Origin of the sequence: Propionicimonas sp., assembly GCF_049840635.1 — a bacterium.
In the GTDB taxonomy this organism is placed as follows: Bacteria; Actinomycetota; Actinomycetes; order Propionibacteriales; family Propionibacteriaceae; genus Propionicimonas.
The window spans coordinates 797,995-1,226,802 of sequence record NZ_JASGKL010000004.1; the positions used below are offsets into that span (position 1 = coordinate 797,995).

Annotated in this window: 401 protein-coding genes, 7 tRNA genes and 10 pseudogenes (1 of these 418 only partly in view); 219 read left to right on the forward strand and 199 right to left on the reverse strand. The window is 70.6% G+C overall.

All coding sequences use genetic code 11. From position 1 onward, the window contains the following. On the reverse strand, window positions 1-1,205 hold the 5' portion of the coding sequence (locus QM779_RS03865) for a GNAT family N-acetyltransferase (RefSeq protein WP_428531866.1). The gene continues 49 nt to the left of window position 1, outside the view; only the first 1,205 of its 1,254 coding nucleotides appear in the window; the start codon lies at window positions 1,203-1,205; its stop codon lies off the left edge, out of view. A 171-nt stretch (window positions 1,206-1,376) separates the two neighbouring features. On the opposite strand from QM779_RS03865, the gene rpmE reads away from it, so the two are divergent. The 16 genes and pseudogenes from rpmE to QM779_RS03945 all read left to right on the forward strand — a co-directional run bounded on the left by rpmE (window position 1,377) and on the right by QM779_RS03945 (window position 13,584). After that, window positions 1,377-1,601: a 50S ribosomal protein L31 gene (rpmE, locus tag QM779_RS03870; protein WP_415152402.1), complete on the forward strand. Its 225-nt coding sequence runs from the start codon at window positions 1,377-1,379 to the stop codon at window positions 1,599-1,601. 85 nt (window positions 1,602-1,686) lie between these two features. Continuing rightward, entirely contained in the window at window positions 1,687-2,757 is a 1,071-nt protein-coding gene (prfA, locus tag QM779_RS03875) for a peptide chain release factor 1 (protein ID WP_428531870.1), read from the forward strand. After that, window positions 2,757-3,596 carry a peptide chain release factor N(5)-glutamine methyltransferase gene (prmC, locus tag QM779_RS03880; RefSeq protein WP_428531873.1) on the forward strand — a complete coding sequence of 280 codons (840 nt, stop codon included), beginning with the start codon at window positions 2,757-2,759 and terminating at the stop codon, window positions 3,594-3,596. Before prfA ends, prmC begins: the two co-directional genes overlap by 1 nt. Further along, window positions 3,593-4,378, forward strand: a complete 786-nt coding sequence (locus tag QM779_RS03885) for an L-threonylcarbamoyladenylate synthase (RefSeq protein WP_428531876.1) — start codon at window positions 3,593-3,595, stop codon at window positions 4,376-4,378. The genes prmC and QM779_RS03885 overlap by 4 nt, the downstream gene beginning before the upstream one ends. A gap of 2 nt (window positions 4,379-4,380) precedes the next feature. After that, window positions 4,381-5,484 (forward strand): glycosyltransferase family 4 protein, encoded by a 1,104-nt coding sequence (locus QM779_RS03890; RefSeq protein WP_428531879.1) that lies wholly within the window; start codon window positions 4,381-4,383, stop codon window positions 5,482-5,484. Then, window positions 5,477-5,941 carry a hypothetical protein gene (locus QM779_RS03895; RefSeq protein WP_428531882.1) on the forward strand — a complete coding sequence of 155 codons (465 nt, stop codon included), beginning with the start codon at window positions 5,477-5,479 and terminating at the stop codon, window positions 5,939-5,941. The genes QM779_RS03890 and QM779_RS03895 overlap by 8 nt, the downstream gene beginning before the upstream one ends. Before the next feature lie 44 nt (window positions 5,942-5,985). Next, the gene (locus QM779_RS03900) at window positions 5,986-6,180 is read left to right on the forward strand and encodes an AtpZ/AtpI family protein (protein ID WP_428531885.1); all 195 of its coding nucleotides are present in this window, start codon (window positions 5,986-5,988) and stop codon (window positions 6,178-6,180) included. A 163-nt stretch (window positions 6,181-6,343) separates the two neighbouring features. Continuing rightward, window positions 6,344-7,058 (forward strand): annotated as a pseudogene (gene atpB, locus QM779_RS03905) (F0F1 ATP synthase subunit A). 32 nt (window positions 7,059-7,090) lie between these two features. Next, a complete protein-coding gene (gene atpE, locus QM779_RS03910) occupies window positions 7,091-7,318 on the forward strand; it encodes an ATP synthase F0 subunit C (protein WP_415153005.1) in 228 nt (75 codons plus the stop codon). Between the two features lie 11 nt (window positions 7,319-7,329). Then, window positions 7,330-7,866, forward strand: coding sequence for a F0F1 ATP synthase subunit B (locus tag QM779_RS03915; protein WP_428531888.1), 537 nt, complete (start codon window positions 7,330-7,332; stop codon window positions 7,864-7,866). Then, entirely contained in the window at window positions 7,863-8,660 is a 798-nt protein-coding gene (locus tag QM779_RS03920; RefSeq protein ID WP_428531891.1) for a F0F1 ATP synthase subunit delta, read from the forward strand. Before QM779_RS03915 ends, QM779_RS03920 begins: the two co-directional genes overlap by 4 nt. Window positions 8,661-8,685: 25 nt before the next feature. Then, window positions 8,686-10,329 (forward strand): F0F1 ATP synthase subunit alpha, encoded by a 1,644-nt coding sequence (gene atpA / locus QM779_RS03925; protein ID WP_428531894.1) that lies wholly within the window; start codon window positions 8,686-8,688, stop codon window positions 10,327-10,329. Between the two features lie 4 nt (window positions 10,330-10,333). Further along, window positions 10,334-11,242 (forward strand): F0F1 ATP synthase subunit gamma, encoded by a 909-nt coding sequence (locus QM779_RS03930; protein WP_428531897.1) that lies wholly within the window; start codon window positions 10,334-10,336, stop codon window positions 11,240-11,242. A gap of 13 nt (window positions 11,243-11,255) precedes the next feature. After that, complete coding sequence (gene atpD, locus QM779_RS03935) at window positions 11,256-12,710, forward strand: F0F1 ATP synthase subunit beta (RefSeq protein WP_428531900.1); 1,455 nt, start codon at window positions 11,256-11,258, stop codon at window positions 12,708-12,710. Window position 12,711: 1 nt separating this feature from the next. Next, window positions 12,712-13,125 carry a F0F1 ATP synthase subunit epsilon gene (locus QM779_RS03940; RefSeq protein ID WP_428531903.1) on the forward strand — a complete coding sequence of 138 codons (414 nt, stop codon included), beginning with the start codon at window positions 12,712-12,714 and terminating at the stop codon, window positions 13,123-13,125. 18 nt (window positions 13,126-13,143) lie between these two features. Beyond that, a complete protein-coding gene (locus QM779_RS03945) occupies window positions 13,144-13,584 on the forward strand; it encodes a DUF2550 domain-containing protein (RefSeq protein WP_428531906.1) in 441 nt (146 codons plus the stop codon). A 404-nt stretch (window positions 13,585-13,988) separates the two neighbouring features. Here the strand turns inward: QM779_RS03945 and QM779_RS03950 are convergent, their stop codons facing one another. From QM779_RS03950 to QM779_RS03960, 3 genes are read right to left on the reverse strand one after another with little or no spacing between them, the layout of a single operon-like run. Next, a complete protein-coding gene (locus QM779_RS03950) occupies window positions 13,989-14,645 on the reverse strand; it encodes a cob(I)yrinic acid a,c-diamide adenosyltransferase (RefSeq protein ID WP_428531909.1) in 657 nt (218 codons plus the stop codon). Between the two features lie 10 nt (window positions 14,646-14,655). Further along, on the reverse strand, window positions 14,656-15,447 hold the full coding sequence (locus QM779_RS03955) for an alpha/beta fold hydrolase (RefSeq protein ID WP_428531912.1): 792 nt from the start codon (window positions 15,445-15,447) through the stop codon (window positions 14,656-14,658). Further along, on the reverse strand, window positions 15,447-15,722 hold the full coding sequence (locus QM779_RS03960; RefSeq protein ID WP_428531915.1) for a hypothetical protein: 276 nt from the start codon (window positions 15,720-15,722) through the stop codon (window positions 15,447-15,449). Before QM779_RS03960 ends, QM779_RS03955 begins: the two co-directional genes overlap by 1 nt. 94 nt (window positions 15,723-15,816) lie before the next feature. Here QM779_RS03960 and nucS point away from each other — a divergent pair, with 94 nt between their 5' ends. Then, window positions 15,817-16,497: an endonuclease NucS gene (nucS, locus tag QM779_RS03965; protein ID WP_428531918.1), complete on the forward strand. Its 681-nt coding sequence runs from the start codon at window positions 15,817-15,819 to the stop codon at window positions 16,495-16,497. Between the two features lie 16 nt (window positions 16,498-16,513). On the opposite strand, the gene QM779_RS03970 is transcribed toward nucS, so the two are convergent. From QM779_RS03970 to pgm, 4 genes are all read right to left on the reverse strand, one after another. After that, window positions 16,514-17,740: an AI-2E family transporter gene (locus QM779_RS03970; protein ID WP_428531921.1), complete on the reverse strand. Its 1,227-nt coding sequence runs from the start codon at window positions 17,738-17,740 to the stop codon at window positions 16,514-16,516. Further along, window positions 17,737-18,765 (reverse strand): DivIVA domain-containing protein, encoded by a 1,029-nt coding sequence (locus tag QM779_RS03975; protein WP_428531924.1) that lies wholly within the window; start codon window positions 18,763-18,765, stop codon window positions 17,737-17,739. The genes QM779_RS03970 and QM779_RS03975 overlap by 4 nt, the downstream gene beginning before the upstream one ends. Before the next feature lie 86 nt (window positions 18,766-18,851). Next, complete coding sequence (gene mce, locus QM779_RS03980; RefSeq protein ID WP_428531927.1) at window positions 18,852-19,301, reverse strand: methylmalonyl-CoA epimerase; 450 nt, start codon at window positions 19,299-19,301, stop codon at window positions 18,852-18,854. Between the two features lie 22 nt (window positions 19,302-19,323). After that, complete coding sequence (pgm, locus tag QM779_RS03985; RefSeq protein WP_428531930.1) at window positions 19,324-20,952, reverse strand: phosphoglucomutase (alpha-D-glucose-1,6-bisphosphate-dependent); 1,629 nt, start codon at window positions 20,950-20,952, stop codon at window positions 19,324-19,326. Window positions 20,953-21,039: 87 nt separating this feature from the next. On the opposite strand from pgm, the gene QM779_RS03990 reads away from it, so the two are divergent. Then, window positions 21,040-21,927, forward strand: coding sequence for a co-chaperone YbbN (locus QM779_RS03990; RefSeq protein ID WP_428531933.1), 888 nt, complete (start codon window positions 21,040-21,042; stop codon window positions 21,925-21,927). Window positions 21,928-21,937: 10 nt separating this feature from the next. On the opposite strand, the gene QM779_RS03995 is transcribed toward QM779_RS03990, so the two are convergent. The 7 genes from QM779_RS03995 to glgX form a co-directional block, all read right to left on the reverse strand. Beyond that, window positions 21,938-22,519 (reverse strand): DJ-1/PfpI family protein, encoded by a 582-nt coding sequence (locus QM779_RS03995; RefSeq protein WP_428531936.1) that lies wholly within the window; start codon window positions 22,517-22,519, stop codon window positions 21,938-21,940. A 12-nt stretch (window positions 22,520-22,531) separates the two neighbouring features. After that, window positions 22,532-25,045, reverse strand: a complete 2,514-nt coding sequence (locus QM779_RS04000; RefSeq protein ID WP_428531939.1) for an MFS transporter — start codon at window positions 25,043-25,045, stop codon at window positions 22,532-22,534. Window positions 25,046-25,112: 67 nt separating this feature from the next. Continuing rightward, entirely contained in the window at window positions 25,113-25,895 is a 783-nt protein-coding gene (locus QM779_RS04005; RefSeq protein ID WP_428531942.1) for an NUDIX hydrolase, read from the reverse strand. After that, complete coding sequence (gene glgB / locus QM779_RS04010) at window positions 25,892-27,790, reverse strand: 1,4-alpha-glucan branching protein GlgB (RefSeq protein ID WP_428531945.1); 1,899 nt, start codon at window positions 27,788-27,790, stop codon at window positions 25,892-25,894. The genes QM779_RS04005 and glgB overlap by 4 nt, the downstream gene beginning before the upstream one ends. After that, on the reverse strand, window positions 27,790-29,097 hold the full coding sequence (locus tag QM779_RS04015) for a phosphotransferase (protein WP_428531948.1): 1,308 nt from the start codon (window positions 29,095-29,097) through the stop codon (window positions 27,790-27,792). The genes glgB and QM779_RS04015 overlap by 1 nt, the downstream gene beginning before the upstream one ends. Before the next feature lie 10 nt (window positions 29,098-29,107). Further along, window positions 29,108-31,228, reverse strand: a complete 2,121-nt coding sequence (locus QM779_RS04020) for an alpha-1,4-glucan--maltose-1-phosphate maltosyltransferase (protein ID WP_428531951.1) — start codon at window positions 31,226-31,228, stop codon at window positions 29,108-29,110. 132 nt (window positions 31,229-31,360) lie between these two features. Beyond that, complete coding sequence (gene glgX, locus QM779_RS04025) at window positions 31,361-33,568, reverse strand: glycogen debranching protein GlgX (protein WP_428531954.1); 2,208 nt, start codon at window positions 33,566-33,568, stop codon at window positions 31,361-31,363. A gap of 83 nt (window positions 33,569-33,651) precedes the next feature. Between glgX and QM779_RS04030 the strand changes: the two genes are divergently transcribed. From QM779_RS04030 to QM779_RS04040, 3 genes are read left to right on the forward strand one after another with little or no spacing between them, the layout of a single operon-like run. Continuing rightward, window positions 33,652-34,773: a cysteine desulfurase family protein gene (locus tag QM779_RS04030; RefSeq protein ID WP_428531957.1), complete on the forward strand. Its 1,122-nt coding sequence runs from the start codon at window positions 33,652-33,654 to the stop codon at window positions 34,771-34,773. 29 nt (window positions 34,774-34,802) lie between these two features. Then, the gene (gene mnmA, locus QM779_RS04035) at window positions 34,803-35,879 is read left to right on the forward strand and encodes a tRNA 2-thiouridine(34) synthase MnmA (protein WP_428531960.1); all 1,077 of its coding nucleotides are present in this window, start codon (window positions 34,803-34,805) and stop codon (window positions 35,877-35,879) included. After that, window positions 35,879-36,895, forward strand: coding sequence for a methionine synthase (locus tag QM779_RS04040; protein ID WP_428531963.1), 1,017 nt, complete (start codon window positions 35,879-35,881; stop codon window positions 36,893-36,895). Before mnmA ends, QM779_RS04040 begins: the two co-directional genes overlap by 1 nt. Window positions 36,896-36,907: 12 nt before the next feature. Here QM779_RS04040 and QM779_RS04045 read toward each other — a convergent pair whose 3' ends face one another. Beyond that, on the reverse strand, window positions 36,908-37,438 hold the full coding sequence (locus tag QM779_RS04045) for a dihydrofolate reductase family protein (protein WP_428531966.1): 531 nt from the start codon (window positions 37,436-37,438) through the stop codon (window positions 36,908-36,910). Window positions 37,439-37,507: 69 nt separating this feature from the next. Between QM779_RS04045 and ligA the strand changes: the two genes are divergently transcribed. Then, window positions 37,508-39,583, forward strand: coding sequence for an NAD-dependent DNA ligase LigA (gene ligA / locus QM779_RS04050; RefSeq protein WP_428531969.1), 2,076 nt, complete (start codon window positions 37,508-37,510; stop codon window positions 39,581-39,583). 9 nt (window positions 39,584-39,592) lie between these two features. Continuing rightward, entirely contained in the window at window positions 39,593-39,796 is a 204-nt protein-coding gene (locus tag QM779_RS04055; protein ID WP_428531972.1) for a hypothetical protein, read from the forward strand. Here the strand turns inward: QM779_RS04055 and QM779_RS04060 are convergent. The 3 genes from QM779_RS04060 to QM779_RS04070 all read right to left on the reverse strand — a co-directional run bounded on the left by QM779_RS04060 (window position 39,778) and on the right by QM779_RS04070 (window position 42,627). Then, window positions 39,778-41,130, reverse strand: a complete 1,353-nt coding sequence (locus tag QM779_RS04060; protein WP_428531975.1) for an RNA polymerase sigma factor — start codon at window positions 41,128-41,130, stop codon at window positions 39,778-39,780. The genes QM779_RS04055 and QM779_RS04060 overlap by 19 nt on opposite strands. Continuing rightward, window positions 41,031-41,816: a YciI family protein gene (locus QM779_RS04065; RefSeq protein ID WP_428531978.1), complete on the reverse strand. Its 786-nt coding sequence runs from the start codon at window positions 41,814-41,816 to the stop codon at window positions 41,031-41,033. Before QM779_RS04065 ends, QM779_RS04060 begins: the two co-directional genes overlap by 100 nt. Before the next feature lie 199 nt (window positions 41,817-42,015). Continuing rightward, the gene (locus QM779_RS04070) at window positions 42,016-42,627 is read right to left on the reverse strand and encodes an amino acid-binding protein (protein WP_428533059.1); all 612 of its coding nucleotides are present in this window, start codon (window positions 42,625-42,627) and stop codon (window positions 42,016-42,018) included. Window positions 42,628-42,735: 108 nt separating this feature from the next. On the opposite strand from QM779_RS04070, the gene gatC reads away from it, so the two are divergent. The 7 genes from gatC to QM779_RS04105 all read left to right on the forward strand — a co-directional run bounded on the left by gatC (window position 42,736) and on the right by QM779_RS04105 (window position 49,197). Next, entirely contained in the window at window positions 42,736-43,032 is a 297-nt protein-coding gene (gene gatC / locus QM779_RS04075) for an Asp-tRNA(Asn)/Glu-tRNA(Gln) amidotransferase subunit GatC (protein WP_428531981.1), read from the forward strand. After that, window positions 43,029-44,555, forward strand: coding sequence for an Asp-tRNA(Asn)/Glu-tRNA(Gln) amidotransferase subunit GatA (gene gatA, locus QM779_RS04080; protein ID WP_428531984.1), 1,527 nt, complete (start codon window positions 43,029-43,031; stop codon window positions 44,553-44,555). The genes gatC and gatA overlap by 4 nt, the downstream gene beginning before the upstream one ends. Further along, window positions 44,552-46,042 carry an Asp-tRNA(Asn)/Glu-tRNA(Gln) amidotransferase subunit GatB gene (gene gatB / locus QM779_RS04085; RefSeq protein WP_428531987.1) on the forward strand — a complete coding sequence of 497 codons (1,491 nt, stop codon included), beginning with the start codon at window positions 44,552-44,554 and terminating at the stop codon, window positions 46,040-46,042. Before gatA ends, gatB begins: the two co-directional genes overlap by 4 nt. Window positions 46,043-46,196: 154 nt before the next feature. After that, window positions 46,197-46,511, forward strand: coding sequence for a hypothetical protein (locus QM779_RS04090; RefSeq protein ID WP_428531990.1), 315 nt, complete (start codon window positions 46,197-46,199; stop codon window positions 46,509-46,511). A gap of 3 nt (window positions 46,512-46,514) precedes the next feature. Then, complete coding sequence (locus QM779_RS04095; protein ID WP_428531993.1) at window positions 46,515-48,257, forward strand: DEAD/DEAH box helicase; 1,743 nt, start codon at window positions 46,515-46,517, stop codon at window positions 48,255-48,257. A gap of 90 nt (window positions 48,258-48,347) precedes the next feature. Further along, the gene (locus QM779_RS04100) at window positions 48,348-48,608 is read left to right on the forward strand and encodes a hypothetical protein (protein WP_428531996.1); all 261 of its coding nucleotides are present in this window, start codon (window positions 48,348-48,350) and stop codon (window positions 48,606-48,608) included. 67 nt (window positions 48,609-48,675) lie between these two features. After that, window positions 48,676-49,197 carry a hypothetical protein gene (locus QM779_RS04105; RefSeq protein WP_428531999.1) on the forward strand — a complete coding sequence of 174 codons (522 nt, stop codon included), beginning with the start codon at window positions 48,676-48,678 and terminating at the stop codon, window positions 49,195-49,197. 141 nt (window positions 49,198-49,338) lie between these two features. Here QM779_RS04105 and QM779_RS04110 read toward each other — a convergent pair whose 3' ends face one another. The 3 genes from QM779_RS04110 to QM779_RS04120 form a co-directional block, all read right to left on the reverse strand. Further along, window positions 49,339-49,902, reverse strand: coding sequence for a GNAT family N-acetyltransferase (locus QM779_RS04110; RefSeq protein WP_428532002.1), 564 nt, complete (start codon window positions 49,900-49,902; stop codon window positions 49,339-49,341). A gap of 112 nt (window positions 49,903-50,014) precedes the next feature. Beyond that, window positions 50,015-50,377, reverse strand: a complete 363-nt coding sequence (locus tag QM779_RS04115) for a type II toxin-antitoxin system death-on-curing family toxin (protein WP_428532005.1) — start codon at window positions 50,375-50,377, stop codon at window positions 50,015-50,017. Continuing rightward, a complete protein-coding gene (locus tag QM779_RS04120; RefSeq protein ID WP_428532008.1) occupies window positions 50,374-50,577 on the reverse strand; it encodes a CopG family transcriptional regulator in 204 nt (67 codons plus the stop codon). The genes QM779_RS04115 and QM779_RS04120 overlap by 4 nt, the downstream gene beginning before the upstream one ends. Window positions 50,578-50,871: 294 nt before the next feature. On the opposite strand from QM779_RS04120, the gene QM779_RS04125 reads away from it, so the two are divergent. From QM779_RS04125 to QM779_RS04135, 3 genes are all read left to right on the forward strand, one after another. Next, the gene (locus QM779_RS04125; protein WP_428532011.1) at window positions 50,872-51,408 is read left to right on the forward strand and encodes an AAA family ATPase; all 537 of its coding nucleotides are present in this window, start codon (window positions 50,872-50,874) and stop codon (window positions 51,406-51,408) included. 141 nt (window positions 51,409-51,549) lie between these two features. Next, complete coding sequence (locus QM779_RS04130; RefSeq protein ID WP_428532014.1) at window positions 51,550-51,795, forward strand: hypothetical protein; 246 nt, start codon at window positions 51,550-51,552, stop codon at window positions 51,793-51,795. A 9-nt stretch (window positions 51,796-51,804) separates the two neighbouring features. Continuing rightward, entirely contained in the window at window positions 51,805-52,317 is a 513-nt protein-coding gene (locus tag QM779_RS04135; RefSeq protein WP_428532017.1) for a DUF6998 domain-containing protein, read from the forward strand. 144 nt (window positions 52,318-52,461) lie between these two features. On the opposite strand, the gene QM779_RS04140 is transcribed toward QM779_RS04135, so the two are convergent. From QM779_RS04140 to QM779_RS04155, 4 genes are all read right to left on the reverse strand, one after another. Next, window positions 52,462-52,857, reverse strand: a complete 396-nt coding sequence (locus QM779_RS04140; protein WP_428532020.1) for a hypothetical protein — start codon at window positions 52,855-52,857, stop codon at window positions 52,462-52,464. A gap of 63 nt (window positions 52,858-52,920) precedes the next feature. Beyond that, window positions 52,921-54,228 (reverse strand): hypothetical protein, encoded by a 1,308-nt coding sequence (locus tag QM779_RS04145; RefSeq protein ID WP_428532023.1) that lies wholly within the window; start codon window positions 54,226-54,228, stop codon window positions 52,921-52,923. A gap of 224 nt (window positions 54,229-54,452) precedes the next feature. Then, window positions 54,453-55,070 carry a GyrI-like domain-containing protein gene (locus QM779_RS04150; RefSeq protein ID WP_428532026.1) on the reverse strand — a complete coding sequence of 206 codons (618 nt, stop codon included), beginning with the start codon at window positions 55,068-55,070 and terminating at the stop codon, window positions 54,453-54,455. A 3-nt stretch (window positions 55,071-55,073) separates the two neighbouring features. Continuing rightward, window positions 55,074-55,892 (reverse strand): MerR family transcriptional regulator, encoded by an 819-nt coding sequence (locus QM779_RS04155; RefSeq protein WP_428532029.1) that lies wholly within the window; start codon window positions 55,890-55,892, stop codon window positions 55,074-55,076. A 211-nt stretch (window positions 55,893-56,103) separates the two neighbouring features. On the opposite strand from QM779_RS04155, the gene QM779_RS04160 reads away from it, so the two are divergent. Then, window positions 56,104-56,511 carry a hypothetical protein gene (locus QM779_RS04160; protein ID WP_428532032.1) on the forward strand — a complete coding sequence of 136 codons (408 nt, stop codon included), beginning with the start codon at window positions 56,104-56,106 and terminating at the stop codon, window positions 56,509-56,511. Window positions 56,512-56,576: 65 nt separating this feature from the next. Here the strand turns inward: QM779_RS04160 and QM779_RS04165 are convergent, their stop codons facing one another. The 3 genes from QM779_RS04165 to QM779_RS04175 are packed head-to-tail and all read right to left on the reverse strand — an operon-like array spanning window position 56,577 to window position 59,552. Further along, window positions 56,577-57,749: a phosphoglycerate dehydrogenase gene (locus QM779_RS04165; protein ID WP_428532035.1), complete on the reverse strand. Its 1,173-nt coding sequence runs from the start codon at window positions 57,747-57,749 to the stop codon at window positions 56,577-56,579. Between the two features lie 14 nt (window positions 57,750-57,763). Next, complete coding sequence (gene serC / locus QM779_RS04170) at window positions 57,764-58,846, reverse strand: 3-phosphoserine/phosphohydroxythreonine transaminase (protein ID WP_428532038.1); 1,083 nt, start codon at window positions 58,844-58,846, stop codon at window positions 57,764-57,766. A 58-nt stretch (window positions 58,847-58,904) separates the two neighbouring features. Then, complete coding sequence (locus tag QM779_RS04175; RefSeq protein WP_428532041.1) at window positions 58,905-59,552, reverse strand: TIGR03085 family metal-binding protein; 648 nt, start codon at window positions 59,550-59,552, stop codon at window positions 58,905-58,907. A 20-nt stretch (window positions 59,553-59,572) separates the two neighbouring features. Between QM779_RS04175 and hisI the strand changes: the two genes are divergently transcribed. The 15 genes from hisI (at window position 59,573) to QM779_RS04250 (ending at window position 79,573) form a co-directional block, all read left to right on the forward strand. Then, window positions 59,573-59,953, forward strand: a complete 381-nt coding sequence (gene hisI / locus QM779_RS04180) for a phosphoribosyl-AMP cyclohydrolase (protein WP_428532044.1) — start codon at window positions 59,573-59,575, stop codon at window positions 59,951-59,953. After that, a complete protein-coding gene (locus QM779_RS04185) occupies window positions 59,950-61,470 on the forward strand; it encodes an anthranilate synthase component I (RefSeq protein ID WP_428532047.1) in 1,521 nt (506 codons plus the stop codon). The genes hisI and QM779_RS04185 overlap by 4 nt, the downstream gene beginning before the upstream one ends. A 121-nt stretch (window positions 61,471-61,591) precedes the next feature. Continuing rightward, the gene (locus tag QM779_RS04190) at window positions 61,592-61,822 is read left to right on the forward strand and encodes an HGxxPAAW family protein (protein ID WP_428532050.1); all 231 of its coding nucleotides are present in this window, start codon (window positions 61,592-61,594) and stop codon (window positions 61,820-61,822) included. Between the two features lies 1 nt (window position 61,823). After that, window positions 61,824-62,603 (forward strand): indole-3-glycerol phosphate synthase TrpC, encoded by a 780-nt coding sequence (gene trpC, locus QM779_RS04195; RefSeq protein ID WP_428532053.1) that lies wholly within the window; start codon window positions 61,824-61,826, stop codon window positions 62,601-62,603. A gap of 66 nt (window positions 62,604-62,669) precedes the next feature. Then, window positions 62,670-63,914, forward strand: a complete 1,245-nt coding sequence (trpB, locus tag QM779_RS04200; protein WP_428532056.1) for a tryptophan synthase subunit beta — start codon at window positions 62,670-62,672, stop codon at window positions 63,912-63,914. A gap of 59 nt (window positions 63,915-63,973) precedes the next feature. Beyond that, on the forward strand, window positions 63,974-64,792 hold the full coding sequence (trpA, locus tag QM779_RS04205; RefSeq protein WP_428533062.1) for a tryptophan synthase subunit alpha: 819 nt from the start codon (window positions 63,974-63,976) through the stop codon (window positions 64,790-64,792). Between the two features lie 9 nt (window positions 64,793-64,801). Further along, window positions 64,802-65,488, forward strand: a complete 687-nt coding sequence (locus QM779_RS04210; protein ID WP_428532059.1) for a histidine phosphatase family protein — start codon at window positions 64,802-64,804, stop codon at window positions 65,486-65,488. Between the two features lie 38 nt (window positions 65,489-65,526). Next, window positions 65,527-66,447, forward strand: a complete 921-nt coding sequence (lgt, locus tag QM779_RS04215) for a prolipoprotein diacylglyceryl transferase (RefSeq protein WP_428532062.1) — start codon at window positions 65,527-65,529, stop codon at window positions 66,445-66,447. A gap of 194 nt (window positions 66,448-66,641) precedes the next feature. Further along, entirely contained in the window at window positions 66,642-71,174 is a 4,533-nt protein-coding gene (gltB, locus tag QM779_RS04220) for a glutamate synthase large subunit (protein WP_428532065.1), read from the forward strand. Beyond that, window positions 71,167-72,633 carry a glutamate synthase subunit beta gene (locus tag QM779_RS04225; RefSeq protein WP_428532068.1) on the forward strand — a complete coding sequence of 489 codons (1,467 nt, stop codon included), beginning with the start codon at window positions 71,167-71,169 and terminating at the stop codon, window positions 72,631-72,633. Before gltB ends, QM779_RS04225 begins: the two co-directional genes overlap by 8 nt. A gap of 15 nt (window positions 72,634-72,648) precedes the next feature. Next, complete coding sequence (locus QM779_RS04230; protein WP_428532071.1) at window positions 72,649-73,188, forward strand: YybH family protein; 540 nt, start codon at window positions 72,649-72,651, stop codon at window positions 73,186-73,188. 59 nt (window positions 73,189-73,247) lie between these two features. Further along, window positions 73,248-73,808 (forward strand): DUF1697 domain-containing protein, encoded by a 561-nt coding sequence (locus tag QM779_RS04235; RefSeq protein WP_428532074.1) that lies wholly within the window; start codon window positions 73,248-73,250, stop codon window positions 73,806-73,808. A 126-nt stretch (window positions 73,809-73,934) separates the two neighbouring features. Then, the gene (gene dnaE / locus QM779_RS04240) at window positions 73,935-77,462 is read left to right on the forward strand and encodes a DNA polymerase III subunit alpha (protein WP_428532077.1); all 3,528 of its coding nucleotides are present in this window, start codon (window positions 73,935-73,937) and stop codon (window positions 77,460-77,462) included. Between the two features lie 9 nt (window positions 77,463-77,471). Then, window positions 77,472-78,122, forward strand: coding sequence for a hypothetical protein (locus tag QM779_RS04245; RefSeq protein ID WP_428532080.1), 651 nt, complete (start codon window positions 77,472-77,474; stop codon window positions 78,120-78,122). Between the two features lie 2 nt (window positions 78,123-78,124). Continuing rightward, window positions 78,125-79,573 (forward strand): CHAD domain-containing protein, encoded by a 1,449-nt coding sequence (locus tag QM779_RS04250; RefSeq protein WP_428532083.1) that lies wholly within the window; start codon window positions 78,125-78,127, stop codon window positions 79,571-79,573. A gap of 2 nt (window positions 79,574-79,575) precedes the next feature. Here the strand turns inward: QM779_RS04250 and ybaK are convergent, their stop codons facing one another. Together ybaK and QM779_RS04260 are read right to left on the reverse strand one after the other, a co-directional pair. Then, a complete protein-coding gene (gene ybaK / locus QM779_RS04255; RefSeq protein WP_428532086.1) occupies window positions 79,576-80,058 on the reverse strand; it encodes a Cys-tRNA(Pro) deacylase in 483 nt (160 codons plus the stop codon). Continuing rightward, window positions 80,058-80,795 (reverse strand): DUF554 domain-containing protein, encoded by a 738-nt coding sequence (locus tag QM779_RS04260; protein WP_428532089.1) that lies wholly within the window; start codon window positions 80,793-80,795, stop codon window positions 80,058-80,060. The genes ybaK and QM779_RS04260 overlap by 1 nt, the downstream gene beginning before the upstream one ends. 90 nt (window positions 80,796-80,885) lie before the next feature. On the opposite strand from QM779_RS04260, the gene hisD reads away from it, so the two are divergent. The 8 genes from hisD to QM779_RS04300 all read left to right on the forward strand — a co-directional run bounded on the left by hisD (window position 80,886) and on the right by QM779_RS04300 (window position 88,338). Then, window positions 80,886-82,196, forward strand: a complete 1,311-nt coding sequence (gene hisD, locus QM779_RS04265) for a histidinol dehydrogenase (RefSeq protein ID WP_428532092.1) — start codon at window positions 80,886-80,888, stop codon at window positions 82,194-82,196. Next, window positions 82,193-83,281, forward strand: coding sequence for a histidinol-phosphate transaminase (locus QM779_RS04270; RefSeq protein WP_428532095.1), 1,089 nt, complete (start codon window positions 82,193-82,195; stop codon window positions 83,279-83,281). Before hisD ends, QM779_RS04270 begins: the two co-directional genes overlap by 4 nt. Further along, a complete protein-coding gene (gene hisB, locus QM779_RS04275; RefSeq protein WP_428532098.1) occupies window positions 83,278-83,892 on the forward strand; it encodes an imidazoleglycerol-phosphate dehydratase HisB in 615 nt (204 codons plus the stop codon). Before QM779_RS04270 ends, hisB begins: the two co-directional genes overlap by 4 nt. Beyond that, entirely contained in the window at window positions 83,889-84,521 is a 633-nt protein-coding gene (hisH, locus tag QM779_RS04280) for an imidazole glycerol phosphate synthase subunit HisH (RefSeq protein ID WP_428532101.1), read from the forward strand. Before hisB ends, hisH begins: the two co-directional genes overlap by 4 nt. 31 nt (window positions 84,522-84,552) lie before the next feature. Further along, window positions 84,553-85,284 carry a bifunctional 1-(5-phosphoribosyl)-5-((5-phosphoribosylamino)methylideneamino)imidazole-4-carboxamide isomerase/phosphoribosylanthranilate isomerase PriA gene (gene priA, locus QM779_RS04285; protein ID WP_428532104.1) on the forward strand — a complete coding sequence of 244 codons (732 nt, stop codon included), beginning with the start codon at window positions 84,553-84,555 and terminating at the stop codon, window positions 85,282-85,284. After that, a complete protein-coding gene (locus QM779_RS04290) occupies window positions 85,277-86,089 on the forward strand; it encodes a GNAT family N-acetyltransferase (RefSeq protein WP_428532107.1) in 813 nt (270 codons plus the stop codon). Before priA ends, QM779_RS04290 begins: the two co-directional genes overlap by 8 nt. A gap of 119 nt (window positions 86,090-86,208) precedes the next feature. Beyond that, window positions 86,209-87,561 carry a GH25 family lysozyme gene (locus QM779_RS04295; RefSeq protein WP_428532110.1) on the forward strand — a complete coding sequence of 451 codons (1,353 nt, stop codon included), beginning with the start codon at window positions 86,209-86,211 and terminating at the stop codon, window positions 87,559-87,561. A 321-nt stretch (window positions 87,562-87,882) separates the two neighbouring features. Beyond that, complete coding sequence (locus tag QM779_RS04300; protein ID WP_428532113.1) at window positions 87,883-88,338, forward strand: hypothetical protein; 456 nt, start codon at window positions 87,883-87,885, stop codon at window positions 88,336-88,338. Between the two features lie 40 nt (window positions 88,339-88,378). Here the strand turns inward: QM779_RS04300 and QM779_RS04305 are convergent, their stop codons facing one another. Continuing rightward, window positions 88,379-89,467, reverse strand: coding sequence for a lipoate--protein ligase family protein (locus QM779_RS04305; protein WP_428532116.1), 1,089 nt, complete (start codon window positions 89,465-89,467; stop codon window positions 88,379-88,381). A gap of 67 nt (window positions 89,468-89,534) precedes the next feature. On the opposite strand from QM779_RS04305, the gene QM779_RS04310 reads away from it, so the two are divergent. The 10 genes and pseudogenes from QM779_RS04310 to QM779_RS04355 all read left to right on the forward strand — a co-directional run bounded on the left by QM779_RS04310 (window position 89,535) and on the right by QM779_RS04355 (window position 100,109). Continuing rightward, complete coding sequence (locus QM779_RS04310) at window positions 89,535-90,302, forward strand: YebC/PmpR family DNA-binding transcriptional regulator (RefSeq protein ID WP_428532119.1); 768 nt, start codon at window positions 89,535-89,537, stop codon at window positions 90,300-90,302. A 97-nt stretch (window positions 90,303-90,399) separates the two neighbouring features. Next, window positions 90,400-90,990 carry a crossover junction endodeoxyribonuclease RuvC gene (gene ruvC, locus QM779_RS04315; protein ID WP_428532122.1) on the forward strand — a complete coding sequence of 197 codons (591 nt, stop codon included), beginning with the start codon at window positions 90,400-90,402 and terminating at the stop codon, window positions 90,988-90,990. Further along, entirely contained in the window at window positions 90,987-91,586 is a 600-nt protein-coding gene (ruvA, locus tag QM779_RS04320) for a Holliday junction branch migration protein RuvA (RefSeq protein WP_428532125.1), read from the forward strand. The genes ruvC and ruvA overlap by 4 nt, the downstream gene beginning before the upstream one ends. Before the next feature lie 24 nt (window positions 91,587-91,610). Continuing rightward, the gene (gene ruvB / locus QM779_RS04325; RefSeq protein ID WP_428532128.1) at window positions 91,611-92,663 is read left to right on the forward strand and encodes a Holliday junction branch migration DNA helicase RuvB; all 1,053 of its coding nucleotides are present in this window, start codon (window positions 91,611-91,613) and stop codon (window positions 92,661-92,663) included. Between the two features lie 106 nt (window positions 92,664-92,769). After that, on the forward strand, window positions 92,770-93,237 hold the full coding sequence (yajC, locus tag QM779_RS04330; RefSeq protein WP_428532131.1) for a preprotein translocase subunit YajC: 468 nt from the start codon (window positions 92,770-92,772) through the stop codon (window positions 93,235-93,237). Window positions 93,238-93,253: 16 nt separating this feature from the next. After that, a complete protein-coding gene (secD, locus tag QM779_RS04335) occupies window positions 93,254-94,972 on the forward strand; it encodes a protein translocase subunit SecD (RefSeq protein ID WP_428532134.1) in 1,719 nt (572 codons plus the stop codon). Then, window positions 94,972-96,153, forward strand: a complete 1,182-nt coding sequence (gene secF / locus QM779_RS04340; protein WP_428532137.1) for a protein translocase subunit SecF — start codon at window positions 94,972-94,974, stop codon at window positions 96,151-96,153. The genes secD and secF overlap by 1 nt, the downstream gene beginning before the upstream one ends. A 3-nt stretch (window positions 96,154-96,156) precedes the next feature. After that, window positions 96,157-96,699, forward strand: a complete 543-nt coding sequence (locus QM779_RS04345; protein ID WP_428532140.1) for an adenine phosphoribosyltransferase — start codon at window positions 96,157-96,159, stop codon at window positions 96,697-96,699. Further along, window positions 96,699-97,775, forward strand: a complete 1,077-nt coding sequence (locus QM779_RS04350) for a potassium channel family protein (RefSeq protein ID WP_428532143.1) — start codon at window positions 96,699-96,701, stop codon at window positions 97,773-97,775. The genes QM779_RS04345 and QM779_RS04350 overlap by 1 nt, the downstream gene beginning before the upstream one ends. A 29-nt stretch (window positions 97,776-97,804) precedes the next feature. Continuing rightward, window positions 97,805-100,109: pseudogene (locus QM779_RS04355) on the forward strand (RelA/SpoT family protein). A gap of 91 nt (window positions 100,110-100,200) precedes the next feature. Here the strand turns inward: QM779_RS04355 and QM779_RS04360 are convergent. Then, entirely contained in the window at window positions 100,201-101,445 is a 1,245-nt protein-coding gene (locus QM779_RS04360) for a DUF349 domain-containing protein (protein WP_428532146.1), read from the reverse strand. A gap of 74 nt (window positions 101,446-101,519) precedes the next feature. Here QM779_RS04360 and QM779_RS04365 point away from each other — a divergent pair, with 74 nt between their 5' ends. From QM779_RS04365 to aspS, 3 genes are all read left to right on the forward strand, one after another. After that, the gene (locus QM779_RS04365) at window positions 101,520-102,212 is read left to right on the forward strand and encodes an MBL fold metallo-hydrolase (RefSeq protein WP_428532149.1); all 693 of its coding nucleotides are present in this window, start codon (window positions 101,520-101,522) and stop codon (window positions 102,210-102,212) included. Next, window positions 102,212-103,534 (forward strand): histidine--tRNA ligase, encoded by a 1,323-nt coding sequence (gene hisS, locus QM779_RS04370; protein ID WP_428532152.1) that lies wholly within the window; start codon window positions 102,212-102,214, stop codon window positions 103,532-103,534. The genes QM779_RS04365 and hisS overlap by 1 nt, the downstream gene beginning before the upstream one ends. Before the next feature lie 93 nt (window positions 103,535-103,627). Further along, window positions 103,628-105,412 carry an aspartate--tRNA ligase gene (aspS, locus tag QM779_RS04375; protein WP_428532155.1) on the forward strand — a complete coding sequence of 595 codons (1,785 nt, stop codon included), beginning with the start codon at window positions 103,628-103,630 and terminating at the stop codon, window positions 105,410-105,412. 142 nt (window positions 105,413-105,554) lie between these two features. Here the strand turns inward: aspS and QM779_RS04380 are convergent, their stop codons facing one another. Then, window positions 105,555-106,250 (reverse strand): PadR family transcriptional regulator, encoded by a 696-nt coding sequence (locus QM779_RS04380; protein WP_428532158.1) that lies wholly within the window; start codon window positions 106,248-106,250, stop codon window positions 105,555-105,557. Window positions 106,251-106,355: 105 nt separating this feature from the next. Here QM779_RS04380 and QM779_RS04385 point away from each other — a divergent pair, with 105 nt between their 5' ends. From QM779_RS04385 to QM779_RS04455, 15 genes and pseudogenes are all read left to right on the forward strand, one after another. Further along, window positions 106,356-107,720 (forward strand): replication-associated recombination protein A, encoded by a 1,365-nt coding sequence (locus QM779_RS04385; RefSeq protein ID WP_428532161.1) that lies wholly within the window; start codon window positions 106,356-106,358, stop codon window positions 107,718-107,720. Window positions 107,721-108,070: 350 nt separating this feature from the next. Next, the gene (locus QM779_RS04390) at window positions 108,071-108,457 is read left to right on the forward strand and encodes a DUF948 domain-containing protein (RefSeq protein WP_428532164.1); all 387 of its coding nucleotides are present in this window, start codon (window positions 108,071-108,073) and stop codon (window positions 108,455-108,457) included. After that, window positions 108,457-108,684, forward strand: coding sequence for a hypothetical protein (locus QM779_RS04395; RefSeq protein ID WP_428532167.1), 228 nt, complete (start codon window positions 108,457-108,459; stop codon window positions 108,682-108,684). Before QM779_RS04390 ends, QM779_RS04395 begins: the two co-directional genes overlap by 1 nt. Window positions 108,685-108,775: 91 nt before the next feature. Beyond that, the gene (gene alaS, locus QM779_RS04400; RefSeq protein ID WP_428532170.1) at window positions 108,776-111,424 is read left to right on the forward strand and encodes an alanine--tRNA ligase; all 2,649 of its coding nucleotides are present in this window, start codon (window positions 108,776-108,778) and stop codon (window positions 111,422-111,424) included. A gap of 2 nt (window positions 111,425-111,426) precedes the next feature. Beyond that, entirely contained in the window at window positions 111,427-111,909 is a 483-nt protein-coding gene (ruvX, locus tag QM779_RS04405; RefSeq protein ID WP_428532173.1) for a Holliday junction resolvase RuvX, read from the forward strand. Then, window positions 111,902-112,930 carry an endolytic transglycosylase MltG gene (gene mltG, locus QM779_RS04410; RefSeq protein ID WP_428532176.1) on the forward strand — a complete coding sequence of 343 codons (1,029 nt, stop codon included), beginning with the start codon at window positions 111,902-111,904 and terminating at the stop codon, window positions 112,928-112,930. Before ruvX ends, mltG begins: the two co-directional genes overlap by 8 nt. Continuing rightward, window positions 112,852-114,252 carry a chorismate synthase gene (gene aroC / locus QM779_RS04415; protein WP_428533065.1) on the forward strand — a complete coding sequence of 467 codons (1,401 nt, stop codon included), beginning with the start codon at window positions 112,852-112,854 and terminating at the stop codon, window positions 114,250-114,252. Before mltG ends, aroC begins: the two co-directional genes overlap by 79 nt. After that, window positions 114,249-115,214: pseudogene (locus QM779_RS04420) on the forward strand (shikimate kinase); the annotation flags it as partial. The gene aroC and the pseudogene QM779_RS04420, both read left to right, overlap by 4 nt. 208 nt (window positions 115,215-115,422) lie before the next feature. Then, window positions 115,423-115,827, forward strand: a complete 405-nt coding sequence (locus tag QM779_RS04425) for a 3-dehydroquinate synthase family protein (protein ID WP_428532179.1) — start codon at window positions 115,423-115,425, stop codon at window positions 115,825-115,827. A 13-nt stretch (window positions 115,828-115,840) separates the two neighbouring features. Beyond that, window positions 115,841-116,347 carry an FMN-binding negative transcriptional regulator gene (locus tag QM779_RS04430; RefSeq protein ID WP_428532182.1) on the forward strand — a complete coding sequence of 169 codons (507 nt, stop codon included), beginning with the start codon at window positions 115,841-115,843 and terminating at the stop codon, window positions 116,345-116,347. Further along, on the forward strand, window positions 116,344-116,502 hold the full coding sequence (locus tag QM779_RS04435) for a hypothetical protein (RefSeq protein WP_428532185.1): 159 nt from the start codon (window positions 116,344-116,346) through the stop codon (window positions 116,500-116,502). The genes QM779_RS04430 and QM779_RS04435 overlap by 4 nt, the downstream gene beginning before the upstream one ends. Before the next feature lie 96 nt (window positions 116,503-116,598). Beyond that, entirely contained in the window at window positions 116,599-117,153 is a 555-nt protein-coding gene (gene efp, locus QM779_RS04440) for an elongation factor P (RefSeq protein WP_428533068.1), read from the forward strand. A 6-nt stretch (window positions 117,154-117,159) separates the two neighbouring features. Then, on the forward strand, window positions 117,160-117,651 hold the full coding sequence (gene nusB, locus QM779_RS04445) for a transcription antitermination factor NusB (protein WP_428532188.1): 492 nt from the start codon (window positions 117,160-117,162) through the stop codon (window positions 117,649-117,651). A 16-nt stretch (window positions 117,652-117,667) separates the two neighbouring features. Beyond that, the gene (locus tag QM779_RS04450) at window positions 117,668-119,569 is read left to right on the forward strand and encodes a hypothetical protein (protein ID WP_428532191.1); all 1,902 of its coding nucleotides are present in this window, start codon (window positions 117,668-117,670) and stop codon (window positions 119,567-119,569) included. After that, the gene (locus tag QM779_RS04455) at window positions 119,566-120,102 is read left to right on the forward strand and encodes a hypothetical protein (protein ID WP_428532194.1); all 537 of its coding nucleotides are present in this window, start codon (window positions 119,566-119,568) and stop codon (window positions 120,100-120,102) included. Before QM779_RS04450 ends, QM779_RS04455 begins: the two co-directional genes overlap by 4 nt. A gap of 4 nt (window positions 120,103-120,106) precedes the next feature. Here the strand turns inward: QM779_RS04455 and QM779_RS04460 are convergent, their stop codons facing one another. Then, the gene (locus QM779_RS04460) at window positions 120,107-120,697 is read right to left on the reverse strand and encodes a hypothetical protein (RefSeq protein ID WP_428532197.1); all 591 of its coding nucleotides are present in this window, start codon (window positions 120,695-120,697) and stop codon (window positions 120,107-120,109) included. Window positions 120,698-120,772: 75 nt separating this feature from the next. Here QM779_RS04460 and carA point away from each other — a divergent pair, with 75 nt between their 5' ends. The 10 genes from carA to QM779_RS04510 all read left to right on the forward strand — a co-directional run bounded on the left by carA (window position 120,773) and on the right by QM779_RS04510 (window position 131,811). Continuing rightward, entirely contained in the window at window positions 120,773-121,948 is a 1,176-nt protein-coding gene (gene carA, locus QM779_RS04465) for a glutamine-hydrolyzing carbamoyl-phosphate synthase small subunit (protein WP_428532200.1), read from the forward strand. After that, entirely contained in the window at window positions 121,948-125,280 is a 3,333-nt protein-coding gene (carB, locus tag QM779_RS04470) for a carbamoyl-phosphate synthase large subunit (protein ID WP_428532203.1), read from the forward strand. The genes carA and carB overlap by 1 nt, the downstream gene beginning before the upstream one ends. Continuing rightward, window positions 125,280-126,374, forward strand: a complete 1,095-nt coding sequence (locus tag QM779_RS04475; RefSeq protein WP_428532206.1) for a quinone-dependent dihydroorotate dehydrogenase — start codon at window positions 125,280-125,282, stop codon at window positions 126,372-126,374. The genes carB and QM779_RS04475 overlap by 1 nt, the downstream gene beginning before the upstream one ends. After that, a complete protein-coding gene (gene pyrF, locus QM779_RS04480) occupies window positions 126,371-127,186 on the forward strand; it encodes an orotidine-5'-phosphate decarboxylase (RefSeq protein ID WP_428532209.1) in 816 nt (271 codons plus the stop codon). The genes QM779_RS04475 and pyrF overlap by 4 nt, the downstream gene beginning before the upstream one ends. 114 nt (window positions 127,187-127,300) lie before the next feature. Next, window positions 127,301-127,618: an integration host factor, actinobacterial type gene (gene mihF, locus QM779_RS04485; RefSeq protein ID WP_428532212.1), complete on the forward strand. Its 318-nt coding sequence runs from the start codon at window positions 127,301-127,303 to the stop codon at window positions 127,616-127,618. Beyond that, window positions 127,608-128,159, forward strand: coding sequence for a guanylate kinase (gene gmk, locus QM779_RS04490; protein ID WP_428532215.1), 552 nt, complete (start codon window positions 127,608-127,610; stop codon window positions 128,157-128,159). The genes mihF and gmk overlap by 11 nt, the downstream gene beginning before the upstream one ends. A gap of 53 nt (window positions 128,160-128,212) precedes the next feature. Further along, on the forward strand, window positions 128,213-128,551 hold the full coding sequence (gene rpoZ / locus QM779_RS04495; protein ID WP_428532218.1) for a DNA-directed RNA polymerase subunit omega: 339 nt from the start codon (window positions 128,213-128,215) through the stop codon (window positions 128,549-128,551). Window positions 128,552-128,558: 7 nt separating this feature from the next. After that, entirely contained in the window at window positions 128,559-129,785 is a 1,227-nt protein-coding gene (coaBC, locus tag QM779_RS04500; protein ID WP_428532221.1) for a bifunctional phosphopantothenoylcysteine decarboxylase/phosphopantothenate--cysteine ligase CoaBC, read from the forward strand. Next, a complete protein-coding gene (metK, locus tag QM779_RS04505; protein ID WP_428532224.1) occupies window positions 129,782-130,969 on the forward strand; it encodes a methionine adenosyltransferase in 1,188 nt (395 codons plus the stop codon). The genes coaBC and metK overlap by 4 nt, the downstream gene beginning before the upstream one ends. Continuing rightward, a complete protein-coding gene (locus QM779_RS04510; protein ID WP_428532227.1) occupies window positions 130,966-131,811 on the forward strand; it encodes a GNAT family N-acetyltransferase in 846 nt (281 codons plus the stop codon). Before metK ends, QM779_RS04510 begins: the two co-directional genes overlap by 4 nt. A gap of 778 nt (window positions 131,812-132,589) precedes the next feature. Here QM779_RS04510 and QM779_RS04515 read toward each other — a convergent pair. Further along, window positions 132,590-132,943, reverse strand: coding sequence for a VOC family protein (locus QM779_RS04515; protein WP_428532230.1), 354 nt, complete (start codon window positions 132,941-132,943; stop codon window positions 132,590-132,592). 137 nt (window positions 132,944-133,080) lie between these two features. On the opposite strand from QM779_RS04515, the gene QM779_RS04520 reads away from it, so the two are divergent. Further along, a complete protein-coding gene (locus QM779_RS04520; RefSeq protein WP_428532233.1) occupies window positions 133,081-135,030 on the forward strand; it encodes a primosome assembly protein PriA in 1,950 nt (649 codons plus the stop codon). Window position 135,031: 1 nt separating this feature from the next. On the opposite strand, the gene QM779_RS04525 is transcribed toward QM779_RS04520, so the two are convergent. Next, window positions 135,032-135,571 carry a GNAT family N-acetyltransferase gene (locus tag QM779_RS04525; protein WP_428532236.1) on the reverse strand — a complete coding sequence of 180 codons (540 nt, stop codon included), beginning with the start codon at window positions 135,569-135,571 and terminating at the stop codon, window positions 135,032-135,034. A gap of 102 nt (window positions 135,572-135,673) precedes the next feature. On the opposite strand from QM779_RS04525, the gene fmt reads away from it, so the two are divergent. The 3 genes from fmt to rpe are packed head-to-tail and all read left to right on the forward strand — an operon-like array spanning window position 135,674 to window position 138,616. Continuing rightward, window positions 135,674-136,594 carry a methionyl-tRNA formyltransferase gene (gene fmt, locus QM779_RS04530; RefSeq protein WP_428532239.1) on the forward strand — a complete coding sequence of 307 codons (921 nt, stop codon included), beginning with the start codon at window positions 135,674-135,676 and terminating at the stop codon, window positions 136,592-136,594. Next, a complete protein-coding gene (locus QM779_RS04535; protein ID WP_428532242.1) occupies window positions 136,591-137,928 on the forward strand; it encodes an RsmB/NOP family class I SAM-dependent RNA methyltransferase in 1,338 nt (445 codons plus the stop codon). The genes fmt and QM779_RS04535 overlap by 4 nt, the downstream gene beginning before the upstream one ends. A 22-nt stretch (window positions 137,929-137,950) precedes the next feature. Then, complete coding sequence (rpe, locus tag QM779_RS04540) at window positions 137,951-138,616, forward strand: ribulose-phosphate 3-epimerase (RefSeq protein WP_428532245.1); 666 nt, start codon at window positions 137,951-137,953, stop codon at window positions 138,614-138,616. 887 nt (window positions 138,617-139,503) lie between these two features. Here the strand turns inward: rpe and QM779_RS04545 are convergent. Then, window positions 139,504-140,343, reverse strand: a complete 840-nt coding sequence (locus QM779_RS04545) for a PAC2 family protein (protein ID WP_428532248.1) — start codon at window positions 140,341-140,343, stop codon at window positions 139,504-139,506. A 38-nt stretch (window positions 140,344-140,381) separates the two neighbouring features. Between QM779_RS04545 and metH the strand changes: the two genes are divergently transcribed. The 8 genes and pseudogenes from metH (at window position 140,382) to cmk (ending at window position 151,249) form a co-directional block, all read left to right on the forward strand. Beyond that, entirely contained in the window at window positions 140,382-143,861 is a 3,480-nt protein-coding gene (metH, locus tag QM779_RS04550) for a methionine synthase (RefSeq protein WP_428532251.1), read from the forward strand. Next, window positions 143,851-145,359 carry an ABC transporter substrate-binding protein gene (locus QM779_RS04555; RefSeq protein WP_428532254.1) on the forward strand — a complete coding sequence of 503 codons (1,509 nt, stop codon included), beginning with the start codon at window positions 143,851-143,853 and terminating at the stop codon, window positions 145,357-145,359. The genes metH and QM779_RS04555 overlap by 11 nt, the downstream gene beginning before the upstream one ends. 22 nt (window positions 145,360-145,381) lie before the next feature. After that, window positions 145,382-146,263, forward strand: a pseudogene (locus QM779_RS04560) (tRNA (adenine-N1)-methyltransferase); the annotation flags it as partial. Next, window positions 146,256-147,851, forward strand: a complete 1,596-nt coding sequence (arc, locus tag QM779_RS04565) for a proteasome ATPase (RefSeq protein WP_428532257.1) — start codon at window positions 146,256-146,258, stop codon at window positions 147,849-147,851. The pseudogene QM779_RS04560 and the gene arc, both read left to right, overlap by 8 nt. After that, on the forward strand, window positions 147,848-149,266 hold the full coding sequence (locus QM779_RS04570; protein ID WP_428532260.1) for a proteasome accessory factor PafA2 family protein: 1,419 nt from the start codon (window positions 147,848-147,850) through the stop codon (window positions 149,264-149,266). Before arc ends, QM779_RS04570 begins: the two co-directional genes overlap by 4 nt. Window positions 149,267-149,299: 33 nt before the next feature. Next, window positions 149,300-149,491: a ubiquitin-like protein Pup gene (locus QM779_RS04575; RefSeq protein ID WP_428532263.1), complete on the forward strand. Its 192-nt coding sequence runs from the start codon at window positions 149,300-149,302 to the stop codon at window positions 149,489-149,491. Next, window positions 149,488-150,567, forward strand: a complete 1,080-nt coding sequence (locus QM779_RS04580; RefSeq protein ID WP_428532266.1) for a prephenate dehydrogenase — start codon at window positions 149,488-149,490, stop codon at window positions 150,565-150,567. Before QM779_RS04575 ends, QM779_RS04580 begins: the two co-directional genes overlap by 4 nt. A 13-nt stretch (window positions 150,568-150,580) precedes the next feature. Next, on the forward strand, window positions 150,581-151,249 hold the full coding sequence (gene cmk / locus QM779_RS04585; RefSeq protein ID WP_428532269.1) for a (d)CMP kinase: 669 nt from the start codon (window positions 150,581-150,583) through the stop codon (window positions 151,247-151,249). A gap of 122 nt (window positions 151,250-151,371) precedes the next feature. Here cmk and QM779_RS04590 read toward each other — a convergent pair whose 3' ends face one another. Further along, the gene (locus QM779_RS04590) at window positions 151,372-152,586 is read right to left on the reverse strand and encodes a glycosyltransferase family 87 protein (RefSeq protein ID WP_428532272.1); all 1,215 of its coding nucleotides are present in this window, start codon (window positions 152,584-152,586) and stop codon (window positions 151,372-151,374) included. 110 nt (window positions 152,587-152,696) lie between these two features. Here QM779_RS04590 and der point away from each other — a divergent pair, with 110 nt between their 5' ends. Further along, window positions 152,697-154,037 carry a ribosome biogenesis GTPase Der gene (der, locus tag QM779_RS04595; protein ID WP_428532275.1) on the forward strand — a complete coding sequence of 447 codons (1,341 nt, stop codon included), beginning with the start codon at window positions 152,697-152,699 and terminating at the stop codon, window positions 154,035-154,037. A gap of 448 nt (window positions 154,038-154,485) precedes the next feature. Here der and QM779_RS04600 read toward each other — a convergent pair whose 3' ends face one another. After that, a complete protein-coding gene (locus tag QM779_RS04600; RefSeq protein WP_428532278.1) occupies window positions 154,486-155,679 on the reverse strand; it encodes a glycerophosphoryl diester phosphodiesterase membrane domain-containing protein in 1,194 nt (397 codons plus the stop codon). A 125-nt stretch (window positions 155,680-155,804) separates the two neighbouring features. Between QM779_RS04600 and QM779_RS04605 the strand changes: the two genes are divergently transcribed. Continuing rightward, window positions 155,805-157,928 (forward strand): malate synthase G, encoded by a 2,124-nt coding sequence (locus tag QM779_RS04605; RefSeq protein ID WP_428532281.1) that lies wholly within the window; start codon window positions 155,805-155,807, stop codon window positions 157,926-157,928. Window positions 157,929-158,178: 250 nt separating this feature from the next. Further along, window positions 158,179-158,252, forward strand: a tRNA-Pro gene (locus tag QM779_RS04610). Window positions 158,253-158,365: 113 nt separating this feature from the next. On the opposite strand, the gene QM779_RS04615 is transcribed toward QM779_RS04610, so the two are convergent. From QM779_RS04615 to QM779_RS04635, 5 genes are read right to left on the reverse strand one after another with little or no spacing between them, the layout of a single operon-like run. Continuing rightward, complete coding sequence (locus tag QM779_RS04615) at window positions 158,366-158,644, reverse strand: DUF7218 family protein (RefSeq protein WP_428532284.1); 279 nt, start codon at window positions 158,642-158,644, stop codon at window positions 158,366-158,368. A 59-nt stretch (window positions 158,645-158,703) separates the two neighbouring features. Beyond that, entirely contained in the window at window positions 158,704-159,465 is a 762-nt protein-coding gene (locus tag QM779_RS04620; RefSeq protein ID WP_428532287.1) for an ABC transporter permease, read from the reverse strand. Next, window positions 159,462-160,262 carry an ABC transporter ATP-binding protein gene (locus tag QM779_RS04625; protein WP_428532290.1) on the reverse strand — a complete coding sequence of 267 codons (801 nt, stop codon included), beginning with the start codon at window positions 160,260-160,262 and terminating at the stop codon, window positions 159,462-159,464. The genes QM779_RS04620 and QM779_RS04625 overlap by 4 nt, the downstream gene beginning before the upstream one ends. After that, on the reverse strand, window positions 160,259-160,624 hold the full coding sequence (locus QM779_RS04630) for a DUF1048 domain-containing protein (RefSeq protein ID WP_428532293.1): 366 nt from the start codon (window positions 160,622-160,624) through the stop codon (window positions 160,259-160,261). The genes QM779_RS04625 and QM779_RS04630 overlap by 4 nt, the downstream gene beginning before the upstream one ends. A 1-nt stretch (window position 160,625) precedes the next feature. Beyond that, window positions 160,626-160,955, reverse strand: a complete 330-nt coding sequence (locus QM779_RS04635) for a PadR family transcriptional regulator (protein WP_428532296.1) — start codon at window positions 160,953-160,955, stop codon at window positions 160,626-160,628. Between the two features lie 127 nt (window positions 160,956-161,082). Here QM779_RS04635 and QM779_RS04640 point away from each other — a divergent pair, with 127 nt between their 5' ends. Next, window positions 161,083-161,424, forward strand: a complete 342-nt coding sequence (locus tag QM779_RS04640; protein ID WP_428532299.1) for an ArsR/SmtB family transcription factor — start codon at window positions 161,083-161,085, stop codon at window positions 161,422-161,424. Next, the gene (locus QM779_RS04645) at window positions 161,409-162,101 is read left to right on the forward strand and encodes a cation diffusion facilitator family transporter (protein WP_428532302.1); all 693 of its coding nucleotides are present in this window, start codon (window positions 161,409-161,411) and stop codon (window positions 162,099-162,101) included. The genes QM779_RS04640 and QM779_RS04645 overlap by 16 nt, the downstream gene beginning before the upstream one ends. A 13-nt stretch (window positions 162,102-162,114) precedes the next feature. Here the strand turns inward: QM779_RS04645 and QM779_RS04650 are convergent, their stop codons facing one another. Together QM779_RS04650 and QM779_RS04655 are read right to left on the reverse strand one after the other, a co-directional pair. After that, window positions 162,115-162,597, reverse strand: a complete 483-nt coding sequence (locus QM779_RS04650; protein ID WP_428532305.1) for a pyridoxamine 5'-phosphate oxidase family protein — start codon at window positions 162,595-162,597, stop codon at window positions 162,115-162,117. Between the two features lie 43 nt (window positions 162,598-162,640). Next, window positions 162,641-163,273, reverse strand: coding sequence for a LysR family substrate-binding domain-containing protein (locus QM779_RS04655; protein ID WP_428532308.1), 633 nt, complete (start codon window positions 163,271-163,273; stop codon window positions 162,641-162,643). Between the two features lie 39 nt (window positions 163,274-163,312). Between QM779_RS04655 and QM779_RS04660 the strand changes: the two genes are divergently transcribed. After that, complete coding sequence (locus QM779_RS04660) at window positions 163,313-163,666, forward strand: DUF5997 family protein (protein WP_428532311.1); 354 nt, start codon at window positions 163,313-163,315, stop codon at window positions 163,664-163,666. A gap of 107 nt (window positions 163,667-163,773) precedes the next feature. Then, window positions 163,774-164,595 (forward strand): phosphodiesterase, encoded by an 822-nt coding sequence (locus QM779_RS04665; protein WP_428532314.1) that lies wholly within the window; start codon window positions 163,774-163,776, stop codon window positions 164,593-164,595. Here the strand turns inward: QM779_RS04665 and QM779_RS04670 are convergent. Together QM779_RS04670 and QM779_RS04675 are read right to left on the reverse strand one after the other, a co-directional pair. Continuing rightward, entirely contained in the window at window positions 164,592-165,293 is a 702-nt protein-coding gene (locus tag QM779_RS04670; RefSeq protein WP_428532317.1) for a Crp/Fnr family transcriptional regulator, read from the reverse strand. The genes QM779_RS04665 and QM779_RS04670 overlap by 4 nt on opposite strands. A gap of 244 nt (window positions 165,294-165,537) precedes the next feature. Further along, the gene (locus QM779_RS04675) at window positions 165,538-169,122 is read right to left on the reverse strand and encodes an adenylate/guanylate cyclase domain-containing protein (RefSeq protein ID WP_428532320.1); all 3,585 of its coding nucleotides are present in this window, start codon (window positions 169,120-169,122) and stop codon (window positions 165,538-165,540) included. Between the two features lie 185 nt (window positions 169,123-169,307). Here QM779_RS04675 and QM779_RS04680 point away from each other — a divergent pair, with 185 nt between their 5' ends. The 4 genes from QM779_RS04680 (at window position 169,308) to QM779_RS04695 (ending at window position 172,812) form a co-directional block, all read left to right on the forward strand. Next, the gene (locus QM779_RS04680; RefSeq protein ID WP_428532323.1) at window positions 169,308-169,634 is read left to right on the forward strand and encodes a hypothetical protein; all 327 of its coding nucleotides are present in this window, start codon (window positions 169,308-169,310) and stop codon (window positions 169,632-169,634) included. A gap of 105 nt (window positions 169,635-169,739) precedes the next feature. Further along, window positions 169,740-171,461, forward strand: coding sequence for an MFS transporter (locus tag QM779_RS04685; RefSeq protein ID WP_428532326.1), 1,722 nt, complete (start codon window positions 169,740-169,742; stop codon window positions 171,459-171,461). After that, window positions 171,458-171,979, forward strand: a complete 522-nt coding sequence (locus tag QM779_RS04690) for a GAF domain-containing protein (protein ID WP_428532329.1) — start codon at window positions 171,458-171,460, stop codon at window positions 171,977-171,979. The genes QM779_RS04685 and QM779_RS04690 overlap by 4 nt, the downstream gene beginning before the upstream one ends. Next, entirely contained in the window at window positions 171,976-172,812 is an 837-nt protein-coding gene (locus QM779_RS04695; RefSeq protein ID WP_428532332.1) for a S8 family serine peptidase, read from the forward strand. Before QM779_RS04690 ends, QM779_RS04695 begins: the two co-directional genes overlap by 4 nt. A 242-nt stretch (window positions 172,813-173,054) precedes the next feature. Here the strand turns inward: QM779_RS04695 and QM779_RS04700 are convergent, their stop codons facing one another. From QM779_RS04700 to QM779_RS04710, 3 genes are all read right to left on the reverse strand, one after another. Further along, window positions 173,055-174,950, reverse strand: coding sequence for a hypothetical protein (locus tag QM779_RS04700; protein WP_428532335.1), 1,896 nt, complete (start codon window positions 174,948-174,950; stop codon window positions 173,055-173,057). Between the two features lie 79 nt (window positions 174,951-175,029). Next, on the reverse strand, window positions 175,030-175,743 hold the full coding sequence (locus QM779_RS04705) for a HEAT repeat domain-containing protein (protein WP_428532338.1): 714 nt from the start codon (window positions 175,741-175,743) through the stop codon (window positions 175,030-175,032). Next, on the reverse strand, window positions 175,740-176,387 hold the full coding sequence (locus QM779_RS04710) for an AAA family ATPase (RefSeq protein WP_428532341.1): 648 nt from the start codon (window positions 176,385-176,387) through the stop codon (window positions 175,740-175,742). Before QM779_RS04710 ends, QM779_RS04705 begins: the two co-directional genes overlap by 4 nt. A gap of 113 nt (window positions 176,388-176,500) precedes the next feature. Here QM779_RS04710 and QM779_RS04715 point away from each other — a divergent pair, with 113 nt between their 5' ends. From QM779_RS04715 to QM779_RS04725, 3 genes are all read left to right on the forward strand, one after another. Further along, window positions 176,501-177,148: an SAM-dependent methyltransferase gene (locus tag QM779_RS04715; protein ID WP_428532344.1), complete on the forward strand. Its 648-nt coding sequence runs from the start codon at window positions 176,501-176,503 to the stop codon at window positions 177,146-177,148. A gap of 29 nt (window positions 177,149-177,177) precedes the next feature. Then, complete coding sequence (locus tag QM779_RS04720) at window positions 177,178-177,696, forward strand: NUDIX hydrolase (protein WP_428532347.1); 519 nt, start codon at window positions 177,178-177,180, stop codon at window positions 177,694-177,696. Between the two features lie 98 nt (window positions 177,697-177,794). Next, a complete protein-coding gene (locus QM779_RS04725; RefSeq protein WP_428532350.1) occupies window positions 177,795-178,823 on the forward strand; it encodes an alcohol dehydrogenase catalytic domain-containing protein in 1,029 nt (342 codons plus the stop codon). A 60-nt stretch (window positions 178,824-178,883) separates the two neighbouring features. Here QM779_RS04725 and gnd read toward each other — a convergent pair whose 3' ends face one another. Genes gnd through QM779_RS04740 form a run of 3 tightly spaced genes read right to left on the reverse strand, consistent with a single transcriptional unit; the run spans window position 178,884 to window position 181,947 of the window. Further along, window positions 178,884-179,798, reverse strand: coding sequence for a phosphogluconate dehydrogenase (NAD(+)-dependent, decarboxylating) (gene gnd, locus QM779_RS04730; protein ID WP_428532353.1), 915 nt, complete (start codon window positions 179,796-179,798; stop codon window positions 178,884-178,886). 14 nt (window positions 179,799-179,812) lie between these two features. After that, complete coding sequence (locus tag QM779_RS04735) at window positions 179,813-181,033, reverse strand: AI-2E family transporter (RefSeq protein WP_428532356.1); 1,221 nt, start codon at window positions 181,031-181,033, stop codon at window positions 179,813-179,815. A gap of 35 nt (window positions 181,034-181,068) precedes the next feature. Then, the gene (locus QM779_RS04740; RefSeq protein ID WP_428532359.1) at window positions 181,069-181,947 is read right to left on the reverse strand and encodes a hypothetical protein; all 879 of its coding nucleotides are present in this window, start codon (window positions 181,945-181,947) and stop codon (window positions 181,069-181,071) included. A gap of 169 nt (window positions 181,948-182,116) precedes the next feature. Here QM779_RS04740 and thpR point away from each other — a divergent pair, with 169 nt between their 5' ends. From thpR to QM779_RS04755, 3 genes are read left to right on the forward strand one after another with little or no spacing between them, the layout of a single operon-like run. After that, entirely contained in the window at window positions 182,117-182,683 is a 567-nt protein-coding gene (gene thpR / locus QM779_RS04745; RefSeq protein ID WP_428532362.1) for an RNA 2',3'-cyclic phosphodiesterase, read from the forward strand. A 54-nt stretch (window positions 182,684-182,737) separates the two neighbouring features. Next, the gene (locus tag QM779_RS04750) at window positions 182,738-184,000 is read left to right on the forward strand and encodes an MFS transporter (RefSeq protein WP_428532365.1); all 1,263 of its coding nucleotides are present in this window, start codon (window positions 182,738-182,740) and stop codon (window positions 183,998-184,000) included. 9 nt (window positions 184,001-184,009) lie between these two features. Further along, window positions 184,010-185,011, forward strand: coding sequence for a CorA family divalent cation transporter (locus QM779_RS04755; RefSeq protein ID WP_428532368.1), 1,002 nt, complete (start codon window positions 184,010-184,012; stop codon window positions 185,009-185,011). A gap of 15 nt (window positions 185,012-185,026) precedes the next feature. Here QM779_RS04755 and QM779_RS04760 read toward each other — a convergent pair whose 3' ends face one another. After that, window positions 185,027-185,494 carry a GatB/YqeY domain-containing protein gene (locus tag QM779_RS04760; protein WP_428532371.1) on the reverse strand — a complete coding sequence of 156 codons (468 nt, stop codon included), beginning with the start codon at window positions 185,492-185,494 and terminating at the stop codon, window positions 185,027-185,029. Between the two features lie 103 nt (window positions 185,495-185,597). On the opposite strand from QM779_RS04760, the gene metX reads away from it, so the two are divergent. Further along, a complete protein-coding gene (metX, locus tag QM779_RS04765; protein ID WP_428532374.1) occupies window positions 185,598-186,746 on the forward strand; it encodes a homoserine O-acetyltransferase MetX in 1,149 nt (382 codons plus the stop codon). Next, complete coding sequence (gene metW / locus QM779_RS04770) at window positions 186,743-187,339, forward strand: methionine biosynthesis protein MetW (protein WP_428532377.1); 597 nt, start codon at window positions 186,743-186,745, stop codon at window positions 187,337-187,339. The genes metX and metW overlap by 4 nt, the downstream gene beginning before the upstream one ends. A 352-nt stretch (window positions 187,340-187,691) precedes the next feature. Here the strand turns inward: metW and QM779_RS04775 are convergent, their stop codons facing one another. Beyond that, window positions 187,692-188,600 carry a 5'-3' exonuclease gene (locus tag QM779_RS04775; RefSeq protein ID WP_428532380.1) on the reverse strand — a complete coding sequence of 303 codons (909 nt, stop codon included), beginning with the start codon at window positions 188,598-188,600 and terminating at the stop codon, window positions 187,692-187,694. Window positions 188,601-188,784: 184 nt separating this feature from the next. On the opposite strand from QM779_RS04775, the gene lnt reads away from it, so the two are divergent. Genes lnt through QM779_RS04790 form a run of 3 tightly spaced genes read left to right on the forward strand, consistent with a single transcriptional unit; the run spans window position 188,785 to window position 191,647 of the window. Beyond that, on the forward strand, window positions 188,785-190,341 hold the full coding sequence (lnt, locus tag QM779_RS04780) for an apolipoprotein N-acyltransferase (protein WP_428532383.1): 1,557 nt from the start codon (window positions 188,785-188,787) through the stop codon (window positions 190,339-190,341). Beyond that, the gene (locus QM779_RS04785; protein WP_428532386.1) at window positions 190,338-191,114 is read left to right on the forward strand and encodes a polyprenol monophosphomannose synthase; all 777 of its coding nucleotides are present in this window, start codon (window positions 190,338-190,340) and stop codon (window positions 191,112-191,114) included. The genes lnt and QM779_RS04785 overlap by 4 nt, the downstream gene beginning before the upstream one ends. Further along, window positions 191,111-191,647 (forward strand): FxsA family protein, encoded by a 537-nt coding sequence (locus QM779_RS04790; RefSeq protein WP_428532389.1) that lies wholly within the window; start codon window positions 191,111-191,113, stop codon window positions 191,645-191,647. Before QM779_RS04785 ends, QM779_RS04790 begins: the two co-directional genes overlap by 4 nt. A gap of 286 nt (window positions 191,648-191,933) precedes the next feature. Here QM779_RS04790 and QM779_RS04795 read toward each other — a convergent pair whose 3' ends face one another. From QM779_RS04795 to QM779_RS04805, 3 genes are all read right to left on the reverse strand, one after another. Beyond that, window positions 191,934-192,269: an RNA polymerase-binding protein RbpA gene (locus tag QM779_RS04795; RefSeq protein WP_428532392.1), complete on the reverse strand. Its 336-nt coding sequence runs from the start codon at window positions 192,267-192,269 to the stop codon at window positions 191,934-191,936. 81 nt (window positions 192,270-192,350) lie between these two features. Then, window positions 192,351-193,685, reverse strand: a complete 1,335-nt coding sequence (locus QM779_RS04800; RefSeq protein ID WP_428532395.1) for an MFS transporter — start codon at window positions 193,683-193,685, stop codon at window positions 192,351-192,353. Continuing rightward, complete coding sequence (locus QM779_RS04805; protein ID WP_428532398.1) at window positions 193,682-194,461, reverse strand: glycerophosphodiester phosphodiesterase; 780 nt, start codon at window positions 194,459-194,461, stop codon at window positions 193,682-193,684. Before QM779_RS04805 ends, QM779_RS04800 begins: the two co-directional genes overlap by 4 nt. A gap of 61 nt (window positions 194,462-194,522) precedes the next feature. Between QM779_RS04805 and pdxY the strand changes: the two genes are divergently transcribed. The 3 genes from pdxY to QM779_RS04820 are packed head-to-tail and all read left to right on the forward strand — an operon-like array spanning window position 194,523 to window position 197,123. Then, entirely contained in the window at window positions 194,523-195,377 is an 855-nt protein-coding gene (gene pdxY / locus QM779_RS04810; RefSeq protein ID WP_428532401.1) for a pyridoxal kinase PdxY, read from the forward strand. Between the two features lie 4 nt (window positions 195,378-195,381). Then, entirely contained in the window at window positions 195,382-196,644 is a 1,263-nt protein-coding gene (locus QM779_RS04815; RefSeq protein ID WP_428532404.1) for an SLC13 family permease, read from the forward strand. After that, window positions 196,641-197,123: a universal stress protein gene (locus QM779_RS04820; RefSeq protein ID WP_428532407.1), complete on the forward strand. Its 483-nt coding sequence runs from the start codon at window positions 196,641-196,643 to the stop codon at window positions 197,121-197,123. The genes QM779_RS04815 and QM779_RS04820 overlap by 4 nt, the downstream gene beginning before the upstream one ends. Before the next feature lie 3 nt (window positions 197,124-197,126). Here the strand turns inward: QM779_RS04820 and QM779_RS04825 are convergent, their stop codons facing one another. Beyond that, window positions 197,127-197,996 (reverse strand): hypothetical protein, encoded by an 870-nt coding sequence (locus QM779_RS04825; protein WP_428532410.1) that lies wholly within the window; start codon window positions 197,994-197,996, stop codon window positions 197,127-197,129. 357 nt (window positions 197,997-198,353) lie between these two features. Next, window positions 198,354-199,880: a helix-turn-helix domain-containing protein gene (locus QM779_RS04830; protein WP_428532413.1), complete on the reverse strand. Its 1,527-nt coding sequence runs from the start codon at window positions 199,878-199,880 to the stop codon at window positions 198,354-198,356. Window positions 199,881-200,054: 174 nt separating this feature from the next. Here QM779_RS04830 and lpdA point away from each other — a divergent pair, with 174 nt between their 5' ends. Further along, window positions 200,055-201,452 (forward strand): dihydrolipoyl dehydrogenase, encoded by a 1,398-nt coding sequence (gene lpdA / locus QM779_RS04835; RefSeq protein ID WP_428532416.1) that lies wholly within the window; start codon window positions 200,055-200,057, stop codon window positions 201,450-201,452. Between the two features lie 385 nt (window positions 201,453-201,837). Beyond that, window positions 201,838-201,999 carry a Flp family type IVb pilin gene (locus QM779_RS04840; RefSeq protein ID WP_428532419.1) on the forward strand — a complete coding sequence of 54 codons (162 nt, stop codon included), beginning with the start codon at window positions 201,838-201,840 and terminating at the stop codon, window positions 201,997-201,999. Here QM779_RS04840 and QM779_RS04845 read toward each other — a convergent pair. The 6 genes from QM779_RS04845 to QM779_RS04870 form a co-directional block, all read right to left on the reverse strand. Continuing rightward, a complete protein-coding gene (locus QM779_RS04845; RefSeq protein WP_428532421.1) occupies window positions 201,959-203,314 on the reverse strand; it encodes a hypothetical protein in 1,356 nt (451 codons plus the stop codon). The genes QM779_RS04840 and QM779_RS04845 overlap by 41 nt on opposite strands. 106 nt (window positions 203,315-203,420) lie before the next feature. Continuing rightward, on the reverse strand, window positions 203,421-204,353 hold the full coding sequence (locus QM779_RS04850; RefSeq protein ID WP_428532424.1) for a zonular occludens toxin domain-containing protein: 933 nt from the start codon (window positions 204,351-204,353) through the stop codon (window positions 203,421-203,423). Continuing rightward, window positions 204,350-204,664, reverse strand: a complete 315-nt coding sequence (locus QM779_RS04855; RefSeq protein ID WP_428532427.1) for a hypothetical protein — start codon at window positions 204,662-204,664, stop codon at window positions 204,350-204,352. Before QM779_RS04855 ends, QM779_RS04850 begins: the two co-directional genes overlap by 4 nt. Continuing rightward, window positions 204,664-206,187: a hypothetical protein gene (locus QM779_RS04860; RefSeq protein WP_428532430.1), complete on the reverse strand. Its 1,524-nt coding sequence runs from the start codon at window positions 206,185-206,187 to the stop codon at window positions 204,664-204,666. The genes QM779_RS04855 and QM779_RS04860 overlap by 1 nt, the downstream gene beginning before the upstream one ends. A 62-nt stretch (window positions 206,188-206,249) precedes the next feature. Next, window positions 206,250-206,438 carry a hypothetical protein gene (locus QM779_RS04865; protein WP_428532433.1) on the reverse strand — a complete coding sequence of 63 codons (189 nt, stop codon included), beginning with the start codon at window positions 206,436-206,438 and terminating at the stop codon, window positions 206,250-206,252. A 918-nt stretch (window positions 206,439-207,356) separates the two neighbouring features. Then, window positions 207,357-207,674, reverse strand: a complete 318-nt coding sequence (locus QM779_RS04870; RefSeq protein WP_428532436.1) for a hypothetical protein — start codon at window positions 207,672-207,674, stop codon at window positions 207,357-207,359. A gap of 638 nt (window positions 207,675-208,312) precedes the next feature. On the opposite strand from QM779_RS04870, the gene QM779_RS04875 reads away from it, so the two are divergent. The 7 genes from QM779_RS04875 to QM779_RS04905 all read left to right on the forward strand — a co-directional run bounded on the left by QM779_RS04875 (window position 208,313) and on the right by QM779_RS04905 (window position 212,677). Beyond that, window positions 208,313-209,065: a hypothetical protein gene (locus tag QM779_RS04875; protein ID WP_428532439.1), complete on the forward strand. Its 753-nt coding sequence runs from the start codon at window positions 208,313-208,315 to the stop codon at window positions 209,063-209,065. A gap of 241 nt (window positions 209,066-209,306) precedes the next feature. Continuing rightward, window positions 209,307-209,588: a hypothetical protein gene (locus QM779_RS04880; RefSeq protein WP_428532442.1), complete on the forward strand. Its 282-nt coding sequence runs from the start codon at window positions 209,307-209,309 to the stop codon at window positions 209,586-209,588. A gap of 76 nt (window positions 209,589-209,664) precedes the next feature. Then, window positions 209,665-210,141 (forward strand): aminoacyl-tRNA deacylase, encoded by a 477-nt coding sequence (locus QM779_RS04885; protein ID WP_428532445.1) that lies wholly within the window; start codon window positions 209,665-209,667, stop codon window positions 210,139-210,141. An 80-nt stretch (window positions 210,142-210,221) separates the two neighbouring features. Next, the gene (locus QM779_RS04890; RefSeq protein WP_428532448.1) at window positions 210,222-210,938 is read left to right on the forward strand and encodes a CPBP family intramembrane glutamic endopeptidase; all 717 of its coding nucleotides are present in this window, start codon (window positions 210,222-210,224) and stop codon (window positions 210,936-210,938) included. A 38-nt stretch (window positions 210,939-210,976) separates the two neighbouring features. Further along, window positions 210,977-211,639, forward strand: coding sequence for a sigma factor-like helix-turn-helix DNA-binding protein (locus tag QM779_RS04895; RefSeq protein WP_428532451.1), 663 nt, complete (start codon window positions 210,977-210,979; stop codon window positions 211,637-211,639). Beyond that, the gene (locus QM779_RS04900; protein ID WP_428532454.1) at window positions 211,636-212,061 is read left to right on the forward strand and encodes a hypothetical protein; all 426 of its coding nucleotides are present in this window, start codon (window positions 211,636-211,638) and stop codon (window positions 212,059-212,061) included. Before QM779_RS04895 ends, QM779_RS04900 begins: the two co-directional genes overlap by 4 nt. Window positions 212,062-212,065: 4 nt before the next feature. After that, window positions 212,066-212,677 carry an HD domain-containing protein gene (locus QM779_RS04905; RefSeq protein WP_428532457.1) on the forward strand — a complete coding sequence of 204 codons (612 nt, stop codon included), beginning with the start codon at window positions 212,066-212,068 and terminating at the stop codon, window positions 212,675-212,677. Here QM779_RS04905 and QM779_RS04910 read toward each other — a convergent pair whose 3' ends face one another. From QM779_RS04910 to QM779_RS04920, 3 genes are all read right to left on the reverse strand, one after another. Then, the gene (locus tag QM779_RS04910) at window positions 212,678-213,577 is read right to left on the reverse strand and encodes a sugar ABC transporter permease (protein ID WP_428532460.1); all 900 of its coding nucleotides are present in this window, start codon (window positions 213,575-213,577) and stop codon (window positions 212,678-212,680) included. Between the two features lies 1 nt (window position 213,578). Then, window positions 213,579-215,198 carry an ABC transporter permease subunit gene (locus tag QM779_RS04915; RefSeq protein WP_428532463.1) on the reverse strand — a complete coding sequence of 540 codons (1,620 nt, stop codon included), beginning with the start codon at window positions 215,196-215,198 and terminating at the stop codon, window positions 213,579-213,581. A gap of 75 nt (window positions 215,199-215,273) precedes the next feature. After that, the gene (locus QM779_RS04920; RefSeq protein WP_428532466.1) at window positions 215,274-216,479 is read right to left on the reverse strand and encodes a sugar ABC transporter substrate-binding protein; all 1,206 of its coding nucleotides are present in this window, start codon (window positions 216,477-216,479) and stop codon (window positions 215,274-215,276) included. Between the two features lie 237 nt (window positions 216,480-216,716). Between QM779_RS04920 and QM779_RS04925 the strand changes: the two genes are divergently transcribed. Beyond that, a complete protein-coding gene (locus tag QM779_RS04925; RefSeq protein ID WP_428532469.1) occupies window positions 216,717-217,775 on the forward strand; it encodes a LacI family DNA-binding transcriptional regulator in 1,059 nt (352 codons plus the stop codon). Here QM779_RS04925 and QM779_RS04930 read toward each other — a convergent pair. After that, window positions 217,772-218,395: an L-threonylcarbamoyladenylate synthase gene (locus QM779_RS04930; RefSeq protein ID WP_428532472.1), complete on the reverse strand. Its 624-nt coding sequence runs from the start codon at window positions 218,393-218,395 to the stop codon at window positions 217,772-217,774. The two genes, QM779_RS04925 and QM779_RS04930, sit on opposite strands and share 4 nt — an antisense overlap. A gap of 154 nt (window positions 218,396-218,549) precedes the next feature. Here QM779_RS04930 and QM779_RS04935 point away from each other — a divergent pair, with 154 nt between their 5' ends. Next, window positions 218,550-219,677, forward strand: coding sequence for a MalY/PatB family protein (locus QM779_RS04935; protein ID WP_428532475.1), 1,128 nt, complete (start codon window positions 218,550-218,552; stop codon window positions 219,675-219,677). Window positions 219,678-220,294: 617 nt separating this feature from the next. Here the strand turns inward: QM779_RS04935 and QM779_RS04940 are convergent. Both QM779_RS04940 and QM779_RS04945 read right to left on the reverse strand, forming a co-directional pair. Further along, window positions 220,295-221,317: an LLM class flavin-dependent oxidoreductase gene (locus QM779_RS04940; RefSeq protein ID WP_428532478.1), complete on the reverse strand. Its 1,023-nt coding sequence runs from the start codon at window positions 221,315-221,317 to the stop codon at window positions 220,295-220,297. A 38-nt stretch (window positions 221,318-221,355) separates the two neighbouring features. Further along, window positions 221,356-221,748 (reverse strand): pilus assembly protein TadG-related protein, encoded by a 393-nt coding sequence (locus QM779_RS04945; protein WP_428532481.1) that lies wholly within the window; start codon window positions 221,746-221,748, stop codon window positions 221,356-221,358. A 117-nt stretch (window positions 221,749-221,865) separates the two neighbouring features. On the opposite strand from QM779_RS04945, the gene QM779_RS04950 reads away from it, so the two are divergent. Continuing rightward, a complete protein-coding gene (locus tag QM779_RS04950) occupies window positions 221,866-223,113 on the forward strand; it encodes a pyrophosphate--fructose-6-phosphate 1-phosphotransferase (RefSeq protein WP_428532484.1) in 1,248 nt (415 codons plus the stop codon). A 57-nt stretch (window positions 223,114-223,170) separates the two neighbouring features. Here QM779_RS04950 and QM779_RS04955 read toward each other — a convergent pair whose 3' ends face one another. From QM779_RS04955 to QM779_RS05010, 12 genes are all read right to left on the reverse strand, one after another. Continuing rightward, window positions 223,171-224,325 (reverse strand): pyridoxal phosphate-dependent aminotransferase, encoded by a 1,155-nt coding sequence (locus QM779_RS04955; RefSeq protein WP_428532487.1) that lies wholly within the window; start codon window positions 224,323-224,325, stop codon window positions 223,171-223,173. Further along, a complete protein-coding gene (locus QM779_RS04960) occupies window positions 224,322-225,398 on the reverse strand; it encodes a YihY/virulence factor BrkB family protein (RefSeq protein ID WP_428532490.1) in 1,077 nt (358 codons plus the stop codon). The genes QM779_RS04955 and QM779_RS04960 overlap by 4 nt, the downstream gene beginning before the upstream one ends. An 11-nt stretch (window positions 225,399-225,409) precedes the next feature. Beyond that, window positions 225,410-228,262 (reverse strand): aminomethyl-transferring glycine dehydrogenase, encoded by a 2,853-nt coding sequence (gene gcvP / locus QM779_RS04965; protein WP_428532493.1) that lies wholly within the window; start codon window positions 228,260-228,262, stop codon window positions 225,410-225,412. Window positions 228,263-228,354: 92 nt separating this feature from the next. Beyond that, on the reverse strand, window positions 228,355-228,903 hold the full coding sequence (locus QM779_RS04970) for a MerR family transcriptional regulator (protein WP_428532496.1): 549 nt from the start codon (window positions 228,901-228,903) through the stop codon (window positions 228,355-228,357). Window positions 228,904-229,245: 342 nt separating this feature from the next. Further along, on the reverse strand, window positions 229,246-229,749 hold the full coding sequence (locus QM779_RS04975) for a bifunctional nuclease family protein (RefSeq protein WP_428532499.1): 504 nt from the start codon (window positions 229,747-229,749) through the stop codon (window positions 229,246-229,248). Window positions 229,750-229,756: 7 nt separating this feature from the next. After that, entirely contained in the window at window positions 229,757-230,452 is a 696-nt protein-coding gene (locus QM779_RS04980) for a MerR family transcriptional regulator (RefSeq protein ID WP_428532502.1), read from the reverse strand. After that, window positions 230,452-230,934, reverse strand: coding sequence for an FHA domain-containing protein (locus tag QM779_RS04985; RefSeq protein WP_428532505.1), 483 nt, complete (start codon window positions 230,932-230,934; stop codon window positions 230,452-230,454). Before QM779_RS04985 ends, QM779_RS04980 begins: the two co-directional genes overlap by 1 nt. 71 nt (window positions 230,935-231,005) lie before the next feature. After that, on the reverse strand, window positions 231,006-231,386 hold the full coding sequence (gcvH, locus tag QM779_RS04990; RefSeq protein ID WP_428532508.1) for a glycine cleavage system protein GcvH: 381 nt from the start codon (window positions 231,384-231,386) through the stop codon (window positions 231,006-231,008). 64 nt (window positions 231,387-231,450) lie between these two features. Further along, on the reverse strand, window positions 231,451-232,065 hold the full coding sequence (locus QM779_RS04995; RefSeq protein WP_428532511.1) for a CDP-alcohol phosphatidyltransferase family protein: 615 nt from the start codon (window positions 232,063-232,065) through the stop codon (window positions 231,451-231,453). 23 nt (window positions 232,066-232,088) lie between these two features. Next, window positions 232,089-232,640: an HIT family protein gene (locus QM779_RS05000; protein WP_428532514.1), complete on the reverse strand. Its 552-nt coding sequence runs from the start codon at window positions 232,638-232,640 to the stop codon at window positions 232,089-232,091. 5 nt (window positions 232,641-232,645) lie between these two features. After that, entirely contained in the window at window positions 232,646-234,676 is a 2,031-nt protein-coding gene (gene thrS / locus QM779_RS05005) for a threonine--tRNA ligase (RefSeq protein ID WP_428532517.1), read from the reverse strand. 47 nt (window positions 234,677-234,723) lie between these two features. Next, the gene (locus tag QM779_RS05010) at window positions 234,724-236,088 is read right to left on the reverse strand and encodes a hypothetical protein (RefSeq protein ID WP_428532520.1); all 1,365 of its coding nucleotides are present in this window, start codon (window positions 236,086-236,088) and stop codon (window positions 234,724-234,726) included. Window positions 236,089-236,188: 100 nt separating this feature from the next. Here QM779_RS05010 and QM779_RS05015 point away from each other — a divergent pair, with 100 nt between their 5' ends. Then, window positions 236,189-237,076: a cation transporter gene (locus tag QM779_RS05015; RefSeq protein ID WP_428532523.1), complete on the forward strand. Its 888-nt coding sequence runs from the start codon at window positions 236,189-236,191 to the stop codon at window positions 237,074-237,076. A gap of 10 nt (window positions 237,077-237,086) precedes the next feature. Further along, a complete protein-coding gene (locus QM779_RS05020) occupies window positions 237,087-237,272 on the forward strand; it encodes a hypothetical protein (RefSeq protein WP_428532526.1) in 186 nt (61 codons plus the stop codon). 4 nt (window positions 237,273-237,276) lie between these two features. Here the strand turns inward: QM779_RS05020 and QM779_RS05025 are convergent, their stop codons facing one another. After that, window positions 237,277-237,441 (reverse strand): hypothetical protein, encoded by a 165-nt coding sequence (locus QM779_RS05025; RefSeq protein WP_428533099.1) that lies wholly within the window; start codon window positions 237,439-237,441, stop codon window positions 237,277-237,279. On the opposite strand from QM779_RS05025, the pseudogene QM779_RS05030 reads away from it, so the two are divergent. Together QM779_RS05030 and QM779_RS05035 are read left to right on the forward strand one after the other, a co-directional pair. Next, a pseudogene (locus QM779_RS05030) lies at window positions 237,362-237,678 on the forward strand (S1C family serine protease); the annotation flags it as partial. The gene QM779_RS05025 and the pseudogene QM779_RS05030 overlap by 80 nt on opposite strands. 114 nt (window positions 237,679-237,792) lie before the next feature. Continuing rightward, window positions 237,793-238,155, forward strand: a complete 363-nt coding sequence (locus QM779_RS05035; protein WP_428533072.1) for a S1C family serine protease — start codon at window positions 237,793-237,795, stop codon at window positions 238,153-238,155. Between the two features lie 75 nt (window positions 238,156-238,230). Here QM779_RS05035 and QM779_RS05040 read toward each other — a convergent pair whose 3' ends face one another. Then, on the reverse strand, window positions 238,231-238,902 hold the full coding sequence (locus QM779_RS05040; protein WP_428532529.1) for a response regulator transcription factor: 672 nt from the start codon (window positions 238,900-238,902) through the stop codon (window positions 238,231-238,233). 174 nt (window positions 238,903-239,076) lie between these two features. Between QM779_RS05040 and QM779_RS05045 the strand changes: the two genes are divergently transcribed. From QM779_RS05045 to QM779_RS05060, 4 genes are all read left to right on the forward strand, one after another. Continuing rightward, on the forward strand, window positions 239,077-241,569 hold the full coding sequence (locus tag QM779_RS05045; protein WP_428532532.1) for a phosphoketolase family protein: 2,493 nt from the start codon (window positions 239,077-239,079) through the stop codon (window positions 241,567-241,569). Next, window positions 241,566-242,126, forward strand: coding sequence for a histidine phosphatase family protein (locus QM779_RS05050; protein WP_428532535.1), 561 nt, complete (start codon window positions 241,566-241,568; stop codon window positions 242,124-242,126). Before QM779_RS05045 ends, QM779_RS05050 begins: the two co-directional genes overlap by 4 nt. Before the next feature lie 115 nt (window positions 242,127-242,241). Continuing rightward, window positions 242,242-243,528: an MFS transporter gene (locus QM779_RS05055; RefSeq protein ID WP_428532538.1), complete on the forward strand. Its 1,287-nt coding sequence runs from the start codon at window positions 242,242-242,244 to the stop codon at window positions 243,526-243,528. 119 nt (window positions 243,529-243,647) lie between these two features. Further along, window positions 243,648-244,886 (forward strand): MFS transporter, encoded by a 1,239-nt coding sequence (locus QM779_RS05060; RefSeq protein ID WP_428532541.1) that lies wholly within the window; start codon window positions 243,648-243,650, stop codon window positions 244,884-244,886. Between the two features lie 24 nt (window positions 244,887-244,910). On the opposite strand, the gene QM779_RS05065 is transcribed toward QM779_RS05060, so the two are convergent. Together QM779_RS05065 and QM779_RS05070 are read right to left on the reverse strand one after the other, a co-directional pair. Further along, a complete protein-coding gene (locus QM779_RS05065) occupies window positions 244,911-246,494 on the reverse strand; it encodes a xylulokinase (protein ID WP_428532544.1) in 1,584 nt (527 codons plus the stop codon). A gap of 70 nt (window positions 246,495-246,564) precedes the next feature. After that, window positions 246,565-248,889: an aminotransferase class III-fold pyridoxal phosphate-dependent enzyme gene (locus QM779_RS05070; protein WP_428532547.1), complete on the reverse strand. Its 2,325-nt coding sequence runs from the start codon at window positions 248,887-248,889 to the stop codon at window positions 246,565-246,567. Between the two features lie 75 nt (window positions 248,890-248,964). On the opposite strand from QM779_RS05070, the gene QM779_RS05075 reads away from it, so the two are divergent. Both QM779_RS05075 and QM779_RS05080 read left to right on the forward strand, forming a co-directional pair. Beyond that, the gene (locus QM779_RS05075) at window positions 248,965-250,104 is read left to right on the forward strand and encodes a PucR family transcriptional regulator (protein ID WP_428532550.1); all 1,140 of its coding nucleotides are present in this window, start codon (window positions 248,965-248,967) and stop codon (window positions 250,102-250,104) included. A 370-nt stretch (window positions 250,105-250,474) separates the two neighbouring features. Further along, window positions 250,475-252,028 (forward strand): hypothetical protein, encoded by a 1,554-nt coding sequence (locus QM779_RS05080; protein ID WP_428532553.1) that lies wholly within the window; start codon window positions 250,475-250,477, stop codon window positions 252,026-252,028. A 22-nt stretch (window positions 252,029-252,050) separates the two neighbouring features. Here QM779_RS05080 and QM779_RS05085 read toward each other — a convergent pair whose 3' ends face one another. The 3 genes from QM779_RS05085 to QM779_RS05095 are packed head-to-tail and all read right to left on the reverse strand — an operon-like array spanning window position 252,051 to window position 257,857. Further along, the gene (locus tag QM779_RS05085; RefSeq protein ID WP_428532556.1) at window positions 252,051-252,674 is read right to left on the reverse strand and encodes a DUF6518 family protein; all 624 of its coding nucleotides are present in this window, start codon (window positions 252,672-252,674) and stop codon (window positions 252,051-252,053) included. A gap of 30 nt (window positions 252,675-252,704) precedes the next feature. Beyond that, entirely contained in the window at window positions 252,705-254,585 is a 1,881-nt protein-coding gene (locus tag QM779_RS05090) for a hypothetical protein (protein WP_428532559.1), read from the reverse strand. Window positions 254,586-254,620: 35 nt separating this feature from the next. Further along, window positions 254,621-257,857, reverse strand: a complete 3,237-nt coding sequence (locus QM779_RS05095) for a type I restriction endonuclease subunit R (protein WP_428532562.1) — start codon at window positions 257,855-257,857, stop codon at window positions 254,621-254,623. Between the two features lie 59 nt (window positions 257,858-257,916). On the opposite strand from QM779_RS05095, the gene QM779_RS05100 reads away from it, so the two are divergent. Together QM779_RS05100 and QM779_RS05105 are read left to right on the forward strand one after the other, a co-directional pair. Next, complete coding sequence (locus tag QM779_RS05100; RefSeq protein WP_428532565.1) at window positions 257,917-258,177, forward strand: AbrB/MazE/SpoVT family DNA-binding domain-containing protein; 261 nt, start codon at window positions 257,917-257,919, stop codon at window positions 258,175-258,177. Next, complete coding sequence (locus QM779_RS05105) at window positions 258,174-258,545, forward strand: type II toxin-antitoxin system VapC family toxin (RefSeq protein ID WP_428532568.1); 372 nt, start codon at window positions 258,174-258,176, stop codon at window positions 258,543-258,545. The genes QM779_RS05100 and QM779_RS05105 overlap by 4 nt, the downstream gene beginning before the upstream one ends. A 6-nt stretch (window positions 258,546-258,551) precedes the next feature. Here the strand turns inward: QM779_RS05105 and QM779_RS05110 are convergent, their stop codons facing one another. From QM779_RS05110 to QM779_RS05120, 3 genes are read right to left on the reverse strand one after another with little or no spacing between them, the layout of a single operon-like run. Next, a complete protein-coding gene (locus QM779_RS05110) occupies window positions 258,552-259,712 on the reverse strand; it encodes a restriction endonuclease subunit S (RefSeq protein WP_428532571.1) in 1,161 nt (386 codons plus the stop codon). Next, a complete protein-coding gene (locus tag QM779_RS05115) occupies window positions 259,709-261,280 on the reverse strand; it encodes a type I restriction-modification system subunit M (protein WP_428532574.1) in 1,572 nt (523 codons plus the stop codon). The genes QM779_RS05110 and QM779_RS05115 overlap by 4 nt, the downstream gene beginning before the upstream one ends. Further along, window positions 261,261-263,210, reverse strand: coding sequence for a hypothetical protein (locus QM779_RS05120; protein ID WP_428532577.1), 1,950 nt, complete (start codon window positions 263,208-263,210; stop codon window positions 261,261-261,263). Before QM779_RS05120 ends, QM779_RS05115 begins: the two co-directional genes overlap by 20 nt. Window positions 263,211-263,363: 153 nt before the next feature. Between QM779_RS05120 and QM779_RS05125 the strand changes: the two genes are divergently transcribed. Both QM779_RS05125 and QM779_RS05130 read left to right on the forward strand, forming a co-directional pair. Next, window positions 263,364-264,143 (forward strand): hypothetical protein, encoded by a 780-nt coding sequence (locus QM779_RS05125; protein ID WP_428532580.1) that lies wholly within the window; start codon window positions 263,364-263,366, stop codon window positions 264,141-264,143. Window positions 264,144-264,320: 177 nt separating this feature from the next. Next, the gene (locus QM779_RS05130; protein WP_428532583.1) at window positions 264,321-265,664 is read left to right on the forward strand and encodes a DUF222 domain-containing protein; all 1,344 of its coding nucleotides are present in this window, start codon (window positions 264,321-264,323) and stop codon (window positions 265,662-265,664) included. On the opposite strand, the gene QM779_RS05135 is transcribed toward QM779_RS05130, so the two are convergent. The 5 genes from QM779_RS05135 to QM779_RS05155 all read right to left on the reverse strand — a co-directional run bounded on the left by QM779_RS05135 (window position 265,597) and on the right by QM779_RS05155 (window position 267,784). Beyond that, window positions 265,597-266,172: a hypothetical protein gene (locus QM779_RS05135; RefSeq protein ID WP_428532586.1), complete on the reverse strand. Its 576-nt coding sequence runs from the start codon at window positions 266,170-266,172 to the stop codon at window positions 265,597-265,599. The genes QM779_RS05130 and QM779_RS05135 overlap by 68 nt on opposite strands. 112 nt (window positions 266,173-266,284) lie before the next feature. Beyond that, window positions 266,285-266,359 (reverse strand) — tRNA-Val (locus tag QM779_RS05140). A 1-nt stretch (window position 266,360) separates the two neighbouring features. Next, window positions 266,361-266,431 (reverse strand) — tRNA-Cys (locus QM779_RS05145). A gap of 43 nt (window positions 266,432-266,474) precedes the next feature. Continuing rightward, window positions 266,475-266,547: transfer RNA gene (locus QM779_RS05150), tRNA-Gly, on the reverse strand. 97 nt (window positions 266,548-266,644) lie between these two features. Then, window positions 266,645-267,784 (reverse strand): MFS transporter, encoded by a 1,140-nt coding sequence (locus tag QM779_RS05155; protein WP_428532589.1) that lies wholly within the window; start codon window positions 267,782-267,784, stop codon window positions 266,645-266,647. Between the two features lie 79 nt (window positions 267,785-267,863). On the opposite strand from QM779_RS05155, the gene QM779_RS05160 reads away from it, so the two are divergent. Next, window positions 267,864-267,935: transfer RNA gene (locus QM779_RS05160), tRNA-Val, on the forward strand. Between the two features lie 237 nt (window positions 267,936-268,172). Next, window positions 268,173-268,967, forward strand: coding sequence for a sirohydrochlorin chelatase (locus QM779_RS05165; protein WP_428532592.1), 795 nt, complete (start codon window positions 268,173-268,175; stop codon window positions 268,965-268,967). A gap of 134 nt (window positions 268,968-269,101) precedes the next feature. Here QM779_RS05165 and QM779_RS05170 read toward each other — a convergent pair whose 3' ends face one another. After that, window positions 269,102-269,971, reverse strand: coding sequence for a polyphosphate kinase 2 family protein (locus tag QM779_RS05170; protein ID WP_428532595.1), 870 nt, complete (start codon window positions 269,969-269,971; stop codon window positions 269,102-269,104). A gap of 48 nt (window positions 269,972-270,019) precedes the next feature. On the opposite strand from QM779_RS05170, the gene QM779_RS05175 reads away from it, so the two are divergent. Next, window positions 270,020-271,084, forward strand: a complete 1,065-nt coding sequence (locus tag QM779_RS05175; RefSeq protein WP_428532598.1) for an ATP-dependent DNA ligase — start codon at window positions 270,020-270,022, stop codon at window positions 271,082-271,084. Window positions 271,085-271,139: 55 nt separating this feature from the next. Here the strand turns inward: QM779_RS05175 and QM779_RS05180 are convergent, their stop codons facing one another. After that, window positions 271,140-271,712, reverse strand: coding sequence for a hypothetical protein (locus QM779_RS05180; protein ID WP_428532601.1), 573 nt, complete (start codon window positions 271,710-271,712; stop codon window positions 271,140-271,142). 244 nt (window positions 271,713-271,956) lie between these two features. On the opposite strand from QM779_RS05180, the gene QM779_RS05185 reads away from it, so the two are divergent. Next, the gene (locus QM779_RS05185; protein ID WP_428532604.1) at window positions 271,957-272,550 is read left to right on the forward strand and encodes a TetR/AcrR family transcriptional regulator; all 594 of its coding nucleotides are present in this window, start codon (window positions 271,957-271,959) and stop codon (window positions 272,548-272,550) included. On the opposite strand, the gene QM779_RS05190 is transcribed toward QM779_RS05185, so the two are convergent. Further along, the gene (locus QM779_RS05190) at window positions 272,551-273,603 is read right to left on the reverse strand and encodes a DNA polymerase domain-containing protein (RefSeq protein ID WP_428532607.1); all 1,053 of its coding nucleotides are present in this window, start codon (window positions 273,601-273,603) and stop codon (window positions 272,551-272,553) included. Window positions 273,604-273,680: 77 nt separating this feature from the next. On the opposite strand from QM779_RS05190, the gene msrB reads away from it, so the two are divergent. The 3 genes from msrB (at window position 273,681) to QM779_RS05205 (ending at window position 275,978) form a co-directional block, all read left to right on the forward strand. Beyond that, window positions 273,681-274,085 (forward strand): peptide-methionine (R)-S-oxide reductase MsrB, encoded by a 405-nt coding sequence (msrB, locus tag QM779_RS05195; RefSeq protein WP_415152597.1) that lies wholly within the window; start codon window positions 273,681-273,683, stop codon window positions 274,083-274,085. Between the two features lie 73 nt (window positions 274,086-274,158). Beyond that, complete coding sequence (locus QM779_RS05200) at window positions 274,159-274,731, forward strand: DUF3000 domain-containing protein (RefSeq protein ID WP_428533075.1); 573 nt, start codon at window positions 274,159-274,161, stop codon at window positions 274,729-274,731. Then, entirely contained in the window at window positions 274,719-275,978 is a 1,260-nt protein-coding gene (locus QM779_RS05205) for an HRDC domain-containing protein (protein WP_428532611.1), read from the forward strand. Before QM779_RS05200 ends, QM779_RS05205 begins: the two co-directional genes overlap by 13 nt. 777 nt (window positions 275,979-276,755) lie before the next feature. Here the strand turns inward: QM779_RS05205 and dxs are convergent. From dxs to QM779_RS05225, 4 genes and pseudogenes are all read right to left on the reverse strand, one after another. Beyond that, the gene (gene dxs, locus QM779_RS05210; protein ID WP_428532614.1) at window positions 276,756-278,660 is read right to left on the reverse strand and encodes a 1-deoxy-D-xylulose-5-phosphate synthase; all 1,905 of its coding nucleotides are present in this window, start codon (window positions 278,658-278,660) and stop codon (window positions 276,756-276,758) included. A 9-nt stretch (window positions 278,661-278,669) separates the two neighbouring features. Next, window positions 278,670-279,053: a hypothetical protein gene (locus QM779_RS05215; protein ID WP_428532617.1), complete on the reverse strand. Its 384-nt coding sequence runs from the start codon at window positions 279,051-279,053 to the stop codon at window positions 278,670-278,672. Window positions 279,054-279,460: 407 nt separating this feature from the next. Continuing rightward, a pseudogene (locus QM779_RS05220) lies at window positions 279,461-280,432 on the reverse strand (integrase core domain-containing protein); the annotation flags it as partial. 364 nt (window positions 280,433-280,796) lie between these two features. Beyond that, window positions 280,797-280,958 (reverse strand): hypothetical protein, encoded by a 162-nt coding sequence (locus QM779_RS05225; protein ID WP_428532620.1) that lies wholly within the window; start codon window positions 280,956-280,958, stop codon window positions 280,797-280,799. A gap of 168 nt (window positions 280,959-281,126) precedes the next feature. On the opposite strand from QM779_RS05225, the gene QM779_RS05230 reads away from it, so the two are divergent. After that, the gene (locus QM779_RS05230; RefSeq protein WP_428532623.1) at window positions 281,127-282,215 is read left to right on the forward strand and encodes a sensor histidine kinase; all 1,089 of its coding nucleotides are present in this window, start codon (window positions 281,127-281,129) and stop codon (window positions 282,213-282,215) included. A gap of 14 nt (window positions 282,216-282,229) precedes the next feature. Next, window positions 282,230-282,829 (forward strand): response regulator, encoded by a 600-nt coding sequence (locus QM779_RS05235; RefSeq protein WP_428532626.1) that lies wholly within the window; start codon window positions 282,230-282,232, stop codon window positions 282,827-282,829. Between the two features lie 3 nt (window positions 282,830-282,832). Here the strand turns inward: QM779_RS05235 and QM779_RS05240 are convergent, their stop codons facing one another. The 6 genes and pseudogenes from QM779_RS05240 to QM779_RS05265 all read right to left on the reverse strand — a co-directional run bounded on the left by QM779_RS05240 (window position 282,833) and on the right by QM779_RS05265 (window position 289,504). Continuing rightward, a complete protein-coding gene (locus tag QM779_RS05240) occupies window positions 282,833-283,291 on the reverse strand; it encodes a hypothetical protein (RefSeq protein ID WP_428532629.1) in 459 nt (152 codons plus the stop codon). A 56-nt stretch (window positions 283,292-283,347) separates the two neighbouring features. Continuing rightward, window positions 283,348-286,020, reverse strand: coding sequence for an aconitate hydratase AcnA (acnA, locus tag QM779_RS05245; protein WP_428532632.1), 2,673 nt, complete (start codon window positions 286,018-286,020; stop codon window positions 283,348-283,350). Window positions 286,021-286,132: 112 nt separating this feature from the next. Further along, on the reverse strand, window positions 286,133-286,318 hold the full coding sequence (locus QM779_RS05250; RefSeq protein ID WP_428532635.1) for a DUF6767 domain-containing protein: 186 nt from the start codon (window positions 286,316-286,318) through the stop codon (window positions 286,133-286,135). Further along, complete coding sequence (locus QM779_RS05255) at window positions 286,315-286,905, reverse strand: class I SAM-dependent RNA methyltransferase (protein ID WP_428532638.1); 591 nt, start codon at window positions 286,903-286,905, stop codon at window positions 286,315-286,317. Before QM779_RS05255 ends, QM779_RS05250 begins: the two co-directional genes overlap by 4 nt. 434 nt (window positions 286,906-287,339) lie before the next feature. Next, a pseudogene (locus tag QM779_RS05260) lies at window positions 287,340-287,528 on the reverse strand (class I SAM-dependent RNA methyltransferase); the annotation flags it as partial. Beyond that, a complete protein-coding gene (locus QM779_RS05265) occupies window positions 287,459-289,504 on the reverse strand; it encodes an APC family permease (RefSeq protein WP_428532641.1) in 2,046 nt (681 codons plus the stop codon). The pseudogene QM779_RS05260 and the gene QM779_RS05265, both read right to left, overlap by 70 nt. A gap of 113 nt (window positions 289,505-289,617) precedes the next feature. Here QM779_RS05265 and QM779_RS05270 point away from each other — a divergent pair, with 113 nt between their 5' ends. Next, entirely contained in the window at window positions 289,618-290,295 is a 678-nt protein-coding gene (locus QM779_RS05270) for a potassium channel family protein (protein WP_428532644.1), read from the forward strand. A 12-nt stretch (window positions 290,296-290,307) separates the two neighbouring features. After that, a complete protein-coding gene (locus QM779_RS05275; RefSeq protein WP_428532647.1) occupies window positions 290,308-290,991 on the forward strand; it encodes a potassium channel family protein in 684 nt (227 codons plus the stop codon). Between the two features lie 92 nt (window positions 290,992-291,083). Here QM779_RS05275 and QM779_RS05280 read toward each other — a convergent pair whose 3' ends face one another. From QM779_RS05280 to QM779_RS05295, 4 genes are read right to left on the reverse strand one after another with little or no spacing between them, the layout of a single operon-like run. Further along, on the reverse strand, window positions 291,084-291,452 hold the full coding sequence (locus QM779_RS05280) for an OB-fold nucleic acid binding domain-containing protein (protein ID WP_428532650.1): 369 nt from the start codon (window positions 291,450-291,452) through the stop codon (window positions 291,084-291,086). Beyond that, entirely contained in the window at window positions 291,452-292,261 is an 810-nt protein-coding gene (locus QM779_RS05285; RefSeq protein WP_428532653.1) for a DUF3710 domain-containing protein, read from the reverse strand. The genes QM779_RS05280 and QM779_RS05285 overlap by 1 nt, the downstream gene beginning before the upstream one ends. Continuing rightward, window positions 292,258-292,767 (reverse strand): dUTP diphosphatase, encoded by a 510-nt coding sequence (gene dut / locus QM779_RS05290; protein ID WP_428532656.1) that lies wholly within the window; start codon window positions 292,765-292,767, stop codon window positions 292,258-292,260. The genes QM779_RS05285 and dut overlap by 4 nt, the downstream gene beginning before the upstream one ends. Further along, window positions 292,764-293,255 carry a DUF3093 domain-containing protein gene (locus tag QM779_RS05295; RefSeq protein WP_428532659.1) on the reverse strand — a complete coding sequence of 164 codons (492 nt, stop codon included), beginning with the start codon at window positions 293,253-293,255 and terminating at the stop codon, window positions 292,764-292,766. Before QM779_RS05295 ends, dut begins: the two co-directional genes overlap by 4 nt. Before the next feature lie 45 nt (window positions 293,256-293,300). Between QM779_RS05295 and QM779_RS05300 the strand changes: the two genes are divergently transcribed. Beyond that, window positions 293,301-293,594: a DUF4235 domain-containing protein gene (locus QM779_RS05300; protein ID WP_428532662.1), complete on the forward strand. Its 294-nt coding sequence runs from the start codon at window positions 293,301-293,303 to the stop codon at window positions 293,592-293,594. Window positions 293,595-293,621: 27 nt separating this feature from the next. Here the strand turns inward: QM779_RS05300 and QM779_RS05305 are convergent, their stop codons facing one another. Continuing rightward, window positions 293,622-293,918: a DUF4193 domain-containing protein gene (locus QM779_RS05305; RefSeq protein ID WP_428532665.1), complete on the reverse strand. Its 297-nt coding sequence runs from the start codon at window positions 293,916-293,918 to the stop codon at window positions 293,622-293,624. Window positions 293,919-294,111: 193 nt separating this feature from the next. On the opposite strand from QM779_RS05305, the gene sepH reads away from it, so the two are divergent. Beyond that, window positions 294,112-295,203 (forward strand): septation protein SepH, encoded by a 1,092-nt coding sequence (gene sepH, locus QM779_RS05310; protein WP_428532668.1) that lies wholly within the window; start codon window positions 294,112-294,114, stop codon window positions 295,201-295,203. On the opposite strand, the gene QM779_RS05315 is transcribed toward sepH, so the two are convergent. From QM779_RS05315 to QM779_RS05325, 3 genes are all read right to left on the reverse strand, one after another. After that, complete coding sequence (locus QM779_RS05315; protein WP_428532671.1) at window positions 295,204-295,842, reverse strand: thymidine kinase; 639 nt, start codon at window positions 295,840-295,842, stop codon at window positions 295,204-295,206. 183 nt (window positions 295,843-296,025) lie between these two features. Beyond that, window positions 296,026-297,135: an alkaline phosphatase family protein gene (locus QM779_RS05320; RefSeq protein ID WP_428532674.1), complete on the reverse strand. Its 1,110-nt coding sequence runs from the start codon at window positions 297,133-297,135 to the stop codon at window positions 296,026-296,028. Continuing rightward, window positions 297,132-297,719 (reverse strand): DUF5998 family protein, encoded by a 588-nt coding sequence (locus QM779_RS05325; protein WP_428532677.1) that lies wholly within the window; start codon window positions 297,717-297,719, stop codon window positions 297,132-297,134. The genes QM779_RS05320 and QM779_RS05325 overlap by 4 nt, the downstream gene beginning before the upstream one ends. A 116-nt stretch (window positions 297,720-297,835) precedes the next feature. On the opposite strand from QM779_RS05325, the gene QM779_RS05330 reads away from it, so the two are divergent. The 3 genes from QM779_RS05330 to QM779_RS05340 all read left to right on the forward strand — a co-directional run bounded on the left by QM779_RS05330 (window position 297,836) and on the right by QM779_RS05340 (window position 302,018). Continuing rightward, entirely contained in the window at window positions 297,836-298,873 is a 1,038-nt protein-coding gene (locus QM779_RS05330; protein ID WP_428532680.1) for an App1 family protein, read from the forward strand. 29 nt (window positions 298,874-298,902) lie between these two features. Continuing rightward, on the forward strand, window positions 298,903-301,359 hold the full coding sequence (locus QM779_RS05335; RefSeq protein WP_428532683.1) for a DNA gyrase/topoisomerase IV subunit A: 2,457 nt from the start codon (window positions 298,903-298,905) through the stop codon (window positions 301,357-301,359). 164 nt (window positions 301,360-301,523) lie between these two features. Beyond that, window positions 301,524-302,018 (forward strand): beta-class carbonic anhydrase, encoded by a 495-nt coding sequence (locus tag QM779_RS05340; protein ID WP_428532686.1) that lies wholly within the window; start codon window positions 301,524-301,526, stop codon window positions 302,016-302,018. 399 nt (window positions 302,019-302,417) lie between these two features. Here the strand turns inward: QM779_RS05340 and QM779_RS05345 are convergent, their stop codons facing one another. After that, window positions 302,418-303,398: a pirin family protein gene (locus QM779_RS05345; protein WP_428532689.1), complete on the reverse strand. Its 981-nt coding sequence runs from the start codon at window positions 303,396-303,398 to the stop codon at window positions 302,418-302,420. Between the two features lie 69 nt (window positions 303,399-303,467). Further along, window positions 303,468-305,537, reverse strand: coding sequence for a DNA gyrase/topoisomerase IV subunit B (locus tag QM779_RS05350; protein WP_428532692.1), 2,070 nt, complete (start codon window positions 305,535-305,537; stop codon window positions 303,468-303,470). A 182-nt stretch (window positions 305,538-305,719) separates the two neighbouring features. Between QM779_RS05350 and QM779_RS05355 the strand changes: the two genes are divergently transcribed. The 4 genes from QM779_RS05355 (at window position 305,720) to QM779_RS05370 (ending at window position 309,104) form a co-directional block, all read left to right on the forward strand. Next, complete coding sequence (locus QM779_RS05355) at window positions 305,720-305,911, forward strand: DUF7455 domain-containing protein (protein ID WP_428532695.1); 192 nt, start codon at window positions 305,720-305,722, stop codon at window positions 305,909-305,911. A 91-nt stretch (window positions 305,912-306,002) separates the two neighbouring features. After that, window positions 306,003-306,527: an O-acetyl-ADP-ribose deacetylase gene (locus QM779_RS05360; protein WP_428532698.1), complete on the forward strand. Its 525-nt coding sequence runs from the start codon at window positions 306,003-306,005 to the stop codon at window positions 306,525-306,527. Further along, a complete protein-coding gene (locus tag QM779_RS05365) occupies window positions 306,520-308,409 on the forward strand; it encodes a S9 family peptidase (RefSeq protein ID WP_428532701.1) in 1,890 nt (629 codons plus the stop codon). The genes QM779_RS05360 and QM779_RS05365 overlap by 8 nt, the downstream gene beginning before the upstream one ends. 47 nt (window positions 308,410-308,456) lie before the next feature. Next, window positions 308,457-309,104, forward strand: a complete 648-nt coding sequence (locus QM779_RS05370) for an HAD family hydrolase (RefSeq protein WP_428532704.1) — start codon at window positions 308,457-308,459, stop codon at window positions 309,102-309,104. Here QM779_RS05370 and QM779_RS05375 read toward each other — a convergent pair. The 5 genes from QM779_RS05375 to QM779_RS05395 all read right to left on the reverse strand — a co-directional run bounded on the left by QM779_RS05375 (window position 309,079) and on the right by QM779_RS05395 (window position 313,971). Next, window positions 309,079-310,056, reverse strand: a complete 978-nt coding sequence (locus QM779_RS05375) for an amino acid ABC transporter permease (protein WP_428532707.1) — start codon at window positions 310,054-310,056, stop codon at window positions 309,079-309,081. The genes QM779_RS05370 and QM779_RS05375 overlap by 26 nt on opposite strands. Then, entirely contained in the window at window positions 310,053-310,742 is a 690-nt protein-coding gene (locus QM779_RS05380; RefSeq protein WP_428532710.1) for an amino acid ABC transporter permease, read from the reverse strand. Before QM779_RS05380 ends, QM779_RS05375 begins: the two co-directional genes overlap by 4 nt. Before the next feature lie 60 nt (window positions 310,743-310,802). Further along, window positions 310,803-311,639: a glutamate ABC transporter substrate-binding protein gene (locus tag QM779_RS05385; protein ID WP_428532713.1), complete on the reverse strand. Its 837-nt coding sequence runs from the start codon at window positions 311,637-311,639 to the stop codon at window positions 310,803-310,805. A gap of 49 nt (window positions 311,640-311,688) precedes the next feature. Then, window positions 311,689-312,462: an amino acid ABC transporter ATP-binding protein gene (locus tag QM779_RS05390; protein ID WP_428532716.1), complete on the reverse strand. Its 774-nt coding sequence runs from the start codon at window positions 312,460-312,462 to the stop codon at window positions 311,689-311,691. Between the two features lie 165 nt (window positions 312,463-312,627). After that, window positions 312,628-313,971: an RNA polymerase sigma factor gene (locus QM779_RS05395; protein WP_428532719.1), complete on the reverse strand. Its 1,344-nt coding sequence runs from the start codon at window positions 313,969-313,971 to the stop codon at window positions 312,628-312,630. Between the two features lie 132 nt (window positions 313,972-314,103). Here QM779_RS05395 and QM779_RS05400 point away from each other — a divergent pair, with 132 nt between their 5' ends. Then, on the forward strand, window positions 314,104-316,227 hold the full coding sequence (locus tag QM779_RS05400) for a S9 family peptidase (RefSeq protein ID WP_428532722.1): 2,124 nt from the start codon (window positions 314,104-314,106) through the stop codon (window positions 316,225-316,227). Window positions 316,228-316,422: 195 nt separating this feature from the next. Further along, the gene (locus QM779_RS05405) at window positions 316,423-317,370 is read left to right on the forward strand and encodes a sigma-70 family RNA polymerase sigma factor (protein ID WP_428533078.1); all 948 of its coding nucleotides are present in this window, start codon (window positions 316,423-316,425) and stop codon (window positions 317,368-317,370) included. A 183-nt stretch (window positions 317,371-317,553) separates the two neighbouring features. Here QM779_RS05405 and QM779_RS05410 read toward each other — a convergent pair whose 3' ends face one another. The 3 genes from QM779_RS05410 to QM779_RS05420 all read right to left on the reverse strand — a co-directional run bounded on the left by QM779_RS05410 (window position 317,554) and on the right by QM779_RS05420 (window position 320,395). Beyond that, entirely contained in the window at window positions 317,554-318,420 is an 867-nt protein-coding gene (locus QM779_RS05410) for an acyl-CoA thioesterase (RefSeq protein ID WP_428532725.1), read from the reverse strand. Between the two features lie 14 nt (window positions 318,421-318,434). Next, on the reverse strand, window positions 318,435-319,334 hold the full coding sequence (locus tag QM779_RS05415) for a PAC2 family protein (protein ID WP_428532728.1): 900 nt from the start codon (window positions 319,332-319,334) through the stop codon (window positions 318,435-318,437). A 110-nt stretch (window positions 319,335-319,444) separates the two neighbouring features. Further along, a complete protein-coding gene (locus QM779_RS05420) occupies window positions 319,445-320,395 on the reverse strand; it encodes a LysR family transcriptional regulator (RefSeq protein WP_428532731.1) in 951 nt (316 codons plus the stop codon). Between the two features lie 81 nt (window positions 320,396-320,476). Here QM779_RS05420 and QM779_RS05425 point away from each other — a divergent pair, with 81 nt between their 5' ends. Further along, window positions 320,477-320,650, forward strand: a complete 174-nt coding sequence (locus QM779_RS05425) for a hypothetical protein (protein WP_428532734.1) — start codon at window positions 320,477-320,479, stop codon at window positions 320,648-320,650. 184 nt (window positions 320,651-320,834) lie between these two features. Here QM779_RS05425 and hrpA read toward each other — a convergent pair whose 3' ends face one another. The 4 genes from hrpA to QM779_RS05445 all read right to left on the reverse strand — a co-directional run bounded on the left by hrpA (window position 320,835) and on the right by QM779_RS05445 (window position 326,974). Continuing rightward, window positions 320,835-324,590 carry an ATP-dependent RNA helicase HrpA gene (gene hrpA / locus QM779_RS05430; protein ID WP_428532737.1) on the reverse strand — a complete coding sequence of 1,252 codons (3,756 nt, stop codon included), beginning with the start codon at window positions 324,588-324,590 and terminating at the stop codon, window positions 320,835-320,837. Window positions 324,591-324,660: 70 nt separating this feature from the next. Next, window positions 324,661-325,560, reverse strand: coding sequence for a universal stress protein (locus tag QM779_RS05435; protein ID WP_428532740.1), 900 nt, complete (start codon window positions 325,558-325,560; stop codon window positions 324,661-324,663). Between the two features lies 1 nt (window position 325,561). After that, window positions 325,562-325,963: a pyridoxamine 5'-phosphate oxidase family protein gene (locus QM779_RS05440; protein WP_428532743.1), complete on the reverse strand. Its 402-nt coding sequence runs from the start codon at window positions 325,961-325,963 to the stop codon at window positions 325,562-325,564. 75 nt (window positions 325,964-326,038) lie between these two features. Beyond that, a complete protein-coding gene (locus QM779_RS05445; RefSeq protein WP_428532746.1) occupies window positions 326,039-326,974 on the reverse strand; it encodes an AEC family transporter in 936 nt (311 codons plus the stop codon). 40 nt (window positions 326,975-327,014) lie between these two features. Here QM779_RS05445 and QM779_RS05450 point away from each other — a divergent pair, with 40 nt between their 5' ends. The 3 genes from QM779_RS05450 to QM779_RS05460 are packed head-to-tail and all read left to right on the forward strand — an operon-like array spanning window position 327,015 to window position 329,058. Continuing rightward, the gene (locus QM779_RS05450) at window positions 327,015-328,289 is read left to right on the forward strand and encodes an acyltransferase family protein (protein ID WP_428532749.1); all 1,275 of its coding nucleotides are present in this window, start codon (window positions 327,015-327,017) and stop codon (window positions 328,287-328,289) included. Between the two features lie 30 nt (window positions 328,290-328,319). Then, window positions 328,320-328,826 carry a DedA family protein gene (locus tag QM779_RS05455; protein ID WP_428532752.1) on the forward strand — a complete coding sequence of 169 codons (507 nt, stop codon included), beginning with the start codon at window positions 328,320-328,322 and terminating at the stop codon, window positions 328,824-328,826. Between the two features lie 10 nt (window positions 328,827-328,836). After that, the gene (locus QM779_RS05460; RefSeq protein WP_428532755.1) at window positions 328,837-329,058 is read left to right on the forward strand and encodes a hypothetical protein; all 222 of its coding nucleotides are present in this window, start codon (window positions 328,837-328,839) and stop codon (window positions 329,056-329,058) included. A gap of 25 nt (window positions 329,059-329,083) precedes the next feature. Here the strand turns inward: QM779_RS05460 and QM779_RS05465 are convergent, their stop codons facing one another. From QM779_RS05465 to eno, 6 genes are all read right to left on the reverse strand, one after another. After that, window positions 329,084-329,506, reverse strand: a complete 423-nt coding sequence (locus QM779_RS05465) for a GNAT family N-acetyltransferase (protein WP_428532758.1) — start codon at window positions 329,504-329,506, stop codon at window positions 329,084-329,086. Between the two features lie 72 nt (window positions 329,507-329,578). Next, entirely contained in the window at window positions 329,579-332,416 is a 2,838-nt protein-coding gene (locus tag QM779_RS05470; RefSeq protein ID WP_428532761.1) for a vitamin B12-dependent ribonucleotide reductase, read from the reverse strand. Between the two features lie 41 nt (window positions 332,417-332,457). After that, window positions 332,458-332,916 carry a transcriptional regulator NrdR gene (gene nrdR / locus QM779_RS05475; protein ID WP_428532764.1) on the reverse strand — a complete coding sequence of 153 codons (459 nt, stop codon included), beginning with the start codon at window positions 332,914-332,916 and terminating at the stop codon, window positions 332,458-332,460. A 246-nt stretch (window positions 332,917-333,162) separates the two neighbouring features. After that, a complete protein-coding gene (locus QM779_RS05480; RefSeq protein WP_428532767.1) occupies window positions 333,163-333,528 on the reverse strand; it encodes a hypothetical protein in 366 nt (121 codons plus the stop codon). A gap of 170 nt (window positions 333,529-333,698) precedes the next feature. Next, window positions 333,699-334,295 carry a histidine phosphatase family protein gene (locus QM779_RS05485; RefSeq protein WP_428532770.1) on the reverse strand — a complete coding sequence of 199 codons (597 nt, stop codon included), beginning with the start codon at window positions 334,293-334,295 and terminating at the stop codon, window positions 333,699-333,701. Beyond that, window positions 334,292-335,572 carry a phosphopyruvate hydratase gene (gene eno, locus QM779_RS05490; protein ID WP_428532773.1) on the reverse strand — a complete coding sequence of 427 codons (1,281 nt, stop codon included), beginning with the start codon at window positions 335,570-335,572 and terminating at the stop codon, window positions 334,292-334,294. Before eno ends, QM779_RS05485 begins: the two co-directional genes overlap by 4 nt. A 296-nt stretch (window positions 335,573-335,868) precedes the next feature. On the opposite strand from eno, the gene lexA reads away from it, so the two are divergent. Continuing rightward, complete coding sequence (gene lexA / locus QM779_RS05495; RefSeq protein ID WP_428532776.1) at window positions 335,869-336,636, forward strand: transcriptional repressor LexA; 768 nt, start codon at window positions 335,869-335,871, stop codon at window positions 336,634-336,636. Between the two features lie 106 nt (window positions 336,637-336,742). Here lexA and QM779_RS05500 read toward each other — a convergent pair whose 3' ends face one another. The 5 genes from QM779_RS05500 to miaA form a co-directional block, all read right to left on the reverse strand. Next, the gene (locus QM779_RS05500; protein ID WP_428532779.1) at window positions 336,743-337,147 is read right to left on the reverse strand and encodes a hypothetical protein; all 405 of its coding nucleotides are present in this window, start codon (window positions 337,145-337,147) and stop codon (window positions 336,743-336,745) included. A 201-nt stretch (window positions 337,148-337,348) separates the two neighbouring features. Beyond that, window positions 337,349-339,295 (reverse strand): ATP-dependent DNA helicase, encoded by a 1,947-nt coding sequence (locus QM779_RS05505; RefSeq protein WP_428532782.1) that lies wholly within the window; start codon window positions 339,293-339,295, stop codon window positions 337,349-337,351. After that, window positions 339,288-340,700, reverse strand: coding sequence for a GTPase HflX (gene hflX, locus QM779_RS05510; protein WP_428532785.1), 1,413 nt, complete (start codon window positions 340,698-340,700; stop codon window positions 339,288-339,290). Before hflX ends, QM779_RS05505 begins: the two co-directional genes overlap by 8 nt. Before the next feature lie 5 nt (window positions 340,701-340,705). Next, window positions 340,706-341,512 (reverse strand): diaminopimelate epimerase, encoded by an 807-nt coding sequence (gene dapF, locus QM779_RS05515; RefSeq protein WP_428532788.1) that lies wholly within the window; start codon window positions 341,510-341,512, stop codon window positions 340,706-340,708. Window positions 341,513-341,514: 2 nt separating this feature from the next. Beyond that, window positions 341,515-342,462: a tRNA (adenosine(37)-N6)-dimethylallyltransferase MiaA gene (gene miaA / locus QM779_RS05520; protein ID WP_428532791.1), complete on the reverse strand. Its 948-nt coding sequence runs from the start codon at window positions 342,460-342,462 to the stop codon at window positions 341,515-341,517. Between the two features lie 105 nt (window positions 342,463-342,567). Between miaA and QM779_RS05525 the strand changes: the two genes are divergently transcribed. Next, window positions 342,568-342,741 (forward strand): antitoxin, encoded by a 174-nt coding sequence (locus QM779_RS05525; protein WP_428532794.1) that lies wholly within the window; start codon window positions 342,568-342,570, stop codon window positions 342,739-342,741. A 709-nt stretch (window positions 342,742-343,450) separates the two neighbouring features. On the opposite strand, the gene miaB is transcribed toward QM779_RS05525, so the two are convergent. The 14 genes from miaB to leuC all read right to left on the reverse strand — a co-directional run bounded on the left by miaB (window position 343,451) and on the right by leuC (window position 358,760). Next, window positions 343,451-344,905, reverse strand: coding sequence for a tRNA (N6-isopentenyl adenosine(37)-C2)-methylthiotransferase MiaB (gene miaB, locus QM779_RS05530; protein WP_428532797.1), 1,455 nt, complete (start codon window positions 344,903-344,905; stop codon window positions 343,451-343,453). A gap of 49 nt (window positions 344,906-344,954) precedes the next feature. Further along, window positions 344,955-346,481: a ribonuclease Y gene (gene rny, locus QM779_RS05535; protein ID WP_428532800.1), complete on the reverse strand. Its 1,527-nt coding sequence runs from the start codon at window positions 346,479-346,481 to the stop codon at window positions 344,955-344,957. Between the two features lie 209 nt (window positions 346,482-346,690). Next, window positions 346,691-347,170 carry a regulatory protein RecX gene (locus QM779_RS05540; protein ID WP_428532803.1) on the reverse strand — a complete coding sequence of 160 codons (480 nt, stop codon included), beginning with the start codon at window positions 347,168-347,170 and terminating at the stop codon, window positions 346,691-346,693. 50 nt (window positions 347,171-347,220) lie between these two features. Then, entirely contained in the window at window positions 347,221-348,267 is a 1,047-nt protein-coding gene (gene recA, locus QM779_RS05545; protein ID WP_428532806.1) for a recombinase RecA, read from the reverse strand. Between the two features lie 171 nt (window positions 348,268-348,438). Beyond that, window positions 348,439-348,633, reverse strand: a complete 195-nt coding sequence (locus tag QM779_RS05550; protein WP_415154735.1) for a DUF3046 domain-containing protein — start codon at window positions 348,631-348,633, stop codon at window positions 348,439-348,441. Between the two features lie 6 nt (window positions 348,634-348,639). Beyond that, the gene (locus tag QM779_RS05555) at window positions 348,640-348,945 is read right to left on the reverse strand and encodes a helix-turn-helix domain-containing protein (protein ID WP_428532809.1); all 306 of its coding nucleotides are present in this window, start codon (window positions 348,943-348,945) and stop codon (window positions 348,640-348,642) included. A gap of 82 nt (window positions 348,946-349,027) precedes the next feature. Further along, a complete protein-coding gene (gene pgsA / locus QM779_RS05560; RefSeq protein WP_428532812.1) occupies window positions 349,028-349,648 on the reverse strand; it encodes a CDP-diacylglycerol--glycerol-3-phosphate 3-phosphatidyltransferase in 621 nt (206 codons plus the stop codon). Further along, on the reverse strand, window positions 349,645-351,033 hold the full coding sequence (gene rimO, locus QM779_RS05565) for a 30S ribosomal protein S12 methylthiotransferase RimO (RefSeq protein WP_428532814.1): 1,389 nt from the start codon (window positions 351,031-351,033) through the stop codon (window positions 349,645-349,647). The genes pgsA and rimO overlap by 4 nt, the downstream gene beginning before the upstream one ends. A 48-nt stretch (window positions 351,034-351,081) precedes the next feature. Continuing rightward, window positions 351,082-353,502: a DNA translocase FtsK 4TM domain-containing protein gene (locus QM779_RS05570; protein WP_428532817.1), complete on the reverse strand. Its 2,421-nt coding sequence runs from the start codon at window positions 353,500-353,502 to the stop codon at window positions 351,082-351,084. A 172-nt stretch (window positions 353,503-353,674) separates the two neighbouring features. Beyond that, a complete protein-coding gene (locus QM779_RS05575; RefSeq protein WP_428532820.1) occupies window positions 353,675-354,646 on the reverse strand; it encodes a thiamine-phosphate kinase in 972 nt (323 codons plus the stop codon). Next, window positions 354,643-355,758 carry a D-alanine--D-alanine ligase family protein gene (locus QM779_RS05580; RefSeq protein WP_428532823.1) on the reverse strand — a complete coding sequence of 372 codons (1,116 nt, stop codon included), beginning with the start codon at window positions 355,756-355,758 and terminating at the stop codon, window positions 354,643-354,645. Before QM779_RS05580 ends, QM779_RS05575 begins: the two co-directional genes overlap by 4 nt. Window positions 355,759-355,820: 62 nt before the next feature. Beyond that, complete coding sequence (locus QM779_RS05585) at window positions 355,821-356,639, reverse strand: lysophospholipid acyltransferase family protein (RefSeq protein WP_428532826.1); 819 nt, start codon at window positions 356,637-356,639, stop codon at window positions 355,821-355,823. Window positions 356,640-356,746: 107 nt separating this feature from the next. Then, entirely contained in the window at window positions 356,747-357,352 is a 606-nt protein-coding gene (leuD, locus tag QM779_RS05590; RefSeq protein WP_428532828.1) for a 3-isopropylmalate dehydratase small subunit, read from the reverse strand. A gap of 10 nt (window positions 357,353-357,362) precedes the next feature. Beyond that, window positions 357,363-358,760 (reverse strand): 3-isopropylmalate dehydratase large subunit, encoded by a 1,398-nt coding sequence (leuC, locus tag QM779_RS05595; protein ID WP_428532830.1) that lies wholly within the window; start codon window positions 358,758-358,760, stop codon window positions 357,363-357,365. A gap of 89 nt (window positions 358,761-358,849) precedes the next feature. Here leuC and QM779_RS05600 point away from each other — a divergent pair, with 89 nt between their 5' ends. Then, window positions 358,850-359,575: an IclR family transcriptional regulator gene (locus QM779_RS05600; RefSeq protein ID WP_415153146.1), complete on the forward strand. Its 726-nt coding sequence runs from the start codon at window positions 358,850-358,852 to the stop codon at window positions 359,573-359,575. 88 nt (window positions 359,576-359,663) lie between these two features. Here QM779_RS05600 and QM779_RS05605 read toward each other — a convergent pair whose 3' ends face one another. Genes QM779_RS05605 through QM779_RS05615 form a run of 3 tightly spaced genes read right to left on the reverse strand, consistent with a single transcriptional unit; the run spans window position 359,664 to window position 361,435 of the window. Then, the gene (locus tag QM779_RS05605) at window positions 359,664-359,876 is read right to left on the reverse strand and encodes a DUF6458 family protein (RefSeq protein ID WP_428532834.1); all 213 of its coding nucleotides are present in this window, start codon (window positions 359,874-359,876) and stop codon (window positions 359,664-359,666) included. 57 nt (window positions 359,877-359,933) lie between these two features. Next, window positions 359,934-360,974, reverse strand: coding sequence for a DUF2332 domain-containing protein (locus tag QM779_RS05610; protein ID WP_428532837.1), 1,041 nt, complete (start codon window positions 360,972-360,974; stop codon window positions 359,934-359,936). Next, the gene (locus tag QM779_RS05615; protein WP_428532840.1) at window positions 360,971-361,435 is read right to left on the reverse strand and encodes an Lrp/AsnC family transcriptional regulator; all 465 of its coding nucleotides are present in this window, start codon (window positions 361,433-361,435) and stop codon (window positions 360,971-360,973) included. The genes QM779_RS05610 and QM779_RS05615 overlap by 4 nt, the downstream gene beginning before the upstream one ends. A gap of 124 nt (window positions 361,436-361,559) precedes the next feature. On the opposite strand from QM779_RS05615, the gene hisC reads away from it, so the two are divergent. Both hisC and QM779_RS05625 read left to right on the forward strand, forming a co-directional pair. Further along, complete coding sequence (gene hisC, locus QM779_RS05620; protein ID WP_428532843.1) at window positions 361,560-362,636, forward strand: histidinol-phosphate transaminase; 1,077 nt, start codon at window positions 361,560-361,562, stop codon at window positions 362,634-362,636. After that, window positions 362,633-363,262: a YitT family protein gene (locus tag QM779_RS05625; protein ID WP_428532846.1), complete on the forward strand. Its 630-nt coding sequence runs from the start codon at window positions 362,633-362,635 to the stop codon at window positions 363,260-363,262. The genes hisC and QM779_RS05625 overlap by 4 nt, the downstream gene beginning before the upstream one ends. Window positions 363,263-363,520: 258 nt before the next feature. On the opposite strand, the gene QM779_RS05630 is transcribed toward QM779_RS05625, so the two are convergent. Next, on the reverse strand, window positions 363,521-363,970 hold the full coding sequence (locus QM779_RS05630) for a VOC family protein (protein WP_428532849.1): 450 nt from the start codon (window positions 363,968-363,970) through the stop codon (window positions 363,521-363,523). A 93-nt stretch (window positions 363,971-364,063) separates the two neighbouring features. Here QM779_RS05630 and QM779_RS05635 point away from each other — a divergent pair, with 93 nt between their 5' ends. After that, window positions 364,064-365,341 (forward strand): NAD(P)/FAD-dependent oxidoreductase, encoded by a 1,278-nt coding sequence (locus QM779_RS05635; protein WP_428532852.1) that lies wholly within the window; start codon window positions 364,064-364,066, stop codon window positions 365,339-365,341. A 3-nt stretch (window positions 365,342-365,344) separates the two neighbouring features. Here QM779_RS05635 and QM779_RS05640 read toward each other — a convergent pair whose 3' ends face one another. The 5 genes from QM779_RS05640 to QM779_RS05660 form a co-directional block, all read right to left on the reverse strand. Further along, window positions 365,345-366,544, reverse strand: a complete 1,200-nt coding sequence (locus tag QM779_RS05640; protein ID WP_428532855.1) for an NAD(P)-dependent oxidoreductase — start codon at window positions 366,542-366,544, stop codon at window positions 365,345-365,347. 59 nt (window positions 366,545-366,603) lie between these two features. Further along, entirely contained in the window at window positions 366,604-367,857 is a 1,254-nt protein-coding gene (locus QM779_RS05645) for a complex I 51 kDa subunit family protein (protein ID WP_428532858.1), read from the reverse strand. Next, complete coding sequence (locus tag QM779_RS05650; protein ID WP_428532861.1) at window positions 367,854-369,473, reverse strand: FAD-binding protein; 1,620 nt, start codon at window positions 369,471-369,473, stop codon at window positions 367,854-367,856. Before QM779_RS05650 ends, QM779_RS05645 begins: the two co-directional genes overlap by 4 nt. Beyond that, window positions 369,473-370,135: a 4Fe-4S dicluster domain-containing protein gene (locus tag QM779_RS05655; protein WP_428532864.1), complete on the reverse strand. Its 663-nt coding sequence runs from the start codon at window positions 370,133-370,135 to the stop codon at window positions 369,473-369,475. Before QM779_RS05655 ends, QM779_RS05650 begins: the two co-directional genes overlap by 1 nt. A gap of 383 nt (window positions 370,136-370,518) precedes the next feature. Next, complete coding sequence (locus QM779_RS05660; RefSeq protein WP_428532867.1) at window positions 370,519-371,352, reverse strand: oxidoreductase; 834 nt, start codon at window positions 371,350-371,352, stop codon at window positions 370,519-370,521. A 101-nt stretch (window positions 371,353-371,453) separates the two neighbouring features. Between QM779_RS05660 and QM779_RS05665 the strand changes: the two genes are divergently transcribed. Then, window positions 371,454-372,029, forward strand: a complete 576-nt coding sequence (locus QM779_RS05665) for a TetR/AcrR family transcriptional regulator (RefSeq protein ID WP_428532870.1) — start codon at window positions 371,454-371,456, stop codon at window positions 372,027-372,029. 78 nt (window positions 372,030-372,107) lie between these two features. On the opposite strand, the gene QM779_RS05670 is transcribed toward QM779_RS05665, so the two are convergent. Further along, on the reverse strand, window positions 372,108-372,479 hold the full coding sequence (locus tag QM779_RS05670) for a DoxX family protein (protein ID WP_428532873.1): 372 nt from the start codon (window positions 372,477-372,479) through the stop codon (window positions 372,108-372,110). A gap of 89 nt (window positions 372,480-372,568) precedes the next feature. On the opposite strand from QM779_RS05670, the gene QM779_RS05675 reads away from it, so the two are divergent. Next, on the forward strand, window positions 372,569-373,087 hold the full coding sequence (locus QM779_RS05675; RefSeq protein WP_428532876.1) for a MarR family winged helix-turn-helix transcriptional regulator: 519 nt from the start codon (window positions 372,569-372,571) through the stop codon (window positions 373,085-373,087). Between the two features lie 326 nt (window positions 373,088-373,413). Beyond that, a complete protein-coding gene (locus tag QM779_RS05680; RefSeq protein WP_428532879.1) occupies window positions 373,414-373,965 on the forward strand; it encodes an adenylate kinase in 552 nt (183 codons plus the stop codon). On the opposite strand, the gene QM779_RS05685 is transcribed toward QM779_RS05680, so the two are convergent. Then, complete coding sequence (locus tag QM779_RS05685) at window positions 373,949-375,145, reverse strand: low temperature requirement protein A (RefSeq protein ID WP_428532882.1); 1,197 nt, start codon at window positions 375,143-375,145, stop codon at window positions 373,949-373,951. The genes QM779_RS05680 and QM779_RS05685 overlap by 17 nt on opposite strands. A gap of 138 nt (window positions 375,146-375,283) precedes the next feature. Here QM779_RS05685 and QM779_RS05690 point away from each other — a divergent pair, with 138 nt between their 5' ends. Continuing rightward, a complete protein-coding gene (locus QM779_RS05690; RefSeq protein WP_428532885.1) occupies window positions 375,284-376,006 on the forward strand; it encodes an SDR family oxidoreductase in 723 nt (240 codons plus the stop codon). Window positions 376,007-376,093: 87 nt separating this feature from the next. Here QM779_RS05690 and QM779_RS05695 read toward each other — a convergent pair whose 3' ends face one another. After that, window positions 376,094-376,477 (reverse strand): hypothetical protein, encoded by a 384-nt coding sequence (locus QM779_RS05695; RefSeq protein WP_428532888.1) that lies wholly within the window; start codon window positions 376,475-376,477, stop codon window positions 376,094-376,096. 120 nt (window positions 376,478-376,597) lie between these two features. Between QM779_RS05695 and QM779_RS05700 the strand changes: the two genes are divergently transcribed. The 3 genes from QM779_RS05700 (at window position 376,598) to QM779_RS05710 (ending at window position 377,772) form a co-directional block, all read left to right on the forward strand. Continuing rightward, window positions 376,598-376,975 (forward strand): DUF2200 domain-containing protein, encoded by a 378-nt coding sequence (locus QM779_RS05700; RefSeq protein WP_428533081.1) that lies wholly within the window; start codon window positions 376,598-376,600, stop codon window positions 376,973-376,975. A gap of 252 nt (window positions 376,976-377,227) precedes the next feature. Beyond that, window positions 377,228-377,509, forward strand: a complete 282-nt coding sequence (locus tag QM779_RS05705) for a type II toxin-antitoxin system Phd/YefM family antitoxin (protein ID WP_428532891.1) — start codon at window positions 377,228-377,230, stop codon at window positions 377,507-377,509. Further along, entirely contained in the window at window positions 377,506-377,772 is a 267-nt protein-coding gene (locus QM779_RS05710) for a type II toxin-antitoxin system RelE family toxin (protein WP_428532894.1), read from the forward strand. Before QM779_RS05705 ends, QM779_RS05710 begins: the two co-directional genes overlap by 4 nt. 196 nt (window positions 377,773-377,968) lie before the next feature. Here the strand turns inward: QM779_RS05710 and QM779_RS05715 are convergent, their stop codons facing one another. Together QM779_RS05715 and QM779_RS05720 are read right to left on the reverse strand one after the other, a co-directional pair. Further along, on the reverse strand, window positions 377,969-378,379 hold the full coding sequence (locus QM779_RS05715) for a hypothetical protein (RefSeq protein ID WP_428532897.1): 411 nt from the start codon (window positions 378,377-378,379) through the stop codon (window positions 377,969-377,971). Between the two features lie 272 nt (window positions 378,380-378,651). Continuing rightward, entirely contained in the window at window positions 378,652-378,852 is a 201-nt protein-coding gene (locus QM779_RS05720) for a hypothetical protein (RefSeq protein WP_428533102.1), read from the reverse strand. On the opposite strand from QM779_RS05720, the gene QM779_RS05725 reads away from it, so the two are divergent. Continuing rightward, entirely contained in the window at window positions 378,797-379,078 is a 282-nt protein-coding gene (locus QM779_RS05725; protein ID WP_428533084.1) for an ankyrin repeat domain-containing protein, read from the forward strand. The genes QM779_RS05720 and QM779_RS05725 overlap by 56 nt on opposite strands. Window positions 379,079-379,287: 209 nt before the next feature. On the opposite strand, the gene QM779_RS05730 is transcribed toward QM779_RS05725, so the two are convergent. The 3 genes from QM779_RS05730 to QM779_RS05740 all read right to left on the reverse strand — a co-directional run bounded on the left by QM779_RS05730 (window position 379,288) and on the right by QM779_RS05740 (window position 381,167). After that, the gene (locus QM779_RS05730; RefSeq protein WP_428532900.1) at window positions 379,288-379,527 is read right to left on the reverse strand and encodes a hypothetical protein; all 240 of its coding nucleotides are present in this window, start codon (window positions 379,525-379,527) and stop codon (window positions 379,288-379,290) included. Beyond that, complete coding sequence (locus QM779_RS05735) at window positions 379,524-379,775, reverse strand: ribbon-helix-helix domain-containing protein (RefSeq protein ID WP_428532903.1); 252 nt, start codon at window positions 379,773-379,775, stop codon at window positions 379,524-379,526. Before QM779_RS05735 ends, QM779_RS05730 begins: the two co-directional genes overlap by 4 nt. A gap of 459 nt (window positions 379,776-380,234) precedes the next feature. Next, complete coding sequence (locus QM779_RS05740; RefSeq protein ID WP_428532906.1) at window positions 380,235-381,167, reverse strand: helix-turn-helix transcriptional regulator; 933 nt, start codon at window positions 381,165-381,167, stop codon at window positions 380,235-380,237. Between the two features lie 103 nt (window positions 381,168-381,270). On the opposite strand from QM779_RS05740, the gene QM779_RS05745 reads away from it, so the two are divergent. From QM779_RS05745 to QM779_RS05765, 5 genes and pseudogenes are all read left to right on the forward strand, one after another. After that, a complete protein-coding gene (locus QM779_RS05745) occupies window positions 381,271-381,744 on the forward strand; it encodes a cyclophilin-like fold protein (protein ID WP_428532909.1) in 474 nt (157 codons plus the stop codon). 120 nt (window positions 381,745-381,864) lie between these two features. After that, complete coding sequence (locus QM779_RS05750) at window positions 381,865-384,339, forward strand: alpha-L-rhamnosidase N-terminal domain-containing protein (protein WP_428532912.1); 2,475 nt, start codon at window positions 381,865-381,867, stop codon at window positions 384,337-384,339. A gap of 49 nt (window positions 384,340-384,388) precedes the next feature. Next, window positions 384,389-385,060, forward strand: a complete 672-nt coding sequence (locus QM779_RS05755) for a SemiSWEET family sugar transporter (protein ID WP_428532915.1) — start codon at window positions 384,389-384,391, stop codon at window positions 385,058-385,060. After that, window positions 385,045-386,068 (forward strand): annotated as a pseudogene (locus QM779_RS05760) (zinc-dependent alcohol dehydrogenase family protein). The gene QM779_RS05755 and the pseudogene QM779_RS05760 overlap by 16 nt, the downstream one beginning before the upstream one ends. 62 nt (window positions 386,069-386,130) lie before the next feature. Continuing rightward, entirely contained in the window at window positions 386,131-386,352 is a 222-nt protein-coding gene (locus QM779_RS05765; protein WP_428532918.1) for a CocE/NonD family hydrolase, read from the forward strand. Here the strand turns inward: QM779_RS05765 and QM779_RS05770 are convergent. From QM779_RS05770 to QM779_RS05790, 5 genes are all read right to left on the reverse strand, one after another. Further along, window positions 386,350-386,422 (reverse strand) — tRNA-Glu (locus tag QM779_RS05770). The genes QM779_RS05765 and QM779_RS05770 overlap by 3 nt on opposite strands. Before the next feature lie 68 nt (window positions 386,423-386,490). Next, window positions 386,491-386,562 (reverse strand) — tRNA-Gln (locus QM779_RS05775). A gap of 33 nt (window positions 386,563-386,595) precedes the next feature. Then, window positions 386,596-387,585: a lysostaphin resistance A-like protein gene (locus QM779_RS05780; protein ID WP_428532921.1), complete on the reverse strand. Its 990-nt coding sequence runs from the start codon at window positions 387,583-387,585 to the stop codon at window positions 386,596-386,598. Between the two features lies 1 nt (window position 387,586). Next, on the reverse strand, window positions 387,587-388,390 hold the full coding sequence (locus tag QM779_RS05785) for a fumarylacetoacetate hydrolase family protein (protein ID WP_428532924.1): 804 nt from the start codon (window positions 388,388-388,390) through the stop codon (window positions 387,587-387,589). Between the two features lie 9 nt (window positions 388,391-388,399). Beyond that, window positions 388,400-389,335, reverse strand: coding sequence for a 2-hydroxyacid dehydrogenase (locus QM779_RS05790; protein WP_428532927.1), 936 nt, complete (start codon window positions 389,333-389,335; stop codon window positions 388,400-388,402). Between the two features lie 22 nt (window positions 389,336-389,357). Here QM779_RS05790 and QM779_RS05795 point away from each other — a divergent pair, with 22 nt between their 5' ends. The 5 genes from QM779_RS05795 (at window position 389,358) to QM779_RS05815 (ending at window position 395,061) form a co-directional block, all read left to right on the forward strand. After that, window positions 389,358-390,635 (forward strand): thymidine phosphorylase, encoded by a 1,278-nt coding sequence (locus QM779_RS05795; RefSeq protein ID WP_428532930.1) that lies wholly within the window; start codon window positions 389,358-389,360, stop codon window positions 390,633-390,635. An 11-nt stretch (window positions 390,636-390,646) separates the two neighbouring features. After that, window positions 390,647-392,248 (forward strand): ATP-binding cassette domain-containing protein, encoded by a 1,602-nt coding sequence (locus tag QM779_RS05800; RefSeq protein WP_428532933.1) that lies wholly within the window; start codon window positions 390,647-390,649, stop codon window positions 392,246-392,248. Between the two features lie 209 nt (window positions 392,249-392,457). Further along, entirely contained in the window at window positions 392,458-392,697 is a 240-nt protein-coding gene (locus QM779_RS05805) for a creatininase family protein (protein WP_428533087.1), read from the forward strand. Next, a complete protein-coding gene (locus tag QM779_RS05810) occupies window positions 392,675-393,493 on the forward strand; it encodes a mycofactocin-coupled SDR family oxidoreductase (RefSeq protein WP_428532936.1) in 819 nt (272 codons plus the stop codon). The genes QM779_RS05805 and QM779_RS05810 overlap by 23 nt, the downstream gene beginning before the upstream one ends. A gap of 977 nt (window positions 393,494-394,470) precedes the next feature. After that, window positions 394,471-395,061, forward strand: a complete 591-nt coding sequence (locus QM779_RS05815; protein WP_428532939.1) for a hypothetical protein — start codon at window positions 394,471-394,473, stop codon at window positions 395,059-395,061. A 90-nt stretch (window positions 395,062-395,151) separates the two neighbouring features. On the opposite strand, the gene QM779_RS05820 is transcribed toward QM779_RS05815, so the two are convergent. The 3 genes from QM779_RS05820 to QM779_RS05830 form a co-directional block, all read right to left on the reverse strand. Next, on the reverse strand, window positions 395,152-395,550 hold the full coding sequence (locus tag QM779_RS05820; protein ID WP_428532942.1) for a type II toxin-antitoxin system VapC family toxin: 399 nt from the start codon (window positions 395,548-395,550) through the stop codon (window positions 395,152-395,154). After that, entirely contained in the window at window positions 395,547-395,765 is a 219-nt protein-coding gene (locus QM779_RS05825) for a hypothetical protein (protein WP_428532945.1), read from the reverse strand. The genes QM779_RS05820 and QM779_RS05825 overlap by 4 nt, the downstream gene beginning before the upstream one ends. A gap of 126 nt (window positions 395,766-395,891) precedes the next feature. Further along, window positions 395,892-396,224: a Uma2 family endonuclease gene (locus tag QM779_RS05830; protein WP_428532948.1), complete on the reverse strand. Its 333-nt coding sequence runs from the start codon at window positions 396,222-396,224 to the stop codon at window positions 395,892-395,894. A gap of 369 nt (window positions 396,225-396,593) precedes the next feature. Here QM779_RS05830 and QM779_RS05835 point away from each other — a divergent pair, with 369 nt between their 5' ends. Next, entirely contained in the window at window positions 396,594-397,661 is a 1,068-nt protein-coding gene (locus tag QM779_RS05835) for a DNA glycosylase AlkZ-like family protein (RefSeq protein WP_428532951.1), read from the forward strand. A gap of 20 nt (window positions 397,662-397,681) precedes the next feature. On the opposite strand, the gene QM779_RS05840 is transcribed toward QM779_RS05835, so the two are convergent. The 6 genes and pseudogenes from QM779_RS05840 to QM779_RS05865 all read right to left on the reverse strand — a co-directional run bounded on the left by QM779_RS05840 (window position 397,682) and on the right by QM779_RS05865 (window position 403,456). Further along, complete coding sequence (locus QM779_RS05840; RefSeq protein ID WP_428533090.1) at window positions 397,682-400,267, reverse strand: replicative DNA helicase; 2,586 nt, start codon at window positions 400,265-400,267, stop codon at window positions 397,682-397,684. Between the two features lie 795 nt (window positions 400,268-401,062). Then, window positions 401,063-401,521: pseudogene (gene rplI / locus QM779_RS05845) on the reverse strand (50S ribosomal protein L9). Between the two features lie 16 nt (window positions 401,522-401,537). Next, the gene (gene rpsR, locus QM779_RS05850; RefSeq protein WP_428532954.1) at window positions 401,538-401,774 is read right to left on the reverse strand and encodes a 30S ribosomal protein S18; all 237 of its coding nucleotides are present in this window, start codon (window positions 401,772-401,774) and stop codon (window positions 401,538-401,540) included. Window positions 401,775-401,881: 107 nt separating this feature from the next. Continuing rightward, window positions 401,882-402,427 (reverse strand): annotated as a pseudogene (locus QM779_RS05855) (single-stranded DNA-binding protein). Window positions 402,428-402,468: 41 nt separating this feature from the next. After that, window positions 402,469-402,819 carry a 30S ribosomal protein S6 gene (gene rpsF, locus QM779_RS05860; RefSeq protein WP_428532957.1) on the reverse strand — a complete coding sequence of 117 codons (351 nt, stop codon included), beginning with the start codon at window positions 402,817-402,819 and terminating at the stop codon, window positions 402,469-402,471. Window positions 402,820-403,276: 457 nt separating this feature from the next. After that, complete coding sequence (locus QM779_RS05865; RefSeq protein ID WP_428532960.1) at window positions 403,277-403,456, reverse strand: hypothetical protein; 180 nt, start codon at window positions 403,454-403,456, stop codon at window positions 403,277-403,279. A gap of 19 nt (window positions 403,457-403,475) precedes the next feature. Between QM779_RS05865 and QM779_RS05870 the strand changes: the two genes are divergently transcribed. The 3 genes from QM779_RS05870 (at window position 403,476) to QM779_RS05880 (ending at window position 405,570) form a co-directional block, all read left to right on the forward strand. Continuing rightward, on the forward strand, window positions 403,476-403,838 hold the full coding sequence (locus tag QM779_RS05870; protein ID WP_428532963.1) for a TIM barrel protein: 363 nt from the start codon (window positions 403,476-403,478) through the stop codon (window positions 403,836-403,838). Between the two features lie 1,142 nt (window positions 403,839-404,980). Then, entirely contained in the window at window positions 404,981-405,217 is a 237-nt protein-coding gene (locus tag QM779_RS05875) for a peptidoglycan bridge formation glycyltransferase FemA/FemB family protein (RefSeq protein WP_428532966.1), read from the forward strand. Further along, the gene (locus tag QM779_RS05880; RefSeq protein WP_428532969.1) at window positions 405,217-405,570 is read left to right on the forward strand and encodes an alanine racemase; all 354 of its coding nucleotides are present in this window, start codon (window positions 405,217-405,219) and stop codon (window positions 405,568-405,570) included. Before QM779_RS05875 ends, QM779_RS05880 begins: the two co-directional genes overlap by 1 nt. Here QM779_RS05880 and QM779_RS05885 read toward each other — a convergent pair. Both QM779_RS05885 and QM779_RS05890 read right to left on the reverse strand, forming a co-directional pair. Beyond that, on the reverse strand, window positions 405,497-407,752 hold the full coding sequence (locus tag QM779_RS05885) for a glycosyltransferase family 87 protein (RefSeq protein WP_428532972.1): 2,256 nt from the start codon (window positions 407,750-407,752) through the stop codon (window positions 405,497-405,499). The two genes, QM779_RS05880 and QM779_RS05885, sit on opposite strands and share 74 nt — an antisense overlap. A gap of 203 nt (window positions 407,753-407,955) precedes the next feature. Further along, the gene (locus QM779_RS05890; RefSeq protein WP_428532975.1) at window positions 407,956-410,019 is read right to left on the reverse strand and encodes a transglycosylase domain-containing protein; all 2,064 of its coding nucleotides are present in this window, start codon (window positions 410,017-410,019) and stop codon (window positions 407,956-407,958) included. A gap of 340 nt (window positions 410,020-410,359) precedes the next feature. Between QM779_RS05890 and QM779_RS05895 the strand changes: the two genes are divergently transcribed. After that, window positions 410,360-410,920 carry a PadR family transcriptional regulator gene (locus QM779_RS05895; protein ID WP_428532978.1) on the forward strand — a complete coding sequence of 187 codons (561 nt, stop codon included), beginning with the start codon at window positions 410,360-410,362 and terminating at the stop codon, window positions 410,918-410,920. A 54-nt stretch (window positions 410,921-410,974) separates the two neighbouring features. After that, window positions 410,975-412,060: an inositol-3-phosphate synthase gene (locus QM779_RS05900; RefSeq protein ID WP_428532981.1), complete on the forward strand. Its 1,086-nt coding sequence runs from the start codon at window positions 410,975-410,977 to the stop codon at window positions 412,058-412,060. A gap of 93 nt (window positions 412,061-412,153) precedes the next feature. On the opposite strand, the gene QM779_RS05905 is transcribed toward QM779_RS05900, so the two are convergent. The 4 genes from QM779_RS05905 to QM779_RS05920 form a co-directional block, all read right to left on the reverse strand. Further along, the gene (locus tag QM779_RS05905) at window positions 412,154-413,422 is read right to left on the reverse strand and encodes an MFS transporter (RefSeq protein WP_428532984.1); all 1,269 of its coding nucleotides are present in this window, start codon (window positions 413,420-413,422) and stop codon (window positions 412,154-412,156) included. Between the two features lie 239 nt (window positions 413,423-413,661). Continuing rightward, window positions 413,662-414,684: a hypothetical protein gene (locus QM779_RS05910; protein ID WP_428532987.1), complete on the reverse strand. Its 1,023-nt coding sequence runs from the start codon at window positions 414,682-414,684 to the stop codon at window positions 413,662-413,664. 31 nt (window positions 414,685-414,715) lie between these two features. Continuing rightward, window positions 414,716-415,480 carry a SpoIVB peptidase S55 domain-containing protein gene (locus QM779_RS05915; RefSeq protein WP_428532990.1) on the reverse strand — a complete coding sequence of 255 codons (765 nt, stop codon included), beginning with the start codon at window positions 415,478-415,480 and terminating at the stop codon, window positions 414,716-414,718. Between the two features lie 262 nt (window positions 415,481-415,742). After that, a complete protein-coding gene (locus tag QM779_RS05920) occupies window positions 415,743-417,200 on the reverse strand; it encodes a CCA tRNA nucleotidyltransferase (RefSeq protein ID WP_428532992.1) in 1,458 nt (485 codons plus the stop codon). A gap of 274 nt (window positions 417,201-417,474) precedes the next feature. Between QM779_RS05920 and QM779_RS05925 the strand changes: the two genes are divergently transcribed. Then, window positions 417,475-418,134, forward strand: a complete 660-nt coding sequence (locus QM779_RS05925; RefSeq protein ID WP_428532994.1) for a pyridoxamine 5'-phosphate oxidase family protein — start codon at window positions 417,475-417,477, stop codon at window positions 418,132-418,134. A 1,911-nt stretch (window positions 418,135-420,045) separates the two neighbouring features. Here the strand turns inward: QM779_RS05925 and QM779_RS05930 are convergent. After that, window positions 420,046-420,243, reverse strand: a complete 198-nt coding sequence (locus QM779_RS05930) for a hypothetical protein (protein WP_428532997.1) — start codon at window positions 420,241-420,243, stop codon at window positions 420,046-420,048. A gap of 406 nt (window positions 420,244-420,649) precedes the next feature. Here QM779_RS05930 and QM779_RS05935 point away from each other — a divergent pair, with 406 nt between their 5' ends. The 4 genes from QM779_RS05935 to QM779_RS05950 all read left to right on the forward strand — a co-directional run bounded on the left by QM779_RS05935 (window position 420,650) and on the right by QM779_RS05950 (window position 424,954). Continuing rightward, window positions 420,650-421,231, forward strand: a complete 582-nt coding sequence (locus QM779_RS05935; protein WP_428533093.1) for a DUF6049 family protein — start codon at window positions 420,650-420,652, stop codon at window positions 421,229-421,231. A gap of 117 nt (window positions 421,232-421,348) precedes the next feature. After that, a complete protein-coding gene (locus QM779_RS05940) occupies window positions 421,349-421,648 on the forward strand; it encodes a lipid II flippase MurJ (RefSeq protein ID WP_428533000.1) in 300 nt (99 codons plus the stop codon). Between the two features lie 297 nt (window positions 421,649-421,945). Continuing rightward, window positions 421,946-422,929, forward strand: a complete 984-nt coding sequence (locus QM779_RS05945) for a lipid II flippase MurJ (RefSeq protein ID WP_428533003.1) — start codon at window positions 421,946-421,948, stop codon at window positions 422,927-422,929. A gap of 345 nt (window positions 422,930-423,274) precedes the next feature. Next, window positions 423,275-424,954, forward strand: coding sequence for a protein kinase family protein (locus tag QM779_RS05950; protein WP_428533006.1), 1,680 nt, complete (start codon window positions 423,275-423,277; stop codon window positions 424,952-424,954). The last annotated feature ends 3,854 nt before the right edge of the window (window positions 424,955-428,808 follow it).

Below are 428,808 nucleotides of genomic sequence, written 5' to 3' on the forward strand. Positions count from 1 at the left end.
GACGCGCGCGCGAGCGTGCCCGGTACGAGCTCGGCGACCAGTCCCGCCGCGGCGAGTTGGGCCAACGGGAACCCGCCGAGGTAGGCGCTGCCGAGTTCGCGGACGTCCAGGGCGAGGTCCGCGGGACCGTCGGTCCGCTCGACGGTCGCGGTGCCGAAGGCGGACGTGGTGAGGCGCCACCGGCCCGCATTGTCGGGCAGGCGGGTGTCGGACACCTCCAGGACCACGTCCACGTCCGCGGCGTAGCGCCGTCCGGTGAGCGCGGCCGGAAGGTCGATGATCCGTGCCCAGCCGTGGTCCTGCCACGACGGCCGGGCCGCCCGGACGTCGACCAGCAGCGCGAACAGCGGGTCGTCCAGTGGTAGCTGGCCGACGGTCACCTCGATGACCAGGTCGAGGTCGAGCAGGCGGGCCCAGATCGCCCGGACGACGGCGGCGTCCGTGGCCACGTACTCCTGCACGTGCACGGTCGCCTTCGGCCCCGCCTCGTCCCAGCCGTCCCTGCGGCGGAACAGCGCGTAGCCGGCGGCCTCGCCGTCCCGCTCGGCGATGAGGATGCGCAGGGCCTCCGCACCCGCCCGGAACACCGGGGCGTCGCTCAGCCAGTACGCCTGCAGTTCGGGGGACTCCCGCGTCACCCAGCCGGGTCGCTCGACCGCCCCGTGCAGGCGTGCCACCAGGTCGCCGTGCCGTTCCTCGCTCGCCGTCTCGAACCTGATGGTGACCGCGTCGGCGCCGGCCACCTCGCGCAGCGCGGCTCCGCGCTTCAGCGTCAGGCCGCCCTTCCTGGTCGCGAGCCCGTAGCCGAACCGTCCGTAGATCGCCGGCTCGGAGGCGGTCAGCAGTGACAGCGGTTCGCCGCGGTCCCTGCAGTGCGCGAAGTGGACGTCGATCATGGCCGAGAGCAGGCCCCGCCGCCGCCACTGCGGGTGCACGCCGACCCAGGTCAGGCCGGCGACGGGCAGTCGGCCGCCCGGGACCGGGCAGTGGGTGAACGGGTAGGACGCGTGCAGGCCGACCAGGTGGGCGGGGTCCTCGGGGGTGACGAGGCCGAAGGTCCGGTCCCACGAGAGCGGGCTCGGGATCTTCAGCACCTCCTCGATGTCGTCCCCGGTCGGGAAGGCCCACATGTCGAGCTCGAGCACGTCGCGCAGCCGGCTCGCGTCCAGCCCCACCAGTTCCAGTCCCCCGGGAATCTCCGCCATGCGCCCCACTCTGCCCGACGCCACGCCGGCTTGTCAGGGTGGGGGAGCCGCCGGTTTGGATCCCGGGGAGGGATCGGGCACAATGGTGGGTCGGTTCCGGTTCACGTCCGGGGGTTCATCCAGCCCCCGCAGTACCAGTGGGCGACCCGGGACCCAGAACAGGAGAAACCAATGAAGCAGGGCATCCACCCCGATTACGTGGAGACCCAGGTGACCTGCACCTGTGGCAACACGTTCACCACCCGCAGCACCGCGAAGAACGGCGTGATCCACGCCGAGGTGTGCGCGGCCTGCCACCCGTTCTACACGGGCAAGCAGAAGATCCTCGACACCGGCGGCCGCGTGGCCCGCTTCGAGAAGCGCTACGCCAAGCAGCAGGCCGCGAAGAAGAAGTAGCTTCGTCGACGCCGGGCACCAGGCCAGTCCTGGTGCCCGGCGTTTGCCGTTCCACCCGCGCGTCCACGTCCCCACCAGGAGGGTCATGTTTGAGGCCGCAGCCGGTCTGCGCGAGGAGTTCGCGCAGCTCGAACAGCAGCTCGCCGATCCCGCGCTGCACGCCGATCTCGCCGCGTCGCGACGGGTGGGACGCCGCTACGCGGAGCTCACCCCGATCGTGAAGAACCTGGCCGCCCACGACCAGCTGACCGCCGACCTCGCGGCAGCGCGGGAGCTCGCCGAGGAGGACCCGTCCTTCGCGGAAGAGGCGGACGGCATCGCCGCCGAGCTCGCCGAGGTGGAGGAGCGCCTGGCCCGGCTGCTGGCCCCCCGCGACCCCAACGACTCCGCCGACGCCCTGATCGAGATCAAGTCGGGCGAGGGCGGCGAGGAGTCCGCCCTGTTCGCCGGCGACCTGTTCCGGATGTACTCCCGTTACGCGGAGGCCCGCGGCTGGAAGGTGGAGGTGCTCGACTCCCAGGAGACTGACCTCGGCGGCTACAAGTCGATCACCCTCGCGGTGAAGGCGACCGGGGCCCCCGACCCGGAGAACGCGCCCTACGGCGTGCTGAAGTTCGAGGGCGGCGTGCACCGCGTGCAGCGGGTGCCCGTGACCGAGTCGCAGGGACGCATCCACACCTCGGCCGCCGGCGTCCTGGTGATGCCGGACGTGGAGGAGGCCGAGGTCGACATCGATCCCGACGACCTGCGGATCGACGTGTACCGGTCCTCCGGCCCCGGCGGCCAGGGCGTGAACACCACCGACTCGGCCGTCCGGATCACCCACCTGCCGACCGGGATCGTGGTGTCCTGCCAGAACGAGCGCTCGCAGCTGCAGAACAAGGAGTCGGCGATGCGGATGCTGCGCGCCCGGCTCGTCGCGAGGGCGGAGGAGGAGGCGGCCAGCGCCGCGTCCGCCGCCCGCCGGTCGCAGGTGCGCACCGTCGACCGCTCCGAGCGGATCCGCACGTACAACTTCCCCGAGAACCGGATCGCCGACCACCGGATCGGGTTCAAGGCCTACAACCTCGACCAGGTCCTCGCCGGGGACCTGTCGGCCGTGATCAGCGCGCTGCAGGCCGCCGACCTCGCGCAGCGCCTCGGCAGCACCGACTGATGGCGACCGTGCCCGCGCTCCTCGCGGAAGGGACGCTGCGCCTGGCCGCGCCCGCGGAGGCCCGGACGCTGCTCGCCCATGCGCTGGGCGTCGAGCCGTCGCGGCTCGCCCTCGTCGACGACGTCCCCTCCGAGGTCGCCGCAGCCTACGAGGGTCTGGTGGCACGCAGGGCGGCGGGGGAGCCCGTCCAGTACCTCACCGGACGCGCCTGGTTCCGCACGGTCGAGGTGGCGGTCGAGCCGGGAGTGTTCGTCCCGCGACCCGAGACCGAGCTGATGACCGGCTGGGCGATCGAGCGGCTGGCCGCCCTGCCCGGCCGCCCTGTCGTCGTCGAACTGTGCGCGGGCAGTGGCGCCATCTCCGCCGCGATCGCCGCGGAGCGTCCCGGGTGCCGCCAGTACGCGGTCGAGCTGTCGTCGACGGCGGCCAGGGTGGCGGAGGAGAACCTCGCCGGTACCGGGGTCTCGCTCGTCGAGGGCGACATGGCGGACGCGTTCGGCGAGCTCGACGGCACGGTGGACCTCGTCATCGCCAACCCGCCGTACATCCCTCTCGAGGCGTGGGAGCACGTGGCTGTCGACGTCCGCACCCACGAGCCGGAGCTGGCGCTGTTCTCCGGCGCCGACGGTCTGGACGCCCTGCGGGTGGTCGCCCGTGTGGCCGCCCGGCTGCTGCGACCCGGCGGATTCGTGTGCGCGGAGCACGCGGAGGTGCAGGGCGAGGCCGTCGTCGACGTCTTCGCCGCGACGGGCGGCTACGCGCAGGTGGCCGACCACCCGGACTACAACGACCGGCCCCGGTACGTCACCGCCGTCCGCGCCGGCAAGCTGGCAGGATGAGCACCATGGCGAAGGTGTGGGACATCAGTGTCGACCCGGAGGCCGCGATCGACGCCGCCGCCGACGCGGTGGCGGAGGGCCTGTGCATCGTGCTGCCCACCGACACCGTCTACGGCATCGGGGCGGACGCGACGAACGCGCGCGCCGTGCAGGGCCTGCTGGACGCGAAGGAGCGCGGCCGCGACATGCCGCCCCCGGTGCTGGTCGCCGAGGTCGGCATGCTGCGCGCCCTGACCGACGAGGTCACGCCCGCCATGCTCACCCTTGCCGAGGCGTTCTGGCCCGGAGCCCTCACGATGGTGGTCAAGGCCCACCCGCACCTGCGGATGGACCTCGGCGACCGCGGCGAGACGATCGCCGTCCGGGTGCCCGACCACGAGTTCACCCGTGACCTGCTGCGCGCCACCGGTGCGCTCGCCGTGTCGTCCGCCAACGTGTCCGGGCAGCCGGCCGCCACGACGGCGCAGGAGGCCAGGGAGCAGCTGGGCAAGCGGGTCAAGGTGTACCTGGACGGGGGTCCGGCGTCCGGCGGCGTCCCGTCCACCATCGTCGACCTCACCGGCACCCCGCGCATCCTGCGCGACGGGAAGATCACGCGCGAGGAGATCGCCGCGCTCCTTCCGGACCTCGAGCCCGAACCGGAGCCGGAACCGGAGAGTGTGGCGCCCGAGGTCGCGGCAGTCGAGCCCGAACCCGCCGCGGACGAGCTGCCGGACCTCCCGGACGACTCCGAGCTGTCCCCGCCGCCGGAGGCCGAGGCGGCCGCCGGGAACGAGGGCTGAGCGTGCGCGAGTACCTGCTGGTGCTGCTGGTCGCAGCGGGCGTGACCTACCTGTTGAGCGGGCTGGCCCGGCGCCTGGCCTTCCGCTACAACGCGGTGGCGATGGTCCGCGACCGCGACGTGCACACCAAGCCGGTCCCGTACTTCGGCGGCATCTCGATGTGGTTCGGCCTCGCTGCCGCCCTCCTCGTCGCCGCCCAGCTGCCGTGGCTGGGAGGCTTCCCCGTCGTCACCCACGACGCCGGCGCCGTGCTCTTCGCGGGCGGGCTGATCTGCGCGGTGGGCGTCATGGACGACATGGTCGAGCTCAACGCCCTTGCGAAGATCGCCGGCCAGCTCCTGGCCGCCGGCGTCGTCGTCCTGAACGGCGTCAAGGTGTACTGGATCCCGCTGCCGGACTCGATCATCTCCCTCGACGACGGCAGCTCGATCGTCCTCACCGTCGTCTTCATCTTCTTCGCCGTGAACGCGATCAACCTGATCGACGGGCTGGACGGGCTCGCCGCCGGCGTGGTCGCGATCGGCGCCGGCGCGTTCTTCACCTACGCCTACCTGCTCGCGTTCGACCAGGAACTGGTCCGCGCGACGACGGCCAGCCTGATCACGGTGGCCACCGTCGGCGTGTGCCTCGGCTTCCTGCCGTACAACATCCACCGTGCCCGGATGTTCATGGGCGACTCCGGCGCCATGCTGCTGGGCTTCCTGATGGCGACGTCGGTGATCAGCCTCACCGGCCAGCTCGACCCGTCCCGGCTGGACGCGTTCGGGGCGAACGTCTTCGCCGCCTACCTGCCGCTGCTGCTACCGCTGGCGGTGATGGCACTGCCGCTGCTGGACCTCGTCCTCGCCTACGTGCGACGGACGCTCGCGGGCAAGCTGTGGTACCAGGCCGACAAGCAGCACCTGCACCACCGGATGCTGCGGCTGGGCCACAGCCACGGCAAGGCCGTCGCGCTGCTGTGGCTGTGGTCGGCGCTGGTCGCCTTCGGGGTCGTCCTGATCGGGCTCCTGCCGTACCCGGCCACCTATGCCGCCTTCGCCGTGGGCCTGGCCGTCGCCGCGTTCCTGACCTGGGGCCTGCGGCCCGCCCGGACGGCCCATGGCTGAGCCCGGCCCGTCCGCCCCCAGCCCCAACGTGCTGCGGGCCCGCCGGCTGCTGGCCGGCGGGGCGATCGGCGGGCACGTCGCGCTCGCCGTCTGCGTGGTCGGCTTCGGGGTGTCCGGCGGCACGCTCTCGGCGGTGTCGGCCGCCATCGCCGGCATCCTCACGATCGCCTTCTTCACGATCGGGCAGGCCGTCCAGGTCCTCGTCGCCGACGCCGAACCGGGCCGCGTCCTGCTGGCTGCGCTGCTGTCCTACGCCGGCCGGATGGGCGTTCTCGGCGTCCTGCTCGCGCTCGCACTGGCGAACCGCGAGCGGCTCGCCGGCATGGATCCCGTGGCCGTCGTCGTGACCACGATCGCCGTCGTCGCCGGCTGGCTGGCCGCGGAGATCCGGGTGTTCGCGCGACTGCGCATCCCGGTCTTCGACGAAACCGAACGGCAGGGCCCCGGGGAGCCCTGAAGTGGTGCTGCGCACTCAATTCGGCTGGTAGGGTGCGGAGGACCATGGGTGAGCAGAGCGGGATGGACGCGGGTCTCCGCGTCCTCAGCATTCTGATCGCCGGGCTGGTCTTCTACGGGGGGCTGGGCTGGTTGTTGGACAGCTGGCTGCACACCTCCTGGTGCCTGCCAGTGGGCATCATCGTCGGCGCCGCCGCCGGCGTGTACCTGGTCATCGCGAAGTACGGACGCTCGGTGTGAGTGCCAGACAGGAGAGTGCATGCCCGGCCTGGTCGGACTGCTGATCCCCCTCGAGTGGGCGGTCTGCCTCGGCGAGGGCGCCGAGCACGGGAGTGAGGGTGCTTCCAGCTCGGGGTTCCCGCCCGGCGTTTCCAGCTTCTGTTCGCGCGCGCTCTTCCCCGGGCTGGGCGACGAGTTCGCGTGGTTGAACAACCAGCTCGCGCAGGCGGTCATCGCCGCCGTCCTGGTGATCGGCTTCTGGCTGTGGGTCGCGCGCGACCACAAGGTCGTTCCCGGCAAGCGCCAGTTCATCGGCGAGTACCTCGTACAACGTGATCCGAAACAGCATCGCGCGGGACATCCTCGGCCACGACTACCGGCGCTTCCTGCCGTACCTGGTCGCCCTGTTCAGCTTCATCCTCGTGAACAACCTGTTCGGCGAGTTCTTCCTGTTCATGTTCCCGACGTTCTCCAAGATCGGGTACCCCTACGGCCTGGCCCTGCTGTCGTGGATCCTCTACAACGCCGCAGGCATCTGGAAGTCGGGCTTCCTCGGCTACATGAAGAAGAGCACGCTGCCGGCGGGCGTCCCGGTCTTCCTGTGGGTGCTGATCATCCCGCTGGAGTTCCTGTCCAACTTCATCGTCCGGCCGATCACGCTGGCGCTGCGTCTGTTCGCCAACCTGTTCGCCGGCCACCTGGTCGTGATGGTGTTCGTCGTCGGCGGCACCCTGCTGCTGGAGAGCGGCTCGCTGGCCTACATGGCCGCGGGCGGCGTCTCGCTCATCTTCAGCTTCGCGATCTTCGCCCTCGAGATCTTCGTCGGCGTCCTGCAGGCCTACATCTTCACCGTCCTCACCGCCCAATACGTCTCCTCGGCCCTGGCCGAAGAACACTGAGCACGCCAACCAACCCGAAAGGAAAGTGCAACATGCTCCCCCTGGAAGTCATCATGAACGGCTCCCTGAACATGCTCGGCTACGGTCTGGCGACGCTCGGCCCCGGCCTCGGCGTGGCCTGGATCTTCTCCTCCGTGATCAACGGCACCGCCCGCCAGCCCGAGGCCCGCGGCGCGATGATGGGCACCGCCTGGATCGGCTTCGCCGTGGTTGAGGCGCTGGCCATCATCGGCATCGCCCTGGCCTTCGTCATTCAGTGAGGCTGGTCGGCATGTTGCCGCTCGAGCTGGACCTCGGTCCGCTGCTCCCCGAGCACCTCTCGGAGCTGATCGCAGGCATCGTCCTGTTCGGCATCATCTGGTGGGTCGTGGCGAAGAAGGTCGTCCCCGTGTTCGAGGAGACCTACGCCGAGCGCACCGCCGAGATCACCGGCGGGATCGAGAAGGCCGAGGCGGCGCAGAAGGAAGCCGCGGCGGCCCTCGCCGAGTACCAGGCACAGCTGGCGACCGCCCGTGAGGAGGCCGCGCGCATCCGCGAGGACGCGCGGGCCCAGGCCGTCGGCCTGGCCGCGGAGATCCGGGAGGCGGCCCGCGCCGACTCGGACCGGATGCTGGCAACCGCCAAGGCCCAGATCGAGGCCGAGCGGACGCAGGTCATCGGCCAGCTCCGCGCCGAGGTCGGGGGCCTGGCCACCCAGCTCGCCGGACGCATCGTCGGGGAGTCCCTCGACGACGACGAGCGGGCCCGCCGCACGGTGGACCGGTTCATCGCGGAGCTCGAGGCCGAGCCGGCCCAGGGCACCAAATGAGTGCGGCCGCGGAGGCCCGGCTGTCCGAGCTCGACCGGGCCATGGATGCCCAGTCGGCGAGCCCGGAACTGGCCGCGGACCTCTTCGCCGTGGCGGACCTCCTGACGGAGAACCCGCCGCTGCGCAACGCGATGGCCGACACGACGGTTCCCGACGACCTCAGGCAGGCGTTCGCCGACGGGCTGCTGGCGAACAAGCTGGGTGCGGGGGCGACCGCCGTGGTCTCCGCCGCGGCCGGCCTGCGCTGGAGCAGCCCGTCCGGACTGGTCGTGGCGATCGACCGCCAGGGCGTCCGGGCGCTGCTCGAGCACGCCCGCGCGGCCGGCACGCTGGACACCGTCGAGGACGAGCTGTTCCGGTTCACCCGCACGGTGGCCGGCGACAACGCGCTCCGGCAGGCCGTCGATGATCGGGTCGTCCCCGCGGCGGCCCGCCAGCAGCTGGTGACGGACCTGCTGCAGGGCAAGGCCGACCCCGACACCGTCCAGCTCGCCCGCAGGGCGGTCGCGACGGCGACGGTGTCGTTCGAGTCCACCGCGGAGGACTACCTCACCCTCGCCGCGGCCATCCGGCAGCGCGCGGTGGCGGTGGTGACCGTGGCCCGGCCGCTGGAGGGCGACCAGAAGGAGCGGCTGCAGGCCGCGATCGAGCGGCAGCTGGGCCGGCAGGTGAACCTGCAGGTCGTCGTCGAGCCGTCCGTGATCGGTGGAGCCCGCGTGCAGGTGGGCGACGAGGTGATCGAGGGCACGGTCGCCGGGCGCCTCGCCGCCGCAGAGAAGCAACTGACCCAGTAGATATCGAAAGCAGAAGGTGCACCCAATGGCGGAACTGACCATCAGCCCCGAGGAGATCCGGGACGCGCTGGCATCGTTCGTGTCCAACTTCAACCCCGACGCGGCGACCAGGGACGAGGTCGGCACCGTGGTGACCTCCGGCGACGGCATCGCGCGGGTCGAGGGCCTGCCGTCCGCGATGGCCAACGAGCTGCTCGAGTTCGCCAACGGCACGCTCGGCATCGCGCTGAACCTCGACGTCCGCGAGATCGGCGTCGTGGTACTCGGCGAGTCCGAGGGCATCGAGGAGGGCTCGGTCGTCAAGCGGACCGGCGAGGTACTCAGCGTCCCGGTCGGCGAGGGCTACCTCGGCCGCGTCGTGGACGCGATGGGCAACCCGATCGACGGCCTCGGCGAGATCAAGGACGTGACCGAGCGCCGTCCGCTCGAGCTCCAGGCCGCGGGCGTGATGGACCGCCAGTCGGTGAACGAGCCGCTCCAGACGGGCATCAAGGCCATCGACGCCATGACCCCGATCGGCCGCGGCCAGCGCCAGCTGATCATCGGCGACCGCAAGACCGGCAAGACCGCGATCGCCATCGACGCGATCATCAACCAGAAGGCGGCCTGGGCGACCGGCGACCCGAAGAAGCAGGTCCGCTGCATCTACGTCGCCATCGGCCAGAAGGGCTCCACCATCGCCTCGCTGCGGACGGTGCTGGAGGAGGCCGGTGCGCTGGAGTACACCACGATCGTGCACGCGCCCGCGTCCGACCCGGCCGGCTTCAAGTACATCGCTCCCTACTCCGGCTCGGCGATCGGCCAGCACTGGATGTACGAGGGCAAGCACGTCCTGATCGTCTTCGACGACCTGACCAAGCAGGCCGAGGCGTACCGGGCCATGTCGCTGCTGCTGCGCCGCCCGCCGGGCCGCGAGGCGTACCCCGGCGACGTGTTCTACCTGCACTCCCGCCTGCTGGAGCGCTGCGCGAAGCTGTCCGACGAGCTGGGCGCGGGATCGATGACCGGGCTGCCGATCATCGAGACGAAGGCCAACGACGTGTCGGCCTACATCCCGACCAACGTGATCTCGATCACCGACGGCCAGATCTTCCTGCAGTCCGACCTGTTCAACGCCAACCAGCGCCCGGCCATCGACGTCGGCATCTCGGTGTCCCGCGTCGGCGGCGCCGCCCAGGTGAAGGCCATGAAGTCGGTCTCCGGCACGCTGAAGATCGGCCTGGCCCAGTACCGCGACATGGAGGCGTTCGCGATGTTCGCCTCCGACCTGGACGCCGCGTCCCGGCGCCAGCTGGACCGCGGCGCGCGGCTTGTCGAGCTGCTCCGCCAGCCGCAGTACAGCCCTTACCCGGTCGCCGACCAGGTGGTCAGCGTGTGGGCGGGCACGACGGGCAAGTTCGACGCGGTCCCGGTGGCGGACGTGCTGCGCTACGAGCGGGAGTTCCTCGACTACCTGCGCCACCACACCAAGGTGCTCGACACCATCGCGGAGACCGGGCAGTTCACGTCCGACACCGAGCAGGCGACGCTGGCCGCGTTGGACGAGTTCAAGGCCCAGTTCGTCGGCAACGACGGCAAGCCGCTGGTGAGTGGCGACACGCAGGCGACGGCGATCGCGGCCGAGGACCTCGACCACGAGCAGATCGTCGTGCAGAAGAAGCGGAGCTGATCGGATGGCAGCCAGCCTGCGGGAGCTGCGACAGCGCCGGAAGTCGGTGACCGCGACCAAGAAGATCACCAGGGCGATGGAGCTGATCGCGTCCTCGAGGATCATCAAGGCGCAGCAGGTCGCGGCCAGGGCGCTGCCGTTCACGCGCGAGCTGAACCGGGCCGTCTCGGCGGTGGCGAACTACTCCCATCAGGACCACCCGCTGACCCGGCCGTCGGAGAACCCGAAGCGGATCGCGATCTTCTTCATCACCTCGGACCGGGGGATGAACGGCGCGTACTCGGCCAACGTGATCAAGACGGTCGCCAGCTTCCGCCAGCGCGCGGAGGAGGAGGGCAAGGAACTCGTCCGCTACGTCGTGGGACGCAAGGGGATCAGCTACCTGCGGTTCCGCGACCTGCCCGTCGAGGCGCACTGGGAAGGCTTCTCCGACGCCCCGACGTACGACCGGGCCGTGGAGATCGCGAACCGGCTGCAGGAGGACTTCCTGAAGCCGTACGAGGAGGGCGGGGTCGACGAGATCTGGGCGGTCTACACCCGGATGGAGTCGATGCTCACCCAGACGCCGCGCGTGCGCCGGGTCCTCCCGCTGGAGGTCGTGGAAGGCGTGCACGAGGTGGGCGCCACCGAGGTCGTGCCGCTGTACGAGTTCGAGCCGGACCCCAACACCGTGCTGGACGCGCTGCTGCCGATCTACATCCGCAGCCGGATCTGGTTCTACCTGCTCCAGTCGGCCGCGTCCCAGCTCGCCGCGCAGCAGCGGGCCATGAAGTCGGCCACCGACAACGCCCAGCAGCTGATCGAGCGCCTCACCCGCGAGGCGAACCAGGCCAGGCAGGCAGAGATCACCCAGGAAATCAGCGAGATCGTCGGTGGCGCGGGCGCGCTCGCCGACCTGACCGAGAACGACTAGGCAAGGCAGAGGAATGACTGTGACGACGCAGACCCCGACCGAGACCGAGACCCAGGCCGCGACCGGGCGGGTCGCCCGGGTGATCGGGCCCGTGGTGGACGTGGAGTTCGCCGCGGACCAGATGCCCGACATCAACAACAAGCTGCTCATCGACATCGAGGCGGGTGAGGAGAGTCGCACGATCGCGGCCGAGGTCGCCCTGCACGTCGGCGACAACATCGTCCGCGCGATCTCGCTGAAGCCGACCGACGGCATGCGCCGCGGCGCGAAGGTGACCGACACCGGTGCGCCGATCGAGGTGCCGGTCGGCGACGTGACCAAGGGCAAGGTGTGGAACGTCACCGGCGAGTGCCTCAACGAGGACCCGAGCACGTTCGAGGTGACCGAGCGCTGGCCGATCCACCGCGAGCCGCCGCCCTTCGACGCGCTGGAGCCGAAGACCCAGATGCTGGAGACCGGCATCAAGGTGCTCGACCTGCTCACCCCCTACGTCCAGGGCGGCAAGATCGGCCTGTTCGGCGGTGCGGGCGTCGGCAAGACGGTGCTGATCCAGGAGATGATCTACCGGATCGCCCACAACTTCGGTGGCACCTCGGTGTTCGCCGGCGTGGGGGAGCGGACGCGTGAGGGCAACGACCTGATCGCGGAGATGATCGAGGCCGGCGTCATGAAGGACACCGCGCTGGTGTTCGGCCAGATGGACGAGCCGCCGGGTACCCGCCTGCGGGTCGCGCTCTCGGCGCTGACGATGGCCGAGTACTTCCGCGACGTCCAGAACCAGGACGTGCTGTTGTTCATCGACAACATCTTCCGGTTCACCCAGGCCGGCTCCGAGGTGTCGACGCTGCTCGGCCGGATGCCGTCCGCCGTGGGCTACCAGCCGAACCTGGCCGACGAGATGGGCCAGCTGCAGGAGCGGATCACGTCCACCCGGGGCCACTCGATCACCTCGATGCAGGCGATCTACGTCCCGGCCGATGACTACACCGACCCGGCGCCTGCCACGACGTTCGCCCACCTGGACGCCACGACCGAGCTGAGCCGCGAGATCGCGTCCCGCGGCCTGTACCCGGCCGTGGACCCGCTGTCGAGCTCCTCGCGGATCATGGACCCGCAGTTCATCGGCAAGGACCACTACGACACGGCGACGCGGGTGAAGCAGATCCTCCAGCGGAACAAGGAACTGCAGGACATCATCGCGATCCTCGGTGTGGACGAGCTGAGCGAGGAGGACAAGATCATCGTCGCCCGCGCGCGGCGGATCCAGCAGTTCCTCTCCCAGAACACCTACATGGCCGAGAAGTTCACCAACGTGCCCGGCTCGACCGTCCCGCTGAAGGACACGATCGAGTCGTTCACGATGATCTGCGACGGCGAGGTCGACCACGTCGCGGAGCAGGCGTTCTTCAACGTCGGCGGCATGGACATGGTGATGGAGAACTGGGACCGCATCCAGAAGGAAGGCTGACGTGGCGGACGTGCTGCGCGTCGAGGTCGTCTCGGCGGACGGGATCGTCTGGGAGGGGGACGCGCTGAGCGTCACCGCCCGGTCGACCGAGGGCGACCTCGGCATCCTGCCCAACCACGAGCCGTTCCTCGCCGCGATGGTGCCGTGTGCGGCGGAGGTGCTCACGACGGAGGACACCCGCGAGGTGCTGGCCATCGACGGGGGCTTCCTCTCTGTGGCCGACAACCGGGTCTCGCTGCTGTCGCAGTTCGCCAGGGTGGCCAGGGAGATCGACCTGGACGCCGCCGAGCACGAGCTGGCGGCGGCCGAGAAGCGACTGAACGCCGGTGAGCTGGACGAGGAGACCCGCCAGCACTACCTGCGGGCGCAGGCCCAGGTCCGGGCCGCCCACCTGGCCCGGCAGCACGCCAAGTAGTCCCGGGAGTCGACACGGATGGACTGGCTGGGCATCACCGAATGGGTGGCGCTGGTGCTGGTCGTCGTCCTGCTCGTCCCGGTGGTGTTCCTCGGCGTGCGGCGCCGCTGGCTGTCCCGCCAGGGCGGGCTGTTCGACTGTTCGCTGCGACTCTCCGAGAAGACGCCGGGCGCCGGGTGGGTGCTCGGCGTCGCGCGCTACTCGGGCGACAACCTGGAGTGGTTCCGGGCCTTCTCGATCGCGTTGCGTCCGCGGGTGATCTTCCCCCGGTCCCAGGCGTCGGCGGGCCCGCAGCGTGACCCGTCCCCGATCGAGTCGGTCGTGCTCTACGACGACCAGCGGATCATGCGCCTGGAACTCGTCGACGGCCGCTCCTGGGAGCTGGCCACCTCGGTCGCGTCCCTCACCGGCCTGCTGAGCTGGCTGGAGTCCGCGCCCCCCGGAGCCCGCTACCGCTGACGCGTCACCGTTCCGTCCACGACAAGGTGGACGGTTTGACGCGACTACGCCGCAGATCCGTCCACTTCAAGGTGGACGCGGTGGGGTCCACGACAAGGTGGACGGTTTGTCGCGAGTTCGCCGCAGTAGCGTCCACTTCAAGGTGGACGCGGTGGGGTCCACTTCAAGGTGGACGGATTGACGCGAGTTCGCCGCAGATCCGTCCACTGCAAGGTGGACGCGGTGGGGTCCACTTCAAGGTGGACGGATTGTCGCGAGTTCACCGCAGTGCGTCCACTTCAAGGTGGACGCGGTGGGGTCCACTTCAAGGTGGACGCGGTGGGGTCCACGACAAGGTGGACGGTATCACGCGAGTTCACCGCAGATCCGTCCACTTCACGGTGGACGCAGACGCGGGCCAGGCCTCAGTCGGCGTCGCGGGTGATCCGCTCGCGCTGCTTGCGGGCGAGGGGCTCGGTGACCTCGCGGTCCTTGCCGGGGACCCAGAGGACGTCGCCGGCGGACTGGCCGACCACGCGGGCGAGGATGAACAGCAGGTCGGAGAGGCGGTTCAGGTAGCCGACGGCGAGCAGGTTCACGCCGCCCGGGCGGTCTCCGGACGCCGGCTCCGACCCGTACGCCTCGACCGCGGCCCAGGCCGCCCGCTCGGCCCTGCGGACGACGCTGCGCGCGAGGTGGAGGAACGAGGCCGTCTCGCTGCCCCCGGGAAGGATGAACGAGCGCAGCGCCGGCAACGGGTCGCCGAACTCGTCGCACCAGCCCTCGAGCCGTTCGACGTTGGAACCGATGATCCGCAGCGGCTCGTACGGGGGGTTCTCGCTGAGCGGGTTCGACAGGTCCGCCCCGCAGTCGAAGAGCTCGTTCTGGACGTGCCGCAGCACCGCCCGGATGTCCTCCGGGAGGTCGTCGCGGCAGGTGATGATGCCGAGGATCGAGTTCGCCTCGTCGACGTGGCCGTAGGCCTCCACCCGCGGGTCCGTCTTCGACGTCTCCGAGAGGTCGGAGAGCCGGGTGCGTCCTGCGTCCCCGGTGCGCGTGTAGATGCGGGTGAGGTTGACCATGCGTCCCAACCTACCGGGCGGACGCCTCCGCGAACGCCAGCAGTTCGCTGATGACGACGGACGGGGCGTCCGCGTGCACCCAGTGCCCGGCGCCGGGCACCACGACCTTGCGCACGGCGGGGAAGAGCCGGCGCATCTCCGGCTCGTGTTCGGGACGGCAGTACGGCGACCGCTCGCCGGTGAGCCACAGCACCGGACCCGGGTAGGACGCGGTCCCGACGTCCGGCCAGCCGCCGATCTCGTCCAGCGAGTCCCCGAGCATCGCGAGGTTCGGCTGCCAGTGCCAGCCGCCCTTCCTGCGCAGGTTCTGCAGCAGGAACAGCCGCACGGCGTCGTCGGGGACGGCGGCGCGGAGCCGCTCATCCGCCTCCGCCCGCGAGGCGAGCGTTGCCAGGTCGAGCGACCGCATCGCCGCGACGAGCGGCCCGAACGTGTCGACCTGCGCCGAGCGCCCCGGGGCGATGTCGACGACGACCAGCCCACGGACCAGTTCCGGGTGCGCGAGCGCGGTCAGCATCGCCACCTTGCCCCCCATCGAGTGTCCGACCAGCAGCAGCCGGGCCGCCGAGCCCAGCCGGGCGTCGATCTCCTCCGCCACGGTCTCCGCCATCCGCGGGTACGAGAACGACGCCGTCCAGCTGCTCCCGCCGTGGTCGGGCAGGTCGAACAGGACGGCGGGGTACCCGGCGTCGGCGAGCGCCGAGGCGATCTGCGTCCAGTTGCGGCCGCGTCCGAACAGCCCGTGCAGGAAGGCGAAGCGGGGGCGCCCGGTGCCGACGAGGTCTGCGTGCAGGTGGCTCATCAGCGGCGCCTCTGCCAGCAGGACGTGTGCCAGTGCCGTCGCTCATCGACCGCGGACGTCGAGCCGATCGACGCCTCCCTGGGCCAGGTCACGACGTGCGCGGTCCCCGGCGTCACGGGTTGGTTGCAGCCGGGGCAGGTGTAGGTCTTCGTTGCCGCGTCAGCGGGCTGCGTCTGCACCATCCACTCGCCGTCGGCCTTCCGCTCCAGGCGCGCGAAGGCGCCCGACGTCAGCGGTCGGGGCGCGCGCAGGTGCTTGGAGGGACGCTTGTGCATACCCGCAGTCCTATGCCACGTCCCGCCCACGAGGCAAGTCACGCGCCGACCGGTGGGCGGCCGGCGGACGCGCGCCGCGTAGTAGGTTGTCCCGGTGCGCCTGATGATTGCCCGCTGCCAGGTCGACTACGCCGGACGCCTCTCGGCCCACCTGCCGATGGCCACCCGCCTGATCATGGTGAAGGCGGACGGTTCGGTCTCCGTCCACGCCGACGACAGGGCGTACAAGCCGCTGAACTGGATGAGCGCGCCGTGCACGGTGTCCGTGCAGGCGCCGGAGGAGCCCGACATCGCCGAGATGTGGGAGGTCCGCAACGGTGACGGCGACACCCTGCAGATCACCATCGGCGAGGTGTTCCACGACTCCAGCCACGACCTCGGCGTCGACCCGGGCCTGCAGAAGGACGGGGTCGAGGCCCACCTGCAGGTCCTGCTCGCGGAGAACCCCGGGACGTTCGGGCAGGGCTGGACGCTGGTCCGCCGCGAGCACCCGACGCCGATCGGTCCGGTCGACCTGCTGCTGCGCGACCACACCGGCGCCTACGTGGCGGTGGAGGTGAAACGACGCGGCGAGATCGACGGGGTGGAGCAGCTCACCCGGTACCTGGCGCTGATGAACGCCGACCCGCTGCTGGCGCCCGTGCGGGGCGTCTTCGCCGCCCAGCTGATCAAGCCGCAGGCACGGACGCTGGCGACCACCCGCGGCATCGCCTGCGTCCTCGTCGACTACGACGCGCTGCGCGGTCTCGACAACGCCGAGGACCGGCTCTTTTGATCCTGCCTACCGCGCCTCAGCTCCGGTCGAGGTGGGGGATCAGCACCTCGCGGTAGAGCAGCAGCAGCGCCGCACTGATCGGGATGGCGAGGATCGCGCCGACCAGGCCGAACACGAGGCCGCCGGAGAGGGCGGCGAGCATCACCACGATGGCGGGGATCTTCACAGACCGCGAGAAGATCCTCGGCTGGAGGAAGTACGCGTCGACCTGCTGGTAGATCAGGAAGAACACCAGCGTGGCCACGCCCACGGGCACCGAGGCGGCGAAGCCGATGATCGAGAGGATGATGATCGAGATCGAGGTGCCGATCAGAGGCACGAACGCGAAGATCCCGGCCATCACGGCCAGCGCGAGGGAGTACTGGCCCAGCCCGACGATGTTCAGGAACACGAACGACACGATCATCCACAGCAGCACCACGACGAACAGGCCGGACACGTAGCCGCCGACGCGCTTGAACATCTCGCTGGCGAGGTACCGCACCCGGGGGCGGCGCGAGGCGGGCGCGAGCTGGTAGATCACCTCCTTCATCGTCGGGAGGGTGGTCAGGAAGTACAGCGTCAGCACGATGGTGATGATCAGGGACGAGATCGTGTTGGCCAGCACCTGGCCCGCGCCGACGAGCCCTCCGAACAGCCCGCTGATCAGCTCACCCGAACTGAGGAAGGCCACCGCCTTGTCGATCACGTGGAACTGGGCGTCCAGGGCGGCGATCTGCGGGTTCTGGCGCAGGTTGTCGAGGTAGCCCGGCGCCTGCACCATCAGCTTGCTGACCTGCTCGCTGGCGAGCGGCACGAGCGCCCAACCTGCGAGGACGATCAGCCCGATCACCGCGAGGGCCACCATCAGGACGGCCAGTCCGCGCCGCACGCCACGATGGTGCAGCCATTCGACGAGCGGGTTCAGGCCCAGGGCGATCACCATGGAGAGCAGCAGGAGCACGATCACGGTGCGCACGGACAGGGCCAGTACCACCAGCGCGTAGGCGGTCATCCCGCCCACCGTGAGGTAGAACCCGATCTGGAACGGGTTGCGGTCGAGCAGCGTGACGCGGCGTTCCCCGCCCGTGCCGAGACCGTCGGCCAGGTCGGGCGGGGTGGGCTGCGTGGTCCGGCGCCACTTGCGCAGCCAGCTGCGGGTCGCCGGTGGTCCGGACGGGGTCTGCGCGGACGAGGGTGTGCGGGCGGACGGCGTCCGCTCCGAACCGGCCTGGGGGGTGGACTCCGGCTCGCTGGTGGTCACGTGGTGCTGTCTCCATCCCCGAAATCGGTGGCGCTGGTGCCGAGGAGGGTGGAGAGCTCGCCGAGCTGGCCGACGATGGCCTTCCTGCGCTCGAGCAGTGCGTCGATCTCCCCGTCCAGCCGGGTCTTCTCCGCCTCCGTGGCGCGCAGCGCTTCTGCGCGCTCGGCGGTGGCCTGGTTGTGCGCGGCAGCGACGATCTGCGCGGCCTCCGCCCGGGCTGCCGCCCGCAGCGACTCGGCCTCGGCGTGCGCGGCCTCCCTGCGCTGCTGCCAGGTCATGGAGTCCTTCTCCAGCCGCGCGGCGTACTCCGCGCTCTGGGTGCGGGCGGTGGCCTGCAGCTCGTCCAGCCGGGCGACCGCGGCCTCGTGGGCGGCCTTGAGCTCGGCGAGCGACGACTCCTTCTCCGCGACCACGGCCAGGCGGAGCTCGGCCGCCTCCTTCTCCGCGGCGACGCGGCCTGCCTCCGCGGCCTGCCTGCCCTCCTCGGCGACGGCTCTGGCCTTCGTCTCCGCCTCGGCCAGCACCTGGGCGGCGTGGCGCTCGGCGAACTCGCGGATCGACTGCGCCTCGTCCTTTGCGGCCTGGAGCTCTGCCGCGGTCTGGTCGGTCAGGCGACGGCGCAGCTCGTCCAGCTCGGCCGTGGAGGTGCTCTGCGCCATGTCGAGGGCGAGCTGTGCCTCCGCGGCGGTCTTCTCCGCGTCCGCCCTTGCCGCGGCGACGACCTGGGCGGCCCTGCGCTGGGCGGTGTCGACGAGTTCATCGGCCTGGGACTCGGCGGTCTTCAGCAGTGCCCTGGCGTGGCCACCGAGCTTCGCGTAGTCGGTGTCGCCCTCCCTGGCCGCGGACTCGGCGAGCTGGCGGTGCTGCTGGCGGAGCTGGGCCTTCGCGCGGGCGAGCTGCGCCTCGACGTCGCGGACGTAGGCGTCCACGGCCCCGCGGTCGTAGCCGCGCAGCGTCTGGGGGAAGTTGCCGACGGCGGAGGCCGTCTCGTCGAACAGGTCAAGACCAGCTGTCACGTCGCTCATCCGCGTCCTCCCCTTCACTCTGGCGTCGATGCTACTGGCCCGGTCCCACACGGAACCGGGCCAGCCCCACGTGCGTACGAGGTCGTTCAGTGGGCGGCGGCCACGGGCTGGACGATCTCGAGCAGGATGCCCCCGGTGCTCTTCGGGTGCGCGAAGTTGATCCGCGAGCCGCCGGTGCCGATCTTGGGCTCGTCGTACAGCAGGGTCACGCCGCGCTCACGCAGGGTGGCGCACGCCGCGTCGATGTCGGCCACGCGGTAGCAGACCTGCTGGACGCCGCCGCGGCCACCGTTGCGCTCCAGCCACTTGGCGATCGTGGAGTTCTCGTTCAGCGGGGCGAGCAGCTGGATCTGGGCGTTCTCCGGCAGCTGGTCGCCGGTGCCCAGCATCGCCTCCTCGACGCCCTGCTCCTCGTTGATCTCGCGGTGCAGCACGCGCCACCCGAACACCTCGGTGTGGACCTTGATGGCGTCGTCGAGGTTGAGGACGGCGTAGCCGACGTGGTCGATGCAGATGAAGATGTCGTCATTGCTCATGCGATCACCCTATTCCTGTTGGTCAGGCCAATACCGCGTCGACCACCTGCTTGGCCTCGGCCTGCACCTGTGCTAGGTGTTCGGGGCCCTGCAGCGACTCCGCGTAGATCTTGTACACGTTCTCTGTACCCGAGGGACGCGCGGCGAACCACGACGACGCGGTCGTCACCTTCAGCCCGCCGATCGCCGCCCCGTTGCCCGGCGCGTGGGTGAGGATGGCCGTGATCGGCTCGCCCGCGAGCTCGGTGGCGGTCACGTCGGACGCGCTGAGCTTGCCCAGCTTGGCCTTCTGCTCGCGGGTCGCCGGGGCATCGACGCGGGCGTAGCTGGACGCGCCGAAGCGGGCCTCGAGGTCGGCATAGTGCTCCGACGGCGACTTCTGCGTGACCGCCTTGATCTCGCTGGCCAGCAGGGCGAGCAGGATGCCGTCCTTGTCGGTGGTCCAGGTCGACCCGTCCCTGGCCAGAAAGGAGGCCCCCGCCGACTCCTCGCCGCCGAAGCCGAGGTCACCGCTCATCAGGCCCGGCACGAACCACTTGAAGCCGACCGGCACCTCGACGAGCTTCCTGCCCAGGTCGGCGGCCACCTTGTCGATCAGGGAGGACGAGACCAGCGTCTTGCCGACGCCGGCGTCCGCGCGCCAGTTCGGGCGGTGGCTGAACAGGTACTGGATCGCGACCGCGAGGTAGGCGTTCGGGTTCATCAGGCCGGCGTCCGGGGTGACGATGCCGTGCCGGTCGGAGTCGGCGTCGTTGCCGGTGGAGATCTCGTAGCGGTCGCGGTTGGCGATCAGGCTGGCCATCGCGTACGGGGAGGAACAGTCCATCCGGATCTTGCCGTCCCAGTCCAGCGTCATGAACCGCCAGGTCGGGTCGACGCTCGGGTTGATCACGGTCAGGTCGACGCCCAGCCGTTCCCCGATGTAGCCCCAGTACTGCACGGATGCGCCGCCCAGCGGGTCGGCGCCGATGTGGACGCCGGCGGACGCGATCGCGTCCAGGTCGATGGCGTTGCGGAGGTCCTCGCAGTAGGCGCCGAGGTAGTCGACGCGGGTGACGTCCGGGGCGGCCTGCGCGTACGGCGTCCGCGCGATCGCGCCGGGGTTGCGCAGCAGCTCGTTCGCGCGGGTCGCGATCCAGCCGGTGGCGTCGGTGTCGGCCGGGCCGCCGTGGGGCGGGTTGTACTTGAAGCCGCCGTCGCGGGGCGGGTTGTGGGACGGGGTGACGACGATGCCGTCCGCGCGGGGCCCGGTGTGGTCGCGGTTGTACACGATGATCGCGCGGGACACCGAGGGGGTCGGGGTGAAGTCCTCGTCCCGCTCGGCGCAGATCGCCACGCCGTGCGCGTGCAGCACCTCGATCGCGGTCAGCCACGCCGGTTCGGAAAGGGCGTGGGTGTCCTTGCCGATGAACAGCGGCCCGGTGATGCCCTGGCCCGCGCGGTACTCGACGATCGCCTGCGTGGTGGCGGCGATGTGCGCGTCGTTGAACGCCACGTCGAGGCTGGAGCCGCGGTGGCCGGACGTCCCGAACACCACCTGCTGGTCAGGATTGTCCGGATCGGGGACGAGGTCGTAGTAGGCGCTGATCAGGGCGTCGACGTCGATGAGATCCTGGGGCAGCGCGACCTGCCCTGCGCGTTCGTGAACCATGACGCCATCTTGCCCGCTGGCGGGGTCGCTGGCGAGGACGCGGCCCGCATTCGCCCGGGATTGGGTGCGCTGGCAGAATGCAGTCTTGTGAGTCCCGCAGGTTTCAACCCGTCCCGCGCCGTGGATCTTTCCGGCATCGTCGCCGCAGCGAAGGCGGTCCCGCCGCCACCGGGCGCCAGCTACGTGATCGACGTCGACGAGGCGTCGTTCGAGGCCGTGCTGTCCCAGTCGGTGCGGTACCCGGTCGTGCTCGAATTGAACTCGCCGCGGGCGAACGCCCAGTCGCTGTCGGACGCGATGGTCGAGCTCGCGAACGAGGCCGGCGGCGCCTACCTGCTGGGGCGGGTGAACGTGGACGCGAGCCCGCAGATCGCGCAGGCGTTCGGCATCCAGGCCGTGCCCGCGGTGATCGGTGTGGTCGGTGGCCAACTGGCGCCGCTGTGGCAGGGGACGAAGACGAAGGAGGAGGCGAAGAGCTACATCGCGCAGCTCCTCCAGGCGGCCGCGGCGAGCGGCATCGTCGGACGCGCCGAGCCCGTCAGCATCGACGCCGACGCCGGGCCCGACCCCCGGTTCGCCGCCGCGGACGAGGCGCTGTCCAGCGGCGACTTCGCGAAGGCCGTCGAGGAGTTCGACAAGCTGCTGGCCGCGTCCCCGAACGACCCGGAGGCGAAGGCCGGCCGCGCGCAGGCTGCGTTGCTGGCGCGGGCGAGCGTGATCGACCCCGGGACCGTGCTGGCGAGGGCTGACGCCGCCCCGGACGACGTCGACGCCCAGCTGGCGGCCGCCGACGCCGAGCTCCTGGGCGGCGCGACCGCGCAGGCGTTCACGCGCCTGATCGCGACGATCCGGAACACCGCCGGAGCCCAGCGGGAGGCCGTCCGCGTCCGCCTGCTCGAACTCTTCGAGACCGTCGGCCCTGCCGACCCCGCCGTGGCCAAGGCCCGTCGGGACCTGATGAGCGCCCTGTTCTGACGCCGGGGCGTCAGACCGGCGGGAGCGGGTCGTACTGGATCGCGCGGCGGACCTGGCGCGCGCGGTCGGTGCCGGCGAGTCGGTCGACCAGGTGCAGCGCCATGTCGATGCCGGCGCTGACGCCCGCGGAGGTCACGATCTCGCCGGAGTCGATCCAGCGCGCCTCGCGATCGGGCAGGCACGTCGGCTCGATCGCGAAGAGTTCGTCGAAGCAGCTGTGGTAGGTGGTCGCGGGGCGCCCGGCCAGCAGCCCGGCGTCGGCCAGCAGAAGCGCTCCCGTGCACACGCTCGTGACCAGCGCGCCGCGGTCGTGCGCGCGGTGCAGCCAGCCGCGGACCTCGGCGTCCCCGAGCAGCGGACGCGTCCCTGCACCGCCGGGGACGATCAACAGGTCGACGTCGTCGGACCACGCGTGGTGCGGCGTGAGGACGGCGGTCTTGGCCGCCGTCACCGCCCGGCCGTCGCGGGAGACCAGGCTCGCCCGCCAGCCGTCCTCAGCGAACTGCCGGGTCCAGGCGGAGAGCACCTCCCAGGGCCCCATCGCGTCGAGTTCCTCGACCCCGTCGAACAGGAGGATCTGCAGCTGCGGCACGGGGCCATGCTCTCACGGTCGCGGAGCGCGGGTCCTGCGACGTCCGGAGAGCAGCAGCAGGACGCCCGCGGCGAGCGCGGCGGACATCGTGGACAGGTAGATGCCGCGGAAGCCGGTGTTGAGCGTGTCGGCGAAGGTCTGTTCGAGGGTGGGGGAGAGGGCGTCGATCTCGGCGAGGTAGTTCTCCTTGGCCGTCTCGAACGCCCCGGGCACCGCGTCGCGGAGCTCGACCAGCTGCGCGCGGGTGGTGGCGAGGTCGTCCAGCGCGTCGGCGAGGCTGTCCCTCGCCGTGACGAGGTCGTGGCGCTGGGAGACGGCGGTGGCCAGTTTGCCCTCCAGCGTCCGCAGCTCGCCCCGCAGGGTGGCCCGCTTGTCGACGACCGTCGCCCGCTTCCTCGCCAGGGCCGCGCGCTCCTTCGTCACGGTCGCGATCTTCGCGCGCAGTGTGTCCCGCTTGTGGACGAGCGTGGTGCGCTGCGCCTTCGTGGAGTCCAGCTTGGCCGTCAGCGCGTCGATCTGCTCGCGCAGCGCGGTCGCGGCCGGGGGCTCGGGCGTGCCCGGCGGCAGCGCCGCCATGATCTGGTCGTAGGCGGCCTGGAGCTGGGCGATCCCCTCCTTCTGCCCGGCGATCGCGGCGTCCAGGCCCTTGATCCCCTTCGTGATCCCTGCGACGGCCTTCTCCATGCCGGCCTTCGCCTTCGCCGTCCCGGCCAGGCCCGCGTCCATACCGGTGATGGCCTTCGTCATGCCAGCGATGCCCTTCTCCATGCCGGACGCCGCCTTGCGCATGCCGGTGATGCCGGCCGTGACGCCCTTGACCGCCTTCACGAGCTTCGCGTGCTGCGTGGTGAGGTCGGACGCGGCGTCGTCCAGGCTGCTCAGGCCGGTGTTGACCCCATCGGTGATGTCGGCGATCACGGACGGTGTCTGCTCGGCGAACATTCGTTCTGCGACGGTCTTCGTGCGCTCGGTGATGTTCGTGACGTCCGCCGTCTGCAGCAGTTCGACGAGGTCGTCGGGCAGCGACGCACCGGAGTCCATGTCGATGTCGATGGTGGTCATGCTCGTCAGGTCGGGGAAGTCGACGTCCTTGAGCTTGTCCTTGAGGTGCTCGTCGGCCTTGAGTTCGGCGAACTTGGCCTGCAGCTCGCTGGCGTGCGGGAGGGCGGGCGCACTGATCTGGGTGGGCAGCTCGGCGGTCAGGTTGGTCTGGAGTTCCGTGCCCGCGTGGGAGAGGAAACCGACCAGGATCGCCGGGGCGAGCGTCGTCCCGATCGAGCGGACCAGCGAGAGCGTGGCCAGCGCCGAGTTCGACTCCTCGGGACGGGTGCGGTCGAGCATCATGTAGTTCAGCGGCGACCCGATCGTGAAGCCCAGGCCCAGGCCCATCAGCGCGAGGGTCGTGCAGACGCTCACCCAGGACGGGGAGGGGATCGCCCACCACACGCCCACCGCGGCGGCGATCGCGGAGACCGTGACGCCGAAGCCGAGCACGAGCCGCGGCCCGAACCGGTCGGTGAGCGTGCCGGACAGGGGAGCGCCGATGCCCGAGAACAGGCCGAGGATGATCACGAAGTAGCCGCCGTCCCCGGACGGGATCCGCAGCGCGTTCTCCGCGAACTGCGGGACGAACACCACACCCATCAGGATCACGCCGGAGAGGAACGCGAGCAGCAGGGTGACGCCGATCGCCGCGTCGGTGAAGTAGCTGAGGTTGAGGACGGGGTCGGCTGCGCGGCGTTCGGCGAGCACGAAGAACGGCAGCAGGACGAGGAACCCCAGCAGGAACGGGTAGACGTCGGTGCTGGTCACCGAGTGCACGAAGTCGAAGAAGTCGATGTTCCGCAGCCCGTAGAGCAGGGACAGGATCATCGCGACCAGAAGGGTGATCCCGAGCAGGTCGATCTTCGAGACCTGCTCGACCTTGTGGTTGGGCAGGAAGAGCAGTCCGCCGACGATGATCGCGATGCTGATCGGGACGTTGACGTAGAAGATGAACTGCCAGTTGTGGGTGCCGAAGACATTCAGGATCAGGCTGCCGGCGCTGGAGCCGAAGATGTTCGCCACGCCGTACACACCACCGACGAGGCCCAGCGCCATGCCGCGCTTCTCCTCGGGGACCGATGTGCCGAACTCCGCGGTCGCGATCGGGACGATGCCGCCGCCGCCGATGGCCTGGATCGCGCGGGAGATGATCAGCATCTCGAAGCTGCCGACGTCCTGGCTGAGCCCGCACAGCAGGGAGCCGACGCCGAACAGGGTGATGCTGAGCAGGTAGACGGGCTTGCGGCCGTAGCGGTCGGCGAGCTTGCCCATGATCGGGATGGAGGCGGCGTAGGCCAGCGTGTAGATCGTCAGCATCCAGATGCCGGTGGAGTCGTCGACCCCCAGGTCGTTCTGGATGATCGTGCGCGCGGGGGTGACGATGCCGGTGTCGATGGCGCCCATGAAGATGCCCAGCAGGTACACCGCCATCAGGACGCCGAGCCGGCGAACCGGTGGCGTCGCCACCTGCCCCTGCGTCATCAGACCCCCAAGATGATTAGCCCGATGCGAACAATACCTGCCGGAGCGGCAGTTTCAACCGCGGTGCTCAGCTGATTCGCTCGCCGGCTTCCAGGTAGAGGGTGCGGCCCTCCTCGCGGGCGTCCAGCGCGGCGCGGAGGCGGCCCTGTGCGAACGGCGCCATGGTGGCGATGGCGTCCTCGACGGGCAGCCAGTGGACGGCGCGGATCTCGCGCAGGTCAGGACGCAGCAGTTCGACGGCGTGGTCGGCGAGGTCGCGGCCGTCGAAGATCAGCTCGACGGCGTCCTCCCAGCCCAGGTACGGGGCCAGCCAGTCCACGACCAGCAACCGGCCGATGCTGACCGCGTGGCTGAGCTCCTCCTCGACCTCGCGAACCAGGCCCACCCGGGGGCTCTCGCCGACCTCCAGGATCCCGCCGGGCAGCTCGAAGTCGGGCTTGAACGTGGTCTCCAGGACGCACACCCTGCCCGCGCTGTCGGTGAGCAGCAGGTGGCTGATCACCCGCTTCCGCGCGGTGACCGTGTTCATCACGGCCGTGAACGCCTCGCGCCCGTCCGCGGGATCCCCGCGCAGCAGCGCGTACCAGGCCTGGTCGACGCGTCCGTCGGCGGTGATCCAGCGGTCCCGGGAGACCCCCTCCAGCCGGAACCCCGCCCGGTGCAGCGCCCGCCGCCGCGGCCGGTCGTCCGCGGCCACGGACGTCTCCAGCCGCCGCACGCCGTCGTCCGCCAGCGCCAGCCGGCAGGTGTTCAGCACCAGCAGGTGCAGGCGTTCGGGCGCGTCGTCGCCGCCGAAGTCGATGATCGCGTTGCCGTCCGCCACGACGAACGGCAGGGACTCCCGGATCACTCCTGGTCGTCGAGCTCGAAGAACACCGCGCCCAGCGGAGGGACGACCACGGTGGCGCTGGCGGGCAGGCCGTTCCAGCCCTCGTCGGTCGCCGTGACCTGGCCGAGGTTGCCGAAGGTGTCCGAGCCGTCGTAGGTGCCGGAGTCGGAGTTGAAGACCTCCTTCCACACCCCGGCCTTGGGCAGGCCGATCCGGTACCGCGTCCACGGCTCGGAGGAGAAGTTCACGATCACGGCGACGTGCCCTCCGGACGCGTCGCTGCGCACCCACGAGTAGGTGTTGGCGCCCGCGTCGTCGGCGTTGATCCAGCGGAAGCCCGCCGGGTCGGAGTCGAGCTCCCACAGGGCAGGGTGCGAGCGGTACAGCTCGTTGAGGTCCTTGAACATGCGCTGCAGCCCGTGGTGCCCCCACAGGTCGGAGACCCACCACTCCAGGCTGGTGGCCTCGTTGAACTCGCTGCGCTGCCCGAACTCGCAGCCGGCGAAGATCAGCTTCTTGCCGGGGAAGGCCCACATGTAGGAGTAGAAGGCCCGCAGCGTGGCGAACTGGCGCCACGTGTCCTGCGGGATCTTGTTGATCATCGAGCCCTTGCCGTGCACCACCTCGTCGTGGGAGATCGGCAGGACGAAGTTCTCCGAGTACGCGTAGACCATCGCGAACGTCATCTCGTTGTGGTGGTACTGCCGGTGGATCGGCTCCAGCGCGAGGTAGCGCAGCGAGTCGTTCATCCACCCCATGTTCCACTTGAAGCCGAACCCGAGGCCGCCGGAGTGCACCGGCTTCGTGACGCCGCCGAAGGACGTCGACTCCTCGGCGATCATCACCACGCCGGGCACCCGCTCGTAGAGGTGCTTGTTCACGTAGCGCAGGAAGTCGATCGCCTCGAGGTTCTCGTTGCCGCCGTAGATGTTCGGCACCCACTCGCCGTCCTCGCGCGAGTAGTCCAGGTAGAGCATGGACGCGACCGCGTCCACGCGCAGCGCGTCGATGTGGAACTCGGTCACCCAGTACAGCGCGTTGGAGACGAGGAACGACTTCACCTCGTTGCGGCCGTAGTTGAAGATGTAGGTGCCCCAGTCCTTGTGCTCGCCCTGCCGGGGGTCGGCGTGCTCGTACAGCGCGGTGCCGTCGAAGCGTCCGAGCGCCCACTCGTCCTTGGGGAAGTGGCCGGGCACCCAGTCCAGGATCACGCCGATGCCGGCCTGGTGCAGCCGGTCGACGAGGTAGCGGAACTCGTCGGGGCGGCCCAGCCGCGACTGAGGGGCGAAGTAGTTGGTGACCTGGTAGCCCCAGGACGGCTCGAAGGGGTGCTCGGTGACCGGCATGAACTCCACGTGCGTGTAGCCCTGCCAGGTCACGTACTCGACCAGCTCGTCGGCCAGTTCGAGGTAGGTCTTGCCCTTGCGCCACGAGCCGAGGTGGAGCTCGTAGATGCTCATCGGCTCCTTGTACGGCTGGGACGCGGCGCGCCGCTCGATCCACGCCTCGTCGTCCCACAGGTACTGGCTGGTGTAGACGATCGAGGAGTTCGCGGGGGCCTGCTCGGCGAAGAAGGCCATCGGGTCGACCTTCTCCCGCCACACCCCGTCGGCGCAGAGGATGTTGAACTTGTACAGGGCGCCGGTGCCGACGCCCTCCACGAACAGGCCCCACACCCCGCTGCCGGGGATCCGCGACATGGCGTCGCCGGTCCACCAGTTGAAGTCGGCGTTGAGCCGGACCTCGCGGGCGTTCGGCGCCCACACGGCGAACCGGGTGCCGTGGAGGTCGCCCCGCTCGTCGTCATGGATGGTGACCTCGTGGGCGCCCAGGCGTCGCCAGCACTCGGTGTCGCCGCCGCTCTGGAAACCCTCCAGGTCCCAGCCGGTGAGCCCGCCCGCCACGTCGTGTGCCATCACTGCTCCTCTTGCGTCGGTGCCGGCGGGTCAAGGGAAACCCGTCTGGCCTCATCTTGGACTGCCCGCCAGGGAATGTGTGCCCAATCGGGCCGATTGCGGACCTCGTACACGACCTCGTAGACCGCCTTGTCGAGCTCGTAGGCGCGCAGGAGGGCCGGCTCGGCCCGGTGCCGGCCGCTGTAGCCGGCGAGGAACGCCTCCCGTGCGGCCGCGCACCACTGCCGCGCCGCTGCGCCGTCGGGGTCGGCGTGCGCACTGCGCGCGTAGTCGAGGCTGCGCAGCAGGCCGGCGACGTCCCGCCACACCGAGTCGAACGCGCGGCGCTCGGCGAGGGTCTTGAGCGGCTCGCCCTCGAAGTCGATGATCACCCACTCCCCGGCGCGGCCCTGTTCGCGGTGCAGCACCTGGCCCAGGTGGAAGTCGCCGTGGACGCGCTGGGTGGCGAGGTCGTGACCGGACGGAGCCCCGAACAGCAGCCGTGCCGCCCTGCGGTACGCGTCCAGCTCGCGCACCTGGTCGGCCGCCCGGTCGAACCGGTGCACCATGTCGGTCGTCACCTCGTCGCCGGGACGGGTGGACGTGCCGAACGCCATCGCGAGGCGCGCGTGCAGGTCGCGGAGCTCCGCGCCGAGCTGGTGGCACTCCACAGAGATGTCCCGGCCGGCCGCGCAGGCGTCGGTGGCGTACACCCAGCCGTCGGTGATGCCGGTGATCCGCTGGCAGAACATGGCCAGGTCGTAGCCGTCCGCGGACAGCGTGCCGTACAGGTCGGGAGTGATCCCCGACCCGCTCAGCGCCGCCAGGACCTCCGCGTCCAGGTTGCGGCCGGGCTCGAGCTTGCGGAACAGCTTCAGCAGGGTCGTCGCGCCGACGACGATCGTCGTGTTGCTCTGTTCACCCGTGAACAGCCGGATCTCCGCGTCCGCGTCGACGGGGGACGCGTCGTGCCAGTCCATCCCGGGCCCCGGTGTGTCCCGCAGCGCGCGGACCAGCGCCGCGGCCGATTCCGGGTGGGACGGAGCGTCCAGGACGTCGACGTCGCCGAGCCCCGGCAGCGTGGTCGTCCCCACGGACAGGCCAGCGGGAGCCGTCCCCGCCGGGACGTAGGACACGACCAGCTGGTAGGTCTCCGTGCGACCGTCCTCGTAGGCGATCTCCGCCAGCTCGGAGCGCACCGCGGGCCAGGCGCCCGCTGCGGTGTACCACGGGAGCGCGGTGATCCGGGCCACGCGCGCGCCGAGGCCCTTGCCGCCGAACCAGCGGGCTCCTCGCAGGTGCTCCTGCCACGCGGACGCGGTGCTCACGCCCGGCCCCTCACCGACCCCGCACGTGCAGGATGTGGGCGGGATTCGCCGGGCTCAGCCGGACGAAGTTGCGCTCCCCCCACGTGAACGTCGCCCCGGTGAGCTCGTCCCGCATGTCGATGGTCTGGCCGTCGACACCGAGCCAGCCGAGGTCGAGGCGGACGTCGCTCTCCACGCCCTGGTTCGGGTCGAGGCTGCAGATCACGACCACCGCGTCGTCCCCGTCCCGCTTGGCGAAGGCGAGGACGCCGTCGTGCGGGGCGTCGAGGAACTGGATCTGGCGCAGCTGCTGCAGCGCGGGATGGCTGCGCCGGATCTGGTTGAGGCTGCCCAGCAGGACGTTCAGATTCGGCTCGGCGCCGTGGTCCCGGGGCCGGTACTCGAACTTCTCCGAGTTCCGGTACTCCTCGCCGCCGGCCTTCAGGGGCTCGTGCTCGAACAGCTCGAAGCCCGCGTACACCCCCCACGACGGGGACAGCGTGGCGGCGAGGATCGCCCGGATGGCGAACGCGGAGGGGTTGCCCGACTGGAGGAAGAAGGGGTTGATGTCGGGAGTGTTCACGAAGAAGTTCGGACGGTAGAAGGCGTCGGTCTGGGTGGACAGCTCGGTCAGGTACTCCTCCAGCTCCCACTTGGTGTTGCGCCACGTGAAGTAGGTGTAGCTCTGGTGGAAGCCGACCTTGCCCAGGGCGTGCATCATCTCCGGCTTGGTGAACGCCTCGGCGAGGAACAGCACGTCCGGGTCGGTCTCGCGGACCTGCCGCATCACCCACGCCCAGAACTGCACGGGCTTGGTGTGCGGGTTGTCGACGCGAAAGATCCGCACGCCGTGGGACATCCACAGCTTCAGGATCCGGAGCACCTCGTGGTAGATGCCGTCGGGGTCGTTGTCGAAGTTGATCGGGTAGATGTCCTGGTACTTCTTCGGCGGGTTCTCCGCGTAGGCGATCGTCCCGTCCAGCCGGGTGGTGAACCACTCCGGGTGCGCGGTCACCCACGGGTGGTCGGGGGAGGCCTGGAGCGCGAAGTCCAGGGCGATCTCCAGCCCCAGCTCCTTCGCCCTCGCCACGAAGCGGTCGAAGGAGTCCCAGTCGCCGAGGTCGGGGTGGATCGCGTCGTGGCCGCCCTCGGGCGCCCCGATCGCCCACGGCGAGCCGGGATCGGCGGGGCCAGGGATCAGCGTGTTGTTGCGGCCCTTGCGGAACGCTGTGCCGATCGGGTGGATCGGCGGGAGGTAGACGACGTCGAAGCCCATCGACGCCGCGTGCTCGAGCCGCTCGTGGGAGCTGTCGAACGTGCCGGACGTCCAGGTCTTCGTCGCCTCGTCGTAGCTCGCTCCCTGAGACCGGGGGAAGAACTCGTACCAGCTGGAGAACAGGGCCCGCTGCCGGTCGACGAACAGGGGGAAGTCGGCGGTCGGGGTGAGCAGCTCGCGCGGCCCGTACTGCCTCATGGCGCGGGAGATCCCGTGGGCTGTCGCGACCTCGATCAGGTCGTCGGCGGGTCGCTCGGGGATGAGCAGCATCGACGTGGCCTTCAGGATCGACGCCTGGACCGGGTCGCCCGCGGCCTCGGCGAGCGCGGCGGTGCGCTCGAGCAGGTCGCGTCCCTCGAGGCAGACCAGTTCGATGTCGACCCCTGCGGGGAGCTTGGCCTCCGCGTTGTGCAGCCAGGTCGCCCACGGGTCGGACCAGCCCTCGACGCGGAACGTCCACGCGCCCTCGGCGTCCGGGCGCACCCAGGCCTCCCACGGGTCCAGCCCGCGGGGTTCGACCGGCGTCATGTCGGTGCGGTGCTCGACGCCGTCCGGCGACGTGAGGATCACCGAGGCGTTGACGGCGTCGTGACCCTCGCGGAAGACCTTGGCCCGGATCGGGATCAGCTCGCCGGCCACGACCTTGGCGGGATAGGCGGCACCCTCGACGACAGGGCTCACCCCGCTCACGGGGATCCGGCCGAAGCCCCGGGCGACCACGACCGGGGGCTGGAGGTCGAGCGGTGCGGGGACGGGTGCCGGCTCGGCGGCGGACAGGCCCGCCGTCGGCGCGGACGTCGTCGTCTGCGTCGTCGCGACCGGGCGGGCCGCCGTCCGCTGTGGGCTCCTGCGGGACGGGTTGGCGGTTGCGCTCACGCCTTCAACCTAGCGTCTGCCCTTGCCGAGCGGGAGGGCGGACCCGCGAGGACCCGCCGGGTCCTCTCCGGATGTGGGATTGCGTGGAGGTGCGCAGCGGCAGGAGCGGGCCGAATGTGGGATTCGTCCCGCTCAGCCGGCGTCCTCCTCGGTCGGGGTGGCCGGCGATGCGGGTACGAACTCTGCTCCCGTGCGCACGTCGGCAGCCAGCACGACGACGGTCCGGCCCGGCATCGTGACTGTGCGGCCCGGGGCGACCGGACGCCGCGGCAGCTCACCGGGGACGCCCGTGTGCGCGAGGAGGTGGTAGCGCTGCGCCCAGGGCGCGCCGGGCAGGGAGATCTCGACGGGGTCCCAGCCGGCGTGGAAGTAGATCAGGAGGGCCTCGGTCTGGTCGGACAGGTACATGCCGAGCGTGCGGCGTCCCATGTCGTGCCACGCCTCGGTGGTCATCTCGGTGCCGGACTCGGCGAACCAGGCCACGGGCGAACGCCCCAGGCCGTGGCCGTTGGCGTCGGTGACCTCGCCGTGGTAGCGCCAACGGTCACTGCGGAGCAGCGGGTGCTCGGCCCGCAGCTTCAGCAGGGTGCGGGTGAGGTCCTCCTGCCCGACCCACTCCTCCTCGGCCAGCCAGTTCACCCACGAGACGGGGGAGTCCTGGCAGTAGGCGTTGTTGTTGCCGCCCTGGGTGCGGCCGAGCTCATCGCCGGCGAGGATCATCGGCACGCCCGCGCTGAGCAGAAGCGTGGCCATCAGGTTGCGGGTGGTGCGCTGCCGCGCCGCGACGATCGCGCGGTCGTCCGTCTCGCCCTCGTAGCCGTGGTTCCACGACCGGTTGTCGTCGGCGCCGTCCCGGTTGCGTTCGGCGTTGGCCTCGTTGTGCTTGAGGTCGTAGGTCACGATGTCGCGCATCGTGAAGCCGTCGTGCGCGGTGATGAAGTTGATCGAGGACGTGGCCGGCCTGCCGCCGTGGTCGAAGATGTCCGACGAACCCGACAACCGGGTGGCGAGTTCCTGGACGCCGCCGATCGCACCGCGCCAGAAGTCGCGGGTGAAGCCGCGGAAGCGGTCGTTCCACTCCGACCAGTCCTGGCCCCAGCGTTCGACCTGGTAGCCGTAGGGGCCCATGTCCCACGGCTCGGCGATCATGACCTTGCCGGCCAGGACGGGATCGGCAGCCACGAGCCGCTTGAACTCGTGGTTCTGGTCGACGTGGTGTGAGTGGTCGCGGATCAGCGTGGTGGCGAGGTCGAACCGGAACCCGTCCACCCCCATGTCGCCCGCCCAGTAGCGCAGGGAGTCGAGCACGAGCTTCAGCACGCCCGGGTTGGAGGTGTCGACGGCGTTGCCGCAGCCGGTGACGTCGTAGTCGTTGCGCTTGTCGTCGGTGAGCCGGTAGTACTCGCCGTGGTCGATCCCGCGGAAGCTCAGCGTCGGGCCGTCGTGGCCGCCTTCGCCGGTGTGGTTGTAGACGACGTCGAGGATCACGGCGATCCCGGCGGCGTGCAGGGCCGAGACCATCTCCTTGAACTCCCTGACCTGGCCGCCGAGCGTGCCCGCGTCCGAGGAGGCGTAGGGGGCGTGCGGGGCGAAGAAGCCGAGGGTGTTGTAGCCCCAGTAGTTGGTGAGCCCCCTGCCGACGATGAAGGGCTCGGACACGAAGTGGTGCACGGGAAGGAGCTCGACGGCGTTCACGCCGAGGTCGACCAGGTGCTGCACGACCGCGGGGTAGGCCATGCCGGCGTAGGTGCCGCGGAGGTGCTCGGGGACCGACGGGTGCTGGCGGGTGTAGCCGCGCAGGTGGGTCTCGTAGATCACCATGTCGGCCAGCGGGATCGGCTCGGGCAGGGGCTTCGGCGGCGCGGAGTCGGCCACGACGACGCTGAGCGGAACCGCGGCGAACGAGTCGGTCAGGTCGGGCAGGAAGTTCGACTCGGGGGTGTGGTCGGCGATGGGGCCGGAGTAGTCGACGCCACCGGTGATCGCCCGCGCGTAGGGATCGAGGAGCAGCTTGGCGGGGTTGAAGCGTTCGCCCTTCTCGGGGGCCCACGCGCCGTGGACGCGATAGCCGTAGCGCTGGCCGTCCCCGATCCCGGCCAGGTGCAGGCTCCAGATCCCCTCGCCGACCGGCGCGAGGTCGTGGTTGGTCTGCCGGCGGTGCTCGTCGACCAGCACCAGTTCGATGCGGGTGGCCCGGGGAGCCCACAGCGAGAACGTGGTGCCACCGTCGTGCACGCGTGCTCCGAGGACAGCGTCCTGCAGCGTCGTGACGCCCTGTTCGGGCGCCGCCACGGATGTGGGCGTCAACAGATGCTCCCCTCTGGCACTTCGATCCAGCATAGTTTGGCCTAACCTGCCCTGATTCCCGAGAGGTGAGCCACCGAACGGGAAAACGTTTCACGAGTCGGATGAGAGCCGGACGGATGGCCACGCGCACCTACCTCGACCACGCGGCGTCGAGCCCCGTGGTGCCCGAGGCCGCCGCGGCGATGCGCGAACTCCTCGGCGTGCCGGGCAACCCGAGCTCGCTGCACGCGGCGGGACGCGCCGCGCGGCGGGTGCTCGAGGACGCGCGGGAATCGCTGGCCGCCGACCTCGGTGCCCACCCGAGCGAGGTCGTGTTCACCTCCGGCGGGACCGAGGCGGACAACCTCGCCGTCCTGGGCGTGCAGGTCGCCGACCGGCCCCAGATCGCGGTCTCGGCGGTCGAACACCCCGCCGTCGCCGCCGTGCGCGACCGGCACACCGACGTCGTGGTGCTGCCCGTCGATGCGGGCGGGCACCTCGACCTGGCGGCCTCCGCGCTCCTGGTCGGCCCGCAGACGGCGCTGGTGTCTGTGATGTGGGTGAACAACGAAACCGGCGCCGTGCAGCCGGTCGCGGAGGTGGTCGACCTCGCCCACCGGGCCGGCGTCCTCGCGCACAGCGACGCCGTGCAGGCGTTCGGGCACCTGGCCGTGGACTTCGCGGCGAGCGGGCTGGACCTGCTCAGCACATCTGCGCACAAACTCGGCGGCCCGGTCGGGATCGGCGCGCTGCTCGTCCGGCGCGGAACGCGGCTCGCCCCGGTCGGCTTCGGCGGCGGCCAGGAAGCGAGGCTGCGGTCCGGGACGGCCCCGGTGGCGCTCGCCGCGGGGTTCGCCGCCGCGAGCCGGGTGGCAGCCGGGCGGCGGGTCGCCGAGGCGACCCGGCTGGCCGCGCTGCGGGACCGGCTCGTGGCCGGAGCGCTGGCCACCGTCCCCCGCACCCGCTCGAACACGGTCGAGCCGTGCGGGCCGGCGATCGTGAACCTCACCTTCGCCGGCGTCCGGGCGGACGACGTCCTGCTGCTGCTCGACGCGGCCGGCTTCGACGCGTCCACCGGCTCGGCGTGCACGGCGGGCGTCCACCAGCCGAGTGAGGTCCTGCTCGCCATGGGACGCAGCCTCGACGACGCGTCCGCGAGCCTGCGGTTCTCCTTCGGCCCTCCCACGACCACCGAACAGGTGGACGCGCTGCTGGCCGTCCTGCCTGGCATCGTCGAGAGGGCACGGGCGGCCGCGTAGGATCTGTAGTTCTGCGAGGGAGGCGACGGGTGCGGGTACTGGCGGCGATGTCGGGCGGAGTCGACTCCGCCGTGGCCGCTGCGCGCCTCGTCGACGCGGGGCACGAGGTGGTCGGCGTCCACCTCGCGCTCTCGAAGAACCCCGAGACCTACCGCAGCGGCGCCCGCGGGTGCTGCTCGCTGGAGGACTCGCACGACGCCCGACGCGCGGCCGATGTGCTGGGCATCCCGTTCTACGTCTGGGACTTCGCCGAGCGGTTCGCCGAGGACGTGGTCTCCGACTTCGTCGCCGAGTACGCGGCCGGGCGCACCCCCAACCCGTGCCTGCGCTGCAACGAGAAAATCAAGTTCGCCGCCGTCCTCGAGCGCGGCCGGGCCCTCGGCTTCGACGCCGTGGCGACCGGCCACTACGCGCGCGTCCGCACCGGCGGGGGCCGGGTGTCGCTGTACCGCTCACGCGAGGCGGCGAAGGACCAGTCCTACGTGCTCGGGGTGCTGGACGCCGACCAGTTGCAGCACTCGCTGTTCCCGCTCGGGGACGACACCGCGAAGGCGCAGGTGCGCGCGGAGGCGGCCGCGCGCGGCCTGAGCCTGGCGAAAAAGCCGGACAGCCACGACATCTGCTTCATCCCGACCGGGGACACCGCCGGCTTCCTGCACTCCCGCCTCGGCCGACGCAGTGGCGACATCCTCGATGGTGCCGGCGAGGTCGTGGGTGCCCACTCGGGCTCGCACCAGTTCACGGTCGGCCAGCGGCACGGCCTCCACCTCTCGGTCCCTGCGGCAGACGGTCAGCCCCGCTACGTCACCGCGGTCGACCCGGTCCGCAACACGGTCACGGTCGGGCCCAGGGCGTCGCTGGCCGTGCGCGTGATCGAGGGCATCCGTCCGACCTGGACGGAGCAGTACGTGCCGGGCACCTGGGACGCGCTGGTCCAGGTCCGTGCGCACGGCGAGGCGATGCCGGCCACCGTGACCGCGTCCGCCGACGGTGTCCGGATCGAACTGGCCGCCGCTGCGTTCGGGATCGCGCCGGGGCAGGCGGCGGTGTACTACGACGGCGACCGTGTGGTGGGCAGCGCGACGATCGCGGCGACGGCGGCGTGATGGTCGTCTTCACCGGCGTGGGCTCGCTGCCGGGCACCGACTACGGCGCCGCGCTGCGGATGACGTTCGACCGGGTCCCCGACCTGCCGTACCTGCCCGAACTGCCGGCCCGTGGCCCGTGGGCCGCGATGGTCGGACGCGGCCTCGGACTGCCGTCCGGACTGCCGGCCGAACTGGCCGCGGGGGAGTGGCGGCTGGCGGACGCCCCCGGCGTCGACCAGCGCCGCGCGCGAGCGACGTGGCGCGACGACCTCGACCGGCTGGAGGAGGCTGCCGACGGCTACGCGGGTCGGTTCAAGGTGGGGGTCACCGGTCCGTGGACGCTCGCCGCGTCGCTCGGCGTGGCCCACGTCGGCCGGGTGCTCGCCGACGTCGGTGCGCGCCGCGACCTTGCGCAGTCGGTCGCCGACGGCGTCGGCGAGCTGCTGGCCGACCTGGCCCGTCGGCTGCCCGCGCTGGAGCTGGTGCTGCAGGTGGACGAGCCGTCGCTGCCTGCCGTGGCCGCCGGGGCCGTCCCGACGCCCGGTGGCTTCTTCCGGCACCGCGCCGTCGACCTCCCCGAGCTGTGCCGCGGGCTGGCCTGGGTGGCCGGTGAGCCGGCCCGCAGGGGGCTCGATGTGCCGACCGTCCTGCACTGCTGCGCGCCGTGGCGGACGGGGCCGTGGCCGTTCGGTTCGCTGCTCGGCGCGGACAGCACCGGCGCGGGGTTCGGTGCGATCTCGCTCGACCTCGACCAGCTCGCCACCGGCGACTGGGACCCGCTGGCCGCCGCGACCGAGGCCGGGGCGACGCTCCACCTCGGCTGCCTCCCCACCGCGGGATCGCCGCGCCCGCTCGGGGTGGACGCGGTCCGCCGGCGCGCGCTGGAGGCCGTGGACCGGCTCGGCGGGATCGCGTCCGACGCCCTGGTGCTCACGCCCGCCTGTGGGCTCGCCGCCTGGTCGGCGCCGGAGGCCGGCCGCGCCTTCGACGTGCTCGCGAAGGTGGCCGTTCAGGTCGCCGAAGAACTCGGCTGAGGTTCGCCGGGCTCAGCGGACCACGTCGTAGCGGACGGCCACGAACTCGCCGCTGGAGTGGGTCTCGCGAACCTGCAGTTCCACGTGTCGCGGCAGCAGCGGACGCCCCGAGCCGAGCGTGACCGGGGCGATGTTCACCACGACCTCGTCCAGCAGGCCGGCGTCGGAGAATTGCCCGGCCAGGTCGCCGCCGCCGACGATCCAGACCGCCTTGCCACCGGCCGCAGCGGCCATCTCCGCGTGCACCTCGGCGACGTCAGCCGCGGTCACCCGGACGTCCGCCCCCGGCCACGCCTCGACCCCCGAGCGACTGAACACCCAGGTCGGCTGGAGATACGGCCATGACCCGTCCGCTCCGAGTTCCCGTTGCAGCCACCGGTAGGTGTTCGCACCCATGCACAGCGCACCGACGCCGGCGATGAACGCGGCGTAGTCCAGCGGGCCGTCCTCGCCGGACGTCCGGGACAGCAGCCAGGCCAGCGAGTGCTCTTCGGTCGCGATGAACCCGTCCAGGGTGGTGGCCGTGTAGTAGGTCGTCGTCACCACCACAGTCAACCGGACGCCACCGACGCCCGGCGAGCGATTGTCGGTGCCGCGCGTTACATTTCCGGCATGACGCAGGACGACGCCAGGGCGCGGCACGCCGAGCTCAGCACGGAGATCACCGATCACCGTGCCCGCTACTACGTGGCCGACGCGCCGCTCATCTCCGATGCGGACTTCGACGCGCTGATGCGGGAGCTGACCGCGCTGGAGGACGCCCACCCGGAACTGCGCACCCCGGACAGCCCCACCCAGCAGGTCGGCGGCTTCGCGAGCGCCACCTTCGCGCCGGTCACCCACCTCGTTCCCCTGATGAGCCTCGACAACGTGTTCTCCCTGGACGAGCTCGACAAGTGGCTGGCCCGCGCCGACGCCCTCGCGGGGACGGACGTGGCCGCCTCCGGCTTCCTCTGCGAGCTGAAGATCGACGGGCTCGCCCTCGACCTCGTCTACCGCGACGGCCGGCTGGCCAGCGCCGCCACCCGCGGCGACGGCACCGTGGGTGAGGACGTCACCGCCAACGTCCGCACGATCGCTGCGATCCCGTCCCGGCTGAGCGGCGACGACGTGCCCGACGTCGTCGAGGTCCGCGGCGAGGTGTTCATGCGGTTGGAGGACTTCGAGGCCCTCAACGCGGGCCTGGTCGAGGCCGGCAAGGCCCCGTTCGCGAACCCGCGCAACTCCGCCGCCGGCTCGCTGCGCCAGAAGGACCCCCGGGTCACCGCATCACGCCGTCTCGACTTCCTCGTCCACGGCCTCGGCCAGTTCTCCGGACCCGAGCTGGAGCGGCAGTCCCACGGCTACGAGGTGCTCCGCGCCTGGGGGCTGCCCACCTCCGCGCGGTACCGGGTCTGCCACAGCACCGCAGAGGTCCACGACTACATCGCCCACTACGGCGAACACCGGCACGACGTCGAGCACGACATCGACGGTGTCGTGGTGAAGGTCGACGACCGCGGGCTGCAGCAGAAGCTGGGCCACACCTCCCGCGCGCCGCGCTGGGCGATCGCCTACAAGTACCCGCCGGAGGAGGTGACGACGAAGCTCCTCGACATCCGGGTGAACGTGGGCCGCACCGGGCGGGTCACCCCCTACGCGGTGATGGAGCCGGTGTTCGTCTCCGGCTCGACGGTCGAGCAGGCCACCCTGCACAACGCCTCCGAGGTGCAGCGCAAGGGCGTCCTGATCGGCGACACGGTCGTGCTCCGCAAGGCCGGGGACGTCATCCCCGAGGTGCTCGGCCCGGTGGCCGACCTCCGCGACGGCACCGAACGGCCGTTCGTGATGCCGACCCACTGCCCGGCCTGCGGTACCGAACTGCGCCCGGAGAAGGAGGGCGACGCCGACATCCGCTGCCCGAACCAGCGCTCGTGTCCCTCGCAGTTGCGCGAGCGGCTGTTCCACCTGGCCTCCCGGCAGGCGCTGGACATCGAGGTGCTCGGCTGGCAGTCGGCGGACGCCCTGCTCAGCGGTGGGCTGCTGGTCGACGAGGGGGACCTGTTCGACCTCACGGAGGAGAAGCTGGTCGGCGCCGGCGTCCTGACCACGAAGGGCGGTGCCCTTTCGGCCAACGGCCGCAAGCTGTTGGAGAACCTGGAGGCGGCGAAGTCCCGTCCCTTCACCCGGTTCCTGGTCGCGTTGTCGATCCGCCACGTCGGCAAGGGCGTCGCCCCCGACGTCGCGGCCGCGTTCCCGAGCATCGACGCGCTGGAGGCCGCCAGCACCGAGGAACTCGGCGCCGTGCCCGGCATCGGGCCCACCCTCGCTGCGGCGATCAGCGAGTGGTTCACCGTCGACTGGCACCGCGCGATCGTGGCGAAGTGGAAGGCCGCGGGCTGCAACCTCTTCGCGCCCGCGCCGACGGACGGAGAGGGTGAGGGGCTCCCGCAGACGCTCGCCGGCCTGACCCTCGTCGTCACCGGCTCGCTGCCCGGCTACACGCGGGACAGCGTCACGGAAGCCATCGAGTCCCGCGGGGGCAAGGCCGCCGGCTCGGTGTCGTCACGGACCAGCTACCTCGTAGCCGGGGAGGGCGGGGGCTCAAAGTTCGACAAGGCGGTGGCGCTCGGCGTCCCGATCCTGGACGAGGCGGGCTTCGAGGCGCTCCTGGCCGGCGGCCCGGGGCCCCTCGACGCCGACGGGTAGGGTGGTCGCGTGCCCGAAGGCCTGAACTCCGACCTGAACCTGAACGTGGGTGCCCCGCCGCGGGTGCGTCCGCAGATGGGTGAGTGGGGCCCGCTCGACGTGCCGACCACGCGCAAGAAGCGGCACATGCGCTGGTGGGTGATCCTCGCCGTCGTCGTGGTCGCCGCCGTGCTGGTGGGCTACGGCTACTGGATCTACACGCTGGTCCGCTGAGCCCCGTCGAGTTCGGCCAGCCGGCGGCGCAGGTAGCGCTGCTCTGCACCGGTCGGCGCCAGCCGTAGCGCAGCGCGGTAGTAGCCCGCCGCCGCCTCCATCCTGCCCGCCCGTCGGGACAGGTCCGCCCGCGCGGCCGGGAGCAAGTGATGGCCGGCCAGCGCCGGGTCGGTCTCGAGGTCGCGCAGGGCGGCCAGGCCCGCGTCCGGTCCCTCGGCCATACCGAGCGCAACCGCGCGGTTGAGGGAGACGACGGGGGTGGGCGGCAGCTCGTCGTAGAGGGCGAGGATCGTCGGCCACCGTGTGTCCGCGGGCGTGGCTGCGGCGGCGTGCACGGCCTGGATCTCCGCCTGGACGCGGTACGGCCCGCGCTCGCCGGTGGCTGCGGCGAGGAGCCCGATGGCCTCGCGGATCTCGCCCCCGTCCCACCGGGTGCGGTCCTGTTCCTCCAACGGGACGAGGTCGCCCGCCGCGTCGACCCGCGTCGCGGTGCGCGAGTGCTGGAGCAGCAGCAACGCGAGCAGGCCGATCACCTCGGGATCCGGTAGCAGGCCTGCCAGCAGGCGGGTCAGCCGGATCGCCTCGACGGTCAGGTCGGGGCGCTGGAGGTCCTCACCGGAACTGGCCAGGTAGCCCTCGTTGTGGATGAGGTAGAGGACGGCCAGGACCCCGTCCAGCCGCTCGGCGAGCAGGTCCGGTCCGGGAACCCGGTAGGGGATGCCCGCCCGGGTGATCTTCGCCTTCGCCCGGACGATCCGTTGGGCCATCGTCGCCTCGCCGACGAGGAAGGCACGCGCGATCTCCGCCGTGGTGAGGCCGCCGACGGCCCGCAGCGTGAGGGCCACCCGCGCCTCCAGCGGCAGGGCCGGGTGCGCGCAGGTGAAGATCAGGCGCAGCCGGTCGTCCCACTCGGGATCGCCGGTGGCGAGCTCTGCTGGGTCGTCCTCTCCGCGCCCCCGTGCGTCGTCCATGATCGTCCAGTCCTTGAGCTTGGCCGCCTCGACGCCGCGCCGCCGCAGCCGGTCGAGCGCGAGGTGGCGGGCGGTGGTGGTCAGCCATGCTCCGGGTTTGGTGGGGACGCCGTCTCGGGGCCAGGTGGCGACGGCACGCTCGAAGGCTCCGGCGGCGGCGTCCTCGGCCAGGTCCCAGTCGCCGGTGGCCCGGATCAGGGACGCGACGATCCGGGACCACTCGCCCTGGTAGGCGTCCCGGACCGCCGCGTCGACGTCGGTGCTCAGAGCAGGACTCCCAGGGCCGGCTCGGTCCGGCGTTTCCAGTCGGGCTCCTCGCGCTCGGCCCGGGCGACGTGGTCCTCGTAGGGGTCGAGCGGCCACAACGGGTTGAGCACGATCAGGCCGGCGCTCGCCATCGGGTGGGCGGCGGCGATGTCGATCGCCTCGCCGAGCCGGCTCACCTGCAACAGGTCGATGCCGGCGACCCAGGGCCCGGCCGGGTCCTCGGTCGGCGCGTCGAGAAGGGTCCGGCCACCGCGGGAGCGGACCAGGGTGGCGTCCTGCGGCGGGCTGAGCTGCTCGCCGAACAGGCGCACCCCGCGCTCGTCCATCTCCTCCACCCAGGGCCGCACGTCGCCGGGCGTCCCGGTGGCCGCCGGATCGACGCAGACGAGCATCAGGTAGCGCTTGCCCGTGGTCGGCTGCTCCATCAGGCCGGGGGGAACGACGTGCGTCCCGTCCGGGTGCAGGAACGGACGCACTTCCGCGGTGCCGCTGCGGGCCGCGGGGTGACGGGCGGCGATGCCGATCGCCTCGTCCAGGTCGGGCACTTCGACGATGTCGAAGCCGCCGATCCACTCCTTCGCCTCGGTGAACGGGCCCTCGGTGATCAGGGTCTTCCCGTCGCGGACGCGGACGGTGGTCGCGTCCGGTGCGGGCCGCAGTCGTTCGCCGAACGCGTAGACGCCGCGCGCGGTGATGTCGTCGACCCACTCGGCGATGTTGTCCTCAGCGGGGTCGTAGGGCTGGGGATCGGTCCCGGCCGAGTAGAGCAGCAAGTAGTCCATGGCTGTTCCTTTCTCTCTCCTGCACCACCGACGAACGGGCAGCCCCGGTTTCGACAGGTTCCACGCTAGGCAGCTGCGAGGGCCGGGGGAAGCCCACCCTCTGCTCGCTGAGGACGATGAATGTGGCCTGTGAGGTGATCATGACGGCCTCCCTTCATCCTGACGACGGACGAAGGAGGCCGTTCTCGACAGCCCGGCGTCAGAGGGCGAGCGCGGTCAGGTGGCGCAGGCGGGCAAGCTCCGAATTGAGGAACTCGGGGCCGCCGCGGCGGGCCAGCACGATGGTCGCCTCGTTGCGGAACGGGGAGACGGCGATCAGGGTCTCGCCCCAGCCGGGCAGCCAGCCGTCGGGGAGTTCGCCGTCGGCGGTCTCGGTGAGGTCACCGAGCGCGGCGATGCCCTCGGCGTCGAGTTCGGGGGCCCGGTCGGTGCGGGCCAGCAGGGTGTTCCGTTCCCGGTCGACGAGGACGGCCCAGGTCACCCGGAACACCTGCGGCGCCTCCCTGGTCAGGATCTCGCCGGCGTGCTCGGGCTCCTCGATCATCGCGTTGAGCACGTCCACGTCCCCGAGCAGGCCCCAGCCCTCCGGGTAGTGGGACAGCCAGACCACCTCGACACCGGGCACCGAGGTGCAGGCGGTGATCAGGGAGTCGGGGGCGCTCCCGACCGGCAGCTCCAGCATGAAGTCGTCGATGGCGTAGCCCTCGTACTTCTCGACGATCTCGACGGCGTTGATGTCGGCACCGATGGTGCCCATCGCTGTCGCGACCGCGCCGAGGGTACCGGGACGGTCGGGGAGGACGACGCGCATCAGGAACACCCGCACAGTGTGGCGTATCGGTGTTACAACGGTGTCAAACCCTCCCGGTACAGTGAGACCCCCGCGGGCGCAGGCCCGCGGTCGCTACAGGAGTTCGCCTTGGCCTTGACTGCCGCCGACGTGGCCCGACTCGGGGCGCTGGCCCGAATCCGGCTGACCGATGAAGAACTGGCGCACCTCGCTCCCCAGCTGGACGTGATCCTCACGTCGGTGGCGAGCGTCGCAGAGCTCGCGACGGCCGACGTGCCGCCGACCTCGCACGCGCTGCCGCTGGTCAACGTGTTCCGGCCGGACGTGGTCACCCCGTCCCTGCCGGCCGCCGACGTGCTGGCCGCAGCCCCCGCCGTCGAGGACGGACGCTTCCGCGTCCCCCGGATCCTGGCGGAGGAGGCATGAGCGTGCTGAGGAGTACCGCGGCTGAACTGGCCGCGCAGGTCGCGTCCGGCGAGGTCAGCGCGCGGGAGGTCACCCAGGCGCACCTCGACCAGATCGGCGCGGTGGACGAGCGCGTGCAGGCGTTCCTGCACGTCGCGTCCGACCAGGCCCTGGCCGCGGCGGACGCGGTGGACGCGCGCAGGGCCGCGGGCGAGGAGCTGGGGCTGCTGGCGGGCGTCCCGCTGGCGATGAAGGACATCTTCACGATGGTCGGGATGCCGACGACGTGCGGCTCGCGGATCCTCGAGGGCTGGCTGCCGCCGTACAACTCCACGATCACCGACAAGCTCGTGGACGCGGGCGTGGTCGTCCTCGGCAAGACCAACATGGACGAGTTCGCGATGGGGTCCTCGACGGAGAACTCCGGCTACTTCACCACCCACAACCCGTGGGACACGACGAGGATCCCGGGCGGTTCGGGCGGCGGTTCGGCCGCCGCGCTGGCGTCCTTCGAGGCGCCGCTGGCGATCGGCACGGACACGGGCGGCTCGATTCGCCAGCCGGCGTCGGTCACGGGAACCGTCGGGGTGAAACCCACGTACGGGGCGACCTCCCGCTACGGCGTGGTCGCGATGGCGTCCTCGCTCGACACGCCCGGCCCGTGCGCGCGCACCGTCCTGGACGCCGCGCTGCTGCACAGCGTCATCGCCGGCTGGGACCACCGGGACTCCACGTCCATCAACGCGCCGGTCTCGGACGTGGTCGGCGCGGCCCGCAGTGGCGACATCGCGGGCATGCGGATCGGAGTGGTGAAGGAGTTCGGGGGCGAGGGCTACCAGCCGGGCGTCGAGCAGCGGTTCACCGAGTCGCTGGCGATCCTGGAGGGGCTCGGCGCGGAGATCGTCGAGGTCTCCTGCCCGCACTTCGAGTACGCGCTGGCCGCCTACTACCTGATCATGCCGAGCGAGGTGTCCAGCAACCTGGCCCGCTTCGACGCGATGCGGTACGGGTTGCGGGTGGGCGACGACGGCCTGCACAGCACCGAGGAGGTGATGAACCTCACCCGCGGGTCCGGTTTCGGCGCCGAGGCGAAGCGGCGGATCATCATCGGCACCTACGCGCTGTCGTCGGGCTACTACGACGCCTACTACGGGTCCGCGCAGAAGGTGCGGACGCTGATCTCGCGCGACTTCGACGCCGCGTTCGCGACCGTGGACGTGCTGGTGTCGCCGACGACGCCGACCACGGCGTTCCGGATCGGGGAGCGGGTGGACGACCCGCTGGCGATGTACAAGGCCGACCTGTGCACGATCCCGTCCAACCTGGCCGGGAACTGCGCGGCGTCGATCCCGTGCGGGCTCAGCCCGGAGGACGGGCTGCCGGTCGGGTTCCAGGTGATGGCGCCCGCGCTGGCCGACGACCGGCTGTACCGGGTGGGGGCTGCGCTCGAGCGCGAGCTGGCGTCCCGCTGGGGCGGCGGCCTGCTCGACCAGCTGGCCGACTCGGCGGCGGGGGCGTACCTGAAGGTGGGAGGCAGGGCATGAGCGTCCAGCTGGTCGACTACGACGACGCGCTCGCGTCCTTCGACCCGGTCCTCGGGCTGGAGGTGCACGTCGAGCTGAACACGGCGTCCAAGATGTTCTGCGGGTGCGCGAACGCGTTCGGCGCCGAGCCGAACACGCAGACCTGCCCGGTGTGCCTGGGCCTTCCGGGCTCGCTGCCGGTGGTGAACGCGAAGGCGATCGAGTCGGCGATCCGGATCGGGCTGGCGCTGAACTGCCAGATCGCGGAGTGGTGCCGGTTCGCGAGGAAGAACTACTTCTACCCGGACATGACGAAGGACTTCCAGACCTCGCAGTACGACGAGCCGATCGCGTTCGACGGCTGGGTCGACCTGGAGGTGGACGGGGAGACGTTCCGGATCGAGGTCGAGCGCGCGCACATGGAGGAGGACGCGGGCAAGCTCGTCCACGCCGGCGGCGTCACCGGGCGGATCGGGGACGCGGAGTACTCGCTGGTCGACTACAACCGGGCCGGAACGCCGCTGATCGAGATCGTGACCCGCCCGATCCGCGGCACGGGGGCGAAGGCCCCACAGGTGGCGAAGGCGTACGTGTCGTACCTGCGCGACCTGATGCTGAGCCTCGGGGTGTCGGACGTGCGGATGGAGCAGGGCTCGCTGCGGTGCGACGCGAACGTGTCGCTGATGCCGAAGGGCGCCACCGAGCTGGGCCTGCGCACGGAGACGAAGAACGTGAACTCGCTGCGCAGCGTGGAGCGGGCCCTGACGTACGAGATCCAGCGGCAGGCGGCGGTGCTGGGCGCCGGTGGCAAGGTCCACCAGGAGACGCGGCACTGGCACGAGGAGGGCTACACCACGGCGGGCCGTTCGAAGGAGCAGGCCGAGGACTACCGGTACTTCCCCGAGCCCGACCTGGTGCCGGTCGCGCCGAGCAGGGAGTGGGTGGAGGAGCTGCGGGCCACACTGCCCGAGAAGCCGCAACTGCGCAGGGCGCGGCTGCAGGAGGCGTGGGGCTTCACCGACCTGGAGCTGCAGGACGTGGTGAACGCCGGCGCGCTGGACCTGGTCGAGGCGACGGTCGCCGCCGGTGCGGGGGCGCAGTCGGCGCGGAAGTGGTGGACGACCGAGCTGGCGCGGCGGGCCAACGAGGCGGGGGTCGAGCTGGCGGGGCTGGCGATCACTCCGGGCCAGGTCGCCGAGGTTCAGGCACTGGTGGACGCGGGCACGGTGAACGACAAGCTGGCCCGCCAGGTGATCGAGGGCGTGCTGGCCGGGGAGGGGACGCCGACGGAGGTGGTCGCGTCCCGTGGCCTGGCGGTGGTGTCGGACGACGGTGCGCTGTCCGCAGCGGTGGACGCGGCGATCGCGGCGAACCCCGACGTCGCCGACCGGATCAGGGACGGCAAGCTCCAGGCCGCCGGTGCCCTGATCGGCGCGGTGATGAAGGACATGCGCGGCCAGGCCGACGCTGCCCGCGTCCGCGAGCTGATCCTCGAGAAGCTTGCCTGAGGAGGAGCAGGTGGCGGGCGCGCGTCGTGACGCTGCCCCCTCCGCAAGCTCAGGAGCCAGCTCCTCAGGGAGCGCTGAGGAGGAGACGGTCCCTGAGGAGCGAGCGGAGCGAGCGTCACGAAGGGCCGACGACCGCTTGTTCTGGGCACTCGCCGTGCTCGCCGTGGCAGTCCACCTGGTGGCGATCTACCTGCCGGGCAACCCGGACGGCAGCCTCGAGCTGCCGTGGCTACCGGGCGCTGACAAGGTGGTACATGTTCTGCTGTTCGCCGTTCCGGTGTACCTGCTGGGCCGTCTCACGCGGCGCGTCGGGTTGGTCGCGGGCGTGTTCGCCGTCCATGCTGTCGTGAGCGAGCTGGTCCAGTGGAGGTTCGTCCCGTACCGGGACGGGGACCCGTTCGATGCCCTGGCCGACCTGGTCGGGATCGGGCTCGCCGTCCTGTTGTTGAAGCGACGACCCGGGAGGTGAGCCGTGCCGATTGACGACCTGTCGCCGGCGTTCCCGGGGCGGGCCGCGTGGGGCACGGCGTCCAGGCTGCGGGCGTGGCAGGCGGAGGCGCTGGCCCGCTACAACGCGCTGGGCCAGCGGGACTTCCTCGCGGTCGCGACGCCAGGGGCGGGCAAGACGACCTTCGCGCTGCGGGTGGCGACGGACCTGCTGGACGCGCGCGCGATCGAGCAGGTGATCGTGGTCACGCCGACCGAGCACCTGAAGGTGCAGTGGGCGGACGCGGCGGCGAAGGTGGGGTTGCGGCTCGATCCGGGGCTGGGCGGCAGCAGGCGGGGCCGGTCGCGACAGTTCCAGGGCCAGGCGGTCACGTACGCGGGGGTCGCGGCGGCCACGTTCGCGTACGAGGCGCGGACGGCGAACGCGAGGACGCTGGTGATCTTCGACGAGGTCCACCACGCCGGGGACGCGCTGAGCTGGGGCGAGGCGGTGGCGCAGGCGTTCGCGCTGGCCACGCGCCGGCTGTCGCTGACGGGGACGCCGTTCCGCTCGGACGCCACGCCGATCCCGTTCGTGACGTACGTGGAGGAGGCGGACGGGATCCGCCGGTCGGTGGCGGACTACACGTACGGGTACGCGGAGGCGCTGCGGGACCACGTGGTGCGTCCGGTGGTGTTCCTCGCGTACGGCGGGGGGATGCGCTGGAGGACACGGGCGGGCGACGAACTCGCGGTGAACCTGGGTGAGCCGCTGACGAAGGAGGTCACGGCGCAGGCGTGGCGTACGGCGCTGGACCCGGCGGGGGAGTGGATGCCGGCGGTGCTGAGGGCGGCGGACCGGAGGCTGACGGAGGTGCGCCGGCACGTGCCGGACGCGGGAGGCCTGGTGATCGCCAGCGACCAAAGACAGGCCCGCGCGTACGCGCGGGCGCTGGAGGGGGTGTGCGGGGAGAAGCCGACGGTGGTGCTGTCGGACGACCCGGGGGCGAGCCGGCGGATCGAGCAGTTCGCGGCGTCCGAGGACCGCTGGATGGTGGCGGTGCGGATGGTGTCGGAGGGGGTGGACGTGCCGAGGCTGGCGGTGGGGGTGTACGCGACGGCGACGTCGACGCCGCTGTTCTTCGCCCAAGCGGTGGGTCGGTTCGTCCGCAGCCGGCGGCGGGGGGAGCTGGCGAGCGTGTTCCTGCCGACGGTGCCGATCCTGCTGGCGCACGCGGGGGCACTGGAGCGGCAGCGGGACCATGTGCTGGGGCGGCCGAAGCACGACGACGAGCTGTGGGGCGAGGAGGAGGCGCTGCTCGCCGAGGCGAACCGGACGCGGCGCAGCGCCGACCTGGAGGGGGAGCAGGAGACGCTGGAGGCGAACGCGATCTTCGACCACGTCCTGTTCGACGCCCACGCCTACGGCATGCAGGCCGAGCCGACGAGCGCGGACGAGGCCGACTACCTGGGCCTGCCGGGGTTGCTGGAGCCGGACCAGGTGGCGTCCCTGCTGGCAGAGAGGCAGCGCCGGCAGGTGGCACGGTCGGATCGGAGGGCGAAGCGCGAGCGGGAGCCGGCGGAGGCCAGCCTGTTCCGGGCGTTGGAGGGACGCCGCAAGGAGTTGAACAGCCTGGTCTCGCAGGTGGCGAGGGTCCGAGGAGTGCCGCACAGCCACGTCCACGCGGGCCTGCGCAGGGAGGCCGGCGGTCCGTCCCTCGCGCAGGCCACGACGGAGCAGGTGGAGGCGAGGATCCGGCTGGCGAGGCAGTGGCTGGCCGCGGGCTGAGGGTGAGCGGGGCACGGCGAGGATGGGCTGATCCGGCACCTCCGGCATCCGGAGCCGCTAGCGTGACAGCGGCGACCTTGGAGGAGCGACATGGACGAGAGCACATCCCGGATGGTGTCCGGCCTGGTGTTCGGGCTCGCGGTGTCCCTGATCGCGTTCATCTCCCTCCTCAGTGATTGGGGACAGGCCTTCTTCGTCGTCCTGGTGGCAACGCTGCTCATCGGGGTTGTCCTGTTGTTCGCCCGCCGGACCAGGTCGAGGGGCGCGGGTCTGTTGATCGGCTGCGCGCCCGGAGTCCTGCTGCTCGCAATGGCCGTGTTCCTCTACCGCTTCTCGCCGTTCTCCTTCTGACAGGATGCCGGTCGGCCGCCGCACCACAGCAGCCAGCGCCGGACGAGGCCTTCGAAAGGAGCGGACGATGTCCCACGATGCCGTTCGGCCGCCGCACCTGACCGCGGGTCTGATGGGCCTGCGACTGCGGGGCAGCGATTACTGGTACGCCGTGCTCTACTCCGATCCGCCCGCCGATGAGGACCCGGCATACCGACACGGCGGTGCTCACCCGCTGTATGCCGAGCGATCCGTGCTGGTTGCGGATCTGGGGCAGGACGGGATTCCGATCGACGAGGAGATGGCCGGCTCGGTGGACGTGGATCGCGCCCGGGCCGTGGTGGGTTCCCGGATGTCGCGCGAGGAGATCGAGGTGGTGATCAACGCGTGGAACGCGCTCGATGACCTGACGAGGGCGCTCGGCGTTCCGATGGGCTTCTCCGGGCGGCGGGCCAACCGGTGCTACGACAAGCTCTTCTGGGGCCTGAACCTGGCGTCGGTCACACCGCCCGGGCAGTCATATGTGCCCGCCTGGCGTCGCCGCGAACTGGCGAAGATCGACCAGGTCCTCCGGGAATGCGGCGCCCGCGTCGCGCCCGATGCTCGATGAGCGTCGGCTTTCCGGGCGAGGGTGTGAATCCGCACACCGTGTTTGGTGGACCAACTCACACCATCGGCCCCTGGCGATCGTCTCTGTCGGCACGTGGTGCGCCCGAACCCGGCCTCGTGGGACTAGACCTCCGAGACCTTCTCACACGTCAGATGGCAGGTCGTCCCATTGCACCGGTGTCGTTGTGCCGGATTCCCAGTCGTGGCGCAGGATGCCGTAGGCGATCGAGGCCTTCGGCTCCGCGCCTTCGACCGGCCAGGCCTCGCGGTAGTGGGCCTCCTTCACCCAGCCCGCCCGGAGGAATGTCCGGCGCATTGCCAGGTTGTCCTCGCGGGTCTGGCCCTCGAAGCGACGCAGCGCGGGGTAGTTCTGGAAGACCAGGCTTGTGAGCGCCCGGAGCACGGACTCACCGAGGCCCCGGCCGCGGTAGTCCTGGCCCAACCTCAGGTCGAACAGCGGGGCACCGCCACCGTCGATGTCCGTCAGGTCATTCAGCACGGCGATGCCGACCCGTGCCTCGCCCGCAAGCACCCAGTAGCCGGCGCTGTCGTCCGACCAGTAGCGGCCATCAGCCACCTTGGCGCGAGCGTCCTGCTCACTGACCGAGGGCTCGATGTGGAAGGCGAAGGTGTTGGACGCCAGGAAGGCGATGAGAGGTTCGGCGTCGATGTCCGGATCGAAGGGCATGAGCGCGATGGTGGGCACCCGCGGATCATAGGCGGGGAGAGCTGCCGCGCGGGAACGATGTCTGACCCGATGTCTGAGAAGAGCGGGGCAAGTACTCCGGGCCGCTCCGCTGATGCTTCGTTGCGGTCGGTCAGTGCCATCGGGCGAGCAGATCCGCCGCGTGCTGGTAGGTGGTGGCGCCGCTGGCTAGGGCGATGACCAGGTCGTAGGCGTCGTCGTCGGCGGCGTCGAGGGTGATGTCGTTGAGTCCGTAGAAGACCACGGTGGCCAGCCAACCGATGCGCTTGTTGCCGTCGACGAGGGAGTGGTTGCAGACCAGCGATTCCAGCAGGACCGCCGCCTTCTCGTCGATGCCGGGGTAGGCGTCCTCACCGAACACTGTGGCCTGCGGCCGGTGGACGGCTGAGTCGAGCAGTCCGATGTCCCGGACCGGGCCCACGCCCAGGTCGTGGATCAGGCTGAGCACGTCCTCAAGGCCGAGGTGTTCGATCACTGGCCGAGGCGGTCGAGCAGGTCGGCGTAGCGCTCCCTGGCCGAGGCCGAGAGTACGGCGACCTTGTCGCGGCGCACCCGGCGGGACGCCGCCTCGTGGATCGCACGCACGGTCGCCTCCTGCTTGCTCACACCCTCGGCCTCGGCCAAGAGGGTGAGGGCCCGTTCGTCTTCGGGAGTCAGCCGCAGGGTCATCGCCATGACGTAATGATACCAGGGTGGTATCACGCGAGGGGGCTGGCGAGGCAGTGGGCTGGCCGCGGGCTGAGGATCCAGGCGCCTGAATGTGGGTCGGTCACACAAGTCGGGCGGCCATGTCGCCCTCGCCGAAGCCCTCCAGGCCGCTCTGCTCACCGGGTGTTGCCCGCCTTGCTGTGGGCGCCTCAGAGGATTGTGCCGGTGTGCGGGTTTCTGGGACCGCGTCGACGGACGCGCCGGGCGCGGTTGGTGTCGAGTCTCCTGCGGGCGACTGATCGCTATGGTCAGGGTGTGTCGATGTCGCAGCATCTGGTGGTCATCCGGGGCAACTCGGGTTCGGGAAGGACCACCCTGGCGCACGACCTTCAACTCGCCATGGGGCGCGGCACCGCCAACATCGGCCAGGACCATCTGCGTCGCGTGGTGCTGCGTGAGCAGGATCGTCCGAACGGCGACAACATCGGGTTGATCGCCCACACGGCCCGGTACTGCCTTGATATCGGTTACCACGTCATCGTCGAGGGCATCCTCCACTCAGGCCACTACGGCCCCGAGCTGTGCGACCTGATCGGCCAACACGACGGCCCTGCCCATGTGTTCTACCTCGACACCAGCCTGGAAGAGACCCTGCGACGTCATGCCGGCCGACCGATGGCGGCTGAGGTCGGTCCGGACCGGTTGCGGGAGTGGTACCGGGAACGTGATCTGTTGGGGGTAACCGGCGAGATCGCCGTGGACGGCAACCTGGGCCCGCAAGAGACCCTGAGAGTGCTGCGCCGGCACATCGGTCCGGTCACCGCACGGCCAGAAGTGCCGGACGGCCTGTTCCTCTAGCGACACCGGTCCGTCCACGGGCGACCATTGGAGCACAGCCGATCTGGCGCCGATCAAAGGCCGATTGCCGCAGCAGCCAGCCGTCACCCGTCAGCTTCGGCCCGCACTCAGGGCGTGTTGTCGGTATGGGACGATTCCGCGGTGACCCCGGACGACCCACGCCGCAGCGAGCTTGATGTGGCCCTTGATGAGGTGATTACGCAGCTGAGGGAGATGCCTAGGCATGACATCGTCGACGCCGAGGATCTCGCCTGGTCGCTGGAGAACGGCGTGGACGTCGAGGTTGAGGTTCAGAGCGACGAGCCGCTGATTCTTCGTCTTGAGGCAAGCAGGGGATTCTGGTTCCGAACAAGCGCGAACAGGACAATCCGAATGGATCCCCAGTAGCCTCCCGGGGTGGATCAGGGGCCCGAGTCGACCGTGTTTGACCCTGCTGGGCGCACCGCCCGGACCGGTGAGTTGATCACGCAACTTCTCGCCGTGGTGGCCGAACTTGAGCAGATGCATCCAGGTCGCAAGTTCCCTCTGGACGGACACCTCGTGGGTTCGCTCGGTGAGGCCGCAGCTGAAGCACTGTTCGAGCTCACTTTGGTCACCGCGTCCTCGGCCGGACACGACGCCGTCACAGCTCAGGGTCGAAAGGTCGAGATCAAGGCAACGTTCGGATCGGACGGGGTGGCCGTCCGTCCGACTTCCAGCCTCCATGAGGATGCGGCGCTGATCGTCCTCAGGTTGTCCAAGATGCCAGCGACTCCACACGAGGTCGTCTACAACGGACCCATGGCACACGCGCTCGCAGCAGCCAGCACTATGAAGAGCAACGGCCAGGCCACCATGCGGCTGAGTCGCTTGCGCCAACTCAACCGGGATGTCAGCGACGAGCAACGAGTACCGCGAAGGCCCTCCTGAACTCGGTCGGGCTCGGTGTACTGCGAGTCCGGGGGTAGGACCACGGCCCCCACCGCGGGGGAAGTGCCGCTCACCATTCTGGGATGTAACACCGGTCACAGGCGACGCGCTGGGCCGGTGCCTGCCGCGCTCGTGTGGTGTCAGCTACGTCGTCGATGAGAGGTCACGGCGGGCGATGGCTCGCAGGACACCGGCGATGTGGTCGGCCTCGTGCCAGATGCTCACGTCCTCGGATGGGTCCTGGGCCAGGAACTCGCGCACGGAGTCGGCGTCGTCGACGACCGAGCCGAGATCAAGTTCGGGCTGGCCCTCCACCTCGGTCGCCTCCGTGAACGGCACGTTCCAGTAGAAGTCTTCTGGGAACTGAATCCGGGGCCCGAATTGGGACTCTGCCGCGTCCAACAGTTTGTCGATCGCGGCACGGAGGTCGACGAACGTCACCCATGCGTCAGCGTCTGAAGACAGGGGAGTCGGTTGCGCGGCTGAGCCACGCTCGACGCGGCGTCGTCGCCAGGGCCAACCGTTCACGGCCGACAGCATGCCAGTAGCGGAACCACCCGGTAGAGAGCGCGTCGTGTTCTGGGCCTGAGGGCGCCCACGCTCCTACGGAGGCGCCGGCCCGGTCGGGGTGACGTTGCGGGTGCCGTCCGGGCCGACCAGGTACTGCTGGCCGCGCGGTGACGTCCATCGGAATACTCCGGGTCGGGGCTGCTCGAGCTTCCAGCCGGCGTGGGTCTTGCCGCGATGGACGCCTCGGGTCAGCGGGCCGAGGTTCGAGGGCCGCGTCTGGCCGGTGGCGCCGGCCGCGAACGGGATCGTGTGGTCCTGGTCGCAACCCCGCGCGGCCCTCGTCGAGAACGGGAAGACCTCGTACCGGTCCCGGCCGAGGACGGACTCACGCATCCCCTCGGGGACCTCGTACGCATCTACCGCGCGCTCCACGTCGTGGACGTACACGACCGGCGTGAGCCGGATCCTGTGGTGGCCCACCAGGTTGCTCAGCTCGTCGACCAGCACCGGACCGATCTTCTCGATCCGCGCGGCGCCGCCCTCCTCGAGCACGTCGCTGCCCACGTGGACGTACACCTGCGCGACCGGAGCATGCCGACGCCTGCTCGGCTTCTCGACCCGCTCTGCGGCTGGGGTCGAGTCGTCCACCCCGTCCAGCAGAGCGAGCACGCCCTCGGGATCCGCCAGCCGGCCCAGCGCCCGCGAGCGCACGACGTCGACAGGGTCTGTGTCACCCAGGTCGACCAGCGCCGTGGTGACCAGGCCGAGGAGGTGCTCGAACGCCTTCACGTCCGCCGCGTCGGCCAGCGCCGACATCCAGGCCAGCGACGGGTCGTCCGCGGAGACGCCGGTGTGCACGTGGCGCGACCGCCGGGACCGCTCGGTGTGCGCGGTGACCCTGGCCGGCGCGACCTCGATGATCGCCGCGCGGAAGCGGGTGAGCACCCGTCCCCAGCCGAGCAGGCCGAGTGCCGGCTCGACCAGCGCGTCCACCCGCAGGCACTCGCCGTAGCCGAGCCCGAACGTGTCGGCCAGCTGCGTGAGTTGGCGCGCCCGCCAGAACGGGACGCGGCCGTCCTCGACGGCTCGCCAGACGGACGGGAGGCGCCCGTGCAGGTTCACGACGTCGCGCACCAGCAGCGTGGCGCTGGTCACCGACGTCGCGGACAGCGCGGCGATCTCCAGCGGCAACGCCTCGTCCACCAGCGGCGTCCCCTCACCGCCGATGCGGACCGGGCGTTCGCCGACCATCTCGAACTCGTCGGAGTCCCTCCAGTCGCGTTCCAGCGCGAGATCGAGGATGGCGCGGGCCTTTGCCGCCTGCGCGGCAGTCTCCGCGGCGATGGCGGCCTCGAGCCGTGCCATCGCCGGAGCCCGCTGCTCCATCACCGTCTCGATCATGACTCCATCCTGACACCCGCCTCTGACATTTCCTCCAAGGAGTGCAGAGGTCGAATGCCCGACCAGAAGCGGGTTGCCGAAGCAGAAACACACAGATGAGCGAATAGGCCCGACCTGCCTGAGAGCACTGTCGTCGACGGAGCGTACGAGGTGGCTGGTGTGAGTTGGCACACCGTGTTTGGTGCACCAACTCACACTCAGCGGCAGCGCACGCGTCCGGATGCTCAGGCGAGTGCGGCCACCGGCTGCCGCAGGATGGTTCGCAGCTTGTCCGGCGCTGTCCGGGTGATGTCGGACAGGTAGATCTCGTGGTGCCGTCCGGTCGGACGCAGCCGGTTGGTGGGCAGGAACTCCTCGTGCAGCCGGCGGAGCACCTCGCCCTCGTCGTCGAACGGCCCGACGTGCAGGGTCTGGACGCAGCGACCCTCGTCCAGGGTCTCCAGCCGCAGCCGGTCGACGGCCAGTCCCGCTTTCGTCCGGGCGCCCGCGACGGCCGAGGCGAACATCGCCTCGTCGATCCAGTCGGGGACGAGCATCAGCAGCGTCCAGTCCCAGGACGCCTTGTCCAGAGAGGTGGTGAACACGGACGGGTCGGCCGCCGACCACAGTCCCTCCAGCGGCATCACGGCATAGTCGCGTCCGAGCTGGTTCTTTGAGGCGAACTTCAGCGGATAACCGACGCTGAACAGTGCGGTGACCGCCTCGGCGAACGGTCCGCCGGCATTCGGGTCGCCGTGGCCGTCGATCATCAGGTAACGCAGTGGGCCGATGTCCAGCACGTCGAAGCGGCCCGCGCGGGCCTGGTAGCAGGGCAGGGTCCGCTTGAAGTCGATCTTCGCCATGGCTCACTCCTTCACGATCGGCAGGCAGACGTCGGTCACCCAGTGGGCAGGGTCAGGGTCCTGCGAGGGGCCGACCCGGTAGATGTTGAACATGGTGCCCGTGGTGAGGTCGCGCCCGGCGACGTGGGCGCCGAGGGCTGAGGTCACCCCCGGCATCCGGTCGTAGCTGCCGCGCAGGGTCGCGCTGACCACCTCCTGCGCGTCGACCGGACGGCAGACGACCGGCGGCCGGGCCACGAAGGCCGGGTCGACCTGCTGCCAGACCTCCACGTCCACGTCGGTGTCCTGGTACTCCTCGTCGTGGAAGGTGGCTCCGCAGATCGCCCCGGGCGGCACGTTCGTCGAGTCGGCGTACACCTGCGGTGCCAGACGCTGCCACAACTCGCCCTCGTCGGCGTAGCTGCCGATCACGTCCCGGACGGCGGCGACGGTCATCGCCGGCAGGCTCAGCGTCCGGATCCCGATCGTCACGGACTTCTCCTTCGTGAGTACGGTCAGCCGCTCGATCGCGGCGAGTCGCTGCGCCAGCCGATCGCGTTCGAGGGCGATCTTCCCGCGCTGGGACTCCACGTGAACGGCAAGGGCGGACGGATCGTCGAAGGCAGCCAGCACACCAGCCATCTCGGCCACCGCGAACCCCGCGTCCCGCAGGACGGTGATCCGTCCCGCCTCGTCCAGCTGACCGGCCCGGTAGTACCGGTAGCCGGAGTCCGGGTCCACCCAGGCGGGGCTCAGCAGGCCGTGCTCGCCGTAGTGGCGCAGCATCCGCACGCTGGTGTGGGCCAGCCGGGAGAAGATCCCGATCTGGAGCAAGCCGTCCATGGCAGCAGCGCACACCCTGACATCGTGGCAGAGTCAAGGCGGTCGGCGGAGCCCGCGCGCATCGGGTCACGCGGCTGTGGTCACACCGTCACGTGTGGCTTCACCCGCCCGTGGCGTTCAGCCAATCGTCCCCTGTGGACAGCGACCGTACGCCCGGCCGGCCCTGTGGACGACTGAGCGGTCCGGACCACCGCTGCCGAGGATGACGGGCATGAACAGTGATCTTCTCGAGCGGCCGATCCTCACCCCCACCGACCTGTACCAGTACTGGCAGGAGCTGATGCACCCGCTGGGGTTCACGGAGCGGCGCCTCTACATCGTCTTCCTCGACGCCGATCGCCGTGCGGTGCCCGTCCTTCACGAGATCAGCGGCGTTCCGCTCCACCCGACCAGCGAGGACGCGGAGTCGCTGCTGGCGCTGCTCGCGCACTTCGGCGACGAGTTCGCGTTCGCGATCCTTCTCGCGCGCCCGGGCGACAACCACATGAACGACGACGATCGTGCCTGGCCCCGCCTCCTGGCGGAGGCGAGTGCCCGCTTCGAGGTGGAACTCGAGCCGCTCCACCTGGCCACCGACTCCGCGCTGCTGCCCTTCGCGCCCGACGACCTGGTCGCCTGAGCCGTGGTCAGCAGCAGGGTAGAGGGCGCCGCGCCCGCCGATCGGAGAGCCCGTGCCTCGCCCGCTCAGATCACGCGCGAAGAGAGGACGCCGTCGATCGCGGCGATCTCGGCCATCACCGAGTCCGGCACCTCGCCGTCCACGTCGACCAGGGTGTACGCGAGGTCGCCGCGGGACTTGTTCAGCAGGTCGGCGATGTTCAGGCCGGCCTCGGCGAGCAGGGTGGAGATCTGGCCCACCATGTTCGGCACGTTGCTGTTCGCGATCGCGATCCGGCTCGTGCCCTCCGCCCGGGCCAGCGACGCGTTCGGGAAGTTCACCGAGTTCGCGATCGTGCCCTCGGTGAGGAAGTCGCGCAGCTCGTCCGCGGCCATCCGCGCGCAGTTCTCCTCGGCCTCGTTCGTGGACGCGCCGAGGTGCGGCAGGGTGACCACCTTGTCCCGCTTGTTCAGTGCGGGGGAAGGGAAGTCGCAGATGTAGGCGCGCAACTGGCCGCTCTCCAGCGCGTCCACCACCGCGGACTCGTCCACGATCGGGCCGCGCGCGAAGTTGATCAGCACCGCCGACTTGCGCATCTTCTCCAGCTGCTCGGCGCCGATCAGGCCCCGGGTGCCGTCCACCAGCGGGACGTGCAGCGTGATGATGTCGGCCCGCTTGAACAGCTGATCGAGGTTCGTGACGTGCTCGACGAAGGAACTCAGCTTCCACGCGTGGTCGACCGTGATCTGCGGGTCGTAGCCGAGCACCCGCATGCCGAGGCCCGCCGCCGCGTTGGCCACCTCGACGCCGATCGCGCCCAGGCCGATGACGCCGAGCGTCCGCCCGGGCAGCTCAAAGCCGACGTAGGCCTTCTTGCCGGCCTCCACCGCCTTGTCCATGGACGCCGCGTCACCGTCGAGCCGGTGCGCGAACGACGCGGCGGGGACGATGTTGCGCGCGGCGAGGAACAGCGCGGCGACCACGAGTTCCTTCACTGCGTTCGCGTTGGCGCCCGGCGTGTTGAACACCGGGATGCCCCGCGCCGAGTAGTCGGCGATCGGGATGTTGTTCGTGCCCGCACCGGCGCGCGCCACGGCCAGCACCGACGGCGGGATCTCGACCGCGTGCAGGTTGGCAGAGCGCAGCATCAGCGCGTCCGGGCTCGCCGCGTCGGACGACACCTCGAAGTCGTCCTTCGGCAGCCGGGACAGCCCGGTGTGGCTGATCGCGTTGAGCGTCTTGATGGTGAAGCGTGGCATGTCTGGTGTGTCTCCTAGCCGTTGCGGCGCTGGAAGTCGGTCATGAAGTCGATCAACGCCTGCACGCCCTCCAGCGGCATCGCGTTGTAGATGCTGGCCCGCATGCCCCCGACCGAGCGGTGGCCGGCCAGGTTGGTGAGCCCCGCGGCGTCGGCCTCGGCGACGAACGCCTTGTCGAGTTCCGCGTTCGCCTGCAGGAACGGCACGTTCATCCACGACCGCGAATCCTTCGCGACCGGGTTGGAGTAGTAGCCGGACCCGTCGATGAAGCCGTACAGCGCCTCGGCCTTCGCCGAGTTCCGCTCGGCCATCGCGGCCAGCCCGCCGCTCTCCTTCACCCACGCCAGGATCTTGCCCAGCAGGTAGATGCCGAACGTCGGCGGGGTGTTCAGCATCGAGTCCGACGCCCCCATCTCCGCGTAGTTCCAGATCGACGGCGTGCTCGGACGCGCGCGTCCCAACAGGTCGTCCCGCACGATCACCACGCACAGGCCCGACGGGCCCATGTTCTTCTGGGCGCCGGCGTAGATCAGGCCGTACTTCGACACGTCGACCGGCCGCGACAGGATGGTCGAGCTCATGTCCGCCACCAGCGGGACGTCACCGGACTGCGGCACGTAGCCGAACTCCACGCCGCCGATGGTCTCGTTCGGCGTGTAGTGCAGGTACGTGGCCGCCGGGTCGACGGTGAAGCTGCCCTGCGCCGGCGTCGTCGTGTACTTCGAGCCCGCCTCGTCGGCGAGCACGTCGACGGTCAGCCCGGCCTTCTTCGCGGCCTTGATCGCCTTCGCCGACCACTGGCCCGTGTTCAGGAAGTCGACCGTGTCGCCCACGGTGGTGAGGTTCAGCGGGATCGCGTCGAACTGGCCCGACGCGCCGCCCTGGAGGAACAGCACCCGGTAGTTCTCCGGAATATCCATCAGTTCGCGCAGCAGCGCCTCGGTCTGCGCTGCGCACTCCACGAACGCCTTCCCGCGGTGCGACACCTCCATCACCGACATCCCCGAGCCCTGCCAGTCGGTCAGCTCGGATCGGGCGGCCTCGAGGGCAGCGAGGGGGAGCATGGCGGGACCTGCGGAGAAGTTGTAGACGCGCATGACCGCCATTGTGTCAGTTCTGTTTCGGCGCCCCGCGCGGCGTCGGAGGAGTGGACGCTCAGAATCCGAGCGACACCCTCTCGACGAGCGAGACGGACGCCGGCTCGCCGACCAGCTCGACACGGGCGGCCCCGCGACGCCCGGACAGGTACAGCAGCAACTCGGTCGGGGCACCGACGACGGTGACGATGTCGGGCCCGCGTCCGATCCGGACCGGGTCGCCGGCCGGCGCGTCGCGCTCCAGCCACACCGCCACCGGGCACGTCCGAAACGCCCGCCGGGCCAGGATCGCGGATGCCTTCCACGCCTCGTTCTCCATCGCCAGGTCGCGCGGTCGCGGCGTGAGGTCGCCGCCGCCCCGCCGCACGTCCTCGCAGTGCACGAAGAACTCCAGGGTGTTCGCCACCTGCTCCACGCCCGGCAGCCGGAACGGGGACCCACCCGCAGGACCCCGGCGAATCGCCTCGACCAGGTCGGCGTACGGACGCCGCGCGACCAGCTCGGCCAGGCGATCGTCCGTCCGCTCGGACTTGCGGGTGAGCAGGTTCCCCGCCACCCGGAAGGTCTCGTTCTCCCGCACCCACACGTGCGCAGCCAGGTGGTGCGCCGTCCAGCCCTCACACAACGTCGGGGCGGTCGGGGGGACGGAAGCCAAGGCGTCGCACAGGGCTGCGCGCTGGTCGGCGGGTCGCTGGTGGGAACTCACCCCACAGACGCTACCCGCCGATGCGCGGCGGCGACTGCCACAATGTCCGGGTGAATGAGCTCGACGCGGACGTGGCCGCCCTGCTGAAGCGCAACCCCGACGGACTGGTCCCCGCCATCGTGCAGGACGCGACCTCGGGCGCCGTGCTGATGCTGGCCTGGATGGACGACGAGGCGCTGCGGCGCACGCTGACCACCCGACGCGGCACCTACTGGTCGCGCAGCCGCGGCCAGTACTGGGTCAAGGGCGAGACCAGCGGCCACACCCAGGCCGTCCGCGAGGTCCGACTCGACTGCGACGGCGACACCCTGCTCGTTGTCGTCGACCAGGTCGGGCCCGCCTGCCACACCGGAACCACCACCTGCTTCGACGGTCGGCTGCTCCTGGCGGACGAGGCATGAACCTCGACATCACCCCGGACCTGCCCGGCTTCCTCGCCGCAGGCGCCGAACGCCGCGTCGTCAGCGTCCACACCCGACTGCTCGCCGACGACTTCACGCCCGTCGGGCTGTACCACCAGCTCTGCGGGGAACGTCCCAACACCTTCCTGTTCGAGTCGGCGGAGGGCGGCGTCTGGTCGCGCTACTCCTTCATCGGCGTGAACGCCGTCGCGACCCTCACCGAGGTCGACGGTGCTGCCCTCTGGGAGTTCAGCCGACGCCCGATCACGGGCCTGCCGGCGGGCGGCGACCCGCTCCAGGTGCTCGCCCGGACCCTCGACCTGCTGCACACGCCCCGCGAGGAGGGGCTGCCGCCGCTGGTCTCGGGAATGGTCGGGTACCTCGGCTACGACGTCGTCCGGCGCCTCGAGCGCCTGCCCGACAGCAACCCCGACGACCTCGGCCTGCCCGAACTGGGCATGATGCTCGTCACCGACATAGCCATCCTCGACCACCACACCGGCGAGGTGTGGCTGGTCGCGAACGCGATCAACTTCGACGACACCGCCGACCACATCGAGGACGCGTGGGCGGACGCCTGCGACCGGCTGCGGGCGATGGCGGACGCCCTGCTCCGCCCGGCCGAACCCCTGGTGGCCGTCCGGGACGCGAGCGTGACCACCCCGCCGGTCCGCCGGCAACGCACGTCCGCCGAGTACGAGGCTGCCGTCGCCGCGGCGATCGAGGAGATCCGGGCCGGCGAGGCGTTCCAGATCGTGCCCAGCCAGCGCTTCGAGGCCGACTGCACGGCCGACCCGCTGGACGTCTACCGGGTGCTGCGTCGCAACAACCCCAGCCCCTACCTGTACCTGCTGCGCCTGCCCGGCTTCGCGATCGTCGGCTCCAGCCCCGAGGCGCTCGTCCAGGTCACCGGCGGACGCGCGACCACCCACCCGATCGCGGGGACGCGGCCGCGCGGCGCCACCGCTGCCCTGGACGCCAGCCTCGAGGCGGAACTGCTGGCCGACGCGAAGGAGGCGGCCGAGCACCTCATGCTGGTCGACCTCGGCCGCAACGACCTGGGCCGCGTCTGCGACCCCGGCACCGTCGAGGTGGTCGAGTTCATGAAGGTCCGCCGGTACAGCCACGTGATGCACCTGGAGGCTGCCGTCTCGGGCACGCTCTCCGCGGGCCGCACCGCGCTCGACGCCACCCTGAGCTGCTTCCCCGCGGGCACCCTCTCCGGCGCCCCCAAGGTGCGGGCGATGGAGATCATCGACCGGCTGGAGGTCTCCCGGCGCGGCCTGTACGGCGGTGTGGTCGGCTACTTCGACTTCGCCGGCGACTCCGACACGGCGATCGCGATCCGCACTGCTGTGCTCGCCGACGGCGTCGCCTACGTCCAGGCCGGCGCCGGCGTCGTGGCGGACTCCGTGCCCGCGAACGAGGACCTGGAGAGCAGGAACAAGGCCGCGGCCGTGCTCGGTGCGGTCGCGGAGGCATCCGCGCTGACCCGCTTGCAGAGGCCGGGTTCCTGAGAGACAGTTAGGAATCCTGCCGAATCCGTGCACCCGGGGCTGGCGGTGTTCGCGCACAACAGCCAATATGGAGCCTTGTTTGGTTTTCCCACACAGAACCGCAGACTGGAGGAGCGATCGGATGATCGAAAGCGCTGACATGACCGCGGGCACTGCCGCCAAGGAGTACCACCACGGCCGGACCCCCGCGGCCTGGGCGGGCAGCATCATCGCTGCCGTGGCATTCATCCTGGGGGCCGTCGCCTTCGTCCTCGGTCCGAACTGGACCCTCATCTGGGTGGCGTCGGTGCTGCTCATCCTCTCCCTGGTGACCGGCGGCCTGCTGCGGCGGATGGGCTACGGTCAGTCCTGACATGACAGTGCTGGACGAGATCATCGCCGGTGTGGTCGAGGATCTCGAGATTCGTCGCGCCGCACTCCCGCTCGACGTCCTGAAGGGCAGGGTCGCGTCCGCGCCCGCCGCCCTGGACCCGGTTCCCGGCCTGCAGGCCCCCGGCCTGAGCGTCATCGCGGAGGTCAAGCGGTCCAGCCCCAGCAAGGGCGCCCTCGCCACGATCGACGACCCCGCTGCGCTCGCCACGGAGTACGCCGCCGGGGGTGCCGCCGCGATCTCCGTCCTCACCGAGAGGAGGCGGTTCAACGGGAGCCTTGCCGACCTCGTCGCCGTCCGGGAGGCGGTGCGGACGCCGCTGCTGCGCAAGGACTTCGTCGTCACCGAGTACCAGCTGTGGGAGGGACGCGCCGCCGGTGCGGACCTCGCCCTGCTGATCGTCGCCGCGCTCACCCAGCAGCAGCTCGTCGACTTCCTCGGCGTGGGTCGCGACCTCGGGGTGACCTGTCTGGTCGAGGTGCACACCGCGGAGGAGGCCCGGCGCGCCCGCGACGCCGGCGCGCAGGTCGTCGGGGTGAACAACCGCGACCTCAAGACCCTTGAGGTCGACTTGAGCCATTTCCAAGAACTTGCTGAGTTGCTGGGAGAGGACGTGGTGAAGGTCGCCGAGTCGGGGATCCTCACCGTCGACGACGCGGCCCGGATGCGCGCCGCCGGTGCGGACGCTGTCCTCGTCGGCGAGATGCTCGTCCGCAGCGGTGACCCGAGGGCCGCGGTCGCCGCCCTGCGCGCCCTGCCCTGACCGAACCGGCCGTTCCGGGGCTGGGCGGGTTGCCCTCCACTGGCGGGAGTGTGAGTGAATAGGGGAGTGATCCCTTCCGCGTTGCCAGACCAGGCGGGCCACTACGACATCTTCGGCGGCCGATACGTCCCGGAGGCGCTCGTCGCAGCCCTCAACCAGCTCGAGGCGGAGTTCGACGCCGCCATGGGGGACCCGTCCTTCTGGCGCGAGCTCGACGACCTGCGCCGCAACTACTCGGGCCGTCCGACGCCGCTCACCGAGGCGCCCCGGTTCAGCACCCACTGCGGCAACGCCCGCGTCCTGCTCAAGCGCGAGGACCTGAACCACACGGGCTCGCACAAGATCAACAACGTCCTCGGCCAGGCCCTGCTGACCCGGCGGATGGGCAAGACCCGCGTCATCGCCGAGACCGGCGCGGGCCAGCACGGCGTGGCCACCGCGACGGCCGCGGCCCTGCTCGGCATGGAGTGCCGCGTGTACATGGGCAGGGTCGACACCGACCGGCAGGCCCTGAACGTCGCCCGCATGCAGCTGCTCGGCGCGGAGGTGATCGCCGTCGAGTCCGGCAGCCAGACGCTGAAGGACGCGATGAACGAGGCCATGCGCGACTGGGTCGCCAGCGTCGACAACACCCACTACCTGATCGGCACGGTCGCCGGGCCGCACCCGTTCCCCAAGATGGTCCGCGAGTTCCACCGCGTGATCAGCACCGAGATCAGGGAGCAGATGCTCGGCCGGTTCGGCCGCCTGCCGGACGCGGTCGCCGCCTGCGTGGGCGGCGGGTCGAACGCGATGGGCACCTTCGTCGACTTCATCGACACCCCTGAGGTCGCCCTGTACGGCTTCGAGGCCGGCGGTGACGGCGTCGAGACCGGACGCCACGCCGCCGCCATCGGAGGCGGCTCGGTCGGCGTCCTGCACGGCATGCGTACCTACATCCTGCAGGACGAGGACGGCCAGACCATGGAGTCGCACTCCATCTCGGCCGGCCTCGACTACCCGGGCGTCGGCCCCGAGCACGCGTGGCTCGCCGCCACCGGACGTGCGACCTACGAAGCCGTCACCGACGCGGAAGCGATGGAGGCCTTCGAGTTGCTGACGCGGACCGAGGGGATCATGCCGGCGATCGAGTCCGCGCACGCGCTGGCCGGCGTCGTCCGGCTGGGCCAGCGCCTGGCGGTCGAGCAGCCGGACGCGGAGCCCGTGATCGTCGTGTGCGTCTCCGGGCGCGGCGACAAGGACGTGGACACGGCGATCAAGTACTTCGGGCTGACCGGCAGGCCGGACTCATCGACGGGGGGCGTGGCATGAGCGTCGAGACGCCGACGGCCGTTCAGGACGGCACGAGAGGAACCGTCCCCGGCGTGCCGGTGGAGTCGTCCGCGGTCGCCTTCACGACGGCGAAGGCCGAGGGCAGGGGAGCCCTGGTCGGCTACCTGCCGGTCGGCTACCCCTCCGTGCGCGGCTCGCTGGCGGCGCTGCGGGCGCTGTGCGGCGAGGGCGTCGACGGCCCCGGCGTGGACCTGGTCGAGATCGGCCTGCCGTACTCCGACCCCATGATGGACGGGCCGGTGATCCAGCGGGCCGGCACCAGGGCGCTCGATCGGGGGGTGCGGACGCGGGACGTGTTCGCCGCTGTCGGGGCCGTCCGCTCGACCGGCACCCCCGCCGTCGTGATGACCTACTGGAACCTCGTCGACCGCTACGGCACCGAGGCGTTCGCCCGCGACCTCGCGAACGCGGGCGGGTCCGGGCTGATCACCCCCGACCTGATCCCCGACGAGGCGCAGGACTGGATCGCCGCCTCCGACGCACACGGCCTGGACCGGGTGTTCCTGGTCTCGCCGTCCTCGACCGACGACCGGATCGCCGCCACGGCCGCGGCGGGCCGGGGCTGGCTGTACGCCACCTCCGTGATGGGCGTCACCGGCACCCGGGCGTCCAGCCCCACCGCGGCGCCCGACCTCGTGGGCCGGATCCGCCGACTCGCACCCGACACGCTCGTCGGCGTCGGACTCGGCGTCTCGAACGGCGACCAGGCTGCCGACGTCGTGGCCTACGCGGACGCGGCGATCGTCGGCTCCGCCTTCGTGAAGACCCTCCTGGCCGCAGACGACGCCGGGAACCCGGACGACCTGTCGGCCCTGCGGGCGCTGGTGGGCGACCTCGCCGCCGGCGTCCGGCGCTGAGGCGGCGGCGTGCGCTTCGTCGTCGTCCGGCACGGCCAGTCCACCAACAACCTGCTCTGGGAGCAGACCGGCAGTGAGCAGGGCCGACACCCGGACACCCCGCTCACCGGGACGGGCCTCGCCCAGGCCGCGCGGCTCGGCGAGGCCGTGGCCGGCGGGGTGCTGCCGTGGCCGGTGGACGCGCTGTACTGCAGCCTGATGATGCGCGCGGTCCAGACGGCGGCCCCGCTGGCGGAGGCGCTCGACCTCCCGCTGCTCGGCCACCCCGACATCCACGAGGTCGGCGGCCCGTACGACATGGACGCGGCCACGGGCACGATGGCGCCGTACCGAGGAGCCGGCGCCGCCGACCTACGGGCGGTCTCGGCGCGTCTCGTCCTGCCGGCCGACGCAGGCGTCGACGGCTGGTACCGCGGCGAGCTGGAGCCGGTCGACAGCGCGGCGGCGCGGGCCGCGTCCGTGGTGGAGGGCCTGCGCGCCGCGCACGGCGAGGACGAGACGGTGGTCCTGGTCAGCCACGGCTACTTCTCGCAGTTCCTGTTCCGCCACTTCCTGCAGATCGAGCGGATGACCGGCTGGCTCGAGATCCACAACACGAGCGTCTCGCTCTACGAGGACGTGCCCGACCGGCCGGGGATGCGGGCGGTGCGGGTGAACTGGTTGCCGCACCTGCCCGACGACCTGGTCACGTACTGAGTGGACAGGCGGGTTGACCTGCCGGTAAGGATGGGCGGGTGACGCTGTTCATTCCGAGCCCCTCGATCAGTTCGTTCCAGATCGGCCCGCTGACCATCCACATCTACGCGCTGTGCCTGATCACCGGCATCATTGCCGCGTGGATGCTGGGCGTGCGCCGCTGGCGGGCGCGCGGCGGCCGCACCGAGAGTTTCGAGACCGTCCTGCTGTGGGCCATCCCGCTGGGCATCCTCGGTGCGCGGTTCTACCACGTGATGACGCACCTGGGGGACTACTTCGGTCCCGGCATCAACCCCTGGACCGTCTTCGCGATCTGGCAGGGCGGGATCGCGATCTACGGCGCGATCGGCTTCGGCGCGCTCGCCGCGTGGGTGGCTGCGCGACGCCAGAGGATCTCCTTCCCCGCCCTCGCCGACTCGCTCGCGCCCGGCATCGCGATCGGGCAGGCCCTGGGCCGTTTCGGCAACTGGTTCAACCAGGAGTTGTACGGCCAGCCCACCACGCTGCCCTGGGGGCTCGAGATCGACCCCGAGCACAGGGCGCCGGGCTACGAGCAGTACGCGACGTTCCACCCGACCTTCCTGTACGAGTCGGTCTGGAACCTCCTGGTCGCCGGCATCCTGCTCTGGGCCGACCGCCGGTTCCGGCTCGGGCGAGGCAAGGTCTTCGCCCTCTACATCGCGCTGTACGGGTTCGGACGGATCTTCACCGAGAGCATCCGGCTCGACTACTCCTACGACTTCTTCGGCCCGGTGCGGTTCAACGAGGCCGTCGCCATGCTGATCTGCCTGGCCGGCATCGTCCTTTTCGTCTGGCTGTCGCGGTACCGCCCGGGCCGGGAGGACGTGGTCGAGTTCGGCGTCCCCGCGGACGCGGAGGAGGCGACGGAGGAGGAGCCCGAGGCCGCACCGGCGGACGTCGACGACGCGGCGCACGCGTCCGATAGTCCCCCCGACTAGGTGGGATGCCCCGGGTGGGCGTCCACACCCCGGGCTGGACACACCCTCGTAACGCGCGTCGTCCATGATGCAATCGGCTGGACAAGGACCACGGGTGGAGTCAGGTAGGCTCGCCCCCCAAGCGTGCAGCGGCGGCGTGCTGGCCGACCCTGGCTGCACCCGCCCCGCGCGCTCGCGCAGATGGGAGTGATCAGATGGCGTTGACGACGATGCCCGGCAGGCCCGCGGAGGGACTCTACGACCCCACCTACGAGCACGACGCCTGCGGCGTGGCCTTCGTCGCGCAGCTGAGCGGCGTCGCGAGCCACGACATCGTCGCCAAGGGGCTCACCGCCCTGGAGAACCTCGACCACCGTGGCGCGACCGGGGCGGACCCGGCCGCCGGTGACGGGGCCGGCATGCTCCTGCAGGTGCCGGACCGGTTCTTCCGGGACGTGGTCGACTTCGACCTCCCAGACCCGGGCCACTACGCGATGGGCATGGCGTTCCTCCCGACCGAGCCGGTCGCACGGGCCTCGGCCAAGCGCACCATCGAGTTCCTCGCCACCGAGGAGAAGCTGGTCATCCACGGGTGGCGTCCGGTGCCCACCGACGACTCCACACTGAGCCCGATCTCGAAGGCGAACATGCCGCACTTCGAGCAGTTCTTCGTCTCCACCGTCGCGCTCGACACCGGCCTGGAGCTCGACCGCGCGGTCTACCCGTTGCGCCAGCGGGCCCGCAACGACGCCGGCGTGTACTTCGCGTCGCTGTCCGGACGCACCACCGTCTACAAGGGCATGCTCACCACCCAGCAGCTGGCCGAGGTCTTTCCCGACCTGCTCGACGAGCGGGTGGAGAGCGCGCTGTCGCTGGTCCACTCGCGGTTCTCCACCAACACGTTCCCGGCGTGGGAGCTCGCCCACCCCTACCGGCTGATGGCGCACAACGGCGAGATCAACACGGTGAAGGGCAACCGGAACTGGATGCGTGCCCGCGAGGCGCTGCTGGCCACGGACACCATCCCCGGCGACCTCACCCGGATCTTCCCCGTGTGCACGCCGGGTGGCTCCGACTCCACGTCCTTCGACGAGGTGCTCGAACTGCTGCACCTCGGCGGCCGCTCGCTGCCGCACGCCGTGCTGATGATGATCCCCGAGGCGTGGGAGAACCACACCGAGATGGACGAGGCGCGGCGGGCGTTCTACTCGTTCCACGCCTCCCTGATGGAGCCCTGGGACGGACCGGCGTCGGTGACGTTCACCGACGGCAGCCTGATCGGCGCCGTCCTCGACCGCAACGGCCTGCGTCCCGGCCGCTACTGGGTGACCGACGACGGCCTGGTCGTGTTCGCCTCCGAGGCCGGCGTCCTCGACCTCGAGCCGGCCAAGGTCGTGGAGAAGGGCCGGATGAAGCCCGGCCGGATGCTGCTGGTCGACCTCGAGTCGCACCGGCTGATCAACGACGACGAGATCAAGGCGTACCTGGCCGCCGAGCACCCCTACGCGGAATGGCTGGAGGCCGGCCGGGTCGACCTCGACGACCTCCCCGAGCAGCAGCACGTCGTGCACAGCCACGCGTCGGTGACCCGGCGCCAGCAGGTGTTCGGCTACACGCACGAAGAACAGCGGATGATCATCGCGCCGATGGCCAACACCGGCGCGGAGCCGATCGGCTCGATGGGCTCGGACACCCCGGTCGCGGTTCTCAGCGACCGGCCCCGGCTGCTGTTCGACTACTTCGCCCAGCTGTTCGCCCAGGTCACCAACCCGCCGCTGGACGCGATCCGCGAGGAGCTGGTCACGTCGCTGTCGGCCACCTTCGGGCCGGAGGGCAACCTGCTCGAGCCCACGCCGGAGTCCTGCCGGCAGATCGTGATCGGCTACCCGATCCTCGACTCCGACCAGCTCGCCAAGCTCGTCCGGATCAACCGCGACGGCTCGATGCCCGACTACGACACCTTCGTGGTGCGGGGCCTGTACGACGTCGAGGGCGGCGGCGCGGCCCTGCGGGCCAAGCTGGACGAACTGTGCGGCCAGGTCAGCGAGGCGATCGCCGGCGGCGCGCGCACGATCATCCTCTCCGACCGGCACTCCAACGCGGAGTTCGCGCCGATCCCCTCGCTGCTGCTCACCGCGGCGATCCACCACCACCTCGTCCGCGAGAAGGCCCGCACCCAGGTGGGCCTGATCGTCGAGGCCGGGGACGTCCGCGAGGTCCACCACGTCGCGCTCCTGATCGGCTACGGCGCGGCGGCGGTGAACCCCTACCTCGCCTTCGAGTCCGCCGAGGACCTCGCCCGTCGCGAGTGGCTGGTGAAGGTCGACCCCGAGAAGGCCGTCTACAACGTGCGCAAGGCGCTCGGCAAGGGCGTCCTGAAGGTGATGTCGAAGATGGGCGTCTCGACGATCGCCTCCTACACCGGCGCCCAGATCTTCGAGGCGCTGGGCCTGTCCAGCGAGCTGGTCGAGCAGTACTTCACCGGCACCACCAGCAGGGTGGAGGGGATCGGGCTCGACGAGATCGCCGAGGAGGTGTCCCGCCGGCACGCGCGGGCCTACCCGCCCGACGGCATCCCGCTGCCGCACCGGACGCTGTCCGGCGGCGGCGAGTACAAGTGGCGCAGGGAGGGCCCGCCGCACCTGTTCGACCCGGAAACGGTCTTCCGGCTGCAGCACGCCACGCGGCAGAAGCGCTACGACGTGTTCAAGGCCTACACGGCCAGGGTGGACGACCAGTCGCAGCGCCTGATGACGCTGCGCGGCCTGCTGGAGTTCGGCTCCGACCGGCAGCCCGTCCCGATCGACGAGGTCGAGCCCGTCAGCGAGATCGTCAAGCGGTTCTCCACCGGCGCGATGAGCTACGGCTCGATCAGCAAGGAGGCGCACGAGACCCTCGCGATCGCGATGAACCGGCTCGGCGCGAAGTCGAACACCGGCGAGGGTGGCGAGGACACCGACCGCCTGCACGACCCGGAGCGGCGCAGCGCGATCAAGCAGGTCGCGTCGGGGCGCTTCGGCGTGACCAGCGACTACCTGACCAACGCGACCGACCTGCAGATCAAGATGGCCCAGGGCGCCAAGCCCGGCGAGGGCGGCCAGCTGCCCGGCCAGAAGGTGTACCCGTGGGTGGCGAAGACCCGGCACTCGACGCCGGGCGTCGGGTTGATCTCGCCGCCGCCGCACCACGACATCTACTCGATCGAGGACCTCAAGCAGCTGATCCACGACCTGAAGTGTGCGAACCCGGTCGCCCGCGTCCACGTGAAGCTGGTGGCGGAGGTGGGCGTGGGCACGGTCGCGGCCGGCGTCTCGAAGGCGAAGGCCGACGTCGTGCTGATCTCCGGCCACGACGGCGGCACCGGCGCGGCGCCGCTGACCTCCCTCAAGCACGCGGGCGGACCCTGGGAGCTCGGGCTGGCGGAGACCCAGCAGACCCTGCTGCTGAACGGGCTGCGCGACCGGATCGTCGTGCAGGCCGACGGCCAGCTGAAGACCGGCCGTGACGTCGTGATCGCCGCGCTGCTCGGCGCGGAGGAGTTCGGCTTCGCCACCGCGCCCCTGGTGGTGTCCGGCTGCGTGATGATGCGGGTCTGCCACCTGGACACCTGCCCGGTGGGGGTCGCGACCCAGAACCCCGACCTGCGGGCCCGCTACAACGGCCACGCCGACTTCGTGGTGAACTTCTTCGAGTTCATCGCCGAGGAGGTGCGCGAACACCTCGCTGCGCTCGGCTTCCGCACCATCGAGGAGGCCGTCGGCCACGTCGAGGTGCTGCAGTCCGCGAAGGCGGTCGAGCACTGGAAGGCGCAGGGCCTCGACCTCGCCCCCGTGCTGCACCGGGTGGACCTGCCCGAGGGCGCCCCGCTGCACTGCGTGACCACGCAGGACCACGGGCTGGACGAGAAGCTCGACGTGCAACTGGTCGAACTGTCCCGCGCCGCGCTCGACCACGGCGAGCTGGTGCGGGCCGACCTGACCGTCCGCAACGTCGACCGCACGGTCGGCACCATCCTCGGCCACCACGTCACGAAGGCGACGAACGGCGAGGGGCTGCCCGAGAACACGATCGACCTCACCCTGCGGGGCACCGCGGGCCAGAGCTTCGGCGCGTTCCTTCCCCGCGGTGTCACGCTGCGGCTGGTCGGCGACTCGAACGACTACTTCGGCAAGGGGCTCTCCGGCGGCCGACTGATCCTGCGCCCGCACAAGAACGCGCCCTTCGTCGCGGAGGAGCAGATCATCGCGGGCAACGTGATCGGCTACGGCGCGACCAGCGGCGAGCTGTTCATCCGCGGGCAGGTCGGTGAGCGGTTCTGCGTCCGCAACTCCGGGGCGACCGCCGTCGTCGAGGGCGTCGGCGACCACGCCTGCGAGTACATGACGGGCGGCGAGGTGCTGATCATCGGTCCGACCGGACGCAACATCGCCGCCGGCATGTCCGGGGGAGTGACGTGGGTGCTCGACCTCAACGAGGCGCGGCTGAACACCGAACTGGTCGACCCGCTGCCGCTGGCCGACGACGAGGCGCTTCGGGTGCGCGAGCTCCTGGTCAAGCACCTCGAGGAGACCGGGTCCGGCGTGGCCGAGCGGCTCCTGGCCCTGTCCGACGATGAACTACGATCGCGGTTCACCACCCTGATGCCGCGCGACTACGCGCGTGTCCTGAAGGCGCGCGCCGACGCCGAGCTGGCAGGGCTGGACGAGGAGACCACGGTCAAGCTGATGATGGAGGCCTCGCATGGCTGATCCCAGGGGTTTCATGACGACGCCGCGCCAGGTGGCCGAGCGTCGCCCGGTCGCCGAGCGCGTCCACGACTGGAACGAGGTGTACCCCGGCAGCCCGGGCAAGGCCGTGTTGCCGATCATCAGCAAGCAGGCGGGCCGCTGCATGGACTGCGGCATCCCGTTCTGCCACCAGGGCTGCCCGCTGGGCAACCTGATCCCGGAGTGGAACGACATGGTCTGGCGCGACGACTGGCGCGGCGCGCTCGACCGGCTGCACGCGACCAACAACTTCCCGGAGTTCACCGGGCGGCTGTGCCCCGCGCCGTGCGAGACCTCCTGCGTGGTCGGGATCAACCGCGAACCGGTCACGATCAAGAACGTCGAGGTCGCGATCATCGACCGCGGCTGGGACGACCGGAGGGTGACCGCGGAGACTGCGGCCTGGCAGACCGGCAAGACGGTCGCGGTGATCGGCTCCGGCCCGTCCGGGCTCGCGGCGGCACAGCAACTCACCCGCGCCGGCCACACGGTGGTCGTCTACGAGCGGGCGGACGCGATCGGCGGCCTGCTGCGGTACGGCATCCCAGAGTTCAAGATGGAGAAGCAGGTCCTCGACCGCCGCCTCAAGCAGATGCGGCTGGAGGGGACGGTCTTCAAGACCGGCGTGGACATCGGTGTGGACATCACCGGCGAGCAGCTGCTCGAACGGTTCGACGCCGTCGTCCTGGCGATCGGCTCGACGGTCGCCCGTGACCTCCCGGTCCCGGGTCGCGAGTACGCGGGCATCCACCAGGCGATGGAGTTCCTCCCGCAGGCCAACCGGTCGGCGCTGGGCCAGGAGGTCGCCGACCAGATCACCGCGCACGGCAAGGACGTGGTGATCATCGGCGGCGGTGACACCGGCGCGGACTGCCTGGGCACCTCGATCCGGCAGGGCGCGCGGTCGATCACCCAGCTGGAGATCATGCCGACGCCGCCCCAGGAGCGTCCGGCCAACCAGCCGTGGCCGACCTACCCGATGACGTTCCGGGTGTCCTCCGCGCACGAGGAGGGCGGCGAGCGGCTGTACTCCGTGTCGACCACCGAGTTCTCCAGCGACGACTCCGGCAGTGTCACCGGCCTGAACCTCAACGAGGTCCGGATGGCGAACGGCCGCTTCGAGGTGGTGGACGGGAGCGAGCGCTTCCTTCCCGCGCAGCTCGTCCTGCTGGCCATGGGCTTCACCGGGCCGCAGCAGGAGGGCCTGGTCGAGCAGCTCGGGCTCGAGCTCGACCCGCGGGGCAACATCGCCAGGAACGCCGACTTCGCGACCAGCGCGGACCGGGTGTTCGTGTGCGGCGACGCGGGGCGGGGCCAGTCCCTGATCGTGTGGGCGATCGCGGAGGGCCGCTCCTGCGCGAACGGCGTGGACGCGTTCCTGCAGGGCGCCTCGCGGCTGCCCAAGCCGATCCTTCCGACCGATCGACCGCTCGTGGTCTAGTGCAGGGAGGGCGCGATGGCGTCGAACAAGCGACTCAAGCAACTGAAGAAGCTGGCCGCGCTCACCCCCCGCCTGCCCCTGCCGTCCGGGCCGACGCCGGTGAAGGCGCCGCTGGACGTGGTGACCAGGTTCGCCAAGGCGTGGAACGCCAGGGACGCCGCAGCGGTCGCGGAACTGTTCGCGGAGGACGCCGACTTCGTCAACGTCGTCGGCCTGTGGTGGACCAGCCGCCGTTCGATCGAGCGGGCTTTGCGGCGGGGTTTCTCCGACTGGTTCGCCGGGTCGGAGTTCATCGTCGAGAAGCTCAGCCAGCGGCTCGTGGGTGAGGACGGGGCTGTTGTGCTCGCCCGCTGGCGGATCGAGGGCCAGAAGGACCCGGCCGGTGAGGCCAGCCCGACCCGGCGCGGCGTGACCACCGCCGTGCTCACCCGCCTCGCCGACGGCACCTGGCTGTGCGTGAGCTGGCAGAACACCGACATCGCCGCCGCGGCCGACACCAACCTCGTGGTGGACGGGGTCGTCACCCCGACCAGCTACATCGAGCCGACCGCCTGAGCCGTCCACGACTCGACCGGGGCTTCACCCTCGGCGCCTCGTACGGCAAGGATTCCTCCATGGCGTCCAGCACAGCGCGGCCCCCGTCCCTGCGCGTGGCGCTGCTGCGCGGGGTGAACCTGGGCCCGAACCGCCGCCTGGCGATGGCCGACCTCCGCGCTGTGGCCGAGGGACTGGGGTGGACGGACGTCGGCACGCACCTGCAGTCGGGCAACCTGCTGTTCCGGAGCGCGGCGCCGGACGCAGAAGCGGTGGCGGACCTCACGACCGCCGTGGACAGGGAACTCGCGATCCGCGTGGACGTCGTGCTGCGTTCCGGCGAGGCGCTGCGCGGGCTCCTCGACGCCAACCCGTTCGGGCGCAGCGACCCGGCGCGGGCCGTGATCGTGTGCTGCGACCGGGCGGTGGGGGAGCTGGCGCCCCGGCGGCTCGCAGAGCTGCAGGCGGGCAGGGAGCGGTTCGAGATCGCGGCCACGGGAACCGACGTGTACGCCGACTTCCCCGACGGCCAGGCGGCGTCCCGACTGGCCGCGGGCCTGGTCGGAGCGCTGCGTCCCGCGACCGGGACCGCGCGGAACCTGCGCACGATGGGCAAGCTCGCAGAACTGCTCCTCGCCTGATCCGTCCGGCCGGGGTGCGTCGGTGTCCGGAGGTGTCAGCCGCCCGGGTTATGGTGAGTACTCGCTGACTTCCCCCAGCGTGTGCCGGTTTTCCGAACCATCCCTGCCCGGAGGTCGTGGGTCAGCGTGTCGAGCGATTTCGTCCATCTGCACTGCCACTCGGAGTACTCGATGCTGGACGGCGCCGCCCGGCTGAAGGGCCTCGTGTCGCGCACCGCGGAGCTGGGGATGAGCGCGATCGCGGTCACCGACCACGGCAACATGTTCGGCGCCTACGAGTTCTACAAGGTCGCCAAGGACTCCCCGGTGAAGCCGATCGTCGGCCTCGAGGCGTACCTCACCCCGAAGACCCACCGCAGCGAGCGCAAGCGCGTCCAGTTCGGCGACGGGACGGGCGACGACGTCGCGTCCAAGGGCGCCTACACGCACATGACCGTCTGGGCGCAGGACGCCGCCGGCATGCACAACCTCTTCCGGCTGAGCTCGCTGAGCTCCCTGGAGGGCTTCTTCTACAAGCCGCGCGCCGACCGGGAACTGCTGAACAGCTACCACGGCGGGCTGATCGCGACCACCGGCTGCCCCTCCGGCGAGGTGCAGACCTACCTGCGGCTGGGCCAGTACACGCAGGCGGTGGAGTCCGCAGCCGAGTTCCGGGACATCTTCGGGGCGGGCAACTTCTACGTCGAGCTGATGGACCACGGGCTCGACATCGAGAACCGGGTGCGGTCCGACCTGCTCCGGCTGGCGAAGGACCTCGACCTGCCGCTGGTCGCGACCAACGACCTGCACTACGTGCGCGCGGAGGACTCCGAGGACCACGACACGCTCCTGTGTGTCTCCGCCGGCTCCAACAAGGACACCCCCAACCGGTTCAAGTTCGACGGCAACGGCTACTACCTGAAGTCGCCCGCGGAGATGCGGGCCCTGTTCAGCAACCTTCCCGAGGCCTGCGACAACACCCTCGCCATCGCAGAGCGGTGCTCGACGTCGTTCGAGGAGGGCACCGGCACCTACATGCCGCAGTTCCCCGTCCCCGCGGGGGAGACTGAGGCGTCCTGGTTCATCAGGGAGGTGAACCGCGGGCTCGCCGAGCGGTACCCCGGCGGCGTCCCCGACTACGCGGTCACGCAGGCCGCGTACGAGGAGGACGTGATCATCGGCAAGGGGTACCCCGGCTACTTCCTGGTCGTGGCGGACTTCATCAACTGGGCCAAGCGGAACGGCATCCGGGTGGGCCCGGGCCGCGGCTCGGGCGCCGGCTCGATGTGCGCCTACGCGATGGGCATCACCGACCTCGACCCGGTCCCGCACGGACTGATCTTCGAGCGGTTCCTCAACCCCGAGCGTCCCTCGATGCCCGACTTCGACGTCGACTTCGACGACCGTCGTCGCGGCGAGGTGATCCGCTACGTCACCGAGAAGTACGGCGACGACCGCGTCTGCCAGATCGTCACCTACGGCACGATCAAGGCCAAGCAGGCGATCAAGGACGCGGGCCGCGTGCTGGGCATGCCGTTCTCGCTGGGGGAGCGGATCACCAAGGCCTACCCCGCGCCCGTCCAGGGCAAGGACCTGCCGCTGCCGTACGTCTTCGACCCCGAGAACGAGCGCTACGGCGAGGGCACCGAGTTCCGGGAGCTGTACGAGAACGAGCCCGAGGTGAAGCTGGTCGTCGACACCGCCCGCGGCATCGAGGGCCTCAAGCGGCAGTGGGGCGTCCACGCGGCGGGCGTGATCATGTCGTCGGCGCCGCTGATGGACGTCATCCCGATCATGAAGCGGGAGCAGGACGGCCAGATCATCACCCAGTTCGACTACCCGAGCTGCGAGAGCCTCGGCCTGGTCAAGATGGACTTCCTCGGGCTGCGGAACCTGACGATCCTCGACGACGCGGTGAAGAACGTGAAGGCGAACCGCGGTCTCGACCTCGACCTCGACGAGCTTCGCCGCGACATGTCCGACCGCGCGGCGTACGACCTGCTCGCGTCCGGTGAGACCCTCGGGGTGTTCCAGCTGGACGGTGGCGGCCTGCGGGCGCTGCTGAAGATGATGCGTCCGGACAACTTCGAGGACATCTCGGCCACCATCGCGCTGTACCGGCCGGGCCCGATGGGCGCGGACAGCCACACGAACTACGCGCTGCGCAAGACGGGCAGGCAGAAGGTTGAGCCGATCCACCCCGAGCTGGCAGAGCCGCTCGCCGACATCCTCGACACCACGTACGGCCTGATCGTCTACCAGGAGCAGATCCAGCAGATCGCGCAACGGGTGGCCGGCTACAGCCTCGGCCAGGCCGACCTGCTCCGCCGGGCGATGGGCAAGAAGAAGAAGGAGGTGCTGGAGGCCGAATTCAAGCCCTTCAGCACCGGCATGAAGGAGCGGGGCTTCTCCGACACGGCGATCAACAAGCTGTGGGAGATCATGGTCCCGTTCGCCGCCTACGCGTTCAACAAGGCGCACTCCGCCGCCTACGGCGTCGTCTCCTACTGGACCGCGTACCTCAAGGCCAACTACCCGGCCGAGTACATGGCCGCGCTGCTGGAGAGCGTGAAGAGCGACAAGGACAAGACGGCGCTCTACCTCGGCGAGTGCCGGCGGATGGGCATCAAGGTGCTGCCGCCGGACGTGAACTCCTCCGACGGCATGTTCACCCCCGTCGGGGCGGACATCCGCTACGGCCTGGCCGCCATCCGCAACGTCGGTGACAACGTCGTGAAGGGCATCGTCGAGGCGCGCACCGAGCGGGGGCCCGCGCGGGACTTCAACGACTTCCTCGACCAGGTGCCGCTGGTGGTCTGCAACAAGCGGGTGATCGAGTCGCTGGTCAAGGCCGGAGCGTTCGACTCGCTCGGCCACACCCGTCGCGCCCTGATGGAGTGCTTCGAGCGCAAGGTCGACGAGGTGATCGACCTCAAGCGCAACCAGGCCAACGGCCAGGACGACCTGTTCGGCGACTTCGGCGGTTCGGGGACGAGCGAGAAGATCGCGGCCAGCCCGGTGCCCGACGTCCCGGAGTGGGACAAGCGGGTCCGGCTCGGGTTCGAGCGGGAGATGCTCGGCCTGTACGTGAGCGACCACCCGCTGCAGGGCCTCGAGCACATCCTGGCCGCGCAGCGCGACCTCAGCATCGGCGCGCTGCGCGCGGACGACGGCCCGCGCGACGGCATGGTCAGCATCGCGGGGATGATCACGCAGGTGCAGCGCAAGCAGACCAAGAACGGTGACCTGTGGGCGATCGCCACGGTGGAGGACCTGGAGTCGGCCATCGAGGTGCTGCTGTTCCCCAAGGTGTACGCGACCGTGGCCGCGTCCCTCGCCACCGACACGGTGGTGCGGATCAAGGGTCGCGTCCGGACCAAGGACGAGAGCCTGGAGATGACCGGCCAGGAGGTGGCGTTCCCCGATGTCTCGGAGGGCCCGTCCGGTCCGCTGGTGATCCAGTTGCCCGCCGTGCGCTGCACGCCGGCCGTCGTGGAACAGCTGCGGCACGTGCTGCGCGCCCACCCCGGCCCCACCGAGGTGCGGGTGCGGCTGGTGTCGGCGACCAACGGCGCGAAGGTCTGGAAGCTGGACGAGGGCCTGCGGGTGGCGCCGTCGCGTCCCCTGATGGCCGACCTGAAAGCGCTTTTGGGACCGTCCTGCGTGAACGCTTAGGCTTGCCGCGTGAGCACAACCATCACCGAGGAGCAGCCGGTGGAACGTCGGCGTGACGCCGATTCCTCCGTGGTGCTCTGGGTGGCCCTGCTCGCCGGCCTCTCGGCCGTCGTGGGCGGCCTGAGCGCGGTGTTCTGGGCCTCGGTGGTGACGCTGCCGACCTGGCGGATCGACGCGACCTCCAGCAGCGCGGTGATGAGCGAACGCGGCGTGACGCAGATCGTGTCGGCCGACGTCTGGTTCGTGATCACCGGCGCGCTGGTCGGGGTCGGCCTCGGCCTGGTCACCTGGAAGTGGTTCCGTCCGCTGGGCTGGCCCACCGCACTGCTCGCCGTGGCCGCGGGCCTGCTCGCGGGCGTGGTCTGCTGGCAGGTCGGCCAGCTGCTCGGCCCCGGGTCGGAAGCCGATCGGATCGCCGCGGCCGAGCCGGGCTCGGTGATCCCCGCCGCCCTGCGGCTGCGGGCGGTGTCTGCCCTGGCCGTGTGGGGTTTCGCGGCGATCACTCCCGTCCTGCTGATCTCGTCGTTGGGACCCGACGACGAGGACGCGTCCTCGCGGCGGCGCCGCCCGCGGCGCCAGGCCCCCGGCCCCGCGGCCGTCGAGACCGGAACCGTCGACGAGCGCGGCGTGCTGACCGTGCCCGAGGAGACCACGGGCTGAGCATGGAGCGTCTCCTCGAGGCAGAGCGCAAGTACGCCCTGCGCCGCGGGCAGGAGCTACCGGCCCTCACCGCGGTCGGCCGACCCGGCCCGATCGAGGAGTTCGTCCTCGAGGCCACCTACTACGACGCCCCGGACTACCGCCTCACCCGGGCCTGGCGGGTGATCCGGCGTCGCGTCGGCGGCAACGACGAGGGCTGGCACCTCAAGCTGCCAGGGCAGCGTCCGGACGAGCGGATCGAGCTGCACGAACCGGTGGAGCAGCGGCGACTGCCCGGCTCCTTCCGTGCGCAGGTGGAGGACGTGCTGGACGGTGCCCCGGTGGTGCCGGTGGCGGTCCTGCGCACGCGGCGCAGGGAGCAGCAGCTCCTCGGCCCTGGCGACACCGTGCTCGCGACCACGTGCGTGGACCAGGTCCGCGCCACCGTCGGCGAGCAGGAACAGGACTGGTGGGAGGCGGAGGTCGAGCTCGTGGACGGCGACGTCGCCGTGCTGGACAGGGTGGAAGCCGTGCTGGCGGCCGCGGGCATCCACCGGGCGGCGACCGGGTCGAAGATCGCCAGGGCACTGGACGAGGCGATGGTCAGGGCGCTCTCGCCCGACCCGTCCGCCCGCGCGGCCGTGCTCGCCTACCTCGCCGAGCAGGTCGGCGTCCTGCAGGACCGCGAGGCGGCGGTCCGCGAGGACGCCCCCGACGCCGTGCACCGCAGCCGGGTCGCGACGCGGCGGCTGCGCAGCGCGCTGCGCACGTACGCCGGCATCTTCGGGCCGGGCACGACGAAGGCGCTGCGCAAGGAACTGCGCTGGCACGCGGAGGAACTCGGGGCGCCGAGGGACGCGGAGGTGCTCCGCGAGCGGCTGCAGGCCTCCCTCGCCGTGCTGGCACCCGCCGACCGGGAGGTGGTGGGTGCGCGGATCGAGGCGTCCCTCGCCGCCGCGCACGCCCGCGTCCACCGCCACCTCGTGGAAGGCATGCGCACCGACCGCTACGAGCGGCTCCAGCTCGACCTCGCCCAGCTCGTGGCCGCACCCCGACTGGACGTGATGGCCCACGAGCGGGCCGCCGTGGTGCTGCCGCCGATGTTCGATGCCGCGGTGGACCGGGTCCGCCGGCTGGCCGCGCACGCCGCGGCGCGTCCCGGCGACCTGACCCGGTGGCACGAGGTGCGCAAGGCGGCGAAGACCGCCCGCTACGGCGCCGAGCTCCTGGTGCCGGTTCTCGGCCGTGGGGCCGAGGCGGCGCGCGCCCGCTGGGAGGCGGTCACCGAGGCCCTCGGCGAGATGCAGGACGCGGTCGTCTCGCAGCGCGTGATCGGCGAGCTGTCGTGGCACGCGGTCGCCGACGGCCTGCCGCGGCTGCCGTTCGACGACCTCCGCCATGAACAGGACCGCCTGCTCCGGGAGTCGCTGGCGCGCGGCCGCGAAGCCCTCGCAGTCGCGCTGGGCGGCTGACCTCAGCGGGCGATGTCCGCGAAGCGGGCGCCCACGGCCCGCGCGAGGTCCTCGGGGGAGAGCTCGACCTGGAGGCCGCGGCGTCCGGCGGAGACGTAGATCGTGTCCCACAGCTGCGCGGTCTCGTCGATCACGGTCGGCAGCAGGTTCTTCTGGCCCAGCGGGGACACCCCGCCCAGCACGTAGCCGGTGCTGCGGGCCACCAGCGCCTTGTCGGCCATGGCCGCCTTCTTCGCCCCGAGCGCTGCGGCGAGGTGCTTGAGACTGAGCTGGCCCGCGACGGGGACGACGGCGACGGCCAGGTCGGGCCTCGTCGCTCCGAGGTCGACGACGAGGGTCTTGAAGATCCGCAGCGGGTCGACACCCAGGGCCGTCGCGGCCTCGTCGCCGTAGTTCGTGGCGTCCGGGTCGTGGTTGTAGGGGTGCAGGGTGTAGGAGACCCCTGCCCGCGAGAGGGCGTCGGTGGCCGGGGTGCCGCCCGCCATCAGTGGAGCAGCCCGACGATCGCGACGATCGCGGGCGCGACGACCAGTGCGGGCAGCAGGTCGCCCACCGGAATCTGCTTGACCCCCATCAGCCGGATGCCGAGGCCGAGCAGGATCACCCCGCCCGCCGCGCCCAGCGCGTCGACCTGCGCGGCGGGCAGGAAGTTGCCCAGCGCGAACCCGAGCAGCGTGAGCAGGCCCTGGTAGAGCGCCAGCGGGAGCGCCGCGGCCATCACGCCGATGCCGAACGACGACGCGAACGCGATCGCGGCGAAGCCGTCCATCACAGCCTTCACCAGCAGCTGCTCCGCGCCGTGGCCGAGACCGTCGGACAGCGACCCGAGGATCGACAGCGGGCCTACGCAGAACACGAGGGTCGAGGTCACGGCGCCCTCGACGAACCGGCCGCCCTCGGTGCGGGACGCGAACCGGTCGTGGAGCAATTCGGCTCCCCGGTCGAGCCGCTTCTCGATCTGGAGCAGCGACCCGGCGATGCCGCCGATCAGGAGCGCGCCCAGCACGACCAGCAGGCGCCCGTCGGTGCCGACCGCGGCCCCCAGCGCGTCCGAGATCCCGGACGCGACCGCTCGCGCTCCGAGGACGAGGGTGAACAGGCCCAGGGTCGTGGTGACGAGGTCGCGGGTCCGCTCGGGCAACCGGTGCCCGACGAGGACGCCGAGGCCTGCGCCGGCGACCACCGTGACGACGTTGACCACGGTCCCGAACCCGATGAACATGGCGGTAGTCAACCATCCCCGTGGCTCCGCTCCTGCCCACGAACCGCCGGCGAGAACCGGTCCCCGTCCGCCGGCCCATAGAATCGGCGGGTGCTGAGAACCATCGACCTGCGCGGCACCCGCCCGCTGGACTACCGCAGCGTGCTGCCGCGCGCGGAGTTCGACGTGGACGCCGCGGTGGCCCAGGTGCGTCCCATCGTCCAGGCCGTCGCCGAACGCGGCGCCGAGGCCCTCGCCGAGTACTCGCAGCGCTTCGACCACGTGGTCCCGCAGCACTTCCGCGTCCCCGCCACCGCGCTGGCGGACGCCGAGGCCGGGCTCGCTCCCGAGGTTCGGGCGGCCTTCCTCGAGGCCATCGCCCGGCGCCGGAAGGTCGCGCAGGCCGAGGCGGTCGCCGGCCCCGTGCACGTCGAGCTGGCCCCCGGTGCGGTCGTGGAGCAGCTGCTGGTGCCGGTGGGTCGCGTGGGACTCTATGTTCCGGGCGGTCTCGCGCCCCTGGCGTCCAGCGTCCTCATGAACGTCATCCCCGCCCAGGTCGCCGGCGTGCCGTCGATCGCCGTGGCGAGCCCGCCGCAGGCGGACTTCGGCGGGCTGCCGCACCCGAACATCCTGGCCGTGTGCCACCTGCTCGGCGTCGAGGAGGTCTACGCGGTGGGTGGCGCCCAGGCGATCGCCATGTTCGCGCTCGGCGTGCCGCGCGTCTGCGACCGCGTCGACCTCGTCACCGGCCCCGGCAACATCTACGTCGTGGCGGCCAAGCGGCTGTTGCGCGGCCGGGTCGGCATCGACTCGGAGGCCGGGCCCACCGAGATCGCGATCCTGGCCGACGACACCGCCGTGCCGAGGTTCGTGGCCGCCGACCTGATCTCCCAGGCCGAGCACGACCCGATGGCCGCCTCGGTGCTCGTCACCGACTCGCTCGCCCTCGCCGGGGCCGTGCAGGCCGAACTCGGGCCCCAGGTGGACGCGACGAAGCACGCCGAGCGGATCCGGACCGCGCTCGGCGGCCCGCAGTCGGCCGTCGTGCTGGTGGACGACCTCGACCAGGGCGTTGCCGTGGTGGACGCCTACGCCGCCGAGCACCTCGAGGTCCAGACCGCCGACGCGCGCGCCGTCGCGGCCCGCGTCCGCAACGCCGGGGCCGTCTTCGTCGGCTCGTACTCACCCGTCTCGCTGGGCGACTACAGCGCCGGCTCCACCCACGTGCTGCCCACTGCCGGCTGCGCGTGCCACTCCTCGGGGCTGAACGTGCACAGCTTCCGCAAGCAGGTGCACGTCATCGACTACTCCGAGGCCGCGCTGCTGGAGGTCGCCGGGGTGGTGGAGACCTTCGCCGCCGCCGAGGACCTGCCTGCCCACGGCGCCGCCGTCACGGTCCGGCGCCAGGAGGCCCCCCGATGAGGCCGGACGTGACCCTGGCCGAGCTGCCGCTGCGGCCGGAACTGGTGGGGGAGAAGCCCTACGGGGCCCCCCAGCTCGACGTGCCCGTGCGACTGAACGTGAACGAGAACCCGTACCCGCCGAGCGCGCAGGTGCGGGCCGAGATCGGGCAGGCGTTGGCCGCGTCCGCGCTGAACCGGTACCCGGACCGCGAGGCGCTGGGCCTGCGCATGGCGCTGGCCGGCTACCTCGGCCACGGGGTGCGCCCTGAGCAGGTCTGGGCCGCCAACGGCTCCAACGAGGTGATGACCCACCTGCTGCAGGCCTTCGGCGGTCCGGGGCGCGCTGTCCTGAGCTTCACCCCGACGTACTCGATGTACCCGGAGTACGCGCGGAACACCCACACCCGCTACGTGACCGCGCCGCGGGCGACCGACTACACGCTCGACGCCGCGACCGTCCTCGGCGCGATCGAGGAGCACCGTCCCGAGGTGGTGGTGATCACCACCCCCAACAACCCCACCGGCACCACCACGCCGCTGGCCGTCATCGAAGAGGTCCTGTCGGGCACCGACGCGATCGTGGTCGTCGACGAGGCGTACCAGGAGTTCGCCCGGCACCCCGAGCGGACGGCGGTCACGCTGCTCGGCCGGTTCGGCAACCTGGTGGTGTCGCGCACGATGAGCAAGGCGTTCGCGCTGGCCGGCGGACGCGTCGGCTACCTCGCGGCGTCCCCGGCGATCGTGGACGCGTGCCGGATCGTCCGGCTGCCCTACCACCTGTCCGCACAGACCCAGGCGGTCGCGGAGGTCGCGCTGCGGCACGCCCCCGAACTGCTGGCGAAGGTGGACGAACTGCGGGCCACCCGCGACGAGATGCTCCTCCGCCTGCCTCAACTCGGGGTCGAGGTGATCGACTCGGATGCCAACTTCTGCCTGTTCGGCCCCTTCGCCGACCGGCATGATGTCTGGCAGCGGCTGCTGGACCGCGGCGTGCTCGTGCGCGAGACCGGGCCGACGGGGTGGCTGCGGGTGACCGCGGGGACGCCGGCCGAGACGCAGGCGTTCTACGACGCCCTGACCGAAGTGCTGGAGGAGATCCGATGAGCGACCGGGTGGCCGTGCGGGAACGTCGCACGAGCGAGTCCGAGGTGCGGGTGGCCCTGAACCTGGACGGGACGGGGCGGACGAGCATCAGCACCGGCGTCGGCTTCTACGACCACATGCTCACCGCGCTCGGCACGCACTCCCTGATCGACCTCGAGGTCACCACCAGCGGCGACGTGCACATCGACGGCCACCACAGCATCGAGGACACCGCGATCGTGCTCGGCCAGGCGTTCGCCGAGGCGCTGGGCGACAAGGCCGGCATCCGCCGGTTCGCGGACGCGACCGTCCCGCTCGACGAGGCGCTCGCGCACTGCGTCGTCGACCTCGCCGGCCGGCCCTACGTCGTGCACACCGGGGAGCCGGAGGGTCAGCAGTACGCGCTGATCGGTGGCTCGGGCGTGCCCTACGCGGGCTCGATGACCCGGCACGTGGTCGAGTCGTTCGCGCTGCACGCGCAGATCTGCGTCCACCTTCGCCTGCTGGCGGGACGCGACCCGCACCACATCGTGGAGGCCCAGTTCAAGGCGCTGGCCCGGGCGCTGCGGGACGCGGTGGCCATCGACCCACGGATCGCCGGCAGGGTGCCGTCGACGAAGGGCAGCCTGTGACGGCGCCCCGCGTCGTGGTCCTCGACTACGGGTCGGGCAACCTGCACTCCGCGACCAGGGCCCTGGCCGCGGCCGGGGCGAACGTGGAGCTCACCGCGGACGCGGACGCCGCGCTCACCGCGGACGGCCTGGTGGTGCCGGGAGTCGGCGCGTTCGCGGCGTGCATGGACGGGCTCGTGGGCGTGGGCGGCCCGGAGATCATCCGGGCGCGGCTCGCCGCGGGCGCCCCGGTGCTGGGCATCTGCGTGGGTCACCAGGTGCTCTTCGACCTCGGGGTCGAGCACGGCGCCAGGGCCGCCGGCGTCGGCGTGCTGCCCGGCGTGGTCGAGCAGCTCGACGCGTCCCCGCTGCCGCACATGGGGTGGAACACGGTCTCCCCGCCGTCGGACACCGCGATGTTCGCCGGCGTGGAGGGCGAGCGGTTCTACTTCGTGCACTCGTTCGGCGTCCACGCCACCTCCGGGTGGCCCGCGGATGCCCGGATCACCTGGGCCGAGCACGGTGGCGACCGGTTCATCGCCGGTGTCGAGCAGGGCCCGTTGTGGTCCACGCAGTTCCACCCCGAGAAGTCCGGGGCCGCCGGCGGACGCCTGCTCCGCAACTGGGTCGCCACGCTCCCACCGGCCTGAGCCACTACCCGTCCCTTCCTGGAGAGGAACCATGAACGATCTCGTGCTGCTGCCCGCCGTCGACGTGCAGGGCGGCCAGGCCGTCCAGCTGACCCAGGGGGTGGCCGGGTCGGAGAAGGTGTTCGGTGACCCGCTGGCCGCCGCGCGGCGCTGGCAGGACGCGCGCGCGTCGTGGCTGCACCTCGTCGACCTCGACGCGGCGTTCGGACGGGGCAGCAACGCGGAGGCGATCGCAGCCATCACCGCGGCGATGGACCTCAACGTCGAACTGTCGGGAGGGATCAGGGACGACGCGAGCCTGGCGCGGGCGCTGGCGACCGGCTGCCGCAGGGTGAACATCGGCACGGCCGCGCTGGAGAACCCCGAGTGGTGCGACCGGATCATCACAGAGCACGGCGACCGGATCGCCATCGGCCTCGACGTCCGTGGCACCCGGCTGGCCGCCCGTGGCTGGACCAGGGAGGGCGGCGACCTGTGGGAGACGCTCGACCGGCTGAACGCGGCCGGCTGCGCACGGTACGTGGTCACCGACGTGGCCAGCGACGGCATGCTCAGCGGCCCCAACCTCGAGCTGCTCTCCGAGGTCTGCGCACGCACGGACGCGCCGGTCGTGGCCAGCGGCGGCGTGACCACCCTCGACGACCTGCGGGCGCTGCGCGCACTCGTCCCGCTCGGCGTGGAGGGGGCGATCGTCGGCACGGCGCTGTACGTGGGGAACTTCACGATCGCCGAGGCGTTGGAGGCCTGCGCCGGGAATGCCTGAGGCCACGCTGCTCGCGCTGCTGCTCCGCGCGCACGACGACGAACTCCGCACGGACGCGGAGTTCTCCGGCGCGGAGGACGTCCGTCGGATCGGCCCCGTGTGGCTGGGCAGGTTCGGCACCAGGGGCTTCGCGAGCTACCGGGACCTCGCCGGAGTGGACGGCGCGGACCTCGACCGCCTGATCGGCGAGGTGGTCCACGCGTTCGCGTCCGACGCCCGCGTGGAGTCGTTCGAGTGGAAGACCCGCGGTCACGACCGGCCCGCCGACCTGGCCGCCCACCTCGCGGTGGCGGGCCTGGCCGCGCAGGAGGCCGAGACCGTGATGATCGGCGAGGCGAACGCGCTGGCCGCGTCCGTGGCTCCGGTGGCCGGGGTGGTGGTCCGCAGGGCGGTGGAGGGCGGCGACCTCGCCGCGGACGTCGCGTCCGTGGGACGCCTGCACCGGGAGGTGTTCGGCCCCGGGTCGCCGAACGTCGACGAGCAGGTGCTGCGGATGCTGGCCGCCCAGCGGGCCACCGAGGAGCTGTGGCTCGCGGAGACCGGCGGTGAGGTGATCGGCGCAGGCCGGCTCAGCCGCGTCCCCGGCACCCGGTTCGCGGGCCTGTGGGGCGGGGCGATCGCCGAGGGCCATCGCCACCGGGGCATCTACCGGGCGCTGACGGCCGCCCGCGCCCGCTCCGCGCTGCGGATGGGCGCGGAGCTCGTCTACGCCGAGTGCACGGAGTTCAGCCGCCCGATCCTGGCCCGCTCGGGGCTGGTCGCGGTCACGACGACCACGCCCTGGTTGTGGCGGCGGCCCGCGTGAGCCCCGTCCGCGTCATCCCTGCACCCGTGGTCGAGCTATCGGCTGCCCGCCCGGCCCCGGACGGGACCTCCGCATGGCACCGGGTTACGATCGCCGGGACCCGGCGGGCAGCGTCCCGCATGCCAAGGACGAAGGCCCGAGAACTCGTGACCCACCTCGTGAAGCGCATCCCCAAGGCTGTCGCCGTCGCACTGTTCGGCTCGGTGATGGCCGCCTGCACGCTGTCGACGCCGTCGCCGTCGCAGGCCGCCGGCGCGCCCGCAGCGCATGCGGTGGGCGGCGTGCTGGCCGCCACCGCACTGCCGGCAGCGGTCGTCCAGACCAGCATCACCAGCGAGCCGTCGAGCGCGAAGGTGGGCAAGTACGGCACGACCACGGTGGCGACCTTCGCGGTGAAGGCCGCCGGGACGTCCCTGGCCTACAAGTGGCAACACCGCGCGGGCAGCGGCTCGGCCTGGAAGTCGGTCTCCGGGGCGACGTCGCGCACCTACAAGGCGAGGGCTTCGGTGTGGGCCAGCGGCACCCAGTTCCGCGTGGTCGTCACGGGCAAGCTCGGCAAGGACGTGTCGAAGACGGTGACGCTCACCGTCCTGAAGCCGACGAAGACGCCGGCGAAGGACGCGGAGAAGGCGTTCGGGCTGACCGGGCTCACGCAGGGCGTCGACCTCTCCGCCTACCAGTACACGCCGTCGGCGAAGATCGACATCAAGGCCGTCGCCGAGTGGGCGGGCGACGACGGGTTCACCCTGCTGCGGCTGGGCAGCGGGGCGCGTCCGATCGCGCAGTCCTACGTGGACGCCTGCACGAACAAGACGAAGAAGATGGGCGCGAAGCCGGTGACGCAGGACTGCGCGTACGCACGGCTCGCCGACAAGGCCACCGCCGCAGGGTTGTCGCTGGGCCACTACTGGTTCAACGGCTGGATCGACTCGATCGACACCACGAAGAAGCAACTGTTCGCCGGCGGCTACACCACCGAGGACTCCGCGAAGCAGTTCGTGGCCTGGCTGAAGGCCGACGGGCACTACACGAAGGCGAGCACCGATCCGCTGGTGCTGGACATCGAGGCCGGCCACGCCTGGACGCGCACCTACAACGGCAAGACCTACACGAAGAAGCTGCGGGCGTGGAACCCGGAGGAGGCCGCCGCGTTCCTCACCGCCGTCCGCACGCTGCTGACCGACGCCGGCTACCACGCGAACCTGTACGTCTACATGAGCGCGAACGCCGCATCGAAGATGGTCGACGGCGCCTATTACTGGCAGGACGTCGCCCCGCTCGCGCGGCTCTGGGTCGCCTCCTGGGGCACGGACAACGGCCGGATCCCCGCGGCGCAGCCGAAGGTGGGGCCCTGGGCGGACTACGACGGCTGGTCGATCTGGCAGTACACCAGCAACGCCCGCTTCTCCGGCTCCGGCGTCGGCGCCCTCGACGGCGACATCGCCGCGTCGGGCGCCTGGACGGTGCGCTGACGCTCGGCTGACGCCCGGCTGAGGTCGGCTGACGGCCCGGCCACCGCGTCCACCCAGCGCGTCCGTCCACCGCAAAGTGGACACATTGTCGCGAGTTCACCGCACGAGGGTCCACCTTGTGCTGGCGACGGGTCCCGTCCACGACAAGGTGGACGCTTTGTTGCGAGTTCGCCGCACGAGGGTCCACCTTGTGCTGGCGACGGGTCCCGTCCACGACAAGGTGGACGGTTTGTCGCGAGTTCACGGCACGAGGGTCCACCTTGTGGTGGACGCGCTCGCGCGGCTCGAAGCCGTGTCAGACCCGGCTCCCACACTGGGGGAATGGCAACACAGCACACAACGAGGGAACGGTTCAGCTGGATCAGCACGATCAGCCTGAACCACGTGTATCGAGGCATCGCGGGCGGCTTCATCGAGGCCGACGACGGTGCGCACAGCCGGCTGGAACGACTCCAGGCCGGCGACCGGATCGCCTTCTACTCTCCGCGCACGGACCATCCGGACGGTGATCCGCTGCAGCAGTTCACGGCGTGGGGCGTGGTCACGGGCGCGGAGGCCGCGCGGGTGGAACTCGGCCGGGGTCCCCACCCGTGGCGCAGGGCGGTGCGGTACGAGCCGTCGGTACCGGTGCCGGTCCGGGAACTGGTCGACCGGCTCGGCTTCGTCCCCGACGCCACCCACTGGGGGCTGCCGTTCCGCCGCGGCCTGTTCCGGATCCCGGACGCCGACTTCGACGTGATCGTCGAGGCGATGGGGGCGGCCCGCCAGGCGGCCTAGGCGCGCGAGGAGCGCGACCGGGTTCGGCCCGCCGCCCCGGTCACGGGACGCGGGCCGTCCACGCGGGGTCGAGGAACTTGGTCCGCGCGAGCTCTCGTGCGGCGCCGAGTTCCTCGGCGGTGAGCGTGTCGTCGACGGTGCGGTACTCGCGGCGGAACGTGGCCTGGAACGAGGCGATCACGTCCTCGCGGGGCAGGTGCGTCTGCGAGCGCACCGGGTCGACGCGCTTGTTCGCGCTCTTCGTGCCCTTGTCGGACAGCTTCTCCCTGCCGATCCGCAGCACCTGCAGCATCTTGTCGGCGTCGATGTCGTAGGCCATCGTCACGTGGTGCAGCACGGCGCCGCCGACGAAGCGCTTCTGCGCGGCGCCGGCGAGCTTGCCCACGGGGGACGCGATGTCGTTCAGTCCCGCGTAGTGGGCCTCGACACCCACCTCGCCGAGCGCCGTCAGCACCCACTCGTCGAGGAACGCGTAGGACGCCTCGTAGCTCATCCCGTCGACGAGGGTCTCGGGCACCACCAGGGAGAAGGTGATGCAGTTGCCCGCCTCCATGAACATCGCGCCGCCCCCGGAGACCCGGCGGACCACCTGGATGCCCAGCGCCGCGGCGGCTTCGGCGTCCACCTCGTTGCCCAGCGACTGGAAGGACCCGATCACGACAGCGGGGTTGCGCCACTCCCAGAAGCGAAGGGTGGGCCCCCTGCGGCCGGCCGCCAGCTCACGGGACAGCACCTCGTCCAGCGCGGCGTGCTCGGCCGGGTCGAGGATGCCGGTCTCGAGGAGGGTGAAGGTGTGGTCCGACCAGTTGGTCGACCGTCCCAGCGCCCGCCGGACGGCCATCGCCACCGCGCGGGAGTCGAAGCCGACCATGGTCACCGGCAGGCTGATCGCGCCCTCCGCGCCGGCCCGGGCCAGCTGGTCGTCCACGCGGGCGGCGAGCTCGGACGGCACGGTGGCGACGTTCAGCCCCTCCAGTGCGTTGTCGATCACGGCGAGCGCCTCGTCGGGTTCGAGGAAGAAGTCCCCGCTGACCCTGACCTGCGCCAGGTGGTCGTCGACGACCTCCAGGTCCGCGGCCACCAGCTTGCCGCCCGGTACCTTGTACTCCCCGTGCACCCGCTCGCTCATGGTCGGCAGACTAGGTGGCCTAGACTGAGGCGCGCAAAAGCCACCAGCGACGACGGACGGGTAGTACATGAGCGGTCACTCCAAGTGGGCCACCACCAAGCACAAGAAGGCGGCGATCGACGCCAAGCGCGGCAAGCTGTTCGCCAAGCTGATCAAGAACATCGAGGTGGCGGCCCGCACCGGCGGCGCCGACCCGTCCGGCAACCCCACCCTGTACGACGCGATCCAGAAGGCCCGCAAGAACTCGGTGCCGGTCGACAACATCGACCGCGCGGTCAAGCGCGGTGGCGGCGTCGGCGGTGACGCGGTCGACTACATCTCGCTGATGTACGAGGCGTACGGCCCCTCGGGCGTGGCGCTCCTGATCGAGTGCCTGACCGACAACCGCAACCGCTCCGCGTCCGACGTGAAGGTCGCGGTCACCCGCAACGGCGGCACCATGGCCGACGTCGGCTCGGTGTCCCGCATCTTCGACCGCAAGGGCGTCGTCGAGGTGGCGAAGGCGCAGGCCGGCCGCACGCTCAGTGAGGACGACCTCCTCGAGGCCACGCTGGACGCCGACCCCGAGGACGTGTCCGACGACGGCGAGAACTTCCGCGTGATCAGCGACCCGAACGCCGTCGTGGACGTCCGCAAGGCCGTCCAGGCCGCCGGCCTCGACTACGAGTCGGCCGAGGTCGAGTTCGTGCCCCAGTACACGCAGGCGATCGACACCAAGGAGGCCGCCGAGAAGCTGTTCAAGCTGCTCGACGCGATCGAGGACCTCGACGACGTGCAGAACGTGTACAGCAACGGGGACGTCCCCGACGAGATCGGCGCCCAGCTGGAGGAGTGACCGCGCAGGACGTCGGGTGGCCCGGCGTGGCAGCAGCCGCGCACGGGCCCGGCGCCGCTAGTATCCGAACAACTGTTCGGACGGCGGAAAGCGGGAGATGCGCGTACTCGGAGTCGATCCCGGCCTGACCCGCTGCGGCGTCGGGGTGATCGAGGGGACGCCCGGCCGACCGCCGCGCCTGGTCGCGGTCGGCGTGATCACCACCCCCGCCGACCTGGCCCTCCCGCTGCGACTGCTGCGGATCGAGGAGGGCCTCACCGAGTGGGTGCACGAGCACCGACCGGAGGTGGTCGCCGTCGAGCGGGTGTTCGCCGACCAGAACGTGCTCTCGGTGATCGGGACCGCGCAGGCCTCAGGGCTGGCGATGCTCGTCGCCGCCAGGGCCGGCCTGCCCGTCCACACCCACACTCCGACCGAGGTGAAGGCGTCGATCACGGGGTCGGGACGCGCGGAGAAGGCCCAGGTCGGCGCCATGGTCGCGCGCATCCTCAAGCTGGACGCGCCGCCCCGTCCTGCCGACGCCGCGGACGCCGTGGCGCTCGCGATCTGCCACCTGTGGCGGGGCGGTGGCGAGGGCCGGATCGCCGAGGCGGTGGCCCGGCAGGAGCAGGCCCGCCAGCGGGCGCTCGCCCGGCAGGAGGAGGCCCGACAGCAGCAGGCACAGGCCCGGCGGAAGGCGACGGCATGATCTCCCAGCTCACCGGCACGGTCGCCGCCGTCGGCGGCACCTGGCTCGTCGTCGACCTTTCCGGTTTCGGCGTGAAGGCCCTGTGCACGCCCTCCACCGCGGGCTCGGTGACCGTGGGGCAGGCCGTCACCCTGTACACGTCGCTGGTCGTCCGCGAGGACTCCCTCACGCTCTACGGGTTCGCCGAGCCGGGGGAGCGGGACTGCTTCGAGCTCGTCCAGGGTGCCACCGGCATCGGTCCCAAGATCGCGCAGGCCGTCGTGTCGGTGTTCACCCCCGGCGAGTTCCGCGCCGCGGTGGCAGGCAGCAACATCGCCGCGATCACCCGGGTGCCGGGGATCGGCCCCAAGGGCGCCCAGCGGCTCGTCCTCGAGCTCAAGGACAAGGTGGCGATCCTCGCGGGAACGGGGAGCCCCGAGGTGGTCGCCGCCGCCGGCGACTGGCGCGAGCAGGTCCGCGCAGGGCTGGAGGGCCTGGGCTACTCGAGCAGGGACGCGGAGTCCGCCTGCGACCAGGTGGCGCCGCTGGCCGCCGACAAGCCGGACACCCCGGTCGCCGTCCTGCTCCGCGCGGCACTGCGCAGCCTGGCCCGGTGAGTGGTGTCTGGCAGAGTGTCCGACGTGCCGTCCCCTGAGACCGATCCGCTCGACCCGTACGTCCACAGCGACGAGCAGGCCGCCGAGTCGGCCCTGCGTCCGTCCTCGCTGGCCGAGTTCGGCGGGCAGCGAAGGGTCAGTGACCAGCTCGGCCTCGTCCTCGCGGCGGCCCGGCACCGCGGCGCGACGCCCGACCACGTCCTGCTGTCGGGTCCGCCGGGGCTGGGCAAGACGACGCTGGCGATGATCATCGCCGCGGAGATGGGCGCCCCGATCCGGATCTCGTCCGGCCCCGCGATCCAGCACGCCGGCGACCTCGCGGCGATTCTCTCCGGGCTGAGCGAGGGCGAGGTGTTCTTCCTCGACGAGATCCACCGGATGTCCCGGCCTGCGGAGGAGATGCTCTACCTGGCGATGGAGGACTTCCGGGTGGACGTGGTCGTGGGCAAGGGCCCCGGGGCCACCGCGATCCCGCTGGACATCCCGCGGTTCACCCTCGTCGGCGCGACGACCCGCGCCGGGCTGCTGCCCGGACCGCTGCGGGACCGGTTCGGCTTCACCGCGCAGCTCGACTTCTACGCCGCCGCCGACCTGGAGCACATCCTGCGGCGCTCCGCCGTCCTGCTCGGCATCACACTGGACGCCGACGCCGCCACCGAGATCGCCTCGCGCTCGCGGGGGACGCCACGGATCGCGAACCGGCTGCTGCGCCGCGTCCGCGACTACGCGCTGGTCAAGGCGGACGGGCGGCTCACCCGTGGGGTCGCCCGCGCCGCGCTCGAGCTGTACGAGGTGGACCCGCTCGGCCTGGACCGGCTCGACCGCGCCGTGCTGGACGCGCTGTGCCGCGGCTTCGGCGGCGGCCCGGTCGGCCTGACCACCCTCGCGCTCGCTGTCGCGGAGGAGGCCGAGACGATCGAGGAGGTCGCCGAACCGTTCCTGGTCAGGGAGGGCTTCCTGATGCGGACGCCGCGGGGCCGCGTCGCCACCCGGCGGGCCTGGGAACACCTCGGGCTGACGCCGCCCGCGGCGACGGGCACCCCGCCGGACGCGCCCGACCTGTTCAGCGGCGAGTGAGGATCCGGCGGCGGCGTCAAATGGGTATTCCCAGCTTGCGGCGCTAGGCTACGACTTCGGCGGCACCGCCGCCCCACCTACTTGAATGAACGTGAGGTAATCGCCAATGGGCGACAACATGTGGTCGACCGTGCTCCTGTTCGTCCTGATGGGCGCGGTGCTGTACTTCCTGATGATCAGGCCGCAGCAGAAGCGCCAGAAGGAGCAGAAGGACCTGATGGGCTCCCTCGAGCCGGGCTCGCGCGTCATGCTGATCTCCGGGATCATCGCGACCGTCAAGTACCTCGGGGACAAGCAGGCCGTGGTCGAGATCTCCCCGGGGGTCGAGATGACCGTCGACAAGCGTGCGATCAGCCCGCAGCCGGTGACCGACGAGTTCGAGTACGCCGACGACGACGCGGAGCCGACGGACGTCTCCACCGAGCCCGTCGTGGTGCCCGACGACGCGTCCTCGCTGACCGGTCCGGTCGTCACCGATGCGACGGACCCGACCACCGTCGACCCCGCGCCGGAGGCCACCGAGACCACCTGGGACACCCCGGGCACCGACGCCCCCGGCACCGACAAGAACTGAGCGATTTAGGCTTCACGTGGCTACGACAAGCAGGAAACACGCGCACCCGCTGCGCACGCTCATCCTCCTCGCACTCGTCATTGCGGCGCTGTTCGGGGTGATGGCCTGGAACAACATCTGGACGCCGAAGCTCGGCCTGGACCTCCGTGGTGGCAGCACGATCACCCTCACCGCCTCCAACGTCAGCGGTGACGGCACCGTGGACGCCAAGAGCCTCGAGCTCGCCCGGACGATCATCCAGCAGCGCGTGGACTCGATCGGTGTCGGCGAGAGCGAGGTGACCACGTCGGGCGACCGCCAGATCGTGGTCTCGGTGCCGAACGTCCAGCAGGACGAGTTGGTCCAGATGGTCGGCAAGACCGCCCAGCTGTACTTCCGCCAGGTCTTCAAGCAGGAGGCGTCCACCGGCACGGCGACGACGGAGCCGACCGCGACCGCGTCCGCGGAGGAGCCGACGGCGACGGCCTCGACCGAGCCGACGGCGTCCGCACAGCCGACCGCCACCGCGTCGGCCGAGCCGACCGCGACGGCGTCCAGCACCGGCAACAAGCGGCCGATGCCCGCGCTGCCGACCCCGGTGGCCAGCCCCCGCCCGACCGTGGCGGCAACCCCGGCGGCGAGCCTGACCGACCTGCTGAAGTACACCCCGAGCGATCGCGACACGAGCGAGTTCGACGCGTTCCAGTGCGGCCAGACCAGCCCGACCCCGGACGTGACCGACCAGCCGCTGATCACCTGTGACGACACGAACACCTACAAGTACCTGCTCGGCCCCGCACTGATCAGTGGCCAGCAGGTGACCAAGGCGCAGGCCGCGGTCCCGCAGAACTCGGTGTCCTACGTCGTCACCCTGCAGTTCAACAGCCAGGGTGCGGCCGACTTCGCCACCGTGACCGGCCACCTCGCCGAGCAGACCAGCCCCGAGAACCAGTTCGGCATCGTGCTGGACGGCCAGGTGATCTCCGCGCCGTCGGTGAGTTCGACCATCTCCGGCGGCCAGGCCCAGATCGAGGGCAGCTTCACCCAGGCCAGCGCCACCCAGCTGGCGAACGTGCTGACGTACGGCGCGCTGCCGCTGTCCTTCGAGATCTCCAGCGTGGAGAACGTGTCGGCCAAGCTCGGTGGCGACCAGCTGCAGGCGGGCATCATCGCCGGCCTGATCGGCCTGGGTCTGGTGCTGCTCTACAGCATCCTGTACTACCGGGGCCTCGCCCTCGTGGTAACCCTGTCGCTGGTGGTGGCCGGCGCCCTCACCTGGGCGCTGATGGTGCTGCTGGGGTTGAGCATGGGCTTCGCGCTGAACCTGCCCGGCATCGCCGGTGCCATCGTGGCGATCGGCGTGACGGCCGACTCGTTCATCATCTACTTCGAACGAATACGCGACGAGGTTCGTGAGGGACGCAGCCTGCGCACGGCGATCGAGACCGGGTGGCTCCGGTCCCGCAAGACGATCCTGGCCGCCGACTCCGTGTCGCTGCTGTCGGCGATCGTGCTGTTCGTGATCGCGATCGGCTCGGTGAAGGGCTTCGCCTTCACCCTCGGCCTGACCACCGCCATCGACATCGCCGTGGTGTTCTTCTTCACCAAGCCGATGATGACGCTGCTCGGCCGGACGAAGTTCTTCGGAGAGGGCCACCGCTTCTCCGGCTTCGAGGCCGAGCACATGGGCACCAGCACGGCGCCACTGCACAACTCGCTGCGCAAGGGTGCGGCCACCGCGGGAGGGGAGGCGTGATGACCGACCAACTCACCGAGCCCACGGCGGCTCCGGCCAAGAAGCCGGGCATCGCGCACCGGCTGTACACCGGGGAGATCTCCTACGACTTCGTCGGCCACCGCAAGCGCTGGTACGTGATCTCGGGCATCGTGCTGCTGATCTCGATCGGTGCCCTGCTGTTCCGCGGCCTCAACTGGGGCATCGAGTTCACCGGCGGCGCGGAGTTCTCGGCCCCGACCACCGTGACCGCGGCTACCGTGGACGACGTCCGCGAAGCCGTCGCGGCGCTCGGCGTGGCGGGCGACGACCTGAGCGTCACCACGGTCGGCACCGACACGGTCCGCGTCCAGACCCAGCAGATCAACTCCGAGAGCAACGTCACCGAGGTCAAGGCGGCGATCGCCCAGGCGGTCGGCGCGGAGACCGACGACGTGGCCTACTCCCTGATCGGCGCGTCGTGGGGCCAGCAGATCTCGACCCAGGCGCTGATCGCCCTGGTCGTCTTCCTCGTGCTGGTGATGATCCTGATCTGGATCTACTTCCGCGAGTTCAAGATGAGCATCGCGGCCATCGTCGCGCTGCTGCACGACCTCGTGGTCACGGTGGGCGTGTACGCGCTGATCGGGTTCTCCGTCACCCCGGCGACCATGATCGGCGTCCTCACGATCCTGGGCTACTCGCTGTACGACACGATGGTGGTGTTCGACAGGATCCGCGAGAACACCCGCGACATCGCCCACTCCAAGCACACCTACTCCTTCCAGGCGAACTCCGCCCTCAACCAGGTGCTGGTGCGCTCGCTGAACACGACCGTGATCGGGGTGCTGCCGGTGGCGGCCCTGCTGTTCACCGGCTGGTTCATCCTCGGCACCGGTCCGCTGAAGGACCTGGGCCTGGCCCTGTTCGTGGGCATGATCGCCGGCGCCTACTCCTCGATCTTCATCGCCACCCCGCTGCTCGCGCAGATGCGGGAGTCCGACCCGGACATGCAGGAGCACCGCGAGCGGCTGGCCCGCCGCGAGGCGCGCGCCACGGAGAAGGCCGTCCGCAAGCCGACCAAGTCGGTGACGGTGGCGGTGGGGGACGCGGCGGCCACCCCGGTCGACCCGGCGACGCTCGGCCTGGTCTCGGCGAAGGACGTCCAGGCGGGGGCTCGCCAGCAGCCCAACCGCCAGTCGCGCAGCCAGCGCAGGAAGTAGGCCATGACCGCGCACGAGCAGAACCGGTCGCTGATCTCCTCGCTGATCAGGGACATCCCGGACTTCCCGAAGCCGGGCGTGGTGTTCAAGGACATCACGCCGCTCCTGGCCAGCCCGACCGGCTACCGGGCGGCGGTCGAGGAACTGGCCGCGAGCGCTCCGGACGGCATCGACGTGGTGGTCGGCATGGAGGCGCGAGGCTTCATCTTCGCCGGTCCGGTGGCCCTCGAGCTGGGGGCGGGCTTCGTCCCCGTCCGCAAGCCGGGCAAGCTGCCCGGTGACGTCTACACGCAGACGTTCTCGCTGGAGTACGGCGACGAGACGCTCGCCGTCCACACCGACGCGATCATGCCCGGCGCGAAGGTGCTGGTGATCGACGACGTCCTCGCGACCGGGGGGACGATCGGCGCGACGGCGGCCCTGATCAGCCGGCTGGGCGCCGACCTCGTGCACGTGTCGGTCCTGATCGAACTCGGCTTCCTCGGCGGCCGCGAGCGGCTGGAGGCGGTCGGCGTCCACGAGACCTCGGCGGTCCTGAAGGTCTGATGGCGTCGCCGCGGCCCCGTCCGGCCCGTTCCGGCATCTGGTCGGGACGGGCACAGGTGAGCCTGCCGAGCCGGGCCACGACGCCCGTCCGCGAGCTGCTCACCCGGGTCGCCGTCGCGCTCGGCCTGCTCCTGCTGCTCACGCTGATCGTCTACATCGACAGGGACGCGTACGGCGACCACACCGGTGGTGACGGCGTCGACTTCATCGACGCGCTGTACTACGCGACGGTCACGATGACCACCACGGGCTACGGCGACATCACCCCCGTGCCGCCGCACGCGCGGCTGATCAACGTCTTCGTCGTGACGCCGATCCGGATCGCCTTCCTGGTGCTGTTGGTCGGCACCACCGTGGAGGTGCTGGCCAACCAGGGCCGCCGCGCGCTGCGGGACTCGCGCTGGAGGAGGAAGATGCGCAACCACACCGTCGTCATCGGCTACGGCACCACGGGCCAGAGCGCCACCGCCGCGCTGCTGCGGGGATCGGTGCCCCCCGAGCGAATCCTCGTCATCGACGCCGACGCCCAGGCGGTGGCCGCGGCGAACCGGCACGGCCTGGCCGCCTTCGGGGGGGACGCCACCTCGCGCGAGCTGCTGCACCGCGCCGAGCTGCCGAAGGCCAAGGAGGTGATCGTCACCGTCGGGAGGGACGACACCGCGATCCTCGCCACGCTCACCGTGCGCCAGCTGAACCGCGGCGCCCATCTCGTGGTCGCCGTTCGCGACTCCCTGAACCTGCCCCTGGTCCGGCAGTCGGGCGCGGACGCCGTCGTCACGTCCTCGGACGCGGTCGGCCGGCTGATGGGCCTGAGCTCGCTGAGCCCGGAACTCGGGGAAGTCATCGAGGACCTGCTGTCCGCGGGCGAGGGCCTCGAGGTGGTCCAGCGGTTGGTGACCAGGGACGAGGAGGGCAGGCATCCCGACGAGCTCGAGGGCGAGAAGGTGCTGGCCATCGTCCGGAACCGAACGCTGCGGCGCTACTACGAACTCGGCACCGAGACCCTGCGCACCGGTGACGAGGTCGTCGTCGTGCGGAAGGCCGCAGGCGCGCCCCGGTCGCCGCGGGTAGAGTGAGCCTCCACTTCTCGAACAGCGGAGGCGGCGTGTCGCAGGGCGTCCACGGACCGTACGGCGAAGGGGACGGCCTGCCGGGCGAACCCCGCGGTCGACTCGCGTCGACCGACCAGCCCCGCCTGCGGATGCGCCAGGTCCTCGCCCGGATCGGCGCCCAGCGCAACCAGCCGGCGGCGGTGCTCGATCCGCTGGTCCGGATCATCCACACCCACCACCCCAAGGCCGACGTCGCGCTGATCGAGCGGGCGTACCGGACGGCCGAGCACTACCACACCGGCCAGCTGCGCAAGAGCGGTGACGCGTACATCACCCACCCGCTGGCCGTGGCCACGATCCTTGCCGAGCTCGGGATGACCGAGCCGACGATCGCCGCAGCCCTGTTGCACGACACCGTGGAGGACACCTCCTACACCGTCGAGCAGCTGACGGCCGACTTCGGGACCGAGATCGCCGCGATGGTCGACGGCGTGACCAAGCTGGACAAGATCCAGTACGGCGAGTCGGCGAAGGCGGAGACCATCCGCAAGATGGTGATGGCGATGAGCAAGGACATCCGCGTCCTCGTCATCAAGCTCGCCGACCGGCTGCACAACATGCGCACGATCGGCTACCTGCGCCAGGACAAGCAGATGGCGATCGCTCGGGACACCCTGGAGATCTTCGCCCCGCTGGCCCACCGGCTGGGCATGAACGCGATCAAGTGGGAGCTGGAGGACCTCTCCTTCGCCACCCTCCAGCCGAAGGTCTACGACGAGATCGTGAAGCTGGTCGCCGCGCGGGCGCCGCTGCGGGAGGACTACCTGCGGGTGGTCACGGAGCAGGTCCGTGCCGACCTCGCCGACGCCGGGATCAAGTCGACCGTGTACGGGCGTCCCAAGCACTACTACTCGATCTACCAGAAGATGGTCGTGCGGGGACGTGACTTCGCCGACATCTACGACCTGGTCGGGCTGCGGATCCTGGTGGACACCCAGCGGGACTGCTACGCGGCGCTCGGCACGCTGCACGCGCGGTGGAACCCCCTGCCCGGGCGGTTCAAGGACTACATCGCGATGCCGAAGTTCAACCTGTACCAGTCGCTGCACACCACCGTGCTGGGCCCGGGCGGCAAGCCGGTCGAGCTGCAGATCCGCACCCACGAGATGCACCGGCAGGCCGAGTACGGCGTGGCCGCCCACTGGAAGTACAAGGAGGGCAAGGTCGACGGGACCGAGCTCAACTGGGTGCAGCAGATCAACCAGTGGCAGCGCGAGACCGAGGACCCGGGCGAGTTCCTCGACACCCTGCGGTTCGAGATCGCGAACGACGAGGTGTTCGTGTTCACGCCGAAGGGCGACGTGATCAGCCTGCCCGCCGGCGGGACCCCGGTCGACTTCGCCTACGCGGTCCACACCGAGGTGGGGCACCGGACGATCGGCGCCCGCGTGAACGGGCGCCTCGTCTCCCTGGAGTCGGCCCTGTCCAGCGGCGACGTCGTCGAGGTGCTCACGTCGAAGGCGGCCAACGCCGGCCCGAGCCGCGACTGGCTGGGGTTCGTGAGGAGCCCGCGGGCGCGCGGCAAGATCCGGCAGTACTTCATGCGCGAGCGGCGCGAGGAGTCGGTCGACACCGGCAAGGAGCAGCTCACCCGGCAACTGCGCAGGGCCGGCCTGCCCCTGCAGCGGCTGCTGACGCCGGAGCACATGACCGGGCTCACCGAGCACTTCCGGGTGGCGGACGTGAATGCGCTCTACGCGGCGATCGGCGAGGGCTCGATCAGCCCGCAGGCGGTGGTGCAGCGGCTGATCGCGTCCGAGGGCGGCGCGGAGGAGGTCGCCGAGATCGGCGGCGAGGACACCTCGGTGATCACCGCCCGTCCGCGGCGTGGCCGGATGACGTCGGGCAACGACGCCGGCGTGGTGGTCCAGGGCGACCCGAACGTGTGGGTGAAGCTCGCGCGGTGCTGCCGGCCCGTCCCCGGGGACGAGATCCTCGGCTTCGTGACCAGGGAGAGCGGCGTCTCCGTGCACCGGGTCGACTGCACGAACGCGCAGTCGCTGCGCAGCCAGCCCGAGCGGCTCGTGGACGTGGCGTGGGCGCCCACCTCGACCAGCTCGTTCCTGGTCGCGCTCCAGGTGGAGGGCCTCGACCGCACCGGGATCCTCTCGGAGGTGACGCGGGTGATGGGGGAGCACCACATTCTCGATCCAGACCGCCACCCTGAACACGGCGAAGGACCACACGTTCAAGTTCCGCTTCACGTTCGAGACGACCGACCCCACGCACCTCGAACACCTGATCGGGGCCGTGCGCAAGGTGCCTGGCGTCTACGACGTCTTCCGGATCAAGAACTGACCTCGCTCCGCGAGGTCATCCCGTCCCCGACCCTGTCATCCCGGGCTTGACCCGGGATCTCGTCTCTGGCTGCCGGGCAGCGGTGCCCCGCTCAGCGGTTGAAGTCGGCGAGCGTGGCCTTCGCCTGGTCGAGCCAGGTCTGGTAGGTCGCGATCGAGTCGTTGGCCTTCGCCGCGGCGGCCTTGTCTCCGCGCGCGGTCGCCTTCGCGGCCTTCTCCGTGAGCTTGTCGATCTCGGCCGACAGCATGCCGACGGTCTCCTCCGCACGGGCCCGCGCCTGGGGATCGGTGCGACGCCACTCCGCGTCCTCCGCGGACTTCACCGCGGACTCGATCGCCTTCACCCGGGCGTCGACCGCCCGCATCTGCTCACGCGGCACGCGCCCGTAGGCGTTGAACTTCTCCAGGAAGCTCCGGTACCCGGCCCGCGCCGCGGCGAGGTCCGTGACCGGCAGCAGCGACGCCTCGGCCTCGTCGAGGAGCGCGAGCTTCGCGTCGAGGTTGGCCTTGTACTCCGCGTCCTGCTCGCTGAGCACGGACGCGCGGGCGCTGAAGAAGCCGTCCTGGATCCCGCGGAACTCCGCCCACAACTGGTCGTCGATCTCGCGGGGAGCGGCACCGGCAGCCTTCCAGCGGGTCATCAGGTCGCGGAACGCGCCGGCCGTCGGTCCCCACTCCGTCGAGGACGCGAGCGCGCGGGCCTCGGCGATGATCTGCTCCTTCTCCTGCCGGGCACCCTCGCGCTTGGCGGCCTGCTCGGCGAATTGCGACTTGCGGCGACGGGTGTACGTCGTCCGGGCCGCCGAGAACCGGTGCCACAGCGCGTCGTCGGTCGCGCGGTCGATCCGCGGCAAGGCCTTCCACTCATCGAGCAGGGCCCGGAACCGGTTCACCCCGCCCCGCCAGTCGTTGCCGGCGGCGAGGACCTCGGCCTCGGCGACCATGCGTTCCTTGGTCTCCTTCGTCGCGGCCTGCTGCTTCGAGCGCTCTGCCTTGCGCACCTCCGCCTGCTCGGCGAGCACGGGGGACAGCGCGTCCAGGCGCGCGGCGAGTCCCTCCAGGTCGCCGACGGCGTTGGCGGACGCCACGCTCGCGCGGACAGCGCTGATGCTGTGCCGGGCCTCCTCGGGGGAGAGCGCGCCGCTCTTCACCCTGGTCTCCAGCAGCCCGACCTCCACCTCGAGGGCCTCGTAGCGCCTGGTGTAGAAGGCGAGCGCCTCGGCAGCTTCGACATCGGGAATCTGACCGACGACCCGCTCGCCGTCGCCCGTGCGCACATAGACCGTGCCGTCCGGGTCGACGCGACCGAAGTCCGCCGGACCTGAGGTGGAGTTCATGGGGATCATCTTGCCTGATCCGACCCTGTTTGTGACAACGCGGCGAGGCTCGAACAGCCGGTAGTCTGTCGCGCGTGTTCCTGGCTTCCTTCGCATCCGGCCACTGGCAGGCCAACTGCTACGTGGTCGCGGCACCCGGCGTCTCCGATTGCGTCGTGGTCGACCCCGGGCAGGACGCCGCGCCGAGCGTGCGCCGGCTCCTGTCCGACCACCAGCTGAAGCCGAAGGGAATCCTCGCCACCCACGGCCATTTCGACCACGTCGCCAACGCCGCGGAGCTCGCCGACGAGTTCAACATCCCGCTGTGGATCCACTCCGCCGACCGTGACCTGCTCTCCGAGCCGGCCGCCGGCCTGAACGCGGACGGGGTCGCCCTGCTGCGCCAGGTGCTGAAGGAGCCGCTGGCCGAGCCTGCGCGCGTGGAGGAGCTCGACGGGCTCACCGAGCTGAACATCGCCCGGCTGCGGTTCAGCGTCACGCCCGCGCCGGGCCACACGGAGGGGTCGGTGCTGCTCGGCCTCGACTACAACGGACGCAACCCCGGGGTGAACCGGATCGTGTTCAGCGGCGACGTCGTGTTCGCCGGCTCGATCGGACGCACCGACCTCCCCGGCGGCGACGCCAGGGCGATGGCCCGGACGCTGCGCGACGTCATCCTGCCGCTGCCCGACTCGGTCGCGCTCCTGCCCGGCCACGGCCCGCAGACGACCATGGCGCACGAGCGCGTGGCCAACCCCCACCTCGCGCCGGCGTCGGTGGGCCGCTGATGGCCCGGCCCAGGGCCCTGTCGGGCTTCCCCGAGTTCCTGCCGTCCGGACGCGTCGTCGAGCAGCGCGTGCTGGCCAGCCTGGCCGACACCTTCGAGCTGCACGGCTTCTCCTCCATCGAGACCCGCGCGGTCGAGCCGATGGAACAGCTCACCCGCAAGGGCGAGATCGACAAGGAGGTGTACGTCGTCCGCCGTCTGCACGCGAGCGCCGACGCCACCGACGAGCTCGGGCTGCACTTCGACCTGACCGTCCCCTTCGCCCGCTACGTGCTGGAGAACTCCGGCCACCTGGTCTTCCCGTTCCGGCGCTACCAGATCCAGAAGGTGTGGCGGGGCGAGCGGCCGCAGGAGGGGCGCTACCGCGAGTTCCTGCAGGCCGACATCGACGTCGTCGGCCAGGACGTCCTCGCCGAGCACCACGACGTCGAGGTCGCCCGGGTGATCCTGGAGGCCCTGGAGAAGCTGCACACCGACTTCGGGCTGCCGTCGGTCGTGATGCGGGTGAACAACCGGCGCCTGGCCGAGGGGTTCTACCGAGGCCTGGGCATCGACGACCACCTCGCCGTCCTGCAGCGGGTCGACAAGCTCGACAAGATCGGGCCGGACGCGGTCCGCGACCTGCTCACCGGCGAGCTCGGGCTCTCCGCAGAGGTCGCAGGGCAGTGCCTGGCGCTGGCCACGATCGCTTCGGGGGACGACTCGTTCGTCGAGCGGGTGCGCGCGCTCGGCGTCCGCCACGCACTGCTGGACGAGGGGCTGGAGCAACTCGCGGCCGTCGTCCGGGCCGGCGCACAGATCGCCCCGGGACGGATCGTCGCCGACCTCAAGATCGCCCGCGGCCTCGACTACTACACCGGCACCGTCTACGAGACCACCATGGACGGCTTCGAGCACCTCGGCTCGATCTGCTCCGGTGGCCGCTACGACTCGCTGGCCTCCGACGGGCGCACCACCTACCCGGGTGTCGGGTTGTCGATCGGCGTGACCCGCGTTCTGGCACCGCTGATCGGCAGGGGCACGCTGGCCGCGTCACGGATCGTGCCGAGCTGCGTCCTCGTCGCCGTGGACGCCGAGGAGACCCGGGTCGAGGCGGACGCGATCGCCGCCCGCCTGCGCGCCCGCGGGATCCCGTGCGAGGTGGCGGCCAGGGCCGACCGGTTCGGCAAGCAGATCCGCTACGCCGACCGCCGCGGCATCCCGTTCGTGTGGTTCTCCACCGGCGAGGTGAAGGACATCCGCAGCGGCGAGCAGGTGCCCGCCGACCCGGACACGTGGGAGCCGCCCGCGGCCGACCGGCGTCCGCTCGTGGTGCGCGGGTAGCGACCCGTCCGTTTCGTCGCCGCCGGGGCTCCCGGCCTAGACTCGTCAGAACGCGCCGCACCGTCTATGCGGGGCACAGAAAGGAACACCGTCATGCTGCGAACCCACAGGGCCGGCACCCTGCGCGCCTCCGACATCGGGGCCGCCGTCACGCTCACCGGATGGGTGGGCAAGCGGCGGGACCACGGCGGGGTCGCCTTCATCGACCTGAGGGACGCCTCCGGCATCGTCCAGGTCGTGATCCGCGACGAGGTGCTGGACGCGTCCGGCGCCCACGAACTCCGCAACGAGTACTGCATCAAGGTGGTCGGCGTCGTCGAGGCCCGTCCGGACGGCAACGCCAACACCGACCTGCCCACGGGTGAGATCGAGGTCGTCGTCAGCGAACTCGAGGTCCTCAACGCGTCCGCGCCGCTGCCGTTCCAGATCGACGAGCGTTCCGGGGTGGGCGAGGACGCGCGGCTGCGCTACCGCTACCTCGACCTGCGCCGGCAGCGTCCCCACGACGCCCTCGTGCTGCGCTCGGACGTGACCCACACCATTCGCGAGGTGCTCGCCGCCCACGACTTCTACGACATCGAGACCCCGACGCTGACCCGCTCCACCCCCGAGGGTGCGCGCGACTTCATCGTCCCCGCGCGGCTGCACCCCGGGAAGTGGTACGCGCTGCCGCAGAGCCCGCAGCTGTTCAAGCAGCTGCTCATGGTGGCCGGCATGGAGCGCTACTACCAGATCGCCCGCTGCTACCGCGACGAGGACTTCCGGGCCGACCGGCAGCCCGAGTTCACCCAGCTGGACATCGAGATGAGCTTCGTCGACCAGGACGACGTGATCGCGATCGGCGAGGCCGTGATGGCCGCGTGCTGGAAGCTGGTCGGGGTGGAGGTGCCCACCCCGCTGCCGCGGATGACCTGGCACGACGCGATGAACGACTACGGCTCCGACAAGCCGGACCTGCGCTTCGGGTTGAAGATCCGCGAGCTGACCGCGTTCTTCGCCGACACCCCGTTCCGGGTGTTCCAGAACCCCTACGTCGGCGGCGTGGTCATGCCCGGCGGCGCATCCCTGCCGCGGCGCCAGTTCGACGCCTGGCAGGAGTGGGCCAAGCAGCACGGCGCGAAGGGGCTGGCCTACATCACGATCGGCGAGGACGGGACGCTGGGCGGCCCGGTCGCCAAGAACATCTCCGAGTCCGAGCGGGACGGCATCGCCGCGGCGATGGACGCCAACCCGGGCGACGCGATCTTCTTCGCCGCTGGGGCGCGTGAGGCGTCCCAGGAGCTGCTGGGCGCGGCCCGGCTGGAGATCGGCAAGCGGGCCGGGCTGATCGACGAGAAGGCGTGGAGCTTCCTGTGGATCGTCGACGCCCCGATGTTCAAGCCCGCGGCGGACGCGGTCGCGTCCGGTGACGTCGCTGTCGGCGAGGGCAAGTGGACGGCCGTCCACCACGCCTTCACCTCCCCCAAGCCGGAGTCGCTGGCCACCTTCGACACCGATCCCGGCTCGGCACTGAGCTACGGCTACGACTTCGTGTGCAACGGCAACGAGGTGGGCGGTGGCTCGATCCGTATCCACCGGCGCGACGTCCAGGAGCGGGTGTTCTCGGTGATGGGCATCGGCGCGGAGGAGGCGCAGGAGAAGTTCGGCTTCCTGCTCGACGCCTTCAGCTACGGCGCCCCGCCGCACGGCGGCATCGCCTTCGGCCTGGACCGTCTCGTCATGCTGCTGGGCGGCTTCGAGACGATCCGCGACGTGATCGCGTTCCCGAAGACCGGCGGCGGCTTCGACCCGCTGACCGAGGCGCCGGCCCCGATCACCGCCCGCCAGCGCAAGGAGGCCGGCGTGGACTTCGTCCCGCCGCCGCCCAAGCAGGCCTGACCCACCACAAGGTGGACGCTTCGTGGCGAGTACGCCGCAGAACCGTCCACCTTGTGGTGGAACAGAACCCCTGACACGACAAGGTGGACGGATCCGGGCGAGTACGCCGCAGATCCGTCCACCTTGTGGTGTGCGGGGCTGATTACCGCAGGTCGTCCCCGTTGTGGACGTCCTCGCCGTCACTGGCCAGCAGGCCGTACAGCTTGCGGCGGGTCTCGGCGAGCAGCGTGGTGGCCGCCTCGACCTGCTGCGGGTTGCCGTTGCGGGTGAGTTCCTTGGCCGCGGCTGCGACGCTGGCGAACTCCTTCCACATCCCCTTCAGCTGGTCGGGGCCCCAGCCGGCGACGGCCTCGTTGACCATCTCCCACGGCGGGGTCTCGACCTGCTCGGCGGCCTTGCGGCCCGCCTCGGTCAGGCGGAAGGCCTTCTGGCCCTCGTTGTCGAAGGACTCGATCAGGCCCTCGTCCTCCAGTTGGGAGAGCGCGGGGTAGACCGCGCCCGGGCTCGGCTTCCACATGCCCTGCGTGCGCTCGGCGAGCGTCTGCATGACCTGGTAGCCGTTCAGCGGCTCGTCGGCGAGCAGGGCGAGGATCGCCGTGCGGACGTGGCCGCGCCGTCCCCGTCCGCGACCCCGGGCCGCCGGGCCCATCGGACCGTTCGGGCCGAAGGGGCCACCGGGGCCGAACGGGCCGCCCATTCCGAAGGCCGCCGGGCCGAAGGCGCCGGGACCGAACCCGGGCCCGAAGTCCCTGCCGCGTCCGCGACCGCCGTGGTGCGCACCCCTGCGACGGGCGCGGGGGTCGTCGTTCCAGTTCTCGTCATATGTGTTGTCGTTCATGGTTGTTCTCCTCGAAATCTGTCATCGGTACAACACCGATATATCGAGAGTAGCTCGATATATCGCGGACCGCAAGTGGGGTCGGCGCGGTGTAGCGTCGACGCGATGGACACCGACCTGTTCGGCAACCCGATCCACGAGGCCCCCGCGCCCGTGCCCGGCGGGTCGCTCAGCACGGCCGGGCATGCCGACACCCCGCTCGCGGTGCGGATGCGTCCGCGCTCGGTCGACGAGATCGTCGGCCAGGACCACCTGCTCGGACCCGGCTCCCCACTGCGCAGGCTCGCCGAAGGCAAGGCCGCCATGTCGGTCTTCCTCTGGGGGCCGCCCGGGGTGGGCAAGACCACGATCGCCGCGGTCGTGTCGGCGACAGGGCAGCGTCGGTTCGTCGAGCTGTCCGCCGTCACCGCAGGGGTCAAGGAGGTCAGGGCTGCCCTGGCCGAGGCCCAGCGCGAACTGGTCCACGGCGTCGGCACCGTGCTGTTCGTGGACGAGGTGCACCGGTTCTCCAAGGCGCAGCAGGACGTGCTGCTTCCGGCCGTGGAGAACCGGCTGGTGACACTGGTCGCCGCGACGACGGAGAACCCGTCCTTCTCTGTGATCTCCCCGCTGCTGTCCCGCTCGCTGCTGCTGACGCTGCAGCCGCTCACCGACGCCGACATCGCCACGCTGCTCGACCGGGCCCTTTCCGACGAACGCGGCCTCAGCGGTGCCTACTCGCTGACGGACGAGGCCCGCTCGGCGCTGCTGCGGTTCGCGGGCGGCGACGCCCGCAGGGCCCTGACCTACCTGGAGGAGTCCGCGGCCGGGGCGACCGCGCAGGGCACCGCTGTGATCGACGCCGACGTCGTCTCCACGGCCGTCGACAAGGCCGCCGTCCGCTACGACAGGGACGGCGATCAGCACTACGACGTGATCAGCGCCTTCATCAAGAGCCTGCGCGGCTCCGACGTGCAGGCCGGCCTGCACTACCTGGCCCGGATGCTGGAGGCGGGGGAGGACCCGCGGTTCATCGCCCGCCGGTTGGTCATCCTCGCCAGCGAGGACATCGGCATGGCCGCCCCGTCCGTGCTCCAGACCTGCGTGGCCGCCGCCCAGGCCGTCCAGCTGATCGGGCTGCCGGAGGCGCGGATCAACCTGGCCCAGGCGGTGATCGCCTGCGCGATGGCCCCCAAGTCGAATGCGGTGGTGAAGGCGGTGGACGCCGCCATTGCCGACGTCCGCGCGGGCCGGATCGGTACCGTCCCGCCGCACCTGCGGGACGCGCACTACCCGGGCGCCAAGACCTACGGGCACGGCACGGGCTACGTCTACGCGCACGACGCCGAGCACGGCGTCGCCCGCCAGCAGTACCTGCCGGACGAACTCGAGGGCGTCCGCTACTACGAGCCCACCGACCACGGCAACGAGGCGAGCCTCGCCGAGCGCCTGGTCCTGCTGGAGGACCTGCTCGGTCGCACGCCGGAGTGAACCGCGAGGAGCGCCTGTCATCCCGGGCTTGACCCGGGATCTCCGGTAGAGAGCAAGTCCGCACTCTGAGGGCGAGATCCCGGCTTTCGCCGGGATGACAGGGCGAGGAGCTCCTGTCATCCCGGGCCTGACCCGGGATCTCCGGTAGAGAGCCGTCCGCACCTTGAGGGCGAGATCCCGGCTTTCGCCGGGATGACAGGGTGGTACTGAGGGAGGGATGACAGTGTGGGGCTGGGGAGCGACGACAGGTGGGGGAGTCGAGCCGCTCGCGCGTCCCGGTCGGTTCTCGCGTACTCTTCAGGGGTCAAGGTGCTTGACGGGAAAAGAACTTCAGACAGCGAGGTAAGCCCATGTCCGCCGGAGAGATCGCCGGCCTGATCGCCGCGGTGGCCGCGGTGGCGTTCGTCGTGTTCTGCGCGGTGCCGCTGCTGAAGCTGGGTCGGGTGCTGGAGGAGCTGCGCCTCGCCGTCCGCGACCTCGGCCACAACTCGGTCCCGATCCTGCAGGAGCTCAAGGGCACCGTCACGGCGACCAACACCGAGCTGGGCAAGCTGAGCGTGGTGACCGAGGACGTCGCGAAGGTGAGTTCGCACGCCACCGTGGTGAGCGAGAACGCCGCCCAGCTGTCCACCCTGTTCGCGTCCACGCTGGGCGGACCGCTGATCAAGACCGCGGCCTTCACGTACGGCGTCCGGCAGGCCGTCAGCGGCAAGAAGACGTCCAAGAAGGCCAAGTGATGGGCAAGCGCCTGTTCTGGTTCGCCGTGGGGGTGGGCCTGGCCGCGGTCGTCGTGCTCAAGGGACGCGAGTACTACGAGCGGTTCACGCCCAAGGGCGTCGCGACCCAGCTCGAGAAGACCAGGGAGGGCCTCGTCGACCGGGTCGGGGAGTTCCTCGCCACGATGGGTGAGGCCATGGACACCCGCGAGGGCGAGCTGCGAGAGGCTCTCGGCCTGGACGAGTGAGCCGGCGGCGACGCCGAAGCCCTCGTCCAGGAGGATCCCCGACACACGTTCCCCCGGCGCTCCGCGCCGCCTTCAACAAGGACCAACAGACATGAAGACTGCGGACATCCGCCAGCGTTACCTCGACTTCTTCGCCGCGCGGGGGCACACCATCGTGCCCTCCACGCCCCTGGTGTACAACGACCCCACGCTGCTGTTCGTGAACGCGGGCATGGTGCCGTTCAAGCCCTACTTCACCGGCGCGGAGGACGCACCGTACAAGCGCGCCGTGAGCGTGCAGAAGTGCGTGCGCACCCTCGACATCGAGGAGGTCGGCAAGACCACCCGGCACGGCACCTTCTTCCAGATGAACGGCAACTTCTCCTTCGGCGACTACTTCAAGGAAGGTGCCATCGAGTTCGCCTGGGAGCTCGTCACCGGCAGCCAGGCCGACGGCAACTACGGCTTCGACCCCGACAAGGTCTGGGTCACCGTCTACCTCGACGACGACGAGGCGGCGGGGCTGTGGCGCAAGGTCGGCATCCCGGACGAGCGGATCCAGCGGCGCGGGCTGAAGGACAACTACTGGCACATGGGCATCCCCGGCCCCGGCGGCCCGTGCTCCGAGATCTACATCGACCGCGGGGCGGAGTTCGGCCCGGACGGCGGGCCGGTCGTCGACGAGGACCGCTTCCTCGAGATCTGGAACCTGGTCTTCCAGACCGAGGAGCTGTCCGCCGTTCGCGCGAAGGACGATTTCGACGTGCTCGGGCCGCTGCCGAGCAAGAACATCGACACCGGCATGGGGCTGGAGCGCACCGCCTACCTGCTCCAGGGCGTCGCGAACATGTACGAGATCGACGAGATCTTCCCCGTCATCACCAGGGCGGCCGAGATCGCCGGCACCCGCTACGGCAAGGACGCGCAGGACGACGTCCGCCTGCGCGTGGTCGGCGACCACGTCCGGTCCGCGCTGATGCTGATGACCGACGGTGTCACCCCCGGCAACGAGGCGCGCGGCTACGTGTTGCGCCGGCTGCTGCGCCGCAGCGTCCGCTCGATGCGGCTGCTCGGCGTCAACGACCCGGTCCTGCCCGAACTGCTGCCGGTCAGCCGCGACCTGATGAGCGCGTCCTACCCCGACGTCACCGACCAGTGGGCGCGGGTCAGCCAGGTCGCCTACGGCGAGGAGGACGCGTTCCGCCGGACGCTGGCCGCGGGCACCCAGATCTTCGACCTGGCCGCGGGACGGGCGCGCGAGGAGCACGCCACCGAGATTTCCGGCGAGCGCGCGTTCGCCCTGCACGACACCTACGGGTTCCCGATCGACCTCACCCTGGAGATGGCGAGCGAGCAGGGCCTCACCGTGGACGAGCCCGGTTTCCGCCGGCTCATGCAGGAGCAGAAGGACCGCGCGCGGGCCGACGCGAAGGCGAAGAAGGGCGCGACCGTCGCCACCGAGGCCTACCGGACGCTGCGCGCCGACGGCGAGGTGCCCTTCCTCGGCTACACCGAGCTCACCGCGTCCGCGAAGGTGCGCGGCATCGTCGCGGACGGCCGGCTGGTCGACCGCGCGCAGCCCGGTGACGTCGTCGAGGTCGTGCTCGACCAGACCCCGTTCTACGCCGAGGCGGGCGGCCAGGACGCCGACACCGGCCTGATCACGGGCGACGGCCTCAGCCTCGAGGTGCTGGACGTGCAGCGCCCCGTGCAGGGCCTCGTCGTGCACAAGGTTCGGGTCGACGACGGCGAGCTCGCGACCGGCGCGGCGGTCACCGCAGCAGTGGACGCGCTCGCCCGCGCCGGCGCCTGCCAGGCGCACACCGCCACGCACATCGTGAACGCGGCCCTGCGCCAGCTGCTGGGCGAGTCCACCCACCAGGCGGGCTCCTACAACAAGCCCGGCTACCTGCGCTTCGACTTCAACGCCGCGCAGGCGCTCAGCCAGGGCCTGAAGGAGGAGCTCGAGGGCGTCAGCAACGAGGCCATCCGCGCCGACTACGAGGTGACCGCGACCGAGATGCCGCTCGCCCAGGCCAGGGCGCTCGGCGCGCAGGCGATGTTCGGGGAGAAGTACGGCGAGGTCGTCCGGATGGTCGAGCTGGCGGGCCCGTGGTCGCGGGAGCTGTGCGGTGGCACCCACGTCGAGCGGACCTCCCAGATCGGGCTGCTCAGCCTGCTCGGTGAGTCGTCGGTCGGCTCCGGCCTGCGCCGGGTCGAGGCGTTCGTGTCCGCGGACGCGTTCTCGCACCTGGCGAAGGAGCGCGCGCTCGTCGCGGGCCTGGCCGACCTGCTGAAGGTCCAGCCCGACCAGCTGACCGACCGCGTCACCAAGCTGGTCGCCCAGGTGAAGGCGGCCGAGAAGGAGATCGCCTCGCTGCGCACCCGCGAGCTGCTCGGCTCGGTGCCGTCCCTGGTGGCCGGGGCCGAACAGGTCGGCGGGTACGAGCTGGTCGCCCGGCACCTGCCGGGCACGCCGGCCGACGACCTGCGCACCCTGGCCCAGGAGGTCCGCGGGGCGTTCGGCGGTCGCGCCGGGGTGGTCGCGCTGATCGGCGGCGAAGCGAAGCCGGTCCTGATCGTGGCCACGACGGACGCGGCCCGCGCGCTCGGCGCGAAGGCCGGAGCCCTCGTCGGCGCCGGTGCCGCGGCGCTCGGCGGCCGTGGCGGCGGTCGTGACGACCTCGCCCAGGGCGGCGGCACGGACGGGGCGGCTGCGCCGCAGGCGCTGGCCGCCATCCGCGCGGCGCTGGCCGGCTGAGCGTGCGCAGGGGCGTCCGGCTCGCGCTCGACTGGGGGCGGGCGAGGATCGGGGTCGCGGCCAGTGACCCCGACGGCATCCTCGCCCACCCGGTCGAGACCGTGCCGGCTGGCCCCACGGCGCTCGACCGCGTGCGCGCCCTGGTGGCCGAGTACGAGCCGCTCGAGGTCGTCCTCGGCCTGCCGCGGAACCTGGCCGGTGCGGAGGGGCCTGCCGCCGTCGCGATGCGGGAGGTGGCCGCGTCCCTCGCGTCGGCGCTGCCTGACGTGCCGATCCGGCTGGTGGATGAGAGACTGACCACCGTGACCGCCTCCCGGCAGCTCTCCACCGCCGGACGCAACACGCGCCGGCAGCGTCGGGTGATCGACCAGGCTGCGGCCGTGGCACTCTTGGAGACGGCCCTGCACCACGAACGCACCACCGGCCGGCCGCCAGGGGAACTGCAGCCCGCGCCCGGTGAAGGAAGGACGCCCACGGATGAGTAACCGATTCCCCGGGGAGATCAGGGACCCCGAGACCGGCAAGCTGGACCTCAAGGAGGTCTGGTACAAGTTCCGTTCGGCGTTCGCCGTGCTGTTGTCGCTGTCGGTGTTCATCGGCGGCGGCTGGTTCGTCTACACCAAGGCGCACGACGCCTGGCTGGACTACCGCACCGCCGAGGACTACATCGGTGAGGGCGTCGACCCGGTGGAGGTCGACATCCCCAAGGGCGCCACCATCTCCGACATCGCCAACATCCTCGTCCAGGCAGACGTGGTGAAGACCACCAAGGCCTTCACCCGCGAAGCGGCCGCGAACGCCGACTCGGCGAAGATCGCCTACGGCCGCTACGCCCTGAAGACCCAGCTCCCCGCCAAGGTGGCCCTGGCGATGCTGCTCGACCCGGCCAACATCGTGCACAACCGGATGACGCTGAAGGACGGGCTGCGGCTGTCCCAGCAGGTCACCGCCATCTCGAAGGCGAGCGGCGTGACGACGAAGTCGCTCGAGGCCGCGTTGAAGGACTGGAAGAAGCTCGGCCTGCCCAGTTGGGCCGAGCGGGCGGCGAGAGGGTTCATCTCCCCCGACACCTACGAGTTGCCCGACAAGCCCACCGCGTCCACGGTGCTGAAGCTGACCACCAAGCAGTTCAACAACGTCGCCGACGAGATCGGCTTCCAGGACGCGGCGACGGCGCTCGGCTACACGCCCTACGAGGTGCTGACGATGGCCAGCATCATCGAGAAGGAAGCCGGCACCAACGACGACGACAGGGCGAAGATCGCCCGGGTCTTCTACAACCGGCTGGACTCCGGCATGAAGCTGCAGTCGGACGCGACGGTCGCCTACGCGAACAACATCACCGGCCGGGTCTTCACCACCCCGGAGAGCGCGCCAAGGATTCTCCCTACAACACCTACCTGCACAAGGGACTGCCCGTCGGGCCGATCACCTCGCCGTCGAAGAAGTCGATGCAGGCCGCGATCGCGCCCGCGGACGGTGACTGGCTGTACTTCACGGTGGTGAACCTCGACACGGGTGAGACCGCGTTCGCGACCACCTACGACGAGCAGAAGGCCACCAGGCGAAGCTCCAGGCGTGGTGCACGGCGTCCGACGCCAACCGCGACAAGTGCAACGGGAAGTGACGGAACCAGGCGAATGCTGCGCTACCTGACCGCCGGCGAGTCCCATGGACGTGCCCTCGTCGCGACCATCGAGGGGATCCCCGCCCACGTCCTGCTGACCTCGGCGGACGTCGGTGCAGCGCTGGCGCGGCGCCGGCTCGGCACCGGCCGGGGTGCCCGGATGAAGTTCGAGGCCGACGAGGTGACCCTGCTCACCGGGGTCCGCCACGGGGAGACCCTCGGCTCGCCGATCGCGATCATGGTCGGCAACACCGAGTGGCCCAAGTGGGAGACCGTGATGGCCCCCGACCCGGTGCCTGCGGACGAGCTGGCCGAACTGGCCCGCAACGCCGCCCTCACCCGGCCGCGGCCGGGGCACGCCGACCTCTCGGGGATGCAGAAGTACGACTGGGACGAGGCCCGGCCGATCCTGGAGCGGGCTTCCGCCCGCGAGACGGCCGCCCGCGTGGCGCTGGGCAGGGTCGCGGCGAACTTCCTCGAGCAGGCGTTCGGCATCCGCGTGCTCAGCCACGTCGTCCGGATCGGTTCCGCGGAGACGGACGCGTCCGTCCTGCCCGGCCCAGACGACCTCGACGCGATCGACGCCCACCCGGTCCGCTGCTTCGACCAGGCGGCAGGGCAGGCGATGCTCGACGAGGTCGCCGCGGCGAAGGCCGACGGCGACACCCTCGGCGGCGTCGTCGAGGTGCTGGCCTACGGGCTGCCGCCGGGCCTCGGCTCGCACAGCCAGGGGGACCGTCGCCTGGACGCGAAACTCGCCGGCGCGCTGATGGGCATCCAGGCCATCAAGGGCGTCGAGGTCGGGGACGGCTTCGCGCTGGCCGCGACCCAGGGCAGCCTCGCCCACGACGAGATGACGCCCGCCGACGGTGGCGTCCACCGGCTCTCCAACCGTTCCGGCGGCACCGAGGGCGGGATGAGCAACGGCGAGGTGCTCCGCGTCCGGGCTGCCATGAAGCCGATCGCCACCGTCCCCCGTGCGCTGCGCACCGTCGACGTCACCACCGGCGAGGCCGCGCAGGCCCACCACCAGCGCTCCGATGTGTGCGCGGTGCCGGCGGCCGGCGTGGTCGCGGAGGCGATGGTGGCCCTCGTCCTCGCCGAGGCCGCGCTGGAGAAGTTCGGCGGCGACTCGCTGGCCGAGACCCGCCGCAACCACACCGCCTATCTGGCCAGGCTGGCCGAACGGAACCTGGGTTGACCGGTCCCGACCTCGTCCTGGTCGGCATCCCCGGTTCGGGGAAGTCCACCGTCGCCGCGCTCCTCGCCGAACTGTGGGGCGTGCCGCTGGTCGAGGTCGACAGCCTGGTCGAGCAGGCGCTGGGCTCCAGCGCGGAGGAGTTCTTCGCCGGCCACGGAGAGGCGGCGTACCGCGTGGTCGAGGAGCGCGCGTGCCTGGCCGCCCTCGCCGGCCCGGGGGTGGTCGCGCTCGGCAGCGGCGCGGTGGAGTCGGCGACCGTGCGCGAGGCCCTCGTCGGGGCGCCGGTGGCGTGGCTGCGGGCCTCCGTCGCGACCGTGACCCGCCGGCTGGGCATGAATGCGCTGGGGATGGACGCACTGGTCGCCATCCGGGACCGGCTCGGGGCGTTGCTCGCGAGCAGGGCACCCTTGTACGCGGCGGTCGCCACCCTGGTGGTGGAGACCGACCGCACGGAGCGCCGCGGAGGTGGCGGAGGAGATCCGTCGAGTGAGGAGCGTGGGATGACCTGGGTGCCGATCGACGTCAGCACCGACCAGCCGTACCAGGTGGTGGTGGGACGTGGCGCGTCCAGCCTGCTCCCGCAGTTCCTGGACGGGGTCGAGCGGGTCGCCGTGATCCACCCGCCGGGGCTCGCATCGCTGCTGCCGGCCATCACCGCGGGCCTCGACCAGCAGGTGACGGCGATCCGCGTCCCCGAGGCGGAGGCCGGCAAGACCGCCGAGGTGCTCCAGGGCTGCTGGGAGGCGCTGGCCGGCGCGGGGTTCACCCGCTCGGACGCGGTCCTCGGCCTCGGCGGCGGCGCGACCACCGACCTCGCAGGCTTCGTCGCGGCGACGTGGCTGCGCGGCGTCCGCTACATCGCGCTGCCGACCTCGCTGCTGGCCATGGTGGACGCGGCGGTCGGCGGCAAGACCGGGATCAACCTGAGCGCGGGCAAGAACCTCGTCGGGTCCTTCTACGAGCCGTTCACCGTGCTGGCCGACCTCGACTTCCTCGAGACGCTGCCTGACGGGGAGTTGCGCTCGGGGATGGCCGAGGTACTGAAGTCCGGCTTCATCGCCGATCCCTCGATCCTCGACCTCTTCGAGGAGGATCCGGCCGACGCGCTGGCCGCGGCCGGCGACCGTGCAGGCGGAACTGATCCGCAGGGCCGTCTCGGTGAAGGCGGCCGTGGTCGCCTCGGACCTGCGCGAGCGCACCTCCCAGGGCGGCGACATCGGCAGGGAGGCGCTGAACTACGGGCACACGCTCGGCCACGCCATCGAGCGCCACGAGCACTTCCTGCTCCGGCACGGGCAGGCTGTCGCGATCGGCATGGTGTACGCCGCGGAGGTGGCCCGTGAGCTCGGCATGATCGACGACGACCTGGTCGCCCGGCACCGTCGGGTGCTCACCGCGGCCGGCCTGCGGACGAGCTACCCCGAGGGGGTCTGGCTGAGCCTGCACGAGAGCATGAACCTGGACAAGAAGTCGCGCGGCTCCCGGCTGCGCTACGTCCTGCTCAACGGGCTCGGCGACCGACCGTGGTGGCCGACCCGAGCGAGGGCGCCCTCGCCGACGCGTTCCTCCGCCTGAACGAGGCCTGAGGGTGTACATTCCCGCGCACTTCGCGATGACGACCGAGCAGGTCGCCGACGTCCTGGCGGCCGGACGCGCGGGCGACCTGGTCACGTACGGGCCGCCGGGCCTGGTCGCCACCTACGTGCCGATGCTGCACGAGGACGACGGCAGCGATTTCGGCCGGCTGGTCGGGCACCTGTCGCTGGTCAACGACCAGTGGCGTCCGGCCGAAGCAGGAGAGCCGGTCGAGGCGATGTTCGTCCTGCACGGTCCCGACGACTACGTCGAGGCCGACTGGCTGAGCACGCCCGCCTCGCCCAACGTCCCGACCTGGAACTACGTCACGGTCCACGCGTGGGGCGACCTCGTCGTCCACCGCGACCCGGAGTGGCTGCTGGCCGTCGTCCGCCGGCTGAGCCTCGCGCACGGCGACGCGTCCGTCGATGCGATGGAGCCTGCGTCCGTGGACCGGCTGCTGCGGGCCATCGTCGGGGTGAAGTCCGGATCACCCGGGTGGACGGCAAGGCGAAGATGAGCCAGAACAAGGCGCCTCAGGTGGTCGCCCGGGTGATCGACGGCCTGCGTGGGGCCGGCGGCGATGCGACGGCCGACTGGATGGAGGAGCACTCGCTGCCCCGGGCACGGGCGAAGGCCGAACTGCTCGACGGGATCCGCACCCGCCAGCCGTGACCCACGTCGCGCTGATTCTGACAAGTCAGCGCGGACGGCTAGACTGTGCGGTCGCGAAACTCTTCTCGGACGAAAGCGGGCTGGCTCGTGCCAACCATCTCCACCAACGACCTGAAGAACGGCGTGGTCCTCGACATCGATGGCCAGCTGTGGACCGTCGCCTGGTTCCAGCACCACAAGCCTGGCAAGGGCAACACGGTCGTGCGCACCAAGCTCAAGCACGTCCTCACCGGCAAGGTGGTCGACCGCACCTTCAACTCCGACACCAAGGTGGAGTCCGCGAGCGTCGACCGCCGCGACATGCAGTACCTGTACCACGACGGCGAGGCGTACGTGTTCATGGACACCGACACCTACGACCAGCTGAACATCAGCGAGGACGTGGTCGGCGACGCCAAGAACTACCTGCTGGAGAACCAGGTCGCCACCGTCGCGCTGCACGACGGCAACCCGCTCTACATCGACCTGCCCGCGTCCGTGGAGCTCGAGGTCACCTACACCGAGCCCGGCCTCCAGGGCGACCGCTCGACCGGCGGCACCAAGCCCGCCACCGTCGAGACCGGCCTGCAGATCCAGGTCCCGCTGTTCATCACCACCGGCGAGAAGGTCAAGGTCGACACCCGCGAGGGCAACTACCTCGGCCGGGTCTGACCCGACGTGGCTGAACCCACCCGCATCACCAGGCCGGACGGCACCGTCCTCGAGCTGATCGAGACGATCCCGGCCGAGCCGGCCGACGGGCACCGCCCCGCCCGCGCCAAGGCACGCAAGCGCGCGCTGGACATCCTGTTCGAGGCCGACCTGCGCCAACTGCCGGCGACCGCGGTGCTGGCGGCCGCGCGCGAGGAGAACGACCCGCCGGTGCGCGATTTCACCGTCGAACTCGTCGAGGGTGTCGCCGCGCGGGTGGACGAACTGGACGCCCGGATCTCCCGCGTGCTCGCCGCCGGGTGGACGCTGGACCGGATGCCCCGCGTCGACCGGAACCTCGCCCGGCTGGCCGCCTTCGAGCTGGCCACGACCGACACCCCCGCCGACGTCGTCCTCGCCGAGGCCGTCGCCCTGTCCGAGCAGCTGTCCACCGACGACTCCCCGGCCTTCCTCAACGGCCTGCTGTCCGCGCTGATCGCGGGCGGGGGAGCCCGGTAACAGGGACGAGCCGCGGATGCGCGCGGTGGGGGCCTCCCTGGGCCGGCTCTGGGACGAGGTCGCGCTGCTGTTCGCCCAGACCGGGCGGACGCTGGGCCGGCTGGCCGCTCCCGTCCTCGGCCTGATGCTGCTGGGCTGGTCGGCCAACGAACTGTCGGTCCTGGTCGCGAGCGAGGTCTCCTCCACCTGGCCGTGGCTGGTGATCGTGCTCCTCGCGGTCGGCATGGTCCTGCAACTGGCCACGATCCTCGCCCTGCTGCGCCTCGTCGCGGTGGACCTGGGTCTGCCCGCGCTGCTGCGGCAGGGAGCGGTCGACAGCGCTGACGACGACCGCGACACCGGCCCGGTGCAGCTGCTGACGATCACGTTGCTGCCGTTCCTCGCGATCTACGCGACCTTCGGCTTCGTCAGCGACTACGCCTCGAACCTCGTGAAGCTCGCGGGTGTCCGCAAGGGCTACGCCGACTTCATGATCGCCATGAACCCGATCGAGAATTCTGTGGTCCTGGCGTGGACCCTCGGGTTCCTCGTGGTCGGCTACGGCTTCAAGCTGCTCAACGATCGCTGGCGGGAACGCACCCGGTTCCCACTCGTGGTGGGCGTCGTGGAGATCCTGGTCGAGGCGACGCTCGCGCTGCTCGTCCTGCTCGTCGCCTTCCGCATCGGGGAGCAGGTCGTCCTGTGGGCCGGGGACCGTGTCTTCCGACAGTGGCTGGACGACGGGGGCGCCTGGCTGGCGTCGGCGATCCACCTGGACCTGCCCGCCGTCCTCACCCAGGCCTGGTCGTTCTGGGCCGGGACGCTGTGGCCGGTGCTGTTCGACGGCTTCACCCGACCCCTGCTCTGGTTGGCCATGGCCGGCCTCGTCTTCGGCACCCGCGTCCTCAGCCTTGCCGACCTGTGGCGCCTCGGGGAGCCGGGCCGCGACGCCCCCACCACCGGCACGGGCCGGGCACTGGCCCGGCTGAGGGAGGACAACGACACGGTGCGCGGGGTCCGCCGCGTCGCCCTCTCCGTGCAGGAGTGGTTCCTCGGCGGGGTGGACGAGACCGTCCTGCCCGCCTGGCAGTCGCTGCGCCTGGTGGTCCGCGCCGGCTGGCCGTTCCTCGGCGCCTTCGTGATCGCGTTCACGCTCGTGGACGCGGCCGGCGACCAGCTCAACCGGCTGGTCCTGAGGCTGGTCGGCGGCCATCCGATCGACTTCTGGCTGCGCGTGCTGCCACTGGTCGATCTGGTCAGGCTCGTGCTGGTCATGGGAGTGCTCTGGGTGCTGTTGGCCGTCGCCTACTCGCGTGCGCTCTCGATCTTCGCCGCGGGGACGGGCGACGCCGTCGCACCGGTGCTCGTCCCACGCGCCGGTGCCCGCAGCGGCGCCCGCTCCGGGGTGGTCGGGGCCGCGTGCGTCATCGTGGTCACCGCGCTCGTCGTGGTGGCTGCGGGCCGATTGCCCGAAGGGATCGGGCACGAGGTGAACCAGGTCGCCCTCCTGCAGGCCGGCGACCTGCAGGGGCAACAGGTGAAGGCGGGCCAACCGCGGGTGGCCCGGTCCATCCAGGTCGACTCGGACGTGGTCGACAGTGACCTCGTCTTCGTCGTCGTGCCCGTGCTGGTCTCCTCCCCGGGGCCGGACGGGGGGATCGTCCAGCTCACCCTGGTGTCGGGTGAGCGCACCTACTCGCCCTGGGCGGGGCTCGGTGCGCCCATCGCCCCACCCGGCTTCAGGGTCGCGCAGGAGGCGGTCTTCGAGGTGGACCCGGCCGACCTCGGGCCCGAGGCCGCGGTGGTGTTCGCGCCCGGAGAGCCCTTCTCGTCCTACCAGGAGTGGGTGCGGGTGCCGCTCGGCCTCACGCAGGCAGGGGCCGACGCCGCCGAGAAGGTCACCACGGTGGAGACCACCCCGTTGAGGGCCGCCGCGTGAGCGCGCCCCAGACGCCGTGGACGCAGGGGCTCGTTGCGCGTTCTCGGGCACTGCTGGTCGCAGGGGTGGTCGCGGCTCTGGTGACCGTCGCCGTGTCGCTGTGGCTGGCGCGCAACGACGGGCGCCTGGACTACACGCTCGCGCGACCGGGTGCCACCGCGACGGCTGCGGGCGCGACCTTCCATGTGGATCGGCTGTTCGTGATCAGCGCGCTGCCCGGCTCCTTCGACACGACCCCGGCCGTCGACGGCGCGACCTTCGTCATTGCCGACCTGACCGTGGACCTCACCGGCACCCCGGGCAACGGGTGCCTGGTCTACCTGAAGGCGGGAGACTTCTGGTTCACCAGCGACCTGTCGTACACGCCGTCCGATCCGGAGGCCAGCCCGGTCTGTGCGGCCGGCACCGCGGGCATTCTCTCGGTCGCGTTCGAGGTGCCCGAACGCCTCGTCGACCAGGTGGACGGTGTCCGGATCGACATCGTCGACGGCGAGACGACGGCCCGGCTGGTGCTGCCGGCCACGATCGGCTGAGCCGCTACTGCGCGGCGGGCAGGATCGTCAGTGGCAGCGTGACCGTCGTGCCCCGCGCCTGCGAGTCCGGGTTCCAGGTCTTCTGCCCGCCCGAGACGCCGAGCACGGAGTTGTCGGTGTACTCGAACGGGAACACCCCGGCGACGACCGTGTCCCTGAAGGTCGTCCCGGCAGGGAAGCTGAACCCGGCGGCGAGGTCCACCGGGAGGCCGCCGGGGGGCACGACGCTCCTGCGCCAGGTTCCGCCGAGGTCGACGCTGCTCAGCACCGCGCTGCGCTCCCCGCGGGCCGGGACGACCGCGAGGTTGCCCGCGTCGCCCTGCACGGGTGCCAGCGTCTCGTCGTGGGGGTTGCGCACCGTGCCGTGGACGATCACGGTCCATTCGCCGGTCTCGTCCTGCTGCGCCGTCGCGTCGTCGAGGACGAAGACGAGGTTGCCCGCGTCGATCTCCTGACCGGGCTGCGCGGACGCGTAGTCGCTGCGTTCGGCGAATCCGCCCAGTGCCCACACCAGTGCGACGACGGCGATCACGGCGGCGAGGACGACCAGCGCCGGCCGGCGCCCCTGGCTGCCCGCCACCTGTCCATCCGCCACGCCGCGGATTCTACGTGGTGGAGGTTTGGTAGTCTCGTCCGGGTTCGACCGCGACCCGAACAGTGAAGGATGTCGATGCCGAGCAGCTACCACACCTCGGAACAAGTCCCCGCCCTGCTGGTGCTGGAGGACGGGCGCAGTTTCCGGGGGGTCTCCTTCGGCGCGCGCGGTGAGACCTTCGGTGAGGCGGTGTTCTCCACCGGGATGTCCGGCTACCAGGAGACGCTGACCGACCCCAGCTACCACCGCCAGGTCGTGGTGGCGACCGCTCCGCACATCGGCAACACGGGCTGGAACGACGAGGACGACGAGTCCGGACGCATCTGGGTGGCCGGCTACGTCGTCCGCGACCTGTCCCGCGTCCGCTCGAACTGGCGCTCGAACCGCTCCCTCGACCAGGCGCTGCGCGAGCAGGGCGTGGTGGGGATCGCAGAGCTCGACACCCGCGCACTGACCCGGCACCTGCGCGAGCGCGGGGCCATGCGGGTCGGTATCTCGACCGAGGAACTCGACGTCGACAGGCTGCGGGCCAAGGTGCTCGCCTCCCCGGAGATGGCCGGGGCCAACCTCGTCGCCGACGTCACCGTCCGCGAACCCGAGGTGACGCCCGCCGTGGGGGAGAAGCGGTTCACCGTGGCGGCGATCGACCTCGGCATCAAGGACATGACGCCCACCCGGATGTCCGAGCGGGGCATCGAGGTGCACCTGCTGCCCGCGGACGTGGGCATCGACCAGGTCCGCGAGGTCGCCCCGGACGGCGTGTTCTTCTCCAACGGGCCCGGCGACCCGGCGGCCGCCGACGACGCGGTCGCCCTGCTGCAGCAGGTGCTGGACGCCGACCTGCCCTACTTCGGCATCTGCTTCGGCAACCAGATCTTCGGCCGCGCGCTCGGCTTCGGCACCTACAAGCTGAAGTACGGGCACCGCGGCATCAACCAGCCGGTGAAGGACCTCACCACCAACAAGGTCGAGGTCACCGCCCACAACCACGGGTTCGCGGTCGACGCGCCGCGCGAGGGCGGCACCGACACGAAGTGGGGCGAGGCGCGGGTCTCGCACGTGAACCTCAACGACGACGTCGTCGAGGGCCTCGAGCTGCGGTCGTCCGACGGCGAGCTGCGCGGCTTCTCCGTCCAGTACCACCCGGAGGCGGCGGCCGGCCCGCACGACGCGTCCTACCTGTTCGACCGGTTCGTGGCCATGATGGACGCGCACCGAACCGCCCGCTCCGGAAAGAAGGGGGACGCCTGATGCCCCGCCGCGACGACATCGGTTCGATCCTGGTGATCGGCTCCGGCCCGATCGTGATCGGCCAGGCCTGCGAGTTCGACTACTCCGGCACCCAGGCCTGCCGCGTCCTGCGCGAGGAGGGGTTCCGGGTCGTCCTGGTGAACTCCAACCCGGCCACGATCATGACCGACCCGGAGTTCGCCGACGCGACCTACATCGAGCCGATCCAGCCCGAGTACCTCGAGCAGGTGATCGCGGCGGAGCGTCCCGACGCCCTGCTGGCGACCCTCGGCGGCCAGACCGCCCTCAACGCCGCGGTCGCCCTGCACGAGTCGGGGGTGCTGGCGAAGTACGGCGTGGAGTTGATCGGCGCCTCCTTCGACGCGATCCAGTCCGGCGAGGACAGGGAGAAGTTCAAGGAGATCGTCGCCTCCCTCGACGTCCCCGGCGCGAACCCGGAGGTCGCCCGCTCGGCGATCTGCCACACGATGGACGAGGTGCTGGCCGCCGCCGTCGACCTGGGCTATCCGGTGGTCGTGCGGCCCTCCTTCACGATGGGCGGGGTGGGCTCCGGCTTCGCCCACGACCCCGAGGAACTGCGCCGGATCGCCGGCCGCGGCCTGCAGGCGTCCCCGGTCACCGAGGTGCTGATCGAGGAGTCCGTGCTCGGCTGGAAGGAGTACGAGCTCGAGGTGATGCGCGACAAGGCGGACAACGTCGTGATCGTCTGCTCCATCGAGAACCTCGACCCGATGGGCGTGCACACCGGCGACTCGATCACGGTCGCCCCGGCGATGACCCTCACCGACCGCGAGTACCAGGCCATGCGCGACGTCGGCATCGCGGTGATCCGCGCGGTCGGCGTCGACACCGGCGGCTGCAACATCCAGTTCGCGATCAACCCCGACAACGGCCGGATGATCGTGATCGAGATGAACCCCCGGGTGTCCCGGTCCTCGGCCCTCGCGTCCAAGGCCACCGGCTTCCCGATCGCGAAGATCGCGGCCAAGGTCGCCGTCGGCTACACCCTCGACGAGATCCCCAACGACATCACCGCCGAGACCCCGGCCTCCTTCGAGCCCACGCTCGACTACGTGGTCGTGAAGGCGCCCCGGTTCGCGTTCGAGAAGTTCCCGACCGCCGACTCCACCCTGACCACGCACATGAAGAGCGTCGGCGAGGCGATGGCGATCGGCCGCAACTTCACCGAGGCGCTGGGCAAGGCGTTGCGCTCGCTGGAGGACGCGAAGGCCGGCTTCGACTTCACCGGGCCGATCCAGGGCTCGCTCGACGAGCTGCTGGAGAGCATGGCGCGTCCCCACGACGGCCGCCTCGGCGACGTGATGCTCGCCTTCCGGCTCGGCGCGACCGCCGCCCAGGTGCACGAGGCGACGAAGATCGACCCGTGGTTCGTCGACCAGCTCCAGCTGGTCTTCGAGGTGGCGGAGGAGGTCCGGACAAGCCCGGAACTCACCGCCGACCTGCTGCGGCTGGCCAAGCGGCACGGCCTGGCCGACGAGCAGGTGGCGAAGCTGCGCAACCTGTCCACGGACGTGGTCCGCGGCGTGCGCTGGGCGCTCGGCGTCCGGCCCGTCTACAAGACGGTGGACACCTGCGCGGCCGAGTTCGCGGCCCGCACCCCGTACCACTACTCGTCCTACGACGAGGAGACCGAGGTGGCGCCGCGGGAGAAGCCGGCGGTGCTGATCCTCGGCTCCGGCCCCAACCGGATCGGCCAGGGCATCGAGTTCGACTACTCGTGCGTGCACGCGGCGATGGCGATCCGCGCGGCGGGCTATGAGGCCGTGATGGTCAACTGCAACCCCGAGACCGTCTCGACCGACTACGACACCTCCGACCGGCTCTACTTCGAGCCGCTGACCCTGGAGGACGTCCTGGAGGTGTACCACGCCGAGGCGGCGGCAGGGCCGGTGGCCGGCGTGATCGTCCAGCTGGGCGGGCAGACCCCGCTCAAGCTCGCGCAGGCGCTCAAGGACGCCGGCGTCCCGATCGTCGGCACCTCGCCTGAGGCGATCAACCTGGCCGAGGAGCGGGGCGCGTTCGGCACCGTGCTGTCCGACGCGGGCCTGACCGCCCCGGCCTACGGCATGGCGGAGTCGTCGGAGCAGGCGCTCGGCATCGCGCACGAGATCGGCTACCCGGTCCTGGTGCGTCCCTCCTACGTGCTGGGCGGACGCGGCATGGAGATCGTCTACGACGACGCGTCGCTGGTCTCGTACATCGAGCGGGCGACCGACATCACCCCGTCCCGACCGGTGCTGGTCGACCGGTTCCTCGACGACGCGATCGAGATCGACGTGGACGCCCTGTTCGACGGCTCCGAGCTGTACCTCGGCGGCGTGATGGAGCACATCGAGGAGGCCGGCATTCACTCCGGCGACTCCGCCTGTTCGCTGCCCCCGATCACGCTCGGCAACGAGGTGATCGAGCAGATCCGCACCGCGACCGAGGCGATCGCGCGCGGCGTCGGCGTCCGCGGCCTGCTGAACATCCAGTACGCGCTGCTGGGCGATGTCCTGTACGTGCTGGAGGCGAACCCGCGGGCGTCCCGCACCGTCCCGTTCGTGTCCAAGGCCACCGACACCCAGCTGGCGAAGGCCGCGACCCGGATCTCGCTCGGAGCCACGATCGCCGACCTGCGCGCGGAGGGCGTGCTGCGGGCGGTCGGCTGCGACGGCACCACCATCCTGGAGTCCGCCCCGATCGCGGTGAAGGAGGCGGTGATGCCGTTCAACCGGTTCCGCACCGCCGACGGCTCCTGGGTCGACACCCTGCTCGGCCCGGAGATGAAGTCCACTGGCGAGGTGATGGGGCTGGACGCGACGTTCGGCACAGCGTTCGCGAAGAGCCAGGCCGCGTCCTTCGGCAGCGTCCCGACCGGCGGCACGGTGTTCGTCTCGGTCGCCAACCGGGACAAGCGGCACGCCATTTTCCCTGTGAAGCGGCTGGCCGACCTCGGTTTCACCGTCCTGGCCACCGAGGGCACCGCGCAGGTGCTGCGGCGCCAGGACGTGGAGGTGACGACGATCCGCAAGGCGTCGCAGGGGCCCGGCCCGAACGGGGAGAAGACGGTCGTGCAGGCGATCCTGGACGGCGAGGTCGACCTGATCTTCAACACGCCGCAGGGCGTCTCGAAGGACGGCAACCCGCGTCGGGACGGCTGGGAGATCCGCTCGGCCGCCATCCTCGCCGACGTCCCGTGCGTCACCACCGTGCAGGGCCTGTCCGCCTGTGTGCAGGGGATCGAGGCGCTCCGCAGGGGCGCGGTCGGCGTCCGGCCGTTGCAGGAGTGGAGCGCGGACGTCCGCTCCGAACTCGCAGCCCTCGACTGATGGGACTCCCCGCCGGCCTGCTGGACGCCGGGTACACCCGGCTGCTGAGGCCGGTGCTGTTCCGCGCGTACGACGGTGACCCGGAGGCCATCCACGAGCGGACGATCCGGCTGCTGGCCGGCGTGGGCTCCGAGGCCCTCGCCAGGGCCCTGACCGGGCTGGTCGCGGGCAGCAGCGGACGCCGGACGACCGTCGCCGGCATCGACTTCCCTTCCCGGGTGGGCCTCGCGGCGGGGCTGGACAAGGACGCCACGGCCGTCCTCGCCTGGCAGGGGCTCGGCTTCGGCTTCGCCGAGTTGGGCACCGTCACCGGGCGCGCCCAGCCGGGGAACCCGAAGCCGCGCATGTTCCGGCTCCGTGACTCGAAGGCCCTGGTCAACCGGATGGGGTTCAACAACCCCGGCGCGGAGGCGGTCGCCGCCACGCTGGCCGCCCGGAACGTCTACCGGGGCAACGCCGCCGCCGGCATCCCGATCGGGATCTCGATCGGCAAGACCAAGCTCGTCGCCCTCGAGGACGCGGTCGCGGACTACCTGCTGTCCTTCCGCCTGCTCGCCCCGCACGCCGACTACGTCGCCGTGAACGTCTCCAGCCCGAACACCCCCGGCCTGCGCGCCCTGCAGGACGGGGGCGCCCTGGCCGACCTCGTCGGTGCTCTGCGGACGGAGGCCGAGGCGCTGGCCGCCGGTGGCCGTCCCGTGCCGATCTTCGTGAAGGTGGCTCCGGACCTGACCTGGGCGCAGCTTGACGAGGTCCTGGCCACCTGCGCCGACCACGGCGCTGCGGGGCTGGTCGCCACCAACACCACGCTCGCCCGCGACGGGCTGGCCGCGTCCGACCAGGGCAGGGCCGGGGAAGCGGGCGGACTCTCGGGCGCGCCCCTGACCCGGCGGGCCCGCGAGGTCGTCGCGTACGTGTGCGCGCACACCCGCCTGCCGGTGATCGGTTCCGGCGGGGTGATGACCGCCGCCGACGCGGTGGCGCTGTTCGACGCGGGCGCGAGCCTCGTCCAGCTTTACACTGGCTTCATCTACGGCGGGCCGGGCCTCCCGGCAGCCGTGAACGCCCTCGACGGGGAGAGGAAGGGATCGTGACCACCTACTGGCGCCGCCTGCGGGAGGTCGTCGCGGATCGCGGCCCCCTCTGCGTCGGGATCGACCCGCACCCCTCCCAGCTGAAGGCCTGGGGCTTGGACGCGACCGCGGCCGGCGCCGAGCGGTGCGCCCGCACGCTCGTCGAGGCCCTGGGCGACCAGGTTGCGGCCTTCAAGCCGCAGTCGGCCTTCTTCGAGGCGTACGGCTCGGCGGGCATCGCCGCGCTGGAGCGCGTCCTCGCCGACATCGCCGGCACCGGCGCGATGAGCATCCTCGACGTCAAGCGCGGCGACATCGGCTCCACGATGGAGGCCTACTCCGACGCGTACCTCGCCGACGGGTCGCCGCTGGCAGCGGACGCCATCACGCTGTCGCCCTACCTCGGCTTCGGGTCTCTGGCGCCCGCGTTCGAGCGCGCCCACCGCTACGAGCGCGGCGTGTACGTGCTGGCTCGCACGTCCAACCCCGAGGGCGGCCAGGTGCAGCTCGCACTGACCAGGGACGCCTCGGTCGTCCAGTCGATCATCGACGCGGCCACCGAGGTGAACCACGCGTCCCGGCAGAAGGCGATCGGCCTGGTCGTCGGCGGGACGCACGAGAGCCTCGGCTGCGACCTCAGCGACTTCAACGGCTCGATCCTCGTGCCGGGCATCGGCTTCCAGGGCGGTCGGATGGAGGACCTTCCGGGACTGTTCGGGGACGCGGTCGACCAGGTGCTCGCCGTCGTGGGGCGCGGGGTGATCTCCGCCGGCCCGGACGCGTCCGCGCTGCGCGGGAAGGTGTCCGAACTCCTCTCCGCCTCCGTCCGCTGAAGCCCGTCCATCACGCCTAGTGTGTGAACATTTCGGTTCGGATGACGACGGCGTCGCAGGGACGCTAGGTTGGGCGTGCAAGGCAAGCCAACGACCCCAGACAAAGGCACTGCAGTGACGATCCCGCAGCTCACCACAGAGCAACTCGAAGCCGCCCGCGCGGCGGCGACCGAAGCCCGCCGCCGGCGCGCAGACCTGAAGAGCAAGGTGCGCACCGGTGCGCTCACGCTCAGCCAGGCCCTCGAGATCGCGGCGGACGACGACATCCTCGCCCACGTGAAGGTCGTGGACCTGCTCAAGGCGCTCCCGCGGGTGGGCGAGAAGCGTGCGAGCGTGGTGATGGAGCGCCTCGACATCGCGTCGAACCGGCGCATCCGCGGGCTCGGCCGCCATCAGGTGGCCGGCCTGAAGGCCGAGTTCAGTGAGCGGTGACGTCACCGTCATCTCTGGTCCGACCGCGGTGGGCAAGGGCACGGTCGTCCGGGCCCTCCGCGAAGGTCACCCCGACGTGTGGGTGTCGGTCTCCGCGACCACGCGGGACCCGAGGCCCGGCGAGGTGGATGGCGAGCACTACCTGTTCGTGAGCGGCGCGGAGTTCGACGAACTCGTCGCGTCCGACGGCCTGCTGGAGTGGGCGCTCGTGCACGGCACCGACCGCTACGGCACGCCCGCAGCGCCCGTCCGGGCCGCGGTGGCCGCCGGCCGGCGGGTCATCCTCGAGATCGAGGTCCAGGGCGCACGGCAGGTGAAGCGACGGATGCCGGACGTCCGCACGGTCTTCATCGCCCCCCCGACCTGGGACACGCTGAAGCAGCGCCTGGTGGCGAGGGGGACGGAGACGGCGGCGCAGATGGACCGCCGGCTGCAGACCGCGGAGGGCGAGTTGGCGGTCGCCGCGGAGTTCGACCACATCATCGTGAACGACGATTTGGGCGCTGCGGTGGAGCAGTTGGTAGAGTTGTTGGGTCTGTGACGGCATGCACCGGGTTCTCGCGTGCGCCGCGTTCTTCAATCAGGAAGCTGAACTTGAGCACTCACACTCCCGAGGGAATCACCAACCCGCCGATCGATGACCTGCTGACCCGGGTCGATTCCAAGTACCGGCTGGTGCTCTTCGCCGCCAAGCGCGCCCGCCAGATCAACGCCTACTACTCCCAGCTCGGCGAGGGGCTGCTGGAGAACGTGGGCCCGCTGGTGGACATCGGTATCCAGGAGAAGCCGCTCTCGATCGCCCTGCGCGAGATCAGCGCCGACGTGCTGGAGTGCACGGAGATTGACCCCGAGGCGGAGGCCGCTGCTCGCGCCGAGGCCGCCGGCGATCCCGACTTCTCGCTCGACCCGTTCGGCTCCGACGACCTGGGCTGAGCCCCCGATGAGCCGGATCGTGCTCGGCGTGGCCGGCGGGATCGCCGCGTACAAGGCCTGCCTGCTGCTGCGCCGGTTCACCGAGGCCGGCCACGACGTCCACGTGGTGCCGACGGCGAACGCGCTGTCGTTCGTCGGCGAGACCACGTGGGCCGCCCTGTCCGGCCACCCCGTGCACACCTCGGTGTTCGCGGACGCCCACGAGGTGCCGCACGTCCGACTGGGCCGTGACGCAGACCTCGTCGTGGTCGCTCCGGCCACGGCCGACCTGCTCGCGCGGGCCGCGTCCGGGCGGGCGGACGACCTGCTCACCAACGTCCTGCTCACCGCCACGTGCCCCGTCGTGATGGCCCCGGCGATGCACACCGAGATGTGGCACCACCCGGCCACGCAGGCCAACGTCGCCACGCTGCGCTCTCGCGGCGTGGCGGTGCTGCGTCCGGCGGAGGGCAGGCTCACGGGCGCCGACTCCGGGGCGGGGCGGCTGCCCGAGCCCGAGGACATCGAGGCGTCGGCTCTGGCGGCGCTGGCCGACCCGCGGGCCGTCGCCGGGATGGCAGCGCAGGACCTCGCCGGCTGGCGCGCCGTGATCAGCGCGGGCGGGACGCGGGAGGCGCTCGACCCCGTCCGCTTCGTCGGAAACTCTTCCTCCGGGCTCATGGGCGTCGCGCTCGCCCGAGCCTGCGTCCAGCGGGGTGCGGAGGTGACGCTGGTCGCCGCCAACCTGGCGATCGAGGCCCCCGCGGGGGTGGGCGTCGTGCCGGTGGTGTCGACCGGAGACCTTGCCGCGGCCATGGCCGAGCACGCCCCGTCCGCCGACCTGGTCGTGATGGCTGCGGCTCCCGCCGACTTCACCCCGGTGAGCCGCAGCGACAAGAAGCTGAAGAAGTCCGGCGACGCGGGGCTCACCGTCGAGTTCACCCAGACCACGGACGTGCTGGCCGGCCTGGCTGCGCGGCGTCCGGACGGACAGGTGGTGGTCGGCTTCGCCGCCGAGACCGCGTCCGACGAGGACGACCTGGTGCGGCTCGGCACCGCCAAACTGGCCCGCAAGGGGTGCCAGCTGCTGGTGCTGAACAACGTGTCCGGAGGCGCGGTGTTCGGCGCGGAGGAGAACGAGGTCCTCCTGCTCGACCCCTCCGGGCTGGTCGGACGCGCGGCGGGCTCGAAGACGTCGGTGGCGCATGCGATAGTGGACGCTGCCGTTTCCGTCCGCGAAAGGAGGCCTGCGTGAGCAGGCTGTTCACCTCCGAGTCCGTCACCGAGGGCCACCCCGACAAGGTCGCCGACGCGATCTCCGACGCCGTCCTCGACGAGTTGCTGCGCCAGGACCCGACCTCGCGCGTCGCGGTCGAGACCCTGGTCACGACCGGCACGGTGGTCGTGGCGGGCGAGGTCACCACGGACGCGTACGCCGACGTGGCGCAGCTGGCCCGGCAGCGGATCCTCGACATCGGCTACGACTCCTCGGACAAGAGTTTCGACGGGCGCTCCTGCGGCGTGCTGGTGTCCCTCGGCGTGCAGTCCCCGGACATCGCCCAGGGGGTGAACAGCGCCGAGGAGCAGCGGGAGGAGGGCTCCTGGGACGCCCTCGACGCGCAGGGCGCGGGCGACCAGGGCCTGATGTTCGGCTACGCGTGCAACGACACCGCGACGCTGATGCCGTTGCCGGTCGACATCGCACACCGGCTCGCGGAACGGCTCGCGGAGGTGCGGCGGTCCGGCGAACTGGACTTCCTGCTGCCCGACGGCAAGACGCAGGTGACGATCGAGTACGCCGGGTCCACCCCGGTGCGCGTCGACACGGTCGTGGTGTCGACCCAGCACGTGGAGGCGGTCACCCACGACGTGATCGCCGCTGAGGTGCGGGCGCGGGTGATCGAGCCGGTGCTGGCCCGCTACCCGATCGCCTCCGACGGGCTGAAGACCTACGTGAACCCGACCGGCAAGTTCGTGATCGGCGGCCCGATGGGGGACGCCGGCGTGACCGGGCGCAAGATCATCGTCGACACCTACGGCGGCATGGCCCGGCACGGCGGCGGTGCGTTCTCCGGCAAGGACCCGTCCAAGGTCGACCGGTCCGCTGCGTACGCGATGCGCTGGGTGGCGAAGAACGTGGTCGCCGCGGGGCTCGCCGAGCGCTGCGAGGTGCAGGTGGCCTATGCGATCGGCCGCGCGCACCCGGTGGGGTTCTACACCGAGTGCTTCGGCACCGAGAAGGTGCCGGTCGACCAGATCACCGATGCGGTGCTGGCCGTCTTCGACCTGCGTCCGGCGGCGATCATCCGCGACCTCGACCTGATCCGTCCGATCTACTCGTCGGTGACGAACTACGGCCACTTCGGCCGGGAGCTCGACGCGATGACGTGGGAACGCACCGACCGCGCCGAGGCGCTGGCCGCCGCCGTCAAGGGGTGACCGAGCCGCTCGCGCCGGCGGAGGAACTGGGGGAGATCCGGCGCTACGCGGACGCGGCCGAGTTCTGGAGGGTCGCAGAGCCGGTCGTCCGGGGTGAGCCGGTGCTGCTGTCGGTGCTCGCCTCGACCGTCGACGGCTGCCGCCGTGGCGGTGTCCCGGACGCGTCGTTCTTCGTGGTGAAGAGGCCGGGACGTCCGCCGTTCCTGGCGATGCACACGCCGCCGCATTTCTTCCATCTGCCGCTGGCCGACCCGGAGGCGGCGTCCGCGTTGGCGCGGTTCGTCTTCGCTGAGGGTCTGCGTCCGGCCGGCGCGGGTGGTCAGGCGGACTCGGTGGACGCCTTCAGCGATGTCTGGTGTGGCCGGACCGGGCGCGGGCGGCGGGCGGTGATGCAGATGGGCATCTACGACCTGCCTCGGCCGCCGCGGCTGCAGTGGCCCGTCTCCGGGGAGGCCCGGGTCGCTGAGGGCGTGGATGCGCCTCTGGTCGATGCATGGCTGGCGGCGTTCGCTGCCGAGACCGGCGTGCCGTCGACGACGTCTGCGCTCTCCCTGCCCGACGGCAGGGTCTGGCTGTGGTGCGACCCGGAACCGGTGGCGATGGCGTGCCGCACAGTGCCCGCGGGCGGGGTGGCCCGGGTCAGCTACGTCTACACGCCGCCGGACGCGCGGGGCCACGGCTACGCCAGCGCCGTCACCGCGGCCGTGAGCGCCGCGCTCCTGGACGCCGGCTTGCGCTGCATGCTCTACACCGACCTCGCCAACCCCACCAGCAACGGCATCTACGCCGCGCTCGGCTACCGACGCCTCGCCGAGTCCGTGGACGTCGAGTTCACCGCCTGAGCCGTCGCCCAGCCTGCGCTCCCGTCCACAACAAGGTGGACGGATTGTCGCGAGTACGCCGCAGAGGCGTCCATCTTGTGGTGGTGAGGCGGGGCCAGGCCGATGCTGCTGCCGCCCCTGTCACCCCGGGCTTGACCCGGGGTCTCGCCGTCCCGTCCACGACAAGGTGGACGGATTGTCGCGACTACGCCACGGAAGCGTGCACCTTGTGATGGACGAGACACCCCTGCCGCTCAAGGTGGACGGTTCGTGGCGAGTTCACCGCAGAAGCGTCCACCTTGCGGTGGTGAGGAGGGCCGGGCGGATGCTGCTGCCGCCTGTGTCACCCCGGGCTTGACCCGGGGTCTCGCCGTCCCGTCAACGACAAGGTGGACGCTTTGTCGCGAGTTCGCGGCTCAAGCGTCCATCTTGTGGTGGACGAGGCGCCCCTGCCGCTCAAGGTGGACGGTTTGTCGCGAGTACGCCGCGGAAGCGTCCATCTTGTGGTGGTGAGGAGGGCCGGGCGGATGCTGCTGCCGCCTGTGTCACCCCGGGCTTGACCCGGGGTCTCGCCGTCCCGTCAACGACAAGGTGGACGGTTTGTCGCGAGTACGCCGCAGAGGCGTCCATCTTGTGGTGGACGAGGTACCCCTGCCGCTCAAGGTGGACGGTTCATCGCGACTACGCCTCAGAAGCGTCCATCCTGTGGTGGACGAGACACCCCTGCCGCTCAAGGTGGACGGTTTGTCGCGACTATGCCGAAGAAGCGTCCACCTTGCGGTGGACCGACGCGTCGCGACTACGGCTCCACCTCTGTGAAGAGAGCGAGGCGGTTGCCGTCGGGGTCGGCGAAATCCACGTACTCGCCCACGTTGTCGACCTGCGCCAGCGGGCCGACAGTGACGCCGAGGGCAACGAGCCGGGAGCGCTCGGACGCCACGTCCGGGACCTCGATCCGGAGCGTCGCCAGCGCGGACGGGGCGCCATCGGAACTCTCGGCGAGCTGCACCCACACCGGTCCCAGCTTGAACTCCACGACACCGTCGGACGGTTCGAGGTCCGGGGTGTCGAGCTCGAACGCACAGCGGTACCACTCGACGCTGCGCGTCAGGTCGGTGCAGGGCAGCCCGACCGTCACGCTCTGGATCCTCATCCTCCCGATTCTGGCCGCACCCGCGCGCGCCCGCGAGGGTTCCGCACCGGGTTGGCCCATCGTGCACGGACCACCCCTGGCGACGGCGCATTCGTCCAACACGACGGGCGTCAGACCGGACGCCTACGATGCGAGCCATGGACGAACCGGTGGCGAAGGTGGCGGTGGACCTGCCGCTGGCCAACCTCGACCGGCCGTTCGACTACGCCGTCCCCGAGGAGCTGGACGCGGCCGCCCGACCCGGCGCACGGGTGAAGGTCCGTTTCGCGGGCCAGCTGCGAGACGGGTTCATCCTCGAACGCGCCGGCTACGGGGAACGGACCGACCTCACCGCCCTGCACAAGGTCGTCTCGCCCGAGCCGGTCCTCACCCCGGCGGTCGCGGCGCTCGTCCGCGCGGTCGCCGACCACTACGCGGGCAGCTTCGCCGACGTGGTGCGGACGGCCGTGCCACCGCGCCACGCGGCCACCGAGAAGGCCGCCGCGCCCGACCATCCGCCGCCCGTCCTCCACGCCACGGAGGGCGAGGTGCTGGCCGGCTACCCGGAGTCCGCTCACTTCCTGACCGCCCTGAGGACCGGCGGCCGCCCGCGCGCGGCGTGGTCCGTCCTGCCGACCACCGCTCCGGCGGGCGACTGGGCGGCCGGCTTCGTCGAGGCCGCGGCCGCCACGGTGGACGGGGGCCGTGGCGCCCTCCTGCTCGCGCCGGACGCCCGCCAACTCGCGCGACTCCAGGCTGCGGCCGCGGCCTGGTTCGGACGCGGCAGCTTCGCGGTCCTCGCCGCCGACGCGGGGCCCGCCTCCCGCTACCGCAACTTCCTGGCGACTTCCCGGGGCGCCGTCCGGCTCGTCCTCGGCACCAGGGCGGCCGTCTTCGCGCCCGTCCACGACCTCGGGCTGGTGGCGCTGTGGGACGACGGGAACGACGCGTGGTCGGAGCCCCACGCCCCTTACTGGCACGCGCGCGAGGTCGCCGCGTTGCGCGCCCACCTGGAGGGGTGCGGCCTCATCCTGGCCGCCCACGCACGGACCGCCGAGGTCCAGCAGCTCGTCGAGCGCTCCTGGCTGGCGTCCTTGGCACTAGGCCCCGCGGAGGCCAGGCGGAGGGCGGCAGCGGTCCGGACCACCGGCACCGATCCCGCCCGCGACCCCCATGCCTCCGTCGCGCGCCTGCCCCACGACGCGTTCGCCGCCGTCCGTGTGGGCCTCGCGTCCGGACCGGTGCTCGTCCAGGTGCCCCGGGCCGGCTACCTGCCCGTCCTCGCCTGCGCGACCTGCCGGGCGCCCGCGACGTGCCCCTCGTGCGGGCAGGGGCTTTCGGATCCCGGTGGCTCGGGTGTCCAGTGCCGGTGGTGCGGCCCGCTGCTGACGGCGTGGCGCTGCCCCGAGTGCGGCGGCACGCGGCTCCGGACGCCGGTGGTCGGGGTGGCGCGCACCGCCGAGGAGTTCGGCAAGGCGTTCCCCGGAACCCCCGTCCTGCAGGCCAGCGCCGACAAGCCGCTGGCCACGGTGAAGGACGAGCCCGCGCTCGTCCTGGCCACCCCCGGCGCCGCGCCCGTCGCGACGGGAGGCTACGCCGCGGCGATCCTGCTGGATGCAGAACTCCTGCTCGGCCGCCCGGACCTGCGGGCGGGGGAGGAGGCCCTCCGACGGTGGCTGGCCGTGGTCGCCCTCGTCCGTCCGGCCGACCGGGGCGGCACGGTGGTCGCCGTCGCCGACCCCGGGCTGCGCGAGATCCAGGCCCTGCTCCGGCTCGACCCGGTCGGCTACGCGGAGCGCGAACTCGCCGACCGTGCGGCCGCGGGGTTCCCACCGGCGGTGAAGCTGCTCACGATCGAGGGGGCGCCGGAGGCCGTCGAGGCGGGCCGGAGCGCGCTCGGCCTCGGCCGGGAACCCGGGGACGCGAACGTGGGCGTCCTGGGCCCCTTCGACCTCCCGGGCGAGGACGCCCTCGCCCGGCTGACGCTGCGCGCACCACTGGCCGAGGCCCCGGCCCTCGTGGCGCGCGTCCGGACGATGCTGTCGGTGCGGGCAGCGAAGAAGGAGCCGCCCCTGCGCGTTCGGGTCGACCCGCAGGTGCTGGGCTGAGTCAGGCCTCGCCCCACCTCGCCCAGCCGGGCAGGTGCGGTGTCGTGGGCCACGGATCAGTGCCGAGCCGTCCGTAGGTCACGACGTCGATGCGGGCGCCGTGGACGAGGAACTTGCCTCGCTCCACGCCCTCAGGGACGAAGCCGGCCGCGCGCGCCACCGCTGCGGAAGACGGATTGTTGGCGCGATGCCCGAGTTCGAGGCGCTCGAGCCCTCCGTCGGTGAGTGCCACGTCGGCCACGGTGGTGGCTGCACGGGACGTCCAGCCACGGCCGCGACAGCCGGCATGCATCCAGTACGACAGCCAACCGTTCCGGTTCGCGGCGTCCACTTCCACGACGACGAGCCCGACGAGGATCCCCTCGCTGACGACCGCTACCGCCCGGCGGTCAGGGGAGAGCAGGCGAGCCACGTAGGCCTCCGCTGCCGCGAGGGTGCGGACGTCGCCCTGCCGCTCCATGTCGGTGTGCGAGGCGAACGCCGCCAGCACATCGGGCGCGTCCTCGATCCCGAGGCGGCGTAGGTGTGCGGGGCTCTCCACGGGCCGATCCTGACAGGGAGCGTCGAGAGCGGCAACACCGCCTGGTGCCGGCTGCACGGCATCGGTGCGTCGGGCGAGGACACGCCGTCTAGGCTGGCGACCATGCGCCTCGTGTTCGCCGGGACGCCGCAGGTCGCGGCCGACACCCTCTCCCACCTCCTCGATCGAGGTCGCCACGAGGTGGTCGCCGTCCTCACCCGCCCGGACGCCCCGCAGGGACGCAGCTCCCGGCCCGTGCCGAGCCCGGTCGCGCAGCTCGCCCTCGACCGGGGCATCGAGGTGCTGCGTCCCGCCCGTTCCGGAGACCCCGCACTCTCCGACCGCCTCGCGCAGCTCGCGCCGGACTGCTGTCCCGTCGTGGCCTACGGCGGCCTGATCCCTCGGCGGCTGCTCGACCTCCCGCCGAAGGGCTGGGTCAACGTCCACTTCTCGCTGCTCCCGCGCTGGCGCGGCGCGGCACCCGTCCAGCACGCGATCCTCGCCGGCGACGACCTCACCGGGGTGACCGTGTTCGAACTCGTCGAGGAGCTCGACGCAGGCCCCGTCCTGGCCACCCGCAAGTACCGGCTCGGCGAGCACGAGACCTCGGGCGAGGCGCTCGCGGCGCTGCAGGAGATCGGCGCCGATGTCCTCGCCGAGACCCTCGACGCCCTCGAGGCCGGGACGGCCGCCCCCGTCCCGCAGCCTCCGGACGGCGTGACCCTCGCGCCGAAGCTCACCGTCCCCGCCGCCCGCATCGACTGGACGCAGCCGGCCGTCGTCATCGACCGGCAGGTGCGGGCGAACAACCCGTCGCCGGTGGCGTGGACGGAGCTGGACGGCGAGCGGTTCCGTGTCCTGGCATCGACGGTCGAGTCGGACGCGGGCCTTGCCCCCGGTGAGATCCGGCCCGGCAAGAGGGACGTGCTGGTCGGCACCGGCGCAGGCAGCGTTGCGCTGCTGCGGGTGCAGCCCGCCGGTCGAAAGGCCGTCGCAGGCCCGGACTGGGGGCGCGGCCTGCGTGGACCGGGTCGGTTCGCGTGAGCCGTCCCGCCCGTCCGCGCCGGCGCAGGGACGCGGCCCGCACCGTCGCCTACCACGTGCTGCGGGCAGTCACGGCCGACGGCGCCTACGCCAACCTCGAGCTCGCCCGACAGCGGAGTCGCCTTTCGGCCGCTGACGCCGCCTTCGAGACCGAACTCGTCGCGGGGACCTGCCGCGCCATGGGCACCTACGACCGGGTCATCGAACGGGCCTCGGGGCGCCGGTTGGGCACGCTCCAGCCGGCTGTCCTCGACGTGCTGCGGCTGGGGACGCACCAGCTGCTCGCGATGCGGGTGCCCGCCCACGCCGCGCTGGCGACCAGCGTCGACCTGGCCGCGCTGGAAGTGGGGGAGCGGGTCGCGGGGCTCGTCAACGCCGTGTTGCGGCGCGTGGCGGCACACGACGACCAGGCATGGCTCGACCTGCTCGGCGCGGACGAGGACGAACTCGGCCGGCTCGCCCTGACCCGCTCCCACCCGCGCTGGATCGTGGAGGCCTGGTCGCGCGTCCTGCCCGCGGCTGAACTCGACGCGGCGCTCGCCGCGAACAACGTGGCACCGGTGCCCACGCTCGTGGTGCGTCCGGGCCTCGCCGACGTGGCCGAGCTGGACGGGGTGCCCGCGCGCTGGTCGCCGTACGGCGCCCACCGGGAGGGTGATCCGGGCGCGGTTCCCGCCGTCGCGGAGGGACGGGCCGGCGTCCAGGACGAGGGTTCCCAGCTGGTCGCGCTCGCCCTGGCCAGGGCGGAGGCGCCCGAGGGGCCGTGGCTGGACCTGTGTGCGGGCCCGGGCGGGAAGTCGGCGCTGCTCGCGGGGCTGGCCAGGCAGGACGGGACACGGCTGGTGGCCGCGGAGCTCCAGGAGCACCGCGCGCGCCTCGTCGCGGACAACCTGAGGGCGTACCCCGAGCCGAACCGGCCGGTCACGATCGTCGCCGACGGGACGCGTCCGGCCTGGGTGGAGGGCAGTTTCGCCCGGGTCCTGGCCGACGTGCCGTGCACGGGGCTCGGCGCCCTGCGCCGCCGTCCGGAGAGCCGCTGGCGCCGCCAACCGTCCGACCTGCCCGGCCTGACGGCGCTGCAGCGCAGCCTGCTCGCCACGGCGATCACGTCCGTGCGACCGGATGGCGTGGTGGCCTACGTCACCTGCTCGCCGCACCCCGACGAGACCTCGGCGGTCGTCGCCGACGCGGAGGGTGTGACGGTGCTGGACGCGCCCGCGCTGCTGCCGGAGGTGCCGGACGCCGCCGCGGGCCCCTTCGTGCAGCTGTGGCCGCACCGGCACGGCACGGACGCGATGTTCCTCGCGCTGCTGCGGCGCGACCCGATCGGCTGAGCGGGCTCGATAGAGTGCGGGCGTGGGAATCCGAATCACGCCGAGCATCCTGAACGCCGACCTGGCCGACCTGCGCAGCGAGATCGCGCGGATCCCCAGTTCGGACCTGATCCACCTCGACGTGATGGACAACCGGTTCGTGCCCAACCTCACCTTCGGCCTGCCGATGGTGGAGTGCATCCGGAAGAGCACGACGCTGCCGCTCGACATCCACCTGATGATCGCGGAGGCCGACCGCTGGGCGCCGGGGTACGCAGAGGCCGGGGCGGAGTCGGTGACGTTCCACGTGGAGGCGTCCGACGCCCCCGTCCGGCTGGCCAGGGAGCTGCGCCGGCTGGGTTCGCGAGCGTCGATGGCGCTGCGTCCGGCCACCCCGATCGAGCCGTACGCCGACCTGCTGCCCGAACTGGACATGGTGCTGCTGATGACGGTCGAGCCCGGGTTCGGGGGCCAGTCGTTCCTGGACGTGATGCTGCCCAAGATCCGGCGGACGCGGGCGCTGCTGGACGCCCACGGCGGCGACATCTGGCTGCAGGTCGACGGCGGCATCTCCGAGGAGACGATCGACCGCTGCGTCCAGGCGGGCGCCGACACCTTCGTCGCCGGATCCGCCGTCTTCCGCGCCGACGACCCCGACGCCATGGTCCGCGCCCTCAAGACCCAGGCCGAGGCCGCGCTGCCCGCGTAGACCGCGTCCCTTGTCATCCCGGGCTCGACCCGGGATCTCCGTGTGGGTGGTGGCGGGTGTGTCGTCGAGATCCCGGCTTTCGCCGGGATGACAGGGAGGGGTGGGTGCCGCGTCGAGGGCTCGTGTCCGGACGGTCTCGGTGGACGGGAAGGGTGGCTGTCGGCGGTCGGGGCGTTCTGCCCGCAGCGTCCATGTCATCCCGGGCTTGACCCGGGATCTCCGCGCGGGTGCTGGCGGGTCCGTCGTCGAGATCCCGGCTTCCGCCGGGATGACAGGGCAGGGGCGGGTGCCGTGTCCTTGTCATCCCGGGCTTGACCCGGGATCTCCGTGTGGGTGGTGGCGGGTGTGTCGTCGAGATCCCGGCTTTCGCCGGGATGACAGGGCAGGGGCGGGTGCCGTGTCCTTGTCATCCCGGGCTTGACCCGGGATCTCCGTGTGGGTGGTGGCGGGTGTGTCGTCGAGATCCCGGCTTTCGCCGGGATGACAGGGCAGGGGCGGGTGCCGTGTCCTTGTCATCCCGGGCTTGACCCGGGATCTCCGTGTGGGTGGTGGCGGGTGTGTCGTCGAGATCCCGGCTTTCGCCGGGATGACAGGGCAGGGGCGGGTGCCGTGTCCTTGTCATCCCGGGCTTGACCCGGGATCTCCGTGTGGGTGGTGGCGGGTGTGTCGTCGAGATCCCGGCTTTCGCCGGGATGACAGGGCAGGGGCGGGATCGCGTCGAGGGCCACCGTTCGTGCGCGAGGGCCATCGTTCGCGTCGAGGGCCTTTGTCCGGACGGTGGCTGTGGACGGGAAGGGTGGCTGTCGGCGGTGGGGGCGTTCTGCCCGCAGCGTCCTTGTCATCCCGGGCTTGACCCGGGATCTCCGTGTCGGTGGTGGGAGAGCTGCTCAGCCGCGGCGGCGGTCGCGGCGGCGGAGGTAGCGCTCGAACTCGGCGGCGATGGAGTCGCCGGTCGGGGCTGGGGTGTCGGCGTCGCTGCGCTCCTCGAGGGCGGCGACGTAGCTGGCGATGTCGGGGTCGTCGGAGACCAGTTCGTCGACCTGCTCGACCCAGCGGGTCGCGTCCTCGGCGAGCTCGCCCGCGTCCAGCGGCAGGTTCAGGACGTCCTCGACCCGGGTGAGCAGCGCGAGCGCGGCCTTCGGGTTCGGCGGTTCCGCCACGTAGTGCGGCACCGACGCCCACAGCGAGACGACGGGGAAGCCGATCTGTGCGCACTCGTGGGACAGGACGCCCACGATCCCGGTCGGACCCTCGTAGTCGGAGATCTCCAGGCCGAGGTCCTCGCCGAGCCGCTTGCTGCTCGCCGTCCCGTTCACCGGCACCGGACGCGTGTGCGGCGCGTCGGTCAGCATGGCGCCCAGCAGCACCACCATCTCGGGATTCACCGACCGCAGCATCGACAACAGCCGCGCGATGTACTCCTGCCAGCGGTAGTTCGGCTCCGGGCCTCCGATCAGGACGAGGTCACGCTCGGGGAGTTCGGCCACCAGCACCTCCGTGGTCGGCCACTCCAGCACCCGCTCGCCGTCCACCAACCGGGTGGTCGGCCGGTTCACCTGGAAGTCGTAGAACTCCTCGGGGTCGATCGCGAACTCGAGCCGCGCCTTGTAGTGGTCGACCAGGTGGTCGATCACGCCGCTGGCCGCCTCACCGGCGTCGTTCCAGCCACCGAACGCGGCGACCACGGCCGGGTTGCGCAACCCCCTGAGCCCACGAGCGTCTGCCATGGCGACCACTGTAGGCCGACTCGCCTATTCTGCTCACCATGACCCGCGACCTCCGCTCGGCCCTGACCACCCGCGTCCTGGTGGCCGACGGCGGGATGGGGACGATGCTGCAGTCCTACGATCTCGGCCTGGCGGACTTCCAGGGCCTCGAGGGCTGCAACGAGGTCCTGAACGTGACGCGACCGGACGTCGTCGGCGCCATCCACGCCGCCTACCTTGCCGCGGGCGCGGACTGCATCGAGACCAACACCTTCGGCGCGAACCTGTCCGCACTGGGGGAGTACGACGCGATCGACCGGATCGCGGAACTCGCCGGCGCCGGCGCCCGGATCGCCCGCGAGGCGGCGGACGCGGCGAGCACCCCGGACCGTCCCCGCTTCGTCCTGGGCAGCATGGGCCCCGGCACCAAGCTGCCCAGCCTCGGCCACGTCACCTACGCGGAGCTGCGCGACGCCTACCAGGTGCAGGCGGACGCGATGGTCGCCGGCGGCATCGACGGCTTCCAGATCGAGACCTGCCAGGACCTCCTGCAGACCCGGGCAGCCGTCAACGGCGCACGCAGGGCCCGGGAGGCCGCCGGACGCGACCTGCCGATCTTCGTCAACGTCACCGTCGAGACCTCTGGCAGCATGCTGCTCGGCAGCGAGATCGGCGCCGCCCTGACCGCGCTGGAGCCGCTCGGCGTCGACGCGATCGGGCTGAACTGCGGCACCGGCCCGACCGAGATGAGCGAGCACCTGCGCCACCTCGCCCGGTACGCGCGGGTCGCGCTGGTGTGCATGCCCAACGCCGGCCTGCCCGAGCTCATCCCCGACGGCGCCCGCTACCCGATGGGCCCGGAGGAGTTCGTCGGCTACCTCGGCCAGTACACGACCGAGTTCGGCCTGAACCTCGTCGGCGGCTGCTGTGGCACCACGCCCGCGCACATCGCGCTGCTCGCCGCCACCGTGGGCGGACGGACGCCGACGCCGCGGACCCCCGTCCACATCTCCGCGCTCTCCTCGCTGTACGCGGATGTCCCGCTGCGCCAGGACACGAGCTACCTCTCGATCGGTGAGCGCACCAACGCGAACGGCTCCAAGGCGTTCCGCGAGGCGATGCTCGCCGAGAACTGGGCGGACTGCCTCGACATCGCCAAGCAGCAGAGCCGGGACGGCGCGCACCTGCTCGACCTCTGCGTGGACTACGTCGGACGCGACGGCGCCGCGGACATGGCCGAGCTCTCGTCGCGGATCGGCACCGGTGTCGCCCTGCCGGTGATGCTGGACTCCACCGAGCCCGGCGTCCTGCAGGCGGGGCTCGAGCGGCTCGGCGGACGCTCCGCGATCAACTCGGTGAACTTCGAGGACGGGGACGGCCCGACCTCCCGCTACGCGCGGGTGATGCCGCTGGTGAAGGAGCACGGCACCGCGGTGGTCGCCCTCACGATCGACGAGGAGGGCCAGGCCCGCACCGCGGACTGGAAGGTGCGGGTGGCCGAGCGGCTGATCTCCGACCTGACCGGCACGTGGGGCCTCGACGTCGGCGACATCATCGTCGACTGCCTGACCTTCCCGATCGCGACCGGCCAGGAGGAGACCCGCAGGGACGCGCTGGAGACGATCGAGGCGATCCGACGGGTGACGACCGCCCACCCCGGCATCCACACCACCCTCGGGGTCTCCAACGTGTCGTTCGGGCTCAACCCGGCCGCCCGGCAGGTGCTGAACTCGGTCTTCCTGCACGAGTGCGTGCAGGCGGGCCTCGACTCGGGCATCGTGCCGGCCGCCCGGATCCTGCCGATCGCCCGGATCCCGGAGGAGCAGCGGCAGGTCGCCGAGGACCTCGTCTACGACCGCCGCAGCGAGGGGTACGACCCGTTGACCCGCTTCCTCGAGCTCTTCGAGGGCGTCACCACCGCCGGCGCGAAGGAGGCCCGGGCCGCGGAGCTCGCCTCGCTGCCGGTGGCCGAGCGGTTGCAGCGCCGGATCATCGACGGCGACCCCAAGGGCCTCGAGCCCGACCTCGACGAGGCGCTCACGGCCAAGCCGGGCCTGGCGATCATCAACGACGATCTGCTGGCCGGCATGAAGGTCGTGGGGGAGCTGTTCGGCTCCGGGCAGATGCAGCTGCCCTTCGTGCTGGCGTCCGCCGAGGTGATGAAGTCGGCCGTGCGGTACCTCGAACCGCACCTCGACAAGGCCGACACCGCGGGCAAGGGCACCCTCGTCATCGCCACGGTGAAGGGGGACGTGCACGACATCGGCAAGAACCTCGTCGACATCATCCTCACCAACAACGGCTACACCGTGGTCAACCTCGGCATCAAGCAGCCGGTGAGCGCGATCATCGAGGCCGCTCTCGTCCACAAGGCGGACGCGATCGGCATGTCCGGGCTGCTGGTGAAGTCCACGGTGGTGATGAAGGACAACCTCGAGGAACTCAACCAGCGCGGCCTCGCCGACTTCCCGGTCCTGCTCGGCGGCGCGGCGCTGACCCGGGCGTTCGTCGAGGAGGACCTCAACGATCTGTATCACGGTGAAGTACGGTACGCCCGGGACGCCTTCGAGGGACTGGCCCTGATGGAGAAGGTCGTGGCCGTGCGTCGCGGCGAGCCGGGTGCCGCCCTGCCCGAGCCGCGCCGCCGCCGCGTGGTGGCGAAGGCGCGTCCCGCGGCGGAGGAGGAGGGCGAGGACTCCACCGAGCGCTCCGACGTGGCCCGTGGCGCCGACGTCAGCGTCCCGGTGCCACCGTTCTGGGGGAGCAGGGTCGTGAAGGGCCTGAAGCTCTCCGACGTGGCGGGCTGGCTGGACGAGCGTGCGACCTTCATGGGCCAGTGGGGCCTGCGGGGGACGCCGGGCGGCGCCAGCTACGAGGAGATGGTCGAGACCGAGGGGCGGCCCCGGCTGCGGCACTGGCTGGACCGGATCCACACCGACGCGCTGGTCGAGCCCGCGGTGGTCTACGGGTACTGGCCGTGCCACTCCGAGGGGAACACGCTGATCCTTGGTGACCCCGACGAACCCTCCCGCGAGGTGACCCGGTTCACCTTCCCGCGGCAGACCCGCGACCGGCGGCTGTGCCTGGCCGACTTCTTCCGGGACGCGGACGAGGCCGCGGCGAGCGGGCCGGACGTGATCGCCCTCCAACTGGTCACGATGGGGTCGGCGGTGGCGCGGGCGACGGCCGAGCTGTTCGCCGCGGACGCCTACCGGGACTACCTCGAGCTGCACGGGCTCAGCGTCCAGCTCACCGAGGCGCTCGCCGAGTACTGGCACGCGCGGGTGAGGGCCGAACTCGGCCTGGCCGGCGACGGGGACGTGGACGCGATGATCCGCGACCAGGCGTACCGCGGCTCGCGCTACTCGTTCGGCTACCCCGCCTGTCCCGACCTCGCCGACCGCGCCAAGCTGGTCGCGTTGCTGCGCCCCGAGCGGATCGGGGTCGAGCTGAGCGAGGAACTGCAGCTCCACCCCGAGCAGTCCACCGACGCGATCGTCGTGCACCACCAGGAGGCCAGGTACTTCAATGCGCGTTGACAGACCCCCCCGTCACGCCCGCTCCGCCCTCGCGGCCGGCCTCCTGGCCGTCGCCGTGCTGCTCGCCGCCTGCACGACCCAGACCCCCGTCGTGCCGACGCAGACGCCCTCGCCGTCGGCGACGCCGCGTCCGTTCACGATCGTCACCACCGGCGCGGTGACCTCTGCCGACCCGGCCGTGGCCACCGGGTACACCGACTCGCTCGTCGTCACCAGCGTCTACCAGCGGCTGATGGTGGTGCTGCCCGACACCGGCGAGCTGAAGCCGGACCTCGCCACCGACTGCCTCTTCACCTCCAAGCTCGTCTACGAGTGCACGCTGCCCGACGACCTGTTCTTCCACAACGGGCACGTGCTGGACTCCAGCGACGTGAAGTTCAGCATTCAGCGGGCCCTGCGCCTGGACGCGGCTGACACCTCGATCGGGTTGTTGTCCGCGCTCAAGCAGATCGAGACCCCGGACGCCCACACGGTGGAGTTCGAGCTGTCCTGGCCGGACAACCAGTTCGGCTACGCGCTGGCCGGGCAGGCCGCGTCCATCGTGGACGAGGAGGCGTTCGACCCCGACACCCCGCTCCCGCTGGAGACCCTGCCGGCCGGCTCGGGTCCCTACGAGGTGCAGACGATCACCGACGACGCGGTCACCTTCTCCCGGTTCGACAAGTACCTCGGGCCCAAGACCGGCCTGCTCGACGAGCTGAAGCTGGAAATCGTCGCCGACTCGGTGGCCGCGGAGGCCGTGATCGCCGACGGCACGGCGGACGTCGTGTGGCGGAGCCTGGACTCGGCCGCGTTGCAGCGGGTGACCGACGAGATCGCCGGCAGCTCCACGAAGTCCACCGCGACCGGCTTCACCCGGTACGCGATGCCCGGCACCCGGATCACCCAGCTGGTCTGGAACGAGGACTCCCGGCTGCGCAAGAACTCCAAGCTCAGGGAGGGCGTCGCGAAGGCGCTCCAGTCCGACCGGACGCTGGACTCGATCGTGCCGGTCGGCGTGGCCGACCACGCCACCTCGTTCCTGATCGGGGGACGCGTCAAGCTGCCCGACCTCGAAGGGAGCCGGATCATCATGACGCTGGGCTACAGCCCGTCCGCTCCCGGTCAGGCCGACCAGGCCAGCATCATTCGCGACCGGATCGAGGGGCTGGGCGGGGTCAGCGTCCGGCTCGTCAGCAGCGGGACCGCCGACCTCTCCCTTACCGACTTCCCCGCGTGGGTGAACAACGCGACCGGCTGGTTGCAGCGCTACCTGGAGCGTCCGCTCTCGGCGAGCGCGGACAAGCTCGAACTCCTGGAGACCAGGGCGCGCACGACCAGCGGGGACTCCCGGACGGCCGCGCTGACGGAGATCCAGCTGCAGGCGGCGGCCGACGCGACCGTCCTGCCCGTCTCGCAGGGCGACGGGATCCTGTTCCTCGGCAAGGGCGTGAGCCTGATCGGGGAGGCGTTCGGCAGCGGCCAGATCCTCGGGCTGTGGGGGTTCATCCGTGGCTGAGACCCTGAGCGGTGTCCACACCGGGCCCCTGGTGCCGGGCGAGCGCGTCACGCTGACCGACCCGAAGGGTCGGCGGCACTCCATCCTGCTCACGCCCGCCGCGGTGTTCCACACCACCAGGGGGGCGATCAGCCACGACGACCTGATCGGCCACCCGGAGGGGACGGTCGTGCGGTCGGCCGGCGGGGTCGCCTACCTCGCGTTCCGGCCTCTGCTGGAGGAGTTCACGGTCACGATGCCGCGGGGCGCCACCGTGGTGTACCCGAAGGACGCCGCCCACATCCTCGTCCAGACCGACATCTTCCCCGGCGCGAGGGTCCTGGAGGCGGGGGCCGGCTCGGGAGCCCTGAGCATCTTCCTGCTGCGGGCCGTCGGCAGCACCGGGCACGTCTACTCCTACGAGCGTCGCCCGGAGTTCGCGGCGATCGCGCGGCGGAACGTGACCGCGTTCTTCGGCGCCGAGCACCCCGCGTGGGAGCTCCGCGAGGGCAACCTCGCCGAGGACATCGGGCCCGAGCCGGTCGACCGGGCGGTGCTGGACATGCTCGCCCCGTGGGAGTGCGTGGACGCCGTCGCGGGCGTCCTGGAGCCCGGCGGCCTGCTGTGCTGCTACGTCGCCACCACCACCCAGCTGGGACGGACGATGGACACGCTGCGCGCGCACGGCGGGTTCACCGAGCCGGTCGGACGCGAGTACTCCGCGCGGGAGTGGCATGCGGAGGGCCTGGCGATCCGTCCGGGCCACGGCACCAGCGGCCACACCGGCTTCCTGGTCTTCACCCGCCGGCTCGCCCCCGGCGTGGCGGCACCGCTGCGCAAGCGGCGTCCGGCGCCGGGTGCCTACGGCCCCGACTACACCGGGCCCCGGCCCCCGGGGGTGGGGAGCGAGCCGGCCGATGCCTGAGCCCGCAGAACTCGCCCGCCGGCTCGCCGAGGCGAACCAGCTCCTGGACGCGCGGGCACGCGCGCTCGACCTCGCCGAGCGCCGGCTGACCGACGCCCGCGCGGACGCCCGGACGCTCGCGGCCGCCAACGAGAAGCTCAACGCCACCCTCAGCGCGGCCCGCGAGTCGCTGGTGTCGCTGCGCGAGGAGCTGGACGCGCTGGCGAGCCCGCCGAACTCTTTCGGCCACGTCGTCGGTGTCGCCACCGAGGGCGTCGACGTCGCCACGGGCGGTCGACTGCTGCGATGCGCGGTCAGCCCGGACGTGCCGGCCGACGGTCTGGCCGTGGGCGCACGGGTCCTGCTGAACGAGGCGCTGCTCGTGGTCGGGCTGGTCGAGGACCTGCCGGCGGGGGAGACCGCCCGGCTGGTCGAGGTGCTGCCGGACGGGCTGCTGGTGACGTCCGCGTCCGGCGAGGAGCTGGTGCTGCTGCCCGCGGCGGGGCTGGACGCGGAGGCGCTGCGTCCGGGCACGACGCTGCGGGTCGACCGGCGCGCGCTGCTGGCCCTGGACGTGGTGGCGCGCAGCGAGGTGGCCGACCTCACCCTGGAGGAGGTCCCCGACGTCACCTACGCCGACATCGGCGGCCTGGCCGCGCAGATCGAGCAGATCCGAGACGCCGTCGAACTGCCGTTCCGGCACCGCGACCTGTTCGCGGAGTTCGACCTGCGGCCGCCGCGCGGCGTCCTGCTCTACGGGCCGCCAGGGTGCGGCAAGACGATGATCGCCAAGGCGGTCGCGAACTCGGCCGGCAGCCACTTCCTGAACATCAAGGGCCCCGAGCTCCTGGACAAGTACGTCGGCGAGACCGAGCGGCAGCTGCGGGCGATCTTCAGCAGGGCGAAGGAGCACGCCACGTCCGGGCGGCCGGTGATCGTGTTCTTCGACGAGATGGACGCGCTGTTCCGCACCCGCGGCAGCGGCGTGTCCTCCGACGTCGAGTCGACCGTTGTACCGCAGTTGCTCAGCGAGATCGACGGCGTGGAGGGCCTCGCCAACGTGATCGTGATCGGCGCGACGAACCGCGAGGACCTGATCGACCCGGCGATCCTGCGCCCCGGCCGCCTCGACGTGAAGATCAAGCTGGACCGTCCCGACCGGGTCGCCGCCGCGCAAATCCTCGACCGCTACCTCACCGGGCGGACGCCGCTGAACCCCGGGGATGCGGACCCCGCGGCGTTCCGGCGCCTGCTCGTGGACGCGATCGTGGACCGGCTGTACGAGCGCACCGACGCGACCCGGTTCATCGAGGTCACCTACGCCGGCGGCGACCGGGAGGTGCTGCACGTCGCGGACTTCGTCTCCGGCGCGATGCTGGCCGGCATCGTCGGCAGGGCGAAGAAGGCGGCGATCAAGGAGGTCATCGACGGCGGCGAGCGGGGCGTCCGCCTCGAGCACGTGCTCGCGGCCTGCGCGGCGGAGATCGCGGAGAACGAGGAGCTCCCCAACACCACCAACCCCGACGACTGGGCGCGGGTCTCCGGACGCAAGGGCGAACGGATCGTGTTCCTGCGCACGCTCACCGGCTCCCGCGTCCTCGAGCCGTGACCCTCCGGATCCTCGGCATCGAGACCGAGTACGGCATCCACGCGCCAGGGGCGCCCGACGTCCACCCGTCGGTCCTCAGCGCCGCCGTGGTCGCCGGCTACCCGGGGACGGCGACCGGGACCACGCTGGACTGGGTCGAGGACATCCCGATCGAGGACGCGCACAACCGCGTCCTCGCCAACGGCGCCCGCCTGTACGTCGACCACGCCCACCCCGAGTACTCGGGCCCGGAGGTGACCACCGCCCGCGACGCCGCGGCCTACGACGCGGCGGGGGACGCGGTCGTCGTCGAGGCCGCCCGGGCGGCGTCCCGCCAGCTCGGCGTCGAGATCGGCATCTACAAGAACAACACCGACTCCCACGGCGCGTCCTACGGGTGCCACGAGAACCACCTCGTGCCACGAGCGGTGCCGTGGGCGACGATCGCCGGCGCGCTGCCGGCCTTCCTCGTCTCGCGAACGGTCCTGGTCGGGGCGGGCCGGGTCGGGATCGGCCCGCACGGCGAGCGCCCGGGCTTCCAGCTCAGCCAGCGCGCGGACTTCTTCGAGACGGTCGAGGGCATCCAGACCACGCGGCGGCGTCCGCTGGTGAACACCAGGGACGAGCCGCACGCGCCCGCCGACCGCTGGCGGAGGCTGCACGTGATCACCGGGGACGCCAACCGCACCCCGTACACGACCTGGCTGAAGGCGGGGACGCTGGCCGCGTTCCTGACCGCGCTCGGCCACGGCGCGTTGCCCGCGCTGGCGCTGGAGCGCCCGGTGGAGGCGTTCGGTGAGGTCAGCCACGACCTCGGACTGCGGCGACCGCTGCCCCTGGTCGACGGGCGCCGCCTCACCGCGCTCGACCTGCAGGAGGCGTTGTGGGAGGCGGTGGCCACCGACGCGGCCCGCCACCCCGGGGCATACGAGGCGGACGTGGTCGCGGCGTGGGGCGAGGTCATCGACGACCTGCGCAGCGACCCGTCCCGCTGTGCCGACCGGCTGGACTGGGTCGCGAAGCACCGACTGCTGGACGCCTACGCCGCGCGCGACGGATTGCACTGGGGGAGCCCGAGGCTCGCCCAGCTCGACCTCGCCTGGGCGCGGCTGGACCGCACGGGTCCGTGGGACGCGCTGGCCGTAGCCGGCCGCTTCCGGGAGGTCGTGAGCGAGGCCGACGTGCGGCGGGCGCTGGCCGAGCCGCCGTCCGACACCAGGGCGTGGACGCGCGGACGGGTGGTCGCGGCGGCCACCGAGCGCGTGAGCGGCGCGGCCTGGGAGTGGATGCTCGTGGAGGACGCGCACGGCGTCCGCCGCCGGCTCGACCTCTCGGAACCGGCCGCCCACACGCGCGCCGAGGTCGGCGACCTCGGTGACGCGGCGGCGGTCGAGGTGTTGCTGCTGCGTGCGTCCGCGGCCCCGCGGCACCAGTAAGCTGTCGGCGCCCCAACCAGATCAGGAGGACCCGTGGCCGAGCGGCTCCCGCGCGAACGGCTCCGTCGTCAGCCGGCGGCCCCGCGCGTCGACGAGGTGGTGGAAGCCACCACGGCTGCTCCCACGTCGGTCGACTACGACGCGATCCTCGACCAGATCGATGCGGTCCTCGAGTCGGACGCGGAGGAGTACGTCCGCTCCTTCGTGCAGAAGGGCGGACAGTGAGCGATCGCGAGCTCTCCCCGGCCCTGGTGATCGGCACGGGTCTGGTCGGCGCGTCCGTGGCCCACGCGTTGACGCGCGCCGGGATCAGCGTCCACCTCCAGGACAAGGTCTCCAGCCACGCGCGCGTGGCCGCGTCGCGGGGCGCCGGGACGACCGCGGCACCCGATCCGGAGCAGGTCCGGCTCGTCGTGGTCGCCGTCCCGCCGGCCGCCCTGCCCAAGGTCATCGCGAAGGCGCTGACCACCTACCCTCACGCCACCGTCACCGACGTGGGCTCGGTGAAGGGGACGGTGCTGGCCGCGCTGCGGCGGACCGACCTGGACCTGTCCCGGTACGTGGGTTCGCACCCGATGGCCGGGTCGCAGCGCGTCGGCCCGCTGACGGCGAGCGCGGACCTGTTCATCGACCGCACCTGGGTGGTCACACCGCACGACACGTCCGCCGCGCACGCCGTCCTCGACGTGCAGGAGGTGGCGCGGATCTGCGGCGCGCGCCGGGTGACGATGGGGGCCGCGCACCACGACGAGGCGGTCGCCCAGGTCTCGCACCTGCCGCACCTGGTCTCCGTCCTGATGGCAGGGACACTCACCCGGATCCCTCCGGAGCACCTCCAACTCGCCGGCCAGGGTGTGCGGGACGTGACCCGGATCGCGGGGTCGGACCCGGAGTTGTGGCAGCAGATCATCGGCGCGAACGCGGTCGCGGTCCGGCACGAGCTGGAGGGGATCCGCGAGGACCTCGACGTGATGCTCGCCGCCCTCGCCGAGGGTGACGTGTCCGCCGCCCTCGACCGCGGCAGGGAGGGGACGCGGGCGCTGCCCGGCAAGCACGGCCTGAACGCGACCAGCTACGCGCACGTCGTCGTGGAGATCCCGGACGAGCCGGGCGCCCTCGCGCGGCTGTTCCGGGACATCGAAGCGGCCGGGGTGAACATCGAGGACCTGTCGATCGACCACGACGTGGCGCGGGAGGTCGGCTGGCTGTCCGTACAGGTGGCGCCGGAGTTGGCGTCCGACCTGGCCGGGGCGATGGGCGCGGCGGGCTGGACGGTCCGCGACCACGATCCGCAACTGTGAGAAGGAGGCACCCGTGTCGGCTGACCGACTGGTGATCGCGATCGACGGGCCGAGCGGCTCGGGGAAGTCGTCGGCGGCGAAGGGCGTCGCGAGGGCGCTGGGGCTGGCGTACCTCGACACCGGCGCGATGTACCGCGCGGTGACGTGGGCGATGCAGGACGCCGGCGTCGACCCGTCCGACCGGGACGCGGTGATCGCGGCCACGCAGCGGGCGGAACTCGAGATCAGCCTCGACCCGGACACCGCCTGGGTGCGGGTGAACGGCCACGACGTGACGGACGCGATCCGCGAGCCGGGGATCTCCGCGACCGTGAGTGTGGTGGCGACGCTGCCTGAGTGCAGGGCGGACCTGGTCGATCGGCAGCGGGCGATCATCGACGCGGCGCCGGCGGGGATCGTGGCGGAGGGCCGCGACATCACGACGGTGGTGGCGCCGGACGCGGACGTCCGGCTGCTCCTGACCGCCGACCCCGAGATCCGGATGGCGCGCCGCAAGGCCGAGCTCGGCGAGAAGGTGGACGCCGCCCAGCTCGCCGACCAGGTGCTGCGCCGCGACGCCGACGATTCCACCCTGGTGAACTTCACCACCGCCGCCGACGGCGTCACCCACCTCGACGGCACGTACCTCACGCTGGAAGGCACGATCCAGGCGATCCTCGCGCTGGTGGACGCCGCCCGCTAACGGCGAACGGTCCCTGAGGAGACGCGAGGAACGAGCGGCGTCACGAAGGGCCCCTGAGGAGCCGCGAGGAACGAGCGGTCACCGTCAAACGGTCCCTGAGGAGCCGCGAGGAACGAGCGGCGTCACGAAGGGCCGCCGCCACCCACCTCAACGGTCGCAGCCCGGCGCGGCGTCCACACCCGCCGAACGGCGATCCACACCAGCGCCGCGAGCGCGATCGGGGCGAGCTGCACGTGCGTGGCCGCGGCGATCGCGGTGCCCAGAGCGGGCAGCAGCCACGCGAGCACCAGCACCTCGCGATCGCCCTTCCGCCAGCCGTTCGCGAGGCCGTACAGCGCCATCCAGGCGATCGGGAAGGCCAGCCAGACCAGGTCGTAGTCGAACGCGTACGGGTTGACCAGGAAGGTCCCCGCCATCAGGACGGTGCCGCGCAGGGCCAGGTCGTCCGTCCTTCTCCAGACCAGCCACACCGCTACCGCGGCGGCGAGGGCGACGGCCGCATGGCCGACATAGGCCCCTGCGACAGGAGTGCCGAGGAGCCGCAGCGCCGCGAATGTCGAGGGCATCTTCGACCAGGGCAGGTAGCCCTGCTCGATGGCGACGCGGGCGATCTGGAGGGTGCCCAGCCAGGCGTTCAGGGTGTCCCTGCCGAACGCGACGACGCTCGCGCCGAGCGCGACGACCGCGGTTGCCACGGCGACCAGCATCGTCCGCCAGGCCCGGGCGGCCAGCAATGCGACCGCGAAGAGCACGGCCAGGTGCGGCTTGATGATCAGCAGCCCGAGCAGGACGCCCGAGAGCATCGGACGCCGCGGCAGGAGCAGGAGCGAGCCGCCGGCGAGCGCGGCGGTCAGCAGCCCGTTCTGGCCGTGGGCCACGCACACCCACAGCCCGGGGAAGCTGGCGATCAGCCAGCCGGCGCCCGGCCGGGCGATAGCGCGCCGCAGGGCCGCCAGCCAGCCGGCGAAGCTGGCGCCCACGAACGCGACCAGGGCGGGGACGTAGGGGAGCAACGCGAGCGGGGCGACCACCAGCAGGAAGGTCGGCGGGTAGAACCAGGCGAACGGCCCGCCGTCGTAGGTGGGGAAGACGGTCCGCTGGGCGTCGGCGAGCAGCTGGTAGTCGAAGACGTCCGCAGCGCGTCCGGCGAGAGCGAGCTTCGAGGCCGCGTAGAAGGTGACGAAGTCGGTGCCCAGCGGAGCGCCGCGGAAGTCCAGCCCGTCCCGAACGGTCGCGAGGTAGACGATCGCGGCCAGTCCCGACATGACGACGAGGATCCGCGGGTACACGCGCAGGCGCTCCTCGTCGAGCCAGTGGTGCCCGGGGGTGTTGGTCACGCGGTCGCCCTCCTTCGTGCGCCCCAGCAGTCTGGCACCTCGGCGCGGCTGCGGAGGCGCGACGGGCGTGCGGTAGCCTGATCAGTCGCACGCAGATCTGAGGGAGCCCCATGTCCGAGACCACCTGGACCGAGCCGGCCAAGCCGGTCGTGGCCGTCGTCGGCCGTCCGAACGTGGGCAAGTCCATGCTCGTGAACCGCATCATCGGCCGCCGCGAGGCCGTCGTGCAGGACCTTCCCGGCGTCACGCGCGACCGGGTGAGCTACGACGCCGACTGGAACGGACGCGAGTTCGTGATCGTCGACACGGGCGGCTGGGCGCCGGACGCGAAGGGCATGGCCGCGCAGATCGCCGAGCAGGCCGAGCTCGCGATCGCCGCTGCCGACGTGGTGCTGTTCGTGGTGGACGCGGGCGTCGGCACGCAGGACGTGGACGAGGCCGTGGTCGAGGTGCTGCGGCGCAGCCGCAAGCCGGTCGTGCTGGCGGCGAACAAGGTCGACGACCTGCGCCAGGAGGCGGACGCGGCGACGATGTGGAACCTGGGGCTGGGGGAGCCGCACCCGGTCTCCGCCATGCACGGACGCGGCACCGGCGACCTGCTGGACGCGCTGCTCGAGGTGATGCCGGAGGCGCCGCGCGCGGGCGAGGAGGAGCTCGGCGGCCCGCGCAGGGTGGCGATCGTGGGGCGTCCGAACGTGGGCAAGTCCTCGCTGCTGAACCGGGTGGCGAACTCGCGTCGGGCCGTCGTGGACAACGTGGCCGGCACGACCGTCGACCCGGTGGACGAGCTCGTCGAGGTCGGCGGGGTGGTCTACCGGTTCATCGACACCGCGGGCCTGCGCCGCCGGGTGAAGGAGGCGTCGGGGCACGAGTACTACGCGTCCCTGCGCACCCAGGGGGCGATCGAACGCGCGGAGGTCTGCGTGGTCGTGATCGACGCGGCCGAGACGATCAGCGACCAGGACCTGCGGATCCTGACGATGGTCGAGGAGGCCGGCAAGGCGCTGGTGATCGCGTACAACAAGTGGGACCTGACCGACGAGGAGCGGCGGCACTACCTCAACCGCGAGATCGAGCAGGACATCCGCGCGTTCGCGTGGGCGCCGAGCGTGAACATCTCCGCGCTGACCGGACGCAACGTCGATCGCCTGTCGAAGGCCATCGAGGAGGCGCTGGAGGGCTGGGAGACGCGGGTGTCGACCGGCAAGCTGAACGCGTTCCTGGGCCGGCTGGCCGCCGCGCACCCGCACCCGGTGCGGGGCGGGAAGCAGCCGAGGATCCTGTTCGGGACGCAGGCGCACGCGTGCCCGCCGACGTTCGCGCTGTTCACGTCCGGCCAGTTCGACCCGCAGTACGTGCGCTTCGTCGAACGCCGCCTCCGCGAGGACTTCGGCTTCCGCGGCTCCCCCGTCCACGTCGAGGTCCGGGCCCGCGAGAAGCGCAAGAAGTAGGCCGGGCGTCGGCCGCCCGTCCACCACAAGGTGGACGCATCGTCGCGAGTACGCCGCACAACCGTCCACTTTGTCGTGGACGCTGCGGCCGACGAGGCGTCGTTGGCGCGGAAGTAGAACCGTCCCCGATGTCGCGCCATGCCCCTGTCATCCCGGGCTTGACCCGGGATCTTTGACGCGCTCAGCCGCAAGGTGGACGCATCGTCGCGAGTACACCGCAGAACGGTCCACTTTGATGCACCGGTCGGCCTCGTCCATCACAAGGTGGACGGATTGTCGTGAGTTCGCCGCAGAACCGTCCACCCTGTCGTGGAGGGCCCGACCGCCGCGGCGGACTGACCTTCCTGTCATCCCGGGCTTGACCCGGGATCTCGCCACAGACCCACCGCCGCCGGACCGCTCGCCCAACCCCTGTCATCCCGGGCTTGACCCGGGATCTGTGACGCGCTCAGCCCTGCGGCGGCGTCCGGCCCTGGTTATCCTGCGACGGCCACTGCCCCTGCTGCGGGGCCTGCGGGTTGGTCCCCGTCCACCCCTGCTTCTGTCCCGTCCAGCCCTGCTGCTGCCCTGGCTGCCCCGGGTACGGCGGCTGCTGCGGATAGCCCTGCGGACTCGGGTACTGCCCCGGCACCCCGTAGGTACCGCCGGGCTGCCCGTAGTACTGGCCGGGAGGCGCGTAGTAGCCCTGGGGAGCCCCGTAGGTGACCGGCGGAAGCTCAGACCGCCGCACCTGGTCGACGAACATGTAGGTCAGGTAGGTCTGCTGGAAGGGAAGGCCGACGAGCTGGACCGCCATCTGCAGCGCGAACACGAGCAGGAGAACGGGGACCATCGCCGCGAGGGCGGCCAGGGCTCGTCGACCGTCGGTCTGGCCGGACAGCGAGGAGAGCGGCAGGAGCGCAACCTGGGTCACGGCGCTCACGGCGTAGGACGCTGCCGAGACCGCGAGGGACGCGACGAAGTTGTAGCCGAAGGTCCGCCAGAAGGATCCGGTGGTGAGGGACCAGGACCGCTTCAGACCGTCGATGCCCCCGACGTGCTCGAGGGCGACGGCGGGGACGGTGTACAGCAGCTTCGTGCTGAGAAAGATGGCGAGCGGGAAGAGCGCGAGGAACAGCAGGACGATGAGGACGAAGACGAACCCACTCGCGGAGCCGCTGCCGCTCTCGGACCCCATCCTGGTCGCGGCAACGACCATCAGGCCGATCACCACGTAGAAGGCGATCACCGCGCCGACGGCGATGGCGATCACGGACGCCATGGCGGGCAGGAAGCCCTTGGTGCGGGTCCAGAGCCCGCCGACGGTGGGGCGCTGGCCCTGCGCGATCTCGTAGGCGGCGAGGGACAGCATTCCGTAGCTCTTCAGCTGCACGAGAACGGCCACGAACATCCCGATGACCAGGACGGCGATCCCCACGCCGAGGCCAACCCCGAGCGCTCGCGGGCCGCCGGTGCTCGCGGCGAGGATGCCGGGCAGCATCAGCAGGGTCGCCGAGGCCACGACGACGATGATCACGATGGACGGCAGGAGTGCGAGCAGCACAAAGAGCCCGAAGCGGGCCTTCAGGGCGCGGAAGGACGACTGGAACAGTCCTCCGATGTCGAGCGGGCTGGGCGGAAGCATGGGCGTGGGGTTCAGCACGGCTCGAGCCTACTGGGAGAGTGTTCGCCGAGCCGACGATATTGGCCTGACCAATTGCTCGCGAAGCCGCCCGCGACGACCTGACGCGGGGGACAATGGCGCGAGCGTGAGCGGAAGGAACACCAATGACGGTGCGGATTGCCGGCCTCGAGGTCGACGAGGCGCTGGCGGCGTTCGTCGCCGACGAACTCCTGCCGGGGCTGAACATCGACGCGGGGGCGTGGTGGACGCGTCTGGGTGAGCTGCAGGAGCGGTTCGCGGGGCGGATCCGCGTCCTGCTCGAGCGAAGGGACGACCTGCAGGCCGAGCTCGACGAGTGGTACGCCGCGCACAGCGCGGCCACGCCGGAGGACACGGAGGCGTTCCTGGAGCGGATCGGCTACCTGGTCCGCGTCCCAGACGTGCAGGTGGACGTGCACGGCGTCGACGACGAGATCGCCCGCATCGCGGGCCCGCAGCTAGTGGTGCCTGCGACGGTGCCGAGGTACGCGCTCAACGCGGCGAACGCGCGGTGGGGGTCGCTGTTCGACGCGCTGTACGGGACGGACGTGCTGCCGCTCGACCATGAGCTGGCCGCGGGCTACGACGAGGCTCGTGGCGCGCAGGTGATCGAGGCGGCGGACGGGCTGCTGGACGAGCTGTTCCCGCTGGCCGGGGCGAGCCACGCCGAGGTCAGCGAGTACGCGGTTGTCGGGGGCGAACTGGTCGCGCGGACGCCGGGCGGCAGCGTCCGCCTGGCCGATCCCGCGCAGTTCGCAGGGCAGGCGGAGGGCGCTGTCCTGCTGGTGCGCCATGGCCTGCACGCGGAGCTGCGGATCGATCGGGAGCATCCGGTGGGGCGGACGCATCACGCCGGAGTGGCGGACGTGCTGCTGGAGGCGGCGGTGACGACGATCGTCGACCTGGAGGACTCGGTCTCGACGGTGGACGGGGAGGACAAGGCTTCGGCGTACCGGACGTGGCTGGGGCTGATGACGGGGGAGTTGAGCGCGGAGTTCGAGAAGGGCGGACGCACGGTGGTGCGCTCGGCGCACGGGGACCGGAGGTACGCGGCGCCGGACGGGTCGAAGCTGGTGCTGCCGGGGAGGTCGTTGCTGCTGGCGCGGACGGTGGGGCACCACATGTTCTGCGACGCGGTGCGGGGGAGGGATGGGGAGCCGGTGGCGGAGGGCGTCCTGGATGCGCTGGTGGTGGCGACGGCGGCGCTGTACGACCTGCGGGGGCTGGGGCGGTTCCGGAACTCGCGGGCGGGGAGCGTGTACGTGGTGAAGCCGAAGCAGCACGGGCCGGAGGAGGTGGCGCTGACGGTGGAGCTGTTCGGGGCGGTGGAGGAGGCGCTGGGGCTGCCGGAGCGGACGATCAAGATCGGGATTATGGACGAGGAGAAGCGGACGTCGCTGAACCTCGAGGCGTGTGTGGCGGCGGCGTCCGACCGGGTGATCTTCATCAACACGGGGTTCCTGGACCGGACCGGCGACGAGATCCACAGCGACTTCCGGGCGGGGGCGCTGGTGCGCAAGAACGACATGAAGTCGACGGTGTGGCTGAACGCGTACGAGGACCGCAACGTGGAGGTGGCGCTGGCGGCGGGGTTCCGGGGGCAGGCGCAGGTGGGCAAGGGGATGTGGGCGAAGCCGGCGGCGATGGCGGACCTGCTGGAGCAGAAGGTGGCGCACCCGCTGGCGGGGGCGAACTGTGCGTGGGTGCCGTCGCCGACGGCGGCGACGCTGCACGCGATCCACTACCTGAGGGTGGACGTGGCGCAGCGGCAGGCGGCGCTGGCGGGGAGGCGGACGGACCGGAGGCTGCTGCTGGAGGTGCCGCTGCTGGAGCGGGAGCTGAGCGCGGAGGAGGTCGACCACGAGCTGCGGACGAACGCGCAGTCGATCCTGGGCTACGTGGTGCGCTGGGTGGGGATGGGGGTCGGGTGCTCGACGGTGCCGGATCTCGAGGGCGTGGGCCTGATGGAGGACAGGGCGACGCTGCGGATCTCGAGCCAGCTGATCGCGAACTGGCTGCACCACGGCCTGGTGGACGAGGACCGGGTCCGCCGGACGTTCGCCGAGATGGCAGCCCTGGTGGATGCGCAGAACGCGGGGGAGCCCGGCTACTCGCCGATGTGCACCGACCTGGCGGCCAGCGAGTCGTTCCAGGCAGCGCTGGAACTGGTCTTCACCGGCCGCGACGAACCCAACGGCTACACAGAACGCGCGCTCACAAAGTGGCGCCGCCAGGCGAAAGCGCGCTGAGAGGAACGTACGAAGCGAGCGGGCCCCGTGGCATGTCCCTGAAGAGCCTCGTGAGCGCCGCTGCCAGGTGCGACGACACGGTCCCTGAGGAGGTTCGTGAGCGCAGCGAGCGAACCGTCACGAAGGGCCGCCGCCACCGGATGAAGCCGTGAAGCCGCATCGAACTCCCCGTGGCGCAGCCACCCTCAGATTCATAGTAGAGTGACCAGCCGGACCGGAGAGCACAGCTCCCCGGTTCACAACTGAAGAGCGGGCTGTAGCGCAGCTTGGTAGCGCACTTGACTGGGGGTCAAGGGGTCGCAGGTTCAAATCCTGTCAGCCCGACGGGTACATAGGCGGAGTTGCACGCCTCTCAGTCGGCCATGGCCGAGCTACGCGGGCTGGTTCTCTCGTGTGTCGATGCCCGGGTGCTGCCGGGATCGTGATCCGGACGACCCTCAGTGGTTGCGCAGCGCGTCCACCAGTTCAGCCTTGGACATGCCGGAGCGGCCCTTGATGCCGAGTTCCGGTGCGCGAGTCAGAAGCTCGGCTTTCGTGCGGTCGGGGTAGTCCTCTGCGGAGCCGCCTTTGCGTCCCACCTCTTCCCGGGATGTGGCTGCGGCCGCGTTGGCGATCCGGGCCGCCTTCTCCTTGCTGGCGCCCTCCTCGCGCAGCGCCTCGTACAGCTCGGGGTCCTTCACCGACGGACCGGGAGTCGGCTTCCTGCTCTGCGGCATCGTTCCTCCACCTCCTGCCCTCCCGTACCCGCCACCGCCCGCACCGACGCAGGGCCGGCTCAGGCTGTCCGTCGCGCGTAGATCACCAGCGCGACGACCCACGCCACGGCCAGGAGCCCGACGCACCACGCCACCGCCACCCAGAGGTCGGCGCCCACCGGACGCTGGGCGAGCAGGTCCCTGATGCTGTTCACGATGGACGTCACCGGCTGGTGCTCGGCGAACCACGCCACCGGCCCCGGCATCGTCGCGGTGGGGACGAACGCCGAGCTCACGAACGGCAGGAAGATCAGCGGGTACGCGAACGCGCTCGCCCCGTCCACCGTCTTCGCGGTGAGGCCGGGGATCACCGCCAGCCACGTCAGCGCCAGTGTGAACAACACCAACAGTCCCGTCACCGCCAGCCACGCCAGCACCCCCGCGCCGGAGCGGAAGCCCATCAGCAGCGCCACCAGTACCACGACCACGACGGACGCGAGGTTCGCCACCAGCGACGTGACCACGTGCGCCCACAGCACCGACGACCGCGCGATCGGCATCGACCCGAACCGGTCGAAGATCCCGCTTTTCAGGTCCCCGAACAGCCGGTACGCCGTGTACGAGACCCCGGACGCGATCGTCATCAGCAGGATCCCCGGCAGCACGTAGTCGACGTACGACCCCGTCCCCGTCTCGATCGCCCCGCCCAGGACGTAGACGAACAGCAGCATGATCCCGATCGGCGTGATCGCCGTGGTGAGGATCGTGTCCAGGCTGCGGGTGATGTGCTTCAGCGACCGTCCGGTGAGGACGGCGGTATCGGTCAGTGCGTTCGCGGTCATGTCTGCGGCTCCGTCATGGTCGATGGGGTGCCGGACGCGTCCCTGCCGACGATCGCGAGGAAGACCTCCTCCAGGCTCGGCTGCTTCTCGACGTACTCCACCGTCGCCGGCGGCAGCAGCGTCCTCAGCTCGGCCAGCGTCCCCTCCACCACGATCCGGCCCTCGTGCAGGATCGCGATCCGGTCGGCCAACTGTTCGGCATCCTCCAGGTACTGCGTGGTGAGCAGGACGGTCGTGCCCTGCCCTGCGAGCTCCCGGACCAGCTTCCAGACCTCGATCCTCGCCTCCGGGTCGAGCCCCGTGGTCGGCTCGTCCAGCAGCACCACGGGCGGGTCCCCGAGCAGGCTCATCGCGATGTCGAGGCGCCGACGCATCCCGCCCGAGTACGTCGACACCGGACGCGTCCCCGCCTCGGCCAGGCCGAAGCGATCCAGCATCGCCCCGGCCAGCCGGCCGGGATCGGGCAGGTGCCGCAGCCGGGCCACCAGTTCGAGGTTCTCCCTTCCGGTCAGCACCTCGTCCACGGCGGCGAACTGGCCGGTCAGGCTGAGCGACCCACGGACGCGCACAGGGTCCGTCCCGACATCGAAGCCCTGCACCGACGCCGTGCCGCCGTCCGGCCGCAGCAGCGTGCACAGGATCCGGACCAGCGTGGTCTTGCCCGCCCCATTTGAGCCCAACAGCGCGACGATACTGCCCGGGGCCACCTCGAGGTCCACCCCGCGCAACACCGCCAGCTCGCCGTACGACTTGGTCAGGTCACGGACGCAGACCGCCGGCGCGACAGCCGTACTCACGCCCCACCGCCGGACGCCTCGTCGATCGCCCGGACCAGCCGGGCCCGCTCCTTGTTGATCCAGCGCGCGTCGTCGTAGTTGGCCAGGAACGTCTCGGCGAACTCCACCGGGTCGGCCCCGACGACGTCGCGGATCGGTGTGCCGTCCGCGGCAGCCTGCTCGAACAGCGTGATGAAGTCGTCCAGCATCCGCACCAGCACCTCGCCGTCGCTGACGCCCCCGAAGTACATGAAGTACCGGTCGAACGCCTCCGCGGCCGCATGGTACGGCGCCGGCAACGCCCTGCTCCGCGCCTTGTACTCGCGGTACTCCTTCTTCTGGTCCAACGGTCCGGTGACCAGCTCGATCCACTTCGCTGCCATCTCAGTCCTCCTGTCGGTGGAGCCGTTCCAGTCGTTCTGCGAGGAAGCTCCACGTCCTCCAGAACTCGTCCAGGTAGTCGCGTCCGCCCGCGTTGAGGGAGTAGACCTTGCGCGGCGGGCCCTTCTCGGACGGCACCTTCTCCACGTCCACGAAATCCCGCTGCTCGAACCGCACCAGGAGTGCGTACACCGTGCCCTCGGCGATGTCGGTGAAGCCCTGCTCCCGCAGCCGGGCCGTGATCTCGTACCCGTAGGCCGGCCGCCCGGCGAGGATCGCCAGGACGATGCCCTCCAGCGTCCCCTTCAGCATCTCGGTCATCTGCCGGCCCATGTGCCCTGCTCCCGCTACTAGGTGCTACTGACTACCGGTACATAGTAGCGCTGAGTACCGCCCTGTCAAGCGCTCAGCGTTGCGGAAAGGTACACGTCGATACAGCAATCGCTGTATTGTCTCGACCGTGACGACGACCGTGATGCTGGGCCACGTCGAAGGCCTGAGCCGCCTCGGCTATGCGCTGTCCGACCCCGGCAGAGTGCAGATCCTGCTCGCACTGCGGGAGGCGCCGGCGGTCCCGTCGGACCTCGCGGACGCCTTGGGGGTGTCCCGGCAGGTGATGTCCAACCAGCTGTCCTGCCTGCGCGGGTGCGGCCTGGTCGAAGCCGTGAAGGACGGACGCCACGCCTGGTACCGGCTGGCCGACCCGCATCTGGCGCCGGCGCTGGACGAACTGCTCCGCGTCGTACTCGTGGTCGACCCCGACTGCTGTTCCGGTGAGGAGTGCACATGCAGCCGCTCGTGATCTCGCCGCTCGGGCCGACGCCTGCCCGCCGCGCGGTGCTGCGGCGTCGCGTCCGGCTGATCGTCGGGGCAACCATTGGCTACAACGTGATCGAGGCCGTCGTCGCCCTGGCAGCCGGCCGGATCGCGTCTTCGACCGCACTGGTGGCCTTCGGCCTCGACTCGGTGGTTGAGGTGCTTTCCGCGGCGGCGGTCGCCTGGCAGTTCGCGGTCCCCGACCACGAGAAGCGTGAGCGGACCGCGCTGCGGCTGATCGCCGTGTCGTTCTTCGGGCTGGCCGCCTTCGTCGGCATGGACGCGGTGCGCAGCCTCGTGCTGCGGGAGGCTGCTGAGCACTCGCTGCCCGGCATCATCCTCGCCGCGGTGAGCCTGCTGGTGATGCCACTGCTGTCGTGGGCCGAGCGCCGCACCGGACACGAGCTGGGCTCCGGCTCCGCGGTCGCCGACTCCCACCAGACCCTGCTGTGCACCTACCTGTCGGCGGTGCTGCTGGTCGGGCTGGTGGTGAACAGCCTGTTCGGCTGGTGGTGGGCCGATCCGCTGGCAGCGCTGGTGATCGCCGGCGTTGCGATCAAGGAAGGCTGGGACGCCTGGCACGGCGACGCCTGCTGCGCGCCGTCGGCGACCGCGTCCGCCCCGGAGCCTGACAGCCGCTGCGACAAGGACTGCTGCGCGTGAGGCGCTTGGCCGGCTACGAGAGTTCGAGGGTCTCGTTCGTCCCGAGGTCGGGCCGGTCGCCCTTCACCGCGGCGATGGCGACCCCGAGCGCCGCCGACACGATCCCCGGGGTCTTCCAGTACTGGGCGCCCGTGGCCTGCACGACGAGGAGGCCGACCTTCGGGTCGGTCGGCTCGCACTGCAGCCAGGCCTCCGCCGGGGCGTTCCAGAGGTCCCGCTGGCGCTGCGGGTCCCGGACCACCGATCCGGTGCCCTGGATCGACACGTGGTTCTTTCCGCTCAGGGTGACCAGCACGCGCTGATCGGCGTCCAGTTGCGCGTGCTTGGGGGCGTCGAACTCGGTGAAGAACCACAGCCGCCCCTCCGCGTCGAGGTCCTCCAGCGACATCGGACGCGCCTCGAGCTGCTCGTGGTCACCGACGGTGGCCAACATCACCACCGCGCCCGGCTTCACGAGGTCCTGGAGGGTGGCCAGATCGTTGCGTTCATCACTCATGGCACCCCAGTGCCCGCGGGCGCGGGGACGTAAACCGGACCGCTCAGGCGCGTCGGCCCTTGCGGCGCCGGGGACGCTCGGGCGCCCGGGTCGTCCCGGACGGCTTCCTTGCGCTGCGCTCCTGTTCGGTGCGGGAGCTGTTCGCCGTCCGACCGCGGACCACGCCGATGAACTCGTCCGTGAGCGGGTGCGGGTCCTCGGCCCGCCACGCCAGCCCGATCCGCGTGGACGGAGCATCGATCACCGGGCGGTAGGTGAGGTCGCGGCGGCTGTGGCTGCGTGCCACCGACATCGGCACCCGCAGCACCGCCACCTCGAGCGCGACCTGGTTCACGCTCTCCGCGTCCACGTGGGTCAGGACGTTCTCGTGGGCGAGGTCGGCGAGCGTGACCTCGTCCACCGCCGCGATCGGGTGCTCCTTCGACACCCAGACGACCGGCACCTCCTCGTAGAGCGGGATCAGGTGCAGCGCGTCGGTGTCGATGGGTGGACGGACGAAGCACAGGTCGACCTCGCCCGCGTCCAGCGCCCTGCGCTGGTCGGCCTCCTCGACCTCGACGACGTCCAGCGGGACGCTGCGGAACCGCTCGCGCCACGTCGTCGTCCACTTGGTCATGGTCACCCCGGGCACATGGCCGACCCGGAGTCGGACGGGCGGGGCGGGGGGAGTCGTCACCAGCGCAGGCTACCGCGCGTCCGCCGATAGGCTGAACGGGTGAGCCAGACCATGAAGCCCGTGACCGCGGCGGCCAAGCTCGGCATCTACCTGCCGGCCGCGCCGGAGGATTTCCGCACGACGCCCATCACCCGGGCAGAGTTGGACGCCCTCCGCGCGGCCCCGCCGCAGTGGCTCGTCGACCTGCACCGCAACGGCCCCTTCCCGCGCGACGTCGTCGCGGCCAAGCTCGGCGTCTCCCGCTCCGGACTCGCCCGCGCCGGCGTCACCGAGGCCCTCGACGCCGACCAGATCGGCGAACTGATCGCCGACCCGCCCGAATGGCTTGTCCGCGAGCGTGAGATCCACCGCGACGTCCTGGCAGAGAAGGAACGCCTGCGCCACCGGCCCTGACCGGGGGATCGAGGGGACGGTTCTTTCGTGCCCGGCACGAAAGAACCGTCCCCTCGTGCCGTCGGACGGCTCTCGCCGCGGACGGGTGCGGCCGCTAGCGTACGGTCATGGCAGCGGGGCAGTACCCGGCTTCGGAGCAGGTGATCGTCCACCTGAGCGACCTCCACCTGACTGGCGACGGACGCGCCCTCACCGGCGGACTGGAGGCGGACGCGCTCCTCGTCGAGGCCCTCCGGGCCCTCACCGCGAGCGCGGTGACCCCCTCGGCGATCGTCGTCACCGGCGACGTCACCGACGACGGCCACCCGGACGCCTACGCGCGGGCCAGGGCACTGCTCGACCCCGTCGCGGAGGAGTTCGGCGCCACCCTGGTCTGGGTCGTCGGGAACCACGACCGCAGGGCGGCGTTCCGGGCCGGGCTGCTCGGGCTGGCGGCGGACGACCGGCCGGCCGACACCGTCCACGACCTCGCCGGCCTGCGCCTGGTCGTCCTCGACACGACCGTGCCGGGCCACCACCACGGCGAGCTCACCGACGACCAGCTCGACCGGCTCGCCGCCACCCTCGCCGAGCCCGCGCCACGCGGCACCGTCCTCGCCCTGCACCACCCTCCGCTGCCGGTCGTGATCGCCCCCTCCGACGACATCGAGCTCCGCGGGCAGGACCGCCTCGCCTCGGTCCTCGCCGGCACCGACGTCCGCGCGATCCTCGCCGGCCACCTCCACTACGCGACCGCCAGCACCTTCGCCGGCATTCCCGTCTCGGTCGCGGCCGCCTGCTGCTACACGATCGACCCGCTCGCCCCGGGAGGCCACGTTCGCGGCCGGGACGGGGGACAGGCGCTCAACCTCGTCCACGTCTACGCCGACCGGATCGTGCACACCGCGGTCCCCGTCGGCCCGTTCCGGACGCTCTACGACCTCGGCTAGCGCGTCGCCCCCGGCCGGCGCCTCGGGTCGGTGAGCGCCGCCACCCTCGGCACCTCGATCCGCCCTCGGCGCAGGCTCACCCTGCCATCGTCGACCAGCCCCTGCAACGCCCGGTTCGCCGTCGGACGGGTCGTCCCCGCCAGCGAGGCGAGGTCCTCCTGCGTCAGCGGGATCGTCGCGGCGCCGTCGACCGCGAAGCTCTCGGCGAGCCGGCCCAGCTGCTTGAGCACCCGTTCCTCCGCGGTCAGCGTGTGCGCGTCCAGGAGCTGCTCGGACAGCCGGCGCACCTGGGACGCCAGCATCTCGGTCACCACGATCGTCACCTGCGGGTGGCGCCGCTGCAACTCGTTGAAGGCGGCCCTGCGCAGCTCCCACGTCTCCACCGCGCCGATGGCCACCGCCGCAGCGGTCCGCCTTGAGTCGGGATCGAGGAGCGCCTGCTCCCCGAAGAACTGCCCGGGGGTGAGGATCGTGAGCGTCAGGGTGGTCCCGGCAGGGTTCACGACCTGGATCGCGACGTGGCCCTTCTCGATCAGGTGCACCGAGTCGCCCAGGTCGCCCTGGTGGAACAGGTGCTCGCCGCCGCGGTAACGCCGCCGGATCGCGCTGGCCATCACCGAGCGCCGATCAGGCGGGTCGAGGTTGCGCAGGATCTCCCACTCCATGACGACCCCCGGATCCGGACCGACGAACACCACCTGGGACGAGTATGGCCGACCGCAGCCGCCACGGCACCGGGCAATCCTGTGAAACGTCCGACACACAACACGGGTGTCACCCGACACTGACGTCTGCCGACGGGCGCGGCAGGATCACTGTCATTGGACGAACGGCCGGTGGACGCAGCACGGACGGTGCACGGACTCCCGACCTGTCGATCGAGGGGGGTAACCACGCGGGCGGGGCCGAGGGGGAGGCCCGCTCGCGTGGTGTTTTCCGTGCTCAGCCCGTCCGGCTCGGCTCCGGGGACACTGCCTCGGCGCGCGCAGCCAGGGGTGCGCAGCGCAGGCCGAGGGCGATGGACGCGGCCTCCTCGACCAGCGCACGAACACCTCCGGCGTCACCGTGCCCGCGCAGGTACTCCGCGTGGTCCAGCAGTCCGTGGGCGAGGTGGTACGGCGGACTCAGCCTTCGCATCTGCTCGATCGCGGACGCGAACGCCTGCGCGGCCTCCTCACCGCGGGCCGCGGCCAGCCGAGCCGTGATCAGCGCCGCCTCGGCCACCTGGAGCGGGGCCACGGCCGCCTTCGGCTGCCGCGCGTACAGCCCCAGCACCTCCGCCTCCCTGTCGAACCGCCCGAGGTTGTGGAAGAGCCGCGCTGCCGCCGGCCAGACCAGGCGTCCGTCGTCCCCACCGAATGCCACGCCCTCGCCCAGCACATCCATGCACACCTCGGCCTGGCGGGCCGCCTCGTCCGGGTCGTTCCCGGCCAGTGCGATCTGCATCCGCGCCGCGGCCAGGGCCGACCGGTCCTGGGGGTCCTCGCTGGTCACGAAACCTTCGCTGAGCGGGGCGAGTTCGGCTTCCGCGGCGACCGGGTCGCCACGCAGCGCACACACCTGCGCCCGGGCGACCTGGACGTACGGGTCCCGGGAAACGAGCTCCAGCAGGGGATGGTGCAGGGCCTCCAGCGCCGGGTCCCAGTCGTCCAGCTGGAGGTGCGCGTAGGCGAGGTTGGCGAGCGAGGTGCCGATCAGGTAGGTGCCCCCGGTCTCCGCGGCGAGCGCCAGTGCCCGTTCGCTGGCGTCCACGCTGGCCCGAGGGTCGTGGACGAGCAGTGAGTTGCCGAGGTTGAGGTACACCTGCGCGAGCGCCGACGACGGTCCGGCCGTCGCGTAGTAGCCGAGCGCACCGTAGAGGTAGACCTCGCTGAGCCGTCGCTGCCCGATCCCGTCGTAGTAGATCCCGCAGGTGACCAGCAGGTCCGCGAAGCGCAGGTCGCCCACCCCGAGCCTGTTCGCCAGGTCCACCGCCTCCTCGAGCAGCGGGGACGCGGCGACCGTGCCCGCGAAGGTCTCCAGGGACCCGAGCGCCTCGAGCGCGTCGAGGGTGTCCAGGTCGGGCTCGTTCCGCAGCACGGTCAGCGCCTCGGTGAGCAGGTCCCGGGCCTCGGTGTGGCGCCCCGTCCTGCGCACCGACCGGCCCTGTCGCGCCGTCGCGGTCGCGGCCAGCCGGGTCTCGCCGATGCCTGCGGCCAGGTCACGGGCTCGCTGGGTGATCTCGATCACGACGCTCTGGTCGACAGCGATGCTGCCCGCTGTTCCCGCCCTGATCAGGAGCCTCGCCGCCTGTGCGGGGTCCGCCCCGGACACGATGTCCGCCGCCGCCACGTAGGACTCGACGGCGCGCGCCGGGGCCCCCGTCCGCTCGGACCGGTCCGCGGCGCGCAGCAGCGTCGCGACCAGCGCCTCGCGGATCGCAGGGACGTCCGGGTCCTGCGGAGCCGCCTCCAGCGCGTCCTGGTAGTGACGGGCGATCGCGTCCACAACCTCCTCGCCGTCATTCGGGAAGGACGCCCGCAGGTGCCCGGCGACCGTGAGATGCCTGGTCTTGCGGTCACGCCGCGACAGCGTGTCGTAGGCGACCTGGCGCAGCATCTCCTGGGCGAAGCCGTAGTTGCCGCGCTGCGGCGACAACGGGTCCGCGCTGACCTGCAGCACCTCGCGCCGGACCAGCTCGGCCAGGACGCGCGACGCCTCCGACTCGGAAAGGCCGGACACCGCGACCACCGCCTCGGCAGGGAAGGTCGTGCCGAGGACCGACGCGTCGCCCACGACCTTGCGCGCCACCGGGTCGAGCGCGTCCAGCCGGGCAGCGAGCAGGGCCCGCAGGCTGTCCGGGACGCTCAGCTCGCCGATCGCGGCCGCGCCGCCGACCAGGTGGTAGGCGCCGTCGGGTCCCGCCTGGATCACCCCGCGGTCGATCAGGGACCTGATCGACTCCAACGCGTACAGCGGGACGCCCTCCGCCCGCTCGGTGATCCGTTCCCGCGCCGCCGCGGGCATCCCCGGCACCAGCGCGTCGACGATGGCGTCCATGGACGTGGGGTCAAGGGCGTCCAGCGCGATCGTGACCCGGTTCCTGCCCGTGCCGAAGCCCGGACGCTTCTCGTCGAGCTCGGGACGGGCGAACGCCAGGACGAAGATCGGCAGGTCCCTCGACCAGTCGACGAGGTGGTCGAGGAAGTCCAGCAGGTCGGGGGACGCGTTGTGCAGGTCCTCGATGAGGATCGCGACCCGGTCCGTGCTCGCCAGGCGCTCGAAGAACCGGCGCCAGCCGGCGAACAGGTCCTCCCTGGCCATCGCTCCGCCACTGTCCCCGGGGTACGAGATGCCGAGCAGGCGGCCCAGCCGGGGCCCGATGAAATCCCGTTCGGCCTGGTCGGGAACCCAGCGGGCGAGGCCGTCGAGGAAGCGGGCCTCCGCCACGTCCGGGGCGTCGTCCTCCCCGATCTGGAGCCGACGACGGACGACCTCGGCGAGCGCCCAGTAGACCATCCCCTTGCCGTACGAAAGGCAGCGGCCGCGGTGCCAGAAGGTACCGGCGACAAGGCCGTCGGCATACTTCTCGAACTCCCAGCCCAGGCGCGACTTCCCGACCCCGGCCGGGCCGGTCACGAGGACGAGCCGGGAGTGCCGCCGCTCGTCGGAGGCGTGGAACATCTCCCGGATCGTCCGCAGCTCGGCGTTCCGTCCGGTGAGCGGGGCCTCCAGGCCGTCGACGCGCTGCGAGCCGCCGCTCGCCGACACCACCTGATCGGCCCGCCACAAGTGCTCATGCTCGGACTTGCCCTTGAGCAGGTACTGCCCGTGGTCGGTGTAGTCGATGGCGTTCTCGGTGAGCCGCTGCGTCGTACCGTCCACCAGGACCGACCCCGGCTCGGCCACACTCTGGATGCGGGCGGCCGTGTTCACCGCGTCCCCCGCCACCATGCCCTGGTTGGTGGCGCCGATCGTCACGGCCACGTCCCCGGTCAGGACGCCCGCACGCGCGGCCAGGCCTTCGATGCCGGCCTCCGCGCCCAGTTCCCGCACCCCGTCCAACAGGTCGAGGGCCGCCCGCACCGCGCGCTCCGCGTCGAACTCTGTGGCCACGGGGGAGCCCCACACCGCCATCACCGCGTCGCCGATGAACTTCTCGACCACGCCGCCGTAGCGTCCGACCACCGTCCGGGCGAGGTCGAAGTAGTGGCTCAGGAGTTCGCGAACCTCCTCCGGATCGCGGCCCTCCGACAACGTCGTGAACCCGACCATGTCGACGAAGAGGACGGAGCACAGGCGGCGCTCCGACACCGACTCGGCCACCCCCACCGCGCCGACCGGGGCTTCTGTCGTCGTCGGCGGCGACCCGGGCGCGGTCCCGGCCGTGGCCAGCGGCGTCCCGCAGTCTGCACAGAACCTCTGCCCGGCGGAGACGCTCGCCCCACATTCCGGGCAGGAAAGGATGAGGGGCGCGCCGCACTCCGCGCAGAACCGCTTGCCCGCGGGGCTCTCGACCCCGCAACTGCCGCACTGCGTGACCGCCATGGCGTTCCCCCTGGAAGGCGTCGAATCGAGTATGACGGACGCCGATGCCGTACGGATATGGGCGTACTTGTGTAGTCGGCGCTACGCACGCAGGGTTCGTTGGGCCACAGACGCCCCTCGTCGGCGGGCAGATGATCGTGTCATCAGCAGGTCGCCCCGGCGGCCACCACACCAAGGAGCCACAGATGACCAGCAACAACTCCTCCGCCGACCGGACCTCCTTCATCGACGAGCAGGGCAACGATGCCGACCTGATCCGCCGCGCCGTCCCGGACGCCGACACCGAGGGCCACGTCCGCACGTACCCCGGGATCGTCGACGATCCCGCACCGCTCCGCCTCCCGCGCGTGGACGACACGGAGACGAACCTGCGCCGCACCATCGACAGCGACGACGACACCGACGGCCACCTGCGCCGCACCCTCGTCGCCGACGACACCGAGACGAGCCTGCGCCGCGCCATCGTCGACGACGACGACACCGAGGGCCACCTGCGCCGCACGGTCGAGTGACGGTGGGCGGCCCCGCCGCCTACCCATGACGATCACGCAGACGGAGGGCGGGACCTACCCGCCCTCCCTCGTGTCGGTGCAGGATGTCGTCCACCAGGAGGGGCCGTGACCACAGCAGCCGCAGCCGACGAGGCGCCCAGCGGCGTCCTCGCGTCCTTCCGCTCGGTCTGGCGCCACCGCCGCTGGCGCTGGCTCGCCGGCAGCACGGTGGTCTCGCTGTTCGGCGACACCATGTACGTCGTCGCGATCACCGTGATCCTGCTGGACGGTCCGAACGGTGCGGCCTGGCTCTCCGCCGGCCTCCTGGCGCGACTGCTGCCCTACGTCGTCCTCGGCCCGATCGGTGGCGTGGTGGCCGACCGGTTCGACCGCAGGGTGGTGATGGTCGGGCTGGCGGCGCTCCGGGCGGCGCTTTTCGTCGTGCTGGCCGGGCTCGTCCTCATCGACGGCCCGAAGTGGACGCTGGTCGTCGTCCTCGCCCTGAACGGCGCGGCGGGGGCGTTCTTCTTCCCCGCCCGCGGCGCCGCGATCCCGCAACTCGTCCCCGAGAGCGACCTCGCGGCCGCCAACGCCGCAGAGAACGGGCTCTCCCGGATCTCGTGGTTCCTCGGCCCCGCCCTCGGCGCCCTGCTCCTGCTGGTCGTTCCCCCGTGGGTGGTGCTGGCGATCGAGGCCCTCACGTTCGTCGTCGAGGCGCTCATGCTGGTCCGGGTGGGCCCGCTGCCGGTCACCACCGCCGCGGACGAGTCGGGCGGCTCCGTCCTCGCCCAGACCTGGCAGGACGTGCGGCAGGGCGCGGGGATCGTGCTGGCGGACGGCGGGCTCCGTGCCCTCGTCCTGGTCAACTCCGCGGCCTGCGTGGCCTTCGGCGCCGAACAGGTCCTCTACGTCCTCCTCTCCGACCAGCGGCTCGGGCTCGGCCCGGAGGGGTACGGCTACCTGCTCACAGCGATGGGGATCGGCGGCATGATCGCCGCCCCGCTGTCGGCACGGGCGGGCACGTCCAGACACGCCGCCCGCTGGCTGCTCGGCAGCGGCGTCCTCCTCGGCCTGCCGATGGTGGTCGTCTCCCTCGTCCCGCTGCCCGCCGTGGTGTTCCCCGTCTCGGTGGTGGAGGGTGCGGCAGCGGTCGTGTTCGATGTCGTGGCGCTGACCCTGCTCCAGCGCGCGACCCCCGAGTCGGCCATGGGACGGGTCTTCAGCCTCAGCGACGCGGCGTGCACGGCCGGCCAGACGCTCGGTTCGGTCGGGGCGCCCGCGCTCGTCGCCCTGGTCGGGCTCGGGGCGAGCCTCCGGGTCTCCGGCGGCCTGATGCTGCTCGTCGTCGCGCTGGTCACGCCGGCGGTGATCGCGCTCGTCACCCGCACCGACGCCGAGCGGTCCCGGCTCCAGTCCGTCACCGCCGAGCTGGGACGCGTCCCCGAGCTGGCCGCGTTCGACCCGGTCGACCTGGAACGCCTCGCCCGGACCACGCGCGCGGTCTCCGTCCCCGCGGGAACCCCGGTGATCGTCGCCGGGGCGCAGCCCGACGACCTGTACGTGGTGCGCTCCGGAGCCCTCTCCGTGCAGCCGGCCGGCGCGGCTGAGGGTGCGGCCCCACCGCCGGATCTGGTCGCCGGTGACCTGTTCGGCGAGATCGGGCTGCTCCGCGGCGTGCCCCGGACGGCGACGGTGACGGCCCTCACCGAGACCGAACTGCTGGCCGTCGACGGGGCGGCGTTCCAGACGGTGGCCGTGCCGGGCCCGAACGCCGAACTCGTCCTCGGTGGCATGCGGACGCGGCTGCGTCGCACCCACCCCCAGCTTCTGGAAGGAGCCCAGCCATGACCGCCCTGACCGCTCTCTGCGCGCTGGTGCGCTGGAGCACCGGCGCGGCAGCGGTCTCGCTCGCGACCGTTGCCGAGGACCACCTGCTGTACGTGGCCGCCGACGGCGCCGGGGCCGAGGCCATCACCGGCACGAGGCTGCCCGCGGGGCGGGGGATCGCGGGCTTCGCTGCCGCGACCGGGCAATCGCTCACCGTGCGCGACCCCGGCAAGGACCCCCGGTTCGCCCGCGACACCGCGGAGGCCACGGGCTACGTCCCGGTCTCGCTGCAGTGCGTGCCCGTGGAGGACGCCGATGGCGAGGTGATCGGCGTGCTGTCGATCCTCGACCGCTCGGACACCCCCCTCGGGCCGGGGGTTCCGGGCGTCCCCCTGGAGCAGGTCACGACGATCGCCGCCGCACTGCTCGACGGCGGCCACACCGACGGGGCCGCGTCCCCGCTGGCCGGGCTGAGCGCGGCGGACCGGGAGCGGGCCGCCGACGTGCTGCGCCGCGTCCTCGACAGCCTGACCCGATGAGCGCAACGACCCCCGAGGACCTGCCCGCCTGGGCGGAGCCGTTCCACGGTCCCGGACCCGGCCCCGCGCCCGGCCTGCCGCTGACCGGCCCGGTCACGCGGGGGTGGGCCTACGGCGACCGCAGCGGAAGGGGCGTGCGGGTGGCCGTGATCGACTCGGGTGTGGACGCCGCACACCCGCTCGTCGGCGGGGTGGCGGAGTATGTCGCGGTGTCGCTCGACCCCGATGCCGCGGACGGCGTCCGGGTCGACGCGGGGGAGCACACCGACCTGTACGGGCACGGCACCGCGTGTGCTGCGGTGATCCGGTCGCTGGCTCCTGCCGTGGAACTGGTCAGCGTCCGCGTGCTCGGTGCGAACCTGCGCGGGTCGGCGGTGAGCTTCGCGCGTGGCCTCGAGTGGTGCATCGAGCACGGCGTCACGGTCGCGAACCTCAGCCTGTCCACCACCAACGAGCGGTGGTTCGAGGTCTTTCACGACCTCGTCGACCGCGCGTCCTACGGGCGAATGCTGATCGTGTCCGCGATGGCCAACGAGCGGAAGCGGACGATCCCCAGCGAGTTCGCCGGCGTGTTCTCCGTCGCCTGCGGGCCGGGCACCGACCGCGAACAGGTGTGGTGCAACCCGTCCGGGCCGGCCGAATGGGGGGCGTGCGGCATCGACGTCGAGGTCGCGTGGCAGGAGGGCGGCACGATCACCGCGTCCGGCAACAGCTTCGCCGCCCCCGTGGTGGCCGGCCACCTCGCCAGGATCGCCGGCGCCCACCCCGGCATCACCCCGTGGCAGGCGCGGACGGTCCTGGCCCAGCTCGCAGCCAACGCGCCCGCCCGCTGACCCCCGCCACCGGCAGGGGGATCGTTGGGGACGGTTCCTGTCGTGCCGCCCGTCGGCAGTCCGGGGAAAGCGGCACGTTAGGAACCGTCCCCAACGTGCCGCCCGTCGGCAGTCCGGGAGAATGCGGCACGTTAGGAACCGTCCCCAACGTGCCGCCCGTCGGCAGTCCGGGGGAACGCGGCACGTTAGGAACCGTCCCCATCGTGCCGCCCGGGGACCCTGCCGGCAGGGGGATCGAGGGGTCAGGGCGTCGGGTAGTCGGTCACGAACTGCGGGGTGCCCGTGTTGGAGTTGTCGGCCTGGCTGCCGGTGTCGTTCACCACGTGGGTGATCGTGCCGGCGCCGAGGTTGACCGTCATCACGTGGTGCAGCGTGACCGAGGCACGGTCCGGCGCCTCGAAGCCGCTGGTCGTGATGATGGACGGGTTGTTGCGGTTGTAGACGTACACGCCGCCACCGGACAGGCTGTGCACCCGGACGCGGTCGGAGACCTTGTAGCCGGGATAGCCCAGCGTTCCGTCCGGCTGCGTCCAGTCGGCCTGCGTCGGCGGGTCGTAGGCCAGCTCGTTCTGGTAGAAGACGACCCGTCCCCGCTCGCCGTTCCACAGCGTGCTGTAGCGCTGGAAGTGCTCCGAGAACAGCCCGGTGATCGTGACGTCGTCGCCGTTCACGACCAGGCCGTAGCGGCCGGTGTTCGTGTTCCACCGGTCGGTGTCACCGCTCTCGCCCGCAGTGAAGCCCTCCTCGCCGTGGTCGGCCCGCCAGATCCAGGTGTGGTCGACCAGGACGTCGTCGGCGTTGATCTCCAGCGCCGTCACGGTCTTGCCCACGTGCGGACCGCCGACGCGGAAGTACACGTCGCTGAGCGTGATCGGGTTGCGCGCGTTCGAGCCTCCGCGACCGTGGCGGTCACCCACCTGGAGCAGCACCGGCGAGAGCTTCGTCCCCGCGTCGATCGTGACGCCGGCCACCACGATGCCCGCCTTCGCGGACACCACCAGCGGGGTCGAGCCCCGCACGGCGGTGAGGGTCGCGTGGCCCAGCCCCAGCACGACCGTGTCGGGACGGGTCACCCTGATCGAGCGATCGATGTCGTAGACGCCCGGGGTGAACAGCAGGTTCCGGCCCCTGGCCAGTTCCAGGTTGATCCGCGCGACCGACGTGCCCGGCTTCGCCACGAAGAAGTCCGACAGCGGGACGCTGCGTCCCGGCGTCAGCCCGTTCGCCCACGAGACGCCGGACGAGTTCCGCTGCGCGGACGGGACGCGGACCAGCCAGCGGCCGGATGCGTCCACGTACAGGTACGGCTTCTCCCTGCTCAGCGGCGTCTTCGCCACCGTGGTGTACGGCGGATCGGGGAACGTCGCGTCGTCGGGGGCGCCGGTGACGCCCGAGAACACCTGGTTCCACACCGCGTTGCTCCACGTGCCGACCGTGCTGTTGCGGATCAGCCACTGCTGCTGGGAGCCGTTCACCACGGTCGGGAGCACCGAGTCGGCGATGAAGCCCCCGCTCGCGTACTGCGGCCCCGCCGTGCAGTAGTCCATCAGCGAGAGGTTGCCGCCGCTGACCTGGATCCGGCGCAGCGACACCGCCTGCGAGACCGCCCAGAAGTTGGCGCTCTGCCGGCACCCGTCCTGACCGGTCTTGACCACGTTCAGCGACAGGTTGGACAGCGTCCTCCAGAAGTTCACGAGCGCGAGGCAGTTGGACGTCCCGCCGTCGTCGAGGCAGCGGTTGTAGACCTCGATGCTGCCGTTGATCGTCACGTCCCCGGGGTTGGCGCCCAGCCCGGCCACCTCGGTGTAGTAGCCCACCTCGAACTGCAGCGGGTTCTCGGTCGTGCCGTAGGTCCCCGGCAGGAACAGGACGGCGTGCCGGGCTGAGCTCATCTCCGCGTCGCGCTGCTCGTCGGCGAGCGCGTCGAGGGTGCTCTGGATCTCCGCCAGCGGGGTGGTGGGGGAGAAGATCGTGACGTTCGCGCCGAGGTCAGGGACGGTCGGTGTGGGCGCAGGGTGTCCGGACGGGGCCGCGGACGCCGGGACGCCGGTGAGGGCTCCGAGCGACAGGACCGCGCCCAGGAGCGCGGCCGTGCAACGGCGGAGGTGGTGGGGTGATCGGGGGAGTGCGGGTGTCATGCAAGGTCCTCTCCATCGAGGTCTGCCGACGGCGGGGGTGCCGTCCCACCCCGACCCTATGCAGGTCCTGTGAGGCTCCTCAAGGGGCAACTCCGAGCAATCCGGCCAACCGCTTCTTCTTCCGGTTCTCCCGCACGATCCAGTCGACGTCAGCGTCCTCGGTCGGTAGCTCGGCGAAGGCGGCCAGGCCGGAGTCCGGGGCCGCGGCGACCGCCACCGACCAGCAGTAGCCCAGCGCCTGCCGCAGTGTCCGGATATCTGCCGCGCGCCGCCCGTCCGCCGGGACGGAGAGCAGGTGCTCGGTGGCCCGCCGGCAGGCGACGAGCGCCGCGGCGGCCGTGCGCGAGTCCTTGAGCAGCCGCGGCTCGCAGATCGCCGCGATGCCGGCCCGCACCACGAGGGGGTCGGACGAGGACGTCCACGCCTCCACGATGCCGCGCAGCAACGGCGCGTCCGCGTCCCCGATCCGCTGCGCGGCGATCGCGCACGCCTCGCGGACCCGCCACCGCTCGTCCGAGCAGCGCGTGGTCAGCAGGCCGACCAGCCCGCAGGCCGCCGGGTCCTCGACGATCAGGCGACCCAGCGTCGCGACACCGCAGCACGCGAGGTACTCGTCCGCCTCGTCGACCAGGCGCAGCGCGAGGTCGTGCGGCATCACGTCCGCGGCGGCGTCGAGCAGGGTGAGGTTGGCCCGCGGGCCCGGCAGTCCGCTGCGGGCGGAGAGGTAGTCGGCCCAGCCCTCCTCGGGCAGCGCGGCCAGTTCGGCGGCGTAGGCGGCGCGCGTGGGGCTCACGCCATGCCGTCCGGACGGGCCGGCGAGGACGGCGCCACAGCGCCGGGCGCGGCGGCGGTCGCCGCGAGGACGATGTCGACGCAGCCCTCGTAGCCGAGTCGGCCGCTGTTCAGGCACAGGTCGTAGTCGCGGTAGTCGCCGAACTTCGTGCCCGTGAAGAACTGCTGGTACCGGGCCCTGGTCCGGTCCATCCTCGCGATGTACTTCTCCGCGTCCTTCGGTGCCACCCCGTCGACCTCGACGGCACGGGCGACCTTGCGCTCGGTGTCGGTGCTGTAGATGAACACACTGCGGAAGCGAAGCTTCGCGTCCCGCAGGATCTTGTCCGCACACCGGCCGATGAAGACCGCAGGGGCGGTGCGCGCCGCGTCCGAGATCACCTCGGCGAGGGCGCCGTACATGCGGTAGGGGATCGAGAAGGTCTCCGAGTCGGTGCCGGCGATGAGCGAAAGGTCGAAATAGGAGCCGGTGGCGACACGTTCGTCGAAACTCTCGAGCAGGTCGTGGGGCAGGCCCCGCCGCTCCGCGGCCTCCTGCAGGATCCGTGAGTCGTAGAACTGCATCCCCGTGCGCTCGCAGATCAGCCGGCCGATCTCCCGGCCGCCGCTGCCGAACTCCCGATTGATGACGATCGAACGGTCCATCACGACTCCTCCTGCCCGCGCCTCATCGCACGGGGCTCACTTCGCACCCTACGCCGACCTCGGGGGCCGCACCGGCCGTAGCATGACGGGACGCACCGGCGGAGGGGGAAGCGATGACGGCCACGGAGTTCTGGGACCAGCGCTACGCGTCCCGTGCGCAGGTCTGGTCGGGGCGCGCCAACCAGGTGCTGGCCGACGTCGCCGCCGACCTGGCGCCGGGACGCGCGCTGGACCTCGGCTGCGGTGAGGGAGGCGACGCCCTCTGGCTGGCTTCGCGCGGCTGGATCGTCGCCGCTGTGGACATATCGACAATTGCCGTCGAGCGGGGACGCGCCGCGGCCGTGGTGGCCGGACTGCCCTCCGACCGGATCACCTGGCTCGCCCGCGACCTGGCCGAGGGGGTGCCGGACGGACCTTTCGACCTGGTCAGCGCGTCGTTCCTCCAGTCGCCGGTGGAGCTCGCGAGGGAGGAGATCCTGCGGGGGGCGGCAGCGGCCGTCGCCCCGGGCGGGCACCTGCTCGTGGTCTCGCACGCGGCGCCGCCGCCGTGGGCCACGCAGCTGGACGGCCACCACCACGTGTTCCCGACACCGGCGTCCGACCTCGCGGCGCTCGACCTGGCCGAGGGGGAGTGGGACGTCGTCGCCGCCGAGGTCCGCGGCCGATCCGCGACCGGCCCGGACGGGGAGAGCGCCACCCTCGACGACACGGTCGTCCTGGTCCGGCGTCGCCCCGAACCCGCGGGCGTGGACGCGGCGTAGGAGGACCTCTCCTGTCCTAGGCTGGGGCCGTGGACGAACTCGTGGCGCTGTACGACGAGGACGGGAAGGTGTGCGGAAGCGCCCCCCGGTCCCGGATGCGGGCGGAGAACCTCCACCACGCCGCGACAGCCGTCGTCGTGCGCGATCCCCTCGGACGGATCTACGTCCACCGGCGCACCAACACCAAGGACGTGTACCCCGGCCGCCGCGACTTCGCCGCCGGTGGGGTGATCGCCGCCGGGGAGGACCCGGGGGCGGCAGCGCTGCGAGAGCTCGCGGAGGAACTCGGCGTCACCGGCGTCGAGCTCACCCCGCTCGCCAGCGGGTCCTACGCCGACGACCACACCAGCTACCACGGGTTCTGCTACACGGTTACCTGGGCGGGCCCGATCTACTGGCAGCCCGAGGAGGTCGCGGGCGGTGAGTGGGTCCCGCCGGAATCGCTCGCCGCGGCGATCGCCGCCGACCCCGACGACTTCATGCCGGACACGCTCGGCCTGCTCGGCGGATGGCTGTCCGAGGTGATCGTCGGGACGACCGGCAGCTGAGCGACGCGTAATCGGAGACGGTTCTCCTTACGCGCCAGGCGTGCCGCGACCGCGGACACGGTCGTCGCGTCCGGGCCCGAACTGGTAGGACAGCGGACGTGCACGCAGTGGTCTACTCCCGCTACGGCGAACCGCCGCGGCTCCTCGACGTCCCCGACCCCGACTGCCCCGACGACGGGGTGGTGGTGGACGTCCGCGCCACCGGCGTGTGCCGGTCGGACTGGCACGCGTGGCGCGGGCACGACCCGGTGCCGCTGCCCATGGTGCCGGGACACGAGTTCGCGGGGACGGTCTCGGAGGCGGGGCGGCTGGTACGCGGGTTCGCCGTCGGCGACCGGGTGACGGCCCCCTTCGTGAACGGGTGCGGGCACTGCTCGTGGTGCGCGTCCGGGCAGGCACAGGTGTGTCCCGACCAGACCCAGCCCGGCTTCACCCACCCCGGCTCGTTCGCGGAGCAGGTGGTGATCAGGGCCGCCGACTTCAACCTGGTCCGGCTCCCCGACGCGGTGGACTTCACCACGGCCGCGGCGCTCGGCTGCCGCTTCGCGACCGCCTACCACGCGCTCACCGCGCAGAGTCGGCTGGCCGAGGGGGAGTGGCTGCTCGTGGTCGGCTGCGGCGGGGTCGGGCTGTCGGCCGTGCTCGTGGCCCGCGCGCTCGGCGCCCATGTCCTGGCCGTGGACCCGTCCCCTGCGGCCAGGGACCGGGCGCTCGACCTCGGCGCGGACGCGGTGCTCGCCGACGCCGATCCCGTGGCGGTCCGGCGTGAGACCGGCGGCGGCGCGCACGTCAGCATGGACGCCGTCGGCACCGCGGCGACCGCCGCGGCCGCCGTGCGGGGACTGCGCCGTCGCGGGCGCCACGTCCAGGTCGGCCTGATGCTCGCCGACCACGCGGACGCACCGCTGCCGTGGGGCCCGGTGATCGCCCACGAGCTCGAGGTTGTCGGCAGCCACGGCATGGCCGCGTCCGACTACCCGCCGCTGCTGGACCTGGTCGCGTCCGGCGTCCTGGACCCCGGACACCTGCTGGGGCGCACGGTCGCGCTGGCGGACACACCACGCGAGCTGATGGCGTTCGACCACCCCGTCCCGGACTCTGCCGGCATCGTCGTCGCGGTCCTGTGAGGGCGTGAGCGGCACGACAGGAACCGTCCCCATCGTTCCATGGCACGCTGGGGACGGTTCCTAGCGTGCCGCCGGCGGCGACACCTCGCCGAGGCTGGGCGACTCGGCCTGGACGGCGTGGCCGCCGAACTGGTTGCGCATCGCCGCGACCAGCTTCATGGCCGGCGACTCGTCCTGGCGGGAGACGAAGCGGGCGAACAGTGCCGCGGTCAGCGCGGGGACGGGGACGCCGAGGTCGATCGCCGCGTCCACCGTCCAGCGGCCCTCGCCGGAGTCGTCGGCGTAGCCGCGGATCTTCTCCAGGTGCGGATCGTCCGACAGTGCCCGGGCGATCAGGTCCAGCAGCCAGGACCGGATCACCGTGCCCTCCCGCCAGCTGTCGAAGATCGCCGGGACGTCGTGAACGACCTCCGCCTTCTCCAGCAGTTCCCAACCCTCGGCGTAGGCCTGCATCATCGAGTACTCGATGCCGTTGTGGACCATCTTGGCGAAGTGACCCGCCCCGTGGCCGCCGGCGTGCACGAAGCCGACCTCGCCCGCGGGCTTCAGCGCGTCGAAGATCGGCTGGACGACCGCCACGTCCGCGGCGTCCCCGCCGCACATCAGCGCGTAGCCGTACTCCTTGCCCCAGACGCCGCCGGACACCCCGCAGTCGATGAAGTGGACACCGCGCGCACCGAGCCGGTCCGCCCGCGCCTGGTCGCCCGTCCACTTGGTGTTCCCGCCGTCGATCACGATGTCGCCCTCGCCGAGCAGCCCGGCGAGCTCGTCCAGCACCCCGTCGAGGAACTGCACGGGCACCATCACCCACACGACCCGCGGGCTGCCGTCCAGCCGGGCCACCAGACCCGGCAGGTCGGGCACGTCGGAGAGGGCCGCGTTCGTGTCGTACCCGACGACCGAGTGCCCCGCGGCCCGAAGCCGGGCCGCCATGTTGCCGCCCATCCGGCCGAGGCCGACCATTCCGAGTTGCATCAGCGCTGTTCCTCTCACTCCGGTTCGATCTTCGCGTCCTGCCGTGGAATGACCACCGTCTTGACGATCATCAGCAGGGACGCCGTCACCGGCACGGCGATCAGGGCGCCGAGCAGGCCGAGCAGCGTCGCGCCCACCAGGGCCCCGATCAGGACCAGCGAGCCCGGGACGTCGACGGCCTTGCCCATCACCCGCGGCGTCATGATGTAGGCCTCCACCTGCATGTAGGCGGCGTACACCACCGTGAAGATGATCGCCGCCCACAGGGAGGTGAACAGCGAGACCGAGGTCGCCAGCACCCAGAACAGCACGGACCCCACCATCGGGATCATCGTGACCAGGAGCGCCAGGACCGCGAGCAGCGCGGCGAACGGGACACCCACGATCGACAGGACGATGAACGAGAACACCGCGTTGGAGACCGCGAGGATCGCCATGCCGGACACGTAGCCACCCACCGACTCCGCGACCTGGTTCGTGATCTCCCGGAGCTGGGGACGGGCGTGCGCGGCGGCCAGCCGGACGACGGCGTCCCGCATCGTCCGCAGGGACGCCAGGAAGTACAGCGTCAGCGCCAGCACGATCACGGTGCCGGACACCGCGTTCACCACCCCGGTGCCGACCGCCAGCGCCCCGCCGCCGATCGCCAGCAGGTTGGCCGGGTCGGACAGCCAGTTGCGGGCCTGGTTGAGCACGGTGGCGTACAGGTCGCTCTGGCCGGTCGCGGCGACGAGGTTCTTGAACCAGTCCGAGGCCTGGATGTCGGTGATCCAGCCCGGCACCGCCGAGGCGAACAGCGCGATCTGGGAGACCGCCGTCGGGGCCACGAGCGCGAGCATCCCCGCGATCACCAGCGCGAAGGCGACGAACACCAGCACGATGCTCAGGCCGCGGGACATCCGGTGGCGCTCGAGCCAGCGGACGAGCGGGTCGAGCGCCAGGGCGATGAACAGGGCCACGCCGATCGACACCAGCACGGTGGACAGCGAGCTGACCGCCCCGGCGAGGGCCAGGGCGACGATGGCGCCGACCGTGGCGGTGAAGCCCCAGCCGAACGGGTGGTTGAGGTCCACCGACAGCTTGCCGAAGCGCACCGACGATGGCGCGGTGATGCCGGCGGACGCCGGCGTGACCGCCGCGACGCCGGCGGTGTCCGCCGCGTCCGGGGACGCGGGAAGCCGCGGCGAGGGGACGGGTGGCGTCGGCTCGATGCTCTCGGGGGTCGTCTCAGGCATGCGAGCAGCCTAACTTCCCGCTGCTCGCGAGGTCGTCAGCGCAGCCAGCGGGCGGACGCGTCCTCGGGAACGAGTTCCAGCACGAGGGTCGCGCCGATCATGAGCAGCACCAGGCCGAGCACCTGTCCCATCGAGAGCGTCTCGTGCTGCAGGCAGACGCCGACCAGCACCGCGACGACCAGCCCGCCGTTCTTCACCCTGGTCATCCTCAGCGCACGACGGGGGACAGGGAAGTGCTGGGCGGTGAGGACGCCGGCGGCGCCGAGGGCGACCGCGAGCAGCACCAGCCACAGGAACGACCACGCCGACCCGCTGCCGGACGATCCGGACAGGATGACGAGCGGCAGTGCCACCACCGCGGCCATCCCGTGCGCGGCCGCCATCGGCTCGGCCCTGCCGGGGAAGCGGAGGGCGGCGTAGCGGATGCTGAACCCGCCGGTCAGCGCGGCGACGAGGCCGGCGAGGACGCCGCCGATGAAGTTCCAGCTGCCGCCGTCCGCGGGGAAGATCGCGACCAGCAACACGCCGACGAAGCCGGTGCCGAGCCCCGTGGCCGCGGCTTCGGTGATGCGGTCCGCGCCGAGCATCTGCCCCGTCAGGGTGGCGAACAGCGGCACCGCCGCGAGCACCACCGCCGTCTGGGCCAGCCCGATCCGGTCGAGGGCGTAGCAGACACCGAGGTCCTGGATGACGACTGCGGCGCCCAGGATCAGCAGCCGTCGCGGCGAGCCGGCCAGCGGCCGCGCCTCTCCGGTGAGGTGGCTCACCACGACCTTCACCGCAGCGATCACCAGCGCGCAGAGGACGGCGCCGAAGGCCCAGCCCCTGCCACCGACGACCCCGCGCACCGCCACCAGGGACAGTCCCCACAGCACCGTCAGGGCGACATACGTCGGCCAGCGGGCTGTGGGCATGAGCTTCTTCCTCGGGGAGCGAGTCGGATTGTCATACGCTCTCATACAGCCGTCCGGGGTCAGGAACACGGCACAGGTGTGCACATCCGTGCACCGCCCGCACGCATTTGTGCGAGCGTTTGCAGCCGGCGTCCGTAGACTTCCGACGCAGGGCGAGGAAAGGACGGCGATGACAGCGACGGGGGACCGCCTCTTCGTCGCCGTCCTGCCCCCGCCGGCCGTCGTGGAGGGCTGGGAGGACTTCCTGGAGCCCCGCCGCGACGCCGAACCCGGGTTCCGGTGGACCGTGGCGGAGGGCTGGCACGTCACGTGCGCCTTCATGGCCGCCGTCCCGCCGTTGCTCGTCGAGCCCCTGGAGGACGCCCTTGGGGAGGTCGCAGGGCGGACCCGGCCGTTCGGGGTGACGGTGTCCGGTGGGGGAGCCTTCCCCGACCCCGACCACGCCAAGGCGCTCTGGCTGGGCGTGACGGACGGCGCGGAGCCGCTCGCCCGGCTGGCCACCCGCTGCCGCAACGCCGCGACCGGCTGCGGGATCGCCGTGGACGGCGCCCGGTTCCGTCCCCACCTGACGATCGCCCGCTCGCGTCCGACCAGGGCGAGGCGGTGGCTGACGATCCTGGACGCGGTGCCCGCCGCCACGTGGACGGTCGAGGACCTCGTCCTGCTGCGCTCCCGCCTGCTCCCCGGCGGGGCCGGCTACGAGAACCTCGGCCGCTACCCGCTGACCGCGGGCTGAGCACCCGTCCCACCTGTTGGCCGCTGTGGGGCGGCCACCGTAGAGTGCCCGCTCGTGGCCGGCATCCGAGGACTCTTCGCAGACACCGCACCCCTGGCCAGCCCCCACTTCCGGCGCCTGTGGCAGGCGAACATCATCACGGTGATCGGTGCGCAGCTCACGGTGGTGGCCGTCCCCGCGCAGATCTACGCCATCACCAACGACTCGGCCTACGTCGGCCTGACCGGCATCTTCGGCCTCGTGCCGCTGATTGTGTTCGGCCTGTGGGGCGGTGCGCTCGCCGACCACTTCGACCGTCGCCTCCTGCTGCAGATCACGACCTTCGGACTGATCGCCACGAGCGCGTTGTTCTGGCTGCAGGCGGCGCTCCACCTCAACAACGTGTGGGTCCTGCTCGGGCTGTTCGCGTTCCAGCAGGCCTGCTTCGGGGTGAACCAGCCGACCCGCAGCGCGGTGCTGCCCAAGATCCTGCCCGCCGCGCAACTGCCGGCGGCGAGCGCGCTGAACATGACCGTGTCCCAGGCCGGAGCCATCGCCGGCCCGATGGTCGGCGGCATCCTGATCCCGATCCTGGGCTACTCCTGGCTCTACCTGATCGACACCCTCACCCTCCTGGCCACACTCTTCGCCGTCTGGCTGCTGCCGTCCCTTCCGGTGGAGAACCGACAGGGAACGCCCGGCCTGCGCTCGGTCATCGACGGCTTCGCCTACCTGCGCTGGCAGCCCGTTCTGCTGGTGTCGTTCCTCGTCGACCTGATCGCGATGGTGTTCGGCATGCCGCGCGCACTGTTCCCCGAGATCGCGCACCTGTCGTTCGGCGGTCCGGTGGAGGGCGGGACGGAGTTCGCGCTCCTGTACGCCGCGATCCCGATCGGCGCCGTGCTGGGCGGCGTGTTCTCCGGTTGGGTGTCGCTGGTCGAGCGGCAGGGCCGCGCCGTCATCTACTGCGTCCTCGCGTGGGGCGCGGCGATCGCCGGGTTCGGCCTCGCGGTCGCGTTCGCCCCGGCCTGGCGGGTGCCGATGCTCGTGGTCGCGATCACGATGCTGGTCGTCGGCGGGGCGGCCGACATGGCGTCCTCGTCGTTCCGGAACGCGATGCTGCTCAGCGCGGCCGACGACGCGGTTCGCGGGCGCCTGCAGGGCGTGTTCATCGTCGTGGTCGCGGGCGGCCCGCGGATCGCCGACACGCTCCACGGCTACGCGGCGGGCGCGGTGGGGACGGCGTGGGCCAGCGGCGGAGGCGGCCTGCTCGTGATCGTGTTCACGCTGCTCGTGGCGGTAATGGTGCCCGCTTTCTGGCGGTACCGGCCCGCCTAAGGTGTGGGCATGGCGGTCCAACGGGTGCTGTGGGTCGATCGTGCGTCCGGAGCGGTGACGAAGCGGACGGAGGCGGAGCTGCCCGCGCTGCTGGCGGACCCGTCCGGCTGGCTGTGGCTGGACGTGCCCGAGCCCGACGAGCAGACGGCCGCCCTGCTGGCCGAGGTGTTCAAGGCCCATCCGGCGGCGGTCGCGGATGTCGTCGAGCGCAACCACGTGCCCCGGCTCCACGCCTATGGCGACACCCTCTTCCTGGTGCTGCTGCGCCCCGAGGCCGGTCTGGGCGGGCACATGCACTACCTCGAACTCGACCAGTTCATCGCCGCGAACTACCTGGTCACCACCCATGGGCCGCGCAACCTCGAGGTGCCGCTGGAGCGCCTGCTGGAGGAGACCGACGAGCTCGCCGACCGGATGCTGTCGGGACGTTACGTCCCCTCGGGCCCGTGGGCCGCCTCCCACCGGATCGCGAGTGCGCTGGCGATCACGGAGGAGCGCTCGGTGAACCGGCTCGCGCGTGAGGTCGGCGGCCTCGAGCAGCAGGTGCTCGGCCACGCGGGCGACAACAACCCGCAGGCCTTCCTCGAGGAGCTGTTCCACACCCGGCACGCGCTGCTCACCGTCCGCACGATGACCATGCAGACCGCCGAGATCTACGGCAGGGCGATCGGCCTGATGGGCGACACGGACCCGGGCGTCCGCAAGGTGCTGCGCGACAACAAGGACGCCTACGACCGGCTGAGCAGGATCACGTCCAGCCAGCTGGACTACCTGTCCGGCGTCACCGAGTACTACCGGGCCCGCACCGACACCAAGATGACGATCGCCGCCGAGAGGCTGGCCGTGATCGCCGCGATCACCCTGCCGGTGACGGCCATCAGCTCCGTGCTCGGCATGAACGTGATCGTCAACCAGTCCACCGACTGGCTGTGGCTGGGGATCCTGCTCGCGGTCATGATCGCGCTGTCGCTGGTCCTGCTGCGCTGGGCCAAGCGCCAGGGCTGGTGGTGAGCCGGGGGACCGGCGTCAGGACAGCGCGGCCTTCACCTTGGCTGCGACCTTCGCGCCCTCGGCGCGGCCGGCGGCGCGGGCGTTGACGGCCTTGATCACCAGCCCCATCTGCCTCATGGTCGGCGCCGAGCCGAGCTGCGCGGCCGCCGCAGCGACCTCCTCGGCGACGATCGCGTCCAGTTCGACGTCGGTCAGGGCGGCCGGGAGGTACCGCTGGAGCACCTCGACCTCGGCCAGCTCCTTCGCGGCGAGCTCGGGGCGGTGGCCCGCGGTGTAGGCCTCCGCGGAGTCACGGCGCTTGGCGACCTCGCGGTTCAGGACGCCGACGACCTCGTCGTCGGACAGCTCGCGGGCCTCGGTGCCGGCCACCTGCTCGGTCTTGATCGCCGCCACCGCCATCCGCAGCGTCGACTTGGTGATCTCGTCGTGCGCCTTCATGGCGGCCACCATGTCGGCCTGGAGCCGGTCCTTCAGTTCAGCCATCACGTGCCCTTTCGTCCCAAACCCGGCCATTCTCCCACGTCCGGGACGCCCGTAGTCGCGCGGCTATAGTGATCACCCGCGCACGCTTGGGAGGGTCTTGTCGATGGCTGGGACGCCGGACGCCGGCTCGGTCGGCCTCGTCCGCACCCGGAACGTCCGGCTGTTCACCGCGGAGGAACCGCTCGTCCTGGAGCGGGGCGGCACGCTCGGGCCCGTCGACGTCGCCTACGAGACCTACGGGACGCTGTCGCCGGACGCGGACAACGCCGTGTTCGTCTGCCACGCGCTGACCGGGGACGCGCACGCGGCCGGCTGGCACGAGGGCGCGCGGCGTCCCGGCTGGTGGGACAACCTGATCGGTCCGGGCAAGCCGCTCGACACCGACCGCTTCTTCGTCATCTCGGCCAACCTGATCGGCGGCTGCCAGGGCAGCACCGGCCCGTCCTCGACCAACCCGGAGACCGGCCAGGCGTACGGGCTCGACTTCCCCGTCCTGATGATGCGCGACCTCGTCGCCGCGCACCGGGCGCTGGTGAAGCACCTCGGCATCACGCGGTTGCTGGCCGTCCTCGGCGGCTCGCTCGGCGGGATGCAGGCGTTGCAGTGGGCGCTCGACTACCCCGAGGAGGTGGCGAACTCGCTGGTGATCGCGGCGTCCAGCCGGCTCACCGCGCAGAACATCGCCTTCTCCGCCGTGGCCCGGCGCGCGATCATGACCGACCCGCACTTCGAAGAAGGCGCGTACGCCGCGGCCGGGGTGAACCCCGACACGGGGCTGTCGATCGCCCGGATGATGGCGCACATCACCTATCTCAGCGAAGACGCGCTCACCGAGAAGTTCGGCCGCCAGCCGCACCCGGACGCGCATGAGCCGGGCTTCGGGATCGACTTCGCCGTGGAGAGCTACCTCGACCACCAGGGACAGGCGTTCCTCGAACGCTTCGACGCGCTCAGCTACCTCTACCTGACCCGGGTGATGGACTACTTCGACCCCTTCACCGGCGCCGACGCGCTCGATGCGGTCAGGACCAGCCCCGTGAACTGGCTGGTGATGTCCTTCGCGTCCGACTGGCGCTTCGGCACCGACCACTCGCGGCGGATCGTGCGGACCCTGGAGCACGCCGGCCAGCCGGTCACGTTCCGGGAAGTCCCGTCCGCGTGGGGGCACGACTCGTTCCTGCTGGAAGTGGAGCCGTACCACGCCACGCTGCGGGCGTTCCTCGGCCGGGCCCTGGCGGAGGTGGAGCGATGACGTTGCGTCCCGACCTCGCCCTGGTGGCGGGGCTGATCCTGCCGGGCAGCCGGGTCCTCGACCTGGGTTGCAGTTCCGGTGAGCTGCTCGCGCACCTGATCGCGGACGACGGCTGCCGGGGGACCGGGGTGGAGATCGACCCGGACTCGGTGCTGGCGGCGATCGCCGCCGGCGTCCCTGTGATCGAGCTCGACCTCGACACCGAGCTGGACGACTTCGCCGACCATTCCTACGACGTGGTCGTGCTGTCGCGCACCGTCCAGACGCTGCACCGGCCCGCGGACGTGCTGCAGCAGATGGGACGGATCGGCGAGCACCTGATCGTTTCGGTGCCGAACTTCGGCTACTGGCGGCACCGCCTTCGCCTGCTCCGCGGCCGGATGCCGATGTCGCGGGAGATCCCGCACGCCTGGTACGACACGCCGAACCTGCGCCACACCACCTTGGTGGAACTCGAGCAGCTCTTCGAACGGCTCGGCCTCGTGATCGAGAAGCGGATCGTGCTCAGCCCGAGCGGACGCCCCCTGCGCTCCGGCGACCGCCTCTACAACGTGGTCGCGGGCTCTGCCGTCTACGCCCTCCGCGCCGCCTGAGCCGCCGGCGTCCACCCTGAAGTGGACGCTGGTGCGGCGTAGTCGCGACGATCCGTCCACCGTGAAGTGGACCGCGCCGGGCCGACCTTGAAGTGGACGCATCTGCGGCGAACTCGCGACATTCCGTCCACCTTGAAGTGGACCGCGCGGGGCCCACCTTGAAGTGGACGCATCTGCGGCGTAGTCGCGACGATCCGTCCACCTTGTCGTGGACGCTTCTGCCGCGCAGTCACGACAAACCGTCCACCGTGAAGTGGACGCTTCCGCGGCGAACTCGCGACGATCCGTCCACTTTGTCGTGGACGCTTCTGCGGCGTAGTCGCCACGATCCCGTCCACTTGGTGGTGGACGATCAGGACGAAGCGGCGAGGGCCTTCAGGATGCGGTCGGCGGAGCTGCCGAGGTTGAGCTCCTCAGTGAGCGCGGCGAAGCGGTCGGGGTCCCTCGGCGCGGACGGGAGGGTGAGGTCGACATCCGGAACGGCGGCGTCGCGGTCGACCGCCACCACCTCCCGTGCCGGGCCGAGGTAGTCCATCGCCGCACGCAGTCGCGCTGTGAGCGTGGACGGGAGCTCGCCCGCGTCCGCGGCGACCACGATCCCGTCCAGACCGCCGAACTCGGTGACCAGCTTCGACGCCGTCTTCTCGCCAATCCCGGCGACGCCCGGCAACCCGTCCGACGGGTCACCGCGTAGTACGGCGTAGTCCACGTACCCGCGGCCGTCGATCCCGTACTTCGTCTGCAGCCACGCCGCGTCCACCCGGTCGTGGTTGGCAACGCCCCGCCCGCAGTACAGGACGCGCACCCCGCGCTCGTCGTCGACCAGCTGGAACAGGTCCCGGTCGCCGGTGACGACGTCGACCGGGATCGCCGAGCGGGTCGCCAACGTCCCGATCACGTCGTCCGCCTCGCAGTCCGCCGCCCCCACCACGGGCAGGCCGAGGGCACCCAGCACCTGCCGGATCAGCGGCACCTGCACCACCAGTTCCTCCGGCACCTGCTCGACATCGTCGTGGTCGACCCGGTGCGCCTTGTACGAGGGCACCAGCGCCACGCGCCAGGCTGGACGCCACGCCTCGTCCCAGCAGCAGGCGACCTGTGTGGGGCAGTAGTCCGTTACGAAGCGGGCCAGGAAGTCCAGCAGCCCGCGGACCGCGTTCACCGGGCGCCCGTCCGGCGCCCGCAGCGACGACGGGATCCCGTGGAACGCGCGGAAGTACAGCGACGCGGTGTCGAACAGCATCAGCCCCGGTTCGGTCATCGCCCCATGCTGCCAGCCCTTCCCCCAAACGCTCCCGAAACTCGTCCGCGCTCCCGAAATCTCGGGAGCTTCTGCGAGTTTCGGGAGCGTTTGGGAGGGGCCGGCCGGAGTTCGGGCGGACGCGGCCTGGCGTCGGGCGGCATCCGGGGGTGGGTAGGCTGGCCCGGCTGTCGAAGGGAGGCCCGTGGTCGAGTGGCTCGCCGCACGACACTGGGGCGTGCGCGCCGGCGTCGCGGCCCTCGCCGGCATCGCGACCGCCCTCGGGTTCCAGCCCTACGGGTGGTGGCCGCTGGTCCCGTTCGGCGTCGCGGCACTCACCCTCCTCGTCCTCGCGGCCCGCCGGGTCCGCGGTGCGACCGGACTGGGCCTGGTCTGGGGGATCGCGTTCCTGCTGCTCGGCATCAACTGGATGCAGGCGATCTTCGTCGAGGCGCTCCTCGGCCTGGTCGGTCTCGAGGCCCTCTTCTACGCACTCCTCGGCGCCGTCATCAAGGTGGCGGCCCGGACCAGGTGGTGGCCGATTCTCGCCGCCGGCTGCTGGACCGGGATCGAGTTCACCTACGCGCGGTTCCCCTTCAACGGCTTCGGCTGGATGCGCCTGGGCTACGCGATGGTCGACTCGCCGCTGGCCACCGTGCTGCCGCTGGTCGGCGTGGCCGGGCTGAGCTTCCTCACCGCCCTCATCGGGCAGGGGATCGCCTGGCTCGCGTCCCTTCCGTCCCGGCGCCACCTTGTCGTCTCGGCCTCCGTGCTGGCTGTGATCGGCGTCCTCGCTGCCGGCGGCACGCTCGTCCCCGTGGGGACGCAGACCGGCTCCGTGACCGTCGGCTGGGTGCAGGGCGGCGCACCCGGAGGCGGGGTGTACGGCATCGGCGAGGCCCGGACGACCACCCGCAACCACCTCGCGGAGGTCAACCGGCTGCAGGACCGCATCGACGCCGGCGAACTGCCGAAACCCGATTTCGTCGTCCTTCCGGAGAACGCCACCGACATGGACCCCGGCACCGACGCGGAGACCGGGCGCCTGGTCGCGCAGATGTCGGCGCGGCTCGGCGTGCCGATGTTCCTCGGCGTCATCCTGGACGGGCCAGGCGCGGACGAGCGCCAGACCGCCTCCCTGTGGTGGGACGACATCAAGGGAGAGGTCGCCCGCTACGTCAAACGCGGCATCGTCCCGTTCGGTGAGTTCGTGCCGCTGCGCTCGCTGCTGCTGCCGCTGATCCCCGAACTCGCCTTCGTCGGCGCCCAGTCCGTGCCCGGCGACGCGCCGGGTGCGCTCCCGGTGACCCTCGCAGACGGACGCCCGCTCACCGTCGGCGTGATGGTCTGCTACGACCTGGTCTACGACGACTTCGCCTACGACACCGTCCGCGCCGGCGGCCAGGTCATCGTCGTCCAGTCCAGCAACGCGATGTACCAGGGCACCGGACAGATCCGGCAGCAGTTCGCGATCACCCGGGCCCGGGCGATGGAGCTGCGCAGGGAGGTCCTGGTCGTCACGACCAGCGGCGTGAGCGGCCTGATCAACGCCGACGGCTCGGTGGCGTTCACCGCGCCCGAGCACGACGGCGCCTCCGGTGTCGTCACCATGGCCGAGCGGATGGGCACCACGCCGGCCACCTGGCTCGCCTCGCCGCTGGAGCTGGCGATCGTCGTCCTCACCGCCCTCGGCCTCCTGGCGTCCCTGCGATGGGGCAGAATGGGCGCCGTCCGAACCCCGACCGGAAGAACAGCAGAATGACCGACTCCGCAGCGCCGCTGGAGCGGGTGCTCGTCATCATCCCCACCTACAACGAGGCGGAGAACCTGCGCCCGATCACGGCCCGGATCCGCGCGGCGGTGCCGACCGCGCACATCCTCGTGGCCGACGACAACTCCCCGGACGGGACGGGCGCGATCGCCGACGACCTCGCCGCCGCGGACGACCACCTGCACGTCCTGCACCGCAAGGGCAAGGAGGGGCTCGGCGCCGCCTACATCGCGGGCTTCCGCTGGGGGCTTGCCGAGGGCTACCAGGTGATGGTCGAGCACGACGCGGACGGGTCCCACCAGCCCGAGTACCTGCCGGCGATCCTCGACCGGCTGCGGACCGCTGACGCCGTGAAGGGCTCGCGCTACGTGAAGGGCGGGTCCACCAAGGGCTGGCCGCTGCACCGCGAACTGCTCTCGCGCGGCGGCAACCTGTGGACGCAGCTGATGCTCGGCCTGCCCGTCAAGGACGCCACCGGCGGCCTGGTGGCGTGGCGCGCCACCACGCTGGAGGGCATGGGTCTGGACGGTGTCGAGGCGGCCGGCTACGGCTTCCAGGTCGAGATGGTCCGCCGGGCGATCCGGTCCGGCTTCACCGTGGCGGAGGTGCCGATCGAGTTCGTCGAGCGGGAGCTCGGCAACTCCAAGATGAGCGGCAAGATCGTCGCGGAGGCGATGCTGCTGACCACCCGCTGGGGCGCGCAGTACCGGCTCGGACAGCTGAAGGCGCTCGTCGGTCGGAAGCCGGCGGGCGGGCCGTCATGACCATGCCCGTGCAGACCCGCCGGCCCTGGCTGCTGCCCGCCCTCGTGGGGGTGTTCATCCTCGTCGCGGTCGCCGAGGTGTGGCTGCTCACCTTCGTGGGAGTGCGGATCGGCGTCCTGCCGACACTCCTGATCCTCGTCGCGGAGGCCGTGCTCGGCGCCTGGCTTATGCGTCGTGAGGGACGCAAGGCGTGGCAGGCGCTCGTCGACGCCTACAGCACGGGACGCCTGCCGTCCGGCCAGCTGGCGGACGCCGCGCTCATCCTGGTCGGCGGGATCATGCTGATCCTGCCCGGCTTCTTCACCGACATCATCGGCCTGGTGTTCCTGCTGCCGTGGACGCGTCCGCTCGCCCGCAGGGCCGTCGGCATGGTGATCGCGCGCCACTCGGCCACGCTCGGCCTCGACCTGAGCGGTACCCGAAGCCCCTTCAACACGGGCACGGTCGTCCCGGGGGAGACCGTGGACGGTTCGACGCCGCCGGCGTCCGCGTCCGACGCCCCGCAGGTGATCCGCGGAGAGATCGAGGACTAGCCCTCTTCCGGAGACCCCGGGTCAAGCCCGGAGTGACACAACAGGGGTTTGTCATCCCGGCGAAAGCCGGGATCTCGACGTCACGTCGCGTCCGGCTGCGTCCCGAGACCCCGGGTCAGGCCCGGGGTGACAACTCCACCACCACCTGTCATCCCGGCGAAAGCCGGGATCTCGACGTCACGTCGCGTCCGGCTGCGTCCCGAGACCCCGGGTCAGGCCCGGGGTGACAGAAGGGGGCGTCCCGGGACCCCGGGTCAAGCCCGGGGTGACGGAGTCTGGCGTTGCGTCAGTGGTTCTCGCCGCGGATCTCGTCGAGGCGCTCGGCGAGGAGGTCCTCGAGCTCCTCGATGGAGCGGCGCTCGCGGAGCATGTCCCAGTGGGTGCGGGGCGCCTTGGTCTCCTTGACCTCGGGTTCGACGCCGTCGGAACGGCGGGCGGTCTCGCCACAGCGCGGGCACTCCCACTCGGTGGGAAGGTCCGCCTCCTCGGCGAACGTCACCTCGAAGTGGTGGCCCTTGGGGCAGTCGAACCCGATCTCCTGTCGCGGTGCCAGCTCGACTCCGGACGGGTCCGCATGACTCTTCGCCCCGAGACCTGCACCCCTCAACGCTCGTTCAGCCATCGCACCTACCTCCGTCGCCAACGCTAGCCAGCCGCACCAAGCAGCGGCCCGACCCCCACATACCCGCTCAACGGGCGGAGGTCACAACACTTTCGGTAACGCGTTCCCTGCGTCCATGATTCCCTTCCGCATGTCCACCCGGGCCAGCAGGACGCCGCCGACCACGAAGAACGCCATCAGCGCCACCAGCGCGAGGCGGTAGGACTGGGTGAACTGGAACACGAGCCCGAAGGTGAGGGTGCCGAGCCAGCTCGTGCCCCGCTCCATCGCCTGGTAGAAGCTGAAGTACTCCGACTCCCGCCCGAGCGGGATCAGCTGGCTGTACATCGACCGCGACAGCGCCTGCGTCCCGCCCATCACGACACCGATCGCCGCACCGAGCCCGAACAGCGCCCCGACCACCCCCGCCGGGATCGAGAAGGCGACCAGCACCACGACCAGCCAGATCGCGATGCCGATCAGCACCGTCCGCTTGGCGCCGATCCGGGCGGCGATCCTGCCGAAGCCCAGCGCCCCGGCGATCGCGACGAATTGGGTGAGCAGGAACGTGGCCAGGACGAGGTTCTCCTCGATCCCCAGCTCGCGGATCGCGTACACGCTGGAGGAGACGATCACCGTCTGGATGCCGTCGTTGTAGAACAGGAACGCCAGCAGGAAGGCCAGCGTCTGCGGGTAGCGCCGCATCCCGGCGAACGTGGACGCGAGCTGCCGGAGCGGGTTCCTGGCTGCGACCTCCGCCGGGACGTCCCTGGGCAGCCCGCGCAGCCCCCGGACGGGGATGATCGTGAACCCGGCCCACCACAACCCCGCCGACAGCAGGCACAGCCGCACCGCCATCGCCTTGTCGATGCCGAGCGACGGGTACACCGACAGCACCAGGAAGTTCAGCGCCAGCAGGACGCCGCCGCCGACGTAGCCCCACGCCCAGCCGCGGCTGGACACCCGGTCGCGCTCGTCCGGGCCCGCGATCCGGACCAGCATGGAGTCGTAGACCACGACGGAAGCCCCGAAGGCGATCAGGCTGATCACCATCAGCCACGCCCCGAGTTGCCAGTTGGAGCCCATCAGAAGGAACATCAGCGACCCCGCCGCCGCGCCGATCCACGCCGTGGCACCCAGCCAGCGGTGCGGGTGGGCGGACCGGTCGGCCGCCGCGCCCACGAAGAGCAGGATCACCGCGGACGCGAGCGTGCTGATCGTCGCCAGCAGCGAGGGCAGCGCGCCGGGCAGGACGGGGAACAGCCCCAGCAACGGGACGGTGCGCGTGCAGGTGCCCTCGGTGAGGTCCGGGCAGGCGGCGCTCGTGGCCAGGCTGACCAGGTAGGGGCTGATCAGGACGGTCGCCGTGGTGGTGTAGAAGGCCGAGTTGGCCCAGTCGTACCAGTACCAGGACCGTTGTGCCCGCGTGCTCCTCATCGTCCCTCCCACAGTCCGCGCTCCACGAGCACCTCCTTCAGCGTGCTGATGTCGTCACTGACCAGCCCGTCGACGCCGAGGTCGATGAGCCGGCGCATCTCGTCCGCGTCGTTCACCGTCCAGACGTGCACGACCCGCCCGTGCGCGTGCGCCCAGCGGATCACGTCCGGGCGGACCAGCGTCAGCGGCGCGCCGTCGTCGCGGACGGGGATCTGCAGCGCCAGGCCCGGGTCGGCCAGGACGCGACGCAGCCCGAAGGCGTGGGTGGCGCACGCGACACCCGAGGGCGGCATCGAGGTGAGGACCTCCGGTGCCAGCGTTCGGAACGCCTTCAGGCGAGCCCCGGAGAACGAGCCGACGCAGACCCGGTCCTTCGCGCCGTGGGCGCGGATGGTGGCCGCCAGCGGCTCGATCGCACCCGGCTCCTTGATGTCGATGTTGAACCTGCTGTCGCCCAACTCGTCGAGGAGGTCGGCGAACCGGGGGATTGGGTCCGTGCCGCCGATCCGGACGCCGGAGAGCTCGGCCCACGTGTGGTCGGCGAGGCGTCCGGTGGCATCGGTGACCCGGTCGAGCACGTCGTCGTGGAAGGCGACCAGTACGCCGTCGGAGGTGGTGTGGACGTCCAGCTCGAGATAGCGGTAGCCGAGCTCGACGGCGCGGCGGAACGCGTAGGTCGTGTTCTCGCGCGGCTGGTCGGCCGGCGTGACCCAGCCGCCGCGGTGGGCCATCGCAGCGAACCTCGTGTCCAGGTACGGGGGGAGGGCTCGCTGCACGCCTGCACTCTAGGGGTTCCGCGTGTCCGGCACGCCGCCGGGCGTGGTGTGTAATGTCCCGGTGACGACGATCCTGTCCATCCAGTCCTCTGTCGCCTACGGCCACGTCGGGAACAGCGCCGCGACGTTCCCGCTGATGCGCATCGGGGTCGAGGTGTGGCCGGTGATCACCGTCCACTTCTCCAACCACACCGGTTACGGCGCGTGGCGCGGGCCGCTGCTGGCCGCGTCCGACATCGCCGACGTGGTGCAGGGCATTGACGAGCGCGGCGTGCTCGGCAGGGTGGACGCGGTCCTGTCGGGCTACCAGGGCGCGGAGGCGGTGGGGGCGGAGGTCCTGCGCGCCGTCGAGAAGGTGAAGCAGCGCAACCCTCGGGCGATCTACTGCTGCGACCCCGTGATCGGCGACGTCGGCCGCGGCGTCTACGTCCGCCCGGGGATTCCCGAGTTCATGCGCGACAAGGTCGTGCCCGCCGCGCAGATCGTGACGCCCAACCACTTCGAGCTGGACTTCCTCACCGGACGCACCACGACCACGGTCGAGGAGGTGCTGGCAGCCGCGGACGCGCTGCGGGCGGCGGGGCCGGACGTCGTGCTGGTCACCTCCACCGTTCTGGAGGGCACCAACCCCGACGAGATCCTGATGCTCGTCGACACCGCCGACGGTGCCTGGCAGGTCGCCACGCCGCGGCTGGAACGGAACTTCACCGGCTCCGGCGACCTCACCGCCGCACTGTTCCTCGCCCACTACCTGGAGGACGGGGACGCCGGGTCGGCGATGGGACGGACGGCCGACGCCGTGTACTCCCTCCTCACGGCCACCACCGAGGCGGGCTCGAACGAGCTGCTGCTCGTCGGCGCCCAGGACCAGCTGGTCGAGCCCGCGTACCACTTCGCGGTGACCCGGCTGCGGTAGGGCGATGGCCGGAGCGGAGGTCCTGTCGGCAGTGCTGCTGGTGGCGGTGCTGGCCTTCGCCGTGGTCCGCCCGCGCGGGCTGCCCGAGGCCGTCGCGGCCGTGCCGGCGGCGTTGGTCGTCCTGCTCACCGGGGGCATCGACCTCGCGACGGCGTGGGACGAGAGTCGCCAGTTGCTGCCGGTCGTGGGCTTCCTCGCCGCGGTGCTCGTCCTCAGCGAGCTGTGTGCGAGGGATGGCTTGTTCGACTGGGCCGGCCAGTTCATGGCCCGGCGCAGTCGCGGCGAGCCGCAGCGCCTGCTGGTGCTGGTCTTCGGGGTGGCCGCCGTCACCACGGCCGTCCTCAGCCTCGACGCCACCGTCGTCCTGCTCACCCCCGTGGTGTTCGCGACGGCCGCACGGGTGGGGGTGCGGCCGCGTCCGCACGTGTACGCCTGCACGCACCTGGCCAACGGCGGCTCGCTCCTGCTGCCGGTCTCCAACCTCACCAACCTGCTGGCCATGACGGCGCTGGGAATCAGCTTCGTCCAGTTCGGCGCGCTGATGCTGCTGCCGTGGCTGGTGGTGATCGGCGTGGAGTACCTCGCGTTCCGCTGGTACTTCGCCGGCGACCTCAGTGTCGGTGCCGGCCGGTCGACGGCCGACGACGGCGACGACGTCCCGCTCCCGCGGTTCAGCGCGACCGTCGTCGCGCTCACCCTGGCCGGCTTCGTCGCGGCCTCCTTCGTCGGGGTCGAGGTGGCGTGGGTGGCGGCGGCCGGGGCCCTCGTCCTCGCCGTGCGGGCGCTGCTCCGCGGGCAGGCCCGGGTCGGGGAGGTGGCGATGGCGCTGAACCTCCCGTTCCTCGCCTTCGTGCTCGCACTGGGCATCGTCGTGAAGGCCGTCGTGGACAACGGCCTGGCCGACCTGATGGGCAGGATCGTGCCCTCCGGCACGTCCCTGCTCGCCCTGCTCGCCTGGGCAGGACTGGCCGCCGTGCTCGCCAACGTCGTGAACAACCTTCCCGCCGTCCTGATCCTGCTGCCGCTGGCCGTCGGCGGGGGAGTGGGGCCGGCGCTGGCCGTCCTGATCGGCGTGAACGTCGGTCCCAACCTCACCTACGTCGGGTCGCTGGCCACCCTGCTGTGGAGACGGATCGTGCACGCCCACGACCACGAGGCGCCGCTGGCGGAGTTCACCTGGCTGGGGCTGCTGGCCACACCGGTGGCGATCGTCGCCGCCGTCCTCGCCCTGTGGGGCTCGGTCCAACTGTTCGGAGGTGCAGCATGAAGGTGCTCGTGTGGGTCGCGGAGGCGACCTGGCCGGCCTGCGTGGACGCGGTCCTAGACCTCTTCCCCGCCGCAGGGGTGACCCTGCTCGCCGCGCTGCCGGGAGACCTGGCCGCGCAGGCAGCAGGGGCACGGACCGGGCTGTGGGGGCGGGGGAGCGGACGCGATCCGGGCGCGCGCGTCACCGAACTCGCCCGGGAGTCGACCCGGGCCATGCTGGACGCGGCAGTGGCGCGGCTCGGCCGCGAGGCGGCGACGGTCCTGCGCGAGGGACGGGTCGAACGTGAGGTCACGGCCGCTGCCACGGAGGCCGACGTCCTGGTGCTGGCCAGGGACGGCGACCTGTCCCGGCTCGGCCCGCACAGCCTCGATCGGCACACCCGCTTCGTGGTCGACCACGCGCCGTGCCGCGTCCTGCTGGTGTGGCCGGGCCGGGCGCCCGGGCTGGCGTCCATCCCGCCCCCACCGCCGGAGCGCTGAGGATCACGGCGTCGGCGGCTGGGTGACGTACCAGAGCTCGATCGTCTGGAACACCCAGTAGGTCACGAACAGGGCGAGCAGCACGACCTCGATCCAGAACACCGCAGGGAACCGGTCACCCACGACCGCGTTCTGGCTGCCCGTGGCGGCGAACACGACGACGCCGATGCCGACCGCCGCCACCATCGCGATCGCGATGATCCGGTAGACCCTGCGGTAGGCGAGCGCCGACATGCTGCCCAGCGCCGTGGCGCCGGGGGGATTGCGGCTGTTGATCCACACGGCGATCACCAGCAGCAGGAAGAACGTGATCGCCGACGTGTAGTGCGCGTACTGGATGAAGAACGGACGCGCGAACAGGAACGCGCCGGTGTAGACGGCGAGCAGCGCGGTCAGCGCCACCATGCCGCGCACGCTGGAGACCGTCCACGGCGTGTGCGTCCGGGCCGCCCAGGCCAGGCGCCCCCAGGCGACGACGAGACCGACCAGCCCCATGCCGAGGTAGGCGCCCATGGCGAGCGCGATCGCAGGGTGCAGGTCGGGCGGGACGCAGTCGCGGGCGCTCGCACAGGTCGGGTCGGCGATCGGCGTGGGCACGAAGGCGACGACCGGGATCAGGACCCCGGCAACGTCGAGCAGGGTGTTCTCCAGGCCCTGGCGCCCCTTGACGGCCACGAGCGCCAGCCCGACGGCCAGCAGGGTCGAGACGAAGATGCTGCGCACGTCGGTGTAGAAGGTTGCGCTGATCGACCCCGGCACGCGCCACCCCGACCCGACGATGTAGCCGATCAGACCCAACCCGAGCAGGATGCCCGCCGCGACCATGCCCGCGCGCAGCGTCCGATAGGTGTCCAGTGCTGCCGGATCGTCCATGGCGTGTTCCCCCCGGTGCCTGTGGGAAGGGACGTCCGTTCGTCCCGTGCCTCCATGGGAGCACCGATCCCGCCCCCACGGACTACGCAGTCTTTCGGACGCCACGCCCCGTCACACGCCGGCGGCACCGGAAGCCGAGATCCCGGCCTTCGCCGGGATGACAAGACGACGGACCGTCATCCCGCGCTCCACCCCCCGGATGACAACACGCAGGATCGTCATCCCGGGCTCGACCACGGATGACAACACGGAGGATCGTCATCCCGGGCTTGACCCGGGATCTCACAAACAAGCAAACCGCACCCGATACCGAGATCCCGGCCTTCGCCGGGATGACAAGACGGCGGGGCTTCCCGCTCAGTCGCGGAAGACGTCGATGTGGGCGCCGAGGGCGTTGAGTCGGTTGGGGAGGTCCTCATAGCCGCGGTTGATCACGTAGACGTCGCGCAGGACGCTGGTGCCCCGGGCGGCGAGCGCGGCGAGCAGCAGGCAGACGGCCGGACGCAGCGCCTGCGGGCAGATCAGTTCCTGGCCGCGCCAGCGGGTGGGGCCGGTGACCACGATGCGGTGCGGGTCGAGCAGTTGGACGTCCGCGCCGAGCTTGTTCAGCTCGACCAGGTGGATGGCCCGGTTCTCGTACACCCAGTCGTGGATCATCGTCCGTCCCTCGGCGACCGCGGCGATCACGGCGAAGAACGGCAGGTTGTCGATGTTCAGGCCGGGGAACGGCATCGGGTGGATCTTGTCCGCCGCGGCGTGCAGGACCGAGGGGTGGACCGTGATGTCGACCAGCCGGGTCTGCCCGTTGCACGAGCGGTACTCCGGGCTGAGCGTGTAGTACAGGCCCATCTCGGCCAGGATCGCGAGCTCGATGTCGAGGAACTCGATCGGAGCGCGCTGCACGGTCAGCTCCGAGCCGGTGACGATCGCGGCGGTGATCAGGCTCATCGCCTCGATGGGGTCCTCGGAGGGCGCGAACTCGACGTCGGCGTCGATCCGGTCCTTGCCGTGCACAACCAGGGTGGTGGTACCGATCCCGTCGATCTGCACGCCGAGTTCGGCGAGGAAGAAGCACACGTCCTGCACCATGTAGTTGCTGGACGCGTTGCGGATCTCGGTCCGTCCGGGGAACAGCGCCGCGGCCATCAGTACGTTCTCCGTCACCGTGTCGCCGCGCTCGGTGAGGGTGATCCGCCGCTCGTGCTCGGTGATCCCGTCCACCTCGGCGTGGTAGAAGCCCTGCGTCGTGCGCACCGCGAGCCCGAAGTGCCGCAGCGCCTGGAGGTGCGGGGTGACCGTCCGGGCGCCCAGGTTGCAGCCGCCCGCGTAGGGCAGGTCGAAGGAGTCCTCCGAGTGCAGCAGCGGACCGAGGAACATGATGATCGAGCGGGTCCGCCGCGCGGCCTCCACGTTCATCGTGTGCAGGCGCAGCCGGGCGGGACGGACCAGCTCCAGCTCCGACTTGTCGTCCGACCAGGTCGCCCGCACCCCGATGCTGGTGAGCACCTCGAGGATCCGGTTGACCTCCTCGATCTGGGCGATGCCGCGCAGCACCGTACGGCCCCGGTTGATCAGGGACGCGCACAGCAGCGCCACCGCGGCGTTCTTCGACGACCGCACGGCGATCGAGCCGCTGAGCGTCACCGGCCCGTGGATGCGCAGGTGCGTCGGCCCGGCGGGACCCGCGTGGATCAGCGGCGAATCGAGCGCACCCGCGATCCGGTTGATCATCTCCAGGCTCAGGTTCTGGCCGCCGGACTCGATCCGGTGCACCGCGCTCTGGGAGGTGCCGAGCACCTCTGCGAGCTCCTGCTGGGTGAGGCCCCGCTGCTTGCGCGCGTCCCGGATGAGGGTGCCGATACTGCTCGGGAGGAGGTCTGCCACGGCGGCAGCTTATCTCACATGGGATATGAAGGGGAGTCGAATGCCCGGTTCCTGCCCGTCGAGGGCCGCGGCGGGGGCCTCCCGGAACCGCCGGTGCGCAGGAACTTGCGGCATCCGGGCCACCGCTCCGGAGCACTGCTCACCGGCGCTCGGCACCCCGCTAGAGTGACCGCCATGACCCAACACTTCGATGTCGTTGTCCTCGGCGCTGGCCCCGGGGGCTATGTCGCTGCCATCCGCGCCGCCCAGCTGGGCAAGAGCGTCGCCGTCATCGAGAAGCAGTGGTGGGGAGGCGTGTGCCTGAACGTCGGGTGCATCCCGACCAAGGCACTGCTGCGCAACGCCGAGCTGGCCCACATCTTCACGGCGGAGGCCGACACCTTCGGCATCGAGGGCGAGGTGCGGTTCAACTTCACGTCCGCCTTCGCCCGCAGCCGCGCGGTGTCCGAGCGGATGGTCAAGGGCGTCCACTTCCTGATGCGGAAGAACAAGATCACCGAGATCAACGGCTGGGGCACCTTCGTGGACGCGAAGACCATCTCGGTCGCCACGGACGCCGGCGAGGAGACCGTCACCTTCGACGACTGCATCATCGCGGTCGGTGCGACCACGAAGATGCTGCCGGGGACGCAGCGCTCCGCGCGCGTGTTCACCTACGAGGAGCAGATCCTCTCCGACCAGCTGCCGGCCTCGATCGTGATCTGCGGCGCGGGCGCGATCGGCACCGAGTTCGCCTACGTCCTGGCCAACTACGGCGTCGAGGTCACCATCGTGGAGTACCTGGACCGGATGGTCCCGAACGAGGACCCGGAGGTCTCCGCCGAGCTCACCAAGGCGTACAAGAAGATGGGCGTGAAGGTCCTCACCGGCACCAAGGTGGACGGGATCGAGGAGCACTCCGAGGGCGTCCGGGTCCGGGTCAGCCCCGCCGCCGGGGGAGAGGGGCAGGTCCTGGAGGCCGAGCGGGTGCTGCAGTCGCTCGGTTTCGCGCCGCGAACGACCGGCTACGGCCTGGAGAACACCGGGGTCGAACTCACCGAGCGTGGCGCGATCGCGATCGACGACTACATGCACACCAATGTCCCCGGGATCTACGCGATCGGCGACGTGACCATGAAGCTGATGCTCGCCCACACCGCGGAGGCGCAGGGAGTAGTGGCTGCGGAGACCCTCGCGGGCGCGGAGACCATGGCCATCAACTACGACATGATCCCGCGGGCGACGTACTGCCAGCCGCAGATCGGCTCGTTCGGCTACACCGAGGCGCAGGCCGCCGAGCGCGGCTACGAGGTGAAGGTGTCCAAGTTCCCGTTCAGCGCCAACGGCAAGGCGCACGGCCTGGGCGACGCCACCGGCTTCGTCAAGATCGTGGCCGACGCCCGCTACAACGAACTGCTCGGGGCACACCTGATCGGACCGGACGTCTCGGAGTTGCTCCCCGAGTTGACCCTGGCGCAGCAGTGGGACCTGACGGCCGACGAGGTGGGCCGGAACATCCACGCCCACCCCAGCCTCTCCGAGGCCCTGAAGGAGGCCGTCGAGGGCATCGCCGGCCACATGATCAACCTGTAGGCCCGCGGTTCGCTCCGCACCGCTCCAGCCCGTCGGGATCCGTGGTCCCGGCGGGCTGTTGCATTCCCGGCACCGACTGCCGCTTTTCGCAGCCCGGAGCCCGGCGCGCAGGGAATTCCGCGGCGTGTCGGTGCCCCTTCCCGGGCAATCCACCAATTCGCATGGAAGAATCCACTCGTGGCCGGACCACCCCGGAGCCGGCCCCGATGACGGCGGGCGCACAACGGGGGAGACCGGTCATCCGTTCGGGGGACCGGTGTCCACCGAACGGGTGACAAATGCATCGAATTGTCGCCCGAAGGGGGGACAGAATGCGCCAAAGAATGTCAAGGAATGGCTGCCGGACGCCTTTTCAATGGGTCCACGACTGCATTAGGCTCGCGGCATGCAGAAAAGGAACTGGGAGCGAGGGGCGACCGCCGTCGAGTACGGCATCATGGTCGCCCTCATCGCAGCTGTCATCGTCACGGGTGTGACGGTCCTCGGCGCAGGCACGCAGGACATGTTCACGCCGGTCTCCAACTTCTTCGCCAGCCTCCACCCGTAGTCGTCCTCACCGCGGCGCCACTCGCGTCCGTCCCGGGCACTGGCCACCCAGTTCCCTCCAGGCAACCCCGGGACAGCCACGAGACGGCGACACGGAGAGGGAGGCCACCCGACGCACGACACCGGTCGGAACCGCTTAGCCGATAAGCGACAGTATCTTGGACGGTTCCGAGTTCCTCCTGGGCGATTTCTTCGTCATCGCGCATCCACGTCTTGGGGTCGAGGTCGAGGAAGTCGAGCAGGCCGTGTGAGATGCCGAGTTGGTGACGTCCGGAGCTGGTCTCTTCCCATTCCGCCCACAGTTTCCGAGTGTGGTTGAGGTCGTCCCGGGATAGCTGTCCGCACTCGCAGTCGGGGGAGTGATCGGCGGGGGCGATACACGCCACACCAGCCTTGTGCCGCATGATCGCCGCGAGCAGCCCGAACGGCGTCCTGCTGCCGTTCCGCGCGGTCTTGTACGCCCCACCGACGAGCTCGTAGACAGCTTTGGCGAAGTAGCGGCCCACCGAGCTGTCGGAGGGATCACCCTTGACCACGTGCGAGTCGAACCCCGGTTCGCGGTACTCGCCGTCGTCGCTGCGGACCTTCGTCCCGATGCCCGGCTTCAGGCCTTGACGCTGGGCCTCGGCGTTCCACCGTTCCCACATCCTGCGGCCCAGCGCGTACGCGCCGTCGTCAGTCATCGACCCGTCCACGAACACCAGGGCGTGCACGTGAGGGTGCCAGCCGTTGTGGCCCACGGTGACGTCGAAGACCCGCAGGTACGGCATCCATCCCTTGCGCTGCACGTCGAGCTTGCCGCCGTTCGGTGCCCGCCGCACGACGACGTCGCCGGGCTCGAGCTGCTGGCCGAAGGACGCGCCGTGAACCCGTCCTGCAGCGTGCACCTCGCACAGGAGCTCCGTGGGGCTGTCCAGGACGGTGACCCGCTTCGTGCCCTGCGCCGCGCACCCCTTCCGCTGGCACTGCCCCTTGACCGTCACACCGCGCGTCACGGCCCCGTAGAGGCCGCTGTCGCGGGCCCAACCGGGTCCAGAGGAGGCGGCGTTCCAGCACGCCCCTACCGCGTCCCACACGGCCGCCAGCGGCATGCCCCGATGGTGGCGCACCGTCAGCGACACCATCACGACCCGGCCGCCACGCTCAACCCAGCGTCGGCAGACCTCGTTCACCATCCGGGCCCGCTCCTCGCAGATCCGAGCCGAGCACACCGGGCAGGACCAGACCGACCCGCAGTGAGCCAACCCCGCGTACCCGGGGACGCGCTTGCCGTCCTTCACCGTGACCCGGATTGCGACCTCTTGCCCGATCGGCACCCGCCCACAGTGGCGGCACCGCTTCAGCCTGGACGTGCGCCACTGCTGTTCCCGTGCTGTGTACCGGTCCGCAAAGTTGCGCGGAAGCGTGACTTCAACCTCGGGCTCAACTACGCTGGGAGCTGCCATCGACAATCCTTAGGCCTTCGAAACTGAACGAGTTGTTGGTGGTTCGGCCCCCGTTCCCGCGGGGGCCTTTCTTCGTCTCCGGCACTGTATCGGCCGCTGCCCTCCTGGGGGCGGATTCTTGCTCGTCTGGCTCGTCGTGTCCTTTGCAGGTCGCGGTGGAGCTCTGCCGTTTCATGCCGCACTCCAAGCACGGCCCACGGTTGGCCCTCGCGCCGAGCAGTTGCACGTACTCGTAGGTGTCGTATGCACGGAAGCGGGGCGAGCCCGGCCCCCACCACATGCCCTGCCACATCATCGGGACGTTGTCGCGCTTCCCGTTCTCGAACGCCTCCAGCTCCATAGCGTCGTAGCCCGACGTCCGGAACAGCCGGTTCTCCACCCACATCCGGTCGCCCTGGTCGCGCACATGGCTGAACAGCTTGACCCCTCGGTTGAAGACCACCAGCCGCGTGACTTCCCGCATGATCTTGTCCGACCGGGCCCACGCCGGGGCGGTCCAGATGAAGCACACGTCAGGCTTGCGCGGCTGCTGGAGGAACCCCTCGACCTCGCCGGGCAGGCCGCCCGTGTCCCGGCTCGACAGCATGGTGGAGATCTCGTCGCACAGGATGTCGCAGCTCCGGGCGTCCACGACGTCCTTCCACGTCCTCAGCGGCCGCCACAGCGGGTGCGCGGCCCGGTGCCGGTCCGGGTCGTCCTTCACGCACTCGCACGCCGGGTCGTCACAGGGACGCGGGTCCTGCCAGTCCAGGATCCTGATGTTGGACACGACCGGTCGGCCGGCTGCCAGCGACGGCAGCACCGACGCCACAGCGCTGGCCGTCTTACCCCCGCCGTTCGGGCCCACGTAGGCGCGGACGGGGTAGGCCCGCTGCCGCTTCACCAGCGCGGTCACGATGCGATCGCTCACGTGGCACCACCACCGAGGGAGGCGAAGCTGGCAACGATGCGCGCCACCTGAATCGCGATCGCGATCAGGACGAGGATCGTGAACCAGCCGGTGACAGCCGCCAGTACCTGAACCGGGAACCAGGCAGACAGCGAGTTCACGTAGCCGATGAGCTGCACGAACCCCGCAACCCCGGCCACCACCCACGCGGGCGGTTCGGGCAGGTCGATCTTGGACCAGAACGAGCTGATCCCTGCCCCGAACACGCTGTAGATCCAGACCACGAACTTGGTCAGCAGGTCGAGGAAGAAGTGGGAGAACCAGTCGAACATCAGTCACCGCCACCCTTGAGCTGAAGCCCGACCGCCGAGGAGAAGACCCGGACGGTGGACAGGATCGCGACCCACACCAGACCGACAGTGATCGCGATCCGTGAGGTGGAGGCCAGCGCCGCCCGGTCACCGCACGCGTTGAACAGGTACAGGGTGAACGAGCGGTCGTTGAGCACCATGTGGAACGGAGGGCCCTTGCAGTCGCTCTGTTCCTCGCGGAACGCTCCACCGACTTGATCGAACAGATTCAGCCAGGGCTGGAGCTTGCCTTCCACCTTCGAGCTGGGGGCCGACGGCGTGGGGGCGGGCCCGGGCCCGGACCCGTCCCCCCCGCCGTCCGGCCCCGGGTCGAGGAGGGAGAGCAGGCTGTCGAATCCGTCTTGAACGCTGTTCTGAAAGTCGGTGAGCTTGTCCACGATGGACTGCACACCGTCCCGGATCCCATCAATGACGCTCTGAACGACAGTCTTGATCGTGCTGATCACCGACTGGATCCCGCTCACAACTTTCGTGATGCCCGACGCGATCCCGGTGAGGAGTTTGGCCAGGACACTGGCCCCCGCTTGCACGGCCGCGCACACGATGTCGGAGCCGCAGTCCTGCGTCTCTTGGGTTGGGTTCAGCCCGCCGCCCTGGTCAGCTTCCGAACACACCGCGGCGACCAGGGCGATCACCATGCTGGGGTCGGTGGAGGACTGGAGATAGCACGTCTGCGAGTCGCCCTCCCACGTCCACCCCGACGGGTTGGTCAGGTAGTCGCCGTACTGGCTCAGCGCAGCGCTGGTGATCGAGGAGTCCTGCAGCACGGTCGTGCCCTGCGTCACCCTCACCCGAACCGCGACCGTCCCGGCAGGGCACACCGGGGACGGCGCGACGCTCGGCGGAGTCGCCGACTCCGAGATCTCTGAGTCAACACCCGTTGACAGGTTGCGGCACGTGACGGTGGTCACCAGCGCCGTGGTGCTTGCCTTCACCCGCCACGTCCAGGAGGCGTAGAACAGCGCAGAGGTGTACCCGCCCGTGTAGACGATCTTGGCCAGCCCACCGTTGCTCGCGCACTGGGTGATCCCGGACGTCACCACCCCGCTGGCGATCGTCACGTAGGACGAGCTCGACGTCCCGTCGACGCAGTAGCGCTTCAGCTTGCCGCCCGTCCAATCGACGCTCACCAGCGAGCCGTCGACGACCCCGACCGTGCACCCCGACCCGTTCCGGCAACCGTCGTTCTGCCACACCAGCAGCCCCGAGGAGTTGAGCCGGACCGAGACCTTCTCCTGGTTGTACAACCCGGCACCGTCGTACGTCGCGTAGCTGACCGACTCGACACCGCCCTGGTCACCCACCGCCGTGCCCGTCCCGCCGTTGAGGTAGTCCAGAGCGACCGCGACCGTACCCACAGCCGCGCTCACCCACGACGTCGGCAGCCACCACGCGCCAGCAGCGCGCGCGACCGGAGCATCACCCGCCCAGCCAGCGACCAGGACTGCCGCCCCGAGGAGAGCGGCCACACACCTACGCAGCATGTCGCGCCTTCCATGAACCCACCACGGGGTCGGGCCCTTCCGGGCCCGACCCCACGGAAGCCTCACGGCTTGGCGTTCTTGCGCACCATCTTGATCACGACGCCGACGCCGATGAACAGGCCGACCACCGTCACGATCGCGGGCAGGTTGTCCTGGAACTGGGTCTGCACCGCCGTCGCCAGCTGCGACCCGATCGAGTCGGACGCCTCCAGCGGCAGGGCCACAGCGGCCCCGACGAGAGTTGCGAGCATTTTCTTCACCTCCTCGATTCGCCTAGTGAGCCTGACCGGCCCGTACCAATGCGACGATCAGCCCGAGCACACAGCCCAGCGCCGCCGCTTGCCCCATCACGTCGAGCCAGCTCATCCGAACGGCCCGCTCAACCAGCGCGCCGCCGAGCGGACGAACAGCACCACGGCTGCCGCCCCGCCCAGGGCGAGCGTCAACGTCTCGAACCCCATCAGTGCACCCAGATCCCGACCACGGCCCCCGCGACCAGCAGCAGGCCGGACAGCACGACCCACACCATCGAGGCCCACTCCACGAACCAACGCAGGAAGTCCCCCCAGATCACGGCAGGACCTCCACCCTGACGACCGGAGCCACCCGGTACGCGTTGCGCACGTGCTTGGCGCACAGCACCCGACGAGCGCCCCCCCCGGACGATCACCCGCACGGTTGCCCTGCACCGGCACTGCCCGAACCGGCCCCCACCGACCCGCCGCCACAGCAGCCACGTACACCGCATCGCGCTCACCTACCCCACGCCGCGCACATCGCCGCGCACCCCGCGAACGTGAGCAGCGCCAGCGCCCCCAACGCCGCGTTGATATCGCTGCGGGTCCACTGATCCGGCCCGTCGAACCCCTGCACCGACTCCACAGCAGTAGGCACAGACGATGACGGCGACGGCTCCAACGTTGGCGTTGAAGACGAAGCAGACGAGTCCGGTTCCGATGACGGCGAGGGCTGGACGTCCACCGATTCGGTAGGCGTAACCGACGAGGCGACCGGCGAGGGCGTCTCGTCCTCGGCGTGCGCGAGGCTGAACGGCCCGAACGCCACCCAGCACACCGCCCACCCCGCTAGGCTCAGCGTCAGCCACAGGGCCCGCTGTCTCGGGCTTGCCGTGGTCAGACGGGCTCGACGCTGCAACGTCGGGCCCGTCGCTAGCTTGCGGCCGCGAGGCGGCCAGCGCCGACACCGGAAGCCTCGGTCAGATCAGCCAGGGCGAGCGGCCGCACCGCCGTCATGGCCACACCACGCCGACCGTCGTCCATCTGCCAGGGCTTCAACCAGACCTCGACGCACAGCGCGTCCCCGACCTCAGGCAGCCGCCCGAAGTCGCGCGCGAACGTGATCTTCGTCGGGTACAGCTCGTCGTCGCCGCCCTTCACGTAGGCGTACTGCGACTCGTACTGCTCACCGTCCCGCGTCTTCTTCGAAGCGGACCCGCGCCGCTTCACGACGCCGACCAGAACGTTCATAAGGTGGGCTCCTATCTGTCTCTAGGAGCGCCGTCCGTCTTCCCGCCAGACCCTGCAAGGCCCTTGCGTGCGGGGCGACGGAAGCCGCTCACGTCGCCAGCCCCCCGGCAGGCGATCTACGACGTACCGTAGCAGTCACGCACGGCCCTGTGGGCCGATTCCGCCCAAAGTCGCTCTGAGCCTCTACCAACGTTCCCAAGCGGGCCCTCCGGGCCCGTGCGGGCAGCCGCTTCGCTACCCAGCGGCACGCCAGGGCGTCGCCCGTCGCAGCAGCGCGCCGAGGTGCTCAGGGGGCAATGACGGGGGACGGGGGCGGGTGGTGGGGGAGAAGTGCCCCACAGTCGTCCAGGGCGACCCGCACTGGCCGTTGCAGATGGCCCTCCTGCTGGACCGTGGGGGCGGCGGTAGCCCACGACTGGCGTTGCCACGAGGGGATAACCGGGGCGGGGTTGGGAGACTTCAGCGGTGGCCGTTCACCGCTCGCGCAGCTCGCTGGCACCAAGACTGCTGTCGACGTCACTCGGCCTTACCACCGTCACCCTGGGCAGCGCTGCCGCCCGCAGGCGTCAACGCCAGTTGACCCGGCGCCGCATCAACTCCTGTTGATTATCGATCGACAGATCAACTAACGTTGACCCATGAAGAACCACGTCATCATCCCGGAGTCCGCCCCGTCGCGCTCACGCGTCGACGTGATCGTGCAGTGGAGCTGCTCCACCTGCGGGGAGCAGGTCGGGCGCACCTGGCGGACCACGGACGGGCTGTACGCAGAGTCCACCTGGCAGCACACCTTCGAACCGGAGTACGACCAGGACACCCTTAGCTACGAGCCCGGCTGGACGGCCCGCCAGTTCGTGCAGAGCGTCGTCCGAGCCCGCGAACATCTCCTCGCGCGCCACATGCGCGACCTGCACCACCGGGAAGTTGAGGAAATCGCGATCGCTGCCAAGTCTTCCTCACAAGGACAGACGCTTGCGCCGGCGAACACCTCGAGTGACGCCGCCGCTCACGATTCGGTGAATTCCGTCCACACCCCGGGTCCCAGCACCGGCCCGACCGGTGCGCAGTCCCAGCGTGCAAGGGCAGGGGATCCCGGCGGCGACAGCGCCACTATTCGGCAGCAGGTGTTCACAGACGTTGCCGCGCTGGAGAACGAGCGTCACGGGTTGCGGCCCAGGAGCATCACACCGGGGCCCGTCCGGTCCGCCGAGCGTAAGCGGCAACTCTGGGCCCTCGCCACCTGGGCGGCTGTCCGTGAGGAGGCCAACCAGCAGCTCGACTACCTGATGCAGTCCGCAGTCCGCCTGGGAGCTGATCAGCGCGACGTCGCCCGCATGCTCGGCGTGTCACCGCAGGCCGTGAACCAGAAGCTCAAGCGACTGCGGAGCTAGTCACCCTCAGGAGGACTTTCCCGCCAGCCCGCCAATCGCAAGGATTCGATCAGTTCCAGCAACTGAATCCCACGCTCGTCACTCACCGCGAAAGCTCGAAGCACGTCCAGGTAGAAGCCACTCCAAACGATGAACCTGAAATTGATCGACTGTCCGATAAGCGACATTATGACAAAACAGGTCCGCACCACCCAGCCGGCCACCCCCTGGCCAACCCCCCACTCCTGATCGGATGCACCGCATGAGCACCATCACCGCACGCCTGGTGTCCCGGTTCGATCGATGGCTGGATCGACTGGTCGCCACGGACGACCGCTACATCTGCGCGGCTTGCGACGACCGGTTCCACAGCCGCGTGGACGGCATCGACCACGTGCGGCGCTGCCACCCGGAGTACCAGGGCGTCCTGGTCTTCGACGACGCCGTCGCCGCGCCGCACACCCAGCCCGCCCGCACCCCGTCTCCGGTGCCGTCCGGGCGCTCCCGTTCGCCGCTGCCGGTCGCGGTCAGGATCGCCCACTGAGCCTGCGTCCTCCCGAGGGACAAGACACGACGTCGGGCCGCGCGCGTCGCGGCGCTCGTCTGCCACACTTCGTGCCGTGAGCACGTCCACCCCGGCCGCCGCGGCTCTGGCGCGCGCAGGCGTCCCGTTCCGGCTCCACGAACACCCACCCGCCCGGACCGAAGCCGAACTGCACCTCACCGGCCTGGATGTCGCCACTTCCGCCAAGACCCTCGCCTTCGCCCTGCCGGACGGACGCTTCGCGCTCGCCGCCATCCCGGGCAGGGCCAGGCTCCGCTACGGCAACCTCGCCCGCGCCCTCGGCGTACCCCGCTCGGCGCTGCGTCCGATGGGGCCCGAGGAGCTCCGCGAGCTCGGCATGGAGCCCGGCGGCGTCTCCCCCGCCTGCGACGACTCCCGCGTCGTCCGGGTCGTCGACTCCTCGCTGCTCGCCCACCCCGTGGTGTACTGCGGCAGCGGCAGCCCTTCGGTCTCCGTGGAGGTCGCACCGGCCGACCTGGTCACGCTCGCCCCGACCGCTCTCGTCACCGACCTGTGCTCGGACGCGCCGTGAGTCCCCACGACGGGAGGGACCGATACGATGCCTCCAGCGATGCAGCGTTGCGCGCGGCTGGGTGAAGGAGCGGCTCAGTGATGAACCCCGTCACGGGACTACGCGCCATCCTCGATGCCGCCAGGGCGGAACCAGTGGTCAGGGAGGAGTCGGCGGAGCTGCTCGTCCAGCGCCGGTGGATCTCCTCGGTCACGCTCGCGGTCGGCTCGTTCATGCTCGCGCTGACCCTGCGGGTCCCTGCGGGTGACCCGGCGTTCTACGGTGCCACCCTCGCGCTCGGCGCGACCTGGATCATCGGCGGTCTCCTCTCGGGGAAGTTGCACCTCGGCACCCTTCCCGGGACGACCGGACCCCGCGGCACGCGCGGCGTCGTGCTGCAGGGCGTGGCGCTCGGCGCCCTCCTGCTGGCCCTCTTCCTCGCCGGCGCGGCCCTGGTCGCCCCGGTGCAGGTCCTGCGCGAGCCACTCGTCGCGCTCCTCGACCACGCACGCTACGGCGGCCTCCCGATCGTGGCGGCGCTCACCGCCCTGGTCGCGATCGGCGAGGAGATCTTCTTCCGCGGCGCCCTCTACGCCGCGGTCGGCGACCGCCAGGCCCTCCTCGTCACGACGCTCGTCTACGCGCTCACGACCATCCCCAGCGGCATGCCGCTGATGGTCATCGCCGCCGCGTTGCTCGGTGTCGTCGCCGGCCTCCAGCGCCGCATCACCGGCGGAGTCCTCGGCGGGGTGGTCACCCACCTGATCTGGTCGCTCGGGCTGCTGTTCCTGCTCCCCCTCGCCCTCGGGATCGCCTGAACCTTGCCAACTGAAGGCAAATTACTTAATCTGCTCATATGAAGTCAATTGACTTACAGTTCGTCGTGCTGGCCGACCAGGTGGACAGCCGCTCCGGCGTGGACCGTGTCCCCGCGGCCTTGGCTGCCCTGGCGGGGCTGCGCTGCGCGCTGCCGTTCGAGCGGACGGCCGGCGACGAGCTCCAGGGCCTCGTCGACGACCCGGCGGTCGTGGTCGAGACGATCGTGCGGCTGACCCGGCTCCAGGAGTGGCGGATCGGCGTGGGAGCGGGGACGGTCGAGACTCCCCTGCCGACCTCCACCAGGGCCGCCAGGGGTGGCGCGTACCTGGCTGCCCGCACGGCGATCACCCGCGCGCGTCGGACGCCGGGGGCGCTCGCGCTCGTGCTGGACCCGGCGAGCGCCTCCGTTGTCGGCGACGACCGCTACGGTGGGGCCGTCGGCGCGGCGCAGGACGCGGAGACCGCCCTCTGGCTGCTCTGCACGGTGCTGGAACGCCGCAGCACGGAGGGATGGGAACTGGTGGACCTGCTCGAGGAGGGCCTGACCAATGCCGAGGCGGCCGCCCGGCTCGGAGTCAGCGCGTCCGCGGTCAGCCAGCGCCTCTCCCGTGCCGTCCGGCCCGAGGGCGTCCGCGGTGCCGAACTGTGCACGCGACTGCTCTCCCGGCTCCAGGACGTCGGGACGAGGGAGCCGGCATGAACCCGGTGCTCGCCATCGCGCTCAAGGCGCTCGTCGTCATCGCGCTGGGTGCGATCGGCACCTTCCTCGGCAGCCCGCTGGTGCGGCTGGTCCTGCGTCGGGCGGACGCGCCCCGCCCCCGCGGCGCTGCCGGCCCCGACGGCGGGGACGAGGCGTCCCCCGGCATCCAGGCCGCGTCCGCGCAGCTGCGTGGCGGCCACTGGATCGGCCTGCTCGAGCGGCTCGCGGTCTACGCGTCCATCCTGTCCGGCTTCAGCGGCGGGATCGCCGTCGTCCTCGCTGTGAAGGGCCTCGCCCGGTACCCCGAGCTGAAGGCCACCACCAGCGGCGCCGCGGAGCGGTTCATCATCGGGACGTTCGCGAGCGTGCTGTTCGCGTCGGCCTGCGCGGGCCTGGCGTGGTGGCTGACCGGCCTGTGGTGACCCGGTGACGACCACACTGGGCCGGGAGTGGGCACGCCTGCTGCCCGGCACGGACGCCTTCGGCGCCGACCTGCTGCGCCGCTGGGCCGAACCGCACCGGCGCTACCACGACACCGGGCACCTCGCCGCGGCGCTGGACGCCCTCAGCGGGGTCGGCGGGACGGCCAGGCCCGAGCGGCTGGCGATCTGGTTCCACGATGCCGTGCACACGGGCACCACCGGCCCGGACGAGGAGGCCTCCGCGACGCTCGCCGCGCACAGCCTGGCCGGGTGCGGCCTGCCCGCCACCGAGGTGGCCGAGGTGTGCCGCCTGGTGCTGGTCACCGTCCACCACTCCCCCGGCTCCGGCGATGCCGCCGGCGCACGGGTCAGCGACGCGGACCTGGCCGTTCTCGGCGCCGACCCGGCCACCTACGCGGCGTCGGTGGCTGCCCTGCGGGCCGAGTCGCCGCTGGCCACGGACGCACAGTGGCGGGCCGCACGGCTCGACCGGCTGGCCGAACTCCTGGCCCGGGACCGGCTGTTCCACTCCCCCGCCGGCCGCCGACGGTGGTCGGTGCAGGCCACGGCGAACCTGGTCGCAGAGCAGCGCCGGCTGCTCGGCCTGGTGCCGTGACTACTTGACGGCGCCGGCGGTCAGGCCCGAGACGATGTACTTCTGAAGGAACAGGAACAACAGCAGCACCGGCAGCGCGGCGAGCACGGCACCGGCGGCGAACAGGCCCCAGTTCGCGTCCTTCTGGGAGGCCACCATGCTGTACAGGCCGACCGCGAGCGTCCAGTTGTCCTCGCTCTGCAGCACCACGCGGGCGATCACGAACTCGCCGAACGTGGAGATGAAGCTCAGCAGCCCCACGACGGCCAGGATCGGCACCACCAGCGGCAGGATGATCGTCCAGTAGGTCTGGGCGTGCGTGGCGCCGTCGATCTTGGCCGCCTCGTCGATCTCCTTGGGGACGGAGTTGAAGAAGCCGTACATGAGGAACGTGTTCGCCCCGAGCGCCCCCCCGAGGTAGACCGCGATCAGCGCGAACCGGGAGTCCAGCCCGAGCGCGGGCACGACCTCGCCAAGGGTGAGCAGCAGCAGGAAGATCGCGATGAAGGCCAGCACCTGCGGGAACATCTGGATGATCAGCAGCGTGGTCAGCCCCGAGCGGCGACCGGTGAAGCGGAACCGGGAGAACGCGTACGCGGCGGCCGCGCCCATCAGCAGCGTGCCCGCGGCGGACGCGATCGCCACCACCAGGGTGTTGCCCATCCACTCCCAGAACTTGGTCGCGTTGAGGGCGGCGAAGTTGTCGAGGGAGATGGACGCGAACAGCTGGTTCGAGCCGGTGAGCGTGCCACCGGTCGACAGTGACGCCGAGAGGACGTAGACGATCGGGAAGGCCGCGTAGATGACGGCCACGACCCCGACGAGGTGTCGCCAGCCGAGCTGGCCCAACCACTGACCCGCTGTCCTGCGCCGCTGCGCGGGCACCGGGATGGCACGACCGGGGCTGTTCACCGTGGTCATGTCAGATCACCTCCTCGAGCTTGCGGGTCTGCCGGAAGCCGAGCCCGGCGATCACGGCGACGACCACGAAGATCACGATCGACAGCGCGCTGGCCAGGCCGTAGTTCTTCGCGGCAGAGCCGTCCACGCCCGAGATCGAGTAGACCATCGTGATCAGCAGGTCGGTGGCGCCGATTGGTGCGGACGTGTCACCGAACCGCGGGCCGCCCTGCGTGAGCATGTAGATCAGCGTGAAGTTGTTGAAGTTGAACGCGAAGCTGGCGATCAGCAGCGGGGCGGTGGAGATCAGGACGAGGGGGCCGGTCACCGACCACCACATCCGCAGCGGGCCGGCGCCGTCCACGCGGGCCGCCTCCTTGACGTCCCCCGGCAGCGACTGGAGCGCCCCGGTGGCGATCAGGAACATGTAGGGGAACCCCAGCCACAGGTTGACGCCGAGGACCGACAGCCGGGCCAGCCACGGATCGGTCAGCCAGCCGATGTTCACCCCGCCCAGGATCACCTGGTTGATGAAGCCGAACTTCTCGTTCAGCAGGCCCGACCAGATCAGGGCCGAGAGGAAGCCGGGGAACGCGTAGGGCAGCAGCAGCAGCGTCCGGTAGATCTTGCGTCCCCGGACGCGCTCGTCGTTCAGGACGATGGCCAGCACCAGGCCGAGGAGGAACGTGCTCAGCACGGACACGACGGCGAAGACGAGGTTCCACACCAGCACCCGCAGGAACGGCCCGGCGTACTGGTCGTTGGTGAAGGCGGTGGTGAAATTCTCGAAGCCCACCAGCACCCGCCAGCCGGTGGGCAGGACGGTGCCGTCGGGCGCGGCGAACTGACCGTGGCTGGTGGCGGTGTACACCGTCCCGGTCGTGGCATCGGTCATCGTGTCCGCGGCGGCGTCATAGGTGAACGTCGACTTGTAGAGGTAGCCGACGGTCCCGTTCTGGGTGCGGATCGAGCCCTCCTCCGCATTCCTGCTGAACGGCACCCGGAGGTTGGTGATCGCCTGCTGGTTGGCGAAGATCTCCTGCTGGCTGGCCACGCCGAAGCCGGGGACGGCGGTGATCCGCGTCCCTGCGACGGTGGCGCCCGCCGCCTCGGTCAGGGGCTCGTCCTCCGTGCCGACCAGGACCTTCCCCTCGGAGATGATCGCGAACCCGAACTCGTCGCCGCGGGTGAGCACGGTCAGCGGGTAGGCGGCCGAGCCGGTGACCCGCTTCTCGTTCTGGGAGAGGATCGCGGCCACGGCCTGGCCCTTGTCGAGGTTGTGGCCGTCGCCGTAGTTCGTCAGCGCGATGTAGGCGGTGTAGAAGATCACGAAGATCTGGAAGACGACGAGGAACACCACACCGGGCGCGATGTACTTCGCCGGGATGGTGTGCCGCTTGCTGAAGTACACGTAGTCCAGCGCGAGCAGGATCACCAGCATCGCGCCGAGGACCCACCACGACTGCGCCCGCCACGCGGCGAGCAGGACGTAGACCCCCAGTGCGTTCACCAGGGCCATCATCACGAGCTTGGCGAAGAATCCTGCGCCGTACTCCCGGGAGTTCCAGCCCTTCGGACCCGGTGCCGGGGCGGCGTCCGCACCCTCGACCAGTTCGTCGGGCCCTGCCTTCAGGTCAGCCACGAATCTTCCTCGATCCACGCGTAGGGCCCGTGGGGGCGCCGGCGAATGCCGACGCCCCCACGGAGGGGTGATGCGCTACTTGCCGATCTTGGACTTGATGTCCGAGATCATCTTCTGCCATCCCGCGACCGCTTCCTGCTTGCCGCTGATGATATTCGCCTCGGTCACGCCCCAGTAGGTCCACACCGCAGCCATCTCGGGGATCGACGGCATCGGGACCGCGTCACCGGCGACCTTTGCGAAGCCGGCGGCCAGCGGATCCGTCGCGGCCTTCTCCGCGGCGCTCTTCAGCGCCGGCGTCCGCTGCCCCGCCTCGTACATCGCGTACTGGACGTCGGTGGTCGCGACGTAGTTGGTGAGGAAGTCGTTGGCGACGATCGGGTTCTTCGACTGCGAGGAGATGAAGAAGCCCTGCACGCCCACGAACGGCGAAGCGGTCTGCCCGCCGGCCGAAGGGATCGGGTCGATCGAGAGGCTGAGGTCCTTGAACTTCTCCAGCATCCACGGGCCACCGATGATGAACGGCGACTTGCCCTTGGCGAACGCGTCCACCGCGATGTCGTAGCTGATCGCCGTGTCGAGGTTGCCCGCCTTGCCCTGGGCGGCCAGCCACTGCGCGAACTTCTCGCCGTTCTCGCCACCCATCGCGAGCTCGCTGGTGTACGAGCCGTCCGTGTTCTGGGTGAACACCGGGGCGCCGAAGGAGGTCTGCAGCGGGTACATCGTGTACGGGTCGCCGGTGTCGCCCACCTGGATCAGGATCGGGTACTTGGTCCCGGCCTCCTTGCCCATCTTGAGCGCGTCGTCCCACGTCGCCGGGGCCTCGGCGGCCAGCTTCGTGTTCCGGATCAGGGCGATGTTCTCGATCGCGTACGGGACGCCGTAGACCTGGCCGTCCTGGCTGAAGGCCTGCAGCGCGACCGGCTCGAACTCGGCGGCCTTGTCGCCCAGCTCGATCGGGGACACCACGCCGTTCTGGATCAGGTTGCCCAGCCAGTCATGCGCACCGATCGTGATGTCGGGGCCCTTGCCGGTCGGGACCTGGGAGGTGAAGTCGGCCTGGATCTCGTCGAAGTTCTTCTTCACGAGGGTGACCTTGGCGTGGGTGGCCGCCTCGAAGGCGTCCGCGGCGGCCTGAGTGGCCGCCATCCGGGTGTCGTCCACCCAGACGGTGAGCGTGGTGCCGGTGTAGTCGGCCGCAGCGGCGGACGTCTCGGCCGCGGTGGGCGCTGCGCTGCTGGTGGTGGCGGCCGGGGTGGACGAACAGGCGCTGAGTGCCACGAGGGTTGCGGCTACTCCAAGACTGACGATGCTCCTTCGCATCTCGCTCCTCTGCTTCGATGGGCTGATCGGGGTGGTCCCCGTGCGGGTCTTGCTTGCGGGCCACACTAGTACAAGGTTGCAGTCGTTACGTAACGGGTTGCGCATTTGTTACCGATCCGAGACCCTTGGCGTTACGCAACCACTACCCCGATCCGGTAGCTTCATACCGCGACACCGCAGTCGGATGGGAGCAGGATGGCAAGGAAACGCGCAGCCGGGGCGCCCAAACCGCGGCTGCTCGACATCGCGGAGGTCTCCGGCGTCAGCACTGCAACGGTTTCGCGCGTCCTCAACGGCAAGCCCGGCGTCGGCGACGACGTCCGCAACTCCGTGCTCGCCGCCCTGGACATGCTCGGCTACGAACGACCGGCGGCGCTGAGGCACAAGACCGCCGGCCTCGTCGGCGTGGTCGTCCCCGAACTCAGCAACCCGATCTTCCCCGCCATCGCCCAGGGGCTGGAGAGCCGGCTGTCCCAGCACGGCTACACCGCGCTGCTGTGCACGCAGTCACCGGGTGGGACCACCGAGGACGAGTCGATCGAGTTGCTGCTCGGCCAGGGCGTGTCCGGCATCATCTTCGTCTCCGGGCTCCACGCGGACGCCTCGCAGTCGCACGACCGCTACCACGACCTCCGCCGGCGCGGGATCCCGCTGGCCTTCATCAACGGCTGGGCGGACGGGGTCGACGGCACGTTCGTCGCGACCGACGACGCCGTCGGCATGGACAGCGCCGTGCGGCACCTCGTCTCGCTCGGGCACACCCGGATCGGCCTGCTGATCGGGCCCGACCGACTGGTGCCCGCACAGCGCAAGATCACCTCCTTCACGACCGCGCTCGCCGACCACCTGGGCCTCGAGGACGCGGAGCCGCACATCTTCCGCACCCTCTACACCCTGGAGGGCGGTCACGCCGCGGCGGAGCGGCTCGTCGAGAGTGGGCACACCGCGCTGATCTGCGGCTCGGACCTGATGGCGCTCGGCGCGATCCGCGGCGTCCGCGGCCGCGGTCTGCGGGTGCCCGAGGACGTCTCGGTGATCGGCTACGACGACTCACCCCTGATCGCCTTCGTCGACCCGCCGCTCACCACCGTCCACCAGCCGGTGACCGCGCTGTGCCAGGCCGTGGTCTCGGCCGTGATCGGCGAGATCGACGGCAATCCCGGGCCCCGTACGGAGCTGCTCTACCGGCCCGAGCTCATCGTCCGGGCGTCCACGACGGCGGCACCGAAGGACGGCGTGACCGCGTCCGCCTAGGCCTCGAAGGGGGTCGGGTCGCCAGCGCCGTAGCGGGTGATCTCCACGTCGCCCTCGGAGAGGTCGACGATCGTGGTGGGCTCCAGGCCGCAGTCGCCGGAGTCGAGGACGGCGTCGAGTTGCGTCCCCAGGTCGTCGTTGACCGTCCAGCCGTCGGTCATCGGCTCCTCGTGGCCGGGCAGGATCAGCGTGGAGGACATCAAGGGCTCGCCCAGGGTGTTCAGCAGCGCGAGCGCGGTGGTGTGCGCGGGGACACGGACGCCGACCGTCCGCTTCTTCGGCTGGAGCATCACCTTCGGCGCCTCCCGGGTGGCCTTCAGGATGAAGGTGTAGGCGCCGGGAGTGGCTGCCTTGATCGCGCGGAACACGTCGTTGTCCATCTGCACGTACTGGCCGAGCTGGGCGAACTCGCTGCAGCACAGCGTGAAGTGGTGCTTGTCGGAGAGGTGCCGCAGCGTCCGGATCCGGTCCAGACCGTCCTTGTTGCCGAGCCGGCAGCCCAGGGCGTAGCCCGAGTCGGTCGGGTAGGCGACCAGGCCGCCGTCCCGGATGATCTCGGCGACCTGACCGAGGGCGCGGGGCTGCGGGTTGTCGGGGTGGACGTCGAAGTAGCGGGCCATGCCGCCAGCCTAGGCTCCCCGGGCAGACGCTCCCGGAATTCGCAGACGCTCCCGAAATTTCGGGAGCTTCTGCGTGTTTCGGGAGCGTCTGCATCGGGTGGGACGGGTGGGACGGCGGCCGGGCGGGAGGGCGGTGCCCGATAGGGTGCGGGACATGCCGATCCTTTCCGTCCCGGAGGCGGAGCTCCGTTCCCGCACCAGCCTGAAGTGGCACACCTACGACCCCGACGTCCTGCCGATGTGGGTGGCCGAGATGGACACCGAACTCCACCCGGCGGTCCGCGAGGCGCTGCTGGTCGCGATCGGACGCAGCGACACCGGCTACCCGTACGGGACGGCGTACGCGGAGGCGTTCGCCGCGATGGCCCGGGCGCGCTGGGGCTGGGAACTGGACGTGCCGGCGCAGGTGCGGCGGGCGGGCGACGTGATGAACTCCGTCCTCGCCGCGATGGACGCGACGACCTCGCCCGGCGACGCGATCGTGATCAACCCGCCGGTGTACCCGCCGTTCCAGCAGGTGGTGTCCGGGTACCGCCGGCACATCTGCGATGCCCCGCTCACGGCGGAGGGACGCCTCGACCTGGGCACGCTCGAGGCGGCGTTCGCCGGCCCCGACCACCCGACCGCGTACCTGCTCTGCTCGCCGCACAACCCGACCGGGGCGGTGCACACGGCGGACGAACTCACCGCGGTGATGGCGCTGGCCGCCCGGTACGGCGTGCAGGTGATCACGGACGAGATCCACGCGTGCCTGGTCGATCCGGGCACGTCGTTCGTCCCGCTGCTCACCGTGCCCGGCGGAGAGACGGCGATCAGCGTGACCAGCGCGGGCAAGGCATGGAACCTGGCCGCCTTCAAGGCCGGCCTGATCGTGGCGGGCGCCGCGGCGACGAACGTGCTGGGCACACTGCCGCCGCTCGCGCAGCAGTCGACCGGGCACCTCGCGAACCTCGCCCACACGGCGGCCCTCACGAAGGCGCAGGGCTGGATCGACGAGATCGTCGTCGAGATCGCGGCCAACAAGCAGCTGCTGGCGTCTGAGCTCGCCGCGCACTTGCCCGAGGTGGCATACACGCCGTCGTCCGGCACGTACCTCGCCTGGGTCGACTGCTCGGCGCTCGGCCTGCCCGACCCGTCCCGCCATTTCGCGACAGTCGGACGGGTGGCGTTCTCCCCCGGCGTCAACTTCGCGCGCTCCCACAAGCAGTGGGTGCGCGTGAACCTGGCCTGCTCCCCCGACCTGGTCGTCGAAGGCGTCCGCCGGATGGCCGCCAGCCTCTAGCCGCTCGCCGTCCACCACACAGTGGACCCTTCTGCGGCGTACTCGCGACAAACCGTCCACCTTGACCTGGAAGGGACGCCGCGGCCCCTCCCCCTGTCATCCCGGCGAAAGCCGGGATCTCCCCCACCACAAAGTGGACCCTTCTGCGGCGAACTCGCGACAAACCGTCCACCATGACCTGGACGGGACGCCGCGGCCGCACAAGGTGGACGCTTCTGCGGTGTACTCGCGACAAACCGTCCACCTTGACCCGGACGGGACCGCGAGATCCCGGGTCAAGCCCGGGATGACAGAAGCGGCCCCTCCCCCTGTCATCCCGGCGAAAGCCGGGATCTCCCCCACCACAAAGTGGACCCTTCTGCGGCGAACTCGCCACAAACCGTCCACCATGACCCGGACGCGACGCCGCGGCCGCACAAGGTGGACGCTTCTGCGGCGTACTCACGACAAACCGTCCACCTTGCACCCGGACGGGACCGCGAGATCCCGGGTCAAGCCCGGGATGACAGGAGCGGCCCCTCCCCCTGTCATCCCGGCGAAAGCCGGGATCTCCCCCACCACAAAGTGGACCCTTCTGCGGCGAACTCGCCACAAACCGACCACCCTTTGGTGGACGGTTACCGCCAGCCGAGGGCGGGGGCGACGTGGGTGAGCAGCGCCTCGACGACGTGGGCGTTGTACTCGACGCCGAGCTGGTTCGGCACGGTCAGCAGCAGGGTGTCCGCGGCGGCGATGGCTTCGTCCTCGGCGAGCTGTTCGACCAGCTTGTCCGGCTCCGCGGCATAGCTGCGCCCGAACACCGCGCGGGTGCTCGTGTCGATCCAGCCGATCGAGTCCTTCGCGTCGTCCTCCCCGCCGAACCACTGCCGGTCGCGGTCGTCGACCAGCGGGAAGATGCTGCGACTGACCGAGACCCGCGGCTCGCCCGCGTGCCCTGCCGCGGCCCACGCGTCCCGGAAGACCTGGATCTGCTTGGCCTGCTGGACGTGGAACGGCTCGCCCGACTCGTCGTTCTTCAGCGTCGAGCTCATCAGGTGCATGCCCAGTTCGGCCGCCCACCGCGCGGTCGCGTCCGACCCGGCGCCCCACCAGATCCGCTGGCGCAGGCCCTCCGAGTACGGCTCGATCCGCAGCAGCCCCGGCGGGTTGGGGAACATCGGACGCGGGTTCGGCTGCGCGAAGCCCCGACCCTCGATCACCTGGAGGAACACCTCGGCGTGCTGGCGTCCCATGTCGGCGTCGCTCTTCCCCTCCTCCGGGGCGTAGCCGAAGTAGCGGTAACCCTCGATCACCTGCTCGGGCGATCCCCGGCTGATCCCGAGCTGGAGTCGGCCGCCGGAGAGCAGGTCGGCCGCGCCCGCGTCCTCTGCCATGTAGAGCGGGTTCTCGTAGCGCATGTCGATGACGCCGGTGCCGATCTCGATCCGCTTCGTGCGCGCGCCCACCGCCGCCAGCAGCGGGAACGGCGAGCCGAGTTGCCGGGCGAAGTGGTGGACGCGGAAGTACGCGCCGTCCGCGCCGAGGTCCTCGACCGCCTCGGCCAGCTCGACCGACTGCAACAGGACATCCGAGGCCGTGCGTGCCTGCGAGCCCGGCGAGGCCGACCAGTGGCCGAAGGACAGGAATCCGATCTTCTTCACGTCAGGTACAACACCGCGGTATTCCGCGCATTCCCCGCTCAGCGGTTGGAGACGAGGTCCGCCTCTGCCGACCCCTTCGCCTCGAGCCGCGTGATCCCGACCAGGCTGAGGAGGACGGTGTCCGCGCCCGTTCGTGTGTCCACGTGGACGCGTCCGCCCACCAGCCGGACGTCGCCGTCCACTTCGCCCTCGTCGAGGACCCGCCGTGCGGCGGCGATCACCGCGCCGGCGTCCGGGGTGCGACCGGCGAGGCGCGCGGCAGCGGTCTCGTCCGCCGCAGCCCTGGCCGCCGCGGACGCCACCAGCTCAGCCCTGCGGGCCGCCACGGCCTGCGCTCCCCCGTCGACGACGAGGCCTGCGACGAGCAACAGCGCGAGCACCACGACGGCGAAGAACGCCGACAGCGACACCCCCCGCTGGTCGCCGGCCATCCGCACCACCTCTCCGAGGGACTCATTGTGCCCCCGCGCGCACCGGTCCACGAGAGTTGTGCACAGGCCGGTTCCCGACCGGAATCGGTAGGCTGGGGGGACGCTCGAGATCCCGCAATGATTGGAATCCCCACGATGGTCCAGAAAGTCGCGCTGCTCACCGCCGGGGGCTTCGCCCCGTGCCTGTCCTCCGCCGTCGGCGGCCTCATCGAGCGGTACACCGAACTGGCTCCGGACGTGGAGATCATCGGCTACAAGAACGGCTACCAGGGGCTGCTCACCGGCGACTTCCTGGCTGTCACCGACGAGGTGCGGGCCAAGGCGAGCCTGCTCCACAACTACGGGGGCTCGCCGCTGGGGAACTCGCGCGTGAAGCTCACCAACGCCAAGGACCTGGTCAAGCGCGGCCTCGTCGCCGAGGGTGAGGACCCGCTCAAGGTCGCCGCGGACCGGCTCGTCGCCGACGGCGTCGACGTCCTGCACACCATCGGCGGTGACGACACCAACACCACCGCCGCCGACCTCGCCGCCTACCTCGCCAAGCACGACTACGGCCTGACCGTGGTCGGCCTGCCCAAGACGATCGACAACGACGTGGTGCCGATCCGCCAGTCGCTCGGCGCCGACACGGCCGCAGAGATGGGCGCCCGGTTCGCCAAGAACGTCATGGCCGAGCACAACGCGGGGACGCGGATCCTGATCATCCACGAGGTGATGGGACGCAACTGCGGCTGGCTCACCGCCGCCACTGCTCGCAAGTACCACGAGTGGGTCGAGAGCGTGGAGTGGCTTCCCGAGATCGGGCTTTCCAAGGAGGCGTGGGACGTGCACGCGATCCTCGTCCCCGAGGCAGAGATCAACATCGAGCAGGAGGCTGCCCGCCTGATCAAGGTGATGGACGAGGTCGGCTGCGTCAACATCTTCCTCTCCGAGGGCGCCGGCATCGCCGACATCGTGGAGGAGATGGAGAAGAGCGGCCAGGAGGTCGCCCGCGACGCGTTCGGCCACATCCGCCTCGAGCGGATCAACCCCGGTGCCTGGTTCGCCAAGCAGTTCTCCAAGATGCTCAACTCCGAGAAGGTCCTGGTGCAGAAGTCGGGCTACTACTCCCGCTCGGCCGCCGCCAACGCGTTCGACCTCGCGCTGATCAAGGAGATGACCGACCTCGCCGTCGACTCCGCGCTCGCCGGGAACCCCGGCGTCGTCGGGCACGACGAGGAGGCCGGCGACGTGCTCAGCGTGATCGCCTTCGACCGGATCAAGGGCGGCAAGCCGTTCGACATCAGCCAGGACTGGTACCTCGACCTGCTCTCCGAGATCGGCCAGCCCGCGCCCGTCCCCGCGCACACCCCAGCCGAGCACTGAGTTCCCGCGGTCGTCCGTCCCCCAGGGGCGGGCGGCCGCTGTGCGTCCGGAGCTGGCTCAGGACGCGACGTGGGCGACCAGCCGGTCGAGGGCCTCGTCGAGTACTTCGGTCGAGCCGCAGAAGCTGAGGCGCATCATGCGGTGGCCGGCGCTCCGGTCGAAGTCGATGCCGGGGGCCAGCGCGACCCCCGTCGCCGCCAGCACCTCCGCGCACCAGCGGCGGCTGTCGTCGGTGAGGTGGCTGACGTCGCACCACGCGTAGAAGGCTCCGTCCGGCGGCGCGAAGCTGGTGATGCCGAGCTCCGGCAGCCGACGCAGCAACAGGTCGCGGTTGCGTGCATACCGCGCGACGTGGCCGTCCAGCTCCGCCCTCGCCTCCGATCCGAACGCCGCCAGCGCCGCGGCCTGCGACACCGCCGGTGCGCAGATCGACAGGTTCCCCTGCAGGAGTTCGGCCGGACGCCGCAGCTCGGCGGGCAGCAGCAGCCAGCCCAGCCGCCAGCCCGTCATCGAGTGGTACTTGCTCACCGAGCCCAGCACCACCGCGTCCGCGGAGAACTCGCGGACGCTCGCGCAGCGGCGTCCGTACGAGATCCCGTGGTAGATCTCGTCGCTGAGCAGGACGCAGTCGCGCGCCGCGCACCACTCCGCGATCGCGGCGAGCTCGCCCTCCTCGATGATCGTGCCGGTCGGGTTGGACGGCGAGGCGATCACGAGCCCCGCCGGCACCTCCGGCAGCGCGTCGAGCATCGCCACGGTCGGCTGGAATCGCGTGTCCGGCCCGACGTCGAGGTCGAGGACGCGGCAGCCCAGGCTGAGCAGCGTGTTGCGGTACGCCGGATAGCCAGGACGCGTCATCGCGACGACGTCGCCGGCATCGAACGCCGCGAGCACGGCCAGCTGGAACCCGGCCGACGAGCCGGTGGTGACCAGCACCTCGTCGGGATCGACGGCCACGCCGTAGCGCTGCGCGTACTCCGCGGCGATCGTCCAGCGCAGCTCCGGGATGCCGGCCGACACCGTGTAGCCGAGCACCTCGGACGTCACGGCTTCCTGCGCCGCGTCCCGCACCGCCGCCGGCGCGGGCGTGGCCGGCTGGCCCACGCACAGCAGGATCGCGTCGCCATGGGTGCGCTGCCGTTCGGTCGCCGCCTTGGCCACCTCCATGACGTGGAACGGCTCGACCTGCCCGCGCAGCGAGGGTGCCCTCATCCCCGGCGCCCGAAGAGCCGGGCCAGGATCGAGGTGAGCACGGCCCCGACCCCCAGGCCGGTGGCGGCGCCGACGACGTATCCCGTGCCCAGCCCGATGCCGAGGGACTTCTGGGCCACCTCGCTCGAGACGTACACCTCGCCGGGCCGATCGGGTTCGGGGACGGGTTCGGGCTCGGCGACGGCCACCTCGAGCGCAGGGGCCGGTTCCTCGTTCGTCGCCAGCCACGCCGCGATGTAGAGCAGCAGGGTGGCGAACAGGTTGAGGAACAGCATCAGCACCAGCGTGGAGCCGAAGACCGCGAAACCGAGGTTCCGGGAGAACGCGCCGATCAGGTAGCCCGTCAGGGCCTGCAGGACGATCAGTCCGAACGACCCGATCCCCGACCCGACCCAGGCCAGGTGGCTCGGCACCGGGCGGGGACTGAACCACCCGAACAGCAGGCGGAACAGCACCGCGCCCATGGCGAACGACACGACGAGGCCGAGCACCCGCAGCGCCCACGACCAGCCGGGCAACTCCTCGAAGCCGAGCCAGCCCCCGATCGTGCCGGCCAGCCAGGTCGAGCCGCCGGACGCGACGAACGTGGCGGCGATGCCGACCAGCAGGCCGAGCAGCCCGGCGAAGTTCGCGAGGATGTCGAGCGGCAGCGGAAGCTGCTTGCCCGGCTTGTCGACCTCCTCGCGCATCAGCAGCCGCACCGCGCGCTTGAGGTTGCCCACCCAGCTCGAGCCGACCCAGATGATGATGCCGAGAGCGATGATGCTGAGCGACGCCCAGCTGTTCAGCGCGCTGACGATCACCCTGTACAGGCTCTCGCCCAGGTTTGAGTTGGTCGTCAGCTGCTGCTCGATCAGCTTCTCCAGATCAGCGAGAGCGTCCGGGCGGAAGACCGTCAGGATGAGGCCCAGCGCCGAGAACGCGAGCATGATGATCGGCACGAGGGCGAGGACGGAGAAGAACGCGATCGCCGCGGCCAGCTGGGCACCACCGCGGACGTTGAACCGCTCGACCGCCCGCAGCACGTGGGCGACCGGGCGCCGTTTCGAGAACTCCGCCCACCACTCCAGCATGGCTGCTCCCCTCAGTCCTCGTAGGCGGCCACCGGTGGGCACGTGCAGACGAGGTTCCGGTCGCCGAAGGCCTGGTCGATCCGCGCCACGGACGGCCAGTACTTGTCACGTCCCCCCGAACCGACCGGACCCGGACGGACGCCCGCCGGGTAGGCCGCGAGTTCCCGACTGTAGGGGTGTACCCAGTCGGCGGCGATGATCCTCGACGCCGGGTGCGGGGCGTTGTGCAGCGGGTTGTCGTCGGCCGGCCAGGTGCCGTCGGCGACCGCGTCCATCTCGGCGCGGATGGCCAGCATCGCCTCGCAGAACCGGTCGAGCTCCGCTCGCGACTCCGACTCGGTCGGCTCCACCATCAGCGTGCCCGCGACGGGGAAGCTCATCGTCGGGGCGTGGAACCCGTAGTCGACCAGCCGCTTGGCGACATCGTCGACCGTGACGCCGGTGCGCCGGGTGAGCTCGCGCAGGTCGAGGATGCACTCGTGCGCGACCAGCCCGGACGCACCGGTGTACAGGACGGGGAACGCGGGCTCCAGCCGCTTCGCGACGTAGTTCGCGGCGAGGATCGCGGACTGGGCGGCCCGCTTCAGTCCGTCCGCTCCCATAAGGGCGATGAACGCCCACGTGATCGGCAGGACGCCGGCCGAACCGAACGGTCCGGCGCTGACCGGCCCGTAGCTGCTCGCCGGGCCGGCGGAGGCCACCAGCGGGTGGTTGGGCAGGTAGGGCGCCAGGTGCTCACGGACGGCCACAGGGCCGACGCCCGGACCGCCGCCGCCGTGCGGGATCGCGAACGTCTTGTGCAGGTTGAGGTGGCTGACGTCCGCTCCGAACCGTCCCGGACGCGCCAGGCCGAGCATGGCGTTGAGGTTGGCCCCGTCGACGTAGACCTGCCCTCCGGCCTCGTGCACCTGCCGGCAGATCTCGGTGATCGTCTCCTCGAAGACGCCGTGGGTGGACGGGTAGGTCACCATCACCGCGGCGAGGTCGGCGGCGTGCTGCTCGATCTTCGCCGCCAGGTCGGCCAGGTCGACCGAACCGTCCTCGGCCGTCGCGACCACGACGACCCGCATCCCCGCCATCACCGCGGACGCGGCGTTGGTGCCGTGGGCGGACGCGGGGATCAGGCACACCGTCCGGTTCGACGCCCCGTGGGCCAGGTGGAACGAGCGGATCGCCATCAGCCCGGCGAACTCGCCCTGGCTGCCGGCGTTCGGCTGGAGCGAGACCCGGTCGTAGCCGGTGATCTCGGCCAGCCAGTCGCACAGCTGCCCGATCAGCTCCGCGTACCCGGCCGCGTCCGCCTCGGGGACGAACGGGTGCAGGCCGGCGAAGCCCGGGTAACTGATCGGCTCCATCGCTGCGGCGGGGTTCAGCTTCAGCGTGCAGGAGCCGAGCGGGATCATGCCCTTGTCGAGCGCGAAATCGCGGTCCGAGAGGGTGCGCAGGTAGCGCAGCAGCTCGGTCTCGCTGCGGTAGGCGTGGAACACCGGGTGGGTGAGGTAGTCGAGTTCCCTGTGGTGGTCGCCCAGGCCGCCGGCGACCGCGTCGGTGAGCGTCACGCCGAAGGCGGACGCGACCGCGGCGAGCTCGCTCTTCCCGGTGTCCTCCCCCACGCTCACGCCCACGTGGTCGGCATCGACGAGGCGCAGGTGCACCCCGGACGCCCGCGCGGCGGCCACGACGTCGGCGGCCCGGCCCGGAACCTCGACGGTGAGGGTGTCGAAGAACGCGTCCCCGGCCAGCCCCAGCCCTCCGGCGCGCAGCGCCGCGGCGAGTCGCCGGGCGCGGTCGTGGACGCCGCGGGCGATCGCGGCCAGCCCCTCCGGTCCGTGGTGGACGGCGTAGCAGCTGGCCGTGACCGCCAGCAGGACCTGGGCCGTGCAGATGTTGGAGGTCGCCTTCTCCCTGCGGATGTGCTGCTCCCTGGTCTGCAGGGCGAGCCGGAACGCGGGCACGCCGTCGGCGTCCTTGCTGAGCCCGACGATGCGTCCGGGCAGCTGTCGCTCCAGCCCCTGCCGCACGGCGATGTAGCCGGCGTGCGGCCCCCCGTAGAACAGCGTGACGCCGAAGCGCTGGGCCGAGCCGACGACGATGTCCGCGCCCCAGCGCGCGGGCGCATCGATCAGGGTGAGCGCGAGCAGGTCGGCCGCGGCGATCAGCTGGGCGCCGTTGTCGTGGGCGAGGGCGGCGAGCTCGCCGAGGTCGGCCACGGACGGGAGGCGTCCGTCGGCGCCCGGCACCTGCACCACGACGGCGAACGCCTGGTGCGCGCGCACCGCGTCGGCGAGTCCGTCCTCCGCCACCACGATCTCGACACCGGTGGCGAGGCAACGGGTCCGCAGGACGGCGAGGCTCTGCGGCAGCACGTTGGCGTCGACCACGACGACGCCGCCCTTGCGGGACACACGGTGGGCCACGGCGACCGCCTCGGCGACGGCGGTGCCCTCATCGAGGAGGCTCGCGCCGGCCACCGGCAGACCGGTGAGGTCGGAGATCATCGTCTGGAAGTTCGCCAGCGCCTCCAGGCGGCCCTGGCTGATCTCGGGCTGGTAGGGCGTGTAGGCGGTGTACCAGGCCGGGTTCTCCAGCACCGTCCGCCGGATCACCGGCGGGGTGATCGTCCCGTGGTAGCCCAGCCCGATCATCGACGTGCCGGGCACGTTCCGGGCAGCGAGGGACGCGAGGTGCCGCTCCACCTCGAACTCGCTCAGGGCTGCGGGGAGGTCGAGCGGCGCGGTGAGGCGGATGGCCTCGGGCACCGCGGCGTCGGTGAGGGCGTCCAGGCTCGCGTAGCCGAGGGCGGCGAGCATCTGGGCCTGGTCGTCTGTGTCTGTGCCGATGTGGCGGGTCGTGAAGTCGTTCATCGCGAGCACAAACCTATCCCGACCTGCGGCCGGGGCCCGTCCCTGCCGGCGGTGTGGTCACCGGCGCACCGCGCAGCGACCGCGGGAGGTCCTCAGCCGGCGGCCCGGGCGCGGCGACGCTGCGACAACTCGTCGTTGGTGTGCGCGGGCTCCTCCGCGCGCTCGGCGGGGAGCTCCTGGAGGGTGCCCTCGATGTCGCGCCAGACACCACCCAGCGCGATCCCGAACATCCCCTGCCCGCCCCGCAGCAGGTCGATCACCTGGTCGTCGGAGGTGCACTCGTACACCGAGACGCCGTCACTCATCAGCGTCACCGTGGTCAGGTCCTCGACGCCGCGGGCGCGCAGGTGGTCGATGGCGGTGCGGATCTGCTGCAGCGAGATGCCCGCGTCGATCAGGCGCTTGATCACCTTCAGGATCAGCAGGTCGCGGAAGCTGTAGAGACGCTGCGTCCCCGACCCGCCGGCAGGCCGGACCTCGGGGACGACCAGGCCGGTGCGGGCCCAGTAGTCGAGCTGGCGGTAGGTGATGTCGGCCGCGCGGCACGCCACCGGGCCACGGAAGCCGAGGTCGTCGGGCATCGGTGCGAAATCGCCGTCGAACAGCAGGTCCTGGGTCGGCTCCTGGTGCTGAGCGTTCATGACGGCCCTCTTCTCGATCGGGTGAATCACCTCGGTGGGATTACGACGGTAATCCGCCCCGCTGGCGAGGGTCAACGACACGCCGCGCCGCACCCGCGGCGTCCACCGAGTCTGAACCGCTACCTCAGGGTTGCCGCGCCGGGGGTCCGTCCACCTTGTAGTGGACCGAGCCGCGGCGAACTCACCACAAACCGTCCACCGTGACGTGGACCCACGCCCCGTCCAGCTTGACGTGGACCGAACTGCGGCGAACTCGCCACAAACCGTCCACCTAGACGTGGACCCACGCCCCGTCCATCTAGACGTGGACCGAACTGCGGCGAGTTCGCGACGAAAGGGCGCTCAGGACTCGCCGGACTCGCCGGTGAAGTCGTCGGGGTTCACGGAGTCGAGGAACTCCCGGAACCGCTCGACCTCGTCGTCGGCACCGGCCGCTTCCGCCGGGGGCACGCCGTCGGCGGGGTCGATCCCTGCCTCGTCCAGCACCTCGTCGACGCACTGGATCGGACAGCCCGCACGCATTGCGAACGCGATCGCATCGCTCGGACGCGCGGCCACGCACCGCGAGCCGAGGACGAGCTCGGCGTAGAACTGGCCGTCCTCGTAGGCGATGATCCGCACCGCCTCCAGGTCCTCCGCGCCGGATTCGACCAGCCGCCAGGCGAGATCGTGGATGTTCGGCCGCTCGGGGTCGGGGTCCTCGGTCGCGCTGAAGATCGCCGACGCGCCGCCGTGGCTCATCCAGATCGGCAGCAGCCGGTGCAGCCCGGCCACCTCCTCGAGCACCACCAAGGGAACCGCCTCCCCCGTGGAGACCCGGATCTCGACCACCTTCAGCTCGTGCACCCCGGCCTCACTGGGGGAGCTGGGAGCGCATCAGCGCCGCGTGGGCGTGCAGGACGAGCTGCATCACCTCCGCGGGCAGCGTCCGGTTGGACGGGTTGCGGCGCAGGTGGGGGGCGATCGCCTGCTCGATCAGGCCGACCTCGCGCTCGGCCGCCTGCTTGACCACCCGCAGGTGCCGGGCGTCCATCCCGAACGCGGCGAGCTTGCGGGAGATCACCGCCACGGTGAGGGCGTCCCTGCCGTAGTAGATCGTGCCGCGCCGGGGAGCGACGAGCTGGTGCTTCTCCAGTTCGGCGAGCGCGGGCTCGCTCAGGCCGCTCAGCTCGAGGAGCTCGCGGCGCGTGATCCGGATCGCCCGCTTGGGGGGACGCGGCTGGCTCTGCACGGCGGCCGCGGCATCCTCGACGTCCTCCGGCCCCCCGGTCCGCGCGGGACCGAGCGCGGGCGGCTCCTGGCCGCGGTCCATCATCTCCAGGTGCTCGCGGATCACCTTCAGCGGCAGGTAGTGGTTCTTCTGGACGTCGAGGATGTAGCGCAGCCGCTCGATGTCCGACTCCGCGTAGCGGCGGTAACCCGAGGGTGCCCGCTCCGGCGAGATCAGCCCCTCGGACTCCAGGAACCGGATCTTGGAGATGGAGACGTCGTCGAACTCGGGTTTCAGGATGGCCAGGACCTGGCCGATGCTCCGCAGCCCGAGAGCCATCAGTCCTGCCCGGCGAAGAACACCATGCGGAACTTGCCGATCTGCACCTCGTCGCCGCGGCGCAGCGCCACCTCGCCGTCGATCAGGGTGCGGTTCACGTAGGTGCCGTTCAGGCTGTTCTCGTCGGTGACCCACACCTGGCCGTCACGCCGCGTGAACCGCGCGTGGTGCCGGGACACCGTGATGTCGTCGAGGAAGATGTCGCACCGCGGGTGCCGCCCCGCCGTGATCACGTCGGAGTCGATCAGGTACCGGGCGCCCGCCTGGGTTCCCTTCAGGACCAGCAGCAGCGCCGAACCCTGGGGCAGCGCCTCGATGGCCGCCGCGTCGGCGGCGTCCAGCTCGTCGAACTGGAACTCCTCCACGACCGGGGGGATCACCCTCGTGGTGTCACCGGAGAGCTTGGCCAGGCTCGCGCCGCAGTGCGGGCAGAAGTTCGCGGCCTCGGTGAGTTCGTGGCCACAGGCGGGGCAATGCATCATCTAGGTCACCTTCCGTGCCTGGCTGGGAGCCCTCCCCCCGACTGAGGCTCAACGACAGGTAGACCGTCAGCCTAGCTGGAGACGAGCTCGCTGTACGCGTCGGCGTCCAGAAGATCCTCGACCTCTCCGGCCTCGGACAACTCGAGCTCGAAGATCCAACCGTCACCGTAAGGGTCAGAGTTGATCGTCTCGGGCGCGGTGTTGAGCAGTTCGTTGACGGCGGTCACCACGCCGCTGGCGGGTGAGTAGACGTCGGAGACGCTCTTGGTGGACTCCACCTCGGCGCAGGCGTCGTCGGCGGCTACCTCCTCGCCGACCTGCGGCAGGGACACGTAGACGACGTCCCCGAGCGCCTCGGCGGCGTAGTCGGTGATGCCGACCCGGACCGAGTTGCCCGCGCCCTGGCGCACCCACTCGTGCTTGCTGGTGTAGCGAAGATCATCGGGGAACACGCACGCACTCCTTCTGACGACGACCGTCCGTCGTCAACGGCTCCAGCCTATCGGTTCCGGGGGTTCAGGCCCGCTCGTTCGCCGAGGCCGCCGGTTCGACCGGGATCCGCCGGATCACCTCGACGCCCTGGCCGATGTACAGCAGCCCCGACCACCAGTACAGGCCGGCCCCCCAGATCACGAAGGCCCACCCGGCCACCCGGGCCGCGGTGTGCCAGGCGTCGTCGCCGACGCCCAGCAGGACCAGGGGGAACGCGTACAGCAGGGCGAACGTCGCCGCCTTGCCCAGGAAGTGGACGGGGAGGCTGACGAAGCCCCTGCGCCGCAGCGCCGGCCAGATCGTGGTGAACATGAGCACGTCGCGGGCGGCCAGCAGGGCGACCAGCCACCAGGGCACGATCTCCCGGATCGCGAAACCCAGCAGGGTGGCGAGGATGTACAGCCGGTCGGCCAGCGGGTCGAGCACCTGGCCGAGGCGCGAGCGCTGGTGCCAGCTGCGGGCCAGCTTGCCGTCCAGCCAGTCGGTGGCTCCTCCGACAACCAGCACCACCACGGCCCACACGTCCGACTGGCGCTCCAGCAGCAGCCACAGGAACAGGGGGACGCCGAGCAGGCGGATGAAGCTGAGGATGTTGGGGACCGTCAGCACCCGTTCGGTGTCGTAAGGTTCGCCGGCCACGGGTGAAGACTATGCGATCCGGCTCACAGGTTGCTCCAAGCCGTGGCAACCAGGTCCTGCGTCTGTGCGAGCAGCTGGGGCAGCGCCCTCGTCTGGCCGACGACGGGCAGGAAGTTCGCGTCGCCCAGCCAGCGCGGGACGACATGCTGGTGCAGATGGGCGGCGATCCCCGCGCCGGCCACCTCGCCCTGGTTCATGCCCAGGTTGAAACCGGCAGGGTGCGAGACGCCGCGCAGCACGGTCATCGCCTGCCGGGTGAGCTCCGCGACCTCGGCCACCTCCGGGCCGGTCAGGTCGGTGTAGTCGCTGACGTGCCGGTACGGGCACACCAGCAGGTGCCCGGGCGAGTACGGGTACAGGTTGAGGACGGCGTAGGCGTGCGCGCCGCGACGCACGATCAGCGCGTCGGCGTCCGGCAGGCCCGGGGCGCGGCAGAACGGGCAGGTGCCCTCGCCGGCGTCCGCCGGCTTGTTCTCGCCCTCGATGTAGACCATCCGGTGCGGTGTCCAGAGTCGCTGGAACGCGTCGGGGACGCCGGGCAGCGACCCGGCGTCCTCGATGCGCACCTCGTCCATCGTCGTCAGCGCTTCGGCGGACGCGTGGCCGCCACGATCTCCTCGATCGCTTCGGCCACCGGGACGCCGTTCTTCTGGGTGCCGTCGCGGTAGCGGAACGACACCGCGCCCGCGGCCGCGTCCTGCTCCCCCGCGATCAGCATGAACGGGACCTTCTGGGTCTGCGCGTTACGGATCTTCTTGCCGAACCGGTCGTCGGAGCGGTCCACCTCCACCCGCACGTCCGCCCTCCTGAGCTGGTCGGCGATCCCGGCCAGGTACGGCTCGTACTCCGCGGCGACAGGGATGCACTCCACCTGCACGGGGTGCAGCCAGGCCGGGAACGCGCCCGCGTAGTGCTCGGTGAGCACACCGATGAACCGCTCGATCGAGCCGAACTTGGCCGAGTGGATCATCACCGGCTCGGCGGGATGCCCGTCCGGACCTGTGTAGGTCAGGCCGAACCGGGCCGGCTGGTTGAAGTCGTACTGGATGGTCGACATCTGCCAGGTGCGGCCGATCGCGTCCTTGGCCTGGACGGAGATCTTCGGGCCGTAGTACGCCGCCCCGCCCGGATCCGGCACCAGCTCGAGGCCCGACTCGCGTCCGACCTTCTCCAGGACGGCCGTCGCGGTCTCCCACTGCTCGTCGGAGCCGATGAACTTCGAGGACTTCGCTCCCTCGGTGTCCCGGGTGGACAGCTCCAGGTAGTAGTCGTCCAGGCCGAAGTCCTCGAGCAGTTCGGTGATGAACTTCAGCAGGTGCTTGACCTCGTCGGCCGCGCCCTCGGCGGTGACATAGGAGTGCGAGTCGTCCTGCGTGATCATCCGCACCCGGGTGAGCCCCTGCAGGACGCCGGACTTCTCGTTGCGGTACACGGTGCCGAACTCGAACAGCCGCAGCGGCAGCTCCCGGTACGACCTCCCCCTCGACTTGAAGATGAGGTTGTGGCCGGGGCAGTTCATGGCCTTCAGGTAGTAGTTCTGGCCATCGTCGTCCATCGGGGGAAACATGCCGTCGGCGTAGTACGGCAGGTGGCCGGAGGTACGGAACAGCACCTCCTTGGCGATGTGCGGCGTCCCCACGTACTCGAACCCTGCCCGGATGTGGGCGGCGCGGACGTAGTCCTCCATCGCCCGCTTGATCACCCCGCCCTTCGGGTGGAACACCGGAAGGCCGGCGCCGAGCTCCTCGGGGAAGCTGAACAGGTCCAGTTCGGCCCCCAGCTTGCGGTGGTCGCGCCGGGCGGCCTCGGCGAGCCGGTTCTGGTGCGCGACCAGGTCGTCCTTGGACGCCCAGGCGGTGCCGTAGACGCGCTGCAACTGCTGGTTGCGCTGGTCGCCGCGCCAGTAGGCCGCCGACGACCGGGTGAGCGCCCAACCGTTGCCGAGGTAACCGGTGTGCGGCACGTGCGGGCCGCGGCACAGGTCCTTCCACGCCACGCTGCCGTCACGCCGGACGTTGTCGTAGATGGTCAGTTCGCCCGCGCCGACCTCGACCGACGCGCCCTCGGTGGACGCCGCCGAGCCCTTCAGGCCGATCAGTTCGAGCTTGTACGGCTCGGACGCGAGTTCCTGCGCGGCGTCCGCGTCGCTGACCGCCCTGCGGACGAACCGCTGGCGCTCCTTGACGATGCCGGTCATCTCCTTCTCGATCACCTTCAGGTCCTCGGGGGTGAGCGGCTCGGCGATGTCGAAGTCGTAGTAGAAGCCGTCGGTGATCGGCGGCCCGATGCCGAGCTTCGCGTCCGCGTGCAGCCGCTGCAGGGCCTGGGCGGTGACGTGCGCGCACGAGTGCCGGATGATCGCCAGGCCCTCGTCACTGGTGGCGAGGACGGGCTCCACCTCGTCGGCGTCGTTCAGGACGGTGGCGAGGTCGACCGTCGCCCCGTTCACCCGGAGGGCCACGACCGTGCGGTCGTCGCCGAAGACGTCCAGCCCGGTCGTGCCGGTCTCGACCACCCGGGTTTCGCGCGACTCGTTACGCACCACGGTGAGGGAGACAGACACGTTGGGATTCCTTTCCAGACCGCCGGCGACCTGCCGGCAGGGGTCCATTCTGCCCCCTCGCGTCCGGTCGACCCGCATCCGGGGAACGCCGGGGCTCAGCGGTGGAGTGGTACGACCTTGTCCGTCGGAGCGGACGCCACCGTCAGGTCCCTGTACCCGGGCAGCGAGCCGGTGACCTTCACCGTGATCGCGTACCCGACGTCCGCACCGCTCAGGGTGTAGGTCGGGCCGGTCGCCTTCGTGACCAGCACCGTGCCCCGGTACCAGTGGTAGCTGAACGAGACGCCGGCCGGCTTCCACGTGCCGGGGTCGGCGGTGAGCTCCTTGCTCACCACGGCCTGGCCGCTGATGGTCGGGGTGTCGGGGTCGAGCGTGCCCAGCTGGATCTCGCTCGTCCACGCCGAGTACTTGGTCACGGGGGTGAAGCCGCGACGCGAGCCGGTCACGCGGACCTTCAGCCGGTGGCCGAGGTCAGCGGCGGCGAGCTTGTAGGTCGACTTGGTCGCCTGGTCGATGCGGACGTCACCGCCGGAACCGGACCGGTACCACTGGTAGGCGAGCGACACCTCGCCCGGGCCCCACTGCCTCGGCAGTGCGGTCAGCACCTGTCCGACCGCCCCCACCCCGGAGTACAGCGGGACAGGCGTGGGGTCGAGGACGCCCGCGGCGACGAGCCCCGTCGGCTCGGAGGTACGGGTCTGTGTCTCGAAGTTCGTCCTGCTGCCCCGCACGCGGACGCGGATGGCGTGCCCCAGGTCCGCCGCGACGAGCCGGTAGGTCCTGCCGGTTGCCCCCGCGATGGGGGCGTCGTCCCTCAGCCACTGCCGGGTGAGCTGGACCGTGCCCGGTCCCCACGCGTCGACGACGCTGGTCAGGGTGTGCCCCACCCGCGCGGTCCCGGTCACCTCCGGGGTCGCAGGACGCAGCTGTGCGCCGAGGACGGGACCGACCGCGGCGGAATCCTGCATGAGCGGGGTGAAGCCGGCCCTGTTACCCGTGATCCGCACGGAGAAGCTGTGGCCGATGTCGCCCGCGGCGAGTCGGAGCGTGGTGCCCGTCGCTCCGGCGACCGCGGCGCCGTCCCGCAGCCACTGGTAGGAGAGGGTCACCTTCCCCGGACCCCAGCGAGGAACGTCGAAGCCGAGTTCGGACCCGTACCGGAGGCGGCCCTCGATCGTCGGGGCCGCCGCGGGGCGGAGCACGTCCATGCTGCTGGCCGACGCGGTGGGGCGCGGCGTGGTCGCGCTGGGCGCGGGATCGACCGGAGTGGTGACGGGTTCGGAGGTCGCGGGGGCCGGCGAGGGGCTCGGCGCGGCGGACTGGCTGGGCACGACCGGAGCGGTGGGCGAAGGCTCGTTCCTTCCCCCGAGGCCGAAGGCCGCACAGCCGGTGAGCGCGGCCACGACGATGAGCGTCCCGAGCCCACGGCATCGGGACGCGAGGTCCGCCACCCCGCGCATACCCCTCCTCCAGTTGTCGGGCACTACCGTAGTGTCCGCGGCGCCGTTTGGGGATGCCGCAACACACCGGTGATACCAGGGAGAGGATGCGAGGTCCGCGATGACGGAGTCCGGCGTCCTGCGCCTTTCGGTCCTCGTCTCGCTTCTCGTCGGCGCAGTCGGTGTCGCGTGGGGGGTGCTCGCCGACTCGCGGGTGGTGCTGTTCGACGGGCTGTTCACGATCTTCGGGACGGCGCTGTCGGGGATCTCGCTGTTCGCTGCCTGGGCCGCCGGCCTCGAGCCGGACCGGCGTTATCCGTTCGGGCGCGAGGCGGTCATCCCGGTCGCCATCCTCCTGCAGGGAGCGGCCCTGGGCGGGACGCTGGTGTACGCGGCGATCGACTCGTTCTCGCTCCTTCTCGCCGGGGGAACGGATGCGACTCCCGCCAGCGTGATCGGCTACGGCGTGGTCACGCTCGTGGTCGCGCTGGTGATGACGTTCGCGCTGCGGCGCCTCGCCCCCCGTTCGGAGCTGGCCGCCGCGGAGGCCGACCAGTGGCGGGCGGGGACCGTCCTCAGCGCGATCATCGCCGTCGGCGCGGCCGCGGCGGCAGGGGCGGCCGCGCTCGGCTGGCACCACGTCGTGCCCTACGCCGACCCGGTCCTCGTCCTGGTCGCGGTCGCCGTCCTCGCGCCGGTCCCGTGGCGGTTGGTCCGCACGGCCGGTCGGGAGATCCTCGAGGCTGCTCCCCCGCCGTCCGTGCAGGACCGGATCGACACCGCGGCAGCCCGGGCCTCGGCCGAGTTCGGACTCGGCGAGCCGATCGTGCGGGCGACGAAACTCGGCCGGCGCCTGTATGTCGAAGTGGATTTCGTCGTGGGCGCGGGAGAATGGGACGTCGCCGACGAGGACCGGGTGCGCCGGATGCTCATCGGCGACCTCGAACCCATCGGCTATGAGGTGTGGGCGAACGTGGAACTCACCACCGACCCCACCCTGGCCACCTGAGGAGGAGACGGTGTCGCAGTCCCGCAGTTGGTGGTTCCGCCGCCCCGCGCTGAACTGGCTGGAGCTGATCGGGCTGGGACTCGCCGTCGCCCTCGTGGCCGGAGGGCTCGGCGCGACGGCGGCGATCAACCTCTCCCCGCGTCGGGCTCCTGCGACACGACCCGGGTCGCGACGTCCACCCTGCCGTCGGTGGTGACGGTCTACGTGACCGGCAAGGAGGCCGCCGGTTCGGGCAGCGGGGCGATCATCCGCGCGGACGGGGTCATCCTCACCAACGACCACGTGATCGCGGCCGCGGCCACGTCCGGGACGATCGAGGTCCTGCTGAACAACGGCGAGCAGCTCACGGCCCACCTGGTCGGCACCGACCCGATCACGGACCTCGCCGTGCTCAAGGTCGACCGCAACAAGCTGCCGACACTGCTGCTCTCCCCCGCGAGGAACTCTCGGTCGGACAGCCCGTGGTGGCGCTCGGCGCACCCCTGGGGCTGTCCGGGACGGTCACCAGCGGCATCGTCAGTGCGCTCGGACGCAACGTGCCCGTTCCCAAGGCCAGCGGCGGGACCACCGTGCTCGCCGGGGCGATCCAGACCGACGCGTCCATCAACCCCGGCAACTCGGGCGGACCGCTGGTCACCTGCGAGGGGCGCCTGGTCGGGGTCAACACCGCCATCTCGACGGTCCCGGACGCGAACGGCAACGGCGGCGGGGGCAGCGTGGGCATCGGCTTCGCCGTCCCCGCGAGCACCGCCCAGCGGATCGTCGACGAGTTGCTCGCCAACGGCAGGGCCACGCACCCGTGGATCGGCGCCCAGACCGCGCAGATCAGCCAGGACACCGCCGACCGCTTCTCCACGGTGGCCGGCCTCTTCGTGCAGGAGGTCACCGCCGGCGGGCCCGCCGCGTCCGCCGGCCTCCAGGTCGGGGACGTGATCACCCGGATCAACGACCAGGCCGCCAACAGCGTCTCGCTGGCCTGGCTCCTGGTCAGCGCGAAGGTCGGTGACGAGGTCGCCATCGACTACTCCCGGGACGGCACCGCCCAGCACACCACCCTCACCCTCGCCGAGCAGCCCTGACGCTCCCGCCGGGAAGACGGAGATCCCGGGTCAAGCCCGGGATGACAGGGGGGTGGGCAGTCCGAGCGCACCCGGTCAGGCGGCGACGAGGCCGCGGCCGCGGGCCATGCTGACCGCGACCAGTCGGTCGTGAACGCCGAGCTTGTCGTAGATGTTGCCCAGGTGCTTGTGGACGGTACGCGGCGACAACTCCAGCCGGGACGCGATCGAGGTCGCCAGAAGGCCCTGGGCGAGCAGCTCCAGCACCTCCAGTTCGCGGGATGTCAGGCCGAGCTCGCGGGCCGCGTCCAGCCCCGCCCGCGACCGGCCGCGGCGCTCCCGCGCGGCGACGACGTGCGGCAGCAGCGCCATCAGCGGCGGAACCGCCTCCCGCAGCAGCAGCACGTGGTCGTCGCCGAAGCCCTCCCGCTTGGCGAACGCCAGGACGCGGTGCGGGCTGCCGTCCACGCCGTCCGGAGTGAATCCGCCCGGCGCGACCACCAGCACCTCGCCGAGCCGGTGGTGCTCGCGCAGCGTAGGCACCGACGCCTCGCCGTCGGCACCGGCCTCCAGCAGGCGCACGAGCGCCGCAGCGGCCCGGCTGTCCGGGTAGCAGGTGGCCGACGCGCCCCCCTCGGCGGCGTCCGGCACGTAGCAGGCCGCGACGTCCGCCTCGAGGTTCTGGGCCAGGTACCGGCAGACCACCTGCTCTGCGTCCACGTCCGCAGCCAGCGCCTCCGCCGCCTCGACCAGCATCCCCACGATCACCAGTGCACGCTGTCCGCGATCCACATCCCACCCCCGGTTCAGCCGGGTCCCGACCTGCACACAGGACACCCGGTATTCATCAGCTCGTCGTTTCGGAGCGAGCGAGGGCGGTGTTGATACGTAGGCGACTGGGCAAGAATGATGAGCACGGCGAACCGAGCGACAGGAGCGGCAGTGTCAGCGAACCCGATCGGCACCCGGGCCTGGCGGGCGCGTCCCGCCGACGCCCCCGAGGTGATCAGCGACGAGACCGCCGAACTCATCGAGGGCTGGTGGCGCGCGGCGAACTACCTGTCGGTCGGCCAGATCTACCTGCTCGACAACCCGCTGCTGCGGCGTCCGCTGACCAGGGACGACGTGAAGCGCCGGCTGCTCGGGCACTGGGGGACGACGCCCGGCCTCAACTTCCTCTACGCGCACCTCAACCGGGCGATCGTCGAACGTGACCTGAACGCCATCTACATCGCCGGACCCGGCCACGGCGGCCCCGGGCTGGTGGCGAACGCCTACCTCGACGGCACCTACACCGAGGTGTACCCGAGCATCACCCACGACGAGGCCGGGCTGGGCAGGCTGTTCAAGCAGTTCTCCTTCCCCGGCGGCATCCCGTCCCACGTCTCCCCCGAGTGCCCGGGCTCGATCCACGAGGGCGGCGAGCTCGGCTATTCGCTCTCCCACGCCTACGGCTCGGTGTACAACTCCCCCACCCAGCTCACGTTCACCGTGGTGGGCGACGGCGAGGCCGAGACCGGTCCGGCCGCCACCGGCTGGCACGGCAACAAGTTCGTCAACCCCCGGACGGACGGCGTCGTGCTGCCGGTGCTGCACCTGAACGGCTACAAGATCGCCAACCCGACCGTGCTGGCCCGGATCCCCGACGACGAGCTGGCCGACCTCATGCGCGGGTACGGCCACGACCCGCTCTTCTTCGAGGCCACCCCCGACGACGACCACCTCGAGACGCACAAGCGCTTCGCCCGGCTGCTGGACGACGCCCTGGACCGGATCGTCGAGATCAAGACGGACGCCGAGTCGGTCGACCCCGAGGACGTCGCGCGTCCCCGCTGGCCGATGATCGTGTTCCGCACGCCGAAGGGCTGGACCGGCCCGAAGTCGGTGGACGGCAAGCAGACCGAGGGCCACTGGCGCAGCCACCAGGTACCGCTGGCGAACGCGCGCGATTCCGACGAGCACCTGCAGGTGCTGGCCGACTGGCTGGCGAGCTACCGCGCCGACGAGCTGTTCGACGCGGACGGGGCACTCCTGGACCGCTTTGACGCGCTGCGCCCTGCCGGGGACCGCCGGGTCTCTGCCAACCCGGTCGCCAACGGGGGCCAGCTGCTCAAGGACCTCCTGATGCCCGACTTCCGCGACTTCGCGATCGAGCCGGACGCGGACGGCCACGGCGGCCCGATGGTCGAGTCCACCAAGCGGCTGGGCGAGTTCCTCGCCGAGGTCTCCCGCCGCAACCCGGCGAACTTCCGGGTCTTCGGGCCGGACGAGACCGCGTCCAACCGGCTGCAGGCCGTGTACGAGGCCACCCCCAAGCAGTTCGTCGGCGAATACCTGCCCACCGACGCGCCGGACCCGATGCGCAAGCAGGGCCAAGTGGTGGAGGTGCTCAGCGAGCACCAGTGCCAGGGCTGGCTGGAGGGCTACCTGCTCACCGGACGGCACGGCGTGATGAGCTCCTACGAGGCGTTCATCCACGTCGTCGACTCGATGTTCAACCAGCACGCGAAGTGGATGGAGGCCACCAACGAGATCGGCTGGCGGCGTCCGGTCGCGTCCCTGAACTACCTGCTCAGCTCGCACGTGTGGCGCCAGGACCACAACGGGTTCAGCCACCAGGACCCGGGCTTCCTCGACGTCGTGATGAACAAGTCGCCCGAGGTGATCCGGGTGTACCTGCCGCCGGACGTGAACACGCTGCTGTCGACGTTCGACCACTGCCTGCGCTCCAAGCAGTACGTGAACGTCGTGGTGGCGGGCAAGCAGCCGGAGCCGGTCTTCCTGAGCATGGAGGAGGCGATCGCGCACTGCACGCGCGGCCTGGGCATCTGGGACTGGGCGGGCACCGAGGAGCCGGGGGCCGAGCCGGATGTGGTGCTGGCGTGCGCGGGCGACGTCCCCACGCTGGAGACGCTGGCGGCGGCCGACCTGCTCCGGCAGCACGTCCCTGACCTGAAGGTGCGGGTGGTGAACGTGGTCGACCTGATGCGGCTGCAGGACGAGCGCGAGCATCCCCACGGCCTGTCCGACCGCGACTTCGACACGATCTTCACCTCCGACCGGCCGGTGATCTTCGCCTTCCACGGCTATCCGTGGCTGGTGCACCGGCTGGCCTACCGGAGGACGAACCACTCCAACATCCACGTCCGCGGGTTCAAGGAGAAGGGCTCCACCACGACGCCGTTCGACATGTGCATGCGCAACGACATCGACCGGTTCCACCTCGTCATCGACGTGATCGACCGCGTGCCGAGCCTGCGGGCCCGCTACGCCACGCTGCGCCAGGACATGGTGGACCGCCGGATCGCGGCCAAGGCGTACGCCTACCAGTGGGGCACCGACCTCCCCGAGATCGCCGACTGGGTGTGGCCGGACGCCGGCGACGCCGCCGGCGAGGTGTCCGCGTCCGCTTCGACCGGTGGGGACAACGAGTGACGCTGCTGTACCTCGTCCGGCACGGCGAGACCGAGTGGAGCCGGTCGGGGCAGCACACGTCGGTCACAGAGCTCGACCTGACCGACCACGGCGTGGAGCAGGCGATGTCGGTGGGTGCGCGGCTGGACCCGAGCGACTTCGACCTCGTCCTGTGCAGCCCGCGGCTGCGCGCACGGCGGACGGCGGAACTGGCCGGCTTCACCGACTACGAGGTCACCGAAGACCTGGCCGAGTGGTACTACGGCGACTTCGAGGGCCTGACCAGCGACCAGATCCGGCAGCACTACCCGGGCTGGCGGATCTGGTTCAACGGCTGCCCCGGCGGGGAGTCGGCGGACGAGGTCAGGGCGCGGCTGACCCGGGTGGTGGCCCGGGTGCGGGCGTCCGGGGTGGACAGGGCGATCTGCTTCGGCCACGGGCACGCGTCCCGCGTCCTCGCGCTGTGCTGGCTGGACTTCCCGATCATCTTCGGCCAGAGCTTCCCGCTCGAGGTGGGCAGTGTCTCGATCCTCGGCCGCGAGAAGGAGTCCGCCGCCGTCGTCCGCTGGAACAGCTGACCCCCCGGTACGCGGGGCGGCACGATGGGGACGGTTCCTATCGTGCCGCGCGGCCTGACCGCGCACCTTGTGTGAGCGTTTGCAGGACCCCTGTCGACGTGGTTGGCTGTGCGCCGTGCCCCGCGTCCGCAACCCCCTGCTGAGGACGCTCGTCGACCTCCGCGGCAACGGACGCGCCTGCGTGTACACCGAGCCCATGTGGGGGCTCTCGATGGCACTCGTGCTCCCATACGCGTCGGTGTTCATGCTCGCGCTGGGCGTCCACGACGAGCAGATCGGGCTGCTCGCCACGATTTCGATCCTCTCCCAGATGGTGTTCGGCCTGCTCAGCGGCGTGATCACCGACAAGCTGGGACGCCGCCTCACCACGGCGCTGTTCGACATCGTCGCGTGGGCGATCCCCTGCCTGATCTGGGCGTTCGCGCAGAACTTCTGGTGGTTCCTCGTCGCGTCCGTGGTCAACGGCGCCTGGCAGGTGACGCAGAACTCGTGGGACTGCCTGCTGGTCGAGGACGTCGAGCGCTCCGAGATCCCCAAGGTCTACTCGCTGGTCAAGGTGGCGGCAGAGTTCTCCGCGCTGTTCGCCCCGATCGCCGCGGTGCTGGTGTCGCGGCTGGGGCTGGAACCGGCCGTCCGGATCCTCTACCTCAACGCGTTCGTCATCATGGCGATCAAGATCTGGCTGCTCTACAAGCTGTCCACCGAGACCGACACGGGCCGGATCCGCCGCGAGCAGACCAGGGGCGTCAGCATCTGGAGCTCGCTGCGCGGGTACCGTCCGGTGCTCGGCCTGATCCTGCGCTCGAAGGGGACGCTGTTCTCACTGGCGGTGCAGGCGATCGTCTCGGCGGTCTCGCTGGTCAACGGGACGTTCTGGCAGGTCGTGATCAACCAGCACCTCGGGGTGCCGGACCCCCTGCTGCCGTTCTTCCCGATGGTCCGCTCGCTGCTGTCGGTGCTGTTCTTCTTCACCCTGATCCCCGCGCTCACCCACGGCAAGCACCTCAAGCTGCCCACGCTGCTCGGGTTCGCGGTGTACCTCGCCGGCCAGGTCCTGCTGGTGCTGATCCCGGCGTCGGACGGCGGCGCGGTCGCGTCCACCTACGGCCTGCTCGCGGTCTGCCTGGTGCTGGACGCGTTCGGCGCGGGCATCCTGTTCATGCTGGCCGAGTCGCTGGTCGCGCTGCACGTCGACCGGCACGAGCGCTCGCGGGTGATGGCGATCCAGCGCACGGTGGTGATGCTGGCCACCGCCCCGTTCGGCTGGATCTCCGGCTGGCTGTCCGGCATGGACCGCACCTGGCCGTTCATCCTCACCTCGGCGCTCCTCGTCCTCGGCGTCGCAGTCACCGCCCGGTTCTGGGTCACGACCCACGAGCCGGCTGCGGCGCCGACGACCTGACCACGCGGCACGATGGGGACGGTTCCTATCGTGCCGTTTCGGGGTGTCGGCGGCGGAAGCGGGCGCGACACCTGCGCGAATTGACGCCGCCGCGCCGCGTGGCTGACTAGGGTCAACACGTGAGCGTCGCCGCCAATTCGCGCTACCGCTGGGTCGTCCTCGCGGTCTCCGTCCTCGTCAACATCACCATCCAGCTGCAGTGGATCGCGCTGTCACCGGTGAGCACGACCGCCGCCGACTACTACGGGGTCTCGACCACCCTGATCGGCTACTTCTCGATCGTCTTCATGGTGGTCTTCATCCCGCTGTCGATCCCCGCGGCGTGGCTGGTCGACCGCTACGGGATCCGGTTCGCGGTCGGCCTCGGCTCCCTGCTGGTCGCGGTCGGCGGCACGATCCGGTTCCTCGCCGGCACGTCCTACGGCCTCGCCATGGCCGGGGCGATCGTGGTCGCCGCCGCGCAGCCGCTGCTCTTCAACGCGTGGACGACGGTCGCGGGCAAGTGGTTCCCCCGGCAACTGCGCGCGACGGTGGTCTCCGTCCTCACCCTGGCGATGATGGTCGGCGTCGCGCTGGGCACGGCCTTCACCCCTGCCCTGCTGGACGCGGGCCTGGCCATCGACCAGGTGCTCGGCCTGTACGCGGTCGCGGCCTGGGTCACCGGGATCGCCTACTGCCTGTTCGCCAGGGACGCCGACCACAGCATCGCGGACGCGTCCGACGCCCGCGCGCTCGAGCTGGGCGGGCTGCGCCACGCGATGGCGCAGCGCCCGTTCCAGGTCTTCCTGGCCGCCCTGTTCGTCGCGCTCGGCGTGTTCAACGGGCTGTCCACGTGGGCGCTGCAGGTGGTCACGGCGATGGGGCTGCCCGAGGACGCGGCCGAGATCCTGCTGGAGTGCCTGCTCGTCGGCGGGGTCCTGGGGGCCCTCGCGCTCGGCGCCGCGTCCGACCGCACCGGGCGCCGGGTGCCGTGGACGGCGGTGCCGATGATCGTCGCCGCACCCCTGATGGCGGCGTTCGTCATCCCGCAGGAGTCGATGTGGCTGCTCGGCGCCTGCGCGTTCGTCGTCGGCTTCCTGCTCACCGGCGCGATGCCGGTCGGCATGCAGTACGCGTCCGAGATCGCCGCGCCCACCCCGGAAGGCGCGTCGTCCGGCCTGTTCCAGCTGGTCGGCCAGGCCTCGTTCGTCGTCGTCCTGTTCATGGACGCGGCACGCACGGGCGACGGCGGCTTTGTCGTCGGGTTCGCGATCCTCGGCGTCCTGCTGGCCGTGATCGGCGTCTGGATGCTGCGCCAGCCCGAGCCGACCCTCGACGTCCCGATCCCCGGCGACCTGGAGGCCGACCCCGCCGCCTGACCCCGGACGTCCCTCCCGCGCGCCTCAGGCGCGCCAGGCGAGACGGCGGTACAGCGGCGCCAGCCGGCGGTGCAGTTCGATGAACGTGCCGTACGCCTCGTCGTAGACGCCGCGCACCGCCGGGTCGGGTTCATGCACGTCCGCCACCCGGACCAGACCGGGGACGTCGTCGGCGGTGATCGCGCCCGTCCCGATGGCGCCGATCAGGCCGGCGCCGCGGGCATTGGCCGCGACCGGGTCCTCGACCCGGTGGACGGGGACGCCGAGCACGTCGGCGAGGATCTGCGTCCACGACGCCGAGCGCGCTCCCCCGCCGACCAGCCGCAGCGCATCGACCGGACGCGACAGGAACCGGTTCACCGGGCCGAGCATCCAGCGGGTGTTCAGCGCGATCCCCTCGAACACCGCCCGCAGCAGGTCGCCCCTGGTGTTGTGCAGCGACACGTTGAACAGCCCGGCGCGCAGCGCGTGGTCGTCGACCGGCACCCGCTCGCCGAAGATCCAGGGTGTGTAGAGGACGCCGTTCGAGCCGGCCGGCACGCCGGGCAGGATCCGGTCCGCAAGGGTGAAGAACTCCCCCCGCACGTCCGCAGCCACGAGCGGGTCGCCCGGCCCGACCACGTTGTCGCGCAACCAGTTCAGGTTGCCGCCGGCCGTCGCCTGCAACGCGGTCATCAGGTAGCGGTCCGGCAGCGCGCACGGAATGGACGCGATCCCGTGCAGCACGTCCGTCTTCTTCGCCGGGACGTGCCCGGCGATCCACGAGGACGTGCCGAGGTAGAGGTGGCAGTCGCCGTGCGCGATCGTGCCCGCGCCGACCGCGGCGGCCGTGTTGTCGATCGCGCCCGCCACGACCACGACCGACTCGGGCAGCCCGAGGTGCGCGGCCGCGTCCGGGGTGAGCGTGCCGATCACGTCCGTGCAGGCGACGATCCCGGGCAACTTGGCCGCGTCGATGCCGCTGCCCGCCACCAGCGCGGCGTCGTAGCGGATCCGGCGCGGGTCGCGGTTGTCGGTCACCCAGGACGTCAGGATCGAGTCGGCGGTGGCGACGACCCGTCCGGTGAGCTTCAGGTTCAGGTAGTCGAGGACGTTGAGGAACACCGCGGTCCGCTCGTAGACCTCCGGCAGTTCGTCGCGCACCCACAGCATGTGGGCGGCCGGGTCCTTGCCGGTCGGGGACGGGGCGCCGCCGGTCACCCGGATCCAGCGCGCGTGCCGGGCCGCGGACAGCCCGTTGATCGCCGGACGCCCGCCGAAGTGGCGGCGCAGGTTGGGCGCCCCCCGCATGTCCATCCACAGGATGCAGTTGGTCAGGGGCTCGCCGGCCGCGTCCACGGCGATCGTGCCCTCGCCCTGGGTCGAGCAGCAGACGGTGGTGACCGCGGCGAAGTGCTCGGGACTGCTCGCGGCCAGCCGGTCGGCGCACCGCCCGAACGCCAGCCACCAGTCCTGCGGCACCTGCTCGGCCCCGCCGCCGGGCAGGATCGACAACTCGACCGGTTCGCTCTCCCAGCCCACCACGCGTCCGTCGTGGCCGACGAGGGCGAGCTTCATCCCGGACGTGCCGAGGTCCACGGCCAGGACCTGCGGGGGTACAGCGCTCATGCGCACGTCCCCGCGGAGTTGTGGGTGATCATCGGCGGTGATTCTGCCAGTTCGGGACGCAGCGAGCGCCTCAGACGCCCTCGACCAGCGCGAACGACCGGTCGAACCGGTCGAGCGCGTCGTCGATCACCGCGTCCGTGCAGGCCATGGACGTGTACAGCCGCGACCCGGCGAGGGTGATGATGCCGTGGGACGCGTACACCGCGCCCATGTGCTCCATCGCCTCCTTGCGCGGGCCGTTCTCCTTCAGCAGCTTGGCGGGATTGCGCATCGACAGCATCATCACGCCGGTCGAGGCGAGGTGGACGATCGCGCCGGTGTTGTGCACGACGTACGGCAGGCCCCACTTCGCGACGAGCCGCTTGAGGCCCTCGGCCAGCCGGTCGCCCGCGCGTCCGGCGATCACCGGTGCGTTGGTGCGGGCCATTTCCTCGATCGCGAACACCCCGGCCGCGCAGGACAGCGGGTTCGCGGACAGCGTCCCGCCCACCTGGACGTGGGCGCCGTTCTTGCCGTCCAGCCCCGAGCCGAACACGGCCATGACGTCCTCGCGTCCGCCCACGCCGCCGGCCATCGGGTAGCCGCCCGAGATCGCCTTGCCCAGGACGGTGAGGTCGGGGCGGACGCCGAAGTACCCCTGCGCACCGCCCAGCCCCAGCCGGAACCCGGTGACGACCTCGTCGAAGATCAGCAGCGCCTTGAACTCGTCGCACAGCTCGCGGATCTTCGCGTTGTAGTCCTCGGGGACGGGACGCGTCCCGCTCTCGGGCCCGACCGGCTCCACGATGACGGCGGCCGTGCCGCCGCGGACCTTGTTCTCGATCAGCTTGCGCTTGAGTTCGTTCAGCGACTCCGGGAACGCCTCGCGGGTGTCGGCGGTGGCGCCGAGCGGGATGCCCTTGGCGTTCATCCGCCAGGTCCCGGGGACGCGAAGGCCGACCACCATGGTGTCGGACCAGCCGTGGTACGCGCCGCCCATCTTGATCACCATCGGCTTGCCGGTGAACGCCCGCGCGCCGCGGACGGCCGCCATCACGCCCTCGGTGCCCGAGCCCAGCGAGCGGTACACCTCGACGCTCGGCATGAAGTGGTGCACCAGCTCTGCGAGCCGCAGTTCGTACTCGTGGAACAGCCCGGTCACCGGACCGGACTCCCGGATCACCTCGTTGACGCGCTCGCGCACCGGCGCGTAGTTGCTGCCGAGGATCGTCGGGCCGCCGGCCTGCAGGAAGTCGATGTAGGTGTTGCCGTCGACGTCGGTCAGGTGGGCGCCCTCGGCCTTGCTGATCGCCAGCGGGAACGGGTAGTTGAAGGCGAGGTTGTGCTGCACACCGCCGGGGATCCGCTTCTTCGCGCGGGCGGTGATCTCCTTGCTGGTGGCGCACTTCGTCTCGAAGTAGTCCAGAACGCCCAGCATCGCGTCGTGCCGCGGCCCGCGGACGGGCTGGTCGACCAGCGCGTCCAGCCGGCGCTGGACGTCCGCCACGTCGGGGTAGGTCGAGATGCCGTAACCGAGGGAGGCGGCGCTCGGCCATGACCCCTCATCCGCCGCGCCACCCCCCTCGACCGCCACCCCTACCCCGGCTTCACGCGCCTGCGCGCCGGAAACGTCCGCGTCCTGTCCCCCCGTCGCACGCACCGCCGCGATCTCGGCTGCCACTGCGTCCGCGCTGGGCAGCGGCGCGTCCTCGACGTCCTCCGCGGGGACCGCATTGGTGACGCTCTCACCGATCCGCTTCTGCTCGGAGCGCAGCTTGTTGATCGCGATCTCGCGGATCGGGGCGGGCACCGTGTAGACCTTGTCGGACTCGGTGACCAGCGCCATCAGGTAGGCGATCGACACCTTCTCCAGCAGCCCCATCGCGAAGACGGCGCGCTCGGGGTCGGAGCCGAGCACGACGACGCCGTGGTTGGCGAGGATGTAGGCGTTGCCTCCGGTGTGCAGCTTCTTGCGCATGTTCGCGGCGAGGAAGGACGTCCCGGCGGGCGCGTAGTCGACGATCGGCACCTCGCCGCCGAGGAAGCGGCTCTGCTCGTCCGACAGCGCAGGGATGGGCTTGCGCAGGTAGGCGAGGGCGGACGCGAAGGGCTGGTGGGTGTGGACGATGGCGTTCACGTCCGGCCGCTCGCGATAGATCGTGGCGTGCATGGCGGCCTCGACCGAAGGGGCGAGCGTGGACGCGCCCTCGACCGCGACCGGCTTACCGGAGAAGTCGAGGACGCAGACGTCCTCGGGTCGCATCTTCTCGTAGCCGTAGTTGCTGGGCGTGACGGCGTACAGCTGCCGGCCGGGGATGCGCACCGAGACGTTGCCCTCGGTGGCCTTCAGGAACCCGTGTGCCAGCATGGTGCGGCACATGGAAACGACGTGGTCACGGCTCGACGCGTACTGCATGCTTCATTCTCCCTCATTCCTCCGCGCTAATCCTTAGCTCAGCGGAGGGACTGCACCGCGATCTATTATTGTTTCGTGATAACTCCTACGGCTCCGCCGTGGTCCCGACTGCCGAAGCAGCTGGGGACGGTGGTCGCGCCCCGGCTGGAGGCGATGCGGGCGCAGATCATCGCCGCGATCGACGCCGAGCCGGCGTGGGTGGAGCGGATGCGGGAACCCAAGGTGCGCGCGGACATCGTCGGCGCGACGGGAGCGATCGCGCGGCGATTCGTGGCTCTGATCGGCACCTCGGAGCCGTCGTTGGCCGAGCCGGACCGGGCGTTGTTCCGTGAGCTCGGCGCGGGCGAGGCCAGAGAGGGGCGGGGCCTGGAGGACCTGCTGGCGGCGTACCGGATCGGCGTCCGGGTGTTGTACGCGGCGTGTGCCGACGAGCTCGCCGCACTCGACCCGTCGCCGGCGGCGCAGGTGGCGTTGGCGGAGTCGGTGTTCGCCCTGGTGGACACGTTGCAGGCGGACAGTGCCGACGGGTACGCGCACGAGGCGTCCACGCATGCCGGGGAGCGGGACCGTCGGCTGCGGCGGGTGGTGGAGGCGCTGCTCGCCGGGGATGGTGAGGCGATCGAGGCGACGGCAGCGGCGGCGGGATGGTCGGTGCCGGCGTCTGTCGCGCTGGGGCTGCTGCCCCTGGAGGCGCTGGGTGTGGCGCAGGCCGCGCTCGGCATGCGGGGGTTCGCGGTGGAGCGCGAGGGGGCGGCGCTGCTGGTCCTGGCCGGGGACGGCGGGCTGGCGGGCGTGGTGCAGGACCTCGTCCGCCAGGACGGCCAGGGCGTCAGGATCGGGCCGCTGGTTCCGGCCCGAGAGGCTCGTCGTTCGCTGGTGGCCGCGCAGTTGCTGGCCCCCGACGGCACCGGTCCGTTGTGGGCGGACGAGCACCTGCCGCAGCTCGTGGTCCGGGGCGCCCCCGAGGTCATGGAGACGCTCAGGGAGCGGGTGTTGGGTCCCCTGGCGGAAGTCCGTGGGCCGCAGCGGGAGCGGCTCACGTCGACGCTGGAGGCGTGGCTGCGGCACTGGGGCCAGCGCTCCCCCGTCGCCGCGGAGCTCGCCGTCCACCCGCAGACGGTGGCGTACCGGGTGAACCAGCTGCGCGACCTGTTCGGCGACGACTTCGACGACCCCGACTGGAGGTTCGAGGCGCGCCTGGCGCTGCTGCGCTGAGGAGTCGGCGACTCGACCCGATTGCGCCCGAAGCGCGCAGCTGAGAGGAATTGCACTGCAGATGCCGCTTCTGTGGGTCTGGAGGCGAGATCGGGCCACAGACGGGGCAATTCCTCCCAGCCCTGTCGCTTGGGGTGTCTGAGCATTCGCCTCCCCGCTGGCACGCTGGGGACGGTTCCTATCGTGTCGCTGCGGAAACGCACCACAGATCCCGGGACCGCCCGCCCGAGGCCTCAGCCGACCATCCAGCGCGCAATTCCGCAGCGAGGTCAGATGCAGCGCCGTGAGCCGCCCGCCGAGGGCAACCCTCGACCACGCCGCGGACCCGTGCCATGCTTTCGACATCAGGCACGAGGCAGAAGGGGCTGCCATGCAGGGCTATCTGCTCGCAGAAAGTGTGTTCACGGTCGAGACCACGGTGAACCTGATTCTGGATACTCGGCTCGCGGAGGCGCTGGAATACCTGGACGATCCCGTGACCACTGTCGCGCAAACGGTGTACGGAGACCACAGCGACGGGGTTCGCCCGCTGGAGCCACCCCGGCGAGGGGACAACGACATCACGATCGCCTGGACACCCGACCGGCGCCTCGCCTCGGTTTCCTACAAGTCCGTGGGAGTCGGATCGAAGCTGGTGGGGGCGGCAGCGAAGGTCATCGCCACCGTGGTCGGCCTGGCGATCCGCTCGGACGGGACGTCCCTCGGGCGCCGCAGCGACGCGTCGGACGCCGAGCTTGACGAACCCCCTGATCCCACGAGCGTCAGGAAGGCTTGGGACGCCGCCCACACGGCAGCCGCCGACCACAGGAGCACCTACGCGGGCATCGCCGATCGCTGCACCAAGAAGTTGGGCACACTGCGGGGAGAGGTCGTGGATGGCGACGACGCCGTCGCTGGAGCGCGGAAGCTGGCACGCATCCGGCAGCTGGAACAGATCCTCGACGCAGCCTTGAAGGAGACGTCGAAGGTCGACGCGATGTTCTCCGCCTGGAGCGAGGCCCATCTCGTCAAGATTCCCCGGGCTCTGTCGCAGTCCATCGCGCTGGATGCGGTCCCCGTCCACGAGGATGCCTCCAATGAGGCGCCGCAGCAGGACCCGAACGCCGTTGATGACGACAGCCGCGGGCTCAAGTCACTGTGGGAACATGCGGGTGTCTGGATCGAGGTGGGGCCGAGCCTCACGAACCCGGACTGGCGTCCCAACGAGGACGGAAGCGTGGACGGTGCGAGCTTGCGGGGCGACCTCGTCTACTGGCGGATCCCGCGAGTCGCACGACTCTGGGTGTGGCGGCGCGGCGCCTCGGGTACGCCGATTCTCGAGAAGTCTGCCGACGTCGTCGTGACCGACCGATTCAGCGAGAGCACATCGATGCCGCTCGACGGCCGCTTCTTCGGCGAGGCCTCGGTCGACATCACCTTCGGCGATCTCGGCTTTCCGTCCAAGCTGGTGGTGGGCGACAAGAGCGCGGTGGGTGCGATCGCGGACGCCATCGGCGGAGTACCCGACCAGGTCGTTGCGGGACTCGACGCCGCAACGAAGATCGGGACCTCGGCGGACGCGCTTCGTGACGCCGCGGACGTCCGCAGCCTGGAGGTGATCAAGCGCCAGGTCGAGCAGCGGTCGAAGGAGCTCGAACTGCAGGGCATCAACGCCACGGCGGACAGCTACGCAGAACTCAAGCGACTGCAGCAGCAGGTCGACATCGCGACAGCGCAGGGCAGTCTTGCGCCTCCCTCTGCGCTGGCGACATTGCAGAACGAACTCGCCGAGGCGACGGCCAGACGTGACCTGGACGCCGTGAACCGTGACAGTGCGCAGGCTGCGGAGCTGGCCGGAGTCAGAGCGGAGATCGCGCGCCTCGAGGCGCAGATCCAGCTGCTCCAGGCCAGGGCGCAGCTGCCGGAAGGAACCGAAGGTCGCTGACGGACCTCCGTCGGCGGCAAAGTCAGACGCCGCCGAGCATCGAGTATGCGACCACGAAGGCGCCAGCCGTCACTGTCGCGCCCGCGACGGCGACCAAGCGGCTCGTCCACCCCCGCAGCCGGCCGAACACCATGCCGATCAGCAGCACGACGCCGACGCTGCCGATGAGGACCCAGTACTCCGGACGCGTGGAGTCGGCGATGACGGTGAGCCCGTAGACCGCCTCGCCGACGAAGATCCCCGTCAGCAGCGCCACGCCGAGCCCGCCGCGGATCGCGCGGTCACGGAGCCAGACCGCAGCGACCCCGACGAACGGGCCCACCACGAGTCCCACCACGCCGAACAGCACCGGGCTGTAGGACAGGCCGTGCTGGGCAGCGCCCATCGAATACCCGACCACAAGCAGCACGAAGCTGACCGCGCCCAGGACCGCGGCCAGCCGAGTCGCTGCACGGGAGGCGAACACGAGCACGGCGGTCAGCAGCGTCCACCCGCTCGCAGAGTTCGCGAATGAGCGCCAGGCGTCGGGCAGCACGCCTTGCGCGAAAAAGGTGAGCACGCCCAGGAGGACACTCACCGCCCCGACGACGAGCAGCCGCACCCACAGCGCGCGGACGGGACGATCGACCGGCACGGTGTCAGCCACTCGGCCAGCGTAGGTGCCGCGTGAACGGGCTCAACCGAGATCGTCTCGTGTGTCGCCGGACCGCTTTGTGCGCATGGCAGACAGGGACTGACGACGACTGCTCTTCTCGGTCGAAGCGACCTCCGCTTCCGGAGCTGCAGGGGCAGTGCCGAGGCTGTGCTTGCTCAGGTAGGTGAGCGCGCGATCCACGGCGACGATCTTCCGGTTCAACTCCTTCAGCGACGGCGCGGCCTCGTCTGAGAAGGCAGAGAGGCGCACAAGCTCCCTTCTGAGCTCAATCCCGGTGTCCGCGAGGGTTGACCACGTGGAGGGATCCTGTTCCAGCCCCTGTCGTTCCCGGAGAATCGCGCCCGCCAACTGCGACGCGACGACCGCTTCCACCGTTTCCGCGGTCGTCCCGGGACTCGCCAGGCCGAACGCGATCCCTCCCCCGCCAGCAGTCACGAGGGTGCCCGCGGTGAGCAGGCCGCCGATCATCCCACCCGGGCCGAAGGCGGCCAAAGCCGACGTGATCGCTGCCGCGCCGACGGCACCAGGCGCCGCAACCAGGGCCAGCCCGCCTGTCGCGGCCACGAGCGCCGCCACCCCCGCCCCGATGGCGAGCCACTTGAGCCAGCTCGCCGCGCCAGCGCTGGCGAGTGCCTTGCGGGACTCCTCCGTTGCGGCGATGACATCGGCCCCGATCTGGCCACCCAGCCACATCTCTGCCGTCAGATCCTCCATGGCGTCTCTACGCACGGCCGCAGGCACGCTGATCTCGTAAGGGCGGAGGACGTTCGCTGCCGCGATACTCAGCAGCGGAACAATGGCGTCCTCCTTCGACAGGTGGTTCACCGGCTGTGGTTGGGGAGGCACCGACTCCGCGTCGGTCAAGTCCACAGCCAGGCGAGCAATCGCGGCGGGGAGGGGACGGCCTTCTCTCGCGTTCCGGAGCCGAACCAGTTCCACGGTGGACGCCTGCACCTGTCTCAGAGCGTCCGCGTACCGATCATGCTGGTCACCCTCGAGCCTCGCCTTGGTGAGGTGTGCGTACCGCAACGCCATCAGCGCCACTGTCTCGGCGTAGTCGAGCGGGATATCGACGCCTCCGTCGGCAGGCACCAACTCCTTGGACAGCGACCCGAACAGGGCGCGGCCGATGGTCGCCGCCACGGCGAGATTGGCCAGATACATCTCGGCGTCATGGCAGTGGAGCCCCATGACGGTCGGGATGCGGAAGTCGAGCATCCAGGGGAAGACCGAGGAGATACCCCGGTGAGTCGTGACGGGATCCCCGGCGTTCCAGAAGTTGACCCACCAGCCGAGATTCGTCGGTGGCTCCCTGAGCGCATCGCGGAGCCGCTCGACCTCGAACTTCGGGTGGGCGAGCGGGCTACCGACAGTGACCATCCCCTCGACGCTCACACCCACGGGCAGTCGCCGAACCAGGTCCGCCGCAATCACCGAACCCAGGCTGTGCCCGACGATCACGAGACGACCTGCCTGGGGCACCCGACGCAGGATCCGCTGCAGGACGTGCGCACGGATCCGCGACTTCGTGAGGTAGTTGGCCGCCTGCTCGAAGTAGGGCTGGGCCAGCGCTGCGGATGCCACCGCGTCCGCACCGATCCAGCCCGAGCCGCGATCGTGTCCACCGAGCACGATCTCGATGGATCCCATGCGACGCTGGAAGTCCCTGCGATTGGTTCGCGCGGCGTCTCCCGACGGTGAACGGACCGTCACCGGAGGGACCGGTTCGTCGTCGTCCGAGCCTTGGAGGGCGTGTGCGTACTTGGGGGCGATCACGGTCACGTCGTCGAGGCCGGAGTAACCGGCCGCGGCAAGTGCGCGCTCCAGCGTCGCTCGCCACGCGTCGCTCCGCTCACCAGGCCCCACTCCGTGCAGAAGCAACAGGATCGGTTTGTCGGCCACTTCGGAATCCCTTCTGATAGCTCGAGTTGACGCCACTACGCCCCCACCCCGGGCGCCAGCAGCTCCATCTGCTCGATGACCTGCTTCACGGCGCCCTCTGCCGCATCGGGCGGGTACTTGTACTTGCGCAGGAGCCGCCGGATCTTGGCCCGCAGGGACGCGCGGACGTCGTCGCGGACGGTCCAGTCGGTCTTGACGTCGGCCCGCATCATCGTGACGAGCTGGCGGGCGATGTCGGCGAGGACGTCCTGGCCGAGCACGTCGAGGGCGGACGCGTTGTCCGCGATCGCGTCGTAGGTGGCCAGCTCGTCGCGTCCCAGCGGCGGGTGGAACTGCTCCCCCCGCTTCGCTTCCGCGGCCACGTCCCTGGCCATCTCGAACAGCTCGATCAACACCTCGGCCGCGGTCAGCTGGCTGTTCGTGTAGCGCAGCATCACGTCGGACAGCCGCTCGCTGAACGCCCGCTGCCGAACCAGGCTGGCCCCCGCCGAGCGCGCCGCCTCGGCGAGGATCGCGTCCCGGAGCGCCTCGATCGCCAGGTGCGGGTTGGCGGACTTCTGCGCCTGCGTGAGCACGGCCGGGGTGAGCTGGTTGAAGTCCGGTGGCGCGATCTCCGCCGCAGCGTAGATGTCCACCACCTCGTCCGACCCGGTGGCCTCGTACGCCAACTGCCGAAGCAGCCGGGCGACCTCCTCGGGGACGGGTTCGCCGCGCGCCTCCCGCTCGGCCGCGTCGAACTTCGCCATCCAGACGCGGACCTCCTCGTAGAAGCGGACCTCGTCGCGGACGTCGGCGAGCGTGTCGTAGCCGGCCGCCAGCGCCCACGCCCTGCCGAGCTGCCCCGCAAGCTGGCGGTAGCGGGCGGCGACACTGAGATCCGGGGTCGAGCCCGGGATGACAGGGGACGAAGAAGGCCCCGGGATGACAGGGGACGGAGAGCCACCCGGGATGACAGGGGACGAGCTGACCTGGTTCCCGGGGTTCTGCGGGTTCCGCAGCCACGCGGTCAGTCCGACCGCGGCCTTCACCCACCCCTTCGGACCGCCCAGCACCGCGCGCCAGTCGTACCCGGCCACCAGCGCCCGCAGCTGGTCCAACAACGCCCGGGCCAGCTCGACCGCCTCCGCGGCCGGACGCCCCACCGGACGCACCTCCTGGTCGGTCACCGTGTACTCGGCCAGCGCCGCGGTGAGGTTCTCCGCCAACGGGGCGTACGCGACCAGCAGTCCGGCGTCCTTGCCGCGAAACGTCCGATTCACCCGCGCCAGCGTCTGCATCAGCAGGGCGCCCTTCATCGGCCGGTCGAGGTAGAGCGTGTGCAGCGGCGGAGAGTCGTAGCCGGTGAGCATCATGTCCTTCACGATCACCAGTTCGAGCTGGTCGTCGGGGTCCTTCAGGCGCTGCTTGACCACCTGGTTCTCCGACTCGCGCCGCACGTGCTTCCGGATCCCGGCGGGGTCGGACGCGGTGCCGGAGTACACCACCTTCAGCACGCCCCGGTCGAGCGCGTCGGAGTGCCAGTCCGGACGCAGCGCGACCAGCTGCTCGTACAGGTCCGCGCAGATCTGCCGGGTCGCGCACACGATCATCGCCTTGCCCGGCCCGTCGATCAGCGGACGCATCCGCTCCCGCCGCGTCTCCCAGTGCCCCACGACGTCGGCGGCCAGCGTGGCCAGCCGGGCCGGCGCCCCGTAGACGGCGTTGATCACCGCCACCGACTTCTCCAGCCGCTCCCTGTCCACGTCGTCCAGCCCCACGGTGGCCTCGTCGGCCGCGCGGTCGAGGTCCTCGGCGGTGACGTCGTCGGCGAACGCGACCTTCACCAGCCGCGGCTCGAAGAACACCGGGACGGTGGCGCCGTCGGCGACCGCGCGGCTGAGGTCGTAGATGTCGATGTAGTCGCCGAACACCTCGCGGGTGTCCCGGTCCACCTCGCTGATCGGCGTCCCGGTGAACGCGATCAGGGTGGCGTGCGGCAGCGCGTCCCGCAGGAACCGCGCGTAGCCGTCGAGGTCGTCGTAGTGCGACCGGTGCGCCTCGTCGACGACCACCACGATGTTGCGCCGATCGCTCAGCAGCGGGTGGTCGGCCCCGGACTCCCGTTCCTCCATGGTCAGGTTGAACTTCTGCAGGGTCGTGAACAGGATCCCCCCGGACGAGCGCTGCGTCAGCTCCTCCCGCAGCTGCGACCGCGTGGCGATCTGGACCGGCATCTGGGGCAGCAGTGTGGACGCGGCGAACGTGCGGTACAGCTGCCCGTCCAGCTCACGGCGGTCGGTGATCACCACGATCGTCGGGTTCAGCAGGTGAACCGAGCGCAGCACCAGGTTCGCGTACAGCTCCATCTCCATCGACTTGCCGGACCCCTGGGTGTGCCACACCACCCCGGCCCTGCCGTCGGACTTCACCGCGGTCACCGTCCGCCCGAGCGCCTTGTTCACCGCGAAGTACTGGTGGGGCTTGGCGATCCGCTTGGCCAGCCCGAAGTCGCCGGCGTCGAACGCGGTGAAGTGCCGCATCAGGTCCAGGAACCGGACCTGGTTGCCCAGCCCGTTGAACGTGACCTCCAGCGCGGTGTCGTAGTCGGTGTCCTCGATCACCTCGCCGAGCGCGAGCGGCTCCCCGTCGTCGTCCACGTTCCAGGCCGCGTAGTGGTGCAGCGGCGTGAACGGCGTCCCGTACCCGGCGGTCACCCCGTCGGAGATCACGGTCAGGACGCACGCGCGGAACGCCAGCGGGAACTCCGCCAGGTAGGTCGCCAGCTGCCCGTGCGCTGTCGCGAGCGTGGCGCCCTCCACGCCGGCCTGCTTCAGCTCGGCGATCAGGACCGGCAGCCCGTTCAGGTACCCCACGACGTCGAAGCGGCGGTGGTGCTCGGCGTCGCTGATCGTGACCTGCCGCACCGCGAGCCAGTCGTTGTCGCCGGGCTCCCGGCCGACCAACTGGATCGTCGGGTTCTGCTCGACGTTGTCGTTGTCGAGGTAGGTGACGCCCCGGTAGCCGTGCACGAGGAACTCGTGCAGCCGACGGTTCTCGGTGATCGCGTCCTGGCTGGACGGGGTCAGGATCTCCGTCGCCGCCTGTCGCAGGTACAGCTCGGGCACCTGCGGGTTCAGCCGCACCAGCGCGGTGGTGAAGCGGTCGTGAAGCACGATGTCGGACGCCGACGCACGCTCGTGGTTGATGTCGGTGCCGGTTGACGGCGCCCAGCCCTGCTCGGCCAGCACCTCCAGCGCCGTGGACTCCCACTCGGCCTCACTGATCAGCGCCATGACGGTGGCCTCCTTGCTCCGAAATGGGACGGTTCTGGACCGTGTGGTACATTGTTTCCATGAGTGGTACGCGCACATTGACGATGGGAGATCGGGGTCGCCTGGTCATCCCGGCCGAGGTCCGTTCCGATCTCAACTGGAAGCAGGGCACCCGGCTGATCCTCACCGAGACCGACGAGGGGCTGCTGCTGATGACCGTTGACCAGGCCCGCGCAATGCTCAGGGCACAGATCGGCGACCGGAGCCTGTCCGAGGAGCTGATCGCGGAGCGCCACGCCGAGGCTGCCGCCGATGCCGCAGCGGAGGCCGCTCGCCCGTGATCATTGCGGTGCTGGACGCTTCGGCGCTGCTGGCCTGGCTGCAGGACGAACCGGGTGCGGACGTCGTCAACGACCTTCTCGAGAAGGGTGCGGCGTGTTCGGCGGTGAACTACGCCGAGGTGGCCCAGAAGGTGCTCGCGCGGGGCGGGAACTGGGTGTTGAGCGCGGACCTGATGGCGAGCTACGACCTCCAGCTCGAACCTGCGATCCCGGATGACGCGGTCGTGGCCGCCGTTCTGTGGAAACAGGGTGACCAGCTCTCTCTGGCGGACCGCTTCTGCCTCGCGACCGCCCAACGCCTCGGCGTGCCCGCCTGGACGACCGACCGCGCCTGGGGCGAGGGTGAGGGCATCCGTCAGGTCCGTTGAGTTCATTCAGATCACCGCCTCGACCTGCTGTTCGGCCTCACGGACGGTGATCCGGCCCGACATCAGGTGCGGGAGCAGCGTGTCGCGGAGATCAGCCAGCTTGAGAGACTCGACCTCTGCAGCGAGCGCACGATCCCACAGAGCTGTCATTGCGCGATCGTTCGAGGCCATCTCGCTAGTGGGCGGAATGGAGACCAGTTCGTCGAGATGGTGACGCTGGATGTGGCCCATGGTCGTCGCCTTGTCCGCCGCGATGGCCCTGAAGTCCTCGAGTTTCTTGTCGAGCGCACACGCGACCAACCAGAGCGGCCATCCCGGCTCGGGAATCACCTTGAAGATGTGCTGGTTCACGATTCCCTCTGGTCGGTACCACCGCGCAGCGACCAAGCTGCCCGACCAGGCGAAGAGAAGATCTCCGGGCCGTGCCCGGTTGTCTTCGGGAACATCGATGTCGTTGTAGACCGTCGAACCACCGATTCCCGAGTTGAGTTCCGCGATGCGAATCACCACCCTGCCGGTGCCCGACGCGCCCTTCGTGTAGGCGCGGCCGTTCACGAAACGTGCCAGCGACGACAACGGCAATGCCTCGCCGCTCAACAGACTCTCGAACTTCGCCCGACGAAGGTTGTCGCACGCGTCAACCAGGCCTGCATTCGCGGCGATCTTGTCGTCGAGGGCGCCGAGGACTTCGGCGATGGCCTCGCGCACCTTTCGCTCGGGCATCGGAACGAGCAACCTCTTCAGATCCGCAAGGTTCAAGGTCGCTTGGACCGTCGTGTTCAGGACCGCACTGATCTGCTCCTGGCATGTTCTTGACCTGAGCGCGTACACGAGCCAGTTCGCCTCGACCGCGGCGGGACGCAATACCCCAACCGCACGCGCGACATTCCAGCCTGAGAGTTCCGGTGGCACCACGGCCGCGCGACCCACGCTGCCCACGAGGCTCACCAACACCTCGCCGCCCCTCAGGCGAGTCCTAACGAACTTCGCCTCGACGGCAGGGTCCACTCGCATCTGGGGCTTGGCGCCTTTCAGCGAGCCGCTCTCTAGGTCCCCCACCCTAACGATGGGCACGCCGTGCTCGCCGTCCGAGCCGGGCTGAACGATCCCATACGAGATCGAGCCATCCTCGACCAGTTCGGCCAGAGGAACCGAACTCACAGTCATGCGAGTCGGCCCAACTGCTCGCGCACCACGGCGTCCAGCCGGGCGGACTCGTCCAGCGCGGCCAGTAGCCCGCTCTTCAAGAGCGTGACCTTCTCGTCGAGGTCGACGCCGTCGTCCTCGGCTTCGGCGGTGCCGACGTAGCGTCCGGGAGTGAGGGCGTACTCGGCGTCCTTGATCTCGGCGAGGGTGGCCGACCGGCAGAAGCCCGCGGCGTCGGAGTAGCCGTCCTCGCGCCAGGCGCGGTACGTCCCTGCGATGAGGGCGATGTCCTCGTCGGAGAGCGCGCGTTCGGCGCGGTCGACCATGTGGCCGAGGTTCCTCGCGTCGATGAACAGCACCTGGCCGGAGCGGTCGGTCGTCCACTGCTTGTCCTTCGCGAAGAACCACAGGCACACCGGGATGCCGGTGGAGCGGAACAGCTGGGTGGGCAGGGCGACCATCGCGCTGACCAGGTCCGCCTCGACGATCCGGGCGCGGATCTGGCCCTCTCCCCCGCTGTTGGTGCTCATCGAGCCGTTGGCCATCACCACTCCGGCCTGGCCCTTCGGGGCGAGCTTGGACAGGATGTGCTGGATCCACGCGTAGTTGGCGTTGCCGGCCGGGGGGACGCCGTAGCGCCAGCGGGTGTCGTCGGAATTGCGCGCCCAGTCCTTGATGTTGAACGGCGGGTTCGCCAGCACGTAGTCGGCCTCCAGACCGGGGTGCAGGTCGCGCGCGAAGGTGTCGCCCCAGGTGGGTCCGAGGTTGCCGATCAGGCCGTGGATGGCGAGGTTCATCTTCGCCATCCGCCAGGTGCGCTCCATGTTCTCCTGGCCGTACACGCTGAGCTCGGCCGGGTTGCGGTGGTGCGCCTCGAGGAACTTCTCGGCCTGGACGAACATGCCGCCCGATCCGCAGCACGGGTCGTAGATGCGTCCCCGCTGCGGCTCGAGCATCTCGACCAGCACGCGCACCACGCCCGGCGGGGTGTAGAACTCCCCGCCCCGCTTGCCCTCGGCGGCGGCGAACTTGCCGAGGAAGTACTCGTACACCTCACCGAGCAGGTCGCGGGCCCTGGTGGCACCCTGCCCGGTGAAGCGGGCGGAGTTGAACAGGTCGAGCAGTTCGCCCAAGCGGCGCTGGTCGACGGCCTCCCTGTTGTAGATGCGCGGCAGCGTGCCGGCCAGGGCCGGATTGGCCTCCATCAGCCAGCCCATCGCGTCGTTGACCAGCTCGCCGATGGTCTTGGTGTCCGTCCCCTTCGCCCGGTCGGCGAGGAACTGCCAGCGGGCGTTCGCCGGCACCCAGAACACGCCGGAGCCGATGAACTCGTCCCTGTCCTCCAGCGACACCTCGATGTCGTCGTCGGTGTAGCCGCCCTCCGCCTCCAGTTCGGCGCGGATCTGCCCGCGGCGCTCCTCGAACGAGTCCGACACGTACTTCAGGAACACCAGGCCGAGGATCACGTCCTTGTAGTCGGACGCCTCCAGCGAGCCGCGCAGCTTGTCCGCGGCCTTCCACAGCGTGTCCTTCAGCTCCTTCATCGTGGACGGTGCCTGCGGGACGGGTTCAGTGCGCGGACGCGCCATGGTTCTCCTTCGTGATGCTGAGCTGCCGGGACTCGACAGCGGCGGTCAGGTCATTGGTGAGGGCGTCCAGCGCGGCCAGGTCTGCGAGCAACCCTGCCCGCTGCCGGGCCAGGTCGGCCAGTGCGGACGCGAACCCGTCCGGCGCGGGCACGGTCGCCAGCACCCAGCGGCGCCAGTCGGAACCGTCCTGCGCGTTCACGCGGAGGGCGAGCGCCCCGGCCACGAGGGGGGCGCCCGGGGCCACCCGGAGCACCCGCGCGGGGGCGAGCACCAGCGCGCCGCCCTCGGCGTCGATCCTCGCCCGCGGGACGGGCCGTGCGGTGAACACGATGTCGCCCGGCTCGGTGAGGTGGGCGTCCGTCCGGGCCTGCAGGGACAGCCGGTCCACCGTCCGGAGCAGGACCGGGGCCGCGGACGCGGCGTCCGCGGCCCACACCGGGACGCCGCCCTCCGGCAGGTCGGTGAGGTCGACGCGGCGTCCGGGGATGACCCGCAACCAGCCGCGCTCGCGGGCCTGCTCGACGGTGAGGAGTTCGGGGGTGCCGGCGGCGACCTCCAGCCGGTAGTCGGCGAGCAGGCCGGCGGCGTCCGCGGCCCGCACGTCCACCACCCAGTCCGCGCCGGACCGCTCCGGCGTCCCCGCGCGCAACGGACGCGGAGGCACCAGGCTTCCGCCCGCCGAGATCAGGTCCCCGGTGGCGGCGGGATGCAGTCGCGCCCACGCCCGGCGCCGCGCACCCCCGGCGCCCTGGGCGGCGGCGAGCAGGTCGCCGGCAAGGCCGTCGGCGAACACCGCGGGGTCCTCGGCGGAGAGGTCGGCGACGAGCGAGCGCCGCTCCGCGGCCGGCACCTGCTCGGGGGCGGCCAGAAGCCACAGCGCGAGGTGCTCGCGCGCCACCGCCGGACGCAGGCCCGCGGGCAGCCGGACGATCGCACGCACGCTCCCCGACCGCAGGAGTTCGTCCCTGCGCACCGCGGCCGGCCCAGCGAGGCGGTCGGTGAGCGTGGCCGCCGGGGCGAGGCAGAGGACCAACTGCCGCTCGTCGAGTTGCAGGGCGATCTCGTCGATCAGGTCGAGGTGCGCGAGCGGCGGGGGCGCCGGCTCGTCGGCGGCGGGCAGGACCACCAGGTGAAGGACGGGGCCGGTCACCGACCAGTCCCCGTCCCCGCGCTCGACCGTGCGGACGCGGCAGTCGGCGACGAGCAGCTCGCGGCGGGCGAGACGGTGGGCAGGGCTGGTGCCGCCCATCAGCAGGACGTCCGCGTCCAGCGCGGCGGCGAGGGCGCCGACGAGTCCGCCCGCGCAGCCGGTGGGATCCATCAGCGCCGTCGCCTCCCCGAGTTCGGCGCGCAGGGGGCCGAGGAGGGTGGCCAGGAGCTGGTGGGCGCCCGGCCCCGTGGCGGTCAGCGCGAGTGCGCTGCCCGGGGTGCGCAGGCCGCCGTCGAGGATCCGGCGGTGGGCGTCCACGTCTCTGGTGCCGGCGCCGGCGAGCGCGTCCACGGTGCGGGCGAGCCCGGCGAGGTCGGACGCGTCCCTCAGCTCGGCGAACAGGCAGCGGTCGTCGGGGTCCTCGGCGTCGGCGAGGTCGAGCAGGTCGTCGACGGAGTGCGGTGCGAGCGGTGCGCCGGTGAGGTGCCGCAGCGTCAGGAGCGCGCTCAACGCCGCCCACCCCGTCGCGTCGGTGGCGGTCTCACGCAGCGCGTGGGCGGCGGACTCGGCGCGGGCCTCGCGGTTGTTGCCGCGTCCGGTGGTCTCGAGCCATGTGACCACGTCGTCGCGCAGGAACAGGTCCTGGCCACCGCTCCGCCGGCGGACCTCGGGGAAGGGACGCGACGTGCCGCGGGACCGGCTCCGCCACACCGTGACGACGGGGCGCTGCACCCGGGCCAGGCCGGCGATGTCGCGCAAGGTCATCAGCTGGTCGTCCACGCCCACCCTCCTCACGGGGACATCTCACCACGCCTGTCCCCCTTTCGGGTGACTAGTGCGATAACTCCCATTATCAATGCCCGCACCCGATTCTGTCAGACTCGGCCGACAGGTTGGTAGACGTCCGAACAACACGACCTTGGAGGTTCACAGATGACCACTCCCCAGCCGCCGTTCCCGGGTCAGCCGGGATCCGTTCCGCCCGCCGGCTACCAGCCGGCCGCGCCCGACCCGACGCCGTACGCGTCCGGCTCCCCGTACGCGTCCGACCCGCAGTTCGCCGGCCAGCCCAACGGCCAGCCCAACCCGGGCGCCCCGGTGCCGCCGGCCCCCAAGCGCTCTCACGCCCTCACGTCGAAGGCGGTGATCGGGGTGGCCGCCCTGGTGATCGGGCTCGTCCTCGGCTCCGCGGCGGGAGGCTCGGGGAAGACCGCCACGACCACCGCCGAAGCCGTGCCCACCGTGACGGTCACCGCCACCGAGACTGCGACCTACGAGGCCACGGCCGAGGCCGAGGAGACCGAGGAGCCGAGCGACGACCCCACCGAGGAGCCCGAGCCGGCCAAGACCAGCTACAAGATTCTGTCCAGCCGCGGGTTCAAGCTCCTCGCCAAGGACCCCGACTCCTACATCGGCAAGACGTACATCATCCACGGCGAGGTCACGCAGTTCGACTCGGCGACCGGCACCGACACCTTCCGTGCGGACACCGGCCCGAAGAAGCTGCGCATCTCCTACGGCTTCGTCGACTACGAGCAGAACTCGATCCTCACCGGTGACAAGTCGAAGCTCAAGAAGCTCGTCGAGGGCGACTGCTTCAACGCGAAGGTCACCGTTCTGGGCTCGTACTCCTACGACACGCAGATTGGCGGAAACACCACCGTCCCGCTGTTCGAGGTGGATTCGATCTCGGTCTACGGCAGCACGGACTGAGATCCCGCCCTGTCGGAGGGGGCAGGGCGGAACCGGAACCGGAGTGGGGCCGCGCTGAGGGGAGCGGCCCCACTCCCCTGCTCGGCCGACGCACCTGGGCGGCTTGTCCGGGCCACGACGAACGCCTGCGCGGGAGGCTCGAGGAGAAGTGTCAGAGGCGGGTTGTTCAATGGGTTCATGGAGATGGTGGACGGTCCGAAGGTCCCGGCAGCGGTGGCGCTGGCCGAGGTCGAGCGGCTGTTCGACGCCATCGAGTCCGACCGGTCGCGGCTGGACGCCGGCGGCCGGTTGTCGCTGGTGAAGCTGGCCCGCAGGGTGGCCGATCGCGCCGAGGCGTTCGCGGGGGTCGTGCTGGCCGAGGCCGACGCGGCCCAGGCGTCCATGCGGGCCTCGGGAACGCCACTGTCCTCGTGGCTGGGCATCGACGGCAGGATGTCGAAGCGGGAGGCCGCCGGCGCGCTGCGCAGGGCCATCCGGCTCGCGGAGAACCCGTCGGTGGCGCAGGCCGCGGCGGACGGACGAATCGGCGGCGGGCAGGCCCGCGCGATCGGCGGCGTGCTGGCCGGGATCGCACCCCAGCTCGCTCCGGAGCAGCGCAAGCAGGCCGCGGACGTCCTCGTCCAGCTGGCCGACACGCTCGACGCGGACCAGCTGGCCTGTTCCGCCGGCCGGGTGCTGGCCGAAGTGGCTCCACAGGACGCGGCCGAGCAAAACGAGACGCGCCTGCAACGACAGGCGGAGGCGGCGCAGCGCCAGCGATCGCTGCGAATGTGGCGAGAGGGCGGTTCGGTGCGGTTCGACGGCTCTCTCCCCCGTTGCGAGGGCGAGGCCTGGATGGCCCTGCTGGACGCACACACCGAGTCGCAGCGGCGCTGCGCGCTGGAGGAACGGGATCCGCTCGCCGAACCGCTGACGGCCGAACAACGGCGGGCGGATGCGCTGATCGGGATGATCCAGGCGCACCAGGTCGGCGGGCAGGCGCCCCGCTCGGGCGGCGACCGGCCGCGGATCATGGTCACGCTCGACTACGGAGCGCTCCACGACCAGGCGGCCGGGGCCGGTCTGATCGGCGACGGTGAGCAGATCTCGGCCGGTGAGTTGCGCCGCCTGTGCTGCGACGCGGGCCTGTTGCCCGCCGTCCTGGGAGGTCCCAGTCAGGTCCTCGACATCGGCCGGGAGACGCGCACCGTGCCGGCACCGATAAGGGCCGCGCTGGTCCTCCGGGACGGTGGCTGCGCGTTCCCGACCTGCCACACCCGCCCCGCGGCCTGCGAGGCGCACCACATCGTGCCGTGGTGGGCGGGCGGGGGGACGGCGCTGTCGAACCTCGTCCTGCTCTGCCACCACCACCATGCGCTGGTCGAACCCGCCAGGTACGGCGTCCGCGACGTCCACCGGTTCCGCGCCGCCCAACCCCGACGCAGCCTCGTCCGGCACAGCCGCAGCAGAGAGGTCAGCCGCGCGCAGGCTCGCCGGGCACAGTCCCGCGCGTGGCGTCGGTCGACGGGGGGTCTCCGGTGACGGGCCCCCGGCCCACGGACCCGGACGCGGCGGACGCCGGGTCGGGTTCCATCATGAACTCCCAGGTGAGCCCGTGCCCCATCACGATCAGCAGGATCAGGGCGATCGACGCCGCCTGCAATGGGGTGGCCCCGACAACGGCCGCGACCGGCGGCACCACCGCGAGCACCAGGATGAGCAGGTAGACCACCGCGACGATCCAGCGGAACCTCCGGAACGGCCCCCGAACCCCGCTGCGGTCGACCGACACCAGCCGCAGCGTGGTCAGCAGTCCGACCACTGCGGCGACGCCGAAACTGCTCCGCCACACGAGCGGGTTGCCCGCGTCCACCTGCGCGAAGGTGCTCATCAGCCCGGGCAGCAGGAACGAAAGGTAGACCCCGCCGGCGAGCTTGCGGCGGCCGGGGTCGGTCTTCCAGTCGGGGTGCCGCTCGATCACCGTCCACCACAGCCCCACCAGGGTGAAGCAGGTCACCGACATCAGCGTGTAGAAGTCTGTGAGGTCCATGGTCCACGGTTGCGCCGCGCGGTCCGGGCCGTCCACCCCACCCCCGGGGGCACTCTTGCCCACGAACACGAAAGGACCCCTTGTCGAGATCACTCTCGACAAGGGGTCCTGCTGGTGGGCGACACTGGGATCGAACCAGTGACCTCTTCCGTGTCAGGGAAGCGCGCTACCGCTGCGCCAGCCGCCCGAGGTGGAGACGGGATTTGAACCCGTGTACACGGATTTGCAGTCCGTTGCCTCGCCTCTCGGCCACTCCACCGGCAAGAGCCGGTCTCGCAAGTCGATCGTTGAGACCTTCTCCGAGCGGACGACGGGATTCGAACCCGCGACCCTCACCTTGGCAAGGTGATGCTCTACCAACTGAGCCACGTCCGCAGTGCCTCTCACTCCGTCTCCGGCGCGAGTGCGAGAGCAACCATAACCCAGCCGTCGACCACCCCGCAAAACGAGGCCGGACGACGCCCGGCACGCCTCAGCGGACGGCCGCACGCGGCTCCCGGTGCAGCCACAGCAGCAGCCCGAGGATCGGCAACGGGACCAGGAACGCCATCCGCAGGTCGACCACCAGCGCCAGTCCTGCCAGCGCCGTCGGCGCCACCGTGATCGCCGTCCCGGACGCGAGCGCGCCCAGCGACGTGCCCAGTTCGGGACGCAGTCCCGGCGTCGCCATCAGGCGCGCCAGCGTGATCGGGTACAGCGTCGCGATGCCCAGGCCCGCGATGAGCTGGCCCAGCCCCACCAGCGGCCACGTCGTCGACACCACGACGACGATCACCCCCGTCGCCGCGAGCGCCGAGCCCACCGCCACCATCGGGAGCCGCGCGATCAGGCGCGGACCGACCAGGCGTCCCAGAGCCATGCCGACCTGGAACGATGCGCCGACCACTGCGGACAGGCTCGCGTCCAGCCCCGTCGCCGTCAGCCGGGCGATGCCCCACACCACGAACGCGAACTCGACCGACACCGCACACACCACGGCCAGCCACCGGCGCAGCACCGTGCGCCAGGCCGCGGTCGACCGCTCCGCGACCGCTCCGGTGACGGGCGCCGACTCGATCCGGCGCGCGGACACCACCAGCGCCACCACCGCCCCGACGATCAGCAGCAGCGCGGGACGCGCCCCCACCGCCGTGGCTGCTGCCAGGCCGAGCACCAGCGGTGCGGCGACCGCCACCACGCTCGCCACCGAGTTCGCCCTGGTCAGCGCGATCGCCGCATCCGGGCCGTGCAGCAGGCGCGGCGCCACGAGCACGATCCCCGCGGCGCCGAGGCCCTGCAGCAACGCCCCTGCGTACGCGGCCGCCTCGCCGGGTACGACGGCGAGCAGCACGCTCCCGACGCCGAGCACCACCGCGGCACTGGTCAGGACCTGGCGCTGGCCCAGCCGCAACAGCGCCGGCCCCACCAGCGCCATCACGAGCAGCCCGTAGCCGAAGGAGGACCCCAACCAGGACAGGTGCTCCGCAGGGACGCCGAGGTCCTCGGCCAGGACGACCAGCACCACCCCGATGCTCGCGGAGTAGAAGCCGACGTTCGCCATTCCCAGCGCTACGGGCAGCTCCGCATTCCGCCCCGCCGATCCGTCCGCAGGGTTCCCGCGTGCCGTGCCCACCCGACCTCCTCGTTCGGGTTCGAGCGTATCCCGGCCGATGTGACGGCTTCGGCACCTCTCGGCTATGGTTGGTCCTCGCGGGCGATTGGCGCAGTGGTAGCGCGCTTCGTTCACACCGAAGAGGTCACTGGTTCGAACCCAGTATCGCCCACCCACCCGCGACTCGCGTATCGCGATACGAACACTGAAATCTCATTCCTCGGGACGATGGGTCACCCGTTCGCGTGACCGAACTCGGTCTGTAACGTCTCAGTAACGTGAAATCTCAGTATGCGGGCACGCGTCTCGCCATTCGGCGGAAGAAATTGCATCACGAGTTGGTAACGGCAAGAGTTCTCTCAGAAAACATCGGCAACGGAGCCGGCTCCTTCGACAGGAAGGCACGCCAATGACCGCCCCCGCCCTCGTGATGGTGGCTCGCGGAAGCTCCGACCCGATGGTTGCGCAGGTCACGCACCAGCTCGTCAGCGGCCTGGCCAAGATGCGCCCCGAGATGGCCGTACACGGCGCCTTCCTCCAGTCGAGCCCACCGAGCGCCGGCCAGGTGATCGACCAACTCGCCGCCGCGAACGTCAACGAGGTTGTGCTCGTGCCGCTCGAACTCAGCCACGCCGTCGAGTGCGACCCCGCCATGGCAGAACTCCTGCACAAGGCCCGCACCAACTACCCGGACCTGCGCTTCACCCTCTCCCGTCCGGTCGGCCCCGAGATCAGCCTGCTGACGATCCTCGACCAGCGACTGCGCACCTCGCTCAGCCAGGCCCGCTGCCTCGAGCTGGACGGCCTGGTCCTCTCCGCCTCCTGCACCGGCGACGTCCGCGGCAGCGCGCTCCTCGCCCGTCGCGCGCGGCAGTGGTCGACGCACCACCGGCTCCCCTGCCTCACCGCGGTCGCCGACGACTCCGGCCCCTCGGTCGCCCAGGCGATCATGGGCCTGCGCGCGCAGGGACGCCGCCACATCGCGGTCGGCTCGTTCTTCCTCAGCGCCGACGAGGCCTACCACGCCCAGTCCGATCTCGCCTACCGGTACGGCGCGGTCTCGGTGAGCGATCCCATCGGCGCCTGCCGCGAGGTCCTCGACCTCGTGCTGGCCCGCTACGCCTTCGCCGCCATGGACCTCCTCGACTTCGGCCAGGAGGAGCTCGACTCGCCCGCCCGTCACCTGAGCGTCGTCAGCGCCTGACCCACAGCGTCGATCGCCCTCGTCCCGGACTTCGGGACGAGGGCGATCGCTGTTCAGACCCTGCGGGTCAGCGCGGCCGTTCCTGAGACCGGTTCGTTCCTTGCCCCTCAGACGCCCGGCCCATCCTCCGGGGCTCAGGCCTCGGCGAGGCGCTTCTGCTCAGTGGCGACGTCGAACTCGGCGGGTGGCCAGGCCAGACCCATGCCTGCCAGCGTCTCCCGCAGGAGTTCGGCCACCGCCCAGTTCCGGTACCACTTCCGGTCGGCGGGGATCACGTACCACGGCGCCGCCTCGGTGTTGCACTTCTCCAGCGCCGCCGCGTACGCCTCCATGTAGGCGGGCCACTTCTTGCGTGCGTCCACGTCGCCGGGGTTGTACTTCCAGTACTTGCTCGGGTTCGCGAGGCGTTCCGTGAGGCGGGCCTTCTGCTCCTCGAACGACACGTTCAGCATGCACTTGACCAGCCGGGTGCCCCCGGCGACGAGTTCGGCCTCGAACTCGTTGATCTCGTCGTAACGCTTGCTCCACACGTCCTCCGGCACGAGGCTGTCCACCCGCACGACCAGCACGTCCTCGTAATGGGAGCGGTCGAAGATGCCGATCTTGCCCGCGCCCGGCAGGGCGTTCCGGATCCGCCACAGGTAGTGGTGCTTGCGCTCCTCGGCGCTGGGCGCCTTGAACGAGGTGAGGTCGACACCCTGCGGGTCGACCAGGCCGATCGCGTGCCGGATGACTCCGCCCTTGCCCGAGGTGTCCATGCCCTGGAGCACCACCAGCACCCGCGGCGCCGTCTCCGGGACGCTGCGACCGGCGGCGAACAGCATCTCCTGCAGGTCGGAGAGCTGGGGGGCCAGCGCGGCGATGCGCTCGGGCGCGTCCGCCTTGCCCTTGCCGGGGTAGCCGGGGGTCGCGGACGGGTCGAGGTCGGCCATGTCGACCGGCCCGAGGGGCAGCCGCAGGTGTTCGGACAGCGGCGCCGAGGCCGTGCTCTTCTTCGAACTCATGGCCACAGTCTGGACCGGGTCCGCCCGAAATGGTGCCAAGATGAGCGAATGTCTCTCCCGCTACGCCCGCCGCTGGAGCCGATGCTGGCCCGCTCGCAGGCGACCATCCCGCCGGGCATGGCCTACGAGCCGAAGTGGGACGGGTTCCGCTGCCTCGTCTTCCGCGAGAACGACGACGTCGCGCTGATCAGCCGCAACGGCAGGGACCTGTCGATCTACTTCCCCGAGGTCGTGCAGGCCGTCCAGGAATCCACCCCGCCCCGCTGCGTCCTCGACGGTGAGCTGGTCGTGGTGAACGGGGACCGGCTCGACTTCGTCCGGCTCACCGAGCGGATCCACCCCGCGCAGAAGCGGATCGACCTGCTCTCGGCCACGACGCCCGCGTCCCTCGTCTTCTGGGACCTGCTCGCCCTCGACGACACCGACCTGACCGCGCTTCCGTTCACCGAGCGGCGCACGCTCCTGGAGCGCGCGCTCGCCCACAGCGAGCCGCCCATCCACCTCACCCCGATCACGACGGACGTCGAGGTCGCCAAGGTGTGGTTCACGCGGTTCGAGGGCGCCGGGCTCGACGGGGTCGTCGCCAAGCCGCTCGACGGACGCTACGAGCCGGGCAAGCGCACGATGGTCAAGATCAAGCACGCCAGGGAGGCCGACGTCGTGGTCGCGGGCTGGCGCGAGCACAAGAACTCCACGCCCGAGCGGCCGCTGCTCGGCTCGCTCCAGCTGGGCCTCTACGACGAGGCGGGCGCGCTGCACTTCGTCGGCGTGGCTGCGGCCTTCCCCGAGGCCCGGCGCGCGGAACTGGCCGCCGAGTTCGGCCCGGTCACGCTGCCGCCCGGCTCGTCCGACCACCCGTGGAGCTCCTTCGAGGTCGAGGGACGTCGGCCCGGCGCGGTCAGCCGGTGGAGTGCGGAGATCAGGCAGACCAACCTGATCTGGCCGATGCTGGTCGCCGAGGTCGGCTACGAACACATGGAGGGCACCCGGTTCCGCCACACCGCCCAGTTCCGGCGCTGGCGCCCGGACCGCGAGCCCGCGTCCTGCACGTTCGCCCAGCTCGAGGAGGTCGTGGGCTACGACCTCGCCGAGGTCCTGGCCGGTACCGCCTGAGGACGCAGAACGGCGGCGGGGACATCGTCCCCACCGCCGTTCTTGCCGGGTGGGATCAGGCGAGGACTTCGCCCTCGGCGGTCTTGGCGTGACGCAGGCCGAGGAAGGCCAGCACGCCCAGGACCACGGCGCCGGCGAAGGCGACGATCGCGGCGATCAGGGCCACGGTGGCCATGGTGCCGAACGCGTAGGCGGTGAGCAGCATGCTGCGCAGGGTGTTGCCCATGAACAGGGTCTGGCGCAGGGCGCCCAGCTTGGCCAGCTCGTCCTGGTCGGCGCTGGTGTCCTTGCTCATCTGGGTGTACTCGCCGCTGACCTCTTCGTAGGTCTTGCCGCCGCTGGCCGCGTTCATGTGGGCCTGGATGTAGTGGTCGGCGAACGCCTTGGCCTGGGCGCCGTTGGTGAGCGGCTGGCCGGCGAACGGCGCGAGCGCGTCCTGGTCGGCCTGCGACAGCGAGGAGTACGAGTCCGAGGTGGGCATCGTGATCTTCTGCGCGGACAGCTGGTCGGCCACCTGCGCGTTGATGAACGAGCTGGCGAAGACCAGCAGGCCACCGGCGAGCAGCATCACCACTGCAAGCGCGAGGCCCATCCAGGACACCAGCCGGTCGAGGGCACTTCTCTTCATATCGAAACGTTCCAATCTTCGGTCGCGGAGGCTGGCGATTCCGGGCAGCCCCCAGGGGGTTGGTGGTGCAAAAAGGGGTGGACGGCCTTGCGTCGCAAGGGGGGACGCGAGGGGCTTTCGGGCATCGTGCCCTGGGTCCTCGGAGGATCCGTTCCGCGAGCGGCTGGGGTCGATTGCTAGTGAACACTAACCTTGGCTAGGTAGCAAATCTGCGTATCCGGTAGCATCGACCGCGGAGGTGCCCATGGCGGAGAGCACACGAGACCGCATCCTCGACGCGGCTGTCGCGGTGCTCCTGCGCGACGGCTCGAAGGGCCTCACGACGAAGGCCATCGCGACGCAGGCGCGGCTCACCGAGCCCGCCCTCTACATCTACTTCCGCAGCAAGGCCGCGCTCTGCATCGCGGTGGCGACCGAACGGATCCCCCGACAGGAGGACCTGGCCACCCGGATCCGGGCACTGGCCGGGACCGGCTCGGTGCTCGGCAACCTCCGCGGCCAGGCCGCCGACGTGCTGCGCTACTTCCTCGCCGCGATGCCGCTGGAGATCATGTTCTGGGCGAACCCCCGGCTCCGCGCGGCACGCAAGGACGCCGCGCCGGTGCCCGACCTCCTCTCGCGGGCGGTCGCGGGCTACCTGAAGGAGGAGCAACGGCTCGGCCGCGTCCGGCCCGACTCCCCGGCAGAGGGCATCGGGAACGCGCTGGTCGGAGCCCTGTTCCACCGCGCGTTCATCGTCACCTTCACCGAGACGACCCTGTCCTGCGAGGACGCGAACCCGTTCCTCGACGAGGTCACGGCCGTGGCGGCCTCCGCGCTGCAGCTGCAGCCGGCCTGATCAGTCCCAGTTCGCCGCGTTCCTCTTGCTGGGCTGCACCCGCGGCGGCTCGCCCGGCATCTTGGGGTACTCCGGCGGGTAGGGCAGCTCACCCTCCCCGTCCGCCGCGTCCCGTTCGTACCAGGCGAGAGCCGTCGCCAGCGAGCCGGGGCTGGTCGCGTCCAGCACCGCCCACACGTCGCCCCGCTCGGCGAACCGGGCCGGCATGGTCAGGACGGTGAAGTCCGACGGCTGCACCGACGGCAGCTCGTCCCACTCCAGCGGCGCCGACACCAGCCCGCGCGGGGTGGGCCGGATCGAGTAGGCCGAGGTCATCAGGCGGTCGCGAGCCATCTGGTTGAAGTCCACGAAGACGCGCTCGCCGCGCTCCTCCTTCCACCAGTTCACGGTCACGTCGGACGGCAGCCGCCGCGCGAGTTCGCGTCCGACCGCGATGGCCGCGTGCCGGGCGTCGATGAAGTCCGAGCCCTCGATCGGGGCGAACACGTGCACGCCGCGTCCGCCGCTGGTCTTGCAGAACCCGGTCAGGCCCGCGTCCGCCAGCACCTGCCGCAACTCCAGTGCCGCGCGCACCGTGGTCGCGAAGTCGACGCCGGGCTGGGGGTCGAGGTCGATCCGCAACTGGTCCACGGCATCGGTGTCGGCCGCTCGCACCGGCCACGGGTGGAACCGGACGGTGCCGAGGTTCACCATCCACAGCACGCTGGCCAGGTCGTGGGGGGCGACCTCCACGGCGGTCCGGCCCGAGGGGAACCGGACCTCGGCGGTCTGCACCCACTCGGGCGTGTTCGCCGGCGCCCGCTTCTGGTAGAACGCCTCTCCCCTGCCGTCGGCCCTCGTGGCGACCACCACGTCGTCGCGGACGCCACCGGGCCACCGCTCCATCGCTGTGGGACGGTCCCTGAGCGCTGCCACGATGCCGGATCCGACGCTGCGGAAATACTCGACCACCCCGCGCTTGTTGAGGCCGAGGTCGGCGAAATAGGGCTTGTCCGGGCTGGAGATGCGCACCTCGCGCCCGTCGATGTCCAGGACTTCCGCCTGCGTCGCCATGACCGTCAGGCTAGTGTCCGTCGCGCGGTTCGCGCGGGGCGCCGGCCGAGCGTAGAACTGCTGAACGAGGAGGACCCATGGAGCTGAAGGTCATCAAGACACCCGAGGAGTGGCGCGCCCAGCTGACCCCGCTGGAGTACCGCGTACTACGCGAGTCGGGGACGGAGGCGCCGTTCACCGGCGAATACACCGACACCACCGCGACCGGGATCTACCGGTGCCGGGCCTGCGGTGCCGAGCTGTTCCGCAGCGAGAACAAGTTCGCCTCCCACTGCGGGTGGCCGTCCTTCTACACCGCGGCCGCGGCGGACCGCGTCCGGCTGCTGGAGGACCGGAGCCTGCCGATGCACCCCCGCACGGAGGTGCGCTGCGCGTCCTGCGACTCCCACCTGGGCCACGTGTTCACCGGCGAGGGCTACGACACGCCGACGGACGAGCGCTGGTGCATCAACTCGGTGAGCCTCGATTTCGAGCCCGCCTGACGGCGTGCCAAGCCCGCGTTGACCACGGTGGATGAGTAGTCTCTCGGACGTGGCCGCCCGCCGTGAACCGAGCATGCCGCCGCTGTTCGAGACAGCGGTGCAGGCGATCCTCGGCATGTCCTGGAGGTCCGAGCTGACGGTCGAGGAGATCCCCGCGCCACAGAAGATCGCCCCGCACGCGGTCGCGATCAGCGCGGATGTCGACCTCAACGACGAGGAACTCGGCAGCGGACGCCTCGTCCTGCTGCACGATCCCGCGGGCAGCGCGTCCTGGGACGGTGACTTCCGTTGCGTGACCTATGCCAGGGCGGACGTGGACCCGGAGATGGTGGCCGATCCGCTGCTCACCGAGGTGGGCTGGTCGTGGCTGCTGGACGCGCTGGAGCGCAACCAGGCCACCTACACCTCGCCCAGCGGCACGGTCACCGCGGTGTCGAGCCGATCGTTCGGCGGCATCGCCACCGATCCGCCCCGGGCGGAGATCGAGCTGCGGGCGTCCTGGACACCGTCCATCTCCTCCTCCGACGACGTGGTGCGCCACCTGCGCGCGTGGTCGGAACTGCTGTGCCTCACCGCCGGGTTGCCGCCGCTGCCCGACGGCGTCGTGCCGATCGCACCTCGCCGCTCGGGCTCATGGCTGAGGTGACCACCCCTGAGGAGGGCTACCCGATCCTCACGCTGCCCGCGGACGGGATCCCCGACGTCGTCGACAGCCCCGAGGCACTCGCCGAGACACGTGCGGCGCTGCGTGCCGGAACCGGCCCGCTGGCGATCGACACCGAACGCGCCCAGGGCTACCGGTACTCGGCGAAGGCCTACCTGATCCAGGTGCGGCGGGAGGGCTCGGGCACGCACCTGATCGACCCGACGGCCTTCGAGGAGGGCCGGCCGCGCGCCGACTTCCACGAGTTCGCGGAGGAGGTGTCGGACGCCGAGTGGATCCTGCACGCGGCCAGCCAGGACCTGCCGTGCCTGGCCGAGGTGCACTTCCTGCCCACCCACCTGTTCGACACCGAGCTGGGCGCGCGGCTGCTCGGGCTGCCCAAGGTGAGCCTCGGCGCGCTGATGGAGCAGGCGATCGGGATCACGCTGCTGAAGGAGCACTCGGCGGCTGACTGGTCGCGGCGGCCGATCCCCGAGGACTGGCTGGCGTACGCCGCCCTCGACGTGGAGCGGCTCACCGAGCTGCGCGAGTGGATGATCGAGCGGCTCACCGCCGCGGGCAAGCTCGAGTGGGCGCACCAGGAGTTCGCCCACCTCGCCGAGCACGCGGCGGACGGACCGCATCCCCGCAAGGACCCCTGGCGTCGCACGTCGGGGCTGCACGCGCTGCACACCCCGGCGGCGCTGGCCGTGGTCAGGGAGCTGTGGCAGGTGCGTGAGGAGTTGGCCGCGGCGGAGGACCGGGCGCCGGGGCGCGTCGTCGCCGACCGGTCGATCGCCGAACTCGCCGGACGCCTGGAGACCCAGCACAAGACCAGGCTGAACCGGGCCGACCTGCGCTCCGTCCGCGGGTTCTCGAACCGGGTCGCCGCCCGCTACGAGGGCCGCTGGCTGGATGCGCTCGACCACGCCGCGTCCCTCGGCAGGGCGGAGCTGCCACCCCGGAACGTCGCCCCGGACGGCCCGCCGCTGCCGCGTTCGTGGGAGCGCCGCTGGCCGGAGTCGTTCGCGCGGTTCAACCGCGTCCGCCCCGCGCTGGTCGAGCGTGCGGAGGAGCTGGAGCTGCCGGTGGAGAACCTGCTGGCTCCCGACCACCTCCGTCGTCTCCTGTGGGACTCCCCCGCCACCATGGACGCCGCCGAGGCCGACGCCCGCCTCGCGTCCTTCGGCGCCCGCGCCTGGCAGCGCGAACTGGCCGTCCCCGTCATCGTCGCGCACTGGACCGACTGACCCGAACCGTCGGTGCCGACAGCGCCGTACCCGAGATCCCGGGTCAAGCCCGGGATGACAAGGTCGCCCCGGTCATCCCGGGCTCACCGTCCACCAAAAAGTGGACGGAAACTCGCGACTACGCCGCAGAGGCGTCCACGAGAAGGTGGACGGGGACGCCGGCCGCGCCTCCTGTCATCCCGGGCTTGACCCGGGATCTCCACGACCCACCGACCGCACCGCATCCGAGACCTCGGCCTCCGCCGAGCCGCCGAGTCACCGTCCACCACAACGTGGACGGAAAGCCGCGACTACGCCTCACATCCGTCCACCACAACGTGGACCGCACTGCCACCCACCACAAAGTGGACCGAAAGTCGCGACTACACGGCAGAGACGTCCACTACGAGGTGGACGGGGGGATCCCGTTCGTGCGTCCTGTCATCCCGGGCTTGACCCGGGATCTCCACGTCCGACCGACCGCACCGCATCTGAGACCTCGGCCTCCGCCGAGCCGCCGAGTCACCGTCCACCACAACGTGGACGGAAAGCCGCGACTACGCCTCACATCCGTCCACCACAACGTGGACCGCACTGCCACCCACCACAAAGTGGACCGAAAGTCGCGACTACGCCACACAACCGCCCACCACAACGTGGACCGCACTGCCATCCACCACACAGTGGACGGAAAGGCGTGAACTCGCCGCAGTTCCGTCCACGACAAGGTGGACAGAAGGAGGCGAACTCACCACACCGGCGTCCACTTCACGGTGGACACGGTCGCGACGCGCGGCGTCAGTGGGACGCCGATTGCGTGGCGGAGACCAGTTCCACGATGGTGCGGGCGATATGCGCGGCGTCGAGGCCGGACGCGTCCAGCAGGCTGCGCCGGGAGTCCTGCGGGAGGAAGGCCTTCGGGATGCCGAACTCGCGAACCCGGGTGTCGATCCCGGCCGCCCGCGACGCCTGCGAGAGCTGGGAGCCGAGGCCGCCGGTGACACTGTTGTCCTCGATCGTGACCACCAGGTCGTGCGTGGCAACGAGGCCGAGCAGGTCCGCCGAGACCGGCAGCGCCCAGACCGGGTCGACCACCGTGGCGCCGATACCCTGCGCGGCGAGCCGCTCCCCCACCTCCACCGCCGTCCCGCACAGCGCGCCGTAGCCCACGACCAGCACCTCGGGGTTGTCGCCGGCAGCGAGGACGTCCACGGCACCTCGACGCCCGACGGTGGGGATCGTCGCCGGCAACGGGTCCTTGGAGTACCGCAGCACCGTCGGCGCGTCGTCGACCGCGACGGCCAGCCGCAGCGCCTCCACCAGCCGCTGCTCGTCGCGCGGGGCGGCCAGCCGCAGGCCGGGCACCACCCCGAGGATCGAGGCGTCCCACATCCCGTTGTGGCTCGGCCCGTCCGGCCCGGTCACCCCGGCCCTGTCGAGGACGAACGTCACCCCGAGGCGGTGCAGCGCCACGTCCATCAGCACCTGGTCGAAGGCCCGGTTCAGGAACGTCGCGTACACGGCGAAGACCGGGTGGAGACCACCGGCCGCGAGTCCGGCGGCGGACGTCACGGCGTGTTGCTCCGCGATGCCGACGTCGAAGGTGCGCTCGGGGAACAGCCGCGCGAACCGGTCCAGCCCGGTAGGGTGCAGCATCGCCGCGGTGATCGCGACCACCCGGTCGTCGGTGACGCCGATCCGGGCGAGCTCCTCGGCGAACGCATCGGTCCACGTGCGGACGCCGACCGTGGCCAGCGGCACGCCGGTGACCTCGTCGATCGGCCCGACCGCGTGGAACCGGTCCTGCTCGTTCTCCTCCGCGGCCCGGAAGCCCCGGCCCTTCCTGGTGATGCAGTGCACGATCACGGGGCCGCCGTACCCCTTCGCCTGTCGCAGCGCGACCTCGACGGCCTCCTCGTCGTGGCCGTCGATCGGGCCGACGTACTTCAGGCCGAGGTCGGCGAACATGCCCTGGGGCGCGAGGACGTCCTTCACGCCGGTCTTGAGGCCGTGCAGGAGCCCGTAGACCGCCTGGCCGAGCACCGGCAGTCGCCGGGCCTCCTTGAACCGTCGCAGCAGCCGCTCGTAGCGACGATCGGTGCGGATCGCGGACAACTGCGTCCCGAGCGCCGACAGCTGCGTGGCGATACCGCCGACCGTCGGGGTGTAGGAGCGTCCGTTGTCGTTCACGACGATGACCAGCTTCTCGTCGGAGGCGACAGCGATGTTGTTCAGCGCCTCCCAGGCCATCCCGCCGGTCAGCGACCCGTCGCCGACCACCGCGACGACGTGCCGGTCCTCGCCACGCAGCCGGAAGGCCTTCGCCAGGCCGTCCGCCCACGACAGTGCGGTGGACGCGTGCGAGTTCTCCACCCAGTCGTGCGGCGACTCCGCCCTGCTCGGGTAGCCCGAGAGCCCGCCGGGCTGCCGCAGCGAGCGGAACTGGCCGCGGCGTCCGGTGAGGATCTTGTGGACGTAGCTCTGGTGCCCGGTGTCGAACACGATCGCGTCGCGAGGGGAGTCGAACACCCGGTGCAGCGCGATCGTCAGCTCCACGACGCCGAGGTTCGGCCCCAGGTGGCCACCGGTCCGGCTGACGGTGCTGACCAGGAACGCACGGATCTCGTCGGCGAGCTGCCGCAGCTGCGCGGGGGTCAGCTCCCTGAGGTCGCCGGGGGCGTTGATGGCGTCGAGCAAGGGCACCGCCCGAGTCTACGTGAGCCTCCGGACGAAGACCCGGCCGCGCAGCGCCTCCTCGACCAGGCTCACCTCGCGCTTCAGCCGCAGCAGGTGCGCGGACTGCTCCTCCCAGGCCTCCACGGCCGCCTGCACGACCTCGGGGTCGACCTGGTCGGACAGGTCGAGCCGTAGCCGGCCCAAGCCGTCGGACGCCGCGCTCACCTGCGCCGCGACGAACTCCGCGGCGAACCGGGCCAGCACGACCGGGTGGCGGCGCAGCACCGGGTACGCGCGGAAGTCGGAAGGGCAGCAGTCCAGCAGGAACGCGGCCGCCGTCGCCTCCCAGCCCTGCGCTCCGGGAGGACGCACCGCGCCCGGCCAGCCCGGCGGCGCGTAGCCGCTCGGCACCCCGCCCATGCCCACCTCCGGACCGAATCGCTCCTGCGTTCGATTCTAGCGAGCGTGACCGACATCCTGCGCGATGTGATGTCTCAGGACAGCGGTGACAGTTCAGCATCAGGACATCGGTGACGGATCGTGTGTCAGGACTTCGGTGACGTTCGGTGGGTGCTGCGGGTCCGGCCGACGTAGGTCACCCCGGCCGCTGGTCGGGTGGTTTCCAGGAGGATCTCGCCGTTGTGGTCGATGACGGTGATCTGGTCGTCGTGTTGCTGGACGAGGACTTCGGCGAGGCCGTGTTCGGGGCCGACGAGGTATCGGACGTTGTCGAGTCCGAAGGTTCCTTGGCTGGTCAGGTGGCGGATCACGGTGCCGGCGGGCAGGTCGGGCGCCGGTGCGGGTCGGCGTCGCTTGCGGGGGCGGGGAGGGGTCGGCTGGCTGGTCAGGGGGCGGGGTGGTGCGGCTTTCGGAGTGGCGAGCCAGGCGGTCTCGGGGGTGACCCGGCCGGGCAGGCCTTGGTGGGGCCGCTGGGTGTTGTAGATCCGGTCGAAGGTGTCGACCTGGGCTTGCAGTTCCGCCAGGGACTCGGCGAGGGGTTGGGCGTCGAGCCAGCGGAACAGGGTTTGGTGGAAGCGTTCGTTCTTGCCCTGGGTGGTCGGCTTGTAGGGCTTGCCGGTGATCGCGTGGATGCCCATCCGGGTCACGTGGGTGAAGAGTTGTCCGGTGACACCGCGCCGGGACGGGTTGAGCGCGGCACCGTTGTCACTGAGGAGGCGTTGGGGGACGCCGTGGGCGGCGATGCCCTTGTCGACCACCGCGATCGCCGCAGCGGAGGTTTCGCTCCAGGCGACGTGGGAGGCGACCGCGTAGCGGGAGTGGTCATCGATCAGCTGGAAGACCACACACTTTCGGCCACCGGTGAGCACGTACTCGGTCGCGTCGAGCTGCCAGCACGCGTTCGGTGCCGGATAGACGAACCGGCGCCACGCGGCCCGTGGCCTCTTCTTCGGCTCGGCCCGGGCCACGCCGGCCTGGCGGAAGATGCGGGCCAACGCTGCGGTGGAGGGCACCACCGGCAGGCCCATCGCGGTCATCTTGTCGTGCACGCTGATCGGGCCGTGATCCAACCCGGAGGACTCCAGCACCTTGCGGACCGCGACCGCCTGCGCCTTCACCTGCTCGCTCAGCCGCGTCGGGGACGACCTCGGCCGCCGCGACCTCGGTTCGAGGACCGCCGCCTGCCCGTTGACCCGTGCCCGTTTGCGCAGCTCGTAGAACGACTTGCGCGAGATTCCGTGCTCGGCACAGAACGTCGACACCGCACCACGAGGGGCGTCGTCGGGCCACTCGGCGATCGCGAGACGGACAACAGGATCGATGGGGTCGTTGGCAGCCATCCGGCCAACCCTGCCGAGGAAGTGTCACCACCAAGAACCCCGGAACCGTCACCGATGTCCTGACGCAGAACCGTCACCGATGTCCTGAGAGATGACACGACATCCTGCGCGACATCCTGCGCGACGGCCTTCGAGTGCGTCTCCGCCGCGACCGGCACGGGACTACCGAGGACGAGGATCGCCACCGCCAGAAGCACAGCGAGGGAGAACCACCAGCGGTGGACCTTGCGCGCGACCAGCACCAGACCGACGACGGCTGCGCCGAGGAGGAACGTGGCAGTGGTCATGGCTTTTGTCCGTTGGGTGTGGAGGCGGCGCGACGAACGCGCCGCCTCCACTCAGGGGTGGGTACTCGGCAAACTCTTCATCGCGGGCAGCCCGGCCAGAACGGGAAGACGTCACAGAAGCCCTGGGTGGTGACCGGGAAGCCGAGTGACACCGCGAGCACCGAGCCGGCGACGGCGGCGACGATGCCCTGCGTGAGGAGTGCGTGGTGACTCCCGCTGCGAGGTGTGCAGATCGACATGAACTGAGCGTCCCAGTCCGTCCCCGGCCCCGTCTCGACCCGACACGAACCTCTGCCCGGTCGGGCGCGCTCCGGCGCGGATTCTGCCCGATCGGGCGGGTCCGTCGGCCATCCGGTCAGCCGGTGGGCCGATTGGCTCATTGACGGCGCAGGCGGTTTCATTGCACCATGCGGCTCCCACGCGTCCCCAGCCCCACGAGCGGGACCATCGACGTGGTCCTCGCCGCGCTGCTGGCCGTGCTGAGCGTCGTGCTGGGGGCCACCCTCGACACCCCCCTCGGGATCGCCCTCGACCTGGCCGCGTGCGCCGCAGCAGCCGCAGCCTCCCGGTGGCCGCGCGCGGGCAGTGTCGCCGTGGGCGTCCTGACAGCCGGCTACCTCTTCGCGCCGGACGCGTGGATGGCCATGGGCGAGTACGCCGGCCTGATCGTGATCCTCGGCGCCGGCATGCGGGGGCAGCAGCGGGTGCGACTCGCGATGAGCATCGGCTACGCGCTGGTCCTGGCCGCGATCCAGGTCGGCGACTACGGGTTCGTCCTGACAGCCCTGCTCGGCTCGCTGATCTGGGTCGCCATGATCGCGATCATGTGGCTGATCGGGGACGCGTTCACCGCGATCCGTCGCACCCAGGCGCAGGCCCGCGCCGCTGCGCTCGCCCAGCAGCGGCTCAGCCTCGCCCGCGACCTCCACGACAGCCTCGCCCGCAGCCTCGTCCACCTCACGCTCCGCGCCCGCCAGGCGGCCACGTCCGGCGACGCCGACGCCCTCGAACCGCTCGCCGACGGGATCAGCCAGGCGTCCGGCGAACTCCGCTGGCTGCTGAGTGCCCTCCGGGAACCCGACAGCGCCCCGGCGATCACCTCCGGCGGCTCGCTCGCCACCACCCTGCAGCGCGTGATCGACGACCTCGGCGAGTCCGGCCACCCGCCCACCGTCACGATCGACGGCAACCTCGACAAGGTCCCCCTTCGCGTGGGCGAGGTCGTCGGGGCGGTCGCCCTCGAGGCCGCGGCCAACATCCAGCGGCACGCCCCCCGCGGGCGCCCGTGCATCATGGTGGCCAGCGTGGACGCCCAGGCGGTCGACCTGGCCTTCATCAACGACCTGGCCGTGTCGAACGCGGGCTCGGGCCAACGGGCGATGGGACTCCTCGGTGCCAGCGAACGCCTGGCGGCCGTCGGGGGCATGCTGGAGACCAGGAAGGAGAGCGCGCAGTGGATCACCCGGATCACCGTCCCCCTGCGGGAGGCGGTCTGACCACGGTCCTCATCGTGGACGACGACCTGTTCGTGCGGACGGTGCTCGCCGACCTGCTGACCGGCTCCGGCCGGATCCGCATCCTCTCCACCCACGCGGACGGCGCCGAGGCGGCCGCGGCCGCCGCCCTGGAACCGCCGGACGTGGCGCTGGTGGACATCTCGATGCCGCTCCTGGACGGCCCGTCGACGGTGCGGGCGCTGCGCGCGAGTTCGCCCCGCACCCGGATCCTCGCCCTGACGTCCCTGGCCGACCCGGACGCCGCGGCGGAGATGCTGCGAGCCGGAGCGGCGGGCTTCCTGCCCAAGGACCTGCCCGTGCCCGCCCTGGTCCACGCGATCGAGGCGGCCAGGTACGGCGTCTCCGTCCTCGCCGGCGCCGGCGCGGCGCTCGCCGCCCACCCGCCGGAGGCCGCCCCGTCCGTCGACCTCACCGACGCCGAGACCGCGATCCTCGAACTGTTGCTGGCCGGCCGGACCAACGCCCAGATCGCAGGGACGGTCTACCTCTCGCCGTCCTCGGTGAAACACCAGGTGTCCGCGCTGATGGCGAAGCTCGGCGCGACGAACCGGGTCACCCTGGCCATTCGGGCACGCGAACTCGGGCTCGGCTGACCCTCAGGTGGTGGTGTACCACCACCACAACAGGGCGCCCGCCACGACGACCAGGACCAGCAGGACGGCGAGCTGGACGCGCCGGAAGACCCGTCCCCTCCCCCAGTCGGCACTGATCAGCGCGGCGACAGCGGGCACCAGCGCTGCTGCCACCCACCACCACCAGTCGGTCACGGCGTCGGTCGAGACCAGGATGCCGGCCAGGGCAGCCATCGACACCCAGATCCACCAGCCCAGCCGCAGCAGCAGCACCGCGGGGAGCAGGCAGAGCACGTAGCCCACCACGGCCGTCCAGATCACGAAGCCGAGCTTGCAGTCGGCGACCGCGTCGTCGGTCGAGCCCAGCCCGCTGCACACCAGCACGCCGAGGGTCTGGTTCGAGAGCACGACGAGCAGGGCCATCCCGATGCCCGCGAGCAGCGCGGCCACGTAAGACCACGCCACCCGTGCGGAGACCGGCATCTCGTCGACGACGGCCGCCGGGCCCCCGGTCGGGGAATGGGCCCTGCGTCGGCCCATTACCTGGCCAGGAGCGAGCGCAGCACGTACTGCATGATGCCGCCGTGGCGGTAGTAGTCGGCCTCCCCGGGGGTGTCGATCCGCACGATCGCGTCGAACGTGATCGGCCCCCCGTCGCCGACGGCCGTCACCTTCACCGTCTTCGGCGTGCTGCCGTCGTTGAGCTGCGTGATGCCCTCGACGGTGAACGTCTCCGCGCCGGTCAGGCCGAGCGAGTCCGCGTTGTGGCCCTCGGGGAACTGCAGCGGCAGGACGCCCATGCCGATCAGGTTCGAACGGTGGATCCGCTCGTAGCTCTCGGCGATGACGACCTTGACGCCCAGCAGCATCGTGCCCTTGGCCGCCCAGTCCCGCGACGAGCCCGAGCCGTACTCCTTGCCGGCCAGCACGACCAGCGGGACGCCCGCGGCCTGGTAGTTCACCGACGCGTCGAACACCGTCGCGACCGGACCGTCGGCCTGCGTGAAGTCCCTGGTGAAGCCGCCCTCGGTGCCCGGGGCGATCTGGTTGCGCAGCCGGATGTTGGCGAAGGTCCCGCGGATCATCACCTCGTGGTTGCCGCGCCGCGAGCCGTAGGAGTTGAAGTCCTTCCGCTCGACGCCGTGCTCGGTGAGGTACTTCCCGGCGGGGCTGTCGGCCTTGATCGAGCCGGCGGGCGAGATGTGGTCGGTGGTGACCGAGTCGCCGAGCTTCAGCAGGACGCGGGCGCCGCTCACGTCCGTCACCGGAACCGGCTGGGCCGGCATGTTCTCGAAGTACGGGGGCTTGCGGACGTAGGTCGAGTCGCCGTCCCAGGAGAAGGTCTCACCGGTCGGGGTGGGCAGCGAACGCCACGTGTCGTCCCCGGCGAACACGTCGGCGTAGCGGGACGTGAACATCTCCGCGGAGATCGAGGAGCCGACGACCTCGTCCACCTCGGCCTGGCTCGGCCAGATGTCCTTCAGGAACACGTCGTTGCCCTCGGTGTCCTTGCCGAGCGGCTCGGAGGTGAGGTCGATGTCCATCGTCCCCGCCAGCGCGTAGGCGACCACCAGCGGCGGGCTGGCCAGGTAGTTCATCTTGACGTCGGGGTTGATCCGGCCCTCGAAGTTGCGGTTGCCCGACAGGACGGACGTGACCGCGAGGTCGTTCTCGTTCACCGCGCGGGACACCTCGGGGATCAGCGGGCCGGAGTTGCCGATGCAGGTCGTGCAGCCGTAGCCGACCAGGTCGAAGTCGAGCGCCTCGAGGTAGGTGTCCAGCCCGGACTTCGCGTAGTAGTCGGTGACGACCTTGGAGCCCGGCGCCAGCGAGGTCTTCACCCACGGCTTGCGCTTGAGGCCCTTCTCGACGGCCTTCTTGGCGACCAGCGCCGCGCCGACCATCACGCTCGGGTTCGACGTGTTCGTGCAGGACGTGATCGCCGCGATCGTGACCGCGCCGTTGGGCAGCTCGAACTCCTCGCCGCTGGCCAGGCTCACCTGCGCAGGCTTCGTGGCGTCCGAGACGTAGGCGGGCAGGGTGTCCTCGAAGGACTCCTTCGCCTTGCTCAGCAGGATCCGGTCCTGGGGGCGCTTCGGACCGGCGATGCTCGGCACGACGGTGGAGAGGTCGAGCTCCATGTACTCGGAGTAGCGGGGCTCGTGGTCGGGGTCGTGCCACAGGCCCTGGGTGCGGGCGTAGGCCTCGACCAGTTCCAGCTGCTCGTCGCTGCGTCCGGTTAGGCGCAGGTAGTCGATCGTCTTGTCGTCGATCGGGAAGATCGCAATGGTGGAGCCGTACTCGGGGCTCATGTTGCCGATCGTGGCGCGGTTGGCCAACGGCACCTCGGCGACGCCGGGCCCGTAGAACTCGACGAACTTGCCGACCACCTTGTGGGCGCGCAGCATCTCGGTGATCGTCAGGACGAGGTCGGTGGCGGTGGTGCCCTCGGGCAGCTTGCCGCTCAGCTTGAAGCCGACCACGCGAGGGATCAGCATGCTCACCGGCTGGCCGAGCATCGCGGCCTCGGCCTCGATGCCGCCGACGCCCCAGCCCACCACGCCGAGCCCGTTCACCATCGTGGTGTGGGAGTCGGTGCCGACGCAGGTGTCGGGGTAGGCCTGCAGGACACCGTCCACCACCCGCGGGAAGACCACGCGGGCGAGGTGCTCGATGTTCACCTGGTGCACGATGCCGGTGCCCGGCGGCACGACGACGAAGTCGTCGAACGCGGTCTGGCCCCAGCGCAGGAACTGGTACCGCTCGCGGTTGCGCTGGTACTCCAGCTCCACGTTCCTCGTGAACGCGTCCGGCGTGCCGAACAGGTCGGCCACGACGGAGTGGTCGATCACCATCTCCGCCGGCGACAGCGGGTTCACCTTCGTCGCGTCCCCGCCGAGGTCGGCGATCGCCTCCCGCATGGTGGCCAGGTCGACCACGCACGGGACGCCGGTGAAGTCCTGCATGATCACGCGGGCCGGCGTGAACTGGATCTCGCGGTTCGGCTCAGCCTCCGGGTCCCACGCGCCCAGCGCAGCGATGTCGTCGGCGGTGATGTTCGCCCCGTCCTCGGTGCGCAGCAGGTTCTCCAGCAGCACCTTCAGGCTGAACGGCAGCGTCGCCGACCCCTCCACGGCGTCGAGCCGGAAGATCTGGTAGTCCTTCCCGGCCACGCTCAGCTGGTGTGCCGAGGAAAAGCTGTCGATGCTCATGGGTCCTCCTGGAGCCGCCGGAGATATCTTGATGTCGAGATAATATCCCACACCCGTCGGTTCCGAGGCTAGCCGACACGGCCGACACCGCGGCCGGCATCCGCGGGCTGCGTCAGCGGCCGGCGTGGCGGCGTTCGCCCCACTCCTCGCGGAGGTCGGGGTCGGACATCACCAGGTACACCAGGCCACAGTCCTGCGGCCCGGTCACGTTCAGCTGGCACAGGTTGCAGACGTCACCGGGCCTGAGCGGACACTTCGCCTCCGGACGCGTGCGGCGTTCACGGGTGGCGGTGGTCATCGTGGTTCCAGAATAGCAACGCACTCGACGTGGTGCGTCATCGGGAACAGGTCGTACGCGTGCACCGACACCACCCGGTAGCCCAGGCCCGACGCGGTCGCGAGGTCCCGCCCGAGCGCGGCCGGGTCGCACGCGACGTACGCGATCGCCCGGGGACGCCGCGCGGCGATGGCGGCCATCACCGGCCCGCCGGCACCCGTCCGGGGCGGGTCGAGCACCACCAGGTCCGCACGGTCAGGGACGCGGGCCATTCGGGCCAGGACGTCGCCAGCGACGAACCGGGCGGACGGGACGTTGCGACGGGCGAGTTCGACCGCCCTCCGGTCACCCTCGATCCCCCACACGCGGGCGCCCGCGTCCACCAGCGTGGTGGCGAAGAGACCCACGCCGCAGAAGAGGTCGAGGGCGGTGTCGCCGGAGTGCGCGGCCAGCCCGTCCCGCACCCGACCGGTGAGGACGTCCGGGGCGTGCCGGTGCGGCTGCCAGAAGCCGGCGGCGGCCACCTCGAAGCTGCGCTCCCCCACCCGTTCGGTGACCGTGCGCCGGTCGGACGGGTCGAGGAACAGCGCGCCGGAACCCGCGGCCACGCCAAGCAGGTCTCCCCGGACGCCCCGGACGCCGGAGTGTCGACCGCCGGGTCGGCGATCCCGGGGTCGGCGATCAGGCACCCGGTCACCGGCAGCGCGATGACGTCCCTGGACCGATGCGCGCGCAGTCCCGGCCTTCCCTCCGCGTCGCGGTGGTAGCGCATCCGGCGGCGCCAGCCCAGCGGGGACGGCGACACCTCCTCGACCTCGCCGGTGAACTCGTAGCCGGCCAGGTGGCCGAGCAGTTCGGCGACCACACGGCGCTTGAGTTCGCGGGAGAAGGCCGGCTCCACGTGCTGGAAGTCGCAACCGCCGCAACGTCCCGCGATCGCGCAGGGCGGCTCGACCCGGTGCTCGCTCGCCGAGCGGATCGCGACCGCGTCCGCCCGCGCGAACCGCTTGCTCACCTCGGTGATGCGGACGTCGGCGACCTCACCGGTGAGCGCGTGCCGCACGAACAGGACGCGCCCCTCGTGGCGGGCGATGAAGTGCCCGCCGTGGGCGACCGGGCCGATCTCGACGCCCTCGAGGACGGCGCCGGGCTCCAGCCCGCTCACTCCTTGCGGGACGGCTCGCGGGTGGAGTCGCCGACCCGCACCTGGCCCGTGCCCGGTCGGCGCCACGCCGCAGCCGTGTTGCGCTGGACGCGGCTCAGCGCGTACTTCGACGAGGCGAGCTGGTAGGGCACGGACGTGACCATCACGCCCTGCATGAAGTTCAGCCGCGTCTTCAGGATCAGGCCGGTCTGGTTGTGCAGGACCTGCTCCCACCAGTGCCCGACGATGTACTCGGGGATGTAGACGCAGACGACGTCGCGGGGGTTGTCCGAGCGCATGCCCTTCACGTAGTTCAGGAACGGCCCGGTCACCTCGCGGTAGGGCGAGGCGATCACCTTCAGCGGGATCTCCAGCTGCTGCGCGTCCCACTGCGCGACGATGGCCCTGGTCTCCGCGTCGTCCACCGACACCGTGACGGCCTCGATGCTGCTGGCCCTGGTCGCGCGGGCGAAGTTGACCGCCCGCATGGTCGGCTTGTTGACCTCCTGCACCATGATCACGGCGCGGACGCGGCTGGGCAGCATGCGGGCGTCGGCGGGAGCGACGGCCACTTCGCGGGCGACCTTGTCGTAGTGGTTGCGAATGCTGCGCATCAGCAGGAACATCGCCGCCATCGCCAGCACGGCCAGGTAGGCGCCATAGATGAACTTGGACGCCAGCACGATCACCAGCACCAGCCCCGTCCCGGTGAGCCCCACGGCGTTGATCACGCGGGAGCGCTGCATGTGGGCGCGCACCTTCGGGTCCTTCTCTGTCTTCAGGTGGCGCGTCCAGTGCCGCAGCATGCCGAACTGGCTGACCGTGAACGACACGAAGACGCCGACGACGTAGAGCTGGATCAGCGCGGTCACGCTGGCGTTGTAGATCAGGACGAGGGCGATCGCGGCGGTGGCGAGGGCGAGGATGCCGTTGGAGTACGCCAGCCGGTCGCCGCGGGTGTGCAGCGCCTTGGGCAGGAACCCGTCCCTGGCCAGGATCGAACCGAGGACGGGGAAGCCGTTGAAGGCCGTGTTCGCCGCGAGGAACAGGATCACCATCGTCATCGTGATCACGAAGTAGAAGCCGACGGGGAAGGTGTCGAAGATCGTCCGGGCGAGCTGGCCCATCGCCGTCTCGTGGGCGATGTCGACGACCTGGCCGTTCAGGGTGAAGCTCGAGTGCCCGTCCGGGTCGACCAGCTTCAGGCCGGTGAGGTTCGCCAGCACGATGATCCCGCCGAGCATCGTGATCGCCACCGTGCCCAGCAGCGCGAGGGTCGTGGCCGCGTTCCTGCTCTTGGGCTCTCGGAAGGCGGGGACGCCGTTGGAGATCGCCTCGACGCCGGTCAGCGCCGCGCAGCCGGAGGAGAACGCGCGGGCGAGCAGCACCACGGCGGCCAGGCCGACGAAGGGCTCGTAGGACTCCGAGCCCTGGACGCCGTACATCGCCGTCGGCGCCTGCAGGTGCTCGCCGAGGCCGAAGTAGCGGAACAGGCCCCAGGCGGTCATGCCGAGCACGCCGATCATGAAGCCGTAGGTCGGGATCGCGAAGAACGAGCCGGACTCGCGGACGCCGCGCAGGTTCATCGTCATCAGCAGCAGGATCACGACGGCGGCCACCCAGCCCTCGTTGCCCTGCAGGAACGGGAACATGGCCTTGGCGTTCTGCACACCGGAGGACACCGACACCGCGACCGTCAGCACGTAGTCGACCAGCAGCGCGCTGGCCACGACCAGGCCCGCGGTCGGCCCGAGGTTCACCGTCGCCACCTCGTAGTCGCCGCCGCCGGAGGGGTAGGCGTGCACGGTCTGCCGGTAGGACAGCACCACCAGCAGCATGACCAGGGCGACGGCGAGGGCGATCTGCCAGGAGAACGCGAAGCCGACCACGCCCGCCAACGACAGCGTCAGCAGGATCTCGTCAGGGGCGTACGCCACGGAGCTCAACGCGTCGGAGGCGAACACGGGGAGGGCGATCCGCTTCGGCAGCAGGGTCTCCCCCAGCTGCGCACTCGACAGTTTGCGCCCGACGAGCATCCGCTTGACGAAGTCAGTGGCGTTCACGAAACGGAACCCTATGCCCTCCACCACGTGTGGCGAACCATTCGCCGGTGTAGCGTCGGTTTCGTGCCGGTCGGCCCTCCGGATAGGGTCTTGCGCGGCAGATCGGGCGCAGAGTGGAGGCAGGTGCGGTGCACATCGTCATCATGGGGTGTGGACGCGTGGGTTCGTCCCTGGCGCGGGCCCTCGAACACCGCGGGCACTCCGTCGCCGTGATCGACATCGTGCAGGACGCGTTCCGCCGGCTCGGACCGGAGTTCCAGGGCAAGACCGTCAAGGGCGTCGGCTTCGACCGGCAGGTGCTGCAGCGCGCGGGGATCGAGCGCGCGGACGGGTTCGCCGCCGTCTCCAGCGGTGACAACTCCAACATCCTGGCCGCCCGGGTCGTCCGCGAGACCTTCGAGGTCCACAACGTCGTCGCCCGCATCTACGACCAGAACCGTGCCGAGGTGTACGAGCGGCTCGGCATCCCCAGCGTCGCCACCGTCCGCTGGGCGGCCGACCAGGTGCTGCGCCGCCTGCTGCCGTCCGGTTCGGAGCCGCAGTGGCGCGACCCGTCCGGCAGCGTCCGGCTGAACGAGGTGCACGTGAACACCGGCTGGGTGGGCACGAAGGTCACCGCGATGGAGTCCGCAGCGCGCTGCAAGATCCCCTTCCTGATGCGGTTCGGCACTGGCATGGTGCCGGGCGACGGCACCGTCTTCCAGGACGGCGACCTGATCTACGCCGCCGTCACCAACGAGCAGGTGCCGGACGTCGAGGACGTCCTGGGCCGGCCGCCGGTCGAGCACTGAGAGGAACCAGCTGTGCGTGTCGCCATCGCCGGGGCCGGCAACGTCGGGCGTTCGATCGCCCGCGAGCTGATCGCCAACGGCCACCAGATCCTGCTGATCGATCGCGACCCGAACGCGATCAAGCCCGAGAGCGTCCCGGAGGCCGAGTGGCTGCTGGCGGACGCCTGCGAGCTCGCCAGCCTCGAGGAGGCGGCGCTCGACTCCTGCGACGTCGCGATCGCCGCCACGGGTGACGACAAGGCCAACCTCGTCCACTCCCTGCTGGCGAAGACCGAGTTCGGCGTCCCCCGCACCGTGGGGCGCGTGAACCACCCCTCCAACGAGTGGATGTTCGACGACCTGTGGGGCGTGGACGTGGCCGTGTCGACCCCGCGCCTGATGTGCGCGCTGGTCGAGGAGGCGGTGACGGTCGGCGACCTCGTCCGCCTGTTCAGCTTCCGCGGTGGCCACGCGAACCTGGTCGAGATGACCCTGCCGGAGGGCTCGCCGCGCGTCGGCACCCGGATCGCCGACCTGAACCTGCCCGGCGACGCCGTGCTGGTCACGATCATCAGGGACGGGGCCGCCCGCGCCCCCGAGCGCGACGCCGCGCTGGAGGCCAACGACGAGTTGCTGTTCGTCTCCGACCCGAGCTACGAGGCCGAGCTGGCCCAGTACCTCGTCCCCCGGAACCTCCGCACCGCCGACGCCGGCTGACCGCCAAGACCAACAAGCGGCACGATGGGGACGGTTCCTGTCGTGCCATCGCGGCACGACAGGAACCGTCCCCATCGTGCCGGATCGAGGCTTCAGCCGGCGATCAGCTCGTAGTACGGGTTGTAGAGGCGGCGCTGGCCGTCCACGTAGGACACGCGACCGCTCACGGTGAGCTCGCGGCCGGCGGTGATGCCGGGGATCGCGCGGCGCCCCATCCAGATCAGCGTGACCGTGCCGGAGCCGTCGTTGAACTCGGCCTCGAGCCACGGCGTCCCGCTGCGGGGCTTCATCGTGAGCACGGAGATGGTGCCGCGCAGGCGCGCCCACTGGCGGTCCTGCAGCTCGCCGACCATCGTGGCCCCGGCCGACTGGACGATCTTCTGGCGCGCCTCCGACTCCAGTTCGGCATTGGACGCGCCGAGGCGCCGCAGCGCCTTGAGGAACGGGTTCGCGCTCGCCATCACCCCTCCCCTGCGGACTCGGGCAACGTCATCGGGATCAACTCTCCGGGCACCATTGGCTTGCCGCCACGGCGCACGACGAGGTTGCGGAAGAACTCTACAAAGGGGGACACCAGCGGCGCCTCCGCGTCCCCGATCGCCGCTTCGCCCAGCAGCGTGCCGCGCAGCAGCCAGCGCGGGCCCTCGGCGAACCAGATCCGCGAGACGTGGAACAGCTGCTCACCGCCGGCTCCCTCTTGGGGCAGGACGCGGTGCACCTCGGCGCCGAACGGGCCCTCGGCGAGGGTGGCGGTGCCACCGCCCTGCTCCGCCTCCTCGACGACGTCCTCCCGCAGTTCGTCGGCCAGCCCTCCGCTCGCCGGCGCGGCGAAGAGGGCCACCTCGAGCCCGGAGTTTCGCCACACCGCCGTGACGGCCTGGACGGCCCTGGTCGCCTCGTTCACCTGCAGTTGCAGCCCGAGGCCCTCCCACGGCGTGACGATCAGCGAGCCGAGGTCGATGCGGGTGACCTCATCACCGAGGTCCACCTCGTCGGCGTCGAACGGACCGTCCGCGCGCCAGTCGACGGCCTCGACCTGCTCGGCCTCTTCCTCGTCGAGGGCGTCCTCGGCCTCCTCGAGGTCGGCCTCCTCGGCCTCGGCGTCCTCCTCGAGGTCGTCGGAGGCCAGGTCGTCGACGTCGTCGATGGCGACCGCATCGCCGTCGTCCGTCGCGGACTCCTCGTCGACACCCTCGTCGGCGGCGACCTCCAGCGCCTCCTCGGCCTCCACCGGGTCGACGACGCCTCTGCGCTTGCGGCCAAAGATCACTTGTTCACCTCTGTTGTCCTGTCGGCGGCCGACGGGGCCGCCCATTCCGTGACCCCGCCGGTGGAGCCGTGGCCGCGATCCCCGCGTCCGCTCTCCGGCAACTGGTCGAGCAGTTCGAACTCCGCCCTCGCGACCCGCTGCACCACCAGCTGCGCGATCAGGTCGCCGCGGGCCAGCCGCACCGGACGCGTCGCGTCCGTGTTCAGCAGGCACACCCGGATCTCGCCGCGGTAGCCGGCATCCACCGTGCCCGGGGCGTTGACGATCGTCAGCCCCGCCCGCGCGGCGAGCCCCGAGCGGGGGTGGACGAAACCGGCCCACCCCTGCGGAAGCGCGATCGAGATCCCCGTGCCGACCAGCCGCCGCTCGCCGGGCGCGAGTTCGCAGTCCTCCGCGATCGCCAGGTCGGCGCCCGCGTCGTCGGGGTGGGCGTACCGCGGCAGGGGCATCCCCGGGTCGAGCCTGGTCAGGCCGACCCGAACCCGCTCCGGGCTGGCCGAGATCATTGCGGCAGTCTAGCCGGGCCCTGGCCGGCCTCCCCGTCCAGCGAGATGGGGCGGGACGCTTCGATCGCTGCCGCGAACTGTGCCGGTCTGCGGCTGGACACCAGCCAGTACGGGTGCGGGTCGGCGGGGTCGTCGACGGTGATCTCCACCGAGCCGGGGACGAAACCGCGCACGACCAGCCAGGCCGCGTGGTCCGCGTCCGGGCCCAGCCGGCGCCGCGTCGCGGAGCGCTCGTGGACGCTCACCTCGCCGACCCAGGGCCACTCCAGCAGGGACTCCCCCGCCCGCACGCCGCTGTCCTCCACCGCGACGACGACGCGTCCGTAGTACAGCAGTGCGGCCACGACGGCGGCAGCCGTCACCACCCCGGCGACGACGGCCACGAGGGGCCCGATGTAGAAGCCGACCGCTGTCACGAAGCTCAGCGCCACCAGCAGTCCGGTCACCCACCAGCCCGCAGGGACGCCCAATCGTTCGCGGTAGCTCATTGATCCACGCTAGCGGTGCTTGGCAGGATGGCAGCAGGAGGACATGTGAACACGTCGCAGAAACTGCTCTGGAACCTGTACGCCGGCGCGATCGGCGCCCTGACCACCCTGGTCGCGGCCAAGGCCGTCAACGCGGTCTGGGAGCTCGCCACCGGGGACACGCCGCCGGAGCCGAACGACCCCGAGGTCCCCCTGCGCCGGGCGCTCACCTGGGCCGTGGCCAGCGGGGTCGGGATCGGTCTGTCCCAGCTGCTGGTCAACCGGTTCGCCGCCAACCAGTGGACGCGCGTGATGGGCACGCCCGCTCCGGGCATCAACAAGACCACCCTGAGGATCTGAGTTCGAGGAGCCCGCCCGGCCGGCCGGTCAGCCCGCGCAGTCCACGCAGTAGGCCATCCCGTTGCGGACCTCCGCGATCTGGCTGCGGTGCTTCACCAGGAAGCAGGACGCACAGGTGAACTCGTCGGCCTGGCGCGGGAGCACCCGCACCGTGAGTTCCTCATGGGACAGGTCGGCGCCGGGCAGCTCGAAAGTCTCGGCCGCCTCGACCTCGTCCTCGTCGACCTTGCCGGAGTTCTTGTCGTTCCGACGGGTCTTGAGTTCCTCGATCGAGTCTTCGCTCTCTTCGTCGGTCTTGCGAGGGGCGTCGTAGTCGGTCGCCATAGCTGTGGGTCCATCTCCATTCCGCGGTGCCTGCTCGGGGGCGTCGGGCATCTCGTGCGAGGCGTGTATATCACATCCCGGCGCGATCGCCGTCCCCCTGCCGGATCGACGACCTCGGCGCAGTCGTCGCGCCGCCGTCCGGTTGGTGAGTCGGGTTGGTAGGTTACCTGCAGACACAAACCCAGAAGGGGCGATGACTCACCGACACCCGAGCCGCGGCACCGGGGACGCGGTGCGCCAGCCGCCACACGCCAGCCACCTGGAGATCGATATGGACAGCGCCCTGACCCCGCGGGAGATCCAGGCACGCGTCCGGTCGGGCGAGAGCCTGGAGGACGTCGCCAGGGCCGCGGGCATGGGCGTCGACTGGGTGGAACCCTTCGCTGCGCCCGTGATCGCCGAGCGCGAGTTCATCGCGGGGCAGGCCCAGGCGCACCCCGTCCGCCGCGGGTCGGAGACCATCGCGCACCGGACGCTGGCCGAGGTCGTCACCGACCGCCTCGCCACCCGCAAGGTCGACCTGGACACGCTCGCCTGGGACGCCTGGCGGATCGAGGGTCGCCGCTGGGCGGTCCGCGTCGAGTACGACTCAGGCTCTTCCCACCGCGACGCCCTGTTCACCTACGACGCGGGCGGCCGCTTCTCCGTGGCCGAGAACGAGGACGCCCGCTGGTTGCTCGGGCTCCACTCCGCGTCCCACGGTCCCCAGCCGGGGCGCCGCCGCCGCGAGGAGGAGGCCGAGCCCACCGTCGGGCTCAACGACGACCTCGCCCTGGTGCGGGTGGTGCAACCGCGGGTGGACGAGCCCGAGGACCCCAACGACACGATCCCGCTGGACGAGCTGGACGACGAGATCGACGACGCCTACGCCGAGGGCGAACTGGCCGAGGTGGACGGGGTGTACGACATCGTCCCCTCCTCCGGCTCCGGACTCGACGTGCTCTACGACATGCTGTCCAGCTTCGACGAGGACTCGGTCCAGATCTACGCGGGCCTGATCCGCGCGGCCGAGGCGCCCGTGCCGCCGGCCGTGGTCGACGACGAACCGGACGAGGCCGAAGAGGCGTCGGCTGCGGAGGAGGTCGTCATCGCCGAGGTCGAGGCGGACGCGGAGGAGCCGGCAGCGGAGCCCGACGGGACGCCGGCCGAACCCGAGCAGCCCGCCCTCCTCGAGGAGGAGCCGCCCGCCGAGCCCGCCCCGTCCCGGCCGAAGCGCAAGCGTGCGTCCGTCCCGAGCTGGGACGAGATCATGTTCGGCTCGCCGAAGAACCCCGGCAAGCGCTGATCAGGACTCGAACGGCAACGGCTCGGGGCTCAGCGTGACCGCCGCGACCTGTGCGGTCACCCTGCGGCGGTGGTGCCGCCGGCACAGCACCTGGTAGGCCACCTCGGCGGCGTCGGTGTCGCCCACGACCACCTGGCTGCCCTCCGTGACCATCACGCCCCCCACTGTGCGCGCGTTGTGGGTGGCCGGCTCCCCGCACCAGCAACGGGGGCGCACCTGGAGCATCTCCATCCGGTCGCACAGCTCGACGAGGCGCTGGGACGCCGGGAACAACTCGGTACGGAAGTCGGTGAGGATGCCGAAGCAGAACACGTCGATCTGCAACTCGTCGACGATCCGGGCGAGCTGGTCGATGTGGGCGCGGGAGTAGAACTGCGCCTCGTCGCAGACCAGGAAGTCGACCCGCCGGCCGGCTGTGAGCTCGGAGACGACCTCGCGCCAGAAGTCGAGTTCCTCCGTGACCTCGATCGCCGGAGCGCTCAGCCCGATCCGCGAGGTGATCACCGAGGAGCCCGAGCGGTCGAGCATGGTGAACAACCGTCCCTGACGTCCGGCGTGGGACTCGGTGTAGGCGACCTGGAGCGCCAGCGTCGACTTGCCGCAGTCCATCGGCCCGGTGAAGTAGGTCAGTTCAGCCACGGCGTCATTCTGGCGCACCGCGCCCCCGCCCACGAACGCGTGGCCGCCGCGCTCCCGGAGATCCCGGGTCAAGCCCGGGATGACAATCCTCCCCTGTCATCCCGGCGAAAGCCGGGATCTCGACGACGACCGACCGCACCCCTGGGACCACGGATTGAGAACGGGGCGCCAGTGGAAGGCCGCTCAGGCGAACAGGAGCGGGACCTGCAGTTCCTCGGGCGTGAGGGAGCCGTGCATGCCGACCAGGGTCAGTTCCCTGGGCAGGGTGCGGGTCATCACGGCACCGTCGTCGGCCATCGCCACCAGGACGTCGCCGAAGCGGTCGGCGAGCCGCGGGGAGACGTCGCCGAACCAGCCCTCGTCGATGGCCTCGTCCCGCGTCCGCACCCACGCGCGATCGCCCAGCCGGTCGTGCCAGCGCGCGGCGAGCGCCGCGGGCTCACGGGTCATCAGCTGGCGCAGTCGGCCCTCACCCGCGAACGCGGTCACGCCGGCCAGCAGGTCCGGCTCGTCCTCGACCACCAGCCGCCGTCGGCGTGGGACGTCCACCATGCCGTGGTCGCCGGTCACGACCATCCGGACGTCATCGGGCAGCGCGTCCCTCAGCTCCGCGACCAGTTGGTCGGTGCGGCCGAGTTCGGTGAGCCAGGCCGGCGACCCCGTCCCGTGCTCGTGGCCGGCGTGGTCGACCTGCCGCTCGTAGAAGTAGCCGAGCGTCCGCTCCCCCGCCGTCACGGCCTGCAGGGCGAGCGCGACCCTGCGTGTCCGGTCCCGCTCGTCGGTCACGGGCAGGAAGGACGGACCCCGGAGCGCCGCCGTGGTCAGGCCCGTACCCGCGAAGTGCGCGGGGGCGATCGCCGCCGTGCGGACGCCAGCCCGCTCGAGCCGCTCGAAGTAGGTCAGCTGCGGCTGGACGTCAAGGCCGTCGACGTCGGTGGGCCAGCGCAGCGTGGTCAGGACGCTGTGCGCCGGCGCGTACCAGAACGAGTAGCCGGCGATGCCGTGGCGTCCGGGCGGCAGCCCCGTGCCCAGGCTCGAGATGGACGTCGCGGTCGTGCTGGGCACCCCGGAGGTGATCGTCGGACCCGCGAGACCGGCCAGGAACGGGGCGTGGTCGGCGTACCGGGCGAGCAGCGACCGGCCCAGCCCGTCCACGAGCACCACCAGGTAGCGCTCGGACGCCGGCAGCCCGAGGACGTCCTGCCCGCCCGGAAGGCCCAGGTGGGCACCGAGGCTGGGGAGCAGGTCGGCCAGCGTCGAGCGCCCGTAGGCGGGGACGAGCGGTTCGCTCACGCGAAGCTGCCGGTGGCCAGCTGCAGCGCCGACGCGAAACTGATCAGCTGGGCGACCTTCGTCTCACCGTCACCGGCCGCGCTGATCCGCACGGTCAGGTCGTCGCCGGCGAGCATTCCGGTCAGGCCGTGGTCGGCCTCGCACTCCGGGTCGGCGCAGTGGGCGGGCTCGAGGTCGATCCGCCGCATCGTCCCCCACGTGATCGTCAGCCACGCCTCGGACACCTCCGTCCGTCGCGAGCCGTACCGCTCGGGGTGCGCCACCACCTGGCTCAGCGCGACGGAGTTCACCTCCCGCAGCCCGACCGACTCGGTCGTGGTCAGCGCCTGCGCGGGCTCTCCGGGGTCCTCGTTCTCGTCGGTGTGCGCGACGATCAGCCGGGACGCGGTGAGCACGAGCACCGACAGGTGCCGCTGGATCTCCTCGCGGTTGAACGTCGCCTCGTGGTGGACGAGGTGCGCGATCGGTTCCTCCGGCCCCAGGGCCAGCGACACGGCGTCCGAGACCAGTTCGGGGAAGTAGCCGCAGGCGTGGATCTCGGCCCGCAGGCCCGCCGGCAGGTTCAGCGCAGGACGTGGCGTCATTGCTGCATCTTCTCACCCTCTCCGGAATGTCCGAACCCGGCGGCCTGCTCCGGCCCGGACGTTGCTGGGGCGGGGCTGCGAGGGCTGGGGGCCCGGCGCCATTAGGGTGGGGTGCCGTGAGCACCACCCGTCCCTTCATCGCCGCGCGCGTCGAGGAGTTCATCGACCGCCGGATCGAGGGGTTCCTGCGCGGGCTCGGCTGGCGCGAGAAGGTGATCTGCTACACCGGCTACGGCAGCAGCGAGAGCATCCGGGTGCTCGGACGCGTCGTCCTCGTGCCGAACCGCGCGCGCGGCGGGCTCGCCAAGGCGACCGAGGACCTGATCAAGCGGCGCGGCTTCCGCAACTTCTTCAGCGCGGCCTGCGTGCGTGCCGCGGTCACGATCACGGTCGGCGACCAGGTGGTCACGGCCATCACCGATCGTGGCGGCTACATCGACGAGCGGATCCGCAACCTCCAGCTGGCGCCCGGCTGGCAGCAGGTCGGCGTGCGCAGCCGGACGTCGAAGATGGCGTCGGCGGACGTCCACGTCGTCGGCGACGACGTCACGTTCGGGATCGTGTCCGACATCGACGACACGATCATCTCGACCTGGCTGCCCCGCCCGATGATCGCGGCCTGGAACTCGTTCATCCGCGACGAGTCCGCCCGCCAGTCCGTCCCCGGGATGGCCCGGATGTACACCACGCTGCTGGCCGAGCACCCGGGCGCTCCCGTCCTCTACGTCTCGACCGGCGCGTGGAACACCCACGACTTCCTGTCCCGGTTCCTGAAGCGGCACGGCTACCCGCACGGCGCGATGCTGCTCACCGACTGGGGGCCCACCAACACCGGCTGGTTCCGGTCCGGCATGGCCCACAAGGCGGACGCGCTGCTGCAGTTGACCAGGGACTTCCCGCACATCTCGTGGGTGCTGGTCGGCGACGACGGCCAGCACGACCCCGTCCTGTACGCCAACTTCGCCCACGTCGCGCCCGACCGCGTCCGGGCGATCGCGATCCGCCAGCTGTCCGCCACTGAGCAGGTGCTCGCCCACGGCACGACGTCCGCGCTGCCCGAGGAGCAGGACGCGGAGGCCGACACCCCCTGGGTCGAGGCGCCCGATGGACGCGGACTGCTCGCGGGCCTGCGCGCCCTGCCCGAACCCCTGTGACGCACGGAAGAGAAGAGAAGCAGGACCAGATGGTTGCCAAGCCGCCGGCCGAGGACGAGACCAGCGAACGGATCGTCGACATCGACGTGTCCGAGGAGATGGAGACGAGCTTCCTGGAGTACGCGTACTCGGTGATCTACTCCCGGGCGCTGCCGGACGCACGCGACGGGCTGAAGCCCGTCCAGCGCCGGATCCTGTACACGATGGACCAGATGCGGATCCGTCCGGACGTCTCCCACGTGAAGTGCTCCCGCGTCGTCGGCCAGGTGATGGGCCTGTACCACCCGCACGGCGACTCGGCGATCTACGACGCCCTCGTCCGGCTCGGCCAGCCGTGGGCGATGCGGCTGCCGACCGTGGACGGGCACGGCAACTTCGGCTCGCTCGACTCCGGGCCCGCGGCGATGCGGTACACCGAGTGCCGGATGTCGCCCGCTGCGGTGGCGATGACGGCCGACATCGACTCGGACACGGTCGACTTCCGGCCCAACTACGACGGCAAGGAGTCCGAGCCGACGGTGCTCCCGTCCGCCTTCCCCAACCTGCTGGTCAACGGCAGCACGGGGATCGCGGTCGGCATGGCGACCAACATCCCCCCGCACAACCTGGTCGAGGTCGTGCAGGCGCTCAAGCACCTGCTGTGGCACCCGGAGGCGGACGTCGACGAGCTGATGCGCTACGTGCCGGGCCCCGATTTCCCCGAGGGCGGCAAGATCATCGGGCTGGACGGGATCCGCGACGCCTACGCGACCGGCCGCGGCAGCTTCCGCGTCCGCGCGTCCGCCCGGATCGAGCAGGTGCACGCCCGGCGCAAGGGCATCGTGGTCACGGAGTTGCCGTACCAGATCGGCCCCGAGCGGATCATCGAGCAGGTGAAGACGCTGGTCACGGCCAAGAAGCTGACCGGGATCGCCGACATCAAGGACCTCACTGACCTCGCGAACGGCACGCGGCTGGTGATCGAGGTGAAGAACGGGTTCAACCCCGAGGCGCTGCTGGAGGAGCTGTACCGGCTGACCAAGCTCGAGGACTCGTTCGCGATCAACAACGTGGCGCTGGTCGACGGCCAGCCGAACACGCTGTCGCTGAAGCAGCTGCTCGAGGTGTTCCTCGCGCACCGGCTCGACGTGATCCGGCGCCGCTCGACCTTCCTGCTCAACAAGGCCAAGGACCGGCTGCACCTGGTCGAGGGCCTGCTGATCGCCATCGTCGACATCGACGACGTGATCGCGATCATCCGCTCCTCCGACGACGGCGCCCACGCCCGTGCCCGGCTGATGGACGCGTTCGAGCTCACCGAGGTGCAGGCCAACTACATCCTCGACATGCAGCTGCGCCGACTGACGAAGTTCTCCACGATCGAGCTGGAGGCCGAGCGCGACAAGCTGTGGCTGACGATCAACGACCTGCAGGGCATCCTCGACTCGGACGAACGGCTGCGCGAGGTGACCGCGGGCGAGCTGGACGAGGTGGCCAGGGCGCACGGGACGCCGCGGCGGACGATCCTGCTGGCCTCCGCGGGCAACCAGGTGACGGGTGCGCGGGCGGCGAAGGCGAACGGGGCGGCGCTCGAGATCGCCGACGACCCGTGCTGGGTAATGCTGTCGTCGGCCGGCCTGCTGGCCCGCAGCGACAACGACGAGCCGCTGCCCACGTCGGGGCCGAGGGCCACCCACGACGTGATCAGCTCCGCGGTGCGGACGACGGCCCGCGGGGAGTTCTGCGTCCTGACCAACACCGGACGCCTCGTCCGCGGCCAGGCGATCGACGTCCCCTCCGTCCCGGTGACGGCGGCAGCGCCGAACCTGCAGGGCGGGTCACCGGCGGCTGAGCTGCTGCCGCTGGAACCCGGGGAGCGGATCCTCGGGCTCGGCACGCTCGGCGAGACGACGTTCGGCTGGGCGCTGGGCACCCGCAACGGCGTCGTGAAGCGGGTGAACCCGGAGATGATCGGCAAGGACGCGTGGGACATCATCCGGCTCGACGACGGCGACGAGGTCGTCGGCGCGGTGGAGCTCAGCCACGACCTGGTCGAGTTCGTGTTCATCACCAGCGACGCCCAGCTGTTGCACTTCACCGCTGCGGGGGTGCGTCCGCAGGGGCGCTCGGGCGGAGGAATGGCGGGCGTCAAGCTCTCCCCCGGCGCACGGGTCGTGTTCTTCGGCGCCTGCCCTGTCGCCGACTCGTCGGTGGTGACGGTGGCCGGCTCGTCGTCCGCGCTGCCGGGCACCGAGGCGGGGACGGTCAAGGTGACGCCGCTCGCGGAGTACCCGGGCAAGGGACGCGCCACTGGCGGCGTCCGCTGCCAGCGCCTGCTGAAGGGCGAGGACGGGCTCCTGCTCGGGTGGGCCGGCCCCGACCCCGCGATCGCCGCCGCCGCGTCCGGCACCCCGATCGACCTGCCGGCGCCCGACCCCCGCCGCGACGGCTCCGGCGTCCCCGCCGCCCAGCCGATCGCCGCCGTCGGCTCGCGCTACCACAGCTGAGGCCTCCGTCCCGCCGCCGGATCGCCGTCCCCTCCGACAAACGCTCCCGAAACGCGCAGAAGCCACCGAAATTTCGGGAGCGTCTGCGCGTTTCGGGAGCGTTTGTGGATGGTCCGGGGTCGGAGCTCGATCAGGACCGTCCGGCCTCCGTCTAGGGTGTGCTCGTGGACGACACCTTCGACGACCTGCTCCTGGCCAACCAGCGTTATGCGACCTCCGCCCCGCGCAACTTCGACGGCTACGCCCACGCGGGCATCGCCGTCGTCACCTGCATGGACTCGCGGCTGCAGCCGCTGGAGATGATCGGCCTGTTCCTGGGCGAGGCGAAGATCCTGCGGACGCCGGGAGGCCACGTCACACAGGACGCGCTGAACGGCTGCATCCTCGGGGTGAACCTGCTCCGCGTCCGGCGGATCCTGGTGATCAGCCACAGCAAGTGCGCGATGGCGTCCGGCGATGACGAGGAGCTCGCCCGCCGCGTCTCTCAGGCCAGCGGACGCGACGCGTCCGAGCTGGAGTTCGGCGCCGACCCCGACCAGGCCGGACGCCTGCGCGCCGACGTGAAGCTGCTCGCCACGCACCCCCTGATCACCGGACGCGCGAGCGTCGGCGGCTTCCACTACGACGTCGACACCGGCCTGCTCCAGCGCGTCTGCTGACCGACCTCTTCATCCGGAAGCAGAAACTTGTCATCCCGGGCCTGGCCCGGGATCTCACCAACGAACCGACCGCACCCACACCGAGACCCCGGCCTTCGCCGGGGTGACAGGGCAGCCGGGTGGCCGGGGCGTCACGGCTCGCCCGGAGGCGCGTGGAGGCGGCGGCCCTTCGTGACGCGTCCGCTCGTTCCTCGCGACCGCTCCTCAGGGACCGTTGAGCCGTCATCGCATCGTGTCATCCCGGGCCTGACCCGGGATCTCACCACCAAACCGACCGCACCCACGCCGAGACCCCGGCCTTCGCCGGGGTGACAGAGACGGCGAGCACGTCATCCCGGGCTTGACCCGGGATCTCACCACCGCCCGGCCGGCAGCGGCGCAGAGACCGCGAGAACCGCCCTACTGCCGGCCGCGGCGGAAGCGGCGCTTGAGCCGCAGGTCGGCCGGCAGCGGGGGCGCCTCGAGCCGCGGCGTCGCGCCGCGATAGCCGGCGACCCGGCCGAACCGGTCCTCGGGCGCGTCGTTCCACTCCTCGCGCAGCCGGACGATGTCCTCGTGGCTACGGCCGATGAAGTTCCACCACATCACGACGCCCTCATCGAAGGGCTCGCCACCGAGCAACATGATGCGGGCGGGCGCGTCGGTCGGGTTGGAGATCCGCAGGTGGTCCAGCCCGGCATCGCGGACGCCCAGCGTGCTGCGGTCGAGGCGGACACCGTCGACGTCCACGTAGCCCGTGTCGACGAGGACGCCGTGCTCCTGCCCCGCGTCCACGGCCAGCTCCCACGTCGCGCCCGCCTCCAGCACGACCTCCGCACCCAGCAGCGGCGTCTCGGTGTGCACCGGCGACGTGACCCCGGCCAGGCTCCCGATCAGCACCTTCGCCCGCACGCCGGGGGCGTCGAACTCCTCCGGCACGTGGTGCTGGAACTCCCTGACCAGGTCCCGGCTCCCCTCCGGCAGCACCACCCACAGCTGGACGCCGTGCAGGAGGTCGCGGGCCGGCGTCGACACCTCGGAGTGCGCGATCCCGTGGCCGGACGTCATCAGGTTCACCTCACCCGGCCGCACCATCGCGTGCACCCCACCGGAGTCCCGGTGCTCGATCTCGCCCTCGAACAACCAGCTCACCGTCTGCAGGCCGGTGTGCGGGTGCGGCGGCACGTCCATGCACACGCCCTGCTCGGGCCCGTAGTGGTCGGCGAAGCACCACGCGCCGACGAACGACCGCCGCAGCGACGGCAGCGTCCGGCGCACCTTCAGCGCGTCCTCGCCGCCGAGGTGGACGTCCTTCGGCTCGAGCACCTGGACGTGGTCGGGGTCGTGGTCGTCGGGCACCGCGCAGTCCAGCACGTCCGACCTGGTCTCGGTGTTGCTCATCGCGCCTCCTGTGGAGCTGGTCAGGAACCGTCCCCGGTTCCGGCAGCCTACGTCGGGGCGGACGCGGTGTCAGGCGTCGATGCGCTCGGCGTCCAGGGCGTAGGCGCCCTCGATGATGAACTCCTTGCGAGGCGCCACGTCGTTGCCCATCAGCTTCTCGAAGGTGCCCTCCGCGGCCAGCGCATCGTCGACGGTGATCCGGCGCAGCGTCCGCTGGCGGGGGTTCATCGTCGTCTCGCTCAGCTCGTGGGCGTCCATCTCGCCCAGGCCCTTGTAACGCTGCGGCTCCTTGAACGACTGCCCCTTCTTGGTCAGCTCGGCCAGCTTCCTGCGGTACTCCGCCTCGTTGTAGGTGTACAGGTACTTCTCCTGGCCCTTGCGCGGGTTCGTCAGCTCGAACCGGTGCAGCGGCGGGACGGCGGTGTACACGCGCCCGGCCTCGACCAGCGGCCGCATGTACTTGAAGAACAGCGTCGCCAGCAGCGTGCGGATGTGGGCGCCGTCGGAGTCGGCGTCCGCCATGAAGATCACCTTGGCGTACCGGGCGGCGTCGATGTCGAACGTCCGCCCCGAGCCGGCCCCCACCACCTGGATGATCGACGCGCACTCCGCGTTCTTCAGCATGTCGCCGACCGACGCCTTCTGGACGTTCAGGATCTTGCCCCGGATCGGCAGCAGTGCCTGGTACTCCGAGTTCCGCGCGAGCTTCGCCGTGCCCAGGGCGGAGTCGCCCTCGACGATGAACAGCTCGGTGCGGTCGAGGTCGGTGCTGCGGCAGTCGGCCAGCTTGGCCGGCAGGGTGGAGGACTCCAGCGCGTTCTTGCGCCGCTGCGCCTCCTTGTGGGCGCGGGCCTGGACGCGGGTGCGCGACGCGGCGACCACCTTCTCCATCACCGCGCGCGCCTGCGTCCGCTGCGCGGCGCGGGTGGAGGTGAGGAAGTCGCCGAGCTCGTTCTCCACGATCCGGGCAACCAGTCGGGTCACCGGCGGGGTGCCGAGCACCTCCTTGGTCTGGCCCTCGAACTGCGGCTCGGCCAGCCGGACGGTGACGACGCCGGTCAGCCCCTCCAGCGCGTCGTCCTTCACGACCTCCTCGCCGGCCTTCAGCAGCCGCGTCCCGTCCAGACCACGGCTGAACGCGCGCACCAGCCCCCGCTCGAAGCCCTGCACGTGGGTGCCGCCCTTCGGGGTGGCGATGATGTTCACGAACGACTGCACCTGCGTGTCGTAGCCGGTGCCCCAGCGCAGCGCGATGTCGACCTCGAGGGTCCGCTCGACGTCGGTCGGGGTCATCGCGCCGTTCTCGTCCAGCATCGGGACGGTCTCGGTGAACGTGTCGGTGCCCTGCAGCCGCAGGATCTCGCTCACCGGCGGGTCGGAGGCGAGGAAGTCGCAGAACTCGGAGATGCCGCCGTCGTGCTTGAACACCTCGGTGGTCGGTTCGTCGCCACGGGCGTCGGTGACGGTCAGTTCGAGCCCGGGCACCAGGAGGCTGGTCTGCCGCGCCCTGGCCAGCAGCGCGGGCAGGGCCAGCTGGGCGTCGGCGAGGAAGATCTGCCGGTCCGGCCAGTACCGGACACGCGTCCCCGTCACGCCCCGGCCCACCCTCGCGACCTTGCGAAGTTCGTTGCCGGGCGTGAACGGCGCGTCCGGTCCGGGGCCGTCGAAGACGCCGGGGACGCCGCGGCGGAAGCTCATCGCCCAGGTCGCGCCGTTGCGGTCGACCTCCACGTCCAGCCGGACGCTGAGGGCGTTCACCACGGACGCGCCCACGCCGTGCAGGCCGCCGGTGGCGTTGTAGCTGCCGGCGCCGAACTTCCCGCCCGCGTGCAGCTTGGTGTACACGACCTCGACGCCGGTCAGCTTCGTGCGCGGCTCGATGTCGACGGGGATGCCGCGGGCGTGGTCGACGACCAGGATGCTGCCGTCGTGCTCCAGGGTCACCTCGATCCGGTCGCCGAAGCCCGACAGCGCCTCGTCGACCGCGTTGTCGATGATCTCCCACAGGCAGTGCATGAGCCCGCGGGTGTCGGTCGAGCCGATGTACATCGCCGGACGCTTGCGGACGGCCTCGAGGCCCTCCAGCACCAGCAGGTGCCGTGCCTCGTAGTCCCTGCCCTCGGCCGCTTTCGTCGTCACCACCGGCTGAGATTATCTCGACGGGGTAACACTTCTTTGCATTCGCGTGACGGTGTCGGTGGTTCCCGGGATTGTCGGGCATGCTGCCTACACTGTTGGTGCCGGGAACAAACGGGGCGCCCGCCTCGTTGACCCGGATGCGAACGAAGGAAGATTCGCGAGGGTGGAGAGAGGACGATCCGATGACCGCAACAGTTACCGAACCCCTGACCACGGCTGATCGTTGTGATCGCTGCGGCGCACAGGCCTACGTCCGCGTCACCCTCACCTCCGGCGGCGAGTTGCTCTTCTGCGGCCACCACGGCAAGGCCCACTCGGACAAGCTCAGCCAGGTGGCGCTGAAGATCCACGACGAGACCAGCAAGCTCAGCTGAGGTCCACTGCTCAGCCGACGGGCTCCGGGGTCTCCCCGGGGCCCGTCGCTCGTTCCCGGGCCATGTCGGTCCCGGCTGGGATACTCGGGGCATGAGCATCGACGCCATCCTGGGCGACCTGACCACCGAGTCGGCGGACGCGCTCGTCAACGCGGCCAACTCGAGCCTGCTCGGTGGCGGTGGCGTCGACGGTGCCCTGCACGCCGCGGCGGGTCCCGCGCTGCTGGAGGCCTGCCGGAAGGTGCGCGCAGACCAATGGCCCGGCGGCCTCCCCGTGGGTGAGGCGGTGGCGACGATCGCCGGCCACCTGCCCGCACGCTGGGTGATCCACACGGTCGGCCCCAACCGCTCGGCCGGGCAGACCGACGAGCGCCTTCTGGCGTCCTCCTACACGCGCTCGCTCGATGTCGCGGTCGAACTCGGCGCCCACAGCGTCGCCTTCCCCGCCGTCGGGGCGGGGGTCTACGGCTGGGACGCGACGACGGCGGCCCGCGTGGCGGTCGCGGCGGTGCTCGCCCACCCCCGCACCGGAATCGACCGGGTCCGCTTCGTGCTGTTCTCGCCGCGCCTGCACGACGCCTTCACCGCAGAACTCAACAGGAGCCGACGTGGCTGACACCTCCCCGCGCACCCTTCCGTACGGTTCCTGGCCGTCCCCGGTCTCGGCGGCGGGCCTGGCCGCAGCCGTGGTCGGGCTCAACTACGGGGTGGCCGACGGCGACGCCGTCCTGTGGACCGAGGCCCACCCCGAGCAGGGCGGACGCGTCGGGCTGTGGCGGCAGGTGGGGGACGCCGCGCCGGAGGAGATCGTGACGGACGCGAACGTCCGTACCCGGATCAACGAGTACGGCGGAGGCGCGTGGACCGCGGCCGACGGCTGGGTGGTGCACAGCGTCCTGCCGTCCGGGGACCTGTGGGTGATCACCCCCGACGGGACCCGTCGGCGGCTCGCGCCGGCCGGCACCCTGCGTTACGGGAGTCTCGCCATCGACCCCGGACGGCGGCTCGTCCTGGCCGTCCGTGAGGACCACACCGACTCCGACGCCGCCTGCGTGCAGACCGTCGTCGCGCTCGACCTCGACGGGGAGAACCTCGACGGCGGTCGCGTCCTCGTCCACGGCGCCGACTTCTACGCGTCCCCCACCACGAGCGCCGACGGCCGGCTGGCGTGGGTGCAGTGGCAGCTGCCCGCAATGCCGTGGGACGCCACCGAGCTGTGGACGGCACCGCTGGCCGACCCCTCCGCCGCAACGCGGGTCGCGGGCGGCCCGGGAACCTCGGTCGTGTACCCGACCTGGCTGCCGGACGGGGCGCTGGTGTACCTCTCGGACATCTCCGGTTACTGGAACTTCCGCCGCTGGGACGGAGTGGACGACCGCGCGGTCGCCGAGTTCCCCTTCGACTTCTGTGAGCCGTTGTGGGTGCCCGACCCGGCTCCGTACACCGTCCTGGTCGACGGCCGGATCGGCTGCACCTGGTTGCAGGACGGGTACGCGCGGCTCGGCCTGTTGGCACCGTCCGGGGAACTCACGGAGATCCCGACCGACGCCGTGCGGGTCGCCCTCTCGGGGACCGGGGACAGGGTCGTGGCGGTGTGCGGGTACGCCGACCGTCCCGCCGAACTCCGCCTGCTCGACCTGGCGGCCGGCACCGATCGGCTGCTGCGCCGGGCCAGTGAGGACCGGCTGCCGCCGGAGGCCATCTCGATCGCGCGACCGATCACCTGGGACTCCCCCGACGGGCCGGTCCACGCCTGGTACTACCCGCCGGCGAGCGCCGACCACCGGGCCCCCGCCGGCGACCTGCCGCCCGTGCAGGTCTGGAGCCACGGCGGCCCGACGGGGTTCTCCGGGCCCGACTACCGCCCCGCCACCCAGTTCTGGACGTCGCGCGGCATCGGGATCCTCGACGTCAACTACTCCGGCTCGGGCGGCTACGGACGCGCGTACCGCGACCGGCTGCAGGGCCGGTGGGGGCTCAGTGACGTCCGCGACTGCGTGGGCTGCGTCCGTGCACTCGTGGACGCGGGACTGGCCGACCCCGCCCGGCTGAGCATTCGGGGCGGCTCCGCCGGGGGCTTCACCACCCTCGCGGCCCTGACCACCACCGACGTGTTCGCCGCGGGGATCAGCCTGTACGGCATCGGCGACCTCGAGGCGCTCGCCACCGACACCCACAAGTTCGAGTCGCGCTACCTCGACGGCCTCGTCGCGCCGTACCCCCAGGGACGCCAGACCTACCTCGACCGGTCACCGCTGCACCACCTCGACCGGCTGTCGTGCCCGATGCTGATCCTGCAGGGCGCCGACGACAGGGTGGTGCCGCCCAACCAGGCCGAGGCGATGGCTGCCGCGGTGCGGGAGAAGGGGCTCGTCGCGGAACTCGTGGTGTTCGAGGGCGAGGGCCACGGGTTCCGCCGGGCCGAGAACATCGTGGCCACCGCCGAACTCGCGCTCGCGTTCCTCGGCCGCGTCCACGGGTTCACCCCCGCGCCCTGAGCGCCGCGTCACTGCGTCCGGCGGCGCACCGGTTAGGGTGGCGGGTCATGGCGACACACGTGGTCTGGGACTGGAACGGCACGCTGCTCGACGACCTCGAGTGCTGCGTCTCCGTGACCAACCGGATGCTGGCGGAGTTCGGCCTCCCGGAGCTGGTCGATGTGGCTGCCTACCAGTCCGTGTTCCGCTTTCCGATCATCGAGTACTACGCCGACCTCGGCTTCGACACGGCACCGGGCGGCAACTTCGACGCCGCGGCCCGGCGCTACCTGCAGCTGTACTCCCCCGCTGCCCGCGCCTGCGGGCTGCACGCCGGGGCCAGGGAGACGCTCCGCACGCTGCACGCCGCCGGAATCGGCCAGGTGATCGTCTCCGCGTCCGAGCAGACCAACCTGCGCACCCAGCTGGAGCCGTTCGGCCTCGACGCCTGGCTGGACGGTGCGCACGGCATCGAGGACATCTACGCCGCGTCCAAGCGGGCCGTCGCCGAGCGCTGGCTGCACACCGCGAGCCTCGATCCCGCCGACGTGCTGTTCGTCGGCGACTCCGAGCACGACTTCGACATCGCGGACGCGCTCGGCTCGACCTGCGTCCTCTACAGCGGCGGGCACCACGCACGGACGCACCTCGCCGGGCTCGGCGTCCCCGTCATCGACGACCTGGCCGAGGTCACCCGCTTCGTGGCGGTCCGCTGAGGTCCCCGCGCCGGCGGGGACGCTCCCGCCCGGGACGGTCGTCGGGCGGGGGCATGATCGTCGCCGGCACGTCCGGTTCGGCCGCGACACCCGGCACGAAGCCGGCCGTGACGTTCTGGGTCACGACGCCACGCGGGCCGCGCCGCAGCCGCGACTCCACCACCCCGGCCAACCGCGTAAGCAGGCTGTTCAGGATGATGTAGACCACGGCCAGCACGATCAGGGTCGGGATCAGGTTCGCGAACGCCGTCGCGAGGTAGGTGCCCGAGCGCAACAGCTCCAGGTAGGCGATCATCGACCCCAGCGCGGAGTCCTTCAGGATCACCACCAGCTGGCTCAGCATCGAGGGCAGCATGGCCGTGATCGCCTGGGGCAGCAGGATGGTGGTGAGGGTCTGCAGCGGGGTGAGCCCGATCGCGAGGCCAGACTCCCGCTGGCCCGCGGGCAGGGCGTTCACGCCCGAGCGCACCAGTTCGGCCAGCACGCAGGAGTTGTAGACGGTGAGCCCGACCACGACGCCGAACAATGGCAGCGCCGATCCGGAGATCCGCAGCCCGAAGAGCCCCGCGTAGTACGCGAACAGCATCATCATCAGCACCGGGACCGAGCGGAAGAACTCCACGAAGGCGCCGCAGGCCCACCGGATCCAGCGGTGCTGGACCAGCCGCCCGATGCCGAGCAGGAGCCCGAACGCGATGGCGAGCACCACGGAGATCGCCGCGGCGAGCAGCGTCCCCGCCAGACCGGGCAGGAGGTAGGACGTCCACGCGCCGGGCGTGAGGAAGGGCGTCCACTTGGCGGGGTCGAGCTGGTTGTTGGCCGGGTCACCGAGGCGCACCAGGACGAACGCCAGCAGCCCGAGGAGCACCAGCAGGCCGGCGGCGGCGATCAGCCGGTACCGGACGCGGGCCCGCGGGCCCGGCGCGTCGAACAGGACGGTCGCGTCGCTCATCGCCGCACCGCCAGCCGGTTCGACAGCCAGGTGAACAGCAGGCCCATCGGGAGGGTGAGGATGACGAAGCCCGTCGCCATGATCGCGAAGATCCCGTACAGCAGCGACGGGTTGAACTCGATCATGTTGCGCATCATGTAGGCCGCCTCCGCGACCCCGACGGTCGCGCACACCGTCGTGTTCTTGGTGAGGGCGATCAGGGTGTTGCCGAGCGGTGCGATCGCGCCGCGGAACGCCTGCGGCAGCACCACGTGCTGCAGGGTGGGCCCGAAACCGAGCCCGATCGAGCGGGCGGCCTCCGCCTGGCCCCTCGGGACGGTGTTGATGCCGCTGCGGATCGCCTCGGCGACGAAGGACGCGTGGTAGAACGCCAGCGCCACGACCGCCCAGCGAAAGCCGTTGTCGACGATGAAGGTTCCCGAGTCGGACGGGGCGAGGTGGATCTTCAGGGTGTTCGAGATCCCCAGCGAGCACAGCGCGACGATCAGCGTGAGCGGGGTGTTGCGCAGGATCGTGACGAACCAGCGTCCGAAGGACTGCAGGACGCCGACCGGTGACACCCGGCAGACCGCGACCACCGTCCCGATCACGAGCGCGCCGAGCGCACCCCACAGCGTCAGCTGGACCGTCATCCAGAACGCGCCGAGCACGTCGTACTGGGCGAACAGCGTTCCGAGTCCCGACACCCGGCCTCCCTCAGGGTTGTGCCCCGGTGGCCCACAGGGCGCGGGCCACCGGGGACGGGATCACGCGCAGGCGTCCGGCTTCGGCGGGTTGGTGCTGGAGTCCGGCGTGAAGCCCGAGGCTCCGACGGTGTCGTCGAGCGCCTTCTGCCAGGAGCCGTCGGAGACCATCTTCTCCAGCGCCGTGTTGATGGCCGTGCAGAGCTTCGTGTCACCCTGCTTGATGCCGACGCCGTACCGCTCGGTGCTGAACGGCTTGCCGACGACCTTGAGCTTGCCGGAGTACTGGCTCTGTGCGGCGAAGCCGGCCAGGATCACGTTGTCGGTCGTGACCGCGTCGATCGAGCCGGACGCGAGCGCCTCCACGCACTTGGAGTAGGTGTCGTACTCCTGCAGCTGCACCTGGTTGGCGAACTGGTCCTGGATCTTCTTCGCCGACGTCGAGCCGACGACCGAGCACAGCTTCTTGCCGTTCAGGCTCTCCGGCCCGGTGATGTCGGTGTTCGACGAGGCCACCAGGAGGTCCTGTCCTGCAATGAAGTACGGACCGGCAAACGCGACCTTCTGCTTGCGGTCGTCGGTGATCGAGTAGGTCGCGAAGATCATCTTGACCTGGTCGGACTGGAGCATGGTCTCGCGCTGGGCGGACGGGGTCTCCTTGAACTCGACGTCGGTGTAGCCGAGTTCCTTGGCCACGTACTTCGCCACTTCGACGTCGAAGCCCTCATACGTGTCGCCGTTCTTGAGCCCGAGGCCGGGCTGGTCGAATTTGATGCCGATGATCACCTTGCCGCCGGTGCCGGGGTCTCCGCCGGCGGCGCTACCTCCTGCGCAGGCGGACAGGCTCAGGGTCATGAGCACTGCTGCGCCGAGTGCCCCGAGGGGCCGTGTGAACTTCATCTCTCTCTTCCTCCTTCGTGCGGGGTGTGCGTCGGTGGGACGGGTGAGTTCAGTGGGTGAGGATCTTGCCCAGGAAGTCCTTTGCTCGCGCGGTGGTGGGACGGGTGAAGAACTCCTCGGGGGTGTTCTCCTCGACGATCTGGCCGTCGGCCATGAACACGACCCGGTCGGCCGCCTTCCTGGCGAAGCCCATCTCGTGGGTGACGACGATCATCGTCATGCCGGCGCGCGCGAGGGTGACCATCACGTCCAGCACCTCGTTGACCATCTCGGGGTCGAGGGCAGAGGTGGGCTCGTCGAAGAGGATCACCTTGGGGTCCATGGCGAGCGCCCGCGCGATGGCCACGCGCTGCTGCTGGCCCCCGGAGAGCTGGGCGGGGTACTTGGCGGCCTGGTTGTCGACCCCGACCCGGTCGAGCAGTTCGTGGGCCCTCTGGTCGGCCTCCGCGGCCTTCAAACCGCGGACCTTGGTCGGGCCGAGGGTGATGTTCTCCAGCACGGTCTTGTGGGCGAAGAGGTTGAACGACTGGAACACCATCCCGACGTCGGCGCGCAGGTTCGCGAGCGCCCTGCCCTCCTCGGGCAGCGGCACCCCGTCGATCGTGATCGTGCCGGAGTCGATCGTCTCCAGCCGGTTGATGGCCCTGCACAGCGTCGACTTCCCCGACCCGGACGGGCCCAGGACCACCACGACCTCTCCGGTGTGGACGGTCAGGGTGATGTCGTTCAGGACGTGCAGGGTGCCGAAGTGCTTGTTGACCTCCGACAGCACGACGAGCGGTGCGCCGACGGTCGTCGGCTCCTCAGTGGCCGGTGCTCCCATCTTGTGAACCTACCCACCGTGGCCCCGACTTATCTACGCCCGGGCGGTCTCAATTCGGTGACAACCCGGTCCGGCCGAGGTGCGGGCGGGTGGCGCGTAATTGAAACCGTCCCCGGTTCCGCGCCGGCGCGGAATCGGGGACGGTTCCAGTTCTCGTCCGCGACCTCAGTCGAGGTAGTCCCGGAGGACCTGGGAACGGCTCGGGTGCCGCAGCTTGCTCATCGTCTTGGACTCGATCTGGCGGATCCGCTCGCGCGTGACGCCGTAGACCTTGCCGATCTCGTCCAGCGTCTTGGGCTGCCCGTCGGTCAGGCCGAACCGCATGCTGACCACGCCCGCCTCACGCTCGCTCAACGTGTCGAGCACGTCGTGCAGCTGCTCCTGCAGCAGCGTGAAGTTCACCGCCTCGGCCGGGACGACCGCCTCGGAGTCCTCGATCAGGTCGCCGAACTCGGAGTCGCCGTCCTCACCCAGCGGGGTGTGCAGGGAGATCGGCTCGCGGCCGTACTTCTGCACCTCGACGACCTTCTCCGGGGTCATGTCGAGCTCCTTGGCGAGCTCCTCCGGGGTTGGTTCGCGGCCGAGGTCCTGCAGCATCTGCCGCTGGACACGGGCGAGCTTGTTGATCACCTCGACCATGTGGACCGGGATGCGGATCGTGCGGGCCTGGTCGGCCATGGCGCGGGTGATCGCCTGCTTGATCCACCAGGTCGCGTAGGTGGAGAACTTGTAGCCCTTGGTGTAGTCGAACTTCTCGACCGCGCGGATCAGGCCGAGGTTGCCCTCCTGGATCAGGTCGAGGAAGAGCATGCCGCGGCCCGTGTAGCGCTTGGCCAGCGACACCACCAGACGCAGGTTCGCCTCCAGCAGGTGGTTCTTGGCGCGGCGGCCGTCCTCGGCGATCCACTCCAGGTCGTCGGAGTCGGACGCGGCCACGCTGCCCTCGTTGAGGGTCTCGTCGGCGAACAGGCCGGCCTCGATGCGCTTGGCGAGCTGCACCTCCTGCTCGGCGTTCAGCAGGGCCACCTTGCCGATCTGCTTGAGGTAGTCCTTCACCGGGTCGGCGGTCGCGCCGGCGGCGAGCACCTGCTGCTCGGGCTCGTCGGCGTCGTCGGCGTCGGAGAGGCTGAAACCCTCGTCCTCCGCCAGCTCCTTCTCGGTCTTCGCCTCCTCGGCGGGCTCGAAGTCCCCCTCGTCGACGTCGTCGAGGCTGCGCTTCTTGCCGCCGACCGTGAGGACGACGTCGTTGCCGTCACGCTCGAACTTCACGTTCTCGACGTTCGTCGGGTCGAGCACCTCCTCGACCGTGACGTCCTCCTCGATCTCCTCGTCGACGAGCTCGGTGGGCTCCTCGTCGTCGGGGGTCGCCGGGGACGCCGGCTCCGGGTTCGGCACGGCCTTCACCGGGGAGGGGGCAGCCTTCCGGCCGCGACGCGTGGGAGCCTCGACAACAGCCTCCTCAGTAGCGGAAACAGCAGCGGCACGGGAACGTGGGGGCAATGGGCTCACCTCTCAGCAGAGCGTTCAAGGGCGCACGACAACCGGGGGTTGTCAATACTTCGCAGGTCCCATTGTGCCACGACCGCCTCCAACTCCCAAGCCGGGCCCCCTGGCTTCCGCGACCGCCCTAGGCTGGTCCTCGTGCCTGAATCCGCCCAGCCTCCCGTCGCGCCGCGCCGCCCCGAGCCGCGCGTCCACCACGGCGACATCTTCCTCGACCCCTACGCGTGGATGCGGGACAAGACCGATCCCGGGTTCCTGGCCTACCTCCAGGCGGAGAACGAGTGGACGGCGGCCCGGACCGAGCCGCTGGCCCACCTGCGGCAGGCCATCTACGACGACATCTCGGCCCGCACCCTTCAGACCGACCTCAGCGTCCCCGAGTTCGCGCGGCACCCCGGGCTGGGCGAGTTCTGGTACTACGCCCGCACCACGGAGGGCCTCGACTACCCCAGCCTGTTCCGCTGCCCCGCGCACGGGAGGGACTCGCTGCCCGATCCCGCCGCCGGCACGCCCGACGGCGAGCAGCTCCTGCTGGACGTGCAGGCCCTCGCCGCCGGTGAGGAGTTCTTCGCGCTCGGCTGCTTCGAGGTGTCTCCGGACGGACGCAGGGCCGCGTACTCCGTCGACACCACCGGGGACGAGCGCTACCGCCTGCTGTTCGTCGACCTCCTCACCGGCGCACACCTCGCCGACGAGGTCGAAGAGGTGGCCGGCGGCGGCACCTGGGCCGGCGACGAGGCGTTCTGCTACCTCACCGTCGACGACGCGTGGCGCCCGGACCGGCTGTGGCGGCACCGGCTGGGTGCGTCAGGCCCGGACGAACTCCTGCACACCGAACCCGACGAGCGGTTCTGGCTGGGCGTGGACTGCTCGCGGGACAACCGGTGGGTCATCCTCGGCGCCGCCAGCAAGACCAGCACGGAGGTGTGGCTGCTGGACACCGCCGACCCGTCCGCGGACCTGCGGTCGGTCGCGCCCCGACGAGAGGACGTCGAGTACGACGTCGAGGTCGCCGGCGACCGGCTGTTCATCGTCCACAACGACGGTGCGCCCGACTTCGCCCTCGCCGAGGCACCCCTGGACGCGACCTCGCCCGCGCAGTGGCGCACTTTGCGTCCCGGCGAGGACGGGACACGGCTGCTGGGCGTCACCGCGTACGACCGCGTCCTCGTGGTGAGCCTCCGCAAGGAGGGACTGCAGCGGGTGGCACTCCGCGGGCGCGACGCCGCGGGGGACGTGGGCGAGGAGGTCGAACTCACCTTCGACGAGCCCCTCTTCCACCTCGAGGCGGACGACGGCGACGAGGCGGACACCGACCGGATCCGGCTGCACTACCAGTCCATGGTCACCCCCGACCTGGTGCTCGAGCAGTCGCTGGTGGACGGCAGCCGCCGCCTGCTCAAGCAGCGTCCCGTCCTCGACCACCCCACGCTCGGGCCATACGTCCCGGGCGACTACGTGCAGCGCAGGGAATGGGCGACCGCGCCGGACGGGACCCGCGTCCCGATCTCGATCGTGCACCGCGCCGACACCCCGCTGGACGGCTCCGCCGGCTGCCTGCTGTACGGCTACGGCGCCTACGAGATCAGCATCCCGCCGACGTTCTCGATCGCCCGGCTGAGCCTGCTCGACCGCGGCTACGTGTACGCGGTCGCGCACGTGCGCGGCGGTGGCGAACTCGGCCGCGCCTGGTACCTCGACGGCAAGCTCGCGGCCAAGGAGAACACCTTCACCGACTTCGTCGCCTGCGCGCGGCACCTCGTCGCCGCCGGGTACACCAGCGTCGACCGGCTGGCGGCCGAGGGCGGCAGCGCCGGTGGGCTGCTGATCGGCGCGGCGGTCAACCTGGCCCCGGACGCGTTCGCCGCCGTCCACGCCGCGGTCCCGTTCGTGGACGCGCTGACCACGATCCTCGATCCCGACCTGCCGCTGACCGTCAGCGAGTGGGAGGAGTGGGGCGACCCGCTGCACGATCCGGACGCCTACTTCCGGATGCGCGGCTACTCCCCCTACGAGAACGTGCGGCGCACGCAGTACCCGGCGATCCTGGTCACCGCGAGCCTCAACGACACCCGGGTCGAGGTCACCGAGCCCGCCAAGTGGGTGGCCCGGCTGCGGCACGACTCGGGCTCGGAGCGCCCCGTCCTGCTGCGCACCGAGATCGTCGCCGGCCACGGCGGGGCGTCCGGCCGCTACCAGGCCTGGCGCGACGCCGCGTTCGAGCTCGCCTGGCTCGTCGACGCCACGTCCCCGCGCGACTGAACCGCGCCGCCCGCAGGGGGCCGGAGGCAGCCATTTGGACCCGTGTGCTAGGGCCCACGGTCTCAGCCCGGGTACAACCGTGGTCTTGATCTGCGCGAACGCCTGAGTCCACAGGATGTTCAGGGCCGTTTGTGGCAGCGAAACGACCGTTCGGCACGTTGTACTGCTGGCACGAGCGAAAGGGAATCACGAATGATCGCTACCGCACATCGGGTCCGCACCAACGATGGCATCGACGGCAAGGACGCGGTTGGTCTCTACCTGGACGGGATCGCCAAGACGCCCCTGCTGACCGCGGAGGAGGAAGTCCAGCTCGCCAAGCTGATCGAGGCCGGGCGCTACGCGCACGCGCTCCTCGACGACACGCTCGGTGACGCCGAGACCCCGCTGCGCACGGTGCAGGCCACCGACGACGAGCTGCGCGAGATCGCGCGCCAGGGTGACGAGGCCATGCAACGGTTCATCACCGCGAACCTCCGCCTGGTCGTCTCGGTCGCCCGCAAGTACGGCCGGGCCCAGATGCCGCTGCTCGACCTCGTGCAGGAGGGCAACACCGGCCTGATCCGCGCGGTCGAGAAGTTCGACTACACCAAGGGCTTCAAGTTCTCGACCTACGCGACCTGGTGGGTGCGCCAGTCGATCTCCCGCGGGATCGCCCAGCAGGGACGGATCGTCCGGCTCCCCGTCCACGTCGCCGAGCAGGTCAACCAGGTCTCCGCCGTCCGGCGCACGCTGGAACGGCGCCTGGGTCGTGAGCCCGAGCTGGTCGAGATCGCGGAAGAGCTCGGCGTCGCCGAGGAGCAGATCATCGACCTGCTGCGCCTGTCGCGTGACCACGTCAGCCTCGACGCACCCGTCGAGGAGGACGGCGACACCGCCCTCGGTGACCTGCTCGCCCGCGAGATGTCGCCCGGCCCCGACGAGGTCGTGCTGGACGCGGAGGACCGCGCGCGGCTCGACGCGATGCTGTCCGGCCTGGACGAGCGCTCCGCGGACGTCGTCCGTCGCCGCTACGGCCTGCTGGACGGCCGCCAGGCCAAGCTCGCCGACATCGCGGCGGTCTGGGGCATCACCGCAGAGCGCGTCCGCCAGATCGAGCGGCACGCCATCTCAAAGCTGCGCGGGGACGCCGAAGCCGCCTGAGGCACGGATCCAACATCACCCTTCGCACGACAGCGGCCCGGGAGCATTCCCGGGCCGCTGCTGTTTCCCCGGGAAGGAGAGATCCCGGGTCAAGCCCGGGATGACGAGCTCCCGCCCCTGTCATCCCGGCGAAAGCCGGGATCCCGCGCCTGCCACACCCCACCGGGACACACAGATCCCGGGTCAACCCCGGGATGACGAGTCGGCGCCGATCAGCCGGATCAGGCCCTCCTGGGCGCAGGACGCGGCGAGGCGTCCGGAGGAGAACAGGCGTCCGAAGCTGAAACCGAGCCCGGAGGACGCGGACGGGGAGACCTGGTCGTAGAGCAGCCACTCGTCGGCGCGCGCCGCCCGGTGGAACCACATCGAGTGGTCGATCGACGCGACCTGCATGTTCGGGCCGGCGAACTCGACCGGGTGCGGGACCGTGCTCACCGCCAGCAGAGTCAGGTCGCTGGCGTAGGCGAGGCAGGCCTGGTGCAGCCGGGGGTCGTCGGGCAGGGCGCTCTCCGTCCGCACCCAGACCTTCATCGCCGCGTCGGAGTGGCCGGCAGCGCTCAGTGGCGAGGTGTCGGACGCGAACCGCGTCTCCAGCACTCCCCATTCCTGGCGCCACGCCTCCGCGGCCCGACGCGACCGCGCGCCCAGCACCTCGGACAGCGGCGGGCACTCCTCGGGGGGCCGGACACCGCCCGGGGCGGTGTCGGAGTGATCGAGACCGGTCTCCTGCACGTGGTAGGAGCACACCATGGTGAAGATCACCCTGCCGCCCTGGTCGGCCACCACCCTGCGGGTGGAGAAGCTGCCGCCGTCCCTCGTGGTCTCCACGGTGTAGGTGATCGGCGTCGCGGCGGCGCCGGCGCGCAGGAAGTACGCGCCGAGGGAGTGCGCGACGCGTCCGTCCGGCACCGTGCGGTAGCCCGCGGTCAGCGCCTGCGCCAGCACCTGGCCGCCGAACACCCGCTGGCGTGCGGAGCCGGTGTCGCCCTGCCCCACGAAGGTGGTCTCCCCGGTCTGGTCGAGGTCGAGGATCCCGATCAGTTCGTCCACGGACTCCGGCACGGTCAGCGCCGGAAGTCGGGCGGCGGGTCCTGCTCGGCGAGGAACTGCTCGACGGCGGCGCCGATCTCGTCGGCGCTCGGCACGGACGCGGCCCCGCTGTTGCTCAGCCGGTCGTACTGCTCCTCCAGCGCGTGGACGACAGCCGGGAAGTCGGCGTCCTCCGCCGTCTCCGACTCGATGCCCTCGAGGTTCGAGGCGATCCGCTCGGCGAGCTCGCCCAGCGGGAACTCCAGCCCCGCGGCCTCCTGGACGCGGCGCAGTACCGCATCGCACGCCTGCGGGAACGCGGCCTGCGAGAGGTAGTGCGGCACGTGGGCCACGAAGCCCTGGCCGAGGATCCCGACCCGGCCGGCCCGGTACTCCAGGACGTGGGAGAAGCTGCCCGGGAGCTGGACGCGGTCGATCCACATGGGGTTGCCGCTGACGGTCGTGGGATCGGTGGAGTGTGCGGTGACGAGCGTTGGTCGCGTGTGCGGGACGGCCATCGGAACGCCGGAGACGGTCAGGATGCGCGAGACGTCCAGCCGCTCGGCGATGCCGAGGACGGCCGCGGCCGTGCGGTTCCACTGCGTGTCCGGTTCGGGGCCGGTGAACAGCAGGAACGGCGTGCCGTTCGCGTCCAGCACCCGGTGGATCACCAGCGAGTAGTCGGTCATCGAGACCCAGTGGTTGGTGTCGAACACCATTTGCGGACGGCGTGACCGGTAGTCGTGCAGCTGGTCGTGGTCGAACTCGACCAGTACCTCGTGCTCACACACCTCGAGGAGGTAGTGCCCGGCCGTGTGGGTGACCGAACCCGCGTCGATGTAGCCGTCGAGGAGGTGCAGCAGGGCGGGACGCGTCCCCCGCACCGCCTCCCAGAGGCTCGGGTCGAACGTGTAGAGCAGCCGAGGATCCAGCACCCGGCCACTGTACCCCGAGGGTCCCCCGGCGCCCCGGCATTGCGTTGTCGGCTGACGCCCGCGCCCGCTCGTCCGGACCGCGCCCTCCGGACGGTCCGTGTGGGCCGGGCTCAGTGCAGGCGACTGGGCCCAGGGGCGTGCCGGCGCAGCGCGGGGTTGAACTCGCCGAGCCGCCCGCCCAGCTCGGTGAGCAGTTCGATGGTCCTGCCCGCTGCCGGGTTCGTCCGCGCACTGTCGCGCACCAGCGCGACGATCCGGCGGTGGGGCGTGGGGTTGGTGGGACGGACGTAACCGATGTCGAAGCCCGACCAGCCGACGGCCAGCTGGGGAACGAGCGCGATCCCCACGCCCGCGGCGACGAACGCGAGTCCGGTGACGTGGTCCTGCGCGCGGGACACGTAGCGGGGCGTGAAGCCCGCCACCGCGCAGGCGTGGGCGGCCAGCCGCGTCGCGATCTCGTCGCTGAAGTCGTACTGCACCCAGTCGTCCTCGCTGAACTCGTTGAGCTCGCAGGTCTCGGCCTCGGCCAGCGGGTGGTCGGGCGGGACGGCGACCAGGAAGTCGTCCAGGCCCAGCTCGACCCTGCGGTAGGCGGGGGGAACGGTCGGCTCGTCGTAGGGAAGCTCTGTGTGGACCTCGACGTCGGCCTGGCCGGCGAGCTCGGCGGTGTCGGTCTCGTTGATGGACAACTCGAGGGTCAGGCCGGGGAACTCGCTGCGCAGCGTCCGCGCGACCGCCGGCACCCACGTGTAGGCGGCCGACGCGAACGTCCGCATGGTCAGGCGCTCGGTGGCGCCCTCCCTGAGCTCGCGGACGACGCCGTCCAGCTCCTTCATCGACTGCAGGGCCTCGGCGCTCGCCTTCGCGAGGACGACGGCCGCCGGGGTGGGCCGGATGCCGCGTCCCACCCGTTCCACGAGCGCGAACCCCACCTCCTTCTCCAGGGTGTGGACGTGCTGGCTCACGGTGGACGGAGTCAGGCCCAGGCGGCGTGCGGTGTCGTTCACCGAGCCGCTCGCGACGACGGCCCGCAGGATGCGGAGACGGTTCAGATCGAGCATGACTCAACAGTACGGCAGGACCGCACGATCATTCGGGATATTCAGCTTGTCCCGAATGAAGGAAGACGCGAGAATTTCCTCATGCTGAGCTACGCAGTCATCGACAGGGACCGCGAGCGGCTCGTCGAGGACCTCGACATCGCTCGCCAGATCGAACCCACTCCCACGTTTCCCCGCAAGGTCGACAGGCGGCACTGGTTCCGCCGTGCCATGACCGAGGGCGAGACCATCCGCACCCGCCTCGCGAGCGTCTGACCCCCTTCCTCGCAGCGCGGAATCCGCGTCCGCCGCACCAACCCCTCCTGTGCGCGCGGACGCCCCACCAGGCGCGGCCCCGCAGTGACGGGGCCGCGCTGACTGTCTGATCCGCGGCACGCTAGGAACCGTCCCCAGCGTGCCGGTGGAACGATGGGGACGGTTCCTATCGTGCCGCCCGGGCTCAGGACGCGGCGGCCATCGCGCTGCGCACGCGCTTCGCGGAGACCGGGACGGCGGTGCCCAGCGCTTGCGCGAAGAGGCTCACCCTCAACTCTTCCAGCAGCCAGCCGACGTCGGCCACCGACTCCGGGAGCGGTCCGGACGGGAACCGCGCGCAGAGCGCCGCGTACTCGTCCTCCAGCTCGCCGATCACCGCCAGCCCCTCCGCCTCGTGGCGGGGGTTGGACGTCGCTGCCTGCAACCGCCGCTGGATGCCCTTCAGGTAGGTGGGCAACCGCAGCCACGCGCGGACGGGGGTCGCGGACACGAAGCCGCGGTACACCAGCCCGTCGAGCTGTTCGGATGCGTCGTCGCGTGTCGCCGCCGGAGCGGACGGCAGTGCGCGGCGCACCTCGCCGGCGAGCTGAAGGATCTCCCCCGCCGCTGCCACCACCCGCTGCATCGCCGGCGCGGCATCGGCGCGGACGCCGTCGGCCAGCCGCTGGAACGACGCTGCGTCCCTGGTCTCCCACAGCCCGCCGGCGGCGTCCAGCAGGTCGCCGGTCGCCTTCAGGCGGGCGTCGGCCAGCAGGGCCGGCACGTCGGGGTACGGGGACGTCGCCAGCGCCAGCTTGGTCGCGTTGCCCATCCTGGACACGATCGACCGGGTCGGATCGACCGTGGTGAGCGTGACCAGTCGGCGCAGCCCGTTGCGGTGCGCCCGCCGTGCGGCGGCCGCGTCCGCGAACACCTGGACGCCGACCCGGTCGCCCCGGTCCACGAGCGCAGGGAAGCCGGGCATCGGGTCGTCGATCCGGTCGGGCAGCGTCCCGAACTCCCACGACCGCGCTCCGGGGTGCGTGAGATGACCGGCCGCGGCGTTGAGCGTGCGGCTGACCCTCGGGGCGAGTTTCCCGGAGAGTTCGGCGAGGTCCCGTCCGACGACCGGCTGGGCGCCGTCGGAGAGGACCCGGAAGCGCACCCGCAGGTGGTCGGGGATCGCCTGCGGCTGCCACGCGTCCTCCGGCACCTGGACGCCTGTCAGCGCGAGGATGGCCCGGCCCAGCCCCGCCCAGAGCGTCTCCGCGCCCGGCCCCGGATGGTCGACCAACCACTCCAGCGCCCGCCGGGCGGTGTCTGGGGCCGGCACGAGCCGCGTCCGCAGCGCCTTCGGCAGGGCGCGGATGAGCTCGGTGGCCACGTCCGGGCGCAGTCCCGGCACCTGCCAGGTGAAGGTGGCCGGGTCGAGCCGGGTGAGCAGCGCCAGCGGGACGCTCACGGTGACTCCGTCGTGGCCCGTGCCGGGGTCGAACGCGTAGTCGACCTCCAACTCCTCACCACCGGCGGCCCAGCGGTCGGGGTAGGCCTGCGTGTCGAGGTCCGCGTCCGGGACGACCAGGTCGTCCAGCGTCAGGTCGAGCAGGTGCTCGTCGGTGCGGCGAGCGTCACGCCACCACCGGTCGAAGTGGGCGACCGTCACCACGTCGGCAGGGATTCGCGCCTCGTAGAAGGCGGCGATGGACGCGTCGTCGAGCAGCAGGTCGCGGCGCCGGTTCCGGTCGGCCAGCTCCTCCGCCTCCGCGCGCACGGCCTGGTTCCGCGCCCAGAAGTGGTGGCGGGTGCGCCAGCGTCCCTCGACGAGGGCCGAGGTGATGAACACCTCACGGGCGACCACGGGGTCGATCCGGGCGTAGCTGACCAGCCGCTGGGCGATGATCGGGACGCCGAGCAGCGTGACCCGCTCGTACGCCACGCACTGGCCGCCCCGCTCCGACCAGTGCGGCTCGGAGTAGTTGTGCTTGAGCAGGTGGCCGCCGACCGCCTCGACCTGCTCCGCGGTGACCGGGGCGACTGTCCGCGCCCACAGTCGGCTGGTCTCGACCAGTTCGACGGCCATCACCAGCGGCGCGTTGGTGCGCGCTGCGCTCGAGCCGGGGTTGACGGCGAACCGCGCGCCCCGCGCGCCGAGGTACTCCGCCGGGCCCTTCCGCCTGCCTCGGGCCGGCTTGGCGAGGCTGGCCTCGTCCAGCAGGCCGACGTGGGACAGCAGCCCGGAGAGGACGGCGGTGTGGACGGCGTCCAGGCCCGCGGCGGCGTCGTTGCGGTGGTAGCCGACCTCCGTGCACGCCTCCCGGAGCTGGGCGTGCAGGTCCTGCCACTCCCGCACCCGGAGGAAGTTCAGGTACTCGCTGCGGCACAGCCGCCGGAAGGCGTTGCCGGACAGCGCGCGGCGCTGGTCGCGCAGGTAGGTCCACAACCGCAGAAGGGACGCGATGTCCGAGCCGTCCGGGGTCGGTTCGGCCGCACCGTCGAGCGGAGCCCAGAACCGGCGGTGGGCGGCGTCCGCCGCGGCGGTGTCCTCGCTCGGACGCTCACGCACGTCGGGGATCGCGATGCCGGCCACGATCGGCAGCACCTCGCGCAGGCAGCCCTGCCGGTCGGCCTCGACCAGCATCCGGCCCAGCCGCGGGTCGACGGGCAGGCGGGCGAGCGTCCGTCCCACCTTCGTCAGCCGGACGGTGCCGTGCGGCGTCCGGCCCTGCCCGAGCTCGATCGCGCCCAGTTCGGTGAGCAGCCGCAGGCCGTCCCGCACCTGGGAGGCGTCCGGCGGCTCCACGAAGGGGAACCGGGTGATGTCACCCAGCCCGGCGTCGGCCATCTGCAGGATGACCGAGGCGAGGTTGGTGCGCAGGATCTCCGGCTGGGTGAACTCAGGCCGGGACGTAAAGTCGTCCTCGCTGTACAGCCGGATGCACACGCCCGGACCGAGCCGGCCACAGCGGCCCGCACGCTGGTTGGCCGAGGCCTGCGAGATCGGCTCGATCGGCAACCGCTGCACCTTGGTGCGCGCCGAGTAGCGGGAGATCCGGGCGAACCCGGGGTCGATGACGTAGCGGATGCCCGGGACCGTGAGCGAGGTCTCGGCGACGTTGGTGGCCAGGACGATCCGACGGCCGGTGTGCGGGGTGAAGACCCGGTGCTGCTCGGCGACCGAGAGCCGCGCGTACAGCGGCACGACCTCGGTGAACCGCAGGTCGAGGCCGTTCAGGGCGTCGGCCGCGTCCCTGATCTCCCGCTCACCGGAGAGGAAGACGAGGATGTCCCCGTCGAGGCGCGCGGTGAGCTCCGTGACCGCGTCGCAGATCGCGTCCGTCTGGTCACGATCGCGGTCCTCCGCGGACCCGGCGACCGGGCGGTACCGGACCTCGACCGGGTAGGTGCGTCCGGACACCTCGATCACGGGCGCGTCGTCGAAGTGCTCGCTGAACCGGGCGGTGTCGATCGTCGCGGAGGTGATGATCACCTTCAGGTCGGGACGCCGCGGCAGCAGCTGCTTGAGGTAGCCGAGCAGGAAGTCGATGTTCAGGCTGCGCTCGTGGGCCTCGTCGATGATGATCGTGTCGTAGCGGCGCAGGTCGCGGTCGTGGGAGATCTCGGCGAGCAGGATGCCGTCCGTCATCACCTTGACGCGGGTCTCGCGGCTGCGCTGGCTGGAGAACCGCACCTGGAAGCCGACGGTGTGCCCGAGCTCCTCGCCGAGTTCCTCGGCCATCCGCGCGGCCACGCTGCGGGCGGCGATCCGGCGGGGCTGGGTGTGCCCGATGTGCCGGCGCCCGGCGAGCAGGCAGATCTTCGGCAGCTGCGTGGTCTTGCCCGAGCCGGTCTCCCCCGCCACCACCAAGACCTGGTGCGTCCGCAGCGCCCGCGTGATCTCCTCGACGTGCGCGCTGATCGGCAGCGCCTCGTCGAAGGCGATCCGGGGCGGCTCAGCGGTCATGGCCGACCAAGCTTACGCCGGACGGTGCGATGGCCCGGGTCACGCCGTCGAGGCCGGCATCGGAAGCGGGTCAGGAGCCGTGGCTGTCCTTGGGCCGGATCACGCCGACGGGGCAGCGTCCGTAGCTGAGCAGGCCACGGATCAGGCCGCCGACGGAGTAGGTCGGGAACGAGGCGTGAACCTCGACGGCGAGCAGGTCGAGCTCCTCGGTGCGGCCGACCAGGATGTCCAGCGGGCTGCCGTAGGCGACCTCGAGGGTGACGTCGACGCCCGGGTAGTCCTCGGTGATCTCCGAGACCATGTCGGCCATCCGGTTGCGTGTGACGTCGACCGCGGCCTGCTGCTGTTCCGGCGTCGGGTGCCCGCCGCTGAACCAACGGCCCTGCGGCGCCCGGCAGACGCTGAGCACGACGACGCGGCCGCCGTGGTGCGCACACTCGGTCAGCGCCCACTCCAGCGCCACCGCCCCGCGGGCGGCCGTGTCGACCGCGACCCCGATCACTCCCGTGCGCTCCGGCCGCGCGACGTCGTCGCCGGACACCACGATCACCGGGCAGTGCGACGCCCCCACGACACCGACGGCCGTCGAGCCGACGATCGCCTTCTCTCCGGTGCCGGCCGAGCGGCGTCCCACGACCACGAGGGACGCCCTGTCGCTGAGCCGGGTCAGGGCGGCCGCGGGGTTGCCGAGGACCACCTCGGTGCGGATCCGCTGCCGCGGCAGCCCGGCGGCGAGCGCGTCGTCGACCGCCTTCACGAGCATGGCGGCCGCGCCGTCCCTGATCTCGTCGGGGTCGAACACCACTCCCCAGGCGCTGTTCAGGACGGTGTCGTCGACCGCGTGGACCAGGACGAGTTCGGCTTCCCGCTGGAGCGCCTCGTCGACGCCGTACGCGAGCGCACGGTACGAGTCGTCCGACCCGTCGAAGCCGACCACCACCCGGGCCGGGCCGACATACGGTCTGAGCATCTCAACTCCTCGGGTGGTCGGCCGACACCGCGCGGCCGGAGTACGTGATCGGCGTGATGGCCACGGTGAGGGTCCGGCTCCCGGGCGCCCAGGGCTCCGGCAGCACCACGTCGGCCCTGCCGGTGTACTCGCGGGTCTCGCCCCGCACCAGGACGCTCCAGCCCGTCGCCGTGGGGACGTCGATGTCGTCCACCTCGAACGCGACCCTGACCGTGCCGGAGAGCTCGCCCATCACGGACTCGGGGTCGACGCGGATCAGGACCTTCTCGCCGGTCACGCAGTACGTCACGGGGAGAACCTGGAGCCCCTCACCGGAGAGCCAGCAGACGCGTCCCACGCTGTGGCCGCGGATCAGCTGACGGCATTCGTCACCCGAGAGTCGGGTGAAGTGACCACTGTCCATCGCGCGCATGCTATTACCTTTCCCCTCTGTCGGCGGCCGGAAGCGCCGAAGTCAGCGGCACTTCCTGCGGAGTCGTCAGCGCAGCCACGTCGAGGCCGCCACGATCACGGGGATGGACGCGAGGGTCGAGATGAAGATCGCGTCGCGGGCCAGCAGCGTCCGGACGTGGTAGCGACTCGAGATCAGGTAGATGTTCTGGGCGGTCGGGAGCGCGGCGATCACGACCACCGCCAGCAGGTCGGACGGCGCGAGGTGGAACACCCAGGCACCCAGGGCGAGGGCGATCGCGGGGTGGATGACGACCTTGATCGGCGTGACCAGTGCGAGTTCGCGGACGTGCGGGCCGCGGCCCGGCAGCGGGTCCAGCCGCAGCGAGATGCCGAAGGCGATCAGCATCGCGGGCACCGCCACGCCCCCGATCATGTCGATCGGAGCCCAGACCACGTCGGGCAGCGTGAGGTGGAGGGCGTTCAGGCCGAGGCCGGCCAGGGTGCCGACCGTGATCGGGTTGCGGAACGGGAGGCTCACGTAGCGCACCCAGCTCAGGCGTCGTCCGTCCCTGCGGGCGGCGGCGAGATCGAGCAGCGCCATCGCCGTGGGCTGCATCACGCCGACCTGGATCAGCATGACCGGGGCCATCCAGGTCATGTCGCCCAGCACGTACGCGGCGATCGGCAGGCCGAGGTTCCCGGCGTTGGTGTAGACCGCGCAGAGCGTCCCGATCACCCGACCGGCCAGGTCTCCCCGGCCCAGCCACAGCCGTGCCGCGACGAGATGGACGACGGCCCCGAGCGCAATGGCCAGGGCAGAGACGACCAGCGTGTCACTGAAGAGGTGGGAGAGGTCCGCGCGCGCGACCAGGGAGAACAGCAGCGCGGGTGACGCGACCGTGAAGGCCAGCCGCGACAACATCCGGCGGTGGGCCTCGTTGAGGACGCGGAAGTGCGCGACCACCCAGCCGACAGCGATCACCGCCCCGATGGTCAGGTATCCGCTGAGCGCCGCCTGCACGGTGGCCAGCCTAGGGTCAGGAAGTGCCTACGATGTCCCGGTGTCCGGACGCAACCACCTGATCGACGTCGCCCGCATCTCGTCGATGCTGATCGTCGTGGTGTTCCACAGCCTGCTGTGGCAGGTGCTCCTGGTCGACGGCCACGTGCAGGTGGTGCCGTGGGCGCCGGGGCGGGTGTTCTGGGCGATCAGCTGGGTGGCGACGATCATCCCCGTGTTCTTCGTGGCGGCCGGCTACGCGAATGCCGTGGTGGTCGACACGTGGCGGGCGGGCGGGGAGCCGTACGCGTCCTTCCTCACCCGGAGGGGCAGCAGGCTGCTCGGGCCGATGACCCTGTTCCTCGCCGTGTGCACGGTGGTCGCCAGCGTGGCCGCCTGGGCGGGCTGGCCGGTGGAGGCGTCCGCCCTGAGTCGGCAGTTCGCCCAGCTGCTCTGGTTCGCCGTCGTCTACGAACTCCTGCTCGCCGCCGCCCCACTGGCGGTGTGGCTGCACGACCGGTACGGCGCCTGGGTGATGCTCCCGATGCTCGTCGGTGTCGTGGTGGTGGACGCTGTCGTGCGGGCGTCCGGTGACCTCGGCCTGCAGTGGCTGAACCTCGCCTTCGCGTGGCCGCTGGCACACCAGTGGGGCATCGCCTACCACCGGGGCTGGTTCCGCGGCTGGTCGACCCGCCGGTTGCTCGTTCTGCTGGCCGGCGCCGTCGCCGTGATCGCCGTACTGGTGTTCGGGCTGGGTTACCCGCCCGCCGCGGTGGCGTGGGCCGACGTCCTGGTGGCGAACCTGCTGCCACCCACGCTCGCCATCGTCGTGCTCGGCTTCGCCCAGACCTGCGTCCTCGGCCTCGCCGAACGGGCCGGCGTTGCCGCCCGGCCCAGTGAGCGTGCGACGGGACTGGTGCGGCTGGCCAACGCCCTCCTGCTGACGGCCTACCTGTGGCACATCCCCGCGATCGTGGTGTCGGCGGGGCTGTTGGTGGGTCTCTCGCTGCTGCTCCCCTGGGCCGCGCCGGTCCTGATGAACGCGCTGCTGCTGGTCGTCGTGGTGCTGGTGGTGGTCGTGGTGGCCGTGCCGTGGATCGCGCGGGTCGAGGTGCGCCTGATCCCCCGGCTCGGGCCCGGGGTTCCCGTCCGGGGTCTGGCCGAGGCCGGATACGCGCTGTTCGCGGCAGGGACGTGGGCGGCCTGGCAGTTCGGCTCGGTCCTGCACCCTTCGGACCCGGACGGGACGCTCGCGGTCGTCCTGTTCGCCGCCGGTGCGCTGCTGCTGCGGCGCGCGACGACCGGGACGAGGACGGCGGCGGCCTCCCCGTCGTAAGCTGGCCGCCCGACCGACCCGGGAGGCCCGATGGACCCCACGGCGTGGAACGTCCCGTTCCCCGTGGTGGTCGGCGCGCTGTTCGTCATCGTGATGTGCCGGGCGAACGGCACCTACTGGCTGGGCCGGCTCGGCTCGGCCGGCGCGCGGCGGACGCGGCTGGCCCGGTTGATGGACTCCCCCGGCTACCGGAGCGCGACGGCCAGGATCGACCGGTACGGCGCCCCGGTGGTGGCCGTGTCCTTCCTGACGATCGGCTTCCAGACGCTGGCGAACCTCGCCGCCGGCGCGACCGGGATGAAGCTGCGGCACTACCTCCCGGCCGTCACCATCGGCTCGGTGGCGTGGGCGCTGCTCTACGCGACGCTCGGGACGGTGGGCGTCGACCTGTTCGGCGACCTGTGGGCGCGCTCTCCCGCCCTGGCGATCGGGCTGGGCGTCCTCGTCGTCGGGGCGATCGTCGGCTTCGTCGTCCTCCAGCACCGCCGTGGCGCCCGCGCAGCCGAACCACAGCCCGACGACAGCATCGCGGCCTAGGATCTCCCGCATGGCCGAGATCAGGAAGTTCGACCCCGCCGCGGGCAGCGCGATCGCCCAGGCCCTCAAGGCTGCCATGGGCGAGCCCGTGCGTCCGGTGGCGCCCGGCGACGCTCCGGTCGCCCGGCACACCACGCCCGAGCCCCCGGCCACGACCTCCTGGGTGTCCCTCCAGGTGAACACCACCATCGCCGCCGGGGGCGACCGGGACGAGGAGACCGACGCCGACTGAGCCTGCGGGCGACGACGGACGGTTGCTAGACCCGGCCGCGGCCCATCCAGCGGGAGGGTTCGGCCAGCGGCTCGAAGCCGTACTGCGCGTACAGGCCGTGGGCGTCCGCGGTGGCCAGCAGCGTGCGCCGCACACCGAGGGCATCCAGGTCGGCCACGACCCCCTCGATCAGGAGCTTGCCCACGCCGGAGCCCCGGACGTCCGGGGAGACGAAGACGTCGCAGAGCCACGCGAACGTCGTCGCATCGGTGACCACCCGCGCGTAGGCGACCTGCTCACCCGTGCCGGCGTCCCGCACGCTGTAGTTGCGGGAGGCGTCGATCGCGGCGTCCTGCGCCTCGCGCGTCCGGCCGAGCGCCCAGTAGGCCTGCTCGCTCAGCCAGGCGTGCACCAGGCCGCGGTCGACGTCCGCGGTGTCGTTGGAGAACAGGTGGTCGGTGTTCAGCACCCGAGGATCGTAGCCATCGGGGACGGCACGGGGCGGCCGGGTCGCTCGACCCGGCCGCCCCGTGGTGACCGATCAGCTGCAGCCGCTGGTGGAGCCGCAGCCCTCGCAGATGTAGCAGGAGCCGGAGCGCCGCATCTTCGTGCCGCAGGTGAGGCACAGCGGGGCGTCGACGCTCAGGCCGGACAGCTTCTCGAGCACCTCGGCGGTCGAGTGCGCGCTGACCTCGACCAGCGCCGGCTGGTTCGGACCGTCCTCGTGCACGCGGACATCGTCGGCGGCGTCGTTCTTCAGCGACTCCGACTCGATCAGCTCCGCCTCGTCCTCCTCCGACAGGTACCGGCCGGTCTCGACGTAGCGGGCCCGCTCGGCCGCGGTGTGGATCCCCAGCTCCGCGCGCTCGTCGAACGAGAGATAGTCCAGCGCCAGCCGGCGGAAGATGTAGTCCATGATCGACTGCGCCATCCGCACGTCCGGGTCGTCGGTCATGCCGGCCGGCTCGAACTTCAGGTTGGTGAACTTCTGCACGAACTGCTCCAGCGGCACGCCGTACTGCAGGCCGATCGAGACCGCGATCGAGAACGCGTCCATCACGCCGGCCAGGGTCGAGCCCTGCTTGCCGAGCTTGAGGAACACCTCGCCGAGGTTGCCGTCGTCGTACTGGCCCGACGTCATGTAGCCCTCGGCGCCGGCGACGGAGAACGACGTGGTGCGGCTGATCCGGGACTTCGGCAGGCGCTTGCGGCGGGGACGGTACTCGATCCGCACCTCCTGCTCCGGCTTCACCTCGGTCTTGCCGCTGTCGGCCTTGGCGTCGCTCAGCGGCTGGCCCACCTTGCAGTTGTCGCGGTACACCGCCAGCGCCTTGAGGCCGAGCTTCCAGCCCTGCAGGTAGACGTCGGCGATCTCCTCGACCGTCGCGGTCTCCGGCAGGTTGACCGTCTTGCTGATCGCGCCGGACAGGAACGGCTGCACGGCCGCCATCATCCGCACGTGGCCCATCGGCTTGATCGACCGCTGGCCCATCGCGGTGTCGAACACCTCGTAGTGCTCCGGCTTCAGGCCGGGGGCGTTCACGACGTGGCCGTTGGCGGAGATGTACTCCACGATCGCCTCGATGGTCTCCTCGGCGTAGCCGAGCCGGGTCAGCGCCCGCGGGATCGTCTGGTTGACGATCTGCATCGAGCCGCCGCCGACGAGCTTCTTGAACTTCACCAGGGAGAAGTCCGGCTCGATGCCGGTGGTGTCGCAGTCCATCATGAAGCCGATCGTCCCGGTCGGCGCGAGGACGGAGGCCTGGGCGTTGCGGAAGCCGTTCTTCGCCCCGAGCGAGACGACCCTCTCCCACTCGACGCCCGCGGCCTCGTGGATCGGCTTGTCGAGCTCGGTGTAGGTGCGGACGTCGTCGTTGGCGGCCTGGTGCTTGCGCATCACCCGCTGGTGGGCGGATGCGTTGCGGGCGTAGCCGTTGTACGGGCCGACCACACCGGCGAGCTCGGCCGAGCGTCGGTAGGACGCGGCCGTCATCAGGGAGGTGATGGACGCGGCCAGCGCCCTTCCGCCCTCGGAGTCGTAGCCCCGCCCGACCGCCATCAGCAGCGCGCCGAGGTTGGCGTACCCGATGCCCAGCTGCCGGAAGTTCCGCGTGGTCTCGCCGATCGGCTCGGTCGGGAAGTCCGCGAAGCAGATCGAGATGTCCATCGCGGTGATCACCAGTTCGACGGCCTTCGTGAACAGCGCGACGTCGAAGGTGTCGTCCTCGCGCAGGAACTTCAGCAGGTTCAGGCTGGCCAGGTTGCAGGAGGAGTTGTCCAGGCTCATGTACTCGCTGCACGGGTTCGACGCGGTGATCCGCCCCGACTCCGGGTTGGTGTGCCAGGCGTTGATCGTGTCGTCGTACTGAAGGCCCGGGTCCGCGCACTCCCAGGCCGCCTGGGAGATCTTGGCGAACAGGTCGCGGGCGTCGACGGTCTCGATCACCTCACCGGTCATCCGTCCGCGCAGCCCGAACTCGGCGCCCTCCTCGACCGCGCGCATGAACTCGTCGTTCACCCGGACCGAGTTGTTCGCATTCTGGTACTGGACGCTGACGATGTCCTTGCCACCGAGGTCCATGTCGAAGCCGGCGTCCCGCAGCGCACGGATCTTGTCCTCCTCGCGCGCCTTGGTCTCGACGAACTCGTAGATGTCGGGGTGGTCGACGTCCAGGACCACCATCTTCGCCGCACGCCGGGTGGCGCCACCGGACTTGATGGTGCCCGCGGACGCGTCCGCACCGCGCATGAACGAGACCGGGCCGGACGCGGTGCCGCCCGAGGAGAGCAGCTCCTTCGACGAGCGGATCCGGGAGAGGTTCAGGCCGGCCCCGGAGCCGCCCTTGAAGATGAAGCCCTCCTCCTTGTACCAGTTCAGGATCGAGTCCATCGAGTCGTCGACGGACAGGATGAAGCAGGCGCTCACCTGCTGCGGGCTGGTCGTCCCGACGTTGAACCACACCGGGGAGTTGAAGCTGAAGTACTGGTGCAGCAGCATCCAGGTGATCTCGTGCTCGAAGACCTCCGCGTCCTCCGCGCTCGCGAAGTAACCGTTCTCCTCGCCGGACGCGCGGTAGGTCTTCACCACCCGGTCGATCAGCGTGCGCAGGCTCGCCTCACGCTGCGGGGTGCCCAGGGCACCCCGGAAGTACTTCGTCGTCACGATGGTGGAGGCGTTCACGCTCCAGAAGTCGGGGAACTCCACCCCGCGCTGCTCGAAGACGTGCTCGCCGGTCTTCCAGTTGGTCTGGACGACGTCGCGATGCTCCCAGGTGACCTCGTCGTAGGGGTGCACGCCGGCGGTCGTGAACACGCGGTCGATCTTGAGGCCCGGCGCCTTCCGGCCACCTCTGGTGGTGGCCTTGACGGTCTCGGTCATGGTGCTGCCTTTCGATTATCTGGAGGGTGGGAGGTGTGTGTTCAGTGGGAAACGAGCGCCTGCTGGCGCAAGGTCTCGATCTCGGCCTCGAAGTCCTCGACCGAGTCGTAGTGCTTGTAGACGGACGCGAACCGCAGGTACGCGACGGAGTCGAGCTCGCTGAGCGGGCCCAGGATGGCCAGGCCGACCTCGTCGGCGGGGATCTCGGCCTGCCCGCTGGCGCGCAGGGTCTCCTCGACGCGCTGCCCGAGCCGGGCCAGGTCGGCCTCGGAGACGGGGCGTCCCTTGCAGGCCTTGGCGACGCCGGTGACGACCTTCTCTCGGGAGAACGGCTCGACCACGCCGGAGCGCTTCACGACCACGAGTTGCATCTGCTCCAGCGTGGTGAACCTGCGCTCACACTGGGGGCACTGGCGGCGCCGGCGGATGCTCGTGCCGTCCTCGGCGACGCGGCTGTCGAGGACCCGGGTGTCGGTGTGGCGGCAGAACGGGCAGTGCACTTCCGGGCTCCTCTCCTGGCGGGAACGGTGGATCGTGATGTGGATAAACCTGTGCATCTCCACCACTAGCTGTGGAGGAACCACAGCCGTGTAACTACTACATCTAGAGGTTATGCCGCCGGACGCCCACTGGCAACATCCGGCGTGTCGGCGTGTTGGACCGATGCGTGAGTGGAATTGCCGACGTCCCGGAATTGCCGACGCCGACCGGCTCCCCCACGGGCCGGTCGGCGTCGAGACAGGGGCTCAGCCCTGCGCAGCCACCGCCACGTCGGGCCTGGCGGCGACCGGCGCGTCGCTGACCGAGAGGAACGCGGTCACGAGGACCACCGTCGCCACGGCGACCACGGCCAGGAAGAAGGTGACCACGACGGCGATCCCCCGGTCGGTGAGCTGCCAGTCGCTGCGTCGCGGCGCAGCAGCCGGGCGCACCGTCGCCGTCGCGGACGCCGGAACCTGCACCGGGGGCGCCACCACACCCAGCGGGCGTCCGCCCGGAAGTGCCGTGACCGGACGGGCCTGCGGCGAGCGCTCCACGTGGCGCCACCGGACCGGCTGCGGCACAGCGGTGGGGACCGGGACGAGCAGGTCTTCAAGCAGCAGGGCGCTCATGGTTACTCCTCGGTACTCGCACAAGTGTTCGATACCTGTTTCTACCCCGACGTGAGCGCCGGGTCAAGGCTATTCGAACAATTGTTCGCCCGCGTGTCGGGATGTGACGAGTCTCACAGGTGCCACTGACACTCCCCTTTGGGACGGGTGGGAAGGCGGTGCCGCACGGCTCAGGAGCGTGCCAGGGCCACCTCCTGGGGATCGTCCTTGCTGTCCGCCACCACGAGGTGCCAGCCCGTGCCGTCGTGGCGCAACAGGCTCCAGCACCCCGTCCTGGGCGGCAGGTGGTCGGCGCGGCCGGTGCCGGGGGTGAGTCGGTCGAGGACCTGTCGGATCACGGCGTCATGGCTCACCACGACCACCGGGCCGGGTCCGTGGGTGGCGGCCAGGAGATCGGCGAGGGCGGCGTCCGCACGCGCGAACACGGCGTCGGCGGGCTCCACGCCGGGGGCTGCGTCGAGTGAGCCGTACGTCGTGACCACCTCCCGCTCGACCGCGCCGTCGAACAGCCCGTAGTCGCGATCGGCGAGGCGCGCATCGGTCTCCACCCCCAGGCCGACGGCCTCGGCGACGGGCCGTGCCGTCGCCACCGCCCTGCGCAGCGGGCTGGACACCACGCGGACGGGCACGAGCCCGCCGAGGACGCGGCCGAGGTCCCTCGCCTCCGCGACACCGACGAGGTCGAGGTCGGGGTCAAGGCGTCCCCGGAGCCGGCCGGCCGCGTTCAGTGCGGTGCGACCGTGGCGGCACAGGTAGACGTCGATCATGATGCGGCCCCCCGTTCCGGCAGCCCGTGGTCGAGGTCCGGACGGCGTGCCTCGATCGCGATCAGCCGGTTGTACTTCGCCACGCGCTCACCGCGGGCCGGCGCTCCCGACTTGAGCTGCCCGCACCCGGTGGCGACGGCGAGGTCGGCAATGAAGCTGTCGGGGGTCTCGCCGGAGCGGTGCGAGACCATCTGCCCGTAGCCCGCGTCGTGACAGACCCGCATCGCCTCGATCGTCTCGCTCACCGTCCCGATCTGGTTCAGCTTGATCAGGGCGGCGTTCGCGATCCCTTCCGAGATCGCGGCGGAGATGATGGCCGGATTGGTGCAGAAGTTGTCGTCGCCGACCAGCTGGACGCGATCCCCGAGCGTGGCGGTGAGCCGCTTCCACCCCTCGGGATCCTGCTCGCCGAGCCCGTCCTCGATGCTCCAGACCGGGAACCGGTCGACCATCGCTGCGTAGCGGGCGATCATGTCGGCGCTGGAGAGCGTGGCGCCGTTCACCCGGTAGCCGTCGGCGGACCAGAACTCGGACGCCGCGGGGTCGAGCGCGATGCCCACGCCTGCGGACCCCCTGGCGTAGCCGGCGTCGTCGATCGCCGCGACGATCAACTCGAGCACGTCCTCCGGCTCGGCGAGGTCAGGGGCGAAGCCGCCCTCGTCGCCCAGTCCGACGTTCCTGCCTGCTGCCACCAGGCGCCCGCGCAGCGCGTGGTACACCTCGGCGCCGGCGCGAACCGCCTCGGCCACCGACGGTGCGCCCAGCGGACAGACCATGAACTCCTGGAAGTCGAGGGGGTTCGCCGCGTGCGCACCGCCGTTGAGCACGTTGAAGCACGGGACGGGCATCCTCGGCGGCGCGCCCGTCCCCGGCAGCCAGTCGACCAGCTCCCGCCCGGCCGAACCGGCGAGCGCCCGCGCCAGCGCCATCGACGTCCCCACGAGGGCGTTCGCGCCGAGCCGGGCCTTGTTCGGCGTGCCGTCGAGCGCGCACATCGAGGCGTCCACCTCGGCGAGGTCCGTCCAGGGCCGCCCGGCGAGCTGGGCATTCAGCTCTCGGTTCACGTTGTCCGCGGCCTTTCGCACACCGCTGCCCCCGAACCGTGCCGGGTCGCCGTCGCGCAGTTCGACCGCTTCCCGCGTCCCCGTCGACGCCCCCGAGGGGACGCCGGCCGAGGCGACCGTCCCATCGGCGAGCCGCACAGTGACCTCCAGCGTGGGCCGACCGCGCGAGTCGAGGACCTCCAGCGCGCTCACCCCTTCGATCTCGAACACCATCTCCGCACCCTTCCGCTCACCCGGGCCCACGGTGGGTCCGGAGGTGCACCATGGCCGGCGGATCGGGGAGGGACGACACCCCACCCTGGGTGGCCGGACGGCACACCGGGTAGGGACTGTTGGTCGCAGGAGCGACGGTTCTGAGGAGGGCGAGCCCCACCGCCCGGTTCCGACTCTAGTCCGCTTGCCCGAACCCGGAGCAGACCGCGAGATGTCGAAATCACAACACGGCCGAAATTGCGACACGCTCGAACACCTGTTTGAATCCCGCCCTCAGGCGGGCTAGCTTGCTGTCCATGGCGACCACGGCAGAACCCCCGGCCCGCAGGCGCGGCCGTCCGCGCAAGGAAGACATCGCAGCCCAGCTGGGCAAGAAGGTCAGCCAGCTGCCCGACGGCCCCGTGGACAGCGAGGGCCTGACCGTGCGCCAGCGCAAGATCCTCGAGGTGATCAGGGACGACCTCGTCAGCAGGGGGTACCCGCCCACGATCCGCGAGATCGCCGACCGGGCCGGCCTGGCGTCCTCGTCCTCCGCCGCGCACCAGCTGAAGGTACTCCAGGCGAAGGGTTTCATCTTCCGTGACCCGCACCGTCCGCGCGCCCTCGAGGTGCGGCTCCCCGAGACGCTCTCCGTGAGTGGGGTGCCGGTCCTCGAGCCGGTCGAACCCGACCTGCCCGCGCCGAGCGCTCCGTCCGTCCGGGTGCCGATCGTCGGCCGGATCGCCGCCGGCGGCCCGATCCTCGCCGAGCAGGTGGTTGAGGACGTGTTCACGCTTCCCCGCCAGCTCGTCGGGGAGGGCACCCTGTTCCTGCTCGAGGTCAAGGGCGACTCGATGGTGGACGCGGCCATCTGCGACGGCGACTACGTCGTCGTCCGGCAGCAGCCCGACGCGAGCAACGGCGAGATCGTCGCGGCCCTGATCGAGGACGAGGCGACGGTGAAGACGCTCAAGCGCACGCTCGACGCGGTGTGGCTGCTTCCCCACAATCCCGCCTACGAGCCCATCGACGGCACCAACGCCACGATCATGGGCAAGGTCGTCGCGGTCCTGCGCCGGGTCTAGCGGGAACCTCGCCGGGGTCTCCGAAGAGACCGACACCTTCTGTCCACTCAGCTGGTGGTTCAGGCAGCCACCACAGGCTCCGCGCCGGTTGGACGTCCGGGTCTCGCTAGCGGAAGTCCGGAGCGGAGGCGCGATCGGAGTGGCGCCGCACCAGTCTCCACACGAGCCAGGTGCCACCGACGACGAGGACCAGGCCGGGGACCAGGAACGGCCACGGGCTCAACAGTTCCGCGCAGGTCATGGTGTCCACCGTTTCGCTGCAGTACGTCCCGGGGCCCCCAAGGTTCGAGAGCCCCACCACCAGCGGAAGAACGCCCAGACCGGGAAGGATGGCGAGCGCCGCGACCGATCGTGAGGCCGGCAGGACGAGACCAAGAACGGCCAGCACCACGGCGAGGGCGAGCGCGTAGACCCCGATCGAGAGGATGCCGACCACCCCGAGTCCGACGAGCACGCCGACCGACGCCCAGAGCACGAGCGCCCAGAGCGGGCGCTGGGATGCGTCGACCATGACCGGACCACCTCTCCAGGTTCAGCGTAGTCCGGGACGGGGCGCGGCTGGCGACGGCACGTTAGGAACCGTCCCCGCCGTGCCGGGGCAACCTGTGCTCACAGTGACACGGCCCTTCGTGACACGGCCCTTCGTGACGCGAACAGGTTGGTTCTTCACCGGCCCGCTCCTTCAGGCGCCGTTCACCCTCGCACGGGTCTCTCAGGGACCGTTCGTGCCCAGCCGGCGCAGCGCACCGATCGCGGTCTCGCGGTCGGTCGTCATCCAGAAGTCGGGCATGGACGCCTTCAGGAACGACCCGTAGCGGGCGGTGACGAGGCGAGGGTCGAGCACGGCGACCACGCCCTTGTCGGTCAGCGTGCGGATCAGCCGTCCCGACCCCTGCGCGAGCAGCAGGCCGGCGTGCGTCGCCGCGACGGCCATGAAGCCGTTGCCTCCGGCGTCCACGACTGCCTGCTGCCTGGCCTGCATCAGCGGGTCGTCCGGACGCGGGAACGGGATCTTGTCGATGATCACCAACCGGCAGGTGTCGCCGGGTACGTCGATGCCCTGCCACAGCGACAGCGTCCCGAACAGCGAGGCTTCCTCGTCCTCGATGAACTCAGCCGTGAGCCGGGCCAGGTGCGCGTCGCCCTGGCACAGCACCAACCGCTCGGGCACGTGCTCACGGCAGTACCGGGCAGCAGCCTCCGCGGCCCGCTGGGACGCGAACAGGCCCAGCGTGTGGCCGTCGGCCGCCCACAGCAACTCCGCGATCTCTGCCAACGCGTCGGCGGCGATCCCCTCGCGCGTCGGCGCGGCGAGGTGCTTCGCCACGTAGAGGATGCCCTGGCTGCGGTACGCGAACGGCGAGCCGACGTCCACCCCCCGCCAGGGCACGCCCTCGTCACCGCCGAGGCCCATCGACGCGGCCACCGAGCGGAAGTCGCCCCCGATCTTCAGCGTCGCGGACGTGAGCACCACCGGGTGGTTCTCGAACACCTGGCCGCGCAGCAGCCCGGCCACCGACAGCGGCGCGCAGTTGACCTGGCGTCCGAAGCGCTCGGACTCCGACGTCCACACCACGTCGTACTCGTCGAGCTTCGCCATCCGTTCGGCGATGTCGAAGACCTCCTGCGCCGCGGCCTGGGCCTGCCGCCGATCGGTCTCATCGTCCTTGCCCCCGGCGAGGCCGCTCACCGCCGCGCGGGCAGCCTGCCTGAGCAGGCGCAGGGACGCCACGATCTCCGCGTCCGGATCGAGCACCCGGCCGATCTCCCCCGCGTCCAGTCCCAGCTGCAGGGAGTCCGCCGCATCGAGGAACGCGACCCCGACGTCGTCGCTGAGCCAGGTCAGGCAGCGCCGCGCGACCCGTTCGACATGAGCGGGGCTGAGCTCGACCGAGGCGGCCCCGGTGACCCGGCTGACCAGCTCGTGCGCCTCGTCGATGACGAGCGCGTCGTAGTCGGGCAGCGCCGTCCCGCCGTGGAGGGCGTCGACGGCGAGGAGCGCATGGTTGGTGACCACCAGCTGGCTGGACCGGGCGCGGTCCCGCGACTTCTCCACGAGGCATTCCTGCCCGTGCGGGCACCGCTGGACGCCCAGGCACTCCCGCACCGGCACCGAGACCTGCGCCCACGCAGGCTGGGTGTGTGGCGGCGCGTCGTCCCGGTCGGCCAGCCGTCCGGCCTCCGCCTCCTCCTCGGCCCACTGGCGCAGCGCGACGACCTCCGCCCCCACGCCCGTGGTCTCCCCGGGCTCGGGGAGCAGCGCCTCCTGCTCGGCGCCGGCGCCCTCCCGGACGCGCAGCAGGCAGGCGTAATTCGTCCGGCCCTTGAGGATCGCGTGGCTGACCCTCGTCCCGGTGACCTGGGCGCAGGCGTCCGCCGCGGCGGGGATGTCCTTGCCCGCCAGCTGTGCCTGCAGCGCGAGGGTCGCCGTGGCGATCACGATCCGCCCCTCCGGGTTCGCGACCAGGTTCGCCAGCGCAGGGGCGAGGTAGCCGAGCGACTTCCCCGTCCCCGTCCCCGCCTGCACCAGCAGGTGCTCGCCGTGGTCGAACGTCCGGGTGACCTCTTCGGCCATCGTCGCCTGGCCAGGACGGGGCTGGCCGCCGATCCCGGACACCGCTGCGGCGAGGATCGCCGCCGAGAGGTCGTCCTCAGGCATGGGTGGCGTAGCGCGCGAGCTCCCCGGCGAGGTCGGCGTTCACCCTGGCGACGACGAGGGTGCCGTGCTCGGTGTGGTCCGAGCTGACGAACTCGCCGTCCCTGTGGATCCGGTTGATCAGGTCGCCGCGGTCGTAGGGCACCAGGGCGCGCACCTCGACCTCCGGACGCGGCAGCCGCTCCTCCACCCGCTCGCGCAGCTCGTCGATCCCCGCACCGGTGCGGGCGGACACGAACACGGCGTCCGGATAGCGGCCCCGCAGCGCCAGGAGCGTGTCGGACTGCGCGGCATCGATCTTGTTGACGACCAACTGCTCGGCCACGCCCGCGGCCCCGATGTCGGCCAGCACGGTGCGCACGGCCGCGACCTGGCCGAACGGGTCGGTGTCCGAGCCGTCGACCACGTGCAGCAGCAGGTCAGCGGACGTCGACTCCTCCAGCGTCGAGCGGAACGCCTCCACGAGGTCGTGCGGGAGGTGCCGGATGAACCCGACCGTGTCGGTGAGCGTGTACACCCTCCCGTCGGACGCGGAGGAGCGCCGGGTGGTCGGGTCGAGCGTGGCGAACAGCGCGTCCTCCACGAGCACACCCGCGCCGGTGAGCCGATTCAGCAGGGAACTCTTGCCGGCGTTGGTGTAGCCGACGATCGCGACGCTCGGTACCTGGTTGCGGGTGCGCTGCGAACGCTTGGTGTCGCGGACGGACTCCAGGTCGCGCAGCCGTCGGCGCAGCACGGCGATGCGGGTCTTGATCCGGCGCCGGTCGGTCTCGATCTTGGTCTCGCCGGGCCCGCGTCCGCCGATGCCGGCCCCCGCGGCCGCGCGTCCACCGGCCTGCCGGGAGAGGTTGCCGCCCCAGCCGCGGAGGCGCTGGCGCAGGTACTGCAGTTGCGCCAGCTCGACCTGGGCCTTGCCCTCGGCGCTCTTGGCGTGGGACGCGAAGATGTCGAGGATCAGGGCGGTCCGGTCGATCACCTTGACGCCGACGCGGTCCTCCAGGTTGCGCAGCTGGGCGGGCTCCAACTCGCCGTCACAGATCACGGTGTCGGCGCCGGTGGCGACCACGACCTGGCGCAGCTCGTCCACCTTGCCGCGACCGATGAAGGTCGCCGGGTCGGGAGTGCTGCGGCGCTGGACCAGACCCTCCAGCACCTGCGAGCCGGCCGTCTCGGCCAGCAGCTTCAGTTCCGCCATCGCGTTGTCCGCGTCCACCTCGCTGCCGGTCGTCCAGACGCTGACCAGCACCACGCGCTCCAGCTGGAGCTCGCGGTACTCGACCTCGCTGATGTCGGCCAGCTGGGTGGACATGCCCGCCACGCGGCGCAGCGAGAGGCGCTCGGCCAGGTCGAGCTGGTCGCCGTCGGGGTTCAGTTCCTCGGGATCGATCTCTGCGGATTCGTACGTCATCGTCCTCAATTCGGAAGGGTGCAGGTGCCGCGGGCGACGACCTCGGCGGGGCCGGTGAGCACCGCCTCCTCGCCGCGGAGGTCGACCTCGAGGGTGCCGCCCGGCACGTCCACGGTGTACTGGTCGGAATCGCCCATCGCCGCGGCGGCAGCGACGACGCCGGTGCCACAGGAGCAGGTCTCCCCCACGCCCCGTTCGTGGACGCGGAGCCGGAGGTGACCGGGCGCCAGGCGGACGACGAATTCCGCGTTCACGCCGTTCGGGAACGCGTCCGCCGGGTGCCATGTCGGGGTATGGGTGAGGTCGAGGTCGGTCAGGGTGCGGACGGAGGAGACGACGGCGACGGCGTGCGGGTTGCCCACGTCGACGCTGCGGGCGCGCCAGCTGTCGGTGCCCAGGCGCAGCACCACGTCCTCGCCGACGTGGACGGCGCCCATCGTCACGGCGATCCGTCCGTCGGGAAGGAAACGACCGGTGCGCAGCCCCGCCCTGGTGGAGACCGCGACCTGAGGGCCGGAAACCAGGCCCTCCTCGGCGAGGTAGCGGACGAAGACCCGCAGCCCGTTGCCGCACATCTCGGCGATCGAGCCGTCGGCGTTGCGGTAGTCCATGAACCAGTGCGCGTCGTCCTGCTCGTGGCCGGGAACGAGTTCGGCGCGCACGACCCGCAGGATCCCGTCCGCCCCGATACCGCCCCGCCGGTCGCACAGGAACTGCACCTGCGCGTCGGTCAGCTCGTACAGGTTGTCGGGGTCGGCGAACAGCACGAAGTCGTTGCGAGTGCCGTGGCCCTTCGCGAACTCGATGTGCATGCTCACTCCTCCGGGTATCCCTGCACGATACCGCGCACCACTGACGCGACCACATCCGCGGCGTCCGGGCCGGCGGCCAGCCAACGGATCCTCGGGTCGCGCCGGAACCAGCCCAGCTGCTTGCGGGAGAAGCGCCGCGTCCCGGTCACCGTGGCCAGCCTGGCCTCGTCCTCGGTGAGCGCGCCGTCGAGGTGCGCGAGCACCTGCCGGTAGCCGAGCGCCCGGGACGCCGTCCTGCCCTCTCGGAGGCCGCGTCCCACCAGTTCCTCGACCTCGGTGACCAGACCGTCGCGCCACATCTGGTCGACACGCTGCTCGATCCGGGCGTCCAGGACGTCGCGAGGGAGCTCGAGCCCGAACTGCCGCACGTCGCCCAGCGCGTACTCCCAGGTGGGCAGGGTCGAGGTGAAACTGCCGGTGAGCTCGATCACCTCCAGGGCGCGGACGGTCCGACGTCCGTTGCCGGGGAGGATCCCGGCGGCCGCCTCGGGGGCGATCGCGGCCAGGCGTGCGTGGAGGGCGGACGCGCCGACGTCGGCGAGCTCCGCCTCCAGCCGCGCGCGCACGTCCGCGTCCGTGGCGGGGAACTCGAAGGCGTCCAGGATCGCGTGGACGTACAGCGCCGACCCGCCGGCCAGGATCGGCACGACGCCGCGGGCGCGGCACTCGGCGATCGCTGCGCGGGCCAGCGCCTGGAACTCGGCCACGTTGGCGGACTCCGTGACCTCCATGATGTCGATGAGGTGGTGCGGCACGCCGCCGCGTTCGGCGGGGGTCGGCTTGGCGGTCCCGATGTCCATGCCCCGGTAGACCAGCATCGAGTCGGCGTTCACCACCTCGGCGGCGATCCCGGACGCGGCCAGGTGCTGCGCGAGCGCCACGGCCACGGCGGTCTTGCCACTGGCCGTGGGGCCGTTCAGCGCCACCACGGGAATCGTCACGTCCGGCATTCTTCCAAAGTTCGCTGGACGGGTTCTTGGCAGGGCATCGTCGCGGGCACACAATGGAGGTCGCAGCCGGGAACGACTCGGCGCCGGGAGCAGAAAGGAGGTCGCATGGACATCGTCGATCAGATCAAGGGTGCCGTGGCCGGCCACGAAGCTGACGTTGCAGGGGGCATCGAGAAGATCGGTGACCTCCTCGACGAGAAGACCGGCGGCCAGTACGCGGCCCAGGTGGACCAGGCCCAGCAGTTCCTGAAGGAGCAGCTGGCGGGCACTGCCCAGTAACCCGATCCACTGATCTGGACGCGGAACGAACTTTCCGCACAACGACGAAACCCGAGGGGTCGACCACCTGGTCGGCCCCTCGGCCTTTGCCAGGACGCCAACGGCCTGGGCCGCGATCTGCCGCTCTCAGCGCCACGCCGCCCGGCTTGCCACCACAAGGTGGACGCAAACGCGCGACTACACCGCAGAAGCGTCCACCTGACCCGGACGCCACGACGAGCCAACCCCGTCATCCCGGCGGAAGCCGGGATCTCGACGACACACCCGCCACCACCCACCCGGAGATCCCGGGTCAAGCCCGGGATGACAGCCAGCCCCCGCCCACCACAGAGAGGACGCTTCTGCGGCGAACTCACGACAAACCGTCCACCTTGAGCGGGAGGACGCCAGCGTCCACCACAACGTGGACGCGCGTGACTACACCGCAGAAGCGTCCACCTTGATCAGGACACCACGACGAGCCACCCCCGTCATCCCGGCGAAAGCCGGGATCTCGACGACACACCCGTCACCACCCACACCCAGATCCCGGGTCAAGCCCGGGATGACAGCCAGCGCCCGCCCACCACAGAGAGGACGCTTCTGCGGCGAACTCACGACAAACCGTCCTCCTTGAGCGGGAGGCGCCGGCGTCCACCACAAAGTGGACGGAAACGCGCGACTGCACCGCAGAAGCGTCCACCTTGTGGTGGACGGCCCGCAGAGCGACCTACGCGCGGACCAGGCGCGGGATGCCGAGGCCCGTGACCGGCTTCGCGGGCTCGGCGGGGGTGGCGGCGCGCGACTGCCAGGCGTCGCCGCCGCGGGTGCGGCGCAGGTCGATCAGGCCGTCGTCGGCGTTCAGGTGGTGCGGGGCGGCGTAGGTGATGTCCACCTCGGCGATGTCGCCCGGACGCGGCCGCAGCGCGGGGTCCTCGGGGACGCCGACGTGCACGAGCCGGTTGTCCCTCGCCCGGCCCGACATGCGGTGGGTGGCGGCGTCCTTGCGTCCCTCGCCGTCGGCGAACAGCACCTCGACCCGCTGGCCGACGAGCGCGCGGTTCTCCTCCCAGGCCACCTCGCCGACGAGGTCGACCAGCCGCTCGTACCGCTCCTGCACGACCGCGCGCGGCACCTGGTCCGGCATCGTCGCCGCCGGCGTGCCCGGACGGATCGAGTACTGGAACGTGAAGGCCGCAGAGAACCGGGACGCACGAACGACGTCCATAGTGGCCTCGAAGTCGGCGTCCGTCTCGCCGGGGAACCCGACGATGATGTCGGTCGTGATCGCGGCGTGCGGGATCGCCGTCCGCACCCGGTCGAGGATGCCGAGGAACTTCTCGCTGCGGTACGAGCGCCGCATCGCCTTCAGGATGCGGTCGGACCCCGACTGCAGCGGCATGTGCAGGCTCGGCATCACGTTCGGCGTCTCGGCCATGGCCGCGATCACGTCGTCGGTGAACGACGCAGGGTGCGGGGACGTGAACCGGACGCGCTCCAGTCCCTCGATCCCGCCGCACGCGCGCAGCAGCTTCGCGAACGCCCCTCGGTCGCCGAACTCGACGCCGTAGCTGTTCACGTTCTGGCCGAGCAGCGTGATCTCCTGGACGCCCGCCGCGACCAGGGCCTCGATCTCGGCGAGCACGTCGCCGGGTCGCCGGTCGTTCTCCTTGCCGCGCAGCGCGGGCACGATGCAGAACGTGCAGGTGTTGTTGCAGCCCACGCTGATCGAGACCCACGCCGCGTACGCCGAGTCGCGCCGGGTCGGCAGCGTGGACGGGAACCGCTCCAGCGACTCGAGGATCTCGACCTGGGCCTCCTCGTTGACCCGCGCCCGCTCCAGCAGGACGGGCAGCGAGCCCAGGTTGTTCGTGCCGAACACGACGTCCACCCATGGTGCGCGGTCAACGACCGCCTGCCGGTCCTTCTGCGCCATGCAACCGCCGACGGCGATCTGCATGCCGGGCCGGGACTGCTTGACCGGGGCGAGGTGGCCGAGGTTCCCGTAGAGCCGGTTGTCGGCGTTCTCGCGGACCGCACAGGTGTTGAACACCACCACGTCGGCCTGCGCGCCGTCCGGCGCGGCCGCGTACCCGGCGTCCAGCAGGACGCCCGCGATCCGCTCGGAGTCGTGGACGTTCATCTGGCACCCGTAGGTGACCACTTCGAAAGTGCGTGCTGACAAGGCCCTGTTCCCACCTCGGCTGGCGTCGTGAAGCCGCAACTCTACCGGCTCACTTGGCCAGCGCCACGGCCCGCGACTCCCGCACGACCGTCACCTTGATGCTGCCGGGGTAGGTCAGCTCCTCCTCGACCCGCTTCGCGATGTCCCTGGCGATCACCTGCGACTGCGCGTCGTTGACGAGCTCGGGGGCGACCATCACCCGGATCTCGCGGCCGGCCTGCATCGCGAACACCTTGTCGACGCCCTCGTGCTCCTTGGCGATGTCCTCCAGCCGCTGGAGGCGCTTCACGTAGATCTCCAGGCTCTCCCTGCGGGCGCCAGGCCGGCTGCCGCTGATCGCGTCCGCCGCCTGGGTGAGGACGGCCTCTACCGTGCGCGGCTCGACCTCGTTGTGGTGGGCCTCGATGGCGTGGACGATGTCGGGGTGCTCGCCGTGCCGACGGGCGAGGTCGGCGCCGACCTTCGCGTGCGACCCCTCCGCCTCGTGGGTGAGCGCCTTGCCGATGTCGTGCAGGAACGCAGCGCGCTTGCAGGTCTCGACGTCCAGCCCCAACTCCGCGGCGAGCAGGGCGGCGATGTGGCCGCACTCGACGAGGTGGCGCAGGACGTTCTGCCCGTAGGACGTGCGGTACTGCAGCGAGCCGAGGACCGGCAGCAGGCCGGGGGCGAGGTCGGTGATCCCCATCTCGATCAGCGCGTCCTCCGCCGCCCGGATGCACAGCTCGTCGACGCTGCGCCTGCTGCGCTCGTGCACCTCCTCGATCCGCGCGGGATGGATGCGTCCGTCGGCCACGAGCTCGGTGAGGGTCAACCGCGCGGTCTCCCTGCGCACGGGGTCGAAGCAGGACAGCAGGACGCTCTCGGGCGTGTCGTCGATCAGGACGTTCACGCCGGTGATCTGCTCGAACGCCCGGATGTTGCGGCCCTCCCTGCCGATGATCCGGCCCTTCATCTCGTCGCTGGGCAGCGGGACGGTGGCGACCACCGACTCGGTGGTCTGCTCGGCAGCGAGCCGCTGGATGCTGGTGACGACGATCCGACGCGCCGTGGCGTCGGCGGTGCGCCGCGCCTCCGACTCGATCTCCCTGGTCAACTGGGCCGCGTGCAGCCGGGACTCCTTCTCGACCTGGGTCATGAGTTCCGCCCTGGCGGCGTCGGCGGACAGTCCCGCGACCGCGGCGAGGGCGTCGGCCCGTTCGGCCTCCGCCTCGTCGAGCTGGGCCTCGCGGCGGTCCAGCCCCGCGGCGATGTCGTCGAGGTGCGACTCCCGGTTGTGGACCTCTTCCAGGTACCGGTTCAGCCGGTCCTCCCGCTCGGCGAGGAGCTCCTCGCGGCGGTCGACCGCCTGCCGCCGGGCCTTCAACTCCTCGTCGTGAGCGGTCGACACCTGGGCCACGGGCGCGGGGGCGGACGCGGGGCGCCGAGAAGGACCGCCGCCGCGTCGGGGGTCCGAACGCCTCGCCGGACGTCCCGGCTGGGTAGCCCCACGAAGGACCACGCTGAGCAGCACCACGAGGGCGATCAGGACGATCGCGAGGACCACCACGAGCACCGTGAGAAGAGCTGTCGTTTCCATCGCGTCCTCCTCGAGCGTGAGCGGAGGCGCCGCTGGATCCGTCCTCAAGCGTCGACGACCGTGCAACGTGCACAGTCGTGCCGATGGCAGACCCGACCCGACAAGGCCGGGCCGGTGTTATCGCGGGGTTTCAGTCCCCAGTCATGGTCAATCAGTCGCTCAGGAGTGGGTTCGCGGGCGCACCCATGGGCAGGCTAGGACGGCCCGGGTCATTCCGCAAGCTCGGGGACGTCGTCGAGGTCGGCGAGTTCGGCGAGCACCTCACGACTCACCTGCGCCACGACGGACGCGGAGAAGCCGCGCCGCGCCAGCGCACCGGCCAGCCGCCGGTACTGGACCTGGGGATCGAGCCCCCGCAGCGACGTCGCCTTGCGCTCGGCGAAGCCCCGCGCGACCACGTAGTCGTTGTCGCCGTCGAGCTCCGCGACCACGGCCTCGACGACGTCGCGCTCGACGCCCTTGGTCGCCAGTTCGGCCAGCAGGGCACGACGGCTCTTGTGCCGCCGCTCCCCCGCCGCCAGCCAGTCACGGGCGAACACCGCGTCGTCGACCAGGCCCACGTCGGTGAGCCGGTCGAGCACCTCCTGCGTCGCCGCCGCCGGCACGTTCTTGCGGGCCAGGGCCCGCTCCAGCTCCACCCGCGTCCGAGCCCGCACGGTCAGCTGCCGCAGGGCGATCTCACGTGCCACCGCGACCGGGTCGGCGTCGTCCGACCCGGTCAGAGCCGGCTCGTCGGTGGTCAGAACTCGACCTCGCCGGTGACCGGGTCGATGCCGTCGGGGACGTCGTTGGCCGCGCCCACTCCGAGCTGGGTGAGGATCCGGCGCTCGATCTCGTCGGCGACCTCGGGGTTGGCCTTGAGGAAGTTGCGCGCGTTCTCCTTGCCCTGGCCGAGCTGGTCGGCCTCGTAGGTGAACCACGCACCCGCCTTGCGGATGATGCCGCAGTCGACACCGAGGTCGATCAGGCTGCCCTCGCGGCTGATGCCCTGGCCGTAGAGGATGTCGAACTCCGCCTGCTTGAACGGCGGGGCGACCTTGTTCTTCACGACCTTCACCCGGGTGCGGTTGCCGACCATGTCCGAGCCGTCCTTGAGCGTCTCGATACGGCGCACGTCGAGCCGCACCGACGCGTAGAACTTCAGCGCGCGACCGCCGGTGGTGGTCTCGGGCGAGCCGAACATGACGCCGATCTTCTCGCGCAGCTGGTTGATGAAGATCGCGGTCGTGTTCGCACCCGACAGCGCGCCGGTCATCTTCCGCAGCGCCTGGCTCATCAGGCGGGCCTGGAGGCCGACGTGGCTGTCACCCATCTCGCCCTCGATCTCGGCCCGCGGCGTCAGCGCGGCCACCGAGTCGATCACGATCAGCGCCAGCGCGCCGGAGCGGACCAGTGTGTCGGCGATCTCGAGCGCCTGCTCGCCGTTGTCGGGCTGGCTCACCAGCAGGGCGTCGGTGTCGACGCCCAGCTTCGCCGCGTAGTCGGGATCGAGCGCGTGCTCGGCGTCGATGAAGGCGCAGATGCCGCCCGCGGCCTGCGCGTTCGCGATCGCGTGCAGCGCGACCGTGGTCTTGCCGCTCGACTCCGGGCCGTAGATCTCGACGACCCTGCCCCGGGGCAGGCCACCGATGCCGAGCGCGACGTCGAGCGCGATCGACCCGGTCGGGATCACCTCCATCGGCTGGCGGGTCTCCTCGCCCAGCCGCATCACCGAACCCTTGCCGTGCTGCTTCTCGATTTGGGCGAGCGCCGCTGCGAGCGCCTTCTCCCTGTCCGCTACCGCCATCTGTCGCGTCCTCTCCCTCGGGCTTTCCGAACCGTCGCCATCACCCTAGGCACCGCCACTGACAACCGGTCAGGTGCAGGGGTTGGTGTGGAAAGCTCCACGTCCGCCGGGCAACTGTCCACAGGCTAGCCGAACAGATGTTCGATATGTACCCGACACGCCAGCGCGTGTTCAGCGATCCCGCGCAGGCAGTTCGAGGGCCTCCCACGCCGCCAGCCAGACGTCCTTGCAGGGGACGCCGCCCGCGAGCGCCTCGCTCACCGTGCGGTGGCCGAGCCGCTCCAGGACGACCGTGTCCGACCACATCAGGGAGTACGCGTCACCGAGGTGGCCGGCCAGCCGCGAGCGCAGCTCCGCCTCCCGCATCGGGGGTCAGGCCGCGGCGACGTGCGGGCTGCGCACGGGCAGGGCGGTGACGCCGGCATGCCCGTCCAGCTTGTCCGAGACCTGCCGCAGCACCTGCGACAGCGGGACGTCCAGCGCCGTGCAGATCGCGTTCAGGAGCTCCGAGGACGCTTCCTTCTGGCCGCGCTCCACCTCGGAGAGGTAGCCGAGGCTGACCCGTGCCCTCCCGGACACCTCGCGGAGGGTCAGGCTCGAGGACGTGCGCAGCTCACGCAGCGACTCGCCGAGCACCTCACGCATCAGCAGCGGACGCTCGCGCACTTCCTGGATCATGGGTCGACTCTACCTGTCCTGCCGGGCACCCACCCGGCGGTGGTACAACGCCACGCGGGCGCGTACTTGTTCCCCAGCCGCGTCAGGAACGGCGTCCGGCGCCTCCGGCCTTCGCCTCCGCGCGCAGCCGCAGCGCATCCCGCACGTACATCACGCCGGTGACGAGGGTGAGCACGAGGGCTGCGCCCATCACCAGCCAGCCCAGCCAGAACCAGAACGGGAGCAGTTCCCTGGTCGCCGGCATCGGGTACGGCAGGAACATCAGCAGCGCGATCGACTGGAGGACGGTCTTCAGCTTGCCGCCGGCGGCCGCCGCCATCACCTCGTACTTCAGCATGGCCGCCCGCATCCAGGTGATGCCCCACTCGCGGGCGAGGATGACGATCGTGATCCACCACGGCAACTCGCCGAGGATGCTCAGTGAGATGAACGCCGCGCCGGTCAGAGCCTTGTCGGCGATCGGGTCCCAGATCTTGCCGAAGTCGCTGACCAGGTCGTAGCGGCGGGCGAGCTTGCCGTCGAACAGGTCGGTGAGGATCGCGACGCCGAACGCGACGGTAGCAGCGAGGCGCCAACTGAAGTCCGCCGGGTGCGCGAACAGCACCACCAGGAAGACCGGCACCAGGACCAGCCTCAACACGGTCAGCGCGTTCGGGAGCCACGCCGGCACGCCCACTGTGGCGTGCTGCGCAGGTTGCGTCATTGCCCCTCCACCTTCACGACGAGATCCACCCCATCCGTCGCCGTGACCCTACCCCAGACCAAGGCTCCCGTGACCAGATCGTTATCTACTCCTTCGAGAGTAGTACCGCCGTCCGACTCCGGCCCCTGGTGCACCGATCTTCCCGACGCGTGTCCCTGACCGACCGCCTCCACCAGCACCTGCACCCGTTCCCCGATCCGGTCGGCGGCACGCTGCGCCGACACCTCGTCGACGAGCGTCGCCAGCCGGTCGACCCGCTCGTCGATGACCTCGGGGTGCACCTTTGCCGGCAGCGTGGCCCCCTCGGTGCCCTCCTCGTCGGAGTACCCGAAGACGCCGACCGCGTCGAGCCGGGCCTCGGAGAGGAAGGAGGCCAGGACGTCCACGTCCGCGTCGGTCTCGCCGGGGAAGCCGGTGATCACGTTGCTGCGGACGCCGGCGGCGGGGCGGACGGCGCGGATGCGTCCGAGCAGGTCGAGGAAGGAGTCGGCGTCGCCGAACCTCCGCATCCGCCGGAGCACCGGCCCGGAGGCGTGCTGGAACGGCAGGTCGAAGTACGGCACGACGCGGGGCAGACCGAGCATGGCCTCCAGCAGCGTGGGACGCACCTCGGCGGGCTGGAGGTAGGACACGCGGATCCAGTCCAGGCCCTCGACGGCGTCGAGGCCGACCAGGAGCCGTTCGAGGTTGGTGCCGGTGTCCTTGCCGTACGCGCTGGAGTTCTCGCTGACCAGGACGACCTCGCGGACGCCCTGGCCGACCAGCCAGCGGGCCTCGGCGAGGATTTCGTCCACCGGCCGGGAGAGGTAGGAGCCGCGGAAGGTGGGGATCGCGCAGAACGCGCAGCGGCGGTCGCAGCCGGACGCGATCTTCAGCGGTGCGGACGCGCCACGCGCCAGCCGGTAGCGCGGGATCCAGCCGTGGCCGGGGATGGTGACCTCGGCCGCCCGCGCCGGCCGGGCCACGGGCGCGACCGGCAGCAGGGTGCGGCGATCACGCGGCACGTGGGCCTCGGCGTGTCCGCCGGCCAGGATCCACTCCAGCTTCTCCGCGATCCGCGGGTAGGAGTCGAAGCCGAGCACCGCGTCCGCCTCGGGCAGTGAGTCGGCGAGTTCACGTCCGTACCGCTCGGCCAGGCAGCCGACGGCGACCACGGCCTTCGTCGTACCGTTGCCCTTGCGGTCGGACGCGTCCAGCAGGGTGTCGATCGAGTCCTTCTTCGCCGCGTCGATGAAACCGCAGGTGTTCACCACGATCGCCGCGGCCTCGTCCGGGTCGTCGACGAGGGTGAAACCGCCCGCCGCGAGGCGTCCGGCCAGTTCCTCGGAGTCGACCTCGTTGCGCGCGCAGCCCAGGCTGACCAGGTGCACGGGCGTCGGACTCACCTTCGCCACGCTACCCCACGAGCGGTCCGCGACCGAGCCCGCGCGGTCTCAGCCCGCACGCAGGGCGTCCAGCACCTCGTCGAGGTCGTCGGGCTTGACCAGCACCTCGCGCGGCTTGGAGCCCTCGCTCGGGCCGACCACTCCCCTGGTCTCCAGGATGTCCATCAGGCGACCGGCCTTGGCGAACCCGACGCGCAGCTTGCGCTGCAGCATCGACGTCGAACCCAGCTGCAGGTTCACGACCAGTTGCGCGGCCTCCAGGACGAGGTCGAGGTCGTCGCCGATGTCCTCGGCGACCGCCTTGGCGGAATCAGCCGGGGCAGCCACGTCCTCGCGGTACTGCGGGCCGAGCTGGTCGGAGACCTGCTTCACCACCGAACGGATCTCCGCCTCGGTCACCCAGGCGCCCTGCACGCGCAGCGGCTTGGACTGGCCCATCGGAAGGAACAGCCCGTCACCCTGGCCGACCAGCTTTTCCGCGCCCGGGGTGTCGAGGATGACGCGGGAGTCGGTCATCGACGACGTCGCGAACGCGAGCCGGGACGGCACGTTGGCCTTGATCAGGCCGGTGACCACGTCGGTGGACGGACGCTGGGTGGCCAGCACCAGGTGGATGCCGGCGGCGCGCGCGAGCTGGGTGATCCGGACGATCGAGTCCTCCACGTCACGGGGGGCGACCATCATCAGGTCGGCCAGCTCGTCCACGATCACCAGCAGGTACGGGTAGGGCGCGAGCACGCGCTCCGAGCCCGGCGGCAGCTTCACCTGGTCGGCCCGGACGGCCTTGTTGAAGTCGTCGACGTGCCGGAAGCCGAAGGCGGCCAGGTCGTCGTATCTCGCGTCCATCTCGCGCACCACCCACTGCAGGGCCTCGGCGGCCTTCTTGGGGTTGGTGATGATCGGCGTGACCAGGTGCGGGATGCCCTCGTAGTGGGTGAGCTCGACCCGCTTGGGGTCGACCAGCATCATGCGGACCTCGTCAGGCGTGGACCGCATCAGGATCGAGGTGATCATCGAGTTCACGAAGCTCGACTTGCCCGAGCCGGTGGCGCCGGCCACGAGCAGGTGCGGCATCTTGGCGAGATTGGCCACCACGTAGCCGCCCTCCACGTCCTTGCCGAGACCCACGGTCATCGGGTGGTGGTCGTTGCGGGCGCGCGCCGAGCGCAGCACGTCGCCCAGCGAGACGATCTCCTTGTCGGCGTTGGGGATCTCGATGCCGATCGCGGACTTGCCCGGGATCGGGGACAGGATCCGGACGTCCGCGGACGCGACCGCGTAGGCGATGTTCTTGCCGAGCGCGGTGACCTTCTCGACCTTCACCGCGTTGCCGAGCTCGACCTCGTAGCGCGTCACGGTCGGGCCGCGGGTGTAGCCGGTCACGGTCGCGTCGATCTCGAACTGGCGCAGCACCTCGGTGAGACTCTGCACGACGGCGTCGCTGGCCTGGCTGCGCGCCTTCGGCACGGTGCCCGCCTTCAGCAGGGACGGGTCCGGCAGCGCGTAGACGATGTCGCCCGAGATCGGCGGCTGCTCTGCGCGCAGGGGGCCCGCCGAGATCACCGGCGCCTCCAGCGGCGGCGGCACGGGCTTGGCCGCCTTGGGCGCGGGCGTCGCGGTGAGCGCGACGGTCAGTTCCTCCGCCGGGTCGAGCTCGGGCTCCGGTTCGTCGACCAGCGGGGTGTCGTAGGCGCGGTGCTGGGTCCCGTACTCGATCTCCGGCTTCTCGGGGCGGCGCAGCCGCTCCCGCAGCGCGGTGGCCCTGGTGCGGAGCTCCGCCATCGGGATCCCGGCGATCACGAGGACGCCGAACACCGTGAGCGCCACGAGGATCGGGACGGCCAGCCACACGGTGAGCAGGTCGACGGTCAGCGAGGACGAGATGAAGCCGAGGAAGCCGCCCGCCTCGCGCACCAGCGCGGGTTGCGAGCCGCGCGGCAGGCCCCGGTTGATGTGGATCAGGCCGAGGATGCCGAACAGTGCGACCGCCCACCCGACGGCCTGGCGCCCGGCCGACCCGTGGCGCTCGGGGTGCCGCAGGGTGCGCCAGGCCATGCCGAAGCAGAGGACGGGGACGACGTAGGAGAACGAGCCGAACAGCGTCGTGACGGCCAGCTGGACACCGTTGCCGGTCGCCCCGGGAAGGCCGATCCAGAACTCGCCGGCGACCAGGAGGCCGACCAGGAGCAGCAGCAGGCCGCCGCCGTCGTGGCGGCGTTCGGGCTCGAGGTCGCGGACCGACGGCGGGATCACGCGGGCCGCCGAGCCGACCACGGTCGCCAGTCCGCGCCAGATCGCGGCCACGCCGCGTCCCAGCCCGGAGAGGAACCGGCTCAGGCCGGACTGCTCCGGCTGCTTGCGCGCGGAGGTGCGGGATGCGGGTTTCTTGCTTCCGGTGCTTCGGGAGGCGCTTGTGCGCGGGGACGCGCTGCTGCGGCTCCGCGAAGGGGAAGACGCGCGGGTCGCCATGAACCGAAGGCTAGGCCATCGATCCCCCGATGCCGAGTCCCCACGCCGATCCCCGGCCACGAAAGGAGCGTCCGATGCGGCACGTTCGGAACCGTCCCCATCGTGCCGGGATCGCGGGGACGGTTCCTTCGGACCCGGCACGAAAGAACCGTCCCCCCGTGCCGCGGCGGGGTCAGGGGGCGAAGTGCTGCCAGCCGGCGGACGCGCCGGTCCATTCGGCGCCGTCGACCAGCACCTGCGGGTCGCCGGCGAGGACGCGGCCGATCACCGTCCAGCCCGACGGGACGCGATCGGCGTCGAACGCCCCGACCAGGGCGTGGTCGTCGCCGCCGGTGAGCTGGAACGCCAGCGGGTCTCCCCCGCCGATCGCCGCGGCAACCGCCTTCTGCGGCTCGGCGATCTCCAGCGCGGAGGTGGTCACGTCCAGCGTCACCCCGGACGCCCGCGCGACGTGGCCCAGGTCGGCCAGCAGGCCGTCGGAGACGTCGGTCAGGGCGGACGCGCCGGCCTCGGCCGCAACGCGTCCCTCTCCGTACGGCGGCTCGGGGACCCGGTGCGCGACCACCACGGCCCGCGGCGAGCGGAACCCGCGTCCCAGCACGGCGACGCCCGCCGCCGCCCAGCCGAGGCGTCCGGCCATCGCGAGCACCTGCCCTGGCCTGGCCCCCGCCCGCGTGACCGGCGGCAGCCCGCCCAGGTCGGCCAGCACGGTCGCCGTCACCACGACCTGCGCCGCCGACGTCGTGTCCCCGCCGACGAGCTGTACGCCCGCTTTCTCGCACTCCGCGCGGACGCCGTCCGCGAACCCGGTCACCCACTCCACCGGGGTGGACGCGGGCGCGGCCAGGCTCACCACGAGCCCGATCGGGACCGCACCCATCGCCTCGGCGTCGGAAACGCACGCGGCGACGGCCTTGCGCCCGACGTCCTCCGCACTCGACCAGTCGCGCCGGAAGTGCACGTCCTCGACCATCGTGTCGGTGGACACGGCCAGGTCGCCGGCCAGCCGCAGCACCGCGGAGTCGTCGCCGACCCCCAGCACCACCGGCCCGGACGTCCCGAGCCCCGAGGTGATCGCGTCGATCAGCGCGAACTCGCCGACCTCGCCGACCGTCCGCGGGTCGGGGGCGCCGGGAGGCGTCACCGCAGGCCCATCGGGCGCTCCAGCGCGAGGTCGACCAGCGTGGAGATCAGCGCGGTGTACTCCAGCCCGCTGGCCGCCCACATGATCGGGAACATCGAGTGCCGGGTGAAGCCGGGCATCGTGTTGAGCTCGTTGACGAACGGCTCCCCGTCCGCGCTGACGAAAAGGTCGACCCGGGCCAGGCCCTCCACGTCCATCGCGGCGAAGGTGCGCGCGGCCAGCGCGCGGCACGCGTCCCGCAGGTCGGGCGCCAGGTCGGCCGGCACCTGCAGGGTGACCTGCTCCTCGGGCAGGTACTTGGCGTCGAAGTCGTAGAAGGCGTCCGGGTCGTGCATGACGATCTCGCCGGGCAGCGACGTCCGGGGCGGGCCGGCGAGGTCCTGCAGCACGGCGACCTCGATCTCGCGCGCGCCCACGAAGCCCTGCTCGACGACCACCTTCGGGTCGAACCGCTGCGCCTCGGCGATCCCGTCCTCCAGCCCGGCCGGGTCGTCGACCTTCACGATGCCGATGCTGGAGCCGCCGCGGGCGGGCTTGACGAAGACCGGGTAGGCCAGCGCGGCCACCCGGTCGAGGCTGGCCTGCCGCTCGTCGCGCCACTGCGCGGGCGTGATCGCGACCCACGGCCCGACGGGGAGCCCCGCCGCGGCCATCGCGCGCTTCATCAGGTCCTTGTCCATGCCGATCGCGCTGGACGCGACGCCGGCGCCGACGTAACGGACGCCGAGCATCTCGAACAGGCCCTGGATCGTGCCGTCCTCGCCCCACGGGCCGTGCAGCAGGGCGAACGCCACGTCCACGTCGACCACGTCGGCGAGCCGGTCGCCGGCCCTGGTCGCGATCTGCGTCCCCTCGGCGCCACGCAGCACGACCGCCTCGGGCCGATCGGACGCGACCCGCGGCAGCGTCCCCTCGACGACCTCGTAGGACGCGAGCTCCGCGTGCGGGATCCGCACCCAGCGACCGTCGTCGGTGATGCCGATGCCGATGACCTCGAACCGCTCGTGGTCGATCGCGCGGGCGACGCCGCCGGCGGTGAGGCAGCTGATCTCGTGCTCGGAGCTCACCCCGCCGAAGATGAGGGCCAGACGTACCTTGGGGCGATTGGTCACCCGGTCACCCTATCGAGGCTCCGGCGTCCGGCCCGCCGCGGACACGAAAGGGGACGGTGGACCTACGCCTCATCCGGACGGGTTCGCGGGACGCGGTGGCCCACCCGGATGTCGTAGACGTCGGCGGGTGCCTGCTCGCCGCGGATCTCCTCGACGAGGGCCGTGATCCCGGCCATGATCCGCGCGCCCGCCTCGGCGACGGCCTCCGCGTCGTCCCTGCCGACGAGGTCGGAGAGGTCCACCGGTGCGCCGGTGCGGAACACCATCGTCCGGCGCGGACGGAACCGCGGCCAGACCGGCTTCTTGCCCGGCATCACGAAGTTCGCGCCCCACTGCCCGATCGGGACGACCGGGTAGCCGGTGCTCAGGGCGAGCCGGGCGGTGCCGGGACGCGGCGTCATCGGCCACGTCCCCGGGTCGGCCGTGATCGTGCCCTCGGGGTAGATCACGACCAGTTCGCCGGCCTCCAGCGCCTCCCTGGCGTGGACGAGAGCGTCCTTGGCCCGGTCCGTGCCCCGTTCGACGGGGATCTGGCCCGTGGCACGAGCCAGCCAGCCGATCACCGGCAGCTTCCACAGGTCCGACTTGCCGAGCGCGCGCGGCCAGCGTCCGTGCCAGACCACGTAGTGGCACAACGCGGGCGGGTCGAAGTTGGAGATGTGGTTGCTCACCGCGATCACCCCGCCGGTGCGCGGGAGGTTCGCCGCGTCGTCCCAGTCCTGGCCGGTCAGGCGGCGCAGCAGCCACCCCCCGAACCGGGCCATCCGGCGGTAGGCCGGCTGGACGGGGGTCGGGTTGGCGACGCGCAGCGGCGTGCGGGGCGTGACCGGATCAGTGCGCGGCGTGATCGGGTCAGGCGGGACGGAGAGATCCCGGGTCAAGCCCGGGATGACAGGGCGCTCGCGCGGCGGACCCGGGATGGCAGGAGGGCGCTCGCCCGGCGGACCCGGGATGGCAGGAGAGCCCTCGCCCGGCGGACCGTCGGTCGTCACCCCGCGGTCTTGACGGGTTGCGTGCGCGGTAGCCAGGCCGGACGGCGCGCCTCGAACGCGGCGATCTCGTCCTCGTGCTGCAGGGTGAGGCCGATGTCGTCCAGGCCCTCCAGCAGGCGGTGCCGCGTGTAGTCGTCGATGGTGAACGCGAAGACGTTGTCCGCGGCCTCGATCGTGCGGTGGTGCAGGTCGACGGTGAACTCGATGCCGGGCTCGCTCTCCGCGATCTCCCAGAGCTTCTCCACGACGTCCGGCTCGACCGTTGCGATCACGAGGCCTGCCTTGCCGGAGTTGCCGCGGAAGATGTCGCCGAACCGGGAACCGATCACGACCTTGAACCCGTAGTTCTGCAGGGCCCAGACCGCGTGCTCGCGGGAGGAGCCGGTGCCGAAGTCGGGGCCGGCCACGAGGATCGAGCCCGCGGTGTACGCCTCGTCGTTCAGGATGAACTCCGGGTCGCCGCGCCAGGCGGCGAACAGGCCGTCCTCGAAGCCGGTGCGGGTGACGCGCTTGAGGTAGACGGCCGGGATGATCTGGTCGGTGTCGACGTTGCTGCGGCGCAGCGGGACGGCGATGCCGGTGTGGGTGCTGAACTTGTCCATGACTGCTTCCTTACAGGTCGGCCGGGGAGCTCAGGGTGCCGCGGATCGCGGTGGCCGCGGCCACCGGCGGCGACACCAGGTGGGTGCGTCCGCCCTTGCCCTGGCGGCCCTCGAAGTTGCGGTTCGACGTGGACGCGCTGCGCTCCCCCGGCGCCAACTGGTCGGGGTTCATGCCCAGGCACATCGAGCAGCCGGCCGCGCGCCACTCGGCGCCGAAGTCGAGGAACACCTGGTCGAGGCCCTCGTCCTCCGCCTGCAGCCGGACCCGCGCAGAGCCCGGCACGACGAGCATGCGGACGCCATCGGCGATCCTGCGTCCCTTCAGGACCGACGCGGCCAGCCGCAGGTCCTCGATCCGGCCGTTCGTGCACGAGCCGAGGAAGACGGTGTCGACCTTGATGTCGCGCATCGGGGTGCCGGCGCGCAGGTCCATGTAGGTCAGGGCCCGCTCGGCCGCGGCACGGTCGACCGGGTCGGTGAACTCCTCCGGCGCGGGCACGGCCGCGCCCAGCGGGACGCCCTGGCCCGGGTTGGTGCCCCAGGTGACGAAGGGCGTCAGCCGGGTGGCGTCGATGTCGACCTCGCGGTCGAAGACGGCGTCGTCATCGGAGTAGAGGGTGCGCCAGTGCGCGACGGCCGCGTCCCAGTCCTCGCCCTCGGGCGCGTGCGGGCGGCCCTTGAGGTAGGCGAACGTGGTCTCGTCGGGCGCCATCATGCCCGCCTTGGCACCCCACTCGATGCTCATGTTGCAGATGGTCATCCGGCCCTCCATGGAGAGGTCGCGGATGGTCGAGCCGCGGTACTCCACGACGTAGCCCTGCCCGCCGCCGGTGCCCACCTTGGCGATCAGCGTCAGGACGATGTCCTTCGCCGTCACGCCGTCGGGCAGCTCGCCCTCGACGTTCACCGCCATCGTCTTGGGACGCGCCTGCTGCAGCGTCTGCGTGGCCAGCACGTGCTCGACCTCGGAGGTGCCGATGCCGAAGGCCAGCGCCCCGAACGCACCGTGGGTGGAGGTGTGCGAGTCACCACACACCACGGTCAGGCCGGGCTGGGTCAGTCCCAGCTGCGGGCCGATGATGTGCACGACGCCCTGGTCCTTGTCACCGAGGGAGTGCCGGCGGACGCCGAACTCGTCGGTGTTGCGGCGCAGCGTGTCGACCTGGAGCTTGCTGACCGGGTCGGCGATCGGCGCGAGGATGTTCAGGGTCGGGGTGTTGTGGTCCTCGGTGGCCATGGTGAGGTCGGTCCGGCGGACGCCACGGCCCGCGAGCCGAAGGCCGTCGAACGCCTGGGGGCTCGTCACCTCGTGGACGAGGTGCAGGTCGATGTACAGCAGGTCCGGCTCGCCGGCCGCCGTGCGGACGACGTGGTTCTCCCATACCTTGTCACTCAGGGTTTTGCCCATCGGACCTCCATCAGTGCAGCTTGTGGGCTCTTCCAACCCGACGAGCCTATCAGCTTGCATATCAGGATGCGAGACGGCAGTCTTAGCTTATGGACAACTCAAGCGGCGTCGGCGTTCTCGACAAAGCAGCCCTCGTGCTCACGGCCCTCGAGCAGGGCCCGACCACCCTCGCGGGCCTCGTCACCGCCACCGGACTCGCCCGTCCGACGGCGCACCGCCTGGCCGTCGCCCTCGAGCACCACCGCCTGGTCAGCCGCGACCTGCAGGGGCGCTTCGTGCTCGGCCCGCGCCTCACGGAGCTGGCCTCCGCGGCCGGCGAGGACCGGCTGCTGGCCACCGCCGGCCCCGTCCTCACCCGCCTGCGCGACATCACCGGCGAGTCCGCCCAGCTGTTCCGCCGTCAGGGCGACATGCGCGTGTGCGCCGCCGCGGCCGAGCGTCCGTCCGGCCTGCGCGACACCATCCCGGTGGGTACGCAGCTGACCATGGGCGCCGGTTCGGCCGCCCAGGTCCTGCTCGCCTGGGAGGACCCGGAGCGGATCCAGCGCGGGCTGCAGAACTCGTCCTTCTCCGCCGTCGCGCTGGCCACCGTCCGCCGCCGCGGCTGGGCGCAGTCGGTCGCAGAGCGCGAGCCGGGCGTGGCCTCGGTGTCCGCCCCGGTGCGTTCGCCCAGCGGCAAGGTCATCGCCGCGGTGAGCGTCTCGGGCCCCATCGAACGGCTCTCCCGGCAGCCCGGACGCCTGCACGCGCCGGCCGTGATCGCCGCGGCCGAGCGCCTCAGCGAGGTGCTGCGCCGCAACGGCGGCGAGGCCTGAGCCTCCGCCCCCGGGTCAGCCAGAACCCCGGCCGGGTCCACCGGCCGGGGTTCTGCCGTCCCCGAAGGACGTGGGTGGGAGACCGAACTCAGACGGTGTCGTCGCGATGCTCCACCACGTTGGTGCGACGGGTGGCCTGGGCGTTCGTGACCAGGCCGAGGATCACGGCGAGGACTCCCGCGCCGAGGCAGATGTAGCCGATCATCGCGAGGTTCACCCCGGCGATCGAGTCCTTCACCGCGAACGCGAGGACGGCACCGATCACCAGCAGGGCGATCCCGGAACCTGTGGTCGTGGACATGCACTCTCCTTCACTGGACGTCCCCGCGGAGGTACCCGTCCGGCCGGAGGGACAAACTCAGTCCAGCCAGTGCAGCCAGTAACCGTGCGGGTGGCAGCGGGCCAGCGTCCGGTCGCTGCGCACGCCGTCGGACCACGTGCTGACGCCGAGCACGGTGAGGTCGTCGCCCTCCCGTGTGGCGTCCACCGGGAGCGCCGGCACGAGCTCCGGCGACTCTGCCCAGACCCAGGCGAGGTCGCGCGTCCCGCCGAGCCGGTCGAGCTCCTCGACGAAGGCGTGCTGGCGGACCGGATCGAGGTAGCTCAGCGCCCAGCTCGTCGTGACCACCGGCTCGCCCGGGCCGAGGGACGCCACGGCGTCCGCCAGGTCGTCGACCGCGTCGCCCTGACGCACCGGCACCGGGTCGGCCAGGAACAGCTCGACCGCCCGCTCCAGCCGGTGGAAACGGTCCGCCTGGTCGGGCCAGACGCACGCCTCCAGCCAGCGCGTGTCGTCGGGATCGGTGAGGTCGAGCGGTCGGCGGTCGAGCCCGAGCCGGGACGTGACCTCCGGCAGCCGGTCGGCGAGCGGGCGTCCGGGTGGAAGTACGGAGCACTCCAGCAGGAGCGCCGAGTCCCCGAGCACCCGGTTGCCGTCGTCGTAGGCGAACCGGTCCAGCATCAGGCTGAGCCCGGCGCTGGCGCCGACGTCCAGGTGCGCTTTCGGGCCGGCGGGGAGGCGGTCGAAGCCCGCGACGAGCAGGGCCGAGCGTCCGGTCTCGTTGGTCTGCGGGAGCCGGGTGGCGACCAGCGCCCGGATCTCCGCGGAGTGCTCGTTGCAGTACTCCAGGAACGCAGGGACGGGATCGCCGGTGGCGGGGGTGTCGCCGGCGAGGTTCGGGTAGAAGCGTGCCAGCGGCGCGTCCCGGTCGGCCAGCAGGAGGTAGTGGACGGCCGCGAACAGGTTCACGGGCACCCGGGCCGTGCCGGGCGCGTCCGCGTAGAGGTCCTCCAGTCCCGGCCAGACCGCCAGGCCCGCGCCCAGCCGCGCGTACAGAGGCGCCCGTGGGCTCGCCGTCCGGGCGAACGCGGCGAAGTGCGGGGCGACCCGAGCGGTCACCGTGCCGCGGTCTCGAGCAGCGCCCGCAGGCGGGTCGGCAGGACCTCGGCGAGGGAGATCGCCGTGCTGCTGCGCGTCACGCCGGGAATCGTCAGCATGGCCGTCGTGACCCGGTAGAGGTGCGCGGTGTCGCGGGCGACGACCTTGACGAGAAGGTCGGCGTCCCCGGTCGTGGAGTGAATCTCGATCACCTCCGGCAACGCGGCCAGCCCTTCGGTCGCCAGGTCGCCACTGGACTGGCTGATCTCCAGCGAGATGAACGCCACCAGCGGGTAGCCGAGGGCGGCGGGGTCGACGCGCTGGCCGAAATCGCGCAGCGCGGACGCGGACAGCCGCTTCAGCCGGGCCTGCACCGTGTTCCTGGCCACCCCCAGCGTGCGGGCGATCGCGAGGACGGAGGCGTCCGGGTCGTCGTCGAGGGCGAGCAGGATCCGGGCGTCCAGGGGGTCGATGGTGCTCACGCTGAGCATCATGCTCCATCAACGCGCGGATGTGGAAGCATCCTGCGCAGCAGCGGAACCCCCGGTTGCGCAGAGACAAGCACGTTGGCCACCATTTCGGTGACCCCAGCGAAAGGTGATGCCCGTGGACTCCGCTCCGCTCCCCCAGCTCCGCCCCGCCGTCGCCGGCCTGCCCCCGTACGTGGCCGGCCGCAAGGCGAAGGGCGACGACGTCGCGGCGCTGGCGTCCAACGAGAGCCACTACCCGCCGCTGCCGAAGGTGCTGGACGCGATCGCCGCCGCCGCAGGCAATGTCAACCGCTACCCGGACATGGCCTCGGTCGCGCTGCGCGAGCGGCTGGCCGAGGTGAACGGCGTCGGGATCGAAGAGGTGGCGGTCGGCCCGGGCAGCGTGGGCGTACTCTCCGAGCTGATCGCCGCCGTCTGCGATGCGGGCGACGACGTGTTGTTCGCGTGGCGGTCGTTCGAGGCCTACCCGATCCTGTGCCAGATCGCCGGGGCGAACGGCGTCCGCGTCCCGCTCACCCCCGACGAGCGCCACGACCTCCCCGCGATGCTGGCGGCGATCACCACCCGCACGAAGGTGGTGCTGCTGTGCTCGCCGAACAACCCGACCGGGACGGGGCTGAGCCTGGTCGAACTGTCGGCGTTCCTCGAGTCGGTGCCCACCGGCGTGCTGGTCGTGCTGGACGAGGCGTACCGCGAGTTCGCGGCCAGCGAGCTGGACACGATCGCGCTGTTCCACCGCTACCCGAACCTGTGCCTGCTGCGGACCTTCTCCAAGGCCTACGGGTTGGCCGGGCTGCGGGTGGGCTACGCGATCGCGCACCCGGAGATCGCCGAGGGCCTGCGCCGCACGCAGATCCCCTTCTCGGTCAGCAACGTGGCCGAGGCCGCGGCGCTCGCCGCCCTCGACTCCGCCGACCTCGTCGCCGAGCGGTCCGCGACGGTGACCGCGGAGCGCCCGCGCGTCGAGGCCGCGGTCCGCGAACTGGGGTGGACGGTGCCGCAGGGCGAGGCGAACTTCCTCTGGCTGCGCTGTGCGGACGCCGAGCGCGAGCGGCTGGTCGCCGCGTTCGACGACGCCGGCGTGATGGTCCGCGGCTACGCGGGCGACGGGATCCGGATCACCCTGGCCGACCCGGCCAGCAACGACCGCGTGCTGGCCGTCCTCGCCGCATTCCCCAGGGACGCCGCGTGACCGCCAGGCCGGTGGACGCCCCCGCGGCCGTCGGCGTCCGGCACAGCCTCGTCGAGGACGTGTTCGGCCTGGTCAGCGGCACGTTCGTGGCCTCGCTGGGCATCTACCTGCTGAAGTCCGCACACGCGGTCACCGGCGGCACCGCGGGCCTGTCGCTGCTGCTCAGCTACGCGACCGGCTGGTCGTTCGGCGTCCTCTACTTCCTCACCAACCTGCCGTTCTTCGTCCTGGCCGTGCGGGCCAAGGGCTGGGATTTCTCGGTGCGCACGCTGGTGTCGATCGCGCTCGTGTCCGGGTTCGCGTACCTGCACCCGCTGATGCTGCCCGAGACACTGCTCAACCCCGTCTACGCCACCCTCGTCGGCAACCTGCTGGCCGGCGTCGGCATGCTGATGGTGTTCCGGCACCGGTCCAGCCTGGGCGGGTTGAACACGCTCGCGCTGATCGTCCAGGACAAGGTCGGCTGGCGTGCCGGGTACGTCCAGCTCGCGATGGACGCGGTGATCATCCTGGCCGCGCTGAGCGTCGTGCCGCTCGGCAACGTCGCCCTCTCCGCCGCCGGCGCCGTGGTGCTCAACGTGGTCCTCGCCTTCAACCATCGTCCGGGGCGCTACCTCGGTTACTGAGTGACCCGCCTGCGGATTCGCACCGCCGATCGCCCATACGCGCGCTGGAGGAGCGATCCGCCCATCCGCCGCGCATTTCCGCAGGGAAGCCCGCGCTCCAGGGGAATCGACGCGCGGATCATGGGCGCGCTTGCCCACCGCAGACGGGCCTCGCCATGGAGCCGCACCAAACGACCCCGCCCGCGGAATTGCACCGCCGATCGGTCCTGCACGCCCCCAGGGGACCGATCCACTGATCCGGCGTGCAAATCCGCGGGCTCAGCCGGCCCGATCGATGCGCTCGGCGAGCGACACGATGATCCCCTCCGGTCCGCGCAGGTGGACCATGCGCCACTCCCCCTCGTACTCGCCGACGTCGCCCACGGTCCCGTAGCCGTCTGCCGCGACCCGCTCGACCGCCGCGTCGAGGTCGCGCACCTGGAAGGTGACGTTGCGCAGCCCGAGGGCGTTCTCCGCCGGCGCCGGGTCGCCGGGCAGGTGGTCCGGTTGGACGAAGCGGGACAGCTCGACCCCGGTGCCGCCGTCCGGTGCCCGCAGGACCACGATCTCCACTCGCGCGCCGCTCATGCCGATCACAGTGTCGAGGAACTCACCTTCTACGAACGTGCGGCCCTCGACCACCAGGCCGAGCGCGACGAAGAAGTCGGCTGCGACGTCGAGGTCCGCGACGGTGATGCCGACATGGTCGAAGCGCTGCACGAAGGACATGCGTCCATTCTCACCGGGTGGCAAGGCTGCCGTCTGGCCGCGCGGGCGGCGCGGCCCGACCATGGAGGCAGGGTCAGCCGTCGAGGGGGCCACATGGCAGCCGTGGAGATCGTGGTGTTGGGCGCCGGCTACTGCGGGCTGTGGACGGCCCGCCGGCTGGGCCGGAGGCTGCGCCGACGCCTCGCCGACGGCAGCGTCCACCTCACCCTGGTGTCGGAGATGGACCACCACGCGTTCCACGGCTGGACGGCGGAGGTGATCACCGGCGACGTGCTGCCCGAGCACGCGCGCGTTCCGATCGCCCACCTGCTGCCGCACCCCACGACGATCCTGCACGGCTCGGCGGTCGGAATCGACCTGTCTGATCACACCGTCGAGGTCGTCCTGGACGGAACCACCCGTCGCCTGCCGTGGGACCAGCTGGTCGTGGCCGTCGGTAGCAAGGACGCCCGCGACCGTATCGACGGCCTCCGCGCCCACGGCTGGTCGGTGAAGGACGACGGCCAGCTCGCCGCGCTCAACGCCCACCTCGGCGGTCTGGCCGCCGCAGCCGTCGACGCGGACCCGCAGGAGCAGCGCCGACTGCTGACGGCCGTCGTCGCAGGCGGGGGTCTCGCCGGGACGGAGATGGCCGCGGCGATCCTCCAGCGGCTGAGGGACGAGGTCGCGGCCCGCCCCGGGCTGGCGGCGGCCGCGGCCGCAGGCCTGCCGCGGGTCGTGCTGGTCCACTCCCACGACCGGCTGGTGGCCGACCTGCGCCCGAAGGTCGCCGACTACGCGACCGCGCGGGTCCTGGCGACCGGGGTCGAGGTCCGCCTGAACCACCGGCTCGCCGAGGTCACCGCGGACGGGGCGGTCCTCGACGACGGCACGCTGCTGGCTTCGGCCACCGTGCTCTCGGCGCTCGGCCAGGAGGTCGTCCGGGTCGCGGGGACGGAGGCGCTGGCGCACGACGACCGGGGGCGACTGGTCACCGACGACCTCCTGCGCACCGCCGCACCCGGCGTGTGGGCGGGCGGGGACGCCGCCGCTGTTCCGCAGCCGCGCGCCGCCGCGTCCTGCCGGTCGGACGCGCTGTGGGCGATCGCCCACGGCAAGCACCTCGGCGACAACGTGGCGCGGGTCGTCGCGGGTGCCGAGCCGGTGCCGTTCACCTTCCGGGGGCTCGGCAGGGCGGCGAGCCTCGGGGTCGGCCACGGGGCGGGCGAGCTGTACGGCCTGGACCTGGTCGGGTGGCCGTCGTGGCTGTTCCGGTGGGCAGTGTTCCACTGGTTCATGCCGTCGCGACGGGTCGCCGTCGCGACCGCGGTGGGCTGGTTCCGCCGGACGCCGTGGCCGGTCCGGGAGCAGCGGCTCACCGCAGGGGGCTGAGGCTCACAAGACGATCACGGTGACGTCGATGACGGCGTCGTGGGCCTTGATGGCCTCGACCAGGCCGGGCTCGACCACGCCCTCGACGCTGATCCGGGCCACCGCGGCGACCGCCCCGTCGAAGATGGTGTTCTCCATCTCCTGCACGTTGATCCCCGCCGCGCTGATCGCGTCGAGCGTGTGGGCCAGCGTGCCGGGCCGGTCGAGGTGCCGCACGACGATCGAGGACGTCGCCGCGGACTTGATCGCGAGGTTGACGGCGTGCGGGACGGTCCCGGTCTGCGCGAAGGTGCGCACGATCCGGACGGCCTCCGCGGCGATCGCCTCCTGCGCCTGGTCGGTGGAGGCGCCGATGTGGTGGGTGCCGTAGACGCCGGGCAGGCTCGCGAGCTCTGGAGCGAACTCCCCGGTGCCCGTCGACGGCTCGCCCGCGTACACGTCCAGCCCCGCGCGCAGGCCCTTCGTCCTGATCGCGTCGGCGAGCGCGACCTCGTCCACGACCTCGCCGCGCGAGGTGTTGATGAAGAACGCCTCCGGCCGCATGGCGTCGAAGAAGGCGCCGCCGAGCAGCCCGCGGGTGCCGTCGTTCAGCGCGACGTGGACGCTGACCACGTCGGCGGCCGCCGCGACCTCCTCCGGGGACGCGAGGCTCGTGATGCCCAGTTCCGCGGCGCGCTCGGCGGTCAGGCTCGGGCTCCACGCCACGACCGGCATGCCGAACCCCTTCGCCCGCGGGATCATCTGGGAGCCGATGCCACCCACGCCGATCAGGCCCAGCGTGCGCCCGTACAGCCCCTTCGCGTGGGAGTACTCCGCCTTGTTCCAGACGCCGGCGCGCAGGTCGGCCACGTTGTCGGCGATCCGGCGGTCGAGCGCCGTGATCAGCCCGAACGCGAGTTCGGCGACCGCGATCGAGTTCTTGCCGGGACAGTTCGCCACGTAAATGCCCAGCCGCGACGCCGCCGCCACGTCGATCGTGTTGTAGCCGGCGCCGGCGCGGACGACCAGCTCGAGCGGGCCCGCAGCGAGGACCGCCTCGGGGACCTTCGTGCTCCGCACGACCAGGACTTCCGGCGCGTGTGCGAGCACCGCATCCACGAGCGCCTGGTCCTTCAGGGACGACTCGTAGACCACCTCGCAGCCGGCCGCGGCCAGCCCGTCCAGCCCTGATTGTTCGAACGTGTCGGCAACGAGTACGCGCATGACCCCAACTTAGGGCCGCGCCGCGCCGGGCGCGCCCGAATCGGCGAGGGCGAGCGCCCTCATCCGCCGATCCCGACCGCGCGCTCGTACTCGCTGCGGAACGTGGCCAGCGAGCTGGCCAGGACGGTGGCCGCGCCGTCGACGAGGCCGCAGCGGCCCGAGCCCGGCAGCATCCGGGTGAAGTTCTCCAGGGCCTCCAGGTCGGCGGGGTGGCCGGCGCCGGCGTCGATCCGCTCCAGCAGGCGCGAGACCTGGCGCGTGCCGATCTTGCAGGACGGGCACTGGCCGCAGGAGTTCGCGGCGAAGAACCCGACGTACTCCGCGGTCTTGCGCAGGATGCTCGTGCCCTCACCGACCACGATCATCGCGCCGGTGCCGAGCCGCGACCCGCGCGCGACCAGGCTCTCGAAGTCGAGGGCGACGTCGAGGTCGCGGTCGGTCAGCAGCGTGTTGGACGGCCCCCCGGTGAACACCGCCTTGAAGCCCTTGCCCGCCAGCATCCCGCCGCCGTGTTCGAACACCAGCTCGCGCAGTGACGTCCCCATCGGCAGCTCGTGCAGGCCCGGACGCAGCACATCTCCGGACAGCGAGTAGAGCTTCGTCCCGACCGCGTCGCCGAGGCCGAGGTCCCGGTACCACTGGGCGCCGTGGCGCAGGATGTGCGGGACGTGGGAGAGGGTCTCAACGTTGTTCAGCAGTGTCGGCGCACCGTGCACGCCCCGTTCGGCCGGGTACGGCGGCTTCAGCGTGGGGAACGGGAACCCGCCCATCACGTTGGCCACGGCCGCGGTCTCCTCGCCGCCGACGTAGAGCCCCGAGCTCTCCCGGACGTGCAGCCGCACCGGCGCGCCCACCAGCGCCGACACCTCGTCCAGCAGCGGGTGCGCGCTCCAGGCCAGGGACGACAGCCGCAGCGCCACCACCGACTGGTCCTCACGCGGGTTGACGTACAGCGCGATGTTGGTGGCCCGGACCGCCACCGCGGCGATCAGCGCGCCCTCGATCACCTGATGCGGGGTGCGGGAGAGCAGGAAGCGGTCCTTGAACGTGCCCGGCTCGTCCTCGTTGCCGTTGCACACGATCCACTTGCCGCCGCCCTCTGCGTGCGGCGGCTGTGCGGCGACGGCCGCCCACTTGCGGTGCGTGGGGAAGCCCGCCCCACCCAGGCCACGCAGGCCCGCCTCCTCGATCGTGGGGATCACGGCGTCCGGTTCGGCCAGCGCGTTCCGCAGCCCCTCCCCTCCGCCGACGGCGAGCCAGGCCGGCAGGTCGGCAACGACCTGCACCTCGGGGGCGGTGAGCACGGGGGTCATGCGCCCCTCCGCAGGTCACGGGCCGCGTCGAAGTTGCCGTAGGGAGGGAACAGCATGGGCGAGGTGCGGTCCAGCGGGAGCCCGTGGGCCTCCATCGCCCTCCGCCAGTCGGCCAGGTGGGTGAGGCCGACGTTGCGCGGCTGTTCGCCCCTGGCCTCGGCGGCCGCGCCCGCGCCGGCGAGGCGTCCGAACACCACCAGCTCGAGGAGGGCGTTGCCCATCATCCGGTTCCTCCCGTGCAGTCCCCCGGTGACCTCGCCGGCTGCCAGCAGCCCGGGGACGGTGGTGCGACCGTCGGTGCTGATCTCGACGCCCCCGTTCTGGTAGTGCAGCGTGGGCCGGACGAGGAACGGCTCCTCCGCGGGGTCGAAGCCGGCCCGGCCGGCCAGGTGCCGCAGCGTGACGAGCTCGCGTTGCAGGATCCCCGGACGGTCCTTCTCCAGGCTCGGGGTGTCGAGCAGCACACCCACCTTGCCGTCGCGCTCGACCCCCCGGCCCTCGGCGATCTCGCGGAGGATCGCCGCCGCCACGATGTCGCGCGGCTGGAGTTCGTCCACGAAGCGCCGGCCGCGCCCGTTGACCAGGAACGCCCCGGACGAGCGGGCCGCCTCGCTGATCAGCTGGCCCTCCAGCAGTCCGGGCCAGGCGATGCCGGTCGGGTGGTACTGGAAGCTGTCGACGTCGCGCAGCCGAGCGCCCAGCCGGTACGCGAGCACCAGCCCGTCCGCCGTCGCCCCGTAGTGGTTGGACGTCGGGAAGCCGCCCAGGTGCAGCCGTCCCGACCCGCCGGTGGCCAGGACGGTGGCCGCGCTGCGCGCCACCACGGGACGGTCGCGCGCGAGGTCGTGCAGCACCGCGCCCGCGCAGCGTCCCCTGTCGTCGCTGAGCAGTTCGAGGGCGGGGTGGTGGGCGAGGATGGTGACGTTGGGCTGGAGCAGGGTGGCCTCCCGCACCGCCCGCATCAGCTCGAGGCCGGTGAAGTCGCGGTAGGAGAGCAGGCGGGCGGCGCTCGCCCCGCCGGGCGTCTTGCGCCGCAGCGTCCCGCCCATCCGCTGGCCGCCGTCCGCCAGGTCGAAGCTCATCCCCTCCTGGATCAGCCAGCGGATCGCGGCCGGGCCGCCGGTGACCAGGGCCGCCACCAGCTCGCGGTCGGCGGCGAAGTGACCGGCCCGCAGGGTGTCCTCGAAGTGGCGCTGCAGGCTGTCGTCGGCGCCGACCGCGGCCTGGATGCCACCCTCGGCCATCACCGTGTTGCTGTCACCCAGGCCGAGCTTGGTCGCGAGCAGGACGCGGGCGCCCGCGCGGGCGGCGGTGAGGGCGGCGATGCAGCCGGCTCCCCCGCCGCCGATCACCAGCACGTCGGCGTCCAGCGCGGGGGCGCCGGCGATGTCCACGTCCTGCAGCAGGGAGTCCGACTGGAGCAGGTCCCCGAGGACGGGCGGACAGGGCTGGCCGGCGTTCGGGCCGATCAGCAGGGTGCCGCGTCCCTCGGCGCTCCGGTCCGGGTGGAACCGGTCGAGCAGGTCGGGCACCGGGAGGTCCAGCGGACGCGGTGCCGCCGGCGCCGACCGCCGCCACGCGGCCCGTGCCTTCGTCCACGCGATCCCCGAGGCCATCAGGCCTCCCCCGCGTCCGGCTCGGACGGGTGGGCGCCGGGGGCGTCGAGGTCGATGGCCTGGCTGCCGGCCTCGATCTCGTGCAACCGCATGATCAGGTCCGAGGGACGCAGTGTCATCGACGCGGTCATCCGGCGGACGAACTGGCCGAGGTGGGCGGGGTCGATGTGCTCGGGGCAGGCGGCCACGCACAGGTTGCACTGCACGCAGTCGTCGAACAGCTCTGCGGCGGCGTAGGTCTGCCCGACGGCGGCGAGGTTCACCATCTTCTCCACCTGGATGCCCTTCGGGCAGGCGGAGTCGCACCCGCTGCAGTGCCGACAGCGTTTGGCCTCGGGGAACAGGTCGTCGACCTGCGCGATCGCGTCCCAGCTGTCGCCCAGGTCGTGCAGGTCGTACGAGTGCGGACGCGAGCCCCGGGACAGGTTGACGAAGGCCACCTGCATGCCGTCCTCGACGAGCGTCTCGCAGGCCAGCCCGGTCGTGGCCAGCCGCTCACCGGTGCGCCGGACCAGGACGCGGCACGCGCCACACACCGCCTGCCCCATGCAGCCGACGTTCCCGGTCAGGGGCAGGCCGGCGGCCACCCAGGCCTGCAGGAGCGAGGTCCCGGGCTCGGCATCGATGGTGTGCCCGTCGATCACCAGCCGCAGCGGCGCCATGGCACGACCCTACCCGCGCGCCCCCCGCCGGGCACCACCCCCGGCGCGTAACCGGGCACGGTTCTCCTTCCGCACCACCGGGTCCTCCGGACGCCGAGATCCCGGCTGCCGCCGGGATGACAGGGTTGAGGTCGCTCGCCGGGGTGACGGGGTGAGTTCGATCGTGGGGACCACGGGTGAATGTTCTTGTCATCCCGGGCTTGACCCGGGATCTCCGCGTCGATGCCGTCCGCCATGACACCGAGATCCCGGCTTTCGCCGGGATGACAGTGTGAGTTCGCTCATCGAGTCGCAGGTTGAGGTGAGCTTGTCATCCCGGGCTTGACCCGGGATCTCCGGCAGAAGGCGGACGCAACCGGAGGCACGATCCGGCCACCCGTGCCTCAGGGGCGGGGCAGTCCGACCGCGCGTCCGATCAGGGCGTCGTAGGTGCGGTCGGGCAGGACGCGCCGGGCCGCGATCAGCGGCTTGGCGCCGGCGCCGACCGCGTAGCGCGTCCTCGGCCGGCGGGCGGTGACGGCCTTCGCGATCGCGTCGGCGATCACCGACGGCGGGGAGTTGCGGTTCGCGTTGGCGTCCGACCGCAGCGCGCCCGCGACGGCCTTGGCCTGGGCGGCGTAGGCGCCGGTGCCCGAAGTCGCCTCGACACGCTCGGCGGCGATCCCTCCCCACTCGGTCTCGATGCCACCCGGCTCGATCACCACCACGTCGATCCCGAACGGTGCGACCTCGATCCGCAGGCAGTCACTGATCGCCTCCAGGGCGAACTTGGTGCCGTGGTACCAACCGCCGAGCGGGGTGTGCAGGCGGCCTCCCATCGAGGAGATGTTCACGATCCGTCCCGAACCCTGCGCCCGCATGGTCGGCAGGACCAGCTGGATCAACCGCACCGCACCGAACACGTTCACCTCGAACTGGCGGCGGCCCTCATCGAGCGGGACGTCCTCCAGCGCACCGTAGGAGCCGTAGCCGGCGTTGTTCACGAGGACGTCGATCCGTCCGGTCTCGGCCGTGATCCGGGCGACGCCGGCCTGCATGGACGCCTCGTCGGTCACGTCCATCCCCAACGGCCGGACGCCGTCGGCGGCCAGGGTCTCGAGCCGCTCGGTGCGGCGGGCCGCCCCGTAGACGGTGTAGCCCAGCGAGTGGAGCTTGCGGGCGGTGGCCTCCCCGATCCCCGAGGAGGCGCCGGTGACGAGGGCAACAGGATTGGTCATGGTCTCTCCCTGCGGTAAAGTGAATCACGGTTCAGGTACATCATGAACCATCGTTCACTTTAAGACAAGAGCGCCCGCTCTCCCTGCCTCCGGAGGATCCCATGCCCGCCGCCCGGCCCCAGCGCGCCGACGCGCTCCGCAACCGGCGACGGATCCTCGACGCCGCCTCGGAACAGATCACCGCGAACGGTCCCGACGTGGGCATGGACGAGATCGCCACAGCTGCCGGCGTCGCGGTCGGCACGCTCTACCGGCACTTCCCGACCAAGGCCGACCTCCTCAGCGCCGTGATCGCCGTGGACATCGCCCAGATCGCCGACGACGCCGAAGCGTCCCTCGCACGCACCGAGGGCGGCGCGCGTCCCGTCGACGAGGTCGTCGGCTTCCTCCATCGTGTCGCCGACGCCACCGCGCACAGCCACGCCGTCAAGGCGGCGGCCGCGGGCCTCGGCGTCCCCGGGCACGGCGACCAGACGGACGAGGCCAGGGCTGCAGCGGCCGTCGGCGCGCTCCTGGCCGCCGCGCAGCGCGACGGTGACGTCCGTCCACACATCGGCGTCGAGGACATCTACCTGCTGATGACCACCGCGCCGTCAGAGCACCCCGAACAGATCCCCCGCTGGCTCGACCTCATCGTCCCCGGCATCACCACGGACGGGGCACGCGACCGGAAGTAATTCTCCGAGGCCGGGGTGGCTGCGGACGACTGCCGGCCGGGCAGTTCCGGCCACGGGGCGACGCCCGAGGTGGATCCGTCAGAACGCGTACGGCCCGAAGCGGGCCCAGGCGACCACGGCGGCCAGCACCAGCAGGACAGCGTTGGCCGCGATCATCTGCGGCTCCTTGCGGCGGGCGTGAGTGACGGCCGCCCCGATCATCACGATCACCAGGCCGGTCGCGGCCAGCGGGGTGAGGATCGGCAGGATGCCCGTCGCAGCGGGGAGCACCAGACCCAGTGCGGCGAGGATCTCGACGCTGCCGATGAACCGCACCATCGGGGTGGAGAAGTCTGCGACCCAGCCCATGGCCTGCTGGAGCTTCTCCCTGGGCTGGCTGACCTTCAAGGCGCCGGCGGCGAGGAAGACCAGGGCCAGGACGGACTGGAGGATCCAGAGGACGATGTTCACGACGACTTCTCCCGGGTGGCTGGTGGGCAGATTGCTTGCTGCGGAAAGTATCTTGGAAAGTACTTCCCGCGTCAACTAATATCCAGGTCATGAGCGAGTCCGCGACCCCACGCTGGCTGACCCCGGACCAGACCGGGGCCTGGATCGCGCTGGCCTCCACGATGGTGTGGCTGCCGGCGGCGCTGGAGGAGCAGCTCGCCCGCGACGCCGGCGTCAGCCTGGTCGAGTACTCGGTGCTGTCCTGGCTGTCGATGCAGCCCTCCCGCAGCGCCAGGATGAGCGACATCGCCGCGCTCGCGAACGTCCGGGCGTCCCACCTCTCCCGGATCGCGGCACGGCTCGAGGGCCACGGCTGGCTGCGGCGGGCCCCGGATCCCGCGGACGGTCGGGCGACCATCGCCACCCTTACCGCTGAGGGGTGGGACAAGGTGGTCGCGACGGCGCCCGGCCACGTCGAGGAGGTCCAGAGGCTGGTCTTCGACGGACTGTCCCCCACCCGGGCCGCCGAACTCCGAGCCATCTGCGAGAGCGTGCTCCACGCCGCACGCCCGGACCTCTGCCTGCCCAGCCCCCTCGGGGAGACCGCGGAGCGGCCGGCCGAGCGCTGAACCGCTCCGTCCACGGTCGGTGGTGCGCGGCCGCCGCGCGAGGTCGGCTCGACCCTTGACCCGGCCGGGACGACTCCGTGTCAGTCCGCGGCGGTTACGGGCGGAGCCGGGGTGGCCGTCGTGAACGCGTGCCAGTTGATGGTCGTTCTCAGGGGTCTGGGACGGCCCGTAGCGACCGTGGACTGACACGGGCCCGGCGACACCTGTTCCAGACGCCCCATAACGACCGCCATCTGACACGCGCTCCAGGGCAGGGGCTCGGCCGCCGGCCTTGGTCGTGCAGCTCACGGCGGCGCAGACCCGTCCGGCCGGGTACGGTCACGCGTATGCCCCTCGCGACGATGGCCGATGTCCGGCGTGCGCAGCGCGTCCTGCTGTACGGGGTCACCGGGTCGGGGAAGTCGACGGCCGCACTGGCTCTCGGCGCCCGTCGTGGGTTGCCCGTGCACCTGGTCGACGAGGAGTTCGGCTGGCTGGGGAACTGGGTGCAGCGACCGGTCGAGGAGATGCGGGCGCTGGTCGCGGCGGCGGCGTCCGAACCGGAATGGGTGTTCGACACCGCCTACGGGAGCTTCCGCGACCTCGTCGAACCGCGCGCGGAGGTGGTCATCGGGCTGGATTACCCGCGGTGGCTCAGCCTGCACCGGTTGCTGCGGCGCACGGTGACCCGCCTGGTCGACCGCCAGCCGATCTGCAACGGCAACGTGGAGACCCTGAGGCAGGCGTTCTCCCGGGACTCGATCATCGCGTGGCACTTCCGCAGCTTCACTCGCAAACGGGCGACCATGCGCGGCTGGGCCGCCCGGGCGGACGGACCGGCGATCATCCTGTTGCGGCATGCGCGCGAGCTCGACGAGCTCCTCACCGCTCTGGACTGAGGCCCTTCCCTCCCACCCGCTCTCCGGCCAGCGGTTGTCGCCAGACCAGGACGGCGACCACGGTGACCAGGATGACCGCGGTCAGCGCGATCGGCACGGGAAGGACCGGGTCGATGAGGACGAGGAACGCGCCCCCGGGGACGACGGTGTTCACCCAGCGGTCGGCGTGGCGGCGGATGGCGAGCAGCCAGACTCCGAAGATGAACACGGCAATCGGAGTCGTGGTGGCGAACGCCGCCGCTGTGCTGCTGAGCTCGCTGTGGTGGGTGAGGACATCGATCTGGACCTCGATGCCGGCCGAGAGTGCTGCGGCGGCGGCGAAGATGACGTAGTGGCCGTAGCCGTAGGCCAGCGAGCTGGCGAAGCCGCTGATCGCGGTGTGGTGGGGTGGCCAGAAGTAGATCCACCACAGCGCTGCGGTGATGAGGAGTGCGAGGCCGGCCAGCCCGATCAGGGGCCCGATGGCCTCGTCGTCGTGGGCGGCCTCGATGATCGCGTTGGCCGAGGCCAGCAGGCTCTCGCCGAGCACGATCAGGGTGAACAGCCCGTAGCGCTCGGTGACGTGGTGCGGGTGCCAGGGGGTGCTCCCGGTGCGTTCAGCCACGATCGGGACGGCGAGTTCGGCCAGCACGAGGATCACGAGGGCGACGAGGAACAACCCGCCGGGCAGGAGCAGTGCGGCCAGCCACAGGGCCTGCACCACCATGATCCCGCCGGCATAGAGCAGGGCGGCGCGATGGACAGCGCCGGGCGACCTCGAGGCACGCAGCCACTGGGCGACCATGGCGAGCCGCATCACCACGTAGGCGAAGACCAGCACCGAGTAGTCCTGCTCCTCGAACGCGGGCTGGATGCCGGAGGCCAGCACGAGCACGCCGCCCATCTGGATGATGGTGAGCACGCGGTAGAGCCAGTCGTCGGTGTCGAAGGAGGTCGCGAACCAGGTGAAGTTCATCCAGGCCCACCAGATCCCGAAGAACACGATCAGGTAGTTCACCAGGCCGTTGGCGATGTGGGCCTCGCTGAGCTGGTGGTGCAGTTGGGCCGACGCGACGCCAACCGCGACGACGAAGACGAGGTCGAAGAACAACTCCAGGGTGGACGCGCTCCGTCCCGGTTCGTCCGGATCACGCGGCCGCATCGGCACCAGCCGGAACCGCGAAGGCAGGGGCGCGGACATGCCGTCACCGTAGCCGCCCCGCCACGTCCCGGGCAGCCTCCATCTCGGCACATCGGAGCCCGACCCCGGCCGCTGCCGGTGGGTCCTGGGAACAGCGGGGCACTGGCTGGACGGCCGCGCCCGCGGCACGCTGGAGTCGTGGACCTGAAACACGACACGGTACTCATCACCGGCGGGACGTCCGGGATCGGCCTGGAGATGGCCGAGCAGCTGTCCGCCGAGGGAAACACCGTCATCGTCACCGGACGCGACGAGGCGAGGCTTCAGCGGGTGCGGGACTCGCACCCGCGGTTGCGGGCCTACCGGGTGGACGTGACGGAGCTGGCGTCCGTCCAGTCCCTTCGCGACCGGGTGGTGGCGGACTTCCCTGGGCTGAACGTGCTGATCAACAACGCCGGCCTGATGCAGAACATCTCCTTCCCGGAGGCGCCTGCGGAGGGCGTCGCCGACGAGGTCGCGGTCAACCTGGCGGGGCCGATTCTGGTGACGCAGGTGTTCCTGCCGCACCTCCTGCGGCAGTCGGCGTCGGCGATCGTCAATGTCACGTCTGGCATCGCGTACTTCGCGTTCGACAAGGCGCCGGTCTACAGCGCGTCGAAGCTGGGCCTGCACTCCTGCACGCAGACGCTCCGCCGGCAGTTGCGGGGCAGGTCGGTCGAGGTCTACGAACTGGCGCCACCGCGGACGACGAAGCCGATGTTCAGCGGCTCGGAGGCCGACAACCGGGAGGTGGACCGCATCCCGAAGATGCCGGTCGCCGATGTCGTCTCGATCATGATCTCCGGCATGCGGAAACGCCGCTACGAGATCCTGCCGGGCATGAGCAAGATGTTGCGGCTCATGGGCAAGGCCCGCCTGTGATCCGGAGCCCGTCTGGAGGCGGACGAGGACGCCAACCGGCACGGAACGTCCGTCAGCGAGGACGTGACCGCGCCACGAGCGAACGGGCTAAAGACCCGGGCGCCTCGGCGAGAGCTCCCGCCACACCGCGCGGGCCGCGTCGACCGTGCCGATGACGGGTGCTTCGCAGCGCCGCTCCGACTGCTCGACAGCGACCTGCCAGGCACGCATATCGGCAGCGCCTCGGCAGGCGGCCGCCCGGATGGTGGCGATCGCGTCGTAGGAGCGCAGGTCCCGCCAGTAGCGCAGGGCGGCGGCGTCGATCGCCTCTGCGACGACCTCGAACCGCCGGGCCGTCGCGTTTGCTTCGGTCATGGTGGCGACCGCCCTCGACGCCCCCACCACCGACGCCTGGAGTTCGGACGCCAGGTCAGCCAGATTGTCGGCCGCAGTGGTGCTGTGTCCGGGCGGGCGATCCAGGTGGGTAACCATCGACGACTCCTTCGGCTCGTGTCCTTGGACAACCGGAACCGTCCGTCTCTGTCGGCCCTGACCCGAACCCGGGCGCTGTTGCCAGGGGCCCCTCGCCGAGTTGAGACTGGAGCCGTGGCCATGGAAGAGACGCCTCGCCAGCGGGCGAACGCCGAGCGCGTCAAGCAGATGTCGTTCGCGGCCTTGTACCCCAGCTATGTGGCGAAGGTCGAGCGGAAGGGACGCACCCGCGGCGAACTCGACACGGCGATCTGTTGGCTCACCGGGTTCGAGGAGACCGACCTCAAGGGACACCTCGCCGCCGGGACGACGGTTCGGGACTTCTTCGACGCGGCCGACCTGCACCCCGACGCGGCCATGATCACCGGAGTTGTCTGCGGGGTGCGCATCGCTGACATCACCGACCCGCTCATGCGCCGCGTCCGCATCCTCGACAAGATCGTCGACGAACTGGCAAAGGGACGGCCGCTTGAGAAGGTTCTCCACGCCGAGGCCTGAGCGACGAGGACTGCCTTGGCTGGCGCACCTTTCAGAGTGTTCACGACGCTCCGCCGAGCGCGAGTCCCAGCCTCCACAACGTCCCCAACGACCACCGTCGCGCGCAAACTGTGTCCGAAATGTGTGCAACCCCGCGGCCGCTCCCGGTCCAGCTCCAAGCCCCGGGGTGTCATCGATCGAGGTCGAGCGATCGCAGGCAAGGCCGCAGATCAGGACGTTGCAGCGCCTGGCGATGTAGCTACACTTGTGGCCATGCCGGTTGAAGGCTCCAGGGCGCTGAAGGACGTGAAGGACCACCTCTCGGAGGTCGTGGACCAGGTCGAGCGCGAGCACGAACGGGTCGTGATCACCAAGCACGGCCGGCCCGCTGCGGTGGTGGTCAGCGTGGACGACTTGGCCTCGCTGGAGGAAACCCTGGACATCGCAGGCCGCCCCCAGCTGATGCGCCAGATCCGGGCCAGCCTCACCGAACTCACCGCGGGAGAAGCCGAGGTCCTGACCAAAGACGAGATCCTGCGCACCCTCACCGCATGAGCCAGGAGCAGTTCCCGATCGCCTGGACTCCGACGGCGAAACGAGCGCTGGCACGGCTTCCGGAGAAGGTCGCCGCCGCAGCGGTGGCGTTCATCTACGGCAGCCTGGCCGAGAATCCGCACCGGGTTGGGATGCCGCTGCGTCGCGAGCTCGAAGGCATGCACAGCACTCGACGAGGAGACTTCCGCGTCATCTGCCGGATCACTGACGTGGTCACGATCCTGGCCATCGACCACAGGGCCGACATCTACCGCACCCATTGACCCGCCGGAATCTCGCGGTCAGGGTGGGGACTCGCCCCCAGGGGTGGCGTCGCACCTGATCCCCACTCTGGGAGTCGGCCATCCGGCGCAGCGCCCTGGGTTTGGCCTTTACTGGATGCGCGGCCTCGTGGGGAAGGTCGGATCACTTGCTGCCAGAAGAGTGTGATCCGCAGCTGCCACGGGGCCGGTGCTGGCGTCAGCCGGCGCCCCAACTGGTGACCGTCCACGTCGCCGACGCGTCTGCGCGTGTCACAGTCCAGGTCCAGGCGCCATAGGTCGAGTCAGGATTCAGTCCGCTGCGCTGGCCGTTCGGGCCGACCCGGAACTGGGAGGTGAAGACGACCACGTCCTCGTGAGGTCGCGGCTGGCTGGCCAGAGCAATCTGCCGTGTGGAGAAGTTCTCGTCGTAGACGAGCCGCTGGAGAGTGCATCCCTCGAACTCCCGGAACTGGACAAGGACGGCGTCCGCGGCTGCCTGGAGGTCTGCCCGGCTGAAGACTGCCGAGTCCCCGAGGGTGACCGCGGCGCGGCTCACATCCCCCGGCGAGCTGCAGCCCCCGAGGGCAAGGGCCAGCGTGGCGACGAGAAGCGCAAACACCGTCCGCATGCCGCCAGCGTAGGGCGGCAACACGATCCCCACCGGCAACAGGCATGAGCCGATGGCCCGGCAGGCAGGCGCGGGATTCCCGACCGCGCTGTCACTCTCTCGTGCCGATGTGCGTTCTCTTGGGATGGCACGTCTGCCGCCGCAGCGATCCGTCCGGGCCTTGTCGGACGCCGACTCCGGCTTGAGTGTGAGTCTCTGCACTGTGTTTGGTGGACGAACTCGCAGCGTCCGGCGAACGAACGACTCTGCCGCGGGTCGAGCGATTGAACCTGTCACCGGCGGATTCTCGCCCGCACGCCAGACCTTGTGGGCAGAATGCCGTCACGGATCGAATGAACCGTCTTGAGTTGCACTACCGAGCCGCCGAAGGCGACCTCGCCGGCATCGCCGAGCGAGTTCAGGCGGGCGATCCGGTCGATGCGAGGGACAAGGCCGGCTTCACGCCCTTGCACTTCGCTGCACAGCAGATTCACGGCTCTGCTGCAGATTCACGGCTCTGCTGCGCGCGCACTCTTGCAGGCGGGGGCTGAGGTTGATCCCCAAGATGGCTACGGCGACACGCCTCTTTGGCGAGCGATCTTCAACTCTCGGGGAGAGGACGAGACGGTCTCGATCCTCCTGGCGGTGGGAGCCGACCCTGACATCTGCAACGCCTCTGGCGTCAGCCCCCGTGCGTTGGCCGAGCGGCTGGGCAGGTAGAGCCTGCTCGCTCCGAACGCCTGAGCCCGCAGAACACATTGATCTGCCGCTCCGCGCTCGCGCGAAGTGGATAGGAGGAGCCCAGGACCGTAGCGGGGCGATGTGAGCGTCGGTGATCCGACCTATGTCTGTGAATGCTCCGCACAGGCGGTCTCGCCGAGCTCTCTGGGCGCGTGACTGTGGGGTTCCGGTGCGGGTGTGGAGTCAGGTCAGTCCAGGAGGCTCAGGTAGGTGTTGCGTGCCTTCATTGCATGGATGATCACCTCGTTGCCACTATCGAAGCGGAGCACGATGATCTCCAGCAGCCTGCCGGCGGTGTCGAACCCCAGACGCAGTTGGCGAGCGGGGCTGTCCTGATCAGGTTCGCTGGCGTAGGCCCAGTGGGTGGCGGCGTGGATGGCGTCCTCGGCTGGGACGCCGTGCTTGAGCGCGGAAGGGTGGACCTTCACGCGACGTAGGCGCGGATGGCGGCGCGAATGGCTTCCGAGCGTGTGACGTGGTCTCGTTGGGCGCGTTCATCCACCGCGGCGAGCGTGGTGTCGTCGAGTCGGACCGGGACGACCTGGGCCGGGCCGTTGCCGATCGGCTTGCGGCCCCGCCGGCGGAGCTGCTCGACCTCGTATCCGGCTTCGGCTTCATCAGCCCAGGCCTGGATCTGGTCCTCGGTCACCGGGACCCCGTTGATCGTCTCATCCACGCCCAAAAGTGTAATACGGAATAGGTGTGCCGACAGCGAGGTTTGCTCCGCCTGGCGCGGGGTCGTCGGAGCGGCCTCGTCTTCGAGCAGGGCCCACCGAACCTCAGGCCCGAAGCGGCCAGGAACTGTGTCACCAGTGTGACATGGGTCCTGTCTGACACATCGCTCCTGATGGCCGGCAATAGCGCCCCTGACAAGGCATTACGCCGAGAGAGCGGGATCGCCCCCACTTGCGAGGGCAGATGCCCAGACAGCCGAAAGCCCCTTGCCAAAACCGTGTTTGACAAGGGGTTTCAGTAGCCCCGACGGGATTCGAACCCGCGCTACCGCCTTGAGAGTTCAACCCGGCCCTCGCGCGCCTGTTTGGGAGCGTTCTGAACGCTCCGCTGAGCGCGAAGCCCGCGCCCCCACAACCTCCTCAACACCCACCATGGTTCGCGAACTGTGTCCAGAATGTGCTCAATCCAGCTGGAGCGACTGGCCCGCCGTCGGGTCGACCCTTGTGGCCGGAGAGGTGTCCGTCGGTGCGGGTGCTGTGGTTGCTGCCCAGCTGGCGAGGAGTTGAAGGGCCTGGTGGGTGGGTGAGCCGGGTTCTGCGGTGTAGACGGTCATGGCGATGCCGGGTTCTCCGGCGAGGTCGAGGGTCTGGTAGGCCAGTTGCAGGTCGCCGACCACCGGGTGGTGGTAGTGCTTGGTGCCGGTGGTGTGGATGCGGACGTCGTGGGCGCTCCACCGACTGCGGAACTCCTCGCTGCGGGTGGAGAGTTCTCCGACGAGTTCGTGGAGTTCGGAGTCGTGGGGGTTGCGTCCGGCTTCGGTGCGGAGCATCGCGACGGTGATGTCGGCGAAGTAGTCCCAGTCTGCGTAGAACCGGCGGGCGGCGGGGTCGAGGAAGGTGAACCGGGAGAAGTTCGGCCGTCCTGTCGGGTCGTTGTACAGCTCGGAGTAGAGGGCCCTTCCGAGGTGGTTCGCGGCGAGCAGGTCGCCGCGCTGGTTGCCGACGGCTGCGGGAGCGTCGCGGATAGCGTCCAGAGTCCACTGCAACGCCGGGGTGGGCTGCCAGGGGCGGGAGGGCCGGCGCCGGGCCCGGGTGGTCAGCAGGCTGGTGCCAGTGGCGGCTCGGGCGAGGTCGAAGAGGTGTTCGCGCTCGGCATCCTCGAGTTGGAGCGCTGCGGCGATCGCGTCGAGCACGGCGGAGGACACCCCGGCGAGATCGCCGCGTTCGAGTTTCGAGTAGTACTCGACGCTGACGCCGGCGAGGTCGGCGACCTCGCCGCGGCGCAGCCCGGCGACCCTGCGGGTGCCGTGTGGGTGCAGGCCGGCCTGTTCGGGGGTGATCCGGGCGCGGCGGGTGATGAGGAAGTCGCGTACCTCTGCTCGGTTGTTGTCCACCCCTCAACGGTAGGGCGGGCACGGTGAGGGATGGGATGTTCTGCCGGTACACCCCACGGCAGAGACTTCCTGCGGGTACGGCCGTCGCGCTGCCATGGTGGGCATGAACAAGATCACCACCTGGATCAGTCTCGTGGCCGTTCTCCTGGTGCTGGCCGGCTGCAGTACGCCCGCGCCGGCGCCGTCCTATCAGCCGTCGGGGACGGTAGGAGCGGCAGGGATTCCGGTGGAGGTCGTGCGGGGTGGCCGGGTTGCCTCGGCTGTCCTGGACGACAGCCCGGCCGGCCGTGCGTTCGCCGGGAGTTTGCCGGTGACCGTCGAGGTGGATGACCGCTTCGGGCTTGCCCTGGTCGGCGCGCTGCCTGCCGGTCCTGAGGTCTCAGGGCAGACCCTGTCGACCCGGTTCGTGCTCGGTGAGATCGCCTATTCGCCCGAGGCGGAGGCGATCGCCGTGTTCCACGATGACCACACCAGTGGGGTCGCCTCGCCGGGCGTGGTGCGGCTCGGCGTGGTGACCGAAGGTCTGGACGGCGTCGCTGCGGCGAGCGGCCGGGTCACGATCCGGCCGGCCGGATGATGCGATCGACTCCGTCGCCGTGCTGGGGTGCCCTGGCAGAGGACCCCAAAGCCGTTGACCACCGATCACGCGCCCTCAACGATGAGGCTGTCGACCGCTGTTGAGTGAGGAGAGCGTTTGATGAGTGGGTCTGCGACCTTCCCGGGAGTGCGTTGGCACGGCAGCTGGATCGCCCCGGACGCGCCCGAGTTCGACCTTGAGCCGACCAGCGTCGGGTCCGATCTGGGGCACGCGGGATTCTCACGGGTGCAGTTCCGCCGCACTGTGACGCTCGATGACGTGCCGGGCGTCGTTCCGCTGCGACTGACCGCGGAATCGCGCTACGTGTTGTGGATCAACGGCGTCGAGGTGGGACGGGGACCCATCAGGTCTCAGCCGCGGCGTCTGCGGTACGACGAGTACGACATCGCCGGCTATCTGCGTCCCGGTGTGAACGCGGTGGCGGTGCTGGTCACCTACTACGGGCAGGCGAACTCGTTCTGGCAGCCCGCCGTCTCCAGCGGGCTGCTGGGACGCGACGCCCAGCTCGTGTTGGAAGCCAGGATCGGTGAGGACTGGCTGACCAGCGACGATCAGTGGCGGGCCATCCGCTCCACCGCGTGGCGGCTGGTGGGTGGCGGGGTCACGATGGAGGGCGTCCCGGTCGAGGTGCTGGACGCCCGCGAACTGGACCCGGCCTGGGTGACGACGGGTTTCGACGACGCCTCCTGGCCGCAGGCGACCGTGTTGAAGGCGACGCACACCGGAGGGCTGGCCGAGTCGCGGCCGCCGCTGGACCCGTTCGGCGCGCTGCTGCCGCGAGGGATCGGAGAGTTGGGCGGCGAGCGTGTGGCCCCCGCCACCGCGATCGTCGAACTCTCGAAGTCGCTTCCGGACCTGCCTGATCACCCGGCGCGTCGGCTGATCGCCCAGCTGTCCGGCGGCGGCAACGGCACCCCTGTTGCGCTGCCGCTCGAGGTGACGCCGGACGCCGAGAACGCCACGATCCTGACCTTCGACTTCGGACGGATCGTCGCCGGTCACGTCGAGGTGGAGGTCGACGCGCCGGCCGGGGTGCGGCTGGACCTGTTCTACCAGGAGCTGGCCGCCTACGACTACGCGAACGGCCCGATCGACTCCGCCCCGCGGACCGGTGCCAGCTACACGACCCGGGGCAGCGCCGACCGGTACCGGGCGCTGGAGGTCAACGGCCTGCGGCAGCTGTTCCTGCTGGTGCCACCGGGCACCGACCCGGTCGTGATCCGTGAGGTGGCGGTCGCCGAGTACCACTACCCGTTCACCGGTGAGGCCGCTTTCGAGTCCAGCGATCCGGAGTTGAACGCCTTGTACCGGGCTGGGATCCGGACCGTCGAGTTGAACTCGTTCGACTCGTTCACCGACTGCCCGACGCGCGAGCAGCGGGCCTGGGTGGGTGACGGGGTGGTGCACCAGCTCGTCCACCTGGTCGCGAACGCCGACTGGCGGTTGGCCCGCAACTATGTCCGGCTCGGCGCCTCGCCGCGTCCGGACGGCATGCTGCCGATGAGTGTGGTCGGCGAGATGGAGTACGGCGGAGCGTTCACGATCCCTGACTGGGCGCTGCACTGGATCCACGGTGTGTGGAACCTGTACCGCTACACCGGCGACCGCGATGAGGTCCTCGAACTGCTGCCCGTGGCCGAGCGGGTGCTGCGCTGGTATCTCCCGTTCGTCGACGAGCACGGGACGCTGTCGGATGTGCCGGAGTGGAACCTGATCGACTGGTCGAGCGTGTTCCCGTCCGGCCGGTCGTCTCTGATTACAGGGCTGTGGGCGCGTGGGCTGGCGGAGTTCGCCGAGATTTCCGAGTGGCTCGGCAACGGAGGCGCGGCCGCGTGGGCGCGGGGATTGTGGGAGCAGGCCCGGGTCGGTTACGAGTCGTTCTGGGACGCCGGTCGGGGCAGCTACCTCGACCACATTGTCGACGGTGTGCCCCAGCCGGCGATGTCGCAGGCCGCTGGAGCGGTCGCGATCGTCTCCGGCCTGGCACCGAGGGAGCGGTGGGCGTCTGTCATCGACGTGATCACCGACCCGGCCCGGCTGGTGATCCGTTCGTGGATCGGTGGGGCGGACGGCGGCTACGACATGGACAAGATGCGTGAGCAGTCCGTCGGCATCTATCGGATCGACTGGGACGCCGAGAACGAGATCGTCCGCGCCGAACCGTTCTTCAGCTACCTCGTCCACGACGCCGTGGCCGCTGCCGGCCGGGCCGAGCGGCTGATCGATCTGGTCCGCGCCTGGAGCGTCTTCCTCCACGACGGGTTCGACACCTTCGGCGAGTGCTGGGGCTGGGGCACCCCCGTCCACGGCTGGTCCGCGACCCCCACCAAGGACCTCGTCAGCTACATCCTGGGCGTCACCCCCGACGCACCCGGCTACACAACCGCACGGGTCGCGCCCCGGCCCGGATCGCTCGACTGGCTCAGCGGCACCGTCCCCACACCCCACGGCTACGTCCGCGTCGACGTCCGGGACAGCCACGTGGCGGTCGACAGCCCGGTCCCGGTCACGTTCGTGGCGCTGTCGGGAGTCGAAGCGGCACTGCCCGCCGGACGACACGAACTCAGCTTGTGACACCCGCGACCCACCACATCGGTCGCCGTACCGCGAGGAAGGAGCAACCGTGAACCTGGCTGATCTGTTCGGCTGGGCCGGCACCGTCACCGGCGTGCTGCTGGGGCTGCCCCAGCTGGTCCGACTGCTCCGCACCCGCAACGTCGACGGCCTGTCGGTGATCGCATGGCAGGCGATGCTCGCGGTCAACCTGGGCTGGACCGTCCACGGACTTCGCATCGGCCAGCCACCCCAGTGGATCACCAGCGTCCTCTCGCTCGCCGCGACCGTCCCGATCCTGATCCTGCTGGCGCGCGCCCTCCAGCGAAGGCTGCTCCCGGTCCTGCTGCCCGGCATCGCGTTCGCCGCGGTCATGGTCGCCGTCGACATCTGGTGGGGATCGGCCGCCTACGGGGTCATCGCGATCATCCCGGCCGTCATCTCCAACATCGGCCAGAGCGTCGAACTCGTCCGGGCGCCCCACGTCCAGGGCGTCTCGGTGCTGTTCCTCATCCTCGCCGTCGCCAACCAGGCCCTGTGGCTCACCTGGGCGATCCTCGTCCGCGACCCGGGAACGATCATCGCGGCGGTCACCAACGGCGTCCTCGGCGTGTTCAACCTGAGCTGGTACACCGCGCGACGGCTCGGCCTGCCGCCCGCTTTCGTGCGCACCGAGAAGTCCCGTCCGGCAGCAGCCCGGACGGCCAATCAGAAGGAGAGTTCATCGTGCGAGGTGTGTTGATGTACGGGCCCGGGGACGTCCGGGTCGAGGCCCGCGAGGACGCGCGAATCGAGCTGCCCACCGACGCAGTGCTGCGGCTCACGGCGACCTGTGTGTGCGGCTCGGACCTGTGGTCCTACCGGGGGTTCGAGTCCCCCGACTGGCCCGTGCCGATGGGCCACGAATACTGCGGAGTGGTCGAGGAGATCGGCTCTGCTGTCACTTCGGTCAAGCCCGGCGACTTCGTGGTCGGGTCGTTCTTCGCCTCCGAGGGCACGTGCGAGATTCTGCCGGGCCGGTTACCACTCCGGCTGCCTCCACCGCGCATCCGCCTGCCCCGGCGGAGCCCAGGCCGAACTGCTCCGGGTGCCGCTCGCGGACGGCACCCTGGTCGCCACCCCCGGTCTGCCGGACGCCGACCTGGTGCCGTCGTTGCTGGCCGCCTCGGACGTGCTCGGCACCGGCTGGTTCGCAGCGACCGCCGCGGCTGTCGGACCCGGCAAGACCGTCGCCGTCGTGGGAGACGGGGCGGTCGGGCTGCTCGGCGTGCTGGCGGCCAAGCAACTCGGTGCGGAGCGGGTCATCGCGATGAGCCGCCACGAGGACCGGCAGCGGCTCGCCGTCGAGTTCGGCGCGACCGACGTCGTCGCCGAGCGGGGCGAGGACGGAGTGGCCAGGATCCTGGACCTCACCGACGGGTACGGCGCCCATTCGGTGCTGGAGTGTGTGGGCACCGCCGAGTCGATGCAGCAAGCGATGAAGACAACCCGGCGGGGCGGTCATCTCGGGTACGTCGGCGTCCCCCATGGCGTCACCTTCGACGGCATCGAGCTGTTCTTCAGCCACGTGCACCTGCACGGCGGCCCGGCGCCGGTCCGGGCGTACCTCCCGGACCTCATCGAGCGGATCTACACCCGGCAGATCAACCCCGGCCGGGTCTTCGACCTCACCCTGCCCCTCGACCAGGCCGCCGAGGCCTACCGGGCGATGGATCAGCGGCGGGCCATCAAGGCGCTGCTCGTGCCCTGAGCGGACGCGGGCGCTCTCGTCCGCGGCAGGAACACAGATCGCAGCCGGAGAGGATCACGCAGATGGCGACGTTCGGGGTGCAGACCGGTGTGATGGTACCGATGCGCGACGGGGTCCGGCTCGCCACGGACGTGTATCTGCCTGATACCCGGCCGGCGCCGGTGCTGCTGACCAGAACCCCGTACGACAAGGACCGGGTCGCCGCGTTCAGCGACCGACCTCGACCAGAACGAAAACGAAACCCCTTGCCAGAGTTGACTCTGACAAGGGGTTTCACCTTGTAGCCCCGACGGGATTCGAACCCGCGCTACCGCCTTGAGAGGGCGGCGTGCTAGGCCGCTACACAACGGGGCCAGCACTTTGTTGCTCTCACAACCCAGCGAACTTTACAGGAGCTCTCCAGCTGCCGCGAATCCGCTGCGCTGGGGTACTAGGACTCGAACCTAGACTGACGGAACCAGAATCCGGCGGGCTGCCAATTACCCCATACCCCACAGTCGGCCCCGGGGGGCCGAGTGGTGACTTTACTAGACCTCGTCCGTCGCAACAAACCGAACCCCCGGCGTGGCCGTCGCCACCTTCATCCGGCCGGCGATGACCACCGCCAGCGCGGCGAACGCCGCGAACCCCGCCAGGCTGACGGCGAGCTCCAGCCAGGTCGTCGTCGTGGTCGTCCTGGTCGCCACCATCGTCCCCGACAGCGCCGCCCAGCCGAACGCGATCACGTTGTTCGCCACGTGCGCGGCGATCCCCGCCTCCAGGCCGCCGGTCTTCACCACCAGCCAGCCGGCCAGGACGCCGAACACGAACCGGTACAGGAACGCAGGCAGGTTCTGCGTCCCGTGCATCAGGGCGAAGATCGCCGCCGACCCCACCACCCCGAACCACGGGCTGTTCGGCGCCGTCGTGTGGATCGCCTGCAACAGGTAACCGCGGAAGAAGTACTCCTCCGCCGCGGCCTGCAGGGGCGAGGTGAGCAGGATCGCGACCACGAAGCCCCAGAACGCCGGCTCCGGCTGCACCGCCCACGGCTGGCCGATCCGCGACAACGCCCACACCGCACCGAGCACGAGCAACGCCGCAGCGAGGGTCACGAACCCGTACCGCCACCGGAAACCCGGCTGGACGGAGTGCAGCCACCGCGGGTGGAACCGGTGGACGAAGAGCACCAGCGCCAAGCTGATCGGGATCAGGGTGGCCAACCCCAGCTGCGTCGCCACCATCCCCGACGGCTCGGAGAACGTGTTCGTCACCTGCGTGGCCCAGGCCAGGAACGTCGACGGCGATCCCTCCGCCAGCCAGAACAGCCCGACAACCCCGGACATCACCCACGGCGCGAGCACCACGTAGGTGATCAGGCCGAGCATCGACCCGCCCACACCGAGCGCCACGCTGCGCCAGCGCGCCCGCAGCGGGTCGTCGACGATCAACACCTCCGGGTAGGTCACCCCCGGCTGCGGCTCGTACTTCACGAAGCCCTGGACGCGCGCCCGCACCAGGTCCCCCAGCGCCGACACCTCAGGCGTCCTCGGCCACGACGGGGTTCGTCAGCGTCCCGATCCCGGAGATCGTCACGCTCACCCGGTCGCCCGGCTCCATCGGCCCGACTCCCGCCGGCGTCCCGGTGAGGATCACGTCCCCGGGCAGCAGCGTCGTGAACGAGGTGACGTAGGAAATCAACTCGGCGATCGGGTGCACCATCAGGGACGTGTTGCCCACCTGCACCGGTTCGTCGTTGAGCGAGGTGAGCAGGTCCAGCCGGCCCGCCTCCTCGAGGTCGATGTGCGTGGAGATCCACGGCCCGAGCGGGCAGAAGCTGTCGAAGCCCTTGGCCCGCGTCCACTGCCCGTCCGTCTTCTGCAGGTCACGGCACGTGACGTCGTTGGCCACGGTGTAGCCGAAGATGACGTCTCCCGCCCGCTCGACGGGCACCCGCCGGCAGATCCGGCCGATCACCACCGCGAGTTCGCCCTCGTAGTGCAGGTCCGTGGTCTCGGCCGGACGGACGATCGGTTCGTCCGGGCCGACCACCGACGTGTTCGGCTTCAGGAACGCCAGCGGCGACGCGGGCGCCTCGTTGCCCAGTTCGCGGGCGTGCTCGACATAGTTGCGGCCGATGCCGACGATCTTGCTGCGCGGGATCACCGGCGCGACCAGCCGGACGTCGGCGAGCGCCAGCCTCTCCCCCGTGTAGTGCACCGGACCGGCCAGCGGATCCCCCGACACCACGGCGACGGTCTCGGGATGGGGACCCTGGTCCTCCGCCAACTCGACGACGCCGTAGGTCGGGTCGCCCTGGGCCACGAATCTGGCTACGCGCATGGGCGAAGGTTAGCCTGCCACCACGTTCTCCAGCGGTTCGCCCGCGGCGAACCGGGCCAGCTGCGCGCGGACGAGCTTCTGCATCCGCGGGTAGAACGCGGTGCTCTGACCGCCCACGTGCGGACTGATGAAGACCCCCGGCGTCGTCCACAGCGGGTGGTCCGGCGGCAGCGGTTCGGGGTCGGTGACGTCGAGCGATGCCCGGACCCGCCCGGAAGCGGTTGCCGCGACCAGCGCGTCGGTGTCCACCACCCTTCCGCGGGCGACGTTCACCAGCAGCGCGCCGTCGGGGAGCGCGGCCAGCTGCACAGGGCCGATCAGGTGCTCGGTCTGCGGGGTGAGCGGGGTGATCAGGAACACCACGTCGGCCTCGGCGAGCAGCGCGTCCAGTTCCTCGATCGGGTGCACCTCGACCTCACCAGTGCGCGCCCTGCGGGCGACCCGCGTGACGGAGGCCACCTCGAAGCCGGCCAGCCGCTGCTCGATCGCCGCGCCGATCCGGCCGTAGCCGACGATCAGGACGCGGCGGTCGGCCAGCGAGGTCGCGAAGTCGTTGCCCCACGTCCCGCTCGGCATGTTGCGCGCGTAGGTGTCGAGGTGGCGGTTGTTCGCCAGCGCCAGCGCGACGGCCAGCTCGGCCGTGCTGGCGTCGTGGACGCCGGCGGCGTTGCACAGCCGCACGCCGTCGGGCAGGTAAGGCAGGTAATTGTCGAAGCCGGCGCTGAGCAGCTGCACGACCTTCAGCGAGGGCATCTCCCCCACCCGCGCCATCACCTTCGTGGGCGGGAACATGTAGGGCGCCACCAGGAACTCCACCTCGCCGATCGAGTCCGGCCACGTCCCGTCCGCGAGGAAGCAGTCGGCCACCAGGCCGTCGGGGAGAGGGCCGAGTGCGGCCTCCGCGGCGTCGAGGTCGGGATAGGGCAGCCAGATGCGTCGAGCCATGCCCCTACCCTATGGTGCGCTCATGAGCAGCTTCGACGCCGTGGAACTCATTCGCACCAAGCGGGACGGGGGCCGGCTGGGCGAGGCGGCCATCGACTGGCTGATCCGGGCCTACACCGACGGCGAGGTCACCGACGAGCAGATGTCGGCGATGGCGATGGCGATCTTCTTCCGGGGTCTGGACGGGGCAGAACTCGCGCGCTGGACGCAGGCCATGATCGCCACCGGCGAGCGGATGGACTTCTCCGGCCTGTCGAGGCCGACGGTCGACAAGCACTCCACCGGCGGCGTCGGCGACAAGATCACGCTGCCGCTGGCCCCCCTCGTCGCGGCCTGCGGCGCGGCCGTCCCGCAGCTGAGCGGACGCGGCCTCGGCCACACCGGAGGCACGCTGGACAAGCTGGAGGCGATCCCCGGCTGGCGGGCGTCGCTGTCGAACGCGGAGATGCTGTCCCAGCTCGAGTCGGTCGGCGCCGTGATCTGCGCGGCCGGCTCCGGCCTGGCCCCCGCCGACAAGAAGCTGTACGCGCTGCGCGACGTCACCGCGACCGTCGAGTCGATCCCGATGATCTCCGCGTCCATCATGAGCAAGAAGATCGCCGAGGGCACTGCTTCACTCGTGCTGGACGTGAAGACCGGCGCGGGCGCGTTCATGAAGACCTACGCCGACTCGAAGGCCCTCGCAGAGACGATGGTCGGCATCGGCACCGCCGCCGGGGTGAACACGGTCGCCCTCATCACCAACATGGACACTCCGCTCGGTCGCAGCGCGGGCAACGGCCTCGAGGTCGCCGAGTCGGTCGACGTGTTGGCCGGCGGCGGGCCTGCGGACGTCGTCGAGCTCACCCTCGCCCTTGCCCGCGAGATGCTGGCCTGCGCCGGCATCGACGCCGACCCGGCCGACGCGCTCGCGTCCGGCAGGGCCATGGACACCTGGAAGGCCATGATCCGCGCGCAGGGCGGCGACCCGGACGCCCCGCTGCCGGCGGCGAAGCACACCGAGGTGATCACCGCGGGCGCGGACGGCTACCTGTCCCGGATGGACGCGATGGCCGTCGGTCTGGCCGCCTGGCGGCTCGGCGCCGGACGGGCGAAGCAGGGCGACCCCGTCCAGGCCGCGGCGGGCGTCACCTGGCACGCCGGGGTCGGGGACGCCGTCCGCGCGGGCCAGCCACTGTTCACCCTGCACACCGATACCCCGGACCGGATCGAGCGGGCCGTCGCCGCGCTCGACGGCGCGGTGGACATCGCGGCGTCCGCCCCCGAGCCGGCGCCGGTCGTGCTCGAGCGGATCGGCTGACCGGAGCGACGATGGGCCACGTCGACCTGTCCGGCGTCCGGTACGAGTTGCCGGACGGACGGGTGCTGCTCGATGACGTGTCCTTCCGGGTCGGCGACGGTCGCAAGGTGGCCCTGGTCGGCGCGAACGGGGCCGGCAAGTCCACCCTGCTGCGGATCATCACCGGCGAGACCACACCGAAGGCCGGCACGGTCACCCGGTCCGGCGGGCTCGGCGTGATGCCCCAGTTCGTGGGCAGCGGGGTCGTGGGCGGTGATGACGACCGGGCGCCGGTGAGTGACCCCACCGTGGCCGACCTGCTGCTGTCGGTCTCTCCCGCCCGCGTCCGGAACGCCGCGGCCGCGGTCGACGCCAGCGAACGCGCCCTGATGGAGACCGATGACCTCGACGCCCAGCTGGCCTACGCGCACGCGCTGGCGGAGTTCACCGACGCCGGCGGCTACGACGCCGAGGTCGCGTGGGACGTGTGCACCATCGCCGCGCTCGGCGTCCCCTATGACCGCGCGAAGTACCGTGAACTACGGACGCTGTCGGGCGGCGAGCAGAAACGGCTGGTGTTGGAATACCTGCTGCGCGGGCCGGACGAGGTGCTGCTGCTCGACGAGCCCGACAACTACCTCGACGTCCCCGGCAAGACCTGGCTGGAGGACCGGATCACCGAGTCGGCCAAGACGATCATGTTCGTCTCGCACGACCGCGAACTGCTGGCCAGGACCGCCGACCGGATCGTCACCATCGAGCTCGGCGCCGACGGGAACCGGGCGTGGACGCACGCGGGCGGATTCGCGTCCTACCACCAGGCCCGCCGCGACCGGTTCGAGCGCTTCGACGAGCTCCGCCGGCGCTGGGACGAGGAGCACGACAAGCTGCGCACGCTCGTGGCGACGTTGAAGCAGAAGGCGACCTACAACGACGGCATGGCCAGCCGGTACCAGGCCGCCCAGACCCGGCTGCGCAAGTTCGAGGAGGCCGGCCCTCCCACCGAGCAGCCGCGCGAGCAGCACGTCCGGATCCGGCTGACCGGCGGACGGACGGCCAAGCGCGCGGTGACCTGCGAGCAGCTGGAGCTCCGGCTCGCCACCGGAGACGGTGGGTCGAGTGCACTGATGAAGCCGTTCGACCTCGAGCTCTGGTACGGCGACCGGGTGGCCGTGCTCGGCTCGAACGGCTCCGGCAAGTCCCACTTCCTCCGCCTGCTCGCCCGCGGCGGCTCGCTGCCCGACCTGGAGCATGAGCCGGTCGGCGGGCTCGACGCGGTCGCGCCCGTCCCGCACACCGGCAGGGCGCGGCTCGGCGCCCGGGTGCGTCCGGGATGGTTCGTCCAGACCCACGAGCACCCCGAGCTGGTCGGTCGGACCCTGCTCGACATCCTCCACCGCGGCGACGCGACGCCGGACGGACGCGGGCGCGTGGGGATGGGCAGGGAGCAGGCGGCCCGCGTCCTCGACCGCTACGAGCTCGCGCACGCCGGCGAGCAGGCGTTCGAGACCCTGTCCGGCGGCCAGCAGGCCCGCTTCCAGATCCTCTTGCTCGAGCTGTCCGGTGCCACGCTGCGTCTTCCTAGCGCCGTCGTGGCACCGCCGCTGACCTACACCGCCAGCGGGGAGCACTAGGGATTCGCCGGGACCAGCTCGATCGGTAGCGCGGCCCTGGTGACCGTCGTGGTCGAGCTGGTGCGGTCATCTCTCGCTCTGGGCCGGTCGTATCGTGCTGGTCAACGGCCACGGCGGGAATACTGCGGCGCTGACCACCGCGGTCGGCCAACTGGTCGACGAAGGCCACGTCGTGTCCGTGGGTCGCGTGCGCGACCGAGGGCGTCGACCTGCACGCCGGGCGTACGGAGACCTCGCTCATGCTGCACCTGCGGCCCGAGAGCGTACGCCTGGACCGGGCCGAGCCGGGCAACGTCGCCCCCCTTGCCGAGCTGTGGCCGGCCATGCGGGAAGGTGGTGTCCGCGTGGTCTCGGCCAACGGCGTCCTCGGCGACCCCACCGGGGCCTCGGCAATCGAAGGACGACAGATCCTCCAGGAGCTCATCGATGGCGCCCTCCAACGACTCTGACCGTCACCCGGGCCGGGTCGCCCTGGTCACCGGCGCCGGCCGCGGCATCGGCGCCGCGACTGTCGACCGTCTCGTCGCCGACGGCTACCACGTCTGTGCCCTCGACATCTGCCGCGGCGGCGACGTGCTGCCCGGGATGGGCTATCCCTTCGCCACCCCCGCCGACTTACGCGCCCTGGCGCTGCGGCACGGCGATCGCGTACTCGCCCTGGAGGCCGACGTCCGGGACCGGGAGGCCCTCGACCTCGCCGTCAACCAGACGCTGGACCGATTCGGCCGCCTCGACGCCGCCGTCGCCGCGGCCGGAGTGATGGTCGGCGGCCAAACCCAGTGGGACACTCCCGCCGAGCATCTCGACACACTGCTCGACGTCAACGTCCACGGCGTCTGGAACACCGCCGCGGCCGCGATCCCCCACTTCCTCCTCGGACCAGACCCGGCCGGCTGCCGGTTCGTCGCCGTCGCGTCGGCCTCTGGAGAGCGTGGCCTGTTCCACCTCACCGCGTACGCCGCCAGCAAGCACGCGGTCATCGGCATCGTCCGCGGACTCGCCGCCGACCTCGCCGGTACCGGCGTCACCGCCGTCGCCATGTCGCCGGGGTCCACCAATACCCCGATGCTGCAGGCGACCGCCGACCTCTACGGCACCACCCCGGCAGAGCTGGCCAGCCACCAATCCCTGCAACGTCTCCTGAACCCCGCGGAGATCGCGGCCACGATCGCGCTGGCCTGCTCGCCCGAAGGCGCCGCACTCAACGGGTCGGTGATCCGGGCCGACGGCGGCTTCGGGCAATGACCTCTGCGCGCCAACCGTTCGCCGGCGAACTGCCCGCGGGCTTCACCGTCCGGCTACGTCCGGAGTCGCATCGGGCAGATTTCCGCGGCCAATTGCTCCTCGGCGGCAGCCCGCTCACCGCCTTACGCATCACCGGCGCCGTCCGGGAACACTGCCTGGCCGAATGGAGTCCTGACCGTCGCCGGCCCAGCCACCCAGAAGCTCGCCCGCCGCCTCTCCTGGACATCAACCTCGGCGATATCCGGGACCTGGACGGCCTCGACCGAGCCTCACCCAGCGACCTCACCGTGGTGATCCCGGCTCGCGACCGGGCCGACCAGCTCGACCGGACCCTTGCTGCGCTCCGGCCGCTACGGTGCATCGTGGTCGACGACGCCTTCCGCGGATGCCCTCGCCGTCGCCGCCGTAGCGGAGCCGACACTCGGCTCAGCTGGTGGCGCTGCTCGGACCTCGGCCCGGGAGGAGCCAGGAACGCCGCGGCTGGCCAGGGTCACCACGCCGACTGGTCGCGTTCGTCGACTCCGATGTCACCATCGCCGGCGAGGATCTCCTGGGCCTCACCCGCCACTTCACCGACCCGGCCGTCGCACTCGTCGGGCCGCGGGTGTCCGGGAAGAGCCGAGCGGCCCGGCGGCGGTGGTTCGAGCGGTACGACGAGCTCGCCTCCTCCCTGGACCTCGGCATGACCCCCGCCACTCCGTACGCCCTTTCGGCAACGTCGCCTATCTCCCCAGCGCGTGCCTCGTCGCGCGGACCGCCGACCTGGTTCTCGATTGCGATCACCGTGCCCCGGCACCGGCGGCTCCCGGCGATCGCTACAGCCTCGCCCAGTCAGGACAACCCCTGAGGCTCGGCCCAGGCCGGCCACGTCACCCTGGCGAGGAGACGGTTTCGACCCCACGCTCCGTGTCGGCGAAGACGTCGACCTGGTCTGGCGCCTGATCGGGCAAGGTCACAGCGTCCGGTTTGACCCCGGAGTGCAGGCCGAGCACGACACCCGCGGCACGCTCCGCGCCTGGCTGGGCCGCACGTACGTCTACGGCACCAGCAGCGCTCAGCTTGCCGCGCGTCACGAGGGCAACGTCGCTCCGGCAGTCCTGACGCCTGCCTACGCTGCCTGCGCGGCCGCGTTCCTCACCCGGACCCGCTGGGCTGTCCCGGCCACCGTCGTCGGGCTCGCGATCGGGACCCGCCGTATCCATCAGGCGCTCCCGTCAGCACCCAGGCCGATCGCGATGCGGGTCGCGGCCAGCGGGCTGCTCTGGGCGCTGCGCCAGGAAGCAGCGCTGCTCCTGCGACACTGGTGGCCGCTCGCCCTCGCTGCGGCTCCCACCAGCAAACTCCTCCGACGGGCGATCCTCAGCGCCGTCGTCGTCGACACCCTCACCGCTCTCCACGAGCACCGGCCCGTGTCGTTCCGAGATGCGCTGGTCGTCGCTACCGGGCGCCGGCTCGACGACACGGCCTACGGAGCCGGACTCTGGTCGGGCGCCATGTCCGCCCGCTCCTGGGCCTGCCTGTTGCCCAGGCGGCGCGCCCTCGGTCATCTACCGAAGAACAGGCAGTAGCCGCGTTTGCCGGCGGCTTTCGGCGATTTCCGCGCTCTACTGCCTGTTCTTCGGCATCTTCCACCTCGGTCGAGCTTTGGCTAAAGGCGCTCAGAGCGATTGGACGACGATCTGTGGATGCGCGCTGGTGAGCTCCCCGATGTCATCCGGATCAGACGTGAGAATGACGACCCTGCCGGATATCGCGAGCGCGGTCGCGCAGACCATCGCGTCCAGTGCCGCCTCATGCCCGTGGCGACCGGCCTCTTGCAGCAGCGCCGTCGACCGCTTGGCCAGGCCCTTGGTCAATGGCTCGACGCTGAGTCGCGAAAGGGTCCAGTCCAGGGCGGCTCTCTTCGTCGTGGGGTTCGCGGCTTCCACGATCGTCGCGGCGCTGACCACGACCGGAAGGTCCGCGCGGCGGGCGGCCTCGATCCACTCGATGACATCCGCGTCGCGATCCGCAGCACGCGAGAGTCCCTCGCTGTCGAGAACGACGGCGTTGCTCACGCGGCGCCGGCCGCGCGGTCACCGGTCAGGATCGCCACCTTGCGCGCCACGGCCGCCTCGTCCAGCGGACCGTTCTCCTTCTCGTACGCCGCCACGACCTCAGCGAGGTTGTCCCGCTCGATCTGACGTAGCGCGGCCGCCTCCAGGTAGGCCGAGACGCCTCGGCCTCCGACTCGATCCCGGATCGCCTGGAGCGTCCCGGCAGTGAGGCTCACTGAGAGTCCCTGGGCAGGACCCTCGCCAGGAAGCAACGCCTTATCGACATTCACCCGGCGAGTTTAGCATTCCAAATAGCAAACACTGCCGTCCGCGCAGCCCCCTGACGACTCGTCGGGTGCGGGTCAACTGACGAGCGACGCCGGAGTGAAGCTCACCGGGAACGGCGAGGCGACCTCGAACAGCTCCGTGCCCGCTGCGCGTCCGACCTCTCGGTAGGCGCCGTCGGCAAGGTCCCAGGCGATCACCGAAGGCTCATCCGGGTCCACCACCCAATAGTGCGCACAGCCAGCCCGCTCCAGCCGATCCTTCTTCAGCAGCAGGTCGATGCCCCGCGTCGAAGGCGACAGCACCTCCACCGCAAGCAACGGCGCCACCGGCAGATCGGCCTCGGTGAAGTCCTCGGGCCGCGCCACCAACAGATCCGGCTGGATCACCGTGTTATCAGCCAGCACCACATCGAAAGGGGCGAACAGTACTTCGTACTCGGCAGGACACGCCTTGACGACAGTGAGTAGACAGCGTTCGGAGTGCCCGCTGATGAAGGGTTCGCGGGGCCGGGGTCACGACAAGAACCCCGTCGACGAGCTCGTAGCGATGCCCGTCATCGGGCACCGCCTCCAGGTCCGCACGCGTCAACTCCCGCCCATACGGCAAGAACCCACGCACCTCGGTCGTCACAACCGTCATCGTAATAGCCTCCTTCGCCCATGCCTGCCGATCCAACCGGTTCGGGTGGGACACCGCCAGGGTCGATTTCTCGGCTGTGGATAACTGATGATCGCTCGACGTTGACGCGCGACCTCGATCGCTGGTCGACTGGCGCCGTGCTGCATCTCACCGCTGTCGAGGCGCGGCGGATGCGTTGGCAGGCACACCTGCTGGGCGGCTCGAACCTCGATCCGGCCGCCGTGGTGGAGCGTGCAGTAGCGCTGCAAGGGCAGGATCTGCACGCCGTGGTCCGGGCGATCGCGATCCGCTCGCGGCCGGGGACGACTGTCCCCGACGTACGCGCTGCCTTCGACGCCGGCCGGCTCGTCCGGTCCTGGCCGATGCGGGGAACGCTCTTCGCGACGACGCCGGCGCACCTCTCCACGCTGCTGCACTTCACCGCGGAGCGTACGCACCGCGCGGCAGCCAGGCGCCGCGCCGAACTCGGCATCGACGACACCGTACTCCTGCGTGCACGGGACGTGCTCGCAGAGGCGCTCTCCGAGCGACCACTTCGTCGCGCCGAAGCCCTCACGCTCTGGGAAGCAGCCGGGATCGAAACGAGTGCCGGGCGGGGCTATCACTTGCTCGTGCACCTGTGCGTCGACGGGCTTGCGCACTGGGGTCGGTTCGACGACACCGGGTCGGAGCAACTCCTGACCCGGTTCCTGACCCCGGCGACAACACCAGCGGCAGCGGATCCTGCCACCGCAACCGCCTCGCTGGCAGCCGTCGTGCGCGACTTCGCCGCCTCCCGGGGGCCGGTCACGGAAACCGACCTGGCGTGGTGGACCAAACTCCCGAAGACCACTCTCCGGCGCGCGGCCGGCACAGTCGAGGAACTGGTGGAAGTGGACGTGGAGGGTACGACGGCATGGTTGGCCGGTGAGCCCGACCGCCCCCAGCCGAGCGGGGTGACGCTGGTCCCCGGCTTCGACGAATGGATCCTCGGCTACGCCGACCGCTCCCTGGTAGCGAGCCCCGCGATGCTCGACGCGCTCGTCCCGGGTCGTAACGGCATCTTCCGGCCCGCGATCCTGGTCGACGGTGTCGTGGTCGGCACCTGGCGGCTCCTCCGCTCCACCCGCCCTATGCCCGAGCCTGCCGTCGACTTGGTGGAGTCGGTTTCCGCGCGGACCCGCCGGGCGATCGGCCGCGCTGTCGCCGACTGGCCGCACAGTTGACCGGAACCGCGCCCGGCGACTCAGCCTTGGGCCATGTCCACGAAGCGCGAGTAGTGACCCTGGAAGGCGACGACGACGTCGCGGGTGGGGCCGTTGCGGTGCTTGGCCACGATCAGATCAGCCTCGCCAGGGCGAGCTGACTCCTTCTCGTACACGTCGTCGCGGTGCAAGAGGATCACCATGTCGGCGTCCTGCTCGATGCTGTTGTGCAGGTTGATTCCGTTGGCCACGAAGTTGTGGACGCCCATGACCGTCGCGTCGTACACCTCCTGCTGTCCGACGTGCTCGACCGAGACGACCGAGTCCCAGAAGACATCGTTGGTCGCCGCCACCTCGAGGTCGACGTCGCCCAGGACCTCCGCGATACGCTGCATCCGCTGTCGACCCGGCGCAACGCGTGCCATCGTGCTCACACTCGAACTGGTACCCAGGGCCGCGGCAAACTCCCGCTGGGTGAGGCGGGAGGTGCTGAGCACGTCGCGTACGCGATCCCAGACCTGGGTGGGAATGGTGTCGAGATTGGTGTTGGGCTGTACGTCGCGCAGACGCTCGGCGAGCGCGGCCACCTTGGCGGAGCGGTCACCGTGCGCGCCGATGTCCTCGAGGAACCGCAATTGGTTCTCGGCACCCGTGATGTCCAGGGTCCAGCCGTCGCGATAGCCAGCCTTGCGGACCCTGCGGATGCGAGTGAAGACGTTGAACCGCAGCAACAGCTTGGCGACGTCATCGATGAGGCGGCGACTCGTCGAGGCGTAGTAGATGCGGCCGCCGCGCTGCTTGTTCAACGTCACCGAGCCATCAGTCGCCCACAGATTGCGCAGGAACAGCGAGACTTGCTCCTTCGGCAGGGCGAACACCCAGTCAGGAACGAACTTCTCGTGGCTACGCAGCCCGAACAATCCCATCTGGTCCAGCCACTGCGCGATGGGATTGCGCTTGCCATGGGTCAGGCGATGCGGTGACGGAAGGCGCAGGCTGATCACCCGAGCCGCTGCGTGCTCGTCACGAACGGCCTTGACCCCGAAGAGATGCCACGCTGCTGACTGCACCGTCGCGAGACACGTCTCATCGACGCTGCTGTAGCGAATGGGCTGCCGCTTGACGAAGGAGCCATCGCCGATGAGGTGGGCCAACAGGGCAACCTCGTCGTTGTCGCGCGGCGTGATCTCCAACGGGGGCGGTACATGGCGAGCGACGCCGATGCGGGCGCCCTCGGTCAGCTCGGCAAGGGGGATCCAGCCGTCGTAGGTGAGGAATGGATGGTTGGCCGTGGCCGTGACCCGGCGGCCGGAGGCGAGCGTCACCTCGTACACATCCTTGGTGCCACTCGGGAACGCGTGGGTCAGCGTCCGCGGCACCAGCTTGAGGCGGTCGTCGAGTGCCCACACCGGAATGTCCCGGGCACCGGACCGCATCAGCTCTCCCATGGTGATCTCGGCGTTGGTGTCCGCGCGCATCAGCCGGGTGTCGGCCGTGAGGCATCCCGACTCACGCAGATCGGACAGCATCGGCCGCTTGTCGGAGCGCTGCTCGGGGCCTCGGTTGAGCTGGGAGAGGGCGACGACGGGGACGTCGAGCTCCTTGGCGAGCAGCTTGATGTGGCGGCTGAACTCGGAGACCTCGACCTGGCGGGACTCGACCTTCTTGCCCGAGGTCATCAGCTGGAGGTAGTCGATGACGATGAGCCGCAGGTCGTGGCGCTGCTTGAGCCGACGGGCCTTCGCCCGGATCTCCATCATCGTCATGTTGGGGCTGTCGTCGATGAACAGCGGTGCGCTGGACACCTCGGCCATCCTGGGGGCGAGGCGGTCCCAGTCCTGGTCGCTCATGTTGCCGTTGCGGATGTGGTTCAGCGGCACCTTCGCCTCCGCCGACAACAGCCGCATCGTGATCTCGTTGCGGCTCATCTCCAGGCTGAAGATCACGCTGGTCATGTTGTTGTGGATCGAGGCCGCGCGGCACAGGTCGAGAGCCAGGGTGGACTTGCCCAAAGCCGGTCTCGCCGCGATGATCACCATTTGTCCGCCGTGCAGGCCGTTGGTGAGGTCGTCGAGGTCCATGAACCCGGTCGGCACGCCGGACAGGCCGCTCTCGCGGTTCTGGATCGCCTCGATCTCATCCAGGGTTCCCTGGATGATGTCGGACAGGGGTGCGTAGTCCTCGGCGGTGCGGCGTTCGCTGACGCTGTAGACCTCCTGCTGCGCGCGGTCGACGACGTCGTCCACCTCGCCCTCGCCGGCGTACCCCATCTGGGTGATCCGGGTGCCCGCCTCGACCAGCCTGCGCAGGATCGCCTTCTCCTTGACGATCGAGGCGTAGTAGGCGGCGTTGGACGCGATCGGCACCGACGCGGACAGCGTGTGCAGGTAGGGGGCGCCGCCGACCCGCATCAACTCGCCCATCCGGCCGAGCTCGGCGGCGACCGTGACGGGGTCGACCGGCTCGTTGCGCGCATACAGCTCCGTGATCGCGCCGAACACCGTCTCGTGCACCGGCCGGTAGAAGTCGGGGCCTTGCACGACCTCCAGCGCGTCGGCGATGGCGTCCTTGGCCAACAGCATCGCCCCGAGCACGCACATCTCGGCGTCGATGTCCTGCGGGGGCATTCGATCGCCGTACGCACCGGAGTAGCCACCCGGGTCATGCGGCTCCTGAGCGGGAACCGCAGCCGAGGAAGCGGTGATACTCACGAACGATCTCCCTGGTACTGGTAGCTGGTACGGGTGAGTGGCACGGGGTGGGCAGGCACGAACCACTCTGCCGAAAGACTCCGACACAATGGAGCACGCTGGTCGGTGAGTGGCGGTTGGGCGGTCTCGGGATGGCGGTGACGGGTGGGATCGGGCCCGAGCCTAAGAGATTTCACAGACAGCCCACCAGTCGGTCGTCCACAGGGGTTGTGCATAACTACGCGGGATGTGTGGAACACGCCGTGTCGGATGTGCACAGGGTGTTCACACATCTGTGGACACACCGGTCACACCCGTCACAAAACATGGTTTGACCTGCAGGAATGTGATTCCACCGGTGTGGACCGCAGAAATGTCCGACCCATCTCGTACCCCGAGATGTCTATAAGTCGACACGAATAGGTTGCTTCGGCCGCGAGCCGGCGGCAGCGCAGGGGTTGCGGAATCCACAGAACGGCGCGGCTTTCCACAGCCTGAAATGTTCGAAATGCGGTCGCGGGACTGCGGCAGCCTCAGCTAACCGCACCGCGAAGCAGGTAGCCACACGTCGGCCGCAACCGAGAAGCCCGGCGTTGTCGGGCACTGCCTCATTCCCGGCTCACAACGGGTGCCCGACCGGACACCCTGGCTCGTTGGCGCATTCTGGAGCTACTCCAGAATGCGCCAACTCGGGCTCAGCGGATCCCCGCCTACGGACGAGGCGGAGACCGGTCAGGCAGATATGACGTTGAGGTTGACCAGTGCGTCGACCTCGTCGTGCACCTTCACGGTCACCTGGTGGGTGCCCAGGGACTTGATCGGGTTGCCGAGGACGATCTTGCGCTTGTCGACCGACGCGTCGCCGGCGGCTCCGGATCGCCTCGTTGATCGCATCGGCGATGTCGCCGACGGTCACGGCCCCGAACAGGCGGCCGCCTTCACCGGCGCGCACCGGCACGTCGACGGGTGCGCCCTCGAGCTTGGCCTTGATCTCGTTGGCCTTGTCGAGGTCGTGGACTTCGCGCGCGTGCGCGCGGCCTTGATCGACTCGACGGTCTTCTCGCCGCCGCGGGTCCAGCGGATCGCGAAGCCGCGGGGGACGAGGTAGTTGCGGCCGTAGCCGTCCTTGACCTCGACCACGTCGCCGGGAGCGCCGAGGCCGGAGACCTCCTGGGTCAGGATGAGCTTCATCTCAGGGGTCCTCCTCTCAGCGAGCGGTGGACGTGTACGGCAGCAGGGCGACCTCACGGGCGTTCTTCACCGCGATCGCGATGTCACGCTGGTGCTGCACGCAGTTGCCGGTGACCCGACGCGCGCGGATCTTGCCGCGGTCGGAGATGAACTTGCGCAGCAGGGTCGTGTCCTTGTAGTCGACGTAGCCGACCTTCTCCTTGCAGAACTGGCAGACCTTCTTCTTCGGCTTGCGCAGGACTGGTTTCGCCATTGTGGTGCTCCTTCATACTGAGCCCGGCGCGCAGCGGCGTGCTGCCGGCCGGAATGACAGTTGTCTGTTGTGTCGGATCAGATTCGCGTCTCGGTCAGAGCTGCCCCTCAGAACGGGGGCTCGTCGGAGGCGGCGCCCGGAGACGCCCACGGGTCGGTGCCGGAGCCGCGGAGTCCGCCACCGGCGTTCCCCTGGTTGCCGCCGCCGTAGTTGCCGCCGGCCCCACCAGCGGCACCTGTCGCCGCCGCCGAGTTCCAGGAGTACGTTGCCGCCGAAGCCGGAGCCGCGAGCTGGTCTTGGTGACCTTCGCGGTGGCGTACTTCAAGCTCGGGCCGACCTCCTCGACCTCGATCTCGAAGACCGTACGCTTCTCACCCTCGCGGGTCTCGTAGCTACGAGCCTTGAGCCGGCCGTTGACGATCACCCGCATCCCCTTGACCAGAGACTCGGCGGCGTTCTCGGCCGCCTGCCGCCACACCGAGCAGTTGAGGAACATCGCCTCGCCGTCCGTCCACTCGTTGGTCTGACGGTCGAACGTGCCGAGGGGTGGACGCCACCGTGAAGTTGGCGACCGCTGCCCCCGAGGGGGTGAAGCGCAGCTCGGGGTCGGCGGTGAGGTTGCCGACGACGGTGATAAGGGTTTCGCCTGCCATGTCAGGACTCCATCTTGGGTCTGACTGACCTGAAACTATCCTCAGCCGCACAATCGAGGGGCCGGGGAACGAATCGGGGCAGCGTCAAGTATCAGTTGGCCCTGGTCAATTCGCGTCGGGCCGGATGACCTTGGTGCGCAGACCGACTCGTTCAGGGTGAGCTGACGGTCGAGCTCCTTGACCGTGGCCGGCTCGGCCTGCACGTGATCGACGGCGTAGATGCCCTCGGCGTTCTTGTTGATCTCGTAGGCGAGGCGTCGCTGCCCCACACGTCGACGTTCTCGACCTGCCGCCGTCCTGCGGACGACGTTGAGGTAGGTGTCGAGCGACGGTGCGACGGTGCGCTCTTCGAGGCTGGGGTCGAGGATGACCATGACTTCGTAGGCACGCAAAGCGTCTCCACCTCCTTCGGACTAGGCGGTCACGGTCGTTCCGTGACAGGAGGGCTGTCGCTCCCACAACTGCGCGGCGCTTCGGCAGGCGCTCGTCCCGCCGCAGGTGCCGTCGGTGAATCGTGTCCGATCCTGCCCGAGTCCGCCGACGGCCGCCACCACTCTGCCGACCTGTGGACAACCGGCTGTCCACGCCGCCACCCTGGAGCCATGAGCAGCTCCCTCCCGATCGGCGCCCACGTCGAGCAGAACGACCCGGTCGCCGAGGCGCAGGCGCGCGAGACGACGATCGTGCAGTTCTTCCTCGGCGATCCCGCAGAGCTACAAGGGCCCGGAGATCCGGTACCAGGGTGGCGCCGCGGCCTGCGCTGCGGGCCGCGGAAGCCGGCGTCGACCTCTACGTCCACGCGCCGTACATCGTCAACGTGGCGACCACCAACAACCGGATCCGGATCCCCTAGCCGCAAGCTGCTCGCAGCAGCACGTCGACGCCGCGGCGGAGATCGGCGCGAAGGGTCTGATCGTGCACGGTGGCCACGTCAACAAGGCCGACGACGACCCGGCGATCGGCTTCGACAACTGGCGCAAGGCCGTCGAGGCGACCGACCTCGACGATCCCGCTGCTGATCGAGAACACCGCCGGTGGCGACAACGCGATGACCCGCCACCTCGACCGGATCGGCCGGCGTCTGGGACGCCATCCAGTCGCGCCGAGGGCGCCGACCAGGTCGGCTTCTGCCTGGACACCTGCCACGCCACGCCGGCGGCATCGAGCTCGGCGACCGCGGTCGAGAAGGTCGTCGGCGATCACCGGCCGCATCGACCTCGTGCACGCCAACGACAGCCGCGACGACTTCGACTCCGGCGCCGACCGGCACGCGAACTTCGGCGCCGGGCACGTCGACCCCGACGGGTTCGCCGAGGTGATCCGCACCGCGGGCGCCCCGGTCATCTGCGAGACCCCCGGCGGCGCCGAGGAGCACCGCGCCGACTTCGCCTGGCTCCGCGAACGGCTCTGAGACCTCAACGCTTTCGTCATCCCCCCCCCCCCCCCCCTCTCGCCCCCCCCCCCCTCTTGCCCCCACGCACCCCCCGCCCGTGGGCCCCAGCCGTCTCGCCGCGCGGCCGGATCTCGATACGCCCTCCCCTCGCGCCCACTCGATCAGCCTGAGGCCGGTCGAGTGCGCCGACGGAGGAGGCGCGTGTCGAGCCCGCGGCCCGACGTCTAGGCTCAACCGATGTGACCCGCACCCTGACCGTCCGGCGCGATCAGCGCCGAGGAGCATCTCGCGTTCATCCGCGCGCAGCGTTCGGCGAGCTTCTTGCAGACCCCGGCATGGGGCCGCGGTGAAGAGCGAGTGGCGGGCGAGTCGCTCGGCTGGTTCACGCACCGGCGACGCAGCGAGCCTGGTCGGCGCGGCGCTGGTGCTGTACCGCAAGCTGCCCAAGCTCAACCGCTACACTCGCCTACCTGCCCGAGGGTCCGGTCCTCGACTGGGAGCCGGCGAGCTCGGCGACTGGCCTCGCCGCCGATGGTCGCTCACCTGAAGCGGGCCGGCGCGTTCGGCATCCGGATGGGTCCGCCGGTGATCACCCGCCCGTTGGGACACCGCCGCCGATCAAGGCCGGAATCGCCGACGAGAACGTACCCGGCTCAGCCTGGCCTCGCTGACCACCCAGCCGACGGCGCACCGCGTGGTCAGCCACGGGTCTCCCCGAGCTGCGGCTGGCGCCGGCTCGAGCGCCGTCGAGCGGCTTCGCGGCAGGTCAGCCGCAGTACAACTTCCTGATCCCGCTGCGCCTCCCGACGGCACGCCGCGAACCGAGGCCGAGGTGCTCGCCGGGATGAACCAGCTGTGGCGGCGCAACATCAAGAAGGCCGACAAGGCCGGCGTCGCGTGTCACTCCGTGGCAGCGCCGGCCGACCTGATCGGCGTTCCACAAGCTCTACGCCCACACCGCCGAGCGCGACCACTTCACCCCGCGTCCGCTGGCCTACTTCACAGACGATGTTCGCGGCGCTCGGCGCCGAGGACCCGCGACCGGATCCGGCTCTATCTGGCCGACCACGAGGGCGACCTGGTCGCCGCGACGATCCTGGGTCCAGGTCGGTGGCCACGTCTGGTACTCCTACGGCGCGTCCTCGACCGACAAGCGCGAGGTGCGCGGCTCCAACGCGATCCAGTGGCGGATGATCCGCGACGCGCTGGCGGCGAAGGCCGACGTGTACGACCTGCGCGGCATCACCGACACCCTCGCGAGCGACGACCCGCACGTCGGGCTGATCCAGTTCAAGGTCGGCACCGGCGGGGAGGCCGTCGAGTACGCCGGCGAGTGGGACCTGCCGGTCAACCGCCTGCTCTACAAGGCGTTCACGATCTACCTCGGGCGGCGCTGATGCTGACCCTCTACGTCGACCGCAGCCGGTTCACCCAGCACCTCGCGTCCGTCGTCGAGGCCTTCCCCGGCATCGTGCCGGTGGCCAAGGGCAACGGCTACGGCTTCGGCATCGAGCTGCTCGCCTACCTGGCGCAGGGGCTGAGGACCGACACGCTGGCGGTCGGGACCTACGACGAGGTCGCCGCGGCGGCGGGCTTCGACGGCTCGCTGCTGGTGTTGACCCCGTGGCGCCCTTTCGAGCAGGCCGGCCTCGACGACCCCCGCGTGATCCACACCGTCAGCCGGCTCGAGGACCTGCGCGACCTCGCCGACCCCGCGCGACCCGGCCCCGCGTCGTGCTGGAGCGGATGACCTCGATGCTGCGGCACGGTTTCACGGCACGTGGTCTACGCGAGGCGGCGACCTGGCCGAAGCCGGCCCCAATCACACAGCGTACGCGTCGAAGGCATCGCCTTACACCTGCCGATGGCGCGTGGCTCGCACCTGGCCGAGGTCGAGCGGCTGCTGACCGACGCGGTCGCCTCGGGCGTCGACACCCGGACCGTGCTACGTCTCCCATCTCGGTGCCGACGAGCTGCGTGCGCTCGGGGACCGCGTGGCCCGACTTCACGTTCCGCCCGCGCATCGGCACCGCAGCTGTGGCTGGGCGACCGGGACGCGCTGAGCGTGCGCGCGACCGTGCTCGACGTACACGAGGTGCAGCGCGGCGACATGTTCGGCTACCGGCGGCCGCTCGGCGCCCAAGCACGGGCTCCATCGTCGTGGTCTCCGGCGGCACCGCACACGGCATCGGGCTGGAGCGCACCGCTCGGCGCCAACGCCAGCCTCCGCGACCGCGCCGCCGCTGTCGCCCGGGGTGGGTCTCGACGCCGGCAGGCTTCGTACGCTCCCCGTTCACCATCGCGGCAAACAGCGGTCTCTTCGCCGAGCCACCGCACATGCAGGCGTCGATGCTGTTCGTGCCCAGCGGCGTGTCGATCCCCGAGGTCGGCGACGAGATCGACGTGCGGGTCCGGTTCACCGCGACCTCGTTCGACCGGATCACGTTCCTCTGACCAGGTCGCTCCTCCTGCTCCCGACCCTCCTGCTGGCCGACCCTCCAGCTGGCGGGCCGGATTGTCGAAGTCCGAGTCGGACTCCGTGGGCCCGGACGAGGTCGAGCTCGGGGTAGATCATGTCGCGGATGACCAGGCCGGCGAACCACAGCTGCGCACAGACCCGGACGACGATGGCGATCCAGTAGACCCGGTCCCCGCCGCCCATGGTGAGCGAGGTGAACCCGCCGAGGTACCACCACACCGCGCAGAAGTAGAACAACTCGCGCCGACTGCCAGATCAGCAGGTCACGCCAACGCGGCCGAGCCAGGACCGCCAGCGGGAGCAGCCACATGACGTACTGCGGCGAGTAGACCTTGTTGACCAACAGGAAGGCCGCGACGATCAGGAACGCGAGCTGGGCGACCCGAGGCGGCTGTGGCACCTTGACGCCGAGGACGAGAATCCCCAAGCAGGCAACGGCGAACAACACCTCTGACACCCAGTTGACCGTGTGCGGAGTGATCGTCTTGCCCGTTGTCTGAGCGATCAACAGCCAGAGTGAGCCGAGGTCGGGACCGCGCTCGGAATTGAACGACCAGAACCGTTTCCAGTGGTCGAAACCGGTCAGCATCGCAGGCAGGTTGACCAGCAGCCAGGCGGCGGCCGCCGCCAGCGCGGTCGTGCCGAACCGGCGCAGCTCGGTTCGCTCCCCGCGGTCCCGGCGCAGCGCGATCACCAGGAGCGCACCCAGCAGGAACACCGGGTAGAGCTTCGCAGCGGTGCCCAGGCCGATGAACACTCCCGTGAGCACCGGCCGGCCGCGCGCCCAAGCCCATAGTGCGCCGGCCAGGAAGCAGACCGCGAGATAGTCCCAGTTCACCAAGCCGGCGAACACCAGCATCGGCGCGGCGGCGTACGCGATCGCGTCGTAGGGACGACGGCGGTGCACACCGGCGAGGAACCACGCGGCGATCAGCGCACAGCCGAACAGCATCACCGCGCCGACCTTGAAGAAGACCTGGCGTTCCCGGTCGACGCCGGGTGCGGCGTACACCTGGTCGGCGGGCATGGCGGCACGATCGGAGATGTCGGGCCAGCCGACCACGAGCTGGGTGAGCAGGCCCTGGGCGTACATGAAGTAGCCGGTCAACACCGGGTACTCCAGGTCGGGGTAGCGGCCGTCGGTGTCGGTGTAGGGCAGCACCCGCTCGGCCAGCCCACGGCCGGTGTAGAGGAAGGGGGCGTCGGAGTAGCACATCGTGCGATACTGCGGCTGGTCCTTGCCGGCCCAGTGCGCCTGGACGCACGGCGTCTTCTGCACCATGCCGAGCATGAAGACGACGGTGGCGACGGCGAGCACGACCCGTACCGGAGTCCACCAGGGATGTTGAGCGAAGCGCTTGCCCGCCGGCCCGCCGGCCAGGCCGCTCGCGGAGCGCGCCACCGGGTCCTCGTGGGTGACCAGCACGCGCTCGGCGGAGGTCGGCTCGGTCACCTGCCGAGCCTACGGGGCAGACAAACACAGAGTCGGCGCACCCCGCCGAGGAGCGCCGGCCGCGACGTCTCGATACACGCCTCGCAAGCTCGGCGTACCCGACGACCGGGAGCATCCGTGAAGAGAATCCGCGGCTTCGGTGTCTCGCGTCTGGTCGGCGTCTCGATACCCCCGCCGGTACCTCGCTGCGACCGCTCGGGGAGCTAACCCCCGCCGGAGTCCGGGCAGTCGTCTCCCGTGCACTCCGCTGGTGTCGGGGTCTGAGTCGGTGTCGGCGTCGGGGTGGGTGTCGGGGTGGGTGTCGGAGTCGGCGTGGGCGTCGAAGTGGGCTGCTTGGTGGGTTGCTTCGTCGGCTGCTTGGTGGCCTTCTTGTGCGGCCTGGGCGTGTAGGTCGGGACTGGCGCGTGGTTGGTCTGGGTAGCGGTCAGGTACGCCGGATCGGCAAGCTCCTCCACCGGCTGGCCCTCCAGCGCCTGGGTCATGACCGCGGTCCAGGTCAGGCAGGGGTAGGTACCGCCGTAGAAAGGCTCCATGTAGCCGTCGAGCGGCGCGTTGCCGTCACCACGGACGTACATCACCGCGGTCGACAGCTGCGGTGTGAACCCCACGAACCAGGCGGAGCGCACCCGGCCCTCGTCGTCGGTCGCGGTGCCGGTCTTGCCGCCGACCGGGCGGCCCAGGGCCAATGCGTTGGTGCCGGTGCCGACCTTGACGACGTCTTGCATCGCATAGGTGGTATCGGCGGCGACATCCTCGCTCATCACTCGCTTGGTCTTGACCTTGTGCTCGTAGAGGTCGTCGCCCTTGCTGTTCTTCACGCCCTGGATGAGGTACCACGACTTGGCCAGGCCGCCGTCCTCGATCGTGCCGTACGCGTTGGCCATGTCGATCGGGCTGACCGTGGCCGAGCCGAGCGAGATCCCCATCTCGGGCCGCAGGCCGGCGTCGCCGCCGTTGTAGGTCTTGGTCGGGATGCCGACCGCCCGGGTCATGTTGTAGACCTTCTGCGGGCCGTTCTCCATCGAGTCGGTCAGATCGATGAAGCAGGTGTTGATCGAGAGCGCCAGGCAGCGCTTCAGGTCGACCGCACTGCCGAGGTCCTCACCCGTACCCTCGCCCTCGTTCTTGAACGACAGGTTGCCGATCTCGATCGGCGAGTTGCCCATGAACGTGCTCTTGAGCGAGTAGCCGTCCTTGAGCCCGGCCGCGACGGCGAACGGCTTGAACGCCGAACCCGGGGCACCACCGGCAAGGGCCCAGTTGATGCCGCCCTGGCTCTTCTCGTACGGCGCGCCCGCGTAGAGCCCGCGCAAGGCTCCGGTGGAGGGATCGGTCGAGGCGACCGCGATGTGCAGTTGCTTGAGCCCGTCGGGGCGGGCGGAGGCGACACCTTCGGCCGCGGATTTCATCACCTCCGGGTCGATCGTGGTGGTGACGCGCAGGCCGGTGCCGTCGATCTCGGCGTCGGAGTAACCCAGGTCCTCCAGCTCGCTGCGCACCATCTCCATGACGTACCCGGTCTGTCCGGTGTAGCCGGTGTGGGTACGGATATTGGGGAACTTCGGCAGGCTCTGCGATGCCTTGGCGTGTTGGGCGTCGGTGATGTCACCGGTCTTCAGCATGCCGTCCAGCACGTAGCGATAGCGGTCGAACAACGCCTGCTTCGCCTCGGCCCCCTTCGCGGGGTCGTAGTTGCTCGGCGAGTTGAGCACCGCGGCGAGCGCGGCCGACTGCTTGAGGTTGAGCTGGGCGGCGGAGATCCCGAAATAGGCCTTCGCCGCCGCCTCGACGCCGTACGCGCCGCGACCGAAGTAGATCGTGTTGAGGTAGCCCTCGAGGATCTCGTCCTTGCTCTGCTCACGCTGGAGCTTCAGGGAGAGGAACGCTTCCTTGATCTTGCGCTTGTAGGACCGCTCCTGGTTCAGGTAGAGCACCTTGACGTACTGCTGGGTGATCGTCGAGGCGCCCTGCAGGTCGTTGCCGCGGACGTTGCTGAACGCCGCCCGGAGGATGCCCTTGGGATCGATGCCCTTGTTGCTGTAGAAGGTGCGGTCCTCGGCCGCGATCGCCGCGGGTGCGGTGTAGGGACCCATCTGCTTCAGCGAAACCGACTCGCGGTTCTGGGTCGCGAACTTCCCGAGCACCGTCTTGCCGTCCTGGTAGTAGACGTAGGACGTCTGGGTCTGGAAGTCGGCGTTGGGGTCGGGAATGTCGGTGCGCATGTAGGCCACGACGAACGCCACGACCAGCAGACCGAACCCGACCAACCCGGCGAGGAAGACGCGCTTGAGCCAGCGCCGGGCGAAGCTCTTCTTCGGCTTCGTCTTGGCCCGGCTGCTCCGTTTGCCGCCAGTCGATCCGCCCGGAGATCCGCCAGTCGGTCCGGCGGCAGATCTGTTGGGGGGGTTTGCGCTCGCTCATCGCAGTAGAGAGTACGGGCACCGACCCAGTTCCCCGAATCCGAAGGCTGGTTCTCAGCAAGTCTTTGGCTATGGCCGCGTCACTCGGGCGGCCGATCTTGACTCGCAGCCGATATATCGATGCGATATGTTTGTGTGATAGAACTAGTCGCTGTATCGCGGCCAATCCTCCACTGAAAGCACATACGTGACCAAACGCGGGGACTCCCTGGAGTTCGCAGTACTCGGGCTGTTGCACGAGTCGCCGATGCACGGGTACGAACTGCGCAAGCGGCTCTCCGGCGTACTCGGCTGGACCCGCATGCTGTCCTACGGCTCGCTGTATCCCGCGCTGAAGAAGATGCTCCGCGCCGGCTGGATCATCGAGCACGTCGAGCCTCCGGCACCGGGTGCTCCGGTCTCGCGACGACAGCGCATCGTGTACGAGCTCACCCCGGCCGGCGACGCCCGGTTCGGTGAGCTGATGGCCGATGCCGGGCCAGCCTCCTGGGAGGACGACAGCTTCGACGTGCGGTTCGCGTTCTTCAGCCGTACCGACATGGAGATCCGGCTCCGCATCCTGGAGGGCCGGCGTACTCGCCTCGAAGAGAGACTCTCGCGTGTGCAGTCCCAGCTCACGCGTACTCAGCAGGAGATGGACGCCTACACCGCCGAGCTGCAACGGCACGGCGTGGAATCGGTGGAGCGCGAGGTGTCGTGGCTCTCGAGCCTGATCGACGCGGAGCGCAGTCGCAGCAGCAAGTCCTAGGCAAACGAACCATAAGTGAACGAGCAAGGTAACCAGCAAGGTAAGGAGAGCCCGATGGGTTCGGTACGAGTAGCAATCGTGGGAGTCGGCAACTGCGCCACCTCCCTGATCCAGGGCGTGGAGTATTACCGCAACGCCGACGCGGCGAGCACCGTCCCCGGGCTGATGCACGTCAAGTTCGGCGACTACCACGTCTCCGACATCGAGTTCGTGGCCGCGTTCGACGTCGACGCCAAGAAGGTCGGGTTCGACCTCTCCGAGGCGACCCAGGCCAGCGAGAACAACACCATCAAGATCACCGACGTACCGCCGACCGGCGTGATCGTGCAGCGCGGCCCGACCCTCGACGGCCTGGGCAAGTACTACCTGCAGACCATCGAGCAGTCCGACGAGGAGCCGGTCGATGTCGTGCAGGTGCTCAAGGACAACGAGGTCGACGTGCTCGTCTCCTACCTGCCCGTCGGGTCCGAGCAGGCCGACAAGTTCTACGCCCAGTGCGCGATCGACGCGAAGGTCGCCTTCGTCAACGCGCTGCCGGTGTTCATCGCCTCCGACCCCGAGTGGGCCGCGAAGTTCGAGGAGGCCGGCGTGCCGATCGTCGGCGACGACATCAAGTCGCAGGTCGGCGCCACGATCACCCACCGGGTGATGGCCAAGCTGTTCGAGGACCGCGGCGTCACGCTGGACCGCACCTACCAGCTCAACGTCGGCGGCAACATGGACTTCAAGAACATGCTCGAGCGCGAGCGGCTGGAGTCCAAGAAGATCTCCAAGACCCAGGCCGTGACGTCGAACCTGAACGGTCCGCTGGCCGGCAAGAAGGACGATCGCAACGTACACATCGGCCCGTCGGACTACGTGGCCTGGCTCGACGACCGCAAGTGGGCCTACGTCCGCCTCGAGGGTCGCGCGTTCGGTGACGTGCCGCTGAACCTGGAGTACAAGCTCGAGGTCTGGGACTCCCCGAACAGCGCCGGCATCATCATCGACGCGGTCCGTGCGGCCAAGATCGCCAAGGACCGCGGACTCGGCGGCCCGGTGCACTCCGCGTCGACCTACCTGATGAAGTCGCCCCCGATCCAGCTCCCCGACGACGAGGGTCGCGCGAGGCTCGAGGCATTCATCGCCGGCGACGCCTGAGTTTCTCGCCGAGTTGGCGCGAATCGTCAGCGAGTTGGCACGAATCGTCGACGATTCGTGCCAACTCGGCGTAGTTTCGTGCCAACTCGGCGTTCATGGTCGAGATGCGGTGTAGGCGGTCGCTGTCCCCATGAAGACGGCCGCTGCCAAGACGAGTACGCCCGGCGCGAGTCCGTCGTCGGGCACGAAGCCCGCCGCCACCGCGGCTGCCGCGACGAACGCGCCGTTGTAGAGCACGTCGTACACCGAGAAGACCCGGCCCCGGAACTCGTCGTCCACACCGGTCTGCACGAGGGTGTCGACGCAGATCTTCACCCCCTGGGCACAGAGCCCCACGACCGCGCCGAGCCCGACGAGCACCGGCCGGTGCGGCCACAGCACAGGCCCCAGCGTCACGATTCCGGCGATCCCCAGCAACGACACCATCCATCGGCGGGTGCCGCTGCGCTCGACCACCGGAGGGGTCAGCAGCGCGGCGGCGAAGAAGCCGAGCGCGACCGCGCCACCGAACCAGGCCAGGTCGGCGAACGCCGCATCGGGATCCTCGCCGGCGTGGAAGTGGCCGCGATAGAGCAGCACCACCACCACCGTGATCAGCCCGAAGGCGAAGCGTGAGGCGGCGATCGTGCCCAGCGCGTACGCCGCGGGTCTGCGCTCGCGCAGATGCCCGAGTCCGTGGACCAGGCCACGGATCACCCCGCGCAGCACGGCGCCGAGCGTGGACTGGTCGACCGCGTCCGGGCCGAGCAGCCGACGTGGGATCCGCAGCGCCACCAGGCTCGCGGCGAAGTAGCCGACCGCCGCGAACACCAGCACCCACCCGTCCCCGGCCACCTGATGCACCACCCCGCCCAGCCCGGCCCCGGTGGCAGTGCCGAGCGCCCCGAGGGTAGGCGTCAGCGCGTTGGCGGTGACGAGGTCGTCGGTCTCGACCGTGTGCGGCAACGCCGCGGAGAGACCGGCCAGCACGAACCGGTTCAGCGACAGGCAGCACACCACGACCAGCGCGAACAGCCAGTCGGGTACGCCCCGCGCGACCAGCAGCGCCAACATCAGCACGATCCCGGACCGGACCAGGTTGGCGTACGCCAGCACCTGGCGCCGCTGCCACCGGTCCAGCAGCACCCCGGCGAACGGGCCGAGCACCGAGAACGGCAACAGCACGACCGCCAGCACGACCGCGATCGAACGGGCGTCGGGCTGTCGCTCGGGCGAGAACAGCACATACCCGGCCAGCGCGACCTGGAAGACGCCGTCGGACAGCTGCGAGGTCAGCCGGGTCGCGAACAGCCACCGGAACCAGCGGTGACGCAGCAGTCTCCGCAGGTGGCCCAGTAGTCCGCGGGGCGTCGACGTACCCATGGCGGCAGTCTTGCAGCGATCGTTCAGACCCGCCTGCCTGTCAGCGCCAGGAGTAGATCGCGGCTCGGCGGCGGCGAGCTCGGCCAGCCGCCCATCCGCTCAGGGTACGGCGCCGCACGGAGGCTGCCGACCAGATACCGGAGAGTTTCAGTCACCTGGTGACTGAAACTCTCCGGCCTGACGCAACGCACTCGAGCCCTCCGGTCCTGACGGACCGGAGGGCTCAAGATCTGGCTCGGTCAGAGCTTGTTGACCGTGACCGCGTCGAAGTAGAGACCGTCGCTCACCACGTCGCTGAGCTGCTTGGTCTGCTTCCACGGCGTGGTCATGCCGCTGGCGGTGAAGAGGTCGAGCTCCGCGAGCAACTGGTCGTTGCGCGGGGCCGAGGCGATCGAGTTGAGCAGGCCCTTGAACGAGCTCGGCGTACCCGAGCCGCTCGCCCGGCAGTCGAACTCGTCACACTCGTCGCCGCCCGAGGAGCCGCCGATCGACAGCATGCCGGACCGGCCGACCTTGGTCTTCTTGGGCAACAGCACGGACGTGTCGATCACCTTCGAGCCGAAGGCGTTGCGCCGCGACGTCAGCGTGATCTTCAGTTTGAGCGCCTTGCCCGGCTTGACCCGGACCACGGAGCTGGACTTCAGCGTCTTGAACGTGCCCTTGATCTTGGCCTGCACCTTGGAGACGGTGTACTGCCGGGCCTGGGGCGAGACACTCGCCTTCCAGTCCACGTCATCGATCGTGACGTCGGTGAAGTCGTTGTTCAAGATGGTGTCGGTCGCGTCCGCGACGTCCCAGGTCGCCGCATCGTTGATGTCGTACGAGTCGGCGTACCGGTTGGTGCGCGTCAACGTGAACGACCCCGCGGCGGTGTGACCGGTGATCTTGTAGGTCACCAGCGCCGAGCCCTTCGTGTACGCGTCGAGCGCCGAGAGCATGCCGGAGTTGGTGGCGTAGTACTCCACGGTCGACAGATAGTCGGGCGTCGGGACCTGGGTGTCGGAGGTCTGGGTGTCACCGTTGTAGGTCACCGCGGTGTGGACCGCGGTGGTCGCGGGCAGAGTCCCCAGCACACCGGCGATACCAGCGGTGCGGTCCTGGTCGATCGTGCCGACCGGTGCGGTCGGGTTGGCGACCTTGAACGGCGAGCCCAGCGAGTCGGGCTGCACGTAGACCGCATTCGCGCCGTGCAGCGCGAAACTCGCTTCCCCGCTGTAGAAGAACGGGTGCCCGAAGCCGACGACCTTGTCGTCGCAGACCATCGTGGTGGTCCCTATGGCGGCCAACGTGATGTCACCGTAGGACACCGAAGCGGCGAGGTTGCTCCCGGCGAAGATGTCGTCGCTGCCGTCCTCGGCGGCGGCTGCCGGAGCGGCCTTGGCTCGGTAGAACGTGGCGCCGCGAGAGCTTGAGTGACTTGGTCAGCTTCTTGAAGGTCTTCGCGTTGTAGTTGCCCGACACCGCGATCGGTGTCGACAACTGGGAGTAGCCCGACTGCGCCTCGGCGAGGGTGGTGTCGGGTTGCGCGGCGACCTTGGCCTGGAGCTTCGCCGGCAGCTTGACCGTCTTGGCCAGCTTCTGGGCGCCCGCGACCGGGTTGGTGAGCAGCTTCTGCATTGCCGCGGCCGGGGTGACGCCCGCGACCGGCGAGGGGCCGTAGGAAAGTCCGTACGCGACCGCGCCGATCAGCTCGCCGTTGGCGGCGTAGACGGGCGAGCCGCTCATGCCTTGCCAGATACCGCCCGCCGCTTCGATCGCCGGGCTGTCCAGCGACACCATGATCATGTCGACGCCGGGCGCGATGCCGTCGTCGAGTACGCCGAGCACCTCGCCGGTGAACTCGTCAGGGTCAGTGCCGGAGGAGACGGTGAGCCCGTCGACCGCATCGCCTGGATTCAGGTCGGCGACCGGGTAGGCGTCTGGACAGTTCGGGTCGGCCGGGATAGCTGCGTCCGCGGGCGTCGACGCCAGGACGAGACCGGCCAGGCCGATCCCGGCTGCCGTCGTCGCTGCGACCACAGCGCGGCCCCGCACTCGGCGGGTGAACGGGCGATTCATGGATGCTCCCTTGCAGTTGTTGGTCAATGACCGCCCGAGAGCGGCCACCGGAGATCACTGACGCGGGACCTTCACTGCCGGTTCCGCACCGCGTGCTATTTCTCGATCCTCGGACACCCGCGCCGGCGGGGGCCTGAGCATGCGTACTCATCTCGCATCTGAGCAGAGGTCGCGACCCAGCTCCCTGATACATGTCTGTTCCGTATCTCACAGGTTACCCACAGGTCACCAATTCGCCGCCGCGCGGCTGGCGGATTCGCCGTCAGGATCGGTCGCCGGCTCGGCCGGCCCACCATGCACGCAGCGCGGCCTCGGCGGCCTCCGGTGCCTGCGGGCCGTGCTCGATCCGCAGGTCGAGCAGGAAGCGGTACGCCTCGCCGACCTCGCGGCCGGGCGGGATGCCGAGGATCGCCATGATCTGGCTGCCGTCGAGGTCGGGACGCATGGCGTCGAGCTGCTCCTGCTCGGCCAGAGCGTCGATACGCGCCTCGATGTCGTCGTACGTACGCGCCAGCCGCTCGGCCTTGCGCCGGTTGCGGGTCGTGCAATCGGCCCGGGTCAGGATGTGCAGCCGTTCCAGCTGGTCGCCGGCGTCACGCACATACCGCCGCACCGCCGAGTCGGTCCAGGCACCGTCGCCGTAGCCGTGGAACCGCAGGTGCAGCTCGACCAGCTTGCTGACCGCGTCGACGTCGTCGTTCGAGAAGCGCAGCGCCTTCATCCGCTTGCGGGTCAGCTTCGCGCCGACCACGTCGTGGTGGTGGAAGGTCACCGAGCCGTCCGCCTGGAACCGGCGCGTACGCGGCTTGCCGACGTCGTGCATCAGCGCGGCGAACCGGGAGACGAAGTCGGGCTCGAGCCCCAGCCGCTCCCGCTCCAGCTCGATCGACTGCTCCAGCACGGTCAGCGTGTGCTCGTACACGTCCTTGTGGCGGTGATGCTCGTCGCGCTCGAGCATGAGCGCCGGCAGCTCGGGGAGTACGCGCTGGGCCAGGCCGGTCTCGACCAGGAGGGTGAGACCGCGGCGGGGCTCGGGCGCGCACACCAGCTTGACTAGCTCGTCGCGTACGCGCTCGGCGGAGATGATGTCGATCCGCTCGGCCATCGCGGTCATCGCGGCCTCGACCTCGGGCGCGACGGTGAAGCCGAGTTGCGCGGCGAACCGGGCGGCGCGCATCATCCGCAGCGGGTCGTCGGAGAACGAGTCCTCCGGGGTGCCAGGGGTGCGGAGTACGCCGTGGGCGAGATCGAGCAGGCCCCCGTAGGGATCCTCGAACCGGCGCTCGGGCAGCGTCACGGCCATCGCGTTGACCGTGAAGTCGCGGCGACCCAGGTCGCCTTCCAGCGAGTCGCCGAACCGTACCTGCGGCTTGCGCGAGCCGGGGTCGTACTTCTCGGCCCGGTAGGTCGTGACCTCGACGGTCCACTGGCCCTTGCGGCTGCCGATCGTGCCGAACTCCTTGCCGAGATCCCACACGGCGTCGGCCCAGCCCGCCAGCAGCCGCTCGGTGACGTCGGGGTGGGCGCTGGTGGTGAAGTCGAGGTCGTTCTGCAGCCGGCCCAGCATCGCGTCGCGCACCGGGCCGCCAACCAGCGCGAGAGTCTCTCCAGCCTCGGCGAAACGTGCGCCCAGCTCGTCGATCACGGGAGCGATGCGCATCAGCTCGGCGAGCGCGGTCTCCTGGACGTCGCTCAACCGTCGGGGCGACGACTCAGACATAGCGACCGATTGTAGAAACCCGATGACACGGGCCATAGCCTCGGGGCGTGAGCGAGCGGAGCGAGCCCACCGGAACCCCACTGACCGAGACCCCACCAGGACGGCCCGGCACCCCGCTGATCGAGTGCCCGGCCAGGAACGAGCCGGGCGAATCGAGATCACACCCGCGCCGTGCGACCGGTCGGCGTCTCGATACGGCCCTCGGCTAGCGCCTCGGACCACTCGACGACCGGGGCGTCTCGACACCCGAGAAAATCAGTGCTAAGAGAGGCTCGTGACCTCCTCATCCCAGCAGCACCAGACGGAGCTGACCCGGAAGCCCGACCGCGGACGTCAGGACCGGGCCGATCTCGATGTCGTACTCGACGCGATGCCGGTCGGCACCCTCTCGACGGTCGTGGACGGCCGGCCCTGGGTGGTGCCGATGCTGTTCTGCCGCGACGGCGACCGGCTGCTGCTGCACGGCTCGACCGGTGCCGGGGCGCTGCGGCACGTCGCCGCAGGTTCGCCCGCTGCCCTGTCGGTCGTACACCTGGACGGCATCGTCGTCGCCGACTCGACCTTCGAGTCCTCGGCCAACTACCGGTCGGCCGTCGTCTACGGATCGCTCTCGCCGATCGAAGGCGACGAGAAGGACGCCGGGCTGCGCAAGCTCTCGGACGCGATCCTCCCCGGGCGCACCACCGAGGTGCGGCCCTCGACGGGCAAGGAGCTCGCGGCGACGCTCGCCATGTCGATGCCGATCGTCGAGGGCTCCTGGATGGTCAAGACCCGCTCCGGCCCGCCCAGCGAGCCGGGTGACCCGAACGTCTGGGAGGGCGTCGTGCCGCTCGGTCTCACCGTGGGTCCACCAGAGCCGGCTCCCTGGCTGAGCGCGGGCGTCCCGGTGCCGGCGTCAGTGCGGGCGCTCGCCGACGGCTGGCCAGCTCGCTAGCCGATCGCCCCGCTCGTGATGGGGAGGCTGCGGCTCCCTGCCCGGTTCAGCCTGCCCGTTCAGCCTGCCCGGTTCAGTTGGACTGGCAACGAGGGCGGCCGCAGTCCGGTTTGGTACGTGGCTAGTCGGCCTAGAGATTGCGCCAGTAGGCGCTGTCGTTGCGAGCGGCGTATCCGGTGGATGCATCGCAAGGCGGAGGAGAGAGGCGGGCTGGTGGCCCGTCGACCGACGACAACGCGGCGAGGCGCCGCCGGGGCGGCGCGCAGCAGGCATGGCCTACTGGCGCGAGCTCTATCCGGTTGCTGGCTGCCACATATTGCCAGTGAGCAACCGCGTTAGGAGTCTTGCCTACGCCAGTGATTCCAGTTGGCTGCCCCAGGGCCGATTTCGCCACCGACTCGAATCACTGGACCCGGCACCCCCACCGCACCGCGGAGGCAGACCCGGCCCCGGCCGTACTCGCCGTTCCTCCCTGCTCTGCCGACTCAGCCAGGCAGGAAACCGAACCCGCTCAACGCGGACGGGCTGGATTGTGGCCGATGGTGACAGCGACACGCCGAGCACTCTTGTCGGCATCGGCCACAAACCGGCCACGATCGCCACCATCGGCCACAAACCGGCTCGGGTCGGGACCGCGTAGATTTCGGCCGGGCGATTCCTCCCCGCCGGGCGCGCGCTGTCGTCTGCCTGCTGGCCGGTCTGCTGGCCGGTGCGGCAATGGCAGGGATCGGTGCGTCGCTCGGGGCCTCGGCGGCGCAGGCCGCGGAGGGCGACGCGGTAGCGGACCCGCTGACCGTCACCATCGACGGCCTCGACCCCGCGGTGATCCCGGCCAAGGGGCCGCTGCGCGTCACCGGCACGATCACCAACGCCAGCGATTCCGACTGGAGCGACCTGCAGGCCTATCTGGTCATCTCGCCGAATCCGCTGCGTACCCGCGCCGAGCTCGACGACGCGGCCGGCAGCGCGCCCGACACGTACTTCGGCGACCGGTTGGCCGGAGAGGGCCAGTACGACGACGCGATCACCGATCTGAAGCCCGGCCAGTCCACCCGGTTCGACCTCACCGTGCGGCGCAAGGACCTCGACGAGCGCATCCTGTCCAGGCGGTCCGGGGTCTACCAGCTGGGCATCCAGGTGCTCGGTGCCGAGGATGGCGTACGCACAGACGGCGCGGACGGCCGGGCACGCACCTTCATCACGCTGATGCCCAAGAAGAACCCGCCGACGACCGCGCTCGGTGTGCTGGTGCAGGTCCGCGCCCCGGTCTCCTACGACAGCACCGGCCGGCCGCTCTCTCCCGATCGCTGGAACCAGCTGCTCAGCGCCGACGGCCGGCTGGGGCGGCTGCTCTCCCTGACCACGGACGGCCCGGTACGAGGCCCAGGAGTAGACCCAGGGGGAGGCGCAGGAGGAGGCCGAGGAGGGAACCCAGGATTCCCGTTCAGCTACCTGATCGACCCGGCCGTACCCGACCTCGCGCACGAGCTCGCCGCAGGCAGCCCCGGGTACGACCTCTCGCTGGGCCGCACCGAGTCGGACCCTTCCGAGAGCCCATCGCCGAGCGAGTCCCCGGGGACCAGCTCGGGCACCGATTCGGACAGCGGCTCGAGCGGCGACTCGGGTTCGGGCACCGATGATACGACCGGCGACACGACCGATGACACGACCACGACCGCGGCGGCATGGCTGAAGCTGCTGGACACCGGCGCCTCCAACCACGGCGTGCTCGCGGTCCCCTACGGCGACGTGGACGTCGAGGCGGCCTACCAAGCTCACTTCGGCCCCCTCGTCGAGCATGCGACCCGGCACGGGATCGACCGCCTGAATGCTCTCGGCATCGCCGCCTCACCCGTGATCGCCCCCACGGACGGCAGCCTGACCCAATCGACCTCCAAGGCGACCGCGGCACTAGGCCCGCAGCTCCTGGGCGCCTCCCAGGTCGACGTACGCGACACGCGGGTCGACACCACCGCGGGCGCGCACCTGACCGTCGCCGACGACGTGTTCAGCGCTCCCGATACGACCGTCGACCGCACGGCACTGGGCGTCCGGCAGCGCGTGATCGCCGAAGCAGCGGTCCATGCGCTCGGCAGCCGGGCCGAGCAACCCCTGATCGTGACGCTGCCGAGCCGCTGGGATCCCGGCGCCCAGTGGGAGCGGTCGCACTTCTTCGAGGCCCTCGCGCAGGTGCCCTGGCTGACCGGCACCCCGGTCTCCGAGGCCGTACGCTCCCCCCTGGCAGACTCCGTCGCCGACCCGGCCGTGCTGCCGCAGAACCCGCCGGACAAGTCCGCGCTGATCCCGATCGGCAACTTCACCGAGGCCTCCACACTGCAGCGGGTCGCGGGGACGCTCGACGCCACCCTCGACCGCAGCGGCGCGCTCACCGGGCAGTTCGACGCGTACGCGTATCTCGCGACCTCCGCCCAGTACCGCAAGGCGCCGCTGCGTGTCACAGCTCGGGACCGCTGCCATCACCGCGGCGGTACGCGGCGAGCTCGACAAGGTGTCGGTGCGTGGGCCGTCGTTCGTGACCATGTCGAGCGACGAGGGCCGCTTCCAAGCGACGCTGACCAACGACCTCGACGAGGCCGTCGTGGTCGGCGTGCATGCGGTCTCCAGCTCCGACAAGCTCACCATCGACGACGCCGAGCCGGTCCGGGTCGAGCCGGGTCAGCGTCGCACCGTCACGATGCGTGCAACGTCCAGTGGAATCGGCGTCTGGCCGGTCACCCTCAAGATCGTCAACGCCGACGGCGAAACCATCGGCGAGCCCGAGTCGATGCGGCTGCGTTCCAGTCACGTCAGCCAGTTCATCTGGGCGGTCATCGGCGTCGGCACCCTCGTGCTGGTGATCGCGATCGTGATCCGTACGCGGGGCAAGGTCCGCGACCGGTTCGGGCGCCACCCCGGCCCGGGCCAGCCCACCGGAGACCAGGAAGCCGGCGACCAGGAAGCCGACTCGGCAACAGGCAGTGCCGGGGCGGATCAGACAGGCGGCGAGACACCGGTTGACGGTGCGCCGGCAAGCGGTGCGGGAACGAGTGGGACAACAGCCGACGACCCGGCGGCCGGGACGACTGCCGATGACTGACCCCGGGGACGAGCCTGCTCGCCCGTGACGAAGTCGATCCAGGCCTGGGTACCGAGCAGGACCAGGAGCAGCCCGGGATCAGGCCAACTCTGTCGGTGCTGAAGCTCGAGCGCGGTAATGGCCGCCGGCACAGTGGTCTCACGAGGCGAGCGGGTTCGTCCGCAGCTCCTGCTGGTCGCGGCACTGGGCGTCTGGACGCACGCGGATATGTTCAACATTGCCAACACGGTGCCGAACATGCTCTACATCCTGCTCGCCGGTGGGGTGTTCAACGCCGTGCTGGTCCCGCAGCTGGTGCGGGCGATGCGAAGGACGACGACGGCGGAGACGGCGTACACCAACCGGATCGTGACGCTGGCCGCACTGTTCCTCGCCGGCGGTGACCGCGGTGCTGGTGCTCGCGGCACCGATGGCTGATGCGGCTGTTCCTGCGACCTCGAGTTCGTTCGACCACCCGGACCTCGCGGGAGCAGCGCGACGTCGGTGATCACGTTCGCCCGGTAGTGCCTGCCGCAGGTCTTCTTCTACGGCGATGTTCGTGCTGGTCGGGCAGATACTCAACTCACGTCGATCGGTTCGGACCGATGATGTGGGCGCCGATCGCCAACAACGTCGGTGTCGATCGCGACCCTCCTCGGCTGACCTACCTGGTCGTGTTCGGCACGGCGGCCGGGGCGCCGAGTAGCACGGTGGGTTCACCTAGGACAGGAACTGTTGCTCGGGCTCGGATCGACGCTCGGCATCGCGATCCAGTTGGCTCGTGCTCGTCCCGTACCTGCGCTCGCGCCGGCTTCCGCTTCTCGCCCGCGCTTCGACTTCGTCGGCACCGGCCTGGCGCACACGTTCCGCCTCGGGGTGTGGACGGTGCTGTTCGTGGTGGTCAACCAGATCGCCTACTCCGTGGTCGTCCGGATCGCGTCCGCCGGCACCAAGACCGGCGAGGGCACCGGCTACACGATCTACTCCAACACGTTCCTGGTCGTGATGACCCCGCACGCGATCATCACCGTGTCGCTGGCGACCGCGGTGCTGACCCGGCTGGCGGCGTACGTGCGCGATGCCGACCTGCCCGGCCTCGCGCATCAGGTGTCGACGACGCTGCGGTCGGCGCTGTCGTTGATCGTGCCGTTCGCGCTGGTGCTGCCGCTGATCGCGTTGCCGGTCTCCAACCTGGTCTCCCGCTACGGCGCCGCCACCTCGGCGACCCACGACTTCGCCCGTACGCTCGCGACCTTCGGGATCGCGCTCTTGTTCTTCACCTGCCACTACATCGTGCTGCGCGGCTTCTACGCGCTCGAACGCAACCGCACGGTGTTCTGGGTGCAGTGCGTGATCGGGGTCGGCAACATCGCGCTGGCCTTCACGCTGACCCGCGGCATCGACCCGGAGGCGGTGGCGCCCAGGCTGGCGTTGGCGTACGGAGCGGCGTACGCGATCGGTGCTGGTCGTGTCCTACGCCGTGCTCCGCCGGCTGCTGGGTGGCCTGGAGACCCCCGAACTGGTCCGCTTCGGCGTGCGAATCGGGCATCGCCGGGGGCCTCGCGGCGCTCACGACGTGGGGGGTGCGGATCGGCCTCGACCAGATCGCCGACCCCGGCGAGTCCAAGGCATGGGCCGTGGTCACGCTCGCGGTCCTGGCCGTCGTCGACCTGCTGGTGCTGCTGCTGTGCGCCCGAGCCATGCGGATCACCGAGCTGACCGACATGGTCCGGGTAGTCGGTCAGAGACTGCGTCGGTAGGTCTCGATACACGCCTCCTTCGTCGGCGCACTCGACCAACCTCCCGGTCGTCGAGTGGTCCGAGGCGCCAGCCGAGGGCCGTATCGAGACGCCGACCCGACACCGACCGACGTCTCGATACACGCCTCCTCCGTCGGCGCACTCGACGAGCCTCCCGGTGACCAAACGCCCGCGCACCCGAGGCCTGCGCACTCGACGAGCCTCCCGGTGATCGAGTGTTCGCGAGGAACGAGCGAACGTATCGAGATCCCGAGCCGATCTCTACGATGGGCAGGTACGAGACTCGGGTAAGGGGGGTGCGTAGGTGGCAGAGGCAGCGGCGCCGATCAGCCGCGGCTCCCTGCTCGCGGGCCGCTACCGCCTCCGCGAGCTGGTCGACCAGGGCGACGACGGTGCCGGGCTGTGGCGGGCCAGCGACCTCACCCTCAACCGCGACGTGGCGGTCAACGTGATCGCCGCCGACGACCCACGGGCCGAGGACCTGATCGAAGCTGCGCGGTCCGCGGCCTCCCTGAGCGGACAACACCAGGTGCGGGTGTTGGACGCCGCCGACGAGGACGGACTGGCGTACGTCGTCAGCGAGTGGGCGGACGCGACTCCTCTGGCGAAGCTCGTGAGCGAGCGGCCGATGCCGCCGCGGCGGGCGGCGTGGATGGTGCGTGAACTGTCCGATGCGCTGGTCGACGCGCACCACTCCGGGGTCGCGCACGGCCGCCTGGTCCCCGAGACCGTGCTGGTCGGCGACAACGGACAGGTGAGCTTGGTCGGCTTCTGCGTCGAGCATGTGCTGCGCCGGCAGAACGAGGCGACGCCCGAGCAGGACGTCCGCGACCTGGTGGCGATCCTGTATGCGGCACTTACCAGCGCCTGGCCCGGGAGCACGACCACCAGTCTCAGCGCCGCCCCCCGCGATCACGGGCATCTGATGCGCGCTCGCCAGGTGCGCGCCGGGGTGCCTCGCGAGCTCGACGTGCTCTGCGACAGCGTGCTCAACCGGCCCGGTGCCGCCGGCACACCGCGCACGGCCGCGGAGGTGCGCGCGGTCCTCTCCGACTACCTCGGCGACGCGGTCGCGCTTCCCGCGGTCGCCCGAGAAGCACTGATCGAGCAGAACACCGTCGCCCTCGACCTGTCCGCGCTCCAGGACGACTTCGACGACACCCAGGCGCCGGTCACCCCGGTGGTGCCCCTGCCGCCCGCTGCCCAACGAACTGTCCCGCGACCGGCCCAACGACCGGCCCAACGACCGGCTGGGGCGGCGTACCCGGCGACGACGTATCCGGCACCGAACCGTCCCACCTCGACCGCCGCCGCCTGGACCGACCCCGAGATCGATGACGACGCGCCGCCGCCTTGCCGCGGTTGGCCGATCTGGCTGCGACTGGTCGTGGGAGTGGCGAGTGCGTTCGTCTTGGTCGCCGCGGTGGCGCTGGCGTTCAGCCTCGGCCGCAACAGCGACACCGACACCCCGGGCACCAGCAAGACCTCCCCGTCGCGGTCGGCCACCACCAGCCAGGTGCTGGACCTCGCGTCGGTGCGCGACTTCGACCCCTACCAGGTCGGCGGCACGCCGGAGGAGAACCCCAGCCAGGTGCCACTGGCTACCGACGGCGACCCGGACACGGCTTGGGAGACCCAGACCTACAAGGACGGCCCGGACATCACCGTGTACAAGCCCGGGGTCGGGCTGCTGATCGACCTCGGCACCGTGCAGGCGGTCGGCTCGGTGGACCTGACGCTGGTCGGGTCGCCGTACGCACTGCAGATCCTGACCTCCACCGCCGACAAGGCCCCGAACGACACCCAGGGCCTGACCGTGGCGGCTCAGGCCTCCGGTGTCGGTCCCGAGGCCAAGCTCGACCTGGTCGCGGGCACCAAGGCGCGGTACGTCGTGGTCTGGCTCACGCGGTCTCCCGCCTGTCTCAGGCGGCTACCGCGGCGGGATCGCAGGTGCTGTTCGGATTCTATCGTGTTTCCCTATTAACCTTAGCAATACGTAGTTGTCGAACAGGCTTACAAAAAAATATGTATTGCTTAAGGTTAATAGGGAAACACGATAGAATCCGAACAGCACCTAAAAGCGAAAACAAACCTCCGCCCGCCGCCTTCGGCGGCGGGCTGATATTCTCGAAAAACTGTTCGCTTTCTACCTCTTGATCTTAATTTTTACAATCTAGACATAGTGTAAAATTACTCATAATAAGAGTGTATACTGCTCCTCAGGGTTGTAAACGGGCCGCAAATTTTCGGCCCGGCCCCCACATCTTCAAAAAATTTTCGGCCCCGGCCCGAATCACATTTTCAGTCATAAACCACACGGCTTTTAGTGAATTTTGAGCTTCTTCGGTTCGGCCCCATTTCATTATCAGCCAATACTCAATCCGATTGACTAATTCATAAAATTAATGTTATTTATGAAAATTTCTATATCAAATGATAGTTCATCTAGTTATTGCATATTTCAAAATGAGAATTTATTCCATCTCATTTAGCAGTCATTTACATGAACAAAGGAAATATCACAATAGAGCAATCTATTAGGAAAAAGAACCTCGCTCCATCTTTCTAGGCACTAGTCTTCAGTTGAGAAAGGTAGCGTAGTCTTTATCATCGATCAACAATCAGCAAAAAAGCAACTTTTTAAACGAATAAAGGCAGCAACCAGAAATGTTTAATAACATGACTTTTAATAATTACTAACTTGAGAGTCTAGATTCATTTTTAAGACGCGTATCTAAAGCAGCGAAATCTCAGTATATTGCTTCGATATTTCTCATCGACTGCTGAAATATCTGTTTAAGTTGGCCTAAAAATCTGAAAATTTCGCAGTTCGATACGAAAATGCACCTATATGAAGCAAGAGCGCAAGTGGCAGAAACTATCAAAAACGGCGACTTGCAAAATTTCTGTATTTTTAAAAAATAAAGACGGTTGGAGAAAAGCTAGAGGGACATAGGGGAGAAAAGGAAGAAGAAGAGGAAGGAAGGTGTTTGTAAACAGAGTTATAAAGGCCCGGCCCCCGGTCATTTCTGAAAATCCAGGCCCCGGCCCGGCCCGGCCCCGGTCATTTCTGAAAATCCAGGCCCCGGCCCGGGCCGTTACAACCCTGCTGCTCCTAAAAATTATTTTCGATTCATCTAGTACTCTCCTTTTCATCTATCGCGGCCGTGCGTGTTCTGTCTTCTCTCCCTTCTATATCTTGCAGGCCATGTCTCGCTAGGGCGAGAGAGCACGCACGGGGAAGAGACTCAAAGAAAACGCTATGCAGGCATCAGGGACGTCCAGAATTGCCGTTTCTGTTTTTTTCTTCTGTTTTCCGGGTATTTTTGGCCATTAATGTTCTGGTTTCTGTTTTCCGAAATTAAAATAAGCGTTTCTGTTTCTGCTTTCTGAAATTTTGAAGAAAAATACAGAGAATTCTAGCTTCCAAAACATCACCACGCTATTCTCCTCCTTTCAAAAATAACCACTTTGCAAAAAGGGGAAGAGAGGATTTCACGTCCGACGTTTACCCCTGCTCAGCGGCCTAAATTTCACATTTAATATCGTCTTCTGAGCTTTATGACTTATTTCCCGTTTTAACTGGGGAGATTATTTACTCCTTTCACGGTAAACTGGCCAATTATCTCAATTCCAACAACTGACGCACTGATTTGACTCCTAGCTCTGTTGCACGCTAGCCATATACTTGCTTAGAGATGCTCAAATGGTGATAATCAGCCAATTTGCCGTGAAAAGAGTAAATAATCTCCCCAATCAAAACGAGAAATAAGTCATAAAGCTTAGAAGACGATATTAAATGTAAAATTTAGGCCGCTGAGCAGGGGTAAACGTCGGACGTGAAATCCTCTCTTCCCCTTTTTGCAAAGTGGTTATTTTTGAAAGGAGGAGAATAGCGTGATCACTGAAATGACCAAACATAAGGAATTTTCGATGTTAATGACAGTCTAAATATAAAAAATCTCTTATCGAGATCAATCTACCTAATTTAATTCGATGGCCTTAATAAGGTTATCATGCTTTTCTCTACTCACTACATTCAGGTTGACAAAAAATGTAATGGGATTGATTTGATAGTTGCCATTTGAACATATGGAAAAAATTTCAATGACGCTTCATTGGAATTAAGGTTGATTTTCCTTCTGAAAATTTAGTTGAGTGATATTATGTAGTCTGGCTTCTTGTGCGGCGGACTATTTTTATAACAAACTTTAATGGCAACCAAGGTTTGAAACATAGCTCAGATAGGATCTACAAAAAGTGCAAGATAGATGAAACAGCATATAGATTTTACAATAGATATTTTGATTAAAAATAACAGCTAAATTATATTAATTAAATTAAACATTTTTAATGTGCAAAAATGTCATCATTTTCTGTTTCTGCTTTCCGAAATTCTAAAAACCCATTTCTGGACGTCCCTGGCAGGTATATTATGCCTCCCATTCTCGTACAGGTGACTCTCTGCATCTCTTACCTGTGCGTGTTCTCTCGCCCTAGCGAGACATGACCTGCAAGATATAGGAGGGAGAGAAGACAGAACACGCACGGCCATGGATGGATAAAATGGAGAGTAAACTAGAAAATTATAAACCAGTAGACATATTCATCAATAATTATATGCGATATAATTAGAGTCCCCAAGCTCTGCTCCTTTGCAGAATTTGAAAGTGTTAAGAAAAAATTTGGTAGTCGAGCCTATTACGAGTTCTGGCTTATTTTGGATAATATTTTCTGGCCACATGGATTATCAATGAAAAAAATGATATTTATAGTTGGAAGCTACTCACGAATTGCATGAAAATGAGCTGAAATCCCAAAAACAAACAAAAAATTTCCGTATTTCTGTTCCTGTACTGCCCACAGGTGAAATGTCATGAAAAACCTAGTTCAATTCGATGAGGCTTTTATCAATCTTGATTTCAGAAAAGAAATGAATCAATAATTTTTGCGTACATTTATGTATGTGGCGATTTCCCTATCGACATCAAATCGTTCAGTCTGTCCTGTGTTTACGCCCTCTGAAAATGGATCTTGACATTCAATTTCCTCTCATAATTGATCTAATTACCGTCATTTCCGCTGATTCATGTGTGTAATTTTTCTCTGAAATCATCTCTAACACTTCGGGATGATATCAATAGACAGTAAGGTAGGCGGTGGCATCATCTGAGGCAGGGCGAGCTATTGGCAACTTCTTTCGCCTTCATGCCTCCAATTTTGACAAGAGGTCACCACATCATTTGCTCTTGAAGGCTAATTGCGGTGACTAATAACTTTTATTTTCGTACTCGAAGCAGCACCAGCGACGTTACCATCTTGTTCAGTGGAAACAGCAGGAAGGCTTACATAATGCGAGTAATTTTTTTTTCAAAAAAATGAAATTATTGAATCATGTCACGTATGTACACCTGAATTCAAGGTTGCAAATGTGCATAATAATCAGTTTTATTCACAATTTTCAAGATTCTTTAAAATACAATATCCAAATTCTGATGTAAAAATATCGTTTTATTTCAAATCATTTTTTAAAAAAGTGCATTACTAAAAGATCAGACATATTGTGAAGTTGTCGTTGTCGCCGTTGATTTCCTGAAATTGACCAGTAAAATGAATATTCATCAACAATTCATTAACAAATGAAATTCTGTCATAAAATCACTACTTTTGCAAGAATTCATGGCACTTGAAAAACAGCCAAAAGTGGGTTCAAGATGATTATTTCGTCTTGTGCTTATTGTTTGATTCCATGAAATGTCAAAATCGTGATTGTTACACATTTATAAATAAATAAAACTAAAAAATAACTTCGGAATCAAACAACAGGAAAAAGATAAT

What these genes read in the sequence shown, in the direction of transcription:
- rpmE (WP_415152402.1), top strand. Translation starts at nt 1,377, where the DNA reads ATGAAGCAGGGCATCCACCCCGATTACGTGGAGACCCAGGTGACCTGC.
- prfA (WP_428531870.1), top strand. Translation starts at nt 1,687, where the DNA reads ATGTTTGAGGCCGCAGCCGGTCTGCGCGAGGAGTTCGCGCAGCTCGAA.
- prmC (WP_428531873.1), top strand. Translation starts at nt 2,757, where the DNA reads ATGGCGACCGTGCCCGCGCTCCTCGCGGAAGGGACGCTGCGCCTGGCC.
- QM779_RS03885 (WP_428531876.1), top strand. Translation starts at nt 3,593, where the DNA reads ATGAGCACCATGGCGAAGGTGTGGGACATCAGTGTCGACCCGGAGGCC.
- QM779_RS03895 (WP_428531882.1), top strand. Translation starts at nt 5,477, where the DNA reads ATGGCTGAGCCCGGCCCGTCCGCCCCCAGCCCCAACGTGCTGCGGGCC.
- QM779_RS03900 (WP_428531885.1), top strand. Translation starts at nt 5,986, where the DNA reads ATGGGTGAGCAGAGCGGGATGGACGCGGGTCTCCGCGTCCTCAGCATT.
- atpE (WP_415153005.1), top strand. Translation starts at nt 7,091, where the DNA reads ATGCTCCCCCTGGAAGTCATCATGAACGGCTCCCTGAACATGCTCGGC.
- QM779_RS03915 (WP_428531888.1), top strand. Translation starts at nt 7,330, where the DNA reads ATGTTGCCGCTCGAGCTGGACCTCGGTCCGCTGCTCCCCGAGCACCTC.
- QM779_RS03920 (WP_428531891.1), top strand. Translation starts at nt 7,863, where the DNA reads ATGAGTGCGGCCGCGGAGGCCCGGCTGTCCGAGCTCGACCGGGCCATG.
- atpA (WP_428531894.1), top strand. Translation starts at nt 8,686, where the DNA reads ATGGCGGAACTGACCATCAGCCCCGAGGAGATCCGGGACGCGCTGGCA.
- QM779_RS03930 (WP_428531897.1), top strand. Translation starts at nt 10,334, where the DNA reads ATGGCAGCCAGCCTGCGGGAGCTGCGACAGCGCCGGAAGTCGGTGACC.
- atpD (WP_428531900.1), top strand. Translation starts at nt 11,256, where the DNA reads ATGACTGTGACGACGCAGACCCCGACCGAGACCGAGACCCAGGCCGCG.
- QM779_RS03945 (WP_428531906.1), top strand. Translation starts at nt 13,144, where the DNA reads ATGGACTGGCTGGGCATCACCGAATGGGTGGCGCTGGTGCTGGTCGTC.
- QM779_RS03950 (WP_428531909.1), bottom strand. Translation starts at nt 14,645, where the DNA reads ATGGTCAACCTCACCCGCATCTACACGCGCACCGGGGACGCAGGACGC.
- QM779_RS03955 (WP_428531912.1), bottom strand. Translation starts at nt 15,447, where the DNA reads ATGAGCCACCTGCACGCAGACCTCGTCGGCACCGGGCGCCCCCGCTTC.
- QM779_RS03960 (WP_428531915.1), bottom strand. Translation starts at nt 15,722, where the DNA reads ATGCACAAGCGTCCCTCCAAGCACCTGCGCGCGCCCCGACCGCTGACG.
- QM779_RS03975 (WP_428531924.1), bottom strand. Translation starts at nt 18,765, where the DNA reads ATGAGCGACGTGACAGCTGGTCTTGACCTGTTCGACGAGACGGCCTCC.
- mce (WP_428531927.1), bottom strand. Translation starts at nt 19,301, where the DNA reads ATGAGCAATGACGACATCTTCATCTGCATCGACCACGTCGGCTACGCC.
- pgm (WP_428531930.1), bottom strand. Translation starts at nt 20,952, where the DNA reads ATGGTTCACGAACGCGCAGGGCAGGTCGCGCTGCCCCAGGATCTCATC.
- QM779_RS04000 (WP_428531939.1), bottom strand. Translation starts at nt 25,045, where the DNA reads ATGACGCAGGGGCAGGTGGCGACGCCACCGGTTCGCCGGCTCGGCGTC.
- glgB (WP_428531945.1), bottom strand. Translation starts at nt 27,790, where the DNA reads ATGGCACACGACGTGGCGGGCGGGCTCACCGGCTGGGACCTGGAGGGT.
- glgX (WP_428531954.1), bottom strand. Translation starts at nt 33,568, where the DNA reads ATGCTGGATCGAAGTGCCAGAGGGGAGCATCTGTTGACGCCCACATCC.
- QM779_RS04030 (WP_428531957.1), top strand. Translation starts at nt 33,652, where the DNA reads ATGGCCACGCGCACCTACCTCGACCACGCGGCGTCGAGCCCCGTGGTG.
- QM779_RS04040 (WP_428531963.1), top strand. Translation starts at nt 35,879, where the DNA reads ATGGTCGTCTTCACCGGCGTGGGCTCGCTGCCGGGCACCGACTACGGC.
- ligA (WP_428531969.1), top strand. Translation starts at nt 37,508, where the DNA reads ATGACGCAGGACGACGCCAGGGCGCGGCACGCCGAGCTCAGCACGGAG.
- QM779_RS04065 (WP_428531978.1), bottom strand. Translation starts at nt 41,816, where the DNA reads ATGGACTACTTGCTGCTCTACTCGGCCGGGACCGATCCCCAGCCCTAC.
- QM779_RS04070 (WP_428533059.1), bottom strand. Translation starts at nt 42,627, where the DNA reads ATGCGCGTCGTCCTCCCCGACCGTCCCGGTACCCTCGGCGCGGTCGCG.
- gatA (WP_428531984.1), top strand. Translation starts at nt 43,029, where the DNA reads ATGAGCGTGCTGAGGAGTACCGCGGCTGAACTGGCCGCGCAGGTCGCG.
- gatB (WP_428531987.1), top strand. Translation starts at nt 44,552, where the DNA reads ATGAGCGTCCAGCTGGTCGACTACGACGACGCGCTCGCGTCCTTCGAC.
- QM779_RS04100 (WP_428531996.1), top strand. Translation starts at nt 48,348, where the DNA reads ATGGACGAGAGCACATCCCGGATGGTGTCCGGCCTGGTGTTCGGGCTC.
- QM779_RS04105 (WP_428531999.1), top strand. Translation starts at nt 48,676, where the DNA reads ATGTCCCACGATGCCGTTCGGCCGCCGCACCTGACCGCGGGTCTGATG.
- QM779_RS04120 (WP_428532008.1), bottom strand. Translation starts at nt 50,577, where the DNA reads ATGGCGATGACCCTGCGGCTGACTCCCGAAGACGAACGGGCCCTCACC.
- QM779_RS04125 (WP_428532011.1), top strand. Translation starts at nt 50,872, where the DNA reads ATGTCGCAGCATCTGGTGGTCATCCGGGGCAACTCGGGTTCGGGAAGG.
- QM779_RS04140 (WP_428532020.1), bottom strand. Translation starts at nt 52,857, where the DNA reads ATGCTGTCGGCCGTGAACGGTTGGCCCTGGCGACGACGCCGCGTCGAG.
- QM779_RS04145 (WP_428532023.1), bottom strand. Translation starts at nt 54,228, where the DNA reads ATGATCGAGACGGTGATGGAGCAGCGGGCTCCGGCGATGGCACGGCTC.
- QM779_RS04150 (WP_428532026.1), bottom strand. Translation starts at nt 55,070, where the DNA reads ATGGCGAAGATCGACTTCAAGCGGACCCTGCCCTGCTACCAGGCCCGC.
- QM779_RS04155 (WP_428532029.1), bottom strand. Translation starts at nt 55,892, where the DNA reads ATGGACGGCTTGCTCCAGATCGGGATCTTCTCCCGGCTGGCCCACACC.
- QM779_RS04160 (WP_428532032.1), top strand. Translation starts at nt 56,104, where the DNA reads ATGAACAGTGATCTTCTCGAGCGGCCGATCCTCACCCCCACCGACCTG.
- QM779_RS04165 (WP_428532035.1), bottom strand. Translation starts at nt 57,749, where the DNA reads ATGCCACGCTTCACCATCAAGACGCTCAACGCGATCAGCCACACCGGG.
- serC (WP_428532038.1), bottom strand. Translation starts at nt 58,846, where the DNA reads ATGCGCGTCTACAACTTCTCCGCAGGTCCCGCCATGCTCCCCCTCGCT.
- hisI (WP_428532044.1), top strand. Translation starts at nt 59,573, where the DNA reads ATGCGCGGCGGCGACTGCCACAATGTCCGGGTGAATGAGCTCGACGCG.
- QM779_RS04185 (WP_428532047.1), top strand. Translation starts at nt 59,950, where the DNA reads ATGAACCTCGACATCACCCCGGACCTGCCCGGCTTCCTCGCCGCAGGC.
- QM779_RS04190 (WP_428532050.1), top strand. Translation starts at nt 61,592, where the DNA reads ATGATCGAAAGCGCTGACATGACCGCGGGCACTGCCGCCAAGGAGTAC.
- trpC (WP_428532053.1), top strand. Translation starts at nt 61,824, where the DNA reads ATGACAGTGCTGGACGAGATCATCGCCGGTGTGGTCGAGGATCTCGAG.
- gltB (WP_428532065.1), top strand. Translation starts at nt 66,642, where the DNA reads ATGGCGTTGACGACGATGCCCGGCAGGCCCGCGGAGGGACTCTACGAC.
- QM779_RS04225 (WP_428532068.1), top strand. Translation starts at nt 71,167, where the DNA reads ATGGCTGATCCCAGGGGTTTCATGACGACGCCGCGCCAGGTGGCCGAG.
- QM779_RS04230 (WP_428532071.1), top strand. Translation starts at nt 72,649, where the DNA reads ATGGCGTCGAACAAGCGACTCAAGCAACTGAAGAAGCTGGCCGCGCTC.
- QM779_RS04235 (WP_428532074.1), top strand. Translation starts at nt 73,248, where the DNA reads ATGGCGTCCAGCACAGCGCGGCCCCCGTCCCTGCGCGTGGCGCTGCTG.
- QM779_RS04250 (WP_428532083.1), top strand. Translation starts at nt 78,125, where the DNA reads ATGGAGCGTCTCCTCGAGGCAGAGCGCAAGTACGCCCTGCGCCGCGGG.
- ybaK (WP_428532086.1), bottom strand. Translation starts at nt 80,058, where the DNA reads ATGGCGGGCGGCACCCCGGCCACCGACGCCCTCTCGCGGGCAGGGGTC.
- QM779_RS04260 (WP_428532089.1), bottom strand. Translation starts at nt 80,795, where the DNA reads ATGTTCATCGGGTTCGGGACCGTGGTCAACGTCGTCACGGTGGTCGCC.
- QM779_RS04270 (WP_428532095.1), top strand. Translation starts at nt 82,193, where the DNA reads ATGAGGCCGGACGTGACCCTGGCCGAGCTGCCGCTGCGGCCGGAACTG.
- hisB (WP_428532098.1), top strand. Translation starts at nt 83,278, where the DNA reads ATGAGCGACCGGGTGGCCGTGCGGGAACGTCGCACGAGCGAGTCCGAG.
- priA (WP_428532104.1), top strand. Translation starts at nt 84,553, where the DNA reads ATGAACGATCTCGTGCTGCTGCCCGCCGTCGACGTGCAGGGCGGCCAG.
- QM779_RS04290 (WP_428532107.1), top strand. Translation starts at nt 85,277, where the DNA reads ATGCCTGAGGCCACGCTGCTCGCGCTGCTGCTCCGCGCGCACGACGAC.
- QM779_RS04295 (WP_428532110.1), top strand. Translation starts at nt 86,209, where the DNA reads ATGCCAAGGACGAAGGCCCGAGAACTCGTGACCCACCTCGTGAAGCGC.
- QM779_RS04300 (WP_428532113.1), top strand. Translation starts at nt 87,883, where the DNA reads ATGGCAACACAGCACACAACGAGGGAACGGTTCAGCTGGATCAGCACG.
- QM779_RS04305 (WP_428532116.1), bottom strand. Translation starts at nt 89,467, where the DNA reads ATGAGCGAGCGGGTGCACGGGGAGTACAAGGTACCGGGCGGCAAGCTG.
- QM779_RS04310 (WP_428532119.1), top strand. Translation starts at nt 89,535, where the DNA reads ATGAGCGGTCACTCCAAGTGGGCCACCACCAAGCACAAGAAGGCGGCG.
- ruvC (WP_428532122.1), top strand. Translation starts at nt 90,400, where the DNA reads ATGCGCGTACTCGGAGTCGATCCCGGCCTGACCCGCTGCGGCGTCGGG.
- ruvA (WP_428532125.1), top strand. Translation starts at nt 90,987, where the DNA reads ATGATCTCCCAGCTCACCGGCACGGTCGCCGCCGTCGGCGGCACCTGG.
- yajC (WP_428532131.1), top strand. Translation starts at nt 92,770, where the DNA reads ATGGGCGACAACATGTGGTCGACCGTGCTCCTGTTCGTCCTGATGGGC.
- secF (WP_428532137.1), top strand. Translation starts at nt 94,972, where the DNA reads ATGACCGACCAACTCACCGAGCCCACGGCGGCTCCGGCCAAGAAGCCG.
- QM779_RS04345 (WP_428532140.1), top strand. Translation starts at nt 96,157, where the DNA reads ATGACCGCGCACGAGCAGAACCGGTCGCTGATCTCCTCGCTGATCAGG.
- QM779_RS04350 (WP_428532143.1), top strand. Translation starts at nt 96,699, where the DNA reads ATGGCGTCGCCGCGGCCCCGTCCGGCCCGTTCCGGCATCTGGTCGGGA.
- QM779_RS04360 (WP_428532146.1), bottom strand. Translation starts at nt 101,445, where the DNA reads ATGAACTCCACCTCAGGTCCGGCGGACTTCGGTCGCGTCGACCCGGAC.
- hisS (WP_428532152.1), top strand. Translation starts at nt 102,212, where the DNA reads ATGGCCCGGCCCAGGGCCCTGTCGGGCTTCCCCGAGTTCCTGCCGTCC.
- aspS (WP_428532155.1), top strand. Translation starts at nt 103,628, where the DNA reads ATGCTGCGAACCCACAGGGCCGGCACCCTGCGCGCCTCCGACATCGGG.
- QM779_RS04380 (WP_428532158.1), bottom strand. Translation starts at nt 106,250, where the DNA reads ATGAACGACAACACATATGACGAGAACTGGAACGACGACCCCCGCGCC.
- QM779_RS04385 (WP_428532161.1), top strand. Translation starts at nt 106,356, where the DNA reads ATGGACACCGACCTGTTCGGCAACCCGATCCACGAGGCCCCCGCGCCC.
- QM779_RS04390 (WP_428532164.1), top strand. Translation starts at nt 108,071, where the DNA reads ATGTCCGCCGGAGAGATCGCCGGCCTGATCGCCGCGGTGGCCGCGGTG.
- QM779_RS04395 (WP_428532167.1), top strand. Translation starts at nt 108,457, where the DNA reads ATGGGCAAGCGCCTGTTCTGGTTCGCCGTGGGGGTGGGCCTGGCCGCG.
- alaS (WP_428532170.1), top strand. Translation starts at nt 108,776, where the DNA reads ATGAAGACTGCGGACATCCGCCAGCGTTACCTCGACTTCTTCGCCGCG.
- mltG (WP_428532176.1), top strand. Translation starts at nt 111,902, where the DNA reads ATGAGTAACCGATTCCCCGGGGAGATCAGGGACCCCGAGACCGGCAAG.
- QM779_RS04435 (WP_428532185.1), top strand. Translation starts at nt 116,344, where the DNA reads ATGAGCCAGAACAAGGCGCCTCAGGTGGTCGCCCGGGTGATCGACGGC.
- QM779_RS04450 (WP_428532191.1), top strand. Translation starts at nt 117,668, where the DNA reads ATGCGCGCGGTGGGGGCCTCCCTGGGCCGGCTCTGGGACGAGGTCGCG.
- carA (WP_428532200.1), top strand. Translation starts at nt 120,773, where the DNA reads ATGCCGAGCAGCTACCACACCTCGGAACAAGTCCCCGCCCTGCTGGTG.
- carB (WP_428532203.1), top strand. Translation starts at nt 121,948, where the DNA reads ATGCCCCGCCGCGACGACATCGGTTCGATCCTGGTGATCGGCTCCGGC.
- QM779_RS04475 (WP_428532206.1), top strand. Translation starts at nt 125,280, where the DNA reads ATGGGACTCCCCGCCGGCCTGCTGGACGCCGGGTACACCCGGCTGCTG.
- coaBC (WP_428532221.1), top strand. Translation starts at nt 128,559, where the DNA reads ATGAGCCGGATCGTGCTCGGCGTGGCCGGCGGGATCGCCGCGTACAAG.
- QM779_RS04515 (WP_428532230.1), bottom strand. Translation starts at nt 132,943, where the DNA reads ATGAGGATCCAGAGCGTGACGGTCGGGCTGCCCTGCACCGACCTGACG.
- QM779_RS04520 (WP_428532233.1), top strand. Translation starts at nt 133,081, where the DNA reads ATGGACGAACCGGTGGCGAAGGTGGCGGTGGACCTGCCGCTGGCCAAC.
- fmt (WP_428532239.1), top strand. Translation starts at nt 135,674, where the DNA reads ATGCGCCTCGTGTTCGCCGGGACGCCGCAGGTCGCGGCCGACACCCTC.
- QM779_RS04545 (WP_428532248.1), bottom strand. Translation starts at nt 140,343, where the DNA reads ATGGCAGACGCTCGTGGGCTCAGGGGGTTGCGCAACCCGGCCGTGGTC.
- metH (WP_428532251.1), top strand. Translation starts at nt 140,382, where the DNA reads ATGACCCGCGACCTCCGCTCGGCCCTGACCACCCGCGTCCTGGTGGCC.
- QM779_RS04555 (WP_428532254.1), top strand. Translation starts at nt 143,851, where the DNA reads ATGCGCGTTGACAGACCCCCCCGTCACGCCCGCTCCGCCCTCGCGGCC.
- arc (WP_428532257.1), top strand. Translation starts at nt 146,256, where the DNA reads ATGCCTGAGCCCGCAGAACTCGCCCGCCGGCTCGCCGAGGCGAACCAG.
- der (WP_428532275.1), top strand. Translation starts at nt 152,697, where the DNA reads ATGTCCGAGACCACCTGGACCGAGCCGGCCAAGCCGGTCGTGGCCGTC.
- QM779_RS04605 (WP_428532281.1), top strand. Translation starts at nt 155,805, where the DNA reads ATGACGGTGCGGATTGCCGGCCTCGAGGTCGACGAGGCGCTGGCGGCG.
- QM779_RS04615 (WP_428532284.1), bottom strand. Translation starts at nt 158,644, where the DNA reads ATGCCGCAGAGCAGGAAGCCGACTCCCGGTCCGTCGGTGAAGGACCCC.
- QM779_RS04620 (WP_428532287.1), bottom strand. Translation starts at nt 159,465, where the DNA reads ATGACCGCGAACGCACTGACCGATACCGCCGTCCTCACCGGACGGTCG.
- QM779_RS04630 (WP_428532293.1), bottom strand. Translation starts at nt 160,624, where the DNA reads ATGGCAGCGAAGTGGATCGAGCTGGTCACCGGACCGTTGGACCAGAAG.
- QM779_RS04635 (WP_428532296.1), bottom strand. Translation starts at nt 160,955, where the DNA reads ATGGGCCGGCAGATGACCGAGATGCTGAAGGGGACGCTGGAGGGCATC.
- QM779_RS04645 (WP_428532302.1), top strand. Translation starts at nt 161,409, where the DNA reads ATGCAGCCGCTCGTGATCTCGCCGCTCGGGCCGACGCCTGCCCGCCGC.
- QM779_RS04650 (WP_428532305.1), bottom strand. Translation starts at nt 162,597, where the DNA reads ATGAGTGATGAACGCAACGATCTGGCCACCCTCCAGGACCTCGTGAAG.
- QM779_RS04665 (WP_428532314.1), top strand. Translation starts at nt 163,774, where the DNA reads ATGGCAGCGGGGCAGTACCCGGCTTCGGAGCAGGTGATCGTCCACCTG.
- QM779_RS04675 (WP_428532320.1), bottom strand. Translation starts at nt 169,122, where the DNA reads ATGGCGGTCACGCAGTGCGGCAGTTGCGGGGTCGAGAGCCCCGCGGGC.
- QM779_RS04680 (WP_428532323.1), top strand. Translation starts at nt 169,308, where the DNA reads ATGACCAGCAACAACTCCTCCGCCGACCGGACCTCCTTCATCGACGAG.
- QM779_RS04690 (WP_428532329.1), top strand. Translation starts at nt 171,458, where the DNA reads ATGACCGCCCTGACCGCTCTCTGCGCGCTGGTGCGCTGGAGCACCGGC.
- QM779_RS04695 (WP_428532332.1), top strand. Translation starts at nt 171,976, where the DNA reads ATGAGCGCAACGACCCCCGAGGACCTGCCCGCCTGGGCGGAGCCGTTC.
- QM779_RS04700 (WP_428532335.1), bottom strand. Translation starts at nt 174,950, where the DNA reads ATGACACCCGCACTCCCCCGATCACCCCACCACCTCCGCCGTTGCACG.
- QM779_RS04710 (WP_428532341.1), bottom strand. Translation starts at nt 176,387, where the DNA reads ATGGACCGTTCGATCGTCATCAATCGGGAGTTCGGCAGCGGCGGCCGG.
- QM779_RS04715 (WP_428532344.1), top strand. Translation starts at nt 176,501, where the DNA reads ATGACGGCCACGGAGTTCTGGGACCAGCGCTACGCGTCCCGTGCGCAG.
- gnd (WP_428532353.1), bottom strand. Translation starts at nt 179,798, where the DNA reads ATGCAACTCGGAATGGTCGGCCTCGGCCGGATGGGCGGCAACATGGCG.
- QM779_RS04735 (WP_428532356.1), bottom strand. Translation starts at nt 181,033, where the DNA reads ATGCCTGAGACGACCCCCGAGAGCATCGAGCCGACGCCACCCGTCCCC.
- QM779_RS04740 (WP_428532359.1), bottom strand. Translation starts at nt 181,947, where the DNA reads ATGCCCACAGCCCGCTGGCCGACGTATGTCGCCCTGACGGTGCTGTGG.
- thpR (WP_428532362.1), top strand. Translation starts at nt 182,117, where the DNA reads ATGACAGCGACGGGGGACCGCCTCTTCGTCGCCGTCCTGCCCCCGCCG.
- QM779_RS04755 (WP_428532368.1), top strand. Translation starts at nt 184,010, where the DNA reads ATGGCGGTCCAACGGGTGCTGTGGGTCGATCGTGCGTCCGGAGCGGTG.
- QM779_RS04760 (WP_428532371.1), bottom strand. Translation starts at nt 185,494, where the DNA reads ATGGCTGAACTGAAGGACCGGCTCCAGGCCGACATGGTGGCCGCCATG.
- metX (WP_428532374.1), top strand. Translation starts at nt 185,598, where the DNA reads ATGGCTGGGACGCCGGACGCCGGCTCGGTCGGCCTCGTCCGCACCCGG.
- metW (WP_428532377.1), top strand. Translation starts at nt 186,743, where the DNA reads ATGACGTTGCGTCCCGACCTCGCCCTGGTGGCGGGGCTGATCCTGCCG.
- QM779_RS04775 (WP_428532380.1), bottom strand. Translation starts at nt 188,600, where the DNA reads ATGACCGAACCGGGGCTGATGCTGTTCGACACCGCGTCGCTGTACTTC.
- QM779_RS04785 (WP_428532386.1), top strand. Translation starts at nt 190,338, where the DNA reads ATGACCGACTCCGCAGCGCCGCTGGAGCGGGTGCTCGTCATCATCCCC.
- QM779_RS04790 (WP_428532389.1), top strand. Translation starts at nt 191,111, where the DNA reads ATGACCATGCCCGTGCAGACCCGCCGGCCCTGGCTGCTGCCCGCCCTC.
- QM779_RS04795 (WP_428532392.1), bottom strand. Translation starts at nt 192,269, where the DNA reads ATGGCTGAACGAGCGTTGAGGGGTGCAGGTCTCGGGGCGAAGAGTCAT.
- QM779_RS04800 (WP_428532395.1), bottom strand. Translation starts at nt 193,685, where the DNA reads ATGAGGAGCACGCGGGCACAACGGTCCTGGTACTGGTACGACTGGGCC.
- QM779_RS04815 (WP_428532404.1), top strand. Translation starts at nt 195,382, where the DNA reads ATGGCCGGAGCGGAGGTCCTGTCGGCAGTGCTGCTGGTGGCGGTGCTG.
- QM779_RS04820 (WP_428532407.1), top strand. Translation starts at nt 196,641, where the DNA reads ATGAAGGTGCTCGTGTGGGTCGCGGAGGCGACCTGGCCGGCCTGCGTG.
- QM779_RS04825 (WP_428532410.1), bottom strand. Translation starts at nt 197,996, where the DNA reads ATGGACGATCCGGCAGCACTGGACACCTATCGGACGCTGCGCGCGGGC.
- lpdA (WP_428532416.1), top strand. Translation starts at nt 200,055, where the DNA reads ATGACCCAACACTTCGATGTCGTTGTCCTCGGCGCTGGCCCCGGGGGC.
- QM779_RS04840 (WP_428532419.1), top strand. Translation starts at nt 201,838, where the DNA reads ATGCAGAAAAGGAACTGGGAGCGAGGGGCGACCGCCGTCGAGTACGGC.
- QM779_RS04855 (WP_428532427.1), bottom strand. Translation starts at nt 204,664, where the DNA reads ATGTTCGACTGGTTCTCCCACTTCTTCCTCGACCTGCTGACCAAGTTC.
- QM779_RS04860 (WP_428532430.1), bottom strand. Translation starts at nt 206,187, where the DNA reads ATGCTGCGTAGGTGTGTGGCCGCTCTCCTCGGGGCGGCAGTCCTGGTC.
- QM779_RS04865 (WP_428532433.1), bottom strand. Translation starts at nt 206,438, where the DNA reads ATGCTCGCAACTCTCGTCGGGGCCGCTGTGGCCCTGCCGCTGGAGGCG.
- QM779_RS04870 (WP_428532436.1), bottom strand. Translation starts at nt 207,674, where the DNA reads ATGAACGTTCTGGTCGGCGTCGTGAAGCGGCGCGGGTCCGCTTCGAAG.
- QM779_RS04875 (WP_428532439.1), top strand. Translation starts at nt 208,313, where the DNA reads ATGAAGAACCACGTCATCATCCCGGAGTCCGCCCCGTCGCGCTCACGC.
- QM779_RS04880 (WP_428532442.1), top strand. Translation starts at nt 209,307, where the DNA reads ATGAGCACCATCACCGCACGCCTGGTGTCCCGGTTCGATCGATGGCTG.
- QM779_RS04890 (WP_428532448.1), top strand. Translation starts at nt 210,222, where the DNA reads ATGAACCCCGTCACGGGACTACGCGCCATCCTCGATGCCGCCAGGGCG.
- QM779_RS04895 (WP_428532451.1), top strand. Translation starts at nt 210,977, where the DNA reads ATGAAGTCAATTGACTTACAGTTCGTCGTGCTGGCCGACCAGGTGGAC.
- QM779_RS04900 (WP_428532454.1), top strand. Translation starts at nt 211,636, where the DNA reads ATGAACCCGGTGCTCGCCATCGCGCTCAAGGCGCTCGTCGTCATCGCG.
- QM779_RS04910 (WP_428532460.1), bottom strand. Translation starts at nt 213,577, where the DNA reads ATGACCACGGTGAACAGCCCCGGTCGTGCCATCCCGGTGCCCGCGCAG.
- QM779_RS04925 (WP_428532469.1), top strand. Translation starts at nt 216,717, where the DNA reads ATGGCAAGGAAACGCGCAGCCGGGGCGCCCAAACCGCGGCTGCTCGAC.
- QM779_RS04930 (WP_428532472.1), bottom strand. Translation starts at nt 218,395, where the DNA reads ATGGCCCGCTACTTCGACGTCCACCCCGACAACCCGCAGCCCCGCGCC.
- QM779_RS04935 (WP_428532475.1), top strand. Translation starts at nt 218,550, where the DNA reads ATGCCGATCCTTTCCGTCCCGGAGGCGGAGCTCCGTTCCCGCACCAGC.
- QM779_RS04945 (WP_428532481.1), bottom strand. Translation starts at nt 221,748, where the DNA reads ATGGCCGGCGACCAGCGGGGGGTGTCGCTGTCGGCGTTCTTCGCCGTC.
- QM779_RS04950 (WP_428532484.1), top strand. Translation starts at nt 221,866, where the DNA reads ATGATTGGAATCCCCACGATGGTCCAGAAAGTCGCGCTGCTCACCGCC.
- QM779_RS04955 (WP_428532487.1), bottom strand. Translation starts at nt 224,325, where the DNA reads ATGAGGGCACCCTCGCTGCGCGGGCAGGTCGAGCCGTTCCACGTCATG.
- QM779_RS04960 (WP_428532490.1), bottom strand. Translation starts at nt 225,398, where the DNA reads ATGCTGGAGTGGTGGGCGGAGTTCTCGAAACGGCGCCCGGTCGCCCAC.
- gcvP (WP_428532493.1), bottom strand. Translation starts at nt 228,262, where the DNA reads ATGAACGACTTCACGACCCGCCACATCGGCACAGACACAGACGACCAG.
- QM779_RS04970 (WP_428532496.1), bottom strand. Translation starts at nt 228,903, where the DNA reads ATGAACGCTCAGCACCAGGAGCCGACCCAGGACCTGCTGTTCGACGGC.
- QM779_RS04980 (WP_428532502.1), bottom strand. Translation starts at nt 230,452, where the DNA reads ATGGCTCTCGGGCTGCGGAGCATCGGCCAGGTCCTGGCCATCCTGAAA.
- QM779_RS04985 (WP_428532505.1), bottom strand. Translation starts at nt 230,934, where the DNA reads ATGATGCATTGCCCCGCCTGTGGCCACGAACTCACCGAGGCCGCGAAC.
- QM779_RS05000 (WP_428532514.1), bottom strand. Translation starts at nt 232,640, where the DNA reads ATGGACGAGGTGCGCATCGAGGACGCCGGGTCGCTGCCCGGCGTCCCC.
- thrS (WP_428532517.1), bottom strand. Translation starts at nt 234,676, where the DNA reads ATGGACCCCTGCCGGCAGGTCGCCGGCGGTCTGGAAAGGAATCCCAAC.
- QM779_RS05010 (WP_428532520.1), bottom strand. Translation starts at nt 236,088, where the DNA reads ATGCGCGGGGTGGCGGACCTCGCGTCCCGATGCCGTGGGCTCGGGACG.
- QM779_RS05015 (WP_428532523.1), top strand. Translation starts at nt 236,189, where the DNA reads ATGACGGAGTCCGGCGTCCTGCGCCTTTCGGTCCTCGTCTCGCTTCTC.
- QM779_RS05065 (WP_428532544.1), bottom strand. Translation starts at nt 246,494, where the DNA reads ATGAGCGCTGTACCCCCGCAGGTCCTGGCCGTGGACCTCGGCACGTCC.
- QM779_RS05070 (WP_428532547.1), bottom strand. Translation starts at nt 248,889, where the DNA reads ATGCAGTACGCGTCGAGCCGTGACCACGTCGTTTCCATGTGCCGCACC.
- QM779_RS05080 (WP_428532553.1), top strand. Translation starts at nt 250,475, where the DNA reads ATGCAGGGCTATCTGCTCGCAGAAAGTGTGTTCACGGTCGAGACCACG.
- QM779_RS05095 (WP_428532562.1), bottom strand. Translation starts at nt 257,857, where the DNA reads ATGGCGCTGATCAGTGAGGCCGAGTGGGAGTCCACGGCGCTGGAGGTG.
- QM779_RS05100 (WP_428532565.1), top strand. Translation starts at nt 257,917, where the DNA reads ATGAGTGGTACGCGCACATTGACGATGGGAGATCGGGGTCGCCTGGTC.
- QM779_RS05110 (WP_428532571.1), bottom strand. Translation starts at nt 259,712, where the DNA reads ATGACTGTGAGTTCGGTTCCTCTGGCCGAACTGGTCGAGGATGGCTCG.
- QM779_RS05115 (WP_428532574.1), bottom strand. Translation starts at nt 261,280, where the DNA reads ATGGCGCGTCCGCGCACTGAACCCGTCCCGCAGGCACCGTCCACGATG.
- QM779_RS05125 (WP_428532580.1), top strand. Translation starts at nt 263,364, where the DNA reads ATGACCACTCCCCAGCCGCCGTTCCCGGGTCAGCCGGGATCCGTTCCG.
- QM779_RS05130 (WP_428532583.1), top strand. Translation starts at nt 264,321, where the DNA reads ATGGAGATGGTGGACGGTCCGAAGGTCCCGGCAGCGGTGGCGCTGGCC.
- QM779_RS05135 (WP_428532586.1), bottom strand. Translation starts at nt 266,172, where the DNA reads ATGGACCTCACAGACTTCTACACGCTGATGTCGGTGACCTGCTTCACC.
- QM779_RS05165 (WP_428532592.1), top strand. Translation starts at nt 268,173, where the DNA reads ATGACCGCCCCCGCCCTCGTGATGGTGGCTCGCGGAAGCTCCGACCCG.
- QM779_RS05170 (WP_428532595.1), bottom strand. Translation starts at nt 269,971, where the DNA reads ATGAGTTCGAAGAAGAGCACGGCCTCGGCGCCGCTGTCCGAACACCTG.
- QM779_RS05175 (WP_428532598.1), top strand. Translation starts at nt 270,020, where the DNA reads ATGTCTCTCCCGCTACGCCCGCCGCTGGAGCCGATGCTGGCCCGCTCG.
- QM779_RS05180 (WP_428532601.1), bottom strand. Translation starts at nt 271,712, where the DNA reads ATGAAGAGAAGTGCCCTCGACCGGCTGGTGTCCTGGATGGGCCTCGCG.
- QM779_RS05185 (WP_428532604.1), top strand. Translation starts at nt 271,957, where the DNA reads ATGGCGGAGAGCACACGAGACCGCATCCTCGACGCGGCTGTCGCGGTG.
- QM779_RS05190 (WP_428532607.1), bottom strand. Translation starts at nt 273,603, where the DNA reads ATGGCGACGCAGGCGGAAGTCCTGGACATCGACGGGCGCGAGGTGCGC.
- msrB (WP_415152597.1), top strand. Translation starts at nt 273,681, where the DNA reads ATGGAGCTGAAGGTCATCAAGACACCCGAGGAGTGGCGCGCCCAGCTG.
- QM779_RS05200 (WP_428533075.1), top strand. Translation starts at nt 274,159, where the DNA reads ATGCCGCCGCTGTTCGAGACAGCGGTGCAGGCGATCCTCGGCATGTCC.
- QM779_RS05205 (WP_428532611.1), top strand. Translation starts at nt 274,719, where the DNA reads ATGGCTGAGGTGACCACCCCTGAGGAGGGCTACCCGATCCTCACGCTG.
- QM779_RS05215 (WP_428532617.1), bottom strand. Translation starts at nt 279,053, where the DNA reads ATGGGCGGGGTGCCGAGCGGCTACGCGCCGCCGGGCTGGCCGGGCGCG.
- QM779_RS05225 (WP_428532620.1), bottom strand. Translation starts at nt 280,958, where the DNA reads ATGTCGATCTGCACACCTCGCAGCGGGAGTCACCACGCACTCCTCACG.
- QM779_RS05230 (WP_428532623.1), top strand. Translation starts at nt 281,127, where the DNA reads ATGCGGCTCCCACGCGTCCCCAGCCCCACGAGCGGGACCATCGACGTG.
- QM779_RS05240 (WP_428532629.1), bottom strand. Translation starts at nt 283,291, where the DNA reads ATGCCGGTCTCCGCACGGGTGGCGTGGTCTTACGTGGCCGCGCTGCTC.
- acnA (WP_428532632.1), bottom strand. Translation starts at nt 286,020, where the DNA reads ATGAGCATCGACAGCTTTTCCTCGGCACACCAGCTGAGCGTGGCCGGG.
- QM779_RS05250 (WP_428532635.1), bottom strand. Translation starts at nt 286,318, where the DNA reads ATGACCACCGCCACCCGTGAACGCCGCACGCGTCCGGAGGCGAAGTGT.
- QM779_RS05280 (WP_428532650.1), bottom strand. Translation starts at nt 291,452, where the DNA reads ATGGCGAGCGCGAACCCGTTCCTCAAGGCGCTGCGGCGCCTCGGCGCG.
- dut (WP_428532656.1), bottom strand. Translation starts at nt 292,767, where the DNA reads ATGATCTCGGCCAGCCCGGAGCGGGTTCGGGTCGGCCTGACCAGGCTC.
- QM779_RS05295 (WP_428532659.1), bottom strand. Translation starts at nt 293,255, where the DNA reads ATGAGCTACCGCGAACGATTGGGCGTCCCTGCGGGCTGGTGGGTGACC.
- QM779_RS05305 (WP_428532665.1), bottom strand. Translation starts at nt 293,918, where the DNA reads ATGGCGACCGACTACGACGCCCCTCGCAAGACCGACGAAGAGAGCGAA.
- sepH (WP_428532668.1), top strand. Translation starts at nt 294,112, where the DNA reads ATGACTCACCGACACCCGAGCCGCGGCACCGGGGACGCGGTGCGCCAG.
- QM779_RS05325 (WP_428532677.1), bottom strand. Translation starts at nt 297,719, where the DNA reads ATGACGCCACGTCCTGCGCTGAACCTGCCGGCGGGCCTGCGGGCCGAG.
- QM779_RS05335 (WP_428532683.1), top strand. Translation starts at nt 298,903, where the DNA reads ATGGTTGCCAAGCCGCCGGCCGAGGACGAGACCAGCGAACGGATCGTC.
- QM779_RS05345 (WP_428532689.1), bottom strand. Translation starts at nt 303,398, where the DNA reads ATGAGCAACACCGAGACCAGGTCGGACGTGCTGGACTGCGCGGTGCCC.
- QM779_RS05355 (WP_428532695.1), top strand. Translation starts at nt 305,720, where the DNA reads ATGACCGCAACAGTTACCGAACCCCTGACCACGGCTGATCGTTGTGAT.
- QM779_RS05360 (WP_428532698.1), top strand. Translation starts at nt 306,003, where the DNA reads ATGAGCATCGACGCCATCCTGGGCGACCTGACCACCGAGTCGGCGGAC.
- QM779_RS05370 (WP_428532704.1), top strand. Translation starts at nt 308,457, where the DNA reads ATGGCGACACACGTGGTCTGGGACTGGAACGGCACGCTGCTCGACGAC.
- QM779_RS05375 (WP_428532707.1), bottom strand. Translation starts at nt 310,056, where the DNA reads ATGAGCGACGCGACCGTCCTGTTCGACGCGCCGGGCCCGCGGGCCCGC.
- QM779_RS05385 (WP_428532713.1), bottom strand. Translation starts at nt 311,639, where the DNA reads ATGAAGTTCACACGGCCCCTCGGGGCACTCGGCGCAGCAGTGCTCATG.
- QM779_RS05390 (WP_428532716.1), bottom strand. Translation starts at nt 312,462, where the DNA reads ATGGGAGCACCGGCCACTGAGGAGCCGACGACCGTCGGCGCACCGCTC.
- QM779_RS05420 (WP_428532731.1), bottom strand. Translation starts at nt 320,395, where the DNA reads ATGCTCGATCTGAACCGTCTCCGCATCCTGCGGGCCGTCGTCGCGAGC.
- QM779_RS05425 (WP_428532734.1), top strand. Translation starts at nt 320,477, where the DNA reads ATGCTGAGCTACGCAGTCATCGACAGGGACCGCGAGCGGCTCGTCGAG.
- hrpA (WP_428532737.1), bottom strand. Translation starts at nt 324,590, where the DNA reads ATGACCGCTGAGCCGCCCCGGATCGCCTTCGACGAGGCGCTGCCGATC.
- QM779_RS05435 (WP_428532740.1), bottom strand. Translation starts at nt 325,560, where the DNA reads ATGCTCAGACCGTATGTCGGCCCGGCCCGGGTGGTGGTCGGCTTCGAC.
- QM779_RS05440 (WP_428532743.1), bottom strand. Translation starts at nt 325,963, where the DNA reads ATGGACAGTGGTCACTTCACCCGACTCTCGGGTGACGAATGCCGTCAG.
- QM779_RS05455 (WP_428532752.1), top strand. Translation starts at nt 328,320, where the DNA reads ATGGACCCCACGGCGTGGAACGTCCCGTTCCCCGTGGTGGTCGGCGCG.
- QM779_RS05460 (WP_428532755.1), top strand. Translation starts at nt 328,837, where the DNA reads ATGGCCGAGATCAGGAAGTTCGACCCCGCCGCGGGCAGCGCGATCGCC.
- QM779_RS05470 (WP_428532761.1), bottom strand. Translation starts at nt 332,416, where the DNA reads ATGACCGAGACCGTCAAGGCCACCACCAGAGGTGGCCGGAAGGCGCCG.
- QM779_RS05480 (WP_428532767.1), bottom strand. Translation starts at nt 333,528, where the DNA reads ATGAGCGCCCTGCTGCTTGAAGACCTGCTCGTCCCGGTCCCCACCGCT.
- QM779_RS05485 (WP_428532770.1), bottom strand. Translation starts at nt 334,295, where the DNA reads ATGATCGACGTCTACCTGTGCCGCCACGGTCGCACCGCACTGAACGCG.
- eno (WP_428532773.1), bottom strand. Translation starts at nt 335,572, where the DNA reads ATGGTGTTCGAGATCGAAGGGGTGAGCGCGCTGGAGGTCCTCGACTCG.
- lexA (WP_428532776.1), top strand. Translation starts at nt 335,869, where the DNA reads ATGGCGACCACGGCAGAACCCCCGGCCCGCAGGCGCGGCCGTCCGCGC.
- QM779_RS05500 (WP_428532779.1), bottom strand. Translation starts at nt 337,147, where the DNA reads ATGGTCGACGCATCCCAGCGCCCGCTCTGGGCGCTCGTGCTCTGGGCG.
- QM779_RS05505 (WP_428532782.1), bottom strand. Translation starts at nt 339,295, where the DNA reads ATGCCTGAGGACGACCTCTCGGCGGCGATCCTCGCCGCAGCGGTGTCC.
- hflX (WP_428532785.1), bottom strand. Translation starts at nt 340,700, where the DNA reads ATGACGTACGAATCCGCAGAGATCGATCCCGAGGAACTGAACCCCGAC.
- dapF (WP_428532788.1), bottom strand. Translation starts at nt 341,512, where the DNA reads ATGCACATCGAGTTCGCGAAGGGCCACGGCACTCGCAACGACTTCGTG.
- miaA (WP_428532791.1), bottom strand. Translation starts at nt 342,462, where the DNA reads ATGCCGGACGTGACGATTCCCGTGGTGGCGCTGAACGGCCCCACGGCC.
- QM779_RS05525 (WP_428532794.1), top strand. Translation starts at nt 342,568, where the DNA reads ATGGACATCGTCGATCAGATCAAGGGTGCCGTGGCCGGCCACGAAGCT.
- rny (WP_428532800.1), bottom strand. Translation starts at nt 346,481, where the DNA reads ATGGAAACGACAGCTCTTCTCACGGTGCTCGTGGTGGTCCTCGCGATC.
- recA (WP_428532806.1), bottom strand. Translation starts at nt 348,267, where the DNA reads ATGGCGGTAGCGGACAGGGAGAAGGCGCTCGCAGCGGCGCTCGCCCAA.
- QM779_RS05550 (WP_415154735.1), bottom strand. Translation starts at nt 348,633, where the DNA reads ATGCGGGAGGCGGAGCTGCGCTCGCGGCTGGCCGGCCACCTCGGTGAC.
- QM779_RS05555 (WP_428532809.1), bottom strand. Translation starts at nt 348,945, where the DNA reads ATGATCCAGGAAGTGCGCGAGCGTCCGCTGCTGATGCGTGAGGTGCTC.
- pgsA (WP_428532812.1), bottom strand. Translation starts at nt 349,648, where the DNA reads ATGACGCAACCTGCGCAGCACGCCACAGTGGGCGTGCCGGCGTGGCTC.
- QM779_RS05570 (WP_428532817.1), bottom strand. Translation starts at nt 353,502, where the DNA reads ATGGCGACCCGCGCGTCTTCCCCTTCGCGGAGCCGCAGCAGCGCGTCC.
- leuD (WP_428532828.1), bottom strand. Translation starts at nt 357,352, where the DNA reads ATGGACAAGTTCAGCACCCACACCGGCATCGCCGTCCCGCTGCGCCGC.
- leuC (WP_428532830.1), bottom strand. Translation starts at nt 358,760, where the DNA reads ATGGGCAAAACCCTGAGTGACAAGGTATGGGAGAACCACGTCGTCCGC.
- QM779_RS05600 (WP_415153146.1), top strand. Translation starts at nt 358,850, where the DNA reads ATGGACAACTCAAGCGGCGTCGGCGTTCTCGACAAAGCAGCCCTCGTG.
- QM779_RS05605 (WP_428532834.1), bottom strand. Translation starts at nt 359,876, where the DNA reads ATGTCCACGACCACAGGTTCCGGGATCGCCCTGCTGGTGATCGGTGCC.
- QM779_RS05630 (WP_428532849.1), bottom strand. Translation starts at nt 363,970, where the DNA reads ATGTCCTTCGTGCAGCGCTTCGACCATGTCGGCATCACCGTCGCGGAC.
- QM779_RS05635 (WP_428532852.1), top strand. Translation starts at nt 364,064, where the DNA reads ATGGCAGCCGTGGAGATCGTGGTGTTGGGCGCCGGCTACTGCGGGCTG.
- QM779_RS05640 (WP_428532855.1), bottom strand. Translation starts at nt 366,544, where the DNA reads ATGCGCGTACTCGTTGCCGACACGTTCGAACAATCAGGGCTGGACGGG.
- QM779_RS05645 (WP_428532858.1), bottom strand. Translation starts at nt 367,857, where the DNA reads ATGACCCCCGTGCTCACCGCCCCCGAGGTGCAGGTCGTTGCCGACCTG.
- QM779_RS05650 (WP_428532861.1), bottom strand. Translation starts at nt 369,473, where the DNA reads ATGGCCTCGGGGATCGCGTGGACGAAGGCACGGGCCGCGTGGCGGCGG.
- QM779_RS05655 (WP_428532864.1), bottom strand. Translation starts at nt 370,135, where the DNA reads ATGGCGCCGCTGCGGCTGGTGATCGACGGGCACACCATCGATGCCGAG.
- QM779_RS05660 (WP_428532867.1), bottom strand. Translation starts at nt 371,352, where the DNA reads ATGACCAATCCTGTTGCCCTCGTCACCGGCGCCTCCTCGGGGATCGGG.
- QM779_RS05665 (WP_428532870.1), top strand. Translation starts at nt 371,454, where the DNA reads ATGCCCGCCGCCCGGCCCCAGCGCGCCGACGCGCTCCGCAACCGGCGA.
- QM779_RS05675 (WP_428532876.1), top strand. Translation starts at nt 372,569, where the DNA reads ATGAGCGAGTCCGCGACCCCACGCTGGCTGACCCCGGACCAGACCGGG.
- QM779_RS05680 (WP_428532879.1), top strand. Translation starts at nt 373,414, where the DNA reads ATGCCCCTCGCGACGATGGCCGATGTCCGGCGTGCGCAGCGCGTCCTG.
- QM779_RS05685 (WP_428532882.1), bottom strand. Translation starts at nt 375,145, where the DNA reads ATGTCCGCGCCCCTGCCTTCGCGGTTCCGGCTGGTGCCGATGCGGCCG.
- QM779_RS05695 (WP_428532888.1), bottom strand. Translation starts at nt 376,477, where the DNA reads ATGGTTACCCACCTGGATCGCCCGCCCGGACACAGCACCACTGCGGCC.
- QM779_RS05700 (WP_428533081.1), top strand. Translation starts at nt 376,598, where the DNA reads ATGGAAGAGACGCCTCGCCAGCGGGCGAACGCCGAGCGCGTCAAGCAG.
- QM779_RS05705 (WP_428532891.1), top strand. Translation starts at nt 377,228, where the DNA reads ATGCCGGTTGAAGGCTCCAGGGCGCTGAAGGACGTGAAGGACCACCTC.
- QM779_RS05710 (WP_428532894.1), top strand. Translation starts at nt 377,506, where the DNA reads ATGAGCCAGGAGCAGTTCCCGATCGCCTGGACTCCGACGGCGAAACGA.
- QM779_RS05715 (WP_428532897.1), bottom strand. Translation starts at nt 378,379, where the DNA reads ATGCGGACGGTGTTTGCGCTTCTCGTCGCCACGCTGGCCCTTGCCCTC.
- QM779_RS05725 (WP_428533084.1), top strand. Translation starts at nt 378,797, where the DNA reads ATGCGAGGGACAAGGCCGGCTTCACGCCCTTGCACTTCGCTGCACAGC.
- QM779_RS05745 (WP_428532909.1), top strand. Translation starts at nt 381,271, where the DNA reads ATGAACAAGATCACCACCTGGATCAGTCTCGTGGCCGTTCTCCTGGTG.
- QM779_RS05750 (WP_428532912.1), top strand. Translation starts at nt 381,865, where the DNA reads ATGAGTGGGTCTGCGACCTTCCCGGGAGTGCGTTGGCACGGCAGCTGG.
- QM779_RS05765 (WP_428532918.1), top strand. Translation starts at nt 386,131, where the DNA reads ATGGCGACGTTCGGGGTGCAGACCGGTGTGATGGTACCGATGCGCGAC.
- QM779_RS05785 (WP_428532924.1), bottom strand. Translation starts at nt 388,390, where the DNA reads ATGCGCGTAGCCAGATTCGTGGCCCAGGGCGACCCGACCTACGGCGTC.
- QM779_RS05790 (WP_428532927.1), bottom strand. Translation starts at nt 389,335, where the DNA reads ATGGCTCGACGCATCTGGCTGCCCTATCCCGACCTCGACGCCGCGGAG.
- QM779_RS05795 (WP_428532930.1), top strand. Translation starts at nt 389,358, where the DNA reads ATGAGCAGCTTCGACGCCGTGGAACTCATTCGCACCAAGCGGGACGGG.
- QM779_RS05800 (WP_428532933.1), top strand. Translation starts at nt 390,647, where the DNA reads ATGGGCCACGTCGACCTGTCCGGCGTCCGGTACGAGTTGCCGGACGGA.
- QM779_RS05810 (WP_428532936.1), top strand. Translation starts at nt 392,675, where the DNA reads ATGGCGCCCTCCAACGACTCTGACCGTCACCCGGGCCGGGTCGCCCTG.
- QM779_RS05840 (WP_428533090.1), bottom strand. Translation starts at nt 400,267, where the DNA reads ATGCCCCCGCAGGACATCGACGCCGAGATGTGCGTGCTCGGGGCGATG.
- rpsR (WP_428532954.1), bottom strand. Translation starts at nt 401,774, where the DNA reads ATGGCGAAACCAGTCCTGCGCAAGCCGAAGAAGAAGGTCTGCCAGTTC.
- QM779_RS05870 (WP_428532963.1), top strand. Translation starts at nt 403,476, where the DNA reads ATGACCCGCCACCTCGACCGGATCGGCCGGCGTCTGGGACGCCATCCA.
- QM779_RS05880 (WP_428532969.1), top strand. Translation starts at nt 405,217, where the DNA reads ATGCTGACCCTCTACGTCGACCGCAGCCGGTTCACCCAGCACCTCGCG.
- QM779_RS05900 (WP_428532981.1), top strand. Translation starts at nt 410,975, where the DNA reads ATGGGTTCGGTACGAGTAGCAATCGTGGGAGTCGGCAACTGCGCCACC.
- QM779_RS05905 (WP_428532984.1), bottom strand. Translation starts at nt 413,422, where the DNA reads ATGGGTACGTCGACGCCCCGCGGACTACTGGGCCACCTGCGGAGACTG.
- QM779_RS05910 (WP_428532987.1), bottom strand. Translation starts at nt 414,684, where the DNA reads ATGGTCTGCGACGACAAGGTCGTCGGCTTCGGGCACCCGTTCTTCTAC.
- QM779_RS05915 (WP_428532990.1), bottom strand. Translation starts at nt 415,480, where the DNA reads ATGAATCGCCCGTTCACCCGCCGAGTGCGGGGCCGCGCTGTGGTCGCA.
- QM779_RS05920 (WP_428532992.1), bottom strand. Translation starts at nt 417,200, where the DNA reads ATGTCTGAGTCGTCGCCCCGACGGTTGAGCGACGTCCAGGAGACCGCG.
- QM779_RS05940 (WP_428533000.1), top strand. Translation starts at nt 421,349, where the DNA reads ATGGCCGCCGGCACAGTGGTCTCACGAGGCGAGCGGGTTCGTCCGCAG.